This window comes from Pseudomonas fluorescens, from assembly GCF_000730425.1.
Lineage (GTDB): Bacteria > Pseudomonadota > Gammaproteobacteria > Pseudomonadales > Pseudomonadaceae > Aquipseudomonas > Aquipseudomonas fluorescens_X.
In genome coordinates, this window is sequence record NZ_CP008896.1 from 3604691 (window position 1) to 4066063 (window position 461373).

A 461373-nucleotide genomic window follows, 5' to 3' on the forward strand; every position below is an offset into this window, starting at 1 on the left:
TGCTTTTTCAGCAGGGAGAAAATCACGTCCTGCTTGCGCGAACGGGCCATATTTTCTATGCCCATTTCTTCGGCCAGTTGGAGCAGGTCGGTAATCGGCTTTTGCTTGAGTTCAGTCAGATTCATATAGGAATGACGTAATCATTTATAGAGGGGGGGAATTAAGCTTTTGGCTTAATGAGGCCGCGCCGCAGAGAAGGCGACAGGATCGCGTACTAATCGAAAGGAATGCGTCGGCGACGGCTTGCAGGGGGCAGTGGAGAAACCAGTGCGGGGCCGAATGTACCACCTGAATTTCAGAGCGTCTAGCCCTGTTTTACGAAAAAGCCCCGCAATTTGCGGGGCCTTTTTTCGACGCTTAGATGTTGGCGTCGAGGAATGCTGCCAGTTGCGACTTCGACAGTGCGCCGACTTTGGTGGCTTCGACGTTGCCATTCTTGAACAACATCAGAGTCGGGATACCACGCACGCCATGCTTGGCTGGGGTTTCCTGATTATCGTCAATGTTCAGCTTGGCGATGGTCAGTTTGCCTTCATAGGTAGTTGCGATGTCGTCCAGGACCGGAGCGATCATTTTGCAAGGACCACACCACTCAGCCCAGTAGTCAACCAGCACCGGGCCTTGGGCCTGCAGTACTTCGGCCTCAAAGGTCGCGTCGGTGACGTGCTTGATAAGATCGTTGCTCATGGATGTCTCCGGGTTGTAAGCAAAAAAAACGTTGCCCATCATAGCCGCCCTTCCTTCGTTCAGGAAGCCGCCGCTGATTGACTCTTGCTATTGAGCGCCATCATTTTGGATATGCCCCAGCCAGGGCATGCAAGACTCTGCGGTCCTCCTGCGCGGTTTCCAGCACAGAACCCGGTCGGATGAACGGTAGTTTCTGGCTTTTCGGCACTGACGCTGGGGAAACCCGAAGACCAGGCGCGAAAAAAGTGCGCAATGCCCACTGCCTGCTCCAACCAACAAAACAGCTGAACAGGCCGACGTCATCGGCCCGGTGCAACTGCCGTGCTGGCACTGGCCTCACGGGGCACCCATTCGATCTGCACCCGTCCTTCAAGCGTGGTTTCGCCGCGAACCGAGAAAACCGACATCGGTACATTGGGAGCGATGTCCAGTTGCACCGAGAGCAGTCTGCCTGCCACCGGCCCCCCGGCAGCGCGGGCAATCAAGACCTGCCCAGGCAAAAGCCGCTCACGAGGTGCCCCAGGCATCGAGTCTTCGGCGAGCAGGTCCACGGCCCTGCCATCAAGCTGGGCATGCCTGACACTCAAGACAATCGCGCCGTCACCGCCAAATCGAAAGCCCTGAGGGCCCGCAGGCAATCCGCTGAACCGCACCGCCATGGGAACAGGATCAATGCATATCACGTTCAGGAGCACCGTCCGTTTGCCCAGCGACGGCGACCCCCAGTGATCATCGAGCAACTGCGCATGGCGCAATACTCCGTAATCAACCCGGGGCTGGCTTAAGCTTAACTGGCAATCGGCGGCACTGACCTGATTGGCCAGCAACGTCACCGCGAATGCCAACTGCCGCCCCGCCTTAGCCATCGATTTACAACGCACGACAGGTAGCCGAGGCAGTTTCATAGAGTTTGTCATTGGAGGGCTCTGGCTCAAGGTTCAGTTGCAACAGACAGGGTTTCGTAGCGTCTGGTAGCTCGACACTCAGGGTTTGCTGGGGATCGCTGTCGTTCAGGAAGATCAGGCCATCGCCCACCACGCTGGTAAGGAAGACCTTGCCCGGGCCAAACACCGGCGCGCCCTGGGGCAGCGCACGCCCGCCCTGATCACGGGCCGTCAACAGAACGCGGCGGGCGCTGACCACCTTGAACTCCACGGTATTGAACGATCCGCGTGCGGCTGCGAGGGTCTGGGTGCCGTTCCCGAGGTCGACATACCTGGGCAAGGACTGGGTCTGCACTTCCAGGTGGCTGGTGCTGTAGGCCGGCAACCCCGCAATGACCGCATGACCGCGATAATCAGTCCAGACCGGACCCTGGGGCGTGGAGACTTTGGCGCCCGCGATATTGCCTACCGACAACAGGCCAAACGTGTCCTGGACGGCATACGGCGAGAAGGTCAGCCCTTGTTCATGGGCCACGATGCCACCCTGCAGTTGCCCGGTGTAGCTGGTGCCTGATCCATCCCGGCTGATACCCGCGCCAATGCGCGTATAGCGTGGCATGACGTCGACCCGACCGCGCACCGATTGCTCGCGATCCGTCAGGTCTCGTTCGACACCAACTTCGTAATCCATATAGTCGTTGACCCGTTCCGACATTGTCGTACCGATATCGGAACGACCATTGCGTCGGCTGGCGAAAGAGCTGAGGCGACGGCTCTCGCCAAAAGGCATGCTGACCTGCAGGCGCAGTGATGCCCCTTCCAGGGGAGGTGCCTCGTTTGCCGCGTAACGGCGATTGCGTCGACGCGACGGGCCTGTCTGTGAGTCGGCGATCAGTGCAACATCGACGTCCCTGAAGCGCCTGTTCCACGACGCAAAGACATATTCAGTACTATGCCCGTCAAACTGTGCGTTATGAGAATAAGTGAAGGAGAGCGCACCGATAGTGGGCTCCGTCCAGCTCAGCCCAGCGGTGTACTGGCGCTGGAAACGCGTATCCAGATAGCCCTTGGGCGATGCCTCCCCTGCCTCCAGGACATCCCGATAACCTCGACTCTGGATGGTGACACTCAGGCTGGCCTCGACACCGGCACCCAATGGGCTGCCCAGCGACACAGCACTGCGCGTCCCGCCGACGCCGCTGACCTTGTCGCGGGACAGGTTGTGTCGCGCATTCACCGAAATCCTTTGGAAAAACACACGGCTCAAGGTGCCACCTGCCGCGTAGTATTCGTCGGTACCGAGCACGCCAACCCCCAGGGCCGTACCTGCGCCCAAGCCCCAGGTGCCACTGCCCATCGCCACCACCGGCGACTCCCTGTCGCTGGCAACGGTTTCCCGCACCTTGCCCAGGGCGAAGTCAAAACCTGGCACAACCGGCACCTGCGCACCGAAAGACGCCGCGGGCACCACGAAACTGCGCTTGCCCCCCCGGGTGCCGATGACACTTACCTCCAGGTCGCTGGTACCGTTGAGCAACGGTAGGTCTGCGAGGGTGAAAGGCCCCTCCGGTACAAGGGTCGAATAGATCAGAACACCGGACTGGCGCACCTCAACCCGCGCCTGGCTATGGGCCAGGCCTTCAACCACTACGCCGCTGGAGTTGCCCGCACGCGCGACACCATCTGGAAAGAGCTGCAGACCCGAGAGCTGGAGACCGCCGAACACCGGGCTCCTGCTGGAAATCTGGCCTGCCTGGAAAGTCGACTGCAGGGCTGCGAAATCTCTCTGGGCGTAGGCGTATATATGCTCACTACTGTTCCTGCCATTGTCGGACATATAGAACTGCCGACTGCGCACAACCCAATTGCCGAGATTGAACCCAGCCTCGGTATAGGCCGAGATAAAACGGCTGGAGCCATCGCGCGAGTGGTTGTCGAATCCCAGCACGTCATAGTTGAGCAGGGCGGCCGTGCCACCCTGGCTGAAGCTGCCCGCTTCCCACTCCGGCTCGCGCAACGATTGCGTGGGCACCACCAGCGACACTTCGTCATTGCCAGGACGCAACCTCACGATCGTCGCCGGATACTGGCCAACAAAGTCATGACAGGCCTGGTCAGCCGTCACACCGGCCTGCAACACCGACGATGGCACCCGCAAACCGGCCTTGTCCAACAACCCACGGGTAAAACACAACTGGCCCTGAAAATCGAAACGGGCATCGACCAACCCTAATGCATTGCCATTGACCCGCAGTCCGACCACCTGGACCCCCTCGCGAAAACGCGCGGCACTGCGGAAATACTCCGAGATCTTCGGATCAATACCGTGGGTGGTCAGAGCTGCCAGGTCGAACCCCTCACCCAACTCGATAGCCAGTGCATTTCCATCTGCCCCGAACAAGGTTGCCAGCCCCACGAACAGCCCCGAACAGGCACCGCTCGCAGCCTTGCCCACCACCCGGTCAAATACCATGATCGGCCACTTCGGCTTGGTAACTGTCAACGGTAAATCCGTACACCGTGGCTGGCTGCAGGACTACCGACGTGACATCGGCCAAGGAACTGCGGGTCTCAACCGCCAGCACTTCCCCCGGCAGGACATAGCTGCGCGGCAGGGCCGCCAGTTGTTTTCCCGGCAGCAACTGCAACTCAGGGGCCAACCGCACCACATAGGCACTGTCGTTGTGGACAACCAGACCTGCATCCTGGCGCTTCCACTTGAGCAGCTCCCAGGGCGCCTGGTGCCTGGCCAACCCTTTGGGGTGCAGGATCAGCGGCAGGTTCTGCCGCAACGTGATACCGATGGTCGTACCGCCAGGGCCGCGGGACTGGGGAATCCCCTCGAAGGAAACACGCTTCAACCGTTGTGTCTTGAGCGGCACCCCGGCCGTGCTGATAAAGCGAACCAACTGGGTTTCACCTGCCTCGACCCGGGTAATGGGGGGAGTGACGATCAATAGCGGCTCTTGATCCTGCGGAATATTTTCGATCACCGAGTGAAGTAGCGCGGGTCCCGGGTCAGTGTTCTTGACATTGATCGTCGCTTCACCGTCTTCTTCATAGAGCACGACAACCGTTGTTTCGGGCCGCATGCCATCGGCAACTGCCAGGCGACTTGCACAAAGCAACAAACTCGCATACAGAAACAACGCCACACTGGATTTAAAAAAACCATTCACTGTACTTTCTCCGCAACACCCCAAAACAAATTTCTGAAAAGCGCCCACGTAAAAACAGCCGATAAGTTCCGGAAATTTCATTTAACTTCCGGTTCAATATCGGCTGCTTTAATGGATTTAAATGTAACTAAGTACTAAGGTAGCGCGACCATCCAGCGTGACATCCCGGGTAAGGTCCAAATCCTGGCCTCGGTTGATGACCGCCTTGACTGCAAGGACACCCGTCAGTTGGGCAATGGATGCCGGGGTCACCGTCGTACCATTACGCCACGAGTACTGGCTGGGTGATTGCGCGACTTTCCCATCGCTGTTCTGCCAGGCACCGGAACCGGTGGTCCGCATGATCGGGTTCAACACGGTGCCTGACGACCTCAGGTCGCGCAGCGTGACCGAGTAACCGCCGGTACGCCGGTTCGAGACAGCGCCCAATCCGAAGTTCTGCGCTTCGGTATAGCCGGCACCGAGGATCCCGGTAACCTTGCTGCCAGCCTGCAGGTCGGTCAGGGCCAGGCCGAATTTGGCCGGGGTGCTGCCACAGTTGACGGACACCGAGGTGGTTTTCTCTTCACGGGGGTTGAAGGCGGTCTGGGACAACTCGCCAGAGCGGATGGTCCCATAATCGATGATCCCGCCGCCGCCCAGGCTGAGATTGCAGGACGCTGGAGTAATCGTCCCCCGCACCACCAGCTGTGCGACGTTTGTTGCTTGAGCGCCAATACTTGCAGCCAGGCAAACAATGCCCATCGTCAAACCCAATACTTTTTTCATGATCGACCTGTCGTTAAAAAGTGTCAGGCATTACTTATCAAACCCGGACAATTCCGCCGCCATCATTAGTTCCTCCATGAAACAAAAAGCTATAAATAAGTAACACCACGGCGTCATTGCCGAATGACAGTTTCACCTTCACCCCCCTTCAATAAATATAAGACCATACCTTGATCTCTGTGAGACCCATTAAAAACAACTGTCTCCTTTAACATCTCCAAAAGTAGTCCAGAACAAATTATGGATCAGCATAATTAACTTACTTATGTAGGAAACCGCATAAAAACTAAAATCGCGAAAAGCCTCATAACTACCTACACCTCAACAAAGAGATGTCATCAGCCATCTGGGAATTTGCCCTACATTTCCTACAAAACTTGATCGAGAGCAGGAGTAAGAGAAATCACCGAGCACTACGCGTTGGCGCCAGCGTTTGATCGTGGCACGATGGCAAGGTTATCGACCGAGATCCCCTACCCATGCCGCAATCCCAAGCCAAGAATCTGTCCCTGATCGCCGCCATCGACCTGGGCTCCAACAGCTTTCACATGGTCGTGGCCAAGGCCCAGAACGGTGAGATCCGTATCCTTGAGCGGCTCGGCGAAAAGGTACAACTGGCTGCCGGAATCGACGATGAGCGCAAGCTCAACGAAGAATCCATGCAACGTGGGCTCGATTGCCTCAAGCGCTTTGCCCAATTGATCAACGGCATGCCTCAGGGCGCTGTGCGTATCGTCGGCACCAACGCATTGCGCGAAGCGCGTAACCGTGGCGAATTCATTCGCCGCGCCGAGGAGATCCTCGGACACCCGGTGGAAGTCATTTCTGGCCGTGAAGAAGCGCGCCTGATCTACCTCGGCGTTTCCCATACGCTGGCCGATACCCCCGGCAAACGCCTGGTGGCCGACATTGGCGGCGGCAGTACCGAATTCATCATTGGCCAGCGCTTCGAGCCGCTGCTGCGCGAAAGCCTGCAAATGGGTTGCGTCAGCTACACCCAGCGTTATTTCAAGGACGGCAAGATCACCCCGGCCCGCTACGCCCAGGCCTACACGGCGGCGCGGCTGGAGATCATGAGCATCGAGCATGCCCTGCATCGCCTGACCTGGGATGAAGCCATCGGCTCATCCGGCACCATCCGCGCCATCGGCCTGGCCCTGAAGGCCGGCGGCCATGGCACCGGAGAGGTCAACGCAGAAGGCCTGGCCTGGCTCAAGCGCAAGCTGTTCAAGCTCGGCGATGCCGAGAAAATTGACTTCGAGGGCATCAAGCCCGACCGCCGAGCCATCTTCCCCGCAGGCCTGGCGATCCTTGAGGCGATCTTTGACGCCCTTGAACTGCAACGCATGGATCACTGCGATGGCGCTCTGCGTGAAGGCGTGCTCTACGACTTGCTGGGTCGCCATCACCATGAAGACGTCCGTGAGCGCACCCTGGGCTCGCTGATGGAGCGTTACCACGTCGATCTGGAACAGGCCGCGCGGGTGGAGCGCAAGGCGCTGCATGCCTTTGACCAGGTCGCCGAGGATTGGGACCTGCAGGACGGGGTCTGGCGTGAACTGTTGGGCTGGGCGGCCAAGGTCCATGAAGTGGGGCTGGATATCGCTCACTATCATTACCACAAGCATGGCGCGTACCTGATCGAACACTCGGACCTGGCGGGGTTTTCCCGGGAAGACCAGCAGATGCTGGCCCTGCTGGTACGCGGTCATCGCCGCAATATCCCCAAGGACAAGTTCGCCGAGTTCGGCGCCGAGGGCATCAAGCTGATCCGCCTGTGCGCCCTGCTGCGTTTTGCGATTCTGTTCCACCACATCCGTGGCACCCAGCAGATGCCACAAGTCACCCTGCAGGCCAATGGCGACAGCCTGGACGTGGTGTTTCCCAAGAACTGGCTGGATGAGAATCAACTGACCCAAGCGGATTTCGCCCAGGAGGCTGAGTGGCTGACGCGGGTAGGTTTTAGCCTGAACGTGCGTTGATCAGATGCCGCACCCGATGCCACGTTGACAACGGGCGCGGCCCCACAGATCTAATTGCCTACAGCGAGTGCGGCCTAAATGGCACGCCAGGAATGAATGCCGGCGCCCTGATTGCCTGCGTTGCCTGCTCATAGCCATACGCGATCGAGAGCAGGGTGGCTTCGCTGTTGCCCGCACCGGTGACGTGAAGCGCAGTCGGCATACCTTCATCATCCATACCCGAAGGTACCGAGATGCCGGGATAGCCTGCGGCGGCGGCAAAGTAATAACTGTCTGAACGAAAGCTCGACACGATGGCATCGAGTTTGTGCTCGGTCAGTGGTTGATCGAGGGTTTGCCTGAATACCGGGATGACCGCCTCCCACAGTGCTTCCCGCTGTTCATCGGTCGTCTCCAGGCTGTTGATCATTTTGAGAAAGTCCTGGTCAGGCTCCCCGGGTCGCTTGTTGCGCTCATTGAACGCAATCAACTGGGACAACGATTTCACCGGCAACCCTTCTCTGCCGGCCAGATAGCCTTGCAGGCTTTGCTTAACGTCCGCAAATAGCGCGTCGTCGTAGTTTTTGTAGGCTTCAAGTGACACATTCACGCCCAACGTAAGGATCGGCACCATCTCTGCCCCTTTGGACTCCAGCAACCTGATCGCGTCTTCGAAATGCTGCCTGTCCGAGCGCAGGGCAGGATCCCTGGCTTCTTCAGGCGACAACTCAGGCAGGGGGGTATAACCGATGCGTTTGCCTTGCAGGGCATCCGGCCTCAGGCCTGCGGTATAGGCATTAGTTTGGGTCATGGCGTTCAGTGCCTGGGCGGCATCACTGACGTTACGCGTAAAAGTGCCCACCGTGTCCATTCTGGAACTGGTCATGACGCCCTCAGTACTCACCAGCCCAACCGTCGTTTTCAAACCGAACACACCATTGAAAGCCGCCGGGGCAATGACTGAACCATTGGTCTCGACCCCCAATGCCAATGGGACATGCCCTTGGGCTACCGCGACGGCCGACCCCGAACTGGACCCTGCCACCTGCCCGCCTAGCCGATGGGGATTGAGCGTTTGCCCGCCGCGCGAGCTCCATCCATCAACCGGAATCTCAGAACGAAAGTTGGAAAGCTCAGTCATGTTGGTTTTGCCCAGGATCACCACGCCAGCCTTGAGCAAGCTGTCCACGACCCTGGCATTTTTTTTCGGTGGAGCACCCACCAACGCACGAGAACCCGCACTGGTCTGCATTTTGCCACTTGTTTCAAAGACATCTTTCAGGGCAATCGGAACCCCGTGCAAGACACCACGCACATGGCCCGCAGCGCGTTCCTGGTCAAGTCTCTTCGCTGCTTCTCGAGCATCGGGATTGACTTGAATAAACGCATTGCCCCCCTGCAACCCCTGATCGATATTGGCGATGCTCTTCAACGCATCGCTGACCAGGGTTTCTGAAGTCACTGCGCCCCTCTGGGTCATGTCCGACGACATTGCCTGAACACTTCGATAGTCTTTTGGCGCGAAGGCCAGCGCCTCGAAAAACCCGGAGGCTCCTAACCCGATGCCCATACTTGGTCCAATCATGGAGAACTCCTCATCTGACCTGTAAAGGCTATCGTTTGATAGCCCGGCGTCAGTTAAAGAGAAGGCGCAACAAACCCCCAGTTGGAAAGTCTGGAGTCCCTGTCCGAGGGCTCAGTCGTGGGTGTAGGTTACAAGCGCGGGAGCGGGCCAGCCCGCTCCCACCAAGGGGATGTCAGCGAACGGCCAGCACCGGGCTGCCCAGTCGCTCCAGCAACGTAGCCTGCGCACTGCGCGGATTCTGGTTGCCGGTTGGGGTGTTGCGCACGTAGCGCCCGTCCGACTGCAGGCTCCAACTGTGGGTGTTGTCGGTCAGATAACTCTCCAGCTCCTTCTTGACCCGCATGATCAACTTCTTGCCTTCCACCGGGAAGCAGGTCTCCACGCGCTTGTCGAGGTTGCGTTCCATCCAGTCGGCGCTGGAAAGGAACATCTGCTCTTCACCGCCGTTGAGGAAGTAGAACACCCGCGTGTGCTCCAGGAAGCGGCCGATGATCGAACGCACGTGGATATTGTGGGACACCCCGGCAATACCAGGGCGCAGGCAGCACATGCCACGCACCACCAAGTCGATGCGCACGCCAGACTGGCTGGCCTTGTACAGCGCGCGGATGATCTTCGGATCAGTCAACGAGTTGAACTTGGCGATAATGTGCGCCGGCTTGCCGTCGAGGGCGAACTGGGTTTCGCGGGCAATCATGTCGAGCATGCCCTTTTTCAGGGTGAACGGCGCATGCAGCAGCTTTTTCATGCGCAGGGTCTTGCCCATGCCGATCAATTGACTGAACAGTTTGCCGACGTCTTCGCACAGCGCGTCGTCGGAAGTCAGCAGGCTGTAGTCGGTGTAGAGCTTGGCGTTGCCGGCGTGATAGTTACCGGTGCCCAGGTGCGCGTAACGCACAATCTCACCCGCCTCACGGCGCAGGATCAACATCATCTTGGCGTGGGTCTTGAAGCCCACCACGCCATAGATCACCACCGCGCCGGCCGCTTGCAGGCGGCTGGCCAGTTGCAGGTTGGACTCTTCGTCAAACCGCGCCCGCAACTCGATCACCGCGGTGACTTCCTTGCCATTACGCGCGGCGTCTACCAGCGCATCGACGATTTCCGAGTTGGCGCCGCTGCGGTACAGGGTCTGGCGCACCGCCAGGACGTGGGGATCCTTGGCGGCCTGGCGCAGTAGGTCGACCACCGGCGTGAACGACTCGAACGGGTGCAGCAGCAAGATGTCCTGCTTGCTGACTACGCTGAAGATGTTCTCGCTGTTTTGCAGCAGTTTCGGAATCTGCGGGGTAAACGGCGTGTATTGCAGCTCCGGGTGGCTGTCCAGACCGGTGATGCTGAACAGGCGCGTCAGGTTCACCGGGCCATTGACCTGATACAGCTCGGTCTCGGCCAGGTTGAACTGTTTGAGCAGGTAGTCAGACAGGTGCTTGGGGCAGGTGTCCGCCACTTCCAGGCGCACCGCGTCACCGTAGCGCCGCGAGAACAGCTCGCCGCGCAGGGCGCGGGCCAGGTCTTCGACGTCTTCGGTGTCGACCGCAAGGTCCGCGTTACGGGTCAGGCGAAACTGATAGCAGCCCTTGACCTTCATGCCCTGGAACAGGTCATCGGCGTGGGCGTGGATCATCGACGAAAGGAATACATAGTTATCGCCAGCCCCCCCGACCTCTTCCGGTACCTTGATGATCCGTGGCAACAGGCGCGGGGCGGGGATGATCGCCAAACCCGAGTCACGGCCAAAGGCATCGATACCTTCGAGCTCGACGATAAAGTTCAGGCTCTTGTTCACCAACAGCGGAAATGGATGCGTCGGGTCAAGGCCGATCGGAGTGATGATCGGCGCGATCTCGTCACGGAAATAGCGACGTACCCAGGTCTTGAGCTTGACGGTCCAGTTGCGCCGGCGGATGAAACGCACCTGATGTTTTTCCAGCTCTGGCAACAGAATGTCATTGAGGATGGCGTATTGGCGATCCACATGGCCGTGTACCAGTTCGCTGATACGGGCCAGGGCCTGGTGCGGCTGCAAACCGTCGGCGCCAGCCTGCTCACGGGCGAAGGTGATCTGTTTCTTGAGGCCGGCGACACGAATCTCGAAGAACTCGTCCAGGTTGCTGGAGAAGATCAGCAGGAACTTCAGGCGTTCCAGCAGCGGGTAGGACTCATCCAGCGCCTGCTCCAGCACGCGGATGTTGAATTGCAGTTGTGACAGCTCGCGGTGGATGTACAGGCTGCTGTCATCCAGGTTCGGAATCACGATCGGCGGTGCCGCCACCGCCGGTTCCGTGATCACGGCTGGGTGCTCAGGCGCAAGCTCCGGCGGAATTTCGTCGACCTGTTCGACCACCGGGAGCGCATCTTTTACGGCAACTTCTGTGAGTCCTTCGGTATTCATCGAGTGTTCCTGTGAGGGCTATGGTTGCTCTCTAAGCAATTGGGCGGCACGGGCGGCAAAGTAAGTCAGGATGCCATCGGCACCCGCACGTTTAAAGGCTGTGAGGGATTCAAGAATGACTCCTTCACCCAGCCAGCCATTTTGAATCGCAGCCATGTGCATGGCGTATTCACCACTGACCTGATAGACAAAGGTCGGCACCTTGAATTCCTCCTTGACCCGATAAAGGATATCCAGGTACGGCATGCCGGGCTTGACCATCACCATATCGGCGCCTTCGGCCAGGTCCGCCGCCACTTCGTGCAAGGCTTCATGGCTGTTGGCCGGGTCCATCTGGTACGAGGCCTTGTTGGCCTTGCCCAGGTTCAGCGCCGAGCCGACAGCATCGCGGAACGGGCCGTAGTAGGCACTGGCGTACTTGGCCGAATAGGCCATGATCCGGACGTTGACATGCCCGGCCAGTTCCAGGGCTTCGCGGATCGCCTGGATACGGCCGTCCATCATGTCCGACGGCGCCACCACCTGGGCGCCCGCTGCGGCATGGGACAGCGCCTGCTTGACCAGTGCATCGACAGTGATGTCGTTCTGCACGTAGCCCTCTTCATCCAGAATGCCATCCTGCCCGTGGGTGGTGAACGGGTCCAGTGCCACGTCGGTGATCACCCCCAACTGCGGGAAACGCTCGCGCAGGGCACGGGTCGCGCGCTGGGCAATGCCTTCGGGGTTCCAGGCCTCGGCAGCGTCCAGGGACTTGAGCCCGGCCGGCGTGACCGGGAACAGCGCCAACGCAGGGATCCCCAGTTCTACCCAGTGCGCAGCCTCTTGCAGCAGCAGATCGATGCTCAAGCGCTCGACACCTGGCATCGACGCTACGGCTTCCCGACGATTTTCGCCGTCCAGCACGAACACCGGCAGGATCAGATCATCCACCGTCAGTACGTTTTCACGGACCAGGCGGCGAGAAAAATCATCACGACGGTTACGGCGCAGGCGGGTAGCGGGAAACAGGCGTTGGGCGGGGGTGAAGCTCACGGCAGACTCCTGAGCCCGGCTTGACGGGCGAGCGTGACAGTTATAAGCGGCCATTATGACGAAGGAATGACAGTTGTGCTTACTCATACGAACGGCATGCGACCTGTAGCCGCATTCATGGTTTATGTAGGAAATGTTCACTTCGTGACACATCTCGATACTTTCATGAATGTTCGCGAAGGCGTAGGCTGCGCGTTCATTTCGCCAGCACCCAGACAATGCTCCAACAATTTCTGAATGACTTTGGCTACTTTGCCCTCTTCCTGGGGACGTTCTTTGAAGGTGAGACCATCCTGGTTCTCGCAGGCTTCCTGGCGTTCCGCGGATACATGGATATCAACGTGGTGGTCGTGGTGGCATTCTTCGGCAGCTATGCCGGCGACCAGCTCTGGTACTTCATGGGCCGCAAGCATGGGCGCAAATTGTTGGCGCGCAAGCCACGCTGGCAACTGCTGGGTGACCGCGCACTGGAGCACATCCGCCGGCATCCGGATATCTGGGTGCTGAGTTTCCGTTTCGTCTATGGCCTGCGCACGGTCATGCCCGTGGCCATCGGCCTGTCGGGCTATCCGCCGGGACGCTACCTGCTACTCAACGGCATTGGTGCGGCGATCTGGGCGGCAGCACTGGGTGCAGCGGCCTATCACTTCGGCGCGGTGCTCGAAGGCATGCTGGGCAGCGTCAAGAAGTACGAGCTATGGGTACTGGGCGCCCTGCTGGTGCTTGGCCTGGGCCTGTGGCTGCGCCGACGCATCCGTAACGCCCGCCTGGCCCGGGAAAACTGCGCGGCCGCGAAGGCCCAACTGGCGCAGCAGCAACTGGCCGAGCCGAAGAAGCCCGAGCCTACGACGCCAATCGAGTAAGCCGGTCCCTGCAACAGTAAAGGTCGATCGCGCCGAACAGGCTGGCTGGGCAGCCCCACCGCCACTACACGCCAGCCTGATACCCGGGCCACGGTCGGCATGCATCCGCAGAAACTCATCCAAATGAACACCCTGCCGCAGTTGCGATCCATGTAGAGAGCGTTCTGCACAGGACAGTTACGCCCAACTTTCGAAAGCCAGCCTTGTGCAAGGGAAGGATTCCATGGGCCCGCCCAGTCATTTATTGTTACATGAAGATTAGGGGCGATGGCCCGATGTCCCATTGGCAATGCTCGACAAATAAGTAGACATTTAACGCCATAAATCAGGAGAAATGCCCATGAGCAAAAAGATTGCAGTGATCCTTTCCGGCTGTGGCGTGTATGACGGTGCTGAAATCCATGAAAGCGTGATCACTTTATTGCGCCTGGACCAACGCGGCGCCCAGGTTCAGTGCTTTGCCCCGGACATCGCGCAACTGCACGTGATCAACCACCTCACGGGCGAAGAAATGCCCGAATCGCGCAATGTGCTGGTGGAATCGGCGCGTATTGCCCGAGGTGAGGTCAAGGACATTCGCGAAGCCCAGGTGGAGGAATTCGACGCCCTGATCGTGCCTGGCGGCTTTGGCGCGGCGAAGAACCTGTCGAACTTTGCTGTCGAAGGCGCTGGCTGCAGCGTCAACCCGGATCTACTGGCACTGGCCGAAGCCTTTGCCGAAGCAGGCAAGCCCGTGGGGCTGATCTGCATCTCACCGGCGCTGGCGGCGAAAATCTACGGCCCAGGCGTGACCTGCACCATCGGCAATGACACCGACACGGCGGCGGCCCTGGACAAGATGGGCGCCACCCACCAGGAATGCACGGTGGACGAGATCGTCGAAGACAAGGCGCGCAAACTGGTAAGCACGCCGGCCTATATGCTGGCCAGGAACATCAGTGAAGTAGCGTCGGGGATCAACAAGCTGGTGGACCGGGTACTGGAACTGACCCACGAGAACGACTGAGTCACCTTGGGCGGCTTGTAGGAGCTGGCTTGCCGGCGATGCAGGCGCCTGGGTGTATCAGTTACACCCAGCAGCCCCTACCTTGCTTGTTACCGTGGCGTGCTCAGGAAGCCGTCACCCGGCGCTTCTCGGCCAGGCGGCTGCGGCTGTACAACACCACAATCGCAATGATCGCCAGCGCCTGCGCACTCAATGAATACGCATCGGCATGGATGCCCAGCCAATCGAAGTCAAAGAACGCCACCGGTCGGGTGCCGAAGATGCCAGCTTCCTGCAACGCCTTGACGCCATGCCCGGCGAACACCACCGACAACGCGCACAGCAGCGCCGCGTTGATCCCGAAGAACAGCGCCAGCGGCAACTTCGCCGAGCCGCGCAAGATGATCCACGCCAGGCCTATCAGCAGCACCAGCGCCGTGGCGCCACCGGCCAGGACAGCGTTATGCCCGGCAGGGCCGGCCTGCAGCCACAGGGTTTCGTAGAACAGTATCACTTCGAACAATTCGCGGTACACCGAGAAGAACGCCAGTATCGCAAACCCAAAGCGCCCACCGCCGCCGACCAGGCTGCTCTTGATGTAGTCCTGCCAGGCGGCCGCATGGCGTCGGTCGTGCATCCACACGCCAAGCCACAGCACCATCACGCTGGCAAACAGCGCCGTGCAGCCTTCCAGCAACTCGCGCTGGGCGCCGCTGACATCGATCACGTACGCCGCCAGGGCCCAGGTCGCCGCACCGGCCACCAATGCCAGGCCCCAACCGACGTTGACGCTGCGCACTGCCGATTGTTGGCCGGTGTTACGCAGGAAGGCGAGGATCGCCGCCAGCACCAGGATCGCTTCCAAGCCTTCGCGCAGCAGAATCAGCAAGCCCGAGATATAACTCAACGACCAGCTCAGGCCGTCGCCCCCCAACAGGCCGGCCGATTCAGTGAGCTTGCCCTTGGCCACGTCCAGGCGCTGCTGAACCTGCTCGATCGGCAGCCCATCCTGCAACGACTGCCGATAAGCCATCAGGGCTTTCTCGGTGTCCTTGCGCACGTTGGCATCGACGTTATCCAGGGAGCTTTCAACCAGTTCGAAGCCTTCCAGGTACGCCGCTACCGACAGGTCGTAGGCCTGCTCATGCTCGCCGCTGCGAAACGCCGCCAGGCTCTTATCCAACGTGGCAGCGGTGTAATCGAGCAATTGCGCCGGGCCACGCTGCACCTGCGGCGGCTGCGCCCGCTGTGCGCGGAATACACGGACTGCATCCGGGCCTTCGGCGGCCAGCACTTCTTCCGGGGTCTGACGCGCAAGGTCGGCCAAGTTGAAGGATTTTTCGCTTTTCGCCGCCGCAGGGTCAGCGGTGAAGCCGGCGATGTAGGTCGCCAGGTCCCAGCGCTGGCGGTCATCCAACTGGTCGGCGAACGACGGCATGTCAGTGCCTTCGACGCCCAGGCCCAAAGTGTTGTAGATACCGTAGAGGCTCAGGCGGTCCAGGCGCTGCACATCACGCAGGTTGGCCGGCGGCGGGGTCATGCCGACTCCGGCCGGGCCATCGCCAGCCCCGGCATCACCATGGCACACCGAGCAGTGCTGGGCGTACAGCGGCGCACCGCGAGTCGGGTCCGGGGTGATGGCCGGCGCCTGGCTGACCTCATAGGCCGCCGCCAGTTGAGCGCCCAACTGCCGCGCCTGACGCGCCACGGCGTTGCCATCCTGGTGGTGGGTGACGGCGACCAACAGCTCATCGACGCCTTTGACCAGGCCTGCGCGTTCGGGCTTGTCAGGCAACTGCGCCACCAGCCCCTGCAACACGCCTAGAAATTCTACCTGTTCACGGTATTCAGACTCATCGACCACCTTGCCCGCCTCCACCGTCGGCGGATAGTCAGCACCGATGTAGTCGAGTAAATGCAGGGCCTGGGGGGCACCTTCTGCGGTAGCAGCCAGCAGATTGAAGCTGCACGACACCAACGCCGGCAACAACAGCCAGGCGAGAAAACGGGAAGGGGCAGTCATGAATGAATCTCGGATGGAAACAAGAAGTAACATATTGTCGAATGTTAATGGGTTTGACTCAAGGCGTTAGTGCTTGGCGGTTGAAATCAGCTGCCAGGATAGTGGCACAAACCTTAAAGAGCGCCTCCAAAAAGCCATTGTTTTGCCATTATCGCAGCCTATAATGCGCCGCCTTCGTTAGCGCGAATCGGCATTTGCGCTCCTCTTTTTATGAGGAATATGTAGGAGAAGCCTTTCCTGCGATTGGTTACTCGGCCCGACCAGCACCTTCGGCCGATTACGCTCAGGGAAGCAGCACCTCAATGGCATCTCGCGTCTTCACCTCCCTTGCCCTTGTGGCGGCCACGCTGCTGCCGGGCTGTTCGATGTTGCGCAGCTACGACACTGAACTGCAAGCCACCAACCAGCAGTTGGCCAGTGGCAACGTCGACGGCGCGCTGACCCTGCTGGAGAAGAACAACAGCAGCGAAGACAAAGACCTTCTCTACTACTTCGAAAAAGGCGAGCTGTTGCGCGCCAAGGGCGACCTGGCCGGCAGCCAGGCGGCCTGGCACCGCGCGGACCTAGTGGTCTACAAGTGGGAAGAGTCGGTCAAGTTCGACAGCGAACGCTATCTGGCGCAATTTGGCAGCTTCCTGGTCAACGACAAGGTGCGGCGCTACGAAGGGTATGACTATGAAAAAGTCATGCTCACCACCCAGATGGCGTTGAACCTGCTGGCAGTCAATGACTTCGACGGCGCCCGCACTGAAATCAAGAAAACCCACGAACGCGAAGCCGTGATCGCCGAACTGCGGGACAAGCAATACCTCAAGCGCGAAAACGAAGCCGAGCGCCAGGGCATAGCCACCCAGTTCAAGGACCTGCGCGGCTACCCGGTGGAGAGCCTCGACGCGCCGGACGTGGTAGCCCTGAAGAACAGCTACCAGAGTGCATTCAGTCACTACCTGGCCGGTTTCGTCTACGAAGCCCTGGGCGAAAAGGACCTGGCCGCGCCGGGCTATCGCAAGGCCGCTGAATTGCGCCCCAATACACCGTTGCTCGAACAGGCCCTGCTCGATCTGGATGCGTCCAGCGTGGCGGATGACGAAAGCGACGTACTGATCGTGGTGCAAAGCGGCCTGGCGCCGGCCCGCGACTCGATCCGCCTGCCACTGCCGATCCCTATCGACGGGCATTGGGTAATCACCCCACTGTCGTTCCCGGTGATCAAGCCAGACACCTCGACGGCCACCTTTGCGCAGATCGGCGTCGATGGCCGGCAGCAGAATCTCACGGCCCTCAACAGCACGACGTCCATGTCACGCCGCGCCCTGCGCGACGACATGCCGGGGATCATCCTGCGTACTACCGTGCGCGCCATCAGCCGGGGTGTGACGCAAAAGAACCTGAACCAGACCAACCCGATGGCCGGCCTGATGCTGGGCATCGCCTCCGCCGTCACCGAAGGCGCCGACACCCGCACCTGGCGCACCCTGCCGGACATGACCCAAGTCACGCGCCTGCGCCTCAAGCACGGTGAGCACCAAGTGAGCCTGCCCAATGCCTTGGGCGGCACACGGGTGACGGTCAAGGCCGAGCAACGCCACCAGGTGATCACCTTGCGCGTGGTCGGCAACCAGGTATTCGCCAGCGGTCTGGCGGCCCATGGGGTCGCGAGTAATCCAGCCCAGGCCGTCGCCAGCCTCAAACAACCTTAAGGAGCACGCTATGCGTCATTTCATTCTCGGCGCCCTGGCGCTGGTCTTCCTCGCCGGTTGCGCCACCCCGCCGCCGGAGCCCGGCAGCGCCGCGAGCAAAGTCGTGGTGATGGGCACGTTCAAGGGCATCGCCGTCGGCGCCATTCGGGTGGCACGAGAGAATGGTTTCCTGACGGCCAAGGTGCAACTGAGCAACATCACCAGCAGCAACCAGATGATGTATTACCGCTTCGCCTGGCTGGGCGCCGATGGCTTCCCGGTGGGCAATGAAGAGACCTGGAAAGTGCTGAACCTCTACGCCAACCAGACCACCTTCCTGCCGGCCATCGCCAACCTGCCCCAGGCCGCCGACTTCCGCCTTGAAGTGAAAACGCCTTGAGGCAGCCTCCCATTCAGCTTTCGAGAAACCTTCCCATGCTTGCACGCTTTTCGTTCCTCGCCGTCATTGCCGTCCTGGCCAGCGGCTGTGCCAACACCTCGCCAGTCATCGGCGGCAAAAACATCAGCTACGGCGATACCAAGGCCGTGGAATTGGTGACCAACGAGTTCGGCTCCACCGACCTGCAGATGATCGCCGAGAGCATGACCCGCTCCCTGGCGCAGTCCGGCATCCTCCAGGGCCGCCCGGTGGTGCAGGTGTATGACGTGAAGAACAAGACCAGCGAGTACATCGATACCCGCGAGATCACCACCTCGATCAAGACCCAACTGATGAAGACCGGCACCGCCCGCTTCGCCAGCGACAACACCGACATGCAAAGCCAGGTGGACCAGCTCAAGCTGCAAAACCAGAGCGGCCTGTACAAGAAGTCCACGGTCAGCAAGACCGGCAACATGATTGCTGCCAAGTACCGCCTGGAAGGCTCCATCAGCTCCATCGTCAAGCGCAGCGCCGACTACAAGGACGTGTTCTACAAGTTCAGCCTGCAACTGGTCGACGTCGAAAGCGGCCTGGCCGAATGGATGGACGAAAAAGAAATCCGCAAAACCACGGAGCGCTAAGCCATGCGCCCATGGATCGGCATCATCGCCCTGCTGTGCAGCGTTGGCGCGTGGGCGGCGCCGAAAATCGCCGTTACGGACCTGGCCTACGAGGCGCGCGTGGAGGAATACATCCACACCGTCGCAGCCGGCAATAACTTCCAGGCCAGTGCCTATAACGCCAGTGGCGCGTCCAGCTACAGCGAATTCGAAAGCCGCAACAGCTACATCGAACAGGGCGAGCTGCGTACATTCAGCGGCGATATCAAGGGCCAGATCCTCAAGTCGCACCAGTTCCAGTTGGTCCAGGGCACGCCCTACACCAGCGAAGCCAAGGGCGATGTGTACGACGTGATCAAACGGATCAAGGCTGGCCACTTCAAAGGGGCCGACTATGTGCTGTTTGGCACCTTATCGGCTATCGACTTCACCCGGGACATCAACGCCCTGGATCGCACCCATAGCTATTCAGCAGTACTGGGGCTGGCGGTCGTGGCGGATTTCAGTCTGATCAATACGCGCACCTATGAAATCACCTCGGCGTTTACGGCCATGGGTGAAGGCCAGGACACAAAGCTGGTGAGCCGTCGTGATGTGCGCGTGAACCTGAACCGGCCGCGGGTGGTGAGGGAAGTGTCGAAAGCCTTGGGTGAGGACGTGGCACGCCAGCTACAAGAACAACTGGGCAGCGGCTATCAAGAGCCCGGCCAGCCAGCATGGCACAACAACCTGCCAAGGGACGAAGCGCCGAAGATCCTGCGCTGACCAAACGCAATGTAGAAGCCGGCTTGCCGGCGATAACGGTGGGTCAGTGCAATAGATGCCAACTGATACTCCGCTATCGCCGGCAAGCCGGCTCCTACAGTTTTGATGAGGTTTGTTCAGTCAGGCCGTGGCGCGATGCAAGCTGGCAAGGAAACCCGCAGCGCCCACGAACAACCCGGCAAACGTGCGGTTCACGCGCTTTTGCTGCTTGGGCGTGCGCAGCAGGCGCAACACTTTCGACGCCAGCCCGGTGTAGCCGGCCATGACGATCATATCCACGCCGATCATCGTCGCACCGAGGATCAAGTACTGGATCAGCAGCGGCGCCTGCGGGTTCACAAACTGCGGCAGCACTGCCAGCATGAAGACCAGGGCCTTGGGGTTGCTGGCATTGACCAGGAACCCGCGGAACATCATCGCCATGGGCTTGCCGATGGGGCGCACGGCGGCGTCATCGCTCAGGTCCATGGGCAAGGCGCGCCATTGCTTGATCGCCAGGTACACCAGGTAAGCCACGCCAAACCATTTGATCGCGTAGAACGCCGTAGACGATGCCGCGAGCACTGCCCCAAGGCCGCCGGCAACCACGGCAATCTGCATCGCCAGGCCCAGTTGCAGGCCGATGGCATTCCAGTAGCCGCGCACAAAACCGTATTGCAGGCCGCTGGACATCGAGGCGATGGCGCCCGCGCCGGGAGAGAGACTGATGATCCAACTGGCCAGGAAAAAGGCCAGCCATGTGTCGAGCGCCATTACACACCTCGTAGCAAATTCGTTGTGAGCACTAAGCTAACTCCGAGGGCCGAGGACTGGCTAGAGAATTTTAAGGCAAGGGGCTGATATCGCTGCCGCGCCAACGGCGTACCGAACGCTGGAAGAACAGGCTGTTGGGCACTTGCACCACGGCACTGTCGGTGCCCGCTTCGGCCACTTCGATCAGCGTGGTGTAAAGCAGGTTGATCGCGATCACCCGGCCTTTGACGCCAGGCTTGTCGACGGTATCCACCAACTCCACCACGTCGCCCAGGCGAAACGGCCCGACAGTAAAGATCAGGATCGCGCAGAGCAGGTTGGACAACACCGACCACATGGCAAAAAACGCCACGGCCGCCACGGCCACGAAGCCCGACAACGCGGTCCACAGCACGGTGGCCGACACCCCCAGGCGTCCGAGGACGAAGATCAGCGCGCTGCCCATGATCAGCCAGCGCAGGCCACCGCGCAGTGGCATCAGCAGTTGCGGCGGGAACGGGTAGCGCTCGCCCAGGCGCGTCAGGCCCTTGGCGACAAAGCGTTGCGCCAGGTACCCGGCCAGCAGGATCAGCAGGATTTGCACGCCGACCCACACCGGCTCGACCCATTGCGCTGGCAGCGGCAGTTGCAAGGCTTCCATCAGGACAGTGCCTCCAGCTCCGCTTGCAGGCCTTCCAGCAGCTCGAGGGCTTCCATCCAGGCCTCCTCCAGTTGCCCTTCGCGCACCTTGAGTTTGGCCTGTTCGGCCAACAGGTCACGCAGTTCATCCTTGCGGGCCGCTTCGTAGACTGCGCTGTCGCCGAGGCTGGCCTCGATCTTGGCCAGGCGTTCGTGGACCTTGCCCAACTCGGCTTCAAGCTTGTCGGCTTCGCGCTTGTGTGGCGCCAACTGCTGGCGCAGGGCTGCTGCGGCCTGGCGCTGGGCTTTCTTGTCGGTCTTGTCCGGGTTGACCGGGGTGTTGCTGACCGGCGCATTGCGCAGGCGATAGTCGGTCAACCAGCGGGCGTAGTCGTCCAGGTCGCCATCGAACTCTTCGACTTTTCCATCGGCTACCAGCAGGAAGTTATCAGTGGTGCTCTTGAGCAAGTGGCGGTCGTGAGACACCACCAGTACCGCACCGCTGAATTCCTGCAGGGCCATGGTCAGTGCCAGGCGCATTTCCAGGTCCAGGTGGTTGGTCGGTTCGTCGAGCAGCAGCAGGTTTGGCCGGTCCCAGGCGATCAGGGCCAGGGCCAGGCGGGCTTTTTCGCCGCCGGAGAAATTCAGTACCGGCTCATCGATGCGTGCGCCACGGAAGTCAAAACCGCCGAGGAAGTCGCGCAGGGTCTGCTCGCGCTCGGTCGGCGCCAGGCGCTGCAAATGCAGAAGCGGGCTGGCCTTGGCATCGAGGGAGTCCAGTTGATGCTGGGCGAAGTAGCCCACCACCAGGTTCTCGCCACGGGTCAGGCGGCCGGCCAGGGGCGAAAGCTCGCCCGACAGGTTCTTGATCAGCGTCGACTTGCCCGCACCGTTGGGACCGAGAAGGCCGATGCGCGCGCCCGGCGTGAGTTGCAGCTTGACCTTCTCCAGGATGGTCTTGTCGCCATAACCCAGGCGTGCATCCGAGAGGTCCAGCAATGGGCTGGAGATTTTCACCGACTCGCGGAATACAAAGTCAAACGGCGAGTCGACGTGGGCCGCCGACAGCTCTTCCATGCGCTCCAGGGCCTTGATCCGGCTCTGGGCCTGACGGGCCTTGGTGGCCTGGGCCTTGAACCGGGCGATGTAGCTTTCCATGTGTGCACGCTGCGCCTGCTGCTTCTCGAAGGCCTGTTGCTGCTGGGCCAGGCGCTCGGCACGAGCCCGCTCGAACGCGCTGTAGCCACCGCGATAGAGGGTGATTTTCTTCTGTTCGACATGGGCGATGTTATCGACCACGGCGTCGAGGAAATCCCGGTCGTGGGAAATCAGCAGCAAGGTGCCGGGGTAACTCTTGAGGAAATCCTCCAGCCACAGGATCGCATCGAGGTCCAAGTGGTTGGTCGGTTCATCGAGCAGCAACAGGTCCGACGGGCACATCAGGGCCTGGGCCAGGTTCAGGCGCATGCGCCAGCCACCGGAGAAGTCGGCGACCGGGCGGTCCATCTGCTCGTTGGTGAAGCCCAGGCCGGCGAGCATCTTGCGCGCGCGGGCGTCGGCGGTGTAGCCGTCGGCACTGTCGAGTTCCGAGTGCAGGCGGGCCTGGGCGGCACCGTCCTGGGCTTTCTCGGCCTCGGCCAGGTCGTGTTGCACCTGGCGCAGGCGCAGGTCGCCATCGAGCACGTAGTCGATCGCGATGCGGTCCAGGGTGTCGATCTCCTGGCGCATGTGAGCGATACGCCAGTCGGCTGGCAGCAGGCAGTCCCCGGAATCCGGGGTCAGCTCACCGAGCAGCAGGGCGAACAATGTGGATTTGCCGGCGCCGTTGGCACCGATCAGGCCGGCTTTGTGACCGGCGTGCAGGGTCAGCTCGGCGTCTTCAAGAAGACGTTGCGGGCCACGCTGTAATGTTAGGCTTTGAAGTCGGATCATAATGGCGGCGGAGTCTACCAGCTTCGTTGGCCGCTGGCTTGGGTGTGAACATGTGCGCTGACCTGTGGAGCTTTGCCCTCTCGACCTACGCCCGCGCGGATGCTGAAGAGGCCTGCCTGCGCTTGCAGGAACAAGGGGCGGATGTGTGTCTGTTGTTGTGCGGGCTCTGGCTGGAACAGCGCAGGGTCGCACCTGAACCTGGACGCGTACAGGCGCTGCGAACAATCGCCGAGCCTTGGCAGGCAGACGTTGTGGAGCCCTTGCGCAGGATACGCAAGCAATGGCGCGCCATGGCACAGCAGGATGTGGAACTGGGAGCGTTGCGCGAGCGAGTCAAGGCTCTGGAGCTGGAAGCCGAACAGCAGTTGCTATTACGTCTGGAGGCGCTGGCACAGGGTTGGCCAATGGGGGAACGCGCCACGAACCAGGCATGGCTTGAAGGACTGGCGACCGAAGCCGCCAACCTCGACCACGACGCGCTGCATCAGCTGCGCGCCGCGGCCACCGGCACTTAGGAAGCGCTGGTTGGGGTGGTGCCTGCTACCGGGGCAGGCGTGCTGCTGACCGGTGCGGTGGTAGCGGCTGGAGCTGCCGGTGCGGCAGGGGTCGCTGGTTTGGCGGCCGGTTTCGCAGCGGCAGGCTTGGCAGCTGGTTTTGCGACCGGTTTTGCAGCAGCTGGCTTGGCAGCTGGTTTTGCGACCGGTTTTGCAGCAGCAGGCTTGGCGGCTGGTTTTGCGACCGGTTTTGCAGCGGCTGGTTTCGCGGCAGCAGTTTTGGCAGCTGGCTTAGCGGCTGGTTTCGCGGCAGCGGTTTTGGCAGCTGGCTTGGCGGCTGGTTTCGCAGCGGCAGTTTTGGCAACTGGCTTGGTCGCAGGTTTCGCAGCAGCAGTTTTGGCAGCTGGCTTGGCGGCTGGTTTCGCAGCGGCGGTTTTAGCAACTGGCTTGGCGGCTGGTTTCACAGCAGTGGTTTTGGCAGCTGGCTTGGCCGCGGGTTTCGCAGCGGCGGTTTTGGCAGCTGGCTTGGCCGCAGGTTTCGCAGCGGCGGTTTTGGCAGCTGGCTTGGCCGCAGGTTTCGCAGCGGCGGTTTTGGCAGCTGGCTTAGCGGCTGGTTTCGCAGCAGCAGTTTTAGCAACTGGCTTGGCCGCAGGTTTCGCAGCGGCGGTTTTGGCGACCGGCTTGGCGGCTGGTTTCGCAGGCGCTTTTTTAGCAGCCGGCTTGGCCGGCGCCTTGGCAGCAGCTGCCTTGGCTGGTGCACGAGTGCTCAACACTTTGGCCACCGCGTCTTTCACACGCCCGACACCCTGCGCCAATTTCAGGCTCTCTTGGGCATCGCGCTTGAGTTGAAGGATGTAGGTGCGCGTTTCGGACTGACGATCCTTGAGAGCATCGAGCAAGTCCTCAAGTTCTTTCACGGCGCCCTTGGCTTTGGTTTGCGCCTTGGCTTTGCCGGCAGTCGCGGCGTCTTGCAGTTTGGTGCGGGACTTATGCAGTTTTTCTTGAGCCTTGCCGCGTTGCTTTTCCAGCTTGGCGAGCAATTTCTCTGCATCAGCCAAGGCTTGGGAGCAAGCACTTTCCAAATGTTCGAGCAGGCTGCCCGAGAGTTGTTGGAGCAAGTGCAACGGGGTATTAACAGGCTTCTGTTTGGCCGACATGGTTTACCTCCTGGCTGACGTGGGTGCGGCTCATACTAGCCCTCTGCTCTTACCGCCGCTAGGGCATGTTGACAGTATCGAATGCGTTGCGTTGCACCGCACAAAAATTCTTATCGATATAACGCAAAACCACTCCATTCTTTACCCCTGCACACTGGCATAATCCACCGCACTTTCGGCTGGAGAATACCCATGTCGCGTTACCTTTTTTTCATCCTGGGTTTGTCGCTTTCAGTGGCCAACGCGACTGAGCCTGCGGCGTCCAAGGACAGCCACGACCTGGCCTACAGCCTGGGTGCCAGCCTTGGCGAACGCCTGCGCCAGGAAGTCCCCGACCTGCAAATCCAGGCCTTGCTCGATGGCCTCAAGCAAGCTTATCAAGGCAAGCCCCTGGCCCTGGATGACGCACGCATCGCACAGGTTCTCGCCCAGCATGAAGCGCAGGCCAGCAACGGGCCCCAAGTGCCGCAAAGCGAAAAGGCCCTCGCCGCCGAACAACAATTCATGAGCGCAGAAAAAGCCCGGATCGGCGTGCGTGAATTGGCCGACGGTATATTGCTCACGGAGCTGGCCCCCGGCAGCGGGAAAAAGCCAGGCGCCCATGATCGGATTCAAGTGAAGTATGTGGGGCAATTGCCCGACGGAACGATTTTCGACCAGAGTGCCCAGCCCCAATGGTTTCGCCTGGACAGTGTGATCAACGGCTGGCAAAGCGCATTGCAGCAGATGCCAGTGGGCGCGAAGTGGCGCCTGGTGATTCCATCGGCACAAGCCTATGGTGCCGAGGGTGCGGGCGAGTTGATCGCGCCTTACACACCACTGGTTTTCGAGATTGAGCTACTCGCAACCGGTGCCTGAACCCAACAAAAAACGGTGCCTCATGCGCACCGTTTTTTTGTCTTGCCGCTGAGGGTCACGCCTGGGTTGCAGGCTCTTCCTTGTGGGCGTTGTGCAGCACTTCGATCAGGCAGTCTTCCAGTTCGAAACGCTCATGGAGCAAGCCGCCAAGCTCTTTGAACTTCGCAGCAACGCACTCACCCTTGTCGCACAGGTCGTTGAAGGCCAGGAGCTTTTCGGTGATGACATCGATACGCGGGTAAATGGTCTCGGCCAAGTCCAGACCACGCTGGTCATCGAAGGCCTCGGCCTCCTTGGTCAATTGCTCATAGACCCCGAAGTGCCCTGCCGAGACGTAATCCACCAGCACACCACAGAAGTCCTGCAGAGGCACACGGTTCTCAGCCAGCGCTTCGGGCTTCTCACCGAGCGCATCAAAGGCCCGAACCAATTCGTGACGTGCCTTCAACCAGCTGTCGATCAGCTTATGCACACCACCCCAGCGTTCCTGAGCATTCTGACAACTTTCCAACATGATGATCTCTTCCCTTATGGGCGGTGCCGCTTTTGCCCGCGCAATACGTCGAGGATAAAGCGGCAAGCGGACAAAGCCGCATCGAACAAACTGTTTCAACATCGCGTGCGGGCCAGATTATGCCCCCACGACTATGGCTTCAAGGTACGCAGGCCAGAAAGTTCATACAAGTGTTTAATCCCATCCTACGAACCACCCCACCCAATCAGTGCTTCATAAATCGCAAATTCTGATCGGACAACAGGCGGGAAAATTGCGTTACCCCCAGCATGAGCATGGCCACGAAGAACAGCAGGCTCCATTCCGGAATGCTCAAGTCGAACAACGTCCAGTTGATTTCCACGCAGTCGACGGTGCCCTTGAATGCCAATTGCAGGGCTTGCCCCAGCGACAGGTTTTCGATCATGTATTCCAGGCTTGGCCAGCAGTTGGGCATCTGGTCAGGCGGGATGTTCTGCAACAACACCTGGCGCACCGCAGTAACTGCGCCGAGCAACGCACAGCCTGTACTCGCCGCCCAGTACAGGTAGATGCCCACGCGCTTGGGACCATGGATCGCCGCTATCAGGTTGATCAGGGTGAACACCGCCAGCAGGCTGCGCTGGATCAGGCACAGGAAACAAGGCCGCAAAAGAGCCCCGTATTCCAGGTAAAAAGACGCACCCAACGTCAGCGCACCGGCCATGAACGCCAGGAGGAACAGGGAGCGTGAGGGGGCCAGAGACATTGTTTATCCGTAACGCAAGAGATAGGCAGTTACGGTAGAGGAAAGACCTTACCCCTTTCAATATGCGTTGGAGCAGACGCTTCCGCGAGATCACTGGGATATCCCGTCAGAGGACGGGTAACTTTACGTGGCGCTATGTGGGAAACCACCTCAAGCCCCTAAGACCTGCAAGCCAAGGGGTTTTGAAGGGCTGGTTGCCAGATGTTTCCGAGCCAACCCTTCAAAACATCCTACGTTAAACCCGTGCAGGCACCGGTAGCGGCGAAGCCAGCAGACGGCTGTCCAACAGCCCCAGGCCCTCCTGGAACAGTTGATTACTGCGCTCGGTATCACCCAACTGCGCCAGCAACCGCGCCAACTCGGCACAGGCCTCGGGATTGAGTTGTACTTGCAGGCTGCTTTCCAGATAGTCCCGCGCCTTGCCCCACAAACTGTTTTGCAGGCAGAGCCGGCCCAATGTCAGCAATAGGCTGGCATCCCCAGGATGATCCTTGAGCCAACCCTCGGCAAACTTCAGTTGCCGCGCCGCATCACCACCGCGCAGCAGGCCATACAACCGGATCAGGTGGCTGTCGTACCCGCGCTTGAGGGCACCACGCAAAGCCTCTTCGGCCTTGGCATCCGCGCCCAATTGGCGCAACTGCTCGGCATAGGCCAGCACCAACTGCGGCTCCTGGCGCTGGGCCGAGGTCAATTGCTGCCAGGCCCGCTCAAGGGATTGCAGGCCCGCTTCACCATGCTCTTCACGCTGGACGGCCAGGCTCAGGTTTTCACCCCAGGCCCGGCGCTCCAGATCTGCCAGTTCAGCGGCTGGCAGCACTTTATCCTTGCGCAACTCCGGCAAGAGCCGGATCACCGAGGGCCAGTCACCACGCTGCTGGTGCAGGCGCTGGAGCTGGCGCAAGACCTGGGCGTTGTGCGGGTGGCGTTCATGCATGGCTTGCAGCGTCACAAGCGCAGCGTCCGTGTCGCCACGGTCCATCTGCAACTGCGCGTGGCTCAAGGCTATCGCCAACTCGGCCTGGGGCTGGCGTTCCAAGGCCCGCTCCAACAAGCTGTCGGACTCGTCATAACGCCCTTGCTCGTTGGCCGCCCGCGCCGCGCCGAGGTAGTACAACAATGGCTGGCGCTCTGCCTCCGCCGCGCGGTGCAAGTGCCGTTCGGCACTGGCCCAGCGCCCTTCCGCCAGGTCCATCTGCCCCTGTTCGATAGCCACCTGTACTCGCCGGCTGCGATTGCGCCGCGACCAGGGATTGACCACGCCACCGGAGGTCGTCACCAACCCCAGCAGCACCCGCAACAGATAGATCGCCAGGCCGACGACAAACACCGCCACCAGGGTCGACCACAGGCCGGACTCGTAATGCAGCACATGGGGATAGCTGATCAGTACATAGCCGGTGTGTTTCGAGATGCCCACCGCCAGCGCCAGGGCGAGGGCAATCGCCAGCACCAGGACCACATAGAAACGCTTCATCGGCTTTACTCCTGGGTCGCCGGCTTACCGGCGGAAGCCTTGGCTTCATCGCCAGACTGATGGCGGCGTTCAAGGTAAGCCTGCACCGCGGACAAACTTGCGGCGAGGTCCGGGGTCACCACCGAGACAGCCTTGGGCTCAAGCTCGGCAATACGCGCCAGCATGGCCTGGCTTTGTGGGTTGTCCTGGTTGAAGTTGCCCTGCAATACGCTGCGCGCCTCGCCCAACGCCCGGGTGTACACCGCCGGCTCGCCATTGAGTGCGGCCCATTGCGCCTGCTCCAGCGCCAGGCTCAGGGCCAGGCGCACCTGGTTCAAGCCTTGGCCTGCCAGCAGTGGGCGAACGTTATCGTCAGGATTGAAATCGATACGGAAGTAGCGGGATATCTGCTCCCACCATTGACTCCAGCGACTGTCAGTGTCGGTAGTTGGACGGCCCTGCGGGCTTTCTTGCAGTTGATATTCCGGGGATACGGCGGCCAGTTGCACCACCTGGTCACGCAGCGCCGCCAGTTGCAGGTACAGCCCGGTACGGTCTGGCTGCTCGACACTGCGCAAGGCTGCCAGGCTCTTGGCCAACTGCTCACGGGCGGCGTAGGAGCCTGGATCGCTCTGCTCACGCAGGATCTCATCGGCGCCCTGCACCAGCGCCTGGGCGCTGTTGATGTCCTGCAACGCTGACAAACGCAGGCTGGCCAGACGCAGCAGGTGCTCGGCCTCAGCCAGGCGCCAGTCCTTGCGGCTGGCGCCCAGGACAGTTTCCAGGCGCTGGTTCAGGCGTTGCTGGTCGCCCTGCAATTGCGCTACCAACCGACGGCGTTCTTCCTGCTCATCAGCGCCCGGCAATTGTGCCAGGCGCGCGGCCAATTGCTGTTGAGCCTGCGCGATGCTCTGGGATTGCTCATCCAGAGTGCGCACCTGCCCCATCTGTTGCTGGCTGCTCGCTTGCAGGGCCCGGACTTGCCAGATCCCCCAGCCGCCGGCCGCAACACCGGCAGCGCCAAGCAGCAAAGCAAAGACGGCCAGGCCGTTGCCACGGCGAGGCTGAGTGACCGGGGTCTCAGCAGGCGCATCAAGCGCGGGCTGAGCTTCATCTTTAGGCAAGGCTGTTTCGCTCACGTGTCCATCCTTTGCGTTATTAGAGAGTGGGGACGGGCTGGCTCCGTAACGCCACTAGCAAAGCCGCGGCACTGGCACCACGGCAATCCACAACTTTTTCCGCGCCCGCAGCCCGCGCCATTTCGGCAACTCGTGGGCTGGGCACGAACAACGGCAACTGTGCCACGCGTAGCCAATCGGCACCGGCGAGGCCTTGCAGATGCAAAAAACCCTGCCCACTGCTGACCACCAGGCCGTTCAAGCGTTCCACATCAATGCGCTGGGCGAGCACATCCGGGTCATAGGCCGGCAGGAACCGGCGATACAACTCCAGGTAATCGACACTAGCACCTTGGCCGCATAAACGCTCAGCCAGCCACTCCCGCCCACCCTGCCCACGCAGGATCAATACACGCGCACCTTCAACGGCGACAGCCTCGCGCAACCTGGGCAATTCAAGCAAGGCTTCGCTGTCATCCCCAAGCGCGGGGTAACTCACGTCCAGGCCATGGTCGGCCAGGACCCGGGCCGTAGCCGCACCGACGCTGAACCACGGCAAGGTTGGCACCGCAGGCGCATACCGGTCGAGCAGTTGCAGTGCCTGACGCGCAGCCGGCTTGCTCACGACAATCACCGCACAATAGCGATCAAGGCCCTGGAAAACCGCCAGGTGTTGGGCAGTGACGGGCAAGGGTTCGGTTTCCAGCAACGGCAGGCTGCTGCTGAAAATACCGGCTTCGGACAACGAGGCCGCCAAGGCTGCCGCGTCCTCGGCAGGCCGCGTCAGCAGCACACGCCAGCCGGTCACTGCGGACCGGCCTCGCCATAGACTTTTTGCAAAATGGTACCGGCGCCTTTTGCCAGGAGTTCCTCGGCTACCTTTACGCCCAGGCTCGCGGCCTCGGTTTGCGGCCCGCGGATTTGCGCAGTAAGCAGCAAGCCGCCGTCAGGATCACCCACCAGGCCACGCAACCAGAGGTTGTCACCCTCAAGTACCGCGTAACAGGCAATCGGCACCTGGCAGCCACCGTTAAGGTGCTTGTTCAGGGCGCGTTCGGCGGTGACGCGAATTTCGGTTTGCGGGTGGTCGAGGGGCTTGAGCAGCGCCTGGATTTGCAGGTCTGCGGTGCGGCATTCGATACCGACTGCACCTTGGCCACCGGCTGGCAGGCTGTCTTCGACGCTGATGGCCGAGGTGATGCGATCTTCAAAACCCAGGCGGATCAGGCCGGCCGCCGCCAGGATGATCGCGTCGTACTCGCCGGCATCCAGCTTGGCCAGGCGGGTGTTGACGTTGCCCCGCAGGAAGCGGATCTGCAGGTCCGGACGACGGGTCAGCAACTGGGCCTGTCGACGCAGGCTGGATGTGCCGACGATGCTGCCCTGCGGTAGCTCATCCAGGGAAGCGTAGGTATTGGACACGAAGGCATCGCGCGGGTCTTCACGCTCGCAGATGCAGTACAAGCCCAAGCCTTCGGGAAAGTCCATCGGCACGTCTTTCATCGAGTGCACGGCGATGTCGGCTTCGTTCTCCAGCAGAGCGGTTTCCAACTCCTTGACGAACAGGCCCTTGCCACCGATTTTCGACAGCGGCGAGTCAAGCAGCTTGTCGCCACGACTGACCATGGGTACCAGGGACACCGTGAGCCCCGGGTGGGCTTGCTCAAGGCGGGCTTTGACGTATTCGGCCTGCCACAAGGCCAGGGCGCTTTTACGGGTGGCGATGCGGATTTCGCGAGAGGACATGGATCAATCCGTACTGAATAGATACGGCAGATAATAACAGCTCAGGCACAATCGCCTTGATTTGAATCAGCAAGTGCGGGGCCTCCCTGGCCGCTTCGCACCGGGATTGGGGGCATGCAGGTCGCTAGAGCCCTCGAACTAAAGCTGCTGCATCATTTTGCGCACGCCTGCAACATGGCGCCGGCTGACGATCAACGCGTCGCCGTTGAGCCCTTTGAGGAACAACTGGAAATGCCCCAGGGGCGTGCGCTGCAAACGCTCGATGCGTTCGCGGGCCACCAGCGCGTTGCGGTGGATACGCACGAAGCGCTCGCCAAATTCGTCTTCCAGGGCCTTGAGTGGCTCATCGAGCAGCACTTCACCGTGCTCATGACGCAAGGTCACGTACTTGTGATCGGCAATAAAATAAATCACCTGGTCCACGGGAATCAGCTCGATACCCTTGCGGGTCCTGGCGCTGATATGGCTGCGGGGGCCGTTGCCACTTTGCGCTGCGGGCTGGGTCAGAGCGGCTAGCTGCACCCGATTGGGTCGCTCAGCCTTTTTCAAGGCCTTGAGCACCGCATCGGCGGATACCGGCTTGGTCAGGTAGCTGACACCGCTGGCCTCCAGAGCCTGGGAGGAAAACTCCTCATCGGTTGCGCACAACACCAGCGCAGGCGGCGACTCACGCTCGCTCAAGCGGGCGGCGACCTGCAAGCCATCAAGGCCTGGCATGCGGATATCGAGGAGCACCACGTCCGGCTTCAGGCTGTCGATCAAGGCCAACGCCTCGTCGCCACTGGACGCGCTCGGTTCAAGGGTAGTGTATCCCTCGAGCTCACTGACCATACGGCTCAGTCGCTCGCGGGCTTGGGATTCGTCATCAACGATCAGGACATTCATATTGCGCTGGATTCCTGCGTGAGTCTCGCACAAGGATAGCGTAGACAGGTGCGGTGACTTCCGTCACGGCGATCCACGCTAAGACTAGCGTGAGCGGCAAAAAGTGCCCCGACAGCGACACCAATATTTACCCGGACCTGTTCAATACCGCCCAAAACCCGATACCGCAGGGCATCGTCATAGGGTTTGCTGATACACAATATGAACACCCCCTCTACTTTAAGGTTAGCCTGGAGTTCGACCTCATCGCCTGGCATTGGTGCACTGCACCCCTGTCAGTGCAACTGTAGACGCTCACGAAGGCGACATTGCTCAATCGTCAAATATCGTTTCTATAACCACCCTTTGTTTACCTCAGGAGCCGGGCGGTTTAAACCCCCTCTTTCACTCCTGCCCCCAGTCTCATCCCGGACGCGGCCAACGGCAAGGCACTTTGCCACCCATCAAACAAATAAAAATGCCAGCACGGCGTATCAACGCCTCTACGGGCAACCCTGTTATTATCGACGGCACATTTCATGCCCTCTTTTAAGCAGATCACGAGCGAATCCATGAGCACCGACAAGACCAACCAGTCCTGGGGCGGCCGCTTCAGTGAGCCCGTCGACGCCTTCGTCGCGCGCTTCACCGCCTCCGTCAATTTCGACCAGCGCCTCTATCGCCACGACATCATGGGCTCCATCGCCCACGCCACCATGCTGGCCAAGGTCGGCGTGCTGACCGATGCCGAGCGCGACAGCATCATCGATGGCCTGACCACCATCCGTGGCGAAATCGAGGCGGGTACCTTCGACTGGCGCGTGGACCTTGAAGACGTGCACATGAATATCGAGGCGCGACTTACCGACCGCATCGGCGTGACCGGCAAGAAGCTGCACACCGGACGTAGCCGCAACGACCAGGTGGCCACCGATATCCGCCTGTGGCTGCGTGATGAAATCGACCTGATCCTGGGCGAAATTACCCGCCTGCAAAAAGGCCTGCTGGAGCAGGCCGAACGTGAATCGGGCACCATCATGCCGGGTTTCACCCACCTGCAGACCGCGCAGCCCGTGACCTTCGGCCACCATCTGCTGGCTTGGTTCGAAATGCTCAGCCGCGACTACGAACGCCTGGTCGACTGCCGCAAGCGCGCCAACCGCATGCCCCTGGGCAGCGCCGCATTGGCCGGTACGACGTACCCGATCGACCGCGAATACACCGCGCAACTGCTGGGTTTCGACGCCGTGGGTGGCAACTCCCTGGACGGCGTGTCGGATCGTGACTTCGCCATCGAGTTCTGTGCAGCGGCCAGTATTGCGATGATGCACCTGTCGCGTTTCTCCGAAGAACTGGTGTTGTGGACCAGCGCGCAGTTCCAATTCATCGACCTGCCGGATCGCTTCTGCACCGGCAGCTCGATCATGCCGCAAAAGAAAAACCCCGACGTACCGGAGCTGGTGCGCGGTAAAAGTGGCCGTGTATTCGGCGCGCTGATGGGCCTGTTGACGCTGATGAAAGGCCAACCCCTGGCCTACAACAAGGACAATCAGGAAGACAAGGAACCGCTGTTCGACGCCGCCGACACCCTACGCGACTCGCTGCGCGCGTTTGCCGACATGATCCCGGCGATCAAGCCCAAGCACGCGGTCATGCGTGAAGCGGCCCTGCGCGGTTTCTCTACCGCCACCGACCTGGCGGACTACCTGGTGCGCCGGGGCCTGCCGTTCCGTGACTGCCATGAAATCGTCGGACATGCCGTGAAATACGGCGTGGACACCGGCAAGGACCTGGCAGAAATGAGCCTGGAAGAACTGCGCCAGTTCAGCGACCAGATAGAGCAGGACGTGTTTGCAGTACTGACCCTGGAAGGTTCGGTGAATGCCCGCAACCACATCGGCGGCACCGCACCGGCCCAGGTCAAGGCGGCAGCCGCGCGCGGCCAGGCTCTGCTCGCCAGCCGCTAAAGAACCCCTGCAGGAGCCGGCTTGCCGGCGATGGCGCCCGAAAGGTCACCCCTGATTCAAAGGCCTCATCGCCGGCAAGCCGGCTCCTACAGGGTCATTTTTTGCCCGCGATCATCGCCATGAACGCCGGCATTGCAGCGTCCCTGTCCGCTGCTACCTTCTGGGCGTTGGGCATTGCATGCAGTCGCGCCAACAACACCTTGGCCGCCGGCAGCTCCAGCAACAGATCCATGCCAAACAGCTTCTCGCCTACGGCACTGGCGACATTCACGCTGTACATGAAGTAGAGATCGGCAAGCGTAAAACTCTCCCCCGCCACATACGGCGCAAACTTGCCGTGCCGGCCCAGCGCCGCAATTCCCAACAGCAACTCGGCCTTGGCCTTGTCCTTGATCACCTGCGGTACCGACATGCCAAAGAACGCCTCGGGATAACACGTCCGGGCCGGCAGTTCGATGTACAGCTCGATTTCCCGGCACAACGCCAACACCTGGGCGCGCTGGAACGCCTCACCTGGCAGTAGGGACGGGCCTGACTGTGTCTGTTCGAGGTACTCCAGAATTACGCTGGTTTCGTTGATAAACCCTTTTTCAACCTTCAGCACCGGCACCTTGCCCCGCGGACTTACTGCCAGGGCTTCGGGGGTTTGCCCAGCATAAAACGGCACTTCCTCGAAGGGCAGGCCCTTCTCCAGGAGCGCCAGCTTGACCATGTTGTAGTAGTTACTGACCGAAAATCCGTAGAGCTTGAGCATCACAAAGCCTCCAGGCCGTGCAGGGGTTGGCTGGGTAGGTTATAGAACGTGATGCACGGCCTGGCCAGCAGCATCACCTGGGTGAATGGGGGTAGACTGGCGCCCTTTCCTGACAGGAGGCTGCCATGAGCGAGCCAACCGATATCGACAACGACGAAGAAGAGTTCGCCGAATCCACCTTGACCCAAGCGATCGAAAACCAGATCGAAAGCGACAACCCACCAGCAGCCAAGGCCACGTTCAACAAACTGACCCTGGTGGGTTACGAGCGTGAAGACATCCTGAACCTGATGGCCCACGTGCTGGCCGTGGAAATCGACGCGATGCTGGAAGAAGACCGGCCGTTCAATACCCAGTGGTATGAAACCGCCCTGCGCGCACTGCCAGAGCTGCCGCCCGAAAACCAGTGACCCTGCTTGCAGGAGCACGCTTGCTCGCGAAAAACCTGAGCGCGCCACGTTTATCCAACTGTCCCGCGTCAACGTTAACGCTTTTCGCGAGCACGCTCGCGCCTGCACACTGGACAGTTCGCCCAAGTACGTTCACCTTAGGGGCTGCTAGCGTCTAACAATTCCTAGAACGTCTGGAGTCCTTATGTCGTATACCCCTGAGTTGGTTGCCGAACTGGAAATCCTTGTACTTTTCCCCCTGGATAGCACCCATGAAGGTCTGAAAGTCCACCAGACCGCCGCTCCTACTGCCATCGCCGCTGCCAAGCGCCTGTTCGACAAAAAACTGATCGACCAGCCAGATGGCGGCTACCTGACCAGTCTGGGCCGTGACGCAGCAGAGCAAGCGCAAACCTTGCTGACTATTCTGACCACCGCCACCACCAAAGAAGCCGCCTGACACTGCGTATCGCCCACGGAATCCTCTGCTCATGGATTCCGCGGGCATTCCTGCGTGCGCGATAAAATTCTGACGTCAAAAACAAATTCCCCTTAAGCCTCCTACGATTCTGTCTGTAAACTCCTACACAGCTGCCCACGCCGGGCACTGCGGGCCATTGAGTTGCCATGACCAGTACCCATGAAATCCGCCCTGACTTGGATGAAGGCATTGACCGCAAGGTACTGGCCCAACTGCGCGCGCGCTTCCTGAGCCTCAATGCAGGCCGCATGGCCCGCGCGGTCGAAGGCCTGACCCCGCGCCAGCAAAGTGTACTGGCGCTGCTGCCACTGTTCTTCCACGTCAATCACCCGCTGTTGCCTGGCTATGTTTCGGGCAGTACCCCGGCCGGGCTGTCGAATTTTGAACCAGATGCCCAAGTCCTGGCCGAAGCCCAGCGCCTGACCCGCTCGTTTTCCTACAAGCCGCGCCACGGCAACCCGCCAACCCCGATCCACGGCCTGTTCCTCATGGGCAGCCTTGGCACGCTGGCCCAGGCCGATCAGAGCGATATGGACCTGTGGGTATGCCACGCCGCCGACCTGGACGAGGCAGAGCTGGGCGAATTGCGCAAAAAATGCCAACTGCTGGAGGCCTGGGCCCTGGGCATGGGGGCCGAGGCGCATTTTTTCCTGATCGAACCACAGCGCTTTGTACAAGGCGGGCGCGATACCCAACTCAGCTCGGATGACTGTGGCACCAGCCAGCACTATCTGTTGCTCGACGAGTTCTACCGCACCGCCATCTGGCTGGCCGGGCGCACACCGATCTGGTGGCTGGTGCCGGTCTACGAAGAAGCGCGCTACGCCGAATTTACCCACGCATTGATTTCCAAGCGTTTTATCCGCGCCGACGAAACCCTCGATCTCGGGCATCTGGCCCACATCCCGCCGGGAGAATTCATCGGCGCCGGTTTGTGGCAGTTGTTCAAGGGTATCGAGTCACCCTACAAATCCGTGCTCAAACTGCTGCTCACCGAGGTGTACGCCAGCGAACACCCCAGGGTGCAGTGCCTGAGCCTGCGTTTCAAACGTGCAGTGTTCGCCAACCAACTGGATCTGGATGAGCTGGACCCGTACATCGTGGTCTACCGCCGCATCGAGGAATACCTGCGCGGCCGCAACGAACCCGAACGCCTGGAGCTGGTGCGGCGCAGCCTGTACCTGAAGGTCAACCGCAAGCTCACCACCGGCCAGCGCACCATCGGTTGGCAGCGCGCGCTGCTGGAACGCCTGGCCAATGAATGGGGCTGGGACCCGCGGCAATTGGCCCTGCTCGATAGCCGCAGCCAGTGGAAAGTGCGCCAGGTCGCCTCCGAGCGTCGGGCCCTGGTCAATGAGCTCAACTACAGCTATCGCTTCCTGACCCAGTTCGCGCGCACCGAGCAAACCGTGAGCCTGATCAACAAGCGCGACCTCAATGTGCTGGGCCGACGCCTGTACGCCGCCTTTGAACGCAAGGCCGGCAAAGTCGAATTCATCAACCCCGGGATTGCCCCAGACTTGGCTGAAGATACCCTCACCCTGGTCCATTCGCCCAACCGCAAGGAACCGGGTCAGTTTCACTGGGGCTTGTACAACGGCAGCCTGGCCGCCCTGGAATGGGAGCACTTTGCGCCGATCAAACGCAGCCGCGACCTGCTGGAAATGCTCACCTGGTGCCATCGCAACGGCGTGATCGACAGCAGCACCCGCCTGGCCCTGCACCCGGGCAGCAGCGACTTGAGCGAATTCGAGCTGTTTAACCTGCTGGGCAGCCTGCAACAGACTGTCGCCCTGCCCCTGGCCACGGTCGATGAGGAGCGCTTGCTGCGTACGGCTATACCCGATGAAGTGCTGCTGCTGATCAACGTGGGGGTCGACCCGCTCAAGCATCACCGCGACTTGAATATCCTGATGACCACCGAGCGCACCGACTCCCTGAGTTACGCAGGCGTCAGGGAAAACCTGGTGCTGACCCTGGACCAGGTGACACTCAACAGCTGGAACGAGGTGATGGTCAGCCGCTACGACGGCCCTCACGCCCTGCTCGACTGCCTGCGCGACTATCTGAACCAACTGCCCCGCGACCGACTGCCGCGCCTACGGGTGCGCTGTTTCTGTCACAACCGCGCACAGTTCATTGCCCAGCGTGTGGAAGAGATTTTCGACACCGCACAAAACCTGATGCTCAGCCAGCTCAATCACCGCTACCTGATCCAGGTGCAACAGCACTATCACGTCATGGAGCTGGCGCCGGGGCAAGCCAATCACGTGCCGCTGGCCAGCCAGCAGGCGCTGGTGGATTACCTCAGCGAAGAATTGGCCAGCTACAGCCCATTGCACCTGGATGCCATGGCCCTGGAGGACCACGACCTGGCAGCGTTGCTGCCCATGGGCCTGCCGGAGTGCGTGCAGGTGTTCTACCGCATCAACGAGGGTTTCGCCGAGCTCTACGTGCTCGATGAATTCAACGCCCTCTGGCGGCAGCACCTGCCGTTTCATGATGAGCAAAGCCTGTTGGCGCCTTTGCAACGCTTCCTGCAATCGATCATCTATCGTCGGGACGCCCTGTCACCGCTGGACCCACAACAGCCACTGGGGGCCGTGCAGACGCTGTATTACCAACTGCTGCCATCGGCCGGTGGCCGCGCCCGGCGGGTCGAGCCACGACCGGCCCCCCAGACGCCGGCCAACAAGCCGTTCTACGACGTGCAAGCGATTATCGGCAAGGGCTCGCCAGGTCAGGTGGGGATTACCCTGTACTGCAATCAACGGGAGTTTTCCGAACTGGAATTTGGCGACCAGCTGTTTGCAGTGGTCGCCCAGGAGATTGTCGGGCAGCGTCGGGAAACCGAGCGCTATCGTTGCTACATCACCGATCTGGACCTGTCTGGCCTGCTCGGTGACGTCCAAAGCCCGAGCAATCTGTACCTGCGCTACAAGGCCGAGTTGGAACAGGCGCTCAACCAGGCCTTGAACCAGATTTAGAGCGTGAAGGCGCCGCCGTCTTTAGGCTGGCCTTCGACACTCAGCAGCTCAAGCTTGAGGGTCTTGCCGCCCGGGGCCGGCCAATCGATGTGCTGGCCGACTTGCAGGCCCAGCAACGCACTGCCCACCGGAGCCAGGATCGAAATCTTGCCCTCGTCGGCATTCGCGTCCTTGGGGTAGACCAGGGTCAGGTGATAGTCCTTGCCGCTGCTCTGCTCACGGCAATGGACACTGGAGTTCATGGTCACGACACCGGCAGGCACTTCATCGTGGCCAACCAAGTCTTCGGCACGGTCAAGTTCGGCTTGCAACGCCTCGACGCCAGGAAATTCGTCGCCCAGACGGTCGATCAATTGCTCAAGACGTTGCACATCGAGACGGGTGAGGATGATGGAAGGTGCAGTCATGATTGCGGCAGACTCCTTTTTTTTCTGCACAAAAAAGCAAAACCCCGCCAGTAAACGGCGGGGTTCTCACGGACCTCGATGAGTTGAGGCGTACCCGGACACTACCACAGCACACCAAATAAACAAGATGGGCCGGTCTGGAGGTCAGGCGCCAGCCTTGCGTTGCTCGGCCTGGGCGACGATCACGCGGCGCCGCTGATCGTCGGCGGAGCGCCATTCCCGGATGTCTTCCACGTGCCGGAAGCAGCCAAGGCAGACTTTTTGCTCATCCAGCCGACACAAACTGATACAAGGTGACGGCACGGACGGGCTGACATTGCTGAACAACGGCTTGGGCGGACGGGCGGGCGCGGGCTGGGTCACGATCAGATCTCGTCGAAATCCAGCTCGACGCCGGCTTGTTCCAGAGTGATGCGTGCAAGCATTTCGCTGAGCAGCTCGTCACTGGTGTCGTTCGACCAGCGTTTTTCTTCTTCGTCATAGTCGAAGTGAAAACCTCCGGAACGCGCCGCCAACCACAACTGACGCAGCGGCTCCTGGCGGCTGAAGATCAGTTGGCTGCCATTCTCGAACTTGACGGTCAGCACGCCGGCAGAATTTTCCAGATCCACGTCCAGGCCACTCTCGTCGAAAATATCCTCCAGCGCTTGCTGGGTCGCATCGACCAGGTCGTGAAAACGGGCTTCGGTCAAACTCATGGTGGGAACCTCAAAAAGTGTCTACTCACGCTCAAGCGCCGCACGATACGGAGGCGCCATCATGATTGCAAAGGATACCGATTTCATTCCCGCCCACCGCATGAAATATCCCAGAGCGATGTAGTCTACTTCACGAGATACTCGGCAAAGCCCCGCCGGACGGGTGTCCCGGCGCATAGGCAAGCTGGCGGGTGGTCGGTATACTCGGGCGCAATTAATGCATATTCAAGGATTTAGCCATGAAGCGCCTGATCTCTTCCCTTGCTGCGCTCGTCGCGGTCGCTTGCCTCGTCAGTGCCTGTGGTCAAAAAGGCCCGCTGTACCTGCCCGACGACAGCAAAGATCCGAATGAACAGGCGCAAACGTCGCAATCCAAAGCGCACAAGCACGACACCTACTAAGGGAACATCATGGACGCTTTTAACTACCGGGACGGCGAGCTGTTCGCGGAAGGCGTGGCGCTGTCCGCGATTGCCGAACGCTTCGGTACCCCGACCTACGTGTACTCGCGAGCGCATATCCAGGCGCAGTACCGCTCCTTTACCGACGCGCTCGACGGCGTACCGCACCTGGTGTGCTATGCGGTCAAGGCCAACTCCAACCTCGGCGTGCTCAATGTCCTGGCGCGCCTCGGTGCTGGCTTTGACATCGTGTCCCGTGGCGAGCTGGAGCGTGTCCTGGCCGCTGGCGGCCAGGCTGACAAGATCGTGTTCTCGGGTGTCGGCAAGAGCCGCGAAGACATGCGCCGTGCCCTGGAAGTAGGCGTGCATTGCTTCAACATCGAATCCACTGACGAGCTCGAGCGCCTGCAAGGGGTGGCTGCCGAGATGGGCGTGCGTGCGCCGATCTCCCTGCGCGTCAACCCGGACGTCGATGCTGGCACCCACCCGTACATTTCTACCGGTCTCAAAGAGAACAAGTTCGGTATCGCCATTGCCGACGCCGAAGACGTGTACATCCGCGCCGCCCAACTGCCGAACCTGGAAGTGCTGGGTGTCGACTGTCACATCGGCTCGCAGCTGACCACCCTGCCACCGTTCCTGGATGCCCTTGACCGCCTGCTGGCCCTGATCGACCGTCTCGGCGAATGCGGCATCTACCTGCATCACATCGATCTCGGTGGTGGCGTGGGCGTGCGTTATCGCGATGAAGAGCCACCGCTGATTGCCGACTACATCCAGGCCGTGCGCGAGCGCATCGAAGGCCGCGACCTGACGCTGATGTTCGAGCCGGGCCGCTATATTGTCGCCAATGCCGGCGTGCTGCTGACCCAGGTCGAGTACCTCAAGCACACCGAATACAAGGATTTCGCCATCGTCGATGCGGCGATGAACGACCTGATCCGCCCGGCGCTGTACCAGGCGTGGATGAACGTCACCGCCGTGACGCCTCGTGACAGCGAAGCGCGCGCCTATGACATCGTTGGCCCGATCTGCGAAACCGGCGACTTCCTGGCCAAGGACCGTGAACTGGCCCTGGAAGAAGGCGATCTGCTGGCCGTGCATTCGGCCGGTGCCTATGGGTTTGTCATGAGTTCCAACTACAACACCCGCGGACGTACCGCCGAAGTGTTGGTGGACGGTGATCAAGCGTTTGAAGTGCGTCGCCGCGAGACGGTAGCCGAGTTGTTTGCTGGCGAAAGCCTGCTGCCGGAGTAATCCCATGCTGCTGCGTTTTACCAAGATGCACGGCCTGGGCAATGACTTCATGGTCCTTGACCTGGTCAGCCAGCACGCGCATATCCTGCCCAAGCACGCCAAGCTGTGGGGTGACCGGCATACCGGGATTGGCTTCGATCAACTGCTGATCGTCGAGGCGCCGAGCAACCCGGAGGTGGACTTCCGCTACCGGATCTTCAACTCCGACGGTTCCGAAGTGGAACAGTGCGGCAACGGCGCGCGCTGCTTCGCGCGCTTTGTGCTGGACAAGCGCCTGACTGCCAAGCGGCAGATTCGCGTCGAGACCAAAAGCGGCATTATCGAGCTGGATATCCGCAGCGACGGCCAGATCAGCGTCGACATGGGCGCCCCACGCCAGGTACCGGCCGATATTCCGTTCCAGGCTGATGCCCAGGCGTTGAGTTATCCGCTGGAGGTCGACGGCACTGTCGTCGAGATCGCCGCCGTGTCCATGGGCAACCCCCATGCGGTACTGCGGGTCAACGACATCAACAATGCGCCGGTACATGAGCTGGGGCCGAAGATCGAACACCACCCGCGCTTTCCGGCACGGGTCAACGTCGGTTTCCTGCAGGTCATCGACCGCTCCCGTGCGCAATTGCGTGTGTGGGAACGCGGAGCCGGGGAGACCCAGGCCTGTGGCACTGGCGCTTGCGCCGCCGCCGTGGCCGCGATCAGCCAGGGCTGGATGGACTCGCCACTGTTGATCGACCTGCCCGGCGGACGCCTGTCCATCGAATGGGCAGGCCCAGGCCAACCGGTGAAGATGACCGGCCCGGCATCCCGCGTATACGAAGGACAGGTCCGTCTATGAGAGCGACTCGCCAATGACCGATAAGCCCCAGGCACCCGCCAAACAGCCCGAAGGATCTCCTTGCAAAAACCTGGAGGCAGCGGCCGTCGCCGCTTACCTGGAGGCTAACCCGGACTTCTTCGTCGAACACGACGGGCTGCTGCCGGCCCTGCGCATCCCTCACCAGCGCGGCGATACCGTGTCCCTGGTGGAGCGGCAGATGAAGATCCTGCGCGAGCGCAACATCGAAATGCGCCATCGGCTCTCGCAGTTGATGGATGTGGCCCGCGACAACGACCGCCTGTTCGACAAGACCCGCCGGCTGATCCTGGCGTTACTGGATGCCGGCAGCCTGGAAGACCTGACCATTGCCGTCGAAGACAGCCTGCGCCAGGACTTCCAGGTGCCGTTTGTCAGTCTGATCCTGTTCAGTGACAACCCGATGCCGGTCGGGCGCTGGGTCAAGGGCAGCGAGGCGCAGACCGCCATTGGCGGCCTGCTGTCGGAAGGCAAGACCATCAGCGGCAGCCTGCGCGAGCACGAGCTGGATTTCCTGTTTGGCGAAGACCAGCGCGTGCAGATCGGCTCGACTGCCGTGGTCGCCCTCAGTCATCAAGGCTTGCACGGCGTCCTGGCCATCGCCAGCCGTGATCCGCAGCACTACAAGAGCACCGTGGGCACGCTGTTTTTGACCTACATTGCCGAAGTGTTGAGCCGCAGCCTGCCGCGCTTTACCACTGCCCTGCGCGCGGTGCGCTAGCCATGGAACGACAACTGGACGCCTACTGCGCTCACCTGCGCAGCGAGCGCCAGGTGTCTCCCCATACGCTGGAGGCTTATCAGCGGGACTTGAACAAGGTCCTGGGGTTTTGCCAGAAGCAGCAGATCAACAGTTGGAAGGCCCTCGATATCCAGGGCCTGCGCAGCCTGATTGCTCGCCTGCACCAGCAAGGCCAATCCTCCCGCAGCCTGGCCCGCCTGCTGTCGGCGGTGCGCGGCCTCTATCACTACCTCAACCGCGAAGGCCTGTGCGATCACGACCCGGCCAACGGCCTGGCGCCGCCCAAGGGTGAGCGCCGCCTGCCCAAGACCCTGGATGCCGACCGCACCCTGCAATTGCTCGATGGTGCGGTCGAGGATGACTTCCTGGCCCACCGCGACCAGGCGATCCTGGAGCTGTTCTACTCCTCGGGCCTGCGCCTGTCGGAGCTGACCAGCCTCGACCTTGAGCAACTGGACCTGGCCGATGGCCTGGTGCAAGTGCACGGCAAAGGCAGCAAGACCCGCGTACTGCCCATCGGCAAAAAGGCCCGTGACGCCCTGCTGGTGTGGCTCCCCCTGCGGGCCTTGAGCAATCCGCCGGACGATGCGGTATTTGTCAGCCAGCAAGGCCGGCGCCTGGGGCCACGGGCCATTCAGTTGCGGGTCAAGGCTGCCGGCGAACGGGAACTGGGGCAGAACCTGCATCCGCACATGCTCAGGCACTCCTTTGCCAGCCATCTGCTGGAATCGTCACAAGACTTGCGTGCCGTGCAGGAACTGCTCGGCCACTCGGATATCAAGACCACCCAGATCTACACCCACCTGGACTTCCAGCACCTGGCGACGGTGTACGACAGCGCCCATCCACGGGCCAAACGCGTTAAAGGCGGCGACTCATGAGCATCAAGCTAATCACCTTCGACCTGGACGACACCCTGTGGGATAACGTTCCCGTCATCATCAGCGCCGAAGCATCCATGCGCCAATGGCTGGCGACCCATGCGCCCAAAGCCGGCGACCTGCCCCTGGAGCACTTCGCCAGCCTGCGCCAGCAGGTGCTGCAACGTCATCCCGAGCTCAAACACCGGATCAGCATCCTGCGCCACCGGGTGCTGATGCTCGCCTTTGAACAAGCCGGTTACCCACAGCCGCAAGCCACGGAAATGGCCGATGTGTGTTTTGAAGCGTTTATTCACGCACGGCACCAGCTCACGGTGTTCCCGGAAGCCGAGCCGATGCTTCTGGCCCTGCGCCAACACTTCCTGCTGGGGGTGATCACCAATGGCAATGCCGATGTACAGCGCGTGGGCCTGGCGGATTACTTCCACTTTGCCCTGCGGGCCGAGGACATCGGCATCGCCAAGCCGGATGCGCGGTTGTTTGAGGAAGCGTTGCTGCGAGGCGGGGTGGATGCCACGGCGGCGGTGCATATTGGCGATCACCCCGGTGATGACATTGCCGGGGCACAGCAGGCAGGGTTGCGAGCGGTGTGGTTCAACCCGGCCGGCAAGGCTTGGGAAGCAGAAAAACAGCCGGATGCCGAGATTCGCAGCCTGAAGGAGCTACCGGAACTGCTAGCCCGGTGGCAGTAACACCGTCACGTTAATGTGGGAGCTGGCTTGCCAGCTCCCACATTTGTTTTGCGGTGTATTGTCGGGATTTGTTTCAGGCATGAAAAAGCCCGCAGCGACGGCGGGCTTTTTCAGCAAGCAAGTAACCGGCCTCAGATAGGCCGGCTGCCGTACTTGTTATCCGGCTTTTTCGGTGGATCTGCCACCACGTTGGCTTCGACTTCCTGCACTTTACCGCCCTTGGCGAGGAACTCTTCCATCGCACGGGCCAGCGCATCGCGCTCTTTGTTCTTGGCTTCAACGCTCGGCAACTCGTCAACCGACACAGCAGCCTTGGCCTTGCCCTTGGTGGTCGGGGCCGGTGCGTCATCGCCGCCGTCGTCGTCCGCTACGTCTTCGGCAGCCGCCTCAAGACCTTCTTCGGTTTCGTCGTCACCTACTTCGAGGTCGTCGTTTTCCAGATCATCGTCGCTCATGTTCTACCTCATGACTTGCGAAAAGCAGATTAGTTATAGCCCAGCTTCACCATCTGTCGAAGGCTGCCGGAAAAAAATCAACGTCCACCAGATAACCAGTGGCTTATGCCCCGCCACCCTACAAAGTGCCGAGGACTTTACGAGCACCGCCATAATCACGCTGCCCGTCCAGATAAACGCTTTGCCATGTGCCCATTGCCAAGTGGCCGGCCTTGACCGGCAAACTCAGTTGGCGACCCGATAGGCTGCCCTTGAAATGACCCGGGGCTTGGCCCGCAGGGTAATCAGGGTCTGTCGCCGTATACAGTTCTGCGCCCATCGGCGCGCATTCTAGCGCGCTCTGGGAAAAAACAAAGTGCCGAATACGCCTACATGCCTGTAAGACATTCGCATAGCGAAAAGTACCGTGTGGATCCGATCACAAACTCGACACAAAAATTCTCACACGCCGTCACCACAGGCAAATACCAGACAAAAAAATGCCCGGCAAGCCGGGCATGTTTTTTTCATACGCTCTTACAAGTTGTAGCCACGTTCGTTGTGTTCCGCCAGGTCCAGGCCAACCGCCTCTTCCTCCTCGGTCACACGCAGGCCAATGGTCAAGTCCAGCACCTTGAGAATCACAAAGGTCACAATACCGGTGTAGATCACGGTAAAGCCTACGCCCTTGGCCTGGATCCAGACCTGTGCGGCAATATCGGTCACTGTACCGAATCCACCCAGGATCGGTGCCGCGAAGACGCCGGTGAGAATCGCCCCGACAATCCCGCCAACACCGTGTACACCGAAGGCATCCAGGGAGTCATCGTAGCCCAGCTTGCGCTTGAGGCTAGTGGCGCAGAAGAAGCAGATCACACCCGACGCCAGGCCAATCACCAGAGCGCCCATCGGGCCTACGGTACCGGCGGCCGGGGTAACGGCCACCAGGCCGGCAACCACACCCGAGGCGATGCCCAGGGCGCTTGGCTTGCCGTGGGTGATCCACTCGGCAAACATCCAGCCCAGTGCCGCAGCCGCGGTAGCAATCTGGGTCACCAGCATCGCCATGCCGGCAGTGCCGTTGGCCGCTGCCGCGGAGCCGGCGTTGAAGCCGAACCAGCCGATCCACAGCATCGCCGCGCCGATCAAGGTGTAGCCCAGGTTGTGCGGGGCCATCGGCGTAGTCGGGTAGCCTTTGCGCTTGCCGAGCACGATGCACGCCACCAGGCCCGCCACACCCGCGTTGATGTGCACCACGGTGCCGCCCGCGAAGTCCAGCACGCCCCAGTCCCACATCAGGCCGCCGTTGCCGCTCCAGACCATGTGCGCGATCGGCGCATAGACCAGGGTGAACCAAATGGCCATGAACAGCAGCATGGCGGAGAACTTCATGCGCTCGGCGAACGCACCGACGATCAGCGCCGGGGTGATGATCGCGAAAGTCATCTGGAAGGTGATGAACACCGCTTCCGGGAACAATGCCGCAGGGCCAGTGATGCTGGAAGGTGTGACACCTGCCAGGAATGCCTTGCCCATGCCGCCGAAGAACGAGTTGAAGTTGACGACGCCCTGCTCCATGCCGGTGGTGTCGAACGCAATGCTGTAGCCGTAGACGACCCACAGGATGCTGATCAGACCGGTAATGGCGAAGCACTGCATCATCACGGAAAGAATGTTTTTGGAACGGACCATGCCGCCATAGAACAGCGCCAGGCCAGGGATGGTCATGAACAGCACCAGTGCGGTGGCTGTCAGCATCCAGGCGGTATCGCCGGAATTGAGGACCGGAGCCGCCACTTCGTCTGCCGCCATGGCCAGGCTGGGCATTACGATGGACAACAGGGCTCCTAGCCCTGCGAATTTACGCAGAGTCATATTGTTTTCTCCTGGGGCGTTGGGGTTTGGCGGCTTAGATTGCGTCGGTATCGGTTTCGCCGGTACGGATGCGAATAGCCTGTTCCAGATTGACCACGAAGATCTTGCCGTCACCGATCTTGCCGGTGTTGGCCGCCTTGGTTATCGCTTCGATAACCCGATCAAGATCCTTGTCGTCAATGGCGACATCAATCTTCACCTTCGGCAAGAAATCGACTACGTACTCCGCGCCGCGATATAGCTCGGTATGACCCTTCTGCCGACCGAAGCCTTTGACCTCAGTGACGGTAATGCCCTGCACGCCGATCTCGGACAGCGACTCGCGTACATCGTCCAACTTGAACGGCTTGATGATGGCAGTGACTAGCTTCATGAAAACTCTCTCCCGAATTGGTGGACTTGCCCCAGGAAAACAAACCCGTCTCAAGTCTAAGCGCAGTGCCTGGCTTTGTAACGCATCGTCGCCTCGGCAATTGCCTTTGCGACGCCAGCTAACCGTTGGTGACGAAACATGTACCCTGGTCCGTCAGCGCACTGCATTCGTCACAGCGACTGCATCAGTGCATGGGTCATGATCGTCTAAGCAGAAACCTTGCCAGCTCCGTAAACATCACTGAAATCAATCCGTTGCCCGCTTACATCCACCAATAGGCTTGTGCAGCAGCCTGGATACGCACAAAAACGGTGCATTCGTATTCAAGCCAATGCGCGAAAAGCGTGCGCAGCGCACTTGGAAAAGACGATAGGCGCTGCGTGATACACTGCTGGCCAACTGTTTCCCGGAATGTTTCCCATGCTCGCGCCCAAAGATCTCCTCGACGCCCTGAGCGGCCACGCCTCTCGCCTGTTCAGCGGCGACACCCCGCTGCCCCGCAATGAAATCGAAAGCCAGTTCAAGGCGCTGCTGCAAAGTGGGTTCAGCAAACTGGACCTGGTCAGCCGCGAAGAATTCGACAGCCAGATGGTAGTCCTGGCCCGCACCCGTGCGCGGCTGGAGAGCCTGGAGGCGAAGGTCGCGGAACTGGAAGCGCGGTTGAATCCACCTCAGGAATAACCGCCTCTGTAGGAGCCGGCTCGCCGGCGATGGCTGCCTGCCTGACACGGCGCTATCGCCGGCAAGCCGGCGCCTACAAGCTCAGCGCCTGGATACGTTCTGTAAAACCTGCGCACGGCGCCTCTCCCGCCCTCGTCTACCCTTGAAAAACCCGCAGCAAGCGGCCCTCCCTTTCAAGGAACGAGCATGTCCCTCGCCATTGTCCACAGCCGCGCCCAGATTGGCGTCGAAGCGCCAGCCGTCACTGTCGAAGTGCATATGGCCAATGGCTTGCCGTCGCTGACCCTGGTGGGCCTGCCAGAGACTGCGGTCAAGGAAAGCAAGGACCGCGTGCGCAGCGCCATTCTCAACAGTGCCCTGCAATACCCCGCACGCCGCATCACCCTCAACCTCGCGCCCGCCGACCTGCCCAAGGACGGCGGGCGTTTCGACCTGGCGATTGCCCTGGGTATTCTCGCCGCCAGCGTGCAGGTACCCGCGCTGATGCTCGACGATGTGGAGTGTCTCGGGGAGTTGGCGTTGTCGGGCGAAGTGCGAGCGGTGAAGGGTGTGTTACCGGCAGCCCTGGCAGCGCGCCAGGCCGGGCGCACGGTGATCGTGCCTCGGGCCAATGCAGAAGAGGCCTGCCTGGCCTCCGGGTTGAAAGTGATTGCGGTGGATCATCTGCTGCAAGTGGTGGCGCACCTGAATGGGCAGGTGCCAATCGAGCCTTACACGTCCAACGGGCTGCTATGCCTGAACAAGCCCTACCCGGACCTCTGCGAGGTACAGGGCCAACTTGCCGCCAAGCGCGCATTGCTGATTGCGGCGGCAGGTGCGCATAACCTGTTCACATTGTGATAGGTTACAAAACAATTGAAACCAAGCTCCCACGCCATGACCCACAAAGCATACAGCTACATCCGTTTCAGTAGCCCCGAGCAAGCCAAAGGGGACAGCTACCGGCGACAGCGTGATGCAGCAGTGAAGTACTGTATTGATCACGACCTTGAGCTTGCTACGGCCCGAGAGTACACGTTTCTCGATAAAGGCAAGAGCGCCTACAGCGGGCGTCATCTCGACGATGAGGGCCAGTTGAAACGCTTTCTTGATCTGGTCGAGAACGGCACCATCGAGCGTGGCTCATACCTTCTGGTGGAAAGCCTCGACAGGCTGTCGAGGGAAAAGGTGAACACTGCATTACCCCGATTCATGGACTTGCTCACCCAAGGAATCCGAGTAGTCACGCTTGCAGACGGACGCCTCTACACCGATGAATTCAATGAGCTTGATCTCATCATTTCAATCGTCCACATGTCGCGTGCCCACAACGAAAGCTCCATCAAAGGTGAACGTGTATCGGCGGCATGGACCAACAAGAAAGCACTCGCCCGTACAGAGAGGAAGCCGCTTGGGAAAGCATGCCCTTACTGGCTGACGCTCATTGATGACCAGTACCAACCGATCCCAGAACGTGCAGAAACCGTGAGGCTCATCTTCAACTTGGCGATACAGGGCTACGGCCAGGGTGTGATTCCCCGATTGTTAAACGAACGTGGCATCCCCGTCTTTGGCAGTCGCAATCGGAACCACTCTGGTGCATGGGGTACAAGCAGCGTATCCAAGCTTCTGGGAAACCGTGCTCTGCTTGGCGAGTATCAGCCAACGCATATCGTCGGCGGGAAACGAGTCAATGATGGTGAGCCTGTAGTTGGGTTCTTCCCGGTCGTGATTGAAGAGTCTCTTTTCTATCAGGCACAAGCGGTTCGTGCTGAACGTCGCATTCACAAGACGGGCAAGCAATCCGAACGATTCAATGTGTTCCAAGGGATCATGAAGTGTGGGACTTGCGGCGATTCGATGCATCTCGTTAACAAGGGACGCCCACCAAAAGGGGCAACCTACCTGCAATGTCATTCAGCCCGCAAAGGCGTATGCAAGAACGGTTATATTCGAGTGGAACGTGCAGAACGTGTATTGCGTGAAGTGCTGGCGAAGGTGGATAGCCTGAGCCTCGTACAAGCCAGTCAAGGCCAGACGATGAAAGAACTGGCTACCGTAGACGGCAAGATGCAGACCGTAAACGAACGCCTAGCCATGGCTGTGGCATTGATGACCGAAACTCCATCGTCTGCGTTGGCGGTACTGGTACAAAACCTCGAGGGTGAGCAAGCGACGCTGAGTGAAGAGCAACAACGGCTGAAAGAATTGCTGGCGGTCAATCAGGTAGTTTCCAAGAAGGACTTCTTCGCCCAACTGGACATAGTGTCATTCGAAGGCAGGCATGCTGCTAACAGGCTCCTGAAACGCCTCGGCATATTGATATCCACGTCTACCTCCAGTATCCGAAAGATGCCGGTGCAGATGCACAGCGTGTCAGCAGAAGGCATCCCCCAATTCCAGATCATTCATTTAGAAAATTCGATGATGTTCCTCTCCGCCCAGAAGAAAGTCGTCGAACTGAGAATGCTACAGGGAGAGATTTCTGCTGAGGAACGGGACGCTGCCATTCGCCTGATAGATCGCCTCAACAATCCACCGCTCATGGACTCAAGCGAAATTGCAAATCGGCTCAAAGCGATAGATTTCAGCAAGGTCAAAATCAAATTCACAGGCACTTTGCCAAACATAAAAACCTCACCATGAGACAAGCAGTCAACAGGACGAGCCACAGCGCCACACAGGACCAAAAGCACCAAAAGACTGTGTAGGGGCAAGGGTGCACAAGCAAGGCCACCCATAACGCCCCACAGGGGCTATCAGGCAGGCTCATGCCCCTGCATAGACGACAGGTCAACTGTGCCGCCATCCCCTCACTACGCCATATCAGCCCCGCCGTTTTTCGAACTTTGTACAGGGTGGGGTCGATCAAAGCGCCAGCCAAACCAATAAGCTGAACGCCCCATGAAATCACTGCTCGACGCCTGAGGTGTTTAGCAGGCGAAGGCCGGGGTCGCTAGAAAAGGTACAAAGGGAACCATAAATAACCCTTGTCGACCCCAACAGACGCTCTACTACGCCACATGGAAGCGATCAGCAAACAGAATGACCGACGCCCAAGAACAATCGAGCCCGCTCTCTGGCGGGCTGTAGGACGGTGTGAAAGGTCGTTAATCAAACAGATTCTTTCTTCATGGCTCGTTGTACCGTGCTCAGACTCACGCCAAGAGCCTTGGCAGTGTCGCGGTATGACGACCCGTTAGCGATGTGGGTACGGATGGCATCAGCGTTGGTTTTCTTCACACCGCCCTTGTAGACACCTGCGTCTTTCGCCTTCTTGATGCCCTCACGCTGGCGCTCACGAATCATTGAACGCTCAAACTCGGCAACAGCCCCCATCATCTGGAGCATCAGGTTCTGGTACTTGTCGTCGGCCCCAGTGAACAGCAGACCTTCTTTGTGGAAGCGGATAGACACGCCCTTCTCGTTCAAGGACTGAACCAGATTCAGCAGGTCGGACAGGCTACGAGCAAGACGGTCAATCGAGTGAACATGAACTGTATCGCCTTCACGGACTGAATCCAGCATCACTAGAAGCTGTGGACGGTTGGTGTCTTTACCCGAGCATTTGTCGGTGTAGACCTTGCCCAGTTGTACGCCGTCAAGCTGACGGGCAGTGTTCTGGTCTACCGAACTGATCCGTACATAACCGATGTCCATTTTCCATTCCTGTATTCATCTGGGTCTAGATTCTGACATTCTGCGCCGCCGACCAAGCGAAAACAACTCTGGGAGCCACGAAACTGTAGTCACCCGACAAGTGGTCATCAGGGTGTACCCAACTGAACACAGTGCAGAATTTAGGAAGTTGGCTTATCTGCAACAAGAGAACAGCAGACAGAAAGTCTGCCTGCTGCGCTTATACAAGGAAGGGATTTAAAGCAGGCTGCACTTTTTGGACATTGGGGTTTTGGCTACATCCCCACGACCAGTGCAAACCAAAGTGACCTTGCTGCCTTTTCGGAGAGCTGCAAGCTGCTGAGACTCAGATTTTTCGAAGCCGAATTGAGGCTCCATGAACTGATTCACTCCTCCACGCAAGGTCAAGTAGGGATCGCCAGTGAAATCGGTATTGATGTCAGACACAGTACCCGTGACTTTGAAACGCTGGCCTTTGAAGCGAGCGTCAGCGGCAACCGTGTTGGCCTGATAAGCAGATGCCAGAGTTTGAGCTGTGACTGTAGGCATCTCTGCAAACGCCTTTTTCTCAGCCTCAATCGCAGCTTGACGCTTAGCCACGTCGGCTTGCTGGCGCTCTAGCTGATGCTGCTCTCGTGCTGCCTGATCAGCAGCCTTCTCTTCTGGGCTCTTTAGAGCGTTGGTGATCATGCCGAGCACCATCAAACCACCAACGATAATGAATGCCCACTTGAACAAGAATTTCATAGGTTCTCCAACCTTTACATGTCTACCCTGACGGGGCCAAGGCCAATGATAGTTGATCGACAGGGAGCAGATCGAGGTAAAAATGGCCAGAAGCCTTCATTCTTCCTGTACGCAAAAGGCTTCGCCCTCAATTGAGTGCAGCTTGTCTTTATTCAGTACCGACCACCGATTGATCCCAGACTTGTCGAACAGCTTGGATAGGTCGTGTGGCTTGGCTTCCTCGATGACATGTGCCTGCTGGGACAGCCTCTCGGCTGACAGACGCCGACCAACAACATTCATGGCCGCAGGGAACGTTTTGTTTGCGATCCCTTCTAGGTCCTCCACCTTGGCTGTGGTGATGATCGAGAGAAACGCCTGATGGACAGCTCCCTTCTTGAGTGCTTGTACTCGAATCAGGAACGGTTGATCTGGACACCGCCTACGGAGTACCTGCTTGAATTTCACCATGTCACCAAGCAAGGCATGACTTTGTTCAGCATCTTTGTAAAAGATTGAATGCTGATACGACCACTGGTAGTCACGAAGGACAGTCAGATACTTTCTCTTGGTCTTGTCTTCACTGGTTTCACTCACACACTGATCTCCCTCTACAGATGAACATACTCACTCGGAGTCCCCCTCCTATACTTGTGCATTCAATCGATCTTCTACGTCACTGACCAACAAATGCTGGAGCCAGCGTCAACAATGGCGTGCGTTGAAGAGCAGGATGACGAATCGGGGACCGATTTGGGACCCAATTATGCATTAGTAGTGCGGTAAACCTCAAACCAGATCGCAATCAGCCATTTGCTTAGCAAACGCCCCAGAAACGTTGACCTCCGATACCAATAAAGCACCATTTGACAGATTAATCACACATGTTTTATGTGGGTTTTCAGGAGGTTTTTCGAGCAATTTCAGAATGTTTTGTATCAATACACAACCTGTTGCTCAGCGGGCCGCCCGGTACCGGCAAGACGTTGCTGGCCAGCCGCCTGCCGGGATTGCTGCCACCGTTGAGCAAACAGGAAGCCCTGGAAGTCGCGGCGATCCAATCGGTCGTCAGTCTCGCCCCCCTGTGCCACTGGCCCCACCGGCCCTTTCGCCAGCCGCACCATTCCGCGTCCGGGCCAGCGTTGGTGGGTGGCGGTTCGAAACCGCAACCCGGGGAAATCACCCTGGCCCACCATGGGGTGTTGTTTCTCGATGAGCTGCCGGAATTTGATCGCAAGGTGCTGGAGGTGCTGCGCGAACCACTGGAATCGGGGCATATCGTGATTTCTCGGGCGCGCGACCGTGTGAGCTTCCCTGCACGGTTTCAACTGGTGGCAGCGATGAACCCCTGCCCTTGCGGTTACATGGGCGAGCCCAGTGGGCGCTGCCGCTGCACGCCGGAGCAGATCCAGCGCTATCGCAACAAGCTCTCGGGGCCGTTGCTGGACCGGGTTGACCTACACCTCACAGTCGCACGGGAAAGCACAGCGTTGAATCCCGCCCGACAAACCGGCGACGACACCGCCAGCGCTTCGCGCCGTGTCGCCGAGGCGCGTGAGCGCCAGCAAAATCGTCAGGGTTGTGCGAATGCGTTTCTCGACCTGCCAGGCTTGCGCGAGCACTGCCCGTTAGAGAAAGTCGATGAAAGTTGGCTCGAGAGCGCCTGCGAACGCCTGACGCTATCCCTGCGGGCGGCACACCGGTTGCTCAAGGTGGCGCGGACCTTGGCAGACCTTGAGCAAGCGGATGCCATCGCTCGTCACCATCTGCTGGAAGCACTGCAATACCGACCTGCTGCAATCACTTGAGGCCACTGTAGGAGCAAGCATGCCCGCGCCTACAGTTGATTGAGGGTGTTTCAGCGAAACCGATCCACTTCCTGCCGCAACCCCGCCGCCAATACTTCCAGTTCCCGGGCGGTAATCGCCAGGTTCGAGACCACCTCCCGCTGCTCACTGTTGGCCAGCGCAATGCTCTGCAAATTACTGCTGAGCAAGGTTGCCGTGCTGCTTTGCTCCTGGGTGGCAGTGGTGATTGCCGCGAATTGCTGCCCCGCCGAGCGGCTTTGCTCGTCGATCCGCGCCAGGGCCGAGGCCACATCTGCATTGCGCGATAAGCCTTCCTGCATCAGCACATTGCCATGCTCCATGGTACTGATGGCATTGCCGGTTTCCTGCTGGATACTCTGGATCATCCCGGATATTTCGTCGGTGGCCTGACGGGTGCGTGAAGCCAGGCTGCGCACTTCATCGGCGACCACGGCAAACCCACGCCCTTGCTCCCCGGCCCTTGCCGCCTCAATGGCGGCGTTGAGCGCCAGCAGGTTGGTCTGGTCGGCAATCGAGGTGATCACCCCGACGATGCCACCTATTTCCTGGGAGCGCTGGCCCAGGGTATTGATCACCGTGGCCGTGCTGTTGAGTGCCGTAGCAATATGCTCCAGGGACGACGACGCCTCCTGCATCGAATGACGGCCGATGCGAGTCTGCTGGGCATTTTCCTGGGCCAAGCGTTCGGTACTGCCCATATTGTCGGCAATGTTCAACGAGGTGGCGCTGAACTCTTCTACTGCGCCAGCCATGCTGGTGATCTCGCCAGACTGCTGCTCCATGCCTTCATAAGCCCCACCCGACAGGCCCGACAGCGCCTGGGCGCGGCTATTGACCTCCTCGGCCGCCTTGCGGATATGCGACACCATGGTCGACAGAGCCTCGCCCATCTGGTTGAAACTGCGCGCCAGCTGACCGATTTCGTCATGGCTGGACACATTCAACCGCGCACTCAAATCACCGGCGCCCAAGGCTTCGGCCTGGCGTACCAGATCACCCAGAGGCTGCAGTTTGCTGCGCAGCAACCAGACCGCAGCCCCCACGGCCAACAGCATCGCCAGCACACTGCCGATCACCAGACGGATACCCACCGCCCAGGTCACGGCGCGGATCTCGGCCTTGGGCATGCTCGCCACCACCGACCACGGGCCACCCTCAAACGGTACTGCAACGCTGTAGAAGTCTTCGCCCTTATCGCTCCAGAACCGCCCCTGGCCAGGCTTCTGCGCCAGTTCCAGGATCATCGGAACCGCCTGCTCCAACGCCTGCACGCCGGCGGGCGGCACCAGCCAGTTTTTTTGCTCATCCAGCAGTGCCAGCGAGCCGGTCTGGCCAATGCGGAAACGCTTGAGGTTGGCGAACTGGGCATTCTGCGCGTCGGTGTAGTCAAAACCGATAAACAACACCGCAATCACCTTGCCACTGGCATCACGCACCGGGCTGTACTGGGTCATGTAGGAGCGGTCAAACAGCACGGCGCGGCCAATGTAGCTCTGCCCGGCGAGCAGGCGCTGGTAGGCCGGGCCCTGGCGATCCAGCACAGTGCCGATGGCGCGGTTGCCGTCCTGTTTGGTCAGGGAGGTGCTGATGCGGATAAAGTCTTCGCCGCTGCGCACAAACACCGTGGCCACGCCGCCGGACATCTGCCTGAACTCATCGACCTCATCGAAGTTGTTGTTCAACACTTCATCGCCCAGGTAGAGGCTCGGGGTCTGCACCCCGGCCACACTCACCACCTGCTCGGGACGCACGCTCAAGCCCGCGCCGAAGCGCTTTTCAAACAGCCCGCTCAAACGCTGGGTGCTCTCACGCAAGGTACTGTGGAAGGTATTGAGTTGGTCGGCGAGCAAACGCGCTTCGCTGGCCAAGTGTTCTTCGCGGGTCTGCAGGTTGGCCGAATCCAGCGAGCGCAGGGCAAACACGGTACTGCCGCTGATCACGACGGCCAATATGACCGACAAGGCAAGGCCCAGTTGCGAAGCTATGCGGGCGCGGGGTTGAGACATGACAGCTCCTGGCCGAGGCCGGATCATCCTGATCTCATAGCGCTAATCGGCGATTTTTTTGAAAAGGGGGCACGCTGGGCCGCATCGTCTTGGCGGCCCCGACACTCCTTACTTCGGCGGCCCGGATCAATACTTGAGCAAATCACAGGGGTATCACCCAAACGCATTGTTTGCGGGCGCTGCATCGATTCAGTCAAGCTGCTCGACCGCCGGCAAGGCCATGGCTCTGACCTCACTTTGCAGGAAGTCCGACAGCCTGCGCAGACGCTCACCGCCGGGTCGGGTCTTCGGCCAGACCAGGTAATAGCTTTCGCCGCTGGCCACCGCAGTAGGCCATGGCAGACTCAAGCGCCCCTGAGCCACATCTTCGGCCACCATCAGCAGGTCGCCCATGGACACGCCATAGCCCCGCGCCGCAGCAATCATGCCCAGCTCCAGAGTATCGAACACCTGCCCGCCCTTGATTGCGACGCGGGAGGCCAGGCCTGTGCGTTGCAACCAGCGGCGCCAGTCACGCCGGTCCGGCGTGGGATGCAGCAGTTCAGCACTGGCCAGGCGCTCCACGCCCCAGGGACCATCGTTGAGCAGGTTCGGGGCGCCCACCGGGATCAGCAATTCGGGAAACAGGTAACTGGCTTCCCAGTCCGCAGGAAAGTGGCCATCGCTCAGCAAGACCGCGCAGTCGAACGGCTCTTGATTGAAGTCCACCTCATCGATGCTCATCCACGCACTGGTCAACTGCACCTCATTGCCCGGCTGCAAATGGCGGAACCGACTCAGCCGCGCCAGCAACCAACGCATGGTCAGGGTCGACGGGGCCTTCATGCGCAGGATGTCATCTTCGGCATTCAAGGTATGGCAGGCACGCTCCAGGGCCGCAAAACCCTCGCGCACGCCTGGCAGCAACAAGCGCGCCGACTCGGTGAGCTGCAAGGTGCGCCCGCTGCGCTGGAACAGGCGACAAGCGAAGTGTTCTTCCAGGGTACGGATATGCCGGCTCACCGCACTTTGAGTGATGGAAAGCTCTTCGGCGGCGCGGGTGAACGAGTTGTGCCGAGAGGCCGCTTCAAAGGCCCGCAAGGCGTAAAGCGGAGGAAGGCGACGAGACATGAGGAAAACTCCGACGGCACGATCCCGGAACCCTACCAGAATCATCCTGGCATGAGTTTTAATCATGTAAACGATCGCATTTATCCCTTTGTGCAAAGCGCTGAGAGCGCCGAGAATCAACCCTTCTACCCTTTGTGCAAATATTGAGCGTGATGATCATGCAGCATCCGGCGCGTACCGAACTCTGGGCCATTCTGCGGCTGTCAGGGCCGTTGATTGCCTCGCAGTTGGCGCACATGTTGATGGTGCTCACCGACACCCTGATGATGGCCCGCCTGAGCCCCGAAGCCTTGGCCGGCGGCGGCCTGGGCGCGGCGAGCTATTCGTTTGTGTCGATCTTTTGCATCGGCGTGATTGCCGCCGTGGGTACCCTGGTCGCCATCCGCCAGGGCGCCGGCGACATCGAAGGCGCCACCCGACTGACCCAGGCCGGGCTCTGGCTGGCCTGGCTGATGGCGCTGATGGCCGGCTTGCTGCTGTGGAACCTCAAGCCCGTCCTGCTGATGTTCGGCCAGACCGAAACCAACGTGCAGTCGGCCGGCCAGTTCCTGATGATCCTGCCGTTCGCCCTGCCCGGCTACCTGACGTTCATGGCCCTGCGCGGCTTCACCAGTGCCATCGGCAAAGCCACCCCGGTGATGGTGATCAGCCTGTGCGGCACGGTCGTCAACTACCTGCTCAACCATGCGCTGATCGAAGGTATGTTCGGCCTGCCCAGGCTGGGCCTGATGGGTATTGGCCTGGTCACCGCAATTGTCGCCAACTGCATGGCCCTGGCGCTGCTGTGGTACATCAAATACAACCGCGCCTACGCCGCCTACCCGCTGGGCAAGGGCCTGTTGCGACCCAACCTGCACTACTTGCGCGAGCTGTGGCGCCTGGGCCTGCCGATTGGCGGCACCTATGCGGTGGAAGTCGGCTTGTTCGCCTTCGCCGCGCTGTGCATGGGCACCATGGGCAGCACGCAGTTGGCAGCCCATCAGATTGCCCTGCAAATCGTCTCGGTGGCCTTTATGGTGCCAGCGGGCATGTCCTATGCGGTCACCATGCGCATCGGCCTGCACTACGGCGGCGGGCATTTGCTCGGCGCGCGGCTGGCTGGGCGGGTCGGGATCGCCTTCGGCGCGACGGTAATGCTGGGGTTCGCCATGGTGTTCTGGTTGTTTTCAGACCCGCTGATCGGCCTGTTCCTCGACCATGACGACCCGGCTTTCGCTCAAGTGATCAGCCTGGCGGTCAGCCTGTTGGCGGTGGCGGCGTGGTTCGAGTTGTTCGACGGCGTGCAAACTATCGCCATGGGTTGTATTCGCGGGCTCAAGGATGCCAAGACCACCTTCCTCGTCGGCCTGGGATGCTACTGGTTGATTGGCGCGCCAGCGGCCTGGTTGATGGCGTTTACCCTGGATTGGGGCCCGACCGGGGTGTGGTGGGGACTGGCGCTGGGCCTGGCCTGTGCGGCGATTACCCTGACGTGGGCGTTTGAAAGAAAGATGAAGCGGATGATTGCCCAGACAAACTGAAGAAGGTACGCGTTCACTGTAGGAGCTGGCTTGCCAGCGATGGCGGTGGGACAGTCAGCTTCATTGCCAACTGATCCTCCGCTATCGCTGGCAAGCCAGCTCCTACAATGATTGAGGTCCCGGCACCGGCCTTAGATCACTTCGCCCAACAACGCCTGCTGGCTGCTGCCAAATGTCAGGTATTCCACCAGTTCCGCCAGCGGCAACGGCTTGCTGATCAGGTAACCCTGGGCCTGGTCGCAGCCAAACAGGCGCAACAACGCCAGTTGCTCCGGCGTTTCCACACCTTCAGCCACCACTTCCAGGTTGAGGTTGTGGGCCAGGTTGATCATGGCGTGCACCAGCTTGCGGTTTTCCTCGCGCTCTTCCATGCCGCCGACAAAACTCTTGTCGATCTTGAGCAAGGCAATCGGCAGGCTGTTGAGGTGGACGAAGGACGAAAAACCGGTGCCAAAGTCATCCAGGGAAAAGCGCACGCCCAGGCGGCCCAAGGCATCCATGGTCTGCTTGACCAGGTCGCTGCGGCGCATCACGGCGGTTTCGGTCAGTTCGAATTCCAACCATTGCGCCTCCACCCCACGCTCGGCGATCAAGCGGCTCAGGGTCGACAGCAACTGGCTGTCCTGGAACTGGCGAAACGACAGGTTGACCGCCATATGCAGTGGCGGCAGGCCGCGTTCGCGCAGGTCCTGCATATCGCGCAGGGCCCGGGAAATCACCCAGTAGCCCAATGGCACAATCAGGCCGCTCTGCTCGGCCAGCGGCACGAACTCACTCGGCGGCAACAGGCCACGTTCGCCATGGCGCCAGCGCACCAGGGCTTCGAGCCCGACGATATGCCCATCATCCAGGTCCAGCCGGGGCTGGTAATGCAGTTCCAGTTCGTCACGGCGCAGCGCCCGGCGCAGTTCGCTTTCCAGGTCGGCGAGGCTGCGGGCGTTGCGATTGATGCGTTCATTGAAGATATGAAAAGTGCAGCCCTGGGTGCTCTTGGCCTGCTGCATGGCGATATGGGCATGCCACATCAACGGATCGGCACCGGCCTTGGCGCGGGCATGGGCCACACCGAGGCTGCAACCGATCAGCAGGCTTTCGCCATCGACCCAGTAGGGTTCGGCCATGGCTTCAGTGATGCGCTCGGCCATCCACTCGGCACGATGCGGCGCACGGCGGGTGTCGATCAGCAAGGCGAATTCATCACTGCCCAGGCGCGCCAGTTGATCACCGACTTCCAGCTGGCTCTTGAGCCGCGCGACCACTTGCAGGATCAGCCGGTCGCCCGCCTGGTGGCCGAGGGCATCGTTGGCATGGCGAAAGTTGTCCAGGTCCAGGTGGCCGAGGGCCAGACCACGCCCGTCGTTTTCCGCCAGACGCGCGGCCAGCAGGGTCTGGAAACCCTGGCGGTTGGCGATGCCGGTCAGCGGATCCTGTTCGGCCAGGCGTTGCAGGGTGTTTTCCAGCAAACCGCGCTCGCGCACATGGCGCAGGCAGCGGCGCACCGTATCCACATCAAACCCGTCATGGATCAACCAGTCACTGGCGCCCAACGGCGCAACCAGCGGTTCCTGCTCCAGCAGCAAAATCGTGGGCAGGCTACAACGGCCAGGGCCGGGTTGCAGGCTTGGAGTGGTGAGCAAGACGGCCGTGCGGTCGTCGTCGAACAGGCTGCTCACCGACTCCCAGTTTGGTGCACTGATCAGCACAGCCCCATCGCCCATCGGCGCCAGGCACTCGCGCAACAACGCTGCCCACGTAGGCGTATCGGCCAATAGCAGCAAACGCAAGGGTTCGACAGGCGTAGACAAGCTAGCTCCCTAGACTGTGCAGGATTTCGTTGGCGGCGGGCATTATGACGTGCAGCCTGATAATGACCAATGATATTGGTTATCAAATACGTGCTGTGCGGCTCTAGATCGAACAATAGACCTAAAAACCCCGCACATCCTGCGGCAAAGTAACAAAACCGGCAAATTTAGATCGAGTGGTACGTCACACTGTCGTTCAGAGGCGGCAGAATCTTGCCAGCCTGTTAAAATGCCCGCCCTTTTCGCTCAAAGAATCCCAAAACCCCGTATGTCCCGACTCAATCCCCGGCAGCAAGAAGCCGTGAACTACGTCGGCGGCCCTCTATTGGTGCTCGCCGGTGCTGGCTCCGGCAAGACCAGCGTGATCACCCGCAAGATCGCGCACCTGATCCAGAACTGTGGCATCCGTGCCCAGTACATCGTCGCCATGACCTTCACCAACAAGGCGGCGCGGGAAATGAAAGAGCGCGTCGGTACCCTGCTCAAGGGTGGCGAGGGCCGCGGCCTCACGGTGTGTACCTTCCACAACCTGGGGCTCAATATCATCCGCAAGGAGCATGTGCGGCTGGGCTACAAGCCCGGTTTCTCGATCTTCGACGAGACCGACGTCAAGGCCCTGATGACCGACATCATGCAGAAGGAATATGCCGGCGACGACGGTGTCGACGAGATCAAGAACATGATCGGCTCGTGGAAAAACGACCTGATCCTGCCCGCCGAAGCCCTGGAAAACGCGCGCAACCCCAAGGAACAGACCGCCGCCATCGTCTACACCCACTACCAGCGCACGCTCAAGGCGTTCAACGCGGTGGACTTCGACGACCTGATCCTGCTGCCGGTCAAGCTGTTCCAGGAACACGCCGACATCCTCGAAAAGTGGCAGAACAAGGTGCGCTACCTGCTGGTGGACGAGTACCAGGACACCAACGCCAGCCAGTACCTGCTGGTGAAGCTGCTGATCGGTACGCGCAACCAGTTCACCGTGGTCGGCGACGATGACCAGTCGATCTACGCCTGGCGCGGTGCGCGCCCGGAAAACCTGATGTTGCTCAAGGACGACTACCCGTCGCTGAAAGTGGTAATGCTGGAGCAGAACTACCGCTCCACCAGCCGCATCCTGCGTTGCGCCAACGTGCTGATCTCCAACAACCCCCACGAGTTTGAAAAACAATTGTGGAGCGAGATGGGCCACGGCGACGAAATCCGCGTGATCCGCTGCCGCAACGAAGACGCCGAAGCCGAGCGCGTGGCCGTCGAGTTGCTGACCCTGCACTTGCGCACCGACCGCCCCTATAGTGACTTTGCCATCCTGTATCGCGGCAATTACCAGGCCAAGCTGATCGAGTTGAAGTTGCAACACCACCAGATTCCGTATCGCCTATCCGGCGGTAACAGCTTTTTCGGACGCCAGGAAGTAAAGGATCTGATGGCCTACTTCCGGTTGATCGTGAACCCGGACGACGACAACGCCTTCCTGCGCGTCATCAACGTACCGCGCCGGGAAATCGGCTCCACCACCCTGGAAAAACTCGGCAACTACGCCACCGAACGCAAGATCTCGATGTACGCCGCCACCGACGAAATCGGCCTGGGCGAGCATCTGGACACGCGCTTCACCGATCGCCTGTCGCGCTTCAAGCGCTTCATGGACAAGGTGCGCGAGCAATGCACCGGCGAAGACCCGATCAGCGCCCTGCGCAGCATGGTCATGGATATCGACTATGAAAACTGGCTGCGCACCAACAGCTCCAGCGACAAGGCCGCGGATTACCGCATGGGCAATGTCTGGTTCCTGATCGAGGCGCTGAAGAACACCCTGGAAAAGGACGAAGACGGCGAAATGACCGTCGAGGACGCCATCGGCAAGCTGGTGCTGCGCGACATGCTCGAACGCCAGCAGGAAGAGGAAGATGGCGCCGAAGGTGTACAGATGATGACCTTGCATGCGTCCAAGGGCCTGGAATTCCCCTATGTGTTCATCATGGGCATGGAAGAGGAAATCCTCCCGCATCGCTCCAGCATCGAAGCCGACACCATCGAAGAAGAACGGCGCCTGGCCTACGTGGGCATTACCCGTGCACGCCAGACCCTGGCCTTCACCTTTGCGGCCAAGCGCAAACAGTACGGCGAGATCATCGACTGCGCCCCAAGCCGGTTCCTCGATGAGCTGCCACCGGACGACCTGGCCTGGGAAGGCAACGACGACACCCCAACTGAAGTCAAGGCAGTACGCGGCAACACTGCCCTGGCGGATATACGCGCGATGCTAAAGCGCTAGAATCGACTACTTTTTAATCTACTTTCGGCGCCCCTTGCGCCACCAGAGGAAGCTTTTGTGGAAGCACTGCACAAGAAAATTCGCGAAGAAGGCATCGTGCTTTCCGACCAGGTACTCAAGGTCGACGCCTTTCTGAACCATCAGATCGACCCGGCGCTGATGAAGCTGATCGGCGACGAATTCGCCGCGCTGTTCAAGGACTCGGGGATCACCAAGATCGTCACTATCGAAGCCTCGGGCATCGCGCCGGCGATCATGACCGGCCTGAACCTGGGCGTGCCGGTGATCTTCGCCCGCAAGCAGCAGTCCCTGACCCTGACGGAAAACCTGCTGTCGGCGACGGTGTACTCCTTCACCAAGAAAGTCGAAAGCACCGTGGCGATCTCCCCGCGCCACCTGACCAGCAGCGACCGCGTGCTGGTGATCGACGATTTCCTGGCCAACGGCAAGGCGTCCCAGGCGCTGATTTCGATCATCAAACAGGCCGGCGCTACCGTGGCGGGCCTGGGGATTGTGATCGAGAAGTCGTTCCAGGGCGGTCGTGCGGAACTGGATGCCCAGGGTTACCGGGTCGAGTCGCTGGCGCGGGTGAAGTCCCTGGCCGGTGGGGTCGTGACCTTCATCGACTGAAGGTGAGCGAGCACAGTTAAAAATGTGGGAGCGGGCTTGCTCGCGATAGCGGTGGATCAGCCACTCATGGGCCGACTGACAGACCGCATTCGCGAGCAAGCCCGCTCCCACATTGGGTTTGTGGTGGCCGTTAGTGTGCGGTGGCCTTGAGGCCTGCGAGCAGCAAGCGCTGATACAGATCCTCTTTAAACCCCTCAGGCTTATCCAGACGCATGCGCACCAGATGATCGGGAAATGCCTCAGGCTCCGGTGCATCCAGCGCCGCCTTGCCCAGCTCCAGAATCTCCGTCAGCTTGAATTTGCTCTTGAGCCAGTTCAACGCCCGCAACAAATCCCGCTCTTGATCAGTGAAGTCACTGCCCAGCGGATACTCCGGAAACAGCCTTGAATGCCGCGCCTGCACCGCCTGCAAACGCTCGGGGGTGTTGTCGGCAAAGCGTGGATCGAGCTGGAAATCCTTGGGCAACTTGCCGGCTTTTTGCGCCTGCTCGATCAAGTCGGCCTGGAACCGCGAGTCGGTGATATTGAGCAGCGCCTCGATCACCTTGGCGTCGGTCTGGCCACGCAAGTCAGCGATGCCGTACTCAGTGATGACAATATCGCGCAGGTGCCGGGGAATCGTGCAGTGGCCGTACTCCCAGACAATATTGGAGCTGACATCCCCCCCCGATTCACGCCAACTGCGCAGGATCAGGATCGAGCGCGCGCCCTCCAGCGCATGGCCCTGGGCCACAAAGTTATATTGCCCGCCCACCCCACTGAGCACGCTACCGCCTTCCAGTTGGTCGGCAACGCCTGCGCCCAGTAACGTCACCATGATCGCGCTGTTGATAAACCGCGCATCGCGGCGCTGCAAGCGCTTGAGTTCTTCCTGCCCGTACAGCTCGTTGATATAGCTGATGCGGGTCATGTTGAATTCCAGGCGCTTGGCATGGGTCATCTCCTGCAAGCGCTGGTAAAAGCTGCGTGGCCCCAGGAAGAAACCACCGTGGATCGACACACCATCCGGCTGTGCCGCATCGTCCAGCAGGCCCGCGTTGGCCTGTTCCTGCGTCGCCACATCCGGGTACACCTTGCGTCGCACAATCCCGGCGTCGGCCAGCACCAGCAGGCCGTTGACGAACATTTCGCTGCAACCATAAAGGCCCCGGGCGAACGGCTCGACCCCGCCTTCACGACTGATCAACGGCGCCCATTGGTACACATCCAGGTCGGTGAGCAACTGCCGGTAGCCTTCGTTATCGGCCTGGCGCGCCAGCAGTGCGGCGGTCAGGGCATCGCCCATCGAACCGATGCCGATCTGCAAGGTACCGCCATCACGCACCAGGGTACTGGCGTGCAAACCAATGAAGTGGTCCTGCAAACCCACAGGCATGTTCGGCGTGGAAAACAGCGTGGTGCAGTCTTTTTCATCGATCAGGAAGTCGAACTGATCCATGGCCAGCTCGGCATCACCGGGCATATAGGGCAAACCTTCATGCACCTGGCCGACCACCAGGATGGTCTCCCCGGCCGCGCGGCGCCTGGCGATCATCGGCAACAGGTCGAGGGTAATATCGGGGTTGCAGCTCAGGCTCAGGCGATCCGGGTGCTCGCTGCTGCTGGCCACCAACTGGGCAACCAGGTTCAGGCCTGCGGCATTGATATCGCGGGCGGCGTGGCTGTAGTTGCTGCTGACGTAATCCTGCTGGGCCGAAGCGCTATGCAGCAGGCTGCCGGGCTGCATGAAGAACTGCTGCACGTGGATATTGGCCGGCAGGTTGTCCTTGCGCAGGGCGGCGAGGAAATCCAGCTCGGGATAATCGCCGAACACCCGCTCGATAAACGGCTCCAGAAAGCGCTTCTGCAAACCATCGCCCAACGGTGGGCGGCCCAGGCTCAGGGCGGTGTAGATCGTCAGCGTACGCTCGGGCAGCTTGGCGATGCGCCGGTACAAGGCATTGGCAAACAGGTTCGGCTTGCCCAGGCCCAGCGGCATACCCATGTGGATATGCGCAGGCAGGCGCGCCAGTACGTCATCGACCGCTTGCTCGATTGAACACAACTGCACCATCCGACCCTCCTGATATTCCATGAATAGGGGTTGGACCGAGCTTGCCGGGTCTTTGCTGCAATGAACAGCCTTGGCAGCCAAATTGCGCCCACAAAAAAGCCGCTGGTCAGCGGCTTTTTGGCGAAGATCGGTTTATTTCAAACCAGACATCTTCTCGATAGCAGCCTTGAGGTCGTCATCCGAGCAATCGGAGCAGGTACCTTTAGGTGGCATGGCGTTGATCCCGGTGATGGCCTTGGCCAGGATGCCGTCGAGGCCGCCCTGGTGGTCGGCGCGCTCTTTCCAGGCAGCGGTGTCACCGATTTTCGGTGCGCCCAACAAGCCGGTGCCATGGCAAGCGTTACAGTGTTTGGCAATGACCTCGTCCGGCGTTTTCGCGCCGCCACCGCCTGCTGCTACCGCGACTTCCATCCCCTTGCATTCTTCGCCCTGGACACAGACTTTCCCCACAGGCTCCAGACGCTCGGCAATGGCATCACTATTCGTCTTACTGACAGGGGGCTCAGCTTTCTGCCCACAACCCGCTAGGGCCAATACAATTGCTGGTACAGCCAGCATTTTCATAATTAGGTTCACGCGTTCACCCTCATGGTGGCTATTCACGCCTGCGGCCACGGTTTCGCAGGCGGCGAAAGTATAACGGTTAGGCCGCCTCACTGAAACAACCCTATTATCCAAGGGGAGATTCAGCATGGCGAAATACAACTACGGGCACCTCTGCAAGGTAGGCAGGGCGCCTCTTTTGTTAAAAATTCGCGGGTGTGGCTGCGCTGATTAGTCGCGCCGGCACATCGAACGGATTGCGAAAACGGTGCGGCTTAGTGCTTTCAAAGTAGTAGCTATCGCCGGCTTCGAGCACAAAAGTTTCGGCACCTACCACCAGTTCCAATCGTCCTTCCAACAGGATCCCGGTTTCCTCGCCATCATGGGTCAGCATTTCTTCGCCAGTATCGGCGCCCGGCGGATAGATTTCGTTGAGAAACGCAATCGCCCGGCTGGGATGCGCCCGGCCCACCAGTTTCATGGTGACCGCGCCATCGGAGATGTCGATCAGCTCATTGGCTTTATAGACGATCTGCGTCGGTTTTTCCTGGAGGATCTCCTCGGAAAAGAACTCGACCATGGACATGGGGATGCCGCCCAGCACCTTGCGCAAGGAGCTAATGGATGGGCTGACACTGTTTTTCTCGATCATCGAAATGGTGCTGTTGGTGACGCCCGCACGCTTGGCGAGTTCACGCTGGGAAAGACCTTTCAGTTTACGGATGGATTGCAGTCGGTCGCCGACGTCCAATGCAGGAGCCTCCTAGGATTCAGGCTTTGTTGTAATTGAGCGTTATCATGGCGACAGCGTTCAGTATTTACAACACTTTGGTCTGAATCCCGGTGGACGTCTTCTGTAGCCTGCGGCTAAGCGCCGGAATAGAGCCGTGGCACTCGGTGCAGGTTGCAGAAAATCTGATACGGAATGGTTTCGGCGGCGGTCGCCACATCGCTGGCAAGAATGTTTTTGCCCCACAGCTCGACGGTTGAACCCAAGCCAGCCTGTGGGACATCGGTCAGGTCAACGCACAGCATGTCCATCGATACCCGCCCCAGCAACTGGCTGCGTTGGCCGGCGACCAACACCGGGGTACCGGTCGGCGCATGCCTTGGGTAGCCGTCGGCATAACCCATGGCGACCACACCGATACGCATCGGCTTGGGCGTCACGAACCGCGCGCCATAACCCACGGGCTCGCCCGCCGGCAGCTCGCGCACGCAGATGACTTTCGACTCCAGGGTCATCACCGGCTGCAAACGCGCGGCAACCGCCTGGTCTTCGCCAAAAGGCGTCGCGCCGTAGAGCATGATGCCCGGCCGTACCCAATCACTGGAAACGCCCGGCCAGCCCATCACCGACGGCGAATTGCGCAGGCTGACCTCCGCCGCCAGGCCCTGGCGCGCCGCGTCGAATACCGCAACCTGTTCATCGCTGCGGGTGCAGTCCAGTTCATCGGCCCGGGCGAAGTGGCTCATCAACACGATCTTGGCCACTTTGCCGCTGGCCAGCAGGCGCTGGTAGGCGTCGTGATAATCCTTGGGGTGCAAGCCAACCCGGTGCATGCCCGAATCCAGCTTCAACCACACCGTCAGCGGCTTGTTCAGGCGTGCCTGTTCGATCGCCTCCAGTTGCCACAGCGAATGCACCACGCACCAGAAATCATGCTCGATGATCAGCGGCAGTTCGTCAGCCTCGAAGAACCCTTCGAGCAACAACACCGGCCCACGAATCCCGGCGGCGCGCAGCTCCAGCGCTTCCTCGATACAGGCCACGGCAAAACCGTCGGCCTGGTCTTGCAGGGCCTGGGCCACGCGCACGGCACCATGACCGTAGGCATCGGCCTTGATCACGGCAAGGGCCTTGGCCCCGGTCAGTTCGCGGGCCAATTGGTAGTTGTGGCGCAGGGCTTGCAGGTCGATCAGGGCACGGGCAGGACGCATGGCGGCAGGCTTCTAGACGGCGATGGGAAGAAAAAACGGTGCTGGCCAATAGCGCCGGCACCGCAAGAGGGATCGTTTAAGGCAGAGCGGCCACGACCGACAGCTCGACCAGGATTTCGGGCTCACACAGTTTCGACTCGACCGTGGCACGGGCCGGGGCGACGCCTTTTGGCAGCCACTTGTCCCATACCGCGTTCATGCCGGCAAAGTCGGCGTCGATGTCTTTGAGGTAGATCGTCACCGACAGCAACCGGGTTTTGTCGGTACCGGCCAGATCCAGCAAACGCTCGATATTGGCCAGGGTTTCACGGGTCTGCTGTTCAATCCCGGCACTCATGTCGTCGCCGACTTGCCCGGCCAGGTACACGGTACCGCTGTGGACAACGATCTGGCTCATGCGCTCATTGGTGAGCTGGCGCTGGATTGACATGTTTTGTGGACTCCTGAGGGTTGCCGTAACGGGAAATATCAAGGCCTGCGGCACTGATCTGCGGGGTTTTCTTGGCTATCAGGTCCGCCAACAGGCGGCCAGAGCCACAGGCCATGGTCCAGCCGAGGGTGCCGTGGCCGGTATTCAAGAACAGGTTCTTGAAGGGAGTAGCGCCGACGATCGGCGTGCCGTCCGGGGTCGTCGGACGCAGGCCGGTCCAGAACGTGGCTTCGCTCAAATCACCGCCCTGAGGATAAAGGTCGTTGACGATCATCTCCAGGGTTTCGCGCCGACGCGGGTTCAGCGACAGGTCAAAACCGGCTATTTCAGCCATGCCGCCCACCCGGATGCGGTTGTCGAAACGGGTGATCGCTACCTTGTAGGTCTCGTCGAGAATGGTCGAGGTCGGGGCCATCGCCGGGTTGGTGATCGGCACGGTCAGGGAGTAACCCTTGAGCGGATACACCGGTGCCTTGATCCCCAGCGGCTTGAGCAACTGCGGCGAGTAACTGCCCAGGGCCAGCACGTAGCGGTCGGCGGTTTCCAGCTTGCCATCGATCCACACGCCGTTGATGCGATCGCCGGCGTGGTCCAGGCGCTGAATGTCCTGCTCGAAACGGAACTCCACACCCAGTTGCTTGCACATATCGGCCAGGCGGGTGGTGAACATCTGGCAGTCGCCGGTCTGGTCATTGGGCAGGCGCAAGGCACCGGCCAGGATATCCGTGACGCTGGCCAGGGCCGGTTCGACGCGGGCAATGCCGGCGCGGTCGAGCAGCTCGAACGGCACGCCAGACTCTTTCAGTACGGCGATGTCCTTGGCCGCGCCATCCAACTGCGCCTGAGTGCGGAACAATTGCGTAGTACCCAGGCTGCGGCCTTCGTAGGCAATGCCGGTTTCGGCGCGCAGTTCGTCGAGGCAGTCGCGGCTGTACTCGGACAAGCGCACCATGCGCTCCTTGTTCACCGCATAACGGTTGGCCGTGCAGTTGCGCAGCATCTGCGCCATCCACAGGTATTGGTCGATATCGGCCGTGGCCTTGATTGCCAGTGGCGCATGACGTTGCAGCAGCCACTTGATGGCCTTGAGCGGCACACCCGGAGCGGCCCATGGCGATGCATAGCCAGGTGAAACCTGGCCGGCGTTGGCGAAGCTGGTCTCCATTGCAACGGCCGGCTGACGGTCGACCACGACCACCTCAAAACCGGCACGCGCCAAATAGTAGGCACTGGCCACACCAATGACACCGCTACCCAAGACCAAAACGCGCATTTTTATATCCTCATCACGGCTTGACCGCTGACGTTTATTGTTCAACACAAAGATGTGCGCAGTATAAAAAGCAATGACCAGTGCATTTCACTATATAAGTGCCTATATTTGGCGACAATTCTCGGCAAAAACCCTTTTCACGGAGGAGCATCCCCTATGCGGACCAACACCCAGACCAAGCGGGAGCTGGACAAGATCGACCGCAACATCCTGCGCATCCTGCAGGCGGACGGGCGAATTTCGTTTACCGAGCTGGGGGAAAAGGTTGGGCTGTCGACCACGCCTTGCACCGAACGGGTCCGACGCCTTGAGCGCGAGGGGATCATCATGGGCTACAACGCCCGCCTCAATCCGCAGCACTTGAAGGGTAGCCTGCTGGTGTTTGTCGAGATCAGCCTCGACTACAAGTCCGGCGATACCTTTGAAGAGTTCCGACGCGCCGTGCTGAAACTGCCCCATGTGCTGGAGTGCCACCTGGTCTCAGGGGATTTCGACTATCTGGTGAAGGCGCGGATTTCCGAGATGGCTTCGTACCGCAAGTTGCTGGGCGACATCCTGCTCAAGCTGCCCCATGTGCGCGAGTCCAAGAGCTACATCGTGATGGAAGAGGTAAAGGAGAGCCTGAACCTGCCGATCCCGGATTGACCCCCTTTTGTAGGAGCCGGCTTGCCGGCGATAGCGCCCTTGAATCCAATGCATGGTTCAGGACCTCATCGCCGGCAAGCCAGCTCCTACGGGGCTCGGTCAGACCAGCACCTGGCGGGTGGTCGCCATGTACTCGTGAATCTGCTTCTCCACCCTGGGGTGAATCATTTCCACCGGGCCACGCTTGTTGGGGCACGGCAGGCTGGGCGTCGTGCCAAACAACCGGCAGATCAGCGGGCGCTCGTCGTACACCGTGCAACCGTCGGGCCCCAGGTGTACACAGTTCAGCTCATCCATGGCCGCTTCCTGCTCAGCCGCAGTCTTGCGCGGCAGGCGCGACATTTCCTCGGTGGATGTCGTCACCGGGCCACAACAATCATGGCAACCCGGCACACACTCGAACGAGGGAATCTGCCGACGCAGCGCGTTGACTTTCTGGCTGTTGCAACTCATCGAAACCCATACCGAACGGCGAATAGGCGTGGATTTTGCCCTAAATACCCCGAGTGAGACAGCTTCACCCGAGCGCTGTATCCTGCGTCAAATTTTCCAAACACGGATGCTCCCCATGATCGCCAGCGCCCGGCACACCGCTTCCTACTACGCCGCCAGCAGCCTGCCACAACCCGATTACCCGGCGCTGGCCGGCGAAGTCGTCGCTGATGTGTGTGTGGTGGGCGGCGGCTTTTCCGGGCTGAACACAGCGCTGGAGTTGGCGGAACGGGGTTTTAGTGTGGTGCTGCTGGAGGCACGCAAGATCGCCTGGGGCGCCAGCGGGCGTAACGGCGGGCAGTTGATTCGTGGCGTCGGCCATGGTCTTGATCAGTTTGCCAATGTGATCGGCACCGAAGGCGTGCGGCAGATGAAGCTGATGGGCCTGGAGGCCGTGGAAATCGTGCGCCAGCGGGTCGAGCGCTTCCAGATTGATTGCGACCTGACCTGGGGCTACTGCGACCTGGCCAACAAGCCCCGCGACCTGCAGGGCCTGGCCGCCGATGCCCAAGAGCTGCACGAGCTGGGCTATCGTCATGAACTGCGCCTGCTGCAAGCCGGGGAAATGAGCAGCGTGATCGGCTCCGACCGGTACGTCGGCGGCATGATCGACATGGGTTCGGGCCACCTGCACCCGCTGAACCTGGCCCTCGGCGAAGCCGCCGCCGCGCAGCAACTGGGGGTCAGGCTGTTCGAGCAATCCGAAGCCCTGCGTATCGACTATGGCCCTGAAGTCAAAGTCCATACCGCCCATGGCAGCGTGCGCGCCAAGACCCTGGTGTTGGGCTGCAATGCCTATCTCAATGGCCTCAACCCGCACCTGAGCGGCAAGGTACTGCCCGCCGGCAGCTACATCATCGCCACCGAACCCTTGAGCCCGGCCCAGGCCGCCCAATTGCTGCCGCAGAACATGGCCGTCTGTGACCAGCGGGTTACCGTGGACTACTTCCGACTATCGGCCGACCGACGCCTGCTCTTTGGCGGCGCCTGCCATTATTCCGGGCGCGATCCCCAGGACATCGCGGCGTATATGCGGCCCAAGATGCTCAAGGTCTTCCCGCAACTGGCCGAGGCGAAGATCGACTATCAGTGGGGCGGCATGATTGGCATCGGCGCCAACCGCCTACCGCAGATTGGCCGGCTGGCCGACCAGCCCAATGTGTACTTTGCCCAGGCCTATGCCGGCCACGGCCTGAACGCCACCCACCTGGCGGGCAAGCTGCTGGCCGAAGCCATCAGCGGCCAGCACAGCGGGCGCTTCGATCTGTTTGCCCAGGTGCCACATATCACCTTCCCCGGCGGCAAATACTTGCGCTCTCCGCTGCTGGCCCTGGGCATGCTCTGGCACCGCTTGAAAGAACGGCTCTGACTCAACCGCGCCAGAACGGCTTCAAACCCTCCCGGCGCGCCTGCTCGGCACTCAAACCGATATCACGCAATTGTTCGCGGCTCAGTTCCAGCAAGGCCTTGCGCGTGTGGCGACGGCGCCAGAACAGCTCCCAGCGGCTCGGCTTGCCAGACGCCAACCCCGCCACCCCGTGCTCTTGCCCTGCCTCCAGTTCCTGACTGTGTAACGCCAGCCGCACATCGCTCAAGCCACTCATTGTCTTGCCCCTCATTTGCCTGTTGCCATGAGTGACTAGAATGAGCGCCGCAACAAAACCATTACAGATTCAGCCAACCTATATTAAATCCATACAGATACTGCCCATAGCCGGCTGAATCCTGTATTTTCCTGGCATCTGTACTGGTCCTGGGGAGTGACCGCCATGACACTTTACGTCAACCTCGCCGAACTGCTGGGCACGCGCATCGAACAGGGCTTCTATCGCCCCGGCGACCGCCTGCCCTCGGTGCGCGCCCTGAGCGTGGAACATGGGGTCAGCCTGAGCACCGTGCAACAGGCTTACCGGTTACTGGAAGATAACGGCCTGGCGATGCCCAAGCCGAAATCCGGCTATTTCGTGCCCCTCGGGCGCGAACTGCCGGCGCTGCCCGCCGTGGGGCGGCCGGCTCAGCGCCCGGTGGAGATTTCCCAGTGGGACCAGGTGCTGGAGCTGGTCCGTGCAGTGCCGCGCAAAGATGTCATACAGATGGGCCGAGGCATGCCGGATGTACTGTCGCCGACCATCAAGCCCCTGCTGCGCAGCCTTGCCCGCGTCAGCCGCCGCCAGGACCTGCCAGGCCTGTACTACGACAATATCTATGGCTGTATGGAGCTGCGCGAGCAAATCGCCCGTCTGTCATTGGATTCCGGCTGCCAGCTCGACGCCCAGGACATCGTGATCACCACCGGCTGCCATGAGGCACTGTCCTCCAGCATCCGTGCGATTTGCGAGCCCGGCGATATCGTCGCCGTCGACTCGCCGAGCTTCCACGGCGCCATGCAGACCCTCAAGGGCCTGGGCATGAAAGCCCTGGAAATCCCCACCGATCCGCTCACCGGCATCAGCCTCGAAGCCTTGGAACTGGCCCTTGAGCAATGGCCGATCAAGGTCATCCAACTGACCCCCAACTGCAATAATCCCCTGGGCTACATCATGCCCGAGGCACGCAAACGGGCACTGCTGACCCTGGCCCAGCGCTTTGACGTGGCGATTATCGAAGACGATGTGTATGGCGAACTTGCCTACAGCTACCCGCGACCACGCACCATCAAATCCTTCGATGAAGATGGCCGCGTCCTACTCTGCAGTTCATTCTCCAAAACCCTGGCCCCCGGCCTGCGGATCGGCTGGGTAGCGCCTGGCCGCTATCTGGAGCGGGTGCTGCATATGAAGTACATCAGCACCGGTTCCACCGCCACTCAACCCCAGATCGCCATAGCCGAGTTCCTCAAGAACGGGCACTTCGAACCCCATTTGCGACGGATGCGCAGCCAATACCAGCGCAATCGCGACCTGATGCTCGATTGGGTCAGCCGTTATTTCCCCTCCGGCACCCGCGCCAGCCGACCCCAGGGCAGCTTTATGCTGTGGGTGGAACTGCCCGAGGGATTCGACACCCTCAGGCTCAACCGGGCCCTGGTCGAACAAGGGGTACAGATTGCCGTGGGCAGTATCTTTTCTGCCTCGGGCAAATACCGGAACTGCCTGCGGATGAACTACGCTGCCAAGCCCACCCCCCAGATAGAAGAGGCGGTGCGCAAGGTCGGGGCAACGGCGATCAAAATGCTCGCAGAAGCCGGACAACGGGTGGACTGACCTTTTGCCATCAATCACCGTCATATGCCCACGATTGCCCTGATTCGGAACCTGCCTCCTTGATGAGCCAAAGGCTGTTAGCGTTTTTCCTGTTGGGGTTCCTGGGCCTGGGCGGTTGCGCCACCCTGGACGTACCCCGCGTGCCCAGCGAGGCACTGCCAGCGACGCAGTCCGCCTTCGGCCGCTCGATCCAGGCCCAGGCCGCTCCCTATCAAGGTCGCTCCGGGTTCCGCCTGCTGCCCAACAGCAGCGAAGCCTTCATGGCCCGCGCCGAATTGATCCGCAATGCCCAGACCAGCCTCGACCTGCAGTACTACATCGTCCACGACGGCATCAGCACACGCATGCTGGTGGACGAGTTGCTCACGGCCGCCGACCGTGGCGTGCGAGTGCGCATCCTCCTGGACGACACCACCAGCGACGGCCTGGACCAGGTCATCGCCACCCTGGCCGCGCACCCGCAGATCCAGATTCGCCTGTTCAACCCCTTGCACCTGGGGCGCAGCACCGGCGTGACGCGGGCCGTGGGCCGGCTGTTCAACCTGTCGCTGCAACACCGGCGCATGCACAACAAGCTGTGGCTGGCGGACAACAGTGTGGCGATTGTCGGCGGGCGCAACCTGGGGGACGAGTACTTCGATGCCGAGCCCAACCTGAACTTCACCGATATCGACATGCTCAGCGCGGGGCCTGTGGCCGAGCAACTGGGCCACAGCTTTGATCAGTATTGGAACAGTGCGCTGAGCCAGCCTATTGCCGACTTTATCTTCCGGGCTCCATCCTCCCGCGACCTGGCCACGGCGCGCGGGCTTCTGGAAAACTCCCTGGCCGAGTCCCGCCAGCAAAACCATGCCCTGTACAACCGCCTGCGTACCTACAAGACCCAGCCGCGCATGGATATCTGGCGCCGGGAGCTGATCTGGGCCTGGAACCAGGCGCTGTGGGATGCGCCGAGCAAGGTCCTGGCCAAGGCCGATCCCGACCCACGGTTGCTGCTTACCACTCAACTGGCGCCGGAGCTCGAAGGTGTGCGCCACGAGCTGATGATGATCTCGGCCTACTTCGTCCCCGGCGAACCAGGCCTGGTGTACCTGACCCGCCGCGCGGACGCGGGCGTTGCTGTGAGCCTCTTGACCAACTCCCTGGAAGCCACCGACGTACCGGCGGTACATGGCGGCTACGCGCCCTATCGCAAGGCACTGCTGGAGCACGGGGTGAAACTGTACGAACTGCGTCGCCAACCCGGCGACGGCGGCGGCAGTGGGCCCCATCTGCTGGGCAGCCGTGCGCTGTACGGCTCGGACTCCAGCCTGCATAGCAAGGCGATGATCTTCGACCGACAAAAGTCGTTTATCGGCTCGTTCAACTCCGACCCACGGTCGGTGCTGTGGAACACCGAAGTCGGGGTCTTGGTGGACAGCCCGGAGCTGGCCGAGCATGTGCGCAAGCTGGCCCTGCAAGGCATGGCACCGGCCTTGAGCTATGAGGCGAAACTGCAGGATGGTCAGGTAGTCTGGGTGACGGAAGATAACGGCCAACTGCACACACTGACCCGAGAGCCGGGCAGTTGGTGGCGCCGGTTCAATGCCTGGTTCGCCACCACTGTGGGCCTGGAACGCATGCTCTAAACCCTGTAGGAGCCGGCAAGCCGGCTCCTACAGGGTTACCTAGGCCGGTTGCTCGGCGCCAAATGCTCCTTGGCGCAACAACAGAATCACCAATCCCAAGGCACCTGCGGCCATCAGCAACGGCAACGCGTGCCCACTGATCCACTGGCTGCCTGCCCCCGCCACCAGCGGTCCGATCAGGCAGCCAATGCCCCATAGTTGCGCAATATGGGCATTGGCGCGCACCAGCGCATCGTCACGGTAGCGCTCGCCAATCAGGATCAATGACAACGTAAACAAGCCGCCTGCGCTGGCGCCGAACAGCACCCAGATCGGCCAGATCAGCCAGGTATCCAGCAGCGGCGCAATGGCCAGGCTTGACGCCAGCAACAGCACCGCGCAGCCCAGAAACAGGGTGCGCCTTGGCAAGTAGTCGGCCAGCGCGCCAATCGGCAATTGCAGCAAGGCATCGCCTACAACCACGGTGCTGACCATCGCCAGCGCCACCTCGGCAGTGAAGCCCTGTTGCAGGCAATACACCGGCAACAGCGTCAGAATCATCGCCTCGAACGCGGCAAACAACGCCACCGCCCAGGCGATCGCCGGCAAGCCTCGGCAAAAGCCCCATAAATCGCCAAAGGTCACGCTGAAGGCCTGCGCCGTGGGCGCACCGGAGCGCCCCAGCAGCAGGAAAGGTGCAACGATCAGCAGGCCGACACCGACCCAGAAACCATAGTCGTGATCGGTACCCAGCACCCCCAGCAACAATGGTCCCGACAATTGGCTCAAGGCGTAGGTACAGCCATACAGCGCCACCAACCGACCACGCCACTGCTCCACCACCAGTTGGTTGATCCAGCTTTCGCCGAGGATAAACACGATGGTCAGGATCACCCCGATCATCAACCGCAGCACCAGCCACACCGGATAGCTGGGCAATACCGCCAGTAAACCAATGGAAATCGCCCCGGCCCACAGGCACAGGCGCATCAGGTTCGCCGTGCCCAGCCAGGAAGCCAGGCGACTGGACACCTTGGCGCCCAGCAACACACCGAACGCCGGCATGGCCGCCATGATGCCGATGGCAAAGTTGCCATAACCCCAGCTCTCCAGGCGCAAGGACACCAGCGGCATGCTCACGCCCAGGGCAAGCCCGACACTGAGCACCGAGGCCAGGACGGCGAAATAAGTCGCCCAACGCATTGCCACGCTCCTGTGGATTATTTCCTGATCACACAAAACACTGTGGGAGCGGGCTTGCCCGCGATGAGGGTGTGCCAGTCAACTCATGAGTGACTGATGCACCGCTATCGCGGGCAAGCCCGCTCCCACGTTGTATCTACTGCAGCTTGAACCCGGACTTACAGCTTGATCCAGGTCGCCTTCAGCTCGGTGTACTTGTCGAACGCGTGCAGCGATTTGTCGCGACCGTTGCCCGACTGCTTGAACCCGCCGAACGGTGCAGTCATGTCGCCGCCATCGTACTGGTTGACCCACACACTACCGGCCCGCAGGGCCTTGGCGGTCAGGTGCGCCTTGGAGATATCCGAAGTCCATACCGCAGCGGCCAGGCCATAAGGCGTGTCGTTGGCAATGGCCACGGCTTCTTCAGCGCTGTCGAAGGTCAGCACCGACAGCACCGGGCCAAAGATCTCTTCCTGGGCAATCTTCATGGCGTTGGTCACACCGTCGAAAATCGTCGGTTCGACGTAGGTACCACCGGTTTCCTGCAAGGTGCGCTTGCCGCCAGCTACCAGCTTGGCGCCGTCTGCGTGCCCGGCTTCGATGTACGACAGCACCGTGTTCATCTGCTGGGTATCCACCAGCGCCCCGACGTTGGTGGCCGGGTCCAGCGGGTTGCCCGGCTTCCAGCCCTTGAGGGCCTCGATCACCATCGGCAGGAATTTGTCCTTGATCGAACGCTCCACCAGCAGGCGCGAGCCGGCGGTGCAGACTTCGCCCTGGTTGAAGGCGATGGCACCCGCGGCGGATTCGGCAGCAGCCTGCAGGTCCGGGGCATCGGCAAACACGATGTTCGGGCTCTTGCCACCGGCTTCCAGCCAGACGCGCTTCATGTTCGACTCGCCGGAGTAGATCATCAGTTGCTTGGCGATCTTGGTCGAACCGGTGAACACCAGGGTATCGACGTCCATATGCAGCGCCAGGGCCTTGCCCACGGTGTGACCGTAGCCCGGCAGCACGTTGAGCACGCCTTTGGGGATACCCGCTTCAACGGCCAGGGCGGCGATGCGGATGGCGGTCAGCGGCGATTTTTCCGACGGCTTGAGGACCACCGAGTTACCGGTGGACAACGCCGGCCCCAGCTTCCAGCAAGCCATCATCAGCGGGAAGTTCCACGGCACGATGGCCGCCACTACACCAACGGGCTCACGGGTCACCAGGCCCAATTGGTCATGGGGGGTGGCGGCAACTTCGTCGTAAATCTTGTCGATGGCCTCGCCACTCCAGCTCAGCGCCTGCGCCGCGCCGGGAATGTCGATGCCCAGGGAATCGCCGATTGGCTTGCCCATGTCCAGGGTTTCGAGCAGGGCCAGCTCTTCGGCATTGGCCTTGAGCAGCGCCGCGAAACGGATCATGGTGGCTTTGCGCTTGGCCGGGGCCAGGCGTGACCAGGCACCGGAGTTGAAGGTGGCGCGGGCGTTTTCCACGGCGCGCTGGGCGTCGGCGACGTCACAGCTGGCAACGGTGGTCAGCAGGCGGCCATCGACCGGGCTGAGGCATTCGAACGTCTCACCGGAAACGGCGGCGGTGTATTCGCCATTGATGTACGCACGGCCTTCGATCTTCAGGGCCTTGGCGCGTTGTTCCCAGTCGGCACGGGTCAGGGTGGTCATGCGAGTGTCCTCCTCTTATTAAATTAAGGGCCAGGCGTATAACCCGTTCCCTTCCAAATGCTTGCCCGGCCAGCCAGCTATTCGGTCCGAGGCACCCGCCACCCTAAACCAGCCGCAAGGTATGTTTCAATATATTTGACATAACGGCAGCAAACGCCCTTGCGATGTTCATTTTAATAAACATAGACTTTGGCTCTCCAACCCCAGGCCTAGACGGGATACGTGCATGAACATTCAGGATATCGTCGATTTCAGCCAGGCGAACACCGCCGCCGAGCGCTACCGCCCCGCCGCAGAAAAAATCCTCAAGGGCGACCCTGAGCAAACGGTCTACAACCATTACAACAGCCCGTGCGGCCAGATGAACGCCGGGGTCTGGGAAGGTGAAGTCGGGCAATGGACGGTGAACTACAGCGAACACGAATATTGCGAGATCGTGCAGGGGGTTTCGGTGCTGCGTGATACCGAGGGCAATGCCAAGACCTTGCGCGCCGGTGACCGTTTCGTCATCCCGGCCGGCTTTCGTGGCACCTGGGAAGTGCTGGAACCGTGCCGCAAGATTTACGTGATATTCGAAGAAAAGGCCTGATCGGTCGGCCACGACTTTTTCCAGGACAAAAAAAACCCGCATCGTGAGATGCGGGTTCTTTTCACAAGAAAGAAAACCAATTACTTGATTTTGCCTTCTTTGTAGATCACGTGCTTGCGAACGCGCGGGTCGAACATTTTCTTTTCGAGCTTGTCCGGGGTAGTACGCTTGTTCTTGTCGGTAGTGTAGAAGTGACCAGTACCGGCGCTAGAGATCATTCGAATCAATTCACGCATGATTTAGCTCCTTAGATTTTGCCGTCGCGGCGCAGTTCAGCGAGCACGACAGTGATGCCACGCTTGTCGATGATACGCATGCCTTTGGCAGATACGCGCAGACGGACAAAACGTTTCTCTTCTTCAACCCAGAAGCGGTGATGCTGCAGGTTTGGCAGGAAACGACGACGGGTTTTGTTGTTTGCGTGGGAAATGTTATTCCCAGTCACCGGACCCTTACCGGTAACTTGACAGACTCTCGACATGCCTCAGCCCTCTAAAACCACATGCCCAACCCGGCATGGGTTGGCCGCTTAATCTCTCAGTCATTTGGCGCCAGGCGCCGCGTTTCTTTAAGGGTCTTACCGGCTACACCTACAGTGAAGGAACCGGGCCCCTAGAAAAGAGCGCTGCTTTATACCAGAAAGACCCCGGCGCAACAACAGCCGGTGTGTTTTTCCCGCTGTAAATCTCGCCCAAACAGGTCTCAAGCGCCGCCCGGGTGGGCCGCCATGCTGCCGAACCGCTCGTCGCACCGAATGATTTATCGCCGCTGCTTGTAGGCCAAGGCCTCCGGCAAAATGACCTGAGGCGCCATCAAAACAGTATTTGCCGCAAATGCACAGGCAAAAATGGGCTAGTCATTTATGAATCAGCCCACTACGGTAGGCCTTTTCCAGACTGCACTCGCAGATGGGCCTCCGATCTGCAAAGGAAACCGACCATGCGCCTCGCTGCCCTGCCACTCCTGCTCGCCCCACTCTTCCTCGCCCCCCTGGCCCAGGCTGCTTCCACGTTGAGCGTTTGCACCGAGGCCAGCCCCGAAGGGTTCGATGTGGTGCAGTACAACTCGCTGACCACCACCAACGCTTCGGCGGATGTACTGATGAATCGCCTGGTGGACTTCGACGCCGCGAGCGGCCAACTGGTACCGAGCCTGGCCGATAGCTGGGAAGTCTCGCCGGACGGCCTGACCTACACCTTTAAACTGCACCCGGACGTCAAATTCCACCGCACCGCGTATTTCAGCCCAAGCCGCAGCCTCACCGCCGAAGACGTGCGTTTGAGCTTCGAGCGCATGCTCGACCCGGCCAACCCCTGGCACCAGATCGCCCAGAGCGGCTTCCCCCATGCCCAGTCGCTGCAATTGCCAGCGCTGATCAAGAAGATCGACGCCCTCGACCCGCTGACCGTGCGCTTTACCCTGGATCACGCCGACTCCACATTCCTCGCCACGCTGAGCATGGGTTTTGCCTCGATCTACTCCGCCGAGTACGCCGACAAACTGCTCAAGGCGGGCACCCCGGAAAAGCTCAATAGCCAACCCATCGGCACCGGGCCCTTCGTTTTCGGGCGTTTCCAGAAAGATGCGGCCATTCGCTACAAGGCCAACCCGGATTACTTCGCCGGCAAGCCTGCTGTGGATAACTTGATCTTTGCCATCACCCCTGACGCCAATGTGCGCCTGCAGAAACTGCGCCGGGATGAATGCCAGATCGCCTTTTCACCCAAGCCCCTGGATATCGGCGAGGCGCAAAAGGATGCAGCGCTCAAGGTGGAAAAAACCGCCGCCTTCATGACTGCCTTTGTCGCCATCAACAGCCAGCACCCGCCGCTGGACAAGCCGCAAGTGCGCCAGGCAATCAACCTGGCGTTCGACAAGGCCAGCTACCTCAAGGCCGTGTTTGAAGGCACCGCCGAAGCCGCCAACGGCCCTTACCCGCCCAATACCTGGAGCTTTGCCAAGGAGCTGCCGGGTTATCCACAGGACATCGCCAAGGCCAAGGAACTGCTGGCCCGCGCCGGTCTGGGTGACGGCTTCAAGACCACGATCTGGACCCGTCCATCGGGCAGCCTGCTCAACCCCAACCCGAGCCTGGGCGCCCAGCTGCTGCAGGCGGACCTGGCCAAGGTCGGCATCCAGGCAGAGATCCGCGTGATCGAATGGGGTGAGTTGATCCGCCGCTCCAAGGCCGGCGAGCACGACCTGCTGTTCATGGGCTGGGCCGGCGACAACGGCGACCCGGATAACTTCCTGACCCCGCAGTTTTCCTGCGCGGCAGTCAAATCCGGTACCAACTTTGCCCGTTACTGCGACCCGACGCTGGACAAGCTGATCAGTGCCGGCAAGACCACCAGCGAGCAAGGCGTACGCAGCAAGCTGTACCAACAGGCGCAGGCGCAGATCCAGCAGCAGGCGCTGTGGCTGCCTCTGGCCCACCCGACGGCCTTTGCCCTGACGCGCAAGAATGTCGAGGGGTATCAGGTCAGCCCGTTTGGGCGCCAGGACTTCTCCAAAGTCAGCGTCACACCCTGACCCGCCCTGTGCAGGAGCCGGCTTGCCGGCTCCTGCAAGGGATTGCGTTACATCCAACCATATTCGGCCATCGACAACGGATCGCCGTCGCCGACAATGATGTGATCTAAAACCCGCACATCCACCAGATCCAGGGCTTTTTGCAGCACCTTGGTCAACTTTCGATCAGCGATGCTCGGCTCGGCATTCCCGGAGGGATGGTTGTGGCACAGGATCAGCGCCGCCGCGTTGTAGTCCAAGGCGCGCTTGACCACTTGTCGCGGGTAGACCGTGGCGTTGTCGATGGTGCCCTGGAACAGCGCCTCGAAGCCCAGCACCCGGTGCTTTGAGTCGAGAAACAGGCAGCCAAATATCTCATGGGGCTGATGGCGCAACAGTGCCTTGAGGTAATCACGCACGGCGACCGGGCTTTCCAGTACCGACTCATTACGCACATGCTCGGCCAAATGGCGCCGCCCCATTTCCAGCACCGCCTGCAACTGGGCGAACTTGGCCGGCCCCAGGCCCAGATGCTGGATGAACACGGCCTGTCGGGCCTCCAGCAACGCGCGCAGGCTGCCAAATTGCCCCAGTAGATGGCGCGCCAGATCCACCGCGCTTTTACCCGAGACGCCGGTACGCAGGAAAATCGCCAGCAACTCGGCATCCGAGAGACTCGCCGCCCCCAACTCCAAAAGCTTCTCCCGCGGGCGCTCCGCCGCAGGCCAATTGCGAATACTCATGACACCTCCGTGTGCGTGTGCGTCGCTGTTGCATGGCGGACGCTGTGTTATCTTAGCCCCTCTTTTTTGCGCGCGATTTCACCTGGGGAGGGGGATCGCAACGCCATCACTGAACTGGAAAGGCAAACCAATGCAGCGTCTGTATCGGAAACGCATCGTTCTCGGCGTCGGCGGCGGCATTGCCGCCTACAAGAGCGCAGAGCTGGTTCGCAGGCTCCTGGACCAGGGCGCAGAAGTGCGTGTGGTCATGACCCGTGGCGGCAGTGAGTTCATTACCCCACTGACCATGCAGGCATTGTCCGGCCACCCTGTTCACCTGGACCTGCTGGACCCGGCGGCCGAAGCTGCCATGGGCCATATCGAACTGGCCAAATGGGCCGACCTGGTGCTGATCGCACCCGCCACTGCCGACCTCATCGCACGCCTCGCCCAAGGTATTGCCGACGACCTGCTGACCACGCTGGTACTGGCCACCGACGCCACCGTCGCCATCGCCCCGGCGATGAACCAGGCCATGTGGCGCGACCCGGCCACCCAGGCCAACACCCAACTGCTGCAAAGCCGTGGCCTCAAGGTCTTCGGCCCGGCCTCCGGCAGCCAGGCCTGCGGCGACGTCGGCCTGGGCCGCATGCTCGAAGCCACCGACCTGGCACTGTGCGCCGCCGAGTGTTTCCAGCACCTGGCCCTGACCGGCAAGCACGTGCTGATTACCGCCGGCCCGACCCAGGAAAACATCGACCCGGTGCGCTACATCACCAACCATAGTTCAGGAAAAATGGGCTTTGCCCTGGCTGAAGCTGCAGTTGAAGCAGGCGCACGCGTGACCCTGATCACCGGCCCGGTGCATCTGCCGACCCCGGACCGGGTCACCCGCATCGACGTAGTCAGCGCCCGCGACATGCTCGCGGCCTGTGAGGCAGCGATTCCCTGCGATGTGTTTATCGCTTCGGCAGCGGTCGCAGACTACCGCCCGGAAGTGGTTGCGCCGCAAAAGCTCAAGAAAGACCCTACAAGCGGTGACGGCCTGCTCCTGCAGATGGTGCGCAACCCGGATATTTTGGCCACCATCGCCACCCGCGCGGATCGTCCGTTCAGCGTCGGTTTCGCCGCCGAGACCGAAAATCTGCTGGACTACGCCGCACGCAAACTGAAAGACAAAAACCTCGACCTGATCGTTGCCAATGATGTCGCCAACCCGAGCATCGGCTTCAACAGTGAGGAAAACGCCTGCAGCGTGATCGACCGCAAGCTGCACGCCACCCTTTTCGCCCAGACCAGCAAGGGCAAGATTGCCCGCCAGCTGATCTCCTTTATCGCCCAACGGCTGAACCAGGTTTAATTTCCATGCACGCTTTGCAAGCCAAGATCCTCGACCCCCGCATCGGCAGCGAATTCCCACTGCCGGCCTACGCCACACCAGGCTCCGCCGGCCTGGACCTGCGTGCCATGCTCAAGCAGGACACCGTCCTTGAGCCGGGCCAGACCCTGCTGATCCCCACCGGCCTGTCGATCTACGTCGGCGATCCTGGCCTGGCGGCGCTGATCCTGCCGCGCTCCGGCCTGGGCCACAAACACGGGATCGTCCTGGGCAACCTGGTAGGCCTGATCGACTCCGACTACCAGGGCGAACTGATGGTCTCGTGCTGGAACCGTGGCCAGACCGCCTTCAACATCGCCGTCGGCGAGCGTATCGCCCAACTGGTGCTGGTACCGGTGGTACAGGCGCATTTCGAGCTGGTGACCGAGTTCGACGAAACCCAGCGTGGCGCGGGCGGTTTCGGGCATTCCGGCAGCCACTGACTACGCTCAGGCATGCCGGGCGCTGCGTCCGGCATGCCCCGATGGCATTTTCGCACCACGAACTCTAGGGCAAAAACGCCGTCTTACGCTTCAGTTTGAGCCTACCGGTCGCCACATTCAGGCCTGTCCGCCCCGTATCGATGGAGTTTCCCCAGTGATGAGCAACGCAGCCCCAGTCGCACCGACGTTTCCCGACAGCATTTTCCGCGCCTACGACATCCGTGGCGTCGTCCCGAAAACCCTGACCGCCGAAACCGCCTACTGGATCGGCCGCGCCATCGGCTCCCAAAGCCTGGCCCAGGGCGAGCCCAACGTCTCTGTCGGGCGCGACGGCCGCCTGTCCGGCCCCGAGCTGGTGGAGCGCCTGATCCAAGGCCTGGCCGACAGTGGCTGCCATGTCAGTGACGTAGGCCTGGTACCGACGCCGGCGCTGTACTACGCCGCCAACGTACTGGCCGGCAAATCCGGTGTCATGCTCACCGGCAGCCACAACCCATCGGACTACAACGGCTTCAAGATCGTGATCGCTGGCGACACCTTGGCCAACGAACAGATCCAGGCCCTGCACACTCGCCTCAAGACCAATGACCTGACCAGCGGCCAGGGCAGTATCACCAAGGTCGATATCCTCCAGCGCTATTCGGACGAAATCACCCGCGACGTCAAGCTTGAGCGCCGCCTGAAAGTCGTGGTGGACTGCGGCAACGGTGCGGCCGGCGTGATCGCCCCGCAACTGCTCGAAGCCCTGAACTGCGAGGTGATCCCGCTGTTCTGCGACGTCGACGGCAACTTCCCCAACCATCACCCGGACCCGGGCAAGCCTGAAAACCTGGTGGACCTGATCGCCAAGGTCGAAGAAGTCGGCGCCGATGTCGGCCTGGCCTTCGATGGCGACGGCGACCGCGTGGGCGTGGTGACCAACACCGGCAGCATTGTGTTCCCCGACCGCCTGCTGATGCTGTTCGCCCGTGATGTGGTGGCACGCAACCCTGGTGCCGAGATCATCTTCGACGTCAAATGCACCCGTCGCCTGACACCGCTGATCAAGGAGTACGGCGGCCGCCCACTGATGTGGAAGACTGGTCATTCGTTGATCAAAAAGAAAATGAAGGAAACCGGCGCCCTGCTGGCCGGCGAAATGAGTGGCCATGTGTTCTTCAAGGAGCGCTGGTTCGGTTTTGACGACGGCATCTACAGCGCCGCCCGCCTGCTGGAGATACTCAGCAAGGAAAAATCCAGCGCCGAAGTGCTGTTCGAGACCTTCCCGAACGATATTTCGACGCCGGAAATCAATATCCATGTGACCGAAGAGAGCAAATTCAGCATCATTGATGCTCTGCACGATGCGCAATGGGGTGAAGGCGCCAACCTGACCACCATTGATGGTGTGCGAGTCGATTATGCCGAAGGCTGGGGCCTGGTTCGCGCGTCCAACACCACTCCGGTGCTGGTCCTGCGTTTCGAGGCGGATACCGAGGCCGAGTTGCAGCGCATCAAGGACGTGTTCCACGCCCAGTTGAAACGCGTTGCCCCTGATCTCCAACTACCGTTCTGATTATTTGCCCCGGAGCCCTGAATGACCCTCGAACGCGAAGCCGCCGCCAACACCGCCAAGGTCCTTTCCGAAGCGTTGCCTTACATTCGACGCTACGTCGGCAAGACGCTGGTGATCAAGTACGGCGGCAATGCCATGGAAAGCGACGAGCTGAAAACCGGCTTTGCCCGCGACATCGTGCTGATGAAAGCCGTCGGGATCAACCCGGTGGTGGTCCACGGCGGCGGCCCGCAAATCGGTGACCTGCTCAAGCGCTTGTCCATCGAGAGTCATTTCATCGACGGCATGCGCGTCACCGATGCGCAGACCATGGACGTGGTAGAGATGGTCCTTGGCGGTCAGGTGAACAAAGACATCGTCAACCTGATCAACCGCCACGGCGGCAGCGCCATTGGCCTGACCGGCAAGGACGCCGAGCTGATCCGCGCGAAGAAACTCACCGTGACCCGCAAGACCCCGGAGATGACCCAGCCGGAAATCATCGACATCGGCCAGGTAGGCGAAGTCATCGGCATCAACACCGACTTGCTGAACCTGCTGGTCAAGGGCGACTTCATTCCGGTGATCGCGCCGATCGGCGTGGGTGCCAATGGCGAGTCCTACAACATCAACGCCGACCTGGTGGCCGGCAAGGTCGCCGAGGCCCTGAAGGCCGAGAAGCTGATGCTGCTGACCAACATCGCCGGCCTGATGGACAAGGAAGGCAAGGTCCTGACCGGCCTGACCACCCAACAGGTCGACGATCTGATCGCCGATGGCACCATCTACGGCGGCATGCTGCCGAAGATCCGCTGCGCGCTGGAAGCCGTGCAAGGTGGCGTAGGCAGCTCGTTGATCATCGATGGCCGGGTGCCCAATGCGGTGTTGCTGGAGATCTTCACCGATACAGGCATGGGCACGCTGATCAGCAATCGCAAGCGTCCTTAAGCACCAGAAAACAAAAGGCCCCGCTCAATCAAATTGAGCGGGGCCTTTTGTTTGCACTCGATCCAAATGTGGGAGCGGGCTTGCTCGCGAAAGCGGAGTGTCAGTCACTGAATATGTTTCTGACCTACCGTATTCGCGAGCAAGCCCGCTCCCACAGGGTTCGGTATCAGACGCCAAATTGTTCGCGGTATGCGCGAACAGCCGGCAGGTGCTGCTTGAGCTGCGGGTCGTCTTCGAGGAACTGCAATACCTGGTTCAGCGACACGATACTGACCACGGGAATCCCGAAATCACGCTCCACTTCCTGGATCGCCGACAACTCACCGTTGCCGCGTTCCTGGCGGTTCAGCGCAATCAGCACGCCCGCGGCCTTGGCGCCCTCCTGGGACGCAATGATCTGCATCACTTCGCGAATCGCGGTACCGGCGGTGATCACGTCGTCAATGATCAGCACTTCACCAGCCAGCGGCGCGCCGACCAGGCTACCACCCTCGCCGTGGGCCTTGGCTTCCTTGCGGTTGAAGCACCATGGCAGATCCCGGCCGTGATGTTCAGCCAGGGCCACGGCGGTCGCGGCAGCCAATGGAATGCCTTTGTAGGCCGGGCCAAACAGCACGTCGAAGGAAATACCGCTTTCAACGATGGCGGCGGCGTAGAAACGACCCAGCTGCGCCAGGGCAGAACCCGAATTGAACAGGCCGGCATTGAAGAAGTATGGGCTGGTGCGCCCGGACTTGAGGGTGAACTCACCGAAGCGCAAAACCCCGCGATCGATGGCAAAACGAATGAAATCGCGTTGATACGCCTGCATGAAAAAAGCCTCAGATACCACGGATTTAGCTAAATAGGTAGACCGCGTGTATCATACACGCACGCGATTTTTGGGGCCATTTATGCGGATCATCAGTGTGAACGTTAATGGTATTCAGGCTGCAGTCGAGCGTGGTTTGCTCAGTTGGCTGCAAGCCCAGAATGCCGACGTCATCTGCCTGCAGGACACCCGCGCCTCCGCCTTTGAACTGGACGACCCAGCCTTCCAACTGGATGGCTACTTCCTTTATGCCTGTGATGCCGAAGTCCCTGCCCAAGGTGGCGTGGCTCTGTATTCACGGTTGCAACCCAAGGCGGTCATCAGCGGCCTCGGCTTCGAGACAGCCGATCGCTACGGGCGCTACCTGCAAGCCGATTTCGACAAAGTCAGTATTGCCACCTTGCTCCTCCCTTCAGGGATGAACGGTGATGAAGACTTGAACCAGAAGTTCAAGCTAATGGACGATTTCGCCCGTTATCTGGATAAACAGCGACGCAAACGCCGCGAGTACATTTATTGTGGCTCGCTGTATGTGGCGCAACAGAAGCTGGATATCAAGAACTGGCGCGACAGCCAGCAATCCCCGGGCTTCCTGGCGCCGGAACGGGCCTGGATGGACGAGATTGTCGGCAACATGGGTTATGTAGATGCCTTGCGTGAAGTCAGCCGCGAAGGCGACCAGTACAGCTGGTGGCCGGACAACGAACAGGCCGAGATGCTTAACCTGGGCTGGCGTTTTGACTACCAGTTGCTGACCCCCGGCCTGCGCCGGTTTGTCCGCAGCGCACGCCTGCCGCGTCAACCGCGCTTCTCGCAACACGCGCCGTTGATCGTGGACTACGACTGGACCTTGACCATCTGAGGCCAACATCCAGGCACAAAAAAACCGACATCGCTGTCGGTTTTTTTGTGGGCGATCATTATTTGATCAATCGCCATGTACAAGGGTAGCGGTAGGCAATGCCTTTGTTGGCCTTGACCCCACCAATGATGGTCAACACCAGCGCGGCGATCACCAACACCACCATCAACAGGAAGCCAATCACCACGAACCCCAGGACAAAGCAGACCAGCCAGGCGATGACCACGGTCAACTGGAAGTTCAGGGCCTCCTTGCCCTGATCATCGATCAGCGGGTCCATGTCCTTCTTCACCTGCCACAGGATCAACGGCCCCAGCACGCTGCCAAAGGGGAACACCAAGCCCAGGAACGCCGCGAAGTGACAGAGCATGGCCCACTGGCGCACTTCCTTGTTCTGGGCTGACACGGGAAGCTGGTTGTCACTCATGGCGTTGCTCCTTGAGGCCGGTTTCAGTCAGCCAGTGTGGCGTTCTGCAGTTCGAAGATTTCGCTCATGCCTTTCTGGGCCAGGGCCAGCATAGCGTTCAGTTCTGCCGGCTGGAACGGCGCGCCTTCGGCGGTGCCCTGCACTTCGATGAAACCACCGGTGCTGGTCATGACCACGTTCAGGTCAGTCTCGGCCGCCGAATCTTCCAGATAGTCCAGGTCCAGAACAGGCTCGCCCTGATACATGCCCACCGATACGGCAGCAATCATCTGCTTGAGCGGATCACCGCCTTTCAAGCCGCCGCGCTTCTTGATCACTTTCAGCGCATCGACCAGCGCCACCATGGCACCAGTGATGGATGCGGTGCGGGTGCCGCCATCGGCCTGGATCACGTCGCAGTCGACGTACAGGGTCACATCGCCCAATTTAGACATGTCCAGCGCTGCGCGCAGGGAGCGACCGATCAGGCGCTGGATTTCCAGGGTACGACCACCCTGCTTGCCACGGCTGGCTTCACGCTGGTTACGCTCGCCGGTGGCGCGCGGCAGCATGCCGTATTCAGCGGTCAACCAACCCTGGCCCTGGCCCTTGAGGAACCGCGGCACGCCGTTTTCAACGCTGACGGTGCAGATGACCTTGGTATCGCCAAACTCGACCAGTACAGATCCCTCGGCGTGTTTGGTGTAGTTGCGGGTGATGCGGATCGAGCGGAGCTGATCGGCAACGCGACCACTTGGACGTTTCATAGGGGATACCTGTACTAAGGACGAAAAACTGCCGAGCATTATAGAGCCGCAGGCCGCTTCTCGGCACTGCTAATAAATTCGGTTACGAATGGGCAGCCCCTGCCACCCTTTGTCACAGCCACCATTTGGGACCGCTCGCCCCGTTGCGCTACAATCCTGCGCCTTCGCAGCCAGTCGGCTTCAATCTACCCACCAGCCCGCCCGTTTGCGGGACTGTATCGCGAGGTACCTCCATGGTGCATAGCATGACCGCCTTCGCCCGCGTTGAAAAAGCCGGCGCCCAAGGCACCCTGAGCTGGGAATTGCGCTCGGTCAACAGCCGCTACCTGGAGCCGCACCTGCGCCTTCCCGAATCCTTTCGCGACCTTGAAGGTGCCGTGCGCGAAGCGCTGCGCGCCGGCATCTCCCGCGGCAAGCTGGAATGCACCCTGCGCTTTACCGAGGAGGCCACCGGCAAGCCGCTGCAGGTTGACCGCGCGCGCGCCGCGCAACTGGTTGCCGCCGCTGAAACCATCGCCAGCCTGATCAAGCAGCCGGCAGCACTGAACCCGTTGGAAGTCCTGGCCTGGCCTGGCGTCCTGGTGGCCGACGCCACTGACCCGCAGGCACTGAATGCCGAAGCCCTGGCCTTGTTCAACCAAGGCCTCAAGGAACTCAAGGCCGGTCGCGAGCGCGAAGGCGGCGAACTGGCCCGACTGATCAGCGAGCGCCTGACGGCCATCGAAGCCGACGTCGTGACCTTGCGCGAACTGGTACCGCAAATGCTCGCCGCCCAGCGCCAGAAAGTCCTCGATCGTTTCACCGACATGAAAGCCGACCTTGATCCGGTGCGCCTGGAGCAGGAAATGGTCCTGCTCGCGCAAAAAAGCGACGTCGCCGAAGAACTCGACCGCCTCAACACCCACATCCTGGAAGTGCGCCGCGTACTCAAATCGGCCGGTGCCGCTGGTCGGCGCCTGGACTTCCTGATGCAGGAACTCAACCGCGAAGCCAATACACTGGGCTCCAAAGCCTTCGATCCGCGCAGCACCCAGGCTGCGGTCAACCTCAAAGTGTTGATCGAGCAAATGCGCGAACAAGTACAGAATATTGAGTAAGGCAGCTCCCATGACCCATAGCACCGGCACCCTATACATCATTTCCGCACCCTCGGGCGCGGGCAAAAGCAGCCTGGTCAAGGCCCTGACCGACGCCAAGCCGGAGATCCGCGTATCGGTCTCCCACACTACCCGCGCCATGCGTCCCGGCGAGGTGAACGGCGTGAACTATCACTTCGTCGAGCGCAGTGAGTTCGTGAAGATGATCGAACACGGCGACTTCCTGGAGCGCGCCGAAGTGTTCGGCAACCTCTATGGCACGTCCCAGAGTCATTTGCAGCAGACCCTGGACGAAGGCCATGACCTGATCCTGGAAATCGACTGGCAGGGCGCCGAACAGGTGCGCCAATTGATGCCCAAGGCGCGCTCGATCTTCATCCTGCCGCCGTCCCTGGAAGCCTTGCACCAGCGCCTGACCAACCGCGGCCAAGACAGCGACGAAATCATCGACGGGCGCATGCGCGAAGCCGTCAGTGAAATGAGCCACTATGTGGACTACGACTACCTGATCATCAACGACGATTTTGCCCACGCCCTGGACGACCTGAAGGCGATTTTCCGCGCCAATCAGCTCCAGCAAAAGCGCCAACAACAGCGTTTTGGCAAATTGTTGGCCGAACTGCTCGGTTGAATGGCTCTTTCCAAAACCGCTGCAAGGGCCTTACATTGGCACTTGTAGCGTGTTTACCGGGGCCTGCGGAAAATCAGCGCTTCCCTAAACGCTGGTGATTTTTTAAACTGTTGAGTCCGCTCGCCCAACCGGGCAGCGCGCATCTTGCATTCGCTCCGAGGAATACCATGGCCCGCGTAACCGTTGAAGACTGCCTAGAACACGTGGATAACCGCTTTGAGCTGGTCATGCTCTCTACCAAGCGTGCCCGTCAATTGGCCACTGGCGGCAAAGAGCCTCTGGTCCAGTGGGAAAACGACAAGCCTACCGTTGTAGCCTTGCGCGAAATCGCTGAAGGCCTGATGAGCTACGAGTTCATTGCCAACGCTGAGATCGTTGAAGACGAACCGCTGTTTGCAGCGTTCGAGGACGAGTCCAACGAGGCCGTCTAAGCCTATGCCTGGTCGACGTAGCACGGCGCGGGGTCACAGCCTTCGGCAGGAGTTAACACTTTGCCGAGCATAGACGCCCTCGCCGATCGCTTATCGACCTACCTCGGCACCGACCAGGTCAACCTGGTCCGCCGAGCGTATTTCTACGCCGAACAAGCCCACGACGGCCAACGCCGCCGCAGCGGCGAGGCGTATGTCACCCATCCTCTTGCGGTGGCCAATATTCTTGCCGACATGCACATGGACCATCAAAGCCTGATGGCCGCGATGCTGCATGACGTGATCGAAGACACCGGTATTGCCAAGGAAGCGCTCAGCGCGCAATTTGGCGAAACCGTGGCCGACCTGGTCGACGGGGTCAGCAAGCTGACCCAGATGAACTTCGAGACCAAAGCCGAGGCCCAGGCGGAAAACTTCCAGAAAATGGCCATGGCCATGGCCAGGGATATCCGGGTGATCCTGGTCAAGCTTGCCGACCGGCTGCACAACATGCGTACGCTGGAAGTGCTATCCGGCGAAAAACGCCGGCGCATCGCCAAGGAAACCCTGGAAATCTACGCGCCCATCGCCAACCGGCTGGGCATGCACGCCATTCGTATCGAGTTCGAAGACCTTGGCTTCAAGGCGATGCACCCGATGCGCTCGGCGCGCATCTACCAGGCGGTCAAGCGCGCCCGGGGCAATCGCAAGGAAATCGTCAACAAGATCGAAGAGTCCCTGAGCCATTGCCTGGCAATCGACGAGATTGAAGGCGAAGTCAGCGGGCGGCAGAAACATATCTACGGCATCTACAAGAAGATGCGCGGCAAGCGTCGGGCGTTCAACGAGATCATGGACGTGTATGCGTTCCGCATCATCGTCGACAAGGTCGATACCTGCTACCGCGTGCTGGGCGCTGTACATAATTTGTACAAGCCCCTGCCGGGCCGCTTCAAGGACTACATTGCCATCCCCAAGGCCAACGGCTATCAGTCCCTGCATACCACGCTGTTTGGCATGCACGGGGTACCGATCGAGATCCAGATCCGCACCCGGGAAATGGAAGAGATGGCCAACAACGGCATCGCCGCCCATTGGCTGTACAAATCCAGTGGCGACGAACAGCCCAAAGGCACCCATGCCCGCGCCCGCCAGTGGGTCAAAGGCGTGCTGGAAATGCAGCAGCGTGCCGGCAACTCCCTGGAATTCATCGAAAGCGTGAAGATCGACCTGTTCCCGGACGAGGTCTACGTGTTCACGCCCAAAGGCCGCATCATGGAGCTGCCCAAGGGTTCTACGGCGGTCGACTTTGCCTACGCGGTACACACCGACGTCGGCAACAGCTGCATTGCCTGCCGGATCAACCGTCGCCTGGCCCCGCTGTCGGAACCGCTGCAAAGCGGCTCCACCGTGGAGATCGTCAGCGCGCCGGGGGCCCGGCCAAATCCGGCCTGGCTCAACTTCGTGGTCACCGGCAAGGCTCGCACCCATATCCGCCATGCCCTGAAGCTACAACGCCGCTCCGAGTCCATCAGCCTGGGCGAACGCCTGCTGAACAAGGTACTCAACGGTTTCGACAGCTCCCTGGAGAAGATCCCCGCCGAGCGCGTGCAGGCGATCCTCCACGAGTACCGCCAGGAAACCATCGAAGACCTGCTTGAAGATATCGGCCTGGGCAACCGCATGGCCTACGTCGTTGCCCGTCGCCTGCTGGGCGAAGGCGAACAACTGCCGAGCCCCGAAGGCCCGCTGGCCATTCGCGGCACCGAAGGCCTGGTGCTGAGCTACGCCAAGTGCTGCACGCCGATCCCGGGCGACCCGATTGTCGGGCACCTGTCCGCTGGCAAAGGCATGGTCGTGCACCTGGACAACTGTCGCAACATCAGTGAAATCCGCCACAACCCGGAAAAATGCATCCAGCTGTCATGGGCCAAGGATGTGACCGGCGAATTCAACGTCGAACTGCGGGTCGAGCTGGAGCACCAGCGAGGCCTGATCGCCTTGCTGGCCAGCAGCGTCAACGCCGCCGATGGCAATATCGAAAAAATCAGCATGGACGAGCGCGATGGTCGCATCAGCGTGGTTCAGTTGGTGGTCAGCGTGCACGACCGCGTGCACCTGGCCCGCGTGATCAAGAAATTGCGTGCCCTGACCGGGGTTATCCGCATCACTCGCATGCGCGCATGACACCCCCTATATCCCGGACATTACAAGGAGTCATTCATGACCAAGACTGTTATCACCAGCGACAAGGCACCTGCCGCCATCGGTACTTATTCCCAGGCGATCAAGGCGGGCAACACCGTCTACATGTCCGGCCAGATCCCGCTGGACCCAAAGACCATGGAGCTGGTTGAAGGCTTCGAAGCCCAAACCGTGCAGGTCTTCGAAAACCTCAAGTCGGTAGCCGAAGCAGCGGGCGGTTCGTTCAAGGACATCGTCAAGTTGAACATCTTCCTCACCGACCTGAGCCACTTTGCCAAGGTCAACGAGATCATGGGCAAGTACTTCGAGCAGCCCTACCCAGCCCGCGCCGCCATTGGCGTTGCCGCCCTGCCCAAGGGCTCGCAGGTTGAGATGGACGCGATTCTGGTCATCGAGTAATGCATTCGGCGCAACCCAAGGGGTTGCGCCGACTTCGTTTTAAAAGGATTCCGTAATGCGCAAAGCGCTCGTTGCCTCCACGCTGCTTGCCCTTCTCCTTGGCGGCTGCGCCAGCAATCCTGCAGCCCGGGATGTGAGTGGCACCTGGATCAACCAGGTTGCCATCGATGCGGCGTCCAAGGGCGGCCCTTTGCGTGAAGCCCTGCAGGCCTATGGCCCGAACCTCGAATGGGAGGTCAACACTCGGGCCAACCAGGCGCGCTACTTCAATGGCTTTGAACTGCCTGAAGGCAAACTGGAAGGCGAAAAGTCAGGCACCTGGAGCGTTGATTTCTACGGCAGCTCCACCACCGAGCTCAAGCGCAAGGGCAAACAGCTGCTGCAAGTGGCCAACGACAACGAGCCCGAACAGCTCTTTGATCGCCCCAAGGACCCGGCCCCCCAAGGCGCGCCCCTGGGTGCCAACTTCGAACGGGCGCTGTACTCGGCTTATATGGGCGGCAGCTGGAAAATTACCAGCGGCAGCGGCCTGGGCCAGACCGTACAGTTCCAGGCCAACGGCCAAGTCTCCGGCCTGCCTGGTGCAGACCAGTACTCACTGTGCCTGGCTGGCGATTGCGCCTCAATGAGCGGCGGCTACGACAGCATCTGGCTGCAACAAGGCGGCCAGGGCAACCCATGGATCTTCAGCCGCAATGACAAGCAGCTGGAAATTTTCCAGGCAATCAACACGTCCCAGGCCGACGAAGTCCCTTCGTTTACCCCGGGACCGCGCCAGTGGCTGCTGGAAAAACAGTGATTCGTGGTAGGGGCCGGCTTGTGCGGGAGCTGGCTTGCCTTCGATAGCAGTACCTCTGTGTCACTGACTCACCGAGCTGCCTGCATCGCGGGCAAGCCCGCTCCCACATTTTAATCGCGTGTCAGCCTTTCAGGATCGCGGCATAGCCTTCGCGATAGCTTGGATAGGTCGGCGCCCAGCCCAACGCCCTGGCCCGTGCATTGCTGCACTGCTTGCTGCCCGTGCGCCGCACACTGGCGTCTTCGGCCCATTCGGTCACCCCAAGGTATTCCCGCAGCCAGCCCACGACTTCAGCCAGCGGCGCAGGCGCATCGTCCACACCGATATAGACCTTGTCCAACGCACCACCCCGCTCCACATGCAGCAGCAGGAAGGCCAACAACCCTGCCGCATCATCGACATGGATTCGGTTGCCATACAACGGTGGCTCGACTGCCACGCGATAGCCCTGGCGCACCTGGCTCAACAACCACTCACGCCCGGGCCCGTAGATACCGGTCAAACGTATGGTCGTGGCGGGGATACCGCTGTCGAACGCCACTTGCTCGGCTTCCAGCATCACCTGCCCGGAATAGCCGACGGCCTGGGTGGGTGAAGTCTCATCGACCCACTCACCGCTTTGCTGCCCGTAAACGCTGCTGCTGGACACAAATAGCAACTGCTTGGGTTGCTGGCCGTAGTCGTCGAGCCACTCCAGCACGTGCTGCAAGCCTTCGACATAGGCTTTGCGATAACCGGCCTCATCGTGCTCGGTCGCAGCCGCGCAATACACCAGGTAGTCCACACCGCCGATTGGCCAGGTATCAGGGCAGTCCTTTTTGAACAGGTCGCCGGCGATGCCGATCACCCCTTGCGGCAAGCGCGCGACATTGCGTCGCAAGCCATGCACCTCCCAGCCCGCAGCCAGCAATTGACTCGCCAGCCGGCTACCCACATCACCACAACCGGCAATCACCACAGAAGGCGCAGACATCACAAAACTCCGTTCTCAAAGGTCTAGATTAGCCCTCGCAGGTGACCAGCGGCCAGAAAAAGCACAAATAAAGTTACTGTATTACTTCTGTTAACAAGAATTACTTGCAATAATAACCGCCCCTTTGTCCTCGGCCTTCCTCCGGCCTGGCAGGACAATTACTTATTTTCAACTCTCAGGTCCGGCCAGCATGACACGCAATAACCTCCCCGCTTCGCCAACCAAGCCTCACAGCCCGTCCCGCGCCTGGCGTGCGATTGCTGCGGTGCTGTTCAGCGCCTTGCTGGCACCGACCGCCGCTTTCGCCGATGCCACGGCCCCGGCCACCCCGCCTGCCGCCGCTGTGTCGACCCCGGCCGCAGCCCCCGCACCTGAACAAAATGCCGCTGCACCTGCCGCCCCTGCAGCCACGGCTCCAGTCGCGACCGAGGGTGTTACCCCGGAAGGTGAAACCGGCCTGGTCCTGGAGGAAGACAACACCCTGGGCATGGCCCACGACTTGTCGCCATGGGGCATGTACCAAAACGCCGACATTATCGTGAAGATCGTGATGATCGGCCTGGCCATCGCCTCGATCATCACCTGGACCATCTGGATCGCCAAGGGCTTCGAGCTGCTGGGCGCCAAGCGCCGCCTGCGCACTGAAATCGCCAACCTGAAAAAAGCCACCACCCTCAAAGAGGCCAGCGAAAGCGCGGCCATCAAGGGCACCCTGGCGCACCTGCTGGTGCACGACGCGCTGGAAGAAATGCGCCTGTCGGCCAACACCCGCGAAAAGGAAGGCATCAAGGAGCGCGTGAGCTTCCGCCTCGAACGCCTGGTGGCGGCCTGTGGCCGGAACATGAGCAGCGGCACCGGCGTGCTGGCAACCATCGGTTCTACTGCGCCGTTCGTCGGTCTTTTCGGTACCGTCTGGGGCATCATGAACAGCTTCATCGGCATCGCCAAGACCCAGACCACCAACCTCGCCGTCGTTGCCCCCGGCATCGCCGAAGCCCTGCTGGCAACGGCCCTGGGTCTGGTCGCGGCGATTCCTGCGGTGGTGATCTACAACGTATTCGCCCGCTCGATCGCCGGCTACAAGGCCCAGGTATCGGATGCTTCGGCAGAAGTCCTGTTGCTGGTCAGCCGTGACCTCGATCACCTGCCTACCGAGCGCAGCTCGCAACCGCACATGGTGAAAGTGGGGTAATCGGCCATGGGCCTGCATTTGAATCAAGGCGACGACGAGCTCGTCGAGAACCACGAAATCAACGTCACGCCGTTTATCGACGTGATGCTGGTGCTGTTGATCATCTTCATGGTGGCAGCCCCCTTGGCCACGGTGGATATAAAGGTCGACCTCCCCGCCTCCAGCGCGAAACCCGCGCCCCGGCCGGAGAAACCGGTGTTCCTCAGCGTCAAGGCTGACCAGCGCCTGTTCCTGGGCGAAGAAGAAGTCAAATCCGAAACCCTCGGCGCGGTGCTCGATGCCCGGACCCAGGGCAAGAAAGACACGACGATCTTCTTCCAGGCCGACAAGGGCGTGGACTACGGCGACCTGATGAGCGTGATGGATGCCCTGCGGGCAGCCGGCTACCTCAAGGTGGGTCTGGTCGGACTTGAGACGGCAGCCAAGAAATGATCACGACGCGCCACAAACTGACGCGTTATGGCACCAGCCTCGCCGTCGTGCTGGGCGTCCACGCCATCGCGATCATCATCGCGTACCAGTGGTCGGCGCCACATAGGGTGCAGTTGCCACCGGCGGCCATGGTCATCGACCTGGCACCGATGCCTGCCCCACCACCTCCGGCACCGCCGAAGGTGGTGACGCCACCACAGCCGCCGGCACCGGTGGAAGAGTTGCCTTTGCCGAAACTGGCCGAGGCACCGAAACCCACGATTTCCGTACCCAAGCCGGTCAAGCCAAAGCCCAAGCCACAGCCGCCCAAGCCTGAGAAAAAGGTCGAGCCGCCCAAGGAAAAGCCTTCCGAGGATCCGCCAAGCGAAAGCCCGGCGAATAACGCGCCTTCGGAAAAATCGGCCCAACCGCAACCCGGCCCTTCGCCGGCGCAGGTCGCGGCCAAGGCAACGTGGGAAAGCACGCTGCTGGGTCACCTGGCCAAATACAAGAAGTACCCGCCAGGCGCCCAGGCCCGTGGCAAGGAAGGCTTGAACCGCTTGCGGTTCGTGGTGGATGCCGAAGGCAAGGTGCTGTCTTATGAACTGGTAGGCCGCTCCGGCAACGCCGACCTGGACCGTGCGACCCTGGAAATGATCCGTCGCGCCCAGCCGCTGCCCAAGCCACCGGCCGATATGTTGAAAAACGGCAGCATCGAAATCGTTGCTCCGTTTGTCTACAACATCGAGAAGCGCCGCCGCTAAACCCTGGAGGTACGGACTTGCCCGCGATAGCGCTGTAACAGTCGACATCTATGACTGACATACCGCCATCGCGGGCAAGCCCGCTCCCACACAAAGCTGCCAACCCCCTTAAGCAAAATCCCCCGCATAAACCGCTCAATCCCCACTCCAGTTCTGATAACGTGCGCCTATCGATTGCAGCCGGTATGCTTGGCCCGCAACCTCATGGACGCCCGCTATGACTCTTACAGAATTACGCTACATCGTGACCCTCGCCCAAGAGCAACACTTCGGCCATGCCGCCGAACGTTGCCATGTCAGCCAGCCGACGCTGTCGGTGGGCGTGAAGAAGCTTGAAGACGAACTCGGTGTGCTGATTTTCGAGCGCAGCAAAAGCGCCGTGCGCCTCACCCCGGTAGGCGAAGGCATTGTGGCCCAGGCCCAGAAGGTGCTGGAGCAGGCCCAGAGCATTCGTGAACTGGCCCAGGCCGGCAAGAACCAACTGACCGCCCCACTCAAGGTCGGCGCGATCTACACCGTCGGGCCGTACCTGTTCCCGCACCTGATCCCGCAACTGCACCGCGTCGCACCGCAGATGCCGCTGTATATCGAAGAGAACTTCACCCACGTGCTGCGCGACAAGCTGCGCAACGGTGAGTTGGACGCGATCATCATCGCCCTGCCGTTCAATGAAGCCGACGTGCTGACGTTGCCGCTCTACGACGAGCCGTTCTACGTGCTGATGCCTGCATCCCACCCGTGGACCCAAAAAGATACGATCGACGCCGGCCTGCTCAACGACAAGAGCCTGCTGCTGCTGGGTGAAGGCCACTGCTTCCGCGACCAGGTACTGGAAGCCTGCCCGACCCTGACCAAGGGCAATGATGGCGTCAAGCACACCACCGTAGAGTCCAGTTCACTGGAGACCATTCGCCATATGGTGGCGTCCGGCCTGGGCATCTCGATCCTGCCGTTGTCGGCCGTGGACAGCCATCACTACGCTGCCGGCGTGATCGAAGTACGTCCGCTCACCCCGCCCGTGCCATTCCGCACCGTGGCGATTGCCTGGCGTGCCAGTTTCCCGCGCCCGAAAGCGATTGATATCCTCGCCGATTCGATCCGCCTGTGTTCGGTGGCCAAGCCGCCTGCTGCGAGCTAAGTAAGCGTATGACTGAGCTGTCACAGGTGTCGGTGACGGCACTCAAGGGTGTCGGTGAGGCCATGGCCGAGAAACTGGCCAAGGTTGGCCTGGAAAACCTCCAGGACGTGCTCTTTCACCTGCCCCTGCGCTATCAGGACCGCACCCGCGTCGTGCCCATCGGCCATCTGCGCCCTGGGCAGGATGCCGTGGTCGAAGGCACCGTCAGCGGTGCCGATGTGGTGATGGGCAAGCGGCGCAGCCTGGTGGTGCGCCTGCAGGACGGCACTGGTGGCCTGAGCCTGCGCTTCTATCACTTCAGCAACGCGCAAAAGGAAGGCCTCAAGCGCGGCACCCGCGTGCGTTGCTACGGTGAAGCACGGCCGGGAGCCTCGGGCCTGGAAATCTACCACCCTGAGTACCGTGCCATTACCGGCGACGAACCGCCGCCGGTAGACACCACACTCACCCCCATCTACCCGCTCACCGAAGGCCTGACGCAACAGCGCCTGCGCCAGTTGTGCATGCAGACCCTGACCCTGCTCGGCCCCCAGAGTCTGCCCGACTGGCTGCCGCAAGAGCTGGCCCGCGACTACCAGTTAGCACCGCTGGATGATGCGATCCGCTACCTGCACCACCCACCGGCCGATGCCGATGTCGATGAACTGGCCCTGGGTCATCATTGGGCCCAGCATCGCCTGGCCTTTGAGGAGTTGCTGACCCACCAACTGTCCCAGCAGCGCCTGCGCGAAAGCATGCGTTCCCTGCGTGCGCCGGCCATGCCCAAGGCCACGCGCCTGCCCGCACAATACCTGGCCAACCTCGGCTTTGCGCCGACCGGCGCGCAGCAACGGGTGGGCAATGAAATCGCCTACGACCTGAGCCAGAAAGAACCAATGTTGCGCCTGATCCAGGGCGATGTCGGCGCCGGCAAGACGGTGGTCGCCGCCCTGGCCGCGCTACAGGCCCTGGAGGCCGGTTATCAAGTGGCCTTGATGGCACCGACCGAGATCCTCGCCGAACAGCACTTCATCACCTTCAAGCGCTGGCTCGAACCCCTGGGCCTGGACGTGGCGTGGCTGGCGGGCAAGCTCAAGGGCAAGAACCGCAGCGCCGCCCTGGAACAGATCGCCGCCGGCGCACCGATGGTGGTGGGCACCCACGCGCTGTTCCAGGACGAAGTGAAATTCAAGAACCTGGCCCTGGTGATCATCGACGAGCAGCACCGTTTCGGTGTGCAACAACGTCTGGCCCTGCGCGAAAAAGGCGTGGGCGGGCGGATGAACCCGCACCAGTTGATCATGACCGCCACACCGATCCCGCGCACACTGGCCATGAGTGCCTACGCCGACCTCGACACCTCGATTCTCGATGAACTGCCGCCCGGCCGCACCCCGGTCAACACCGTGCTGGTCACCGACACCCGACGGGTCGAAGTGATCGAACGGGTACGCGACGCCTGCGCGCAAGGACGCCAGGCCTATTGGGTGTGCACACTGATCGAAGAGTCGGAAGAACTGACCTGCCAGGCCGCCGAAACCACCTACGAAGACCTCACCAGCGCCTTGGGCGAACTCAAGGTCGGGCTGATTCACGGTCGCATGAAGCCTGCAGAAAAGGCCGCGGTGATGGCCGAGTTCAAGGCTGGCAATCTGCAATTGCTGGTGGCGACTACAGTGATCGAAGTCGGCGTGGATGTGCCCAACGCCAGCTTGATGATCATCGAAAACCCCGAGCGCCTGGGCCTGGCGCAACTGCACCAACTACGCGGCCGTGTTGGCCGGGGCAGTGCCGCCAGCCACTGCGTACTGCTCTACCATCCGCCGTTGTCGCAGATTGGCCGCCAGCGCCTGGGGATCATGCGCGAGACCAACGATGGCTTTGTGATTGCCGAAAAGGATCTGGAGTTACGTGGCCCTGGCGAGATGCTCGGCACCCGCCAGACCGGATTGCTGCAATTCAAGGTGGCCGACCTGATGCGCGATGCCGATCTGTTGCCCGCCGTGCGCGACGCTGCCCAGGCCCTGCTGGAGCGCTGGCCGCACCACGTCAGCCCGCTGCTGGATCGCTGGCTGCGCCACGGCCAGCAATACGGCCAGGTCTGACAGACCGCCTTCGCCGGCGATAGCGCCCGAAACGCCATTACAGGCCTTAGAGCCAACACCATCACAAACCACAGTTAGACCCCCCTCAGCCGGACCAAGCTGGTTATACTCCAAACAAATGTAAGAAATTGGATCCGGCCATGTCAGAAGTTGCCCACGCCACAGCCCCGCCGAGCGCCCCCTCGGTCATTCGGGACCTGCTCGCAAAACTTGCCATCAGCTACACGCAAGTCACCGAACACCCAGGCCTGAACCCGGCCCGAAAGGTTCAAGCAGTGCTGCTCGATGACGCGGTAGGTGCGCTGATGGTGCTGTTTCCCCAGAGCCAGTTGCTGGATCTCAACCGCCTTACCGAACTGACCGGCCGCAACCTGACCGCCGTATCGCCGGAACGCCTGGAACGCATGCTCGGCAAACACAGCCTGAGCCTGCTGCCCGGCCTGCCGCCGCTGACCAGCTCGCCGTGCCTGTACGAAGAAAGCCTGCTGCGCGAACCGACCCTGCTGGTGCATTCGGGCGAAGCCACGGTGTTGCTGGAGATCGCCAGTGAAGACTTCAAACGTATGCTGAGCAAAGCCAGTGCCGCCAATTTCGGCGAGCCCTTGAGCAGTATCCGGCCCAACTTCGACCGCCCCAACGACGACCGCGACGAGATCTCCCAGGCGATGCAGGCGTTTACCGCCCGCCGCATTCAGCAACGCCTGGAAGCCACCATCGAAATCCCGCCGCTGGCCGATACCGCGCAGAAGATCATCAAGCTCCGGGTTGACCCTAACGCGACCATCGATGACATCACCGGCGTGGTCGAGACCGACCCGGCCCTGGCCGCACAAGTGGTGAGCTGGGCGGCTTCACCGTACTACGCCTCGCCGGGCAAGATCCGCTCGGTGGAAGATGCGATTGTGCGCGTGCTGGGCTTCGACCTGGTGATCAACCTGGCCTTGGGCCTGGCGCTGGGCAAGACCCTGAGCCTGCCCAAGGACCATCCGCAACAGGCCACGCCCTACTGGCACCAGTCGATCTACACCGCGGCAGTGATCGAAGGCCTGACCCGCGCCATGCCGCGCACGCAGCGCCCGGAAGCCGGCCTGACCTACTTGGCGGGCCTGCTGCACAACTTTGGCTATCTGTTGCTGGCCCATGTCTTCCCGCCACATTTCTCGCTGATCTGCCGGCACCTGGAGGTCAACCCGCACCTGTGCCACAGCTACATCGAACAACACTTGCTGGGGATCAGTCGCGAGCAGATCGGTGCCTGGTTGATGCGTTACTGGGATATGCCGCAAGAGCTGTCCACGGCCCTGCGCTTCCAGCACGACCCGAGCTACGACGGCCAATACGCCGAATACCCGAACCTGGTGTGCCTGGCGGTGCGTCTGTTGCGCGGGCGCGGGATAGGCTCCGGGCCGCAAGCCGAGATCCCGGACGAGCTGCTGGAGCGTCTGGGCCTGAGCCGGGACAAGGCGGAGGATGTGGTGAGCAAGGTGTTGGATGCCGAGGTGTTGTTGCGCGAATTGGCGTCACAGTTCAGCCAGGGATAAACCCGGCACCTGTTGTGCTGCTATCGCCGGCAAGCCGGCTCCTACAGGATTGCTATTGTAGGAACCGGCTTGCCGGCGATGAGTGCAGCTCGGTCTGACTGAACAGCTTCAGGCCTTCTTTTTCTTCGGCTTCAGATACTTGGTCAAACCCTGGAACCACATCACCAGGGCCGGGTTGCCCTTGATCTGGATCGACTTGTCCTGAATCCCCGTCATGAACGCCAGTTGCTTGTTCTTCGCCTGCATCGTGGCGAAGCCGTAGGCGGCGTCTTTGAAGGCGATGGCAAACGCAGGCTCCGGGTGGACGCCCGAGCGGCTGGTGATGCGCTGGTCTTTGACGATGAAGTGACGGGCAACCTTGCCGTCGAGGGTCTGCAGCTGGAACGCCAGGTCCTTGTCACCCAACTGTTGTTGGAACGCGGGGTTGTTGCGGCTGGCTTTGGCCATCATCAGGCCCAGCACCCACAGAAGAAAACGAAATTTCATGCACACGGCCTCAGTGTAGTTATTGGGTGGCCGCAGCAGTTTAACGATTTGTGCGCGCAACGCTACCGATCTCCCGCGTTAGCAGGAGATCGGCTGGCGTTTGCCGCTTATAGCAACAACTTGCCTTATACGCTGCACACCCACCTGTTGCAGATCTTTCTCGTAAGCCTGGATGAAGTTGTTCAGGTCTTCGCTGGCCTTGCGGTCGGCCACAAGCTTGGTGAACGCGCTCTGATAGCACTGTTGGGACGCCTTGGCGTACACGGTGCTGCGGTCGATGTCGGAGGCGCTTTTGTTGAAGTCGGTGGCGCGTTGTTCGCCAAGGGGTGGAGCGTACCGTATGAAGTCTGCGTCGAAATCCGCCTCCATCCCGAAGGTGGCGAAACGCTGGTGTACACCGACGAGCACCTGATGATACGACCCAAAAAAGTGGGCACCCGACCGCATCGGCGTGCCCATTTTTAATATTTCTCAGCTTTCAAGGTGCTGAGACTTCAATCCGTTGTTTCAGCCTCGTTCTGCTTCAGAACCACCAAGGTATTGATAACTTTATTCATGCTTGCGTAGCGCTTTTCGATAGCATCCAGGCGACTCTCGGTAGTCATCTCTTCCGTTGTCGCCAGGGCGACATAAGGTCTGTAAATTATATCGTAGCGCTTTGCGATATCTTGTATTTGTTTCTCTGCAGCATCCTGCGTCTTTTCAATATACTCCAAACGTGCACTGTCAGTAGTTGACGCATCGGGGCTTTTAGCAACAGCCTGCGCATTTGGCCCTGAGTTGATCGAGATGATTTGGTTGGCGAGTAGTTCCAACTTTATTTCGGCGTCTTCCAGGCGGGCGGCCGTTTTTTGCTGGGCCGTCGCGGCCGGATTGACCGTGCCTGTCGTACCGTCCGCATTACGCTTTGTAGCACCGGGCATTTCGGACTGCGCCTTGATCCTTTCGGAGACCGCAGTAGAAACTGCATATTCAGCTGCGGTGAACGGAATATTGACCAGCCCGCGGACACCCGCTCCGACCAGCGACTCACGGGCAGTCGCCCCGATCGAGGATCGAATCGGAAAAGCGTCACGTTCAGCCAATTGACCTAAGGTGACCAAGTCCTTGGAGGCCTGTTGAGCACTTCCGTTGTTTCTGATGGGAAGGTTCGGCTTTTGGTTTGGTTTTGAGTCCGGCTTTTGGTTTGTTTTTGAGTCCGACTTTTGGTTTGTTTTTGAGTCCGACTTTTGGTTTGTTTTTGAGTCCGACTTTCGACCTGATTTTTGGCCTCTAAAACCGCCCTTCCTCAAAGTCCCACGCTTGTAACGCTCATGGTCACTTCCCGGCGGATACTTAAACGCCTTTGTCGCCTGATCATCCGGATGCATCCCTACTGGTGGATCACTTATTAGTCCCGCGGGCACGGGCAGTTGTTGCGTCTGCACATCGGGTTTTACATAAGGCAAATTCAGTAAAGCATCGGATTGACTGGATAACTTCATACGTTCTCACCTTTAACTAATATAGTTTTAGAGAGAGCTCCCTGCAGTCTCGCCGTTAAGTGGCACTACACAAAAAACAGTTCCAACCCTAATAGCTAAAGTCGTGAAATAAATCATCGAAAACCTGGACCGTAGTTAAGATTCATAAACCCAACATGCGGCCATCCGCACACAACACTAAACCGTTTGATATATAGCAATAATTAGTTCCGTTTAAATTACGACAAAACTTCAAGACACGCCCAATAAAAATGGGCACCCGAACCAGTCGGCGTGCCCATTTTTCATACCTCCCCGCCTCCCTTCGAGACGGTGCCGCGCTTACTTACGGGTTGACGCTGTCTTTAAGGAAGGTCTGAAGTAAGCAGCCGTTTTTAACGGCCTCGCTGTCTGAGGTTCAAAAAACACCGACTTAATCGAAAATCAGACCTTTCCTCCTGTCAGTTCACTGTTTTTTGCGGAATAGCACCTTTTCAGGGCTCATTGTCCACATCACAGGCGCACCTCGCCTGCATTCAACAGTCGTTTTCGCATCATCCACAGGTTCGATAAGGCAAACAGTGTGGTCTGCTGCGCGGTGTTTTTCACCAAGCCTCGGAAGCGGACTTTCGTATAACCAAACTGGCGCTTGATCACCCTGAATGGATGCTCAACCTTGGCCCGGACTTGAGCTTTCGCGTATTCGATTTTGCGGCGCATGCGACCGATCAGGCTCTTTTTTGCATGCTTCTTATAGCTGCTGGGGCGCGCTGCGATCGACCAGATCATCTGGCGATGTTGATGCTCCGCACGCTTCTCCACGCCGGTGTAACCGGCATCGCCAGAGACGTAAGTTTCCTCGCCATGCAGCAACTGATCGACCTGAGTCACGTCCGCCACATTCGCCGCCGTGCCCACCACGCTATGTACCAGACCGGATTCAACATCGACACCGATGTGCGATTTCATCCCGAAATAGTACTGATTTCCTTTCTTTGTCTGGTGCATTTCGGGGTCGCGTTTACCGTCCTTGTTCTTGGTCGAACTGGGCGCATGAATGATCGTCGCATCGACCACAGTTCCCTGACGCAGCAGCAAACCTCGGTCGCCCAAATAGCCGTTGATGACCTGCAAAATCCCACCGGCCAGCTCATGTTTTTCCAACAGCCGGCGGAAGTTGAGGATCGTGGTTTCATCCGGAATCCGATCCAAATGCAGCCCGGCAAACTGGCGCAGAATCGTGGTTTCGTAGAGGGACTCTTCCATCGCCGGATCGCTGTAGCCGAACCAGTTTTGCATCAGATGAACCCGCAGCATGGCCATCAACGGATACGCCGGACGACCGCCTTCACCCTTCGGATAATGCGGCTCGATCAACGCAATCAGGCCTTTCCAGGGCACGACCTGATCCATCTCAATCAGGAAACGCTCACGGCGGGTCTGCTTACGTTTGCCTGCGTACTCGGCATCAGCGAAAGACATTTGCTTCATCGGGGCTCAACCGTTCAGTTCGTGGGACAGCCGTATCTCACCAGATTTGGAAGTCTTTTTCAGAGTTTCCTTAAGCGACTTGCCCGGTTTGAACGCCACGGTGTTGCTCGCCTTGATTTTCACCGGCTCGCCGGTTTGCGGGTTTTTGCCGGTGCGGGCGCCACGGTGGCGTTGCAGGAAGGTGCCGAAACCAACCAGGGTGACGCTGTCCTTGCGGTGCAAGGCGCCAGTGATTTCTTCAAGAACGGCGTTGAGGACGCGATTGGCCTGTTCTTTGGTCAGGTCTGCTTTTTCTGCAATGGCGGCTGCGAGTTCTGGTTTACGCATAGGTGAAGCCTCTTTGACGGTTTTTTGTTGTTATGTCCGTGCTGCTCTCTGCTGGAGCAGCGCCAAGGCGCCGCAGGCTCTACTCTGCGGCAGACGGGAGTGAGGATGGCATGCCATTGGTGCCTGCGCCAGTCTCGCAGCGACCTTTCTAGGGCCAAACCGGTGCTTATTCCGACAGAACGACCGCTGTTTACGCCAGCAGTGGCGGAAGTTCCTTGTTCAGGGCCAGTTTTTCCATGACCGCGGTGCCGGTCAGCGCATAGCCCAGCAGGCGTCCACTGGCATCGCGGCACAAGGCCTTGATGTCGCCACCCTGCCCTTCGACGCTCCACACGCCTTCAGTGCCCCGTGGCGGTGGCGAGACCACCAGCGGGCATGCCGGGGTTTTCACGGTGACCGGCATCGGCCCGTAGTTGACCGCCGTAGCGTTGCCCGCCAGGGTCTGGGCCAGGGCGCGAGCACAGCTCATCAGTGGCATGACGTACAGCAGGTTCAAGCCATCGACCTCAGCGCAGTCGCCCAGGGCGTAGATATTGGCGTGGGAGGTCTTGAGGTGGCGGTCGACCATGATCCCGCGGTTGACTTGCAGGCCGGCTGCGGCCGCCAGGTCCACCCGGGGACGCAGGCCGATGGCAGACACCACCAGGTCGCATTCGATCACCGTGCCATCGGACAGGTGGGCTTCCAGGCCTTCAGCCGTGCGCTGCAGCCGATTGAGCACCGGCCCCAGGTGGAAACGCGCGCCCAGGCCTTCCAGCCCGGCCTGCACCGCTGCAGCCGCCGCCGGGTGCAGCAGGGTCGGCATGACTTGCTCGCACGGCGCCACCAGGTCGATGGTGTAGCCGCCAAGAATCAGGTCGTTGGCAAATTCGCAGCCGATCAGGCCAACCCCCAGCAGCAGCACGCGGCGCTTGCCAGCGGCGGCGTGGCGAAAGCGCGCGTAGTCTTCCAGGTCGTTGATCGGGAAAATCAGTTCAGCGGCATCGCCCTCGATGGGCACCTGCACGGTCTGGGCCCCCCAGGCGAGGATCAGGTCGCGATAGGCCACCGCCTCCTCGCCGATCCACAGGCGCTTGTGGCCAGGGTCGATCCCACTGATTCGGGTATGGGTGCGCACCTCAGCCTTGAGTTGCTCGGCCATGGCGCCAGGAGTCGCCATGCTCAGGCCATCGGCATCCTTGTTTTTGCCAAAGCCGGTGGAGAGCATGGGCTTGGAGTAGGAACGCCCGTCATCGGCGGTGATCAGCAACAGCGGGGTTTCGCTATCGAGCTTGCGAAACTCCCGGGCCAGGTTGTAACCGGCCAAACCTGTACCGATGATCACGACAGGTACGCTCATTCCATTCTCCTTGTAGTACGTTTCTTAAATTCAGCGAATCAACCGATTTCGATCATTTCGAAATCCATTTTGCCGACGCCGCAGTCCGGGCACAGCCAGTCTTCCGGAACGTCCTGCCACAGAGTGCCTGGGGCGATCCCGTCATCCGGCCAACCATCCTTCTCGTCATAGATCAGGCCACAGACTACACATTGCCACTTCTTCATTACTTGCTTCCTCAGGGTCCAGGCGTACTGGCCGACAGTCGATAGATCCAGCATTGCCGTCCGGCTCAGGGCGTTTTGTACTGATCGGGGCGCCCAGATGCAAGCACGTTCGACCCAATGTCCCGGCGCACCCCGGCAACAATCCAGGCTGCCATGGTAAGCTCGGCGCCTCATTAACTGCCAATAATGACTCCCCGTGCCGCATTCGATTGCTGTTCCCGATGCCTGCCAATGGCTGAACCAGAGCCTTCTGCGCCCCCTGCCCGCGCCTCCTGCCCTCGACTGGCTGTTCGATGAGGGCTCCCTGACCCGCCGCCTGACACACCTGTCCCACGATGGTTTCAGTGTCACGCCCGTGTACGAAGGCTGGCAGCCCCTGCGAGATGACGAATGCGCCGCCCTCGACCTCCCAGCGGCCAGTATTGGCTGGGTACGCGAGGTGTATTTGCGCGGTCATGGCCAGGCCTGGGTGTTCGCCCGCAGCGTCGCGGCGCGCAGTGCCTTGCAGGGAGACGGTTTGCAGATGGATGCGTTGGGCAGTCGCTCCCTGGGTGAGTTGCTGTTTTGTGACCAGGCCTTCACCCGTCAGGCCATCGAAGTCTGCCACTACCCACGCGCCTGGCTGCCGACGGCGAATCAGGCCAGTGGTTTGTGGGCACGGCGCTCGCGCTTTGATCGCGGGGCGTTGAGTGTCCTGGTGGCGGAAGTGTTCCTGCCGAGCCTGTGGCAAGCCGTGCATCAATCTGCGGAGAATTGCTGATGTACCAGCGCCTGCTCCAATCCCTGAACCATCTGAACCCAAGGGCCTGGGACTTCGTGCAACTGACACGGATGGACAAGCCCATCGGCATCTACCTGTTGCTGTGGCCCACCCTGTGGGCGCTGTGGATTGCCGGCAAGGGCTCGCCTTCGTTGAGCAATATCGTGATTTTTGTCCTCGGCGTGACCCTGACCCGGGCCGCCGGCTGCGTGATCAATGACTGGGCCGACCGCAAGGTCGACGGCCACGTAAAACGCACTGCGCAACGCCCGCTGGCGAGCGGCAGGATCAGTTCCAAAGAGGCCCTGGTGTTCTTTGCGGTGCTGATGGCCATCAGTTTCCTGCTGGTGCTGCTGACCAACGCCGCCACCATCTGGCTGTCCCTGGGCGGTCTGGCGCTGGCCGTCAGCTATCCGTTCATGAAGCGCTACACCTATTACCCCCAAGTGGTGCTGGGCGCGGCGTTTTCCTGGGGCATGCCCATGGCGTTTACTGCCGAGACCGGCAGCCTGCCGGCCATTGCGTGGTTGCTGTACATCGCCAACCTGCTGTGGACAGTGGCCTACGACACCTATTACGCGATGACCGACCGCGATGACGATCTGAAGATCGGCGTCAAATCCACCGCGATCCTGTTTGGCGATGCCGACCGGATCATCATCCTCACCTTGCAAGGGCTGGCGCTGCTCTGCCTGTTGCTGGCAGGTTCGCGCTTCGAGCTGGGCGCCTGGTTCCACCTGGGATTGGTGGCGGCAGCCGGGTGTTTTGCCTGGGAGTTCTGGTACACCCGGGATCGGGACCGGATGAAGTGCTTCAAGGCGTTTTTGCACAACCATTGGGCCGGGTTGGCGATTTTTGTCGGCATTGTGGCTGACTACGCCTTTCGATAACGCCCTGTACCGTGTAGGAGCCGGCTTGCCGGCGATGGCGGCTATGAAACCACCGCAGGGCCGTTGGCCTCATCGCCGGCAAGCCGGCTCCTACAAGGGAGCTCAGGGCTTGGCGATCTTCCAGGCGCCATCCATTTTGCCGTCACCGGTCGCATCGCCAGCCTTCTTGTCGGCAATGAAGGTGTACAGCGGCTTGCCGTCATAGGCCCATTGGCTGGTGTTGTCGTCACGGGTGATAACAGTCCATTCGCCCATCGACTTATCGGTGGACTCGGCCTTCAACGGCGGCCAGTTGGCGGCGCACTTGTCATTGCACTTGGACTTGCCGCCCGCATCCTTGGCGAAGGTGTAGAGCGTCATGCCCTTGTGATCCACCAACATCCCGTCTTTAGTCATTGCTGGCTCTGCCGCAAACGCCAGTGCGGGCAGCGTCAACGCCGTCGTGACCAGCAGGGCTTTCCAGGAAAAAATACGTTGAGTCATCGGAGCCTTCCTTTTGCGGTTGTCAGGATTCGGACTCAAAGCGTAGTTCAGGACCCGACTGATTGCGCATGCCAGTAAAATACTGTCACACGACTGCAATAATTCCGTTATCTAATGCGGCGCAAGACAGTTAAATGACAAGAGGACTTAGCATGGTTGGCAGGAGCATTCTGATCGTTGACGACGAAGCGCCCATTCGCGAAATGATCGCCGTTGCGTTGGAAATGGCCGGCTATGACTGCCTGGAGGCAGAGAACTCCCAGCAGGCCCACGCCATTATCGTCGACCGCAAGCCGGACCTGATCCTGCTGGACTGGATGCTGCCCGGCACCTCCGGCATCGAGTTGGCCCGGCGCCTCAAGCGCGATGAGCTGACCGGGGATATCCCGATCATCATGCTCACCGCCAAGGGCGAAGAGGACAACAAGATCCAGGGTCTGGAAGTCGGTGCCGATGACTACATCACCAAGCCATTTTCCCCACGGGAACTGGTCGCTCGCCTGAAGGCCGTACTGCGCCGCGCCGGCCCGACCGATGGCGAGGCCCCGATTGAAGTCGGCGGCCTGCTGCTGGACCCGATCAGCCATCGCGTGACCATCGATGGCAAGCCTGCCGAGATGGGCCCTACCGAATACCGCCTGCTGCAGTTCTTCATGACCCACCAGGAACGCGCCTACACCCGTGGGCAACTGCTGGACCAGGTGTGGGGCGGCAACGTGTATGTCGAGGAACGCACCGTGGACGTGCATATCCGCCGCCTGCGCAAAGCCTTGGGCGATGCCTACGAGAATCTGGTACAAACCGTGCGCGGTACCGGCTATCGGTTTTCCACCAAAGGCTGAGCCAGCCCTATCCAGACTTAACAGCCGACAAGGACGCATGGTCAAGTGAATCAAAACTGGCATGGCACCCTGATCCGCCACATGCTCTTGCTGGTCACCGGCTGCCTGTTGGTCGGCCTGATCAGCGGCTACTACGGCTGGAGCCTGGCCATTGGCCTGGGCCTCTACCTGGGCTGGACCCTCAAGCAATTGCTGCGCCTGCACGAGTGGCTGCGCCAGCACAAACCCGATGAAGCGCCACCCGACGGCTACGGCCTGTGGGGCGAGGTGTTCGACAGCATCTACCACCTGCAACGCCGCGACCAGCGGGTGCGTGGCCGCCTGCAAGCGGTGATCGACCGGGTCCAGGAGTCGACCGCCGCGCTCAAGGACGCGGTGATCATGCTCGACAGCGACGGCAACCTGGAATGGTGGAACCGCGCCGCCGAGACCCTGCTGGGCCTCAAGACGCCCCAGGACAGCGGCCAGCCGGTGACCAACCTGGTACGCCATCCGCGCTTCAAGGAGTACTTCGAGCAGGACAACTACGAAGAAGCCCTGGAAATCCCGTCGCCCACCAATGACCGGGTGCGCATCCAGTTGTACCTCACGCGCTACGGCAACAACGAACACTTGATGCTGGTGCGCGACGTGACTCGCATCCATCAACTGGAACAGATGCGCAAGGACTTCGTCGCCAACGTCTCCCACGAGTTGCGCACGCCGCTGACGGTGATCTGTGGCTATCTGGAGACGCTGCTGGACAACGTCGAAGAGATCAACCCGCGCTGGAACCGAGCCTTGCAGCAAATGCAGCAACAGGGCTCGCGCATGCAGACCCTGCTCAACGACCTGTTGCTGCTGGCCAAGCTGGAAGCCACCGACTACCCCTCGGACAACCATCCCGTGGCCGTACAGAGCCTGCTGCAGAGCATCAAGAATGATGCCCAGGCGCTGTCCGGCGAACGCGGCCAGCAGATCACCCTGGAAGCCGACCCGTCGGTGCTGCTCAAGGGCAGCGAAGGCGAATTGCGCAGCGCCTTTTCCAACCTGGTGTTCAACGCCGTGAAGTACACCCAGGACCAAGGCACGATCCGCATCCGCTGGTGGGCCGATCCGCAGGGGGCGCACCTGAGCGTGCAGGATTCGGGGATCGGGATCGACAGCAAGCACTTGCCACGCCTGACCGAGCGCTTCTACCGCGTCGACTCCAGCCGCAACTCCAACACCGGCGGCACCGGGCTGGGCCTGGCGATCGTCAAGCATGTGTTGCTGCGCCATCGGGCCCGCCTGGAAATCAGCAGTGTGCTGGGCCACGGCAGCACCTTTACCTGCCACTTTGCGCCGACCCAGGTCACTCATTCGCAGGCCGTGGCGACAAAGGAATAATCTGAAGCCATCCCCATTCCCCTGTGAGAGCTGGCAGCCGCCACTAGGCAAGCGCCCCATCAGCCGCTACATTGCCTGACTTGTGCCCGCCCTTGAGGCACAGCCATCACCCTCTTTGAACACACGGAACCCGCAAAACCCCATCATGGACCCTTCCCCTGGTATCACCCTCGCGACACTCTTCGCCGACTTCGGCATGATTCTTTTTGCACTGATCCTGGTACTGCTCAACGGTTTCTTCGTTGCGGCGGAATTTGCCATGGTCAAACTGCGCGCTACCCGGGTCGAGGCGATCGCCCACACCAATGGCTGGCGCGGGCAGATCCTGCGCACCGTACACAACCAGCTCGACGCCTACCTGTCGGCCTGCCAGCTGGGTATCACCCTCGCCTCCCTGGGCCTGGGCTGGGTCGGTGAACCGGCCTTCGCGCATATCCTGGAGCCGCTGCTGAGCGCCATGGGCGTCGAATCGGCCGAAGTGATCAAGGGCGTGTCGTTCTTCGCCGCTTTCTTCGTGATTTCCTACCTGCACATCGTGATCGGTGAGCTGGCGCCCAAGTCCTGGGCCATTCGCAAGCCCGAGTTGCTGTCGCTGTGGACTGCGGTGCCGCTGTACCTGTTCTACTGGGCGATGTACCCGGCAATCTACCTGCTCAATGCCAGTGCCAACGCGATTCTGCGCATCGCCGGCCAGGGCGAGCCCGGTCCACACCATGAGCACCATTACAGCCGCGAAGAGCTCAAGCTGATCCTGCACTCCAGCCGTGGTCAGGACCCAAGCGACCAAGGCATGCGCGTGCTGGCCTCAGCCGTGGAAATGGGCGAACTGGAAGTCGTGGACTGGGCCAACTCCCGAGAAGACCTGGTGACCCTGGATTTCAATGCCCCGCTCAAGGAAATCCTCGCGTTGTTCCGTCGCCACAAATTCAGCCGCTACCCGGTGTACGACGCCGTGCGCGGTGAGTTTGTCGGCCTGCTGCACATCAAGGATCTGCTGCTGGAACTCGCGGCCCTGGACCATATCCCCGAGTCGTTCAACCTGGCCGAGCTGACCCGCCCGCTGGAGCGCGTCTCGCGGCACATGCCGCTGTCGCAGTTGCTGGAGCAGTTCCGCAAGGGCGGCGCGCACTTTGCCCTGGTTGAGGAGGCCGACGGCAACATCATCGGCTACCTGACCATGGAAGACGTGCTGGAAGTGCTGGTGGGCGATATCCAGGACGAACACCGCAAGGCCGAGCGCGGCATCCTCGCCTACCAGCCAGGCAAGCTGCTGGTGCGCGGAGATACGCCACTGTTCAAGATCGAGCGCCTGCTGGGCCTCGACCTGGACCACATCGAGGCCGAAACCCTCGCCGGCTTGATCTACGACACCCTGAACCGGGTGCCGGAAGAGGAAGAAGTGCTGGAAGTGGAAGGCCTGCGGATCATCATCAAGAAGATGAAAGGCCCGAAAATCGTACTGGCCAAAGTACTGATGCTCGACTGACCCCTGTAGGAGCCGGCTTGCCGGCGATAGCCTCCCCTCGGTAAAACTTGATGTACCGAGGCGCCTGGATCGCCAGCAAGCCGGCGCCTACAGGCCCGACGCAAAGTTGGGCAAGGCCTGTACCGGCTGCGTGAACTCATACGGAATCGATACCCACCCTGCGCCCGTATCGCGCTGCACCACAAAATGCAGGTGCGGCCCGCTGCTGTTGCCGGTATTACCCGACAACCCCAGAGGACTGCCCACCCCCACCCGTTGCCCGTCCCTGACGCTGACCGAACCCTGCTTGAGGTGCAGATACACACCGTGGGTGCCGTCATCGTGCAACACCCGCACGAAGTTGCCCGACGGGTCACTGCCCCGCCCCGATTGGCTGTTCTCGGTCCTCACCACCACCCCGCCCCGCGCAGCGATGATCGGCGTGCCCTCGGGCATGGCGATGTCCATGGCGTAGCGGCTCTTGACGTCGGCGTGACTGAACGTACCGCCTGGGCCCTGGGTCAGGCGGAAGGGACCGCCGCGCCAGGGCAACGGGTAGCGCTGGAACTGCGCTGGCCGCAGGTTGTGCGGCGGCTGGGGCTCAAGCACCTGGCGCTTCACCGGCACCACCCGACGCTCCTGGAACACAAACGCCTGGGCGCCGGGAGTTTTCTGGTCGCTGAAAAACACCACGCCTCGGGCATCGGTCGAACGATAGAGGGTCATGGCCAGGGTCGATGAAGCGACCGCGCACAGGCCACAAAACAACATAAAACGCACAAGCATGGGATGAACCTGCCGGGTATGACTGAACGGCAGGCTAGCAAGGGTTCATGACACTGTTGTGTGAGCCTGCGCCTCCTGTAGGAGCCGGCTTGCCAGCTCCTACAGGGATCGGGGGGTTGGTTCAGGCACCCGGCACAAAATGCTTCTGCGCCGTACCCCGGGCGATCAGCCGCGAGATGTAGTCGAGCTTCTGCGCGTCCTGGTCGATAAAGCGGAAGGTCAGTTGCAGCCAGTCGCTGTCGGGGCGTGGCTCGTAGGCGACGATGGCGTGCAGGTAGCCGTTGAGGCGGGCGGTTTCGGCGTTCTCGCCTTGCTCCAGGTCGAGCACCGCGCTTTCCAGCACTTGGGGCAGGACGTCGCCACGGCGCACCACCAGCAACGCCTCCTTGATGCTCAGCGCCTTGATCACGCATTGCTGGGTGCCGCTGGACAGGCGCAACTGGCCCTGACCACGACCGCTGGCGGCCGAAGGGGCGGCGACAGGCTGCGCGGGCGAGCTGTTGAGCAAGCCTTTGCTCGGCGCAGCCACCGGCGCCGGCTTGACCGCTTCGGGCTTGCCGCCGGTCAAGGCGCTGAGGGAATCGTTGCCAAAGGCCGAGTTCATCTTGGTCGGTGCGCTGGCCAGCAGGGCATCAAGGCGACCGATCTTGTTCAATGCCTGCTTGACCTTGTTCAGCAACTGCTCGTTGGTGAACGGCTTGCTGACGTAGCCGGAGACTCCGGCCTGAATGGCCTGGACCACGTTTTCCTTGTCGCCGCGGCTGGTGACCATGACAAACGGCATGGCCCTGAGTTGCGGCTGCTCACGGCACCAGGTCAGCAGTTCCAGGCCGGACATTTCCGGCATTTCCCAGTCGCACAACACCATGTCGAAGGTTTCGCGCATCAGGATGGCCTGGGCCTTTTTGCCGTTTACCGCATCTTCAATCTTGATGCCGGGAAAGTAGTTGCGCAGGCACTTCTTCACCAGGTCGCGAATAAACGAGGCGTCATCCACCACCAACACACTGACTTTACTCATCGACCCTTCATCCTCTCAAAACCTCGGCAAGCAAAACGCTTAACTGATGGCATCTTGCCAAAAACTCGTCAGTCACGCCGGGACTTTATGCCTGCCCGCAGCGCAAAACTCATACGCCACAAACAAAAACGCCCGACCAGAGGCCGGGCGTTTATTTCTCGGGCAATCTTACTTATCGTCAGATTCGTCCGGAACATTAGGGATTTGATCGGCCGTGCCTTCAACTTCGGCTTTCATGCGCTTGAGGCCCATGTGCCGCACGTCGGTGCCGCGCACCAGGTAAATGACCAGTTCCGAGATGTTGCGTGCGTGATCGCCGATCCGCTCCAGGGAGCGCAACACCCAGATGATGCTCAACACCCGCGAGATGGAGCGCGGGTCTTCCATCATGTAGGTCGCCAGCTCGCGCAGGGCGGTCTTGTACTCGCGGTCGATGATCTTGTCGTACTGGGCCACCGACAACGCCAGGTCGGCGTCGAAACGGGCAAAAGCATCCAGTGCGTCGCGGACCATGTTGCGCACCTGGTCGCCGATGTGGCGCACTTCCACGTAGCCACGCGGCGCTTCGCCCTCTTCGCACAACTGGATGGCGCGACGGGCGATCTTGGTGGCTTCGTCGCCGATACGCTCAAGATCGATCACCGACTTGGAAATGCTGATGATCAACCGCAGGTCGGACGCCGCCGGCTGGCGGCGGGCGAGGATGCGCAGGCATTCTTCGTCGATATTGCGTTCCATCTGGTTGATCTGGTCGTCGATCTCACGCACTTGCTGGGCAAGGCCCGAGTCAGCCTCGATCAGTGCGGTCACCGCGTCGTTGACTTGCTTCTCCACCAGACCGCCCATGGCCAGGAGGTGGCTGCGCACTTCCTCAAGCTCGGCGTTGAACTGCGCGGAGATGTGGTGGGTAAGGCCTTCTTTGCTAATCATGTTGGCGTCCTTGGAGCGTCCGGTAAGGTGCGGAGAACCGCAGCGTTCAGTGCAATCAGAACCACGGCGTCCTAGCCGTAGCGACCGGTGATGTAGTCTTCGGTCTGTTTCTTCGCCGGATTGGTGAACAGGGTATCGGTATCACCAAACTCCACCAGTTTGCCCATGTACATGAACGCGGTGTAGTCGGAAACCCGTGCCGCCTGTTGCATGTTGTGGGTCACGATGACGATGGTGAACTTGGACTTGAGCTCGTAGATCAGCTCTTCGACTTTCAGCGTCGAGATCGGATCGAGTGCCGAGCAGGGTTCGTCGAGCAGCAGCACTTCCGGCTCCACGGCGATGGTACGGGCAATCACCAGACGCTGCTGCTGGCCACCGGACAGGCCGAGTGCCGATTCGTGCAGGCGGTCCTTGACCTCGTCCCACAACGCCGCGCCTTTGAGGGCCCACTCGACCGCTTCGTCGAGGATGCGCTTCTTGTTGATGCCCTGGATGCGCAGGCCATAGACCACGTTTTCGTAGATGGTCTTGGGGAACGGGTTGGGCTTCTGGAACACCATGCCCACCCGGCGACGCAGCTCAGCCACGTCTTCGCCCTTGCGGTAGATATTGCTGCCGTAGAGATTGATCGCGCCTTCCACACGGCAACCGTCCACCAGGTCATTCATGCGGTTGAAGGTGCGCAGCAGCGTAGATTTGCCGCAACCCGACGGGCCGATGAAGGCAGTCACGCGCTGCTTGGGGATGTTCATGCTGACGTCGAACAGCGCCTGCTTCTCACCGTAGTACAGGCTCAGGCCCGGGACTTCGATGGCCACGGTTTCTTCGGCCAGGCTCAGGCTCTGCTTGTCGCGACCCAGGGCTGACATGTTGATGCCGTGGGAATGGGTTTCATGTTGCATGGGATGCTCCCTGTGCTACCAATTCGTTTCGTTGAACCGAGGCTTCATAGTGGGCCTTGCGGTTTACCTCAAATCTGTTTCCAACCCGGTTCCCTGTGGGAGCGGGCTTGCTCGCGAAAGCGTCAGGTCAGCCGACCTATCCACTACCGATACACCGCATTCGCGATCAAGCCCGCTCCCACATTGGGTCCGCGTTCAATTCAATCAGCTATCCAGCGCCTTGTACTTCTCGCGCAGGTGGTTACGAATCCATACCGCCGACAGGTTCAGCGCGGCGATCACCAGCACCAGCAGGAACGCCGTGGCGTACACCAGCGGGCGGGCCGCTTCGACGTTGGGGCTCTGGAAGCCGACATCGTAGATATGGAAGCCCAGGTGCATGATCTTCTGGTCCAGGTGCAGGTACGGGTAGTTGCCGTCCACCGGCAGCGACGGTGCCAGCTTCACCACACCCACCAGCATCAGCGGCGCCACCTCACCCGCGGCGCGGGCCACGGCGAGGATCATGCCGGTCATCATCGCCGGGCTGGCCATGGGCAGGACGATTTTCCACAGCGTTTCCGCCTTGGTCGCGCCCAGTGCCAGGGAGCCTTCACGCACCGTGCGTGGAATCCGCGCCAGGCCTTCTTCGGTGGCCACGATCACCACCGGCACAGCCAGCAGCGCCAGGGTCAGCGAGGCCCACAACAGGCCCGGTGTACCGAAGGTCGGCGCCGGCAGGGCTTCAGGGAAGAACAGACGGTCCACCGAACCACCCAGCACGTAGACGAAGAAGCCCAGGCCGAACACGCCGTAGACAATCGCCGGTACGCCCGCCAGGTTGTTCACCGCGATACGGATGACACGGGTCAAGGTGTTCTGCTTGGCGTATTCACGCAGGTAGACCGCCGCCAGTACGCCGAACGGGGTCACGATCATCGCCATGATCAGGGTCATCATCACGGTGCCGAAGATCGCCGGGAAGATCCCGCCCTCGGTGTTGGCTTCCCGTGGGTCATCGCTGAGGAATTCCCAGACCTTGCTGACATAGAAACCCATCTTGGTCAGGGTGCCCATGGCGTTCGGCTGGTAGGCGTGCACCACATGGCCAATGTTGATTTCCAGCTCTTTGCCGTTGGCATCGCGGGCAGTGAGGCTGTCGCGGTTGAACTGGGCGTGCAGGTCCGTCAGGCGTGCCTCGACAGCCTGGTAACGCGCATTCAGTTCAGCACGCTCGGCATCCATATCAGCCTGGGCGGTGGCGTCGAGCTTGCCACTGAGCTCCAGCTTGCGACCGTGCAGGCGGATACGTTCAAGGCCCGCGTTGATCGCGCCGATATCGCTCTTCTCAAGGGTCTTGAGATCGGCGGCCAGCTTGTTCACTCGCTCAACCCGCGCCTGCAGCTCTGGCCATGCAGCCTCGCCTTCGGCGACGACCTTGCCATCCTGCTTGACGTTGACCAGGGTGCCGTAGAAGTTGCCCCACTCACGGCGCTCGATGGCCATCAACTCGGCAGGCGTGGTCTGGTTGGTCAGCCACTCGCCGACGATCCAGGTGAAGTCATTGCCGTTCAAGTCACGGTTGCCGACCTTGATCAGCTCACGGGTCATGAACTCCGGACCTTCGTCCGGCACGGGCAAGCCCGCGCTTTTCAGGCGCTCACGTGGCACTTGTTCTTTCTGTACCACTTCGCCGATGACGATGTGGTTGGCCTGGCCCGGCACGTTGTAGTTGGCCTGGATCAGGTCGGCCGGCCAGAAGTGACCCAGGCCGCGCACGGCAATCACAGCCAGCAAACCAATGGTCATGATGACCGCGATGGCCACCGCGCCACCGCTGATCCAGACGCCTGGGGCGCCGCTCTTGAACCATCCATTCAGGGAGTTCTGTTTCACAGACTTCTACCTTTCTTAAAGCGACGAGTATTTCTTGCGCAGACGCTGACGGATCAGCTCGGCGAGGGTGTTCATGATGAAGGTGAACAGCAGCAGCACCAGCGCCGAGAGGAACAGCACACGGTAGTGACTGCCGCCCACTTCCGACTCGGGCATTTCCACCGCGACGTTGGCGGCGAGCGTTCGCAGGCCTTCGAACAGGTTCATCTCCATCACCGGGGTGTTACCCGTGGCCATCAGCACGATCATGGTTTCACCCACCGCGCGGCCCATGCCGATCATCAGCGCCGAGAAAATCCCCGGGCTGGCGGTGAGCAGCACCACGCGAGTCATTGTCTGCCACGGCGTGGCGCCCAGGGCCAGGGAGCCCAGGGTCAGGCCACGGGGCACGCTGAACACGGCGTCTTCGGCAATGGAGTAGATGTTCGGGATCACCGCAAAACCCATGGCCAGGCCGACCACCAGGGCGTTGCGCTGGTCGTAGGTGATGCCAAGGTCATGGGAGATCCACATGCGCATGTCGCCACCAAAGAACCAGGTTTCCAGGTACGGGCTCATGTACAACGAGAGCCAGCCCACCAACAGGATCACCGGGATCAGGATCGCGCTTTCCCAGCCGTCCGGGACCCGCAGGCGGATCGACTCAGGCAGGCGGCTGAAGATGAAACCGGCCAGCAGGATACCGATCGGCAACAGCATCAGCAGGCTGAAAATCCCCGGCAAGTGCCCTTCGACATACGGCGCCAGGAACAGGCCGGCGAAGAAGCCGAGGATCACCGTGGGCATCGCCTCCATCAACTCGATCACCGGCTTGACCTTGCGGCGCAGGCTCGGGGCCATGAAGTAGGCGGTGTAGATCGCCGCAGCGATGGCCAGCGGTGCAGCCAGCAGCATGGCGTAGAACGCGGCCTTGAGCGTACCGAAGGTCAGGGGTGCCAGGCTCATCTTGGGTTCGAAGTCGCTGTTGGCGGCGGTCGATTGCCAGACGTATTTAGGCTCGTCGTAGTTTTCGTACCAGACCTTGCTCCACAACGCGCTCCAGGACACTTCCGGGTGCGGGTTGTCGAGGGCCAATGGCTGCAACTTGCCGCCGGCCTCGACGATCACGCGGTTGGCCCGTGGCGACATGCCGAAGATGCCCTGGCCTTCGACCACCTGGTCAACCAGCAGGGTACGGTGCGCGGTGCTGTGGAACACACCGAACTTACCGGAGGCATCCAGGGCGGTGAAACCTTTGCGGCGCTCTTCGGCGGTGATTTCAACGATAGGCGTGGTGCCCATCTGGAAGGTACGGATCTGCTTGAGGAGTTGCTCGCCATCCGGGTCGCGGGCCATGAACCACTGGGCCAGGCCGCCCTTGGAGTCGCCGACAATCAGCGAAATACCACCCACCAACTGGGTGCTGGCGGTGATTTCGGCGTTGCCATCTTCCAATAATTTGTATCGACCGTTGAGGCTGTTGTCCCGCAGGCTGAACACATCGGCCAGGGCGCGGCCGTTGATCACGTACAGCCATTGCTGGCGCGGATCGACGAAGATCGCTTTCACAGGCTCAGTCATTTGCGGCAGCTCGATGCGTTTCTGCTCGCTGACCACTTCGCCGGTCATCATGTTTTCTTCACGGCTCACCGACAACACGTTCAGGTGCGAACCGGCGGAACCGGCAACGATCAGCGAGCTGTCAGTGGCGTTGAGGGCGACATGTTCCAGCGGGCGACCGGCTTCGTCGAGCACCATCGGCGCTTCGCCGTAGGGGTATTCGATCTCGGGCGAGATAGTCTTTTTGCCGTCCGGGTAGCTCACTTTATAAGAGTGGCGGAACACCAGGGACTGGCCGTTGGACAGGCCGAGGATCACCAGCGGGCTGCCCGGCTGGTCTTCACCGATGGACACCACACTGGCACCGGCCGGCAGGGCCAGGTCGACACGCTTGAGTTCAGCGCCGGTATCAACCGTGAAGAACAATGCCTGGCCCTTGTCGGAAACCCGCATGGCGACCTGGTTCTGCTCTTCCAGTGAGATCAGCAACGGCTTGCCGGCATCCTGCATCCAGGCCGGGCTCAGGGCCTCGTTCTTGGTCAGGCTGGCCCCCTGGAACAGTGGCGCGACCACGTAGGCCAGGAAGAAGAAAATCAGCGTGATGGCGCCGAGAACGGCAAGGCCGCCGACCAGTACGTACCAACGGGTCAGGCGGTCCTTGAGCGCGCGGATGCGGCGCTTGCGTTGCAGCTCAGGCGTATTGAAATCAATACGTTTGGGAGGAGAAGTCGTCGTCATGGTGGAATTGGCCAGATCATTCATGCGCACACCCTAGCGATCCTGTATGACAGAAAGATGACAATGCAGTGACGCAAGAAATCCGCCGCGTAGCAGGGCTGGCAGCGGACCGAAAAATTAGGGGTGTAGGCAGGCTTGTTGTGGGAGTGGGCTTGCCCGCGATGGCATCAACACGATTTCAATTTCAAACCGCGTCGCCAGCATCGCGGGCAAGCCCGCTCCCACACAAGAGCATGCGTCTACACCAGGTAGCGCAGGCTTACTTGCCTTCTTTCAGACCCAGGTCAGCCAGTGCCTTGGCGGCAACTTTGGCTGGCAGGGGGATGTAGCCGTCCTTGACTACAACTTCCTGGCCCTGTTTGGACAGAACCAGTTTCACGAACTCGGCTTCCAGTGGGGCCAGAGGCTTGTTCGGGGCTTTGTTGATGTACACGTAGAGGAAGCGCGACAGCGGGTACTTGCCGTTCAGGGCGTTTTCTTCGGTGTCTTCGACGAACTCGCCGCCTTCTTTCTTGGCCAGGGCCACGGTTTTCACGCTGGCCGTCTTGTAGCCGATGCCCGAGTAACCAATGCCGTTGAGCGAAGAGCTGATGGACTGCACAACCGAAGCCGAGCCTGGCTGTTCGTTGACGTTTGGCTTGAAGTCACCTTTGCACAGGGCTTCTTCCTTGAAGTAGCCGTAGGTGCCGGACACCGAGTTACGACCGAACAGTTGCACTGGCTTGTTGGCCAGGTCGCCGGTCACGCCCAGGTCGCCCCAGGTCTTGGCATCCGCCTTGGCGCCGCACAGGCGAGTCGACGAGAACACTGCGTCGACCTGAGCCATGGTCAGGTGCTTGATCGGGTTGTCCTTGTGTACGAACACAGCCAGGGCGTCCACGGCCACAGGGATCGCAGTCGGCTTGTAGCCGTACTTCTGCTCGAAAGCCTGCAGTTCGTTGTCCTTCATCTTGCGGCTCATCGGGCCCAGGTTAGCGGTGCCTTCGGTGAGAGCAGGCGGCGCGGTGGAGGAACCGGCGGCTTGAATCTGGATGTTGACGTTCGGATATTCTTTTTTGTAGTTCTCGGCCCACAGAGTCATCAGGTTGGCCAGGGTATCGGAACCGACGCTGGACAAGTTGCCCGATACACCAGTGGTTTTGGTATAAGCCGGAATTGCCGGGTCAACACCAGCGGCCACCGCGTGGGCAGTCGCAACGCCAGCAGCGACAAAAGTCATTGCCGCCATCAAACGCTTCAGTTTCATGCCTTACTCCTAGCAGATAGGGATAGTTGGATCGGGGCCAAGTATCGGTAGGCCGTGTGAACACTCTATGTCGGGAATATGACAATTAGATGAAAGGCCAGTATCGGAAGACAAAGCCGGCGCGGGGGGAGAAGCGTAGTCAATACGGGGGTGAAGCAGGGGATCGGGATAATTCAGAAACACTCTGTAATCGTTGTAGGAGCCGGCTTGCCGGCGATGGCGCCAGCAAGATCACCTCAAAGCTTGCGGCCTCATCGCCGGCAAGCCGGCTCCTACAGCTGTTTTAGCGCCCGCGTTTCCACAGGTACGCACCCACCAGTATGCCCATGGTGCAGATGACGGCGACGTAATAGGCCGGGCCCATCGGGCTCTCCTTCATCAGCAGCGACACCACCAGTGGCGTCAAGCCACCGAACACGGCATAGGCGACGTTGTAGGAGAACGACAGACCGCTGAAACGCACCACCGGCGGGAAAGCCTTGACCATCACGTAGGGCACAACGCCCACCACGCCGACGAACAGGCCGGTGAGGGTATAGAGCGGGAACAGCCAGTCCGGGTGGTCCAAAAGGCTGTGATACAGCGTCCACGAGGTGGCGAGCAGCAACGCACAACCTGCGATCAGCACACGCCCGGCACCGAAGCGGTCAGCCAATGCGCCTGACAGGATGCAGCCCAGGCTCAGGGTGACAATCGCCAGGCTGTTGGCCTGCAACGAGACGGTCGGACTGAAGTGGTAGACCGTCTGCAGCACGGTCGGGGTCATCAGGATCACCACGACGATACCGGCCGACAGCAGCCAGGTCAGCAGCATCGACAGCACGATGGCGCCACGGTGGTCACGCAGGACCGCACGCAATGGCAACTCGGCGGCCAGCGTCTTGCGCTGCTGCATTTCGGCGAAGATCGGTGTTTCGTGCAGCCAGCGGCGCAGGTAGACGGAAAACAGGCCGAATACACCGCCCAGCAGGAACGGGATCCGCCAGGCGTAATCCGACACCTGCTCTGGCGTGTACAGCGTATTGATGGCCGTGGCCACCAGCGAACCCAGCAGGATCCCGGCGGTCAGGCCGCTGGTCAGGGTGCCGCAGGCGTAGCCGATATGCCGTGGCGGTACGTGTTCGGAGACAAAGACCCACGCCCCCGGCACTTCTCCGCCAATGGCCGCGCCCTGGATCACGCGCATCAGCAGCAACAGGATCGGCGCCCACAGGCCGATCTGCGCGTAGGTCGGCAACAAGCCCATGATCAGGGTGGGCACGGCCATCATGAAGATGCTCAGGGTGAACATCTTCTTGCGCCCCAGCAGGTCGCCGAAGTGCGCCATGATGATCCCGCCCAGCGGCCGTGCCAGGTAGCCGGCGGCGAAAATCCCGAAGGTCTGCATCAGGCGCAGCCATTCGGGCATATCGGCAGGGAAGAACAGCTTCCCGACCACCGTGGCGAAGAACACGAAGATGATGAAGTCGTAGAACTCCAGCGCGCCACCCAGGGCAGACAGCGACAGGGTCTTGTAATCGTTGCGGTTCAACGGTCGGGCAGGCGGCGCAATGCTTGAAGGCACTGTGGTCATGGCAAGGCTTCTCTTATTAGGTCAGATCAGGAATCCGCAACAGCGTGGGTTTGGCCCGGCAGGTCCGGCAAGATAACAAATTGCCTGCAAAAGCACAGTCTAAACACCTGCTCGGCGGTTAGCGCCGACTCGCAACGTCACCCCTTTGCGAGGCCCGTCCGTTCTCTCTTCGAATGATTGTCGGGGACCGAAAACACCCGCAAATACTGGGGTGCAGGGCTCGACAGAAACAATGGTCAAACCCCTCAAGTTGCATGACTGTTTTGGCCATTTTTTTGACGCCTGTAAAGCCGTGTCAATAGATGTACAAAATCCGGGCCCGATGGTCGTCGTGCAGGCTATCGACCGATATACTGCGCACCTTGCACCTGCTTATCCGTGGAAGTTGCGCGAAAACGTCGTTGGCACCGGTCAGCCGATTTCGCAGAGTTTCCCTCAAGGCGCCTTTCGAAAAACGTGACGAACGTAGTATGTTCGGGGCTGAATCGTTTTTCCAAGACGGCTATTCACCGATTACATAGTCCAAGAGTCACGGGTCAGAGGCACCCCCGGCATGATCGAACTCGAACAAGAAGATCCTATCCCGCAAGGCGATCTCGCCCTGCAAATCACTGCACTGCCCCGTGAAACCAACGGTTTCGGTGATATTTTCGGCGGCTGGCTGGTGGCGCAGATGGACCTGGCCGGCACGGCAATGGCCAGCAAGGTCGCCGGTGGCCGCGTGGCGACCGTGGCGATCGATCGCATGGCCTTCCTGGTTCCCGTGGCGGTGGGCGCGCAGTTGTCCTTCTACACCCAGGCCCTGGAAATCGGCCGCAGTTCGATCCAGATGATGGTCGAAGTGTGGAGCGATGACCCACTGTCCAGCGAATGGCGCAAAGTCACCGAGGCGGTGTTTGTGTTCGTCGCCATCGATGGCAGCGGGCGCACCCGCTCGGTTCCGTCCCGGGCGCGTTAAACCTCGCGGCGGTTTGACGGTCCATTGCCCCATTGCCTGTCATTGAGAGAGCCTTGTATGCCTACGCCCCACGTTGAAACCGTGAAAATGGATGAGCTGGACTGCTGGCGCATCCGCCACAACGGCGCCGAAGTGCTGGTGGCCCAACAGGGCGCGCACGTCTTCAGTTATCAGCCTGCCGATGCAAAACCGGTGATCTGGCCCAACGACAAGGCGGTGTTCAAGCAAGGCAAAGGCATCCGCACCGGCGTGCCAGTGTGCTGGCCATGGTTTGGTGTGTTCGAGCGCAACCCGCAAAGCGTCAAGGCGATGCGCCAGAGCGATCAGCCGGCCGGCGCCCATGGCTTTGCGCGTACCGCCATCTGGACCTTGGTCGGCGTGGAAGACAATCGGCTTGAGTTGGCGCTCATTGCGCCTGCCGGCGGCTTCCCTGGCTGGCCGCATCTGGTCGATCTGAAAATGAGCATCCTGCTGGATGAGCAACTGCATATCCGCCTGACCAGCCACAACCGTGGCACCGACACGGTGACGATCAGCCAGGCGCTGCACAGCTACTTCGCCGTCAGCGATGTGCGCAAGGTGCAGGTCGAAGGCCTGGATGGGCTGGACTATATCGATACCGCCGACGGCTGGGCGACCAAAAAGCAATCCGGCCTCCTGCACTTCACTGCCGAGACCGACCGCATCTACCTCGATACGCCTGCACAGCTGAACATCATCGATAAAGACTGGCAGCGCCGGATCCAGCTCACCAGCGAAGGGTCAAAATCGACGGTGATCTGGAACCCCTGGACCGAACGTGCCAAGGCTTTCGATGACATGGCCGACGATGGCTGGCAGGGCATGCTATGCATCGAGACGGCCAATGTGTTGGACGATGTAGTGGTGCTGGCACCTGGAGCGAGCCACACCATGGCTGTGAGCATCGCCGCCATCCTGTAGGAGCCGGCTTGCCGGCGATCCCATCGCCTCGGTACAACTGACACACCGTGTCGCCTGGATCGCTGGCAAGCCAGCTCCTACAGGGTCATGGGTTATAAATCCGATTCCTGCACCACCCGCACGACCCCGGCATCCAGCGCATAAGCCGCATCCGCCAGGTCGTTGTTGACCGTTTCCACCTTCAAGGTGCCGGTCACCCACAGCGGCGTGTAGATATCATCGAGCTTCAGGCCCTTGGGGTAGCGCACCAGCACCAACTGATTGGGCGGCGGTGGCGGCACGTGGATGCAGGCGCCCGGGTAAGGCACCAGGAAGAACAAGGTACTGCGGCCCTTGGCGTCGGTTTCCAGGGGCACCGGGTAGCCGCCGAGGCGGATGTGCTTGCCGTTCATGGCAGCCACGGTCTTGGTCGAATACATCACGGCCGGAAGGCCCTTGCTCTGCTTCAAGCCACCCTTTTCGGTAAAGGTACCCAGGGCTTCAGGGGAGTTGTGGTCGATATCCGGCATTTGCTCAAGCGCCTTCTGGTCCGACTTGGGCATCAGTTCCAGCCAGTCGGTTTCCGGCAGCTCAGCGGCGTGGGCCAGGCTTGCACCCAGCAAAAAGACAGTCAACAGGAGGCGGCGCATGAAGGAGCTCGGCAAATAGGAACAGTGCCGGCATTCTAGCCCTCTGCGCCTGCGCAGCGCAGAGGGCTTGTCGCTAAATCACTTCTTTTTCAGCAGACCGTAGATCACCAGCAACACAATGGCGCCGATCAGCGCGCCGATGAAGCCTGCGCCCTGGCCTGCCTGGTAGATACCCAGCGCCTGACCGCCATAGGTCGCCGCCAGGGAGCCGGCGATACCCAGCAGGATGGTCATGATCCAGCCCATGCTGTCGTCACCTGGCTTCAGGAAACGCGCCAGCAGGCCGACGATCAAACCGATAAAGATGGTCCCAATGATACCCATGGCATTTCCCTCTGAATGAAAGTTAGCTGAAGCCTAGTCAGACTTTGGCATCCTGCAATCAGAGGATGGCGGCAACCAATGGTTCCCGCCGCCCCGAGGGTTATTGCGCGGCGATCAGCGCCTGGACCTTGGCGATTTGCGCGTCGAGTGTCGCGCGGTCCTTGCAACGCAGGTTGGCGTGGCCGACCTTGCGCCCGACCTTGAAGGCCTTGCCGTAGTGATGCAGGTGGCAGTCATCAATCGCAATGACCTGCTCCACCGGCGGCACCACGCCAATGAAGTTGAGCATTGCGCTCTCGCCAACCTTGGCGGTGGAACCCAGTGGCAAGCCCGCAACCGCCCGCAGGTGGTTCTCGAACTGGCTGCACTCGGCACCTTCGGTGGTCCAATGCCCGGAGTTGTGCACACGCGGGGCGATTTCGTTGGCCTTGAGGCCACCGTCGACTTCAAAGAACTCGAACGCCATCACCCCGACATAATCCAGTTGCTCGAGCACTCGGCTGGAATAGTCTTCGGCCAGGGCCTGCAGCGGGTGGTCGGTGCTGGCCACGGACAGCTTGAGGATGCCGCTGTCGTGGGTGTTGTGTACCAACGGGTAGAACCGCGTTTCGCCATCCCGGGCACGCACGGCCACCAGCGAGACTTCGCCGGTGAACGGCACGAAACCTTCCAACAGGCAGGCGACGCTGCCCAGCTCGGCAAACGTGCCGACCACATCGGCCTCGGTACGCAGGACTTTCTGGCCCTTGCCGTCATAACCCAGGGTGCGGGTTTTCAGCACAGCCGGCAGGCCGATACTGGCGACGGCCGCATCCAGGTCCGCCTGGGACTGGATGTCGGCGAACGCCGGGGTCGGAATACCCAGGTCCTTGAACATGCTTTTTTCGAACCAGCGGTCCCGGGCAATGCGCAGGGCTTCGGCGCTCGGGTATACCGGAACGAATTGCGACAGGAACGCCACGGTTTCGGCCGGCACACTTTCGAACTCGAAGGTCACCAGGTCGACTTCATCGGCCAGTTGGCGCAAGTGGTCCGGGTCGCTGTAGTCCGCCCGCAGGTGTTCGCCCAGGGCTGCCGCACAAGCGTCCGGCGCCGGATCGAGAAACGCGAAGTTCATGCCCAGCGGAGTCCCCGCCAAAGCCAGCATGCGGCCCAGTTGGCCGCCACCGATTACACCGATTTTCATCAATCAACCTCAGGCGATGCGTGGGTCTGGATTGTCCAGGACACTGTCAGTCTGCTCCGCGCGGAACTTCTTCAGTGCCACATGGAACTGCGGGTGCTTGGCGCCCAGGATACTGGCGGCCAGCAATGCCGCGTTGATCGCGCCAGCCTTGCCAATCGCCAGGGTCGCCACCGGAATCCCGGCGGGCATCTGCACGATGGACAACAGCGAGTCCACGCCCGAGAGCATCGACGACTGGACCGGCACGCCGAGTACCGGCAAGTGGGTCTTGGCCGCACACATGCCCGGCAGGTGGGCTGCCCCACCGGCACCGGCGATGATGACCTCGATGCCACGGGATTCTGCTTCATCGGCATACTGGAACAGCAAGTCCGGTGTGCGGTGGGCGGAAACCACCTTCACTTCGAACGCAATGCCGAGCTTTTCCAGCATATCGGCGGTGTGGCTAAGGGTGGACCAATCGGACTTGGAGCCCATGATCACGCCAACCAATGCACTCATCGTCGTGCCTCTTCTCTCTGGGCGCCCGCAGGCGCGTCAAAAAACAACAAGCCACGCGGGAAATCCGGCGTGGCTTGTTGTACGAATTAAGGCCGGTTGGACCGGCCGAAGGCCGCGCAGTATACCGTAATAATCCAGATAAACAGCCCCTGCACCGACCATCTGTCTTACGCTTTAAACCTGCGGTTTTATTGACTTAAGAGTCAGCCAAAGACACCGCAAAACTCATGTGGGAGCGGGCTTGCCCGCTCCCACATTTTGACTTGCTGTGCCCTCAAGCGGTTTGGGCCGCCCCACCTTCCAACTTGCGCCACAACAACCGCACGTTCGCCTTGCGCACCAACGCGCAGCGATACAGGCGAATCTCCAACGGCACATGCCATTGCGGCCCGCCACACACCACCAGTTCACCCCGAGCCAGTTCGGCCCGCACGCTCAACTGTGGCACCCAGGCAATCCCCAACCCTTCCAGGGCCATGCTTTTCAGGCTGTCGGCCATGGCGGTTTCGTACACGGTGGTAAAGCGCAGGGCCCGCTGGCGCAACAGCAGGTTCACCGAACGCCCGAGGAACGCGCCGGCGCTGTAGGCCAGCAATGGCACGCTGCCCTCGCCTTCCAGGTCGAACAGCGGCTTGCCATGGGCATCGGCGGCACATACCGGAAGCATTTCGGTGTTGCCCAGGTGCAGCGACGGAAAAATGTCCGGGTCCATCTGCATCGCCGCATCCGGGTCGTAGAACGCCAGCATCAGGTCGCAGCCGCCTTCGCGCAGGGCATGCACGGCGTCGCCCACGTTGGTGGCCACCAACCGCGTGGCGATGTTCAACCCTTCGTTGCGCAATTGTGCGATCCAGCGTGGGAAAAAGCCCAATGCCAGGGAGTGCGCAGCGGCCACTTGCATGACCTCGCCCTGCCCGCCTTCGAGGTGATGCAAATGGCGCAGCACTTCGCCCAGCTGTTCGACCACCGTACGCGCCGTCACCAGGAACAACTGCCCCGCCGCAGTGAGTTCCACCGGCGTGCGCGAACGATTGACCAGCGTCAGCCCCAGGGCGGCCTCAAGGCTGCGGATACGCCGGCTGAAGGCCGGCTGGGTGACAAAGCGCCGCTCCGCCGCCTGGGAGAAGCTGCGCGTGGCCGCCAGGGCGCTGAAGTCTTCCAGCCATTTGCTTTCGAGGTTCATCTGATTCTCCAGTGCATGCACCATTTTGGCACACACGCCCGCCATGATAACCGGGTCACATCAACATTATGCCGTTTGTGCATAGGCCAGTGTTTAACAGCATTGGCCCAAAAACTTCTGCAAGCCTAGCATTCGCAGCGTTCCGGCCTGTTCCGGGTCCATATCGAGATGATTTCCGTCATGTCCTCCGCTGCATCATTCCGCACAGAAAAAGACCTGCTTGGCGTACTTGAAGTACCTGCACAAGCGTATTACGGCATCCAGACCCTGCGAGCCGTGAATAACTTCCGTCTCTCCGGCGTTCCGATTTCGCATTACCCGAAATTGGTGGTCGGTCTGGCAATGGTCAAGCAAGCCGCCGCTGATGCCAACCGCGAGTTGGGCCAGCTCAGCGAAGCCAAGCACGCTGCCATCAGCGAAGCCTGCGCCCGCCTGATCCGCGGCGACTTCCACGAAGAATTCGTGGTGGACATGATTCAAGGCGGCGCAGGCACTTCAACCAACATGAATGCCAACGAAGTCATCGCCAACATCGCGTTGGAGGCCATGGGCCACAACAAGGGCGAGTACCAGTACCTGCACCCCAACAACGACGTGAACATGGCGCAGTCGACCAACGACGCCTATCCGACCGCGATCCGCCTGGGTCTGCTGCTGGGCCATGACGCGCTGCTGGCCAGCCTCGACAGCCTGATCCAGGCGTTCGCCGCCAAAGGTGTCGAGTTCGGCCACGTCCTGAAAATGGGCCGCACCCAGCTGCAAGACGCCGTGCCGATGACCCTCGGCCAGGAATTCCGCGCCTTCGCCACGACCCTGGGTGAAGACCTGGCACGCCTGAAGACCCTGGCGCCGGAACTGTTGACCGAAGTCAACCTGGGCGGCACCGCCATCGGTACCGGCATCAACGCCGACCCGCGCTACCAGGCCCTGGCCGTCCAACGCCTGGCCACCATCAGCGGCCAGCCGCTGGTACCGGCTGCCGACCTGATCGAAGCCACCTCCGACATGGGCGCGTTCGTGCTGTTCTCCGGCATGCTCAAGCGCACGGCGGTGAAGCTGTCGAAGATCTGCAACGACTTGCGCCTGCTGTCCAGCGGCCCACGTACCGGGATCAATGAGATCAACCTGCCAGCGCGCCAGCCAGGCAGTTCGATCATGCCCGGCAAGGTCAACCCGGTGATCCCGGAAGCCGTGAACCAGGTGGCCTTCCAGGTCATCGGTAACGACCTGGCCCTGACCATGGCGGCCGAAGGCGGCCAACTGCAACTGAACGTGATGGAGCCGCTGATCGCCTTCAAGATCTTCGACTCGATCCGCCTGCTGCAACGTGCCATGGACATGCTGCGTGAGCATTGCATCGTCGGCATCACCGCTAACGAAGCCCGCTGCCGCGAACTGGTGGAGCACTCCATCGGCCTGGTCACCGCGCTGAACCCGTACATCGGCTATGAAAACGCCACCCGCATCGCCCGTATCGCCCTTGAAAGCGGCCGCGGCGTGCTGGAGCTGGTGCGCGAAGAAGGCTTGCTCGACGACGCCATGCTCGACGACATCCTGCGCCCGGAAAACATGATTGCCCCGCGCCTGGTGCCGTTGAAGGCCTAAGCGCATGTAGCACCGCTCACCAGGTTGGGGGACTAGACACCTCTCATCCTTTTGAGGGCTTGAAGGCTTGCTCTTCAGGCCCTTTTTTTTGCCCGCAACTCGCCACCCCTTGTAGGAGCCGGCTTGCCGGCGATAGCGCTGCTGGCCCCGCCGAAACCACCCGCCACAAAAACCGATTCAGCGCCTTTGCCCGCCTACCATTCCTCGCTCAGTTGCGCTGCTTGCAGACGGCTGGCGCGCACCTAGGTATAGTGCCGCCCCTCTTCGCATGCACAGTCGTCGTATGCGAACGCCGAACTAATAACAACCCGCGACTTGGAACCGGGACGAGCACTCGACCCACCTATCGTGCTGCCTGCGCGATTGTGTGTAACACGATGTGTCGGCCCGTCCGGCTTTTGCCTTTACAAAAAACAGCGAGGAATACTCCATGCTTGAAGTCATCAACGACTTCCTCTCAGGAAAAGTACTGATCGTGCTCATTGTCGGGCTCGGTGGTTACTTCACGATCCGCTCGCGTTTCGTTCAATTTCGTCACTTCTTTCATATGTTCGCGGTGTTTCGCGACAGCCTGAAAAGCAGTGCCGGCCAGCTCAGTTCGTTCCAGGCGCTGATGCTCAGCCTGGCTGGACGGGTGGGTGCCGGTAACATCGCCGGTGTCGGCATTGCCGTGACCCTGGGTGGGCCGGGTGCCGTGTTCTGGATGTGGGTCACCGCGCTGGTGGGCATGTCTTCGAGTTTTATCGAGTGTTCCCTCGGCCAGCTGTACAAGCGCACCGACGCCGAAGGCACCTACCGTGGCGGTCCGGCCTATTACATCCAGCACGGTCTGCAAAAACGCTGGCTGGGGATGGTGATGGCATTCCTGCTGCTGGTGACCTTCGGCCTGGCCTTCAACGGCCTGCAAGCCCATGCGGTGACCCACTCGCTGAACAATGCCTTTGGCTTTGACACCACCTACACCGGCCTGGCCCTGGCGGTATTGCTGGGCCTGGTGTTTATCGGTGGGATCAAGCGCATCGCCTCGATCGCCGACTTGCTGGTACCGGTCAAGACCCTGGTCTATATCGCCGTGACGATCTACGTGATCGTGCTGCAATTCGACCAGGTACCGGCCATGCTCGCGACCATCGTCAAGAGCGCCTTCGGCCTGGACCAGGCCTTCGGCGGCCTGGTGGGCAGCGCCATCATCATGGGCGTGAAGCGTGGCGTGTTCGCCAACGAAGCGGGCCTGGGCAGCGCACCGAACGTAGCTGCGGTGGCCTCGGTGGAACACCCGGTCGCCCAAGGCGTGGTGCAAGCGTTCAGTGTGTTCCTCGACACCTTCATCATCTGCACCTGCACTGCGTTGCTGATTCTGCTCTCGGGCTTCTACACCCCAGGCTTCGAAGGGGATGGCATTGCCCTGACCCAGAACTCCCTGGCCGCGGTGGTGGGTGACTGGGGCCGGATGTTTATCTCGGTGGCCCTGGCGTTGTTCGTGTTCACTTCGATCATGTACAACTACTACCTGGGCGAGAGCAACCTGCGCTTTTTGGTGGGTAACAATCGCAAGGTGCTGATCGGTTATCGCGCGTTGGTGCTGATGCTGATCTTCTGGGGTTCGATCGAGAACCTGAGCACCGTGTTCGCCTTCGCTGATATCACCATGACCATGCTGGCGTTCGTCAACCTGTTCGCCCTGGCGTTCCTGTTCAAGATCGCCATGCGTATCCTCAACGACTACGACAGCCAACGCGCGGCGGGTATCAAGACTCCGGTGTTCGACGCCAGCCGGTTCCCCGACCTGGACCTCGATTGCAAGGCATGGCCGGCAACCCCGGCAAAACCGCAGGTTGCACCACCGGCTGAACTGGACGCTCAAACGCAGCGTTAAGCGCAGATGACACGCCGCCAAGCCTTGGGCATGCTCTGGGCTTGGCGGCGTTTTTCGTTCAGGAGATTTTGCAATGCAACCAGCTAACAACGTCATGGTGCTCTACACCGGTGGCACCATCGGCATGCAAGCCAGCGCCAATGGCTTGGCCCCGGCGTCCGGCTTTGAAGCGCGCATGCGCCAACAGCTTGCCGGCCTGCCAGTGCCAGCCTGGCACTTTCAGGAAATGCCGGCGTTGATCGACAGCGCCAACATGACCCCCGCCTACTGGCAGCACTTGCGCAGCGCCGTGGTCGAGGCGGTGGATAACGGCGCCGATGCAGTACTGATCCTGCACGGCACCGATACCCTGGCCTACAGCGCGGCGGCCATGCGTTTTCAGTTGCTGGGCCTGCCGGCGCCGGTGCTGTTCACAGGCTCCATGTTGCCCGCCGGTGTGGCGGACAGTGATGCCTGGGAAAACGTCAGCGGCGCGCTTGCCGCCCTCGGCGAAGGCCTGGCCCCCGGTGTCCAGCTGTACTTTCATGGCGAGCTGCTGGAGCCGACCCGTTGCGCAAAAATCCGCAGCTTCGGGCGCCATCCGTTCGCGACGCTGCAACGTCAAGGTGGCATGCCCAGGGCCGATGCGATTCCGCCTGCATTGGATTATCGCCAGCCCAAGGCCTTGGTGAATGTTGGGGTACTGCCATTGGTGCCGGGGATTTCGGCGGCGCAACTGGACGGCTTGATCAACAGCGGTATCCAGGCGCTGATCCTGGAGTGCTATGGCAGTGGCACCGGGCCCAGCGACAACCCCGAGTTCCTCGCCGGCCTCAAGCGGGCGCAGGCGCTGGACATTGTGGTCGTGGCGATCACCCAATGCCATGAAGGCGGTGTGGAACTGGATGTGTATGAGGCCGGCAGCCGCCTGCGTGACAGCGGCGTGTTGTCAGGCCACGGGATGACCCGCGAGGCGGCGTTCGGCAAACTCAATGCCCTGCTCGGCGCCGGGCTGCACACCGCTGAAGTCCGACGCCTGGTGGAACTCGACCTATGAGCCACGCTATATAAGCACCCCCTTCCCTGATCGGGCGGTCCCTAGCATGCAAACAACCCGCGCCTCGTCTCGGGTTATTTCCATCAACCGCCACGACAGGGATGACCCATGGCCCCTTCCTCCCCCCTCCCACCAGCCTCCAACAACGGCGACCCGACGCTGGGGCTGATCACCCAACTGCACACGGGCCCCTCATTCAGAGAGGCCGCCACCGAGCTGCTGCGCCAGACACTGAGCGAACTGTATCCAGACCTGTGCATCGACCCCAATACCACCCTGATGGGTATTCCCACCTGGGAGCTGGTCGACGACCGGATCGTGGCCGGGCCGGTTCACTACCAGGCCTTGAGCGACATACTTGCCAGGCAAGCGGTGCTGGCGGTGCCCATGCAATGTATCGAAGGCGAGCACTTCCTGACGCGACAGCCAATCAGTGATCCGGCCACGCATTTGCCGGTACGCATTATCGAAATCGCCAAGGCCCTCAATACCCTCGCACCCGCGATGCTCAGCGCCTGCCAGGAGCAACTGGTGGCGTACTGGAACGAGAGCAGCGGCAGCGGCCCGAGATGGCACGAACTGTCCAGCAGCCTGCGTTCGCTCTGGAATGTACAAAAGGCCGGGGCTTGGGACGCCATCGATTGCGCCATGGCCCGTGGCTTGTTCCACGCCCCGGTCCTTTCCGACCGCCAGCCTCAGGACGCGTACTCCAGCAGAGCGTATTTGCTGGATATCCAATTGGCTGACGGCGACCCGCTTCAGCCGGTGAGCGGGGCGGTGATCGCCGTACTGATAGGGCAACACCAGGGAAAAAACCGCCTCCTCAGCTATTCAATGCTCGACGGCTATCAGAAGTACGACTCGCTGGAGCAGTTGGGCCAATCCCTGCCCGCTCATATCGGCGCAGCGGCCCAGGGCAAGACACTGCACTGGCGCTTGTACGAGCCGCCTGGCCATTTTTTCGACGAGCAGGCCTGTGCGCTGCTCGCCATGCAAATCAAGGCCGTGGGCGAGCTGGACTTCTCCGACCTGCGCCAGGCAAGGCCGGCACTCGACGGTCCACCTGACGCAACGCAAAAGGTCTCGAACAGCGGCCAAAGCCAGGAGTGGTACTACCATCATTTGCCCGACTGGCTGCGCCAGGCGTCCAGCGGCGATCGAAACAGCTATGCACGGCACCTCAAAGACTTGGCGGTCCTCAACAGCCTGAACAACGGCCAGTCCTACCTGGATGAAATCCCACCGATCCGTGAGTACGCGCTGACCACCCTCAAGCAGCAAATCCTTCTCGACCACCCCGACGCCATACATCTGCCGTTTGAGCAGGTCGTCATCCAAGTGCAAAGCCTGGTGACCTGGGGAACCTTCATCGTGCCGGGTCGCCTGGAAACCACGACGTTCAGTCTGGCTGACCTGGCCCTGCAAAACTTGATTGCCGTGCCCATGGGCAACAAGAATGTGCATCTGAAAAATGGCCAGCGCTTACCCGCCTGGATGACTGTCGACTACCTGGAAAAGCTCATCACCCAAGTCGATATCGGCAGCGCCTATCCCGAATTGATCAAAAACAGACTGCTGGATCTGCGCCTGGAGTCAATCCGCCGCAAAAACCTGTACGCCAGCCACCTGCGTATCCAACTGCCGTTGATCGCCTTGCAGAACAAGATCCAACAACAGTGCGGCATCGACGAACGCGGTTATCGCTACGTGGCTGGCGTGATGCATAGCGAAGAAAGCGAGCGCCAGGTAGACGGACGCACCATCGTCATACGTCCCCTGGCCTTCATTCCCCAGCGGCGGGAGGGCCATGCCGAGGATGTGGTCACCAATATGTACGTGATTGGTCCCCAGCCCCCCGGCGACGGACCTTGCCTGCTCTACCGCCCGCTGTTTGACCCACCGTTGATCCAATACGCCTCGCCTTCCAACCTGTTGTACGGCATCGCCCAGTCCTCGGATCTGCGCGCTTCGGTACTGGCCTGGCTACCCAACGCGGTCCGTGCGGACTACGCCAACTATGTCTTTCCCGGGGCACTACCATCGCCATGGGTGGTCAGTGACTTTCTGGTCGAGCCCGACAATCTGCTGATCATGAACGGTCCCATCAGCCTGGGTGGCCAACCGCTCAATGGCGACCTGTTCAGTACCCTATTCAACGCCAATGCGCAGGCCCTGATTGAACTGGCGGATCGCCAATCGGTGTCCAACGCCGAAAACCGCTGGGCAACCCTCAAGCAAGCAGGCTGGATGATCCTGAATGCCATATTGCCCTTCCTTGGCCGCACAGCGGGTGCGGCCCTGTGGATCTGGCAGGTGGTCGATGAACTGCAGCAGTTCGTCCAAGCCCATGAACAAGGCGAGGAACAGCTGGAATGGGAAACCCTCACCGACGTGCTGCTGAATCTGGGCGTTGCATTGACGTTGCACCTCACCACCCGACGCCATGGCCTGGAAAGCCGGCCGCAGACCGATAAATCCACAGGCCCCGCAACGGTCCGCCAGCTACCTGCCCCCGGCCCTGATACGCCTGTGTTTTTGCACAAGACACCGCTTTACATCCAGGGCGCCATCCAGCGCCAGCCAGGCCAACTGGCGCAGTTGCTGGACAGCTTCAAGGTCAGCAAGCCCGATGGGCTTGGCGCGGTGATTACCGAGCCAGGCACTTACCGCTATCTGTACCGCCATGCCGAGCGTTACTACGCGCCGGTGGGCGAGCGCTGGTTTGAAGTGCAGGCCCGTGAGGATGAGCCCGTCATTATCGTTGACCCCAAGGACCCGAATCGCACCAGCCTGCCGCTGATACACAATACCAAGGGCCAATGGTTTATCGACACTCGCCTGCGCTTGCTCGGTGGTGGCCCCAAACGGGTCATCAAAAAAGCCGTGTCCGATGCCTCCATCAAAAGCGACGAGCTACGCTCGCAACTGGCCACCTTCGAAAATGCCAAAGCCGCCGCACAACAGCTGCTGCAGCAGGCTCATCAGGAAATGACGGACGCACCCAGCACCTCCGCAGCCGTCAAGCGCGAACACTACCTGCAAGCCCTGCTCGGCAGGCAAACGAGTTACGAAGAGGCACTGCAACGCCTCAAGACGCTAAACGTTTTCAGCCCCTCCAGCGACTATCAGCCCAAGGCCTTGGCCTACATCAAGGCTCAGTTGGCATTGAACGAAACAGGGATCCTGGAAGCCCAGACCACCTTTACACCCAAGCTGCATACCGTTCTGGACCACATCGAACACCAGGCCCGCGACCGTGAAGTGCGGCACATCAGCGACGCCAGGCAAATGACTACGATGAGCCAGGACATGATCGAGCGCCTGGATTACACCCAATCGCGCTTCGACCAGCTAAAGACTTTGGCGCTGGAAGGCACACGCCTGATCCAGGAGAGCAGGGGCCGGCTTCCGTCCTACACCAGCGACGACCTCAAGGCGTTGCAAGTGACGTTGGCCCGTAACCTATGCCTGACGGAGAGTTCGCTGAGCCATCGCCCCGAAGCCTGGAATGCGATAGACGCGTTGGTTGATACCGCCGATATTTCGGTGCAGGCCCTGCGCGACACCCTGCTGGAGCGCAGCGAAGCGCGCCTGGACGAACGGATCGAAGCGTTGTGCAGCCTGATTGAACAATTCAAGGTGATTGATGAGCGCCTGGGGGATTTCCAGCAGGAATTTTCCGATTCGGCTGTTCCTGAGGAGGTCAAGCTCCTGCAGCAGAAGATCCACGGGTTCTCGCAGCAGACACTGGCCCAGTTGGCCCTCTTGAGTGCCGAGCGTGACAACTTAAGAGCACGACCGACGCCCCCACCGACCCCACCAAGACCGAAGAAGAGATTCATTCATTCACGCTACAACGGCATGCTGATTGGCGAACCGAGAATGACCAAACAGGGACTGGAAACCGGCCTGGTAGATATCCGTTCCCCCCTGACCCAGCAAGTCATCGCCACGTTCCATGAGAAAGACAAAGACGTCTGGGTACAACACATCACAGCATCCGAGGCGGAATTGCCGGTGCCGGTGCCGGATATCCGGACTGGCCTGGAAAAAGGCCAGGCATTGTTGGACGGGCTCACGACATTTTTCACCCGTGCCGCTGCACAACAAGAAAACACCGAACGCACGGCGCAAGGGATCGAATACCTGTTTCATCAACATGCACGGCTGATGGAGCAAGCCGACCACGCCCTTGAAAAGGCGCTGGAGCAAGGCCGCCCAACCGATCACCAACGGCGCACAGGAGCCATTATCCGCAGGCAACTCAAAGAGGCCGCCACTACGCTTTACCAGCACGCCACCCAATTCATGATGCAGATCACCAAGCAACGGGCGCCAACCATCAACGGTGTCGAATGGCTTAAAGAACACAATGCCATAACCATCAAGCAGACCTTGAAACGCCGCCGCCTCAAGGGACCCAAACCGGATTATCTGGATGAATATGTCATTACCGACCGTGCTACTGGCACTGTCCTCTGGTATGCACACTTCCATTATTCGGCCAGTTGGGCCTCAACCAAGCGCTTTCTCTTCGCTCGCCTGAAAACCCCGCAGGAATACCGCCAGGGACCTGAGGCCGACGTACTCAAGAATCCGACAAGGCAGCAGCAGATCGATTTCTACCGCAGCGGCATCAATCTGGAGCAGGCGCGCAAATTGTTTTTCACGTCATAACATCGGGGCACATTCTTTGCTCCAACAAGCAGTCCCCCTGACGGAGCCGGCCCATGCTGCACTCTCACCTGACAACCCTCAACGCTGTTTCACTGGTGCTGGACAGCTTCCAGGCGCAGGGCGTGGCCAGTGAGGCGTTGCTGGCAGGTAGCGGTATCTGCGCGGCGGATCTGGGCCGGGCCGACGCGCGCATCACCACCAACCAAGAGATGCGCGTGTGCGCCAATGCCGTGGCGCTGCGCCGGGACCTGGGCCTGGAACTGGGCCAGCGCATGCATGTTTCATCCTACGGCATGCTGGGATATGGATTGCTCACCTGTGCCACCTTTGGTGACGCTTTGCGTCTGGCCCTGCGTTATCCAGCGTTATTGGGAACACTTTTTGCGCTGAGCCTGGAAGAGGAGGGTCAACGGATCTGGTTCACCGCCCGCGATTACCGTGAAGACCCGGCACTGGTCCAGTTCAATGTCGAACTGTGCCTGGTCTCGTTGAACGTGATCTGCGACGACCTGCTGGGGCAGACACTGCCCTTGCTCGGAGCCCGCTTCGACTACGCCGCGCCCGCGTACCAGGCACGCTATGCCGAACGCTTCGATTGCCCCCTGCAATTTGACGCTGGCACTAACGCCTTCGCCTTTGACCGTGACTGGCTCGACTACCCCCTGCCCCTGGCCGACGCCATTACCCACCGCGCCATAGCCGAGCGCTGTCGCAAGCAGAACACGGAATTTACCGGGCGCCAGGCCTGGCTGGGGCGAGTGCGTGAACTGCTGGCCGCACAATTGAGCACCTCCCCAGGGCTTGATGGCCTGGCCAGGCAAATGAACTGCTCGCCACGCACCCTGCGCCGCCACCTCCACGCCTTGGGCTGCAGCTATCAGGAATTGCTGGACGAGCTGCGCTTCGAACAGGCCAAGCAGTTGCTGGGCCACGGCGAACTGGCGATCCACCAGATTGCCGAGCAACTGGGTTTCAGCGAAGCGGCCAGCTTCCGGCATGCCTTTGTACGCTGGAGTGGCGTGGCTCCGAGCCAGTTCCGGCCCTGATGCACAGGCCCGGGGCGTCAGCGCACTATCGAGGGGCGAATAGCGGACATACTCTTTGGCCTGATCAATCCCCTTTTGGCCGCTCCTGCCGTTCTCTTGCGCCCGCCGTGCAGTAACACTGCATGGCATCCCAAGCAGCCTGCGGAGCACAACAACAATGCTGACGATCTACTCGGACGATCACCATCTGCATCACGGCCGTTGCGAATTGATGGACGGGCAACTGATGCCCTGCTTCGAAATGCCCTCCCGCGCCGACCACGTGTTGCAACGGGTCAAGGACCGCGAACTGGGCCCGGTGCAACCGCCCCAGGACTTTGGCCTGGCGCCATTGCAACGGGTCCACAGCCGCGACTATCTGGATTTCTTCAAAGAGGCCTGGCAACGCTGGACGGCCTTTGGCCAGGATGGCGACCTGCTGCCCTACACCTGGCCCGCCCGTACTTTGCGTCGCGTCATGCCCTCCAGCCTGCACGGGCAACTGGGCTATTACAGCTTCGACGGCGGCGCGCCGATTACCGCCGGTACCTGGCAAGCAGCCTATAGCGCAGCCCAGGTTGCACTGACGGCGCAGCAGGCCATCCAGCACGGCGCGCACAGTGCCTTCGCCTTGTGCCGGCCACCGGGACATCACGCCGCCAGCGACTTGATGGGCGGCTACTGCTACCTCAACAATGCCGCCATCGCGGCCCAGGCCTTTATCGATCAGGGCCACACCCGGGTCGCGATACTGGATGTCGACTACCATCACGGCAATGGCACCCAGTCGATTTTCTATGAGCGCAGTGACGTGCTTTTCACCTCGATCCACGGGCATCCGGAGGCAGAGTTTCCGTTTTTCCTCGGTTATGCCGATGAACTCGGTGAGGGGCCTGGCACTGGCTTCAACTTCAACTACCCGCTCCCCGCCGGCTCTGGCTGGGACAGCTGGAGCGTCGCCCTGGAACAGGCCTGCACACAAATCGAGCGGTTGGGCGCCCAGATCATCGTCGTGTCCCTGGGGGTCGACACATTCAAGGACGATCCCATTTCGCAGTTCAAGCTCGACAGCCCGGACTACCTGGCCATGGGCCGGCGCATTGCACGCCTGGGCAAGCCGACCTTGTTCGTGATGGAAGGCGGTTATGCCGTGGAAGAAATCGGCCTCAATGCCGTGAACGTCCTTGAAGGCTTTGAACACGAGAGGTCAGCCCAATGAACAGGCTCAAGTCGCTGTTGCTGTGTGCTGCCGTGCTGGGCAGCACCGTCCAGGCCGAAGAGAAAACCCTGCGGGTCTACAACTGGTTCGACTACATCACCCCCAAGGCCCTGGAGGACTTCAAGGCCGGGAACCCGGCGATCAAACTGGTCTACGACATCTTCGACACCAACGAAGCCCTGGAGGCCAAGCTGCTGACCGGCAACTCCGGGTATGACGTGGTGGTACCGTCCAATGTGTTCCTGGCCAAACAGATCGAAGCCGGCGTGTTCCAGCCCCTGGACCGCAGCCAGTTGCCGAACTGGAATCACCTCGACCCCACGTTGATGAAGCTGATCGAGGTCAACGATCCTGGCAATAAATTCGCGGTGCCCTACATGTACGGCACCATCCTCATTGGCTTCAACCCCGACAAGATCAAGGCGGCGTTGGGCGCCAATGCGCCGGTGGACAGCTGGGACCTGATCTTCAAGGAAGAAAACCTCAGCAAGCTCAAACAGTGCGGCGTCGCCCTGCTGGATTCGCCGTCGGAAATCCTGCCGCTGGCCTTGAAGCAGCTGGGCCTGGACCCCAACAGCAACAACCCCGAGGACTATCGGCAAGCCGAAGCGCTGCTGCTGAAGATCCGCCCTTACGTGACCTATTTTCATTCATCCAAATACATGGCCGATATCGCCAATGGCGACATCTGCGTCGCCGTCGGTTACTCCGGCAGCTTCTCCCAGGCCGCCAACCGTGCCAAGGAGGCCAACAACGGCGTAACCGTCGATATGCGCCTGCCCAAGGAAGGCGCGCCGATTTGGTTCGACATGCTGGCGATCCCCAAGGGCGCGAAGAACCCGCAAGACGCTTACACCTTTATCAACTACCTGCTGCAACCCCAGGTCATTGCCCCCATCAGCGATTTTGTCGGTTATCCCAACCCCAACAAGGACGCCACCGAACAGGTGGACCCGGCTATTCGCAACAACCCCAACCTGTACCCGACCGATGCCGCCATGACCACCCTGTATACCTTGAAACCCTTGGCCCGCGAGGCCGAACGCGCACGGACACGGGCCTGGACCAAAATCAAGTCCGGAACCTGATCCATACACCCGCCAGACGCCTGCCGCGTTTAACGCGGCAGGCTATTTATCTACCCTACCTGGCATTGCCTGCGTCGTTACCGTGGGTTTCTCCGGCTTGTCGCTATCGGCCCCTGGCCCAACGACTGCACAGGTAACACCCATGCCCAATGCCTCTTTCGCCAATAACCACGTCTCCATCAATCACAACAATCACCTCCCCCACACCGCCACCCGCCTGGAACGTACGGCGCAGACTATCGAGAAAGCGCTGACCCGGCTCAATCTCACCGAAAGCGACCGCCCGTCCGCCGCCCTCAATAGAAAACTCCACGACAGCACAGCGCACCTGTACGAGCTGGGTAAAAGTACCCGCGTCAGCCTGCCATTGGCGCGTTCGTTGTTCTTCGAGCAGGCAAACCCCGAGGTCTGACGTGTCATGCGCCTTGCCATGCCTTGCGCAGCCGGGCCAGTGCCTCACCGATAGCGGTTTCAGGCACCGCGGCAAAGCCCAGCACCAGCCCCGCACGCTGATCGGGTGGCGTGCTGGAACCTGGCAGCCAGTAGGTACTCAAGCCGTTGATCTCGACATCAGCGGCCTGCGCCTGGGCCAGCAACTCACGTTCTCGGGCAAGGCTTTGCACCCGCACCGTCAAGTGCAAGCCTGCCGCGACACCGGGCAGGTTGCTGACGCCCGGCAGGTCAGCGGGCCAGCCCGCCAGCAAGACATTGCGCCGGCTCAATGCGGCACGCCGCATCCGCCGTACATGCCGCTGGAAATGCCCGGTGGCCATGAACTCGGCCATCACCGCCTGGGTACTGACTTCAGAGTGGCGCACGTCCACCGCCCGACGCCGGGCAAACGGCTCGACCAAGGCCTGTGGCAAGACCAGATAGCCCAGGCGCAGGGCCGGAAAAGCGACTTTGCCGAAGGTACCGACATAGAGCACCCGCCCACAGCGGTCCAGCGCTGCCAACGGCGCCAGGGGCGCGCCGCTGTAGCGGTATTCGCCGTCGTAGTCGTCCTCGATGATCCAGCCGTCGCAGCGCTCGGCCCAGGCCAGCAACTCCAGACGCCGGGCCAGGCTCATGACCACCCCCAACGGGTATTGATGGGACGGCGTGACATACGCCAGGCGACTGGCCCCCAACGCCGTACAGTCGATGCCCTCACTGTCCACCGCCACACCGAGCAACTGCCCCCCGGCATTCGCGAACGCATGCCCGGCAGCACGGTAGCCGGGATTTTCGATCGCCACGCCATCTCCCGGCCTGACCAACAACTGTGCACAAAGGCTGATGGCCTGCTGCGCACCACTGGTGATCACTATTTGCTCAGCCGTGCATTGCATGCCCCGGGAGCTGCGCAAGTAGGCGGCGATCAGCCCGCGCAGGCGCTCATCACCGGCGGGGTCGCCATAACACAGCTGCTGCAGGTCCGGCTTGCGCCAAAAAGCCGCATTCAGCTTGGCCCAGACGTCGAACGGGAACAGATCGAAAGCCGGTACACCCACTCGAAATGCCCGTGGCGGCCCGGTGGGCGGCAACGGCAGATGGTTGCTTTCCAGACGCGTCAGCGCCGGATTGTGGATAACTTTACCGGGCGCCACACCGGACAAATCATCATCGATTGTGGATAAGGCTGGGGATAAGCCTGTTGAAAACCCTGTGGACAGTTTTGTGGATAATTTTTTTGCGCCGCTCGCGGCGGGCGGCAATTGCGCCACATAGGTTCCATCACCGACCCGCCCTTCGATAAAGCCTTCGGCATACAACTGGTCGTAGGCACGCACCACACTGTTACGGGAGATGCCCAATGCCACCGCCAGATCGCGACTGGCGGGCAATCGGGTTCCGCTGGCCAGTCGCCCATCCAGTACCCGCTGGCGCAAGGCCTGGTAGAGCTGGCGTGCCAGCCCCTGGCGGCGATCCAGATCAATACCGGCTGGGTTGAAGGGCAACGCAGGCGCTGAGGGCGACATGGCACGGCTCCAGAATTGGACCTATGAAATGAACAGAAAATGGCTCTTACAACGAACCATTAGCCTGCCTACGATGCAGGCATTCGCCAAGGAAAATCTCCATGTACACACCCCGCGCCTTTGCCCTCCAGGATCTACCCGAATTGCAGCAACTGATCCAGCACACACGCCTGGCGCAGTTGGTGACCCTTGGCGAGCAGGGCCTGCAAGCCAGTCACCTGCCGTTGCTGCTCAATCCCGAGGAAGGCCCCCATGGCACCCTCTACGGGCACCTGGCCAAAGCCAACCGCCAGTGGCAGGACCTGCACAATGGCAGTGATGCCCTGGTGATCTTTGCCGGTGCCGAGGCTTACGTCAGCCCAGCGTTTTATCCGGCCAAGGCCGAGCACGGCAAAGTGGTGCCGACCTGGAATTACATCGCCGTACACGCCTATGGCCGGGCCGAAGTGTTCTCCGATGCCGAGCGCCTGCTCGGCGTCGTCGGCGCCCTCACCGACCGCCACGAATCCGGCCGCGCCCAGCCGTGGAAAGTCAGCGACGCACCCGCGGACTACATCGACGGCATGCTCAAGGCCATTGTCGGTTTCGCCCTGCCGATCCAACGCCTGGAGGGCAAACGCAAGCTCAGCCAGAACCGCAGCGCGGCCGACATCGCCGGCGTGCGCCAAGGGCTCGCCGCGAGCCCCGATGTACGCGATCAGACCCTCGCCCGATTCATGCCCAAGGAGCCCTCATGAACCCGATCCAAATCCGCCCGGTAGAAGCCGCCGACCACGCCGCCTGGTTGCCCCTGTGGCAGGCGTACTTGCACTTCTACAACACCCGGTTGCCAGACGCGGTCAGCACCAGTACCTGGCAACGCTTGATCGACCCCCGCGAGCCGACCTATTCGGCCCTGGCCTGGCAGGACGCCAAGGCGGTGGGCATGGTCAACTTCATCTATCACCGGTCGAACTGGAGCATTGAAAACTCGTGCTACCTGCAAGACTTACTGGTGGAGCCCGCCCAGCGGGGCACCGGGGTTGGCCGCAAGCTGATCGAATACGTCTACACCCGCGCCAAGGCCGACGGTTGCGGCAAGGTCCACTGGTTGACCCATGAGACCAATGCCACCGCTATTGCGTTATATGAGCGCATCGCCGAACGCCCCGGTTTCATCCAGTTTCGCAAAGGCCTTTAAGGAGAGCAGCATGTCGACTTCACTTACAGACTGGAAAGGCGTCCCACCGCCCACCGCCCACCGGATCGAGGGGCGTTTTATCCGCCTGGAAAAACTCGACCCGGCCCGCCACGGCGAAGGACTGTGGCATGCGCTCCAAGGCCCCGGCGCCGATCCCAAGTTGTGGGACTACTTGCCCTACGGCCCGTTTCCCGAGCGTGCTGTCTTCGACACCTGGCTGAACAACCATGCGGCCAACAGCGACCCCTACTTCTTCAGCGTCATCGACCGGGCCAGCGGCGACGTGCAGGGTATCCTCAGCCTGATGTCCATCGTCCCGGCCCAGGGCCGCATCGAAATCGGCCACGTCACCTTCGGCGCGCCGATGCAGCGCTCGCCCAAAAGCACCGAGGCGGTGTATCTATTGGCCAGGCATGCCTTTGAACTGGGCTACCGGCGCCTGGAATGGAAGTGCAACAACGCCAACGCCCGCTCCAAATACGCGGCCGAGCGGTTGGGGTTCAGTTTTGAAGGGGTGTTCCGCCAGCACATGGTCGTCAAAGGGCAGAACCGCGATACCGCGTGGTATTCGATCCTTGACGGGGAATGGCCGATGGTGGGTGCCGGGTTCGAGGCGTGGCTTAGCGAGGCCAACCAGACAACTGATGGGCAGGTGAAAAGCCTGGCCCAATGCCGAGGCTGACGCCGCCGTTGTCGGCGTTGTCGAGCCCCGGCGACCTTTGCCGTCTCAAGTAAGATGGCTGCCTGGCTGTGCGTCTCTAAAAGCCACAGCCCCTGCGCCTTTATTCGCTCGACACCCAAGACATCTCCCGCCGACTTCGAACGCCCTCCCTGACAGTTATCCTCCCTGCGCCTCGCTAAATTCCCGGCCTCACATATATGAGGTTCGGACCGTATGCCCTACATATCCAAGCGACTCACCCTTGTCATCACCTTCGCGTTGAGCGCTTTCAACATTCAAATGGCCGCGGCACGCGGCGATATGAGACCGCCCAGCGACCCTGAACCTGCCAGCCCTTTTTACTTCATCGACTACGCCACCACCGACAATGGCCGGCAGGTCGCCCAAATGCTGGACCGCGCCGTGGACGAACTGCTGGTGTCGGACACCTTGAGTGACGCGGAGCGCTATCTGATAACAAAAGACGCTGAGTACTTCAGCAGCCTGGCACCCGAGAGGATCGGCGCGGTGCTGGAGCAACTGGCCGCCAGCCAGAACGCCAACCTGGGCAGCGCCACCCGCAACAGCCTCAAGCCGCTGCACACCAGCCTGCTGTCAGCCATGGGCGAAGTGAACGGCGACGCCTCTGGCCGTTTCTGGCTGCACGGCCTGGGCAACGTCGGCGGCCTGGAGGGCCAGCACGGCGCAACCGATCTACAGCAACGGACCCAAGGCCTGATGCTAGGCGCCGATTGGGCCGTGGACCCGGCCTGGCGCGTGGGTGTCATGGGCGCAAAATCCACCAGCGACCTGAGTGCCAAACGCTTCAAGGCTGGGCTGGACAGCTGGCACCTGGGCGCTTACGCAATGCGCCAGGACGGCCCGCTGACACTGCGTTTGGGCGCGATCCATAGCAGCCACGCCGGCCAGAACAAGCGCAGTATCGACTTTGATTTCATCGATCATCGAGAACAGCTCAAGGGCAAGTACACCGCGCAAAGCCAGACGGTTTTCAGCGAGTTGGGCTATCGCGTGGACCACGGCAGCTTCACCGTCGAACCCTTCGCTGGCGTGGGTTATCAGCGTTACCACCGCGAACGCTTCAAGGAAAAAGGCGGCCTCAGCGCGCTCAGTGTCGGCGAGCAGACCCAGCAGAATCCAAGCAGCACTTTCGGCCTGCGCATGACCGGCCTCTATACCCTGGACAACCAGATGACGCTCAAACCCCACGTCAGCGCCAGTTGGACACATCTGTACGGCGATGTCGGCAGCCGCGTGCGCCAGTCCTCGGCCTGGGTGGACAAGTCCGTGTTCAACAGCGACTTCACCATCGAAGGCACATCCCTGGATCGCGATAGCCTGACGCTGCAAGCCGGGCTGGGGCTGGGCGTGTCGACGAGCCAGAGCGTCGGCCTGACCTACACAGGTGACGTTGGCACACGCAGCAAAAACCAGGCCCTGATAGGCCAATGGACCCTGACGTTCTGATTTCGCATTTTTTGCAGGCGAAAAAAAAGGGGGCAACATGCCCCCCGAGGATTAAGCGGTAGTGTCGAAGGCTGTGGATCAGCCTTCGATTTCAATCAGGATTTCACCCGGGTTGACGCGGTCGCCCTTGGCCACATGCACAGCGGTGACCTTACCGGCGATGGCCGCCTGCACTTCGGTCTCCATCTTCATTGCTTCGGTGATCAACACGGCCTGGCCGGCCTTGACCACGTCGCCTTCCTTGATCAGTACATCCACGATATTGCCCGGCATCGCCGTGCTGACATGACCCGGCTCGCTGGCCTGCTTGCGTTTGCTGGTACCGCTGCCGACAAATTCGTTGAGCGGCTCGAACACCACTTCTTCCGGCATGCCGTCGATGGACAGGTAGAAGTGGCGCTTGCCTTCGGCCTTGACCCCGACACCGGTAATATCGACGCGGTAACTTTCGCCGTGTACGTCGATGACAAACTCGGTCGGCACACCTTCACCGCCGGCACGGGCTACGCCACCGGCTTCAGGGATCGGCAGCAGCACTTCAGGGGACAAGGTCCCGGCATCGCGCTCTTCCAGGAACTTGCGCCCGATATCCGGGAACATGGCGTAGGTCAGCACGTCTTCTTCGGATTTGGCCAGCGTGCCGATTTCACCACGCAGTTTGGTCATTTCCGGCTTGAGCAGGTCGGCCGGGCGCACGTCGATCACCTCTTCACTGCCAATGGCCTGGCGCCGCAGCTTCTCGTTCACCGTGCCCGGCGCCTTGCCGTAGCCGCCTTGCAGGTAAAGCTTCACTTCGTTGGTGATGGTTTTGTAGCGCTCGCCGGCCAGCACGTTGAAGAACGCCTGAGTGCCGACAATCTGCGAAGTCGGGGTCACCAGCGGCGGGAAACCCAGGTCTTCACGCACCCGCGGAATTTCCGCCAACACTTCGCTCATGCGGTTGAGGGCGCCCTGCTCTTTCAGCTGGTTGGCCAGGTTGGAAATCATCCCGCCCGGCACCTGGTTGACTTGCACACGGGTGTCGACGGCGGTGAATTCGCTTTCAAACTGGTGGTATTTCTTACGCACGGCGTAGAAGTACAGGCCGATTTCCTGCAGCAGTTCCAGGTCCAGGCCGGTGTCGAACTCGCTGCCTTTCAGGGCGGCGACCATCGACTCGGTGCCCGGGTGGCTGGTGCCCCAGGCAAAGCTGGAGATGGCGGTGTCGATATGGTCGGCACCGTTTTCGATGGCCTTGAGTTGGCACATCGCGGCCAAACCGGCAGTGTCGTGGGAGTGGATAAAGATCGGCAGGCTCTGCTCGGCCTTCAGCGCCTTGACCAACTCGCCAGTGGCGTACGGGGTCAGCAGGCCCGCCATGTCCTTGATCGCCACCGAGTCGCAACCCATGGCTTCCATTTGCTTGGCCTGGGCCACAAACGCCTCGATGGTATGCACCGGGCTGGTGGTGTAGGCGATGGTGCCCTGGGCATGCTTGCCCGCGGCTTTCACGGCTTCGATGGCCACGCGCAGGTTACGCACGTCGTTCATGGCGTCGAAGATGCGGAACACGTCGATGCCATTCACGGCAGCCTTGGCGACGAAGGCTTTGACCACGTCGTCGCTGTAGTGGCGGTAGCCCAGCAGGTTCTGCCCACGCAGGAGCATTTGCAGGCGCGTGTTGGGCAACGCAGCACGCAGTTTGCGCAGGCGCTCCCACGGGTCTTCTTTCAGAAAGCGCACGCAGGCGTCGAAGGTCGCGCCGCCCCACACTTCCAGGGACCAGTAGCCGACTTTGTCGAGCTTGTCGCAGATCGGCAGCATGTCGTCGGTGCGCATGCGGGTCGCCAGCAACGATTGGTGGGCGTCGCGCAGGATGGTGTCGGTTACGAAGATTTTCTTAGACATTGGAATGTTCCTCACAGGCCTGCGTGGGCGGCAATGGCGGCGGCGATGGCCAGGGCCAGCTCTTCGGGTTTGCGCTTGATCGAGTAGTTGGTCAGCTCAGGGTGGCTTTCCACAAAGCTTGTATTGAACTGGCCACTGCGGAATTCCGGGTTGCGCAGGATTTCCTGGTAATAGGCGGCGGTGGTCTTCACGCCTTGCAGGCGCATGTCGTCCAGGGCACGCAGGCCGCGGTCCATGGCTTCTTCCCAGGTCAACGCCCACACCACCAGTTTCAGGCACATGGAGTCGTAGAACGGCGGGATGGTGTAGCCGGTGTAGATCGCCGTATCGGTGCGCACGCCCGGGCCGCCGGGGGCGTAGTAACGGGTGATCTTGCCGAAGCTGGGGAGGAAGTTGTTCTTCGGGTCTTCAGCGTTGATGCGAAACTGCAACGCGAAGCCACGGTGCTGGATATCTTCCTGTTTTACCGACAGCGGCAGCCCGGAAGCGATGCGAATCTGCTCGCGGACGATGTCGATCCCGGTGATTTCTTCGGTGATGGTGTGTTCCACCTGCACCCGGGTGTTCATCTCCATGAAGTACACCTCGCCCTCGGCGAGCAGGAACTCCACGGTGCCGGCGTTCTCGTAGCCCACAGCCTTGGCCGCACGCACCGACAGGTCGCCGATATAGGCGCGCTGTTCCGGCGTCAGTTGCGGGCTTGGAGCGATTTCGATGAGTTTCTGGTTACGGCGCTGGATCGAGCAGTCGCGCTCGAACAGATGCACCACGTTGCCAAAGCTGTCACCGAGAATCTGCGCCTCGATGTGCTTGGGATTGACGATGCACTTTTCCAGGAACACTTCCGCCGAACCGAAAGCCTTGGTGGCCTCGGAGATCACGCGGGGGAAGGCTTGTTCGAGTTCTTCGCGGCTGTTGCAGCGACGGATACCGCGACCGCCACCACCGGAGGTGGCCTTGAGCATCACCGGGTAGCCGATGCGGTCACCTTCGGTCAGCGCCTCGGCGATATCGGCGACGTTGCCTTCGGTGCCGGGGGTGACCGGTACGCCGGCCTTGATCATGCTGCGGCGCGCTTGGGTCTTGTCGCCCATGCGGCGAATCACTTCGGCCGATGGACCGATGAATTTGATTCCACGTTCGGCACAGATATCGGCCAGTTCGGCGTTTTCCGACAGGAAGCCGTAGCCGGGGTGCAACGCGTCACAGCCGGTTTCCACCGCCAGGTTCACCAGCTTGCGCGGGTTGAGGTAACCGGCCAGGGGCTCGGCACCGATGCTGTGGGCCTCGTCGGCGCGCTTGACGTGCAGGGCGTGCCGGTCTGCGTCGGAATAGACCGCCACCGAACGGATACCCATTTCGGCACAGGCCCGCACGATACGGACGGCAATCTCACCACGGTTGGCGATCAGGATCTTTGTTATCACTTGGAAATTCCCTTGAGCCGATTGCTGCATTCATCGACCTGCTAGACCAGGTCGGCGCGTGACCAAATGTTTCAAGCCAGTCGCGAGAGACACACTATGCGCACTTAGGGATTAACAAAAATCAATAATTATTGGGCTGTGTATAAGTAAAGACTTATAGTTGGCGCTACAACCCCAGCGAGCCACCTTGAATTATGCGCAAGTCATTGATGCGTATGACATTACGCCAATTGCAGATTTTTAATGAGGTCTGCGATTTACGTTCCTACAGCCGCGCCGCCGAGGAAATGTCTCTTACACAACCAGCCGTCAGCCTACAAATTCGCCAGCTTGAAGAGCTGATCGGCCAGCCGCTGTTCGACTACGTGGGCAAAAAGCTCTACATGACGGAAGCCGCCGAAGCCCTGCAACGGGCCAGCCGGGACATTTTCGGGCGCCTGGAAAACCTCGATATGCAGCTCTCGGACATGCAAGGCTCGCTGCAGGGGCAATTGAAGCTGGCGGTGGAGTCCAGTGCCAAATACTTCGTGCCGCATTTGTTCGCGGCCTTCAAGCGCCAGCATCCGGAGGTGCAGTTGCACCTGACCGTGGTCAACCGCGCCCAGGTGATCCGCCGGCTGTCAGACAACCGGGATGACCTGGTGATCATGTCCATGGTGCCTCAGGACATGGGGCTGGAGTTCCTGCCATTTCTCAACAACCCGATTGTGGCGGTGGCCCCGCCGGACCACCCGCTGAGCCTGCAAGGGCCGCTGCGCCTGCAGGACCTGGAGCCTTACACCTTGCTGCTGCGCGAGCCGGGTTCCGGGACGCGACTGGCCTGCGAGGAATACTTCAAGGAAAAGCGCGTGCACTTCACCCAGACGGTGGAAGTGGCCTCGGCCGAAGCGCAGCGTGAGTGCGTCGTGGCGGGGTTGGGCGTGGCGCTGCTGACGCGCCACGCCCTGAACCTGGAACTGGCCACCGGCGGGCTCAAGGAGCTGCCGGTAGAAGAACTGCCGCTGTACCGCAGTTGGTGCCTGGTGCAGGCCAAGGCCAAGCGCCTGTCACCGGTGGCCCATGCGTTCCTGGGCTTTATCCGCAGCGAGCGGGTGCAGATCAGCGCGCTGGCTGAACGCTTCGCTGGGCAGCTGCGGGCGCCTGCCAGTGCAGTTCCGGGTAGTCACTGATGTTCTGCAGCAGTTGACGCTGTTCGCAGCGATCTTCAATTGCACGCCGGAACGCCATGCGGCGCTGGTCTTCCTGCTGACGACGGGTCTTGACGGTGCTGGTGCTGTCTTCGTAGTGCCGGGCCATTTCGAGTCTCCCAATGCGAGTACGGGGAGTTCAGGATGGGCGCGGGGGATGACGGTTTGGCGGCGCGGGGGTTACAGGACGATGAATCTTGCGGATACAACACCGGCCAGCTCCTACAGTTGACCGAGTGCGACCTTGGGTCAGTCGTCGAGGGCTTTGACGGACTTGGGCGACAACCGCAGGCTGCGCAAGCTGCGCTTGACGCTCTTGAGGTGGTTGACCAGGCTCGGGCCACGGGCCATCGCCACGCCCATCGCCAGCACGTCGATCACCACCAGGTGGGCGATACGCGAGGTCAGCGGGGTGTAGATTTCGGTGTCTTCATGCACATCGATTGCCAGGTTGACCGTGGACAGCTCGGCCAAGGGCGTCTGGCTCGGGCACAGGGTGATCAACGAGGCACCGCTTTCACGCACCAGGTTGGCGGTGATCAGCAAGTCCTTGGAGCGGCCCGACTGGGAAATACAGATCGCCACATCGGTGGGCTTCAACGTCACCGCCGACATCGCCTGCATGTGCGGGTCGCTGTAGGCCGCCGCGGTCAGCAGCAGGCGGAAAAACTTGTGCTGGGCATCCGCCGCCACTGCGCCGGATGCACCAAAACCGTAGAACTCCACGCGCTGGGCCTGGGACATGGCCGTCACGGCTTTTTGCAGCTCGATCGGGTCGAGCTTCTCCCGCACTTCCATCAGGGTGTGCAGGGTGGTGTCGAAAATTTTCAGGCTATAGTCGGCGACGGAGTCGTCTTCATGAATCGCGAACTGCCCGAAGCTGGCGCCGGCCGCCAGGCTCTGGGCCAGCTTGAGCTTCAAGTCCTGGAACCCCGAGCAACCGATGGCGCGGCAGAAGCGCACGATGGTCGGCTCGCTGATCCCCACACTGTGGGCCAGGTCAGCCATGGAGCTGTGCATCACGGCCGCAGGGTCAAGCAGCACGTGATCGGCAACCTTGAGTTCCGATTTGCGTAACAGGTGGCGCGACTGGGCGATATGTTGCAACAGGTTCAAAGGGCAGGACTCTTGTTATTGGCAGACGCCAGGGATGTAGCAAGCTTGTAGTTATACTACAAGAATTGTTGATTTGCCCGTTCGATGCATCACTAAATCGACCTGCCAACCACTGAAACAGCGGGCAGGCACTATGTAGCCACTTGGGCGGGCCGAGCGACGCTAAGAAATATCTGCATTTTTTCGTAACAAATCCGCCAGGCCCTCCGCCTCGATTGGCCGGCTGATCAGATAGCCCTGCACTTCATCGCACTGCTCGGCCCTGAGGAAATCCAACTGCTGCAGATCCTCCACCCCCTCGGCCACCACCTTGAGCGCAAGCCCATGGGCCATGGCGATGATGGCCCGGGTAATCGCCAGGTCTTCGCGCCCCTGCCCCAGGCCACGGATAAACGTCTGGTCGATCTTCACGTAGTCCACAGGAATGCGCTTGAGGTAACTGAGGGACGAATAACCGGTGCCAAAATCATCGATGGCCAACTTCACCCCCAAGTCACGCAATTGCTGGAAGGTGGCGATGATGTGCTCGACGCTGTCGAGCAATTGGCTTTCGGTCAATTCCAGCTCCAGGTATTGCGGCGCCAACCCGGTTTCTTCCAGGACCTGGCGCACCAGGCTGACCAACTTGCCCTGGCGCAACTGGTGCACCGACAGGTTGACCGACACCCGGATCGGCGCCAGGCCCTGGCGCTGCCATTCACACGCCTGCCAGCAGGCCTGGCGCAGTACGAACTCGCCCAGCGGCACAATCAACCCGGTTTCTTCCGCCAGGCCGATGAAATCACCGGGCGGCACGCTGCCCCATTGTGGATGATCCCAGCGCACCAGCGCCTCGGCGGCGTTCATCTTGCCAGTGGCCAGGCACAGTTTGGGTTGGTAGAACACCTGCAATTGACGCTCATCGATGGCTTTGCGCAGTTGATTTTCCAACTGTAAGCGCTCAAGGGTGCTGGCTTGCAGACTGTCGGTGTAGAACTGGAAGTTATTGCCGCCCAAATGCTTGGCGTGCTGCATGGCCATGTTCGACTGGCTGACCAATGCGGAAATTTCCCGCGCGTTATCCGGTAACAAACTGACACCGATTGAGGCACTGACCACCAACTCATGCCCCTCCACCGTCACCGGTACCCGCAACTTGGCCAGCAATCGCGTAGCGACCCGCGCCAGGCTCGACAGACTGCCATAGGCATCGAACAGCACCGCAAATTCGTCGCCGGACAGCCGTGCGATGGTGTCGGCCTCCGGCAAGGCATTGATCAGGCGCCGGGCCATTTTCTGTAGCAACTGGTCGGCGACTTCATGGCCCAGGCTGTCATTGAGCAGCTTGAAACGGTCCAGGTTGATATGCAGCAACGCCAGGCTGCGGCCACCCTGGCGTACCCGTTGATGGGCTTCACGCAGGCGCTCGCGAAACAGCGAGCGGTTGGCCAGCCCAGTCAGTTCGTCGTAATGGGTGAGGTAGCGCATGCGCTCCTCGGACTCACGCCGCGCCGACAGGTCGGCGAAAAAGCCTACGATGTGACTGACATTTCCCCGGACATCTCGCACGACGCTCAATTGCAGCCACTGGGGATACAGCTCGCCGTTCTTGCGCGCCTCCACCAGTTCGCCCTGCCAACTGCCCTGGCTCAACAAGGCCTGGCGAATCATCGGGAAGTGCCGGCGTGCATCGCGACTGCACGGCAATTCCACGACATTGCGGCCAAGCATGTCGTCGATCTCAAAGCCGGTGACACGACTGAAAGCCTGGTTGACCGCAATCAACACATACTCCGGGTCCAGGATCACGATGCCTTCGCTGGCCGCTTCAAACACCGTGGACGCCAGCCGCAGTTGCTCTTCCGCAGCCTTGCCGGCACTGATATCGCGCCGGGTGCCGAGCATGCGTGTCACGCGCCCGCCGGCGGTACGCTCCACGGCGCGCCCGCGGTCCTCGACCCACACCCAGCGCCCGTCACCATGGCGCACGCGGTACTCCACCTGATAGTCGTCGCTGCGACCTTTCAAGTGCTCGACCAACGCGCGCTTGAGCAGTGGCAAGTCGTCCGGATGCAGGCGTGGCTTGAGGTCGCGCAGCATTGCCATGACGTGTTCCGGCTCCAGGCCAAACAACTCCTTGAGCTGAGTGTGATGGACCTCATCGGTTTGCAGGTTCCAGTCCCACAGCCCCAGCTCACTGGCCTGCAATGCCATGGCCAGGCGCGCTTCGCTTTTATTCAGGGCCAGGCTGGCGGCGTCCAATTGCTGGCCGCGCTGTTCGACACGGTGTTGCAGGCCGACCTGGGCCTCACGCAACTCCTGCTCGACCTGGCGCCGCTGCTCGACCTCGCGCACCAGTTCCTGATTCAGTTGTTCGCTACGCTGGCGGGCCTGTTGCAAGTGCTCGATCAGGGCCTGGTTCTGGAAGCGCCGCAGTAAACCGCGCTGGATCAGGCGGTTGACCTGCCAGGCCACCAGGCTCAGGGACGCCAGCAGAATCAGGCCCAGGTAACTCCAACCCTGCAAGTGCGGTTCGCCGCTCAACAACAGGTAAAGAATGGTGGGCACCAGGCAGGGCAAGGCAAATGACAAAAACGCCGGCACGCTCACGGCGTAGGCCACGCTGGCCGATAAGGTCGCCACGCCAATCAGGCCAAAGACCCAGGCCTGTTGTACGAAGTTGTCCAACGGCACCAGGGCAATGGCGGCACTCGCCAGGGTCAGGCCACTGGCCGCCGAACCCAACATGAACATCCGCCGCCAGAACGGCTGGGCCTGCCGGCTGGGCAAGGCGCTCTCGAAGGCCGCCACCTGGATCACGCGCATCGCCACCAGGGCCAGCAACCACACCAGCCACGCGCTGACCAGCACATAGCGCTGCGGGCTCCAGAGCAACCAGGCGCAGACCAGACCGTTGATCAACATCAATAAAGTGGGCAGCAACGAACCTTGGTACAACAGACGCGTGCGCTCGACCGCCATCTCCATGGCGTAGTGCTTGCGGATAACCTGCGCCGGCGCAACAGAAGGGCCAGGCAGGTCAGTGCTGAGGGTCATAGGCAGTGTTCTTATAATCGTGAGCCCGAAACGTCGACGGAGCATACACAAGCAGGCGTGCAGACCAAACTGCTCTGGATCATAAAAATCTGCGAATAACCCCCGCAAACCTTGGGCCCAGAGGGGCTGAACAAGACAGGCCGCGGGCTGCAGCCGATGACTTACCGGTCATCACCGTGGCCCGACTATTTGCCAATTACAGGTCGCCGCGGTTTTTTGTATCGACCATCCGGCAATGGGATTTGCCCCCCTTCCCCCGGCACCCTAGAATGCGCCGATGCGCGATGATCTCTCTCTTTTGCTGAACTCCCTCAACGATGCCCAACGCCAGGCCGTAGCAGCCCCCGTTGGCCGTCAGTTGGTCCTGGCCGGTGCTGGCTCCGGTAAAACCCGAGTGCTGGTGCACCGTATCGCCTGGTTGATCCAGGTCGAAAACGCGTCCCCGCATTCCATCCTGTCGGTGACCTTCACCAACAAGGCCGCTGCCGAGATGCGCCACCGCATCGAGCAGTTGATGGGCATCAGCCCGGCCGGGATGTGGGTTGGCACCTTCCACGGCCTGGCGCACCGCTTGTTGCGGGCGCACTGGCAGGAGGCGGGCCTGGCCCAGACCTTCCAGATTCTCGACAGCGATGACCAGCAACGCCTGGTCAAGCGAGTGATCCGCGAGCTGGGCCTGGATGAGCAACGCTGGCCGGTGCGCCAGGCCCAGTGGTTTATCAACGGCCAGAAAGACGAAGGCCTGCGCCCGCAACATATCCAGGCCAGTGGCGACCTGTTCCTGGCCACCATGCGCAGCATTTATGAAGCCTATGAAGTGGCCTGCCAGCGTGCGGGGGTCATCGACTTCTCCGAACTGCTGCTGCGGGCCCTCGATCTGTGGCGCGACAACCCCGGCTTGCTGGCCCATTACCAGAAGCGCTTCCGGCACATCCTGGTGGATGAGTTCCAGGACACCAACGCCGTGCAGTACGCCTGGCTGCGCTTGCTGGCCAAGGGCGGCGACAGCCTGATGGTCGTGGGCGACGATGATCAGTCGATCTACGGTTGGCGCGGCGCGAAAATCGAGAACATCTACCAGTATTCCGACGACTTCCCCGACGCCGAGACCATTCGCCTGGAGCAGAACTATCGCTCCACCGCCGGGATCCTCAAGGCCGCCAACGCCTTGATCGCCAATAACACCGGGCGCCTGGGCAAGGAGTTGTGGACCGACGGCGGCGAAGGCGAGGCGATCAACCTCTACGCCGCTTTCAACGAGCACGACGAAGCCCGCTACGTGGTGGAAACCATTGAAAGTGCCCTGAAAACCGGGCTGGCCCGTAGCGATATCGCCATTTTGTATCGCTCCAACGCCCAGTCGCGGGTGCTCGAAGAGGCCTTGCTGCGTGAGCGCATCCCCTACCGCATCTACGGCGGCCAGCGCTTCTTCGAGCGCGCAGAAATCAAGAACGCCATGGCCTACCTGCGCCTGCTGGAAGGGCGTGGCAACGATGCGGCGCTGGAGCGGGTGATCAACGTGCCAGCACGGGGGATTGGCGAGAAAACCGTCGAGGCGATCCGCGAGCACGCACGGCACAGCGATGTGTCGATGTGGGAGGCCATGCGCCTGCTGATCGTCAATAAAGGCCTGACAGGTCGCGCTGCCGGGGCTTTGGGCGGGTTTGTCGAGTTGATCGACACCCTCGCCGCCAAGTGCCTGGAAATGCCGCTGCACCTGATGACCCAGACCGTGATCGAACAGTCCGGCCTGATCGCTTATCACGAAGCGGAAAAAGGCGAGAAAGGCCAGGCCCGGGTAGAAAACCTTGAGGAACTGGTCAGCGCCGCCCGCGCTTTCGAGAACAGCGAGGAGGATGCCGAGCTGTCGCCGCTGGCTGCGTTCCTCGGCCATGCGTCCCTGGAAGCCGGCGATACCCAGGCCGACGAACACGAGGACAGCGTGCAGCTGATGACGCTGCACAGTGCCAAGGGCCTGGAATTCCCCTACGTGTTCCTGGTGGGCATGGAAGAAGGGTTGTTCCCGCACAAGATGAGCCTGGAAGAACCTGGCCGCCTTGAAGAAGAACGCCGCCTGGCCTACGTGGGCATCACCCGGGCGATGCAGAACCTGGTGATGACCTACGCCGAGACACGTCGCCTGTATGGCAGCGAGACTTACAACAAGGTGTCGCGGTTCGTGCGGGAAGTGCCGAAAGGGCTGATTCAGGAAGTGCGCTTGTCCAATAGCGTCAGCCGGCCGTTTGGCGGAGGCCAGCAGCAGAACTCCAGCAACCTGTTTGCCGGCTCGGAAATTCCCGAGACCCCGTTCAGTCTCGGCCAGCAGGTCAGGCATGCGATCTTTGGCGAGGGGGTGATCCTCAACTTCGAAGGCGCCGGGGCCCAGGCCCGGGTGCAGGTGAACTTCGCCGAGGGCAGCAAATGGCTGATGATGGGTTACGCCAAGCTCGAAGCGGTGTAATGGGCTAATCACCCTCCCCTGTAGGAGCCGGCTTGCTGGCCCCTACAAGGTGGATAGATTACGCATGGGTGTAATTAGCCCTACAGACCATTCGGATTATGTCTTACGCAAAAGCCCGAAACATTATGCCGCTAGCCACTGACTCTGCACCTGTGCAACATGGCGCGCGTGCAATCCACAAATGGGAATTCCCTTTATGAAACGTTTTCTTAGCATCGCCATGGCGTTGTGCATCGGCCTGACGATGAGCCTCGACGCCAACGCCAAACGCTTCGGTGGCGGCAAAAGCTCCGGCGCAGCGCCGAGCCACCAGACCAGCCAAATGGCCCCTGCCGCTGGCGGCATGGGCGGAGCGGCTGCCACCGCAGGTGCAGCCGGTGCCGCAGGCGCTGCTGCCAAGGCCGGCGGTGCTTCGCGCTGGTTGGGTCCCCTGGCCGGCATCGCCGCCGGTGGCCTGCTCGCCTCCATGTTCATGGGCGGCGGCTTCCAGGGCATGCAGATCTTCGACATCCTGATCATGGCGGTCATCGCCTTTGTGATCTTCCGCTTTATCGCCGCCCGTCGTCGCAAGCAGCAGGAGCACCTGGCTCCAGCCGGCGCGCCGATGCAGCGTGAAGTGTTCGAGCAGAAGCCTGCCATGGGTTCGATCTTCGGCGGCTCGGCAGCACCGGCTGCCACCCGTCCGGTGATCAATGCGCCAGCCTGGTTCAACGAAGAGCGTTTCGTCGAAGCGGCCCGCAACCACTTCCAGTCCCTGCAGCAACACTGGGACGCCAACGAAATGGACAAGATCGCCGAGTTCGTGACCCCGCAATTGCTGGAGTTCCTCAAGCGCGAGCGCGCCGAGTTGGGCGACGGCTTCCAGTCGACCTATATCGACGACCTGCGTGTGCAGTTGGAAGGTGTGGATGATCGCGCCGACAAGACTATCGCCACCCTGACCTTCAGCGGTACCTCGAAGACTTCGCGCTTTGACCAGGGCGAAGTGTTCAGCGAAAGCTGGAACATGGAGCGCCCGCAAGGCGAAAACCAGCCTTGGCTGGTTGCCGGTATCCGCCAGAACGGCTGATCCGCTAAGGCCTGGAGCCTGCTGTAACAAACACCCCGGCCGTGTGCAGTGCTTTTTGAAGCCTGCACCGCCGGGGTGTTTTTTTGCCTGTGGAAAAGTGGGTGCGCAGTTTTGCTGGATTAATGAGAACGACTCTCATTATACTCGCCCTCCCCGGTTCTGCCCGAGCATAGGAAAGTGCCGCCGTGCTGGAAAAACTGTTCACTCAACATGCACCCGCATTGCATCGTTACCTGTTGCGCAAGAAGTGCTCACCAAGCCTGGCCTCGGACCTGGTGCAGGACACCTTCCTGCGCATCGCCCAGTTGGAGAGCCTGGAACGCGTGCTGTGCGCGCCGTCCTATCTGTTTCGGGTGGCGCACAACCTGATGATCGACCATCACCGCCGTTATGGCGAAAAGCGCTACGACAACGACCCCACCGCCTTCTTCGCCACCCTGGTCGACGAAACCAGTTGCCCCGAAGAGCAGGCCCTCGGTGCGCTGGAGCTGGAGCACCTGGAAAGCCTGTTGGAGCGCATGCCGCCCCGTACCCGCGACGTGTTCATGCTCTGCCGGGTAGAGGGCATGACGCACAAAGAGACCGCGCGCTATTTACGGATATCCACAAGCTCTGTACAAAAACACATGGCAATGGCCCTGGCCAGGATTGGTCGGGCGCTGGAACCGGGCCAAGAGGGCTGAGCCTTGTGTACGATAAAGAGCCAAAAGGTAAATAGACCGAACCGTGAACGCCTCCCCACACACTATCGACCCGGTAGAGCGCAAAGCTGCCGACTGGGTGATGCGCCATCGCCAAGGACAGCTTTCGGCACGTGAACTCGAGGCCTTTCAGCGCTGGCTGGCCGCTGACCCACTGCACGCTGCCGCCGTCGAGCGCGCAAACCGTGCGTGGCAGGCCACCGCGCAGCTCAAACAACGTCCCGGTTATGTAAAACCCCAGCGCCCGCCGCGTTCTGCCTGGCTGCGCATGCCGGTGGTCGGCGGCAGCGCTGTGGCCGCGCTGGCGTTGGGCTGCTGGATGCTGCTGGCCCCGCCCTTCTGGGTCCAGGCCCTGAACAGTGACTATCACACCGGTTTTGGCGAAGTGCGCCAGATCACCCTGGCCGACGGCAGCCAGGTGCAGCTGGGCAGCCACAGCCTCCTGAGCCTGGCCTATGACGACCAGACCCGCCGGGTGCGCCTGAGCCAAGGCGAGGCGATCTTCACTCCGGCACCGATGAATGAAACGGAGCGGCGCCCCTTCACCGTACAAGCACCGGGAGCCGATATCACGGCGCGTGGCACGCGTTACCTGGTGGGTGTCGGCAAGGATCGCGAAGGCTGGGTGGGCGTGTTGCAACACCGGGTCGAGGTCAACCTGACCCAACACGGGCGCGATGAAGCGGCCGGCTCTGCCCTGCTGGAGCAGGGCAACAGCCTGCACTTCAGCCCCAGAACGGGCCTGGTACCCCTGAACACCAGCCCCGAGGAACTGGCCAGTTGGCAGGAAGGCCGGCTGGTTTTCCAGCGTGAATCCCTGGCCGACGCCGCAGCCCGCATCAATCGTTACCGACCGGGGCTGGTGTTGGTCAAGGGCGAGGCGCTGCGCAATGCCCGGGTCAGTGCGGTGATGCGCCTGGACAACCTCGACGACGCGCTTAAACACCTGGTGGCGCAAGTCCACGGGCGCATGATCGACCTGCCAGGACTGACGCTGATTTACTGAGCGACCTCAGTCAGCGCTAACTTCAAAATTATATAAAAAACAAAACAAATAGATCATAACGATCTATCGCGTTTTTGCAGCTGAGCCGTTTCTACTACATGTGAATAAATCTTATTTACTTTAGTGAGGCCGGTTTTGCAGACGCAAGAGAACAACAAAAAGTGCAAGGCGACAAAACGCACCCGACTGAGCCTGGGGATTCAGCTGGCCGCTCTTGCACTGGTCGCCGATGCCGCCACCCTCAGCCCTGTGCTGGCGGCGCCCTCCGCGAGTGCAAAACACGCCCCGGCCACTGATACACACAATTTCGACGTGCCCACCCTGGCGCTGGATCAAGCCCTGGTACTCCTGGCGCGCCAGGCCGGTGTCGAGCTCTACCTGGGCAGCAACGACCTCACCAACAGCTACGGCAACCCGGTCAAGGGGCGCCTGTCCCTCGACGCCGCGCTGCAAACGCTGCTGGCCAATCAAGGGGTCAGCTACAGCCTCACCGGTTCGTCCGAGCGCCCGATTATCCAAGTGCAATCGACGCCGAACTCGGCAGGCATCCAGGCCGGCGACCTGCATCCAACCTACGTAATGGGCATGGAGGGCAAGCAGTCCCGGGACGAGAAGGGCTACAACGACATCTACGACCAAGACATCTCCTCGGTCTACGCCGGCAAGGAGCAGATCGAACGCTACAAAGGCGCGGCCCCTGCCGACATGTTCAAGGGCATGCTCAACGTGTACAGCGGCGACTCGCGCAACAGCGGCGCGCTGGACCCGAACATCCGCGGCATCCAGGGCCCGGGCCGCGTGCCTCTGACCATCGATGGCACCGAGCAGGCAATCACCGCTTATCGCGGCTATATGGGCGCCAACAACCGCAACTACATCGACCCCAACCTGATCGGCAGCATCAAGGTGCTCAAGGGGCCGAACCTGGAGCGCAACGTCTACAGCGGCATTGGCGGCGCAGTAGTGGCCAGCACCCTGAATGTCGATGACATCCTCAAGGAAGATCAGGCATTCGGTGGCGAGCTGAAAATCGAAGGCAGCAACAACTCGGTGTCCCCCAAACTGCCGACACTGATGACCGGGCAGATGCCCAGCCCCGACTACAAGTACTTCCCTATCAGCGGCTATTACGACCCTTCGCTGTACAAACACCCACGCACCAGCAGCAGCAACAAGTTGCTGTCCAGTGATGACGCGGCCTACCGCCTGGCCCTGGGTACGCGCCAGGAAAAATTCGAACTGCTGGCCGCTTACGCCTTCCGGGAAAAGGGCAACCACTACGCGGGCAAGAACAAGAGCGACTTCTATTCCAGCGGGAAACAGATCAACGGCCAGTTTGACTACATCCCTAACCTTGCGACCATCTACAAACCCGGCGATGAAGTGCCCAACACCTCCAGCAAAATGGAATCCTGGCTGGGCAAGGCCAAGCTCAAGATTGATGAAAACCAATCCCTGGAATTCGGCTACCGCGACACCGATGCGCTGTACGGCGAAATCATGCCCTCGCGGATCTCGTTCTTTACGCCTGGCACGATCTACGACGCCGCCACCAATGGCGTACCGCAGTGGCCGCTGAGCCATGTGCAAAGCAAGGCCTACAACCTGGAATACAACCTCAAGCCCGAGGGCAACCCGTGGGTGGATTTCTATTCCAACCTGTGGATGACCAACACCCGCAGCGATACCTACAGCAGCGGCGGCGTGCCCAACCAAACCACCATGGCCGACCCGGTGTTCCGAAACACCGCCCTGGCCAACGCCAAGCACGACCGTATCGGCCTGATCGCCAGCAACAAATTCAAGTTACTCGACAGCCTCGACCTGACCCTGGGCGGTAGTTACCAACATGAAAAGTTAGGCTCGAACGACAACTACTACGATCCGATCATCAGCGACACCTTGCGTATGTACCCCCGGGCCGGACGGCGTGAAGAGCAGGAATACAACTTCAAGTTCGATTGGCGCCCCGTGAGCTTCGCCAAGTTTGAAGCCGGCATGCGGTATTCGTCTTATTGGGCATTTGATGATTATTTGAAAGGTGCGCAGGACAAGAGCGGTATAACGACACAATACGAAGACACCGGAAGGTCCGTGTACTACACCACGCGCAAAACCCTGTCGGATGCCGAACTGCAGGCAACCATCGATAAAAAAGTCGCCGCTGAAAAGGTCTTCTGGGACATGTTTGACACTCCAGAGTCGGAGCGCCAAGAACTAATAGCACTGATCAAACAAGAAACACCTCGTGTACAAGACACCCAACACACGGCAGATTGGGCGAGCGACGGAAAAGGTCGTTACGCTCGCAGTAACAATCCCTGCATCAACGGCTTGAGCGCCGGTGAAAACATCATTTCCTGCAGAGCATCCGGTAACGGGGATGGTTACCAGCAAGACATCAGTGCCAAGCACCAGAAAGACAGCGGCTGGACCCCGAGCCTGTCCGGCACTTTCTATACCTCGGAAAACGGCCGGGTCTATCTGCGCTACAGCGAGGCCATCCGTTATCCAAGCATGTTCGAAAGCACCATCGGCTTCTCCTCCTCCGTCAATCCCTGGGGGCTCAAGCCCGAACATGCCCACAACTATGAAGCCGCCTACATCCATAACCTGGCCGGCTGGGGTGGCAGCGAAACCGCCGATATCAAGCTGAGTTACTACTACAACACCACGAAAAACGTGATCGAGCGCAGCCCGCAACTGCGCTTCACCAACCTGGAAAAGCAGGTCACCTCTGGCGTGGAAATCCAGGGCCGCTATGACAGCGGGCGCTTTTTCACCGACATGAGCATCGGCCATGTCCTGAAGAACAAAGTCTGCGATGAAGATTCCGCCGTGTCCGTCAGCACCGATGGCAGTACCCCCAACTGCGTGGATGACGGCTTCGTTGGCGGTTATCTGGTCAGCATGGCGATGCCGGAATGGACTGCCAACCTGGGCCTGGGGGCCCGTTTTCTTGATCGAAAACTGGAAGTGGGCGGGCGCGCCATTTATTACCGTCAGCATGAAAGCAAGTTCTACAACAACTACCCCAACAGTGCCATGGTCAGTTATTACCTGAATACACCCATGTCATGGGACAAGATCATTACTTATGACGCTTATGTTAACTACAAGTTAACCGATGACGCCTCAATAGAACTGATCGGCACCAACTTGAGCAACTTGTATTACATCGACCCACTGACGCGTTCGGCGATGCCCGCGCCAGGGCGAACCTTAAAACTCGCTTTTACCACTACGTTTTAACTCTGGAGGTAGCGCATGGGAGGCTAAGAAGTAATTGGCAAACGCTTGACGTGTTGACTTAATTTAAATCACTCAATGGATGATGAAATGAAATCTTTCAACTACACAGTATTGGCAGTAGCACTTCTTGGTCTGGCCGGCGTTGCCCAGGCAGACTCTTCTTCGGCACAAAGTTACACCGGCACTATCGTCGTCGGCGGCACGGGCGCTTCATCCCCTAACCACCCAAGCTCGCCAGGCCAGCCAGCCGTGGGTGTCCTCGCCTTCTACGGTGGCGCAAAAGTGCCCTTCAGTGGCCTCAAAGGCATGGTGGCCACCGACGCCAACGGCGTAACCACCATCACCCCGGCAATGATGCCGGCCTCTCACTCTGCCCTTGGCAACTTCGACTTCAAACAGGTCGCCAGCCAGCAGGTGTACTACGGTGAATGGTCGCAGACCGGCGCCACCAACGACCCGAGCCGCGTCGTGTACTACTCCGGCGACACCACCGGCCGAGTACTGCCAACCGCCAACGTGACTTATGCAGTGCAGGGCATCAACAACTACTCCGGAGCCAACGTGCTGTCCGGCGACCTGACCGCCTCATTCGGCACCGCAGCGCCAACCCTCGTCGGCTCGCTGAGCAACAGTGCGCTGAAAGTTCAAGTCACCGCCGCCATCGACACCGCCACTGCAGGCTTCGCCGGCACGGCCCAGGCGCGTAACACCGCAACCAACGCACTGCTTTCCTCCGGCACTTCGCAAGGCAGCTTCTTCGGCGCAGGCTCCACCGCGTCGCTGGCCGGTATCGCCAAGTTCGCCAACCGCGACTACGACACCGCCTTCGGTGGCGTCGCCAAGTAATCGCCGGTTGAGCCTGTTGTAGCACCACCGAGCAAGTGCCTGCCCCCAGGCACTTGCTTTTGGCGTTTTGAAGCGATCCCGAGAGCCCGGTAATGCCCCAGCCCTACTGCAAGCGATCCCTTGCGCTCCACGCTTTGCCCTTTTTCCTGCTGTTGTCCATCGCCCCGGCGGTAATCGCCGCCGACCAGGACACCAGCCTGCGCCTGAACCAAACCATCGAGTACCGCGCCAACCAGCAAGAGCGCGAGTTGCTCAAGGATGAACTGCCCAGCGACGGTGCCGCACCGCTGTTGAATATCGATGGGCAGACCTACAGCGTCGGCAACAACCTCGATGAGCTGGGTCGTGCGGTGTACCTGTCCATCGAGCGCCAGCAATGGCCGCAGGCCAGGGACTATCTAAAGCGCTACACCGCCTTGCCCGGCCATGACCCGATGCTCACCGCCTATGCCAAGGGCGGCCTGGCCCGCGCCGACGGCAACCTTGAACAGGCCGAAGACTATTACCGCCAATTGCTGGCGATACAATCCGACTTCCTGCCCGGCCGCCTGGAACTGGCGCGGGTGCTGTTCGAAAACCGCAAGGATGGCGAGTCCAACGCCGCCTTCCAACAGATCAGCAGCGGCCTCAGCCCAGCCGACGCGCAGGCCATGGGCGTGGGCAAGACGGTCGACAGTTTTCTGCAGGCCCTGGACCACCGTGAAGACTGGCAAGGCTCCTTCGCCATCGGCCCGACCTGGGGTAAAAACCTCAACCAGTCTCCTGAAAGTACGGTGACTTACCGTTTCGTCACCGCTGAAGAAACCATCCTGGTCAGGCGCTCACTGCCCAAGGCCGTCTCTGCCCGTGGTGCAGATTACGAGGCCACGCTCAACAAACGCATCGCCATCAGCGGTCACCACGGGGTGTTCATGCGCTCGCTGTTGTATGGCCAGGCCTATGAAAAAGAGAGCAAGTACAACGAAGGCACCCTCATCAACAATGCGGGCTACAGCTACCACGATGCCAGGAACCAGTACTCTCTCGGGCCGTCGTATGAATTCAACACCATTGCCGACAACGCCATGTACAGCGCCTGGGGACTGCGCGGCGAATGGATTCACACATTATCGGCCACGCGTATGTTCAAGCTGGAAGGCGAATACAAGGACATGGCCTATAAACACGAACTCAATACCAACCTCGACGGCGGGATCACTTCGGTCTACGCCACCCTGTGGCAAGCCCTGCCTCAGCGCTGGACGCTGTTCGGCGGTGTGGACCTGAGCCAACGCAACACCCGGGACCGCACCCAGGCCTACCTGCAAAAAGGCGTGCGGCTAGGGGTCGCCAAGGATTTCGACGTAGGCGTCAGCGCCGTGCTGTTCGCTTCGTACCGCAAGCGTCAATACGATGCCTACAGCGCGATTGTTGATGACCGACGCAGCGACGATGAACAAGGCTACACCTTTATCCTGCGCGCCCCACGCCTGGCGGTGATGGATGTGGTGCCCAGCCTAACGGTCAAGTACAACAAAGTCGTAAGCAATGTCGACTGGCTTTATTCCTACGACAAAAACAGCATCAGCCTAAAGCTGGAAAAGCAGTTTTGACCGACTACACCGGGTTTTCTATTTCGCGGTTGCACTTATAGCGAGCTACTGTATAAAACGCCCCTATAAACCGCGCCATCTAGCATGAGGATCCCGGCCGTGGAAGAAGTTATCGAACAATTGCGTGAAGCCAACGAACCGGTACCGGTTCCTCTGGAACTGCCCGACGAAGACCAGTTGGTGGAAGTCGAAGAACAGCTGTTTATCAACATCCCGTTTGTGTTCAAGGAATTCCTGCTGACCGTCAGCGATGTGGTGTATGGCAGCCTGGAGCCGGTGACTATCACCGATCCCCAGTCCCACACCTATCTGCCGGAAGTCGCCGCCAATGCCTGGGATATCGGCGTACCTCGCGAGCTGATCCCGATTTGCCAGGATGGCGACGACTACTACTGCGTCGAAGAAGACGGCACGGTGGTGCTGTGGTCCGGCGAAGAAGAGCTGGTCACCGAAGAGTCCTGGGAGTCGGTGTGGCACTGGGCACGGGATGTCTGGCTGGAAAGCTGATACCTGCGGATCGCCCGAATGCCCTTGCAGGAGCCGGCTTGCCGGCTTCTGCAGTGAATCGTTTGGCAATTGATAGTGGTCAGCGCTCCGGCGTGTCCTTGTGGTTATCCAGGGTTTCCAGCAAGGCCACCTGCATGCGCGTATGCACGCGGATGAACCAGCGCCAGAGCACCGCTGCCACTGCGGCGGTTACCACCGCGATCAACACCAGCAACTTGTTGGTCGGCAAAATACTGGCCGACAAGGCGGCCAAAAGCAGGAAGATCACCAGTAGCGAGAGAATCGGGATCAGTTCGGCAATCACTCGCCGCAGGCGCTGGGTATGGCGCCCGGCCATTTCCGGCTTCACGCTCATCTCTGCCAGCAACATCGACAGCGCCTTGAGCTTGCGATAAGCCGCGATCAAAAATGGCAGCGACAGCAACAACGCACCGCCCCAGATTAATGCCTTCTGCCAACTCGGATCACTGATCCAGCCTTCCAGATACCCACCTATTCGCGCCGCGAAAAAGCTGCCGGTAAAGAAAATCGCCACCACCAGCGCCAGGTTCACCCCGACCTGCAGGATAATCTTGCGGATCATCGACGCCAGCATCGCGCCTTCGCCCTGGGGCTGGATGCTGCGCAGCCATTCACCATACAGACCAAACACGCGGCTCAAGCGCTGGGGCATCACCGCTGCGATCTTCAATGACAATGGGTCGGCGCCACGAATCAGGTACGGCGTCAGCAACGTAGTAATGGCAGAAACCGCGACAGCCACCGGGTAGAGAAAGTCGCTGGTCACCTGCAAGGTCATCCCCAGCGCCGCGATGATGAAGGAAAACTCGCCAATTTGTGACAGGCCCATCCCTACCCGCAACGAGGTGCGGCCATCGTTACCCGCGATAAACGCGCCAAGGCCACAGGACAGCATCTTGCCCAGCACCACGGCCACGGTAATCACCGCAATCGGCCAGGCGTATTGCAGCAGGATCTGCGGGTCGATCATCAAGCCGATGGCTACAAAGAAGATCGCGCTGAACATGTCGCGAACCGGCTCGATCAGGCGCTCGATTTTCAGCAACTGCCGGGACTCGGCCATGATCGCACCGATCAGGAAGGCCCCCAGCACCATGCTGTATTCGAGCTTGACCACCAACAGGCAAAAACCGAAGCACAACCCCAGCACGGTGATCAGCAGCATCTCGTTGCTTTCAAACTTGGCCACATAGGCCAGCAACCGCGGGACCAGCAAAATGCCGATCACCAAGGCCACGATCATGAACAGCGAGAGCTTGCCGACCGTGGAAAACACCTCGCCGGAGCTGACCGTACCGCTGACGGCGATGCTCGATAACAAGGCGATGATGCCAATGCCCAGGATGTCTTCGACGATCAGCACGCCAAAGATCAGTTGGGCAAAACGCTGGTTTTTCATCTTCAGGTCGTTGAGCGCCTTGACGATGATGGTGGTCGAGGAAATCGCCAGGATCGCGCCGAGGAACAGCGAGTCCATGGTGTTCCAGTCGAACCATTGGCCGATTTCGTAGCCAATCCAGATCATCAGGATGATTTCCAGGAAGGCCGCGATAAACGCCGTGGCGCCCACCTTGAACAGCTTGCGCAGGCTGAACTCCAGGCCCAGGCAGAACATCAGGAAGATCACCCCCAGTTCCGCCAGGGTCTTGATGGTGTCTTCATCGTGGATCAGGCCGAATGGCGGTGTGTGTGGGCCAATGATGAAGCCGGCGACGATGTACCCCAGGACAACCGGTTGCTTGAGGCGGTGGAACAGGATGGTCACCACCCCTGCCACGAGCATGATCACGGCCAAATCCTGGATAAAGCTGATGGCGTGCATGGCGAGGGGCTCCTTGAGGGTACTGGCACTTTTCCGAGTTCCACGCAGCCGCCAAAACGGTTCGTAATGTATGGAAGGAAAAGTCTGCCTTATTCGTAAGAAATGCCCTTGAAATGGGCTTTTCAAGGGTAACACCGCGACTTCCGGCAGAAAGCCGGTGCAATATATGGAAACAGATCGTCTTGGGCGTGACGGCAAGCCCCGCCCTGGCGTCCCGTAAGGGATGGCGCTGTAACGATTTCAGCATCCGCAGAGGTGCCCCCCCAACCAATGCCTATAACCGTGAGTGTGCTATGGAACCCGGAACCGCCCAGCTGTCGATGACGGTATTGATGACCCCTGACATGGCCAACTTCTCAGGCAATGTCCATGGCGGCACCCTGCTCAAGTATCTCGACGAAGTGGCCTACGCCTGCGCCAGCCGTTATGCCGGTCGCTACGTAGTCACACTGTCGGTGGACCAGGTGATTTTTCGCGAGCCGATCCATGTGGGCGAGCTGGTGACGTTCCTGGCGTCGGTCAACTACACCGGTAACACGTCGATGGAAGTGGGGATCAAGGTCGTCACCGAGAACATCCGCGAGCGCTCGGTACGCCATACCAACAGTTGCTTCTTTACGATGGTCGCCGTCGACGACGACCGCAAACCCGCCGCGGTGCCGGCATTGCAGCCACAGAGCAGTGAAGACAAGCGCCGGTTTATCCAGGGCAAGCAGCGTCGGCTGGTCCGCCAGGAGCTGGAGAAGCGCTACCAGGAAATCAAGGCCGATACCCTGTAGGACACAACCCCTGTAAGCGCTGGCATGCCAGTGCCTACAGGGGGTGTTCAGAGGCTGATCGGGCTGGCCTCGAAGCGCACGCGTGGATGGGCAATACGGTCCTGGGCCCGCACCAATTCCAACTCGTAGCTGGCGCATGCCTGGGTTTCCAGCAGTACTTCGTGCACCGCGGCGGCGGTAAACTCGAAGGCGGCCAGCAGGCTGTCACCCAACAGCACCCGCGCCAGGAACAGGCCCGACGTCAGGTCGCCCACCCCCACTGGCTGGCGCGGGAACGCCAGCAATGGCCGACGCAGGTGCCAACTGCCTTCGGCAGTCACCAGCAGCATTTCGAAACCGTCCGCCAGCTTGCCCGGGTAGTCCAGGTGCTTGACCAGCACCGCTTTGGGCCCACGCGCCAGCAGGGTCCGCGCCATGCCCAGGCAATCGAACAGCGACTGCGGCTTACGCCCGCAGAAGCTGTCGAGCTCCAATTGATTTGGGCACAGGATGTCCGCCATGGCGACCGCCTCGTCCAACAGAAAATCACTGACTTCCTGGGGCACGATGCAGCCCTTTTCCGGATGGCCCATCACCGGGTCGCACAGATACAGGGCCTTGGGATTGATCGCCTTGATCCGCGCCACTCCCGTCAAAATCGCTCGGCCCTGGGCGGCACTGCCCAGGTAACCGGATAGCACGGCATCACAGTTGCCCAACTCGCCAATCGCCGCGATCCCTTCTACCAATGCCGGAATTTGCTGCGGCGCCAACACTTCTCCCGCCCACTGGCCATACTGGGTATGGTTGGAGAACTGCACGGTGTTGAGCGGCCAGACATTCACCCCCACCCGCTGCATAGGAAACACGGCGGCGCTGTTGCCGGCATGGCCGAAAACCACATGGGACTGGATCGCAAGCAGATGAGGCGTACGTTTCATGCAGGGGACTTCCGTAAAACCGTTAAATTCTGGCCGCGCAGTATGCGACTAAAAGCAGCCTGTACGACAGACCGGAGACACAGTTAAGCTGGCCTTACTTTGTTGGAGCAAATCGCATGCTGACCCTGGGAAATATCTTTGTGCTGATGCTGCTGGCGGCGGCTGCCGCCTGGGTGTGGCACAACCACGGCCTGCGCGAGCGGGCGCTGGAGAGGGTCAAACAGCATTGCGCCAAGCTCGACATCGAACTGCTCGACGGTGCCGTGGCCTTGAAACGCATCGGTTTCGTCAAGGACGCCAACGGGCGTCGGCGCTTGGCGCGGGTCTACAATTTCGAGTTCACCGTGACCGGCGAAGCCCGCCATCCCGGCACCATCACCCAATTTGGCGCCCACAGTGCACAGATCGAGCTGGCCCCCTACCCGTTTGAAATAAAGACGCCACCGCCTAGCGCCGAAGTGATTGAACTGAGCCAGTGGCGCCAGGAGCACGGCAAGAGCCGTCACTGACGGCAAGCGGCCAGGGCTTGTTGCAAGACCGCCACGGTTTGCTCCTCACTGAAGATCAGTTCGATACGCGAGTCCCGGCGCCATTCACTGGGTTGCCAGGTGAGCGGGGTGTTATCCACAGCGTTGGCCGAAACCCAGCCATCGGCGCTGTGAATGACCAGTTTGGCACGGCGCCAGTCCAGGCCCTGCAACCATTGGCGCAACAGCGTGGGGTCGAACTGCTGGCTCGGGTGCCAGCGCCAACCAATGCTCCACGCGCCTTCCTGAGCCTGATGCAGGCAAATCGGCACGCACGGATCACTCCAGATTGCCGGGATTTGCGCCAACGCCTTGGGCATTTGAACGTTATCCACAGCCGCCTCGGCCTGCGCGTCCAACCCCGGCAGCCGGGCCAGTGGCAACTGCGCCTGCCGGGTCCAGTAGACCTCGCTGGCCGGCAGCGCCCTTTCGATCGCAGTACGTTGTGCGGCGTCCAGCCCCTCATCCTTGTTCAACAGCAGTAACCCGGCGCTGGCCAATGCGTCGTGTTGCGCGTCGGGCAACGGTCTGCCCGCCGCCAGTGCCTGGGCATCGAGTACCAATACACAAGGCTGGACGGCCAGCACGGTTTGCCAGGGTGCCTGGCGCAACTGCGCAAGCAATTGCGCCGGGTGCCCCAACCCCGAGGGTTCGATAAACAGCCGGTCCGGCTGGGCCTTACGCAGCAGACGGCCCAGACCTACCTGGAATGGCGCACCGTTCACACAACACAAACAGCCACCGGCCACTTCGCCGAGGGCAATGCCGTCGTCATCCAGGGTCAGCAGCGCAGCGTCCAGGCCAATCTGCCCGAACTCGTTGATCAACACCGCCCAGCGCTCGTCGGGCGGACGCTGGCTGAGCAGGTGCTTGATCAAGCTGGTCTTGCCAGCCCCCAACGGGCCGGCAATCACATGGGTGGGAATATTCTGCAACATCGTGGACATTATTCAGGCCGTGTAGAGACGCTTGATCCTACCCGGTTATGCCAACCAATCCAGCGTCAGAATCAGCCGCCGTTCATTGGCGGCCAACGCCGGTGAACGATGAATCAAGCCGTAGCCTTCATTGCCGCGCCACTTTTCGCCCTTGAGCAGGGCGACTTCGCCACAGTGGATCTGCTCGATACGCTCACTGGGCTGCACGTCCGCCTGGCCCAACTGGCGACGGTCCATTCCCCCTTCACGCAGCCACTGACTGCCAATGCCAGCGTAGGTGGTGATCAAGCGCACGGGCACATGGTCGACGTGAAAGCGCGGGCACATGGCCTTGTCTAACAGCCTCAGCCGCACGCCAATGCGCTTGGCCCCCAACAGGCAGGCAAAGGCGCTGACCAGCCAAGCCACATCGGCGATAAACCCGTCGTAGCCCTCAAGATCACGGCAGCCTGCAGCCAGGCCCTGCAAGTTGGGCTCAGCCTCTTCGCTGTCCAACTCCACCACCAGCGACTCTGCCAGCGGCTCGTCCAGCGAGACCAACAAGGCGCCAAATTCAGCGATGTGCAGTGGCAGCCGGCGCTGCCACAACGCCAGGTTGACGCCGTTATCCAGGATGTCGGCCAGCGCCAGCGGGGTTTCCCCACGGGTCTGGCGAATGACCGGGCGCAGTTGAATCACAGGTGCCAGCATCAGGCGGCAGCCTCCTCGTACCAAGGGCCAAAAGGATCGACCAGCAGGCGCCAACCTTCGACGCCCAAGGCCATTTCATCATCCGTCAGCAGGCACGCATCCAGTTCGGCGCGCAGCTGCGCAAAATCGATGTTCTGCCCGATAAACACCAGTTCCTGGCGGCAATCGCCGGTGCTCAGTTGCCAGTTGCCCATGATCGCCGCGACGCTTTCCGGGTCCTCGGGCCATTGGCCCTTGGGCACAAAGCGCCACCAGCGACCGGCAAAACCATGGCGCATCAGGCCACCGGCCTGGGACCAACTGCCGGCGTCGCGGTGCTTGCTGGCCAGCCAGAAAAACCCTTTGGAGCGCAGCAGCTTGCCGTTGCTCCACGGGCGGTCGATAAAGTCGAAAAACCGCTGGGGATGAAATGGCCGGCGTGCACGATAGGCTGTGGAGGCGATGCCATACTCCTGCGTCTCCGGCACATGTTCGCCGCGCAGCTCCTGTAACCAGCCCGGTGCCTGGGCCGCGCGCTCGAAATCAAAACGCCCGGTGTTGAGGATCTCGGCCAACGGCACTTCGCCCATCACCATGGGAATAATGCGTGCCTGGGCATTCAGGCGCTCCAGGATGGCCATCAGCTCTTCACGCTCATGGCTGCCGATCAGGTCGATCTTGCTGATCAGAATGACGTCGGCAAACTCAATCTGTTCGATCAGCAGGTCGGTGATCGAGCGCTCATCCTCCTCGCCCAGGGTTTCGCCCCGGGATGCCAGGCTTTCGGCAGCCTGGTAATCAAGCAGGAAGTTCATGCCATCGACCACCGTGACCATGGTGTCAAGCCGTGCAACGTCCGCCAGGCTCTGGCCATTTTCATCGCGAAAGGTGAAGGTTTCGGCCACTGGCAGCGGCTCGGAAATACCGGTGGATTCGATCAGCAGGTAATCGAACCGGCCATCCCTGGCGAGTTTTCCTACCTCGACCAGCAAGTCTTCACGCAAGGTGCAGCAGATGCAGCCGTTGCTCATTTCGACCAGTTTTTCTTCCGCGCGATTGAGGCTGACGTCGCGCTGGACCTCGCCGCCGTCAATGTTGATTTCGCTCATGTCGTTGACGATCACCGCCACTCGCAGGTTTTCGCGGTTGCGCAGGACATAATTGAGCAGCGTGCTTTTACCGGCGCCGAGAAATCCGGACAGTACGGTAACGGGTAGACGGTCGGTCATCAGGGGTTCCTCATCAGGGTGGCCGGTCAAATCGCCCGTTGGTGGCGTTCGCGCAGCTCTTCACGTTCTTTGGCTTCGATACACAGGGTGGCCGTCGGCCGCAGCAACAGGCGCTTGAGGCCGATCGGCTCGCCCGTTTCGCGGCACCAGCCGTATTCACCACGGGCCAGCAGCTCCAGGGCTTCATCGATCTTGTCCAGCAGCTTCTTTTCCCGCTCCAGCAGGCGCAGTTGCCAGTGGCGCTGTTCTTCGGCGCTGCCGACATCGGCAGGATCGCTGCTGGGTTCCTGCTCACGCAGCACTATGAACTCGGCGTCGATGCGTGTTTGCAAGTCAGAGCGCTGGGCCAACAGCAGCTCGCGGAAAAAAGCTTGCTGGGACTCATTCATGTAATCAGCAGGTGGCTGGGCGAGCAGGTCTTGTTCAGTCATCAGGGCGGTTCACGGGTCAGGCTGTGTTTTTATGTTATAGTATAACAATACAAATAAGCCAATCCCCTCTTGCCCAACACGACGAAGGGCGCAATCCTTGAGCCCCTCCCCATCCCGAGAAGCGCGATGAGATACCTGTTGTACGGCGTGTTGCTACTGACGGCGGCCCAAGCCAATGCTCAGGTGCCCAGCATGCTGGCCACCTGCACCCGCAGCGCCACCCTGTTGGCCTGCATCGATGCTCAGGGCAATGCCTACAGTGTGGCGACCGCAGGTAACATCACGTATTTGCGCGGGTTCGAGGTGATCGGCAAACGCTACTGGGCACAGACCAACAGCCGCTATGGCCAGCTGACGTTCTTTACCGGGCTGGCTTCCGACGGCGAGGCGTGGGTCGGCTACACGCGGCGGGTGGGCTGGACCACGATCAACCGGTTTTCCAGCTCCGGCGGCGCCAGCGCCAAATTCACTTGCAGTCGGATCAGTGGTTGCTAGGCCTGGCCTTTCTTCTGCTCCTGGGCCCAGGCCATATAACTGTTGATCGGTGGATTTTTCTGGAAGTAGCGCTGCAACCCTTCAAACAGGCCATCGGCGATTGCCTGTTGATGGCGCACGGTGACCAGCCGCTGGCTGTCCCGGGCGTTGGAGATAAAGCCGGTTTCCACCAGGATCGACGGCACGTCCGGCGACTTGAGAACCGCAAACCCAGCCTGCTCTACGCGCTTTTGATGCAACGTGGTGATGCCCGCCAGGCTGCCCAGTATGGTAGTGCCCAGTTGCAGGCTGGCGGCCAGGGTGGCGCTCATCGACATATCGAGGATGACCCCGGCGAGCATCGGGTCCTTGTCCTTGAGGTTGAGCAGACTGGTGGCACCCAGCAGGTCAGCGCCGTTTTCCCGCTGCGCCATGAAGCGTGCGGTCGCCGACGTGGCACCGCCTTCGGACAAGGCATACACCGAAGCCCCTGATGCGCTCAGCCGTGGTGCCGCATCCGCGTGCACCGAAATAAACATATCGGCCTTGTAGCGGCGGGCAATCTCCACCCGTTTGCGCAGCGGTACAAAGAAGTCATCGTTGCGTACCAGCTTCACGGTAAAGCCCTTCTCGCGTTTGAGCCGCTTGGCCAGCAACCGGGAAATCGCCAGTACGACATCTTTTTCCCGCTCACCTTTGGCACCCACGGCGCCGGGGTCCTTGCCACCATGGCCTGGGTCGACCACGACGATGATGTCGCGCTTGGGGTGAGCACTATCCAGCGGCGCCTGGCTGGGGCGACTGAGCAAATCCAGCACCAGGCGATGCCCCTGCCCATCCTGGGGTGGCAGGACAAAGCTGTTGAGCTGCATCGGCTGTACCAGATCGAGGACGATACGTGTGTCGCCCGTGCCGTGGCGCCCGGAGCGAATCGCGGTAATGCCACTGTTGGCCAGGGCCAATTGGCTGAAATCACCGCTCAGGCCGGCACCGCTCATATCGATGATCAGCCGCTCGGGCGCGCTCAAAGAAAAAGTCTTGTAACTCACCGGGCCGCTGAGATCGAACACCAGGCGTAACTTGTCATTCGAGCGCCACAGGCGCGCATTGCGAATCTGCGTCGCACTCACCGTAAAAGGTAACGAAAACACGGCGCTGGCCAGCAGCAAGTTAAGAAGTTGACGTCTGTGCATGACACTCACCGCAGAAAAATAATCGTCGCCTTAATTGTTATACTATAATATGTCGATTTATTGCCAACGATGGATCTGCTTATGAATGCGCTGACTCTGCCGGATATCGCCGCGCAGGCTTCTCGCCAAGCCTTGCCACTCGACTGGGTGGGCATGTGCGGCATTGCCCTCCCCATCCTGCTCGACGGCAAGCGCTTAAGCGCCACAGCCGATGCAGGGGTGAGCCTGGACGACGGTGAAGCGCGGGGCATTCATATGTCGCGCTTGTACCTGGCGCTGGAAATGCTTGAGCAACACGAGCTGCAACCGGCACTGCTGCGTCAGGTGCTGCAGGGCTTTCTCGATAGCCATGAAGGTTTATCGAACAGTGCGTACCTGCGGATTCATACCGACTTGCTGCTCAAACGCCCGGCGTTGGTCAGCCCGTTGGCCGGTTGGAAGAGCTATCCGGTGAGCATCGAAGCACGCCTGGAAAACCAGATGTTCCACGTGGAACTAAAAATTGACGTTACTTACTCCTCGACTTGCCCCTGCTCGGCTGCCCTCGCCAGGCAGTTGATTCAGCAGCAATTTATCAATGACTTCACTAACACGTCGCTGCAACACGAAGACGTGTTGACCTGGCTTGGCAGCGTCAAAGGGATTGTTGCCACGCCCCACAGTCAACGCAGCCATGCTCAAGTATGGGTTCATCTACAGCCCGACCAACCCACGCTGCCACTGACGGCTTTGATCGACCACGTTGAAGCGGCCCTCGGCACCGCCGTACAAACCGCCGTCAAACGTGCCGATGAACAAGCCTTTGCCTTGGCCAACGGCCAGAACCTGATGTTCTGTGAAGACGCTGCCCGGCGTCTGAACCTGGCGCTGCAACATTCGGATGCCGTACAAGCCTTTCACCTCAAAGTCATCCACGCCGAAAGCCTGCACGCCCACGATGCCGTGGCCGAAAGCCGTTGGACGAGGACCACCGCGTGATCCGCTGTAAAGCGCTGCGCTGGGGCGCTCCGGGCCAACCGCTGACACCGGCCACTGATATCGAACTGGGCAAAGGCAGCTTGACTGGCGTCATCGGCGCTAACGGGTCGGGTAAAAGCAGCTTGTTGAAAGTCATCGCTGGCCTGCAAAAACCCCTGGCCGGCCAGGTCACGCTGGATGTTCCACGGCGCGGTGGCCTGTCGTTCCTGGCACAGCAACAACACTTGGACCGGCAATTCCCCATCAGCCTGCAGGAACTGGTAGCCGCAGGTTTCTGGGGCGCAAAACACTCACCGCAACAACGCAGCCAACGCCTGCAAACGGTACTGGAAGACTGGTGCCTCAATGGCCTGGAGCAACGCCCCCTGATGGCCCTTTCCGGCGGCGAATTGCAACGTGCCCTGCTCGCGCGCCTGAGCCTGACCGAAGCGCCGGTGTTGTTGCTCGATGAACCCCATGCCGCGCTGGATGAACAAGGCCAGGCGCTACTGTGGAAACACATCCACACCTGGCATGCCGAAGGCCGCACCGTGTTGGTGGTCTGCCATAACTTGGCCGCTGTACGCCAACATCTGCCGCAGGCACTGCAGATCAAAAGCAGCGGCTGTGTACTGGCGCCAAGCACGCAGCTGATCCTTCAACAGCCTCAGATGCAGGTCGCCTGATGCACCTTGCCGCCCAACTGTGGATGCCCTTCAACGACTTCGTCTTTATGCGCCGCGCCCTGCTCGGTGGCCTGCTGCTGGCCTGTAGCACCGCGCCCCTGGGGGTGTTCCTGATCCTGCGGCGCATGAGCCTGATCGGTGATGCGGTGGCCCACGGCATCCTGCCCGGCGCCGCACTGGGCTTCTGGTTTGCCGGCCTGAGCCTGCCGGCCCTGACCCTCGGCGGCCTCGGTGCCGGTCTGGGCATGGCCGGCCTCGCCGCGTGGATCACCCGCCGCACCGGCCTGCGCGAAGACGCCAGCCTGGCGGCGATTTACCCGATTTCCCTGGCCGCTGGCGTACTGATCCTCGGCCTTGCCGGCAAGCGCCTGGACCTGCTGCACCTGCTGTTCGGCTCAGCGCTGGCGGTAGACGGCCCGACATTGACCGGCATGCTGTGGGTCTGCAGCTTGAGCCTGATTGCCCTGGCACTGATCTACAGGCTGCTGGTGCTGGACACCCTCGACCCGCTGTTCCTGCAAACCGTCAGCCGCCTCGGGCCATTGGCCCATGGGGTATTCCTGACCCTGGTGGTGTTGAACCTGGTGGTCGGTTTCCAGGCCATCGGCGCCTTGATGGTGGTCGGCCTGATGATGTTGCCCGCGGCGGCGTCACGCTTCTGGAGCCGGCGGCTGCCGACATTGATTGCCGTCTCGGCCGTGCTGGGAAGCCTCTCGGTGTGGCTTGGCCTGTTGCTGTCGTTCCATTACTCGCTGCCCAGCGGCCCCGCGATTGTGCTGGTAGCTGGCGGCTTGTACCTGCTGTCCGTGGTGTTCGGGCCGGTCCATGGCTTGCTGCGCCGCCCGCCCTTGCTCACATCCCAATGAGGTGTTTTCCAATGCGCGCTCTACTCGTGCTGTTCAGCGTCCTGCTGCCGCTGTCGTTCGCCACGGCCCAGGACAAGCTCCAGGTGGTCAGCAGTTTCAGCATTCTCGCCGACATGACCCGCCAGGTCGGCGGCGAGCATATCCAGCTCAGCAATATGGTCGGCCCCGACGCCGATGCCCATACCTACGAGCCATCTCCGGACGATGCCAAGGCGCTGCTCAAGGCCCGAGTCATCATCAAGAACGGCCTGGGCTTCGAACCCTGGCTCGATCGCCTGATTACCAGCACCGAAACCCACGCCAGCGTGGTCAACGCCAGCAAAGGCGTAATCGCCCGCACCCTGGACGAAGGTGGCAACAAGATCCCCGATCCCCACGCCTGGCACAACCTGGCCAACGCCGAAATCTACGTCAACAACATCACCCAGGCATTGATCAGCGCCGATCCGGCCAACAAGGCCGACTATCAACGTAACAGCCAGGCGTACCTGCAAAAAATCTACCGCCTGCTGGCTGAAGCCAAAGCCAAGTTTGCCGTGCTGCCCGCAGGCAATCGACGCATCGTCACCTCCCATGACGCCTTCGGCTATCTGGGCCAGGCCTACGGTATCGACTTCATGGCCCCCCAAGGTTTATCCACCGAGCGCGAACCCTCGGCTGCCGAAGTCGCTGCGTTGATCACCCAGATCCGCCAGGCCCACGTCAAAGCGGTGTTTATGGAAAACATCAAGGATGCGCGGCTGCTCAAACAGATTGCCGAGGAAAGCGGCGCCCATATCGGCGGCACGTTGTACTCCGATGCGCTGGCTGCCAAAGGCCCGGCCAGCACTTTCACCGGGCTGTTCGAGTACAACCTCAACACCTTGTACAACGCCTTGGGCACGCCATGACGCTGTCGATGCTTGAGCTCGAAGGCGCCGCTGGGGGCAGCCGCTTTCCCCTGGCCCAGGTACTGGATGCCTTGCCGTGGAACAGTGACGGCCTGATCGCGGCCATCGCCCAGCAACACCGCAGCGGCGAAGTATTGATGCTGGCCTGGATGAACCGCCAGGCCCTCGACGAGACCCTCGCCAGCGGCCGGGTCTGTTACTGGTCGCGCTCCCGCCAGCGCTTATGGCGCAAGGGTGAAAGCTCAGGTCACCGGCAGCGGTTGATCGAAGCACGCCTGGACTGCGACGGCGATGCCGTGTTGCTGATCGTCGACCAACAAGGCCCGGCCTGCCACACCGGCCGGCCAACCTGCTTTTACAACGCCATTGAAGAAGACCAGGTGCATATCCTCACCGCGCCCCTCAAGGAACCTGCTGCATGATCCGCAAGAACCCCTCCGGCGACCTGCCGGTCATTGCCGAGTCAGCCTACGTCGATAAAACCGCGATCATCTGCGGCAAAGTGGTGATCGGCGAAAATGTATTCGTCGGCCCCTATGCGGTGATCCGCGCCGATGAAGTCAACGCTGATGGTGCCATGGACCCGATCACCATTGGTGCCAACTCCAATATCCAGGATGGTGTGGTGATCCACTCAAAATCCGGCGCAGCGGTGACCATCGGCGAGTTCAGTTCCATCGCCCACCGCTCGATCGTCCACGGCCCCTGCACCGTCGGCGACCGGGTGTTTATCGGTTTCAACAGCGTGCTGTTCAATTGCGTGGTCGGCGATGGTTGTGTGGTACGGCACAACTCGGTGGTCGATGGTCGCGACTTGCCCGCTGCTTTCTACGTACCCTCCACCACCCGCATCGGCCCCAACACCGACCTCTCGCAATTCCCGCCAGTGAGCGTCAGCGCGTCGGAGTTTTCCGAAGACGTGGCGCGCACCAATGTCGACCTGGTGCGCGGCTATAAAGCCCTGCAAAACGAGTTCTGAACATGAGCCGCCTGCTGATCCGCAATGCCCGCCTGGTGAATGAAGGGCAAGAGTTCGACGCCGACGTGCTGGTCGCCAACGGCCGTATCGAAAAAATCGCCAACAGTATCGAAGGGCAAAACGCGCTCGTCGAAATCGACGCGCAAGGCCAATGGCTGCTGCCGGGGATGATCGACGACCAGGTGCATTTTCGCGAACCGGGCGCGCCGGACAAAGGCAGTTTCTACAGCGAATCCCGCGCCGCGGTGGCCGGTGGCATTACCAGTTTCATGGACATGCCTAACACCCAGCCGGCGACCTTGAACCTGGAAGCACTGGCCGACAAAAAACGTCGTGCGGCCCTGCACTCGGTGGCCAACTATGGTTTTCACTTTGGTGTCAGCAACGACAACCTCGACACGGTGGCCGCCCTCGATCCTCGGGAAGTTGCCGGGGTCAAAGTGTTCATGGGGGCTTCCACCGGCAATCTGCTGGTGGATGATCCGAGGGTTCTGGAGCGCCTGTTTGCCGAGGTGCCGACCCTCCTCCTGGCGCATTGCGAGCACACGCCCAGCATCCAGGCCAATGAGCAACGTTTGAGAAACCGTTTCGGCGAGGCGATCCCCGCCGTCGCCCACCCGCTGATTCGCGACGCCGAAGCCTGCTATCGCTCCTCGTCCCTGGCCGTAGAACTGGCGCAGCGTCACGGCACGCGCCTGCATGTATTGCACCTGACCAGCGCCCGGGAACTGCCACTGTTCGAAGATAAACCGCTGGCGGAAAAACGCATCACCGCCGAAGTCTGCCTGCATCACCTGTTGTTCGATGACCGCGACTACGCGCGCCTTGGCCACCAGATCAAATGCAACCCGGCGATCAAGACCCGGGCCGACCGGGATGCCCTGCGCCTGGCACTGTTGAGCAACCGGCTGGATGTGATCGGCACCGACCATGCACCTCACACCTGGGAGCAAAAACAGCGGCCCTACCGTGAGGCTCCGGCAGGATTGCCCCTGGTGCAACATGCACTGCCAGCGCTCATGGAGTTGGTGGCCGACGGCCTGTTGCCGCTGACGATGCTGGTGGCCAAAACCAGTCATCGCGTCGCCGACCTGTTCGCCATTCCCGACCGGGGTTACCTGCGCGAGGGCTACTGGGCCGACCTGGTGCTGATCAAGCCCGAACCCCACGGCAAGCCGGTAAGCAGCCAGCCGATCCTGGCTCGTTGTGGGTGGACGCCGTTTGCCGAGCGCAGCTTTCGCCACAGTGTCAGCACCACGTTGGTATCGGGGCACCTGGCTTGGCATGACGGTCAGATAATCGACAGTTGCCAGGGGCTGCCCCTGCACTTTTTGCGTTGACCCAAATGCGTAGGAGCCGGCAAGTCGGCTCCTACAAGGGATGTTTCAGGCGCGAGGTTTTACCGTGCCGCAGTCGCTGCCCAGCCACTGGGCTTGAGTGTCGAGGCTGCCATTCTGCTGGATACCGGTGGCATTGAAGGTGCCGTTGACTGTGGTGGTGAACGCCTTCTGGCTCTGGAACGTCGCCACACCAGAACCCTGGGCTTTCGGGCAGCTGAAGCGGAACTTCCACTGGTTACCGGTCTTGTCCGTCACCTCTTGCTTGCAACCCGATTGCGGGTCGGTCAGCGGGATGGAATCGGTGGCGACCTGAGCCGGTGTCAGGCACACCTGCACGCCCTTGCCGGCCATGGTGATGCCTTGTTTTTCCAGCATGGCGCGCTGTTCCGGGGTCATCTGTTGCTTCAGTTGACCGAGGATCAACGACAAGTCCGGCAGGCTCTGGTTATCGACTTTCATGTTGCTGGTGGTCAATTCCCACAAGCCCGGCGCCAACATCTGCGCCTGCGCTGCCACAGGCAGCGTCAAACCAACAACCATGGCCAAACCAAGCAGACGAGCATTCATCGGGTAACTCCTGGGTAATTGTTGGCGTTAGACGTCGCAAAGCGGTCGGCGTTGCATGTTCAAGAAAATAGCGACAATCGCCGCCGAACATGGTCTGTTACGCAATGGATTGTCAGGAGTAACGTTGTCCATGGATTTCTTCGGCCCGCACTTGCTTGGCTACGTCATCGCCACCCTGCATTTTCTCGGTTCCCTCGCCGCCCTCCACGCGGTGCTGACCGTGCGCACCGCTCAAGGCTCGATTGCCTGGGCGCTGTCGCTGATGTTCATGCCTTACCTGACGCTGATCCCCTACCTGATCTTCGGTCGCAGCAGCTTCGACGCCTATATCCAGGCGCGGCGCCAGGCCAACCAGGAAATGCACAAGGCCATCACCGAATTGAACTGGCGTCCCTGGGTCGAAGAAGCCCTGGCCGCGCGTAACTCCCGCGCCTATGCCTCTCTGCGCGCCATGCCCAAGCTGGGACGCATGCCGTGCCTGGCAAATAACCAGGTCCGTTTGCTGGTCAATGGCGACGCAACCTTCAGCGCCATCTTCGACGCCATCCGCGCCGCCAAGACTGCCGTGCTGGTGCAGTTCTTCATCATTCATGACGACGAACTCGGGCGCCAACTGCACAGCCTGCTCAAGGCCAAGGCCGCGCAGGGCGTGACCATCTACGTGCTGTATGACCGCATCGGCAGCCACTCCCTGCCCCACCGCTATGTGCAGTCGCTGCGCGACGCCGGGGTGCAGATCAAGGCGTTTGCCACCCGCAGCGGCTGGCTCAATCGTTTCCAGGTGAATTTTCGCAACCACCGCAAGATTGTCGTGGTCGATGGCCTGACCGGGTTCGTCGGCGGGCATAACGTGGGTGACGAATACATGGGCAAGAAACCCCCGCTTGCGCCGTGGCGCGACACCCATGTGCAAGTCAGCGGCCCGGTGGTGGCCTGCCTGCAGGAATCGTTTGCCGAGGACTGGTTCTGGGCCGCGCGCGAACTGCCGCCGCTGATTCTGCCCGACACCTATGCCGATGACGGTGTGCTCTGCCAACTGCTGGCCAGCGGCCCGGCGGACCCGTATGAAACCTGCTCACTGTTTTTCGTCGAGGCCATTCATGCCGCGACTGAGCGGGTGTGGCTCACCAGCCCGTATTTCATCCCCGACGAAGCGGTATTCGCCGCGCTGCGCCTGGCAGTGTTGCGTGGCGTGGATGTGCGCTTGCTGCTGCCGTCACGCCCCGACCATCGCATTGTCTACGCCGCATCCAGCCTGTATGCGATTGAAGCGGTGCGCGCCGGGGTTCGGGTGTTCCGCTACAAGCCGGGTTTTCTGCATCAGAAAGTGGTGCTGGTCGACCGCGAAATCAGTGCCATCGGCAGCGCGAACCTGGACAACCGTTCGTTTCGCCTCAACTTTGAAGTGATGTTGCTGACTGTGGACAAAGCCTTCGCCAGCGAAGTGGAGCACATGCTGCTGGACGACTTTGCCCAGGCCCACGAAACCAGCCAGGCAGAAAGCCAACAGACCCGCCGCCTGCAACAACTGGGCATGCGGGTGGCGCGACTGATTTCCCCGATCCTTTAGCCAACATCAAACCAAATGTGGGAGCTGGCTCAGCTCCCACATTTAGTCTTTCAGTGGGCCAACGATCTCAGCGGTAGAGGTCTTCCCGCGTCCACGGCAGCTCATGGCTGCCATCGGCATGGGGCTTGACCGCCAGGATCTGGTGCAGGTTGATCCAGCCCCGGGCAAACGCATACGCACAGCCCGCCAGGTACAGCCGCCAGATGCGCAGTGCCTGGGCCGGAACCATTTTCGCTGCCGCCTCCAGATTGTCTTCCAGACGCTCGCTCCAGTGATCCAGGGTGCGCGCGTAATGCAGGCGCAGGCTTTCCACATCGACCACTTCCAGCCCGACCTCGCTGATTTCGGCGCTGATCATCACCAGGTGCGGCAGCTCGCCATTGGGGAACACGTAGCGCTCGATAAAATCCCCCGCACCACGCCCCACCGGGCGCCCATCGGTATGTTTGGCGGTGATGCCATGGTTGAGCACCAGGCCTCCTTCGCGCACGGCGCCGAACAGGGTCTGGCAGTACTGCGCCAGGTTGGCGTGACCGACGTGCTCGAACATGCCAACGCTGACCACTTTGTCGAACCGCCCGTCCTGGGGCAGGTCGCGGTAGTCGAGCAACGCCAGCTCCACCTGGTCTTCCAGGCCCTCGGCGAGCACCCGCTCCCTGGCCAATGCCAGTTGTTCCTTGCTCAGGGTGATGCCGAACACCTTGACCCCAAACTCGCGCGCCGCATAACGCGCCAGCCCGCCCCAGCCGCAGCCGACATCCAGCAGATACTCCCCAGGCTGCAGGCGCAGCTTGCGGCACAGGTGGCGGAATTTGTCTTGCTGGGCCTGGTCGAGGGATTCACTGCCGGTCTCGAAGTAACCGCAGGAATACGCCATGTCACGGTCCAGCCAGAGTTGGTAGAACTCGTTCGACAGGTCGTAGTGGTAGGAAATCGCGGCAGCGTCCGTGGCCTTGTCGTGGATCGAACGCACCGGCCCGGCGTGCTCATCTTCCTCGACCAGTGCGTGGCTCAATTCATCACACACACGGATCACATCGCTGATGGAACCTTCCAGCTCCAGTTTGCCTTCGACGAAGGCAGCGCCCAGGGAATCGAGCGTGGGATGGGTCAGTTGCGTCACCATCACCGGGTCCTTGACCACGATGGTAACGCTGGGCTCCGGGCCCAGGTTGAACTCATGGCCATCCCAGAGTCGCAGACGCAGCGGTAGCTGAAGATTCTGTAAGGCCGGTGGAAGTTGCGCGAGCATGAGTAGTCCCCCTTGTTTCAGACGTCTGAAATCAGGGTAGACCATCCACCAAAAAGTAGCAGGCTATCGATTCAATAGCCCTGCCCTATGGTGCCCGGCGTTGCAACAGACCGTCCTGAACCCACTGTTTCAACCATGTGACAGCCTGCAGCGGCGCGCCCTCTTGATAAGCGACTGCCAATTCGGCGCACAGTGCTGAAAAAGTCCAGCCCTGATCGGCCATCCCCGCCAAGGCGTGCGCCTCGGCAGGCTCCAGGCTCCGGTAGCGGCACACCTGCCGGTCCCGCCAGATCAGGCATACCTCGGCCAGCGGCAACGGGATGCTGCCGGGGAACACCGCCTGGTCCTTGACCGCGCGCCAGATCTCCAGGCTGTTGAAGCGACAGGCCACCTGCTGCACCACCGGCACCCACTCGACCTGCAACGACGGCCAGTCTTCAGGTGCCAGTTGTGCCATGTCGTCCAGGGTCAGGGGCTGGCCTGGGGGCGCATCAAACGCCAGGGTAAAGGCCCACTCCAGGCGCGCCAGCTCTGCCAGAGGGGGACTTTGCTCGGCGACCAGGTGCTCGCCGATAAAGCCTTCAAACCGTTGCCCCAGCCAGCGCAAGCTGAAATGCGCCGATGGATAGCGCTGCACGTAGGCCGCCACCAGCCCGGCAAACTCGTCATCCCCCAGCCAATGCCATACGGCGGGGAAATCCCCCTGCATCACTTCCAGCAGACGGGCCCGGTAGGCGTTGTGGTAGATCGCCAGGCCCGTGTCGACATCCAGGGTCGGGCCACCGATCAAGGTGCTGGCAAAGCCGCTGTTGCCGGTGTCTGCCAATAGATGTCGCTCGAACGCCAGCTGCCAGTCAGTCAGGCCCATGCTGACCTCCGTGCCAAGGCGCCTGCACCCAGCTCACGGGCCTTGCCCAGCTCGTCGAGCAGTTCGGCAAATGGCGGGAAATGGTCATCGCGCTCCAGCAACGTCGCCACCGGCCCCAGGTGTTCCAGGGTCTGTTGAAACAACTGCCACACCGGATCGCACACGGGATGGTCATGGGTGTCGACGACATAGTCGCCATAGTCCCTATGCCCGGCCAGGTGCAGTTGGCGGATGCTGTGGGGGGTCAGGCTGCGGATAAAGGTCCAGGCGTCAAAGCCGTGATTGCGCGAGCTGACATACACGTTGTTGACGTCCAACAGCAGCTCGCAGCCGCTGAGGTCGCTCAAGGCGTTGAGGAACTCCCACTCGGTAAACTCATCGGCGTTGGATCGCACATAACTGGAGACGTTTTCCAGCACCAACGGCCGCTGCAGCACCTCCTGCACCTGCCGCACGCGGCTGGCGACGTGGTAGAGGCTTTCTTCTGTGTAGGGCAGCGGCAACAAGTCATGCAACTGATGGGCGTTGCCACGGCTCCAGCACAAGTGATCGGAGACCCAGGCCGGCTTGACCCGGTCGGCCAATTGCTTGAGTTGCGTGAGGTAGTCCCTGTCCAGGGCATGGGGCCCGCCAATGGACAGGGACACACCATGCATCACCAACGGATAACGCTCGGCGATGGCGTCCAGGTAGTACAGGGCTTTACCCCCCTGGACCAGATAATTCTCAGAGACGATTTCGAACCAGTCCACCTGCGGCGACTGCTCGATGATTTGCTGATAGTAAGTGCTGCGCAGCCCAAGGCCGTAGCCCAGGCGAGGAACCGATACCGACATGACGAACTCCTGGAAAGTGCCCACAGCGGCGTGCACACCGCTGTGGGATCACGTATTCGCGGTTATTCGCCGACTTTACCGCCAGCCGCATCGCAGGCTGCCTTGGTCATGGCCTTGAAACCATGGCCCTTGCACACAGCCTGGCCCTTGCAGGCGTTTTCAGCGGTCTTGCAGTCGTTCATGCCTTTGCAGGAGGTCACACCGTAGCAATGCACGTTCGCTTCTTCGGCGGCCTGGACCTGGGTAGCGACACCGGCAAACAGAGTGGCCGCAGCAATGGCCAGGGCAGCACCGGAAACGGCGTTTTTGATGTTCATCGTTGTAATCCTCATAGCTCGATAGGGGGTCGGCTGAACGGTTTGTTCAGTCCCGACACAGCACTAGAGTGAGGTGTCGGATGGGCGTTACAGCGCGATCAACATTTTTATCTATACCCGACGAGGCCTTGCCGACGATGACGTCCGTCAGTGCTCCGCCAGTCTTGAAATAGCCATCGCCGGCAAGCCGGCTTCTACTAGTGCCCGCCACGATTTATCGTCACACTCGCAGCAGCTTTTTCGCGGGACCACGGACAAGGAAGCGTCACGCTCATGATTTCGATCTATCAGCTCAAACCGCGTTTTCAAAACCTGCTGCGGCCCCTGGTCCAGCGCCTGTACGACAACGGCACCACCGCCAACCAGGTCACCGTGCTGGCGGGAATCGTATCGTTGTTGGTGGGCCTGCTAATCGCCGGTTTTGCCCAGCACACCTGGCTGTTCGTGTTGATCCCGCTGTGGATGATCCTGCGCATGGCCCTCAATGCCATCGACGGCATGCTCGCCCGGGAGTTCGGCCAACAGTCGCGCCTGGGCGCCTACCTCAATGAACTGTGCGATGTGATCGCCGACAGCGCGCTGATCCTGCCGTTTGCCTTGATCCCCGGGGTCAGCCTGGCGCCGGTGCTGCTGGTGACGCTGCTGGCAGTGTTCAGCGAATATGCCGGCGTACTCGGGCCCATGGTCGGTGCCTCGCGGCGCTATGACGGGCCCATGGGCAAGAGTGATCGGGCGTTTGTCCTCGGCGTGCTGGCCACCGGGGTGGCTCTGGGCTGGCTCGGCGCAGGCTGGGTCGACGGGGTGATGTGGCTGGTGGCTGCATTGCTCGCCTACACCTTGGTCAACCGGGTGCGCCAGGGCCTCAAAGAACCACACGACCTCTCTGCGACGGTATAAGGATTTTGCGATGCGCGAACAGCAACAGCACACCTTCACGACCCATGACGGCGCAGAGCTTTTCTATCGGCATTGGCCCGCGACCACTACGACCGGGCCTGAGCCACGCCAGGCGATCCTGCTATTTCATCGTGGCCACGAGCATTCCGGGCGCATAGCGCATCTGGTAGACGAGGTGGATCTGCCGCACTTCGATTTCTTTGCCTGGGACGCCCGTGGCCATGGCCAGTCCCCCGGCGAGCGTGGTGACAGCCCGAGCTTTGCCACCAGTGCGCGGGATGTGCAGACCTTTTGCGACCATATCGGTGCCACATATGGCATCGAGCCACACGACCTCGCGATCATCGCCCAAAGCGTCGGCGCAGTGATCGCGGCCACCTGGGTCCACGACTACGCCCCGAACATCCGGGCCCTGGTGCTCGCCTCCCCGGCGTTCAAGGTCAAGCTCTACGTACCCTTCGCTCGCCAGGGCCTGGCGCTGATGCGGCGTTTTCGCGGCAACTTTTTCGTCAACAGCTACGTCAAGGCCAAGTTCCTCAGCCATGACCCCGAGCGCGTGGCGTCCTATGACAGCGACCCGCTGATCACCAAGGCGATCTCGGTGAATGTGCTGCTGGGCCTGTACGAAGCGGCCGACCGTGTGGTCGCCGATGCCCAGGCCATCCAGGTGCCGACCCAGTTGCTGATTTCCGGCTCGGACTTTGTGGTGCATCGCAAGCCCCAGCAACAGTTCTTTGAACGCCTGGGCAGCCTGAAAAAGGAACAACACATCCTTCCCGGCTTTTTCCACGACACCCTCGGCGAACGTGACCGCGCCGTGGCGCTCGCCAGCGCCAGGCGCTTTATCCTGCAAAACTTCGAGCACCCGCTGGACCGCGCCAGCCTGCTGGATGCCGACAAGATCGGCGCGACCTGCGCCGAATCCGAGTCCCTCGCCGCGCCGCTGCCGCACAACTCGCTGCGCGACCTGTACTGGCGCATGACCCGCGCCAGCATGGGCCTGGGCCGCAAGCTCTCCGAGGGCGTGAAACTGGGTTTCGATACCGGTTTTGATTCGGGCAGCACCCTGGACTACGTGTACCGCAATACCCCCACTGGCAAGGGCGCACTGGGGCGGATGATCGACACCAACTACCTGAACTCCATCGGTTGGCGCGGGATTCGCCAGCGCAAACTGCATGTCGAAGAGTTGCTGCGCCTGGCCATGGCCAAGCTGCGCGATGACGGGCGCGAAGTGCGCATCGTCGATATCGCCGCCGGTCACGGCCGGTACATTCTGGAAGCGTTGCAGGGCGTTTCACCACTTCCGGAATCGATTCTGTTGCGCGACTACAGCGATATCAACGTGCGCGACGGTGGCGCACTGATTCGCGAGAAAGGCCTGGGGGACATTGCGCAGTTCGTCAAAGGGGATGCCTTCGACCGGGCCGACCTTGCGGCGCTGGCGCCCAAGCCGACGCTGGCGGTGGTGTCCGGCCTGTACGAACTGTTTGCCGATAACACCCTGGTCGGTGGGTCCCTCGCCGGCCTGGCCGAGGCCGTGGAGCCCGGTGGCTACCTAGTGTACACCGGCCAACCGTGGCACCCGCAACTGGAACTGATCGCCCGCGCCCTGACCAGCCACCGCCAGGGCCAGGCCTGGGTGATGCGCCGGCGCACCCAGGCAGAAATGGATCAACTGGTGGAAGCGGCAGGCTTTCGCAAGATCACCCAACGCGTGGATGAGTGGGGCATTTTCAGCGTGTCGCTGGCGCAGAAGGTCTGACCATGCGCGAACCAGGCCTGTTAAAACCAGCGGTGCTGTGGCTGCTGCTGTTGGCACCGCTGTTTTTCAGCACCTACGGCTTCGCCACCTGGGTCACCAGCCAGCGCAGCGACGTCGGCACCCTGGTGTTCGGCTGGGAAGCCCATATGCCCTTCTGGGCCTGGACCATCGTGCCCTACTGGTCGATCGACCTGCTCTACGGTTTCTCCCTGCTGCTGCCCAATAGCCGTCATGAACTCAAGCAACATGCCCTGCGCCTGTTGAGTGCCCAGGTGATTGCGGTGAGCTGCTTCCTGCTCTGGCCGCTGCGCTTCACCTTTGAGCGGCCAGAAATGGACGGCGTGTTCGGCTGGCTGTTTGCGGTGCTGGCCGGGTTCGACAAGCCGTTCAACCAGGCACCCTCGTTGCATATCGCCTTGCTGGTGATCCTGTGGGTCATGTACCAGCGCCATACCCAGGGCCTTTGGCGCTGGCTGGTGCATGGCTGGTTCGCGCTGATCGGTATTTCGGTACTGACCACCTACCAACATCACTTCATCGACTTACCCACAGGCGCCCTGGCCGGCTGGCTGTGTGTGTGGCTATGGCCGGTGGATCATCCAAGCCCGCTGTTGAGTGTACGCCTGGCCAAAGACCCGAAACGGTGGCGCCTGGGTTTGCGCTACGCCGTGGGCGCCCTGTTGTTGGCGATAGCGGCCTTTGCCTGGGGCGGGGCCTGGCTATGGCTGCTGTGGCCAGCCGTCGCGGCGTTGCTGGTGGCGCTCAACTACTGGCTGCTGGGCGCCGCTGGCTTTCAGAAGCAGGCCGATGGCCGCCTCAGCCCCGCAGCACGCTGGCTGTATGCGCCTTATCTCGCGGCGGCGTGGCTCAACTCGCGGCTATGGACACGCAAGCATCCGCAGCCCGACCGGGTTGTGGATAACGTATGGCTGGGGCGGATTCCCACGACTGCGCAGTTGAGTTCATTCAATGCCGTGGTCGATCTGTGTGCCGAGTTGCCTGTTTATCCACAAGGTCGCGCTTACCATGCCCTGCCCGTCCTCGACCTGACCGCCCCCACACCTGCCCAATGCCTGGAAGCGGCCCAAGCCATCGAACGCTTGCGCGAACACGGGCCATTGCTGGTGTGCTGCGCCCTCGGCTACTCCCGCAGCGCCAGCGCCGTGGCAGCATGGCTGCTACAGAGCGGGCGTGCCAGTACGGTCGATGAAGCGCTGGCTATTATTCGTACAGCGCGACCGGATGTGGTCCTGCATGCCAATCACCGCCAAGCCTTGGGAGAACTGCCTTATGCCCGCTGATATGCAACTCCAGGTAGTCGCCAGCCTGCTGCGCCGTGGCCGTTCGCTGGATCAGTTATCCACAGGCCTGACCCTGCTCGGGGTGTTGTTCGGCCTGGCGCAACTGTTGATGGCCAGCATTGCGCCGATCTGCCTGCTGCTCAGCCTATGGATGATTATCCTCGGACTGCTGCAAAAGTACTGGGCGCTGCGGGTGGCCTTCGACGCAGATCTGTTTGCGCTAATGGCCAGGGACGTAGAACGCACCGGCGAACTGGACCAGACCCTGCAAACCCTGGGCCTGCAACCCGCCAATCGCCCCAGCCGGCCCTGGGCCGAGCGCCAGCGTGGAGCCCTTAAACTGCTGCGCAAACAGGCCTACCTGCTGGGCGCGCAAGTAATACTGACGTTGGCCGTCATCCTGGCCAGCCCGTGGCTGCCCTTCTCCGGATAAGGAATCCCCATGTTCGAACCCGTGGTCGCGACCCTGATTACCTCAATGGCCCGCACCGTGACCGGCGCCCGTAGCCTGTGGCTGGGCTGCGCCCCGGAGCCGGTGCAACGTATCTACTTTGCCAATCACAGCAGCCACGGCGACTTCGTGCTGCTGTGGGCGTCGTTGCCGCCGAACCTGCGCAAAGCCACACGTCCCGTGGCCGGCACCGACTACTGGAACAAGAGCGCAGTGCGCCGCTACATCATCAACCGAGTCTTCAACGGGGTGCTGATCGACCGCGAACGCAAAGACCCTGTGGATAACCCTTTGCAACCGATGCTCGAAGCCCTGGAACATGGCGACTCACTGATCATCTTCCCCGAAGGCACCCGTAACCTGGAGGACGGCCTTTTGCCATTTAAGAGCGGCCTGTATCACCTGGCAAACAGTTACCCACAGGCGCAACTGATCCCGGTGTGGATAGCCAATCTCAACCGCGTAATGCCCAAGGGCCGTGTGCTGCCGCTGCCGCTGTTGTGCACCACCAGCTTCGGCGCCCCCCTGCAACTGCAAGAGGGTGAAGACAAGGCCCTGTTTCTCGCCCGCAGCCGCGACGCCCTGCTGGCCCTCGCCCCGGAGCATTCCTGACATGGATAGCCAAACCCTGATGCTGTTCGGCGGCATCGGCCTGATCCTGGTGCTCGCCTCGCTGATCGGCCTGATCCTCAAGCTGCGTACCCGCGGCACACCTAACGCGGTGATCGACAACCTCAATGCACGCATCAACGCCTGGTGGGTGATGGTGGTCGTGATCGGCATTGCCTTCTGGCTCGGCACCGGCGCGGTGATCCTGCTGTTCTACGCCGTGTCGTTCTACGCCCTGCGCGAATTCCTCACCCTCACCCCCACCCGGCGCAGCGACTACCCGGCACTGGTCGCCGCGTTCTACCTGGCGCTGCCCCTGCAATACCTGCTGATCTATTTTGACTGGTACGGCCTGTTCTCGATCTTTATCCCGGTCTACGTGTTCCTGCTGCTGCCCATCCTTGCCTCGCTGGGCGGCGACAGCACGCACTTCCTGGAGCGGGCGTCGAAAGTGCAGTGGGGGCTGATGATCGCGGTGTTCTGCGTATCCTTCGTGCCCGCCCTGCTGACCCTCGACATCGTCGGCTATGAGGGCCGCAACCTGTTGCTGATCGCCTACCTGGTCATCGTGGTGCAACTCTCGGACGTTTTGCAGTACGTGTGCGGCAAACTGTTCGGCAAACACAAGATCGCCCCCAACCTGTCACCGTCAAAAACCGTGGAAGGCTTTGTCGGCGGCATCCTGTTGTCGTCCCTGATCGGCGCGGCACTGTGGTGGACCACCCCGTTCAACCCCTGGCAGTCCTTCCTGATTGCGCTATTGATCAACCTGCTGGGCTTTGCCGGTGGGATTGTGATGTCGGCGATCAAGCGCGACCGAGGCGTGAAGGACTGGGGGCATATGATCGAAGGGCACGGCGGGATGCTGGATCGCCTGGATTCGGTGTGTTTCGCGGCGCCGATTTTCTTTCACCTGGTGCGCTATTGGTGGACTTGAGCAGCCCCCCGCAGTGCTGAAACGACAAGACCCGATGTCCGCCAGGAACATCGGGTCTTGTGGGTTGAGAGCACCTTACATCAGTGCTGCCGCTGGTAGAGCGCCAGGTTATCGACCTTGAAACTGCTGCAAGCGCCAGCATTGTCCAGATCAATCCGGATGCCCTTCACATGCTGCAACGTCAACCAACGTGGTGACGCATCCAGTGGCACGATCAACGTCCCGTCCTCTGCATTGAAACGAACACTGGAGGCTTCGAACGGCCCCTGCTGCCCGTCACCCCACCAGAACACCTGCATACGCGGGTCGGTGGCACGGCCCGAGCAGCGGAACTCGAATTTGAGCAGGCCAGCGTCGTGGCCAGACAGATTCAGCGCCGCAACATCGAAACTCATCGATGGGTCATCGCCATCCACCCGGTAGCTGCTTTCGTGTGCCACTAACTGGTTGAGGCTCGGCGTTACGTCATTGAGATTGTTGATCAGTGTCATCTTGTTGCTCAGGGAGCTTTGGGAACGGCCCCAGGCAACCGGGATTTTTTTCAGGTCCGGTGATGCAAAAGCGCGCTGCAGCAAGGCTGTCTGGTATTCGGCAAGCGCTTCGGGGCGAGGATCGATCAGGCGTGGGTGACTGACCGGATCAGCGTCCGAAACCTGCAACGCCGGGCCCTCCAACCATACACTTTGACCTGCGGTACGTATCTCGCGAATCCGGCGAATCTCGCTCTGGTTGACCTGGATCTGATCACCCACCGTCAGCGCCGCCAACATGCCCGGATCGGACACATAGAGCGCTGCGACAGTGCGATTGATGCCGTGGCTCCAGTTCGCATCGGTGAAGTCCATCAAGGGAATCTCGATACTGGTAACTGGCGCTGAGGCGCTGCCCTTTTTACGCCCGAGAATGAAGCCGTCCACATAGACCGGGTCGTAGTGATCGACAATAAACCGATACAGGTACGGATTACGCAGCGCCAGGCCGCCGCCATCGTGGATGATATTCATCCCTTCCAGCAAGGCGATGGTCGGCAGGTCTTGTTTCAGGGTCTCGATAGCCCGCAGTTGCTGGGCGGGCGACACCATGTTGTACGCCGCCGTAACCGGCAGCAGCGGTCGATAACCGAGGTAGAAGTACTGGGCGTTCCGGGACGTCAGATCCAGGTAGGTTTCGCCGGCCGGAACGTTGTCCGCCAATACTCGCGACAGACGGGTAAGCCTGTCCCAGTGAGGAGGCTGTACAAAGGACCGGCCGATGTTCGGCAAGCCAGCGGCGGCGCCATCACTGATGCCCAACCCTTGGGTGCTGATAACGGCCGTGGTGGATTTGACCAGGTTATTGATCGACACCGGCGTGAAGCCCAGGGATGCGCTCATGCTCGCAGCCAGGACAACCATGAGCACTTTGTTGCGCGCGCTGAGCATGCCCCAGCAGACGACAGGCAACAGGATCGCCCAGCCAAAACTCGCCGCCAACCCCGGGCGAGACATACCACCTGGATCGACGCGTCCCATCGAGTAAGGGATCAGCAACAGCGCAAAGAGGAAGACCACCAGCAATGGCAGCAAGGTGTCGAGACGACGCTCGGGCGTTTGAAACCAGCGATGGACCAACAACAGGCACGCCAGCGGAATAGCGATCCAGGACATACGCAACACTTCAAACACAAAGCCTTTGCGTGCCCCCTCCCAACTCAGTTCCCATGGCATGCCATAAGCCACCTGGTTGATGGGCCCGTTTTCCAATACATAACGGATAGCCCCCAACAGCATGATCCCCGCAGGCGTAACCACCGCCAACACCAGAAGCGCCACGCCAGCAATCAGAATGCTCTTCAGTTTCCGGGGCTGGGGCGCTTTCCAAAGGTGCCAGGCGTAATAAGCAGCCATCACCCCGGACGCCGCCGCAAGCAGCAGCCCTTGTGGCGGGATTCCGAGGACTACCAGCGGCGCCGTGATCATCCACGCCAGCAGCCAACGCTCGGGACGCTCGCGCAACGATGGGTTCAGCCACAGGCAGAGAAACGGGATCAAAAACAGCCAGATAATGTTGGCGGTCAAGAAGAAGATGGCGGCAAACGCCAGCCCTATACTGCGCGAAAAATAGTAGAGCGACAGGAAGGCAGCAAAAGACAACAGCGCGATGCTGAGGGTACCGACATGAATAATGCTGCCGGCAGAACCGTCATAAAACACAAATGACAAGAACTGGGTCAGGTCATCACCGATGACGCCATGGGCAGGAACATAGTCAATGTAGGGAACGGCACCTTGCAGATAGGACCACCAGCCCAACAGGCTTTCACCGAAGTGATAGTCGTCGGCACTGATGTTGGGGAAAATGGTCGTGCCCATTTTCAAACCCACCAACAAGCCGAAGAACGCGATAGGCGACAACAGCGTGGCAATGTCGCCCGTTGCCGTGTACCGCCGCAAACGGCGCAGCACATCTATCACGCCCCACACCAGCATTGCGATAACCAGTACCTTCAACCAGATCGTGGTCTCGTACTTGGAAATACTGCCATCCGGCTCCTGTATACGAGCGGGGTACAACGCCAGATAAAAGGTCGACAGGCCGAGTTGACCGGCCACCAACAGCCACGCGGCGACTCGGGCAAAACCCTTGGGGTTCCAGAGAATGTACACCATACCCAGGATCCATCCAACGATGGCTATTGCGTAAGTAGGCTTGGCATATCTGGACAGCTCGATACCCTGGGTCAAGGCGGCTGGCGCCCGACCCAGAGCCAGGACCACTTCCAGCTGTACCAGCGCCAGCAACAGGATACCCAGCGCGCCCAGGCCAAATACCCGAGGGTCGACACTGACCTTTTTGACCGCGCAAACCGTGGCCGCCAAAGCGATAAACGAGACGCCAAACACCGAGCAATACAGGACTTTGGGTTCAAGGTCCGTGCCGAGCACCATACACGCAATGGCAGTGATCGCCGGGAGCGACCACCACAGCAGTTGGTTGGAAAAAACCAGTGCGCTGTCGTTCCCGAACTGCTGCTTGTGACGCCCCATCAAGGACGTAAAAAACAGCAACGCACAGAAAAGAACGGCGATGAATACCGGAGCAACCACCTGATCCTGAAACTTGGTATCTGCGGTCCAACTGATGTAGCCCACGATGAAGTCGGCATACTTGGGGGCGGTCGAGATACCCAGACATAGCAACAATGCAAACGCCGTGATAACCACGGTCGCCAGCACTGAAGAAACCCTTTCATTCAATTCCAGATGCTTGAACATTTCACTACCAGATCTTTAGTTGTACTTGCCAAAACAAGCTCGGAACAATACTGCCAGCACCGAAAGGTTGCCTTTTACGCTACTGATCTTGGTAGGCACTTCACCTTGGGGATAGCGGCGCACCGTCGCCAATTCCACGCAGCGATAGCCCAGTTTCGGCGCGCGGTACGACAGATAGGCAAGCAGCTCATAGGTGGTGAACACGTCACGGAAGATCGCCATCTTTGGATCAATCAGCATCTTGCGGCTGTATGCACGAAAGCCCTGGGTGGTATCGGTCCACTTGAAGCCGGAAAACAGGCTCAGCATCGGTGCATGGATAAAACGGATCGCAAAGTCGCGGGACTTGGGGGTGTTCTCGGCGACACCGCCCTCGACAAAGCGCGAAGCCTGGACAAAATCCACGCCCTGCTTCAGCGCTTCGATAAAACGCGGGATGGCCTCTGGATCATCCTTGTCGTTGCCATCGATTGTCACGATACCTTCGTAGCCCTGGTCCAGGGCAAAGGCATAGGCGCAACGCAGCTGTGCGCTCAACTTGCCCGCAGCGGTCTTGACCAGCAGACCGCGTACACCCACCTGTTGCAGTGATTGCAACTCAAGCGAGCCATCAGAGCTGCCACCATCGACAATGATGATGTCGGCCATGTCCGCGATGTTGAACGCCGCCATACGGGTGAGCAGGTTCTTGATCCGGTCACCTTCGTTGATGACCGGAATGACCACGCACCAAGGGTGCTGGCGACCCAGCCAGAGTGGCGTGTCAAAGGAAGGCACCTGCCAGCCGGCACGTACATCGGGAGCAATATCAGAAGAAGTCATTTTAATGTCCATCAAACGACGCGAGCTGTGATCAGCCCTACGCCAGCAATAACCAGGGCGATGCCGACTCCGGTGGTCCAGTGGAAGGACTCACGGAAAAACAGCAGGGAAAACAGGGCGACCGTCGCGATAGCCCCGGCCGTCAGGACCGGGTGTGCCACGTTCAGCGGCAAACGGGCCAATGCCGCGGCATAGAGCAGGAACGCAGCGCCATACAGGCCCAGCCCGAGCCAGAACGGCCAATTGCTGAGTGCCGCCATCGGGTCGCTCAAGGAAGGAAATTTGCGCGGGGGCATCATCGCCATCTTCACCAAAACGCTGGCGGAGGCGTTCGACAAGATACCCAGGATCAAGATGATCCATTTCATGCTCATGCCGTCACCTCGTCGGGGGTGCGGTAATGCTGGCGGGCAACCTGCAGCGCACGCTCGATCGATTGCGCGTGGGGTTCGGTCTTGGTCGCCACCATCTCAATGGTGACCACATGCCCGGGCAGGTATTGGGCCACGGCACGCGCCATGTTGGCGTGTTCAGTACCGCCGTCACCCAACGGGAGCAAGTCCGGTTCACTGGCGTGGATATGCCCGATCAGCGCCGCACAATCCTCAAGCACGGTAAACGGGTCTTCACCGTTGATCGCCAATGCTCCGGTGTCCAGTTGTATACGGATCGCCGGGTGATCGATCGCGCGCACCACCACTGCCGTTTGCGCACTGGTGGTCATGAAGTTCGCCCCGTAGCAGGTGGGGTTGGGCTCCAGGCAGATCGTGACACCACATGCCTGGGCGATATCGCCCAGTTGCCGGAAAAACAGCACAGCGGCCTCCAGCGCCTGTTGATCAGTCAGACCACTGCGATCGCGGTTCTTCGGCGAGCCAAACACGATCCGTGTTGCACCCAGGCCTGCGCCAATGCGGCATACACCCGCCAAGTGCTCCAACAAGTCCGCCTGGCTTTGTGGGGAGCCGAAGACGTTCAGGCCTGTGGTGCCAAACAACAATGCCTGCATGCCGGTCAGCGCAATGCCGCGCTGCGCCCACCAATCCTTGACCCGCGCAATCTCCTCATCCGTGGCCTTGGCAGGCTCCGGGAAGTATTTGCCCGGTGCAATATCAATCGCATCCACGGCAAAGCGCGCAAGCAGTTCAGCGATGACTTCATCCTCGGTGGTCTCCCATGCGATATTGGAAATCGCCAGCCTCATGCCTGTGCTCCCGATGCGGCCTTGAGCGGTTCCGATTGCGCGTAGGCCCGCACGGCCTGCACGGTTTCGCGGGCGCTGTACTGGTAACGCCCAGTGCCACCAAACAGCTGCGCATGCTTGGTCTGCATGTCGTAGGTGGCAGCGGCATTAGCCAGGGTGTTGGTGAAAGGCTTGCCGAAGCCCTTCAGCGAAATGTCGGCGACACTCACTGCCTGCGCGGTCAGGTGGACCCGCTTGAGCCCTGCGTCGAGTGCGGTCTGGATGTCGTACCACAAGTTGATCATCGGGTAGAACTGGAACACGCCGCGGCTATCGATCGCCTGCAGGTTGTTGTCGTTGAGGAAGTCAAAAATCACGTTTTTACGCAACCCAGGCCCGACGAGCCCTGGCAGGCGAACGATCAAATGATTCGGAAAATGACTTTCAACGAAGGTTTCCAACAGCCGACGGTGCAGGCCATAGGCATGCAGGCCGGACTCATCCACCGGGGTGTCTTCATCGACACCGATAGGGCTTTTGAACACGTCCACCGTACTGATCAGGACGAAGGTCTTGCATTGAATGGTTTTCAGGTGGGCGATCAGCGCTTCGATCTTCTGGCGGTCGGCCTCAGGCTCGCGGTTGGCAATCCATTTTTGCGCCGGGGCGCCGGCACAGACCACCAGGTCGAAGGATTTGCCTTCTATCTCACCGATGTTGGTGGAACGGTACAAGTCTTCAAAGCAAGCCTGTTTAAGAAGCGTGCCCCCGACAAACCCGGAGAAACCAATAAGCGAATTCATCTTTTTCCGCTCCAAACCTGAAGTTTTATTGACCTTGATGGGAAAAACTCTCGGTATCCAGTTTTTCAAGCACATCGTAAATGTTGTCTATCTTGCCACCCAGCACGGAAAAGCAACCTGGCAGCTCGGCATGCTTCTCGAAAAGAATCGGGCGTCCATCATCCCCTTCATTCTTCACCAGGATGGTCTTGACCTCGAACAGCGAATCCTTGTGTTGGGCCTTGAGCACTGCGGGGATATACCGCCCGACGTCCCTGACCATACGATCGACCCGTGTATCGCGGTCATAAAGCCGCAGCTTTTCGTAAGGGTCGAGGCCCTTTTCATCGTTCCAGTGCAAGTGCGGCGTATAGCGTACATGGGACAAGGTGTGCAGCCCACGGGCCGGGAACGGCATCATTGAAAAGAACGGCCCATCCATCACCGTGACCCCCAACCCCTCGAGGGATTCGGGCATCTGCATCAAGGCCATTTCGGTGATCTCTTGCTTGAGGCCGGTACTGACCCCCGCGAAATCACCGGCAAACTGATTGAGGCCACTGTACGTGCAGTTGAAGACGTACCGACAAGTCGTCAGCGCCTTATCGCCCTGGGGCGTTTGGGTGACCACCTGCAAAGGCGCCTCGGCGCCCCTGGAAATCGAAGTGACCCGTGTCTGGAAGCGGATCTGCACGCCACTTTCTGTCAACTCGCGCGCCGCCCAGGCCGCCAGGCGGGTGGTGTCGAAGGCATACTCCTCGACCAGGAATACTTCTTCAATCAAGCGTGGTTCGAACAAGTCGCGCAGCGCAGGATCGGCAGGCTTGAGGTCCGCACCGATGTCCCGGCAAAAGCGCTCGAACTGTTTGGCTGTGACCTTGGAATTGCGCCGGGCAATGGCGTACAGCTTGGTGAAGTCCTGCTTGACCACCTGCGGCCAGTCCTGGACAAACCTGGGCAAGTTGACCCGACTGCGATAGGCCGTCGTGAAACTGCGCGGGTAGTGATAGCCGTTATGCACACGTGCCTGGTTGTTGTAGCTGGCGCGCATCATCAATTCAGGCTCGCGCTCCACCAAAAGGATCCGTTTGAAGCCCCGTTGCTTGGCCAGGTAGACCGCAATGGCTGCACCGTAAAAACCGCCACCGATGATGACGGCATCCTGCTCAGGCTGGCTGGCTTGGGCGCTCGACATCAGGAAACTCGTTCGGAGGGCTGAGCCTTGGGTGCGACCGAACCAGATGCTACCTCTTCAATGTTCAGCTTCTCGCGCCGGGTCATGCGGGCGCTGGTGAACTCCTGCCCTACATGATAAAGCGGCCCTTCATTCGATAGGCTGGCCATGTTGAGGATGTATTCACCCAGCACCAGCAATACCAGTGAAATCAGGAAAAACATGCCTGACTGCTGAAGCGAGAAGCTGATCCAGCCAGGCGCTACATCAGCCTTGAAGATACCCACCGAGATGACATAGACGCAGTACACCAGGTTGGCAACGGCGCCAAACAGCGAAAGGTAGGTCACCAGACGCATCGGCGCGCGGGTGGTGGAAACCAGCAAACGCACGCCACGATCAATACTGTCGCCCAGTCGTTTGGGGCTGGAGGCCTGAGGCACTGCACTGTAGTTGAGGTAGGAGCGGGCAAAACCACCGGTGGCCGGAAGATGGCGGTACGTCATCGACGGCTGGGGGTGTTGCAGGATGAAGTTGATCACTCGCTTGCTCAGGATGCGGTACTGAGGCGCCTCCTTGGCGAGATGAACCCCATTGAAGCGGTTATACATGCTGTGGAACACCGCGTTGGCCCAACGATAGGCCAGGCTCTGGGTGCTCTTTTGTTCGTTGTGGGCAAAGACGACATCGGCGCCACTCACCGCTTGATCTAGCATCTGTGGGACGAAGTTGATGTCGTCCACCAGCGGATCGATGACCGCGACATAGTCACCCAAGGCGTTTTCCAGGCCGACCCAGGATGCGGTGTCGGTGTCCACTTCCTTGGTCAGTGCATAGACCTGCAAGTTGGCCAGGCCCTTCTCGCTCGTCAACCCCTTCAAGACCATGACACTGTCATCATCAGAGGCGTTATCAACAACGATCAACTCATAGTCGCTGACGGTTTTCGCAATGACTTCGGCGGCTTCGGACAGTATTTTTTCAATTTTATCGCCCTGATTACGAACGACAAAAACGACAGATAAAAAACAGGGAAAATAAGCCATCACCAACTCTCGCAAAAATTAATTAAAAGACTGGATGAGTCGTTTATCCGAGATCGCCATGTATAGCCACAATGCCTCACGCCACTGACCGAGCGTTTCAGAACCACAGGATCATCACTGACGAGAAAGGGTAGCCATTGCCAAACGTTCAAATCGCTCTTCCTTGAAGCACCAGGACAAAAGCACGCCTGAAACAGCGGTCACGCCTGAAAAACCGGGGGGCATGGTTAATAGAAAAAATCTATCAAGCCTGGCGCAAGCCTAAAGTTGCGCAGGATCATAACACAAAAAATGGAGCCCTAACGACGTCGGAATGGCGTTCTGCCAGCCTTGAGAACAGGCCAATACCATCATTTCAAAAGAGCTAATTAGTTAAAAACCAACCAGCTTCTATTATTTAACTCAGCCAATCTTAGTGAACTTGAACAACCTATAAGTAATTAGCCCAAGATCAAATTTTTCATTGGTGAGCACGACTTCCCAAGATGTCCCGCACAAATAAAACACCCCACGAAGGCATCGCCATCGCGGGGTGTTGAGGCGATCAACTCATCAAGGCTTATGGAAGGCTTGAAGTCGATCCTGTTGGTTGCCAACAACATAGTTTGACACAGCCCTTCTCGTAAATCGGGGCCTGTAGGATGACCCGGGATCCACACAACAGCAACATAGACTGACACAGACGGGTCGCACTTCAAATACGGGGCCCGATTGGTAACAACATAGATTGACACAACAGCGAGCGTTCATTCAGGCACGAAATATTATGTGAGCGCGACCGGTCACTCACCTGTGCGGAAATAGTCTTTTTTCAACACAGGCTCAGTGCGATGTCTAAATCCGTGCGCAACCTTCGACCGGTCCCCATCAGCACATAAACTGTGTTTTTTGTTCGAAATAAGCAGCCATGGGTGAAGGAAACACCCAGCGTTGTTCGGACCCAACCACCAGGCGGGAAGCGGCCTTTACTGTCTTGGATAACGGTCAAAGCGTAAACGAGAGCAGGTATTAGCTGTCTATCCGTAATGGCTTTTCGCTGACGTGTTGTAATGTCGAGATCCAATATTGCCCAATCAGCAACAAGACAATAGGCACGGGAAGGAAAATGCAGACTGGCGAGGGCCACAGCATCTGAGGTGGTGAGTTGGCACCCGTCTATTTTCTCACCCGCAGAAAGCACTGAGACAAAATCTGCCAGGTTCATTTGTACCTCCGGCCGATCAAAAAAAACTGATTCGAACGAGAAGCATCATTCAGCTTAGCTCCCCGCGACACACGAGGTTCCTATGCCGACCACTGGGCCATTTTACAGCTGGTCCGCCTTCTCCCCTCATCCCACTGAACGGGATGATTTCTATCTAGCTGTCACCAGATAAAGTGGTTTACGCCAGTACCCGGCTATGCCATTGCCGTGCTTGAACCTTACCTCGCGGTAGGTTCCGATGTGGGTGAAACCTAGTGCTTCATGGATGCCCGTGCATGCCGTATTCGGCAAGGCGACGCGGGCATAGGCGCATGAAATCCATGTTACTCAAGGAGCGGTAGAAGCCGTTTGGCTGCGACTGAATCAAAATGACATGCCCTCAGACACTTGAATCAGCATTTCTTCGACTAGATGTGTGCCAAAGGTTGTAGTGGCCACCGCCGATGGGCTTTCTCCTAAAAAACGGGCTTTGGGTTTGGAAAGCCATTGTTTGGCCTTCCCTTTGTCACCGAAGATCACCTCGGCCATGGCGCTAATATGTGCAAACCGGAACAGGCGATCGCTCTCATGCAACGTTAAAAGCTGATTGGCTGACAGTTTTGTTTTAAGCGTTTTGGGTTGAATGATTCTGTCGCGTTCTTCGTCGCTGAGGGTTCCATCATCACAAAGCATTTTTATCAGGCTGACCGAGAAGCCAGCTACTATCATGTCGTGAACGTCCAGATCCGAAGCATTGACAGAGATATGAAGAAGCGTCTCCAGACGCATGCGGTAAGCATGATAGACATCCTGACTCAGGACGCCAGCAAACATGGGCCGCACTGATATTGTGTTGTGCACGGGCGTCAGCACTAATGTGCCATTCGCTACCGTTAGCTCCAGGTCGTCCCCAACACCTAACCTCATTTGGTCAAGCAACTCTTGAGGCAGATCAATGATGATGTCGCCAGTTCCGTCCTCAGTTTTCTGGGATTTTACTATCCAACGCTCAGTTTCACTCATGATCGTCCGGCCCTCATCCGCCATCAGAGAATGACACACATCATCATGGTTGGGCCCAGAGCTGACCAAAGGAACGCGCAATCCGCTGGTAGACAGGCACTGCCGCTGCTCGAACGCCGGATAGCGAGTGAAACAGCAAAAAATGGGGCAATGGATATACCTGCCTTTCCACCTTCACATGGCTAAGAGCCTGAGCGTGATCAGTTAACTACACGAAAGGATATGACATGCACCCTGATGAGCTTTATGTTTCCGTCGACGTCGAGACTTCTGGGCCTATACCAGGCGAATACAGTCTGCTTTCCATTGGAGCTTGTCTTGTAGCCCAACCTGAAACGTCCATCTATCTTGAACTACGGCCTGACAGTCCGAAACACGACCCCGAAGCGCTGGCAGTATCGGGGCTGAGTCTGGAGAAGCTGGAGCGCGAGGGTCTCGCTCCGCAACAGGCGATGCTGACATTTGATCAGTGGCTGAGATCGTCCTGCCAAACGGGGCAAAAGGTCATTTTCGTAGGACTCAATGCACCGTTTGACTGGTCATTCGTCAATTACTACTTCCACAAATACCTAGAAACCAACCCCTTTGGTTTTACCGCTATCGACATGAAGGCCTACTTTATGGGCGCTGTAGGTTGCAGCTGGAAGGAAACAAAATCATCCAAAATGACCGCTGTGCTGAAGCCACTCAGCGAACCGAACCATAACGCATTGGATGATGCCCGCTTTCAGGCAGAGCTCTTCGCCCTAATGCTGGCGGGTAACTATAAACGCTGACCTGCCTTCCACCGCACTGACTTGAAGTTCATCTGACCCAGGTTGCCTCAACATATCTGCCGTCCCTGAACGACCACGCCTTGATACCTTCTGGTTTTTCGGACTTGCCGACAATAATGGCTATTGGGTGCGGCAGATCCTGCGTGTAACGTGCAGCAAATTTGGAGAAACTACCGATGTCTGCCGGAGAGATCACCGGAACGGATTGGGGATGCGTATGCCAATAGCCCACCAGGCGTAACCCTTGTTCGTTGGCAGCCTGGATCTCCTGACGGCACCGCGCCGCATCCAACTCTAGCCAAGACCAGCCTGACCGATCGGCGCGATGAGGCAACGTGGCCAAGGCCAGCAGCAAACCTTTCGGATCAACAGGGTTGACGAATAACTGTCCACCTCGCTCCACGCCAAAAAGGCCCTGCCGATGACTATCCAAGATGTCCGCGACCGCCTGGGACACCAATAGCTCGGAGTCCACCTCCGGCCATCGCCAGCGCCATGCGATATCCGTCATACCATTTCGTCCTTATCTTCCGGCCATCCGCGTTCGAGTAGGATTTGCTGCGTCCCCTCTGGCAGTTTGGGCCCATGGTATTGGCCTCCTAGGCTCAGCACATCTTCAGGCCTATAAATGCTGCTGACCCAAGATGCAGTGGCGATCTTGCCGGTCAATGCGCGTAAGGCCGTGTGCGACACCATAGAGGCGATATTGGTCATTCCCAGCGAGCCGCCTGGGATAAAGCTCTCGCCACACGCGGGCAGTGGAACAACACCGCCTCCCGGCCACTCTGTAAATCTATGCAAAAAATCGCCGACGTCCGTGAACAACTGACGGCCATCAAAGGTGCCGCCTGGTGCGAATAGAGCATGGCCGACCTGGGTATACGGTTCGCTCCAGGCTTGTAAAAGCCCCCAAGGAGCGCCGCTGGATTTGGTTCGCCATACAGTGACCTCCGACTGCCAGTCTGCTGTCGTGATCACCACCAGATCTGCGTTATCGAACACTTCTGGTTTGCTACTCATCACTACTTCGGCAAAAGTCGAATAAGCGGTGCATTCTGTCGTCGGAAGATCTAACAGAATCTTGTCCCTCAACGCTGAGGCTTTCAGCCTCCCTAGGCTATCCGCTCCCAGAACGTGCCTCCCCAGATTGGCTGACACCAAAGTGTCAGGATCGATGAGGGTAAGGTGGCCGACACCGGATCGTGCCAATTGTATTGCCACCGTACTGCCTAATGAGCCAACGCCAACACAAACGACTCGAGCATTTTCAAGGTGCTGTGCAGTGCCGCTTATATCGCGGGACAGGATGGACGCTCGATCAAGCACATCCAGGGCAGTTGCTCGGACGAGCGCCGGAGGATGAGCATTTGCGATAGCTGGCCGCCGGCGAGCTGTACGCAAGCCAAACTTTGCCCCCCGCTCCTGCTGTACACCGAGCGAACGCACATTGAGACAATATGTTGGAGCATCTGCGCCTCCTGGAAGCTCCAGAACAATCCATCGACTCGCCAACGTTCCATGCAGCTCAAACCATGCCAGCAATTGCTCGGCATCGTCTGGTTGAAGGTGTGGCTTTAGCCACAGCAATAAATCTTCTGGATCCGGGGTGCGGATATCCGGATAAGTCTGAAGCTTGACGTAAAAACCGGGAGTTTCGGCCGCACGAATGACAGCAGAGCGCCCGACGACCCGTCGGTAATGCCCTTTGAGTGCAGCTACATTCGATGCTAACCAAACCGTTTCCTGACCGGATGGCACAGCTCGGCGCGGATCGCTGAGCGCAAACAACTGCGAGGCAGCCTGAGGTCGATCCAACAGTAAGAGGTTCTGGAATGACTGCCCGTGCTGAAACGACCAGTAGGTAGTGATCTCATTCTGAAATTCGATATCGCGTGTTGCCTGGTTTGATCCCATCTTGGACAACGAAACGATCTGGGCCAAGCGAGCAAGGCTGTCCTCTACCACGACCTCCGGGGAGCCCATGATGGGGCGTTCCTGAAAGCCATGAAGGCAAAGCCCCGACTTAGTGGCATGCGGCCAAACCAGCCATGGAGAGGGTTCGACGTTCAGCCGCAAGAGCCCGCGGGGAAAGTTGGAGGGGAAACCTATACGCAGTCGCCGCTCCTGCCCCGTGTAATCGATGGGCAAGGGGAAGTGAAAGCACGCCGCTTCGTCAGCCCGCATGGGTGCGGGCTGGAGCAATGCATCGGCAGCATCCTGACCTAGGGTGTTACGCAGTGCGGCGATTCCGCGCTGCAATGGTGTCTTAATAGGATCAGCCAAGGCGTCCAACTGGCTTTACGCTCGACTGAGAGGTTCCGCCACCGCTGGCCCCTCCGAAGAGCGAACCCATCGAAGCAGAGTTTCGAGTAGTGCCATCCGGTCGACCGGGCATCGTCCAATTCGCAGGGATTTCATTGTTCACTGCCGTGATGAACGCCGGCGCAATACCGAAGTTCTTTTTCACTGCCTCGGCAAAGGAGTCATTGGATTCAAAACTTTCCAAACCTAATGACACAGATGCACTGGCGTCCGCATGCCACTTGGCGAATGCCTGACGGTAGCCTTGCCCCTCGCCCGGTCGATTCCACTTCTCTGCAAAGTTTTCGCCGTTATCGGCAGGGTTGCAGACATAGCAGTCGCTACCTCTATGCGCGATGTGCTGCGGCATTCTGCGAACGATTTCCAAAATTGCATCGAGCGGTGCCAGAGGCTTCGACTGCGACTCCTTTACGACATCCAGGTATGCGTGCGTGGCTAGAGTGGTGATGACCGCAGATATTGGGCGAGTATCAGCGCTCCTTGTCTTGATGGCCCATTCATCGCGATGCCGCTTGAGCAGCTTAATGGTCGCACGCAGGGGATCTTGATCGATGTAATCCTGATAATGCGGCAAAGGATCTTGGGTCGCGGCATCAAGCATCCGCTGGCTTTTGGCAACCACTAAGCTTTCCAGAGAGATTTCCTGGGCGGAAGCGACCTGCAACCAATTCGAGTAAGGAATAGGGCTGCTCGCTTTCCATCCTGTGACTCGATCCGGAACCTCAAGCTTACCCTCGCCGTTTGCTTCGCCATTTCCGTTGATCGCCCGGGCAGGTGTGACATCGATGTGGAAACCTGGATTTTCGTCTGCATAAACGATTCGAATACCACGACGTAGTTGCTTAACTTCTTCCTGAACGCGGGAGCCTTCCCTAAAACGCTGCTCAATCGCCTCTAGAACTTCCTTCGCACCAGCGCCTTGAGCGTGAGGGAGCCAGATAATCGCGTCCGCATCAATGGTGTCCAGATCCGCAGGCGCGCCGGGAATTGGCTTAATGGTCGTTTTCAGCCGCATTGAGCCCTGAACGAAAATATGAGCCTCAGCGAGCAACGGATTGTCGGAAGCCGAGAGGATTTTTTCCAGTTGGGAGTAGCGGTCATTGATTTTTTCGTACTGCGCTTCCGACAGCGAGATCTCCCGCGCGGCGCGAAGCAGAAAATATTCCCAACTGCTGCGCTTGGTCTGTTCGTTGCTCAAAAGCATTACATAGCCTCCTGGGCCACGGGACCCAATTGCAGTGTTTGCGTAAACCGATCTTGGTTTTCTTTGTCCCGATCGAAGATCAGGTATGTATGTTGATGCTGTGTTGTGAGCAACGCGCCAAACTCGATGGCCAATGCCGCAGGAATGGCGGCGAAGACGTGGATGGGGTCAGGAGTCAGAGCCTCAAGCTGGCTCAGTCGTATTTGAAGTGCGTCGCGAAAAGCATGAATCACCCGACGGTTCTGTACCATCGCGTAGCTTGGTTCTGGGATCGACAGCTCTGCAATACGTGCACCGGGTAGAGCGTCGGTCACGTCGCGTACTGGAACTTGCGCAGAAATGGAGAGCACCAACGCCAGTGGGCCATCGCCGTTGGGTGGAGGCGTAAACAGAAAACTAGGCGGCTCAGCAGACTGATCGGGCCAGCGCAAAAGATGCTCGCGATGAAAAGAGAAGATCAAGCGTTTGGAACGGTCGCCGATACTCTGGCCCAACATCATCAAGGCCGGAATGTCGGCCAAGCCGACTACTGCTAGCGCGGGCGAATCGCCATAAGTGCCGCCGCGACGCTTGAGTTGCTGCTCCAGCTCATACTGGACGCTGTCTTTGACGTTCTGCCAATAGGTAGTGTCCCTGCCACGTGGTCCGGGCGCAGCGAAGGCGATTTTGATGCCTTGATCGAAGGCGGTTAATCCCTCGGCGGACATCGCAGTCAACAGATCGCGAACGGGGATATCGTTGATCGTCTGAAAGTGCTGACTCTGGACGATGAGAGGAATGGCTCTGCCACCATCGGGGGTCGTTGCGGCGAGTCGGATGCGTTCAAGGTACGCTTGGTGCAAACCGCTCAGATCATTTTCAGGGTAGCCATCTGCGTCACGATCAATTTTGTCATGACAGCCTGGGCACAGGAGCATCAGGTTAGCAGTATCGTTAGTGTGCGCCTCAGCATCATGATCCGCGCGTCCCCGAGGCCCCTTGGGACTGGCGGGTAAGATATGCGCCACTTCGCCCCATTTCATTGGCTTGCCGGCACGATAGTCGAACGTTAGATCCGTACCGCACAGTTCACAATGACCAGCGGTCTGTGTCCATACGATCCGCTTCGTCTCATCATTCGTGTTAAAGCGCCCGCTCGCGGGCTTAGCGTCTTCTTTTTCTGCCATTTCGACCGACCCCCGAAAAACATCCATGATTGAAAACGATGATGGCAAGATAAGATCATATTAGGGTCATTCGTCCCGATTTCAAGAGAGATCTGAGGGTGACGAATGCTGAGTCGCCTTTTAGCAGGATGCTTTTTTGGCTCATCGAAAGGCGGTGGTGGCGGCGTTCGTTTTCTGGCAAGTGCTGGTGGGTAATGGCACTGACCACAGCGTATGTAGGACTGATGAAAACGAGCTGCGCAGCTCAAACGAGGCTGCAAGCGCAGCCCCTTTCGTATGCGTTTTTACGCGTCAGTGCTTGCCAGGCTCAACGGACAAGTGTCGACGACGCATGAGGTGATAGGCCGCCGGGATCACAAACAGCGATAGCAAGGGTGCCGTAACCATACCGCCAATCATCGGGGCGGCAATGCGGCTCATAACCTCGCTACCGGAACCGCCTCCCAAAAGTATAGGTAACAAACCAGCGATAACCACTGCCACGGTCATAGCCTTAGGTCGAACGCGCTGGACAGCGCCTTCACAAATCGCGGCCATCAACCCGCGTTCTGTGTTGTCACCGAGGTCTTGACGCTCGGTCCATGCATTTTTCAGGTAGAGCAGCATGATCACGCCAAATTCGGCAGAAACACCGGCCAAGGCGATAAAGCCGACCCCGGTGGCAACCGACAGGTTGAATCCCAACAGATAGAGAAACCATGCCCCGCCCGTGAGAGCGAATGGCAGCGTGGCCATAATCAGCAAAGCCTCATCAAGGCGTGCAAATGTCAGGTAGAGCAACACGAAGATGATCAACAGCGTGGCAGGCACCACCAGTTTGAGTCGTGCGTTGGCCCTTTCGAGAAACTCGAACTGACCTGAGTAGCTCAGGCTCATGCCGGGCTGCAACTTGACCTGCTCACTGACGACCCGGCGTAGATCGGCGACTACGGAGGCAATGTCCCGGCCACGCACATCGATGTACACCCAGCCTGAAGGCCGTGCGTTCTCACTCTTGAGCATTGGCGGCCCGTCGTTGACCTTGATCTTCGCCACGGTGCCAAGGGTGATCTGGCTGCCTAGCGGGGTGTAGATCGGCAACTGCTCCAAAGCGCCGAGCGAATCCCGCCACTCACGAGGGTAACGTACGTTAATTGGGAAACGAGCCAACCCTTCAATCGTCTCCCCGACGTTTTCACCGCCGATTGCGCCGGCCACGATTGATTGCACATCGGCAATATTTAACCCATAGCGTGCCGCAGCTTTGCGATCGATATCCACATCAATATAGCGGCCACCGGTCAGTCGTTCGGCTAACGCTGAACTGACACCTGAGACGTCCTTGGCAACACGCTCGATGGCTTGGGTGACGGCATCGATCTCCGTCAGGTTGGTACCGGCAACCTTCACGCCAATCGGGCTTTTTATGCCGGTGGCCAGCATGTCGATACGGTTACGAATAGGCGGTATCCAGATGTTGGTTAATCCTGGGACACGCACCACTTGTTCTAGCTCCTCAACGAGCTTTTCCTGGGTCATGCCTGGGCGCCACTGTTCGCGTGGTTTGAATTGAATGGTGGTCTCGAACATTTCCAACGGTGCCGGGTCAGTCGCGGTTTCAGCGCGGCCGGCTTTTCCGAAAACATGTTCGACCTCTGGAACTGTCTTTATCAGACGGTCAGTCTGCTGAAGCAGTTGCGCGGCCTTCTGCGCCGATAATCCAGGCAGAGCTGACGGCATATAGAGCAGGTCCCCTTCGTCCAACGGGGGAAGAAACTCACCACCCAGACGAGAGATCGGCCACAACGCGCTGACAAAGACTAGCAATGCAACCAGCAGCGTTACTTTAGGTCGACGTAATACGGCGTCCAGAGCGGGCTCGTAGATCCGGATCAACCAGCGATTTAGCGGATTCTGTTGCTCATTAGGAATTCGTCCGCGAATCCAATACCCCATCAACACCGGAACTAGAGTTACCGACAGTCCAGCCGCTGCGGCCATAGCGTAGGTTTTGGTGAACGCCAATGGACCGAATAGACGTCCTTCCTGAGCCTCCAGCGTGAACACCGGAATGAACGACAGGGTGATGATCAGCAGACAGTAGAACAATGCGGGTCCTACCTCGGCAGCCGCTTCAGTCATCACGTGCCAATGACGTTCACCTTTCAGTTCCTCCCCAGGATTAGCCACGTGCCAAGCCTCGACCTTCTTGTGGGCGTTTTCAATCATCACCACGGCAGCGTCGACCATGGCGCCGATGGCGATGGCAATCCCGCCAAGGGACATGATGTTGGCGTTGATACCCTGATAGCGCATTACGATGAAGGCGATCAGCACCCCAACCGGCAGGGAGATGATTGCCACCAGAGATGAACGCAGGTGCCAGAGAAAGATTCCGCAGACCAACGCGACGACGATGAACTCTTCGATCAGCTTGTGGCTGAGGTTTTCCACGGCACGATCAATCAACTTGCTGCGGTCGTAGGTGGTGACGATTTCTACCCCCGCCGGCAGACTGCTTTTCAGCTCGTCGAGTTTGGTCTTGACCGCCGCAATGGTTTCTCGAGCATTCTTACCGCTGCGCAGAATTACAACGCCGCCGACGGTCTCACCTTCGCCATCGAGTTCGGTGATGCCTCGACGCATCTCAGGCCCCATCTGAATCGTGGCAACATCGCCCAGAGTGACCGGCACACCACCCGTGCCCAGTTTGAGTGGGATAGCACGAAAGTCATTGAGGGTCTTCAAGTACCCGGAAGCCCGCACAATAAACTCGGTCTCCGCCATCTCCAGCACCGCCCCACCAGTTTCCTGATTGGCCTTGCCGATCGCCTCGGTCACTTCAGACTGCGTGATACCCAAGCTGGCCAGCTTCACCGGATCAAGCTGCACCTGGTACTGCTTTACCATGCCACCCACCGTGGCCACTTCCGCAACGTTCGGTAGGGTCTTAAGCTCGAATTTAAGGAACCAGTCCTGCAAGGCACGTAACTGCGCCAAGTCATGCCCGCCGCTTCGGTCTACCAGGGCGTACTGGAAAATCCAGCCAACCCCAGTGGCATCAGGTCCTAAAGCGGGCTTGGCACTGGCCGGAAGCCGGCTTTGTATCTGGCTCAGATATTCCAATACGCGCGAGCGAGCCCAGTACAAGTCAGTTCCGTCTTCGAATAGTACGTAAACGAAACTGTCGCCAAAGAAGGAATAACCGCGCACAGTCTTGGCACCAGGCACAGAGAGCATGGTGGTTGCCAATGGATAGGTGACCTGGTTCTCTACGATCTGTGGGGCTTGGCCTGGATAAGGTGTACGGATAATTACCTGAACATCCGACAGGTCTGGCAGTGCGTCAATGGGCGTACTTTGAACCGCCCAGATCCCCCATGCCGTGACAAACAGCGTCGCCAGCAACACAAGAAAGCGGTTAGCCACCGACCAGCGAATAAGGGCCGCGATCATGGCTGGGTCCCAGAGCGTTCCAGACGCTCAACGCGCAGACCATCTTCCGTCTGGCTGACAGCGATCCGAACCTTGTCGCCCGTTTTAAGATCCTTCATCAGAGCTGGAGCGGCGAGAGGGAAAGTCATCGTCATGCCTGACATACCCAATGTTCTGAAGGGACCGTGGGCGAGCGTGACTTCTTTGTCGTTGATCTCAACGATCTGACCATCGGCCTCATGCAAAGCGCCTGCGGTTACAGTAGATGGCGAAACGTCCAGTGAGCTTGCGACAACGCCCTTGAGACTGGCCTCCGAGTCGAGAAGGAACTGGCCAGAAGTCACCACTTTTTGCCCCTCTTCCAAGCCTTTCAATATCAGCGTTTTGCCATCGTTATCTTGGCCTAACTGCACCTCCACCGGGCGATATCGACCAGCGTCTTCAGAGAGCATGACCAACGTACGTCGACCGGTACGAATGACGGCCTCGCTCGGCACCCACAAAACACTTTGCTCCGTCGAACGATTGAGACTTACCTGCGCGGTCAAACCTGGCCTGAGTCGGCCATCCGGATTGGGTAACTCAACTCGAACGCGAAGTGTGCGACTGTCCGAACTGGTTTCCGGAAGAATCGCACTGACGACGCCCTTGAGCACAACTCCAGGGAGCGCGGACAAACGCGCTTCGGCTGCTTGCCCTACAACGATTGACCCAGCCTCCGACTCTGGTACCGCCACGGCCAGCCAGACACTGCTCAAACCATTAACACGCGCGAGCGTCTCGCCTGCGGCCACCGTCATACCTTCACGCACACTCAGCTCTTGAAGCACACCACCAATAGGGCTGGTCAGAGTCAGGTTCGGTTGAACTTTGCCACTGCGCTCAACTTGAGCAATTAACTTAGTTGGCATTCCGGTGAGCCTCAATCGCTGGCGGGCCGCTGTCAGCAAGTCAGCATCGCCACTACGCTTGAGGGCGAGAAATTCCTCTTGAGCAGCTGCCCAATCCGGCACCAAGATATCTGCCAAGGCGGCATTCACTTTCAGCACATCACCAGGTGCATGGGCGTACACGCGCTCGACAAAACCCGCCGTACGGGCCTGAATGACTGCAACGTCCCGTTCGTTGAAGGCCAGAACACCTACCACGTTCAGTGTCGAGGCAAATACCCCTCGACTGACACTAGCCAGTCGCACACCAAGGTTCTGAGTCAGGCTTGGATCAATTCGAATGCCGCCGCTGTCCCCCTTGGTATCTGCGTATTGGGGGATCATCTGCATGTCCATGAAGGGTGACTTACCCGGTTTATCGAATTTCTGTTGTGGGTACATGGGGTCATACCAATACAGAACCTTTCGATCAGGAGAGGCTTTGGCTTCCTGATCCGGCTCGACACCAGCTACTTCGCTCATTCGCGGTTGGGCTAACCAGTAACCTCCGGCAACACCCAAGGCAATCGAGATGCCGACAACTAAAGTCCCTTTCCATACTTTGAAATTCATTGAGCGGGCTCCCCGTAAGAGAAATACAGGCGAGCGCTGGTGAGAGCACGTTGCTCTTCAACGTCAATCTGCTTGAGACGGGCTTCGATGAGTTCGCGTCGGGCGGCCACAACCGAGTTCAAATCACCTTTGCCGGAACGGTAGCTAGCCATGGTGAGTTCAACCTTTTCTTTAGCCAGCGGCAACAAGCTTTCCTGATTACGGTTGACTGCACGATTGAGTCGCTCGTAGTCGGCCAACTCATCCTCCAGTTGCTGGGTATGCTCGCGCGACAGAGCTTCCCGCTCAGCCTCAAGCTGGTTGAGTTCGGCGTGCTTTGCCGCAATTTTGGGGTTTTGCCGAGAGTCAGGAAACAGCGGGAGATCCCATGAAAACTGGACGCTAACCATGTCACCGAATTGTTTGCCTCGATGCTGATAGTCGAATTCCCAGCTCCAGTCAGATTGCTTTTCCGCCTCAGCTTCACGGATCTTGGCTTGTGCTTCACGGGTCATCGGCACATACGCCGCCAATTCAGGGTGATGTTGCAGCTTATGGGAGTATCCAGAGGTTTCAATGGGCCAATCAGGCAAGCTGCCCGCCGGTTTGTCATTGGCAGCTGGGCCAATCCAGCGCTTGAGGGCCGCCCGGGCCTGTGCACGTTGGCGAACTAAATCATCCTGCTGCTCCGCCAGTTGGGCAGCTTCCTGTTTAGGTGTCACCGCATCGGCGGGTTGGGCGCGGCCACCCGCAATCTGAGATCTGACGGTATCGGTCAGAAGACGGTTTTCTTTGTAGAAGTCCTGGAACATCGCATCTTTACGCTCAACCGAGTAGCTACTGATCCAGGCCAATGCCGTGGACTGTCGGACGTTCAGACGCGCCACTCGACGCTCAGCGGACGCTCGATCAACAGCCGCATCCGCGACCTCGATACGTGCTTTGCGCTTATCGCTGTTGGGCATCTCCTGTCTGACCCCGACCATTTGCATGGTCATGAAGTCCTGGTCGATGCTCCATCTGTCGGCACCACCAATGGGGTAGTTCTGCACGCCCAGCAGTAGCTTGGGATCGGGTAGTTCGCCAGCGGGAATGGCCGCACTGGTGGCTGCTTGAATTTTGGCGTCTTGTGCGGTCAACGACGGTGCATTGTTTTCGGCCAGCCGCAGCGCTTCATCGAGTGTCAATGCACCAGCAAGGCTCGGCAATGCCAGTACGCTTGCCGCCAGGCCGGCCACGAGGGACCAACCTGTGCAAAAGCAGTTGGAGTTCATGTTCACGATTCCTGTGATGATCCACCGCGCGCTTCATAAGACATGCGCGCAGATATGCCATCCCGCTAACGCGGAATGAGGCTCAGTGTGGTACAGGAATCAAGTACGGGGCGGTCGCCATAACCCAGAAGGGGTTTGTACGAGTGGGAAATGGCTGGAGAAGGGCGGAACGATTGGACTGGACAAGGTAATAGGAGGCTTGATGATCGAGACTTGCAGCATGCCGCCCGTTTTGCATTCCTGGCCCGACTTACAAGGTTTGCCATGCTCAGCGGTACTTTTCATGTCGTGACAGCAGTCTTGACCCATACCATCCTTCATCGCTATATCCATGGTTTTCATCGGGCATGGTTCAGTCGATGCCTGAACACCCGCCATCCCGCTAAGGGGAAGCGCCAAGCTAATTAGGAAAATCAGGCAAAACCGCACATAGCGTTTCATGGGCTAAAGTGTAGACGGTGCAAATGGCCCTTACAATTCACCCTTAAGACTCCTGTATTGGCTGTTACCAACGTCTATGCTGCGCTCATTTCCATGACAGGGCTTAAAGTACCTAACCATGCGACAAGACAGATAATGATGACCGCCATTGAAAACTCAAGTTTCATGCTACGGCGCAAGGCATTCACCGCGACAGCGTATTCGCCATTGCGAACTGATCGCTCCAATAAGGGGCTTAGATGAAAACGGTTAAGCGTGGCTAATACGATCATCCCTGCAAATAGCAGGATTTTCAAAAATAGTAACTGGCCATAAGTGCTGAGCATCACCTCATCGAGGCTTGGTCCTACGATAAATAGGTAATTCACCACGCCCGTTATACTGATGATTACTACAATCACCGCGCCGGCCGATTCAAACCCTGTCAGTACCCGAGCAAGAACTCGTACTTCCTGATCACCTTTCAGCGATTTTAAACGCAGCAGCAGTGCAAATGCTGCCAACGCACCCAACCAACCGCCTGCGGCCAAGAGATGGAAGATGTCGCTAGTAAAATGCCAGTAACGACGGCTCCCTTCGTCCATCGCACCATGCCCTGTCCATGCCAGCGTCGCTAGCGCAATGGCGCCACATACACTGACAATCCAAAGACTAAGTGTCGGAAAGCGCTTACTCAGAGCAACGCCGACAACAGCCGTCAGCAACGCCACTATCCGGACCATCCAGGTCAAACCGACGTCCGTCCCCATGAGAACCATTTGAAAAATATGGTGATGTAGCTCCATGAAGCCCGACACACCACTCATAGCTTTCGCAAGCAACAACATGGCTGCTAGAGACAGAGCTACACCTAAAACAGATGTACTGTAAAGAAGCGACTCAAAATTTAAAACTGCTCCCGATACTCTCTCTTTTCCTCTCAGGCTATAAAGACCAAATATTGCCAGTCCAAATAACAGCATCAGATCAAAATATAGAGCAAAGCGAACAGCTATATTTATTGAGTCGCTCATGAATCATTTCACTTTGAAAGAAAAATTGCCGGTAATTGGATGAGTGTCAGACGAGACGGCACGCCACTCAACTTTATAAGTACCTGTGGTCAATGGCGATGCAGGCGTAATAACCATCGTCTTAGGATCTCCACCGCCTGCAACAGCTGCTTTAACGCCCATTGGGGAGTTAGGCATGCCAGGCATATCGGTCATGATCAGCTTAGCACCGGAAAACTGAGTCGTTAGATTCTCAGAAAATTGCAGTTCAATTTTCGCAGGAGCAGCAACATCCGACCCTTCTGCTGGAGTGGAAGAAAGCAGCTTTGGATGTGCCTGAGCAACTGCACTCAAAAGCAAACCCGCTGTCAGTGCTACAGCTACGGTGGTGGTTTTAAGGAATGACATGCAAGACTCCTCACAGCAAAAGCTGTTGATTCTAGGTTTTTGATGAGTATCTAGTTATTACTTTTACGCTTATTAAAAACACTGGCGAGCTACCTAGCAAATTCCTTGTTCTAGGGCGGGCTGGACAGGAATAATCACAAGAATTCCAACGTCACAGCGCAAGTACACGATGCCACACGAACGCAAACTATTCGATTACATTTCAGTCAGCTTGGACCTGCTTTGGGACGCTGAATTTCTTGAAAAAATGGTTAAAACGGGCTTCCGTTTTGCGACGTGCACACCGTGAAAACCGTTCGCAAGACCACATAGCTGCTCGGGTGTATATGGTGTCGTTGACTATGCATTTTCTGCACTCGCACATGGGAGTTGTATATGAAAGGCTGTTTTTCCATCTGACGACGTGCACCATATCTTGCCGCCATGCGACTCGATAATGGATCGAGTGATTGATAAGCCTAGCCCCGCATTACTTGGGTTTCCTTCTCTACGAGCGGGGTCCACTCGATAAAATCGATCAAACAGTTTTTCAAGGTGCTCAGGAGCGATAGGTTCTCCAGGGTTTTCCACGGAGACTGAGATTGACGTCCCTTCCTGCCTTATATCGACGCTAATACATTTCCCTGCGGGGGTGTACCGGAGCGCATTTGAGAGCAGATTAGAGATAGCCCTGTCGAGCATAAGAACGTCACCTCGGACGCTGCCTCTCCCTGTCACTTTGAGGTCGATGCCTTGCTCATCAGCCAGCAAGCGGTAGTACTCGAGTAATTTTTCTACTAGTGCTACCAAGTCTATCGGTTTGTTTTCATGAGAAATCAGACCATTGTCAGATTTCGCTAGAAAAAGCATGTCATCGATCATCCGGCCCATACGCTTCAGGTCATCAAGATTCGAGTACAAGTTGTCTTCGTAGTCCTCAATATTCCTTTTTCTAGATAAAACCACTTCGGTGTGAGTCATCAAATTGCTGACAGGTGTTCGTAGTTCGTGAGCAATGTCCGCAGAGAAGTTTGATAAGCGAACAAATGCATCGTCCAGTCTAGATAACATTGCATTGAAAGAAAGCACCATCTGCTGAAGCTCTTTAGGAACGGCCGCTAAAGGAATTCGTTCTTTGAGCGATTTAGCAGACATTGACGCAGCGACTTGAGTAACCTGGCGAATAGGCCTTAGTCCACTGCTCGCGACCATCCAGCCCAGCGCCGCACTGACCAGCGCGCTTATAAACAACCCTATCAAAAACCAGCGTTCAAGCGTCTCAAAGAACGCCATATGTTGCGTAACGTCAAAGATTAACAGTACGGTCAGCGGTTTTTCTTGTCCCGTCACAATCGCTTGCGCCGTTATTCCCCGGAACGTTTGCTCATCATCACGCCACTCCCAAACATTGTTGTTTGAGGTCGTGCGAAAGTCTTCAGGAATATCGATTGGACCTGGATCAGCAAAAAGGGTCTTGCCGTGACCATCGAAGATCAGGGCTGTCAAATCTCGGTGAGCACCCAGCAGCGCCTCCAACTCAGGCTTAACATCACTGAACTGGTCAATGCTACTCAATCCCGTCAAAATTCTTTGGGTCGAGTGTAGCTTCTCGTTTAGCGCCTGCTGATCTAGCATTTTGAAATGATGCCGGCTAAGGCTGTTAAAACTGAGTCCAGCGACGGTGAGCACCGCCGTTACAGCTAGCATGAACATCAGGCTCATGCGGGTAGTCAGAGACATTCGCTTCATTCCAGCCCCGTCCCAGAATCCGGCGCATCTAGCATGTAGCCCATGCCTCGGGAGGTGTGGATAAGCTTGACCTCAAAATCATCATCAATCTTTGCTCTGAGCCGCCTTACGGCGACCTCGATGACGTTAGTATCGCTGTCGAAGTTCATGTCCCACACCTGGGAAGCGATAAGCGACTTAGGCAGCACCTCACCTCGACGACGGAGCAGCAATTCGAGTAACGCAAACTCTTTGGCCGTGAGATCTATACGTTTGCCTCCACGGACAACCCTGCGCTTGAGCAGGTCAACCTCAAGATCAGCCAATTTCATATGAGTTTGGGAGGGGGCTGTACTCCCTCTTCGCAGCAGCGTTCTGACGCGGGCCAGCAATTCAGAAAAAGCGAAGGGTTTTATGAGGTAATCGTCTGCCCCCAGCTCAAGTCCTTTGACGCGATCCTCGACGCGGTCTCGCGCCGTGAGAAAAAGCACGGGGACATTTTTTCCGGATGCCCGCACCTTCTGAAGTACTTCCCATCCGTCCAGCCCAGGCATCATCACATCGAGAATCAGCAGGTCATAAGCCTCGCTCAACGCGTGTTGAAGCGCCTCCTTACCATTGGTAAAGCGATCAACATTGAACCCTGCCTCAGCAAGACCTTGCTGCAAATAAATGCCTATTTTGGGTTCGTCTTCCGCAACCAGAAGTCTCATGGGGGTGGCTCTCGAATGATTGTGATGATGAGTCTGCAAGGAAATGCTTCTGCCAACCAGCAACTGACAGAAAAGTAATATTGGCTTCAGGTAGATGTCAGCGAGTGCTGTCTAGGGTTCGAGCATGAGTACTCCCTAGTACTCGACCGACGCCGCCGCATGAAACCTTGTGGGAGCCGGAAAACAGATCAAAAAGGAGCTTCCTCATGAATCATCTAAAAATCCTTTTCTTTGTGGGTTCGATACTCATCTCAGCGTCTGCTTTGGCTGAAGGTGGCGCAGATCGGATTGCGGAGCGTATGGAAAGCCTACGCGACAAAGCAGAAGCGACCTTGGTACAAGCTGAAAAAGCCCCAGAGGGAGAGCGCCATGTACACATGGCCGAGCATATGAAACTGCTGGGCGAGATCATGAACCAACTCCATCAGGATCACCCAAAAGCATCAATGTCGCCTCAGGAACATCTTTCCTGGATGGAAAAGCACGACGCTATGGTTGATGACGTTTTGAACCAAATGCAGCGCGAACACAAACTGATGCTTTCTGAGAGCCATCAGTAACCGGGTACCTCCGATGGGCTGTTTGATCCGCTCGGTTGGTACGGCGTCATAAGCGCGCCGCACTACTCTTGGAAACTGACAGAAATGTAGTGTTCACGTCAGTTAGCTGGCAGCTCTATCCGTTTAGCATAGCTAGTGTTTTCCATTTGCTCTTGAGGTCATCATGAAAGCTAAGCTCGTTACCCCAGTTATTGCGGCGATCACCTTATTCCTCGGTGCGACGGCCATGGCAGACGTAGGTCATGGCAAAGAGGACATCGGCCAGCCTGGCGTCGCTTCTGCGGTGACCCGTACGGTAGATGTGGAGATGGGTGATATTTTCTTCATGCCTAAAAACATCGATGTGAAGCCTGGTGAGACTATTCGTTTTGTCCTTCGTAATAAGGGCGCACTGCTGCACGAATTCAATATCGGCCAAGCCGCCGCTCATGCGGCGCACCAAAAAGAAATGGCGAGCATGTTCCAGAATGGAACGCTTACACCCACCGGGTCAGGGAAAATGACGGGCAGCATGGGTCACAGCATGGGAGGGATGAAGATGGTTGGAATGGAACACAACGACCCGAACAGCATGCTGATCGAGCCCGGAGCAACAAAGGAATTGATCTGGACCTTCAACAATACAACTGGACTTCAATTTGCCTGCAACGTACCAGGTCATTACCAGTCTGGGATGGTCGGTCAATTTGACCTGAAGTGAGCCCGAACTGACCGCTAAACCCGCGTCTCCTCAAGAGTTGGCTACGCTCTGAGGCAGACATCAGAGCAACTCGCTCAAACACTGGGGTCTAGATCATGAATAACCATCAGCATCCGGCTGGAAGCATCACCACCCCATTTTGGACGCGCAAAACAGGCGTTGTACTGATTATGTTCATTGTGATCGGCGCCTTCTACGTGGTGCGGGAGCATTTCAGCCACGTCTATACATACTTGCCCTATCTCATTCTGTTGATCTGTCCATTGATGCATTTTTTTGGGCATGGACATGGCGCACATGACCATGGCAATCAGGCGCAAGCCAACAAGGAAGAGAAATAGCTATGCCCAATAAACCGAGCCACCACGATCACGGTCCTACCCACGCAGCTTCGCCCCCTGACGCTGATCTACGTGACCCGGTGTGCGGCATGACGATTACGCCTCCAAGTAAATTTGGCGAGTCTTATCAGGGACAGATTTATCAGTTTTGCAGCCAGAAATGCCAAGAGAAATTTCGGGCAGCTCCAGAGCACTACAGTGGTATTCATCCCAGCACTGAACCCAGCATCGCGGCTACAGAACCCGCGCTCCAAGTAGCCACTGAATTTACCTGCCCGATGCACCCGGAAGTAAAACAGCCAGGGCCCGGCAATTGCCCAAAATGTGGCATGACATTAGAACCTGTCATTCCGGCGCTAGATGACGATGACAAAACCGAGCTCCGTGATTTCGCGCGCCGCTTTTGGTGGTCTCTGCCTTTAACCGTGATAGTGACCGTTCTAGCCATGGCGGGCCATTCATTACAACTCTTCCATGGTTCGGTTCAAAACTGGATCGAGTTTGCTCTTGCGACACCGGTTACCTTATGGGCAGGGTGGCCCTTTTTTGTAAGGGGCATAGCATCTGTTAGAAATCGCAGTCCAAATATGTGGACTCTGATAGGTTTGGGTACTTCCGCAGCTTATCTTTACAGCGTCGCAGCAACCCTCTTTCCCCAAAGTTTTCCCACCACCTTCATGCAAGATGGACGCATCGGCGTTTACTTCGAAGCCGCTGCGGTCATCATCTCGCTCACCTTGCTTGGGCAGATTCTTGAGCTAAAAGCACGGTCACAAACCTCCGCAGCAATTAAGTCCCTTCTAGGCCTATCTCCCAAAACTGCACGCAAGATCAACGCCGATGGTCAGGAGGAAGACATTCCTCTTACCCATGTTCACTTGGGCGACCATTTGCGGGTCAGACCTGGTGAAAAGGTGCCAGTTGATGGCTCTGTGCTCGAGGGAGAAAGTGCGGTGGATGAGTCCATGCTCACTGGTGAGCCTGTGCCGGTAATGAAAAGACCAGGGGATAGTTTGATCGGCGCCACGCTTAATACTCACGGGAGCTTGGTGATGGAGGCGCAAAAGGTCGGCGCCGACACCATGCTATCGCAGATAGTGCAAATGGTTGCTCTAGCCCAACGCTCCAAAGCGCCAATGCAAAGAATGGCAGACTCGATCGCCGGCTACTTTGTGATGGGAGTTATCGCGATTGCGTTGCTGACATTCTTAGGTTGGGGACTATTCGGCCCGGAGCCCAGCTGGGTCTTCGGCCTGATCAACGCTGTCGCCGTACTTATCATCGCTTGCCCCTGTGCACTTGGTCTCGCAACGCCAATGTCGATCATGGTTTCGACGGGTAAAGCGGCCAGTATGGGTGTGCTGTTCAGGGACGCCAGTGCTATTGAAAACCTTTGCAAGATCGACACGCTGATTGTCGATAAAACGGGGACCCTTACAGAGGGACGGCCGGTATTTCACAGTGTGGACGCCACACCAGATTTCAACCCACACGATGTTCTTCAACTGGCCGCTAGCCTTGATCAAGGCAGCGAACATCCTTTGGCGCGCGCCATCGTCGACCATGCCCGAACTGAAAATATCGTGCTCACCAAACCTGAATCGTTTGAGTCCGGGTCTGGGATTGGAGTCAGTGGCCTTGTTGATGGCAAGAAGGTACAGCTGGGCAACACAGCACTGATGGACGCTGCCGGTGTAAGCACTAAGGTCTTACAGTACCGTGCAGAGTTGTTGCGCCTTGAAGGCATCAGCATCATCTATCTAGCAGTTGACGGGGTTCTGGCAGGATTACTGGCGGTCTCAGATCCGATAAAACCGACCTCCAAAGAAGCAGTCACCAAGCTTAAAGCTGATAACGTAAAAATCATCATGGCCACCGGAGACGGGCTCACCACCGCACGTGCTGTCGCCAAGGAGATGGGTATTGAAGAGGTTCATGGAGAAGTTAAACCTCAGGACAAAGAGCGCCTGGTGGCGGACCTCCAGCGATACGGTCGAAAGGTTGCCATGGCCGGCGACGGTATCAACGACGCACCGGCCTTAGCGCGTGCAGATGTGGGCATTGCCATGGGTACAGGGACTGATGTCGCGATGAATAGCGCTCAGCTCACGCTGGTAAAAGGCGACCTGATGGGGATTCTACGGGCACGGGCACTTTCGGTTGCGACAGTAAAAAACATGCGGCAAAACTTGGGTTTCGCCTTCCTTTACAACTCAATGGGTATTCCCTTGGCCGCAGGCCTACTCTATCCGCTGACGGGGCACCTTCTGTCGCCGATGATCGCTGCGTTAGCCATGAGCGTCAGTTCTGCGTCAGTAGTTTTCAATGCTTTGAGACTGAGGAATACCCATATAGCTTGAGCGCAACCGTTGCTCGCTCCCCACAAAACATAACTCTTGACCTTACCGCGGTGTCAACGTTGATGCTGTCATCGCGGTGAAAAGAGACCGCTCAGCACAAGAGGTATAACCATGTTCGTCTTAAACGTATCAGGCATTGGTTGCGGTAGCTGCGTCAGCAAAATCACTAAAGCGATTCAATCGTTGGACAGCGAGGCTAAAGTTTCCGTGGATCGCGCGGCAGGTAAGGTAAGCGTTGAAAGTAGCGAAAACCCAGAGCAAGTTCGTAAAGCTGTCGAATCACTCGGTTTCCCATCGCAAATCAGCGCTTAAGGCGCCGATTTCATTGTTGGGTAAATTTTACTAATCACCTCGCAGAGCTTTAAGCAGCCCCTTAAATGCTCCGTTCAATCTATTAAAAGCGCTTTCAAAATGAATTTCGTTATCAGTAAACTTTGCCACTTCAAGCTGTGCATCCACAGTATTTTGATCAAGTGACGGTTGGTAAGGCGTGCTGTAAAACAAACCATCACCTTGACCATCACTTGCTAATTCGTTTGCGGCAATATGTTTTAGGTTTGTTGTTTTCAAAGAGAACGGAGAATCCAAGCCTCGTTTTGTCTGGCTGGCGAGCACAGCAGAAAACTCCAAATCTCTAGCCTTAAAGTTAGGAGTATCAGCGTTAGCGATATTATTGCTAAGTACCTCAGCTCTTTGGCTGCGATAAACTAACGCTCTTTCTGCGGAGCCAAGCGCTTTTTCAAAATTAATGCTCACAAGCGGCCACCTTCCGTCACGCTACTATTTCCCATTTTCACCTATATCAAACACTTATGTGTTGAATGTGGTGCGTCTGAGTCGGCTTATAACTCCGGTGCAAATTCAAAAAACGTCAAGCCCTGTGAAAGTGACCGAAAGCACAGAACACCGAACGGCTAAATTTTAGGAGCTTGATTTCAGCGAATTCCGACAATGGATAGACCATACGGATTAAGTACATCGCAGCTCAAGAGAAATATCGGAACCTGACACAACTGTAATATTGGCCTAAGCTGCCTGACAGGGAATCAGTCTTATAGTCCTATTGAGCCTTAAGCTCTTCCCTGAGCATCAACAACTTTGTTGTGGATTCAGGGGCTACCATCTATCAGAGGAAACCCAAATGAACCCTATCAAAACCTTGTTCGTCATCGCTGCTCTGACCGTATCTTCTTTTGCTATGGCTGAAGGCGGAGGTGACCGCACTTTCGAACGTATGGAAGCGGCCAGGAGTAACTCGATGGAATCGTACCAAGTAGCCCAAACGAAAAATGCCCAGCCTCCTGTCGCGGAAAGCAAAGCCAGGGCGATGGACCACAAAAATTGCTAAATATTTGAGCTACGCTCACAAGCTGACAGAAATGTAATCACTGTGGTGGTTTAAATGTGGCAATTTCTGAGCTCGCTTACCGTTTGAGTTCGTCTTTTGTAACGGTGAGTGAGTCTCATCCAGACAATTCATTTGTTGTTTCGCGCGGCTTCCCTTTTGACTGATTGGACATAACGGCATGCACTCCAAAACCTCTAGGCGGACATTCGTGAAAGGCTTGGCCGCTGGTGGCATTCTCGGCGGCCTTGGCCTTTGGCGCACTCCTGTATGGGCGGTGACAAGTCCTGGTATGCCGAGCGTACTCTCCGGTAACGAATTTGATCTGTTTATTGGTGAAAGCCCTGTAAACATCACAGGCTCGCCTCGCACAGCTATGACCATCAACGGATCATTGCCCGGACCGTTGCTGCGTTGGCGTGAGGGGGAGACCGTCACTCTGCGTGTAAAAAACCGTCTAGACCAAGACACATCAATCCATTGGCACGGGATCATCTTACCCGCCAACATGGACGGTGTGCCTGGCTTGAGCTTCCATGGCATCGCACCCGATGGCATGTACGAATACAAATTCAAGCTTCATCAGAACGGAACCTACTGGTATCACAGCCACTCGGGTTTGCAGGAGCAGGCAGGCGTTTACGGTCCAATCGTCATCGATTCGAAAGAACCTGAACCGTTTCAATACGATCGCGACTACGTGGTGATGTTGACTGACTGGACCGACGAAGATCCCAGTCGCGTTATGGCGAAGCTCAAGAAACAATCGGGCTATTACAACCATCACAAGCGCACCGTCGGAGACTTCATAGACGATGTCAGCAGCAAAGGTTGGTCTTCGACGGTAGCAGATCGAAAGATGTGGGCTGAGATGAACATGAGTCCTACTGACCTCGGCGATGTCAGCGCGGATACCTATACCTATCTCATGAATGGCCAGGCACCCAACGGTAACTGGACTGGTATTTTCAAACCGGGTGAGAAACTCCGTCTGCGCTTTATCAACGGCTCCGCCATGAGCTATTTCGACGTCCGCATTCCTGGGTTGAAGATGACCGTGGTTGCCGCAGACGGTCAACATGTCAAGCCGGTGAGCGTCGACGAGTTTCGTATTGCGGTAGCTGAAACATATGACGTTATTGTGGAGACTGCTACTGATGAGGCTTACACCATCTTCGCTCAGTCTATGGATCGCACAGGTTACGCCAGCGGAACACTTGCAGTGCGTGACGGCCTAAAGGCACCGATACCTGCGATTGACCCACGTCCTATAGTAACTATGGATGACATGGGGATGGGCGGTATGGCTGGTATGGACCATGGCAGCTCGGGTGGAATGGCCGGCATGGATCACAGCAAGATGGCAGGGATGAACCAAGGTGACATGACCGGGATGACCGGCATGGACAGCGGTGACATGACTAACATGGCTGGCATGGACCACAGCAAGATGGCTGGCATGGACAAAGGCGACATGTCCAACATGGCTGGCATGGACCACAGCAAGATGGCAGGAATGGGCAGTGGCGATATGTCAGGGATGGCTGGCATGGGCGGTATGGGTGGAGAAATGCAGACTCACCCAGCCTCTGAAACCAACAATCCCTTGGTTGACATGCAAGCCATGAGTCCAACGCCAAAGCTGAACGATCCTGGCATAGGCTTGCGGAACAATGGTCGTCGAGTGCTCACTTACTCCGACTTGAAAAGCACTTTCCAAGATCCTGACGGCCGCGAGCCAAATCGCACCATCGAGCTTCACCTGACCGGTCACATGGAGAAGTTTTCGTGGTCGTTCAACGGCATCAAATTCTCTGACGCCGAACCGCTGCGCCTGAAGTATGGCGAGCGTCTGCGCATCACCTTGGTGAACGACACCATGATGACCCACCCCATCCACCTTCACGGCATGTGGAGTGACCTCGAGGATGAGAACGGCAAGTTCATGGTGCGCAAGCACACGATTGATATGCCACCTGGTACCAAACGCAGCTATCGAGTCACCGCTGATGCCTTAGGCCGCTGGGCATATCACTGCCACCTGCTTTTCCATATGGAAATGGGCATGTTCCGTGAAGTACGGGTTGATGAGTAAAGGAGACGATCTGTGAGCACATACCTAAATCGTAATTCCCTCGTGGGTTGCCTCTTTGCCGCTGTCCTGCTGAGTGGACTCTCGTCCACGGTGCTGGCAGAGGAAAATGGCAGCGATCATTCAACCACTGTTCCTGCTACAGCAACGGACAAGCCAGCAGCGGCAAACGATTCGAAGCTAGATCACGGGTCAATGGACCATAGCAAGATGAGCCATGAGTCGATGGATCATGACCAAAAAACCAAAAAGGCAGATTGAGATCATGACCAGTAAGTTTTTACGCCCAACGCTGATGGCACTTGCAGTCTCCACCGGTCCAGCATTCTTTTTTATGGCTCAAGCCGCTGAAGAGATGGATCCGTCGATGGCGATGCCATCAAGTGCGGACGCAAAGCCTTCAACTGCACAAAAATCCAAACCAGCCAAAGCGAAAGATGCCGCGATGGATCACTCCAAGATGGACCACGGCTCAATGGGAGCCATGGACCATAGCAAGATGGGGGCGATGGATCACAGCAAGATGAGCATGGATAACGGGCAAATGGACGGTATGGAAAGCATGGATGGAGGGGCGACTACCACAAGCCGAACCCCGATCCCCGTACTTACCGACGCTGACCGGGCCGCCGCTTTTCCAGACGTACCAGGCCATGGTGTGCACGATAAAAAAATTAACTCGTTCATCCTCCTGGATAAATTTGAGTACCAAGACGCTGACAACGGCAGTGCGCTGGCTTGGGATGCAAAAGGGTGGATCGGCGGTGACGTCGACCGCCTCTGGTTGCGTTCGGAAGGTGAACGTACAAATGGCGTAACCGAAAACGCTGAACTTCAGGCTCTGTGGGGACACGCCATCGGTCCATGGTGGGATGTCGTCACCGGCATTCGACAAGACTTCAAACCTGGGTCACCTCAAACCTGGGGAGCGCTCGGTATTCAGGGCATGGCCCTCTATAACTTTGAAGCTGAAGCGACTGCTTATATTGGTGAGAACGGTCAAACCGCTGCTCGATTTGAAGGCGATTACGACATCCTGTTGACCAATCGCCTGATCTTGCAGCCGACCGCCGAAGTAAACTTGTACGGGAAAAATGATCCTCAGCGCGGCATAGGATCTGGATTGGCCAACACCGAACTAGGCCTGCGGTTGCGCTACGAAATTACTCGTCAATTCGCACCCTACATTGGAGTTAGCTGGAATCGCTCATACGGTAAGACGGCTGACCTTGCCAGCGATGAAGGGGAAAAAACAAACGAGGCCCGATTTGTAGCTGGTATTCGGATGTGGTTCTAAGCGATTTGAGCACTAGCCCTACGAATTCTAATGATCGGGGAGTTAGCTCCCCGACTCTAGAGTAGATCCTTCAATGCAACCTTTGCAGCGGCATGAACGCTTGAGTGGGGTTCTATTGCTTCGTAGAACATCTCGCCGTCTCCAAGGGAAAAGGAAATATTCATGACAGGTAGCTTCCGACTTTCAAGTCGATCTCTGCGTATCGCAACATTCGCCGCGCTGTTCATTGGCTCAACGGCTCAAGCGGCGCAGGCCCTCACCATCGATGTGCATCGTGATGCAAACTGCGGATGTTGCAAAAAATGGATTCAGCATCTTGAGGCTAATGGCTTCACCGTCATCGATCATGAAGAAACCAACATGAGTGCTCTCAAACAAGATCTGGGTGTCGCTCCACGACTCTCGTCTTGTCACACCGCGATGATCAACGGGAAGTTTGTTGAAGGCCACGTGCCAGCTGAGCAAATAATTGCGATGAGTAAACGCGACGACCTTCTCGGGATCGCTGCTCCTGGCATGCCACCTGGTTCTCCAGGAATGGAAGTCGACGGAGTGCATGAGGCCTACCAGATAATCGGCCTGACCAAAGCTGGCACAGATCAGGTCATTGCTGAGTACCCTCAAAACTAATCCCACCACATCCCTCCCGTCACAGCATGGTCAGCGTTCATGACCATGCAGCGGGACATGCTCCTTCGATTTCATTCTCAAGCCATGGCTAAAGACGATCAACAGCCGTCGTAAAGGCATGCTTGTGCCTAATCAGATAACCCCGAACAGCAGTCCTCAATAAGAATTTGAGATGACCCCATCCTCCGCATGCTGACAAGCACTGCGCAGTTGATCGCGATAGTGTTAAGTTCGGAGATGGCGTTGCACCCTCAGCGCACCTTCCCGAATCAGGACATCTGTCTCGGCTGAAACAGTAGAAAACGTAAATGACGGTGGCTTAAGAGTTCTTTTTTTGAAGGCTCTTCAGACGCAGGGCCGCGCGTTGTACAGCGGCCATTTTTTCTGGACGCTTCATTCGTTTCCATTTTCTGATGTCTTCCTTGGTGCGACCGCAGCTAACGCACAGTTCGCTGTTCAGCTGGCAAACAGAAATACAGGGATTTTCGATGTCCTTGGCCATTGTTCAATTCCTCGTCGAACTTATGCGTGCTGCGGGTTCATTGCTAAGCCAGAACGATCTGATCAGGTGAGTCAGCGCCCAACTTGGTGCGGTACTCAACTGTCAGATGAGTGATCTCATGAACCGTCGCAAGGTATGCGTCCGGCCAACACACCTTCCTGACCCCGACGCCAAAGGCGATGGTGTCCACCTAATTTAAGTGGACACCATTTCTAGCCTTTTAAGCGGGTCTTTCCATGCAGCCACAACGCCGTTCCTACTCCAAATCCTTCAAGGCCCAGCTCATTCAAGAGTGTGCCCAGCCCGGCGCTTCGATTGCCAGCGTCGCACTCAGCCACAGCCTTAACGCGAACCTCGTCCACAAATGGATTCGAGTGCAAACGCAGAAAGCCATGGCGCTGCAACCTGCTTTCGTTCCGCTACCCTTGCAGCTAGCCGGAGGAAATTCGCAAGCTGCATCATCGAACATCTGCGTTGAAATCCAGCACCCGCGTGGCACCGTCAAAGTGAACTGGCCGACCGAAAGTGCTGCCGCCTGCGCCACCTTTCTGCGAGACCTGTTGCGATGATCCGCATCGACACCATCTGGCTCGCCACCGAGCCCATGGACATGCGCGCCGGCACCGACACTGCGATGGCTCGGGTGGTAGCAGTGTTCGGTGCGGCGCAGCCGCACTGTGCTTATCTGTTTGCCAACCGCCGTGCCAATCGCATGAAAGTGCTGGTGCACGACGGGCTGGGCATCTGGCTGGCGGCGCGCAGGCTGCATCAGGGCAAGTTCTTCTGGCCGGGTTCCCGGCACGGTTCGCAGATAGAATTGGGCTCCGAGCAACTGCATGCTCTGGTGCTAGGTTTGCCTTGGCAAAGGGTCGGGCCAGGCAACGCGATTTCCATCGTATAACTTCTGCCATGCCCCATCTGGCTGTGCAATTGTCCGATCAGCCTATCGTTGGTTTTGACCTGTTCTGGCAAAATCGGCGGCATGACTTCGCTCCCTGATCTCAATCACCTGACCCCTGAACAACTGCGCGCTCTGGCAGCGCAGTTGATGCAGCGTGTCGAGACGCTGGACCAACAAGTCGAAACAATGGGCAAGACCGTCGAGACCATGGGTAAGAGGATCCATCATGGTCAAACGGTGATCGAAAAGTTGAGCCACGAGATCGCGCAGCTCAAGCGCTTCAAATTTGCCAAGCGTAGCGAGCAGTTGAGTCCGGAGCAGGCCAGCTTGCTCGATGACTTGATCGATACCGATATCGCGGCGATTGAGGCTGAGCTTCAGGCCTTGCAAACAGCTCCAACTCCAACCGAGGCAAAGCAAAAGCCCAAGCGCGCTGCGTTGCCGCCGGAGTTTCCACGCACCCTGATCCATCACGAACCGGACAACACTCACTGCCCATGCGGCTGCGCCCTCAAGCGTATCGGTGAAGACGTCAGCGAGAAACTGGACTACACGCCCGGCGTGTTTACCGTGGAGCGTCACATTCGCGGCAAGTGGGTTTGTGATGACTGCGAAACGCTGATCCAGGCGCCGGTTCCGGCGCAGGTCATCGACAAGGGCATCCCCACCGCCGGGCTGCTAGCCCATGTGATGATCGCCAAGTTCGCCGACCATTTGCCGCTCTATCGCCAGGAGTCGATTTTTGGTCGAGCCGGTTTGGCCATCCCACGCTCAACCTTGGCCCAATGGGTTGGCGTTACTGGCGTGCAGTTACAGCCTCTGGTGGATGCGCTGCGCGATGTAGTGCTCGGGCAGCAGGTCATTCACGCCGATGAAACACCCGTGCAGATGCTAATGCCGGGCTCGAAAAAAACTCATCGTTCCTATGTCTGGGCCTACGCCACCAGCCAACTCTGCGAAACAGCGGCTGTCGTCTACGACTTCAGCCCCAGCCGCGCCGGTGAGCATGCTCGTAACTTTCTGCAAGACTGGAAGGGCAAGCTGGTCTGTGATGATTTCGGTGGCTACAAGGCCAGCTTTGAACTCGGCGTAACCGAAATCGGTTGCATGGCCCATGCAAGACGCAAGTTCTTCGAGCTACACGCCACCAACAAGAGCCAGCTCGCCGAGCAGGCCTTGCGCTACATCCAGTTACTTTACGAAATCGAAAGTGAGATCCGCGACCTTGAACCGGATTTTCGCCACCGAATACGGCAGGAAAAAGCTGTGCCGGTGATGGGTGCACTGCATGCCTGGATGATCGCCCAGCGCCTACTTGTGCACGATGGCTCGGCTATCAGCAAAGCACTGGATTACAGCCTGAAACGCTGGACGGCGCTGTCGCGCTATCTCGATGACGGGGCCGTACCCATCGACAATAACTGGTGCGAGAACCAGATCCGGCCATGGGCGTTGGGTCGCAAGAACTGGCTCTTTGCAGGTTCACTGCGCAGCGGCAAACGGGCTGCGGCGATCATGAGCTTGATCCAGTCGGCGCGGCTCAATGGGCATGATCCGTATGCTTATTTGAAGGACGTCCTCACGCGCCTGCCGACGCAGCGGGCGAGTGAGATTGCGGAGCTGCTGCCGCATAGATGGCAACCGGTTTAGTTGCGCAAGGCGGGATGCCCGGACGCATACGTCGCAAGCCGTTCTCGTATGTTTTCTGCATTGACTGCTGGGCTGCCCAGAACACTCACAATCGCGGCGCGGGCTTGCGGCCCAACCTGCCAGACATGAAGATCAATGATCGAAGCATCTCCCGGTCGCTCAACCAGTTCACGAATCTCTTCAGCGACATGATCATCTGTCTGGTCGAGCAATACACCCGAAGTCACCCGCATCAACGACCAAGCCCAGCGTGCAATCACAACGGCACCCACAATCCCCATTGCAGGGTCGAGCCATACCCAACCAAGGTATCGACCAGCAAGAAGGGCTGCGATGGCCAGAACCGAAGTCAATGCATCTGCAATGACGTGAACGTATGCAGAGCGCAAATTATTGTCGTGACCATGCGCATGGTGAGACTCATCGTGGCCGTGGTCATGCCCATGGTGGTGATCATGACCGCCAGACAGCAAAAGCGCGCTCACCACATTCACTGCTAGTCCGACAATTGCGATTAGAGTCGCTGTCCCGAATTGCACTTGAGTCGGTTGAAAGAGACGAAACAGCGACTCTCCAGCAATTCCCAAGGAAACCAGTCCCAAAATCAGAGCAGAAGCGAAGCCACCCAAGTCTCCCACCTTGCCAGTTCCAAAACTGTAGCGAGCACTTGAGGCATGTCTTTTAGCGTAAGCGTAAGCAGCTGCGGCTATGCCGAGTGCTCCTGCATGCGTTGCCATGTGAAAACCATCGGCAAGCAACGCCATTGAGCCAGTGAGATAACCTGCGGTGATTTCAGCAACCATCATTACGACGGTCAGGGCCACCACCCACAAGGTTCGCTTGGCGTTTTCTTCATGTGATTTCCCAAGGAACATATGGTCGTGGGAATACTCGGCGTACGAATTACTCATCTGGGCAAATCCTATTTGGAATAGCGGCGAATGGCTTCGAGCAGCTCGTCGACACCTTTCGCTCTTTCGTCGTTGCTGAGTGTCGGATTCGCGACGTGTTCACGAGCGTGGTCTTCGATAATTTCATCCATCAGCCCATTGATAGCGCCACGGGCAGAAGCGACCAAAAGCAGAGTTTTCGAGCAGTCATCATCAGAGTCGAGTGCTCGCTCAATAGCCTGGACTTGCCCAGCGATTCGCTTTACGCGCTTAAGAAGATTGTCTTTGCTTGATCTCATATGACCCATACCATACCCCCCCTACCTATATTGAGAGTATGATCACACGTTCCAATTAGCCATACAACCCCAGGGATGCTCGCCGCCGGCGATGGATACCAACAGTTATTTCAATCCATAAAAAAAGGCGCCACTAGGGCGCCTAAGCCGTCTCCAAACCAAAGGAGAAACAAGGAGACGGGGTGTATCGGGGATAGCGGACACTTGATGCCGATGGCTAATGCCCGTTAAAGAAGTTGCAGTGGATATTCAACAATCAGTCGGACCTCGTCCAAATCAGATTCGAAATCGGTAGCTCGTGTTGTTGCTTGGCGAACACGTAAAGACATGTCCTTCAGTGAGCCGGACTGGATGACGTACTTGGCCTCTATGTCTCGCTCCCAACGCTTTTGGTCCTGCAATGGTGCACCGTCCACTCCGCGACGCATGTACACGCTGTTCGCGTTGGAATAGTCCGCATCCCAACCCTTAGCGTAGCGGGTCATGAAGCTGAGACCGGGGATGCCGAAAGCCTGCATATCTAGATCGTAGCGCAGCTGCAAGGATTGCTCTTTCGGTGAGTTGAAATCGCTGTACTGAATAGAGTTATCCAAGAAAATTGAGTCGGATTGGCGTAGGTAGTCAAAGTCGTCGTTACCATTATTGCGCTGGTACCCAACGGTCACGGTATGCGCTCCGAATTTGACCCCGGTCTTGCCGCTCCAAATGTTGTTATCGAAGCTTCCCAAAAGTTTTTTACCCTCATCAACCGCTCGGTAGTAATTAAAGCCACCGATTAGAGATACGCTGTCTGAGAGCGGATAGTTCAATGTGGTGCCTGCGTAATACTGGTTCCACACATCCTTGAATTGGCTGGTGTAAAGACTCACACCTACGTGCTCATTGACCGTGTAATCGCCCCCTAGATAGCGATCCACGGAGCATCTACTGCACCGGCGTAGAAAGTCGAAAAGCCGTCACGCATGCCACTGGAATTGGGTTGGCTCATCGCATGCAGCCGACCCCCTTGAAGGGTCAGGTCTTTGATGCTGGTATTGGTAAACGTTGCGCCACGAAAACTCTCAGGGAGGAGTCGGGAATCCCCATAGGCAACGACAGGCGTCGATGGAAATACGTCGCCTACCTTGACGACTGTATCCAGGAAACGCACTTTTGCGGCCCCGCCTACTTTTGAGTAGGAGTCTTCAGGTTGGCCTTTGCTATTGTGCGGCAAGACATCGACTGAGCTACGGGCTCCCGAGCGACCATCACCTGAATCGAGCTTGAGGCCTTCCATTGCAAACGCATCAATGCCGAAGCCTACGGTTCCTTGAGTAAAGCCTGATTCGAATCGGCCAATGATGCCATGACCCCATTCGGCTGAGTAACCATTGCCCGTGGGGCTTGACTGGCCCTTTCGATAATCACGATTGAGATAGAGATTCCGATTGAGAATACTAAAGGTGCTCCCCTCAATGAACCCTTCAGGCTTTTGCTCCACAGCTACTGCAACTTGCCCCATGCTCATGCCAAGGGCAATGAGAGAAAGACCATAAATGCTTTTATTGTTCATTTAACACTCCAGGCTTTAGCTTGGCAGAGTTTCTTTATGAAATATTTTTTATAATTATAAAAAGCCACCAGCACGTGAGGATTTCTCCTACGTGCCGGCAGACATAATTTCATACAATAGATAACTCCAGCGTGACCTGAAAATTACTTCTATGTCAGCGAACAGTAAGCAGACTCGAAACATACCGAACAAACTGGCGCAGCTAGGGCCAACGCTAACTAGCTTCCGTGAGGGCAGTTAGTACCCATAACCTTGTATTCCAGGGTGTTGAGCTTGCCCGCCGAATCTTCATAGGTCATGCGCGAAGGAGCTACGCCACAGGTTTTATTGGCTTGAGTAGTACTGATTACCTTCTGGACATCGAGGTTCATTCCATATTCATAATGAACAACTTCAGGTGTCGTCTTTCCATTTTCTAAAGCGTACTGCTCCATCGCCTTCTGGTTCTCTTGCATCATTCGACCATAAACACGGTCACCACCGCCTTCAGCCATGGCCAAAGAAGACAAGGTCAAGATGGAAACGGCAAAAAAAGCTTTTAGTGATTTCATGATTTTCTCCTAGTGTTCACTTACTTCTGACTAGAGGATAACCAGTGATGCCTTTCAGAAAGCTGCCGCGAATATTACATATGCGTAAGGTGTCCCTCAGCACTGGTGAGCTCGGCTATTAGAATTTTAACTTATTGGCGGAGTAGGCTGAATATGTCAGATAAGCATTAAAGATCAACTCGAGTTTCTCACGAAATACCCAAGATTTTTTATTAAAAATACATCTCATCTATATTATGGACAGCTGCTTGGACTGCTCCATATGGATGAGTGGTTTGAGCGCAGTAAGATGAGACGAGGAACGTGTTACAAAAGCCTTATAGGCTGAGAATATTAGGGGCTACGTGGAGTACCGAAAATACCATCGCTAGGATAGCCTTTAACAGCCATAAGAAATCGTCCCAGTATTTTATCGCGGCTAGCAGCAAAGCACCGACGATTGGAAGCAGGGACAACCCCTTCAGCAACCGAAAGGTCCTGGTGAGGGTTCGGCCTTGCTTGTCGACTTGATCGATGGTGATCCTGAGCAGCCCCTGAAGTTTCGGGGGATATGTTTTTATCTTGTCCTTGAAATCATCGAAAATGACATTGAAGCTGTGTAGGAGGCGCTCCGTTTGCAGCATTTGGTTGTGAAGGATTGCAAGCAGAACCACAGAAACCACTGCCAACCCAAGGACAAGGATAAAACCTTCGAATCTTGAGGTTGTTTTCTCCAGCACGACCAAACCCGCTAGCGATATCGGCAGGGCGAGCATCTTGCCGGCGATGTCGCCCAGCACCCCGCTAAGCTTCGTGCCATAGTCGATTTCAGCTTGGGCCACCTCCCGCCGGGCCCGCTCAAACGAGAAGCTATAGACGTAGGTTTGCAGATTAGCGCGGTATGTGGCGAGGACCTCCCGCCACTCCCGCACGATCACCAAGAACAGATTGGGCTCGCTCTCAAACTTCTCGATGACGCTAGCCACCGCCATCCGAATCATTAATTTTCGTTCGGAGAGGTGTGCCTTATTTTCGTTTTTTCGATTGAGTATTTCTTCCAACAAGCTCAGGTGATTGAGCTCATAGTCAAGGACCTTGACGTCAACCTGGGTAGGTAACAGAAAAGTTCTCGGAGGCTTAGCCCCATCGGGAGGCAAGGCAAAGAACAGATTAAAACCATCTTGGCTGCTGTCTTTGTCGACACCGATCGCTAGCAGTGCAAGCAGCTCGATCAGCCGGCAGACGCGCCTGAGCGCCTTAATCGCCGGAGGCTCGATGTCATCGCTATCTGCCCAACAGAGCTCAACAATGTATACGTTGCTCGGGAATTGCCCCTTGCCCAATGAGCCATTGCGAGCGACAAACTCGCCGAGGTTCGCGTAGAACCGGCCAGACTCGTTCGATGGCAAGCGAAACTCAATATCGAGAGAGTCTGCTTCTTCAGAGCAATGCTCGAACTTGCCATAGGCTGCGGGCAGGCCATCGCACATTCGCAACGCACCGATAATGTCGGGCGTTGTCATCCCCTCATAGCGGATGACTCCGTCCTCAATGGTGGGCGCTCCAATGGCGCGGTAGAGAGCTACCACATTAGAAAACATTCTTAGCCGACCCTGGCCAGCAGTTCTTTCTCGATCACACCAACCAGTTCGGCAGTCAGATTGGACAGTGTCAACTTTTTCCGTCCCTCATCATAATAAACGTCTGCGGCCGGATCCTTACCTAACGCTCCACGCTCGAATTGCAACGACCAGTTAGCCGCGTCCCCCTTGATACGGGTCTTCTCTTTCAGCGATTTCGCATTGACCGTAAAGTCGTCTGGCACCTTATGTTTCTCGCTATTCAAATAGTCTTTCAGCCCAACAATTTCATCCACTAAGTCAGCGGGTACGTGTGCGACAGCGACGTGGCAGATAGCGTCCAAGCGCGCAGATTTGCCTGCGGCCAACTGCTCCTCCAGATACTTGATCACCGCCTCTTTGGCCTTGTAACCAAAGCCTTTTAACGTTTTGTTGTCGCGAAAAAACCGTGCAACGTTATCAATGGCATTTTTGGTAGCGCGTCCGGAAGCTACTCCTTTCGCGCATCCCAGTGCAGAGATGAAATAATCGGATGCCTGACTATCACGGCCCCGGCTGATGAAGCACAGGTAGGTTGAATCCACTTCATCCTCCGCGTCATCTTCATTCTGCTCAGGCGCAGCAGCGGCCGCAGCAGCCATAGCCTTTATGGCCACGAAGCTCGCTAAATTGATCCTGGCGGCCTGCTGAACCTTGTTGAGATCGACCTCTTGAATTTCCTTGGGCACATAGTTCTCGTCCAGCTGTATACCGCCGCGTTCCTTCATGCTGGCGACCAGGAAAAAGTCGGTTGCACCTGCGGTGTACTGAGCGCAAAGGATGTGTCCACCGGTCGATAAGACTTGATTACCGGCTTGCTCCACCAACTGGTCCATTGCCAAGTGGGTCAAGTCGATAAATCGCGCTTCATCATCTTGTACTTCTACGAACGCGGTGAAGCGCTCTGGAAACGGTCCCTGACGGTCATCATCGGCAAACTGGCCGTAGACCACGCTGTTGCCTTCTTTGCCGATGAGGCCGTGGATACCATTGACCAGAAAATGCAACGCGGGATTTTCAGTATCGAGCGCCACATCCTTCTTGACCACCTCGGAGATAAAACTGGTCTTGGCCAGCTTCTTGAAGCTGTGAATAATGGCAGTTTTCAGCGTAATCATAGGTCGAATTCCGTTCCGATAGTATCAATATGGAATCACTGAAAATAGCACCTTACCCAGCAAACTTCAGGGCTTATCTCGATATCAGATATCACCGAAGGGCTCCAATACCTACCGATCAGTAAGGCTGCACGAACCCAATAACTGTATATGTATACAGTATCATAATCTATGCCATTCATCAGCACGAGGAGCGGAGGGTTGAAGCGCGGATTGGCCGCCGCCAATAACCACGACATCAAATTTCGGATTATGACTCACCACCATCCCCCCCTACGTTTGCTGCGTATCGCTTACGTGGGATCAGACTTTACGGCCCAGATCATCAATTTTCACAACGACCTGTCCGTCCTCTTTGACGAAACTGCCGCGCTGCTCTTGTGGAAGCAGGTCGAGGACAGCCTCAGACGGACGACACAGGCGTGCCCCCAAGGGGGTCACGACGATGGGACGATTGATCAGGATGGGATGAGCCATCATGGCGTCAATGAGCTGGTCATCGGCAAGTGACGGATCGCCCAACCCAAGCTCTTCGTACGGCGTGCCTTTGATACGGAGGAGCGCCCGCACCTCTATACCCATATCCTTGATCAACCTGATTAGCGTTGGCCGATCAGGTGGGGTTTTCAGGTACTCAATTACCGTTGGCTCTTCACCGCTGTTGCGGATCAATGCCAAGGTATTGCGGGAAGTGCCACATTCCGGGTTGTGATAAATCGTGATCTGATTCATATCTGATGTCTCGCTGTTGAGAGGCTCAAATGGATCGCTGGTTGACGCGTTCGGATAGCTCCCCAGCGGACTCTTTACGCTCGGAGTAACGATCAACCAGGTAATCTTGGCGATCACGCAACAACAGCGTGAACTTCATCAGTTCTTCCATCACGTCGACCAGACGGTCGTAGTACGAGGACGGCTTCATCCGGCCCGTCTCATCGAATTCGGTGAAGGCCTTAGCTACTGAGGATTGGTTTGGGATGGTGAACATGCGCATCCAACGCCCCAGTACCCGCAGCTGATTAACTACGTTGAAGGACTGCGAGCCGCCGCAGACTTGCATCACCGCAAGGGTCTTTCCTTGCGTAGGTCGTACAGCACCTATCGCCAGCGGAACCCAGTCAATCTGAGCCTTGAAAACCGCACTCATGGAGCCGTGTCGCTCAGGAGAGCACCACACCTGGCCTTCCGACCATTGCATCAGTTTGCGCAGCTCCGCGACTTTGGGGTGGGTGTCGGGTGCATCATCCGGCAGCGGAAGGCCCGACGGATCGAATATCTTTGTTTCAGCGCCAAACTGCTCCAGAAGTCGAGCGGCCTCCTGGGTCACCAACCGGCTGAAGGATCGCTCTCGTGTCGACCCATACAGAAGAAGGATTCGAGGTTTATGGAGTGAGGACGTGCGAGGCGCCAGTTGCTCCAGGGTTGGAATGTCAAGCAGCTCGGCTTGGACATTCGGCAGCGTATCTTGCATACAAACTCCTAGGGATGCGCCAAGTAGGCACAACTTCCATTGCTCTTCAAAGCGAACCGATACGGTTCAGTTCAGCTTTGAGCTGATCAGGGCTCATGGTTTTCAACGGCAGCGCAAGAAACGCGCTCACGCGTTCGCGAATTTTGGCGAGAGTGGCGTCAAACGCTTTTGTGATCTCGATCTCCGACCCAGTGGCTTCCGACGGATCGGCCAAACCCCAATGGGCCTTCAAGGCTGGCCCGAAAAAGATGGGGCACGCTTCACCCGCTGCCCGGTCACATACGGTTACCACGATGTCTGGTGGAGAGCCTTCAAAAATATCCGAAGCTTTGCTGCTCAAGCCTGCCGTGGAAATGCCCGCAGCCTCCAGCGTTTGCAATGCCCTTTGGTTCACTCGACCGCTGGGAAAGCTTCCTGAGCTGACCGCCTCCACGCCCTCTGACGCCAGGTGGTTGAAAAGTGCCTCGGAGAGGATGCTACGGCAGCTGTTGTGGGTACACATGAACAAGACTTTCATCAGTAGATTCCTTGATTCAGAAGCTGAGGCGCAATGCCAGGGCGCAGAGGGTGGCGATAAGGATGGGCAAGGTCAGCACGATCCCGGTCTTGAAGTAGTAACCCCAGCTGATCGTGATGTCCTTTTTGGCCAGCACGTGCAGCCACAAGAGCGTGGCCAGGCTACCGATGGGAGTGATTTTCGGCCCCAGGTCGCAGCCAATGATGTTGGCGTACACCATTGCTTGAAGAACGACGCCATCGACTTCGGCAGCATGAATGGACAAGGCACCGATCAGGACAGTGGGCATGTTGTTCATGATTGAAGACAGAAAGGCTGTGAGCAGCCCCGTACCCAAGGACGCGCCCCAGACACCGTAGCCGGCAAATACATTCAGGATCTGGGCGATGTGGTTGGTCAAACCGGCGTTCTTGAGGCCGTAGACGACCAGATACATGCCCAGGGAAAAGATCACCACCTGCCATGGCGCGCCCTTGAGCACCTTGCCGGTGTCGATGGCGTGTCCACGGGCCGCGATGACGTAAAGAATGAATGCGCAGGCAGCCGCAATGGCACTGATCGGCACGCCCAGAGGCTCGACGACAAAGAAACCGACCAGCAGCAGAGCTAGAACCCACCAGCCTGCTATGAAAGTCGGACGATCACGTATCGCCTCTTTAGGATGATGCAACTGAGCAAGTTCGTAAGTCTTGGGCAATTCCTTGCGGAAGAACCACATCAGCATCACCAGCGTAGCCGCAACGCTGACCAGATTCACCGGCACCATGACGGATGCGTATTCGCTGAACCCAATCTTGAAGTAATCCGCAGAGACAATGTTGACCAGATTCGAAACTACCAGAGGCAAACTCGCGGTATCAGCGATAAAACCGGCCGCCATGACGAATGCGAGGGTGGCAGCGGGCGAAAAGCGCAATGCAAATAGCATTGCGATCACGATGGGCGTGAGAATCAATGCCGCACCATCATTAGCAAATAATGCTGATACCGCAGCACCCAGTAGGATGATGAAAGCAAATAGCTTACGAGTGCTGCCTCCGCCCCAGCGTGCGACATGCAATGCTGCCCATTCGAAAAAGCCGGCTTCATCGAGCAGAAGACTGATGATAATCACCGCGATGAACGTTGCAGTGGCATTCCAAACGATGTGCCACACCTCGGGGATATCCGCAAGAGTGACCACTCCAGTCAAGAGCGCGAGTACAGCGCCAAAGGTTGCACTCCAGCCAACACCCAGCCCTTTGGGCTGCCAGATCACCAGGACGATGGTGGCAATAAAGATCAGTACGGCAATCAACATTTCAATCACTCGATTTGGAAGCAGATCAGCCACATACGAGCTGGTTGATAGGACGAGCATTCATGTCGCTTAGTCGTTTGGCTTCGGTATCTAGCCAATCCTGATTCGCATCCACGACGTCCTTCAGAATTGCACTCACCCAACTAGGAAGGCCGGGATTCAGGCGGTAGTAAACCCACTGGCCTTGACGACGATCCATCAGCAGTCCCGCTGAACGAAGCAGCGCCAAGTGGCGAGAAATCTTGGGCTGGCTCTGGTCGAGCGCAGCGGTAAGCTCGCATACGCACAGCTCTCCTTCGCTCACGATGAGCAGTGTGATTTTGGTTCGAGTGTCATCTGCCAAGCACTTGAATAGTGCCGTGGGATTCATAGGCTCTGTCATAGATCCTCCAAGTGTTTTGTCTTGACCAAGACGAAGAGCTTAATGCGCTCATGGATGTCATGAAGTGTGTGGCGAAACGCGTCGGGATGATCGCTGGTGACCGGATCTGCGAAATCCCAAGTGATGACTTCGCCAGCGGCGGGCATCCATGCACATTCCCGTGCGGACTTGTCACACAGCGTGATGACGTAATCGAATTTTTCGTCGCGAAGCTCATCAATGGATTTGCTATGCAGTCCGGATGCATCTACGTCGACATTGGCCAGAGCAGCGACAGTACGCGGGTCGACGCTGGTTGGCTCCAAGCCCGCACTGTAAGCGGCAAAACGCGGATCTGTGTGCCGAAGCAATGCTTCTGCTAAATGGGAGCGGGCAGAGTTGGCAACGCAGATGAAAAGCACTTTGATTGGGGCAGACATGGCAATCTCGACACATACGTTGAATCGAATATATGATTTATCGCATATTCGGTAAAGCGTATATTTTTGCGTCGCCGGTCACCAGCGTGTAAGGGCAGCGCTCGTCAGATCGTCGGACGACTTTTCGTCGGAAGACGAGCTGATCACAACGCAAATCAGCTGTAACCAGTACAGCAAGTTCAACAGCAGCATTGGGCCGAATTTTTCCAACACTAAGAGGTGCCAGGATTGGGCCACAAAGCTCACTTGCTGAATTCTTTTTTGGCTGTTGGGCACAACATGCTAGTGCGACAGATTTCCTGTCATCAGCCAGCGGAGGCTTGTTGACGATCTGCATCCCCCAGATTATTGTTGCGGCTAACAACGAATTTGTGACGATTATGCCGAAGCGGAAAAAAGACCAGTTGTCCCAGGATGCCGAGGATCTGTACGAGGCGTTGAATCAGCTCGTCCGTGTCTACCAGTTTCGAGATAGAGATCGGATTTGCTGCTACGACGTTTCAGTCACCCAGTGCTACGCGGTCGAAACGCTGGTCAAGAAAGGAGCCATGCGGCTTCAGGTCTTGGCTGAAAAGATGTTTTTAGACAAAAGCACGGCAAGCCGCGTAATCGATGCGCTCGAACGCAAGGGGTATGTGTCACGCGCTGAGGATAACGAAGACCGCCGTGCCGTGAAGATCCAGGCCACGGACGCGGGCAGGGAACTCTACGAAAAAATCAGGGGCGATCTCATTGCCGAAGAGATAACAATGATCGAGAACCTTTCAGCCGAAGCCAGGCAAGGAGCATTAACCTTGCTCAGGCAGATTACACGAGCTACCGAAAAACGCTGCGGCCTCACAAATGAGCGTGGCTCAGATCCAACGCAAGCCTATTGAATCTCCATTTTTTGATTCAAACGTTGTTACTACCAACATAATGGAACCCGATCATGCGTATCCGTCCTGCTGAGCCAGTTGATGCAACCTCGATAGCCACTATTTATAACCAAGGGATTGCGGAACGAAGTTCCACGTTCGAGACCACTCCGCGTAACCCTGATGACATGCTAGAGCGACTTGAGGCTCATGATCGTTATCCCGTTCTGGTGATGCTTGATGAGCACGATAAGGTCATCGGATGGGCGAGCCTTAGTGACTACCGCAATCGCGCGTGCTATGACGGCATCGCTGACTTTTCGATTTACATGAGCCGTGAGGTGCGAGGCCAAGGGCTGGGTAAGAATCTCCTTCAGGCGCTGCTTAAAGAGGCAGAAGCTCGTGGATTTTGGAAAGTCCTTTCTCGCGTGTTCACATCTAACCGCGCCAGTCTCGCCCTGTGCGAAGCTTGCGGATTCCGCCAAGTCGGGGTTTACGAGAAACATGCATGCCTTGACGGTCGTTGGATCGACTGCGCAATTGTCGAGCGACTCATTCCTACGAATCAAATGCCGTGGCTAACACCAATGGCTGCAACCAAGACTGAATCAAATGGATTAAGCGGCTGTTAGGGTTCTCTATCACACTTAAAATCTTGTCAGTCAGGCTACGTACAGCGAAACAATCAATCACGGCCTAACTGGTCAAGTCGAATGCAAATAGGTGGTCAAGCCTATGTAATTACGCAGCCCACTGGAGTGGATTGCGCTAGCGACGTAATTCCCCTGCTCATGCTTGAATCGACGTTGAGATAGATACCGATGTCTGCGGACATTGAATACGCGAAATCGACGTATGCGGCATAAATCCCGTATATGCGTAAACCGCTGCTATCGGTGCACATCCAATGCCCGATCAATACGCAATAGGCGTCGGTATTAACAATGACATCCAACGCCCAGCAATAAGCCACAGAAATCACCGGATCCAGAGCAACTGCGCCACGCCATAAAAATATCTACTGGGGCTTTGAATTGGACGCGATCATCTCCATGTATGCATTGCCACCCATGGGAATATCATAACCTAGTGGCCCTTCCCATTGCCGCGAGACGCCGGTATTTCTAAGCATAACCTCAACCTTAATGCCGTCCTTAACCATGCTGTCTAAATTCCACTCGAAGTGATTTATGAGAGCCTGGCAGGCCACATGAGGTACTGTTGTCAATAATCTCAAGCTGGAGTTGTTTGGCGGTAACTTAAGCCTCGCGATCTCCGACATCGTCCATATAAATCTCCGCAACCTAAAATGCCAAAGAGACTCAAATTGAAGTTCAAGTTGAGCTGACAACAACGGGAAAGACTTACGAGTCGCACGCTGCCTACTTACTTTTCGCGGCAAAAGTGCAAGCATGTTACTGATATTTACTCGCACCTGTTTTTGGGTGATGCGGTACAAGTTCTCAACGCCCTCTATAAGAATAGTTGCGTATTTTTCGTCCTCATCGTTCACCGCCGGCTCGGCACTACTCTTCTGCATTACGTTCCCTGTAATTTTACTCAACAACCAGTCCTTATCGTTTTCGTTGAGCCAACGGGTTACTTGATAAGCACTTACCCAAAGATAGTCCATACCAATGCCTGGCTTCACTTCAAGTAGCATTGAGATTTTTTCTCGATAAGCCTTTTTCTTATGTTCTGGCAAAGTTTTCTCTTTAAGACGGACCGTCGGGTTTGCCGAGCTAGCAAGTAGAGACTCTTCTGCCAAGCATTTCTCAAACTTTTCTGCACATCCAAAAAGATGGAGAGATATTAAAAGATGCCTTGCCAACGGCATATCAATTTGACCTCTTGTTGTCGATAGCCTAATCCATTGACTTCGAATTCCAGCTGCGTATGCCAAATCAATTTTTGAAATAATTTTATCGCTGAACTTATCACGAATACTGCTAAATAATTTAGCTGTGCCAATTAGGTTCCCATGAACAAACCCTTGCTTCTTTGCTTGACGCCGATAACAAGCAGCCAAAACCGTATAATCTATCGATGGCAGATTGCGTTGCAGAATATCATTTACAAAAACTGCAAACTCGCGCTCTTCATTTGAGGCGAGTGAGCGGTTCGCAGGTTTAACAGCGTTCCACCCGCAAGCACAATCATCGGTCAACCCCGGTAACAATCGGTTTTTACGATAAAAAGGATGAGAGCAATTAGGGCAAGATTGAAGAAGTTCTTCACCATGTCGCCAGCACGCTGTAACGCCCGGTACATGATGAGCTCGGTGCCAATATGCGTAGCCACACTCTATGAGGTCGGCCTGCACACAGGCCAAGCAAATTTTAGCTCTGCTATTCCTCGTACCTTCTCTCCTAGGCACTCGAGCGACATCAGATAAAACCTTGTCAAACTCCTTAGAGGGTTCTTTTGATAATCCTATAAAAGGTTTGTAGGCTGGGAACGTAGTGTTAATCTCAAGCAACTCAGCCAAGTTGCTTTCTTTAACTCCCGGCAATCGAGAAGCAAGGTTTTCTAATTGCTTCGGTATGATAGATAGCTGAAATGGCGCAACGCCAAAAAGATCACGAAAGGTTTCTGCCTCGGTTTTGTTTCCGGACAAAAAATGGTATCTCGTAATACGAGATAATAGTGTCTCGTCTGGCATAGACATTGGGAAAAACAGAATACTGGACATGAGTAGCCGACTTCTAACGTGGGTTCTGGTAGGACGCGAGTCCTGTGGATGGTGTTCTTTTATCACATATCACCGTGTACCCGGGTAAGGATTTTTAAAAATGAACGCCATACAGTAGCGAACAGCCAGCAATTATTTTATTAGAAAACAGCAGTTTTTACGCCAGAGTCAAAATACAATACACCACACATATAAATACTTTCACTGCACGCCTCGTCAAAATTCACACATCGAATCCACGCACAGCTCATATATATAGAGGCTTGTGCCGACGGCGTTACAGAGCAATATTCATACGCGGATCAGGGTGCATTCACTCATATTTGGAGTTTTCTGAGACACGCTGTTCGATACAGCGCTGATTGAGTGATTGGCTTGCCGTCAAGTTTTAGCTTCCGCTCGGCCCAGCTCAGGCGCCGCCGATGGAATGCATCAAGGGTTTCGCATTCGGCTGCCAGTGCAGCCGCACAGTGCGGCAGCTTGTTGAGCTGCTTTTCAAACCTAGATAACACATGAAGCTCTCTGCCTATTTTTGTCCGTGAGATGCGGACAGGTTTACCTGGAAGCGCTCGTAACATTTCAGCGCATTGAACCACTTCGTTGGCAAGGTCGAGGTCTTTGAATCTTTCTGCCTGCTGTCCGCGCGGTCTGTGGGCTTTACCTGGCTCTTGTGTCAGCTCGGACAGCCATTGCCGATCGTTTCGATGAAGCCACACATAATCTCGACACTCATGAGCTAGGCGAGCTCTGTATTCCCCGTCAAATCGGTTCCTCCTATCAACCAGAAGTTTCGAAAGCCTCGCCTCTTTCCATAGGTCAGGTCCATTCGAAATCGCGCGTATCATTCGATAGACGCATGTAACCGAGCTCCTTGTTTCTGACGCTATGGTTTTAGCGTTAGCCCCCGAGAGCGCCAGCGTCCAGATCGTTTCAGATGCCTCACTCATATACTCATTGGTGCTTGAGCGATTGGTTGGAGATCTGTTGGCAGCTCGTCCACAGGGAGTTTCGGTATTGGCAGTTCGACTAAGCGACTCGGTAATAGGACCGTTTGGCCGCAGTATCCTTTCCATGTCGACCTTGAGCGCACAGGCCAGCAGGATGAATTTCAGTGGATGATGGGTGCCCCTCGGCTTACGTAAAAGCTTCACAATCCAGGCCGCCGGTATATCCGCAGACGACTTGCTCAGTATCGAGTACTCCCCTGAGGAGGGGAGCCCCTCAAAGAATGCAGACATGTGTCGCGCCAAAATGCCTAAGTGCAGCCGACCAGTATCGGAAGCCATTTTCAAGGCAATAGCGCTATCCAGAAACACCGAGCGAATCGCATCAGGACATAATGGCGGAACATCGGTCTCAAGCACCTGCATCGAACGCTGCGCTATTTCGTGCAGAGCACTTTGTAGATTTTGAGGGATCTCTAGCGAAATGGAGTGAGACTGAACGTCCTCATCGTCCGGTAAATGCATTCTTCGAGAGTTTCTGCTCAACCAGCGGTAATCAAGGAGCCTCAACGGAGTTCCATGGTGGGGACAGATCAAAACGCCTGGAAGCTGATGCACACGGTGCCAGTACGCTGCTCCCACACAGGCCATGTCCTGTTCGACACAGTCGAAGCAAAATCGCACTCTCGAAGCAAACTGGAGTCGGCTCGCGATTAACCCCAACCTTAGCATCAACCCCTTGCCGTTTCCCGCCATCAAGATATTGGCGTCGCCCACCTGTTGCGGGGTCAAAAAAGGTTCGTAGTAGGGCAGTTGCGTATGGCGCTTTATGACAGCGGCTAGCGATAAGCCTGTATCACACGGCAGCGCCTCGACAAGCTCAGCTAGTCGACATGGAAAAGCAACGTTCTGCGAAAAGCATTTCGCGGACTGCGCTCCATCGAAAACTGCTGCGCAACTACGTACGCCACAGAGCCGGGCGTATCTTGAGAGAACGCTGTGAAGCGTCTCATCGTGGAAAACGGCCGGAAAGAAATGGAATTTGAGCCCCATTTCGTCACCCTTAATTCACCCCTTCCGATACAACGGAGAAAACTCAAAGAGATCACTGCTTATCCAACCGGCGCTCTTCAACGCCTCAATGGAGTCTTCACTTTCACTTAGCGCCTGTGCCTCTGAGGTCTCAACCGCCACCGCCGCAGGTGACTGCGATTTGACTTGGTTAACGGCCGCCACATTAGGTTTGGTAGCACTATTGTCGCTGCGACTGATGACACTGCGCAGCAATGCCAGTCGCTCCGGCCGAGCCACACCATCGAACGCCATCATGTCGCTTAGTTGGTCTTCAATCGGAAGCAAATCATCGAACTGCCGCATCCGTTTCGGATCTCGGCTTCGCAGAGCGGACAAAGCTGGCTTCAATATCTGCATCTTGGTGTTGCTCACCAACGCAATTGTCTCGGCGGTAACGCATTCCGAACCACTCTGGATCGCATACCTTTGACTGAGCACCAAAAGCTTCACCAAAAAGTCGGTGACCCCTTGTGTATGCTCATACAGCGCATCAAACACATCCTCTGTCAGTTCGACCGGCTGCTGGTACCACTGATAGCTCCAGAGGTTTTCAACAAGCATGCGCCACTCGTCATCGTCCTTCTCAAAACGTTTAAATTCGAGTACCCCGACGCCGCAGCAACGCCTTGCGTTGCGCATGACGTCCGAAAATAGGCTGATCATCGAATTTGTCCCGATGAACACCACAGGAATTCCGATGTTGTTCACTAGATGGAGGAAGAAATTCAGCATGTTGTCCTTGCCCCCAGTTTTCGCGAGGTGCAGGTTCTGAAGTTCGTCGATCAGCAAAGCTCCGATGAAAAATGTACTCGCAACCTGTTCCATTTGTTGCAACGAGTCATTGATGTTCCGAGCCCTATACCGCTTGTAGTAATCCTCATCACCTAAAGCTCGCCCGACCGCATAGAAAAATTGCTGACAGAAGCCTGCCAGCGAACCATCTCGGGGGCAGTCAAGCTTGAGCCAGGTGATCTGGGTATGAACGAACTGCTTTCCTTCATAACGCTCGTGGCGAATCGTTTGAGGGTAGAGACTCAAAATGGCTTCGAGTGCGGTGGACTTTCCAATGCCACTAAGGCCAACCAGACTGAACGTTTCGGCAGTGGACTTGAATCCATCGTGGTAGCGCTGTGCGCCCGAAAGTGAGTGAAGATGTCTGACAGTGTCTGGAGAGGTCGGGTTGCGTCCGACGTACCCACGTCGTACCAGCAATGAAAATACGGACTCCAGATCCATGTGGACCAACAAAGGCTGGACCACCGTTCTCAAGCGGTCGATGCAGTGAACCCGAGTCGATCGGTCGAGGGTCAGCTCTTCTGGATCAACAGGACGGGGGAAGTTCGAGATTAGTTGCATTGCCACCTCTTCTGAGAAGATCGGTGGCAGCGCTTCGATGAGTGGATTTCCCGCGTAGTCCGCTATCGCCTGCTTCGTGTAGCTTGCGAAAACTTGGGCGCCTTTCATGAGTTTTGTCCTGGGCGGAGGCGTTTGAGCATATCGATAACCTGAGCGCTGCGAGGGCCGGCAAAGTTTTCTGAGCGATCTTGGGAGATCTCTGTCTTGAGCACAGGCGATTCAATCCTCACACCCTCTGGCACATGGGCGGTCTCACGCTCCTTGAGGCGCTCAACGGCGCGATTCTCACGAATATTTCCAATCATCTCAGCTTTGGTCGCAGGCGCTGGCTCATCATTTCGCTCAGCGATCGCACCGCTGACGACTTTATTAACTTCCTCCAGCAACGAAATCCGACTCTCCAGCTCAGCACGTTTATGAGTCGGTGGAGTCTGGCGGTAAGCTTCGAGCAGATCGAAAATCTCATCGGATCGATAACCAGCATACTTGCTATCAGACTTACGCAAATCGCAACGGATGAACTGTTTGTTGTCTCCCCGAATCCAAATATGTGCTGAGGAATTTGGGTCATACCAACACTCTATCGACCAAACCCCGCGGCTACGGGCCTTCGCAAACCAGTTGTTCTCGATCGCTACATCACAGACATAGTGCATCCCTCGGAATAGCACACCACCCTTTTGCACCGTCGCTTGCTCACGCGGAAGCAAATGGAGATAGACCATCTCGTCGGGATGATTGTTTGGTTCGACATGACCATTTTCTAATGCCCAAGTCCAGATACCTGACGGCGTCGGATCGACACCGTCGTTCATCATCTCTTGAGTGAGCCTGTCGGGCTGCCTGTTGAAGCGGTTATAGTGAAGGACACACTGGATGATAATCTTGGTGAACTCTTTAATGCTCAGCGTTGCATCGAGTCGGTAATCTCGCTCGCCACGTTCCTTCTCCCTAGCAGCTACACCACCAGGAAGCCACCTGATGCCTGTCAGGTTGTTCAGGATACCGAACCGGCTCTCAACCATCGACTTCCAGTCAGGGCGGTAAGGCGGAGCGATTCCCAGCTCGATATTCAGGCCAGTGGCAAGACCCTCAGCTGCTTTCCCCAACATCTCGCCTCGATCAGCGTAGATGTGATGTGGGAGGTGATGACAGGCCCATTCCTCTGAATCGATTGTGACCCCATTGGTAGCGCAAAACTCAACCTTCGAAGTGAAAGCGTTGAAAAGCGCTTGCCTGGCTCCGTTCCAACTCGGGCCCTCTAATCCGATATAGAGACCGACGATCATGCCGGAAAAGCTATCAATGACGACGTACACAACCGGCCGTCCAATGAGCATTCGCCTGGAGTATCCGTTCACGAGATAAATGTCCGCAATGGTGGCATCGATCTCAAACTGATGGCAGGGGCCACGAAGCCAGTCACGGACGGTTCCAGAAAGGGGGCGGCAATCTTTTAGCCACTTACGCATTCCCTTACGGCCACGTTCAGTTTCAACCTCGTCGAAATATTGCTTTCCCCAATAATCGAACTGTCTAAAGGAAGGAATTTCCGATTCGGGTAGCAAACGACCGCCTGATTCTGGATTTTTCGACAGGTCTTTCGCGGTATAGAACCTCCTGAGCATCTCAACATAGGCGTTGGTTATCGTAGAAGTCTTATCCCCGACAAATAACGAGTAGCCGATACGGATACAGCGCTTATCCACTGCATCGATAACCTTGGTCGGTGAAACGGCAATACCTTGATACCTTGGCTTCCTACCCGGGGGCTTTGCGGGATCATACTTGCGCTCAGGAACTCCGACGCCCGCATAGTTTTTCAAGAGCGCATTTCGAACTTGGCCGTTGATCCAGTAACGGTACAGAAGCCGATAGATGCTCTTGCGCTGTATACCGAGCTCAACAGCTCTAGCGCCGACCATTTGACCCATCTCACCAGGAGCGAATATCTGACCTGGATAACCTGAGTCGATCAGGGGTGCGATGATGTTCCACTTTTCATCCCTTTCCCGCTTCTTTTTCTCATCCAAGTCATCCTCTAACACTAAGAGAAACTCAGGCGTAACGACCTTGGCTAGCTTCGTATCACCTGCAATGACGGATCCGCGAAGCTCCTCCAGGCCTAAACCAATCGGTTGGCGGGGCGGATCCGTTAATTGGATCAAAACGACCGCATCGTATCGCTCATTGAGGTACAAGACCCTAACGAAGCCCGGCACGACGGAAAACTCAGTAAGCGGTTCGAAACAATCATTGACTTGGACTTTCATGATAGGCCCTCCGCCGTCAGTGAAATTTTCATTGGTTTCTCAATGATTTCAAATGTTGGTAGTGGTGCAGTCATTTGAATGGGAGTACCAACCAAATCTACCTTGATCGACTTAGCCCATATCAGGTGATGATATAAAGCCCGAGAGTCTTGATAGGAGATAAATAAACGTGCGGCAATCTTTCGCAGAGATTCAGCAGTACTCCACGGGTAGGGACGACAGCTCGCTAAGGAAGCTCCGATCAACTTGCCGCAACCGTGCGGCAAGTTGAAAATCCCGCTGAATTTGGCGCTATTGACCGCGAAATATCCCGTACGCGCCGCCTTGGCGAGCTTGTCAGCCCATTTCTCCGTGTTACGCGCGTAATTAGCCCATACCCATCAGCTTTTTTCGAGCCATCCATAAATTGGACAAGGCAAACAGCGTGGTCAATTGAGCGGTGTTTTTCATCAGGCCGCGAAAGCGCACTTTCACATAACCGAACTGACGTTTGATCACCCGAAATGGGTGTTCGACCTTGGCCCGTGTCTGGGCTTTGAGGTACTCGATTTTGCGCTTGGCTTTGTACAGCACGCTGCGCTTGCTCAGCTTGGAATAGGTGCTGCGTCGCGCGGCGATTTGCCAAACCACTTCACGGTTTTCATGCTCTTCGCGCTTCTCGACACCGGTGTAACCAGCATCGGCGTAGACCGCGTTTTCCTCGCCGTGCAGCAGTTCGGCAACCTGAGTGACATCGGCTACATTCGCCGCGGTGCCGTGAACGTGGTGAACCAGCCCCGACTCAACGTCGGCACCAATATGGGCCTTCATTCCGAAGAAATATTGATTGCCTTTCTTCGTCTGATGCATCTCTGGATCGCGTTTACCGTCCTCGTTTTTAGTCGAACTGGGCGCGTGGATAATCGTCGCATCGACGATGGTGCCCTGGCGCAGCGAGAGGCCTTTCTCCTGCAAATAACCGTTGATGACCGCCAGGATCGCCGGCGCCAACTTATGTTTCTCCAGCAGGTGCCGGAAGTTCATGATCGTGGTGTCTTCAGGGATCGGCGCGCTCAGGGTCAAGTGCGCAAACTGGCGCATGGGCGTGATTTCATACAGCGCTTCTTCCATGGCAGGATCGCTCAGCGAGAACCAGTTTTGCAGCAAGTGAATGCGCAGCATGGTTTCCAGCGGATACGGTTTGCGGCCACCGCCAGCCTTCGGATAATACGGCTCGATCAACGCCAGTAAACCGCTCCAGGGCACGACCTGATCCATCTCGGCGAGGAACCGTTCGCGGCGTGTTTGCTTGCGCTTGCCCGCGTATTCGAAATCGGAAAAGCTCATCTGGCTCATGAAGCACTCGGGTCAGGTGGTGAGGCTGTATTTCAGCATACTTGGAGACTTGTTCGGAGTTTCCCTAAGTGCCCCAGAAAATCTGTGTGTAATGATGGCTCTGCCAAGGCGCGCGGCAGTTGAGCGAACTTCCTGAGTAAGCCTAAATTTTTGATCAAATCGGGGCTGAACATTTCTTCGGTGACAATGGCCCAATCAACGTGTTGGCCAGTCCAGAAACGCTTTTCGATCTCAAATTTTTCCAACGTCCTCCTGGCTTTTTTGCCTTCGAGGTCACTGCGGTATTTGATTGTTCTGGCTACGGATTTAAAGCTGCCATCGGGCTTTTTTATCGTTAATAAAAAATCCGTGGTCATAACGTAAGGAAGCACTGTCTTCGGATACTTCGGGTATCGCACTCCCATAGAGCTCGCGATTGCTTGAGCACTTTCTCGCGGTAGCAGTGGATACTGTTCGCGTATATCCACAACATTTTCCGAAAATTCACATACCAAAAAATAAGCGCGTTCGAGGTCAGAAAAGAGGTGGTGGAGACGATCGATCTTCACACCTTGGATCTTGTGGGAGCGTCCTCTGGAAGGCACGTCTTGGACGCGCAGCCACGGCAGATAACTGGCACCAGCTCCGCTACCGAATCCATTCGAAATATGCCGCTGAATATCTGTCTCAGACGAAAACCTACGACCGCGCAATGCTACCTCCTTCGTCCGCCGGGACCGCCTCTCCTCGCCCTGAAAAATAGTTATAGGAAAAAATCGCCCACCACCTGTTCATGGTACAGCCCTCTTTAGCCTACTCCCGGAGCGTGGCGAAGCGGAGAATCTAGACCGATGGCTCAGCCAAAAAATGGAAACCCCCGTAAATACGGGGGTTTCGGCCTTGTGTCAATCTATGTTACGGCGTGTCAATCTTTATTGTTAAGTGTCAATCTTTATTGTTAGAAGCCACCTGTCACAGGTTTGGTACTGCCTTACTCAACCGTCACCGACTTGGCCAGGTTGCGCGGCTGGTCAACGTCGGTGCCCTTGAGCACCGCCACGTAATACGACAGCAGTTGCAACGGGATGGTGTAGAGGATGGGCGACAGGGTGTCATGGATGTGCGGCATGTTGATGACGTGGGTGCCTTCACCGTTGGTCATGGCGGCCTTTTCGTCGGCGAACACGATCAGTTGGCCGCCCCGGGCGCGGACTTCCTGCAGGTTGGATTTGAGCTTCTCCAGCAGTTCATTGTTCGGCGCAACGGTGACCACCGGCATGTCATCGTCCACCAGGGCCAATGGGCCGTGCTTGAGTTCGCCGGCCGGGTAGGCTTCGGCGTGGATATAGGAGATTTCCTTGAGCTTCAGGGAGCCTTCCATTGCCACGGGGTACTGTGCACCACGCCCTAGGAACAGGGTGTGGTTCTTGTCGGCAAACAGCTCAGCGACTTTCTCTACCGTGCTGTCCATGGCCAGGGCTTCGCCCAGGCGGGTCGGCAGGCGACGCAGTTCTTCTACCAGGGTGGCTTCGACGCCTTCGGCCAATGTGCCGCGAACCTGGCCCAGGGACAGGGTCAGCAGCAGCAAACCCACCAACTGAGTGGTGAAGGCTTTGGTGGACGCTACGCCAATTTCACGACCGGCCTGAGTCAGCAGGGTCAGGTCAGATTCACGCACCAGGGAGCTGATGCTGACGTTGCAGATCGCCAGGCTGGCCAGGTACCCCAGTTCTTTAGCATTACGCAAGGCGGCCAGGGTGTCGGCGGTCTCGCCGGACTGGGAGATGGTGACGAACAGGGTGTCGGGTTGCACCACCACCTTGCGGTAGCGGAACTCACTGGCGACCTCGACTTGGCACGGAATACCGGCCAACTCTTCCAGCCAGTAACGGGCGACCATGCCGGCGTGATAGCTGGTACCGCAGGCGACGATCTGTACATTACGCACTTTGGCAAACAGCTCCGCGGCTTGCGGGCCGAAGGCGTTGACCAACACCTGGTGCTGGCTCAGGCGACCTTCCAGGGTGCGTTGCACCACGGCCGGTTGCTCGTGGATTTCCTTGAGCATGAAGTGACGGAACTCGCCCTTGTCGGCGGCTTCGGCGCCGTCGCGATACTGCACGGCTTCGCGCTCGACGGAGTTGCCGTTGACGTCCCAGATCGCCACGCTTTCACGGCGGATATCGGCGATATCGCCTTCTTCCAGGTACATGAAGCGGTCGGTGACCTGGCGCAGCGCCAATTGGTCGGAGGCGAGGAAGTTCTCTCCCAGGCCCAGGCCGATCACCAACGGGCTGCCACTGCGGGCGGCCACCACACGGTCCGGCTGGCTGGCGCTGATGACCGCCAGGCCATAGGCGCCATGCAATTCCTTGACCGTGGCCTTGAGGGCGGTGGTCAGATCGCTATGGTCCTTGAGCTTGTGGTTGAGCAGGTGAGCAATGACTTCGGTGTCGGTGTCCGAGGTAAAGACGTAGCCCAGGCCCTTGAGTTGTTCACGCAGCACTTCGTGGTTTTCGATGATGCCGTTGTGTACCACCGCAATATCACCGGAGAAGTGCGGGTGGGCATTGCGCTCGCACGGCGCACCGTGGGTCGCCCAGCGGGTGTGGGCGATGCCCAGGCGGCCAACCAGGGGCTCGCCGGCCAGGGCCTGCTCCAGTTCGCTGACCTTGCCCGGGCGACGCATGCGTTCAAGCTTGCCAGCATTGCTGAAAACCGCCACCCCGGCACTGTCGTAGCCACGGTATTCCAGGCGCTTGAGGCCCTCGAGCAAAATGGCGGTAACGTTTCGTTCAGCAACTGCGCCTACAATTCCACACATGGTTTCTCTCCTAGATGACTGCCGCGCAAATCAGCGTAATGCCGCGGGCTTGAATCTGGTCGCGGGCCTCAAGCGGCAGGCGATCATCGGTAATAAGGGTATGGACGCTGCTCCAGGGCAGCTCCAGGTTGGGGATCTTGCGGCCGATCTTGTCGGACTCGACCATTACCACCACTTCACGGGCGACTTCGGCCATCACTCGGCTCAGGCCCAGCAGTTCATTGAAGGTGGTGGTGCCACGCTGCAGGTCGATGCCGTCAGCGCCGATAAACAGTTGGTCGAAGTCATAAGAACGCAGCACCTGTTCGGCGACCTGGCCCTGGAACGAATCCGAGTGCGGGTCCCAGGTGCCGCCGGTCATCAGCAACACCGGTTCATGCTCCAACTCACTCAGGGCACTGGCCACATGCAAAGAGTTGGTCATCACCACCAGGCCGGGTTGATGGCCCAGTTCCGGGATCATCGCAGCAGTGGTGCTGCCGCTGTCGATGATAATCCGCGCATGTTCGCGCAAGCGCTTGACCGCCGCCCGGGCGATGGCGCGCTTGTGCACAGAAACAGGCTGGGCTGGATCGCCGACCAGTTCCTGGGGCATGGTGATTGCGCCACCGTAGCGGCGCAGCAACAAACCGTTGCTTTCCAGCGCGGCGAGGTCCTTGCGGATGGTCACTTCGGAGGTTTCGAAACGCTTGGCCAATTCATCCACGCTCACTTCACCCTGCTCGGTGAGCAAGGTGAGGATGTTGTGGCGTCTTTGTGGTGTATTTCGTTTCGACATGGTGATGATAAGTTTCGTTTCGAAAGATAACGAAGGCAATCAAAACCTATCGGCGAGAAATCGTCAAGCGCGGCGAGTAAAATTTTAAATCCCCAGAAACCAAATGTGGGAGCGGGCTTGCTCGCGAATGCAGTCTGTCAGTTGATAAATGCATTGACTGACATTGCGCATTCGCGAACAAGCCCGCTCCCACATTGGAGATTTGTTACCTGTGACGGTGTGGATAACTTAGGTCTTTTTGATTTTGACCGGGCGCTTCCAGCCGTCGATGTTGCGTTGGCGGGCACGAGCCACTGCCAATTGGGACTTATCCACATCCTGGTTGATCGTTGAGCCTGCCGCCGTGTTTGAACCGTCACCAATAGTCACCGGCGCAATCAGCGAATTGTTGGAGCCGATAAATACGTCTTCACCAATCGTCGTCTGGTACTTGTTGGCACCATCGTAATTGCAGGTAATGGCGCCGGCGCCAATGTTGCTGCGGGCCCCAATCACTGCATCGCCAAGATAGGCCAGGTGCCCTGCCTTCGCATCGTCGCCCATCCGTGCGTTTTTCAGCTCGACAAAGTTACCCACATGGGCCCTGGCGCCCAGGACGCTACCAGGCCGCAACCGTGCAAATGGACCCGCATCGCTACCCTCGCCCATCACCGCACCGTCGATATGGCTGTTGGCCTTGACCACCACGCCTTTGCGCAGGGTGCTGTCCTTGATCACGCAGTTCGGGCCAATCACCACGTCGTCTTCGATGATCACGCGGCCTTCGAGGATCACGTTGATATCGATCAGCACGTCACGGCCTACGGTCACCTCACCACGTACGTCGAAACGCGCCGGGTCACGCAGTGTCACGCCCTGGGCCATCAGGCGGCGGCCTTCGCGCAGTTGATAGTGACGCTCCAGTTCGGCGAGTTGCTTGCGGTCGTTGGCGCCCTGCACTTCCATCGGGTCGTGGGGCTGCTCGGTGGCGACCAACAGGCCATCGCTCACTGCCATTTCGATGACATCGGTGAGGTAGTACTCGCCCTGGGCGTTGTTGTTGGACAGGCGGCTCATCCAATCAGCGAGCTTATTGGCAGGCACCGCAAGAATGCCGGTGTTGCCTTCGGTGATGGCGCGCTGGGCTTCGCTGGCATCTTTATGCTCAACGATAGCTGCCACTTTGCCATCGGCGTTGCGCACGATGCGGCCGTAACCGGTCGGGTCGTCCAACTCGACAGTGAGCAGGCCCATTTGGCCCGGCACCACGTGCTTGAGCAGGCGCTGCAGGGTTTCGACTTCGATCAGCGGCACATCACCATAGAGGATCAGCACAGTGTCGGCCTTGATGAACGGTACGGCTTGCGCGGTGGCGTGACCGGTACCCAGTTGCTGGTCCTGCAACACGAAATTCAAGTCGTCGGCCGCCAGACGCTCACGCACCACGTCGGCCCCGTGGCCAATCACTACGTGGATACGCTGTGGCTCCAGTTGCCGGGCGCTGTGGATAACATGGCCAAGCATGGAGTTGCCAGCAACCGGGTGCAGCACCTTGGGCAGGGCTGAGCGCATGCGGGTGCCCTGGCCTGCGGCGAGAATGACGATTTCAAGAGACATGAATGGCTACCAATCCTGGGCGGTCCGGCTTCAGACCAAAGAAGTGTTTTGCAAAAAAAGAAAAAGGGTAGCCGAGGCTACCCTTTTTAATCAATCGCGCATGAAGCATGACGGCGTGGCCGCTTACTTCTTGCGGATCTGCTGGAGCGTGCGCAGCTGAGCTGCAGCCTCGGCCAGACGTACAGCAGCAGCGCTGTAGTCGAAGTCCGCACCCTTTTCGTTCAGGGCCTTCTCAGCAGCCTTGACGGCTTCCTGAGCGGAGGCTTCATCCAGGTCGCCAGCACGTTGCACGGTGTCGGCAAGTACCTTGACCATGTTCGGCTGAACCTCGAGGAAACCACCAGAGATGTAAAACACCTCTTTTTCCCCGCCTTGCTTGGTCAGAGTGATCGGACCTGGCTTCAAGCTGGTGATCAACGGCGCGTGACCCATGGCAATACCAAGGTCACCGAGTTCGCCGTGTGCAATCACCATCTCTACCAGACCGGAGAAGATTTCCCCTTCCGCGCTGACGATATCGCAATGGACTGTCATAGCCATCTGATTGCCTCAACCTGATGAGCGCCCGTTTCCGGGCGCCTGGATTACAGTTTCTTGGCTTTCTCGATCGCTTCTTCGATGCCGCCGACCATGTAGAACGCTTGTTCTGGCAGGTGGTCGTAGTCACCGTTGAGGATGCCTTTGAAGCCAGCAATGGTGTCTTTCAGGGAAACGTATTTACCCGATGCACCGGTGAAGACTTCAGCCACGAAGAACGGCTGCGACAAGAAACGCTGGATCTTACGAGCACGGTTTACCAACTGCTTGTCGGCTTCCGACAGCTCGTCCATACCCAGGATCGCAATGATGTCCTTCAGTTCTTTGTAACGCTGCAGCACGTACTGAACGCCGCGAGCGGTGTCGTAGTGCTCCTGGCCGATCACGTTCGGGTCCAACTGGCGCGAAGTCGAGTCCAGTGGATCGACCGCTGGGTAGATACCCAGGGAAGCGATGTCACGGGACAGTACGACGGTGGCGTCCAAGTGGGCGAAGGTGGTCGCTGGCGACGGGTCGGTCAAGTCATCCGCAGGTACGTATACCGCTTGGATCGAAGTGATCGAACCTTCCTTGGTCGAAGTGATACGTTCTTGCAGAACGCCCATCTCTTCAGCCAGGGTCGGCTGGTAGCCTACTGCCGAAGGCATACGGCCCAGCAGTGCGGATACTTCAGTACCGGCCAGGGTGTAACGGTAGATGTTGTCGACGAACAGCAGAACGTCGTTACCTTCGTCACGGAACTTCTCGGCCATGGTCAGGCCGGTCAGTGCTACGCGCAGACGGTTTCCCGGCGGCTCGTTCATCTGACCGTAAACCAGTGCCACTTTGTCCAGAACGTTGGAGTCCTTCATCTCGTGGTAGAAGTCGTTACCCTCACGAGTACGCTCACCCACACCGGCGAACACGGAATAACCGCTGTGCTCGATGGCGATGTTACGGATCAGTTCCATCATGTTTACGGTCTTGCCTACACCGGCACCACCGAACAGACCGACTTTACCGCCTTTGGCGAACGGGCAAACCAGGTCGATAACCTTGATGCCGGTTTCCAGCAGGTCGTTGCCGCCAGCTTGCTCCGCGAACGAAGGTGCTGGACGGTGAATGCCCCAACGCTCTTCGGTGTCGATCGGACCAGCTTCGTCAATCGGGTTGCCCAGTACGTCCATGATCCGGCCCAGGGTCGCTTTACCGACCGGTACGGAGATGGCTGCGCCAGAGTCGACAACGTCCAGACCGCGCTTCAAGCCTTCGGTGGAACCCATCGCAATGGTACGAACTACGCCGTCGCCCAGCTGCTGCTGAACTTCCAGAGTAGTGTCCGCGCCTTGTACTTTCAGCGCGTTGTAGATGCTCGGTACGCTGTCGCGTGGAAATTCCACGTCGATAACGGCGCCGATGATTTGAACGATACGTCCGCTACTCATAGCTGGATCCTCTGAATATTTGAACCGTTAAACCGCGGCAGCGCCGCCGACGATTTCCGAGATCTCTTGGGTGATCGCAGCCTGACGCGCCTTGTTGTAGATCAGCTGCAAATCGCTGATCAGATCACCGGCGTTGTCGGTAGCGTTTTTCATCGCGATCATCCGCGCTGCTTGTTCAGCTGCGTTGTTCTCGACCACCGCCTGGTACACCTGCGACTCCACGTAGCGCACCATCAAGCCGTCAAGCAGCTCTTTAGCGTCTGGTTCGTAGAGGTAGTCCCAGTGGTGCTTGAGTTCCTGATCCGGGGTCGCCACCAGTGGAATCAATTGCTCCACGGTTGGCTGCTGGGTCATGGTGTTGATGAACTTGTTGGATACCACGGACAGGCGATCAATCCGGCCTTCCAGATACGCATCCAGCATCACCTTCACACTGCCGATCAAATCATTGATCGACGGCTCTTCACCCAGGTGGCTGATAGCTGCAACGACGTTACCGCCGAAGTTGCGGAAAAAGGCCGCACCCTTGCTACCAACAACACACAGATCAATCTCGACGCCGTTTTCGCGGTTTACCGCCATGTCCTTGACCAGGGCCTTGAACAGGTTGGTATTCAAACCACCGCACAAACCACGGTCACTGCTCACTACCACATAACCCACACGCTTGACGGCGCGCTCGATCATGAACGGGTGGCGGTATTCCGGGTTGGCGTTGGCCAGATGCCCAATTACCTGGCGGATACGCTCCGCATAAGGACGGCTAGCAGCCATGCGCATTTGTGCCTTGCGCATTTTGCTGACCGCCACTTTTTCCATGGCGCTGGTAATTTTTTGCGTGCTTTTGATGCTCGCAATCTTACTGCGAATCTCTTTTGCGCCTGCCATGTAACACCTATCAGGTTAGCAAGCGGGAGCCTTGCGGCTCCCGCTGCGGCTTACCAGGTTTGGGTGGCCTTGAACTTCTCGATACCGGCTTTGAGGCCAGCGTCGATTTCGTCATTGAAGTCACCCTTCACGTTGATCTTGGCCAACAAGTCGGCGTGATCGCGGTTGAAGTAAGCAATCAGCGCTTGTTCAAAGCTGCCGACCTTGGCGATTTCGACGTCAGTCAGGAACCCACGCTCAGCGGCATACAGCGACAACGCCATGTCAGCGATCGACATTGGGGCGTATTGCTTCTGCTTCATCAGCTCGGTAACGCGCTGACCATGCTCAAGTTGCTTACGGGTCGCTTCGTCCAGGTCAGAAGCGAACTGGGCGAATGCCGCCAGTTCACGGTACTGAGCCAGAGCGGTACGGATACCACCGGAGAGCTTCTTGATGATCTTGGTCTGAGCGGCACCACCCACACGGGATACCGAAACACCGGCGTTCACTGCAGGACGGATCCCGGAGTTGAACATGGCCGATTCCAGGAAGATCTGACCGTCGGTGATGGAAATCACGTTGGTCGGAACGAACGCGGAAACGTCGCCAGCCTGGGTTTCGATGATCGGCAGTGCGGTCAGGGAACCGGTTTTGCCGGTCACTGCGCCGTTGGTGAACTTCTCTACGTACTCTTCGGAGACGCGGGATGCGCGCTCCAGCAGACGGGAGTGGAGATAGAACACGTCGCCTGGGTAGGCTTCACGGCCTGGCGGACGGCGCAGCAGCAGGGAAATCTGGCGGTAAGCCACTGCTTGCTTGGACAGATCGTCATAAACGATCAGCGCGTCTTCACCACGGTCGCGGAAGAATTCACCCATGGTGCAACCGGCATACGGTGCCAGGTATTGCAGTGCAGGCGATTCCGAAGCACTGGCAGCCACGATGATCGTGTTTTTCAGTGCGCCGTTCTCTTCCAGCTTGCGAACCACGTTGGCGATGGTCGATTGCTTCTGACCGATGGCTACGTAGACGCAGAAAATGCCGCTGTCTTTCTGGTTGATGATCGCGTCGATGGCCAGAGCGGTTTTACCGATCTGACGGTCACCGATGATCAGCTCACGCTGGCCACGGCCGACAGGGATCATGGCATCGACAGCCTTGTAGCCAGTCTGTACAGGCTGGTCTACCGACTTACGCCAGATCACGCCTGGAGCAACTTTCTCGACCGCGTCGGTCTCGGTGTTGCCCAGTGGACCTTTGCCGTCAACAGGGTTACCCAGTGCGTCGACTACGCGACCCAGCAGTTCCTTACCAACCGGAACCTCCAGGATGCGGCCGGTGCACTTGGCGCTCATGCCTTCAGCCAGAGACTGGTAAGCGCCCAGGATTACGGCACCTACGGAGTCTTGCTCCAGGTTGAGGGCCATACCGAAGACGCCGCCCGGAAACTCGATCATCTCGCCGGACATTACGTCGGCCAGACCGTGAATCCGCACGATACCGTCAGATACGCTGACGACAGTGCCTTCGTTACGGGCTTGGGAGGTCACATCGAGCTTGTCGATGCGGCCCTTGATAATTTCACTTATTTCGGAAGGATTGAGTTGCTGCATTGCTCTGCTGCCCCTTCAAACTCAAGATTTCAATGCTTCGGCAAGATTCGCGAGTTTGCCGCGAATCGAGCCATCGATAACCAGGTCGCCGGCGCGAATGACAATGCCCCCAATGAGGGACTTGTCTTCCGCAACTTGCAGGCGCACTTCCCGGTCGAGTCGTGCACTGAGAACCTTGGCGAGTTTGTCTTGCTGTTCTTGGTTCAATGCAAAAGCACTGGTCACTTCAACGTCTACCGACTTCTCTTGCTCGGCCTTGTACAGGTCGAACAGAGCGGCAATCTCCGGCAGAAGCAGGAGACGGTCGTTTTCGGCAACGACGTGGATGAAGTTCTGCACTTTCACATCAAACTTGTCGCCGCACACTTCAATAAAAGTGGCGGCCTTGTCTGCGCTCGTCAGTCGCGGGGCCTTGAGCACGCGCTGCATGGTGTCGTCTTGCGACACTGCTGCAGCCAGGCCGAGCATGGCTGACCAAGAGGCCAGCTGCTGGTGGGCCTGGGCGTGCTCGAAGGCTGCCTTAGCGTAAGGTCGGGCCAACGTGGTCAATTCTGCCATGATCGCCCTCGCTTAAATTTCAGCAGCCAGTTTGTTTACCAGCTCCGCGTGCGCGTTTTGATCGATTGTGGCACCCAGGATCTTCTCAGCACCGCCGACGGCCAGAGCACCCAGTTGGGCACGCAGCGCATCTTTGACACCGTTCAGTTCCTGCTCGATCTCGGCCTGAGCCTGAACCTTCACACGGTCAGCGTCGATACGGGCTTTTTCAACAGCCTCTTCAACGATCTGGTTACCGCGTTTCTTGGCTTGCTCAATGATTTCGGCTGCTTGAGCTTTCGCTTCGCGCAGTTGCTGACCCGCTTTATCTTGGGCCAACTCCAGGTCGCGAGCTGCTCGTGCTGCAGCGTCCAGCCCATCCGCGATCTTCTTCTGACGTTCGTGCAGAGCTGCGATGACCGGAGGCCATACGAACTTCATGCAGAAAACGACAAAAATCAAGAACGCTAAGGACTGACCAATAATGGTTGCATTAATGTTCACGCCAATACCTCGCTCATTCGTTGCACAACACACCAATCACTCGAAAAAACGAGTGATTAACCGGCGAGTTGACCAACGAAAGGGTTCGCGAAGGTGAAGAACAGAGCGATACCAACACCGATCATGGTCACGGCGTCGAGCAGGCCGGCGACGATGAACATTTTAACTTGCAGCATTGGAACCATTTCTGGCTGACGCGCTGCGCCTTCCAGGAACTTGCCGCCCAGCAGGCCGAAACCAATGGCAGTACCCAGGGCGCCCAGGCCGATCAACAGTGCAACAGCGATAGCGGTTAGACCAACTACAGTTTCCATCTTTCCTCCCGACTTTTACGTCGTATGGTTTAGGTTTTTTAGATTTTAAAGCGGTAAAACAAATCGTTTCATAGCCCGGTAGGGCCCACCTTCCCGTTTTACCGGGAAGGACATCAGACTAGTCGAGACTGGTCTTAATGGTTCTCTTCGTGCGCCATCGACAGGTAGACGATGGTCAGCATCATGAAGATAAACGCCTGCAGGGTAATGATCAGGATGTGGAACACAGCCCACGCCCACTGCAGAACAATGCCCAGGCCGCTAAGCCAGAGCAGGCCGCTGCCGAACATCACAGCGATCAGAATGAACACCAGCTCGCCGGCATACATGTTGCCGAACAGTCGCAGTGCCAGGGAGATTGGCTTGGCGATCAGGGTGACGAATTCCAGCAGGAAGTTCACCGGGATCAGCAGGGCTTGAACAAAAATGTTCTTGCTGCCGAACGGGTGCAGGGTCAGTTCGCCGATGAAGCCGCCGATGCCCTTGATCTTGATGCTGTAGAAAATGATCAACGCAAATACCGACAGGGCCATGCCCAGGGTAGCGTTAGGGTCGGTGGTCGATACGGCACGGAATGGGATGTGCGGGTCGCCGCTGATCGCCATGGCCAACTGAGGAATCCAGTCCACCGGAATCAGGTCGACGGCGTTCATCAGGAACACCCAGACGAAAATGGTCAGTGCCAGCGGCGCAATCACCGGGCTACGGCCATGGAAGCTGTCTTTCACGCTGCCATCGACGAATTCGACCAATACTTCAACGAAGTTCTGCAAAGCACCTGGCTGACCGGAGGTCGCCTTCTTTGCCGCCATGCGGAAAATGAAGACGAAGATCAGACCCAATGCGACCGACCAGCCCAGAGTATCCAGGTGGAAAGCCCAGAAGCCCATTTCTTTGGCCTCTGCTGCGGAGTGGGCAAAGCCCCAGCCGCCGTTGGGAAGCTGACCGAAGGTCAGGTTCTGCAAGTGGTGCTGGATATAGCCCGAAGCGGTTGTTTCTGCCATGGTTGCCTCAAACGCCCTAAGGTTTCGAAAGTCTTGTTTTCATTAGCAGGGGAGCGAACCAGCTGACCAGTTGGGTCAACACGAAGACGCCGAATACAGCCAGCGGCGCCAATGGCTTCACACCTGCAAAGGTCAGTGCAAACAGCACTGCCGTCAAAATCAGTTTCCCTGCCTCGCCGGCATAAAAGGACCGGACGATAGCCTGGGCTGCCCGGGCGCCGGAAAACCGAAAGGCCCTGTGAGCAAAATACATATTGGGCAGCAAGGCTATCAGGCCTCCGCAGAGTCCTGAGTATCCGGCTACGACCCCATGCCAATACCAAAGCGCCAATGCGGCGATCAGCAAAATGACAAATTGGGCCAATAAAACCGGAAAAACGGCCAAGCGATGGAACGGCAACGTGTTTGGCGTGCGGGTTTCCATCACTCTTGCTCCTCAGTGGTCGGCTGCCGGAAATCAATAACTTGGCATAATTTGTGCCGACAAAATGCGCGCAGAGTATAGGGGCGGTTCTGCCCCTATTCAACTGCCGGGTAGTGATTTCCGACTGCACGCTACATAAGCAAATGTTTCAGCGGATGTGGGAAAGAACGCCCTGAAGCTCATCGAGGGAGTTATAGCCGATAACCAATTGCCCTTTGCCCTTCTTGCCGTGGCGAATTTGCACCGCAGAGCCCAGCCGCTCGGCCAGGCGCTGCTCCAGGCGCGCAATGTCCGGATCAGTTTTGGCGGTTTCAACCGGTGCAGGTTTGCCACTGAGCCACTGGCGAACCAGGGCCTCGGTCTGACGAACGGTGAGACCTCGTGCGACAACGTGTCGCGCCCCTTCAACCTGTTGATTTTCCGGCAAACCGAGCAAAGCACGGGCATGACCCATTTCCAGGTCACCGTGGGACAGCATGGTCTTGATCACTTCCGGCAGTGCGATCAGGCGCAGCAGATTGGAAACCGTGACACGGGATTTGCCTACCGCGTCGGCCACTTCCTGCTGGGTCAGCTTGAATTCCTGCTGCAGGCGCTGCAGGGCAATCGCTTCCTCGATGGGGTTGAGGTCTTCGCGCTGGATGTTTTCGATCAGCGCCATGGCAATGGCCGTTTCATCCGGCACATCGCGCACCATCGCCGGAATGGTTTCCTGGCCGGCCTGCTGGCTGGCGCGCCAGCGGCGTTCGCCGGCGATGATTTCAAACCGACCACTACCAATGGGGCGCACGACAATCGGCTGCATCACGCCCTGGGCCTTGATCGAGTTCGCCAACTCCTCCAGCGCCTGCGGGTCCATGTCCCGACGCGGCTGGTACTTGCCACGCTGGATCAGGTCCAGGGGCAAATGTTGCAGCTCACGGGAGTCGGCCTGCACCGCCTGCTCTTCCAGCGAAGTGACAGTCGGACCACTCAGCAGTGCATCCAGTCCACGTCCGAGACCTCGTTTCTTGACGGCCATGGGGGTTCCTTAAGTTGGCTGGGCTGCAGCGGTGCGTGAATTGCGGCGTTGGCGGCGAACCATCTCGCCGGCCAGCGCCAGGTAGGCAATGGCACCACGCGATGACTTGTCGTACGCCAGCGCGGGCATGCCATAGCTTGGGGCTTCGGCCAGGCGGATGTTACGTGGGATCACCGTGTCGTAGAGCTGGTCGCCAAAGTGTTCCTTGAGCTGCGCCGACACATCGTTCATCAGGCTCAGGCGCGGGTCATACATGGTCCGCAGCAGGCCTTCGACTTTCAGGTTCGGATTGAGCAACTCGGCGATACGCTTGATGTTATCCACAAGGTCGCTCAAGCCTTCGAGGGCGAAGTACTCGCACTGCATGGGGATAATCACCCCATCGGCGGCGACCAGCGCGTTGAGTGTCAGCATCGACAGCGACGGCGGGCAGTCGATCAAAATGTAGTCGTAGTTCTCGCGAATCGGCGCCAGGGCGCTGCGCAGACGGCTTTCTTTCATCTGCATTTCCAGCAGCACTACTTCCGCCGCGGTCAGATCGCGGTTGGCCGGCAGCAGTTGATAACCGCCGTGCTCGGAATAGTGCATGGCCTGGGCCAGGTCGCACTCGCCTATCAGCAAGTCGTAGACCGAGTTTTCCAGGCCGTGTTTATCCACACCGCTACCCATGGTGGCGTTGCCCTGTGGATCGAGGTCGATCAACAGCACCCGACGCTTGGTAGCGACCAGGGATGCTGCGAGGTTGATGCAGGTGGTGGTTTTGCCCACGCCACCTTTCTGGTTCGCTATCGCGAATACCTTAGCCATTCTTGCTTGTGTTCCCAATCATGCCGTGCGGCGCAGTATCAGCAGATGGCGTTGGCCTTGGCAACCGGGTACGGCCAAGGCGTGTTCGCTATCGAGGTGGAAGTCTGCCGGCAATGCTAACAGCTCGTCGCTTGGATGAACGCCCTTCATTGCCAGCCAACGGGTGTTCAGGTCGCCCAGGTGGCGGGTCCAGTTGCTGAAGTTCTCCATGCTGCTGAAGGCCCTGGAAACAATTCCGTTGAAGGGCAGTTCAGGCACGAAGGCTTCGACGCGGCTGTGGATAACTTGCAGGTTGTCTAGCTTGAGTTCGAGTTTGACCTGGGTCAGGAAGCGGGTTTTCTTGCCGTTGCTGTCCAGGCAGGTCACTTGCGACCCGGGAAACAGGATGGCCAGCGGGATGCCAGGCATGCCACCGCCACTGCCTACATCGAGCCAGCGACCGTTTTCGATGAATGGCATCACGCTCAAGCTGTCGAGCAGATGCCGCGACACCATTTCATCCGGATCGCGCACCGCCGTGAGGTTGTAGGCCTTGTTCCATTTGATCAACAGGGCCAGGTAGCCCAGCAGCAATTCGTGCTGGGCCTCGGTCAGTTCCACGCCCAATTGACGTGCTCCTGTGGATAACTCTTCGGCGTGTTGCAAGGTGACCAACGAACTCAAGCGCTTTGCTCCAACTGACGGCCCGCGCCGCGTTTTTTCAAATGAATCATCAACAGCGAAATGGCTGCCGGGGTGACGCCCGGGATACGGGAAGCCTGGCCCAGTGTCTCAGGGCGAGTTATCCCCAGCTTGCTTTGAATCTCTTTCGACAACCCGGAAATCCCGGTGTAATCGATATCCACAGGCAGCTTCGTGTCTTCACTGGCGCGCAGCCGAGCGATCTCATCCTGCTGGCGGTCAATGTAACCGGCATATTTGGTCTTGATTTCGACCTGCTCGGCGACCTGTGGATCTTCTGCACCGCCGCCGGTTACTTCAACCAGACCAGCGTAGTCGATTTCCGGACGGGACAGCAGGTTCAACAGGTTGTATTCGTGGGTCAGCGGCGTGCCGAATTTTTCGGCAATGGCGTCGCCCTGTTCGGTGCCCGGGCGCACCCAGGTACTTTTCAGGCGCTGCTCTTCGAGTTCGATGCTTTCGCGTTTTTTGCAGAACGCTTCCCAACGCGCGTCATCGACCAAGCCCAGCTCGCGGCCCTTTTCGGTCAAGCGCAAGTCGGCGTTGTCTTCGCGCAGGATCAGGCGATATTCGGCCCGGGAGGTGAACATACGGTACGGTTCCTGGGTGCCCAGGGTAATCAGGTCGTCAACCAACACCCCGATGTACGCTTCATCGCGACGCGGGCACCAGCTGTCTTTGCCCTGGGCACGCAATGCAGCGTTGGTCCCGGCCAGCAAACCCTGGGCGCCGGCTTCTTCGTAACCGGTGGTGCCGTTGATTTGCCCAGCGAAGAACAGGCCGCCGATCACTTTGGTTTCCAGGCTGTATTTCAGATCGCGCGGGTCGAAATAGTCATATTCGATGGCGTAGCCCGGGCGCACGATATGCGCGTTTTCCATACCGCGAATCGACTGCACGATCTGGATTTGCACATCGAATGGCAGGGATGTGGAAATCCCGTTCGGGTACAGCTCATGGGTGGTCAAGCCTTCCGGCTCGATGAAGACCTGGTGGCTTTCCTTGTCGGCAAAGCGGTGGATCTTGTCTTCGATCGATGGGCAATAACGCGGGCCGATACCTTCGATCACACCGGAGTACATCGGCGAACGATCGAGGTTCGCGGCAATGATTTCGTGGGTGCGGGCGTTGGTGTGGGTGATCCAGCAGCTCACCTGTTTCGGGTGCTGCTCTTTGGAGCCCATGAACGACATGACCGGAATCGGCGTGTCACCGGCCTGTTCGGTCATCACCGAGAAATCCACAGAACGCCCGTCGATACGCGGCGGGGTCCCGGTTTTCAGGCGACCGACACGCAGCGGTAATTCACGCAGGCGTTTTGCCAGGGCAATCGACGGCGGATCACCGGCGCGGCCGCCGGAATAGTTCTGCATCCCTATGTGGATAAGTCCACCGAGGAACGTGCCGGTGGTCAACACCACGGACTCTGCGAAGAAACGCAGGCCCATTTGCGTGACAACACCGCGTACCTGGTCTTGCTCGACGATCAGGTCATCCGCTGCTTGTTGAAATATCCACAGGTTCGGCTGGTTTTCCAGGGTTTCGCGCACGGCCGCCTTGTACAGGATGCGGTCGGCTTGAGCCCGTGTCGCACGCACGGCTGGGCCTTTGCGGCTGTTGAGCACGCGAAATTGAATACCACCCTTATCGGTAGCCATGGCCATCACGCCGCCAAGGGCATCGATTTCCTTGACCAGGTGGCTTTTGCCGATCCCACCAATGGCAGGGTTGCAACTCATTGCACCGAGGGTTTCCACGTTATGCGTCAACAACAGGGTTTTTACGCCCATGCGTGCTGACGCCAGTGCTGCCTCGGTACCGGCATGACCGCCGCCGATGACGATCACTTCAAAACGGGAAGGGAAATCCACCACGCACCTCGTGCCTGCTTATGTAGGTAATCAGGAATTGTTTGTTGAAAGAGTTTTGGAGCTATGGCGGCAAGTATAGGGACTTAGCCCCACCTAAAGAACCCTTTGCACAAAATTTAACCACCTGTGGATGAATCGAAGGTAATAGAAATTAAAAGAGAGAAATTTATTAAATCTTTGTTTTTATGTTTATTTCTATTGAACCTATTTTCTGTGGATAGATTTCTATAGGCCTTTATTTTCAATGTGTACAGAGATTCAAAAGTCTGTGGTTAGGTGCCAATGAGGTCCTTGGATAAGTGCGTTAAGCCTGTGGATTAAACAGGTGGTTATCCACAGATCGGTTTCTACTCAGGTTTCAAGCCCTGTTATCAACTGGGCACAGGGGCGGTTATTCACAGGGTTTAATCCACAGAAAAACACCCAACTGGCTGAATGACAGCCACGCGAAAGCCGCTTCGGTGAGTCAGCAGACGGAATAAAACCGGAAATTCAGACGGGGATTGTGAAAACGAGAGCGATAAGCGAAGCAGAGCCTCGGGAATTTGTCCGTGGGCTTTGGTCGTGATTGCAAACCTGTAGGAGCCGGCTTGCCGGCGATGGCGACCTGAAGAACGCAAATGGTTTTTCGGGCCCTATCGCCGGCAAGTAGGGTTATTTACCGATGCAGAAGCTGGAAAAGATCCTGCCGAGCAGATCATCAGAGCTGAACGCCCCGGTAATTTCCCCCAGCAGTTGCTGTGCCTGCCGTAAATCTTCGGCCAGCAGCTCTCCCGCGCCCGCCAGCGTCAGCTGTGCTCTACCGTGCTCAAGGGCGGCGCTGGCATGGCGTAGGGCTTCAAGGTGCCTGCGGCGAGCACTGAAGCTGCTTTCCGAGGTCTGTTCATAACCCATGCACGCCTTGAGATGATCGCGCAGCAGTTCCAGGCCCGCCCCGGCAGACTTGGCGCTGAGGCTGATGGTGACATGGCCATCGTCGCTGACCTCCAGGGCAATGGCTTCACCCGTCAGGTCCGCCTTGTTGCGAATCAGCGTGACTTTGGCCGGGTCCGGCCGTTGTTCAAGGAATTCGGGCCACAGCGCAAAAGGATCCACAGCCTCAGGTGCTGTGGCATCCACCACCAACAGCACCCGATCTGCTTCACCGATGGCCTTGAGCGCCCGTTCCACACCGATTTTTTCCACCTGGTCATCGGTATCGCGTAAGCCGGCGGTATCAACCACGTGCAGTGGCATGCCATCAATGTGGATGTGTTCGCGCAAGATATCCCGGGTGGTGCCGGCAATCTCGGTGACAATGGCCGCTTCACGGCCCGCAAGAGCGTTGAGCAAACTCGACTTGCCAGCGTTGGGCCGGCCAGCAATCACTACTGTCATCCCATCGCGCAGCAATGCGCCCTGGCCGGCTTCCTTCAGTACTGTGGATAACTCATCGCGGACCTTATCGAGCATGGCCAGGACATGGCCATCGGCGAGAAAGTCGATTTCCTCTTCGGGGAAATCAATTGCTGCCTCGACATAGATGCGCAAACTGATCAGTTGCTCGGTGAGGTTATGCACACGCAGGGAAAACGCCCCCTGCAACGAGCGCAGTGCATTGCGTGCGGCCTGTGCAGAACTGGCCTCGATCAGGTCGGCGATGGCCTCGGCCTGGGCAAGGTCGAGTTTGTCATTGAGAAACGCGCGCTCGCTGAATTCACCCGGCCGTGCAAGGCGGCAACCCAGTTGCAGGCAACGTTGCAGGAGCATGTCCAGGACGATAGGACCGCCATGGCCTTGCAATTCCAGCACATCCTCGCCGGTGAACGAGTTCGGCCCCGGGAAATACAGGGCCAGGCCCTCATCCAGCACCTCAAGATCCTCGCCGAAAAAAGGCCCGTAATGCGCATACCGGGGCTTCAGCTCGCGCCCACTGATCGCCTGGGCGGCAATGCCGGCAAGTGGTCCGGAAATACGGACGATACCGACACCGCCCCGGCCTTGAGCGGTGGCGACGGCGGCGATGGTTTCACGAGGAGCGCTCATCAGCGGTTTCCCAGACAAAAGTGACAGAATGCAAAACGCCCCACGAGGGGGCGTCTTGAGTGGTTATCCACAGAGTAAGTTACGCCTCGGCTTTTTTGGCAGCCGCTTCGATCTTACGAGTGATGTACCACTGTTGAGAGATCGACAATACGTTGTTGACCACCCAGTACAGAACCAGACCAGCCGGGAACCACAGGAAGAAGAAGGTGAAGATGATTGGCATCATTTTCATCACCTTGGCCTGCATCGGATCCGGAGGTGTAGGGTTCAGACGCTGCTGGATGAACATGGTTGCGCCCATGATGATCGGCAGGATAAAGAACGGGTCTTTGATCGACAGGTCAGTTATCCACAGCATGAACGGTGCCTGGCGCATTTCCACGCTTTCCAGGAGTACCCAGTACAGCGACAGGAATACCGGCATCTGTACCAGAATCGGCAAGCATCCACCCAGCGGGTTGATCTTCTCTTTCTTGTACAGCTCCATCATGGCTTGGGACATTTTCTGCCGGTCGTCGCCATGTTGCTCTTTCAGTGCAGCCAGTTTCGGTGCAACGGCGCGCATACGAGCCATCGATTTGTAGCTGGCAGCCGACAACGGGAAGAAAATCCCTTTGATCAGCATGGTCAGGAAGATGATCGACCAGCCCCAGTTACCGACGATGCTGTGGATGTGTTGCAGCAACCAGAAGATTGGCTGGGCAATGAACCACAGAATGCCGTAGTCCACAGTCAGTTCCAGGCCTGGGGATAACTCCTTGAGTACGGCCTGGCTTTTCGGGCCGGCATACAAGGTGGCGCTGGTTTCAGCTTTGGCGCCTGGCGCAACGGTCAACGCCGGGCCAGTGAAACCGATGATGTAGTTGCCCTGGTTGTCCTTGCGGGTCTGGACCAGGTTGGCTTCGCCCTTGTTCGGGATCCACGCTGTTACAAAGTAGTGTTGCAGCCAGGCTACCCAACCACCTTGCACCGTCTCTTTTAGCGTGCCCTTGTCGATATCTTTCATCGACACTTTTTTGTACGGCTCGTTACTTGTCCACAGGGCGGCGCCCAGGTAAGTCGCGGTGCCGGTGGCAGTGCTGGAAGACGGATCGGAGCTGCCATCACGCTTGAGCTGGGCAAACAGGTTGCCAGTCCAGGCTTTTTCGCTGGTGTTGTCGATCAGGTAGGTGACTTTCAGATCGTACAAACCGCGGGTGAAGCTGAAGCGTTTGATGTAATTGACGCCGTCGTGACTGAATTTCAGGTCGACGTTCAACTGGTTTTGGCCATCAGCCAGTTGATAAGTCTTCTGTTCGGTCGAATAAACCGGACGACCGGTCGCACGAGCATCAGGACCATCAGTGCCGGTCAGGCCGCTTTGCGCCAGATAAATACGCTCGCCACCATTATCGAACAACTGGAAAGGAACATCCGGATGGTCTTGGCGACGTGGATACAGTGGCAATTTCAGCTGGGCAATATCACCGCCCTGTGGATCGATCGCCAGGTCCAGTACATCCGTCTTGACGTGGATGAGGTCTTTATTGGTGATGACTGCGTTATCTACAGGGGTGCTGGTATCGGCATTCGCGCTGGGTACATCGGCACTGGCGGAAGCGTTGTTACCCAACGGTGCATCCGGGATAGCCGGGGCAGACTGATTGGTAGCAACATTCTGAGTCGGCAGGGCAGCCTGGCCATAGTCCTGGTTCCATTTCAGAACCATAACGTAGGACACGATTGCCAGGGCGACGATCAGGATCGTGCGTTTAATATCCATGATTACTCGGCCATCGAAGAAGAACGGGAGGTAGGGATAGGCGGAACCGGGTCATAACCACCGGGATTCCACGGATGACAGCGACCTAAACGACGAAAGGTCAGCCAGCCACCGCGCAGAAGGCCATGATTTTCTATGGCTTCATACGCGTAGCAGGAACAACTGGGGTAGAAACGACAGTGGCTGGCCATCAGCGGACTAATGGCATAGCGGTAAAACTGGATCGGAACGAGGGCCAGTTTACGCATCAGTGCTGTCTACCCCTACAGTTTCGGGGCTGACTGCTGGGGTCGGCTTGCTGGTGCGAGCCAAACGTTTCCAGAGCTTGCCGAAATGCTGAATCAATTCGGGGTTTTCTACGTCCCCCAAGCCTTTGCGCGCGACGATAACAATATCCCAACCAACCAGAGTGTCCTGGTGGAGGCGAAACGATTCGCGCATCAGACGCTTGAGGCGATTGCGCTCAACGGAGAGCTTTACGCTCTTCTTGCCGATCACCAACCCGAGACGGGGGTGATCCAGATCGTTGTTACGCGCAAGGAGCAGGAGATTTTTCCCCGGAACCTTGCCGGTGGGGGAGTCAAAGACTGCCTTGAAGTGCCGGGGGGTTAGCAGACGCTTTTCCCGACTGAAGTCCTGACTCACCACCAGTACCGGATTATCAAACTGCCAGACGCGCACGACCTTTGGCGCGGCGACGCGACAGGACAGCACGGCCGTTCTTGGTAGCCATGCGAGCACGGAAACCGTGGGTACGGGCGCGTTTGATGGTGCTTGGTTGGAAAGTACGTTTCATGGCGTGTTACCTGGTTCGTCCACAACGGGCCGGAATGGCCCCCGTTTTAAGAGACCGGGGATTCTAGAGAAAGCAAGCCTCTAGGTCAATTTCCAACCAGCTATTCCTTCAATTAGATATCTGCAGGCCCGGGACCGATTCCTTGAGGCCTGGCTTTCACGAGCAATGCCATAGATATAAAAATAAAGAAGGAAGTTATTTAAAGCTTTTCTGTAAAGCTTATAAAAGCTAGGGCGGAGGTTATCTGTGGATAACTAGGTTAAGGCCATATTCTACGTGCTGTACAGAGAATGACAACACAGGGGAGAAACGGTGCTCTGCCTGTGCTGCGCTATCGGATAAGCTGTGTGTGGAAGGGCTACTTATCCACAAGCCAGTTACACACAGACTTTCGCCCCCACTTGTACAACGAGCTTAGGGTGGCTTATCCACAGAGCCTATACACAGACCACTTGTCGGCTTTTTTACGGTTAAGGCATTGATTCTTGGCGGCCTGTGAGCAACCTACATGTGGATAAGTGGGCCGCTCGCCGCTACAATGGCGGCTGTTTTTGCCTCACCGGCTTTCAACTTAGGGGATATCCGTGTCAGTGGAACTTTGGCAGCAGTGCGTGGAGCTTTTGCGCGATGAGCTGCCTGCCCAGCAATTCAACACCTGGATCCGTCCACTACAGGTCGAAGCCGAAGGCGACGAGTTGCGTGTCTACGCGCCGAATCGTTTTGTTCTCGACTGGGTCAACGAAAAATACCTGAGCCGCGTCCTCGAATTGTTCGATGAGCATGGCAACGGGATGGCTCCAGTGCTCTCCTTATTAATAGGCAGCAAGCGCAGTTCCGCTCCCCGTGCTGCGCCTAATGCGCCACTGGCGGCGGCTGCATCGCACGCCCAGGCTGCCGCAGCCCCGGTTAACCACGCACCGGCTCCCGCTGCACCAGCCGCGAGCAAGTCCGTGGTACAAAAAAATGCCCCGGTCAGTGAAGAGCCATCCCGGGACAGCTTCGACCCGATGGCAGGAGCCAGCTCCCAGCAGGCTCCGGTACGCGCCGAACAGCGTACGGTCCAGGTCGAAGGAGCGCTCAAGCACACCAGCTACCTGAACCGCACCTTTACCTTTGAAAACTTTGTCGAAGGCAAATCCAACCAGTTGGCCCGCGCCGCGGCCTGGCAGGTTGCCGACAATCCCAAGCACGGTTACAACCCCCTCTTCCTTTATGGTGGCGTTGGCTTGGGTAAAACGCACTTGATGCACGCTGTGGGTAACCACTTATTAAAGAAGAACCCGAATGCCAAGGTCGTGTACCTGCACTCGGAGCGTTTCGTGGCCGACATGGTCAAGGCGTTGCAGCTCAATGCGATCAACGAATTCAAGCGCTTCTATCGTTCGGTCGATGCGCTGCTGATCGATGACATTCAATTCTTCGCACGCAAGGAACGTTCCCAGGAAGAGTTTTTCCACACGTTCAACGCCCTGCTTGAAGGTGGCCAACAGGTCATCCTCACCAGTGACCGTTACCCGAAGGAAATCGAAGGCCTTGAAGAGCGCCTCAAGTCGCGCTTTGGCTGGGGTCTCACCGTTGCGGTAGAGCCGCCGGAACTGGAGACCCGGGTCGCGATCCTGATGAAGAAGGCCGACCAGGCGAAAGTCGACCTGCCTCACGACGCAGCGTTCTTCATTGCCCAGCGCATCCGCTCCAACGTGCGTGAGCTCGAAGGCGCGCTCAAGCGCGTCATCGCCCATTCGCACTTCATGGGCCGCGATATCACCATCGAGTTGATTCGCGAATCCCTGAAGGACCTGTTGGCGCTGCAAGACAAGCTGGTGAGTGTGGATAACATTCAGCGCACCGTGGCCGAGTACTACAAGATCAAGATTTCCGACCTGTTGTCCAAGCGACGTTCGCGCTCGGTAGCACGTCCCCGTCAGGTGGCCATGGCACTCTCCAAGGAGCTGACCAACCACAGCCTGCCGGAAATTGGCGATGTATTTGGTGGTCGTGACCACACCACGGTCTTGCACGCGTGCCGCAAGATCAACGAACTTAAGGAATCCGACGCGGATATTCGCGAGGACTACAAGAACCTGCTGCGTACACTGACAACTTGATGAACACCAGCGCAGCTTATTAAGGCAAGGGACTAGACCATGCATTTCACCATTCAACGCGAAGCCCTGTTGAAACCCCTGCAACTGGTCGCAGGCGTCGTCGAGCGCCGACAGACCTTGCCGGTACTTTCCAACGTACTGTTGGTTGTCGAAGGCCAGCAATTGTCTTTGACCGGTACCGACCTGGAAGTCGAACTGGTTGGTCGTGTACAGCTGGAAGAACCCGCCGAGCCGGGTGAGATCACCGTGCCTGCGCGCAAGCTGATGGATATCTGCAAAAGCCTGCCCAACGACGCACTGATCGACATCAAGGTCGATGAGCAGAAGTTGGTGGTCAAGGCCGGTCGCAGCCGTTTCACCTTGTCGACCTTGCCAGCCAACGACTTCCCGACCGTGGAAGAAGGCCCGGGCTCGCTGACCTGCAGCCTGGAACAAAGCCGCCTGCGTCGTTTGATCGAGCGCACCAGCTTCGCCATGGCCCAGCAGGACGTGCGTTACTACCTCAACGGTATGCTGCTGGAAGTCTCCGAAGGCATCATCCGTGCCGTGGCTACCGACGGTCACCGCCTGGCCATGTGCTCGATGAAGGCCGATATCGGCCAACCGGATCGCCATCAGGTGATCGTGCCGCGTAAAGGTATCCTTGAACTGGCGCGTCTGCTCACCGAGCCGGATGGCAATGTCAGCATCGTCCTGGGTCAGCATCACATTCGTGCCACCACTGGCGAGTTCACCTTTACCTCCAAGCTGGTAGACGGCAAGTTCCCGGATTACGAGCGCGTGCTGCCGAAGGGTGGCGACAAGCTGGTGATCGGTGATCGGCAGGCCTTGCGTGAAGCGTTCAGCCGTACCGCGATCCTGTCCAATGAAAAGTACCGTGGTATCCGTCTGCAATTGGCCAACGGCCAACTGAAAATCCAGGCTAACAACCCGGAACAGGAAGAGGCGGAAGAGGAAATCAGCGTTGATTACAACGGTGGTTCGCTGGAGATTGGCTTTAACGTCAGCTACCTGCTGGACGTTCTGGGTGTAATGACCACTGAGCAAGTGCGCCTGATCCTGTCGGATTCCAATAGCAGTGCCCTGGTGCAAGAATCCGATAACGACGACTCGGCCTACGTTGTTATGCCGATGCGCCTGTAATCATGCTCAGCAGACGCTAGATGTCCCTCAGTCGTGTCTCGGTCACCGCGGTGCGCAATCTGCACCCGGTGACCTTCTCCCCTTCCCCCCGCATCAATATTCTCCACGGCGCCAACGGCAGTGGCAAAACCAGCGTGCTGGAAGCCATTCACTTGCTGGGCCTGGCTCGTTCCTTTCGCAGCGCCCGTCTGCTACCGGTGATTCAGTACGAGCAATTGGCGTGCACTGTTTTTGGCCAGGTTGAACTGGCGCAAGGCGGGCATAGCAGCCTGGGGATATCTCGCGATCGCCAGGGGGAGTTCCAGATCCGTATCGATGGGCAGAATGCGCGCAGTGCGGCGCAACTGGCGGAAATTCTGCCCCTGCAATTGATCAACCCCGACAGCTTCCGTTTACTGGAGGGGGCACCGAAAATTCGCCGGCAGTTCCTCGATTGGGGAGTGTTCCACGTGGAACCAAGGTTCATGGCTACTTGGCAGCGCCTGCAGAAGGCCCTGCGGCAGCGGAACTCATGGCTGCGGCATGGTACACTTGACGCCGCTTCGCAAGCGGCCTGGGACCGTGAACTGTGCCTGGCCAGCGACGAAATTGATGAATACCGCCGCACCTATATCAAAGCCTTGAAACCAGTCTTTGAACAGACCTTGAGTGAGTTGCTGGAACTCGAGGGGCTGACACTGAGCTACTACCGTGGTTGGGACAAAGAGCGTGACTTGAGTGCAGTACTCGCCACCTCTTTGCAACGGGATCAGCAAATTGGCCACACCCAGGCTGGACCGCAACGGGCTGATTTGCGTCTTAGATTAGGCGCACATAACGCCGCGGATATCTTGTCCCGTGGACAGCAGAAGTTGCTGGTCTGCGCGTTGCGTATCGCCCAGGGGCATTTGGTTAGCCAAGCCCGGCGTGGTCAGTGTATTTATCTGGTGGATGACTTGCCCTCCGAGTTGGACGAGCAACACCGCCGCGCGCTATGCCGCTTGTTGGAAGACTTACGCTGCCAGGTATTTATTACCTGTGTAGACCACGAATTATTGAGGGAAGGCTGGCAGACGGAAACGCCAGTCGCTTTGTTCCACGTGGAACAAGGCCGTATCACCCAGACCCACGACCATCGGGAGTGAAGGCATGAGCGAAGAAAACACGTACGACTCAACCAGCATTAAAGTGCTGAAAGGTTTGGATGCCGTACGCAAACGTCCCGGTATGTACATTGGCGACACCGATGATGGCAGCGGTCTGCACCACATGGTGTTCGAGGTGGTCGACAACTCCATCGACGAAGCGCTCGCCGGCCATTGCGACGACATCAGTATCATCATCCACCCGGATGAATCCATCACTGTACGCGACAACGGTCGCGGCATTCCGGTAGATGTGCATAAAGAAGAAGGCGTATCGGCGGCAGAGGTCATCATGACCGTGCTCCACGCCGGCGGTAAGTTCGACGACAACTCCTATAAAGTATCCGGCGGTTTGCACGGTGTAGGTGTGTCGGTGGTAAACGCCCTGTCGGAAGAGTTGATTCTGACCGTTCGCCGCAGCGGCAAGATCTGGGAACAGACCTATGTGCATGGTGTGCCTCAGGCTCCCATGGCAATCGTCGGTGACAGTGAAACCACAGGCACCCAGATTCACTTCAAACCTTCGGCTGACACCTTCAAGAATATCCACTTCAGTTGGGACATCCTGGCCAAGCGTATTCGTGAACTGTCGTTCCTCAACTCCGGTGTGGGTATCGTCCTCAAGGACGAACGCAGCGGCAAGGAAGAGCTGTTCAAGTACGAAGGCGGCCTGCGTGCGTTTGTTGAATACCTGAACACCAACAAGACTGCGGTCAACCAGGTGTTCCACTTCAACATTCAGCGTGAAGATGGCATCGGCGTGGAAATCGCCCTGCAGTGGAACGACAGTTTCAACGAGAACCTACTGTGCTTCACCAACAACATTCCTCAGCGTGACGGTGGTACTCACCTGGTAGGGTTCCGTTCCGCACTGACGCGTAACCTGAACACCTACATCGAAGCTGAAGGCCTGGCGAAGAAGCACAAAGTCGCCACCACCGGTGACGATGCCCGTGAAGGCCTGACCGCGATTATTTCGGTCAAGGTTCCGGATCCGAAGTTCAGCTCCCAGACTAAAGACAAGCTGGTTTCTTCTGAAGTGAAGACGGCTGTCGAACAGGAAATGGGCAAGTACTTCTCCGACTTCCTGCTGGAAAACCCTAACGAAGCCAAGCTGGTCGTCGGCAAGATGATTGATGCGGCACGGGCTCGTGAAGCGGCGCGTAAAGCCCGTGAAATGACTCGTCGTAAAGGCGCGCTGGATATCGCTGGCCTGCCGGGCAAACTGGCAGACTGCCAGGAGAAGGACCCTGCCCTTTCCGAACTGTATCTGGTGGAAGGTGACTCTGCTGGCGGTTCCGCCAAGCAGGGTCGTAACCGCCGCACGCAGGCGATCCTGCCGTTGAAGGGTAAGATCCTCAACGTCGAGAAAGCGCGTTTCGACAAGATGATTTCCTCCCAGGAAGTCGGCACCTTGATCACCGCCTTGGGCTGTGGCATTGGTCGTGAAGAGTACAACATCGACAAACTGCGCTATCACAACATCATCATCATGACCGATGCTGACGTCGACGGTTCGCACATCCGTACTCTGTTGCTGACCTTCTTCTTCCGCCAGTTGCCGGAGCTGATTGAGCGTGGCTATATCTACATCGCCCAGCCGCCGCTGTACAAAGTGAAAAAGGGCAAGCAAGAGCAATACATCAAAGACGACGACGCCATGGAAGAGTACATGACGCAGTCGGCCCTGGAAGATGCCAGCCTGCACTTGAACGATGAAGCCCCGGGCATCTCCGGTGAGGCGCTGGAACGCCTGGTAAACGACTTCCGCATGGTGATGAAGACCCTCAAGCGTTTGTCGCGCCTGTACCCTCAGGAGTTGACTGAACACTTCATTTACCTGCCGGCCGTCAGCCTGGAACAGCTGGGCGATCATGCAGCGATGCAGGATTGGCTGGCCCAGTATGAAGTGCGCCTGCGTACTGTCGAAAAGTCGGGCCTGGTGTACAAAGCCAGCCTGCGTGAAGACCGTGAACGTAACGTCTGGCTGCCGGAGGTTGAACTGATCTCCCACGGCCTGTCGAACTATGTCACCTTCAACCGTGACTTCTTCGGCAGCAATGACTACAAGACGGTTGTCACCCTTGGCGCGCAATTGAGCACCTTGCTGGACGACGGTGCTTATATTCAGCGCGGCGAACGCAAGAAGCAGGTCAAGGAGTTCAAGGAAGCCCTGGACTGGTTGATGGCAGAAAGCACCAAGCGCCACACCATCCAGCGATACAAAGGTCTGGGCGAAATGAACCCGGATCAACTGTGGGAAACCACCATGGACCCGGCCCAGCGCCGCATGCTGCGCGTGACCATCGAAGACGCCATTGGCGCGGACCAGATCTTCAACACCCTGATGGGTGATGCGGTCGAGCCACGTCGTGACTTCATCGAGAGCAATGCCTTGGCAGTGTCCAACCTGGATTTCTGATAAAGCTATTGCGCAACAAAAAAGGCCAACGCTTAGCGTTGGCCTTTTTTATTGCCCATTTTTTAATGCTCCACGTGGAACATCTGCTATGCCGTGGCAGAGGTCACGCTCTCCAACCGATAGCCGTAGCCATAGATGGTCAACAACTGCCAACCCCGTTCGGGTGTCAGCCCAAGCTTGTTGCGCAGTCGATAGATGTGGGTATCCAGTGGTCGTGAGGACACCATCTCTTCATGGGTCCAGAACCGTTCATAGAGATACTCCCGTGACAGCGGCCGGGCCAGGTTAGCGAACAGGCAGCGCGCCAGACGGTATTCCCGTTCTGTCAGGTTGATTGGATCACCGGCCCGGCTAACCGTCAGCTCGGCGTCATCGAAGGTCAGGTCGTTGAACACCAGCACTTCGGTGGCCGCAGATTTCTGCAGGCCGTGACGACGCAGGACTGCACTGACCCGCGCCTTCAGTTCGTTGGGGCGAAACGGTTTGCTGACGTAGTCATCCGCACCGCTGTTCAATGCCTGGACGATATCGCTCTCGGCATCGCGGCTGGTAAGCATGATCACAGGAGGTGGTGCCTCCATGTGTTCACGGGTCCAGCGCAGGATCGCGATACCGCTCAGGTCTGGCAACTGCCAGTCGAGTACCAGCAAGTCGAAGGTTTCTCGGCGCAGTTGGCGCAGCAAGTCTTCGCCGCGCTCGAAACAATGCAGCGCCCATGGCTGCTCCGAGGTACTCGGGATTTGTCGCAGTGTCTGTTCCACCCGCCGCAATTCGGCAGGTTCGTCATCCAGTATCGCGACACGCATGGCAGGGTCCTTTCTTCTTGAAGAGTGTTGCTGCGGTTGAAGAGAGCGAATGGGGTCGGCGTTGAATCTGAACAATTATGGTCAGTTTCTCAAGCTCCCTGAATCTCTCGGTACGCTGATATCAGATAGCCCAAGGGCTGTAAGACATCGCGTACCCAGCTGGAAAGATACCGGCTCAAGCCCCTCAGGAAAAGGATCAATGGCAATCAGGTTTTATGCGCTGTCGGGACAAGTGAGTCTCGTGCAGAAGGTCAGAGTGTGGGGAAAGATGTTGGGGCTGGTTGTAGCAACGGGTTTTGGGATGGACATGGTGGACGCCAGCAGCCCGGCGCAGTCTGCTTCACTTGACGAAATGGTGGTGTACACCGAATCCGTAGACGGTCTCGGTTACGCGGGACTCAGAGAGGTTGACGCCCCGCAGGCCTTTCAACACGGTAGTGTGCTGGACCAGGACCAGCGATGGGTCTTCTGAATCTGAACAAATGTTGCGCTACGCCCCTATGCACCACTCTTGTAGGTAAATTCTCTTTCGCTGAGTGGCACACGGAGGGCGTGCGCGGGAAGCGCTCTCGATACACGGACGTATCATCTGTAGTCCGCAATTCGCTACGGGCTGCTGTCGGAGGGATGTGAGGGACAGTATTTCTTCGATATACAACCGGTTCGGTATCGCCGATCCGGCAGACACAGGGATGTGTCACCTTTATCTAGCACCTCATCCCTGACTCTACGGCTATCGAGTTCGATGCGTCATCAGGTATCGTAGGCAAAATTCAAGGCCTACCGCCGCAAGACACTTTCTGAATGTGCAGTCTGACGGACCTTTAGAACTAGAACCTTGATGAGTGCCATGACCCTCTTTCCTCGCCACTATTGCCTTTCCTCTCTGTTCGGCTCAAGCCTGGCGTTGGTGCTTGCTATCAATAGCCCGCATGTTCTGGCCAAGCCTGCACCTGTGCGTGCGCCCTACGTCGATGACAACCTGATGTGCCGGGCACAGCCGCTGCCGGCAGTCGTCCAGCACCTGACCGGTGAAGCCTGGAAGCTGGACATCAAGGGACGCCCCAGCGTGTTGGAGGAAGGCATGCTGATTGATGAACAGGAAAGCGTAAAAACCTCACCCTCGGCGTTTGTCAGCTTGTTGTTGGGCGATGGTTCGCGGATTGTCTTGCCTTCCAGTTCCGAAGTGCGTTTGCATCTGGTGGAAGAACAGGCGATCCCCCAGGTGATCCTGCAACAAGGGCAAGTGGAAGCCTATGTACTCAAGCGGACCAGCGACTATGACCGCTTTCAGATCGTGACGCCGGTGGGCGTACTCGGTGTGCGCGGTACGCACTTTCGTGTGCGTAACGACGATCAGCAATCGGTTGTCGAAGTGCTCAACGGCCAGGTGGCCGCCAGCCGTGCCGAGCCGCCGCCGGTGGGCAAACAGCCCAAGAAAAAGCCGCAGACGGGCCCGGTGGAAGGTGAACTGAAGGTCGGCGCCCTCCAAGGGGTGCTTCTCAAGACCCAGGGCGAGTTGAAGACGATCGACCTCCTGCCCGCTCCGCGCCTGATGGGCCAGGACGGCCAGAAAGGCGATGCGCCCGTCTGGACATTGATCCTGCATCCGCAACCGGGCGCCCAGCGCTACCGTGCGCAAGTGGCCACCGATAAAACCTTCATGAACATCAAGCAGGAAAACTTCTCCAGTGAACCGCGCTTGAGCTTCACTGGACTCAAGGCCTCGTTCTATCACGTTCGCGTGTCGGCCTTTGACGACCAGGGACTGGAAGGAGAAGCGGGCGTTTATGACATCTTCTATTACCCACCTGCCACCCGTGTGCAGTAGCACTGCGGCGCTCGGACGGTGAAGTGGTGGCGCCGGGCTGAACAGCGTCAGCCGACCCAGGCACAACGCCTGTTCAATGGGCTGGTCCGTGAGTGGCTGTGGATCAGCTTGCTTCTGCTGCCGATGACGGCTTTTCTGTCCCTGAGCCCTGGCCTGTCCCTGAATAACCTGTTGTACGACAGCCTGCGGCGCATGGCGCCGTTGCCGGTGGATCCGCGCATTCTGTTGGTGAACATTGACGACATGAGTCTCCGGGAGCTCGGCCAGTGGCCATGGTCGCGCCGCCTGCACGCCGACCTGATCGACCAGTTGAGTGCCGCCAAACCCGCCGGGATCCTACTCGATGTGATCTTCAGCGAACCGGCGCGTGAGCCGGCCAATGATCAACGCCTGGCCCACGCGATCTGCAATGCCGGCAATGTCCTGTTGCCGTTGATTCGTGAAGGAACGCCGCGCCTGGGGCAACCCCTCATGCAGATTCTCCCGGTGCTGCCCCTGCGCGACTGTGCCAGGGGGGTGGGTCATATCAACGTGGAAGCTGACAGCGACGGCATTGTGCGCAGTCTCTACTTGCGTGAAGGGCCGCCGGGGCAACTGGTCCCGCAACTGGCTTGGTTGGCCTTTGAGCTGACCGGCCAGCACACCGATATGCCTGGGCTGTCAGCGCCTTCTGAAGCATCCGATTGGCAACGGGACAAAGCCATCCGCATTCCGTTTATCGCTGCCGACAATGGCTTTCCCAGCGTGCCGTATGTCAGCGTGCTACGCGGTGAAGTCCCCGCCCAATTGCTGCGTGATCGGATCATCCTGGTGGGAGCCACTGCGCCGGGCATGGGCGATCGCTATGTGACACCGCTTTCGGCCACTGTCGGTACCACCCCGGGCGTCGAGATCCAGGCCAATATCCTCAACGGCCTGCTGCAAGGGCGCAGCATTACCGTGTTGCCTGGCTGGCTGGCCACGCTGCTGTCCACCTCAATGGTCGCATTGTTGCTGGGCTTGCTGTTGTTGCGCCCGCGTTATGCGCTGTGGCTGACCCTGGGCTGCATGGGTGGCGCCCTCCTCGCTTCCTGGGGCTTGCTGCGCCTGGGGCTTTGGTGGTCGCCAGCGGCCACGCTGATCGGCATGCTGCTGGGCTACCTGATTTGGAACTGGCGCCGCCTGAGCGTGATTCTGGCCTACTTCGGCTGGGAGTTGGCGCGCCTCGACAGCGAACCCAAGGTGCTGCCGGAGCGCCGTCGTGCCGCCGTCAGCAATGGCGACGTGTTGCAGGGCCGTATCGTGGCCCTGGAGCAAGCGGTCAGCCGTACCCGCGACACCCGACGCTTTATGGCCGATGGCCTGGAGTGCCTGCCGGTGGCCACATTGATTACCGATCCCTCGGGCGAGATATTGCTGGCAAACCGCATTGCTCGGGATGTGTTTGGCAGCGAGCTGATTACCGAGAACCTGTTGGAGCAACTGGCGGCATTGGGTTACCCGCCCTTGCAGGGCCAGGTACACACGCCGCTGTCGGCCCTGGAAATCGTCGAGTTCCGCGATACCCAGCAACGCAGTCTGCGCCTGGAGCTGGCCCCTCTGTTACCGGCCGATGGTGATGTAGCCCTGGGCTGGCTGTTGAGCCTGACTGACCTGAGTATCGAACGTGACGCCCAGCAGCAGCGTGAGACCCTGCTGCGCTTTCTCTCCCATGATCTGCGGGCTCCCCACTCGGCAATTCTGGCGTTGCTGGATGTGCAACGGCACGAGACCTCGGATGTCTCGCAGGTGTTTACCCAGATCGAACAGCAAGTGCGGCGGGCATTGAATCTGACCGAATCGTTCGTTCAATTGGCCAAGGCCGAGTCCGACGGTTATCAGTTTGAGCCCAGCCTGTTTGCCATGCTGGTTCTCGATGCATTTGACCAGGTCGCGCTGCTGGCCCAATTGAAAAAAATCCAGTTGGTCCATGACCTGCACGAGGCGGGTGAGGATATGGTCCTGGCGGATCAATCGCTACTGACCCGTGCCCTGTTCAACCTGATGGAGAATGCGATCAAGTACAGCCCATCCGGGACCACGGTAACGGTGCGCCTTGAACGCAACGGTCAATGGCTGGCCTGTCATATCCAGGATCAGGGCCCCGGCATCGCAGCCCAGGACCTTCCTGAACTGTTCAGTCAATATCGGCGTTTTGCTTCTGCCCAGGGCAGTGAAGGCCTGGGGCTGGGACTGACCATGGTCAAGGCCGTGATGGACCGTCATGGGGGGCGGATTGGCTGTGAGAGTGTGGTGGGACAAGGTACGGTTTTCAGCCTGCAATTGCCGTTGTGGGACGAGTAAAACAGCTGTGCATAAAAAACCGGCCGCAAGGGCCGGTCTTCAATGGTCGAAAAAACTTATGCACGTTTTTCGTCGTTTTATTAGCTTAAGAAATATGTAATAAAATCATAAGGCTACATGCCGAAAATTGCATTTCGCCAACAAACCGTACACAGGTTATCCACAGAACGTCAGATCACCGCGTGGTCTTCTGCAACGGGCAGTGGCGGCAGCGAACCCATGGCCCGTTGCTGCGCTTCATTCCAGGCGGCAGCGCGGTCATTGAGTGCGGCAATTGCACGTGGTCCTTCCCCTTCGGCATACATCGGCTCGCCGATCACCACGGTAATGGTGCCTTTACGCTTGGCCCAACCTTCCTTGGGCCAGAACTTTCCAGCGTTGTGGGCAATCGGCAGTACCGGCAGGTTGGCGTTAACCGCCAATGCCGTACCGCCCCGAGAGAATTTGCCTACAGTGCCAAAGGGAACGCGGGTGCCTTCTGGGAAGATCAGTACCCAAACGCCATCCTTGAGCAACTCGTCACCCTTCTTCGCCACATGCTTGAGCGCAGCCTTGGGGTTGTCCCGGTCGATGGCAATCGGGCGCAGCATGGCCATGGCCCAGCCAAAGAACGGTACGAACAGCAGCTCACGCTTGAGCACCTGGCTCAGGGGCGAGAAATACGCAGAAAGGAAGAAGGTCTCCCAGGTGCTCTGGTGGTTCGACAGAATCACGCACGGTTGGTCCGGGACATTCTCGGCGCCCTTGACCTCGAAACGAATGCCCAGGAACACCTTGGTCAGCCACAAAGCGCAGCGGCACCAATAGACATTGATAAAGCGATAGCGCGCCTTGAATGGCAAAAAGGGCGCAATGAAAAAGCTCAGGGTGCACCAGAGAAACGAACTGGTGCCCAGCAGCAGGTAAAAGAAGAAGGTTCTGATGGCCTGCAAAATCGACATGGCAGCATTTACCGTTGCGGGACAACGCCCGCCTGTTAAAAGTGCACTCCCGAACAATCCCTGGTCAGGAAGTCGAGGGCGACTAGTTGTTGATAAGTTCTGCGGCAACCGCCGCCAGATCGTCAAAAATCAAGGTGCCGACCGGCAGGCTTTTTGCCTGGGTCTTTTCGCCTTTCCCGGTCTTTACCAAAACTGGCTGAGAGTCGACGGCTTTGGCCGCCTCCAGGTCACCGAGACTGTCCCCGACGAACCATATCCCAGCCAGGGGCACCTTGTAATGTTCTGAAATGATTTTCAACATGCCAGGCTTGGGTTTGCGGCAAGCGCAGCCCTCGTCCGGCCCGTGGGGGCAGTACACCACCAGCCCCACCTCACCGCCCTGCTCCGCCACCAATGCGCGCAAGCGCGCGTGCATGGCGTCCAGGGTAGCGATGTCGTAGTAGCCGCGGGCGATGCCGGACTGGTTGGTCGCAATGGCGACTGTCCAGCCGGCCTTGCTCAACTGCGCGATGGCCTCGATCGAGCCGGGCAGCGGGATCCACTCCTCCACCGACTTGATGTATGCGTCGGAGTCGTAGTTGATCACCCCGTCCCGATCGAGAATCAGCAGTTTCAACATGATCAGCTCAGCGTCGAAATGTCAGCGATGTTGACGAACAAACCGCGCAGGCGCGCCAGCATGGCGTAGCGGTTTTTCCGCACGCCGGCATCTTCGGCATTGATCATCACCGCTTCGAAGAACGCATCCACCGGCTCGCGCAAGGTGGCCAGGCGTGCCAGCGCTTCGGCGTAGTTGCGTTCGGCGATCAGCGGTTTCACCGCGTTTTCTGCCTTGGCGATGGCCGAGTTCAGCGAGAACTCCTTGGCATCGGCAAACAGGCCAGGATCGACATCGGCGTTGCCCAGGCCCTCGGCCTTGCTCAACAGGTTTGACACGCGCTTGTTCACGGCGGCCAGGGCATCGGCTTCCGGCAGCTTGCGGAAGGCCTGCACGGCTTGTACGCGCTGGTCGAAGTCCAGCGCCGAACCCGGTTGCAGGGCACGTACCGACAGGTACACCGAAACATCCACGCCTTCGTCTTCGTAGCGGGCACGCAGGCGGTCGAACACGAACTCCAGCACCTGCTCGGCCAGGCCGGCTTGCTTGACCTTGCTGGCGAACTGACCCACCGCAAACACCACGGCCTGGGTCAGGTCGAGGTCCAGTTTCTTGTCGATCAGGATACGCAGCACGCCGAGGGCGGCGCGGCGCAGGGCATACGGGTCTTTGCTGCCGGTAGGCAACATGCCGATGCCGAAGATACCGACCAGGGTGTCCAGCTTGTCAGCGATGGCCACGGCCGCACCGGTCAGGGTGGTCGGCAGCTCGGCGCCAGCGCCACGCGGCATGTACTGCTCGTTCAACGCCAGGGCGACGTCTTCAGGCTCGCCGTCATTGAGTGCGTAGTAGTAACCGGCAACGCCTTGCATTTCCGGGAACTCGCCGACCATCTCGGTGGCCAGGTCGCACTTGCACAGCAGGCCAGCGCGTGCGGCCAGGGCCGCATCGCCGCCAATACGCGGGGCGATGTAGGCCGCGAGCTTGGAAACCCGTACAGCCTTGTCGTAGACGCTGCCCAGCTTCTCCTGGAACACCACGTTCTGCAGGCGCAGGTTGAAGTCTTCGAGTTTCTGCTTCTTGTCTTGCTTGAAGAAAAACTCGGCATCGGTCAGGCGCGGGCGAACGACTTTCTCGTTACCGGCGATGATCTGCTGCGGGTCCTTGCTTTCGATGTTGGCCACGGTGATAAAGCGCGGCAGCAACTTGCCGTCCACATCCAGCAGGCAGAAATACTTCTGGTTGTCCTGCATGGTGGTGATCAGGGCTTCTTGCGGTACATCGAGGAAGCGCTCTTCGAACGAGCACACCAGCGGCACCGGCCACTCGACCAGGGCTGTCACTTCGTCGAGCAGGCTTGGCGGCACGATAGCCGTGCCTTCCTGCAAGCGGGCCAGCTCTTCGGTGCGTTTGCTGATCAGCTCGCGACGCTCGTTGGCATCCGCCAGCACATAGGCTGCACGCAGGTCATTGAGGTAATTGGCGGGCGAGGTGATGCGCACGTCTTGCGGGTGGTGGAAACGGTGGCCACGGGAGTCGCGACCGGCCTTCTGGGCGAGGATGGTGCAGTCGATGACTTGATCACCGAGCAGCATCACCAACCATTGGGTCGGACGTACGAACTCTTCCTTGCGAGCCCCCCAGCGCATGCGCTTGGGGATCGGCAGGTCGTTCAGGGAGTCTTCAACGATGGTCGGCAGCAGGCTGGCGGTCGGCTTGCCCTTGATGACCTGGCTGAAACGCAGTTTCGGGCCGCTCTGGTCGATCTCGCTCAGCTCGACGCCGCACTTCTTGGCAAAACCCAGGGCGGCCTGGGTCGGGTTGCCTTCGGCATCGAAAGCGGCCTGGCGCGGTGGGCCGTCGAGGTTGATGCTGCGGTCCGGCTGTTGGGTTTGCAGCGCGGTCAGCAACACGGCCAGGCGACGTGGCGCGGCATAGACTTTCTTCGCTTCGAATTTCAGGCCAGCGGTCTGCAGGCCTTTTTCGATACCGGCCAGGAAGGCGTCGGCCAGTGTGTTCAGGGCCTTGGGTGGCAGCTCTTCGGTGCCCAGTTCAACCAGGAAATCTTGAGCACTCATTGTGCAGCCTCCAGCTTAGCCAACACTTCATCACGCAAATCCGGGGTTGCCATCGGGAAGCCCAGCTTGGCGCGAGCCAGCAGGTAGGCTTGGGCGACAGAACGCGCCAGGGTGCGCACACGCAGGATGTATTGCTGGCGCGCGGTGACCGAGATGGCACGGCGAGCATCCAGCAGGTTGAAGGTATGGGAAGCCTTCAGGACCATTTCATAGCTTGGCAGCGGCAGCGGCTGATCCAGTTCGATCAGGCGCTTGGCTTCGCTTTCGTAGAAGTCGAACAACTCGAACAGCTTCTCGACGTTGGCGTGTTCGAAGTTGTAGGTGGACTGCTCCACTTCGTTCTGGTGGAACACATCGCCATAAGTCACTTTGCCGAACGGACCGTCAGCCCACACCAGGTCGTAGACCGAGTCCACACCTTGCAGGTACATGGCCAGGCGTTCCAGGCCGTAGGTGATCTCGCCGGTCACCGGGTAGCACTCGATACCGCCCGCTTGCTGGAAGTAAGTGAACTGCGTCACTTCCATGCCATTGAGCCAGACTTCCCAGCCCAGGCCCCAGGCGCCGAGGGTTGGCGATTCCCAGTTGTCTTCGACGAAACGGATATCGTGGACCAGCGGGTCCAGGCCGACATGCTTCAACGAGCCCAGGTACAGCTCCTGGAAGTTGTCCGGGTTTGGCTTGAGGACCACCTGGAACTGGTAGTAGTGCTGCAGACGGTTGGGGTTTTCGCCGTAGCGGCCGTCAGTCGGGCGACGACTGGGCTGCACATAAGCGGCGTTCCAGGTTTCCGGGCCGATGGCCCGCAGGAATGTTGCGGTGTGGAAAGTGCCGGCGCCTACTTCCATATCGTAGGGCTGAAGTACCACACAACCTTGCTCGGCCCAGTATTGCTGGAGGGCGAGGATCAAGTCTTGGAAGGTACGCACGGCTGGCGTAGGCTGGCTCACAAAATTCACCTGTTACTTGGGCTGCGATTTAAAGGGCGGGAGTATACCCGATTCGGCCCCGCCACCACTCCCTGGAGCCTTATGCCACGCTGCTTTTGGTGTTCTGAAGATCCGCTGTACATGGCTTATCACGATCAAGAGTGGGGAACGCCGCTGCGTGATGCGCAGGGATTGTTCGAGTTGCTTTTGCTCGAAGGGTTCCAGGCGGGCCTGTCCTGGATCACCGTTTTACGCAAACGCGAGCATTATCGAAAGGTCTTGTTCGGTTTTGATCCCCAACGCCTGGCGCAGTTGAGCGATGCAGAGATTGAGCAGTTGATGCTTGACCCAGGCATCGTGCGCAACCGTTTGAAACTCAATGCCACCCGGCGCAATGCGGCGGCCTGGCTGGCGCTGGAGGACCCGGTGGGGTTGCTCTGGTCGTTTGTCGACGGCGTGCCCAAGGTCAATCATTTCAAGGATCGCAGCGAAGTCCCGGCGATCACGCCACAGGCCGAGGCCATGAGCAAAGCCCTCAAGAAAGCCGGCTTCACGTTCGTCGGGCCGACCATCTGCTACGCGTTCATGCAGGCCTCGGGCATGGTCATGGACCACACCCAGGACTGCGACCGTTACGCGGACTGGGCCAACGCCGGGTAGAATGGCCGCTTTGCGCACCACACACGATCAGGAGTGACCTGTGGAAAAGTTAAAAGGCGCCTTGCTGGTAGGCGCTCTGCGGTTGTTTGCCCTGCTGCCCTGGCGCGCTGTCCAGGCCGTCGGCACGGCGATTGGCTGGATCATGTGGAAAACCCCCAACCGCTCCCGCGACACGGTGCGGATCAATCTGTCCAAATGCTTCCCGGACATGGACCCAGGCGAACGTGAAGCGCTGGTCGGTCGCAGCCTGATGGACATCGGCAAGTCCCTGACCGAAAGCGCCTGCGCCTGGATCTGGCCGGCCCAGCGTTCCATCGACCTGGTGCGCGAAGTCGAAGGCCTGGAAGTGCTGCAGCAAGCCCTGGCTTCGGGCAAAGGGGTGGTTGGCATCACCAGCCACCTGGGCAACTGGGAAGTGTTGAATCACTTCTATTGCAGCCAGTGCAAACCGATCATTTTCTACCGCCCGCCCAAGCTCAAGGCGGTGGATGAGCTGCTGCGCAAGCAACGTGTGCAGTTGGGCAACCGGGTGGCGGCGTCGACCAAGGAAGGCATCCTCAGTGTCATCAAGGAAGTGCGCAAGGGCGGCCAGGTGGGGATTCCTGCTGACCCGGAGCCGGCGGAATCGGCCGGGATCTTCGTGCCGTTCTTTGCTACCCAGGCGCTGACCAGCAAGTTCGTGCCGAACATGCTCGCGGGCCATAAGGCGGTCGGTGTGTTCCTGCATGCCCTGCGGCTGCCGGACGGCTCGGGTTACAAAGTGATCCTGGAGGCGGCGCCAGAAGACATGTACAGCACCGACACCGCCACGTCCTGCGCGGCGATGAGCAAGGTGGTGGAGCGCTATGTCGGCGCTTACCCGAGCCAGTACATGTGGAGCATGAAGCGCTTCAAGAAACGCCCGCCGGGTGAGGCGCGGTGGTACTGATACACGACTGATTCAAGGTCGATGCGAAACCAATGTGGGAGCGGGCTTGCTCGCGAATGCAGAGTCTCAGTCACTGAATGTGTAGCTGATACACCGCATTCGCGAGCAAGCCCGCTCCCACATTGGTGATCTCCATTCAGGTCTGGCGGTCGAGCTTCTTCAGGAACACGATCATCTCTTTTTCGGCCTGTTTGTCGCCATGGGCCTGGGCCGCTTCGATGCCCTTCTCCCAGGCTTGCCGTGCCGCGTCTTTATCGCCCAGCGCAGCGTGTGCCTTGCCCAACAGCTTCCACGCCGCTGAATACTTAGGATCGAACTCGACGCATTTTTGCAAATGCACCGCCGCCTGGGCGTTGTCCTTCAAGTCCAGATAACCCTTGCCCAGGCCAAAGCGCAGCAGTGAGTTATCCACACCCTTGGCGAGCATCTTTTCCAGCGACTCAAGCATACAAAGATCCTTGTAGGAGCCGGCTTGCCGGCGATGGCGCCATCACCGACGGCACAATCCACATCAAAAAAAGCTCAACCCCACGTGGAATAATTTCTCCACATCGCGGATATGTTTTTTATCCACCAGGAACAGAATCACATGGTCCCCAGCGGCGATCACCGTGTCGTCATGGGCGATGATCACTTCTTCATCCCGAATGATCGCGCCAATGGTGGTACCCGGCGGCAAGCCGATATCGCGGATCGCCCGGCCAATCACCTTGCTCGACTTGGAGTCGCCATGGGCAATCGCTTCGATGGCTTCCGCCGCGCCGCGGCGCAATGAGTGCACGCTGACGATATCGCCGCGCCGCACGTGGGCCAGCAAGGTGCCGATGGTGGCCAACTGCGGGCTGATGGCGATGTCGATATCGCCGCCCTGGATCAGGTCCACATAGGCGGGGTTGTTGATGATGGTCATCACCTTCTTCGCCCCCATTCGCTTGGCCAGCAGCGACGACATGATATTGGCCTCGTCGTCGTTGGTCAGGGCCAGGAAGATATCGGCGTCGGCGATGTTTTCTTCCATCAGCAGGTCACGGTCCGAAGCGCTGCCTTGCAGGACCACGGTGCTATCGAGGGTGTCGGACAAATGCCGGCAACGTGCCGGGTTCATCTCGATGATCTTTACCTGATAGCGGCTTTCGATGGCTTCGGCCAGGCGTTCGCCGATCTGCCCGCCGCCGGCGATGACGATGCGCTTGTAGTTTTCGTCGAGCCGGCGCATTTCGCTCATCACGGCACGAATGTTGGCCTTGGCGGCGATGAAGAATACTTCGTCGTCGGCTTCGATCACTGTGTCGCCCTGGGGCAGGATCGGCCGGTCGCGGCGGAAAATTGCGGCCACGCGGGTTTCCACATTCGGCATGTGTTCGCGCAGCTGGCGCAGCTGCTGGCCCACCAGCGGCCCGCCGTAGTAGGCCTTGACCGCCACCAGTTGCGCCTTGCCTTCGGCAAAGTCGATCACCTGCAACGCACCGGGGATTTCGATCAGGCGCTTGATGTAGTGGGTCACCACCTGCTCGGGGCTGATCAGCACGTCCACGGGGATCGCGTCGTTGTCGAACAGGCCGGCGCGGGTCAGGTAGGCCGCTTCACGCACCCGGGCGATCTTGGTCGGGGTGTGGAACAGGGTGTGGGCGACCTGGCAGGCAACCATGTTGGTCTCGTCACTGTTGGTCACTGCCACCAGCATGTCGGCATCGTCGGCCCCGGCCTGGCGCAGCACGGTGGGGAACGAGGCGCGGCCCTGGACTGTGCGGATATCCAGGCGGTCGCCCAGGCCGCGCAGGCGTTCGGCGTCGGTGTCGACCACGGTAATGTCGTTGGCTTCACTGGCCAAATGCTCGGCCAGCGTACCGCCGACCTGCCCTGCGCCGAGGATGATGATCTTCATCCGGTCACTCCCTTAAAAACCATTCAGCCGCGTGCAGCGGCAATCTTGATCAGTTTGGCGTAGTAAAAACCATCGTGTCCGCCTTCCTGCGCCAACAGCTGGCGGCCATGGGGCTGCTTGAGGCCCGCCGTGGTAGCCATGTCCAACTCCCGCGCGCCGCTGGTGCGCGCGAGGAAGGCTTCGATGACCTCGGTGTTTTCGGTCGGCAGGGTCGAGCAGGTGGCGTAGAGCAGGATGCCACCGACTTCCAGCGTCGGCCACAGTGCGTCCAGCAGCTCGCCTTGCAACGCGGCCAGGGAGGCGATGTCATCGGGTTGGCGGGTCAGCTTGATATCCGGGTGACGGCGGATCACGCCGGTGGCGGAACAGGGCGCGTCCAGCAGGATGCGCTGGAACGGCTTGCCATCCCACCAGGTGGCGGTATCGCGACCATCGGCGGCAATCAGCTCGGCGTCCAGGCCCAGGCGTGCAAGGTTTTCGCGCACCCGTACCAGGCGCTTGGCTTCCAGGTCGACGGCGACGACTCCGGCCAGGCCGGGCTCGACTTCCATGATGTGGCAGGTCTTGCCGCCTGGGGCGCAGCAGGCGTCCAGCACCCGCTGGCCCGGTGCCAGGTCGAGCAGGCCGGCGGCCAGTTGCGCCGCTTCGTCCTGCACGCTGATCCAGCCTTCGGCAAAGCCCGGCAGGCTGCGTACATCGCAGGCGGTCTCCAGCACGATTCCGTCCTGGCTGTACACACAGGCGCTAGCATTGATGCTGGCATCGGCCAGTAACGTGAGATAGGCATTACGGTGGTGATGGCGGCGATTGACCCGCAAAATCATCGGCGGGTGCGCGTTGTTGGCGGCACAGATGGCTTCCCACTGCTTGGGCCAGAACGCCTTGAGGGATTTTTGCAGCCAGCGTGGGTGTGCGGTGCGCACTACCGGGTCGTGTTCGAGCTCGGCCAGCAACCCCTCGCTTTCGCGCTGGGCGCGGCGCAACACGGCGTTGAGCAAGGCTTTGGCCCAGGGCTTTTTCAGCTTGTCGGCGCAGCCCACGGTTTCACCGATGGCGGCGTGGGCGGGCACCCGGCTGTAGAGCAACTGGTAGAGCCCCACCAGCAACAGCGCCTCGACATCGGCATCGGCAGCCTTGAACGGCTTTTGCAGCAGCTTGGCTGCCAGCGCCGACAGGCGCGGCTGCCAGCGGGCGGTGCCAAAGGCCAGGTCCTGGGTGAAGCCGCGATCACGGTCTTCGACTTTATCCAGTTGCACTGGCAACGAACTGTTCAGGGAAGCCTTGCCAGTTAGCACGGCGGCCAGGGCCTTGGCAGCGGCCAAACGCGGGTTCATCAAGCGTCCACTCCAAGAATGATACCGGGGGAAAATTTCTCACGGCGGCTGTTGAACAAATCGCTGAAGTTCAGCGCCTTGCCGCCGGGCAATTGCAAACGGGTCAGACACAGTGCCTGTTCACCGCAGGCCACCAGCAGGCCTTCCCTGCTGGCGCCGATGATTTCACCGGGCGCGCCGCTGCCTTCGGCCAGGGTGGCGGCGAGGACTTTCAAGGCTTCGCCATTGAGGGTGCTGTGGCAGATCGGCCACGGGTTGAAGGCGCGTACCAGGCGCTCCAGCTCCACGGCCGGGCGGCTCCAGTCGATGCGCGCTTCGTCCTTGTTCAGCTTGTGGGCGTAGGTGGCGAGGCTGTCGTCCTGTATTTCGCCTTGCAGGGTACCGGCGGCGAGGCCGGCAATTGCCGCGACCACCGCTGGCGGGCCCATCTCGGCCAGCCGGTCATGCAGGCTGCCGCCGGTGTCTTGCGCGGTGATGGGTGTGGTGACCTTGAGCAGCATTGGCCCGGTGTCCAGGCCGGCCTCCATGCGCATCACGGTCACGCCGCTTTCTGCATCACCGGCTTGCACCGCGCGCTGGATCGGCGCGGCTCCGCGCCAGCGCGGCAGCAGCGAGGCGTGACTGTTGATGCAGCCCAGGCGTGGGATATCCAGTACTGCCTGCGGGAGGATCAGGCCATAGGCCACCACTACAAGCAGGTCCGGTTTCAACGCGGCCAGTTCAGCCTGGGCCTCGGCGTTGCGCAGGGTCGGTGGTTGCAGCACAACGATGCCGTTTTCCAGCGCCAGTTGCTTGACCGGGCTGGGCATCAGTTTTTGCCCACGGCCGGCCGGGCGATCCGGCTGGGTATACACCGCGACGATTTCATAAGGGCTGGCAAGCAGGGCCTTGAGGTGTTCGGCGGCAAATTCGGGGGTGCCGGCAAAAACGATGCGCAGTGGCTCGGTCATGGGAAACGTCTCACAAAAGAAAAAGGCTTGCCGGAGCAAGCCTTTGGAGGAAGGGAATCAAGCTTGCTGGCGATGCTTCTTTTCCAGTTTCTTCTTGATCCGGTCGCGTTTGAGCGTGGACAGGTAATCGACAAACAGCTTGCCGTTGAGGTGGTCGCACTCATGCTGGATGCATACTGCCAGCAGGCCTTCGGCAATCAGCTCGAATGGCTTGCCGTCACGGTCCAGGGCCTTGATCTTGACGCGCAGTGGGCGTTCGACGTTCTCGTAGAACTCGGGCACCGACAGGCAGCCTTCCTGGTATTCGCCCATCTCGTCGGTCAGCGGCTCGAACTGCGGGTTGATGTACACCATCGGTTCGCTGCGGTCTTCGGACAGGTCCATGACCACCACGCGCAGGTGCACGTTGACCTGGGTCGCGGCGAGGCCGATGCCCGGGGCTTCATACATTGTTTCAAACATGTCATCGACCAGCTGACGAACCTTGTCGTCCACTACGGCCACCGGTTTGGCAATAGTGCGCAGGCGCGAGTCCGGGAATTCGAGGATGTTCAAAATAGCCATAAGCGTAATTGCTGCACATGTGAGGTAAAGGCAAATCGGCCTCGGGACAACCCGCACGACCGGTGTGAAACGCTCGCAGGCCGCGAAGGCCAAGGCATTTCACGCGAACCGACATAATAAAGGAGATTGCCCCCATGAGGAAATCGCTACTCGTCTTCAAAACGAGCCGACGGGTTGAGCGGCAGTGACCCGTTGCAATTATTAGCCTGCTACAGAAGTTACCAACAGAGTTATCCACAGCTTGTTCCTGATCAAGGATGATCATATGTCAGCAATCCATCGCCCGGATATTTCCCCCGCCGAACTGGAAGCCCGCCTGCGTTTGCACCGTATGCCGGAGCTGGGGCCCAAGCGTTTCAAAACACTGATCGAGGCCTTTGGTTGCGCCTCGAAAGCCATTGGTGCCCCGGCCAGTGCCTGGCGTTCCCTGGGGTTGCCTACGGCCTGCGCCGAGGCCCGGCGCAGCGTGCCAGTGCGCGATGGCGCCAGCGTTGCATTGGCCTGGCTAGAGCGTGCGGGCCAGCATTTGCTGATGTGGGACCAGCCCGATTACCCCGCCTTGCTGGCCGAGTTGGACGATGCGCCACCCTTGTTGTTCGTGGCCGGCAACCCCGCGATCCTGGAAAAGCCGCAGTTGGCCATGGTCGGCAGCCGCCACGCTTCCCGACCCGGGATCGATACGGCGGCGGCCTTTTCCCGCAGTCTGGCGAGTGCTGGTTTTGTCATCACCAGCGGCCTGGCCCTGGGTATCGATGGGGCTGCGCATCAGGCGGCATTGGATGTCGGGGGGCAGACTGTCGGGGTGTTGGGCACCGGCCTGGAAAATTTTTATCCACAGCGCCACCGCCGGCTTGCCGAGGCGATGATCGCCCAGGGCAGCGCGGTGGTTTCCGAGTTCCCGTTGGACGCCGCTCCCCAGGCCGGCAACTTCCCGCGACGCAACCGTATTATCAGCGGCCTGTCCCTGGGGGTGCTGGTGGTGGAAGCCAGCGTCGCCAGCGGATCGCTGATCACCGCACGGCTGGCGGCCGAGCAGGGGCGCGAGGTGTATGCGATACCGGGGTCGATTCATCATCCGGGTGCCAGGGGCTGTCACCAGTTGATTCGTGAGGGGGCGGTGTTGGTGGAAACCATCGAACACATTCTTGAAGGGCTGCGCGGTTGGCAGGCGTTGTCGCGGCCCGCGCCGGTGGCGGTGCCCCACCCGCTGGTGGCGCTGTTGCACGCGGCACCCCACACCAGCGAAGGCTTGGCCATTGCCAGCGGCCAGAGTCTTTCCCAGGTGCTGGCGAGCCTCACCGAACTGGAGTTGGAGGGCCGGGTGGTTTGCGAAAGTGGTCGCTGGCTTGCGCGCAGTTAGGTTTTGTAACGAAGATCGGTAAACTGCGCAGAGCTTTAGTCCGGAGAGTGAGTAATGGTCAACAGGTGGCGTGTGCAAGAAGCCGCACGAGAAGTTCGCGCAGGCGCGGTGATTGCCTATCCGACCGAGGCCGTGTGGGGCCTGGGCTGCGACCCGTGGAACGAGGAGGCGGTGGATCGCTTGCTGGCGATCAAGGGCCGTTCGGTGGACAAAGGCTTGATCCTGGTCGCCGACAATATCCGGCAATTCGACTTTCTTTTCGAAGACTTCCCCGACACCTGGATCGACCGCATGGCCAGCACCTGGCCGGGGCCCAATACCTGGCTGGTGCCCCACCAGGATCTGCTGCCTGAATGGATTACCGGTAAGCACGACACCGTGGCACTGCGGGTCAGCGATCATCCACTGGTGCGGGATTTGTGTTCATTGGTGGGGCCGTTGATCTCCACCTCGGCCAACCCTCAGGGCCGGCCAGCGGCGCGCACGCGGATCCGGGTGGAGCAGTATTTCCGTGGGCAGGTGGATTGTGTGTTGGGCGGCAGCCTGGGCGGGCGCAAGAACCCTAGCTTGATTCGGGATCTGGCGACTGGCGAGGTTCGTCGCCCGTCCTGAGACCGTGGTGGTGCCATCGCGAGCAAGCCCGCTCCCATATTGGAATGCGATCAACCTGTGGGAGCGGGCTTGCCCGCGATAGCAACCTTCCAGACAACCCAGCGCTTACGGCATCAAAATGGTCGACCCGGTGGTGCGCCGCCCCGACAACTCAATCTGTGCCTTCGCCGCCTCCGCCAGGGAATAACGCTGGTTGATATCAATCCGTACCTTGCCACTGGCGATCATGCCAAACAGGTCATCGGCCATGGCCTGCAGGTTCTGCGGATTGTTGGCGTAGGTCGCCAGTGTTGGGCGGGTGACATACAACGAGCCTTTGGCGGAGAGAATGCCCAGGTTGACGCCCTCCACCGCACCCGACGCATTACCGAAACTCACCAACAGGCCACGGGGCGCCACGCTGTCCAGCGAGGCAAGCCAGGTGTCCTTGCCGACGCCGTCGTACACCACCGGGCATTTCTTGCCATCAGTCAGTTCCAGCACCCGTTGTGGGACATTTTCCTTGCTGTAGTCAATGGTTTCCCAGGCACCGAGGGATTTGGCCAGGGCGGCTTTTTCCGGCGAACTGACCGTACCGATCAGCTTCACGCCCAGGGCCTTGGCCCATTGGCAGGCCAGGGAGCCGACGCCACCGGCGGCGGCATGAAACAGGATGGTTTCACCGCCTTTGAGCTCATAGGTCTGGCGCAGCAGGTACTGCACGGTCAGGCCCTTGAGCATGGCGCCAGCGGCCTGCTCGAAGCTGATCGCGTCTGGCAGATGCACCAGGTTGGCCGCTGGCAGCACATGTAACTCGCTGTAGGCACCCAGCGGGCCGCTGCCGTAGGCCACCCGGTCGCCGACCTTGAACTGCGTGACTTCGCTGCCCACCGCATCCACCACGCCAGCGCCTTCCGCGCCCAGGCCCGAGGGCAAGGCTGGCGGTGCATACAGGCCACTGCGAAAATACGTGTCGATGAAGTTCAGGCCAATGGCCTTGTTGCGCACCCGAACCTGCTGTGGGCCGGGCTCTGCTGGCGTGTAGTCCACATACTCAAGTACTTCGGGGCCGCCATGGGCGCTGAACTGGATACGTTTGGCCATCTGCTCTCTCCTCAAGTCTGTTTCGCCAAAGGCTCCTATCGGACTCCTATGCATGATCTTCGTCAACTGTGGCAGCGGCTGGCGCGGTGGTATCCTGTGCGCCCATTTGCCGCCGAGGCCCAACGGCCTCGCGTAGCTTTGCCCGATTCAAGGTGATGCCATGACTACCCGCACCGAGGCTGTAAAAGCCTACCTGCTCGACCTGCAAGACCGCATTTGCAGCGCCCTGGAAACCTTCGAGGCGGATACGCGCTTTATCGAAGACGCCTGGACCCGCCCGGCCGGTGGCGGTGGCCGCACGCGGGTGATCGAGAACGGCGCGGTGATCGAGAAAGGCGGCGTCAACTTTTCCCACGTATTCGGCAGCGGCCTGCCACCGTCCGCCAGCGCCCACCGCCCAGAGCTCGCCGGTCGCGGTTTTGAAGCCCTCGGTGTGTCGCTGGTGATCCATCCGCATAACCCGCATGTGCCGACGTCCCACGCCAATGTGCGATTTTTCATCGCCGAGAAAGCAGGCGAAGAGCCGGTGTGGTGGTTCGGTGGCGGCTTCGACCTGACGCCCTACTACGGCAACGAAGAAGACTGCATCCACTGGCACCGCGTGGCCGAGCAGGCTTGCGCGCCGTTTGGCGCGGATGTCTATTCGCGTTACAAGGCCTGGTGCGACAGCTACTTCCACATCAAGCATCGCAACGAACCCCGGGGTATTGGCGGTCTGTTCTTCGATGACTTGAACGAGTGGGACTTCGACACCTGCTTCGCCTTTATGCGCGCCATTGGCGATGCCTACATCGACGCCTACCTGCCGATCGTGCAGCGTCGCCAGGCGATGGCCTATACCGAACAGCAGCGGCAATTCCAGGAATTTCGTCGCGGGCGCTACGTGGAATTCAACCTGGTCTACGACCGTGGCACGTTGTTTGGCCTGCAATCGGGCGGGCGTACCGAGTCGATCCTGATGTCGCTGCCACCGCAAGTGCGCTGGAGCTATGACTGGAAAGCCGCCGCCGGCAGCGAAGAAGCGCGCCTGACCGACTACTTCCTGCAAGACCGTGACTGGCTCGGCCTTGCTGCGCCCCAGGCGGCCAACTGATGGACCGCTATGTGGTGTTCGGCAACCCCATCGGCCACAGCAAATCGCCACTGATCCATGGCCTGTTTGCCGAGCAGACCGGCGAGGCGCTGGACTACAGCACCCTGCTGGCGCCGCTTGAGGATTTCACTGGCTGTGCCCGGGCGTTTTTCCTGCAAGGGCGCGGTGCCAACGTCACCGTGCCCTTCAAGGAAGAAGCCTACCGCCTGGCCGACACCCTGACCGAGCGCGCGCAACGCGCAGGCGCGGTGAACACCCTGAGCAAGCTGGCCGATGGCAGCCTGCTGGGCGATAACACCGACGGTGCCGGCCTGGTGCGCGACTTGACCGTCAATGCCGGCTTGAGCCTGGTGGGCAAACGCATCCTGCTGCTCGGTGCCGGTGGCGCGGTGCGCGGGGCGTTGGAGCCGCTGCTGGCGCAACAGCCCGCCTCGTTGGTCATCGCCAACCGCACCGTGGAAAAAGCCGAGCGGCTGGCCGAGTTGTTCGATGACCTGGGGCGGGTCTGCGCCAGTGGTTTCGATTGGCTGAGCGAGCCGGTCGACCTGATCATCAACGCCACTTCCGCCAGCCTGTCAGGCGATGTACCGCCGATTGCCAGCAGCCTGATCGAGCCGGGCAAGACGATTTGCTACGACATGATGTACGCCAAGGAACCGACGGCATTCTGCCGCTGGGCCACTGGACACCGTGCGGCGGTGGCGATGGATGGCCTGGGTATGTTGGTGGAGCAGGCGGCAGAAGCCTTCTACCTGTGGCGCGGCGTGCGGCCTGATTCGGCGCCGGTGCTGGCCGAGCTGCGGCGCCAGTTGGCCCTGTAATCGCGCCCCTGTAGAAGCCCGGCTTGCCGGCGATGGCGGCCTTGAGATCGCCATCGCCGGCAAGCCGGGCTCCTACACAAAAGCACTGTTCAGTCTTCAAAAAGAATCGGGCACTTGTCGGCCCCTTCCAGCTTTTTCAATTCTTCGACCACCTGCGGTCGCGCCCGGCGCAACGTCAGACTGCGCCCCAATCCGCGCAAACGGCGGGCTTCCTGGTGCAGCATCTCCACCCCGGAATAGTCGATAAAGTTGATCTGCTGTGCCTCGATCACCACCCGCTGGCCTTGCAGGCGCTGCAAGCGCACTTGCAGGTAATGGCTGGCGCCAAAGAAGATCGAGCCACCGACCCGCAGCACATCGTCTTCACCATCGCGCCACTGCTGTATCCGTGGCTGCGAGGTGCGCTTGAGGTAGAAGAACAGCGACGCCAGCACCCCGGCATAGATCGCCGTTTGCAGCTCCAGCAGCAAGGTGGCCAGGCATGTCAGGCCCATCACCACAAACTCTGCACGGCTGACCCGCCACAGTGCGCGAATGCCCCGATGATCCACCAGGCCCCAGCAGATCAGCAGGATGCTGGCGGCCATGCTCGGGATCGGGATGTGCGCAATCAACGCCGCGCCGAACAGCGCAAACAGCGCGACCCACAACGCAGAAAACACCCCGGCCAGGGGCGAACAGGCACCGGCTTCGTAACTCAGGCCCGAGCGGGTGAAGGAGCCGGCTGAGAGATAGCCGGAGAAAAATCCGCCGACGATGTTGGATAAGCCCTGGGCACGCACTTCCTGATTGGCGTCGAGCAACTGTTGCGAGCGCGCCGACAGCGAGCGGGCAATCGACAGGCTGGTCACCAGCCCCAGCATGCCCACCGCCACGGCGCTGGGCAGCAGGCGCAGGATCATGTCCAGGTCCAGTGGCAACGGGCTGAACGGCGGCAGTCGGCCAACAAACGTACTGACCCGCGCCACATGCCCGAACATCGCCGGCCACGCCCACATGACCAGGCTGCCCAGGGCCAGGGCAATCAACAAGCTCGGCCAACGCGGTGCGCAGTACTTGAGCAGCACGCCGACCAGCAAGGTGCCGAGCCCAAGGGCCAGTGACGGGCGATCCCACGCGCCGCCATGGTCGATCAGCGCCAGCAGGCTGTTGAACGCCGTGCCCTGGCTGGGCAGGTCGAGCCCCAGCAGGTTGGGCAACTGCCCCAGGGCGATGACCACCGCCGCGCCGAGGGTGAAGCCGAGCACGACGGAATGGGAGACGAAATTGACCAGTGCGCCAAAGCGAAGTATGCCCAGCAGCCATTGGAATACGCCGGCGAGCAACGTCAGCAACAGGATCAGGGTGATGTAGTCCTGCGAGCCGGGCACCGCCAGCGGGCTGATGCTGGCGTAGAGCACGATGGAAATCGCCGCTGTCGGGCCGCAGATCAAATGCCAGGACGAACCCCACAGGCAGGCGATCAGCACCGGGATGATCGCCGCATACAGGCCGTATTCGGGGGGCAGGCCGGCGATCAGGGCGTAGGCGATGGATTGCGGCAAGGCCAGCACGGCGCCGCTGAGGCCGACCAGCGCATCCCGGCCGACGCTGGTGCGGGTCTGGCGTGGCAGCCAGCGTAGGAATGGGAGCAGAGTGTGGGGCCGGGACATGGATCGCTCGAATTACTGTAGGAGCGAGCTTGCTCGCGAAGATGGGTAACGATAACGCGGGTCGTCTGAAAAAACGCGGCGTTTTCGAGTTCTTCGCCGGCAAGCCGGCTTCTACAGGGGGATAGGAAGATCTGTATGAGCTGGCTTGCCGGCGATAGGATCGCCGTGGTGTATCTGCTAAACCGAGGTGCCTGCATCGCAGGCAAGCCAGCTCCCACACAAGCCAGTGCACAACAGTGAAAGATGGCAATAGTTAGAGTTTGGCTCTGACCGCCGTCAATGCGTCCTGGCCATCGAGGGTTTCAACCCCTTCCAGCCACGTGTCCAATACCGCCGGGTTGGCCTTGATCCACGCCTTGGCCGCTTCGCTATTGCTGACCTTGTTATTCACCACCTCGGCCATGATGCTGTTCTCCATGTCCTGGGTAAACTTAAGGTTGGTCAGCAGCCTGGTCACATTCGGGCACGCTTGTGCATAACCTTTGCGCGTCAGGGTGTACACGCTGCCGGTGTCGCCGAAGTAGGCTTCGCCGCCCTTGAGGTAGCGCATCTTCAGTTGCACGTTCATCGGGTGCGGGGTCCAGCCAAGGAAGGTGACGAAACGCTCGCGCTTCGCTGCCCTGGACACTTCGGCCAGCATCGCCTGTTCGCTGGATTCGATCAGCTTCCACTGGCCAAGGTCGAAGTCGTTCTTCTTGATGATGTCCCGTAGCGACAGGTTGGCCGGCGCGCCGGAACCGATGCCATAAATCTTCTTGTCGAACTTGTCGGCAAATGTGTTCAGGTCGGCAAACTCACGTACGCCGGCCTCCCAGACATAGTCCGGCACTGCGAGGGTGAACTGCGTGCCTTCGAGGTTCCTGGCCAGTTGCACCACATCGCCATTGGCCACGAACTTGTCGTAGAAGCCCTGCTGCGCCGGCATCCAGTTGCCCAGAAACACATCCACCTGGCCATCCTTGAGCCCGCCAAAGGTGATCGGCACCGCCAGGGTATCGACCTTGGCCTTGTAACCCATGCCACTCAATAAAAAGCTGGCGATGGCATTGGTGGCGGCAATGTCGCTCCAGCCAGGGTCGGCCATCTTCACCGTTTCGCAACGGGCGTCGGCATACACGTTGGTAGCACTGAGCAGCAACAGGGCACTCACGACTGTGGATAACTTTTGCATGGCTTTCCCCTAACTGGATTTATTGGTTTTGGCAGGGTTGTGGATAACGTGCCTTGCGCTCCAGATCGTCGAGGTCGATATGGTTGCGCATGTACTGCTGGCTGGCGTCTACCAGCGGCTGGTGATCCCAGCTCTTGCGTTTGCCCACCGCCAGCGCCTCGTATACCAGGCGCCGGCGGCGCTGGCTGGCGAGCACTTGCTGGTGGATCGCGGGCATGTCCCATTTGGCCCGTGCCTCGGCCAGGAAGGCCTCGAACAGAGCGCGATGGGCCGGTGACTGGCTGAGTTCTTCCTGCTCTTGGGGGTCGTTGTGGACATCGAACAGCAGGCAGGGATCGTCCTCGCTGTAGATGAATTTGTAGGCGCCGCGGCGAATCATCATCAGTGGGCTGATGGTGCCTTCGGCCATGTATTCGCCAAACACCTCGTCATGCCCGCCCTGCCCTTGCAAGTGCGGGACCAGCGAGCGGCCATCCAGGGGCAGTTGCGGGTCCGGTTCGCCGCCGGCCAGTTCCACCAGGGTCGGCAACAGGTCGGCGGTGGACACCGCCGCGCTGACCCGCCCGGCCTTGAATTGCCCCGGTGCACTGACCAGCAGCGGCACCCGCGCGGCCATTTCAAACCAGTGCATTTTGTACCAGAGCCCGCGCTCGCCGAGCATGTCGCCGTGGTCGCCGGAGAACACGATGATCGTATCGTCGGCCAGGCCAGTGTCTTGCAGGGTTTGCAGGAGTTTGCCGACATTGCTGTCGATGTAGCTGCACGCACCGAAGTAGGCATGGCGTGCATCGCGGATCTTGTTCAGGGGCAGCGGCTTGTCCCACAGGTCGTAGACCTTGAGCAGGCGTTGGGAGTGTGGGTCCAGGTCGGCCTGGGCCGGTGTTGTCGGCATTGGGATGTCATTGTCGTCGTACAGATCCCAGAACGGCTTGGGAATGGTGTACGGGTCGTGGGGGTGGGTCATGGATACCGTGAGGCAGAACGGCTGGTCGCCGTCCTCGCGAATGTGGTCGAACAGGTATTGCTGGGCCTTGAACACCACCTCTTCGTCGAAATCCAGTTGGTTGGTGCGCACACAGGGGCCTGCCTGCAGCACCGACGACATATTGTGGTACCAACTGGGGCGCACGCCGGGCTCGTCCCAGTTCACCGCCCAGCCATAGTCGGCGGGGTAGATATCGCTGGTCAGGCGCTCTTCATAGCCGTGCAACTGGTCCGGCCCGCAAAAATGCATCTTGCCCGACAGCGCCGTGCGATAGCCGAGGCGGCGCAGGTAGTGGGCATAGGTCGGTACATCGGCGGGGAAATCCGCCGCGTTGTCGAAGGCGCCGATCTTGCTCGGCAACTGGCCGCTGACCAGGGTAAAACGCGACGGCGCACACAGCGGGCTGTTGCAGTACGCGGCATCGAATACCACGCCTTGGGCGGCGAGGCGGCTCAGGTTGGGCAGTTTGATCGGCGAAGGACCGTAGAACGGAAGCAACGGCGCGGCCATTTGATCGGCCATGATGAAAAGAATGTTCTTGCGCTTCATGGTTTCCCAGCATTCCATAGTCAATATTTATGCGATTGAGCATGCAGGCCATGGAAAACGTGGTAAAGCCCATGAAAAGCAATGTCTAGGATAAGTGCTGCTTATGTATAAAGCCCTGGGTCACCTGTCGCTGGATCTGCTGCGGGCCTTTGAAGCTGCTGCCCGTCATCGCAGTTTCACGGCGGCGGCGATGGAGCTGGGCACCACCCAGCCGGCCGTCAGCCAGCAGATCAAGCGCCTGGAAGAACAGTTGGCGGTGCGTCTGTTCGACCGCATCTACCGAGGCATCGAATTGACTGACGCGGGCGTGCTGTTGTTCGAGCATGTCCAGTCCGGGTTGCAGAGTATTGAGGCTGGCCTTGGGTTGATCACTCAACAGGACCAGCACGAAGTGTTGCAGGTGGCGACCGACTTCGCCTTCGCCGCGTACTGGCTGATGCCGCGCCTGCATCGCTTTCATGAGGCCAACCCGCAGGTGGATGTGAGCCTGGTCACCAGCGAGCGCAACCACGCCACCTTGCGCAGCGATATCGATGTGGCGGTGTTGTTTGGCGATGGACGTTTTCGCCAGGGCGACAGCCAGTGGTTGTTCAACGAGGAAGTGTTCCCGGTGTGCAGCCCGCAACTGCTCAAGGGCCGCACCACGCCGTTGTCGCTGCAAAGCCTGCAAGCGTTACCGCTGTTGCACCTGCGCCAGGAAAACAACAGCCAGTGGTTCGACTGGAACGGGGTATTTCGCGAACTGGGGATCAGCGCCGCACCGACGCCTGGGCCGCTGCGGTTCGACAATTACACCCTGTTGATCCAGGCGGCGATTGCCGGCCAGGGCGTGGCCATTGGTTGGCGCCACCTGGTGGATAACCTGCTGGAGCAGAAGTGGCTGTGCCGGCCGATTGGTGACACGGTGATCTCGCGCTTTGGGTATTACGTGGTATTGCCCCAGCGCAAACGGCGTGGGCAGTTGATCGGACGGTTTGTCGACTGGCTGGCGGCCGAGCAGGCCAGCAGCGCGCAGTCCCTGGTCGGGCTGGCCCCGCCGTCGATTGCGGTCTAGGATCGGCCGATCAACGAGTCCGGAGCCAGTCATGCAACGTATCAAGGGCTATCACGCCCATATCTACTTCGACGCCAGCACGATCGAGCAGGCGCGCAAGCTCTGTGAGGACGCGTCGGCCATCTTCCCGGTGCGCATGGGGCGCATGCATGAGCGCCCGGTAGGCCCGCACCCCGATTGGAGCTGCCAGTTGGCGTTCGACCCGCAGTACATTGGCGTGGCGCTGCCGTGGCTGGCGCTCAATCGCAACGGTTTGGTGGTGTTCCTGCACCCCGATACCGGCGATGACCTGAAGGACCACACTGAATACGCGATCTGGATGGGCGCCATGCGTCCGTTGGATCTGACGATTTTTTAAGCAGTTGCTGTCAGTTTAATCCTCACGTTCAGGTGCGAAGAATGGCACGTGGACGTGGGGATTTTCTTTATATTTTTCCACTATGTGGGATTGATATTTATATATTGAGATATTTTAAGCCTTAAGATTATAGTCGGCCATCTGCCACATTTCAGGTGAAGTGATGCCGGCGCAATTGATCGCGCTCGATTGGGGAACCAGTTCCCTTCGTGCCTATAAACTCGGCCCCGATGGCCAGGTCCTCGAACAGCGTTCGCTGGCGTCAGGGATCATGCATTTGCCCTGCGAACCGCGGCTGATTGCAGGCGTTTATTGCAGTGATGGGTTTGAGCTGGCCTTTGATGCCGCGTGCGGCGACTGGCTCGACGCCCAGCCCCATCTACCGGTGATCGCCTGCGGCATGGTCGGCAGCGCCCAGGGTTGGGGCGAGGCGCCCTATCGCAATACACCTGCCGACGTCGCCAGCCTGGGTCAGGCGCTGCATAAGGTGCGCAGCCTGCGTGGTGTCGATGTGCATATCGTGCCCGGCGTGATCGAACAGGTCGGTTTGCCCAACGTCATGCGTGGCGAGGAAACCCAGGTGCTCGGGGTGCTGGAGAGTCTGCCGGCCAGCGCGCCGTTATTGATCGGTCTGCCTGGCAGTCATTCCAAATGGGTCGAAGTGGTCGACGGCCGCATCACCCACTTCGATACCTTCATGACCGGTGAACTGTTTGCGGTGTTGAGCCAGCACAGCATTCTCGGGCGCACGCAAAAGATCGCCGGGCAGTTCCAGGCCGACGCCTTTGACCGAGGTGTGTACGTGGCGCTTTCAAAGGATGGCCAGCGCGGTGTGCTGTCGACCCTGTTCAGCGCCCGCACCCTGGGGCTGACGGCTGAGTTGGCTGCCGAGCAGCAGCCGGACTACCTGTCCGGCCTGCTGATCGGCCATGAACTGGCCGGCTTGCCCGACCGTACACGCAGCACACCGATCATCCTGGTGGGCGCCGTCGCCCTTTGCACCCGCTACCAACGTGCCCTCGCCCTGTGTGGTTTCCAGCATGCCAGCCTCGCGCAGCAAGCGACCGAGCGTGGCTTGTGGCAACTGGCGCTGGCCGCCGGGCTTACTCAACCCATGGAGGCCTGACATGCTCAAGCAAGCACTCACACAAAACGGCTTGATCGCGATCCTGCGGGGCCTGCGCCCGAATGAGGCTGGCGCTGTCGGCCAGGCGCTGTACCAGGCCGGGTTGCGGGTGATCGAAGTGCCGCTCAACTCGCCCGATCCCTACACCAGTATCCGCACTCTGCGTGAGACGTTGCCCGCCGATTGCCTGATCGGCGCCGGCACCGTGCTGACGGCCGAGCAGGTGGAACAGGTGAAGGCCGCCGGTGGCCAGGTCATCGTCATGCCCCACAGCGATGCCAAGGTGCTGCGCGCCGCAAAAGCCGCGGGCCTGTACCTGTCGCCTGGGGTCGCGACGCCCACCGAGGCCTTTGCCGCCCTGGCCGAAGGGGCCGATGTGCTGAAGCTGTTCCCGGCCGAGCAAATGGGCCCGGCGGTGGTCAAGGCCTGGCTGGCGGTGCTGCCGGCCGGCACCGTGCTACTGCCGGTGGGCGGGATTACCCCGGACAACATGCAAGTGTTCGTCGACGCCGGGGCCAAGGGTTTTGGCCTGGGCTCCGGGCTGTTCAAGCCCGGCATGACGATCGAGCAGGTGGCGAGCCGTGCCCAGGCTTATGTCGCTGCCTGGAACGCCTTGAACTGAGTGTGTTTGGCGCCCCAGGCGCTGCATCCGACAAGAGAGACAAGAAGATGAAAATCACCAAACTGACCACCTTTATCGTGCCGCCGCGCTGGTGCTTCCTGAAAGTGGAAACCGACCAGGGCGTGACTGGTTGGGGCGAGCCCGTGGTTGAAGGGCGCGCTCACACCGTGGCGGCTGCGGTCGAGGAACTGTCCGACTACTTGATCGGCAAAGACCCGCGCAATATCGAAGACATCTGGACCGTGCTGTATCGCGGTGGCTTCTACCGGGGCGGCGCGATCCATATGAGCGCCCTCGCCGGCATCGACCAGGCGCTGTGGGATATCAAGGGCAAGGCCCTCGGTGTGTCGGTCAGCGACCTGCTGGGCGGCCAGGTGCGAGACAAGATCCGCGTCTATTCGTGGATCGGTGGCGACCGTCCGGCCGACACCGCCCGTGCGGCCAAGGACGCCGTGGCCCGCGGGTTTACCGCCGTCAAGATGAACGGCACCGAGGAGCTGCAATTTCTCGACACCTTTGACAAGGTCGACCAGGCCCTGGCCAACGTCGCCGCCGTGCGCGACGCAGTCGGCCCGAATGTCGGCATCGGCGTGGACTTCCATGGCCGCGTGCACAAGCCCATGGCCAAGGTGCTGATGAAAGAGCTGGACCCGTACAAGCTGATGTTCATCGAAGAGCCGGTGCTGAGCGAAAACTACGAAGCGCTCAAAGAGCTGGCGCCTTTGACCAGCACCCCGATTGCCCTGGGCGAACGGCTGTTTTCGCGCTGGGATTTCAAGCGTGTGCTCAGTGAGGGTTACGTCGACATCATCCAGCCGGATGCGTCCCACGCCGGTGGCATCACCGAAACCCGCAAGATCGCCAACATGGCCGAAGCCTACGACGTAGCCCTGCACTGCCCTCTGGGGCCGATTGCCCTGGCGGCGTGCCTGCAACTGGACGCGGTTTGCTACAACGCGTTTATCCAGGAGCAAAGCCTGGGCATTCACTACAACGAGAGCAACGACCTGCTCGACTACGTGCGTGATCCGGGGGTTTTCGACTACGACCAGGGCTTTGTGAAGATCCCCAACGGGCCGGGGCTGGGGATCGAGATCAACGAGCAATACGTGATCGAGCGCGCGGCCATTGGTCACCGCTGGCGCAACCCGGTCTGGCGCCATGCCGATGGCAGCTTTGCCGAGTGGTGATCCCTGCCTGAAGACACGCAATCCCTGTAGGAGCTGGCTTGCCAGCGATAGCGGCACAACATTCAACATCGCTATCGCTGGCAAGCCAGCTCCTACAGGAGCGGTGTTCGCAGCCCCTGTCCTCAATAAACATAATAAGAGGCTCCTCCATGCACCCTGAAACCCTCACCGGGCAGGCGTCCCTAGTTACGCCCAGCCGCAAGCGTTACTTCATCATGGTCCTGCTGTTTATCACGGTGGTGATCAACTACCTGGACCGCAGCAACCTGTCGATTGCCGCACCGGCCCTGACCAGCGAGCTGGGTATCGATCCGGTGCAGGTGGGGCTGATCTTCTCGGCGTTCGGCTGGACCTACGCCGCCATGCAAATCCCCGGTGGCTGGCTGGTGGACCGGGTGCCGCCGCGCATTCTGTACACCGCAGCCCTGCTGTTGTGGTCGATTGCCACGGTGATGCTGGGCTTTGCCGCGAGCTTTATCGCGCTGTTTGTATTGCGCATGGCAGTGGGCGCCCTGGAAGCGCCGGCCTATCCGATCAACAGCCGGGTCGTCACCAGTTGGTTTCCCGAGCGTGAGCGCGCCACGGCCATTGGCTTCTACACCTCCGGGCAGTTCGTCGGGCTGGCGTTCCTCACCCCGGTGCTGGCCTGGTTGCAGCACCACTATGGCTGGCACATGGTGTTTATCAGCACCGGCGCGGTGGGCATCCTCTGGGCGCTGGTGTGGTACGCGGTGTACCGCGAGCCGCGCGACTTCAAGGGGGTCAACAGTGCAGAAATCGAACTGATCCGCGAAGGCGGCGGGCTGGTGGACCTGGATGCCCAAGCCGCCAAGCGCAAGGCACCCTTCAGTTGGGTCGACCTGGGCATTGTCCTGACCAAGCGCAAGCTGTGGGGCATCTACCTGGGGCAGTTCTGCCTGAACTCGACCCTGTGGTTTTTTCTGACGTGGTTCCCGACCTACCTGGTGAAATATCGCGGCATGGACTTCATCAAGTCCGGCCTGCTCGCTTCGCTGCCGTTCCTGGCGGCGTTTGTCGGGGTGCTGTGCTCCGGGCTGTTTTCCGACTGGCTGATCCGCCGTGGCGCCTCGGTGGGATTTGCGCGAAAGTTGCCGATCATCACAGGGCTGCTGATCTCCACGGCAATCATCGGTGCCAACTTCGTTGACTCGACCCCCTGGGTGATTGCGTGCCTGGCGGTGGCATTTTTTGGCAACGGCCTGGCGTCGATCACCTGGTCACTGGTCTCGACCCTGGCGCCAGCGCGGCTGTTGGGGTTGACCGGTGGGGTGTTCAACTTTATCGGCAACCTGGCGGCGATCACCACGCCCATCGTCATAGGCTTTCTGGCCACGGGCGACTCGTTTGCGCCGGCGATTACCTACATTGCAGTGCTGGCGCTGCTGGGGGCGCTGTCCTACATATTGTTGGTGGGCAAGGTCGAGCGTATCGAACTCTTGTAGGCGTGAGCTTGCTCGCGAAGCATCCGAGAGCGCCGGGTTCATCCAGGATGCACGCGTTAACGCTCACGCTTTTCGCGAGCAAGCTCGCTCCTACAGTTATTTACGGGCGTTGCGTACACCTTCTGACAGCGCCGCACACAGGCTCAACACCCCATCAATCGCTTGCTGGTCGTTGCTGGCGTTGGCGATATGGTCGATCAGCGCCGAGCCCACCACCACACCGTCCGCCAGGCGGGCGATGGCGGCGGCCTGTTCCGGGGTGCGGATGCCGAAGCCGATGCTGATCGGCAGGTCGGTATGCCGGCGCAGACGGCCAACGGCCTCTTCCACGTGTTCCAGGGTGGCGGCACCGGCACCGGTCACACCGGCCACCGACACGTAGTACACAAACCCGGAGCTGCCGTTGAGTACGGTGGGCAGGCGCGCATCATCGGTGGTGGGTGTGGTCAGACGGATAAAGTCGATGCCCGCGGCCTGGGCCGGGTCGCACAGTTCGCTGTTATGTTCCGGCGGCATATCGACCACGATCAGGCCATCGACGCCGGCCTCTTTTGCGTCACTGATAAAGCGTGGCACGCCATACATATGGATCGGGTTGAAGTAGCCCATCAGCACCAGCGGCGTATCGCTGTTGTCCTGGCGAAATTCACGGACCATCTGCAGGGTTTTCGCCAGGTTCTGCCTGGCGCCCAACGCACGGATGTTGGCCAGTTGGATCGCCGGGCCGTCGGCCATCGGGTCGGTGAAGGGCATGCCCAGCTCGATCACATCGGCGCCGGCTGCCGGCAGGCCCTTGAGGATTGCCAGGGAGGTGTCATACCCCGGGTCGCCAGCGGTGACGAAGGTCACCAGGGCGGCGCGGTTTTGTTCCTTGAGTTGCGCAAAGCGGGTTTGCAGGCGGCTCATCAGTGTTTCTCCTGCTTGGCGGTTTCCATATGGTGCATAACGGTCTGCATGTCCTTGTCGCCACGGCCCGACAGGTTGACCACCATCAGGTGATCCTTGGGCAGGGTTGGTGCACGTTTGAAGACTTCGGCCAGGGCGTGGGCGCTTTCCAGTGCAGGAATAATCCCTTCCAGGCGGCAGCATTTGTGAAAGGCGTCGAGGGCTTCGTCGTCGGTGACCGAGGTGTACTGGACGCGACCGATGTCGTGCAGCCACGCATGCTCAGGACCGATGCCGGGGTAATCGAGGCCTGCAGAGATCGAGTGGGCGTCGATGATCTGGCCGTCGTCGTCTTGCAACAGGAAGGTACGGTTGCCGTGGAGCACGCCCGGTACGCCGCCATTGAGGCTGGCGGCGTGCTTGCCGGTTTCGATGCCGTAGCCGGCGGCTTCAACACCGATGATTTGCACACGGGTGTCATCGAGGAACGGGTGGAACAGGCCCATGGCATTGGAGCCACCGCCGATGCACGCGACCAGGCTGTCTGGCAGGCGGCCTTCCTGGGCTTGCAGCTGGGTGCGGGTTTCCTTGCCGATCACGGCCTGGAAGTCGCGCACCATCGCAGGGTACGGGTGCGGGCCGGCCACGGTGCCGATCAGGTAGAAGGTGCTGTCGACGTTGGTCACCCAGTCGCGCAGGGCTTCGTTCATGGCGTCTTTGAGGGTGCCGGTGCCGGCCACCACCGGGATCACCTCGGCCCCCAAAAGCTTCATGCGGAACACGTTGGCCTGCTGGCGCTCGATGTCGGTGGTGCCCATGTAGATCACACATTGCAGGCCAAAGCGCGCGGCGACGGTGGCGGTGGCCACGCCGTGCATGCCGGCGCCGGTCTCGGCGATGATGCGCTTTTTGCCCATGCGCCGTGCCAGCAGGATCTGGCCGATGCAGTTGTTGATCTTGTGCGCGCCGGTGTGGTTCAGCTCTTCGCGCTTGAGGTAGATCTTGGCGCCGCCGCAGAACTCGGTCAGGCGTTCGGCGAAGTACAGCGGGCTTGGGCGTCCGACGTAGTCGCGCTGGAAGTAGGCCAGTTCTTCATTGAAGGCCGGATCGATCTTGGCCGCTTCGTATTCGCGGGCCAGATCAAGGATCAACGGCATCAGGGTTTCCGCCACGTAGCGACCGCCGAACGCGCCAAACAGGCCATTGGCGTCAGGGCCGTTGCGTAAATCGGTCTGGGACTGAGTCATGGGACGCTCCAGGAAGAAGAGTTGGAAAAGGCAATGACGGCCACTCTACCCCTGACGTCGGAGCGTGAAAACCGATAAGATCGCCGCAACCTGTCAGGAAAACTCACAGATGAGCCGAGACCTTCCGCCGCTCAATGCCCTGCGAGCATTTGAAGCCACTGCCCGCCTCAACAGCGTCAGCCAGGCTGCCGAGCAATTGCATGTGACCCACGGTGCCGTCAGCCGACAGCTGAAGGTACTGGAAGAACACCTTGGGGTGAATCTTTTCGTCAAGGATGGACGTGGCATTAAACTCACAGATGCCGGCGTGCGGTTGCGCGACGCCAGTGTTGAAGCGTTCGAGCGCCTGCGGGATGTGTGTAGGGCGTTGACCCAGAGCAGCGCCGACGCGCCATTTGTCCTCGGCTGTTCCGGCAGCCTGCTGGCGCGCTGGTTTATTCCACGGCTGGGGCGCTTGAATGCCGACTTGCCGGATTTGCGCCTGCACCTGTCGGCGGGCGAAGGCGACCTTGATCCAAGGCGACCTGGCCTGGACGCCCTGCTGTTGTTTGCCGAGCCGCCATGGCCTGCGGATATGCAGGTATACGAACTGGCCAGTGAGCGAATCGGTCCGGTGATGAGCCCGCACTTTGCCCATTACCAAGCCCTGCACCAGGCGCCAGCGCAGGCGCTGCTGGGCGAAGCGCTGTTGCACACCACATCGCGCCCGCAAGCCTGGCCCAACTGGGCCCAGCACCATGGCATCGAGCCCGGCGCGTTGAAGTACGGCCAGGGGTTTGAGCATTTGTATTATTTGCTGGAGGCGGCCGTGGCTGGCCTGGGGGTGGCGATCGCCCCGCAACCGCTGGTGGCGGAGGATGTGCGTGCCGGTCGCCTGGTTGCACCGTGGGGCTTTAGCCAAACCCCGGCGCAACTGGCGTTGTGGCTACCCAAGCGCGCCGCGGATGGGCGCGCCCGGCAGCTGGCGCAATGGCTCAAGGCTGAGCTGGCGCGCCAGCCGGTTTAGTCACCGCGTTTGCACAGCAGGTAGGCCGCCAGCAGGCCCAGTGCGCCAACGGCAACGCCGGCGGTGGTCCACGGGTGTTCCTGCGCATAGTCACGGGTGGCAGCCCCGGTTTCGCGGATTTTCACTTTGCTTTCTTCGTAGGCGTCGCTGATCAGGTGACGGGAATGCTTGAGGGCATTTTCGGCATTGCTTTTGAGGGCCTTCAGGGTTTTGCGCGACTCGTCAGACGCATCGTCCTTGAGGCTCTCAAGGGATTTGAGCAGGCTCGAAATCTCGGCTTCCATGCTTTCCAATGACGCTTTGCGTAAAGAGGTGTTGGCCATGTGGGCTCTCCTGGAGTGAATGAGTGGCGTGTGTTGATTCCGACTGCGGGGGGTTCAGAAAGTGCAGTAAATCTGAACTTTCATGTGAGAAGGGTCGCCAGAAGCAGTACGAAGAATCACTGCTAGGCTGTATTCAACGACCCAGGAGAACGCTCATGTCTGATCATCACACCTACAAGAAAGTCGAATTGGTGGGTTCCTCGCCAACCAGCATCGAGGACGCCATCAACAATGCCCTGGCCGAGGCCAGCAAGAGCATCAAGCACCTGGAGTGGTTCGAGGTGACCGAAACCCGTGGTCATATCAAGGACGGCAAGGCCGCGCACTTTCAGGTGACCCTCAAGGTGGGCTTTCGTATTGCCAATAGTTGAGGCGGGTGGTTGAACTTGCACGCTGGCCGATTGCCATAACCTGCGCTACACCTTTTGGGCGCCGATGTTCGATGTGTCGGCGTACATTTTTTGATCAGCGCAAGGAACGTAACGGATGAAAAAGTTTCTGTTAGCGGTAGGTTTGTTGAGCCTGGCAGGTACAGCCCTGGCGGCTGGCAAGCCGTGTGAAGAGCTGAAAAGCGAAATTGCAGCGAAAATCGACGGCAATGGCGTGCCGGCTTATTCGCTGGAGGTGGTAGATAAGGGCGCTGCGCCCGAAGGTTACACCGTTGTTGGTAGTTGCGAAGGGGGCACCAAGGACATCGCGTACAAGCGCGGGTGATCCCGTGGTAGCAATCAAGTGTAGGAGCTGTCGAGCCTCTTCAAGGCTCGACAGCTCCTACAGGGGTTTAGCCCTTCATCACCTGTGCCAGCAACTCGTAGGAATGAATCCGATCAGCATGCTCGTACACATCACAGGTAAAGATCAGTTCATCGGCTCCCGTTTGTTCGATCAACACCTCCAGCTTGGCGCGAATCTTCGCCGGGCTTCCCACCATCGCCAGTCCTAGGAAACTCCCTACTGCGTCCTTCTCGTGGGGCAGCCACAGGCCGTCCATGCTGTCGACCGGCGGACGCTGCACCAGGCTTTGCCCGCGCATCAGCGCGAGGATCCGTTGGTAGACCGAGGTGGCCAGGTAATTGGCCTGCTCATCGGTATCCGCGGCCACCAATGGCACGCCGAGCATCACGTAGGGCTTGTCGAGTACAGCCGAAGGCTTGAAGTGATTGCGATAGACGCGAATCGCCTCATGCATCATGCGCGGTGCGAAATGGGAAGCGAAGGCGTAGGGCAACCCGCGCTCACCGGCCAGTTGGGCGCTGAACAGGCTGGAACCGAGTAGCCATACCGGGACGTTGGTGCCGGTGCCCGGTACCGCAATCACCCGTTGATCGGGCGTGCGTGGACCCAGGTAGGCCATCAATTCGGCCACATCCTCCGGGAAGTCATCGGCACTGCCGGAGCGCTCGCGACGCAGGGCGCGTGCGGTCATCTGGTCGGAGCCGGGCGCGCGGCCCAGGCCCAGGTCGATACGGCCGGGGTACAGGCTTTCCAGGGTGCCGAACTGTTCTGCGATCACCAGCGGTGCATGATTGGGCAGCATCACGCCGCCTGCGCCGACCCGGATGGTCGAGGTGCCGCCGGCCAGGTAGCCCAGCAGTACCGAGGTCGCGGAGCTGGCGATGCCATCCATATTGTGGTGCTCGGCCACCCAGAAACGGGTGTAGCCGAGTTTTTCCACGTGCTGGGCCAGGTCCAGGGAATTGCGCAGCGACTGCGCCGGGCTGCCATTGGCGCGCACCGGTACCAGGTCGAGGGTCGAGAACTTTACATCGGACAGTGGTTTCATTAAGCCTGCTTCTCCATAGGGGCGCAGGCTTGTGACGAACCAAAACCTGCCGCTTCATGTGCATGCTGTATGCAATGTGGGCATATACCCGAGATTCAATAGGCGCTGCGAAAATTCCTACTTGTGCGCTGGGTTTTTCCGATGGTGTGAACTTTGCCAGAGGTTCTATCCTCAGAACTTTACTGATGCACAACCACTACTTGGGAGAACGCTATGAGTATCGTGAAAAAAGCCTCTGCACATTGGGAAGGCGACCTGAAAACCGGCCTGGGCTCCATCTCGACCGAAACCGGCGTATTGCGCGAAGCTCCCTACGGCTTCAAGGCCCGTTTCGAAGGCGGCAAGGGCACCAACCCCGAAGAATTGATCGGCGCGGCCCATGCCGGCTGCTTCTCCATGGCCTTTTCCATGATTCTCGGCGATGCCGGGCTTAAGGCCGACAGCATCGACACCCAGGCTGAAGTGACCCTGGACCAGGTGGACGGCGGTTTTGCGATTACCGCAGTCCACCTGATCCTCAAGGCCAAGATCCCTGGCGCGAGCCAGGCGCAGTTCGATGAGTTGAGCAAAAAGGCCAAGCAAGGATGCCCGGTGTCCAAAGTCTTGAACGCCACCATCACTCTGGATGGCACCCTCATCAACTGATCTGTGCAGGTCCAATGTGGGAGCGGGCGTGCCCGCGAAGGCGATGGGTCAGGCAACAAATGTATTGGCTGACACACCGCCTTCGCGAGCAAGCCCCCTTCCACATTTTGTTGTGCGTTAAATCAGAACTCGCGTTTCGCAAATGTGGTCTCATACCCATGCAGCCTTTGGCGCACACCCGTGCGCAGCGCATTTAGGGAGCTCCACCCATGAAACGTTTTGCCTTGGCGATTATCTGCGGTGCTTTGGCCACATCGGCCCTGGCCGCGCCGAAAGACTGTGAAGAGCTCAGGAAAGAGATTGAGGTCGGCTTACAGGCCAAGGCGATCCCGTCCTACACACTGGAAATCATCACTGCCGAAGAAGCCAAGAATCATGACGAAGCCATGATCGTCGGCTCCTGCGAAAACGGCACCAAGCGCATCATCTACCAGCGCAACGACGACTGATCAAGGAATGCAGTTGACGCTGCGTTCTTCTGCCAGCAACTGACGTGCGGCGTCATACAGCCGGATATTCGGGGTAAAGCCCAGCGAGCGCCCTTCCAGGCGATAGCGCTGGCCGGCCTCGAACCGGTCGTATTGCAGGGTGATAAAACACGTGCGCTCCTGGGGCTGGTTCAGCCCGCCCCCCAGGCCCGCGCCGGCATACACTTCAAAGTCAAAACGCACCATCAACTCGTGACTGCCCGGTGGCACCTGGAAGTAGCGCCCATCGTCGAGGGCTTTGCCGTCCAGGCGCTGCGCCATGATCAGCTTGGCGCTCGGCGTCGGGGTGGCGAAATCCACCCAGGCCTGCTGCGGATCCGCCGGCGGGATCGGGGTGGAGGCGCAGGCGCTGAGAAAAATCGCCGCCAAGGGAAGCAGGAGCTGACGCATAGTGGGCACTCAACCGTAGGAATGGAATGAGCATACCTGCTGCAAGCCAGTTAGTCTGGCAGGCCTATGACTGTGGAGCGGTTTGAAATGGTGCGGCGTTTATTGGCGGGGCTGACCTGTCTCTTGCTCGGCGGCTGCTCCAGTGTCAGCTATTACAGCCAACTGGCCAGCGGTCAATGGCAACTGCTGCAGGCACGAGAGCCGGTGGCCAAGGTGATCGCCGATCCGGCACGGCCACAAGTGTTGCGTGACCATTTGGCGCAATCCCAGAAGGCGCGCGCCTTCGCCAGCCAACAGCTGCAACTGCCCGACAACCAGAGCTACCGCCTGTACGCCGATATCGGTCGGCCGTACGTAGTCTGGAATGTCTTTGCTACATCAGAGTTTTCCCTGTTACCCCAGAACCATTGCTTTCCGATCGCCGGCTGCGTGGCCTATCGCGGTTATTACACTCAGGACGCGGCACGGGGCGAGGCGGCCTTGTTGCAACTGCGTGGCATGGATGTGTCGATTGGCGGGGTCGAGGCCTATTCCACCCTGGGCTGGTTCAATGACCCGATCATGAGTTCGATGATGCGCTGGGGTGAGGAGCGCTTGGCCACGGTGATTTTTCACGAGCTGGCGCACCAGCGTTTTTATGTAAAGGACGATACCGAGTTCAATGAGTCGTTTGCCACCTTTGTCGAACAGGAAGGTACCCGGCAATGGCGCGCGGCCCGTGGCCTTGGGCCTGCGAGCGAATCGACCTTGAAGCAGCGCGACCAGTTCATCCAACTGATCCTCGACACCCGTAATCGCCTGGAGCGCCTGTATGCACAGCCATTGGCCGCAGATGCCATGCGCCGGGCCAAGGCGGCCGAATTCGAGCGTTTGCGCCGTGATTACCGGCAACTGCGCGACAGCCAGTGGGCCGGCGACCAGCGTTATGACGCCTGGATCAATCAGCCGCTGAACAATGCGCGGTTGTTGCCGTTTGGTTTGTATGACCAGTGGGTGCCGGCGTTTGCGGCGCTGTTTCGCCAGGAGGGCGGGGATTGGCTGAGGTTTTACGGTGCCGTGGAGCAGTTGGGGCGGTTGCCGGTGGAGCAGCGCAAATCGACGTTGCGGCAGTTGGAAGGGCATGATCGTCAGGGCCCCATCGCGGGCAAGCCCGCTCCTACATTTTGATTGGTGAACACCGTCCAATGTGGGAGCGGGCTTGCCCGCGATAGCGACCTCAAGCCCGCCGCAAAAACGCCTGATGCATCTCGTCCAATGTCTGAAAATGCCAGCGCGGCTGTTCGGCACTCAACTCTTCAAGGCTGCCAAATCCATACCCCACCGCTGCCGCATCCAACCCGTTGCTGCGTGCACCGATCAGGTCGTGCTTGCGGTCGCCGATCATCAAGGTGCTGGCCGGGTCCAGGCCTTCCTCGCGCATCAAATGAGCGATCAGTTCGACCTTGTTGGTGCGGGTGCCGTCCAGCTCACTGCCGTAGATCACCTTGAAGTGCTTGGCGAAATCGAAATGCCTGGCGATCTCCCGGGCAAATTCCCACGGTTTAGAGGTGGCCACATACAGCTGGCGCCCCTGGCCATTCAATGCCTCCAGCAATGGCATGACGCCGTCGAACACCCGGTTTTCATAGAGCCCGGTGACCTTGAAACGCTCGCGGTAAAAATTCACCGCCTCCCAGGCGCGGGCTTCGTCGAAATCGTAGAACTGCATAAAGGCCTGCAACAGCGGCGGGCCGATAAAGTGTTCCAGTTTGCTCAAGTCCGGCTCATCAATGCCCAGCTTGGCCAAGGCGTACTGGATCGAGCGGGTGATGCCTTCCCGTGGGTCGGTCAGGGTACCGTCCAGGTCAAATAGAACCGTTTGGTAATCCAGGGTCATTGGTCGAATCCTTCTGCCAGGTGCAGGTCCTTGAGCTTCACGTAGTTCGCGGCGCTGTAGGTGAAAAAGGCGCGTTCTTTGTCAGTCAGTGCGCGGACTTGTTTAACCGGGCTGCCCACATACAAAAAACCGCTTTCAAGTGTCTTGCCCGGCGGCACCAGGCTGCCGGCGCCGATGATTACATCGTCTTCAACCACCGCGCCGTCCATCACAATGCTGCCCATGCCGATCAGGATGCGACTGCCCACGGTGCAGCCATGCAGCATGACTTTATGGGCGATGGTCACATCGTCACCGATCAGCAACGCAAAACCGTCGGGATTGAAGGGGCCGGCGTGGGTGATGTGCAGCACGCAGCCGTCCTGCACACTGGTGCGCGCACCGATGCGGATGCGGTGCATGTCGCCGCGAATCACCGTCAGCGGCCAGACAGAACTGTCGGCGCCGATTTCAACATCGCCGATCACCACCGCCGAAGCATCGACGAAAGCCCCGGCGCCGAGGGTTGGCGTGTGATTCTGATAGGTGCGAAGGGTCACGATAGCCTCTCTCTGTTTGGTTGATAGCTGCGGTGGACGTTGATTGTAATTAAGATGGCCCCATCTTTGTCTTACCTGTTTCTTCAGCCAAGGTGCCAACCGTGAGCGCGAACAATCCTCTTTTGCAGTCCTACGACCTGCCGCCGTTCTCGGCGATCCGTGCCGAGCACGTCCAACCGGCCATCGAACAGATCCTGGCCGACAACCGTGTCGCCATCGAAGGCATCCTGCAAAGCCAGGGTAAAAATCCGACCTGGACCGGCCTGGTCCTGGCCATGGATGAACTCAACGACCGCCTGGGCGCCGCGTGGAGCCCGGTCAGCCACCTCAATGCCGTGTGCAACAGCGCCGAACTGCGCGAAGCCTATGAGGCCTGCCTGCCGGCGTTGAGCGCCTATTCCACCGAGATGGGCCAGAACCGCGAGCTGTTCCAGGCTTTCGAGGCCTTGGCCAACAGCCCGCAAGCGGCCGGTTTCGACGTGGCGCAAAAAACCATTCTGGAGCACGCACTGCGTGACTTCCGCCTGTCGGGTATCGACCTGGCGCCTGAGCAGCAGAAGCGCTACGCCCAAGTGCAAAGCAAGCTTTCAGAGCTGGGCAGCAAATTTTCCAACCAGTTGCTGGACGCCACACAGGCTTGGACCAAACACGTTACCGACGAGGCCACCCTGGCCGGCCTGACTGACTCGGCCAAGGCGCAAATGGCGGCCGCTGCCCAGGCCAAAGGCCTCGACGGTTGGCTGATCAGCCTGGAATTCCCCAGCTACTACGCGGTGATGACCTACGCCCACGACCGCGCCCTGCGTGAGGAAATCTACGCGGCCTACTGCACGCGTGCGTCGGACCAGGGCCCGAATGCCGGCCAGAACGATAACGGCCCGGTGATGGAACAGATCCTCGACCTGCGTCAGGAGCTGGCGCAACTGCTCGGTTTCGCGTCCTTTTCCGAACTGAGCCTGGCCACCAAGATGGCCGAATCCAGCGACCAGGTACTGAGTTTCCTACGCGACCTGGCCAAGCGCAGTAAGCCATTCGCCACCCTGGACCTGCAGCAGCTCAAGGCCTACGCCGCCGAACAAGGTTGCCCCGACCTGCAAAGCTGGGACAGCGGTTTCTATGGCGAAAAGCTGCGTGAACAGCGCTACAGCGTGTCCCAGGAAGCCCTGCGGGCCTACTTCCCGATCGACAAAGTGCTGGGCGGCCTGTTTGCCATCGTGCAGCGTTTGTACGGCATTGAAATCACCGAGCAGAAAGGTTTCGACACCTGGCACCCGGATGTTCGCCTGTTCGAAATCAAGGAAAACGGCCAGCACGTCGGGCGCTTCTTCTTCGACCTGTATGCCCGCGCCAACAAGCGTGGCGGCGCCTGGATGGATGGCGCCCGTGATCGTCGGCGTACCGCCGAAGGTACCCTGCAAAGCCCGGTGGCCAACCTAGTGTGTAACTTCACCCCGGCTGACAGCGGCAAGCCGGCCCTGTTGACCCACGATGAAGTCACCACCCTGTTCCACGAATTCGGCCACGGCCTGCACCACCTGCTGACCCGCGTCGAACACGCGGGCGTGTCCGGCATCAACGGCGTGGCTTGGGATGCCGTGGAGCTACCGAGCCAGTTCATGGAGAACTGGTGCTGGGAACCTGAAGGCCTGGCGCTGATTTCCGGCCACTATGAAAGTGGTGAGGCGCTGCCCCAGGACCTGCTGCAAAAAATGCTCGCGGCGAAAAACTTCCAGTCCGGCCTGATGATGGTGCGCCAGTTGGAGTTCTCGTTGTTCGACTTTGAACTGCATGCCACCCACGGCGATGGCCGCAGCGTGGCGCAGGTGCTCGAAGGCATACGTGACGAAGTGTCCGTGATGCGCCCGCCGGCCTACAACCGCTTCCCCAACAGCTTTGCGCATATCTTCGCCGGCGGTTACGCGGCGGGGTACTACAGCTACAAGTGGGCCGAAGTGTTGTCGGCAGATGCCTTCTCCAAGTTTGAAGAAGATGGCGTACTCAATGCCGAAACCGGCCGTGCCTTTCGCGAGGCGATCCTGGCCCGTGGCGGTTCCCAGGCACCGATGGTGCTGTTCGTCGACTTCCGCGGACGCGCACCGTCGATTGACGCACTCTTGCGCCACAGCGGCCTGAGCGAGGACGCGGCAGCATGAGTGACGGGCCTGTGATCACCAAAAAGCAATTTATCGCCGGCGCCGTGTGCCCGGCGTGCAGCGAGCCGGACAAGTTGAAGATGTGGACCGAGGACAGCGTGCCCCATCGCGAATGCGTGGCCTGTGGTTATACCGACACGCTCAATGACCAGGGTTTGTCGGTACCCAAAGAGTTGGGGACGCGGGTCAACACGTCGGCGCTGAAAGCCCCGGCGGATCCGAAGGTACAGGCGGTGCAGTTCTTCCCTAATCCGAAATTGAAAAAAGACTAAAGAAGCTACGCCAATCCCTGTAGGAGCGAGCTTGCTCGCGAAGATCGTTAACGATAACGCGTTCATTCTGAATGAACGTGGCGTCCTTGAGATTTTCGCGAGCAAGCTCGCTCCTACATTTTTTTGCGCGCATTTCTCGAATTTCCTGGCTGAAACGATTACTCCATTCCTTAGCCTGCTATCATTTGTAACTATTCATTGCTATCAAAACGACAAGCCGCTCCATGAAGTGGCTGCTCAAATCCGTGACTACATGATGAGGTGCCACCATGTCTGATCAAGATCGAGACAACCCCCGGCGTGAGTTTTTACGCAAATCCTTGACCTTGATCCCGGTGGTCACGGTTGCCAGCAGCGGCCTTGGCGGTTCGATGCTGATGGCCGCACCCGAACCTGCCCAGGCCAGCCCGGCCAAGGCAGCCGTCAGTGAAAAGGCCTACGAGCCCAGCTACTTCACAGCTGAGGAATGGGCCTTCATCAATGCGGCGGTCGCACGTTTGATCCCCGCCGACGATCAAGGCCCCGGTGCTCTGGAAGCTGGCGCACCGGAGTACATCGACCGCCAGATGAACACGCCCTACGCCAGTGGCGCTTTGTGGTTTATGCAAGGGCCGTTCAATGCCGACGCGCCGCCGGAGATGGGTTGGCAGAGCAAGCTGGTGCCCAGGGAGATCTATCGCCTGGGTATTGCTGCCACGGATTCCTGGTCGAAAGCGTTCAACGGTAAAACATTTGCTGGGCAAGACAGCGCTACCCAGGATGATTTGCTGCGTCGCCTGGAGGCAGGCGGTGCTGAAGCAGGCGAACATTTCGCGGCGGTCCCGCCGAAGATTTTCTTCAATGTGTTGCTGCAAAACACCAAGGAAGGGTTCTTCTGTGACCCGATCCATGGTGGCAACAAAGGCATGGTCGGTTGGACCATGATCGGCTTCCCCGGCGCCCGCGCCGATTTCATGGATTGGGTCGAGCGCAACGAGCAGTACCCCTTCCCGGCTGTTTCCATCCGCGGCGAGAGGGCATAAACGTGGCGACCATCATGAAGAAAGTGGACGCGGTCATTGTCGGCTTCGGCTGGACCGGCGCGATCATGGCCAAGGAACTGACGGAAGCTGGCCTGCACGTGGTAGCGCTGGAGCGCGGCCCGATGCAGGACACCTACCCGGACGGTAACTACCCACAAGTGATCGATGAACTGACCTACAGCGTGCGCAAAAAGCTGTTCCAGGACATTTCCAAGGAAACCGTGACCATTCGCCATAGCGTCAATGACATTGCGTTGCCCAACCGGCAGTTGGGCGCCTTTCTGCCGGGCAACGGCGTGGGCGGCGCAGGCCTGCATTGGTCGGGTGTGCATTTTCGGGTGGACCCCATCGAGTTGCGCATGCGCAGCCACTACGAAGAGCGCTACGGCAAACACTTTGTTCCCAAGGACATGACCATCCAGGACTTCGGTGTCAGCTACGAAGAGCTGGAACCGTTTTTTGACTACGCCGAGAAAGTCTTCGGCACCTCTGGCCAAGCCTGGACCGTGAAAGGCCAGTTGGTGGGTGAAGGCAAGGGCGGCAATCCTTACGCGCCGGATCGCTCCAGCCATTTCCCACTGGAGTCGCAGAAAAATACCTACTCGGCGCAGTTGTTCCAGCAGGCCGCCAATGCCGTGGGCTACAAGCCCTACAACCTGCCTTCGGCCAATACTTCGGGGCCCTACACCAACCCCTACGGCGCGCAGATGGGGCCGTGCAACTTCTGTGGGTTTTGCAGCGGGTATGTCTGCTACATGTACTCCAAGGCAGCGCCCAACGTGAATATTCTGCCGGCCCTGCGCCAGGTGCCGAACTTTGAGCTGCGGCCAAATTCCCACGTGCTCAAGGTCAATCTCGACAGCACCAAGCGCAAGGCCACTGGGGTGACTTACATCGACGCCCAGGGCCGCGAGATCGAGCAGCCGGCGGACCTGGTGATCCTCGGCGCCTTCCAGTTCCACAACGTGCGCCTGATGCTGCTGTCGGGCATCGGCAAGCCCTACGACCCGATCACGGGCGAAGGGGTGGTGGGCAAGAACTTCGCCTACCAGAACATGGCCACCATCAAGGCCTACTTCGACAAAGACGTGCACACCAACAACTTCATCGGTGCCGGCGGCAATGGCGTGGCGGTGGACGACTTCAACGCCGACAACTTCGACCATGGCCCCCACGGCTTCGTTGGCGGCTCGCCGATGTGGGTCAACCAGGCGGGCAGCCGGCCGATTGCCGGCACTTCCAACCCGCCGGGCACGCCGGCCTGGGGCAGCGCCTGGAAACGCGCCACGGCCGATTACTACACCCACCAGGTGTCGATGGATGCCCATGGCGCCCATCAATCCTACCGGGGCAATTACCTGGATCTGGACCCGGTTTACCGTGATGCCTACGGCCTGCCGCTGCTGCGCATGACCTTCGACTGGCAGGAAAACGACATCAAGATGAACCGCTTCATGGTCGAGAAAATGGGCAAGATCGCCGAGGCGATGAATCCCAAGGCGATTGCCGTGCTCGGCAAGAAGGTTGGCGAGCACTTCAACACCGCGTCCTACCAGACCACCCACCTCAATGGTGGCGCGATCATGGGCACTGACCCGAAGACCAGCGCATTGAACCGCTACTTGCAGTGCTGGGACGTGCACAACGTGTTTGTCCCGGGCGCATCTGCTTTCCCACAGGGCTTGGGCTACAACCCTACGGGCCTGGTGGCGGCGCTGACCTATTGGTCGGCCCGGGCGATTCGCGAGCAGTATCTGAAAAATCCCGGCCCGCTGGTTCAGGCATAAGGAGCGACGACCATGAGAGCATTTGTTATCGCGACCCTGGCCCTGTTCAGCAGTTGCTCGGTGAGCGCGGCTGAAACTGATCTGATCAGACAAGGCGAATACCTGGCCCGCGCCGGCGACTGCGTGGCCTGCCACACCGCCAAGGGCGGCAAGCCGTTTGCCGGTGGCCTGCCGATGGAGACTCCGATCGGTGTGATCTACTCCACCAATATCACCCCGGATAAAACCGGCCTGGGGGACTACAGCTTTGAAGACTTCGACAAGGCTGTGCGCCATGGCGTCGCCAAAAACGGTAGTACCCTTTACCCGGCGATGCCCTACCCGTCTTACGCACGTGTCAGCCAAACCGATATGCAGGCGCTGTATGCGTATTTTATGAAAGGCGTGGAGCCGGTCACCCAGGCAAACCAGGACAGTGACATTCCCTGGCCCTTGAGCATGCGCTGGCCCCTGGCGGCATGGCGTTGGATGTTCGCGCCCGAGGTGGCGGACTATCAGACCCCGGCCAATGCCGACCCGGTGACCAGTCGTGGTGCCTACCTGGTGGAAGGCCTCGGTCACTGTGGCGCCTGCCACACCCCCCGGGCCCTGACCATGCAGGAAAAGGCCCTGAGCGCGTCTGACGGTGTGGCGTTCCTGTCTGGCAGTGCGCCGCTGGAAGGCTGGATCGCCAAAAGCCTGCGCGGTGACCACAAGGATGGCTTGGGCAGTTGGAGCGAAGAGCAACTGGTGCAGTTTCTCAAGACCGGTCGCAGTGATCGCAGCGCGGTGTTTGGCGGTATGAGCGACGTTGTAGTCCACAGCATGCAGTACATGTCTGAAGACGACCTGACCGCTATCGCCCGCTACCTCAAGAGCCTGCCAGCGGTGGACCCCAAGGATCAGCCGCACCGCTACGACAAGCAGGTGGCCGAGGCACTGTGGAAAGGTGATGACAGCCAGGCAGGCGCTGCGGTGTATATCGACAACTGCGCGGCCTGCCATCGTACCGATGGCCATGGCTATACCCGGGTATTCCCGGCGCTGGCGGGCAACCCGGTGTTGCAGACGGCAGATGCCACGTCGTTGATCAACATCGTGTTGAAGGGGGGAACACTCCCGGCCACCCACGCCGCGCCCTCTACCTTCACCATGCCGGCTTTTGCCTGGCGCCTGTCGGATCAGGAAGTGGCGGATGTGGTCAGCTTCATTCGTGGCAGCTGGGGTAACCAGGGCGCGCCAGTGAAGGCTGGCGATGTGGCCGACCTGCGTAAAAGCGATAAATACAGCACCTCGGGCGGCGATCTGGGGCAAGTGACGGCGGGTCACTGATTCAGCCTTTGCCGCCCAACGGCACTGGTCAGACACGCTGCGCCTCTATACTGTATATAAAACCAGTATCGAGGCGCTTTCATGTCCACTCCTCTGCCGCCGCGCGGGCGAGGCACCGCTACCAACCTGCACAACCGCTTTGCGCCCACAGTGAGTGTGGCCGAGGACGACGGCTGGTATCAGGAAGTGCCGCCGACCCAAGGCACCGAAGTACGCATCGAGACGGCGAAGACCATCATCACCCGCAACACTTCGCCGGACCTGCCGTTCGACCGCACCATCAACCCTTACCGGGGCTGTGAGCACGGTTGCATCTATTGTTATGCGCGGCCCAGCCATGCTTACTGGGACATGTCCCCGGGCCTGGACTTCGAGACCAAACTGATCGCCAAGACCAACGCCGCCGAGGTGCTGGAGCAACAATTGTCCAAGCCCGGCTATGTGTGCGCGCCGATCAACCTGGGCTCAAACACGGACCCGTACCAGCCCATCGAGCGCGAATACGAGATCACCCGACAAACCCTGCAAGTGCTGCTGCGCTATCGCCATCCGGTGACCATCGTGACCAAGGGCTCGTTGATCCTGCGTGATCTTGACCTGCTCACGGAACTGTCTCGGCAGCGGCTGGTGGCGGTGATGATCAGCCTCACCAGCCTGGACGATGAGCTCAAGCGCATTCTGGAGCCGCGCACCGCTGCGCCCAGGGCGCGACTGCGGGCGATTCGGGTAATGCGTGAGGCAGGCATCCCGGTGGGCGTGCTGTGTTCACCGATGATTCCCATGATCAATGACTGCGAACTGGAAGGCCTGCTGGCCGAAGCCCATGCTGCAGGTGCGCAGAGCGCGGCCTACATGATGCTGCGCCTGCCCCTTGAAGTGGCGCCGCTGTTCGAGGAGTGGCTGGCGGCCCATTACCCGCAACGGGCGGCTCATGTAATGAGCCTGGTGCGCCAGGTGCGCGGTGGCGAAGTGTATGACAGCCGCTTCGGTGTGCGCATGCGTGGCGAAGGACCGTTTGCCGATCTGCTGGCACAACGGTTTGCCAAGGCGATCAAACGATTGGGGCTCAATCACAGGGAAGCGTTTAATCTGGATTGCAGTGCATTCTGTCCTCCGGGCAGGCAGCTGGCTTTGTTGTAGACTGACACAAATACGCAGGCTTTCCGATCAGGGTGGTCGCGTTTTGATATCACTGAAACCCGCGAAATAGAGCGGTTCATTCAGTTTGAGTTAAGTTTCGGCAGGTACCTTGTTCATCGAGTGACTAGTTGGTTGGCGGCACTGGCTGGGTGGTTTTCCAGCGACTGTCTGTCGACCTGAACGGCAAAGCTCTCCTGCTCCAATCACGAGGATGAATCATGAGTGACAAGGATAAACAGCCGTTGGCTGCGTCGGCTTCAGCCTCTCACGAGGCGGAGTCCGCCGATGCAGCGCTGCAGCACATCGTTGATGGCTTTTTGCATTTCCATAACGAGGTCTTTCCCCAGCAGGAAGAACTCTTCAAGAAACTCGCCACGGCCCAGAGCCCACGGGCGATGTTTATTACCTGTGCTGACTCCCGCATTGTTCCCGAACTGATCACCCAAAGCTCCCCTGGCGACCTGTTCGTCACCCGTAACGTGGGTAACGTCGTGCCGCCTTATGGGCAGATGAACGGCGGCGTGTCCACGGCCATCGAGTACGCGGTGCTGGCCCTGGGCGTGCAACACATCATCGTCTGCGGCCACTCCGATTGTGGCGCGATGCGGGCCGTGCTCAACCCCCAGAGCCTGGAAAAAATGCCCACGGTCAAAGCCTGGCTGCGCCACGCCGAGGTTGCCAAGACCATGGTCCAGGACAACTGTGACTGCGCCAATGAAGGCGAAAGCATGCAGGTGCTGACCGAAGAAAACGTCATCGCCCAGTTGCAACACTTGCGCACCCACCCTTCTGTGGCTTCGCGCATGGCCAACGGTCATTTGTTTATCCATGGCTGGATCTACAACATCGAGACCAGCGAGATCAAAGCCTACGATGCAGACCAGGCCACGTTCCTGCCGTTGAACGGTTCCGGCCCGATCCCTTCGGCGACGCCCAAAGCGCGCTTCTAAAACAATCCCCTGCCGGGTAATGCGATGGCTGCCATGGATGCAGCCAGGCCTTGCCACGCCCGGCGAATGCCTCGGGAGAGTCATCATGCGTGCAGCTCAATTAAAAACAGTGCTGCCACGGGAGCTGTTGGCTTCGGTGGTGGTGTTTCTGGTGGCCCTGCCCCTGTGCATGGGCATTGCCATTGCCTCCGGTATGCCACCGGCCAAGGGGCTGATCACCGGGATCATCGGTGGCCTGGTGGTGGGCTGGCTGGCCGGCTCGCCCCTGCAAGTCAGTGGCCCGGCGGCCGGCCTGGCGGTGTTGGTGTTCGAGTTGGTGCGCCAGCACGGCATGCTGATGCTCGGGCCGATCCTGCTGTTGGCGGGCTTTCTGCAACTGGTGGCCGGGCGCATGCGCCTGGGTTGCTGGTTCCGGGTGACGGCGCCAGCGGTGGTCTACGGCATGCTGGCGGGGATCGGGGTGTTGATTGTCCTGTCGCAAGTGCATGTGATGCTCGATGGGGCGCCCAAACCCTCTGGGTTGGATAACCTTGCCGGCTTCCCTGGCGCAGTGGCCCAGGCCATTCCCGGTCTGGGGGGTGGGCTCGGTTGGCAAGCCGGGCTGCTGGGCCTGTCGACGATGCTGGTGATGTGGCTGTGGGACCGGTTTCGTCCGCAAAAGCTGCGTTTTGTGCCGGGCGCATTGCTCGGCGTGGGCTTGGCGACCGTGACCAGCCTGGCGCTGGCCCTGCAGGTCAAGCGCGTGGAGGTGCCGGAAAACCTGGCCGATGCCATTGATTGGCTACGCCCCAGCGACCTGTTGAACCTGGCCGATCCCAACCTGTTGATTGCAGCCTTCGCGGTAGCCTTTATTGCCAGTGCCGAAACGTTGCTCTCGGCGGCGGCTGTGGACCGTATGCACAACGGCCAGCGCTCGGACTTCGACAAGGAGTTGTCCGCTCAAGGCGTAGGCAACATGCTGTGTGGCCTGGTGGGTGCGTTGCCCATGACCGGGGTGATCGTGCGCAGCTCGGCCAACGTCCAGGCGGGTGCGACCACACGTTTGTCGGCGATGTTCCACGGCCTTTGGCTGCTGGCCTTCGTGTTGCTGCTGTCGAGCGTGCTGCAAAGCATTCCGGTGGCGAGCCTGGCGGGTGTGCTGGTGTACACCGGGATCAAGTTGGTAGACCTCAAGGCCTTCCGAGGCTTGGCCCGCTATGGCCGGATGCCGATGTTCACCTACGCCGCCACGGCCCTGGCGATCATCCTCACCGACTTGCTGACGGGCGTGTTGGTGGGCTTTGGCCTGACGCTGGCGAAACTGGCGTGGAAGGCTTCACGTTTGAAAGTCAGCCTGATCGACCTGCCCCAGGACGGTGAGATGGAGTTGCGGCTGATTGGCGCGGCGACCTTTCTCAAGGTGCCCGCACTGACCCAGGTGCTGGCGACCGTGCCGGCGGGGACCACGGTGCACGTGCCGCTCAATAACCTGAGCTACGTGGATCACTCGTGCCTGGAATTGCTGGAGGAATGGGGGCGGGCCAATGCGGCCAAGGGCTCCAAGCTGGTGATTGAGGCGCGGGGGTTGAAACGCCGGCTGGAAGGGCGGGTACGTACCACGACCCGGATGGGTTCCGCCCCTCGGTTGGCTGACGAAACCGGTTAAAAAAATGTGGGAGCGGGCTTGTGTGGGAGTGGGCAAGCCCGCTCCCACACCGGTCCCTTCCCACATTTGTGCTGTGTCAGGCTGGAAAACTCAGGCCGGCTGATCCAGCTCCAACTCCACACCCAACTGGCGCGACAGGCACGGCCAGCGCTTCCACGCGGCTTCCGTTGCAGGGCTCTTGAGCTGCTCGCGGTAGGCCTCGACGGACTCCAGGGCGAAGCTCTCTTCATTGAGCATTTCATCCACCGCCAGGTGTACGGCTTCGTCTAACTGATTGGCGAAATCTTCGCCGATCAGTTGGTGGGCAATCACGTTGGCAACGGTGGTGTCCGCCGGAATCAAGGGTTGGCCGAAATGTTTGATATACAGATCGTTGACTTCTTCCACCAGTCGGTGAGCCAGGTAGGCCTCGTCCAGCAGGCCGTTGAGGCCTTCATGGGCGGCCAGGATGGCGGGTGGCTGGAGAAAGAAATGCTCGGCGATTTTCAGCACCGGCTTGATCTGGCTTTCAATCCCGGCTTCCCGGGCCACGTCGTTGGCAGCGTCCAGCAGGTCCGGGACCTGATCGATGTAGGCCGTGACGAAACGAGTCATCACGGCATTACGATCACCCTCGGCCAGGGAAATGGCCGAATGCAGGTGCGGTAACTGTGCGTCCAGCTGTTTAGCCAATTGGCCGGTGGATGCTTCGTGTTGATGGGCACGGGAAATCTGCTCGCGCAATGCGGCGGTGTTCATGAAAGCTCCAGAGAATACGGGCGTAGGAAAGGGGATTGCATAAGGTAGCTCGTTTATACGAGCCCCTAAGACGCATTTGTCATAATTATTTCATGGTTATGCGCCGCTGTTATATCGAAATGCCATCGTTCGTCGGATAGGCCTTGAATATGCCGGCCGGCCAGCGCCATTCGTCTCTTTTTACTGATTTGTCCCCACACATTGCGGGGTCGCAGTCGCTGTCTATACTCGGGTTTGTACGCAATTAGCTGATGACGCCCAACTGCATTAGGCAGGCAAGGCTTGGCGGATGTAAGCAGTTTGGAAGCCGCCCCCTTGGCCGCAGGTGCAAACCGGCGGGATAACAAGAACGATAAGGGGAACCCGCAATGACGCGACATCCACATGTTTGGATGGGCTTACTCTTGTGGTCAGTATTCAGCCAGGCGCAAGCCGCCTGGACGGTGAATATGGCACCAGGGGCCACTGAAGTCAGTCACGCCGTGTTCGACCTGCACATGACCATCTTCTGGATCTGTGTGGTGATCGGCATCATCGTGTTTGGCGCCATGTTCTGGTCGATGATTGTGCATCGGCGCTCCACAGGCCAGGTGGCGGCCAAGTTCCATGAAAGTACGACGGTCGAGATTCTCTGGACCGTAGTGCCCTTGCTGATCCTCGTCGCCATGGCCATCCCGGCGACCAAGACCCTGATCAACATCTACGACAGCAGTGAGTCGGATATCGATATCCAGGTCACCGGCTATCAGTGGAAGTGGCACTACAAGTACCTGGGCCAGGACGTCGAGTTCTTCAGCAACCTGGCCACTCCCGCCGAACAGATCCACAACCAGGTCACCAAGAGCGAACACTACCTGCTGGAAGTCGATCAGCCGCTGGTGCTGCCGGTGGGCGCCAAGGTGCGCTTTCTGGTGACCGCCGCCGACGTGATTCACTCCTGGTGGGTGCCGGCGTTTGCGGTCAAGCGTGATGCCATCCCCGGCTTCGTCAATGAGGCCTGGACCCGGGTCGAGAAGCCCGGCATCTACCGTGGGCAGTGCGCAGAATTGTGCGGCAAGGACCACGGTTTCATGCCCATTGTGGTCGAGGTCAAGTCCAAGGCCGACTACGAAACCTGGCTGGGCGAGCGCAAGGAGGAGGCGGCCAAGCTCAAAGAGCTGACGTCCAAGGAGTGGACGCTCGAAGAGCTGGTGGCCCGTGGTGACAAGGTCTACCACACCACCTGCGTGGCCTGTCACCAGGCCGAAGGTCAGGGCCTGCCGCCGATGTTCCCGGCGCTCAAGGGCTCGAAAATCGCCACCGGGCCTGCGGCAGACCACCTGAGCATCGTCTACCACGGCAAGCCCGGTACAGCGATGGCGGCCTTCGGCAAGCAACTGTCTGAAGTCGATATTGCGGCGGTCGTAACCTACGAGCGCAACGCCTGGGGCAACAACAAAGGCGACATGGTCACGCCTAAAGACGTGCTGGCCATCAAACAGGCGGAAAGCAAATGAACCTCTTCATTGCGTATGCCCTGAACCGCCCCGCCCATCCGCTTGCAGGAGAACGGCCATGAGCACTGTGATCGATGACCACGGTCATGCCGCTGACCACGCCCACGGTCCCGCCAAGGGGCTGATGCGCTGGGTGCTGACCACCAACCACAAAGATATCGGGACCATGTACCTGTGGTTCAGCTTCGCCATGTTCTTGTTGGGTGGTTCGTTCGCCATGGTGATCCGTGCCGAACTATTCCAGCCAGGCCTGCAGATCGTCGAGCCTGCGTTCTTCAACCAGATGACCACCATGCATGGCCTGATCATGGTGTTTGGCGCGGTGATGCCGGCGTTTGTCGGGCTGGCCAACTGGATGATCCCGCTGATGATCGGCGCGCCGGACATGGCCCTGCCTCGCATGAACAACTTCAGCTTCTGGTTGCTGCCAGCGGCGTTCCTGCTGCTGGTTTCGACCTTGTTCACCCCGGGCGGCGGGCCGAATTTCGGCTGGACCTTCTACGCCCCGCTCTCCACGACCTATGCGCCGGAAAGCGTGACGTTCTTTATCTTCGCCATCCACTTGATGGGTATCAGCTCGATCATGGGGGCGATCAACGTGGTCGCCACCATCCTCAACCTGCGCGCACCGGGCATGACCCTGATGAAGATGCCGCTGTTCGTCTGGACCTGGCTGATCACGGCTTTCCTGTTGATCGCGGTGATGCCGGTGCTGGCCGGTTGCGTGACCATGATGCTGATGGATATTCACTTCGGCACCAGCTTCTTCAGCGCTGCTGGCGGCGGTGATCCGGTGTTGTTCCAGCATGTGTTCTGGTTCTTCGGCCATCCTGAGGTGTACATCATGATCCTGCCGGCGTTTGGTGCCGTCAGCTCGATCATCCCGACCTTTTCGCGCAAGCCGCTGTTTGGCTACACCTCCATGGTCTACGCCACGGCGAGTATCGCGTTCCTGTCGTTTATCGTGTGGGCGCACCACATGTTCGTGGTCGGTATTCCGTTGGTGGGCGAGTTGTTCTTCATGTACGCCACCCTGCTGATCGCCGTGCCCACAGGGGTCAAGGTGTTCAACTGGGTCAGCACCATGTGGCAAGGTTCACTGACGTTCGAGACGCCCATGCTGTTTGCCGTGGCTTTTGTGATCCTGTTCACCATCGGTGGCTTTTCCGGGCTGATGCTGGCCATCGCCCCGGCGGACTTCCAGTACCACGACACTTATTTTGTGGTGGCGCATTTCCATTACGTACTGGTGCCTGGTGCGATTTTCGGGATCTTCGCCTCGGCCTACTACTGGCTGCCGAAGTGGACCGGCCATATGTACGACGAAACCCTGGGCAAGCTGCACTTCTGGCTCTCGTTCGTGGGGATGAACATGGCGTTCTTTCCCATGCACTTCGTGGGGCTGGCCGGTATGCCACGGCGGGTGCCGGACTACAACCTGCAGTTCGCCGACTTCAACATGGTGTCGTCGATTGGCGCCTTTATGTTCGGCGCCACGCAGATTTTCTTCCTGTTTATCGTGATCAAGTGCATCCGTGGCGGTAAGCCGGCGCCGGCCAAGCCGTGGGATGGCGCCGAAGGGCTGGAGTGGAGCATTCCTTCACCTGCGCCCTACCACACCTTCACCACGCCGCCGGAGGTCAAATGAGCCCGGTTCTAAAAGCACCGCTGCCTCCTTGTGGGAGCGGGCTTGCCCGCGATGGCGGCCTCAAAATCTGCCGCGAACCTGAGGGCCTCATCGCTGACAAGCCAGCGCCTACAGGAAATCGCGAGACGGGGGTGGGTGATGGCTGATTCCGTACCCCTCAAGCGCCTGGTCACGCGCCTGTTGATCCTGGTCCTGGCGATGTTTGCCTTCGGCTTTGCCCTGGTGCCGATCTACGACGTGATGTGCAAGGCCTTCGGCATCAACGGCAAGACCGCCGGGCAGTACGAAGGCTCGCAGGTGGTGGATCCGTCGCGCCAGGTAAGGGTGCAGTTTCTGTCGACCAATGCCATCGATATGGTCTGGGAATTCCACTCCAAGGCCGACGAAATTGTGGTCAACCCCGGGGCGGTCAACGAGATGGTGTTCGTCGCCTTCAACCCCAGCGACAAGCCGATGACCGCCCAGGCTATCCCGAGCATTTCCCCGGCCGAAGCGGCGATGTATTTCCACAAGACCGAGTGTTTTTGCTTCACCCAGCAAGTGCTGCAACCGGGGGAACGCATTGAGATGCCAGTGCGCTTCATTGTCGATCGCGACATGCCCAAGGATGTGAAGCATTTGACCCTGGCGTACACGCTGTTCGATATCACTGCGCGCCAACCGCCCGTGGCTGTCCATACCGGCGGCTAGGCGTGCCTGCGGGCTCGATTAGGAGAACGGATACATGTCGATTCATGATACGTACTACGTACCGGCGCAAAGCAAATGGCCAATAATTGCCACGTTTGGGCTGTTGATCACCGTGTATGGCCTGGGTGTGTGGTTCAACGATCTCAAGGCGGCACGCCCGGAATCCCACGGCCCGCTGATCTTTTTCGTCGGCAGCCTGTTGCTGGCCTACATGATGTTTGGCTGGTTTGGCGCGGTGATCAAGGAAAGTCGCGCCGGGTTGTACAGCGCACAGATGGACCGCTCGTTCCGCTGGGGCATGACGTGGTTCATCTTTTCCGAGGTGATGTTTTTTATCGCGTTCTTTGGTGCGCTGTTTTATGTGCGGCATATGTCGGCGCCGTGGCTGGCCGGTGAAGGCTCCAAGGGCATTGCCCATATGCTGTGGCCCAATTTCGAGTTCGCCTGGCCGCTGCTCAACAACCCGGACCCCAAGCTGTTCCCTGCGCCGGAAGGCACCATCAGCCCGTGGGGCTTGCCGTTGGTCAACACCCTCTTGCTGGTGAGTTCCAGTGTGACCATCACCATCGCCCACCACGCCTTGCGCAAGGGCCATCGCGGCGCGCTGAAAATCTGGCTGGCGATCACCGTGTTGCTGGGGCTGGCGTTCCTGGGGTTCCAGGCCGAGGAATACATCCACGCCTACAAAGAGCTGGGCCTGACGCTGGGGTCTGGGGTGTATGGCGCGACCTTCTTCATGCTGACTGGCTTTCACGGCGCCCACGTGACTATCGGCACGATCATTTTGTTCGTGATGCTGATGCGCATCCTCAAGGGGCATTTCAATGCCGAGCATCAGTTCGGTTTCGAAGCGGCCAGTTGGTATTGGCACTTTGTGGATGTGGTGTGGATCGGTTTGTTTTTCTTCGTCTACGTGCTGTAGCGACTTACCAGGGGGCGTGGGATACCAGTTGGCCGCTGAAGAACCCCCAGGTGATCAGCGCCAGGGTGATCACGGCCAGCACCACGCGCACGGTCAAGGCGGTGACGAGGCGGTTGGAGTGGCCCTCGTCCTTGACCAGAAAGAACAAGCCACTGAACAGGCTCACAACGGTAGCGATCAGCATCAGGGCAATGGTGGCTTTGAGCATGGTCAGGCTCCAGGGCTCTTTTTTTTGAGGGGCGGGCAATGAGATTCAGTATAGCCAGCGCAGCATCGACCTTCGCGGTAACGCCATGAAGCGCTTTCGCCCCGGGATTGCACCGACCCTGGTGGTGCTGGTGCTGCTACCGCTGATGGTGCTCCTGGGTTTTTGGCAATTGTCCCGCGGCCAGGAAAAACAGGCGCTGCTCCAGAATTACGCCGAGCGCCGGGCGGCGGCGCCTATCAGCGTTGAGCAACTGGGCGCGATGGCTGACCCAGCCTTTCGCCGGGTGCAGTTGCGCGGGCAGTTCGACGCCACACACAGCGTGCTGCTGGATAACCGCATGCGCGACGGCAAGGCCGGTGTCGAGTTGCTGCAACCCTTTCATGACCAGGCCAGCGGCCAATGGCTGTTGCTCAATCGCGGCTGGCTGGCGTGGCCGGATCGGCGCACGCCGCCGGCCTTCACGACGCCTGATCAGCTTTTGAATATCAACGCCTGGGTGTATGTCGCGCCGGGCGAGACGTTCCAACTGCATGCCGACCCGGCAGCCGCGCAATGGCCGCGTTTATTGACGGCGTTGCACCCGCAGGCGCTGTGGGCCGAACTGGAGCGCCGCGGGTTTGCCTTCGAGCTGCGGGCCGAAGCGGGCCCGGCAACCTATGAGACCCAGTGGCCGGTGGTCGCCATGGGCCCGGAAAAACACTTGGGGTATGCCGTGCAGTGGTTCGCCATGGCGCTGGCGCTGCTGGGCCTTTACCTCTACCTCGGCTGGCACAACGCAAGGGAGAAGCACCATGGGAGCGGCCATGAATCCACTCAACATGTCTGACGCGGCGGCGCCCAACCGGCGCAAGGGGCGCTGGCAACTGATCCTGATCCTGCTGATGGTGATCGGCCCGATGGTGCTGGCGACCCTGATGTACAAGCTGCAGTTCTGGGTGCCGGACGATCGCAGCGACCATGGCGAGATGATCGGCAATGGCCAGACCCGCGCCGATATCGGCGTGCAGGCCGACGAAGATCGCTGGCAACTGTTGGTGACGGCTCCCGCAGCCTGCGCTGCCGATTGCCAGCAATTGGTCTACCTCGCGCGCCAACTGCAGATCGGCCTGGGGCGCGATGCGTCCCGCGCCAGCCATGCCCTGGCCAGCGCGCAGCCGGTCAGCGCCGAGTACGAGGCCAAGCTTAAGGCCGAATATCCGCAATTGCAGCGCTTGCCCCTGGACCTGCCGACCTTCAGGCAAAACGCCGTCGCGCCGGGGGATGCGCAACTGTGGATCGTCGACCCCCACGGCAATCTGGTGCTGCGCTACGACGCGCGGGTCAAGGGTAAGGACCTGCTCAATGACCTGCGCCACCTGCTGAAACTGTCGAATATCGGATAAGGGCATCGTCATGGCCAAGCCTGGATTTCGCCTCGCGCTGTTTGCCACCTTGCTGGCGCTGGTTGTAGTGCTACTGGGCGCCTACACCCGCCTGACCCATGCCGGCCTCGGTTGCCCGGACTGGCCGGGCTGCTACGGCTTTATCAGCGTGCCGAAAAGCGAGGCCCAACTGGCCCATGCCGAGTTGCACTTCCCCGACACGCCGGTGGAGGCCGATAAGGGCTGGAACGAGATGATCCATCGTTATGCCGCGGGCACCCTGGGGCTGCTGATCGCGTTGCTGGCCACCCGCGCCTGGACCCATCGCCGGCATCCAGGGCAACCCTTGAAGCTGCCGCTGTTTCTACTGGTGGTGGTCTTCGCCCAGGCGGCCTTTGGCATGTGGACGGTGACCCTCAAACTGTGGCCGCAGGTGGTCACCGGGCATTTGCTGGGTGGTTTTGCGACCTTGAGCCTGCTGTTTTTGCTGACCTTGCGTTTGTCCGGGGTGTTGCCGGCGCTGATCGTGCCCCGGCGCCTGCAGTATTGGGCCACGGCCGGGCTGGTGCTGGTGATCGGGCAAATCGCCCTGGGCGGCTGGGTCAGTTCCAACTATGCGGCGGTGGCCTGTATCGACTTGCCGACCTGCCACGGCGAGTGGTGGCCGGCGGCGGATTTTGCCAATGGCTTCCACCTGACCCAGCATATCGGCCCCAACTACCTGGGCGGGCAGCTGGACAGTGATGCGCGCACGGCGATTCACCTGACCCATCGCCTGGGGGCGCTGGTGGTGACCGTGGCGCTGCTCGGCCTGGCCTGGCAGCTCAAGGCGGTGGGCATGACCCGCCTGGCGGGCCTGCTGCTGGTGGCCCTGGCTGTGCAGATCGGCCTGGGCCTGAGCAATGTGTATTTTCATTTGCCGCTGCCGGTGGCGGTCGCCCATAACGCCGGCGGTGCAGCGCTGTTGCTGACCCTGGTGCTGGTCAATTACCACGCCCGTACCAGCCTGGTGCGGGTCCGTCATCAGGTGCCGTTCGGCTGGCGCTTCAGCCCGCGCAAACAGGTTTCAGGCCTGATCACCCTTAAAGGAGAGATGCCATGGCGACCTTGATTGGCGAGCGTCACAGCCGGGCCATCTGGCGTGACTACCTGGAACTGACCAAGCCCAAGGTGGTGGTGCTGATGTTGATCACCTCGCTGGTGGGCATGTTTCTCGCCACTCGCGCCGGGGTGCCGTGGGCGGTGCTGGTGTTCGGCAACCTGGGGATTGCCTTGTGTGCCGGTGGCGCGGCGGCGGTCAATCATGTGGTGGATCGACGGATTGATGCGCTGATGGCGCGCACCCATAAACGACCATTGGCGCAGGGTCGGGTTTCGCCGGCCGCAGCGCTGACCTTTGCCCTGGCGCTGGCCGTGGCCGGTCTAGTGTTGCTGCTGGCGTTTACCAACCCTCTGGCGGCCTGGCTCACGCTGGCTTCATTGCTGGGGTATGCGGTGATCTACACCGGTTTTCTCAAGCGAGCGACGCCGCAGAACATCGTGATCGGCGGCCTTGCCGGTGCGGCGCCGCCGCTGCTCGGCTGGGTGGCGGTCACCGGTCATGTGAGTGCCGAACCGTTGCTGCTGGTGCTGATCATCTTTGCCTGGACGCCGCCGCACTTCTGGGCACTGGCCATCCATCGCAAGGAGGAGTACGCCAAGGCCGATATCCCGATGCTGCCGGTCACCCATGGCGAGCACTACACCAAGGTGCATATCCTGCTCTACACCTTCGCGCTGCTGGCGGTGAGCCTGATGCCCTATGTGATCCATATGAGCGGGCTGTTGTACCTGGGCTGTGCGTTGCTTCTGGGCGCGCGCTTTCTGCAATGGGCCTGGGTGTTGTACCGTGGCAGTCGGCCGCACGCGGCGATCAATACCTTCAAGTACTCTATCTGGTACCTGTTCCTGCTATTTATCGCCCTGCTCGTAGACCACTACTTATTGTTGAACCTATGACTCGAACTCAAAAAACTGTCTTTATCCTGGTGGCCCTGGTGGCGTTGATCATGGGCCTGACCGTCAACAAAGTACTGTCCGGCAAGGGTCAGGGTGACCCAACGGCGTTGATCGACGCGGGCATTATCCTGTTGCCGCAAAGCCGCCAGTTGCCGCCTGTGACCATGACCAACCAGGATGGCCAGCCGGTGCTGGTCAATGAATTGAAGGGCAAGTGGAGCGTGTTGTTCTTTGGCTACACCTTCTGCCCGGACATCTGCCCGACCACTCTCGCCCAACTGCGGCAGATCAAGGGCGAGCTGCCCAAGGATGTGGTGGATAAGCTGCAGGTGATCCTGGTCAGCGTTGACCCGCACCGCGATACCCCGACGCAGCTCAAGCAATACCTGGGCTACTTCGATCCGCAGTTTTCAGGGTTGACCGGGGCGAATGTGGGCGACGTGCAGAAGGTGTCGAATGCCGTGAGCATTCCGTTCATCCCGGCCGATACCAGCAAGCCGAACTATACCGTCGACCATAGCGGCAACCTGGCGCTGATTGGCCCGGATGGTACCCAGCGCGGGTTTATCCGTGCGCCGTTGAACAACCAGAAGCTGGTGGCGCAGTTGCCGGGGTTGTTGCAGCGTAACTGACCGACAGCCCAGATCAAGTGTAGGAGCTGGCTTGCCAGCGATAGCAGTCTGTCGGTCAACGGTGCTGTGACTGATACATCGCCATCGCTGGCAAGCCAGCTCCTACAGTTTGAGTTGCGTGGCTTTAGAGGCCGTATTTCAGGTCAGAACGCCGGCAGGATCGCGCCTTTGTACTTCTCTTGGATGAATTTCTTCACTTCTGGCGTGTGCAGGGCTTTGACCAGCTTCTGTACCGCGTCCGAATTCTTATTGTCCTCGCGGGTCACCAGGATGTTGACGTAAGGCGAGTCGCTGCCTTCGATCACCAGAGCATCCTTGGAGGGATCCAGCTTGGCTTCCAGGGCGTAGTTGGTGTTGATCAGCGCCAGGTCGACCTGGGTCAGCACGCGCGGGATGGTGGCGGCTTCCAGTTCGCGGAACTTCAGGTTTTTTGGGTTCTCGGTGATGTCTTTGACGGTCGACAGGATGTTGGTCGAGTCCTTCAGTTTGATCACGCCCGCTTTATCCAGCAGCAGCAGTGCACGACCGCCGTTGGTGGCATCGTTTGGAATCACTACGGTGCTGCCGCTTTTCAGTTCGTCGAGTTTCTTCAGCTTGCTGGAGTACGCGCCCAGTGGCTCCAGGTGCACGCCGGCAACGCTGACCAGGTGGGTGCCCTTGGCCTTGTTGAACTCCTCAAGGTACGGCTGGTGCTGGAAGAAGTTGGCGTCCAGGCGCTTCTCGGCCACTTGTACGTTCGGCTGCACGTAGTCGGTGAACACCTTGACCTTCAGGTCTACGCCTTGCGCGGCCAGGGCCGGTTTCACGAACTCAAGGATTTCCGCGTGGGGCACCGGCGTGGCGGCCACTGTCAGGGTCTCGGCGGCGTGGGCGGAAAACGCGGCAACCGCGGCGAAAGCAACCAGTAGTTTTTTCATCCAACAAGCTCCTTGTTCGGGTATGTGCCGACTTTGCGCCGGCTATAGCCGTTATTTTCGAGAAAAATGCACCACCAGCTTATCGCCGACGGTTTGCAGAATTTGCACCAGAACCAACAGCATCACCACGGTGACAACCATCACATCCGTCTGGAAGCGCTGATAACCGAAACGGATCGCCAGGTCGCCCAGGCCGCCCGCGCCGACTACACCGGCCATGGCCGTGTAGGACACCAGCGTAATCGCCGTCACCGTAATCGCAGCGAAGATGCCAGGGCGTGCCTCGGGCAGCAGGGCGTTGGTGATGATCTGACGGGTCGTGGCGCCCATGGACTGGGTCGCCTCGATGATCCCGCGATCAACCTCGCGCAAGGCGGTTTCCACCAACCGTGCAAAGAACGGCGTGGCGCCTACCACCAGCGGCGGAATGGCACCGGCAACGCCCAGGGATGTACCGGTGATCAGCACCGTGAACGGGATCATCACAATCAGCAAAATGATGAACGGCAGCGAGCGCAGGATATTCACGATCAGCGACAGCAGCGCGTACAGGCCCTTTTGCTCGAACAATTGGCGTGGGCTGCACAAAAACAGCAGTACGCCCAGCGGCAGGCCGAGCAGTACGGTGAACAGCAACGAGCCGAACAGCATGAACATGGTGTCGCCGGTGGCGAGCCAGATTTCATACCAGTCGATATTGGCGAAGAAACTCAACAGGGTCTCCATTAGCGCAGCACCTCCATGTGGACGTCTGCGGCAGTGAAGTGGGCGAACGCTGCTTCCATGTCACCACCGGTGATGGCGAGGGTCAGTTGCCCATAGGGAATGTCTTTGATGCGGTCGATACGACCGGCCAGGATGCTGTAGTCCACGCCTGTTTCGCGGGCGATGGTACCCAGCAGCGGCGCGTAGGTCGCTTCGCCCTGGAAGGTCAGGCGCACAATGCGCCCGGGCACATGGGCAAAGTCGTCGCGTTGTTCGCTTTCGTCGACTTGATCGGCCTCTTGCACAAAGCGCTTGGTGGTCGAATGTTTGGGGTGCAGGAACACCTCGGCGACCGGGCCTTGCTCGACAATCACCCCGGCATCCATCACCGCGACCTGGTCGCAGACACGGCGGATCACGTCCATTTCGTGGGTGATCAACACGATGGTCAGGTTCAGCTCGCGGTTGATCTCGGCCAGCAGTTGCAGGACAGAGGCGGTGGTCTGTGGGTCGAGGGCGCTGGTGGCTTCGTCGCACAGCAGGATCTTTGGCTTGGTGGCCAGGGCGCGGGCGATGCCGACACGCTGCTTCTGGCCGCCAGACAACTGCGCCGGGTATTTCTTGGCATGGTCGGACAGGCCGACTCGGTCCAGCAGTTGCGCCACGCGCGCATCGATCTCGCGGCGCGACAGTTCACCCGCCAGAGTCAGTGGCAGCGCCACGTTGTCGGCAACGGTCTTGGAGGCCAGCAGGTTGAAGTGCTGGAAGATCATCCCAACCTGTTGTCGGAAACGGCGCAGGCCGTTGGCATCGAGGGCGGTGACTTCTTCGCTGTCGACCTTGATCTGGCCGCCCGAGGGCTCTTCCAGGCGGTTGATCAGGCGCAGCAGGGTGCTTTTTCCTGCGCCGGAATGGCCGATCAGGCCAAACACCTGGCCGTTCTCGATGCGCAGGCTGGTGGGGTGCAGTGCGGGAATATCCTTGCCGGCGACCCGGTAGGTTTTATGGACGTTATGAAACTCAATCACGTAGCGAACCTTGTGGGGCGCATTGAAAAGGGATCAGCGGTAAGCCGGGCGCGCATTTTAGCCTGTCCGTATAGCGTTTCTTAGCATTTATTTCGTATTCAACCAGCGATTTGGCAATAACGCGATCAAAGGTCATAAAAAAGGAACGGTAAAAAAACCCCGTCAGTCACTACTTGCGCAACTCGATTTCCCGGGCGACTTCACCCATTGCTGCCGGTGTTGAAGCTGGAGGCGGATGCGGGGTTGATTGTTGGCGGGGCTGCCAAGGCGCTGAAGGCGTTTGCTGCGGCGATTGCCCAGCATCGGGTGTCATCGTCGGCAAGACGGCTCCTACAATGGAATGCATTCCCCTGTAGGAACCGGCCGGCGATTGGCCTCATTCGGCCTTGCGCGGAATCAGCACAACCTGCGCCGGGATGTGTTTCAGGATCTGCCGGTGAATCTTCAGGTCATACCCAGTATCAATCCGCTTCACCCGCTTGCTCAGCAGCGTGTTCAGCCATGGGTAATCCTCGGTGCGTGGCACCTGGATGCTCACATCGCACTGGTAATTCACCACGTCGGTGGCGATGGCGTCCAGTTGATGGCGCAATTGCTGAATATCCGTGAGGTTCAGCGCAACGGTCGTGCTCTCGGCGGTGGGGTCGATGACCTTGGCAGGTGGCTTGGCTTCGGCAGCTTTGAGGGCGGCTTCGGCTTTGTCCAGCTCGGCCTTGCGGGCGTGAGCGATGGCGCTGTTGACTCCGCCGGTCAGCGCGGGAGCCTTGGGCATCAAGGCCCGGGCGCGGCTCAAGGCGGTGGCGGCAGCGTTGACATCACCTTTTTGCAGGACGATCTGGCTGCGCTGCAAATAGGCTTCGGCCAGTTGGCGCTGATAAGGCTCCAGCGCCGGATCGTCGGGCGACTGGGCCTGCAATGCGGCCAGTTGGTCTTCGGCGGTGGCCAGTTCGCTACTGGCCAGGTTTTGCTCCAGCTGTGCAATGGCCGCAGCGCGCGCATCCGGCGCCTCGGGGGCGACGGGCGGGGTGCTTTGGCAGGCGCCCAGCAGCAGCGAAAATGCGGCAAGGAGCAGATAACGGGAGGTGAACGGCTTCATTCCTGCGACTCTCTAATTGCGCAAAAAGCGAGCAAGTCTACACCCCTCGACGGGGCAGGACAAAACTCAGCAGAAACAGTGCGGCGGCCGTGACCACAATCGACGGCCCGGCCGGAGTGTCCTTGAACCAGGACAGTGCCAGGCCACCACACACGGCAAGCATCCCCAGCAAACTGGCGCCGACCGCCATCTGCTCCGGCGAACGTGCGTGACGCTGGGCGGCTGCGGCGGGGATGATCAACAGCGACGTGATCAACAATACGCCGACAATCTTCATTGCGACAGCAATCACCACGGCGATCAGCAACATCAGGGTCATGCGCAAGGCCGGTACGGGCAGGCCTTCGACGGTGGCCAACTGTTCGTGGACGGTGATTGCCAGCAGCGGGCGCCACAAGGCCACCAGTAGGATCAAGACGGCAGCGCTACCGCCGAGAATCCAGGCCAGGTCCGTGGGGCTGATCGCCAGCAGGTCGCCGAACAGATAGGCCATCAGGTCGATGCGCACTTCATGCATAAAGCTCAGCACCACCAGGCCCAGAGACAGGGTGCTCGGCGCGAGGATCCCCAGCAGGGTGTCCGACGCCAGGGGCTGGCGCTGTTGCAGGGTCACCAGCAGCACCGCCAGCAGCAGGCAGCCGACGGTCACCGCGATGGTCGGGCTGACGTCCAGCAAAAAGCCCAGGGCCACACCGAGCAGGGCCGCGTGGGACAAGGTATCGCCAAAGTAGGCCATGCGCCGCCAGACCACGAACGAACCCAGCGGGCCCGCCACCAGCGCCAAAGCCAAGCCTGCAAGCAGGGCGTAGAGCAGAAAATCAGCCATGCTTGCAGCTATCTCCATGGACGTGGGTGTGAGGGGCGCTCGGATCGGCGACCACGGCGCCATGCAGGTCATGGGCGTGGTCGTGATGGTGGTGGTAGATCGCCAGGCTCTGGGCGTTCTTGCCGAACAGCTCGACGAAGGCCGGGTCGCCGCTGACTTGTTCCGGGTGGCCGGAACAGCAGACGTGGCGGTTGAGGCACACCACCTGGTCGGTGGTGCTCATCACCAGGTGCAGGTCGTGGGAGACCATCAGCACGCCGCAGCCATGGCGGTCGCGCAGGCGGGTGATCAGGCTGTAGAGCTCGGCCTGGCCGGCGACGTCGACCCCTTGCACCGGTTCATCGAGTACCAATAGTTCGGGTTCGCGCAGCAGGGCACGGGCCAGCAGCACGCGCTGCATTTCGCCACCGGAGATGCTTTGTACCGGGTTGTCGATGACCTGCTCGGCACCAACTTCCTTGAGCGCAGCCAGGGCGCGGGAGCGGTCCACGCCGGGCACCAGGCGCAGGAAGCGCAGCACCGATAGCGGCAAGGTCGGGTCGACATGAAGTTTTTGTGGCATGTAGCCGATGCGCAGCCTGGGCTTGCGCCAGACGCTGCCGCTGTCGGGTTTGAGCAGGCCCAGCACGGCCCGCACCAGGGTGGTCTTGCCGGCGCCATTGGGGCCGATCAGGGTGACGATCTGCCCCGGTTCGACGCTCAGGTGAATATTGTCCAGCACGTTTTGGCCGGCGAACGTGACGCCGACCTGTTCCAGGCGGATTAGCGCAGTGCTCATCAAGCCCCCTGGCAGCCCGAGCAGACGCCAACCACTTCGACGGTCTGCCCTTCGACCCGGAAGCCGACATCGCCGGCACTCTTGATAATCGCGTCGCTGATGCTTTTTTGTTCAAGCTCGATGGCGGCGTGGCATTCGCGGCAGATCAGGAACTGCCCCTGGTGTGCATGTTCCGGGTGATTACAGCCGACAAAGGCGTTCAACGAGGCAATGCGGTGTACCAGGCCGTTTTCCAGCAGGAAGTCCAGCGCACGGTACACCGTTGGCGGCGCGGCGCGGCGGCCGTCCTGCTCGCTGAGCACGCCGAGAATGTCGTAGGCACCCAGCGGCTTGTGGCTTTGCCACACCAGTTCCAGCACCCGCCGGCGCAAGGCCGTCAGGCGCAGGCCTTGGCGTGCGCACAGGGCGTCGGCCTCTGACAGTGCGTTGTGTACGCAGTGAGAGTGGTCATGGGGACGGCTGGCAAGCGGTGTTTTAGGCATGAGCGGCGACAGATATTTGTGAGAGACGTTATTATGTTACTCGTTCCTGCCGCCTTGAGTGCTCATCGTGTCCCGACTTTTTCCTGTTTTTGTCGTATTTGTCACCAGTTTGTTCGTCGCCGGTGCCGCTCAGGCTGAGGTTCGGGTGCTGACCAGCATCAAACCGTTGCAGTTGATTGCTGCCGCTGTGCAGGACGGCGTGGCGGTTCCAGAGGTTTTACTGCCGCCGGGAGCTTCGCCGCATAACTATGCGCTGCGCCCTTCCGACGTACGGCGTGTGCAATCGGTGGATCTGTTGTATTGGATCGGCCCGGACATGGAGGGCTTCCTGCCCCGGGTTCTCAAGGGCCGCCGTTTGCCGACCGTTGCAGTGCAGGACCTGCCGGGCCTGAAATTGCGGCACTTCGCCGAAGATAATCACTCCCATGGCGAAGAAGCCGACGAGCATGATCACGATCACCGCCCTGGCAGCCTGGACGCCCACTTGTGGCTGTCGCCGCTGAATGCGCAGGTGATCGCCAGCAAAATGGCGGCGGACTTGAGCGCCGCGGACCCAGCCAATGCAGGGCGCTACAAGGAAAACCTGCAAGCCTTCGTCGCGCGCCTGGATGCCTTGGACCTGCGTTTGAAGGCGCGCCTGGCGGGTATCGCCGGCAAGCCTTACTTCGTGTTCCACGAAGCCTTTGATTACTTTGAAGATGCCTATGGCCTCAAGCACACAGGCGTGTTCAGTGTGGCCGCCGAAGTACAACCCGGCGCCCAGCATGTGGCGGCAATGCGCACGCGCCTGCAGGAAGTGGGCAAGACCTGTGTGTTCAGCGAGCCGCCATTGCGCCCGCGCCTGGCCGAGACCCTGGTGGCGGGCCTGCCGGTGAAACTGGCGGAACTGGATGCGTTGGGCGGCTACACCCCGGCGACCGCTCAAGGCTATGAGCAGTTGCTGGAGAAGCTGGGCAATGATTTGGCAGGGTGCCTGGAATCACTGTAGGCACAGCGCCAACCCAATGTGGGAGCGGGCTTGCTCGCGAATGCGGTGTGTCAGCCAAGTAGCGGGTGACTGACACACCGCATTCGCGAGCAAGCCCGCTCCCACATTTAGAGGGCGAGCGGCAACTGGATCGCAACCTGCTGGCGCTGCTCCAGCCGCTGCTGGAGTTCCCGTGGGTCGTGAATCAACACGTCCTGCCCGGCAAACGACTCTGCCGCAATCAGCCGTGACAGCCAGAACCGCACACACGCCACGCGCAACATTGTCGGCCACAGTTCAGCTTCCCTGGTGCTGAACGGTCGCAGTGCGGCATAGGCGCCCAGCAGCGCCCGCGCGCGGTGGCCGTCGATCACGCCGGCATCGTCCGAGCACCAGTCATTCAGGGCAATCGCCACGTCGTACAGCATCGGCCCGGAACACGCGTTGTAGAAGTCGATCAACCCAGTCAGGTGGGTGCCTTCAAACATCGCGTTGTCGCGAAACAGGTCGGCATGGATGTTGGCGCGGGGCAGCGTGAGGATGTGTACCTTGTGTTGCTGGATTTCATTCAGGGCCGCTTGCAGCAGGCTCTGTTGTTCTGCGTCGAGGTGTGAGATCAACTGTGCACCTTCGTCGAGCATCCAGTCCAGCCCGCGATCGGTCTTGCGTTCCAGCACCTTGTCGCCCTGGGTGGCCAGGTGCAGATGAGCGAGTAGCTCACCCACTTGTACGCAATGCTGGGCGTTGGCGTCCTTGATGTGCTTGCCCGCCAGGCGCGGTTGCAGCAGCGCCGGCTTGCCCGCCAATTCGCGCAGGGCCACGCCGTCGGTGGTGCGCAGGGCGTAAGGCACGGGCAGGTCGGCGTCGTGGAGTACGTCCAGCAGTTCGATGAAGAACGGCATTTCGTCCACGGGGCCGCGTTCAACCAGGGTCAGGACAAATTCGCCCTGTTCCAGGCTGATAAAGAAGTTGGTGTTTTCGCTACCAGCGGCAATCCCCTGGAAATCGAGCAGGCGGCCGAGCCCGTAAGGGGCGAGAAAGGTTTCCAGCTCGGGCCGAGCCAGGGGGGTGAACACAGACATGGTTAAAACTGCCAGTACGGGCGCCGCGGGCCGCAGCGCCGATTAAAATTAAGAAATCATTTCCATTCGAAGATCTTCCATGACGGGATCAGCATATCCGGCTGGTCCGAGCGGATGAAGTTCGCGTCGGTTCCGTCTGCACGCACCAGAAAGTAAGGCGGCGCGCCTTTCGGGGTTACCTTGATTGCATACAGGAAGCCATTTTGGCGGTATTCCTGGATGGTTTTGTCGCCTTCCGTGCGAATGGTGACTTCCGGATCCCCCGAGGGAGCGTCGTCTGCCGCCATGGCAGCCATCGGAGCGAGTGCAATCAAGCCGGTCAACAGCAGGCGATTGAATGTACGCATGATAACCTTGTCCCTTTGTTGTCATTGGTCCGGCTATTCTAGCGCCTGACCCGCCGAAAAGGTTGATCCTGCTCATGAGCCAAGCCCCCCTCGTCCTGGTGGACGGTTCTTCATATCTGTACCGCGCCTTCCACGCGCTGCCGCCGCTGACCACCTCCAAAGGCCTGCCGACCGGTGCGGTCAAGGGCGTGTTGAACATGCTCAAAAGCCTGCGCAAGCAATACCCGGACAGCCCGTTCGCGGTGGTGTTCGACGCCAAGGGCGGGACATTTCGCGATGACATGTACGCCGAATACAAGGCCAACCGCCCGAGCATGCCCGACGACATGCGCGTGCAGATCGAGCCTCTGCACCAGAGCGTGATCGCCCTGGGCTTCCCGCTGCTGTGCGTCGAAGGCGTCGAAGCGGACGACGTGATCGGCACCCTGGCCCGCAGCAGTGCGGCCGCCAACCGCCCGGTGGTGATCTCCACCGGCGACAAGGACATGGCGCAGTTGGTCGACGGGCACATTACCTTGGTCAACACCATGACCGGTAGCGCCATGGATGTGGACGGCGTAAAGGAGAAATTTGGTGTCGCTCCCGAGCAGATCATCGACTATCTGGCGCTGATGGGCGACTCCTCCGACAACATCCCAGGCGTTCCAGGTATCGGTCCTAAGACTGCTTCGGGCCTGTTGGTGGGTGTGAACGGCGGCCTGAAAGAGCTTTATGAGCAACTCGATATTGTCCCGAGCTTGCCGATCCGTGGGGCCAAGACCTTGCCGGCCAAGCTCGCAGAACACAAAGAGATGGCGTTCCTGTCCTACCAGTTGGCGACCATCAAGGTCGACGTGCCACTGGATGTTGGCCTGGAAGACTTGCACCTGATCGAGCCGGACCGCGAGAAGTTGCTTGAGCTGTACACCCTGTTGGAATTCAAGAGCTGGATCGATGAGATTCAGCGCGATGCCAAGCGGGTCGAGCTGAAAGCGGTTGCCGACGCGGCACCGGCCCAGGCCGCGGTTGCGCCTGAAGCCGAACAGCCCGTGGCCCCGGCTGAAGCGCAGTACGAAACCATCCTCGACCAGGCCCGTTTTGATGTGTGGTTGAAGAAACTCAATGACGCGAAGCTGTTTGCCTTCGATACCGAAACCACTGGTGTCGATGCCCAGCAGGCGCAACTGGTGGGGGTTTCGTTTGCTGTGCAGGCCAATGAAGCGGCCTACATCCCGCTGACCCATTCCTACATCGGCGTGCCCGAGCAGTTGGACCGCGATACGGTGCTGTTGGCCTTGAAGCCGCTGTTGGAAGACCCGCAAAAGCTCAAGGTTGGCCAGCACGCCAAGTTCGACATGAATATCCTGGCCAATTGTGCGATTGGCGGCGACCCGGCACACGGCATCACAGTGCGCGGCATCGCCTTCGACACCATGCTCGAATCCTACGTGCTGAACTCCACTGCGACCCGCCACGACATGGACAGCCTGGCGAAGAAGTACCTGGAGCATGACACCGTCAGCTTCCAGGACATTGCTGGCAAGGGCGCCAAACAACTGACCTTCGACCAGATTGCCCTGGAACAGGCCGGCCCCTATGCCGCCGAAGACGCCGATGTGACCCTGCGTCTGCACTTGGCTCTGTACGAACAACTCAGCGCCCTGCCGAGCCTGGCCAGTGTGCTGACGGATATCGAGATGCCATTGGTGCCGGTGCTGGCACGGATCGAGCGCCAGGGAGCCCTGGTGGACGCTGCGTTGCTGGGCGTGCAGAGCATCGAACTGGGCAACAAGATGGTGGAACTGGAGCGCCAGGCGTACGAGATCGCCGGCGAGGAGTTCAACCTGGGCTCGCCCAAGCAGTTGGGAGCGATCCTCTACGAGAAACTCGGGCTGCCGGTGTTGAAGAAGACCGGCAAGGGGCAGGCCTCCACCGCCGAAGAAGTGCTGGCCAAACTGGCCGAAGATGACTACCCGCTGCCCAAGGTGCTGATGCAGTACCGCAGCATGAGCAAGCTCAAAAGCACCTACACCGACCGTTTGCCCGAGCAGATCAACCCACGTACCGGGCGCATTCATACCTCTTATCACCAGGCCGTGGCGGCCACCGGGCGTTTGTCGTCCAGTGATCCGAACCTGCAGAACATCCCCGTGCGCACTGCCGAAGGCCGGCGGATCCGCCAGGCATTCGTTGCGCCCAAGGGCTATAAACTGCTGGCAGCGGACTATTCGCAGATCGAGCTGCGGATCATGGCGCACCTGTCCAAAGACGAAGGCTTGCTCAACGCCTTCCGCGACAACCTGGATGTGCATACGGCCACGGCGGCCGAGGTGTTCAAGGTCGAGCTGGGTGAGGTCACGTCTGACCAGCGGCGCAGTGCCAAGGCGATCAACTTCGGTCTGATCTACGGCATGGGCGCGCAGAAGCTGGGCAAGGATATTGGTGTCGATACCAAGACCGCCAAGGCCTATATCGATGTGTACTTCGCCCGCTACCCAGGCGTGCGCGAGTACATGGAACGCACCCGTGCCCAGGCTTCTGACCAGGGCTATGTGGAAACATTGTTCGGGCGCCGCCTGTATCTGCCGGACATCCACTCCAACAAACCCCAGGAGCGTGCGGGCGCAGAACGTACTGCGATCAACGCGCCGATGCAGGGTACTGCCGCCGATATCATCAAGAAAGCGATGGTCAAGGTCGACAATTGGCTGACAGAGTCGGGGCTGGACGCCAAGGTCATCCTGCAGGTGCACGATGAATTGGTGGTCGAGGTCCGCGAAGACCTGGTGGCGCAGGTCAGCGAAAAGATTCGTGAGCACATGAGCGGTGCTGCGAAACTGGATGTGCCGCTGTTGGTTGAGGTTGGGGTGGGCGATAACTGGGACGAAGCGCACTGATCACAGGGCATTGCTGCGGCATGACGTCGTAGCAATGCCTATAGATCGAAAACGGCCGAGGGTTATTTCCAATAGTTTTCCCGGGCGCCGGAACTTAACCCATGAAACGTCACTCAGAGTTACTGAATGGGTGGTGAAGCCCTTCAATGCTCCTATGTTGTGTTAAGTGTTGGCAGATATCTGGACCCCGCCCTAGCGGTCCGGAACTTGGACCCCGAACTTCCCCTCCCCATACGAAGTCCGGGGTTTTTTTTGCCCGCAGAAAAGTTACTCGGCGACTTCGGCGCCTTTGTCCGCCAGCTCCATCCAGCCTGCCAGCACGGTATAGGCGTCTTCCAGGCCCATGCGCTTGGGCGCCGAGAACAGCTGGATGGTGATTGCATCCCCCCAGCCCTTACGGATTTCGGCCTGCACTTTGAGCAACGTGTTCTTGGCGGCGCCGTAGGTCAGTTTGTCAGCCTTGGTCAGCAGGATATGCATCGGCATGCCACTGGCGACGGCCCAATCGAGCATCAACAGATCGAAATCGGTCATTGGATGACGGATATCCATCATCAGGATCAGGCCTTTCAAGCTTTCGCGGCCACCCAGATAGGCTTCCAGGTGACGCTGCCAGTGCAGCTTCAATGGGATAGGCACTTTCGCGTAACCGTAGCCCGGCAGGTCGACCAGACGCCGATCATCGTCTAGCTTGAAGAAGTTGAGGAGCTGTGTGCGGCCCGGGGTTTTCGAGGTGCGAGCCAGGCTGGCATGGGTCAGGGTGTTGAGTGCGCTGGACTTGCCGGCGTTGGAGCGCCCGGCAAAGGCGACTTCAAAGCCTTCGTCGTCGGGGCATTGGTCGACTTTGGCGGCGCTGAGCATGAAGGTGGACTGTTGGCACAGACCGAGGATGGGGTTCTTGAGTTGCATGGGATTTCCGATGTGGGCGGTGCCGGGAATGGGTGCGGCAAGTAGTGTCGTTCCCGTTTCAGTAGCGCCAGTATATAATGCCGCAGATTTTGTGTGTGCTTTGTCCCAGCGAAGGATGAAGTTCACGGGAGCGATAGACCTTTATTGCGCATTAGAACGCAAAACGCTTCCAAACCCTGAAAAGGTCGACGTATGACCAAGTGGCTGCTAGCTGTCGGTGTCCTGGTACCACTTTACAGTGCGCAGGCTACACAGGATCCGGAAGCTGTGTACAACCGCGTTTGCGCGGCTTGCCATGCCGGGCAGTTGCCAACGGCCCCCAAGCGGGGTGACCGGGCAGCCTGGGCGCCGAGGCTGGCGCAAGGCATGGATACGCTGGTGCAGCACGTGACCCAGGGTTTCAAGGCGATGCCGCCGCGTGGTTTGTGCATGGAATGCCGTGCCGAGGATTACCAGGCCATCATTCTTTTGATGAGCGAGTAGACCCGGTCCATAACTCTATAACCTTTAGCCGTAATTGGATTAGCTGATGAACAAATTGATCGTGAGTCTGCTGTTGACCTTGGGCATCACTGGTGTTGCCCATGCTGCAGGTGACGCTACTGCGGGCAAGGACAAGGTCGCCGTATGTGGTGCCTGCCATGGACCGGATGGCAACAGCCCGGCGCCCAACTTCCCAAAATTGGCGGGCCAGGGTGAGAGGTACCTGACCAAGCAGTTGCACGACATCAAGGATGGCAAGCGAACGGTACTGGAAATGACCGGCATGCTGGCCAACCTCAGCGATCAGGACCTGGCGGATATCGCGGCCTACTTCGCCAGCCAGGCAGGTAGCGTGGGTGCGGCGGATCCAAAAATCGTCGAACGTGGCGAAGCGTTGTTCCGTGGTGGCAACCTCGAAAAAGGCCTGCCGGCCTGTACCGGCTGCCACTCCCCGGATGGTTCGGGCAACGCCGCGGCAGGCTTCCCGCACCTGGGTGGCCAGCACGCCCAGTACATCGCCAAGCAACTGACGGATTTCCGCAAGGAAGAAGCCGGTCGCGCCAACGATGGCGACGCCATGACCATGCGCACCATCGCGCGCAAGCTGAGTGATGAAGACATTGCAGCGGTGGCCAGCTACATCCAGGGCCTGCATAAGTAAGGCCTGGATGACCTGACGTTGCCAGGGCCTATACCTTGCGTAACGTTAACGCTCGATTAATCTGTCGATGCAAGCATAAAAAGGGTGGCTCGGGCTGCCCTTTTTTGTGGCCGCTACCGTTACACTAACGAACTCATGCCCGTGCAGACCTGTCATAAAAAAGGTCGCGCGAGGCGACTTTATTTGTCCAGGAGTAAAGCATGCGTAATCTGATCCTCAGCGCCGCTCTCGTCACTGCCAGCCTGTTCGGCATGACCGCCCAAGCCGCCGATGTGCCGCTTGAAGCGGGCAAGACCTATGTTGAATTGGCCAACCCTGTGCCGGTTTCCGTGCCGGGCAAGATCGAAGTCGTAGAGCTGTTCTGGTATGGCTGCCCGCATTGCTATTCCTTTGAACCAACCATCAACCCTTGGGCCGAGAAGCTGCCTTCGGACGTGAACTTCAAGCGCATTCCTGCCATGTTCGGCGGCCCGTGGGATGCCCACGGCCAGATGTTCCTGACTCTGGAAGCCATGGGTGTGGAGCATAAAGTCCACAATGCCGTGTTCGAAGCTATCCAGAAGGATCGCAAGCCGCTGACCAAGCCTGATCAAATGGCCGACTTCCTCGCCACCCAAGGCGTGGACAAGGACAAGTTCCTGGCGACCTTCAACTCCTTCGCCATCCAGGGCCAGATCAAGCAGGCCAAGGAACTGGCGCAGAAGTACGGCGTGCAAGGCGTTCCCACCCTGATTGTCAACGGCAAGTACCGCTTTGACCTGGGCTCCACCGGCGGCCCTGAAGCGACCCTCAATGTTGCCGACCAGTTGATCGCCAAAGAGCGCGCAGCCAAGTAAGGGGCTCGCCATGCGTCGCTGGGGTACCGAACGAGTGGTTGGCCTGCATGATCCGCAGGTCAACGAACACCATCTCGCGTCCACCGGCCTGCCGGGGGACAGCCGGCTGCGCTTGCTGAGCTTCAATATTCAGGTCGGCATCAGTACCGAGAAGTACCGTCACTACCTGACCCGTGGCTGGCAGCATCTGCTGCCCCACAACGGGCGGGCCGGCAACCTGCAGAAGATTGGCGACTTGCTGGGCGACTTCGATTTGGTGGCCCTGCAGGAGGCCGATGGCGGCAGCCTGCGTTCGGGCTACGTCAACCAGGTCGAACACCTGGCGCAATTGGGGGCTTTTCCCTACTGGTACCAACAACTCAATCGCAACCTCGGACGGCTGGGCCAGCACAGCAATGGCGTGCTCAGCCGTTTGAAACCCTCGGTGATCGAAGACCATCCACTGCCGGGTCCGAAAGGACGCGGGGCGATTCTCGTGCGTTTTGGCGAGGGGCCTGAGGCGCTGATAGTGGTCATGATGCACCTGGCGCTGGGGGCGCGTACTCGCACCCTGCAGTTGGCCTACATCCGTGAGCTGATTGGCGATTACAAACACCAGGTGCTGATGGGGGACATGAACACCCACGCCAGTGATCTGTTGGAAAATTCTCCGTTGCGCGACCTTGGGCTGCTGGCGCCACAGGTCGAAGCCACTTTCCCCAGCTGGCGCCCGCAACGCTGTCTTGATCACATCCTGCTAAGCCCGACCCTGACGCTGGAAAGCGTGCAGGTGCTGGCGCAACCCATTTCCGATCACCTGCCGGTCGCGGTAGAGATTCGTCTGCCGGGTTCGCTCACGGTTGATGCATTACCCGCGTTGAGCCCCGGCCCTCGCGGACCCCTTGCATGAGCGACGAAGCCCAGCGCTGGAAAGAAAAATACCTGTTAAGCATCGAGCAACAAGAAAAGCTCGAGCGCCGTTGGGCTGCGCGCCTCGACTTGCTGCGCCGTGGCTTGGTGCGCAGCACCCTGGCGGCCGAGGGCACGGACCGGGCTGTCGACCAATGCATGAAAGAGATGCGAGATGTGGTGCGTAGCGATGACATGGACGCTGCGCTCGCTGCCTTGTTGCCGCGCCTGGAAAAGGCCGTGCTGGACTCCGAGCAGCGCCGTGAGACGCGGGTTGATCAAATCAGCACGGCCCTGACCGCGCTGGTCGCGCAATTGCAGGCGCTGCCGTTACCCCGGGAAGTCAGCCGCCCGCTGAAGAACTTTGCCAAGCAGTTGGACAGCCGTGTTGGCCAGGCGCGGGAGATTCCCCTGCTGCTCAGTGAGTTGAGCGGGCTTCAAGGGCAGGCGCTGAGCAATCTTGAGTCGGATAACGAACCCGCTCGCCCGGGCTTGCTGCAACGTCTGTTTGGCGCGAAGGAGGCGGACACAGAGGGTGAACCCGCTGTTTCCCCGGCCACCCGGCAAACCCCAACGGTAGAATCCAGCCCAACCGCCCAGGTGGTTGAGGAGGCTCCCGAGCTGGCCCAGGCGCTGCGTGCCTTTGCACCACAAGCCCAGGCCCCGCAGCAGCCGGTACCTGAGGCTGCGCCTGTGGCGGTGAGCGTTGCGCCCCGAATCGATGTCGAGGAGCGCTTGGCAACACCGCAGCAGGCACCGATGGCCCGGTTGGTGCCCGTCGAGATACCTGTCGCGGCCATCGAAACGCTAGAACAACGCCAACCAGTCGAAGTCATTGCTGCCCCGCAGCCTGAGCGCGTGCTTGCAGCGATACCCGCAGCACCTCAGGCCCAGCCAGAAGCGCCGCAGCCTACGGTGATCGGCAGCCTGTCGTTGCCGCCGGTGCTGGAGGATGAGTCGGTTGAAGTTGATCCTGACGCGCTGGATGGCGAGGAGCTATACGCCCTGCCCGATTCTCCCGAGCCGTCCTACAGTTCGGTCGCCAAACATATTGAAGGCACCCTGCTCGGCCTGCTGGGTGATCTCGACCTGCCCGAGCATCACCGGCCCCAGGCCGAAGCCATGCGCGAGCGCCTGGCCCACGGACTGAATTGGTACGAGTTGCTGCCGATCCTCGATGACCTGGCGGTATTGATGCTGGCCATCACTGACAGCGGCCAGCATGAGTTCGAAGCCTACCTCAAGCGTCTCAACGAGCGGCTGGAAGCCTTCCAGAGCAATCTGCAGGCGGCCAGCGATGGGCATGCCGACAGTCGCAGCGCCGCGCGCGAGATGGATACGCACATCCGTGAGCAGATGGATGGCTTGCAAAGCAGTGTCCAGGAAGCCGCCGATCTCGATGACCTCAAGCAAGTGCTGGAGAGTCACCTTGAGGGCCTGTTGGGGGCCATGGACGAGCACCAGAAACAGCGTGACCAGCGCGAACATGAAGTCGCCGCACGGCTGCAGGGGTTGGCTGAGCGGGTGGCGAGCATGGAGCAGGAGGCCCAGGGCTATCGTGACCACCTTGAGGTCCAGCGCCAGAAAGCGTTGATCGACCCACTCACCGGCTTGCCCAATCGTGCGGCCTGGAACGAGCGCCTGGAGTATGAGGTCAATGCCTGGCACCAACAGGGCAACAGCCTGTCACTGGCGATGCTGGACCTTGATCATTTCAAGCGTATCAACGACAGCTACGGCCATCTGGCGGGCGACAAGGTGCTGAAAATCATCGCCAATGTGTTGAGCAAGCGCCTGCGGCCGACTGATTTTATCGCACGCTTTGGCGGTGAGGAGTTTGTGCTGCTGATGCCGGATTCGGCGTTGGGCGATGCGCTGGAACTCGGCGAGCGACTGCGGGCGGCCATCGAGGCATGCCCGTTTCACTTCAAGGGCGAGCGCGTGACCATCACCATGTCCATCGGCATGGCGCAGTTCCAGCCCGGCGAGCGCAGTGACCTGGCCCTCAAGCGCGCTGACGAAGCCTTGTATCGGGCCAAGGCGGCGGGACGCAATCAGGTGCAGGCGGCCTGAAAAGTTGTTCCATTTTGTAAGCCTGCCGCTGAACGGCAAACGGTACGTTACACTGTTGCATTATTGTCTTTAACGTACTGTCGGTTGCCATGAAATTTCTAGTTGTTGCTCTTCTGTCCCTCACACTCGTCGGCTGTGCAAGTGGCCCGCGGCTGGATACCAGCCACCCGTCGGTGAACTTCGATAATCGTGTGCAGTTCGTCGTCCTGCACTACACCGCGACCAACCTCCAAGGCTCGCTGGCGCTATTGACCAAGGGCCAGGTCAGCAGCCACTACCTGATTGGCGACGATGCCCGTGCGACCATCTATAAGCTGGTAGATGAAGACAAGCGTTCCTGGCATGCCGGGGCAAGCGAGTGGATGGGGCGTACCTGGCTCAATTCCAGTTCCATTGGTATCGAGATCGTCAATCCGGGCTACCGCGATACACCTACCGGGCGTGTCTGGTATCCGTACTCCGAAGCGCAGATCCAGTCCCTGGTGACCTTGCTCAAGGACATCAGCCAGCGCAACAGGATCAACCCGAAGTTCATTATCGGCCATAGCGATATCGCTCCCGGTCGCAAGCTCGATCCAGGCCCGTTGTTCCCGTGGAAGCGCCTGGCGGATGAAGGTTTGGGGATCTGGCCCGAGGCTCAGGCGGTTGCGCGCTATCAGGTCGAGTACACCAGGCAACTGCCGAGCATTACCTGGTTCCAGGAAGAGCTGGCACGCTTGGGTTATGCCACGCCGCAGACGGGCGAACTGGATGTGGCGACACGGCGCGTGCTGGCTGCGTTCCAGATGCGCTTCCGGCCAGCACTGTTCGACGGCACGCCGGATGCGCAAAGTGCCGCGATCCTGCGGGTATTGAATCACCGCTGAGCGGCTAAGCACGCAATTCTTGTAGGAGCTGGCTTGCCAGCGATAGCGATTTTTCAGTCACTGCAATGAATGACCGACACACCGCTATCGCAGGCAAGCCAGCGTCCACCCTTGATCTTCGCCGTGTGTTTGACTGACCGCTTACAGCGGCAACGCCATATAGAACTGCGTGCCCTGCCCTGGCCGGGAATAGACCCCCATGCGGCCCCCGTGCAACTGTACGATCTCCTTGCACAGTGCCAGCCCCAGCCCAGCCCCGCCTTTCTTGCGACCAACCTGGACGAACGGCTCGAAAATCCGGCCCTGCTGACCGTAGGCGATGCCTTCGCCGTTGTCCTCGACGCTGATGATCAGGCGTTCGCCATGGCGACGTGCTTGCAGGCGTATCTGCCCGCCGTCGCTGGTGTGACGCAGGGCATTGCCCAACAGATTGTCCAGGACCCGTTCCAATTGCGCCCGGTCGGCATGCAGCCTGGGCAGCTGTTCTTGTGCTTCTACCACCAGCTCGATGTTTTGCGCATTTGCCAGTTCGGCAAAGCGTGCGCGGGCATGTTCAAGCAGGTCGTTGATGTCGCAAGGCGCCAGGGTGAGTTTCTGCAGGCCATTCTGGTAACGGGAGAAGTTCAGCAAGTCATTGATCAGTTGCATCAAGCGCTGCATTTCTTCGTTGACTGTATTCAACAGGTCGGCTTCGCGCGACTCAGGAGGGAATTTCGCCCGCTCCTGGAACAGGCCGAACGCCATGTGCATGCCCGTGACTGGCGTACGCAGTTCATGGGAGGCGCGCAGCACGAACTCGCTGCGCACCCGTTCGAAGGCGCGCTGCTCGGTAACGTCATGCAACACCATCACGGCGCCGAGGATATGCCCCTCGTGGTGGCTGACGGGCGTCATGCTGTAGGTCAGCAGGCGCGATTCGCCCTCGACTTCCACTTCCAGGTCGTCGGGTGCGCGTTCCAGGGTGCCGCCGCGCAGCACCAGATGCAGTTGCTCATCCAGTTCAGGGCGTTGCAGCGCTTCTCCCAGCTCCTGTCCCAGACGGCTGTCGTCCCAGCCCAACTGGCGCTGGGCGACTGGGTTGAGGTGTTCCAGGCGCCCTTGGCGGTCGATCATCAGCAAACCGTCGTCGATGCTGTCGAGCACGGCCTGCAAGCGTTGCTGGCCGGCGAGCAATTCGTCGACATTCGTCGCCTGATGCTGGCGCAAGGCTTCGGCCATGATGCCAAAGCGCCGGGTCAGTTGGTTCATTTCTGCCGCTGAAGAAATCGGCAGGGTGACATCAAAATTGCCTTGGCCGATTTTGTCGGCAGCCTTGGCCAAGGCTTCGATCGGCCCGCCAAAGCGCCGGGCAATGCCATGGGCGGTGATGAAGCCAATGATCAGTACCGCCAGGCCTACCAGCCCGAGCAGGCCGGCAATCCACAGGGCACGCTCGCGAGACTGGCTTTCGGTGTCGTTGATGTTGTCCAGCGCTTTTTTGTGCTCGCTGATCAGCCCGTTGCGCAACACGTTGAAACTGGAGGTGAGTTTTTCGTTATTGCGCAGGGAAGGCGGCGCACTTTCATTTTCTTCGAAGGCTTCCAGGAACGTCAGGTAATCAGCCTTGGCCTGGGTGAAGCCTCCAGCCCTGGCGACGCTCATTTCATGGGCGATGCCTTGGTCCAGCAGCTTGAAATACTGTCGTTTGGACGACTCCAGGGCGACCGGATCCGGCGTGTCGTTGAGCATCAATATCAACTGGTCGCCCAGGGTCTGGCGCAGCTTGAGCCCCAGGTCCAGGGTAATGAAGTTGCTGCGGATCAGGGATTCCTGGGTCTTGGCCATTTGCATGACGCTCACCAGGCCCAGCAGCAACCCGAGCAGGGCCACGGTGATCAGCGCAGAAATGCTCAGGAACAGTCGCGTGCGCAGTTTCATCGCCAGCTTCATAAGGTGCAGCTCACAGGTTGTATTGCTTGCGTTTGCGATACAGCGTCGAAGCATCGATGCCCAGGGTCTTGGCCGCCTGGTCCAGGGTGTCGCTGGTGGCCAGAACGGCGCCGATATGGGCCTTTTCCAGCTCATCCAGGCTCAACGCCGCCCCAATGCGTGGTGAGTTATTGGTCGGTTGCTCGGCCATCCCCAGATGGCTGATCTCAACCTTCTCCTGGGCACAGATGATGCTCGCCCGTTCCACGACGTTGCGCAGTTCGCGGATATTGCCCGGCCAACGGTAGTTGAGCAGTGCTTCACGGGCCTCATCGCTGAAGCCGCGGGCCGGTCGTGCATACTCCTTGACGAAGCGTGCGAGGAAGCGGTCGGCGAGGGCCAGGATATCTTCGCTGCGCTCGCGCAGCGGCGGCAGGTGCAGGGTGATGGCGTTCAGGCGATACAGCAAGTCTTCGCGAAAACGCCCGTCGCGCACCATGTCTTCCAGGTTCAGGTTGGTCGCCGCCAGGATGCGCACATCGGCGCGTCGGGTGACCGGGTCGCCGACCCGTTCATATTCCTTGTCCTGGATAAAACGCAGCAGCTTGGGTTGCAGCGTCAGGGGAAAGTCGCCGATCTCGTCAAGGAACAGGGTGCCGCCGTCCGCCTGGTTGACCCGGCCCAGAGTGCTTTCGCTGGCACCGGTAAAGGCCCCGCGGCTGTGGCCGAACAGCTCGCTTTCCATCAGTTCGGCGGTCAGGGACGGGCAGTTGATGGTGACACAGGACTTTTTCGCCCTTTTGCTCCAGCCATGGATGGCCCGGGCCAGTTCGCCTTTACCGGTGCCGGACTCGCCCAGGATCAGGATATTGGCATCGGTACCGGCCACTTGGCGGGCGGTCTCCAGTACCACCATCATCGATGGGCTATGGGAGTCGAGACCATCTTTGGGTTGGCGCACTTCGCCTTCCAGTGCTTCCAGGCGTGCCGACAGCTGACGCACTTCCAATTGCTTGGCGGTGGCCAGGCGCAGTTGGTCCGGGCTGCAAGGCTTGACCAGGTAATCGGCCGCGCCGGCCTGGATTGCATCTACGGCGGTATCGACGGCCGAATGAGCGGTGACGATCACTACGCGCATCCAGGGTGCCTGGATGCGCATCTGCGCCAGCACGTCCAGGCCGTTGTCTTCGCCCAGGCGCAGGTCCAGGAAGCACAGGTCAAACACCTGGCGCTGCAACAGAGCATCGGCCTGGGCCGCGCTGTTGGCGGTGGCGACCGTATAGCCTTCATCTTCCAGGCAGTAACGGAAGGTGCGCAGGATTGCGGACTCGTCGTCCACTAAAAGAATGCGGCCTTGAAGCTCCTTGGCTGATTCCATCTGTCCCGCGCTCCTTAAAATAAGAATGATTGATCTTGGTTAGTCCCGGAATAATCGGGCAAGTTGCATGGTTTATTCTGATCGATTCAAAGCCTTGTCGCGCAGCTATCTGAAACTCTTCCTACTTATATGCTTGGGTAGCGTGTTTTCGACCCTGTTTGGTGTCTCGGCAGTCCTACAGGCCCTTCTGACCCCTTAGCCGACCGCTGACCATCGTGCATTTCGCACGGTGAGGATAGGCGCATCGTGCAGGATGCTGCTGGAAATAAACTCATGGATATTATAACTATTTGATTTTGTTGATTTTTATTTGAAATAAAAACTGGCATGCACTCTGCAATACCCCTCCTACAAGCGTGATAACGAACAAAACAACATGCGGGAGAGATTCAGGATGACTCGCCAAAGCCTCAAGCCATTGCGTGTATCGCCATTGCGCCTTCAGCAGGGGCTATTTGCCAGCCTTGCGTTGATGGTGACCTTGATCGGTGGCCAGCAGCTGCAGCATTGGCAGCAGAGTCAGCACTCCGCCCCGCAGTTCGAGCACGCCCCCAAGACACAGACCCATTTCCGTTCCGTTGGTAGCAACAGTGCTGACGTGACAGCCCCTCGCATGATGGCGGTTGAACAGGGCATTGCCCTGTATGACGAACCCGTCCAGGAACGTTGGGTGTTCTAGGCACGAACCTGCCGCCCCGCAGGGTGCGACAGGATGGCTGCACGGCAGCCATTTCTATAGGCGTAAAAGGAGAATCACCATGTTGAGTTGGGCAATCACATTCCTGATCATTGCCATCGTGGCTGCAGTCCTGGGCTTCGGTGGTATCGCGGGCACCGCCACGGGTATCGCCAAGATTCTCTTTGTCGTATTCCTGGTGATGTTCATCGCTTCCTTCTTCTTTGGCCGTCGCGGTCGAGGCTGAACATGGTCAACTTGTCTCTCAAAACCCTTGCTGCCGCCCTGTTGCTAGGCGGCAGTGGCTTGGCCCTGGCCGCCAATGACGGCCAGGCGCGGGCCAATGAACTGCTCAATGCCGACCCGCAATATCGCGAAACCTGGCAGGGCGTGGTGAAGAAGGAAGAGCGTCTGCCTGAATGGGTGATCAACCTCTCGGGCACCTCTGAGCAAATGAATGCCGTGACGGAAGACGGAGATGGGTATTTGGTCGGGCCACTGTGTGAAACGGCTGACACCTGCCTAAATAAGCGTCTGATCGTTGCGTTCAGTATGGATAAGGACGATGCCTACGCGATGTTGGTCGAAGTCCCTGCAGGGCTTCCGGCGGATAAGTCACCTACACGCCATGCGGACTATCGCTTCATCGGCAAGCCGGATGAAGGCATGCGGAAGTTGCTGATGGAGCAACTGAAGAAAGATCCGAATTGGTACTAGGCCCGTCTGCGGGCCTGCCCAATATGGAAACAGGTCAACTGCTCGTTTGCGTTTGCATCACCGCCTGCCGGCGGTGCATGACCAGGGGGCCGGGTTGCTCTGATCAAGCTGGATCGGCGTGACCTACGGGGACAGGGAGTGCCTGCGCAAGGGCCGGGTCAGGAGAAAGGCTGCGACGCGAGTCCACAGGCCGTTTTGGCCTGATGGACTTGCGACGGGCTTGATAGCCATCACACGGCATTTATGCCGCACATAGCTACAAATTTCCCTTCTGCTTCATCACAACCGTTTCGCGGTGTTGCTGCGCGACCATCTATCGAGAAAGTTTGCCCTCGGCCAGACTAGTTTTTCGATGGTATGCGTAGGAATTTTCACGAGTTTTTTCCGGCCGGCAAATAAACCTAAAACCCCTGAGCGAGCCTGAAATGGCCGGTTCACGGCATGTATGCCTGACAAAATGTCGCATTCGAACTGACCAAACAGACAGTTTTATTTGAAAAAACCCATGCCGATTCGGCATAGGGTAGGCGTTTACGGCATTAGACTATGCCCCCCTGCATCGGAATAGTTGCGCCTTTTTTCGCTTGCCAGTAAGCCATATCGGCCATCTGCGGTGACCTTCTACGCAGGCTCATGCACACACTTTTTCGCTTCCGGGCGTTCCAGCTGGCGCATCTGCCTGAGTCCACTTGAAACAAGGGTAATGACATGAAGAAGGCAAAACTAAGCCTCGCCTGGCAGATCCTCATCGGTCTGGTGCTAGGGATTGCAATCGGTGCTGTACTCAACCACTTCAGTGCCGAAAAAGCCTGGTGGATCAGCAACGTGTTGCAACCGGCGGGCGATATCTTTATCCGCTTGATCAAGATGATCGTGATCCCGATCGTGATTTCGTCGTTGATTGTCGGAATCGCTGGCGTAGGGGATGCGAAAAAGCTCGGTCGGATCGGCGTAAAGACCATCGTTTACTTCGAAGTGGTCACTACCATTGCGATTGTGGTCGGCCTGCTGCTGGCCAACCTGTTCCACCCCGGTGCGGGTATCGACATGAGTACCCTGGGTACCGTGGATATCTCCAAGTACCAGGCGACCGCCGCCGAGGTGCAGCATGAGCATGCGTTCATCGAGACCATCCTCAACCTGATCCCATCGAACATCTTTGCCGCCGTTGCCCGTGGCGAGATGCTGCCGATCATCTTCTTCTCCGTGCTGTTCGGCCTGGGCTTGTCGAGCCTCAAGCCAGACCTGCGCGAGCCTCTGGTGACCATGTTCCAGGGCGTGTCCGAGAGCATGTTCAAAGTCACCCACATGATCATGAAGTACGCCCCTATCGGTGTATTCGCCCTGATCGCCGTGACCGTGGCCAACTTCGGCTTCGCCTCCTTGTTGCCGTTGGCCAAGCTGGTGATCCTGGTCTACGTCGCCATCCTGTTCTTCGCCTTCGTGATTCTTGGCCTGATCGCTCGCCTGTTTGGCTTCTCGGTGATCAAGCTGATGCGCATCTTCAAGGATGAGCTGGTACTGGCCTACTCCACCGCCAGCTCCGAAACCGTGCTGCCGCGTGTGATCGAGAAGATGGAAGCCTACGGCGCGCCGAAAGCCATCTGCAGCTTCGTAGTGCCGACCGGTTACTCGTTCAACCTCGACGGTTCGACCCTGTACCAGAGTATCGCGGCGATCTTTATCGCCCAGCTGTACGGCATCGACCTGTCGGTCGGCCAGCAACTGATGCTGGTATTGACCCTGATGGTCACCTCCAAAGGTATCGCCGGCGTGCCGGGTGTGTCCTTCGTGGTACTGCTGGCAACCCTGGGCAGCGTGGGCATCCCGTTGGAAGGCCTGGCGTTCATCGCCGGTGTCGACCGCATCATGGACATGGCGCGTACGGCCCTGAACGTGATCGGCAACGCCCTGGCCGTGCTGGTCATCGCGCGCTGGGAAGGCATGTACGACGATGCCAAGGGCGAGCGCTACTGGAACTCCCTGCCGCACTGGCGTACCAAGACCGTGCTGCCGGCTGGCGAGACCAGCCAGGGCTGATCCTTGCCTGAATCGAACAAACCCCGGTAAATCCGGGGTTTGTCGTTTCTGTCAGCCCCGCTATCATTCGCCACATCTTTAAAGGGGTGTGACTGATGCTCAATGGCCTGTGGCTTGGCTTCTTTGTCGTGGCAATGGTATCGGCGCTGGCGCAATGGCTGGTGGGCGGTAACGCCGGGATCTTTGCGGCGATGGTCGAGAGTATCTTCGCCATGGCCAAGCTGTCGGTGGAAGTGATGGTGCTGCTGTTCGGCACCTTGACCCTGTGGCTGGGCTTTCTGCGCATCGCCGAGAAGGCCGGGATTGTCGAGTGGCTGGCCAAGGCCCTGGGCCCGCTGTTCCTGCGACTGATGCCGGAAGTGCCGGCCGGTCACCCGGCCATCGGCTTGATCACCCTCAACTTTGCCGCCAACGGCCTGGGCCTGGACAACGCGGCGACGCCCATCGGCCTCAAGGCCATGAAGGCGCTGCAAGAGCTCAACCCCATCCCCAACACCGCGACCAACGCGCAGATCCTGTTCCTGGTGCTCAATGCATCCTCCCTGACCCTGCTGCCGGTGACGATCTTCATGTACCGCGCCCAGCAAGGCGCGCCCGATCCGACCCTAGTGTTTCTGCCGATCCTGCTGGCCACCAGCGCCTCGACCCTGGTGGGCCTGCTGTCGGTAGCGCTGATGCAGCGCCTGCGCCTGTGGGACCCGGTGGTGCTGGCCTATCTGATTCCCGGCGCGCTGGTGCTGGGCGGCTTCATGGCCTTGCTGGCGACGATGTCGGCGACGGCCCTGGCGGGCCTGTCCTCGATCCTCGGCAACCTCACGCTGTTTGGCCTGATCATGCTGTTTCTGCTGATCGGTGCGCTGCGCAAGGTCAAGGTCTACGAAGCGTTTGTCGAGGGCGCCAAAGAGGGCTTCGACGTTGCCAAGAACCTGTTGCCCTACCTGGTGGCGATGCTGTGTGCGGTTGGCGTGTTGCGTGCTTCCGGGGCGCTGGAATTTGGCCTGGAAGGGATTCGCCACCTGGTGGCCTGGACGGGCCTGGACACGCGTTTTGTCGATGCCTTGCCCACGGCGATGGTCAAGCCATTCTCTGGCAGCGCGGCGCGGGCGATGCTGATCGAGACCATGCAGACCCAAGGCGTGGACAGCTTCCCGGCGTTGGTCGCGGCGACGATCCAGGGCAGTACCGAGACCACCTTCTACGTGCTGGCAGTGTACTTTGGCTCGGTGGGTATCCAGCGGGCGCGGCATGCGGTGGGGTGCGCGTTGCTGGCGGAGTTGGCGGGCGTGGTGGCGGCGATTGCCGTCTGCTACTGGTTCTTTGGCTGAGGTTTAGATCACTATCGCCGGCAAGCGGGCTCTCTTGTAGGAGCCGGCTTGCCGGCGATGAGGCCCTCAGCGTTTCGACGCTGTATTGCCTTGCTGCACAACCCAATCCACCACCTGTTTATTCAAAGTATCCCCGGCCAACCCAAACCCGGCCACCACCGCCGGTACCTGGGTATTACTCACCGGCTGGCGCACTTCAAAGCGCTTGGCGGCCACGATCCGCTGGTCATTGCCACGCACCAGGCGCGCATCGAGCCGAACCACCACTTCCACCGCCCCTCCCCGGTACTCGCTCTGGAAGGCCTGCAACTGCCCGCCCAGCTCGAAATCTGCCTGCAGGTTGGTGTCATCGGTGCTCAGGAACGCCACCCGGCCATCGCGCTGGAAGCCGTCCAACAGGCGGTTGCGCAGCAGCACCGGCGCCGGATCACTCCAGCGCGACTGGGCATAGCTACTGATCAAGTCACCCTCGGGCACTACGGCAATGCGCGGGCTGTCGAGGAATTCGCTGGCTTGCGGCTTGGCCAGCCGCAATGACCAGGTACCGGGGCTGCCATGAGCTGCCGTCTGGGCCACAGGCAGGCGATAGACGTTGGATGGATCGGCCTTGGGCAGGATCGAGCAGGCGCTGACCAGGGCCAGGGCCACGGGAACAATCATTTGGTAAGCACGCTTCATGGCGTGAACTCCTTGTTCTTGTCACTGCCCAGCAGATACCCGCTGGGGTTGGCTTCCAGGCGACGGGTAATGGCGCGCAAGGAGCCCAGGGTATCGCGCAGTTCGCGCACGGCGGGTGCCAGTTCGTTGAGGCCCTGCATGCCGCTGTTCAGGGAATCCTTGTTGTCGTGCAACAAACCGTTGATGGTCGCGGTGCTTTGCTCCAGGGAGCGCATGGCGCCTTCAGCGCTGCCGAACATCTGCTTGCCCTGGTCGTTGAGCAGGCCATTGGCGTTGCGCATCAGCGCAGTGGTCTGCTCCAGGGCGGCACCGGCCTGCTTGCTGACCTGGGCCAACTGCTGCATCACCACCTTGATATCGCCCCGCTGCTCGGCGATGGCCCCGGTGGTTTGCTCCAGGTGGGCCAGGGTGCCGCTCAGGCGGTCGACGTTAGCGGGCGAGAACATGCGGTTGGCGTTGTGCAGCAGCAGGTTGATGCTGGTCATCAGGTCGTTGCTGTTGTTCAGCAGGCGGGCGATGGGCGATGGCGAGGCGGTGATCTGCGGCAGCTCGCCGTTCTTGCCCTTGAGCTCGGGGCTTTGTGGGGTTCCGCCGCTGAGCTGGATGATCGACGTACCGGTGATGCCGGTCAGCGCCAGCTTGGCCTGGGTGTCTTCCTTGATCGGCGTCTGCCCGGCCAGGCGGATACGCGCCAGTACGCGGCGTGGGTCCTTTGGGTCCAGGCGCAGGCTGGTGACGTCGCCGACCTTGATCCCGCTGTACTGCACCGCGCTGCCCTGGGACAGGCCGCTGACCGCTTCGTTGAAGATCACTTCGTAATCCTGGAACGCGGTGTCGACGCTGGATTTGGCCAGCCACAGGCCGAACAGCATGGCGCCGACCACGACTATCACGCTGAACAGGCCGATCATCACATGATGGGCTCGGGTTTCCATGTCATACCTCGTTGAGCTGTTGAGCGGCATCCAATGCCGCGCGGCCCCGGGGGCCATGAAAGTATTCGTGAATCCAGGTGTCGTCTGTTTCCGAGACAACATCGATGGCATCCGCCACCAGCACCTTTTTCTGCGCCAGCACCGCCACGCGGTCGGTGATGGTGTAGAGCGTGTCGAGGTCGTGAGTGATCAGCAGCACACTCAGGCCCAAGGCGTCACGCAGGGTCAGGATCAGTTGGTCGAACGCCGCCGCGCCGATGGGATCGAGGCCAGCAGTCGGCTCATCGAGAAACAGAATATCCGGGTCCAGGGCCAGGGCGCGGGCCAGGGCCGCACGCTTGATCATCCCGCCAGACAGCGACGACGGGTATTTGTCGGCCGCCGACAAGGGCAACCCGGCCAGGGCTAGTTTTACCGCCGCCAGGTGTTCGGCATCGGCGCGGCTCAGGCCGGCGTGCTCGATCAGCGGTAGGGCGACGTTTTCTGTGACCGTCAGCGAGGAAAACAGTGCGCCCTTCTGGAACAGCACACCAAAACGCCGTTCCACCAGGGAGCGTTCGTGCTCCGACAGGTTCGGCAGGTTCTGCCCGAAGACCCGCACCTGGCCTTCACTGGGCTGACGCAGGCCGATGATGCTGCGCAGCAGCACCGATTTGCCGCTGCCCGAGCCGCCGACCACGGCGAGAATCTCGCCCTTGTACAGATCCAGGTCGAGGTTTTCGTGCACGCTCTGCGGGCCAAAGCGGTTGCACAGGCCACGGACTTCAATCACCGCCTCGCTGGGCGCACGCTGTAAACGGCTCACCAGCCCATCTCCATAAAGAACAGTGCGGCCACCGCGTCGAGCACGATCACCACGAAAATCGATTGCACCACGGCGGAGGTGGTGTGGGCGCCGACCGATTCGGCGCTACCGCTGACCTTGAAGCCTTCCAGGCAGCCAATGGCGGCAATCAGGAACGCGAAGAACGGCGCCTTGACCAGGCCTACCAGCAAGTGCTGGACGCCAATGTCCGATTGCAGCAACGAGAGGAACATCGCCGGTGAGATGTCCAGGGCCACGGCGCACACCACGCCGCCGCCGACGATCCCCGAAATCATGGCGAGAAAGGTCAGCATCGGCAGCGCCACCAGCAGCGCGAGGACACGCGGCAGCACCAGCAACTCCATGGGGTCTAGGCCCATGGTCCGGATGGCGTCGATTTCTTCGTTGGCCTTCATCGAGCCGATTTGCGCGGTAAAGGCACTGGCGGTACGCCCGGCCATCAGGATTGCCGTGAGTAGGACGCCGAACTCCCGCAGGAAGGAAAACGCCACGAGGTCCACGGTAAAAATACTGGCACCGAAACTCTCCAGCACCGTGGCGCCCAGAAACGCGACCACGGCTCCCACCAGAAAGGTCAGCAAGGCGACGATGGGCGCGGCATCGAGCCCGGTCTGTTCGATATGCGCCACCATCGGCGTCAGGCGCCAACGCTTGGGGCGCAGCAGGTTACGGGCAAAGGTCTCAAGGATCAGGCCAATAAAGCCCAACAGCGTCCTGGCGTCTTGCCAGACTGTATCCACCGCGCGGCCGATGCGCGCCAGGAGCAGGATGCCGGCGCTTTCCCGCGGCTCTTTGACCGGCACACAAAAGTCGTTCAGCGAGCGGTAGACGGTCTTGAGCAGTGCGCGGTCGGCGGTGGACAGGCTGCAGTCGGTATGTTCAGCCGAATGCTCAATGCGTTCTGGCCCCAGCAACTCGACCAGCAGCGAGGCACCGGCCGTGTCCAGTGCGCCCAGGCCATTGAGGTCGACGCGGGTGCTGGCGTCGTACTGGCCGTCGAGGGTCGCCGACAACTTCTTCAGGGCGCTGTAGTGGGCCAGCGTCCAGTCCCCGCTGACCCGTAGTCGGGGCGGTTGGGTGGACGCGTCCAGGTGGGCATTGCCTGCCGTTGTGCTACTGGTCATAAGCTCCGAGCTTGTTTGGCTATTCCACAATTCCTATGTAATAACACGATCCGTCCTACTTTGGCGTGTCCGTTTGTGCTGTGTCAGTGACTTTAAAGCGCAGCACGCCGATTACTTGGCCATCTTCAGTGAGCACCCGCACTTGCCAACGGCCCACGGCATTCGTCGGGAAGTTCTGCTTGTGCGTCCAGGCCCGGTAGCCTTCCTTGCGCCCGCCGTGGATGTCCAGGGCAATGCGGTCGACTTCTTTGCCGTTGAACTGCCACACATGGTAAATGCGCTCATCCAGCCCGCGCGGTGCGTTGATTGCGGTGTAGGCGAACAGGCCGCTGCTGCGCAGTTGGCTGGCGCTGACTTCCTTGAGGTCATCGCCGGGGGTGCGGTCCTGCAATTGGGTGCTGATCGCCACTTCGGTCATCCACAGTGTGGCCGGCGGCACCCAGCTGCGCAGGAACCAGCCCGCGCAACCAATCGCCGCCGTGACACCCAGCAGCATCAGCCAACCCTTGACGCTGCGCAGCGGCAGGCTGACGGCCAGGCTGGGGATCGACAAGGCCATCGCCACCCCCAGCGCCAGTTTGTAACTCTCGGCGGTGGTCAGGTGCAGGATGATCGGCAGCGCGGTGAGCAAGGCCGCAAACAGGGTCAGGGTGTGCAGCGCCAGGAACAGTGAGCGCTTGGGCGCCAGCCATTTGTAGTACAGCGGGTCAGTGATCGAGATGAGCGCAGCCGCGCCCAGCAACCCGGTGAAAATCGACTGGCTGCTGTTCCAGGTGGTGGTGACAAAAAAGAACGGCAGGACAAAGAACAAGCTTTCCTGGTGGATCATCTGTGTGGCGTAGCGCAGCAGCGGTTCGGGGATCTCCCGCTTGAAGACTTTGCTGAACAACTGGGTGAAGCTGTTTTCCAGCATCAGCCACAGCCAGCTCACCAGCATGATGATCGCGATCCAACTGGCCATGCCTTGTTGGCGGTCCACCAGGATGAAGCTGCCCACCCCCGAGATAAAACCACCGAGTGCAATCACCCCTGGGTAGCGCTTCATCAGTTCGAGGATGCGCTGTATGAAATGGGTCAGGTTTGGCATTCGGTGGTTCGCAGTCTTCGTAGGAAAAAATCCCAGACAGAATAACGCCTTAGCTCGTTGCCGGGCGTGTCATTGCACAATTGCTTTGCGATAACGGCGCAGCGCAATCAGCACAATGGCGATCAGCCCCAGAACACCTGCGGTGAGCCAGCCCAAGGCCGTGTAACTGAGCAGCGGCTTTTCGATGCGCCAGTAGCCTGGCTGGCTGAACAGCTGGCGCATGGCCTGGTCGGCCTGCGCCAGGCTGACGGCCTTGATGCGCTTGGCCGGGTCGCTGAATCGGCCATCGGCGTAGTCGGCAAAGGCGCCCCAATAATAGTCGGCCAGTGCGCTATTGCCCTGCACGGCCCAGGCCTGGCGGTCGATGGCGGCGTGTTGCAGGCGGCTGAAGGTGGCCGGGTCGAGGCCGTCCTCAAGCAGCCTGGCCTTGAGAGCTTCAAGGACCTGTTCGGCTTCGGGCAGTTTGTCGCGGTCCAGGTCGGCATTGAGGCTCATGAAGCCCACGCCGCCCAGCACTTGGCGCTCGCTCCATGGACCGTAGGACAGGCCGTGCTGCAGACGCAACTGGCGATACAACGCCCAATCCAGGTAGTCCTTGAGCAGGTCGTAGGTGGCATCGTGCTGGTCGTCCAGTATCGGTTCGGGGAACAGCCAGTACAGTTTGGCGCCATCGCCGACCCAGCCACGGATCAGGTCGCGATGGGGCGCAGCAGCCCGTTGGATTTGCGGCAAGGGGCGATGTTCGCTGGGGTCTACCGGCTCAAGCTGGCCATAGGTGCGTTCCAGATAGGCCGGCAGCAGCTTGTCGAGGTCGCCGACAATGATCAGGGTCATGTTGTTGGGGGCGTACCAGGCCTGGCGCACTGTCTCCAACTGGGCGCGGGTCAGGTGTTCGACCTCGGCGCGCTCGGCGCATTTGAGGCCCAGCTCCACCGCCAGTTGGTTGCTGGCGTTATGGCCCAGGTCCTGGCGGTCCAGCAGGCGTTGCAGGTGCGAATAGTGGCCGCCGTCTTCGCGCTCCACCACTTGCTTGGCCGCGTTGATCGCAGCCTCGCTCAGTTGGGTACGGGTCAGGATCGCCTTCAGCAGGTCCAGCACCTTGCGCTGGTTGCGCGCCGGCGCCTCGATGACGAAGGTGGTGTCGGCATTGCTGGTGTAGGCGTTCCACTCCCCGCCCAGGGCCTGCATCTGTTCTTCCAGTTCACCTTCGCCGCCGCCGTCGATGCCGCTGAATAGCAGGTGTTCGAGCAGGTGTGGCAGTTCCTTGTCCGGGCAACTGAAGTCATCCAGGCCCACGCCGACTACAAGGCGGATCGCCACATGCCCGCGCTCGGTACCCGGCTTGAGCAGCAATTGCAGGCCGTTGGGCAGCATATAGCCTTCGACCTGCAAGCGATCAAAGGCAAAGGCGTGGGCCGAGCCTATGAGCAGGCAGGCGAATAACAGGCGACGCATAACGGGGTTCCTAGCGAGCAATAACGGTTGAAACTGGCTTTTTGTGGGAGCGGGCTTGCTCGCGATGCAGGCACCTCGGTGTATCGGTTACACCGCAGTGATGCTATCGCGAGCAAGCCCGCTCCCACACAAGCCCGCTCCCACATTGGTCAGGCGGTATTTTTAACTGACTCCCGGGGTGTGCGGTTCGTTCAGGGCGAATGGGTGATGTCGGCCATACTGTCCGCCGCCAGTGCGCCGGTCTCGGAGGTTTCCAGCACGACATAAGCGCTGCTGCAAAACAGCGAGTTCAGGCGTTTCATGTCGGCAATCAACTCCAGGTGCAGGGAACTGGTCTCGATGCTTTGCACGATCTTGCGCTGCAGGCGACTGACATGAGCGTGGGCCAGGCGCCGCTCCTGGGCGCGGAAGCGGCGCTTTTCGCGCAGCAATTGGCGGGCGCTTTCCGGGTCGGCGCTGAGAAACACCGACAGGCCCAGGCGCAGGTTGGCGATCAATTGGCTGTGCAGGCCCGCCAGCTCTTCCAGGCCCACTTCGGAAAAGGAGCGGCGCTGGGAGGTTTTCTGTTGCTGGACCTTGCGCAACATGCGTTCGATCAAGTCACCGGCCAGTTTCAGGTTGATCGACAGTTCGATGATCTCGGCCCAGCGCCGGCTGTCGTGCTCGCTGAGGTCTTCCCGGGGCATTTGCGCCAGGTACAGCTTGATCGCGCTGTAGAGCGCCTCGACATCATCGCTGAGGCTGCGTATTTCCTGGGTGATGGCCGTTTGTTTGCCGCGCAGCACTTCCAGCATGGCGGCCAGCATGTTGTCGATCAGGTCCCCAAGGCGCAGGGTCTCCCGCGCGGCGTTGGCCAGGGCCAGGCTCGGGGTGGTCAGCGCCGTCGGGTCGAGATGGCGGGGTTTGGCCAGCCCGTTGGCCTCCGGGCGTTCCGGCAGCAGCCAGGCACACAGGCGTGCCATGGGGCCGATGGTGGGCAGCAGGATCAGGCAGCGGGTGACGTTGTAGAGCAGGTGAAAGGTGATGACCATGCCTTGGGCGCTGTAGTCCAAGGTGTCCATCCACCGCACCAGGGGATCCAGGACGGGAATGATCAGCAGCAGGCCGATCAGTTTGTAGAGCAGGCTGCCGAGGGCCACTTGGCGGCCGGCGGCGTTTTGCATGCTGGTGCTGAGGAAGGCCAGCACCCCGCTGCCGATATTGGCACCGATCACCAGGCCAATGGCCACATGCAGGCCAATGACGCCAGCGCCGGCCAGTGTCGCTGTCAGCAGCACGGCGGCCAGGCTGGAGTAGGAAATCATCGCAAACAACGCGCCCACCAGGGCGTCGAGCAGGATGTCGCCGGTCAGTGAGGCGAACAGGACTTTGACGCCCTGGGCCTGGGTAATCGGCCCGGCGGCTTCGACGATCAGTTGCAGAGCAAGGATGATCAAGCCCAGGCCGATGCCGACCCGGCCCATCTGCCCGGCGCGCGTCTGTTTGCGCGACAGGAAGAAGATCACGCCGAGAAAGATCAGCAGCGGCGACAACCACGACAGATCCAGGGTCAGCACCCGTGCCATCAGCGCCGTACCGACGTCGGCGCCAAGCATGGTCGCCAGGGCGGGTGTCAGGCCCATCAGGCCCTGGCCGACAAACGATGTCACCAGCATTGCCGTGGCGTTGCTGCTTTGCACCATGGCGGTGACGAGGATCCCGGCAATGAACGCCAGCCAGCGCCTGGCCATGTTCTGCCCGATGACCTGGCGCAGGTTGGAGCCGTAGACCCGCAGGATGCCGGTACGGACGATGTGCGTGCCCCAGATCAGCAGGGTCACCGCAGAAAGAAGATTGAGCAGGGTCAGCATGCTCGGCCCCCTGTATTGAGTCGTGCTCGAAGTGGAGCAAAAAGTGCCGCGTGCCGTTTTGTGTTGTGTACTTAAGCTGTAGTTGGCGAACGGCCTGTGTGCCAGCATCGCATAGCTAAACTTGGCTTTGAAACAAAACGGTCATGAAATCAGCTTTTTGCGGGCGAAAAAAAGGGGGCTCACCAGAGCCCCCCTTTCGGTCATCTCGGGTTTATTGACCCGGAATGTCCTTGCGCAGTTTCACTGGATCCTGCTGCTTTTTCTTCTTCGCGATGGCGGTACGCATCTTGATGTTGACCGCTTCTACCGCCAGGGAGAACGCCATGGCGAAGTATACGTAGCCTTTTGGCACATGCACGTCGAAGGATTCGGCGATCAGCACCGTACCCACCACCAGCAGGAACGACAGCGCGAGCATTTTCAGCGACGGGTGCTTGTCGATGAACGCACTGATGGTGCCTGCGGCCAGCATCATCACCAGTACCGCAACGATGATCGCCGCGACCATGACCGGTACGTGGGAAACCATGCCCACGGCGGTAATCACCGAATCCAGGGAGAACACGATGTCGATGATGGCGATCTGGATGATGGTGTAGATGAACTTGCCACCCTTGCCTGTCGGCTCGTCGTGGGTTTCGTCTTCACCTTCCAGGGCGTGGTACATCTCCTGGGAGCTTTTCCACAGCAGGAACAGGCCACCGAAGAACAGGATCAGGTCACGACCGGAAATACCCTGGTCCAATACCACGAACAGGTCGGCGGTCAGTTGCATGACCCAGGTGATCGACAGCAGCAACAGGATCCGGGTGATCATGGCCAGGGCGAGGCCGAAGATCCGAGTGCGCGCCTGCATATGCTTGGGCATGCGGCTGACCAGGATCGAAATCATGATGATGTTATCGATGCCCAGGACGATCTCGAGTGCCGTCAAGGTGAAGAAGGCAATCCAGATCTCCGGATTGGTCAGCCATTCCATATGTGTTCCTTTGCGCGAGTGTTAGACCGCGCCGGGGGGAAGGCCGGCGCGGTGGGTTGTTACGATTATAGAGTGCTGAACAGCGGGAATGTGCCCAACAGCAATGCGGCAACCATTATGCACAGGCACACCAGGACTGCCCACTTCAGGGTGAAGCGCTGGTGATCGCCGAACTCGATACCGGCCAGGGCCACCAGCAGGTAAGTCGAAGGCACCAGCGGGCTGAGCAAGTGTACCGGCTGGCCAACAATCGAAGCACGGCCCATTTCTGCGGCGGTGATGCCGTAATGGCTGGCGGCTTCGGCCAGTACAGGCAGTACGCCGTAGTAGAACGCATCGTTGGACATGAAGAACGTGAACGGCATGCTGACCAGCGCGGTGATCACCGCCAGGTACGGGCCCATGGCTTCAGGGATGACCGCCAGCAGGCTCTTGGACATGGCGTCGACCATGCCGGTGCCCGACAGGATACCGGTGAAGATGCCCGCGGCGAAGATCAGGCCAACCACTGCCAGCACGCTGCCTGCGTGGGCGGCAACGCGGTCTTTCTGCTGTTGCAGGCACGGGTAGTTGACGATCATCGCGATACTGAAGGCCACCATGAACAGCACTGGCAGCGGTAACAGACCGGCGATCAGGGTGCACATCAGGACCAGGGTCAGCGCGCCGTTGAACCAGATCAGTTTCGGGCGACGGGCATCGGGGAACTGCGAGACGCTGATTTCGCTGTGGTCGATTTCATCGCCTTGCAGGTGCAGCACGCCAAGACGGGCGCGCTCGCGCAGGCCGTACATATAGGCAATCACCAGGATGGCCACTACGCCGGCGGCCATGGCCGGGATCATCGGTACGAAGATGTCCGAGGGGTCCACGTGCAGGGCACTGGCGGCGCGGGCGGTCGGGCCGCCCCAGGGGGTCATGTTCATCACGCCACCGGCGAGGATGATCAGGCCGGCCATGATTCGCGGGCTCATGCCGATGCGCTTGTACAGCGGCAACATGGCGGCCACGCAAATCATGTAGGTGGTGGCGCCGTCACCGTCCAGGGACACCACCAGCGCGAGCACGGCAGTACCGACCGAGACTTTCAGCGGGTCGCCCTTGACCAGCTTGAGGATCTTGCGCACGGCCGGGTCGAACAGGCCGGAGTCGATCATCAAGGCAAAGTAGAGGATGGCAAACATCAGCATCACGCCGGTGGGGGCGAGCTTGGTGATGCCTTCGAGCATCATCGGGCCGATCTTTGGCGCGAAGCCACCGAACAGCGCGAACAGGATAGGCACGATGATCAAGGCGATCAGCGCCGACAGGCGCTTGGTCATGATCAGGAACATGAACGTGATGACCATGGCAAAGCCAAGGAAAGTCAGCATAGGAATACTCCAGGCGTAGCGCGGCTAGGGAATGGCGAACCGGGTGGGGTCAGCGCAGAACGAAAAGCGCGGGGCGTACGGGGGGAGTGGGAGAAAACAGGCGGGTACGAGCGGACATCAGAATCACCATTGTTGTTGTTAATTGGGCCCCTGTGCATAAAAGCGCTCAGGTTGGCCAACCGGTCTATTGCCGGTAGTGAGGGCGATCCTAATCGTGAAAGCTTTCAGCCAGCTTTCGCTGAGCAATCAGGTTATGGCGATATGTTTCGTGGGAATGGTCTGTTTTTGATGCTCGAAATATGCGATTGACCTCTGTAGGAGCTGGCTTGCCAGCGATGGCGATCGACCTGTTGCAGGGCTGTTGCCTGACACGCCGCCATCGCCGGCAAGCCGGCTCCTGCAGTTGAAACGCGATCAACGGGTTTTAAGGCAGCTGCAGCCCGCCAGCGGCTTTGTGCAGCGCGCGCAGGTGTTCACCGACTTGCTTGAGATTGGCCTCGCAGGCAGCAATTTCCGCCGCTCGCGCCGGCTCCAGCAGCGCCCTCACCTCTTTATCCAGGTCGCCGGTCAGCGATTGCAGTTGTTTCTGGCGCAAGGCGCTTTCTGATTCCAGGCGCTGCCATTCCTTGGGTTGGGGCAAGCCATAGCCGCTGCTGCCGAGCAGTTCCGCCGGGCGGCTGAGGAAGCCGCTGTTGGCGAGGATCTGCTGCAAAGTGGCATCGGCCTTGGCCATGCCGCCGTTCTTCAACTCGCGGGCGCCGAGGTAGCGTTGTTTGACCTCATCCTGGGCGAGCATCAGTTGTTTGCGAAAACTGGCCTGTTCCAGCAGCAGCAATGCTGCGCTGGTGCGCAGGTCAGCCTTGCCGAACCATGCCCGGCGTTGCCCGGCGCTCAAGCTCAGCCAGTCTTCGACCTCGGTTTGCGGGATCGGCAGATGTTTTTTCAGCACGTCGAACATTGCCTGGTAGCGCTCACGGAAGGAGTCGAAGTGATAGCCCAGGCGCAAGGCTTCGCGGCGGTCGTCCAGCACGCTGGTGTCGGCCAGTCCACGGGCCTTGAGCACTTCGAGCAAACCGTTGGGGGTGATGTTGTCCAGGGCTGTCAGTTGCGGGTTGGCGCTGCCGCTGCGCAGCAGTTTCAGGCCTTCGACCGCGCAGTTGTTGGAGAGGAAGTAGTAATTGCCGTCGTAGCTCCAGTGCATTTCGGCGGCGTGTTCGACGGTTTCGTTGATCTCCTTGCGTGTGAGGATCAAGGGCACCGAAGCCAGGCCGCGCAGTTCAGTTTTGGTGTACTCGTCGATCACTTGGGCCAGGGGCAGTACGAACAGGCGTGATGGGTATTTGCCTACCAGGCCGTCCCAACTGGATAGCTGCACATCGCCTACGAAAGCGCGGTAGGACAACACCAGATGCTGGTCCAGGTCCAGGCGGCAATCCGGGCCACGGGGGCGGCCCGGCGCACAGATCACCAGGCGCAGCATGCTGTGGCCCCAGCGGCTCACCAGGTTCTGGTTGGCTTCGGCCAGCAGGTAGTCGATGGCGTACACGCGCTCTGGGTCGACCTGGCCCAAGGGTGTCTTGGCAAAATCGTTGCCGGCGTTGAGGAAGGCGAAGGTGTTGGCGCAAGCGTCCTTGGCCGGCGGTGCCCAGCCGAAGTGTTGCTGGTAGTAGCGATAGAGAGCAGGGCGACGGCAGGCGTAGCTCGGGTCGAGGAGGAAGTACTCCATATTGACCGCGACGAACTCCTTGGGGTTGGTGATTTCGTACAGGTCCGGGCTGCGGGCCACTTGGCGGTTGTGTTGCTCGCGCTCGCCACGGCGGCCGACGTATTGCGGCCAGCCGGCCAGGTCGAGCAAGCGTGGGTCATCGCTGAGGGTGAAACGCCGGTCGTTCTGGCCGCGGCATTGGTCGGGCAGGCCGATCAGGCCAGTGATGTTGTTCTGGCGGCTGCAGCGTTGGATCAACGAGCGCTGCTCCTGGGGCCACAGGCGCGCGCGATCATAGATGTGGGTCAGTTCATGTAGCACGGTGGCGAGCAGTTCTCGGCGCACGGTGCCGTGGGGGCGCTGGGTCTGTTGGGTGGCAGCGGTGCCGTCGGTCAGACTGGCCAGCAGCTTGCGGTTGAGGTCCAGTTCGGACACCAGCGACGCCTGGCCATAGGCATTGGCGGGCATGTCGTCGGTCCAGCCGACGTCAATGCGCCGGTCCAGTTGCTCGATGAAGCGCGGCGGCAGCGCCTGCATGGCTTCATCAAGCAATGCCTGGCTGGCCTGCTGTTGGGCTGGGCTCAGGCCGTCGGTCTTGAGCCGTAGTTGCAGGCTGGCCTGGGCGGCGCTGCCAGTCAGCAGTACCGTCGCCGCCAATAGCCAGGCGGTGAAGCGCCTCACAATGCGAGGATGGCTTGCGCGAGAACCTGGTCGCTGGCGTTGCGGGCTTCTGGCACGCGGGTTCGCAAGGTGTCGAAGGCGGCTTCCAGTTGCGCGCCGCGGATATCGCCGTTGCTGGCGACAAAGCTGGCAGCGTCGTCGTGGGCTTCGCGCACGACTTTGGAGTCGCGGATGGAGGTGGTGGTGTCCGAGGTGAAATCAATGGTGCGGCCGAAGGCACGAACAATGATGTTACTGGTGGCCACGAGGGTTTGTGCCTGGGCGATATCGGCCAGCAGGAACAGGCCGAGAGCAGCTGCGATCAACGGGCGACGCATGGAATGACTCCAAAAAGGTAAAGATGATTATTGGACGAGAATTGCCTGGGCCAGTTCAAGGTCACTGGACTTAAGTTTTGGCTGGGTACGATGCAGGTAGTCCAGTGCGCTTTCCAGCCGGGCGCCCCGCCATTGGCCGTCAGTGGCAATGAATGCGGCAGCGTCATCCTGGGCTGCCAATATCAATTTACGATCGAACGGTGCCGACGTCACTTTACTGGTGGCATAGGCGCTGGCGACGAGGCCTTGGGTGGACAGATCAAAGGCTTGGGCCGGGCCGGCCCCGCACATGGCAAGCACTGTGGGAACAATCAACGAACGGTATGAAAAAGCCATGGGACTCGACAACTGAAAACGAGCGCCAAGGCTAGCGTAATGCCCGGGCGAGAGCCAGCGCGGGCATCCCTATGTAGGCGCCGGCAAGCCGGCTCCTACATAACAGATTCGTCTCAGATGGCCAGGATGGCCTGGGCCAGTTGCGCGTCAGTAGCGCTATTGAGTTGCGGTGCTTGTTGGCGAATCTGCGCCAGGGCGCTTTCCAGCTTCACGCCACGGATAGCGCCTTGGCTGGCGACGAAGCTGGCAGCGTCGTCACGGGCTGCACGGACAACCTTGTTGTCGCGCAGGGACGAGGTGGCATCTGAAGTGGCGTCGGAAGTGGCTTTGAGCGCGCCGACAATCGAGTCGGTGGTCACGATCAGGCTGGTAGCGCCGGCGTTGGCAGCTACGGCAAGCAGGGCGGCAGCGCTCAGTAGACGAAGACGGGACATGGGTGACTCCTGTGTATGAAACGAAGAAGGTGGCGCAGGGCTGATGACGGGATAGTAGCTGGCGCCCATCTGTTCGGGTAGTGCGCGATGGGAAGTCGTTGCCAGGGAGGGCAATTTAGCCGGTACAAGTCAGGGTGACTTTAATTGTACTGGTCTGATTTTGTATTTTTTAAACTGTAATGGTCTGGATGATAAAGGATGCGATCGTGTGGGGTTTCAGCCTCCCAGAAACAGCAGAGCCCGCCTCCGGTTGCCCGGGGCGGGCTCTGCTACAACAATTCGGGGTGCTGGCGGTGGACCCTACAGGTCAGGGCCAGCAGGCGCTAAATCAACGCCAGAACGGCTTGCTCAGCTCTTCGTAGCGTTGAGCTTCGCTGATCCCGGCATCGGCCAGCAGACGCGAGTCCAGACGAGCCAGCTGATGACGGCTGGAAATGCGGCGCTGCCACAACATCAGGTTGGCGATAACGCGCAGAGGCAGGGAGGCCTGGGTGTTTACAGCTTTCTCTTCGAAGAACAGTTCGGAACTGAGTGTACGTTCCATGATGACATCCTTCCGCTTGTGGCGGGATTAGGTAGTGGTTTAACTGATGCCAATGATCCTCCTCCGGCGCAAGACTCTCTAGATACAGTTCACCTGTATTGTGAGGGGCCAGTTAACTGTTTATAGCGGCTGTACTGTACATAAATGGGGCAACTGTACCTATTGGCACTTTTTTGGTGCGTTTTTGGCATTGCAGAAAGGATTTGTAAGGTTTTACGGTAGGAAATGACCGGTACAGCAGTACAGTTTTTGTGGAAAGTGCCACGCTTGGATCCGGGCGAATGCAACTGTGTTTGCATTCGCCCGGATGTACATCGATCAATCTTTGAGCATGTGCCCGGTTTCTTCCAGGTTGATGTGCCAGCTGAGGGCTTCGCGCAGGATATGTGGAGTGTGCCCGCCGATGGCGCAGGCGGCGGTGTAGTAGTTGTTGAGGGCGTCACGGTAGTCAGGGTGCACGCAGTTATCGATGATCACCCGGGCCCGCTCCCGTGGCGCGAGGCCGCGCAGGTCGGCCAGGCCAATCTCGGTCACGAGAATGTCGACATCATGCTCGGTATGGTCGACATGGCTGACCATCGGTACCACGCTGGAAATCGCCCCGCCCTTGGCAATGGACTTGGTGACAAAGATCGCCAGGTGCGCATTGCGGGCGAAATCCCCTGAGCCGCCAATGCCGTTCATCATTCGCGTACCACAGACGTGGGTGGAGTTGACGTTGCCGTAGATGTCGAACTCCAGCGCGGTGTTGATGCCGATGATACCCAGGCGGCGCACCACTTCCGGGTGGTTGGAAATTTCCTGCGGGCGCAGCACCAGCTTGTCCTTGTAGCGCTCCAGATTGCCGAATACGTCGGCATTGCGCCGCTGCGACAAGGTGATCGAACTGCCGGAAGCAAAGCTCAGCTTCCCGGCGTCGATCAGGTCGAAGGTCGAGTCCTGGAGGACTTCGGAATACATGGTCAGGTCTTCGAACGGTGACTCGATCAAGCCGCACATCACGGCGTTGGCGATATTGCCGATACCGGCTTGCAGCGGGCCGAGCTTGTTGCTCATGCGCCCGGCATCCACTTCCTGCTTGAGAAAGTTGATCAGGTGGTTGGCGATCCACTGGGTATCGTTGTCGGGCGGCGTCACCGTGGACGCGGAGTCTGCCTGGTGGGTGATGACGATGGCGACGATCTTCTCCGGCGGGATCGGGATCGCGCTGCTGCCGATGCGGTCATCGACCTTGACCAGCGGGATCGGCGTGCGGGTCGGGCGGTAGGTTGGGATATAGATGTCGTGCAGGCCTTCCAGGTTCGGATTGTGCGCCAGGTTGATCTCGATGATCACCTGCTTGGCAAAAATCGCGAAGCTGGCGGAGTTGCCCACAGACGTGGTGGGCACGATATGGCCTTGCTCGGTGATGGCCACGGCTTCAATCACCGCGATGTCCGGCAGCTTGAGTTGGTTGTTGCGCAACTGTTCGACGGTTTCCGACAGATGCTGGTCGATAAACATCACTTCGCCGGCATTGATGGCCTTGCGCAGGGTGCTATCGACCTGGAATGGCATGCGGCGCGACAGCACGCCTGCTTCGGTCAGTTGCTTGTCCAGGTCGTTACCCAGGCTGGCGCCGGTCATCAGGGTGATTTTCAGGGGCGAGGACTTGGCGCGTTCGGCCAGGGCGTGGGGCACAGCCTTGGCTTCACCGGCGCGGGTAAAGCCGCTCATGCCGACGGTCATGCCGTCCTCGATCAGGGCGGCAGCATCGGTGGCGCTCATGACCTTGTTCAACAGCGAAGGCAAGCGGATACGATCACGGTACATGGATTGTTATCTCGGGCAACGGAGGCAAGGTGGGCAGTCTAGTGATTTCAAAGGCGTTCGTCCCGCTACCATGGTCGAATGCCAGGTGGCGATTTAGAGCCTTTGGTCGGGTTTTTCCCGTCAATAAAAAACCCCAGCCTACGGGAGGCCGGGGTTTTGGGTATTGCGCTGGAGCAGTGTTTATTCGACGGCCTTGACCATGTCTTCGATGACCTTCTTCGCATCGCCGAAGACCATCATGGTCTTGTCCAGGTAGAACAGTTCGTTATCCAGGCCGGCGTAACCACTGGCCATCGAGCGCTTGTTGACGATGATCGTCTTGGCCTTGAAGGCTTCGAGAATCGGCATGCCGGCGATAGGCGATTTCGGATCGTTCTTGGCAGCCGGGTTGACCACATCGTTGGCGCCGAGCACCAGCACCACGTCGGCCTGGCCGAACTCGGAGTTGATGTCTTCCATTTCGAACACCTGGTCGTAAGGCACCTCGGCCTCGGCCAGCAGCACGTTCATGTGGCCGGGCATGCGGCCCGCCACCGGGTGGATCGCATACTTCACGGTGACGCCGCGATGGGTCAGCTTCTCGGTCAGCTCTTTAAGGGCGTGTTGTGCCCGTGCTACCGCCAGGCCATAGCCTGGGACGATGATCACGGTGTCGGCGTTGGTCAGCAGGAAGGTCGCGTCGTCGGCCGAACCGGATTTCACCGGGCGTGCTTCTTTTGAACCGGCTGGCCCTGCTGCATCCGGCGTATTGCCGAAGCCACCGAGCAGCACATTGAAGAACGAGCGATTCATCGCCTTGCACATGATGTAGGACAGGATCGCACCGCTCGAACCCACCAGGGAGCCGGCAATGATCAGCATCGAGTTGTTCAGCGAGAAACCGATACCTGCCGCAGCCCAGCCGGAGTAGCTGTTGAGCATCGACACCACTACCGGCATGTCCGCGCCGCCAATCGGGATGATGATCAGCACGCCCAGCACGAAGGCCAGGGCCAGCATCAGCGCAAAGGCGCTGAGGTTGCCGGTGAACATAAACACCAGGCCCAGGCCCAGGGTGGCCAGGCCCAGCACCAGGTTCAGCTTGTGCTGGCCGCCGAACTGTACCGGTGCGCCCTGGAACAGGCGGAACTTGTACTTGCCCGACAGCTTGCCGAAGGCGATTACCGATCCGGAGAAGGTAATGGCACCAATGGCGGCGCCGAGGAACAATTCCAGGCGGTTGCCCGCAGGAATCGCGTCGCCCAGTTGCTTGACGATCCCCAGGGACTGCGGCTCGACCACGGCAGCAATGGCAATGAACACGGCGGCCAGGCCGATCATGCTGTGCATGAAGGCGACCAACTCCGGCATCTTGGTCATTTCCACGCGCTTGGCCATGATCGAGCCGGCGGTCCCGCCGATCAACAGGCCGACAATCACGTAGCCGATGCCGGCAGTGGCCAGCTCAGCGCCCAGCTTATAGATGAGGCCCACGGTAGTGAGCACCGCCAACGCCATGCCGAGCATGCCGAACAGGTTGCCGCGCCGGGAGGTGGTGGGGTGCGACAGGCCCTTGAGGGCCTGGATAAAGCAGATCGACGCGATCAGGTAGAGCGTCGTCACAAGGTTCATGCTCATTACTTTTGCACCTCTTCTTTAGCCTTGGGCGCTTTCTTCTTGAACATCTCAAGCATCCTGCGGGTAACCAGGAAACCACCGAATACGTTGACGGCCGCCAGCGCCACGGCCAGGGTGCCCATGGTCTTGCCCAGCGGTGTAACGGTGAGTGCGGCCGCGAGCATGGCGCCAACGATCACAATCGCCGAGATTGCGTTGGTCACTGCCATCAACGGCGTATGCAGTGCGGGGGTAACGTTCCAGACCACGTGGTAACCGACATAAATCGCCAGCACGAAGATGATCAGGTTGTAGATGCCGGGGGAGATAAGCTCTTCCATCGTCTGAATCCCTGCTTAGGCGTTTTTGCGGATGACTTGGCCGTCGCGGCACATCAGGCACGCGGCGACGATGTCGTCTTCGAGGTTGATTTCAAACTGCCCTTCCTTAGTGAAGACCAGCTTCAGGAAGTCCAGCAGGTTGCGCGCATACAGGGCCGAAGCATCGGCAGCCACTGCGCCGGCAAGGTTGGTCGGGCCACAGATGGTCACGCCGTTTTCCACTACCACCTGGTCGGCGACGGTCAGGGGGCAGTTGCCACCTTGGGCGGCGGCCAGGTCGATCACCACGGAGCCGGGCTTCATCTGGGCGACGGTTTCGGCGCTCAGCAAAGTCGGGGCCTTGCGGCCCGGAATCAGGGCGGTGGTGATGACGATATCGGCTTGCTTGGCGCGCTCGTGCACAGCCAGGGCCTGGCGCTGCATCCAGCTGGAGGGCATCGGGCGAGCGTAGCCGCCGACACCGACGGCGCATTCGCGCTCTTCATCGGTCTCGTAGGGCACGTCGACGAACTTGGCGCCGAGGGATTCGATCTGCTCCTTCACGGCCGGACGTACGTCGGACGCTTCGATAACCGCACCCAGGCGTTTCGCCGTAGCGATCGCCTGCAGGCCGGCGACGCCGGCGCCGAGGATCAGCACGCGAGCGGCTTTCACTGTACCTGCGGCGGTCATCAGCATTGGCATGAAGCGCGGATAGTGATGGGCCGCCAGCAGTACCGCCTTGTAGCCGGCAATGTTGGCCTGGGAGGACAGCACATCCAGGCTCTGCGCACGGGAGGTGCGTGGGGCGGCCTCCAGGGCGAAGGCAGTGATGCCATGTTCGGCCAGTTGGGCGATGGTTTCGTTGCTGAACGGATTGAGCATGCCCACCAACACGGTGCCGCTTTTAATCAGCGTCAGCTCGCTGTCGCTGGGGGCGACCACCTTGAGAATCAGCTCGGCGCCAAACGCGTCGCTGGCACTGCCAATGGTGGCGCCTGCCGTTTCATAGGCACTGTCGACGACGCTGGCTTTAATGCCTGCACCGCTTTGTACAGTGACCTTATGGCCCTGGCCGATCAGCTTCTTGATGGTTTCCGGGGTTGCAGCAACCCGCGTTTCACCGGTCTGGGTTTCGAGAGGAACACCAATGTGCACGTCAAATCTCCTGCATGATCTTTTTGCTTTTGATTTTTGTAAAAAGGCCAGTGCACCGCGAGTGGCGCAACTGGGGCGGCCGATCAGCACGACCCCGCTGAAATGACAGCAGGGCGCGGCATTTTGCAGGCGAACTTTACGGCCTTCAAGGGATTATGACGGGTGACGAAAAATTAACTACAAGTCACCCTGTGACTGATTGTCGCAATAAGCCAGAATAACCTCTTGGAATACAGGTGTTTAAAGGCTTTTTGCGGAAAAATACGATTTTTGCAATGGTCGACGTGAATAGCCGGTCATGGGCTGCGAATAATAGCCGTAGGGCATGCAGTTATTGGCTTTCAGGCAATTTTTAAGTCGAGCGGTACAGTCTGTCTAAAGGCGACATATAATTATATCTGTAGTGCTATAAATAATCTGACTACAAGGTCAGCAAATATCGAAGGCTTCTAGAATTGGCGGCTGTAGCGCTGCGCCTGATCAGTCAGCCAGTCTCGAAAGGCGTGCAATGACGCGGATTCGACCTTTCTCTCGGGAATCATCAGGTAATAGGCCTTGCTGCTGCTCAACGCCTGTTGGTTGGCGATCACCAACTGTTTCTCGCCCAGTTCCCGCTGAATAAGGAACGGCGGTATCAGTGCAATCCCCATGTCATGCATGGCCGCCTGGGACAGCATGGAGAATAGCTCGTAGCGCGGGCCTGTCATGTCCCGCGGGATGTTCAATTGCTGGGCGTTGAACCATTGGCGCCAGGCGTAGGGCCGTGTGGTTTGTTGCAGTAGCGGTAACTCGGCAATGTCTTCTGCGCTGAAGTGCGAGCGCTGCCCCAGCAGTCGTGGGCTGCAGACGGGCAGTGGGTTTTCTCCCATCAGTCTGTGGGATTCGGTACCGGACCAGTCGGCATCGCCGAAATACACCGCGGCATCGAACTCCGTGTCGGCAAACAGGAACGGGCGGGTACGGTTGGTCAGGTTTACGGTGACTTCGGGGTGTTGCTGCTGGAAGTCCTTGAGGCGTGGGATCAGCCACTGTGTGCCGAACGTGGGCACCACCGCCAGCTCGATCACATTGGCGCCTTGCTGGCCCATCACCGACAGGGTGTCGCGTTCCACTGCGTCCAGTTGCGTCGCCACTCGTCGACTATAGGAAAGCCCGGCCTCCGTGAGCTTTACGCCACGCCGCGAGCGACGAAACAGTTCGATACTCAAAAACTCTTCCAGGCTGGCGATCTGTCGGCAGATCGCACCCTGGGTAATGGAAAGCTCCTGTGCGGCCTTGGTAAAGCTTTCGTGGCGAGCGGCCGCCTCAAAGCTGATGAGGGCCGTGGTGCTGGGGATTTTCCTGCGCATGTACCGTACCCTCACTAATGAAAGGTGTTTTTATCTTTATCAAACGTTACGGAGTGAGAAATTAGCACAACGCTATGCAAAAACCTCGTTTGCCCTCTTCGCCTGCCCGGCCTAGGCTCCATGCACGACTTTTGATTTACTTCTCGAGGACTCACTCATGGGTGGCAAGGCAAGCTTCAACTGGATCGATCCACTGCTGCTGGATCAACAGCTCACCGAAGAAGAGCGCATGGTGCGCGACAGTGCCGAGCAGTTCGCCCAGGACAAGCTGGCGCCGCGTGTGCTTGAAGCCTTCCGTCATGAAAAGACCGATCCCGCGATTTTTCGGGAAATGGGTGAGACCGGTTTGCTGGGCGCGATGATTCCCGAGCAGTACGGTGGCAGTGGCTTGAACTATGTCAGCTACGGCTTGATTGCCCGTGAAGTGGAGCGTGTCGACTCCGGCTACCGGTCGATGATGAGTGTGCAATCCTCCCTGGTGATGGTGCCGATCAATGAGTTCGGTACTGAAGCGCAAAAACAGAAGTACTTGCCCAAGCTGGCCTCGGGTGAGTGGATTGGTTGCTTCGGCCTGACCGAGCCAAACCACGGATCGGACCCGGGCGCGATGATTACCCGTGCGCGCAAGGTAGATGGTGGCTACAGCCTGACCGGCAGCAAGATGTGGATTACCAACAGTCCGATTGCCGATGTGTTTGTCGTCTGGGGCAAGGACGACGCTGGCGATATCCGGGGCTTTGTCCTGGAAAAAGGCTGGAAGGGGCTGAGTGCGCCAGCGATCCACGGTAAGGTTGGTTTGCGTGCTTCGATTACCGGCGAAATCGTCATGGACAACGTATTCGTTCCCGAGGAAAACATCTTCCCGGATGTGCGGGGCTTGAAAGGTCCGTTCACCTGCCTGAACTCGGCACGTTACGGTATCTCTTGGGGCGCCTTGGGGGCCGCAGAGTTCTGCTGGCACACTGCGCGCCAGTACACCCTTGATCGCCAGCAGTTCGGGCGCCCATTGGCAGCTACCCAACTGATCCAGAAAAAGCTGGCCGATATGCAGACCGAGATCACTCTTGCCTTGCAGGGCTGTCTGCGCCTGGGGCGGATGAAAGATGAAGGAACGGCGGCGGTGGAGATTACTTCGATCATGAAGCGCAATTCCTGCGGCAAGTCCTTGGATATCGCCCGCATGGCCCGCGACATGCTGGGGGGTAATGGCATCTCCGATGAGTTCGGGATCGCCCGGCACCTGGTCAACCTGGAAGTGGTGAATACCTACGAAGGCACGCATGACGTTCATGCGCTTATCCTCGGGCGTGCCCAGACCGGTCTCCAGGCGTTCTATTAATAGGAGTGTGACCATGGGCGCGCTATCGCATCTGCGGGTACTGGATTTGTCACGGGTGCTGGCTGGGCCTTGGGCCGGGCAGATTCTTGCCGACCTTGGCGCTGAGGTGATCAAGGTCGAGCGGCCTGGCAGTGGTGACGATACCCGCGCCTGGGGGCCGCCCTTCCTTAAGGATGCTTATGGTGAGAACACCAGTGAAGCGTCCTACTACTTATCGGCCAACCGTAATAAGGAATCGGTGACTATCGACTTCACCCGGCCAGAGGGTCAGAAGCTGGTCCGGGACCTGGCGGCGAAGTCAGATATCTTGATCGAAAACTTCAAGGTCGGCGGCTTGGCGGCGTATGGCCTGGACTATGAGTCGCTCAAGGAAATCAATCCTGAGCTGATTTATTGCTCTATCACCGGGTTTGGTCAGACGGGGCCGTATGCGGCGCGCGCTGGCTATGACTTCATGATCCAGGGCTTGGGCGGATTGATGAGCCTGACGGGTCGCCCTGAGGGTGATGAGGGGGAAGGTCCGGTCAAGGTAGGTGTGGCACTGACTGACATCTTGACCGGGCTTTACTCGGCGGTGGCGATTCTGGCGGCCATGGCGCATCGCGATCATGATGGTGGTGGCCAGCATATCGATATGGCGTTGTTGGACGTCCAGGTCGCTTGCCTGGCCAATCAGGCGATGAATTACCTGACAACCGGGGTATCCCCCAAGCGGTTGGGTAATGCGCATCCGAATATTGTGCCGTATCAGGATTTTCCCACGGCCGATGGCGACTTTATTCTTACGGTGGGCAATGACAGTCAGTTTCGTAAGTTTGCCCAGGTTGCCGGGCAGCCGCAGTGGGCTGATGATCCGCGGTTCGCCACTAATAAGCTGCGGGTGGCCAATCGGGCGGTGCTCATTCCATTGATTCGCCAGGCAACGGTGTTCAAGACCACGGCCGAGTGGGTGGCCCAACTTGAGCAGGTCGGTGTGCCCTGCGGGCCGATCAATGACTTGGCGCAGGTGTTTGCCGATCCGCAAGTGCAGGCGCGTGGGTTGGCTATAGAGCTGCCTCACCCGCTGGCAGGCAAGGTACCTCAGGTGGGGAGCCCTATACGGTTGTCCAAGACGCCTGTGGAGTATCGGAGTGCGCCTCCCCTGCTGGGTGAGCATACGGCTCGGGTGCTCAGCCAGGTGCTGGGGTTGGGGACGGCTCATGTGGCGGCTTTAAAGGAGGCGGGGGTTATATGAAGTGCTTCTTCTATATAGAGGGGTTTCTATATGGAAAGAATTGGTTGTTTTTTAATCGATCGTAAGTAATTGATAGAAAAGTAAAATCAAGGGTTGACGGCAGATTCTGGAAGCCTATAATTCGCCCCACTTCCGGCGCAGTCGAAACGGAAAACTCCTTGGTAAACAAAGAGTTATGCAGGATTCGACAGCGAGGCGCTTCAGTTCATCGAAGCCCAGAAGGAGTGGGTAGGGCAGGGTTGTTTGGCTCTATCGACGTTTCGATCCTCTGGTTCGAAAGCGGAGAAAAAGAGGTGTTGACAGCAGCGTGTAACGCTGTAGAATTCGCCTCCCGCTGACGAGAGATCGAAAGCGCAAGTGGTTGAAGTTGTTGAGGAAATCCTCGAAAACTTCTGAAAATAACCACTTGACAGCAAGTGAGGCTGCTGTAGAATGCGCGCCTCGGTTGAGACGAAAGATCTTAACCAACCGCTCTTTAACAACTGAATCAAGCAATTCGTGTGGGTGCTTGTGGAGTCAGACTGATAGTCAACAAGATTATCAGCATCACAAGTTACTCCGCGAGAAATCAAAGATGTAACCAACGATTGCTGAGCCAAGTTTAGGGTTTCTTAAAAACCCAAAGATGTTTGAACTGAAGAGTTTGATCATGGCTCAGATTGAACGCTGGCGGCAGGCCTAACACATGCAAGTCGAGCGGTAGAGAGAAGCTTGCTTCTCTTGAGAGCGGCGGACGGGTGAGTAATGCCTAGGAATCTGCCTGGTAGTGGGGGATAACGTTCGGAAACGGACGCTAATACCGCATACGTCCTACGGGAGAAAGCAGGGGACCTTCGGGCCTTGCGCTATCAGATGAGCCTAGGTCGGATTAGCTAGTTGGTGGGGTAATGGCTCACCAAGGCGACGATCCGTAACTGGTCTGAGAGGATGATCAGTCACACTGGAACTGAGACACGGTCCAGACTCCTACGGGAGGCAGCAGTGGGGAATATTGGACAATGGGCGAAAGCCTGATCCAGCCATGCCGCGTGTGTGAAGAAGGTCTTCGGATTGTAAAGCACTTTAAGTTGGGAGGAAGGGTTGTAGATTAATACTCTGCAATTTTGACGTTACCGACAGAATAAGCACCGGCTAACTCTGTGCCAGCAGCCGCGGTAATACAGAGGGTGCAAGCGTTAATCGGAATTACTGGGCGTAAAGCGCGCGTAGGTGGTTAGTTAAGTTGGATGTGAAATCCCCGGGCTCAACCTGGGAACTGCATTCAAAACTGACTGACTAGAGTATGGTAGAGGGTGGTGGAATTTCCTGTGTAGCGGTGAAATGCGTAGATATAGGAAGGAACACCAGTGGCGAAGGCGACCACCTGGACTGATACTGACACTGAGGTGCGAAAGCGTGGGGAGCAAACAGGATTAGATACCCTGGTAGTCCACGCCGTAAACGATGTCAACTAGCCGTTGGGAGCCTTGAGCTCTTAGTGGCGCAGCTAACGCATTAAGTTGACCGCCTGGGGAGTACGGCCGCAAGGTTAAAACTCAAATGAATTGACGGGGGCCCGCACAAGCGGTGGAGCATGTGGTTTAATTCGAAGCAACGCGAAGAACCTTACCAGGCCTTGACATCCAATGAACTTTCTAGAGATAGATTGGTGCCTTCGGGAACATTGAGACAGGTGCTGCATGGCTGTCGTCAGCTCGTGTCGTGAGATGTTGGGTTAAGTCCCGTAACGAGCGCAACCCTTGTCCTTAGTTACCAGCACGTAATGGTGGGCACTCTAAGGAGACTGCCGGTGACAAACCGGAGGAAGGTGGGGATGACGTCAAGTCATCATGGCCCTTACGGCCTGGGCTACACACGTGCTACAATGGTCGGTACAGAGGGTTGCCAAGCCGCGAGGTGGAGCTAATCCCATAAAACCGATCGTAGTCCGGATCGCAGTCTGCAACTCGACTGCGTGAAGTCGGAATCGCTAGTAATCGCGAATCAGAATGTCGCGGTGAATACGTTCCCGGGCCTTGTACACACCGCCCGTCACACCATGGGAGTGGGTTGCACCAGAAGTAGCTAGTCTAACCTTCGGGAGGACGGTTACCACGGTGTGATTCATGACTGGGGTGAAGTCGTAACAAGGTAGCCGTAGGGGAACCTGCGGCTGGATCACCTCCTTAATCGACGACATCAGCTGCTCCATAAGTTCCCACACGAATTGCTTGATTCATTGAAGAAGACGAAAAGAAGCAGCCCGAAATTGGGTCTGTAGCTCAGTTGGTTAGAGCGCACCCCTGATAAGGGTGAGGTCGGCAGTTCGAATCTGCCCAGACCCACCAATTTTGTGTGGGAAACGCCTGTAGAAATACGGGGCCATAGCTCAGCTGGGAGAGCGCCTGCCTTGCACGCAGGAGGTCAACGGTTCGATCCCGTTTGGCTCCACCACTACTGCTTCTGTTTGTAGAAAGCTTAGAAATGAGCATTCCATCATTGTGATGGTGAATGTTGATTTCTAGTCTTTGACTAGTTCGTTCTTTAAAAATTTGGGTATGTGATAGAAAGATAGACTGAACGTTACTTTCACTGGTAACGGATCAGGCTAAGGTAAAATTTGTGAGTTCTCTTAATTGAGAAATTCGAATTTTCGGCGAATGTCGTCTTCACAGTATAACCAGATTGCTTGGGGTTATATGGTCAAGTGAAGAAGCGCATACGGTGGATGCCTTGGCAGTCAGAGGCGATGAAAGACGTGGTAGCCTGCGAAAAGCTTCGGGGAGTCGGCAAACAGACTTTGATCCGGAGATGTCTGAATGGGGGAACCCAGCCATCATAAGATGGTTATCTTGTACTGAATACATAGGTGCAAGAGGCGAACCAGGGGAACTGAAACATCTAAGTACCCTGAGGAAAAGAAATCAACCGAGATTCCCTTAGTAGTGGCGAGCGAACGGGGACTAGCCCTTAAGTGGCTTTGAGATTAGCGGAACGCTCTGGAAAGTGCGGCCATAGTGGGTGATAGCCCTGTACGCGAAAATCTCTTAGTCATGAAATCGAGTAGGACGGAGCACGAGAAACTTTGTCTGAATATGGGGGGACCATCCTCCAAGGCTAAATACTACTGACTGACCGATAGTGAACTAGTACCGTGAGGGAAAGGCGAAAAGAACCCCGGAGAGGGGAGTGAAATAGATCCTGAAACCGTATGCGTACAAGCAGTGGGAGCCCACTTTGTTGGGTGACTGCGTACCTTTTGTATAATGGGTCAGCGACTTATTTTCAGTGGCGAGCTTAACCGAATAGGGGAGGCGTAGCGAAAGCGAGTCTTAATAGGGCGTCTAGTCGCTGGGAATAGACCCGAAACCGGGCGATCTATCCATGGGCAGGTTGAAGGTTGGGTAACACTAACTGGAGGACCGAACCGACTACCGTTGAAAAGTTAGCGGATGACCTGTGGATCGGAGTGAAAGGCTAATCAAGCTCGGAGATAGCTGGTTCTCCTCGAAAGCTATTTAGGTAGCGCCTCATGTATCACTGTAGGGGGTAGAGCACTGTTTCGGCTAGGGGGTCATCCCGACTTACCAAACCGATGCAAACTCCGAATACCTACAAGTGCCGAGCATGGGAGACACACGGCGGGTGCTAACGTCCGTCGTGAAAAGGGAAACAACCCAGACCGTCAGCTAAGGTCCCAAAGTTATGGTTAAGTGGGAAACGATGTGGGAAGGCTTAGACAGCTAGGAGGTTGGCTTAGAAGCAGCCACCCTTTAAAGAAAGCGTAATAGCTCACTAGTCGAGTCGGCCTGCGCGGAAGATGTAACGGGGCTCAAACCATACACCGAAGCTACGGGTATCACCCTCGGGTGATGCGGTAGAGGAGCGTTCTGTAAGCCTGTGAAGGTGAGTTGAGAAGCTTGCTGGAGGTATCAGAAGTGCGAATGCTGACATGAGTAACGACAATGGGTGTGAAAAACACCCACGCCGAAAGACCAAGGTTTCCTGCGCAACGTTAATCGACGCAGGGTTAGTCGGTCCCTAAGGCGAGGCTGAAAAGCGTAGTCGATGGAAAACAGGTTAATATTCCTGTACTTCTGGTTATTGCGATGGAGGGACGGAGAAGGCTAGGCCAGCTTGGCGTTGGTTGTCCAAGTTTAAGGTGGTAGGCTGGAATCTTAGGTAAATCCGGGATTCTAAGGCCGAGAGCTGATGACGAGTTACCCTTTGGGTGACGAAGTGGTTGATGCCATGCTTCCAAGAAAAGCTTCTAAGCTTCAGGTAACCAGGAACCGTACCCCAAACCGACACAGGTGGTTGGGTAGAGAATACCAAGGCGCTTGAGAGAACTCGGGTGAAGGAACTAGGCAAAATGGCACCGTAACTTCGGGAGAAGGTGCGCCGGTGAGGGTGAAGGACTTGCTCCGTAAGCTCATGCCGGTCGAAGATACCAGGCCGCTGCGACTGTTTATTAAAAACACAGCACTCTGCAAACACGAAAGTGGACGTATAGGGTGTGACGCCTGCCCGGTGCCGGAAGGTTAATTGATGGGGTTAGCTAACGCGAAGCTCTTGATCGAAGCCCCGGTAAACGGCGGCCGTAACTATAACGGTCCTAAGGTAGCGAAATTCCTTGTCGGGTAAGTTCCGACCTGCACGAATGGCGTAACGATGGCGGCGCTGTCTCCACCCGAGACTCAGTGAAATTGAAATCGCTGTGAAGATGCAGTGTATCCGCGGCTAGACGGAAAGACCCCGTGAACCTTTACTATAGCTTTGCACTGGACTTTGAATTTGCTTGTGTAGGATAGGTGGGAGGCTTTGAAGCGTGGACGCCAGTTCGCGTGGAGCCATCCTTGAAATACCACCCTGGCAACTTTGAGGTTCTAACTCAGGTCCGTTATCCGGATCGAGGACAGTGTATGGTGGGTAGTTTGACTGGGGCGGTCTCCTCCTAAAGAGTAACGGAGGAGTACGAAGGTGCGCTCAGACCGGTCGGAAATCGGTCGTAGAGTATAAAGGCAAAAGCGCGCTTGACTGCGAGACAGACACGTCGAGCAGGTACGAAAGTAGGTCTTAGTGATCCGGTGGTTCTGTATGGAAGGGCCATCGCTCAACGGATAAAAGGTACTCCGGGGATAACAGGCTGATACCGCCCAAGAGTTCATATCGACGGCGGTGTTTGGCACCTCGATGTCGGCTCATCACATCCTGGGGCTGAAGCCGGTCCCAAGGGTATGGCTGTTCGCCATTTAAAGTGGTACGCGAGCTGGGTTTAGAACGTCGTGAGACAGTTCGGTCCCTATCTGCCGTGGACGTTTGAGATTTGAGAGGGGCTGCTCCTAGTACGAGAGGACCGGAGTGGACGAACCTCTGGTGTTCCGGTTGTCACGCCAGTGGCATTGCCGGGTAGCTATGTTCGGAATAGATAACCGCTGAAAGCATCTAAGCGGGAAACTAGCCTCAAGATGAGATCTCACTGGAACCTTGAGTTCCCTGAAGGGCCGTCGAAGACTACGACGTTGATAGGTTGGGTGTGTAAGCGCTGTGAGGCGTTGAGCTAACCAATACTAATTGCCCGTGAGGCTTGACCATATAACACCCAAGCAATTTGCTTGCCTGAAGCTGAAAAGCCCAAGAGCACCAGATTGCGGTGTGTGAAGACGAAACGAACCGAAAGTTCGAATGCACAAGACACCGACTCTATTACATACCCAATTTGCTGAAGCGAGGCCGTTTGGTCACGACTCAGTACCCGAATTTCTTGACGACCATAGAGCATTGGAACCACCTGATCCCATCCCGAACTCAGCAGTGAAACGATGCATCGCCGATGGTAGTGTGGGGTTTCCCCATGTGAGAGTAGGTCATCGTCAAGATTAAATTCCGAAACCCCAATTGCGAGAGCAGTTGGGGTTTTGTTTATGTAGAAGTCCATGAATTTCATCAGGCCGTTGCTAGCGTAACGCTCTGGTACACAGAATTTCTTGACGACCATAGAGCATTGGAACCACCTGATCCCATCCCGAACTCAGTAGTGAAACGATGCATCGCCGATGGTAGTGTGGGGTTTCCCCATGTGAGAGTAGGTCATCGTCAAGATCAAATTCCGAAACCCCCGTTTGCTAACGCAGACGGGGGTTTTGTCGTTTTGGGGCACGTGCCACATCCTGACCGCTTGTCGATTTCCCACATAAAAAGAAGATGTATCCCACAAATTCCTAAGATTTATCCGGTCTTGGCCGAAAGACTAATGAGCCATGCGTGCACCGAAATAGAGCGGTCGTAGAGTCCGCCTATACCCGTACATGGAATGTTGCATTCGGCACGCTCACCCCCTTTTGGCAAAAAGAAGTCGATGAAATGAATCTCAAGTTCAGTCATAAAATTCTGTTGGCCGCGTCAGGCGTCGTGGTTTTGGCCTTCGCGCTGTTCACGTTGTACAACGACTACCTGCAACGCAATACCATCAGGCAAAACCTGGAGTCATCTATCCAGCAGTCAGGTGACCTGACCGCCAGCAGTGTGCAGAACTGGCTCAGTGGCCGGGTGCTGGTCCTGGAAAACCTTGCGCAAAACGTTGCTCACCAAGGCAGCAATGCCGACCTTCCCGGACTGGTCGATCAGCCGGCACTCACTTCGAACTTCCAGTTCACATACGTCGGTTCAACCAACGGTGTCTTCACCCAGCGTCCAGACGCGAAAATGCCGGAGGGCTACGATCCGCGCCAACGCCCCTGGTACAAGCAAGCGGTTGCTGCCGACAAACCCATGCTGACGCCGCCTTATATGGCCGCGGTCGGTGGCCTGATCGTCACCATCGCAATGCCGGTCAAGAAAAATGGTGAACTGCTGGGTGTAGTGGGGGGCGACTTGAGCCTGCAAACCCTGGTGAAGATCATCAACTCGGTCGATTTTGGCGGTATTGGTCACGCATTCCTGGTGAGCGGCGACGGTCAGGTGATCGTCAGCCCCGACCAGGACCATGTGATGAAAAACCTCAAGGACATCTATCCCGGCAGCACCGTCCGTGTCGAGAAGGTTAACCAGGATGTCGTCCTCAATGGTCAGGACCGCATTCTGTCCTTTACTCCGATCAGCGACTTGCCTGGCGCCGATTGGTACATAGGCCTGTCGATCGACAAAGACAAAGCCTACGCTCCCCTGAGTAAATTCCGTACCTCCGCTTTGATCGCCATGTTCATTGCCGTCACCGCGATTGCCGTATTGCTGAGCCTGTTAATCCAGGTGCTGATGCGCCCACTGACCACCATGGGCCGTGCAATGCAGGACATCGCCCAGGGTGAGGGCGATCTGACCCGCCGCCTGGTTGTCGAAAGCAAGGATGAGTTCGGCGAGCTGGGCGGTGCTTTCAACCAGTTTGTCGAGCGCATTCACGCCTCGATCAGCGAAGTGTCTTCGGCGACGAGGCATGTGCACGATCTTTCCCAGCGCGTGATGGCCTCATCCAACGCTTCGATCATCGGCTCTGACGAGCAGAGCGCCCGTACCAACAGCGTTGCGGCGGCCATTAACGAACTGGGTGCCGCTACCCAGGAAATCGCCCGTAACGCCGCTGACGCCTCGCAACACGCCAGTGGCGCCAGTGAACAGGCTGATGATGGTCGCCAGGTCGTGGAGAAAACCATCCTGGCGATGTCCGAGTTGTCGCAGAAGATCAGCCTGTCCTGCACGCAGATCGAAACCTTGAACGCCAGTACCGACAACATTGGCCATATTCTCGATGTGATCAAAGGCATCTCACAGCAGACCAACCTGCTGGCTCTCAACGCCGCGATCGAGGCTGCCCGCGCCGGTGAAGCCGGCCGTGGTTTTGCCGTCGTGGCCGACGAAGTACGCAACCTGGCGCACCGTACCCAGGAATCGGCAGAGGAGATCCACAAGATGATCACCTCCTTGCAGATTGGCTCACGCGAAGCAGTGACCACGATGAATGCCAGCCAGGTGTCCAGTGAAGAAAGTGTCGAAGTTGCCAACCAGGCCGGTGAGCGTCTGATCAGTGTGACCCAACGAATCGTCGAGATCGATGGCATGAATCAGTCGGTGGCGGCAGCCACTGAGGAGCAGACTGCCGTGGTGGAGACACTCAATGTCGATATCAACCAGATCAACCTGCTGAACCAGCAAGGCGTGGCCAACCTCAACGAGACCTTGAAAGACTGTGATGCGCTGTCACAGCAAGCCAATCGCTTGAAGCAACTGGTCGACAGTTTCAAGATCTGATCATCAGGCGGTAAATGTGGCGTAGTGCAGCAGTGCACTGCGCCATTTTTATCAGCCAAGCAACCGGCGCACGTTATCCAGTGCGCTGTCGGCAAAATCCTGGATGAACTGTTCAAATCCCTTTTTATCGCCGGTCTCAACAGGCTCGGCGATGATGGTCCAGGTCGCCCGTGCCAGGTTTTCCCCGAGCGACTCAACGCTCATTGCCGCCCACAGTCGGGCTACGCCCAGGGTGTTATAGATCGTCGTCCAGCTCATGCGCATCGCCAGGGCATCGTGGCTGTTGAGCTGTTCCACGACGATATTGCCATCATGGAAGCGTTTCTTGCGTAGCGAGCCCACACCGGTGCCCGTCATCGTGATGCATGCCAGGGTAGGAATGAACGCATCAAACCCCTCAAAGCAACCCACGACCCTCCACAGGTTGGCGGCGCTGCAGGCAATCTCCACTGATGACACCAGAGGCTTGCCCTGGGGGTTTTTGATCAACGTATCGGGTTGCAGTTGTCTCATAAGTTTTTCCTGATGAAGGGGGCTCACAGAAAGCCGATGGCGTTGAGGTACTGGCACCCTCTGCGCAGCAGCTCAGGTGCTTTTTCGGGATACTGCGCCCCCATCTGCTCGACGCCATGCCGTGCGTTCTCGTGGCGAATCATCGAGATGTCGCCAATGTCTTCTCCCAATTCATTGAGGTAGAACCCGAGCACCCCAAACAGCGCATTTTCGTGACCCACTTCACGCAGGTGGTGTTGCCAATCCTCTACGCTCACCAACTCGAATGCATGGCCCGCCTGGCGAAATGACTCCACATAGGTTTCCCATCTCAGGGGCTGGGGATTATGCAGGTTGAAAACGCTGCGCCCGGCAACGCAGTTTGCGCTGTGGAAGGCAATGAAGCGCGCGAGGAAATCCACTGGCATCAGATCGAAGTTCAAGTCCAGGCGTGGCACCCGGCCCAACTGCAGCGATCCCTTGAGCATCAGCATCAGGCGGTTTTTGTGCGGCTGGCAGACGCCGTTGCGGCTATTGAAACTGATGTTGCCGGGCCGATAGATATTGACCCAGGCACCTTGGCCGGCGGCACGCCCCAAGAGACGCTCAGCCACCCATTTGGACAGGTTGTAGCCATTCTTGATGTAGAGCGGTGGGGTGCTCGCCGCAGGCGCTTCCAGCACCTGCCCGTCGGCCCCGACGCTGCTTGACGCCGATAACGTGGACACGAAATTAAGCACCTTCTTGCAGTGGGTCTCGCACAGGCGCAGGCATTCAAGCACCGGTTCCACGTTGTCCTTGGCCAGCGATGCATAGTCCATGACGTGATTGACGTGGGCCGCGCTATGCACCAGTACTCCGTACTGACGGGCGATGTGCTCATAGGCCTGTACCTCCAGCCCCAGGCGAGGTTGGCGCAGGTCGGCGGCGTACACACGCACGCGGCTCAGGTCCAGGTGTTCCAGGTGGTATTCACGCAAGGCTTCGGCAAATCTCTCGGTAGCCGATAGCCCTGGACTTTCGCGAACCAGGCAGGCGACCTCTGTCGCTCCGGCCACCAGCAAGGCTTCGACGATATGTATCCCCAAAAAACTGTTGGCGCCGGTCACGATAGCCTTGTGGCGATTGCCAACACGCTCTGCTGGCAGCAGGGTGATATCCAGCGTGCGCAGTGCATCGCTTATCGCCCGGTCGGCGGGAGCAGCTCCCGACACGCTGTCGCCCATCAACGCCGCGAGCGTCTGTACCGTTGGTGCTTCGATGAACCGGTTCAGAGGCAAGCTGCGCCCGTACAACTCGCGAATCCGCAGGAGCATGGTCGAAAGCAGAATCGAGTGGCCGCCGAGATGAAAAAAACTGTCGTCAGTCGATATCTCGTCGACCGGCAAGCCCAGCAGTTCACTCCACAGGCTCAGCAGTTGCACTTCTACCGGCGTTTGAGGGCGGCATTGAGCGTTGCCCGAGACGGCTTGAACCGCCAGCGTCAGCAAGGCCTGGCGGTCAACCTTGCCATTGCTGCCATAGGGCAGGCTCATCAACTCTGTGCACACGGTCGGCTGCATATAGTCCGGTAGCATTTGCCTGGCATGTTGCTTGAGCGCCGCCAGTGCCGAGCCCGGATAACCGGGATCAGCGTGAGCCACGAACGCGAGGACTCTTCGATCACGGTCAACCACCACCGCGACCTGGCGAAACATCTGGCTGGCGCGTAGACACTGCTCGATTTCCTGCGGCTCGACCCGAAAGCCGCGGATTTTCACTTGCTGGTCCTGGCGCCCGGCCAGCTCGATGCCTTCTGCCGTCCATTTCCCCATGTCTCCCGTGCGATAGGCGCGCAAGGTCTGGCCGTCAGGCAGTACAAGGTGCACAAAGTGCTCAGCGGTCTGTCGTGGCTGGTTCACATAGCCAAGGCTCACCCCGGGGCCGACGATGTAAAGTTCGCCCACCACCTGATCCTCGACCGGGCAGCGCTGCTCGTCGAGGATCAGCACCTGGCTGTTGGCGATGGGTATACCGAGGTTCAGATTACTGTCGTCAGCCCGCATCCGACGGCTGCTGACCAGCACGGTGGCTTCCGTCGGGCCATACAGGTTGTGCAGGGCGCACTGCCCGGCCATCTGCGCGATGACATGGGGCTCACAGATGTCACCGCCGGTCAGCAGGTGCTCCAGGCCCAGCGGTTGATCCATCGGCAGCAGGCTCAACAGCGCTGGCGGCAGGAATGCGTGGGAGACGCGTCGTTGCTGGATCAACTCAACCAACTGGCAAGGGTCGCGGCGCTGTTCCTCGCTGGGAACAATCAGGGTTGCGCCTTGGCACAGTGCCGGAAAGAGGTCGACCAGGGAGGAGTCAAAGCTCAAGGACGAAAACTGCAGCACACGGCTGTGCTCGGTGAGTTCAGCATATTGGCGGTACCACGCACAGAAATGGGCCAGGTTATGTTGGCTGAGCAAGACTCCCTTGGGCTGGCCGGTGGTGCCCGAGGTGTAAAGCACCATGCTGGCGTTATCAGCCGATGGCGAAGTGAGCGCCAGGGGCAGGCTGTCGTCCATGTGCTGGCAGTCTATGCGGCTGACATCCAGCGTCACGAAATGCCCGCGCAAGGGGTGCTGGCCATCATCGAGCAACACCACCGCTGCGGCATTCTCCAGCATGGCCTGCTGGCGCGGCAGCGGGTGGCCCGGTTCCAACGGCAGATACACGGCATTGCAGCCGAGGGTTGCCAGAATGCTGGCGTATAACCCCACAGACTTGTCCAGGCAGATGCCTACCACAGGCGCCTGCCCAGGCCCGAGCAGCGGCCGCAAAACCTGGGCAATGGCCAGGCTGTGCCGCAACAATTGTCGATAGCTCAGGGTGAGCCCAGCGATCTCCAGGGCCGGCCTGTCGGCAAAGACCCGCAAACTATGCTCCAACTGCTTGATCAGTGGTATCTCGGCTTTTTGCAGCAGCACCGGATCATCGGTTCGATTCAGGCGATGCAGGTAGGCCAGTCCCTCCAGGCCCTGGAGACTCTGCTCTGGAAACGTGGAAGCGCTAGCACGCCGTGTGAAGTGCCCAGGGTTGCGCGAGAAACCACAGACCTGCAGCGCGGCCCACTCGACCAGACGCGCCACGGCCTGGCGTCGCAGCTGTTGACCGTTGCCGCAGGAGGGGGGAAGCACGTCCAGCACGGCCAGCAGTTGTTGTACACGGTCATAGCAGCGTATTTGCAGGGCCGGCAGCCCCCAATCGCTCATGGGGCCGATGGACAGGCGCAGGCTCATCACGGCTATGTCGGCCAGATCCTGGGCGAGGGGCTGGCTGCCGTCTTCAATAAGCAGATCGATTGCCGGCGCCTGTGCGGCGAGTTCATGGCCATAGGGTGCCAATGCCTGCTTGAGCTCGTGCAGGGCCGGGCTGGTGCCGACCAGCTTAATCCCAAGGCGCCTCATGGCTGGCTCCCGCATACGGGCAGATAGGCGCTCAACGCTTGGATGACACAAGGGGTTTGCAGCAGTCCGCTACGACGCAAGAACCCCATGATGTTACCGATCAGCGGGTGCTGTCGGGTGATAGGGAAGGCCAGGGCGTTGACTTCGACCCGCAGTGCTTCGCGGATGTTGGGATTGATATCCAGATGGTCGATCAATCGCAGGTCAAACTCCCTTTGCAGGTCGTTGGTCAAGTAGTGTTGCAGGAATATCGGCAGGATTCGGGCGATACAGTGGCGGTCTTCTTCACTTGCCGTTTGCCAGTAGAGCCGTACCAGGCAGGTCCAGAAGCTGGCGTGGCGACCCTCGTCTGCCAGATGGTCGGCCATCAACCCCCTGACCGAGTGTTTGACGCTGTCATCCTTGGCGAACGCCGCCACGTCATGGGTGACCGTGTTTTCGGCAATCGCTACGCAGACCAGCTCCACGGCGTCACGCAGATGCGCAGGTGCCAAGGCTTGTGCGACGGGTATGGCGCGGCTCAACTCTATGGCCGCAGGTAGCGCCAGTGGTGCAATACCCGTTCTCTCCTGGGTTTGCTGCATGAAATCCAGGGCAACGAGGGCGTGATAATCTTCATCGACCACCACGGTCATGGCGTCATAGCGGCACGTCGCAGGGAAGGGCACCGAAAAGCGATTCTTGGCGATGCTCCTTGCTGTTTTATCGACGATCTCGGTTTCAAAGATCACCACGTCGTTGATGAACTTGTAGAACGTCTGCACCAGGACAAAATCGCGCAACTGCGGGCAATGTTCGAGAAAATTCGCACTGAGTACCAGCGGTTGGCGGCAGGGGGGGTAGATCAACTTGTCGTCATCTTCCAGCAGGCGTCGCGGGCGAGTCCGGATGGTTGCCTGATGCTCCCAGTCGGCTGCAAACGAGCGGTAGTCGGCAGCGTTCACAGGTCCACCTCCTGGCGTCCTGCGTGCAGGTGCAGGCCATCCCACAAGGCAATGCGGCTCTCCACGGCGCTCAGGGCTGCGTTCCAGGCTTGTTGTTCGCGCAGGGGGTCTGCCTGGGTCAGCCGTCGCAACAGCTGCTCTGCGGCCGGCTCATGGCCCTGGGTGTCCAGTTCGATGTGCCGCTGCAAGTAGTAGCACAAGCTGGGGGCTTGCCGATGGGCGACGTTGCAGCCTTCCAGGAGGCGTTTGAACATCGTCGGGATAATGCTTTCGCGGCCATGCAGGAAGGTAGCGGCGACACAATGGGTCGGGGCGTTCAAGGCAACGTCCAGGGTGTGCCGCACAAAGCGTTCTACTGCAGGGTCAATCGTGATCTGTGCCAAGGCGCTGTCGACGCTTGCACCCTCGCGCTGCAACGCAATGAAGCGTTCGATGCTGAGGGTACAGGCCCCCACCTCGCGCATGGCTTCCAGATACAGTTCGAAGTGACTGCTGTGTCCGTCGCCCAAACGCTGGTCGGACTCCTCATCCAGCACAATTTCGTTGATCAGCCGCGCGGCTTGCGGGTCTGCTGGCGGTAGCCAGGGCAGACGCATGCAGGTCAGGTCCTGTTGCAGGCGTTTGGTCAGCGTCATGAAGTCCCAGACAGCGAACACATGGTTCTGCATAAAAAGTTGTAACCGGGGGAAAGAATTGATTTCCAAAAAAATCGGATGGTCATGCAATTGCAGTTTTTTCTGCCGAAGTAGTTCTTGTAGTTGAAACATAGTTAATGCCTATAAGTCGTTATGTCGACTCGGATGAAAGGTTTTTTAGAACCAAGTGCACGTTACTGGCGAGTGTTGCGTTGCCTCTCGCGGCTGGCTTAGTTGATCAGCAAGCAACAAGTAGTGGCAAAGCAACCTTGTCCTGTTGGAGCATGCATCGTCCACAGCCGTGCCAAAGCCTGTACATACGCTATCGACTGAAGTGCCAAGGCCAATTAAAGAATAATCACTTGGTTAAGTATTCAAATACTTTCTGAGTTGTATAAGGTTTTTTTGCAGGAAGGAGGATGTTGTAATTGAACTTGCTGTTCGGAGTGGGAACTTTCCTTGTTATTTGCGAGTTTTAAGTAATTGGCTTAACGGGCAGGTTTTTTTCCGCTATTGCAGTGCAACGCTGGAAACTTCCTGTTGATCAATGGGGAGCCTATTGGCGCAACCGCCCAGAAGGGTGACGGCAGGCATGGACCAGCTTTGGGCGCGTGCGGCGCCTGGTCATCCAGGTCGCGCACTTGGCGGCCCAAGCCGGGAGCAATCAACGCGTTCCTTTATCGTTCTCCTGTTCAATGCTGTTGAGGTAATGAGTGATCACCTCCATCCCGCGCATCAGGTGATTGCGCAGCGTCAGCACGCTCTGCTCGACCTTTTTCTGCGCTACGAGGTTCAGCAGTTCGCGGTGGTCCTCCTGGGAGGTTTCGCCCAGCCCCATGGCTTCAAGGTTGAACCTCAGGAACCGCTCCTCCTCATTCAGCCCGTGTTCCACCAGGTTCAACAATCGCTGGTTGGGAGCCTTGCCATACAGCGCCATATGAAACAGGCGGTTGAGCCGGCCGATTTCGGTGTAGTCGGTTTCGCGCTCAAGAGTGTCGATCAAGGTGCCTGCCTGCTCGATATCACTCGGCTCAAGCCGTGGGATCGATAGGCGCAGTGCCTCCGACTCCAGGAGAATACGCAAGGCATAGGTCTCAGCCGAGTTATCTTCAATCAGCGGGGCAACCACCGCACCTTTATGGGTTACAACATGGAGCAGCGACTGTGCCTCCAGTTGGCGCAGGGCTTCACGCACCGGCATCCGGCTTACTCCAAACAGGCTGGCCAGCTCCTGCTGACGCATGGCAGTACCGCAGGGCAGGCGGCCATCCAGTATGGCGTTGCGCAATGTTTCTTCAATGACGGAGCGGGCGAGGTGGGCGGGAATGGGCCCACTGATCTTGATGCTGCTCAAAGGGTTCGGCTTGTGCGTCACGACTACGCTATCCTCCTTTCTTGTTGGAATGGGTTTTGATTGATTGGATCCAAAGAACACTAGAGATTGCATGCAGGCTTGTCAAACAGGCTAGGTTTCCCTTTGTAAGCGACTCAACAGCGCGGTTTTTCATCGCACATTATGGCTTGCTGGCGTCTTACAAAGCGCTATGGCTTTAGCTGGGTGATTGCACTGTGCCATTGTTTTTTGCCGACCGACCCTTCACCATCGATTGATTCTCCGTCTCTTCCTACGGACTGAAGCCATTGGCGGTACGTTTTACTTCCTCGCGGGTTCTGTGCTGGCTGTTTTCAGCGCTGCTGCTGGCTGGCTTATTGCCTGGCGGGCTGCATGCCGATTGGGATTTCTCCCAGATCAGCCGGCGCGCCACTGCGCTCTATGGGCCGCTGGGTGCGGGGCAGCAGCGCATTGATGACTGGCAGCAGCTGTTGGCCACGCAAAAACAGGGCAGCGAGCTGGAGCAGCTCAAGGTGGTCAACCTGTTCTTCAACAAGCGTGTGCGCTATGTCGAAGATATCGACTTGTGGAATCAGGTCGATTATTGGGAGACGCCCATCGAAGCCCTGTGGAAAGGCGCCGGCGATTGTGAAGACTACGCCATCGCCAAATATTTCAGCCTGCGGCACCTGGGTGTTTCCAGCGACAAATTGCGCATTACCTACGTCAAGGCATTGCGGCAGAATCGCGCCCATATGGTCTTGACCTATTATTCGACCCCAGAGGCCATGCCGCTGGTACTCGACAGCCTGATCGACGAAATCCAGCCTGCCAGCCAACGGACCGACTTGCTGCCGGTCTATTCCTTCAACGCCGAAGGCTTGTACCTGCCCGGCGCCAAGGGCAACAAGAAGGTCGGCGACACCAAACGCCTGTCACGTTGGCAGGATGTGCTGAAGAAAATGCGTGCGGAAGGCTTCCCTGCCGAGCCGGCCAACTAGGAGTAACTGTTCAGATGTCACTGTTCAAACAGCTGTTGATCGCTATCTGTCTGTTCCTGGTGGTCGCCTTCAGTGGCAGCTTCATGGTCAGCCTGGAAAGCTCGCGTACCCAGTACGTGAACCAACTGCGCTCCCACGCGCAGGACGCGGCGACAGCCCTGGCATTGTCCCTGACGCCAAACATCGACGACCCGGCGATGGTCGAGCTGCTGGTCAGCTCGATCTTCGACAGCGGTTATTACGCGAGCATCCGTGTGGTTGACGTGACTAATGGCCAGCCCATCGTCGAGCGCAGCGGCATCCCAGACAACAACGGCGTGCCCAACTGGTTCGTCAAGCTGATCGGCCTGGAGCCGGCCGGTGGCGATGCCTTGGTCAGCCGTGGCTGGGAGCAGGCGGCACGGGTCGAGGTGGTCAGCCATCCGATGTTCGCCCTGGCCAAGCTGTGGCAGAGCGCCCTGGGCAGCCTGGGGTGGCTGCTGCTGTGCGGTGCGGTGAGTGCGGTGCTGGGCGCGTTGCTGCTGCGCCGGCAACTCAAGCCTTTGGACTATATGGTCAAGCAGTCCCATGCCATTGCCCGCCGCGAGTTCCTGAGCCTGCCGGATCTGCCGCGCACCCCGGAACTGCGTCGCGTGGTGCAGGCGATGAACCAGATGGTCGAAAAACTCAAGGCCCTGTTCCAGGAGCAGGCCGAGCGCAGCGAAAAGCTGCGGGTGGAGTCTTACCAGGACAACCTCACGGGCCTGGCCAACCGTCGCTATTTCGAGATGCAGCTCAACGCCCGGGTCAGCAACCCCGAGGAAACCAGCTCAGGCTACCTGCTGGTGCTGCGGGTCAAGGACTTGGCCGGCCTCAACCAGCGCCTCGGTGGCCAGCGTACCGATCAGCTGTTACAGGCAGTTGGCGAACAACTGCTGCGCCAGTGCGAGCCCTATCCGGAAACCCACAATTTGGTGACGCGCATCCGCGGTGGCGAATTTGCCGTGCTGGCGCCAGGGCTGATGCGTGAAGAGGCATTGCAGCTGGCGCAGAACCTGGAAAGCACCCTGCAAAGCCTGCAAGCCACCGGTGCCAGCGATGTTTCGCCGGTCGCCTGTATTGGCCTGGCGCCGTTCAATCACGGTGATTCGCCCCAAGCCCTGTTGACCCTGGCCGACCAGGCACTGGCCCAGGCCGAAACCCTGGGGGATGTCAGTTGGGTGTGCCTGGACCACAGTGCCGCCGCCAGTGTTGGCGACGATCATCACGCCTGGCACTCCCTGCTCGACCAGGCGTTGATCCAGCAGCGCTTCGAGCTGTACTTCCAACCGGTGGTGGCCAGCCAGGATCCGCAACGGGTCCTGCATTACAAAGTCCTTTCACGCCTGGTCGACGGCCAGGGCCACACCATCCCGGCCGGGCGCTTCCTGCCTTGGCTGGAGCGGTTTGGCTGGTCGGCGCGCCTGGACCGGTTGATGTTGGAACTGGTGCTCAAGCAGATGGCCAGCCACAAACATGCGTTGGCTCTGAACCTGTCTGCGGCCACACTGGCCGACCCGCAGGCCCTGAGCCGTGTGTTCGACCTGCTGCGCCAGCACGCCAGCCTGGGCCCGCGCCTGACCCTGGAAATCGGTGAAGAGCAAGTGCCTGAACAAGCGGTGCTGGAGCAGTTAACCCAGCGCCTGCGGGAGCTGAATTTTTCCCTCAGCCTGCAACGCTTTGGCGGGCGTTTCAGCATGATCGGCAACCTGGCGCGCCTGGGCCTGGCCTACCTGAAGATCGATGGCAGCTACATCCGCGACATCGACCAGGAAAGCGACAAGCGTCTGTTTATCGAAGCCATCCAGCGCGCAGCCCACAGCATCGACTTGCCGCTGATTGCCGAGCGGGTCGAAACCGAAGGTGAATTGAAGGTGATTCGCGAGATGGGGATTTTCGGCGTACAGGGTCAGCTGTTTGGTGAGCCGGCACCCTGGCGCTGAGACCGTGGCCGGCCTCAGATCAGGCCGGTCTCATCATCATTGATCAGGTGGCTCAGGCCACCCAGTGATTCCCGGGCGTTGCTGCGATCTTTCAATTTGGCTTGCGCGGCGACCGGCAGGTCCGTCAGGTTGATTACGCCTTTTTGGATCAGCACCTGAATCAAGTCTTCCAGCACCCGGATCATCTCCGAGTCACTGTGCTTGAGCTGCTGGAGGCTCAGCTCCGCTTCTTCATTGGCAAACCAGGCCTGGATCTCATGATGATCCGCTGGCAGGGTGCCCGTCGATTCGGCGAAGGCAACCGCTTCGGCGCGAATCAGCTCACCCTGTGCATCACGTTGCACGTAGAACATTGAACATCCCTCATGAGGAGAACTGACGACAGCCTGTCAGCAGCATAGGCCAACGGAGCGCGATTGGGCGTGAGTATGCCGTGCAATCGTTGCCCCAGGCCAGCGAACGGTCGCCGCAAATGACCCCGCCGCCTCAGGAGGCGGCCGGGTCAATGGCTCAGCTTAGGTGTGATCGACCTTGATGGTCGGGTCAGCACCCGTGATCAGCGAGTTGATCGACTGGCCGGACCAGTTATTGCCTTCCAGCTTGATCGTCACATCCGCGTTGGCCAGGCCACCGGCGGCGTTGAGCTTGCCTTCGGAACTGATCTGCAGCGTGGTCACGTTATCCACCGTGGTCAACTTCAGGAAGTTGTCGATGGTGCCGTCGGTTTCACCCTTGAGCAGGTCGCGCAGGTCAATACGGTCGCCTTCGGCGGCCTTGAAGTCCTTGATCACATCGTTGCCGGTGTCGCCCGCTTTCCAGACAAAGGTATCGGCACCCGTACCGCCGATCAGGATGTCATTGCCCTGGCCGCCGATCAGCGTGTCGTTACCGGTGCCGCCCAGCAGGATGTCATTACCCTTGCCGCCGTCCAGGTAGTCGTTGCCGCCCTGGCCGAACAGGATGTCATCACCCGAGCCACCCAGCAGGGTGTCATTACCGTCCTTGGCACCCGAGGTGTTGAACTCGTTGTAGTGCTCGGTGATGTACTTATGCACATCCTGGCCGGTGACGGCAGACACCGCGACGCCGTTTTTCCCAGCCACATAGGACTGGATGGCGTTGTAGCCCTCGCCGGTAATGCCCGGGAAGCTCACCAGGTCGCCGAACAGGATGTCGTTGCCGTCACCCCCATCGACACGGTCGGCACCCGGCAGGGTGGCCTCGCTGTGACCGAGGATGGCGTTGGCCAGGTCCTTCGGATCGATGTTGGTTTGTGGTTTGCCATCGCTGTCGTACGGCGCCAACTGAGGCAAGCTGACCCCGTTGTTGAGGCCGATGGCTTCAATGCCCCCTGTGGACAAGCCTTTGAGCAGTGCAAATGCGCTCTGGGAGTTGCTGATGAGCGTAGGGTCGGTGGCGCTTGCCGCTGTACCGTTGGCGCCAAGGACTGAGAGCTCAAAGGTGCCATCCCCTTGGGCATGAATAGTGCCCAGGTTGGACTGCCCCCAGCCCCACCAGTTGTAGGTCCCGAGGGTCACCGTCCCGGCAGCATTGATGTCAAGGTAGTGCTCCGAATCGATAGTGATCCGGGTGGCGGTACCCAGGGTGTAGTTGCTCATGGTGACAACATCGTCCAGCTTGACGTTGCCGTACAAGTTCGGATTGGTCTGCTCATTGCGCTGGTAGTACGTTGGCTCACCGTCGGTGATGAAGTACGTCGTGTTGATTGCGCCCGTATTGCTGGTCGCCTGGGCACTTTTGAAGAAGTTGGCTGCTGCCTTGAACACGTCTTCGTAGTTGGTGCCGCCTCCTGACACCATCGAATCCAGAACTCTTTGCAGGGCAGCCAGGGCGCCCGGGTCTTTCAGGTTGACCGACGCCGTCTGGTTGACTTGCGTATCGAAGTCCGCGAGGAAGATATTCACGGTGCCCGAGGTGCTGGAGCCGATGCTGTCTTTCAGGGAGTTGAACACGGTGGTCAGCGAGTCTTTCGCCGTTTTCACCGCGTTCGCATCCATGCTGCCCGATGTATCGATCATGAACGCGATGTTGTAGTTCTTGCCCTGGACCACGTTCAGGCCCGAAACGTCCGCCACGATGATGTCGTTGTTACTGGTACCGGTGACGTTGTCATCGCCGGAAGTCGCGGTGTTACCGCTGTAGGTTGCCGGGTACACCTTGACCGGCACATTGGCCACGGTTGTAGCCGAGCCGCCGAGGGTTTCGGTGGAGGTCGACGTCACGGTCAGGTTGTATTGGCCGCTGGTGTAAGGCAGTGGCTTGAGGCTCAGGCTGTTGAGGTTCCAACCGGTGACGTCCACTTCGGTCAGGCCCTTGGTCGCCGTAAAGGTATGCCCGGCACCGTCGCTGAGCACCGCACCCACCGGGATGCCGCCAATCTTCACGCTCAGGGTTTCCGAACCATCGGTATCGGTCAGGCCAGTGGTGACCTTGCTCAGCTTGACCGTGCCGTTTTCCAGCCCTTCGTTGAGCTTGTACGCATCGTAATAGCCCTGGCCATTGGTGCCGTGCAGGTCAGACACCTGGGCGCCGGCGTTGATCAGGTCGTTGACCCCGGTGTAGATCGGGATGTTGGTATTGCTCAGGTTAGTGACCGGACCGCCGTTGACCGACAGGTTGACGTCATAGCTACCGGCACCCGCCTGGTTGGCATGGTAGATATCAATGCTGTAGTAGCCATTGCTGGTCGGGGTGAAGGTGCCGTTGAACTGGCCGGAGTTCGAGCCCCAGAGACCGTTGGCCACGTCTTTGCCGCCGACGTTGATCAGGATGCTGTCATCGCCATAGCCGCTGAAGGTATAGGTCTTGCCGGCCTCCAGGTAGATCAGGCCGGAGGTCTTGGACCCAGCGCCGCCCGGTACGTTTGCAGTTGATGCTACGTCGGTTGCAATCGTCGTGGTGGTTGGTGTCCCGGCGTTGTCGATCGCATTTTTCAGTACAGTCGCCGAGGCGCCATTACCGTTGTTGCCCAGGCCCGAAATGCTGTCCCAACTCTGCTTGGTCAGGCCTACCGAGGCGATGCTGTTATCGGCCACGCTCAAGGTCGGCGCATCTGCAACCGGGGTGATGTCGACTTTCACGGTGGCATTCACGCCCAGGTCCTTGCCATCGGTCGGCTGGAACTTGAACTGTGCGTAGTCGGCCTGCTTGTTGCCCACACCTGTGCCGCCGTAGCCGTCGGCTCCGGATTCGTTGGCGTTAGGTGTGAAGCGCAGTTTGCCGTCGTCGATCTGCGCCTTGGTGAAGGTCTGGCCGGCGGTGACATTGGTCCAGGTAGTGCCGTCCGCTGCCAGGAACTGCAGCTTGCCGGCCACTGGCAGCTCGGTGATTTTCACCCCGAGGCTGGCCTGCGGGGAGTCCACATCGGTGACGCCGAAGTTCGACCAGGTCAGCGTCAGCGACGTGTCTTCGGTACCGGTGACGGCACCGCCTGTGGCAACCGGTGCATCGTTGACGGCCACCACATTGACTGTGGTGGTGGCCACGTTCGAGTAGTTGCCGCCGTCGGTCACGGTCACGGTGATGGTCCGTGGCGTGGTGCTCGGGTCTTCGCTGCTGTTGTTGAACGTGATGTTCTTGATCTGCAGCATGTAGTCAGCCAGCGACGCCGTCCCGGTGAGGGTCAGGGTGATCTTGCCGGTGACCGGATCCGTGGCCGAGGTCACGTTGATGCCGGGGACTTTGGTATAGCTCAGCGAGTCGTTTGGCTGAGTATTGGTCAGGACCACGGTAGCGCCAGTCAGCTGGGTGCTGTCCGGGTCGGTGATCTTGATGTCAGTGTCAGCAATCGACACACCCGTGCCGCCTTCGGTGAACGTGGTCTTGAAGTCGTTCCCGGTGGCGCCACTGGAATTGTTGGCATCCAGGTCGATGGTCGGTGGAGCATCGTTATCGATGATCGACGTTTCGATTTTCCCGTTGGTGGGGCTGACCACCAGGTTCTCGAAGTTGCCACCGGAGGTGCCAGAGATGCTGATCTCGAACTTCTCCGTAGGCTCGGTCAGCTTGTCGTCGATGGTCTTGATATCGAACGTCGCACTGCTCTGGCCGGCCGGAATCTTCACGGTGTACACGCCGTTGAAGTCGGTGCCGTCCTGGGCCACGCCTTTATACGAGAGGGTTACGGTGACTTCGGTGTCTGCCGGTTGGGTCAGGTTCAACGTGTAGTGAGCGGTCTGGCCTTCGGTCACCGAGGTATCGCCCGCGATGCTGATCACGGTGTCGCTTGTCACGTCCGTCACCTTGGTGACCACTGGAGTGCCGACAACAATCAGGTTTTCATACTTGTCGCCACCGCTGACCACGTTGGTGATCTTGGCAGAAATATCCTTGGCGCCAACGTAGAAGTCATTCGGCGCGGTGAAGTTGGCAGTACTGCTGGTCTTGCCATTGCCGATGGTAATACTCAAGCCGTTGTCCAGCTTGACCACCAGGTCGGAACCCACGTTAGTCACCGCCGCACCGTTCTTGCCCACGAGGCTGGCGGTGTAGACGATCTGGCCACCCTCTGTGACGTTAGTGGTGGCTGTCAGCACAACCTTCACGTCGTCGATGGTGTCGTTGATCGTGGTGGTAGCACCATCGCCTGCAACTACGAGTTTCTCGAAGTTACCGCCAGTGGCGTCAGTGATCTTGACGGTCTGGGTGCTCTTATCGATGAACACGTCATCGCCCGGAGCATCCACGATCACCGTGCCGACCGTTTGGCCGGCCTTGATGGTGATGGTCTGGTTGTTGTCGAGCTTCAAGGTGACGTCGGTGTCAGCCTTGTTGCTCAAAGTGGCGGTGTAGGTGATCTTGCCACCTTCACTCACTTCAGACGGAGCCGTCAAAGTCACGGTCGTGGTGTTGTCAGTACCAGGGGTATCAGTGACAGTGGTAGTGACCTTGTCAGTGCCCGGGACCAGTTTTTCAAAGTGCTCGCCGCCAGTCACTTCCTTGATGCCGGTCGTGACGGTCTGATCGCCCTTGTACACATCATCCGGAGCCACAGCCGAAACGGTGCCGCTCGATTGATTAACACCGATGGTGATGACCTGGTTGTTATCCAGCGTCACCGTTACTGGGCTGGTGACGTTAGTCACCGGCGCGCCGTTTTTATCCACAAGGGTGGCGGTGTAGACAATCTGGCCGCCTTCGCCCACGGTTTTGGTCGCGGTCAGCACCACATCGACCTTGTCGATGGTGTCGTTGATGGTTGTTGTTGCGCCATCGCCAGCCACCACCAGCTTCTCGAAGTTGCCGCCTTCGGTCCCGGTAATTTTGACGGTCTGGGTGCTCTTGTCGATGAACACGTCATCGCCCGGGGCATCCACCGTCACGGTACCGATGGTTTCACCGGCCTTGATGGTGATGGTTTGTTTGTTGTCGAGGGTCAGGGTGACGTCAGTGTCAGCCTTGTTGCTCAACGTCGCGGTGTAAGTGATCTTGCCGCCTTCGTTGACGGCGTTAGGCGCAGTCAGGGTGACGGTAGTGGTGTTATCGGTACCCGGTGTGTCGGTCACGATGGTGGTGACTTTATCGGTACCTGGAACGAGATTTTCAAAGTGCTCGCCGCCAGTCACTTCCTTGATGCCGGTCGTGACGGTCTGATCGCCTTTGTACACGTCATCTGGAGCCACAGCCGAGACAGTACCGCTCGACTGGTTGACGCCAATGGTAATGACCTGGTTGTTATCCAGCGTCACCGTTACTGGGCTGGTGACGTTAGTCACCGGTGCGCCGTTTTTATCCACAAGGGTGGCGGTGTAGACAATCTGGCCGCCTTCGCCCACGGTTTTGGTGGCCGTCAGCACCACATCGACCTTGTCGATGGTGTCGTTGATGGTTGTTGTTGCGCCATCGCCTGCAACTACCAGCTTCTCGAAGTTGCCGCCTTCAGTGCCGGTAATTTTGACGGTCTGGGTGCTCTTGTCGATGAACACGTCATCGCCCGGGGCATCCACCGTCACGGTACCGATGGTTTCACCGGCCTTGATGGTGATGGTTTGTTTGTTGTCGAGGGTCAGGGTGACGTCAGTGTCAGCCTTGTTGCTCAAGGTGGCGGTGTAAGTGATCTTGCCGCCTTCGTTGACGGCGTTTGGCGCAGTCAGGGTGACGGTAGTGGTGTTATCGGTACCCGGTGTGTCGGTGACGATGGTGGTAACTTTATCGGTACCTGGAACCAGATTTTCAAAGTGCTCGCCGCCAGTCACTTCCTTGATGCCGGTAGTAACCGTCTGGTCGCCTTTGTACACATCGTCCGGAGCCACAGCCGAAACGGTGCCGCTCGACTGGTTCACACCGATGGTGATGACCTGGTTGTTATCCAGCGTCACCGTTACTGGGCTGGTGACGTTAGTCACCGGTGCGCCGTTTTTATCCACAAGGGTGGCGGTGTAGACGATCTGGCCGCCTTCACCCACGGTTTTGGTGGCGGTCAGCACCACATCGACCTTGTCGATGGTGTCGTTGATGGTTGTTGTTGCGCCATCGCCTGCAACTACCAGCTTCTCGAAGTTGCCGCCTTCAGTGCCGGTAATTTTGACGGTCTGGGTGCTCTTATCGATGAACACGTCATCGCCCGGGGCATCCACCGTCACGGTACCGACGGTTTCGCCGGCCTTGATGGTGATGGTTTGTTTGTTGTCGAGGGTCAGGGTGACGTCAGTGTCAGCCTTGTTGCTCAACGTCGCGGTGTAAGTAATTTTCCCGCCTTCGTTGACGGCGTTAGGCGCAGTCAGGGTGACGGTGGTGGTGTTATCGGTGCCTGGTGTGTCGGTCACGATGGTGGTGACTTTATCGGTACCCGGAACCAGGTTCTCGAAATGCTCGCCGCCAGTCACTTCCTTGATGCCGGTAGTAACAGTCTGATCGCCTTTGTACACATCGTCCGGAGCCACAGCCGAAACGGTGCCGCTCGACTGGTTCACACCGATGGTGATGACCTGGTTGTTATCCAGGGTGATGGTCAGCGGACCCGTAGTGTTGGTGACCGTTTTCCCGTCCTTGTCGACCAAGGTAGCGGTGTAGACGATCTGGCCGCCTTCACCCACGGTTTTGGTCGCGGTCAGCACCACATCGACTTTGTCGATGGTGTCGTTGATGGTTGTTGTTGCACCATCGCCAGCTACCACGAGCTTCTCGAAGTTGCCGCCTTCGGTCCCGGTGATCTTGACGGTCTGGGTGCTCTTATCGATGAACACGTCATCGCCCGGGGCATCCACCGTCACGGTACCGATGGTTTCACCGGCCTTGATGGTGATGGTTTGCTTGTTGTCGAGGGTCAGGGTGACGTCGGTATCCGCTTTATTGGAAAGCGTCGCGGTGTAGGTGATCTTGCCACCCTCACTCACTTCAGACGGAGCCGTCAAAGTCACGGTAGTGGTGTTATCGGTGCCCGGTGTGTCAGTCACGATGGTGGTGACTTTGTCGGTCCCAGGAACCAGGTTCTCGAAATGCTCGCCGCCGGTGACTTCCTTGATGCTGGTCGTGACGGTTTGGTCGCCTTTGTACACATCATCCGGAGCCACAGCCGAAACGGTGCCGCTCGACTGGTTCACACCGATGGTGATGACCTGGTTGTTATCCAGGGTGATGGTCAGCGGACCCGTAGTGTTGGTGACGGTCTTCCCATCCTTGTCGACCAAGGTAGCGGTGTAGACGATCTGGCCGCCTTCGCCCACGGTTTTGGTGGCCGTCAGCACCACATCGACCTTGTCGATGGTGTCGTTGATGGTTGTTGTTGCACCATCGCCAGCCACCACGAGCTTCTCGAAATTGCCGCCTTCAGTGCCGGTAATTTTGACGGTCTGGGTGCTCTTGTCGATGAACACGTCATCGCCCGGAGCATCCACCGTCACGGTACCGATGGTTTCACCGGCCTTGATGGTGATGGTTTGCTTGTTGTCGAGGGTCAGGGTGACGTCGGTGTCAGCCTTGTTGCTCAACGTCGCGGTGTAGGTGATCTTGCCACCCTCACTCACTTCAGACGGAGCCGTCAGCGTCACAGTCGTGGTGTTATCGGTGCCCGGTGTGTCGGTGACGATGGTGGTGACTTTATCGGTACCTGGAACCAGATTTTCAAAGTGCTCGCCGCCAGTCACTTCCTTGATGCCGGTAGTAACCGTCTGATCGCCCTTGTACACATCATCTGGAGCAACAGCCGAAACGGTGCCGCTCGACTGGTTCACACCGATGGTGATGACCTGGTTGTTATCCAGGGTGATGGTCAGCGGACCCGTAGTGTTGGTGACGGTCTTCCCATCCTTGTCGACCAAGGTAGCGGTGTAGACGATCTGGCCGCCTTCACCCACGGTTTTGGTGGCGGTCAGCACCACATCGACTTTGTCGATGGTGTCGTTGATGGTTGTTGTTGCGCCATCGCCAGCCACCACCAGCTTCTCGAAGTTGCCGCCTTCGGTCCCGGTGATCTTGACGGTCTGGGTGCTCTTGTCGATGAACACGTCATCGCCCGGAGCATCCACCGTCACGGTACCGACGGTTTCACCGGCCTTGATGGTGATGGTTTGTTTGTTGTCGAGTGTCAGGGTGACGTCGGTGTCCGCTTTATTGGAAAGCGTAGCGGTGTAGGTGATCTTGCCACCCTCACTCACTTCAGACGGAGCCGTCAAAGTCACGGTAGTGGTGTTATCGGTGCCCGGTGTGTCGGTGACGATGGTGGTGACTTTATCGGTACCTGGAACCAGATTTTCAAAGTGCTCGCCGCCAGTCACTTCCTTGATGCCGGTAGTAACCGTCTGATCGCCCTTGTACACATCATCTGGAGCAACAGCCGAAACGGTGCCGCTCGACTGGTTCACACCGATGGTGATGACCTGGTTGTTATCCAGGGTGATGGTCAGCGGACCCGTAGTGTTGGTGACGGTCTTCCCATCCTTGTCGACCAAGGTAGCGGTGTAGACAATCTGGCCGCCTTCGCCCACGGTTTTGGTGGCCGTCAGCACCACATCGACCTTGTCGATGGTGTCGTTGATGGTTGTTGTTGCGCCATCGCCAGCCACCACCAGCTTCTCGAAGTTGCCGCCTTCAGTACCGGTAATTTTGACGGTCTGGGTGCTCTTGTCGATGAACACGTCATCGCCTGGAGCATCCACCGTCACGGTACCGACGGTTTCACCGGCCTTGATGGTGATGGTTTGCTTGTTGTCGAGGGTCAGGGTGACGTCAGTGTCCGCCTTGTTGCTCAACGTCGCGGTGTAAGTGATCTTGCCGCCTTCGTTGACGGCGTTAGGCGCAGTCAGGGTGACGGTAGTGGTGTTATCGGTGCCCGGTGTGTCGGTCACGATGGTGGTGACTTTATCGGTACCTGGAACGAGATTTTCAAAGTGCTCGCCGCCGGTGACTTCCTTGATGCCGGTCGTGACGGTCTGATCGCCTTTGTACACATCGTCCGGAGCCACAGCCGAAACGGTGCCGCTCGACTGGTTCACACCGATGGTGATGACCTGGTTGTTATCCAGGGTGATGGTCAGCGGACCCGTAGTGTTGGTGACCGTTTTCCCGTCCTTGTCGACCAAGGTGGCGGTGTAAACAATCTGGCCGCCTTCGCCCACGGTTTTGGTGGCCGTCAGGACCACATCGACCTTGTCGATGGTGTCGTTGATGGTTGTTGTTGCGCCATCGCCTGCAACTACCAGCTTCTCGAAATTGCCGCCTTCAGTGCCGGTAATTTTGACGGTCTGGGTGCTCTTATCGATGAACACGTCATCGCCTGGAGCATCCACCGTCACGGTACCGATGGTTTCACCGGCCTTGATGGTGATGGTTTGTTTGTTGTCGAGGGTCAGGGTGACGTCGGTGTCCGCTTTATTGGAAAGCGTAGCGGTGTAGGTGACCTTGCCACCCTCACTCACTTCAGACGGAGCCGTCAAAGTCACGGTCGTGGTGTTATCGGTGCCCGGTGTGTCGGTCACGATGGTGGTGACTTTATCGGTACCCGGAACCAGGTTCTCGAAATGCTCGCCGCCGGTGACTTCCTTGATGCCGGTCGTGACGGTCTGATCGCCTTTGTACACATCATCTGGAGCCACAGCCGAAACGGTGCCGCTCGACTGGTTGACGCCAATGGTAATGACCTGGTTGTTATCCAGCGTCACCGTTACTGGGCTGGTGACGTTAGTCACCGGTGCGCCGTTTTTATCCACAAGGGTGGCGGTGTAGACAATCTGGCCGCCTTCGCCCACGGTTTTGGTGGCGGTCAGCACCACATCGACTTTGTCGATGGTGTCGTTGATGGTTGTTGTTGCGCCATCGCCTGCAACTACCAGCTTCTCGAAATTGCCGCCTTCAGTGCCGGTAATTTTGACGGTCTGGGTGCTCTTGTCGATGAACACGTCATCGCCCGGGGCATCCACCGTCACGGTACCGATGGTTTCACCGGCCTTGATGGTGATGGTTTGCTTGTTGTCGAGGGTCAGGGTGACGTCAGTGTCAGCCTTGTTGCTCAAGGTGGCGGTGTAAGTGATCTTTCCGCCTTCGTTGACGGCGTTTGGCGCAGTCAGGGTGACGGTAGTGGTGTTATCGGTGCCTGGTGTGTCAGTCACGATGGTGGTGACTTTGTCGGTACCTGGAACCAGGTTCTCGAAATGCTCGCCGCCGGTGACTTCCTTGATGCCGGTCGTGACGGTCTGATCGCCTTTGTACACATCATCTGGAGCCACAGCCGAAACGGTGCCGCTCGACTGGTTGACGCCAATGGTAATGACCTGGTTGTTATCCAGCGTCACCGTTACTGGGCTGGTGACGTTAGTCACCGGTGCGCCGTTTTTATCCACAAGGGTGGCGGTGTAGACAATCTGGCCGCCTTCGCCCACGGTTTTGGTGGCGGTCAGCACCACATCGACTTTGTCGATGGTGTCGTTGATGGTTGTTGTTGCGCCATCGCCTGCAACTACCAGCTTCTCGAAATTGCCGCCTTCAGTGCCGGTAATTTTGACGGTCTGGGTGCTCTTGTCGATGAACACGTCATCGCCCGGGGCATCCACCGTCACGGTACCGATGGTTTCACCGGCCTTGATGGTGATGGTTTGCTTGTTGTCGAGGGTCAGGGTGACGTCAGTGTCAGCCTTGTTGCTCAAGGTGGCGGTGTAAGTGATCTTTCCGCCTTCGTTGACGGCGTTTGGCGCAGTCAGGGTGACGGTAGTGGTGTTATCGGTGCCTGGTGTGTCAGTCACGATGGTGGTGACTTTGTCGGTACCTGGAACCAGATTTTCAAAGTGCTCGCCGCCAGTCACTTCCTTGATGCCGGTCGTGACGGTCTGATCGCCCTTGTACACATCATCTGGAGCCACAGCCGAGACAGTACCGCTCGATTGATTAACACCGATGGTAATGACCTGGTTGTTATCCAAAGTCACAGTCACTGGGCTGGTGACGTTAGTCACCGGTGCGCCGTTTTTATCCACAAGGGTGGCGGTGTAAACAATCTGGCCGCCTTCGCCCACGGTTTTGGTGGCCGTCAGCACCACATCGACCTTGTCGATGGTGTCGTTGATGGTTGTTGTTGCGCCATCGCCAGCCACCACCAGCTTCTCGAAGTTGCCGCCTTCAGTACCGGTAATTTTGACGGTCTGGGTGCTCTTGTCGATGAACACGTCATCGCCTGGAGCATCCACCGTCACGGTACCGACGGTTTCACCGGCCTTGATGGTGATGGTTTGCTTGTTGTCGAGGGTCAGGGTGACGTCAGTGTCCGCCTTGTTGCTCAACGTCGCGGTGTAAGTGATCTTGCCGCCTTCGTTGACGGCGTTAGGCGCAGTCAGGGTGACGGTAGTGGTGTTATCGGTGCCCGGTGTGTCGGTCACGATGGTGGTGACTTTATCGGTACCTGGAACGAGATTTTCAAAGTGCTCGCCGCCAGTCACTTCCTTGATGCCGGTCGTGACGGTTTGATCGCCTTTGTACACATCGTCCGGAGCCACAGTCGAAACGGTGCCGCTCGACTGGTTCACACCGATGGTGATGACTTGGTTGTTATCCAAAGTCACCGTTACTGGGCTGGTGACGTTAGTCACCGGTGCGCCGTTTTTATCCACAAGGGTGGCGGTGTAGACGATCTGGCCGCCTTCACCCACGGTTTTGGTGGCCGTCAGGACCACATCGACCTTGTCGATGGTGTCGTTGATCTGCGTCGTCGCCCCGCCCGGAGCAATATCAAGCTTCTCGAAGCCACCCCCCACGAAGTCCGGATTGATCGTGACGTTGATCGGGCCTGCATCTTTGAATACGTCGTCGCTCGGTGCCTTTGACGTCACCTGGCCGGTCGTCTCGCCCTTGGCGATAGTGATGACGTCACCATTGCTCAGGGTCAGGGTCAGGTCGCTGCCGGCCTTGTTGCTCAAGGTCGCGGTGTAGGTGATGTTGCCACCTTCGTCGGCTTCGCCTGGCGCGGTCAGGGTGACGGTGGTGGTGTCGGTGGTGCCGGGTGTGTCGGTCACGGTGGTGTTGACCGGCGTGGTGCCAGGCACCAGGTTTTCGAAGTGCGCGTCGCCGGTCACATTGGTGATCGCGGTGGTGACGGTCTGGTTGCCCTCATACACATCGTTCGGCGCGACAGTGCTGACAGTGCCAGCGGATTGGCCGACGCCAATGGTGATGGTCTGGCCATTGTCCAGCGTGACGGTCAGCGCATTGGTGGTGTTGGTGACCGGGTTACCCGTCTTGTCCACCAGCGACGCGGTGTAGACGATCTGGCCACCTTCGCCCACGGTGGTCGTTGCGGTCAGCACCACATCGACCTTGTCGATGGTGTCGTTGACGGTGGTGGTCGCACCATCACCTGCCACTTCCAGTTTTTCGAAGTTACCGCCAGTCGTCTCGACGATCTTCACGGTTTGCGTGCTTTTATCGATGAACACGTCATCGCCCGGAGCATCGACCGTGACGGAACCAACGGTTTCACCCGCCTTGATGATGATGGTCGAACCGTTATCCAGCTTCAGCGTAACGTCAGTGTCCGCTTTGTTGGAGAGCGTGGCGGTGTAGGTGATCTGGCCGCCTTCGCTGACATCACCTGGAGCCGTCAGTGTCACGGTGGTGGTGTCGACCGAGTCGGTGATGGTGGTGACGGCAGGCGTCGTGTTGGGCACCAGGTTTTCGAAGTTGCCACCGGTCGTCCCGGTGATGGTCGTCGTGACTGTGCTGCCGTTGACGTAGACGTCGTTGGCCGGGGTGTCGACGACCACGGTGCCAACGGACTCGCCGGCCTTGATGGTGATCACCGAACCGTTGGACAGCGTCACGGTAACCGGAGTTTGCGCCGGGTTGGTCAGCGTCGCGGTGTAGGTGATCTGGCCACCTTCGGTGACGGTGTTGGTGGCGGTGAGGGTCACGCCGGTGTCGTCGACCGAGTCGGTAATCGTGGTGACGGCAGGGGTCGTGTCCGGTACCAGGTTTTCGAAGTTGCCACCGGTTGCCCCGGTAATGGTGGTGCTGACCGTGCTGCCATTGTTATAGACGTCGTTGGCCGGCGTATCGACCACCACCGTACCGGTGGATTTGCCCGCCTCAATGGTGATGACCGAGCCGTTGCTCAAGGTAATGGAGACAGGCGTCTGCGCCGGGTTGGTCAAGGTCGCGGTGTAGGTGATCTGGCCGCCTTCGGTCACCGTGTCGCCTGCTGTCAGGGTGACGGTGGTGGTATCGATGGTGTCGGTGATCTGGGTCACGGCCGGTGTCGGGTCGACGGTGAGTACCAGATTGTTGCCACCGGTAGTGCCGGTCACGGTCACACTGATCTGGCCGGGATCGATGTACGGGCTGTCATTCGGTGCCAGGGGCACATTGACGGAGCCGGTCACCTGGCCGGCCGGGATGGTGATCACCGCGCCGTTGGACAGGGTCACCGTCAGGTTGCTGGTGGATGGCTGGGACACCGTGGCAGTGTAAGTCAGCACGCCGCCGGCTTCGGTGATGGTCGGCGTGGCGCCCAGGGTCAGGGTCGACGGCAAAGGTGGGGGCACGGTAGGGTCGGTGCGCTGCCCACCTAGCTCGTCGGTCAACGCATTGGTCGCGAAACCCAGGCCAGTCGTCGGAAAACCAATGGTTGGGTCGACCGAGCCTGCGGTCTCATTGAGCAGCACAAAGCTGTGGCCGCCACCGGCAGCGCCCGTGCCAGTCGCTGCCGTGCCGGCGGCGGTGGCTTCCAGGTCGGTGGTCGGGTCAGCGCCGGCGGCAATGGCCTGCTGCAACTGCGCTACCGAAGGTGCAGCCTGAGCAGTGGCTTGGGCCAGGTCAGTGCTGGAGTCGGGCGTATTGGCGCTCCACTGGGTATCACGCCCCAGGTCCAGGGTACGGCCATCGGCCAGCTCCAGGCTCACGGCACCCGACATGCCAGTGTCAATTTGATCGCCCGCGAACAGACGATCACCTTCAACCAGCACCCGGCGAGCGCCTTCCGGAGAAATGACGAAAACTTGGCCAACAATGCTTTTGACGATTGCAACAACACTGCTCATTGAAGATTTCTCCGGCGATCCATTCTGTGGGTGTTCCTGTGGCTGAGACTTGATGGAATTCATCAGCCTGGGAAGTACGTAGTTTATAAAACGGGTGGCGTCAAATAATTGGCTATATTTATTGGCGATTTACTTTATGCCAAACTATTGACCTTATTGGCGCCATCCTAAACAATCGCCTCGCTAATGTCACATTGATATTCACGCGGCGAACCGTCCTACATGTGTGAACCAGTTCCGCTTTTGAACTTTCCGACGTACGGTCAATACGGTAGCCATTTTCTAACGCAGCACGCCAAGTTGCTGTGACTTGAGACAAGAAGTCCTGGGGATTCTTAAATGCGTTTGCACCTGCTTAAGGCAATACCGTTCGCTCTCGCCGCCAGTTTCGTACAAGCCCAAACCCTGCCCCAGGCCATGCAGCAAGCGCTGGATGTGCACCCGGAGATTCAAGCAGGTGTCAACGCTCGTATCGCCGCTGACTATCAGTTGCGCGCAGCCAAGGGCGGCTACCTGCCTCGCGTCGACTTGAACGCCGGTTATGGCCGTGAAGGCACCGACAGTTCCACCACCCGTGCCCTTGGTGGCCATTGGGAAACCCTTAATCGCGGTGAGTCGAGCCTACGCCTGCAACAGATGGTTTTTGACGGTTTTGCCACCTCCAGCGAAGTAGGGCGTCAACAAGCCACCGTTAACTCCCGTGCGTTTTCGTTGCTTGGCACTTCCGAGCGCACTGCATTGACGGTAGCCCAGGTTTATCTGGACGTCCTGACTCGTCGTGAGTTCGTGCGCCTGGCGGAAGAAAATCTGCGCAACCACGAGCGCATCTACGACCAGATCAAGTTGCGCACCCAGCGTGGCGTTGGCAGCGGGGCCGACCTGGACCAGGCCGAAGCCCGCCTGGCCCAGGCCCGCAACAACGTGATCACCGAACAGACCAACCTGGCCGATGCCCAGACCAACTACCTGAGCGCCGTCGGCCAGGAAGCCGATCAGTTGGAGCGTCCGCCCAGCTTCATGGCGCTGCTGCCTGCCGACCTGAATGAAGCACGTCGCCAGATGCTGGATAACAGCCCGATCCTGCGCTCGGCCGAGTCCGACATCGCCGCGGCCGAAAAACAGTACGAAGCCGCCAAGTCTGCCTTCTACCCACGCTTCGACGCCGAGCTGGGCCGCAATGCCGACAACAACATCGACGGCATCTCCAGCCACAACAACGGTTGGGAGGCCATGCTGCGCATGCGTTTCAACCTGTATGCCGGTGGCAGTAACAAGGCTGAACTGGAGTCCAGGTCCTACCAGTCCAACCAGGCCCTGGATATCCGCAACAACGCCCTGCGCCAGTTGAACGAAGAGCTGGGCCTGGCCTGGAACGCGATGAGCAACGCCAATGCCCAGGTGCCGATTGCCCAGCAATACGTCGACCACAGCAGCAAGGTGCGCAGTGCCTACCAGAAGCAATTCAGCCTGGGCGAGCGGACCCTGCTCGATTTGCTCGACAGTGAAAACGAGCTGTTCACCGCTTCGCGTCGCTTGGAAGAGATAAAAAACGTTCAGTTATTTACTCAGTACCGAATCAAGGCGACCATGGGCGAGTTGCTCAAGAGCCAGGGAGTGGTCGCACCGATGGCCTCCGTCGTACAGAACGATGTGAAGCCGAAAGTCCAACTGCCTGGGATGAATTGAGCTATTCCTTATAGTCCCATCAGTTAGTCGAGAGTACCCGCGTGGAATCAGAAGTTAGTCGAGTTAATCTCAGCCATGATCCACGCACACTGCACGACGACCCGTTACTCGACGGGTTGTTGGCGCTCTGTGCACTGCACCAGAAGCCTGCCAGTGCGGCGATGCTGACCACCGGTCTGCCATTGCCGTCACAGCAACTGACGGCTGATCTGCTTGCCCGCGCTGCGGCCCGGGCCGGTTTGCAGGGGCGGCTGCTGCAGCGCAAGCTCGATTCGATCCCCGCGATTGCCATGCCGGCGCTGCTGTTGCTCAAGGACGGCCGCAGTGCCGTGCTGCTCGGCTGGCAGGGTGAAGACGAGGCCCAGGTACTGCTCAGCGAAAGCGACGGTGGTGAAACCATCGTCAAGCGCCAGGCGTTGGCGGATGACTACATCGGCAAAGTGTTCTTTGCCCAACCCCAGCACAAGTTCGATGTCAGCCACGGCACCCTGATCCCCCGGGCCCGCTCCTGGTTCCGCGACACCCTCAAGCGTTCGCGCTGGCTCTACGCCGATGCCATCGCCGCCAGCTTCCTGATCAACCTGATTGCCCTGGCCGCGCCGCTGTTCGTGATGAACGTCTACGACCGCGTGGTGCCGAACCAGGCCATCGCCACCTTGTGGGTGCTGGCCACCGGTATTTTCATCGCCTACGTCTTCGACCTGATCCTCAAGAGCCTGCGCAGCCTGTGCCTGGACCTGGCCGGCAAGAAAACCGACCTGATCATCTCGGCCACGCTGTTCGAGCGGATTGTCGGCATGTCGATGAAGTACCGCCCGGCGCGGGTCGGCAGCTTCGCCCAGAACATCCACGAGTTTCAGAGCCTGCGTGACTTCCTCGCCTCCCTGACCCTCACCAGCCTGATCGACTTGCCGTTCACCCTGCTGATATTCCTGGTGATCGCCATCCTCGGCGGGCATCTGGTGTGGATTCCCATGCTGGCCTTCCCGATTGCCCTGGGCATCGGCTACCTGCTGCAAAAGCCGCTGGTCGCCACCATGGAGCGCACCATGGCCCTGGCCTCCGAGCGCCAGTCGAGCCTGATCGAAACCCTGGCCGGGCTGGATGCGGTCAAGGTCAACAACGCTGAAAGCGAGCGCCAGTACCAGTGGGAACAGACCATTGGCACCCTCAGCCGCCTTGAGTTGCGGGTGAAAATGCTCTCCGGGCTGTCGATGAACATCACCCTGCTGATCCAGCAACTGGCGGGTGTGATCATGATTGTCTTCGGCGTCTACCAGATCATCGCCGGCAACCTCAGCATGGGCGGCCTGATTGCCTGCTACATGCTCAGTGGCCGCGCCCTCAGCCCCCTGGCATCGCTGTCGGGCCTGATGACCCGCTACCAGCAAGCCAAGGTCACCATGGTCTCCACCGACCAGATGATGGAGCTGCCCCAGGAGCGCAACTTCGAGGAGCGCCCCTTGAGCCGCCGCACCCTGCAAGGCGCCATCGAATGCCGGGGCCTGAACTTCACGTACCCCAACCAGCAGAACATGGCGCTCAAGAACATCAACCTGGTGATCAAGCCCGGCGAGAAGATCGGCATCATCGGGCGCAGCGGCTCAGGCAAAAGCTCCCTGGCCAAACTGATCGTGGGCCTCTACCAGCCCGACTCCGGCGCCTTGCTGGTGGACGGCGTGGACATTCGCCAGATCGACGTCAGCGAGCTGCGCCACAACGTCGGCTACGTGCCCCAGGATATCCAGCTGCTAGCCGGCACCCTGCGCGACAACCTGGTCTCCGGCGCCCGCTACGTTGAAGACGAAGTGGTACTGCAAGCCGCAGAACTGGCGGGCGTCCACGAATTTGCCCGCCTGCATCCACAAGGCTACGAGCTGCAAGTAGGGGAGCGGGGCCAGAACCTTTCTGGCGGCCAGCGACAAAACGTCGCTCTGGCGCGTGCCCTGTTGCTCAACCCGCCCATCCTGCTGCTGGACGAACCGACCAGCGCCATGGACAACACCGGTGAGGAACGCCTCAAGCAGCGTCTGCAAGCCGTTGTGGCAAACAAGACCGTGGTGCTGGTGACGCACCGTGCGTCCTTGCTGTCTTTGGTGGACCGCTTGTTGGTTATCGACCGTGGGCAAATCCTCGCGGATGGCCCGAAAGCCGTAGTGATGGAAGCGTTGAAGAAGGGGCAGATCAGTGTTGCGTAAATTCAGGGACACGGTCCGTCGCTATTTCATTGGTTCCGACTCGCTGGACGGCCAGCCACTGCCAGAGGTCAAGAAGGCCCTGATCGAAGACGCCCCGCGCGTGGTGCGGCTGACCATCTGGGGGATCATCGGGTTTTTCCTGTGCATGCTGCTGTGGGCCGGCTTTGCCAAGGTCGACGAAGTGACGCGCGGTGATGGCAAGGCCATTCCATCCTCCAAGCTGCAGAAGATCCAGAACCTTGAGGGCGGCATCGTTGCCGAGCTGTACGTCAAGGAAGGGCAGATCGTCGAAGCCGGCGCGCCGCTGATCCGCCTGGACGACACGCGCTTCGTCTCCAACGCCGGGGAAACCGAGGCCCAGCGCCTGTCCCTGCTGCTGCGCATCGAGCGCTTGAGCGCCCAGGTCGAAGATCGGCCGTTGAACATCCCTGAAGACGTGCGGGCCGCTGCGCCTACCCAGGCCATCAACGAGCAGTCGCTGTACGAAAGCCGGCGCCAGCAGTTCAAGGACGAAATCGGCGGCTTGCAGGAGCAACTGACCCAGCGCCAGCAAGAGATGCGCGAATACACCTCCAAGCAGGGTCAGTACCGTAACCAGCTGTCGCTGCAACGCCAGGAAATCAACATGTCCGAACCCCTGGTCGCCCAGGGGGCGGTGTCGCCGGTGGAAGTGCTGCGCCTCAAGCGCGCAGAAATGGAAACCCGCGGGCAACTGGATGCCACCACCCTGGCCATCCCCCGTGCCGACTCGGCGATCAAGGAAGTGCAGCGCAAGATCGACGAAACCCGGGGTAAATACCGCAGCGAAGCGCTGACTGAGCTCAACGAGGCGCGCACTGACCTGAACAAGGCCCAGGCCACCGGCAAAGCCCTCGAAGACCGCGTGAGCCGGACCCTGGTCACCTCGCCGGTGCGCGGGATCGTCAAGCAACTGCTGGTCAACACCATTGGCGGCGTGATCCAGCCGGGCAGCGACATGGTTGAAATCGTACCGCTGGATGACACCTTGCTGGTGGAAGCCAAGATCCGCCCGCAAGACATCGCCTTCCTGCACCCTGGGCAAGAGGCCGTGGTCAAGTTCACCGCCTACGACTACACCATCTACGGCGGCCTCAAGGCCAAGCTCGAACGCATCGGTGCCGACACCATCACCGACGAAGACAAGAAAACCACCTACTACATGATCACCCTGCGCACCGACCGCAGCCACCTGGGTACCGATGAGAAGCCACTGATCATCATCCCTGGCATGGTTGCATCGGTCGACATCATCACCGGCAAGAAAACCATCCTCAGCTACCTGCTCAAGCCCATCATCAAGGCCCGGGCCGAGTCGTTGCAGGAGCGTTGATTTTCAGTGTCCTGGCGGGCCCTTCGCGAGCAAGCCCGCTCCCACATTCGACCGCATTCCTATGTTGGAAATCGGTCGAATGTGGGAGCGGGCTTGCTCGCGAAGGGGCCCTCAACCCCACGCCAGTCCTGCCGCAAAAAGGCCATATCGTTATTCTCTAACGGTATTTAAATTCCAGTTCTTATATCTATAAAGTCACTCTCCTGACTGCCAGGGAGTGATCTCATGTCCACCGCCACAGCCGCTTCGCCCACCGCGCAAACCTTCGACATCCGCCCGTTCCCCGGCAGCGTAGGCGCCGAGATCATTGGCCTGGACCTGTCGCGCCCGGTCAACGACCAGGACTTCGCGCGCATCCACCGGGCGCACCTGGATCACCATGTGCTGGTGTTTCGCGACCAACGCATCACCCCCGAGCAACAGATCGCCTTCAGCCGCCGTTTTGGTGTGTTGCAGATCCATGTGCTCAAGCAGTTCCTGCTGGCCAACCACCCAGAAATCCTCATCGTCTCCAACATCATCGAGAACGGCCAGTCCATCGGCCTGGGCGATGCGGGCAAGTTCTGGCACTCGGACCTGTCCTACAAGGAACTGCCAAGCCTGGGCTCGATGCTCCATGCCCAGGAACTGCCGTCTGAAGGCGGCGATACTCTGTTTGCCGACATGCACAACGCCTGGGAGCAATTGCCCGAGCACCTGCGCACCGCCGTGGCAGGCCGCCGGGCCGCGCACTCCTACACGGCGCGCTACAGCGAAAGCAAATTCGAAGGCAACTGGCGCCCGACCCTGACCCCCGAACAACTGGCCCAAGTCGCTGAAGTGGTGCATCCCGTGGTGCGTACTCACCCGGAAAACGGACGCAAGGCGCTGTTCGTCAGTGAAGGTTTCACCACCCGCATTGTCGGCCTGCCCGAAGATGAAAGCCGCGACCTGCTGGCCCAGCTCTACGCCCACAGCATCCACCCGCACACCATCTACCGCCACCGCTGGCAGCCCCACGACCTGGTGTTCTGGGACAACCGCTCGCTGATCCACCTGGCCGCCGGTTGCCCCAGCCACCTGCGCCGCAAACTGTTTCGCACCACCATCCAGGGCGACGCGCCTTTCTGATTCGGAGCATGACCATGTCCAGCAAAACCCCCTTTGCACGATTGGCCGCGACCGTGGGCCTTGGCGTCAGCCTGTTGGCCGGCAGTCTGGTTGCTCCCGCCGTCGTCCAGGCCGAAGGCGAGATTCGCATTGCCGAGCAGTTCGGCATCGTTTACCTGCTGCTCAATGTGGTACGTGACCAGAACCTGATCGAGAAATACGGCAAGCAGGAGGGCATCGACATCAAGGTCGACTGGACCCAGTTGTCCGGTGGCGCCGCGGTCAATGACGCGCTGCTCTCCGGCTCCATCGACATTGCCGGCGCCGGTGTCGGCCCGCTGCTGACCATCTGGGACCGCACCCACGGCAAGCAGAACGTCAAGGCCGTGGCCTCCCTGGGCAACTTCCCGTACTACCTGGTCAGCAACAACCCCAAGGTCAAGACCATTGCCGACTTCACCGAAAAAGACCGCATCGCCGTGCCGGCCGTGGGCGTTTCCGTGCAGTCGCGGTTCCTGCAATACGCCGCAGCCAAGCAATGGGGCGACAAGGAATTCAATCGCCTGGATAAATACACCATTGCCGTGCCGCACCCCGACGCCACGGCCGCGTTGATCGCTGGCGGCACCGAGCTGACCGGGCACTTCTCCAACCCGCCGTTCCAGGACCAGGCCCTGGCCAACCCGAACGTGCATGTGGTGCTCAACACCTATGACCTCTTGGGGCCGAACTCGCCGACCGTGCTGTTCGCCACCGAGAAGTTTCGCAACGACAACCCGAAAACCTACAAGGCCTTTATCGATGCGCTGACCGAGGCCGCGCAGTTTGCGCAGAACGACAAGGGCGCCGCTGTCGATACCTACATCCGCGTGACCAAGGCCAAGATCGACCGTGCGGCGCTGTTGAAAATCATCGACAACCCGCAATTCGAATTCAGCGTCACCCCGAAAAACACCTACCCGCTGGCCGAGTTCCTCTACCGCGTGGGCGCGATCAAGAACAAACCTGAATCGTGGAAGGATTACTTCTTCCAGGATGCCAAGCCGCTGCAAGGGAGCTGAGATGAACGCGCCCTTGCAAGGCCACACGGCCAGCCACCTGAATGCCGTCCAAGCGTTGCTGGCGGTGGACCAAGTCAGCCTTGAATACCGCACGCCCGAACGGGTGGTGCGGGCCACCCATCAGGTCAGTTTCGAGATCGACCCGGCCGACCGCTTCGTCCTGCTGGGGCCTTCGGGCTGCGGCAAGTCCACGCTGCTCAAGGCGGTAGCCGGTTTTATCAAACCCTGCGAAGGCGAAATTCGCCTGGTAGGGCAGAAGGTCGAACAACCTGGCCTGGATCGTATCGTGGTGTTCCAGGAGTTCGACCAGCTGCCGCCGTGGAAAACCGTCAAGCAGAACGTGATGTTCCCGTTGCTGGCCTCCAAGACCCTCAAGCGCCGCGACGCTGAAGACCGGGCGTTGTACTACCTCGACAAGGTCGGCCTGAGCGCCTTTGCCGACGCCTATCCGCACACCCTGTCCGGTGGCATGAAAGCCCGCGTGGCCATTGCCCGCGCGTTGGCCATGCAGCCGAAAATCCTGCTGATGGACGAACCCTTCGCCGCCCTCGATGCCTTGACCCGGCGCAAGATGCAGGAGGAGTTGCTGCGGCTGTGGGAGGAGGTGCGCTTTACCCTGCTGTTCGTCACCCACTCCATCGAAGAAGCGCTGGTGGTGGGCAACCGCATTCTGTTGCTGTCGCCCCATCCAGGGCGTGTGCGCGCAGAGATCCACAGCCATCAATACGACCTGCACAGCCTTGGCGGTGTGGAGTTCCAGGCGTCGGCGCGGCGTATCCATCGCCTATTGTTCGATGAGTCGTCCGAGGCAGAAACCGACCTGGATTTCGCTGATATCCGCATCGCTTATTGAAGGATTGTGCCCATGCGCCAGGAATATGAGATCACCCTGCAACCGCTGCCCGGCGTGCCCGTGGAGCGCGCCTTGCCCCTGCGCCAACGCCTGTGGCAACAAGGCTGGCTGCGCAAGGGCCTGATCCTGATCGTGCTGGCGCTCCTCTGGGAAGCGGCGGCGCGCTATCAGAACAATGACCTGCTGCTGCCCAGTTTCTTGCAGACCTTCCACGCCTTCTACGCCGGCATTGCCAGTGGCGAGCTGTTGGGCAAGGTCAGTATCTCGCTGGTGGTGCTGCTCAAGGGCTACCTGATCGGTATTGTCCTGGCCTTCGCCCTGACCACCCTGGCCGTCTCGACCCAGATGGGCCGGGACCTGCTGAGCACCTTGACTTCAATGTTCAACCCGCTGCCGGCGATTGCCCTGCTGCCCCTGGCGTTGCTGTGGTTTGGCCTGGGGCAGAACAGCCTGATTTTTGTGCTGGTGCATTCGGTACTGTGGGCCCTGGCACTCAACACGTACTCGGGGTTTATGGGGGTGTCGGAAACCCTGCGCATGGCCGGGCGCAACTACGGCCTCAAGGGCATGCGCTTTGTGCTGTTTATCCTGATCCCGGCGGCATTGCCGTCGATCCTCGCGGGCCTGAAGATCGGCTGGGCCTTTGCCTGGCGCACGCTGATCGCTGCCGAACTGGTGTTCGGCGCCACCAGCGGCAAGGGCGGCCTGGGCTGGTACATCTTCCAGAACCGCAACGAGCTGTACACCGACAAGGTATTCGCCGGGCTGGCAGTGGTGATCCTGATCGGCCTGCTCGTGGAGAATCTGGTGTTCGACACCCTGGAACGCGTCACCGTGAAGCGCTGGGGCATGCAGCGCTAAATTGCCCGCTCTAACCGCCGCCGTAAAGCCTGCTACGATTGCGTGCGCTGTACTCCACAGTCATCACGAGTGCTTGGCATGCAATTACCGGATATGAACCTGCTGGTGGCCCTCGACGCCTTGCTCGATGAGGGCAGCGTCGTGGGCGCGGCGCGGCGGATGAACCTCAGCCCGGCCGCCATGAGCCGCACCCTGACGCGTATCCGCGAGGCCGTTGGCGACCCGATCCTGGTGCGCGCCGGTCGCGGCCTGGTGCCCACGCCCAAGGCCCTGGAGTTGCAGGGCCAGGTGCGCAACGTGGTGGAGCAGGCGGCGTTGCTGTTCCGCTCGGCGGACGAGGTCGACCTGAGCACCCTGCGCCGGCGGTTCAGCGTGCGCGCCAATGACTTTTTTGTCGGCGTGTATGGCGGTCGCCTGTTCGACGCCATGGAGCGCGTGGCGCCCCATTGCGAGCTGCGCTTTGTCCCGGAAGGCGACAGCGATGACGAAGCCTTGCGTGAAGGGCGCCTGGACCTGCGTGTTGGCAACACCATGCCGATCACCCCGGAAGTAAAGGTGCAGAACCTGTTCTCCACCACCTTCGTCGGCCTGGCCCGCGAAGGCCATCCGCTGTTCGATGAAGAAATCACCGCCGCACGTTTTGCCAGCTATTCCCATATCAGCATCTCCCGGCGGGGCATCGCCCGCGGGCCGATCGACACCGCTCTCAGTGCCCAGGGCCTGGAGCGCCGGGTGGCGATGATTGCGCCGGGGTTTCACGGTGCGATGTTTATGCTGCCCGACTCCGACCTGCTCCTGCCGGTGCCCAAGGAAGCGCTCTACAGCGCCAATCGCCTGAAACTGCCGCTGCGCGCATTCACCCTGCCCATCTCCCTGCCCACCCTGGTGCTGACCCAGGCCTGGCACCCGCGTTTCGACAAAGACCCGGCACACAAATGGCTGCGCGAAACCATGCGCGAAAGCTGCGCGGCGACCTGGCGCGAAGCCCAGCCCACCTGACAACCCCATCTGAATGTGGAATGGGCGTGTGTGGGAGCGAGCAAGCCCGCTCCCACATTTAGTTCGCGTTTGCATCGAGTGTCGTGGTGGGTCTGATAGCTGCGTCTGATGCAGTTATAACCTTCCCATAAGTCAGTTTTCGTCATGTCTAAGCCTTATTAAACTGCTCGGGTATTCTATTGACGAGCTGTGCCTTCATGACTTCCCTCGCTGCCCCCGCGCCCTTGGCCGCCGCCAAACCCGCCGCCGTCAGCCCCCCTGTGTTTGGCCCGCGGATCATCATCGGCCTGGTCGGCGTGCTGCTGGCGGTGTTGGTCTCGGGCCTGAACGAGATGGTGACCAAGGTTGCCCTCGCCGATATCCGCGGCGCGCTGTACATCGGTTTTGACGAAGGCACCTGGCTGGTTGCCGCTTACACCGCCACCTCTGTCTCGGCCATGGCCTTTGCGCCGTGGTGTTCGGTGACGTTTTCGCTGCGCCGTTTCACCCTGTGGGCCATCGGCCTGTTTACCCTGCTGGGGGTGCTCTGCCCCCTGGCCCCGAACTATGAAAGCCTGCTGCTGCTGCGCACCGCGCAAGGCCTGGCCGGTGGCGCTCTACCGCCGATGCTGATGACCGTGGCCCTGCGTTTCTTGCCGGCCAACGTCAAACTCTATGGCCTGGCCGGCTACGCCCTGACCGCCACCTTCGGCCCCAGCCTCGGTACGCCGCTGGCGGCGCTCTGGACCGAATACGTCGGCTGGCAGTGGGCGTTCTGGCAGATCGTTGCGCCGTGCCTGCTGGCCATGGCTGCCGTGGCCTACGGCTTGCCCCAGGACCCCCTGCGCCTGGAGCGCCTCAGGCAATTCAACTGGCGCGGCCTGCTGCTGGGGTTCCCGGCGATCTGCATGCTGGTGATCGGTATCTTGCAGGGCAATCGCCTGGACTGGTTCGAGTCGCCGCTGATCACCACGTTGCTGGTGGGCGGGGGGCTGCTGCTGGTGCTGTTCATGCTCAATGAATGGACGCACCCGATGCCGTTCTTCAAGTTGCAGATGCTTGGCCTGCGCAACCTGTCGTTCGCCCTGATCGTGCTGGCCGGGGTGCTGGTGGTGTTGCAGGCGGTGATCATCCTGCCGTCCAGCTACCTGGCGCAGGTGCAGGGCTACCGGCCGCTGCAAACCGCGCCGGTGATGCTGATCATGGCCCTGCCGCAGTTGCTCGCCCTGCCGTTGGTGGCGGCCCTGTGCAACCTGCGCTGGGTGGACTGCCGCTGGGTGCTGGGGATTGGCCTGGGCATGCTGACCCTGTCCTGCATTGGCGGTGCGCAGCTGACGTCGGTGTGGGTCCGCGATGAGTTCTACGTGCTGCAACTGCTGCAAATCTTCGGGCAGCCGATGGCGGTGTTGCCGCTGTTGATGCTGTCTACCGGCAGCATCGTGCCCACCGACGGGCCGTTTGCCTCGGCCTGGTTCAACACGGTCAAGGGCCTGGCGGCGGTGGTCGCCACCGGGGTGATCGAGGTGCTGACCACCCACCGCCTGCATTTTCACTCGACCATGCTGGTCGATGCCCTCGGCAACTCGCCCCTGGCCGACAGCGATGCCACGGGCCTGGCCCATCGCCTGCACCAGCAGGCGGTGGTGCTGACTGCTTCGGATCTTTATTACGTCATGGCCGGTGTCGCGGTGGCGTTGATCCTGCTGATTTTCTGGATGCCGACGCGGATTTTCCCGCCGCGCGCGCCCGCCTGATTGTTGACTGAGACAAAGGATTCCCATGAAACGTAAAGACCAGATTGCCGTGACCGTTATCGCCGTGTGCGCCGTGGGTGTACTGGTGTACCTGCTGGCGCCGGGTGTATTTGGCAACAAGCGCCAGACCACCAATGACGCCTTTGTGGCCGCCGACTACACTCTGGTGGCGCCACGGGTTGCCGGGTTTATCAAAGAGGTGTTGGTGGAGGACAACCAACAGGTCAAGGCCGGGCAGTTGCTGGCGCTGATCGACGACCGTGACTTGCGCGCCGCTGCCCAGGCCGCCGATGCCGAAACCCTGATGGCCCATGCCCAATTGAAGAACGCGGTGGCCACCCTTGAACGGCAAAGCTCGGTGATCGCCCAGGCCCAGGCCACGGTGGCGGCAGACCGCGCCGAAGTGGCTTTCGCCGAACACGAACTGAATCGCTACAACCACCTCGCCGGCGTCGGTGCCGGCACTGTGCAGAACGCTCAGCAAGCCAAGACCCGTATCGACCAGGCCACGGCGCGCCTGGCCAACGCCACAGCGGTATTGGCCGCCGAACGCAAACAGGTGGAAATCCTCAGCGCACAGCGCGATGCCGCCGAAGGTGGTTTGAAACGTGCCCAGGCCGCGCTGGAAATGGCCAGTTATCAACTGTCATACACGCGCATTGTCGCGCCGGTGGATGGCATGGTCGGCGAGCGTGCGGTGCGGGTCGGTGCCTTTGTCACCCCGGGCAGCAAGATCCTCGCCGTGGTGCCGCTGGCCGACGCTTATGTGGTGGCCAATTTCCAGGAAAACCAACTGTCCCATATGCACGCCGGCCAAGCGGTTGAAGTGCGGGTCGACAGCCTTGACGGTGAAGTCCTCAGCGGCCACCTGGAAAGCCTGGCGCCGGCCACGGGCGTGACCTTTGCCTCGGTCAAGCCAGACAACGCCACCGGTAATTTCACCAAGGTGGTGCAGCGCATTCCGGTGAAAATCCTCCTGGAGCCTGGACAGGCGCATATCCATCGCTTGCGCGTCGGTATGTCGGTGGAGGCCAGCGTCAACACCCATCCCGGCGCGCCGCAACGTGAGGTGGCGCAGCAATGAGAAAATTGACGCTGCTGACCCTCAGCCTGATCAGCCTGGGCGCTTGCACCGTTGGCCCTGACTTCCAGCGGCCCGACGCCCGGCCAGCGGCGCAATGGGCCGAGCCCCAGGGGCGCCAGGCCGCCAGCCGTGCGGTCAGCGACCCGTTGGAAGAACAGTGGTGGGACGTGTTCCACGACCCGCAACTGTCGGCCCTGGTACGCCGGGCGCTGACCGACAACCTCGACCTGAAACTGGCCAGCAGCCGCCTGCAACAGAGCCGCGCAGTGCGCCAGGTGACCACCGCCGAGCGCTATCCGCAGGTCAGCGCCGATGGCAACTATGGCCGTAGACGCAATAGCGCCAATGGCCTGAGCGACCCGTCCGGCAACAATGGCCGTGCGGCCTTCAACCTGTGGGATGCCGGTTTTGCCGCCTCCTGGGAGTTGGACTTCTGGGGCCGGGTAAGACGTGAAACCGAAGCCGCCGACGCCACCCTGCAGGTGGCCGAAAACGACCGGCGCAGTGTCCTGCTGTCGGTGCTGGCCGAGACCGCCCAGGACTACATCCAACTGCGCGGCGTGCAAAGCACCCGTGCGGTCACTGAGCAAAACCTCGACGTGGCGCGCCGAAGCCTGAAGCTCTCGCAACTGCGTTTGGCCGATGGCGTGGCCACCCACCTGGATGTAGCTGAAGCCGCTGCGCAAGTGGCCGCCATCGAAGCGCGCCTGCCGGATTTGCAGCAACGCCAGGACCAGTTGATCAACGCCCTGAGCCTGTTGATGGGCCAGGCTCCACAGGCCTTGCATGCGCAACTGTCGCCGCACGCCGCAGTGCCCCAGACCCAGCGCCAGGTTGCGATTGGCTTGCCGTCGCAACTGGCACAGCGCCGCCCCGACATCCGCCAGGCCGAAGCGCGCCTGCATGCGGCGACTGCCAGCATCGGCGTGGCCAAGGGCGACTTCTACCCACGGATCACCCTGTCGGGCAGCCTCGGTTCACAGGCCCTGCAATTGTCGGATCTGGGCTCCTGGGGTTCACGCACCTTTGCCTTCGGCCCGTCGCTGAGTCTGCCGTTGTTCAACGGTGGTCGTCTGCAGGGCATGCTCGATCTGCGCGAAGCCCAGCAGCAGGAAGCGGCCCTGGCTTACCAACAGACCGTGCTGCGCGCCTGGCATGAAATCGATGATCAGTTGACCCGCTACAACGCCAGCCAACTGCGGCGCGACAGACTCGCCGAAGCCGTGCGCCAGAACCAGATTGCCCTGGACACCGCCCAGCACCAGTACGTCGAAGGGGTGGTGGATTTCGTCAACGTGCTCACGGTGCAGAGCGCCTTGCTGGCGACCCAGGAGCAATGGGTGGAAAGCTCCACCGGCGTGTCCCTGGCCATGGTCGGCCTGTACAAGGCGCTGGGCGGGGGCTGGGAGTCGGTGTATCCAGTGCAGACCGCCGGGCGCTGACGGGTAAAGTTTTTTGCCAGTCGCGATACAAACTGTAATGATAATTGCTCTCAATAGTGTATCCGGGCGATTCATGGACACCGCGACTGACAGCCAGCAACAGCTTCATCTCCTGTACCGCGACCATCATGGCTGGCTGCAAGGCTGGCTGCGCAAGCGTCTGGGCGACCGCGAGCACGCCGCCGACGTGGCGCAGGACACGTTCCTGCGCCTGCTGGTGTCGGGGCGTTTTCCCGGTGCCAGGGAAAGCCGCAGCTACCTGACACAGATCGCCCGCAACCTGGTGATCGACCAGTGGCGCCGCCTGCGCATCGAGCGCGCCTACCTGCAAAGCATTGCCCATTTGCCGGAGCCCGAGTCGCCGTCCCTGGAAACCCGTGCGCTGATTCTCGAAACCCTGATGCAGATCGACGCCATGCTCGACCGCATGCCCGAGAACGTGCGCCGGGCGTTCCTGTTGTCGCAGTTCGAGGGCCTGACCTACGCGCAGATCGCCGAACGCCTGGGGGTGACGATCAGCTCGGTGCAGAAGTACATGACCCGCGCGATCATCGCCTGCTACCAAGTGGCCTACGAAGCATGAGAGCCCGCCATGACGCGCCGATTGCCCAGGCCGTGGTCGAGCAGGCCAGCGAGTGGTTGATGCTGCAATGGGGCGGTGAGTTCGATGGCGCCCAGCGCGAGGCCTTCGCCCATTGGCAGGCCGCCGACCCGGAGCATCGCCGCGCCTGGCAGCGTTTACAGCAGTTGCAGCAGACCTTGGGGGGTGTGCCTGCCGACAGCGCCCGTGCGGTACTGCGCGACGCGCCGGACCCCCAGCGCCGTGCCGCGTTGAAATTGCTCGGGCTGTTGCTGGTGGCCGGCGGCAGTGGCTACCTGGTCCAGGGCAGCCAGCCGTGGCAGGTGGCGTTTGCCGAGCATCGCACCGCCATCGGCGAAATTCGCCACCTGACCCTGAACGACGGCACCCATCTGGACCTCAACAGCGACAGCGCCATCGACCTGCGCTTCAGTGCCACCGAGCGGCGCATCCGCCTGATTCGTGGCGAAATCCTGCTGACCAGCGGCCATGACCCGTTGCGCCCGCTGATCGTCGAAACCGCCGCCGGCGATATCCAGGCCCTGGGCACCCGGTTTGCCGTGCGCGAACTGGACGACGGCAGCCGCGTCGACCTGTATGAAGGGCGCCTGCAGGTGCGCCCGGTGCAAGGTGTAGCGGTGCTGATGAATGCGGGGGACAGCCTGTGGTTCAGCACGACACAGGCCCGGGCCGTGACCGCGCTGGATGCCAACGCCAGCAGTTGGACCCAGCACCGCCTGATTGCCGAACGTCAGCCGTTGGGGCGCTTTGTCGCCGAGCTGAGCCGCTATCGGCCGGGGGTGTTGCGTTGCGATGAGTCGGTGTCGGGCCTGTTGCTGACGGGCGTATTTCCCCTGAATGACACCGACGCGATCCTCGCAGCGCTGGAGCGCTCGCTGCCGGTGCAGGTCCAGGCGGTGACCCGTTACTGGGTCACCCTCAAAGCCAGGGCCTGACTCGCCCCTTGGTAGGAGCCGGCTTGCCGGCGATAACGGCCTATCTGTTGAGGTGGCGATACCTGACATACCGCCATCGCCGGCTCCTGCACAGGTATTTGCAAAAACTTTGATTTTCTTTTGTCGGTTTTCCAATCCCGTCCGGGATACCTCTTGAAAGCCAATCAAGAAGCGTTCTCACGGGGAGTCCTGCAATGCCGCACCACCCAATCCAACCCCTGGCCCGCGCACTGCGCCGTGGCCTGTTTGTCAGTGTGCTGGCGACTGTGCCGGCCGTACCGACCGTGGTCCTGGCCCAGCAGAGCGCCGGCGAAGCCTTGCGCCAATACAACATTCCCGCCGGCAGCCTGGACCAGGCGTTGAACCGCTTCGCCAGCGCCTCGGGGATTTTGCTCTCGGTGGATGCGTCGCTGACTTTTGGCAAGCGCAGCCCTGGCTTGCAGGGCCGTTATGCCACCGGGCCGGGGTTGGAGCGCTTGTTGGCAGGCAGCGGGCTGGTGGCGATGCAGTCTGGCGGCGGCTGGTCGGTGCAGGCTCTGTCGGGGGACGGTTCGGTGCAGTTGGGCGCCACCCAGATCAGCGCCCGCCAGACCCAGGAAAACGCCTGGGGGCCGGTCGATGGCATCGTCGCGACGCGCAGTGCCACCGGCAGCAAGACGGATGCGGCACTGGTGGAAATCCCCCAGACCATCAACGTGATCACCGCCGCTGAAATCAAGGCGCGCGGTGCGCAAAGCGTGACCCAGGCGCTGCTCTACACCCCGGGCATGAGTGCGGGCGGTTTCTCCGACCGGGTCAAAGTGTTCGATGAGCCGACGTCCCGTGGCTTCTCGCCCACGCCCTTGTACCTCGACGGCCTGCACCTGCCTTACGGCGGTGGCAGTACCGGCGGCGCGTTGCAGATCGAACCCTATTCCCTGGAGCGCATCGAGGTGCTCAAGGGCCCGGCATCGGTGCTGTATGGGCACAACCAGCCGGGCGGTATCGTCAATATGGTCAGCAAGCGCCCCAGCGAGGCCCCGGTGCGCCAGGTGGTACTCGAAGCCGGGACCTACGAGCACAAAAGCGCAGCCATCGACCTCAGTGGCCCACTGGATGACCAAGGCCAGTTCTTCTATCGCCTCACCGGGCGCCTCAAGGACGAGCAGGGCGAGATCGACTACTTTGAAAACCGCCGCCAATTCATTGCCCCAAGCCTGACCTGGCGGCCCAACGACGACACCAGCCTGACCTTGTTCGCCCAGTACCAGAAAGACAAGGGGGTGCCTGAAGCCCAAGGCCTGCCAGCCTCCGGGACGGTCTGGCGCAACCCCAACGGCAAGATCGACCGTGATGTGTTCATCGGCGAGCCGGGCGTCAACCAGTACAACCGCGAACAATTGGCCTTCGGCTACGAGCTGTCCCATCGCCTCAACGACACCTGGACCCTCAAGCAAAACGCGCGCTATGCCGAAGTGGACGACCGCTATGTGGCGCCGTTGCACGGCTACCGTTTTGTCGCCAACCCGGCCACCGGGGCCATGGATCAACGCTACCTGCAACGCTTCGGCGTGGACTGGAAGCAGAACAACAAAGTGATTGGCGTGGACAACATCGCCCAGGCCGAATTCACCACCGGCGAGTTCTCCCACACCCTGATCGTGGGCCTGGATTACTACCATTCCAACTCCAGGTTCCTTGGCCTCTATGACCGCAACCCGCCGATCATCGATCTGTTCAGCCCGGTCTACGGCCAGCCGCTGAACTTCGGCCAGCCCTATCGCTGGGACAACACCATCACCCAGACCGGCCTGTATGTGCAGGACCAGATCAAGTGGGACAAGTGGGCGCTGGTGCTGGGCGGGCGTTACGACTGGGCCAATGTGGTCAACAAGGTGCCGCTGAGCGGCGATCGCACCAGCAGCAAGGACCAGGCCTTCACCGGCCGTGCGGGCCTGGTGTACCTGTTCGATAACGGCCTGGCGCCGTTTATCAGTTACTCGGAATCCTTCCTGCCATTGTCCGGCACCGACGCCAATCAAAAACCTTTCGACCCCTCCACCGGCAACCAATACGAAGTCGGCGTGAAGTACCAGCCGCCCGGCCAGGAAAGTTTTGTGCAGGTCTCGGTCTACCAACTGGACCAGGAAAACATCCTGACCGCCATCCCGCTGACCAACTTCAGCAGCCAGAGCGGCGCCATGCGTTCGCGCGGCGTCGAGTTCGAAGCCAAGGCGGTGTTGAACGATGCCTGGGATGTGGTCGTTTCGGCGGCGCGCAACGACATCAAGTACACCCAGGACAACGAAGGCCGCGAAGGCCGCCACCCCGCGGGCATCTCACCGCTGACGGCAGCGTTGTGGGTCAACTACACCGTGATCGGCGACAGCCCCCTGGCCGGCCTCGGCGCAGGCCTGGGTGCGCGCTACGCCCGCAGCAGCTTTGGCGATTACTACGAAGGCGCGTTCAGCGTGCCGTCCTACACCGTCTACGATGCCAGCCTGAGCTACGATCTGGGCGCCTCGCCCCTCAAGCTCAAAGGCGTGAAGCTGGCGATGAACGTGCAGAACCTCGCCAACAAAACCTACGTGTCGCAGTGCACCAGTGACCTGGACTGCTACTACGGCGAAGGACGTACGGTGGTGTCGAGCCTGACCTACGACTGGTAAGACACAACCCCTGTAGGAGCCGGCAAGCCGGCTCCTACAGGTTGATCAGCCGGGATTCTGCAAAAACACCACGTACCCCCGAAACCACTCGCTCTCCTGCAAATACCCCGGTTCCTGCCACTCCCCGCCCTGGATCAGGCCGATCTTGAACGCCATCCCCAGCCGGTTCATCCGTGGCAGGTACGCTGCGTAATCCGGGATGCTATGGCGTCCCTGGTAGGTCTGCACCACCACTTCATCCACCACCCCCTTGAGCTGGGCGATGGCGGCCGGGTCGGCGTTGCTGCTCCAGTCCATCAGGCCGGTGATGCTCAGGCGCAGATCCTTTGGCAGGCGTTGGCGCAGGTCCTTGAGGAACTCGGCGTATTCGTGCAGGTATTGGGTGCGGGCGTCGAAGTCGATCTGGATACCTGCCACCGGGTTGCCGGCGGCCTTCCAGCGCTGCACTTGCCCCAGCAGTTTTGTGTAGACCGGCTCAGGCCAGCGCAGGGTGTGGGCGCGGTAGACGATCCACACCTGGCCCTGGCGGATGCGCGGCACGCTCATACCCTGGGCGATGAACTGCACGCCTCGCTCGGGATGGCGGCGGGTCGAGTTGATCTGGCCCTGGAGGATGTACAGAGTCTTGGCCTGCTTGAGCACCGGCTGCGGCGCGACGCCGCTCCACAGCCAGAAGGCTTCATAGTCACGGGCGTCGACCGCACCGAAGGCCGGGCTCGTCAGGACCAGCAGCGCGAGCCACAAACCTTTCATCGGCTTACCAGTAGTACTGCAGCGACTTGCCCCACTGCGTATCGGCAAACCCGCTTTTGAGCTGGCGGAACCAGCCCTTGCGCACGGCCTTGTCGACATCTTCGCCACCGCAGCTGTTATAGCCTGAAGGCGCATAGCAGTTGATCGCCCGGAACAGCGCATACGCCTTGTCGTCACGGGGCGCCTTGGGGTTGGCGATCACCTGTTGATAACCTTCGAGCCGCGAGAAGGTTTCACCGCTGAAGCCCGATGCCGTGCTGCCCAGGCTGCCGGCCGAGCGTGCTTCTTCCAGGGGCATGCTGTCCAGGCCGTTGCGCAGGATGAACTCACCCAGGCAGTTGAGGCCGTGTGGGTCTTTCGGGTCGTTCTGCAAGGTGCTGGCGGTTTGCGCGATGGTCGCACAGGTGTAGCCGGAGGCCGCCTTGTCGCCGCTCCAGCGGAACAACGTCAGCGCCTGGCCACCGTCGTATACATAGCCCAGGCTGGTGCCGATCTTGTCGGCGGCGGGGGAGGCCGGCAGTTGCTGCAAGTCTTCGGCAAAGGTCGCGAACTGGCTGCGCAGCAGGTCTTTGTAGAGCAACACAAATTGTGCGGTGCTGCGCTCCAGTGGGTCGCTGGCCTGGGTGATCTGCTGGCGCAGCAACTCGGGCCCGGCCACGCTGCGCAGCAGGATATAGCGCACTTGCTTGCTCTGGATCGGCGAGTCGGCAGCGAACACCTTGGCCAGTTGGCCGCTGCGTTCGTAGTTCATGGCCAGGGCCAACTCCAACTGATCGCGCTGCAAGGGCTGCCTGGCAAGCGGCAGCAGTTGCAGCCACAGCGCCTCTGCACCTTTCCAGTCCTGCCTGGCTTCCAGGGCCAGGCCGCGCAGCGTCTGCTGGCTGAACGCCAAGTAGTCCAGGCTCGCTGGCAGCGCTGGCGGCAGATGGTTCAACGCTTGCTCCGGCTGGTGCTCGACATACAGGGCAAACGCCGCCTGCAAGTAGTCGTACAGCGCCGGTTCATTGGCAAACGCGGCCTTCTGCCCGTCGAGGGTGGCGCGGGTCAGCTTGGGCGGGTTGTTGGCGCGCATCCACATCAGGTCGTTGACCGCCAGCAGCAGTGGGTTGCGGATGGTCTCGGCGTAGCGGGTCAGCAGCTTATTGTCGGTTTCTTCCACCAGCTCATCGATGGAAGCATTGCGCTCGGCATCAGTGGCCTCGGTCAGTTGCCAGGCGTAGTCATCGGCCAGCTTGCCCGCATCGCCTGCCAGCCAATGCACCCGGCGCAGCAGGCCGCGGGCGGAGGCGGCGTATTCACCCTGTGGATAAGTGTTCAGGTAGCTGAGGAAACGGTGCTCGGCTTCCTCCAAGGCAGGCTTATCCACAGCCTCGCGCTGGGGCAGTCCGTATTCGTCGAAGGCGTTTTCCTGGGCATGGTTGAGCGACGCGCGGGCGATCATGTACACCGCCGTTTCCTTCAGCCACGGCAGCGTGGTCAGGGTGACGGCGGCAAATCCGCGCTCGGCATGCGCAAAGCGCCCGCTGTAAAAGTCGGAGGCGGCGAGCAGGTAGGTGCTCAGTTCACGGCCCTGGGTGGATGCAATCAGCTGCGGCTCCAGCAGCACGTCGCCCTGCCAGTCGCAGGTGGTGAGCAATTTCAGGCGGGCATTGGCCAGCAGCACACGCTCATTCGCCGGCACATCGGCCTTGCTCACTTGGCGCGCAAAGTCGGTGGCACTCTGCACATTGTTACTACGGCAACGGCTGCCTTCGCCCCACAAAAACTGGTCGCCTGCCACCGCCGTGTCCTCGCGCTGGATGCCCAGCGACGCCAACAGTTGCGCAAGCTCCGCGCCTTGCTCCTCAGGCGCTTGCCCTGCGGGCGGGTGGGGCACCAGGCGGTACACCGGGAACGGCACCGGGCCGAAGCCCTGGGCCAGGTCATCTTCGCCCAGCGCATTGGGGGTCAGGGGCGCATTCTTTTTTGCCGCGAGCAACAGGCGCAGATTGGTCCGGCTGTCATTGCCGGGGCTCAGGAAAGGCATGTTGCTGCAGGCGGTCAGCGAATCCTGGGAGACGCGCCAGTCGGGGTAGCACGAGTCGTCGCCACTGGCCTGGGCCTGTAGGGATACGCCGGCACACAGTGCCAGGGTCAGGGATGACAGGAGACCGATGCGCATGAATTGTCCTTATTCCGGGAGTCCGTGAATGCCGCTGGGCGAAAGGCAAAGATGATAGCGTGAACATTGCAAAATGTTGCACCGATGGCGGCCAATCTGTGGGTTTTATCGGTCTAGACTGAGGGCAATCACCCAGTCTAGGAGTTGCCATGGAATCGCCTGTTCACAGCCTGCCGTCGTTGTTCAAACAGCTCGGGCTGCCTGATGACGCCGTCAGCATTGAGCGTTTTGTCGCCGTGCATTCACCGCTCAAGCCAGAGTTGAAACTCGAAGATGCGTTTTTCTGGACAGATAGCCAGAAGGTGTTTTTGCGCGAAGAAATTCTGGAGGATGCGGATTGGGCGCAAGTGGTGGAGGAGTTGAATGTGCTGCTGCGCCACGGGCGTCTGTAGGCGCGAGCTTGCTCGCGAAGGTCGTCAACGGTGAGGTGGGTACCCTGGGTCAACGCCGTGTCTTGGCGTTTTTCGCGAGCAAGTTCGCTCCTACAGGGGGCTGCCGCCGCCTACCTGTGAAATTGTATCAAAACTTGACGAGACTCCATTCCTCCAGCATATTGATAGTTAGCAAACTAACTGTATGCGAATGATCCCGTGCCCCGAACCCTCGAAACCCTTCATATGAGCCTTAGCAGCAGCATGGTGGCGGGCGCCCGTAACTGGCGCAAAATCTGCCAGACCACCCTGGTGAGCTACGGTATTTCCGAAGCCTGTGCGGTGCCTTTATTGATGATCGGCCGTCTCGGCGACGGCGTGCACCAAGTCAAGGTCGCCCAGGCCTCGGGGATGGAAAGCCCGTCCCTGGTGCGCCTGCTGGACCAACTGTGCAGCGCAGGCTATGTGTGCCGCGCCGAAGACCGGCACGACCGCCGCGCCAAGGCCTTGAGCCTGACCGAACGTGGCCGGGAGTTGGTGCAGGCTGTCGAAGCGCAACTGGTGCGCCTGCGCCGTGAAGTGCTGGCGGACATGGCGCCTGCCGATCTGGAAGCGGCGCTGCGGGTGCTGCGCGCTTTTGAAGACGCCAGCCAGCCACCGTTGGTCGTGGCTCCTTGAACGGATTTTTTACCGGCATGCCGCCGGCCCGGGATTGGTTCTACGGCGTGCGTACATTCGCCGCCTCGATGATCGCCCTGTATATCGCCATGCTGATGCAAATGCCGCGTCCGTATTGGGCGATGGCCACGGTGTATATCGTTTCCAGCCCGTTTGTCGGGCCCACCAGTTCCAAGGCCTTGTACCGAGCCATCGGCACCTTTCTCGGGGCGATGGCGGCGGTGTTCTTCGTGCCGATGTTTGTGCAGACGCCTTTCCTGCTGGTGGTGGTGATTGCGCTGTGGACCGGCATTCTGCTGTTTCTGTCCCTGCATTTGCGTACCGCCAACAGCTACGCCTTGATGCTGGCGGGCTACACCTTGCCCCTGATCGCCTTGCCGGTGGTGGATAACCCCCTGGCGGTGTGGGATGTGGCCGAGGCGCGTACCGAAGAAATCTTCCTTGGCATCGCAGTGGCGGCGGTGGTCGGCGCCATGTTCTGGCCACGGCGCCTGGCGCCGGTGTTCGATGATTCGGTGCGCAAATGGTTTGCCGACGCGACGGTCTACAGCCAGCGCTTCCTCACACGCAACGTGCAGCCCGAAGAAGTCAGCAGCCTGCGCGGCGGCATGGTTGCGACCTTCAACACCCTGGAGTTGATGATCGGCCAACTGCCCCATGAAGGCGCGCGGCCGCAAACGGTGCGCAACACCAAGGAGCTGCGCGGGCGCATGATTCATCTGCTGCCGGTGGTGGATGCCCTGGACGACGCACTGTATGCCCTGGAGCGCCGTACCCCGGAGTTGGTCGGCCAGTTCGCGCCGCTGCTGGCGGCCACCACCGAGTGGCTGCAAAGCACCACCCACGAGGCGCCGGTGCAGCGCTGGCGGGCGCTGCGTGACCAGCTCGAGGCCCTGCAGCCCGACGCCGAGGCCCTGGACGACCGTCATCAACTGCTGTTTTCCAACGCGCTGTATCGCCTGGGCGAGTGGATCGACCTCTGGCAAGACTGCCGCAGCCTGCAAGCCGCCATCCACAGTGAAAGCCAGGCCCCATGGCGTGCGGTCTATCGTCATTGGCGCCTGGGCCGGCTGACGCCGTTCCTTGATCGTGGCCTGATGCTCTACTCGGCGTTTTCCACGGTCAGCGCCATCATTGTCGCCTCGGTATTGTGGATTCTGCTGGGCTGGACCGATGGCGGCAGCGCGGTGATCCTGGCTGCGGTGGCGTGCAGTTTCTTCGCGTCGATGGACGACCCCGCGCCGCAGATCTACCGGTTCTTTTTCTGGACCGCGATGTCGGTGCTCTTCGCCAGCCTCTATCTGTTCCTGATCCTGCCCAATCTGCATGATTTCCCGATGCTGGTACTGGCTTTCGCTGTGCCCTTTATCTGGGTTGGCACCCTGACGGTGCAACCGCGCTTTTACCTGGGCATGCTGCTGACGATCGTCAACACCTCGTCCTTTATCAGCATCCAGGGTGCCTACGACGCGGACTTCTTGAGCTTCGCCAATTCCAACCTCGCCGGCCCCGTGGGCTTGTTGTTCGCCTTTATCTGGACCCTGATCGCACGGCCCTTCGGCGCTGAATTGGCGGCCAAGCGCCTGACCCGTTTCAGCTGGCGCGATATCGTCGGCCTCACGCAGCCGGCCACTCTGGCCGAGCACCGGCGCCTGGGCGTGCAGATGCTCGACCGCCTGATGCAGCACCTGCCGCGCCTGGCCATGACCGGCCAGGACACCGGCGTCGCCCTGCGCGAACTGCGCGTGGCGCTGAACCTGCTCGACCTGCTGGCCTACGCGCCACGCGTGCTGGGGGTGCCACGGGTGTTGCTCGACCAGGTGGTGGCCGAGGTAGGCGAGTACTTCAAGGCATGCCTGAAGGCCGGTGAACGCTTGCCGGCCCCCAGCGGCCTGCTGATGACCCTGGACCGCACCCGCCGTGCCCTCAATGGCCAGGGCCTGCAAGGCGAGGGCGAAACCCGCCTGCACCTGCTGCACGCCCTCAGTGGTTTGCGCCTGGCGCTGTTGCCCGGTGTGGAGTTTGTCGGCACCGGCGAGCTGGATGCGCCGTTACCCGATGGAGCGCCTCTATGATCGGTGACCTGGATATCAGCGGGGTATTCCTGCCTACGTTGCTGGTGCTGATGGGCATTACGTATGGCCTTTACCTGGTGGTGCACGGGCTGTTGACCCGCGTCCACTTCTATCGCCTGGTCTGGCACCGGGCATTATTCAATGTGGCTCTCTACGCGCTGTTGCTTGGCGCTGTGGACTCACTCAGTCGATACCTGATGACATGAAAAAACCTTTTTTGACGATTGGCCGCGTGGTCCTGACGTTACTGGTAGTGACCTTCGCCTGCGTCGTGGTCTGGCGCATGGTGATGTACTACATGTTTGCTCCCTGGACCCGCGATGGGCATATCCGCGCGGACATCGTGCAGATCGCCCCGGACGTGTCCGGGCTGATCCAGCAAGTGGACGTGCGCGACAACCAGTTGGTGACCCGTGGCCAGGTGCTGTTTTCGGTGGACCAGGACCGCTTCAAGCTCGCCCTGCGCCAGGCTCAGGCCGCCGTCGCCGACCGCCAGGAAACCCTGGCCCAGGCCCAGCGTGAAGCCAGGCGCAACCGCGGCCTGGGCAACCTGGTGGCCAGCGAGCAACTGGAAGAAAGCCAGTCCCGCGTGGCCCGCGCCCAGTCGGCCCTGGCCCAAGCCCAGGTGACCGTGGACAGCGCCCAGCTCAACCTTGACCGCTCGGTGGTGCGCAGCCCGGTGGACGGCTACGTCAACGACCGTGCGCCCCGCACCCAGGAGTTCGTGACCGCCGGGCGCCCGGTGCTGTCGGTGGTGGACAGCAATTCCTTCCATATCGACGGTTATTTTGAAGAGACCAAGCTGGACGGCATTCATGTCGGCCAAAGCGTCGATATCCGTGTGATTGGCGATAACGCGCGCTTGCGCGGGCATGTACAGAGCATCGTCGCCGGGATCGAAGACCGCGACCGCACCAGCGGCTCCAACCTGCTGCCCAACGTCAACCCGGCGTTCAGCTGGGTGCGCCTGGCCCAGCGGATTCCGGTGCGCATTGCGTTTGACGATGTGCCGGCGGATTTCCGCATGATTGCCGGGCGCACGGCCACCGTGTCGATCATCGATGACCAGCCAACAGCCGGAGGCCAGCCATGAGGCAACTGCTGGCGACTGCCGGGCTTGGGCTGCTGTTGTCGGCCTGTCAGGTGGTGGGCCCGGATTACCAGTTGCCCGACGCAGCGGCGGTCAACCGTGGCGACCTGCAAGGCCGGCTGGCCGGGCAGGGCAATAATGTGGTCTCGGCCCCGGTACCCGCCGACTGGTGGAAGCTGTACCAGGACCCACGCCTGGATGAACTGGTGCGCCAGGCCATGGCCTCCAACACCGATTTGCGCGTGGCGGCGGCCAACCTGCAGCGGGCGCGCTTCCAGGTGCAGGAAGCGCAATCGGCGGGCGGTTGGAGCGGCGGGGTCAAGCTCGGCGCCCAGCGTTTGCAGGAGTCCGGCGAGGCCTTCCTGCTGGCGGATAAGGTGCCAGTGGCCAATGTCGCGGATATCGGCATCACCACCTCCTATCAGTTCGACCTGTTCGGCACCTTGCAGCGCGGTATCGAAGGTGCCCAGGCCAATGCCGACGCGACCCAGGCTGCCGTCGATACCGCCCGCATCACCCTGGTGGCGGATGTGGTGCGCTCCTATACCCAGGTCTGTGCGGCCAACGAAGAACTGCACATCGCCCGCCAGTCCCTCGACCTGCAAGCCCAGAGCACCCGCCTGACCCAACGCCTGCGCGATGCCGGGCGCGGTGATGAAACCCAGGTCACCCGTTCGCAAACCCAGTTCAAGTCCCTGCGCGCCGAACTGCCGCGTTTTGAGGCGGCGCGCCAGGCCGGCTTGTTCCGTCTGTCGATGCTGCTGGCCAAGCCCCTGGAGCAATTGCCGGCCGGCACTCGCGAGTGCGCCGAGTTGCCGCATATCGCCCAGTTGCTGCCGGTGGGTGACGGCGCAACCCTGCTCAAGCGCCGCCCGGATGTGCGCCAGGCCGAACGCCGGCTGGCGGCGGCGACCGCAGGCATTGGCGTGGCCACGGGCGAGCTGTACCCCGATATCAGCATCGGCGCCTCCATCGGCACCGTGGGCATTATCGACAACCTGGGCAAACCGGCCACCAACCGCTGGGGTTTTGGCCCGTTGCTGAGCTGGACGGTGCCGTCCAACGGCTCGCGCGCACGCATTCACGAAGCCGAGGCCGCGACCCAGGGCGCCTTGGCGCACTTTGACGGAGTGGTGCTCAACGCCATCCGTGAGACCCAGACCGGGCTGGCGCAATACACCGCGCAACTGCAGCGCCGCGATGCCCTGGCCGAGGCCGAGCAGTCGGCGCAACAGGCCGCTGACCAGACGCACCGCTTCTTCCAGGCCGGCCGCGAGTCGTTCCTCGCCGACCTGCAAGCCTCCCGCACCTACACCGATATGCGTGGGCAACTGGCCCAGGCCAACACCCAGGTGGCCATGAGCCAGATCGACCTGTTCCTGGCCCTGGGTGGCGGCTGGGAAAGCGGACGAACGCACGGTGCAGAACCCGGCAAACCCTGAGGCGATTGCTATGCTTTGATCAGACGGGCCCGCGTGATGGCCCGCTGATCACTGCCTGCGTTGCTCATGGGGATTCCAATAATGAAAAACCCTTATGCTCCCGCTTTCTGGTGCGTGCTCTTCGCACTGGTGTTGTTATCGGCGACTTACTTCTATGGCGTCATGCTGGCCCATCAACTCGATAAGGCCATGGTGTTCCTCGACAGCGCGTGCGCGCTGATCGCTGCGTTATCCGTGGGTATGGTCGCCTGGGCGTCTTACCAGGGCCAGCGCACCCAGAAAAAAATCCTCGAACAAGGCAAGACGCGGGTAGCGATCTGGGACACCAAGGTTGCCCTGCGCCGGGTCGAAACCGTGTTCGACCGCTATTTCTGGGGCAGCTACTGGCAACCCGGGCGTACGTTCCAGGAAGTCATGGGCGAACTGACCGGCACCCCGCTCGAAAAAAGCCTCGAAGCCTTGAAGCAGCAATGCGTGGTACTCGACCGACAAGTGGCCGAAGGGCGGCACTGGCTGAACAATGCCCGGGAGCTGTCCGACGTCGCCACCGCCATGGCCCGTGAGCGCTACCAACTGGACTTCTACGATCCCAAGGCCGACACGCCCGGCAATGCGGTGATCCATCGCGAGTTTGAAGTGTTGGTATACACCTGGACCGCGCGGTTGAAGAGCTTCGACCATCAACTCGACGAGATCGAGACCGAGTATTCCTGACCCCACCGTGGGGCTTCATCACCGGCAAGCCGGCGATAGCCGTCAACGATAACGCGGCTTGCCTGAATGACCACGGCGCCCTGGTGTTTTTCGCCGGCAGGGGGCGTGTTATTACCGGGCATTGCGTCCTGCCCCCCCGCCAGTGCTAACCTTGCCCGGTTTTCGGCGGGCTTGAGCCGGCGCCCCACTTCGGGGGTCAGGGAAGACAGCCCACTTCGCACAGGATTGGATCAGGACACTTCATGAATAAATCAGCCGTTGTACTCTTGGGTTTTGTTGCCGCCGTCGGCGTGGTCAGTGCCGGCGGTGCCTGGTACACCGGCAGCCAGTTGGAAGGGGTGCTGAAAACCACGATCGAAGACGCCAACAAGGAGATGGAGCGCTCCCTGGCCGGCGTTGATGGCCGTATGACCCTGGAGATGGTCTCCCTGGATCGCGGCTGGTTCAGCAGCGTCGGCCACTTCCGCCTCAAGGCCGAAGGTGCGGCGTTCGGTGAGCAGTTCAAAGACAGCGAGCTGCTGTTTGTCGACCGTATCGAACACGGCCCGCTGCCCGTCTCGCGCCTGGTCACCCTGAAGTGGTGGCCGGTGCTGGCTACCAGCCATCTGGCACTTGAGAAAAACCCGACCACCGAAAAATGGTTCGCCGCCACAAAGGATGTTTCTCCGGTCAAGGGCGTGGCCAATATCGGCTTCAACCGCTCGGTCAACGGCAACCTGGAGTTGCTGCCCCTGGAGTACAAGGACGCCACCACCAGCGTCAACTTCTCTGGCCTGAAACTGGACTACTTCAATACCGCCAAGGGTGAAGAAATCAAGGTCAATGGCTACATGGACGCCCTCAAGCTGGACCTCGCCGGCCCGGATGGCGCACCGTTCCAGGCGCAACTCAATGGCCTGACCGTAGCCAGCAACCTGTCCAAGAGCAGTTTCGGCTTCTATGTCGGCCAGAACACCATTGAACTGAGCAGCACCCAGTTCACCTTCGGCCCGCAGCAAGCGGTGCTGACGGTCAAAGGCTTCGAGCAGAAAGACAGCAGCCAGACCAAGGACAACAACCTCGGCGGCCGCGTCGATTACACAATCGCCGAGATCGGTTACCAGGGTAAACCTGTAGGTTCGGCGGCCATGGCCGTGAGCATGAAGAACATCGACGTACCGGCGGCGATGGTGCTGACCAAGCTGTATCAGGACAAGATGCAACCGGTGCAGGCCGCCCAGGCTGCCGGCCAACCGATTCCGGAACTGCAACTGAGCGAAGCCGAGCAAGCGCTGGCCCAGGCCAATGTCGACCTGCTGCTGGCCGCCAAGCCGCAAGTGGCCCTGGAAAACCTGTCCCTCAAGACCGCCAATGGCGAAAGCCGCTTCAACCTGGTGGTGGACCTGACCAAGCCGTCCACCATGGAGCTGCCACCGGTTGAACTGGCCAAGCAGATGATCACGCTGCTGGATGCCAACCTGACCCTGTCCAAGCCGATGATCTCTGACGTTGCGGCCTTGCAGGCGCAGATCGATGGCGTGACCGACCCGAAAGCCATCGAGCAGCAATCCCAGATGGCCAGCGAGATGATCAGCGGCATGGCGGTTGGTACGCAACTGGCGACCCTGGAAGGCAACGACATCCTGGCCAAGCTGCACTACGCCAACAATGAAGTGACCTTCAATGGCCAGAAAATGACCGTCGAGCAGTTTATCGGTGGCGTACTGGGCAAACTGGGTGCGGTCAGCGGCGCGCAGTAAGCCCTTGTAGGCCAACACCGAAGCAAAAATGTGGGAGCGGGCTTGCTCGCGAATGCGGTGTATCAGTCAACATAGCCATGACTGACCCACCGCATTCGCGAGCAAGCCCGCTCCTACATCTGATCGCCATTGGTTTGTAGGACGATTCTGAACAATTGTCCTGATTTACCCTATTCCCTAACCCTCTCAGGGATATTGCGCCCCAGGAAAGCTAGTCCGGGTCATCAGACACCGGCGGCCTGATGCGCGTTGTACAGGCGATATCGCTACAGCTTTCCGTGTAAGGAAGCTGACGACATGCTGCACAACCTCTCTCCCACTGGCCCTGGCCGATTGCGTCTACTGATCGGCGCCGCGCTGTTACTGCCGACCCTGGCCGTGGCCGATGCTGCCTATGACTCCCTGATTCGCCAGGCCCGCACCGGCAATTACACCCCGGCGCTGAACCTGCTGCGCCAATTGCCTGCCGAACGCCAGACTTCTGGCCAGGTCAGCGACCACCTGCTGATTGCCAGTTGGGCGCGCCAGGATGAAGAAGTACTCAAGGTCTATGAAACCCAGGGGCGCCAGCGCCAACTGACGACGCAAGCGTTGGCCACCGTGGCCCGCACTTATCGCGATCAACAGCGCTGGGCGAGCGCCGAGGCGGTGTATCGCCAGGCGTTGCAGCGTGAGCCGAACAACCCGGATCTGCAACTGGGCCTGGCCCTGACCCTGGCCGATGGCGGCAAAACCGCCGAAGCCGTACAGCGTGCCCGATCCCTGGTGGCGGCCAAGCCTGAGGATGTCCAGCGCCGCATGGCCCTGGGCTACGCGTTGTCCCGGGCCGGGCAGCCGTTTGATTCGCTGTTCGAGTTCGACCAGGCGTTTATCCGCGCCGGCAACCAGCCCGATGTCGTGCGCGAATACCTGATCGCCCTGCAACGAGCCCGTATGCCGGAACCGGCCCTGCGCCTGAGCGCACGCCACCCTGGCCTGCTGGACCCGGTGACCCAGCGCCACCTGGAAGGCGACCTGGCCGCCGAACGTGTGCGCATGGCCGAACTCGCCACCCGTAGCGAGCGCGAACGCTTTGTGATCGCCGATCGCGCCCTCGACAATTACGACCAACTGCTCGCTACCTGGACCCCGGACGCCAGCGCCCATGACGATGTGGTGCGCTGGCGCATCGACCGCCTGGGCGCGCTCAAGGCCCGGGCGCGCACCGCCGAGGTGGTGCACGACTACGAAGCCCTGCACGCCGAGGGCGTACAGTTCCCCACCTACGCCCTGCGCTGGGTGGCCGCCGCCTACCTCGACCAGCGCCAGCCCGAGAAGGCTGCGCCGCTGTATCGTCAGGCCTTGACGGCAGCAGATGCCGACCCCGACATGCACGTTGAAGACAGCACCGCACTGTTCTACGCGCTGCTGGAAAACGACCAGGCCAACGAGGCCCGTGCCGTTGCCGAGCAACTGGCAAGCACGCAAAAACCACGGGTTGAACTCAAGGGCCTGGCGGTCGGCAACCCCAACGACGCCTGGATGGACGCGCAACAACTGGCGGCCCAGGCTGCCACTTATGGCGCCGACCTGCCGGCCAGCGAAAAGGGCCTGGATACCCTGGTGCGCCAGGCCCCGGGCAACATTAGCCTGCGCGTGGCCCAGGCCGATATGTTCCGCGCCCGCGACTGGCCGCGCCGGGCCGAATATGCCCTCAAGGACACCGAAGTCCAGGCCCCACGGGACATCAGCCTGGAAGTCTCCCAAGGCTACACCGCCCTGGATCTGCAGGAGTGGCGCCAGCTGGACGCCCTCACCGACGACGTAGTCGCCCGCGCCCCGGAAAATCGCCAGGTAGAGCGCCTCAAGCGCCTGCGTGAGGTCCACGACATGGCCGAACTGCGGGTCGAAGCCTACACCGGCAAAAGCTACGGTGGCGGCGGTGCGGTGTCCGGCAGCAAGGACTGGGGCATTGAAACCTTGCTCTACAGCCCGCCCATCGATGAAGACTGGCGGGTGTTTGGTGGTATCGGCTACGCCACCGCCGACTTTGAAGAAGGGACCGGTCAGCACCGCTGGCAGCGCCTGGGCGTGGAGCGGCGTACCCGCGACATGACCCTGGAGGCCGAAGTCTCCAATCATTCCTACGGTTCGGGCACCAAACAAGGCGCGCGCCTGGCGATTGCCCGGGATATCAACGACCACTGGCAATACGGCGGCAGTCTTGATTACCTCGCGGCCAGCACACCACTGCGCGCCCTCAACGCCGACATCACCGCCAATGGCGGCAGCGGCTTTATCCGCTGGCGCGCCAACGAAAGCCGTGAATGGAGGCTGGCCCTCAGCCCGTCCCATTTCAGCGACGGCAACAACCGCGTCGAAGCGCTGCTCACGGGGCGTGAAGGCGTTTACAGCACGCCTGGGGTGCAAGTGGACCTGGGCCTGGAAGTCGGTGCCAGCCGCAACAGCAAGGAAAACACGCCGTACTTCAACCCCCGCTCGGACTTCAGCGTGCTGCCCACGGTGAACGTCAACCATGTGCTCTATCACCGCTACGAGACCCAGTGGAGTCAGCAGTTCCAGGCCGGTGCGGGCACTTACAGCCAGCGCGATTATTCCACCGGTGCCGTCGGTTTGCTCAGCTACGGCCAGCGCTATCGCTGGAACGATGTGCTGGAAACCGGCGCCAACCTGAGCTGGATCAACCGACCTTATGACGGTGAGCGCGAAAGCGATGTGCGCCTGATCGTCGACCTCACCTACCGCTTCTAGAAGAGTCCGATCATGACCATTGTTTCCCGTTGCCTATTGGCCCTGGGCTTTTTGCTGAGCAGCGCCTGCGCCCAGCAAGCCGCGCCTTACACGCCCCCGGCCGAGCGGCTCAAGGCTGCCAGTGAGGCGCCCTGGCCGAAAAACCACTTCCTGGGGATTGCCTATCACGACGTCGAGGATCGCGACCCCGACCAGGCGGTGGTGGCGGTGCGTACTGAACGTTTGATCGAGCAACTGGCGTGGCTGCGGGAAAACGGCTACCAGCCGGTGTCGGTCGATCAGATCCTTGCCGCCCGTGCAGGCGGCCCAGCGTTGCCCCCCAAGGCAATCATGCTGAGCTTCGATGATGGCTATTCAAGCTTCTACACCCGCGTCATGCCGATCCTGCGGGCTTACCGCTGGCCGGCGCTGCTGGCGCCGGTGGGCACTTGGGTCGATACACCGCTCAACCAACCGGTGGACTTTGCCGGCACGCCGCGTGCCCGTGGCGATTTCCTGACCTGGCAACAAGTGCGCGAGGTGGCGCAGTCGGGCCTGGTGGAAATCGCCGCCCACACCGATGCCAATCACAAGGGCGTGCTGGCCAATCCCCAGGGCAACCTGCAACCGGCAGCCACCACCCGTCGCTACGACCCGGCCACCGGGCGCTATGAAACCGAAGCGCAGTTCCAGGCGCGCATGCGTGCTGACGTCACGGCCATCTCCAACAAGATCCGTGCCGTGACCGGCAAGGCTCCGCGTGTGTGGGTATGGCCTTACGGTGCCGCGGATGGCACCTCGTTGGCCGTGGTCGGCGAACAGGGCTACCAGATGGCCCTGACCCTGGAAGACGGCCTCGACAGCCTCGGCAACCTGATGAGCAGCCCACGTTTTCTGGTGGCCTCCGACCCGGATGGCGAGCACTTTGCCAACAGCCTGGTCGCGGTGCAGGAGCAACCGCCGATGCGCGTGCTGCATGTGGACCTGGATTATGTCTACGACGAGGACAAGGCCCAGGAGGCGCGCAACCTCGACAAGCTGGTGCAGCGCGTGGTGGACATGGGCGCCAACACCGTATTCCTGCAAGCCTTCGCCGACCCCAAGGGCGACGGCCTGGTGCATTCGCTGTACTTTCCCAATCGCCACCTGCCCATGCGCGCCGACCTGTTCAACCGTGTCAGTTGGCAGTTGAAAACCCGTGGTCACGCCAAGGTCTTCGCCTGGATGCCGGTGCTCAGTTTCGCCCTGGATCCCAAGCTGGCGCGGGTTACCCGTTGGGACCCTGAAACCGGCAAGGCGGCGATTGATCCGGACCAATACCAGCGCCTGTCACCGTTCGATCCCCAGGTGCGCACGATCATCGGTGAGATCTACCAGGACCTGGCCCGCACCAGCGCCATCGACGGTGTGCTGTTCCACGACGATGCGGTGCTGTCGGACTTTGAAGACGCCAGCCCCCAAGCCCTGAAAACCTACGCCGCCCACGGTTTGCCGGGCAGCCTCCAGGCCCTGCGTGCCGACCCTGAAGTGATGCAGCGCTGGACCCGCTTCAAGAGCCGCTACCTGATCGACTTCACCGATGAGTTGACCGCCAAGGTCCGCGTCCTGCGTGGGCCAGAGGTGCAGACCGCACGCAATATCTTCGCCGAGCCGATGCTCAACCCGGCCAGCGAAGCCTGGTTCGCGCAGAACCTCGACGACTTCCTGCAACGCTACGACTGGACCGCCCCCATGGCCATGCCGCTGATGGAAGGGCAGGCCCCGCAGAACGCCAATGCCTGGCTGGAAAAGCTGGTGGCCACGGTCAAGGCGCGGCCCGGCGCGATGCAGCGCACGGTCTTTGAGCTGCAGGCCAAGGACTGGCGCACCGCTGCCGCGCCGGACCTTTCCGGCGCGCAAATGGCCGAGTGGATGGGCGTGCTCAAGCGCCAGGGCGCCAACAGTTTTGGCTACTACCCCGACAACTTCCTGGAGAATTCGCCGGATCTGAACACCGTGCGTCCGGCCCTTTCCAACCAGTGGAACCCTTGACTCATGTTCGACAGAATCCTTGCTCTTCTCGTATTGGCACTGGTGTTGGGTGTGCCCCTGGGCCTGATCTTCCTGGTCACCGGGCAGTTCCTGATGGACTTTGTGTTTTTCTATCCGCTGTTCATGTCCGGGCTGTGGATCGCCGGTGGCGTGTACTTCTGGCTGCACTGGGAACGGCACTGGCCGTGGGCCGATGACACCCCGGCACCGGTGCTCAAGGGCGAGCCGCTGATCTCGATCCTGATCCCCTGCTACAACGAAGGCGACAACGCCGCCGAGACCATCGGTGCGGCGCTGGCCCAGCGTTATCGCAACCTGGAAGTGATCGCGATCAACGACGGCTCCAGCGACAACACTGCCGAGGTGCTCGATGCCCTGGCGCTACGCGAGCCGCGCCTGCGGGTGCTGCACCTGGCGCAAAACCAGGGCAAGGCCGTGGCCTTGCGCATGGGCGCTGTGGCGGCGCATAGCGAATACCTGGTGTGCATCGACGGCGACGCCTTGCTCGACCGCAATGCGGCGGCCTATCTGGTGGCGCCGATGCTCGACAACCCACGGCTGGGGGCGGTCACCGGCAACCCACGGATCCGCACGCGCTCGACGTTGATCGGCCGGGTGCAGGTGGGTGAGTTCTCTTCGATCATCGGTTTGATCAAGCGTACCCAGCGGGTCTTCGGGCGGATCTTCACCGTGTCCGGCGTGGTCGTTGCGTTTCGGCGGGCGGCCCTGGACCGGGTCGATTACTGGAGCACCGACATGATCACCGAAGACATCGACGTCAGCTGGAAGCTGCAGCTGGACCACTGGAGCATCTTCTACGAGCCCCGCGCACTGTGCTGGATCCTCATGCCGGAAACCCTCGGCGGCCTGTGGAAGCAGCGCCTGCGCTGGGCCCAGGGCGGCGCCGAAGTGTTGTTCAAGAACATCCGCGGGATCTGGCAATGGCGCCACCGTTACCTGTGGCCGCTGCTGTTCGAGTACTGCCTGTCCACCGGCTGGGCCTTCACCTTCCTGCTGTCGGTGATTTTCTGGGGCGTGGGCAAGGTTGTGCCGTTGCCCGAGGCGATTGCCGTCGACTCGCTGATGCCGCCGGCCTTCACCGGCTTGCTGTTGGCGGTGGTGTGCCTGGTGCAGTTCGCCGTCAGCATCATGATTGACCGGCGCTACGAGCGCGGCCTGTGGAAGACCCTGTTCTGGACTGTCTGGTACCCGCTGGTGTTCTGGCTGGTGAGCCTGTTCACCACCCTGGTCAGCTTTCCCAAAGTCCTGTTCCGCCAACATCAGAAACGCGCGCGCTGGGTCAGCCCGGATCGCGGCATCAAGGCACCTGCCAAGGAAGTGAACCCATGAACCTGATCCGCACCCCCCAGCGACCTGTGATGCAGGCCATCGATATCTTCCTGACCCTGCTGGCCTGGGCCGGGCTGGTGATCCTGCTGGTGCGCGGCCTGGTGCCGATGCTCGACAGCAATGGCGGCCCACGTATCGAAGCGCCGATCTTTGCGGCGCTGAACACCTTGCAGATCTACCTGTGGATCGCCTTGTTCAACGCGCTGCTGCTGATCGGCTGGGCGCGTTATCAACAGCGGCGCGGCAAGCAGTTTGCCCAGCGGCGTGCAGCGACCAAGGCGTTGAGTGACCACGGTCTAAGCGAGAGTTTCCGGCTGGCGGCGGGGGAGCTTGAGAAACTGCGCCGGCCAGGGGTGTTGGTGATTCATAACGATCATGAGGGCGGAGTGCAGGCGGTGACGGCGCCTCATGCCCGCGAGGTGCGGCGGCCAGGGTTGAAGCTGGTGGCAGGGCAGGAAAGGTAGGGGAGTAGGAAAGGCTGACACTATTTGAAGGAAATTTCTTAAAACTTTTAAGAAATTTCCCATTCATATCATTCAGCCATCCCATGACAATCACCACGTTTTCTTGCCGTTACAGCTGTCCTGAGATGACGATTAATAAGTAACTTCTTACTAATCAATAAGTTAGTTGAGGTTTTGCCTCAAGGTTTTGCGCTCAAGCAATCTTCTTGGGTTGTCACAGGTTCCGTGCTGGGTTCACGGCCTTTTGTTTTCGATGGATCGAATATGCCTTCATTAGCAACCTGGACTCGGCTGCGGCTGAGTATCTGCCTTTTGATAAGCCTGGGGGCCAGCGGCGTGCTGGCGGCTACCACGCCAGGCGATCAAGACCTGATCCGTGACCGGCAAAATCGCTTGCTGGAAGAACAGCAACGACGCCTCGAAGAACTCAAGAGCCTGCCCGGTAAATCGGCGGGGCCGGCTGCTTCTGTTGCGCCGGTGGATGCCCGTTGCTTCCCCATCAAAGACATCGCACTCAAAGGCGCCGACAGCCTGCCCGCCTCCGATCGCGAGCGTTTGCTCAAGCCTTACATCGGCCAATGCCTGGGCGTCTCACAGCTCAATGCCGTGCTCAAGGCGATCACCGACTACTACATCGACCAAGGCATGGTCACCAGCCGCGCCTATCTGCCACAACAGGACCTGTCCACCGGGCACCTGCAAGTGTGGGTGGTGGAGGGCAAGCTCGAAGGTTTGAAAGGCGCGGCCAACAGCAAGCTGTCAGATCGCGAGCTGGCCATGGCCTTCCCCGGCAAAAACGGCGATTTGCTCAACCTGCGGGAAATCGAGCAGGCCATCGACCAGCTCAACCGCTTGCCATCGAACCAGGCACAAATGGAACTGGCCCCCGGTGATGCGGTGGGCGGCAGTACGGTACTGGTGAAAAACACCCCGCAAAAGCCCTGGCGCGCCAGCCTGTCGCGCAATAACGACGGGCAGAAAAGCTCCGGTGAGCAGCAGTGGGGCGCCGGGCTTGAATGGGACAGCCCGCTGGGGCTGGCGGATCAGCTGATTTTGCGCGGCGGTCACGACGCCGTTAGCGATCATCAGAAAACCTCGAAAAACGCCATGCTGTATTACAACGTGCCGTGGGGCTGGTGGAACTTCAACTACAGCTACAACCAGAGCGATAACCGCTCGCTGATCCAGGGCGACGGTTTTGACTTCAAGCAAACCGGCGACAGCCAGAACCATCAACTGCGCGCCGAGCGGGTGGTACACCGTGATGCCCTGAGCAAAACCTCGCTCAGTGTTGGCCTGGCTCATCTGCGTACCAACAACTACATCGAAGGCAGCCGCCTGGATGTCAGCAGTCATCGCCTCAGCGAACTGCAATGGGGCCTCAACCACGGGCGGCGGGTCGGCAGCGCCTACGTCAACATGGACTTGGGCATGCAAAGCGGTATCGGCTTGCTCGATGCCCAGGCCGAAAATGAACGCGACCGTTTCGGCAATCGGCAGGCCAATGCCCGCTACCGCAAATACACCGCCACCGTCAGCT

Annotated in this window: 407 protein-coding genes, 2 tRNA genes, 4 rRNA genes and 7 pseudogenes (2 of these 420 only partly in view); 203 read left to right on the top strand and 217 right to left on the bottom strand. The window is 59.6% G+C overall.

Annotation, left to right across the window (positions count from 1 at the left end):
• From rho to HZ99_RS16185, 6 genes are all read right to left on the bottom strand, one after another.
• Window positions 1-125: the 5' portion of a transcription termination factor Rho gene (gene rho, locus HZ99_RS16160; protein ID WP_003176825.1), read on the bottom strand. Its footprint begins 1135 nt before the window's first position; only the first 125 of its 1260 coding nucleotides appear in the window; its start codon is at window positions 123-125; its stop codon lies beyond the left edge, outside the window.
• A 232-nt stretch (window positions 126-357) separates the two neighbouring features.
• On the bottom strand, window positions 358-687 hold the full coding sequence (trxA, locus tag HZ99_RS16165) for a thioredoxin TrxA (RefSeq protein WP_038448090.1): 330 nt from the start codon (window positions 685-687) through the stop codon (window positions 358-360).
• A gap of 299 nt (window positions 688-986) precedes the next feature.
• Window positions 987-1592, bottom strand: a complete 606-nt coding sequence (locus HZ99_RS16170; RefSeq protein ID WP_181883238.1) for a hypothetical protein — start codon at window positions 1590-1592, stop codon at window positions 987-989.
• Window positions 1558-4044: a fimbria/pilus outer membrane usher protein gene (locus tag HZ99_RS16175; RefSeq protein ID WP_051903167.1), complete on the bottom strand. Its 2487-nt coding sequence runs from the start codon at window positions 4042-4044 to the stop codon at window positions 1558-1560. Before HZ99_RS16175 ends, HZ99_RS16170 begins: the two co-directional genes overlap by 35 nt.
• Complete coding sequence (locus tag HZ99_RS16180) at window positions 4034-4831, bottom strand: fimbria/pilus chaperone family protein (protein WP_080727719.1); 798 nt, start codon at window positions 4829-4831, stop codon at window positions 4034-4036. The genes HZ99_RS16175 and HZ99_RS16180 overlap by 11 nt, the downstream gene beginning before the upstream one ends.
• A gap of 36 nt (window positions 4832-4867) precedes the next feature.
• Entirely contained in the window at window positions 4868-5518 is a 651-nt protein-coding gene (locus HZ99_RS16185) for a DUF1120 domain-containing protein (protein WP_038444371.1), read from the bottom strand.
• Between the two features lie 479 nt (window positions 5519-5997).
• On the opposite strand from HZ99_RS16185, the gene ppx reads away from it, so the two are divergent.
• A complete protein-coding gene (gene ppx, locus HZ99_RS16190; protein WP_038444373.1) occupies window positions 5998-7500 on the top strand; it encodes an exopolyphosphatase in 1503 nt (500 codons plus the stop codon).
• A 58-nt stretch (window positions 7501-7558) separates the two neighbouring features.
• Here the strand turns inward: ppx and HZ99_RS16195 are convergent, their stop codons facing one another.
• The 3 genes from HZ99_RS16195 to hemB all read right to left on the bottom strand — a co-directional run bounded on the left by HZ99_RS16195 (window position 7559) and on the right by hemB (window position 12491).
• The gene (locus HZ99_RS16195) at window positions 7559-8971 is read right to left on the bottom strand and encodes an amidase family protein (protein ID WP_038444375.1); all 1413 of its coding nucleotides are present in this window, start codon (window positions 8969-8971) and stop codon (window positions 7559-7561) included.
• A 265-nt stretch (window positions 8972-9236) separates the two neighbouring features.
• A complete protein-coding gene (gene ppk1 / locus HZ99_RS16200) occupies window positions 9237-11459 on the bottom strand; it encodes a polyphosphate kinase 1 (RefSeq protein ID WP_038444376.1) in 2223 nt (740 codons plus the stop codon).
• An 18-nt stretch (window positions 11460-11477) separates the two neighbouring features.
• A complete protein-coding gene (gene hemB / locus HZ99_RS16205; protein ID WP_038444377.1) occupies window positions 11478-12491 on the bottom strand; it encodes a porphobilinogen synthase in 1014 nt (337 codons plus the stop codon).
• Window positions 12492-12709: 218 nt separating this feature from the next.
• Between hemB and HZ99_RS16210 the strand changes: the two genes are divergently transcribed.
• Window positions 12710-13354, top strand: a complete 645-nt coding sequence (locus tag HZ99_RS16210; RefSeq protein ID WP_038444380.1) for a DedA family protein — start codon at window positions 12710-12712, stop codon at window positions 13352-13354.
• A gap of 340 nt (window positions 13355-13694) precedes the next feature.
• Window positions 13695-14360: an isoprenoid biosynthesis glyoxalase ElbB gene (gene elbB / locus HZ99_RS16215; RefSeq protein ID WP_038444382.1), complete on the top strand. Its 666-nt coding sequence runs from the start codon at window positions 13695-13697 to the stop codon at window positions 14358-14360.
• A 103-nt stretch (window positions 14361-14463) separates the two neighbouring features.
• Here elbB and HZ99_RS16220 read toward each other — a convergent pair whose 3' ends face one another.
• A complete protein-coding gene (locus HZ99_RS16220) occupies window positions 14464-16362 on the bottom strand; it encodes an FTR1 family protein (RefSeq protein WP_038444383.1) in 1899 nt (632 codons plus the stop codon).
• A gap of 302 nt (window positions 16363-16664) precedes the next feature.
• Between HZ99_RS16220 and HZ99_RS16225 the strand changes: the two genes are divergently transcribed.
• Genes HZ99_RS16225 through HZ99_RS16240 form a run of 4 tightly spaced genes read left to right on the top strand, consistent with a single transcriptional unit; the run spans window position 16665 to window position 19808 of the window.
• On the top strand, window positions 16665-18062 hold the full coding sequence (locus tag HZ99_RS16225) for a COG3014 family protein (RefSeq protein WP_038444385.1): 1398 nt from the start codon (window positions 16665-16667) through the stop codon (window positions 18060-18062).
• A gap of 10 nt (window positions 18063-18072) precedes the next feature.
• Window positions 18073-18441, top strand: a complete 369-nt coding sequence (locus HZ99_RS16230; protein ID WP_038444387.1) for a YcfL family protein — start codon at window positions 18073-18075, stop codon at window positions 18439-18441.
• A 35-nt stretch (window positions 18442-18476) separates the two neighbouring features.
• Window positions 18477-19064, top strand: coding sequence for a penicillin-binding protein activator LpoB (gene lpoB, locus HZ99_RS16235; RefSeq protein WP_038444389.1), 588 nt, complete (start codon window positions 18477-18479; stop codon window positions 19062-19064).
• A 3-nt stretch (window positions 19065-19067) separates the two neighbouring features.
• Window positions 19068-19808: a hypothetical protein gene (locus tag HZ99_RS16240; RefSeq protein ID WP_038444391.1), complete on the top strand. Its 741-nt coding sequence runs from the start codon at window positions 19068-19070 to the stop codon at window positions 19806-19808.
• A gap of 120 nt (window positions 19809-19928) precedes the next feature.
• Here the strand turns inward: HZ99_RS16240 and HZ99_RS16245 are convergent, their stop codons facing one another.
• The 3 genes from HZ99_RS16245 to HZ99_RS16255 all read right to left on the bottom strand — a co-directional run bounded on the left by HZ99_RS16245 (window position 19929) and on the right by HZ99_RS16255 (window position 23111).
• Window positions 19929-20561: a LysE family transporter gene (locus tag HZ99_RS16245; RefSeq protein WP_038444393.1), complete on the bottom strand. Its 633-nt coding sequence runs from the start codon at window positions 20559-20561 to the stop codon at window positions 19929-19931.
• Window positions 20562-20631: 70 nt separating this feature from the next.
• Window positions 20632-21201 (bottom strand): mechanosensitive ion channel family protein, encoded by a 570-nt coding sequence (locus tag HZ99_RS16250; protein ID WP_038444395.1) that lies wholly within the window; start codon window positions 21199-21201, stop codon window positions 20632-20634.
• Window positions 21201-23111: an ATP-binding cassette domain-containing protein gene (locus HZ99_RS16255; protein WP_038444397.1), complete on the bottom strand. Its 1911-nt coding sequence runs from the start codon at window positions 23109-23111 to the stop codon at window positions 21201-21203. Before HZ99_RS16255 ends, HZ99_RS16250 begins: the two co-directional genes overlap by 1 nt.
• A gap of 50 nt (window positions 23112-23161) precedes the next feature.
• On the opposite strand from HZ99_RS16255, the gene HZ99_RS16260 reads away from it, so the two are divergent.
• Entirely contained in the window at window positions 23162-23626 is a 465-nt protein-coding gene (locus HZ99_RS16260; RefSeq protein ID WP_038444399.1) for a TIGR02444 family protein, read from the top strand.
• On the opposite strand, the gene HZ99_RS16265 is transcribed toward HZ99_RS16260, so the two are convergent.
• On the bottom strand, window positions 23623-24762 hold the full coding sequence (locus HZ99_RS16265; protein WP_038444400.1) for an AlgP family protein: 1140 nt from the start codon (window positions 24760-24762) through the stop codon (window positions 23623-23625). The two genes, HZ99_RS16260 and HZ99_RS16265, sit on opposite strands and share 4 nt — an antisense overlap.
• A 192-nt stretch (window positions 24763-24954) precedes the next feature.
• Between HZ99_RS16265 and HZ99_RS16270 the strand changes: the two genes are divergently transcribed.
• Window positions 24955-25620, top strand: a complete 666-nt coding sequence (locus HZ99_RS16270; protein WP_038444402.1) for an FKBP-type peptidyl-prolyl cis-trans isomerase — start codon at window positions 24955-24957, stop codon at window positions 25618-25620.
• A gap of 55 nt (window positions 25621-25675) precedes the next feature.
• Here HZ99_RS16270 and HZ99_RS16275 read toward each other — a convergent pair whose 3' ends face one another.
• The 7 genes from HZ99_RS16275 to HZ99_RS16305 all read right to left on the bottom strand — a co-directional run bounded on the left by HZ99_RS16275 (window position 25676) and on the right by HZ99_RS16305 (window position 32066).
• Entirely contained in the window at window positions 25676-26134 is a 459-nt protein-coding gene (locus HZ99_RS16275) for an Rsd/AlgQ family anti-sigma factor (protein WP_038444403.1), read from the bottom strand.
• Between the two features lie 205 nt (window positions 26135-26339).
• Window positions 26340-26861, bottom strand: a complete 522-nt coding sequence (locus HZ99_RS16280; protein ID WP_038444406.1) for a disulfide bond formation protein B — start codon at window positions 26859-26861, stop codon at window positions 26340-26342.
• Window positions 26862-27096: 235 nt separating this feature from the next.
• Window positions 27097-28338 carry a heme biosynthesis protein HemY gene (locus HZ99_RS16285; protein ID WP_038444408.1) on the bottom strand — a complete coding sequence of 414 codons (1242 nt, stop codon included), beginning with the start codon at window positions 28336-28338 and terminating at the stop codon, window positions 27097-27099.
• Between the two features lie 5 nt (window positions 28339-28343).
• Window positions 28344-29456 carry a uroporphyrinogen-III C-methyltransferase gene (locus tag HZ99_RS16290; RefSeq protein WP_038444410.1) on the bottom strand — a complete coding sequence of 371 codons (1113 nt, stop codon included), beginning with the start codon at window positions 29454-29456 and terminating at the stop codon, window positions 28344-28346.
• Window positions 29457-29475: 19 nt separating this feature from the next.
• Complete coding sequence (locus HZ99_RS16295; protein ID WP_038444411.1) at window positions 29476-30243, bottom strand: uroporphyrinogen-III synthase; 768 nt, start codon at window positions 30241-30243, stop codon at window positions 29476-29478.
• Window positions 30240-31181 (bottom strand): hydroxymethylbilane synthase, encoded by a 942-nt coding sequence (gene hemC / locus HZ99_RS16300; protein WP_038444412.1) that lies wholly within the window; start codon window positions 31179-31181, stop codon window positions 30240-30242. The genes HZ99_RS16295 and hemC overlap by 4 nt, the downstream gene beginning before the upstream one ends.
• Window positions 31182-31319: 138 nt before the next feature.
• On the bottom strand, window positions 31320-32066 hold the full coding sequence (locus HZ99_RS16305) for a LytR/AlgR family response regulator transcription factor (protein ID WP_038444414.1): 747 nt from the start codon (window positions 32064-32066) through the stop codon (window positions 31320-31322).
• Window positions 32067-32617: 551 nt separating this feature from the next.
• On the opposite strand from HZ99_RS16305, the gene argH reads away from it, so the two are divergent.
• The gene (argH, locus tag HZ99_RS16315) at window positions 32618-34012 is read left to right on the top strand and encodes an argininosuccinate lyase (protein WP_038444416.1); all 1395 of its coding nucleotides are present in this window, start codon (window positions 32618-32620) and stop codon (window positions 34010-34012) included.
• 94 nt (window positions 34013-34106) lie between these two features.
• On the opposite strand, the gene HZ99_RS16320 is transcribed toward argH, so the two are convergent.
• On the bottom strand, window positions 34107-34766 hold the full coding sequence (locus HZ99_RS16320) for a glutathione S-transferase family protein (protein ID WP_038444418.1): 660 nt from the start codon (window positions 34764-34766) through the stop codon (window positions 34107-34109).
• Between the two features lie 125 nt (window positions 34767-34891).
• On the opposite strand from HZ99_RS16320, the gene HZ99_RS16325 reads away from it, so the two are divergent.
• The 3 genes from HZ99_RS16325 to HZ99_RS16335 all read left to right on the top strand — a co-directional run bounded on the left by HZ99_RS16325 (window position 34892) and on the right by HZ99_RS16335 (window position 38623).
• Window positions 34892-35176 (top strand): hypothetical protein, encoded by a 285-nt coding sequence (locus HZ99_RS16325; RefSeq protein WP_038444419.1) that lies wholly within the window; start codon window positions 34892-34894, stop codon window positions 35174-35176.
• Window positions 35177-35360: 184 nt separating this feature from the next.
• Window positions 35361-35615 (top strand): TIGR02647 family protein, encoded by a 255-nt coding sequence (locus HZ99_RS16330; protein WP_029289634.1) that lies wholly within the window; start codon window positions 35361-35363, stop codon window positions 35613-35615.
• Window positions 35616-35782: 167 nt separating this feature from the next.
• Complete coding sequence (locus HZ99_RS16335) at window positions 35783-38623, top strand: class I adenylate cyclase (RefSeq protein WP_038444421.1); 2841 nt, start codon at window positions 35783-35785, stop codon at window positions 38621-38623.
• Here HZ99_RS16335 and rnk read toward each other — a convergent pair.
• The 3 genes from rnk to cyaY all read right to left on the bottom strand — a co-directional run bounded on the left by rnk (window position 38620) and on the right by cyaY (window position 39728).
• Window positions 38620-39030, bottom strand: a complete 411-nt coding sequence (gene rnk / locus HZ99_RS16340; protein ID WP_029289638.1) for a nucleoside diphosphate kinase regulator — start codon at window positions 39028-39030, stop codon at window positions 38620-38622. The genes HZ99_RS16335 and rnk overlap by 4 nt on opposite strands.
• A gap of 144 nt (window positions 39031-39174) precedes the next feature.
• A complete protein-coding gene (locus HZ99_RS16345; RefSeq protein WP_038444423.1) occupies window positions 39175-39393 on the bottom strand; it encodes a DUF1289 domain-containing protein in 219 nt (72 codons plus the stop codon).
• Window positions 39394-39395: 2 nt separating this feature from the next.
• The gene (gene cyaY / locus HZ99_RS16350) at window positions 39396-39728 is read right to left on the bottom strand and encodes an iron donor protein CyaY (RefSeq protein ID WP_038444425.1); all 333 of its coding nucleotides are present in this window, start codon (window positions 39726-39728) and stop codon (window positions 39396-39398) included.
• Between the two features lie 239 nt (window positions 39729-39967).
• On the opposite strand from cyaY, the gene lptM reads away from it, so the two are divergent.
• From lptM to HZ99_RS16380, 6 genes are read left to right on the top strand one after another with little or no spacing between them, the layout of a single operon-like run.
• On the top strand, window positions 39968-40129 hold the full coding sequence (gene lptM, locus HZ99_RS27890; RefSeq protein WP_038444426.1) for an LPS translocon maturation chaperone LptM: 162 nt from the start codon (window positions 39968-39970) through the stop codon (window positions 40127-40129).
• 9 nt (window positions 40130-40138) lie between these two features.
• Window positions 40139-41386, top strand: a complete 1248-nt coding sequence (lysA, locus tag HZ99_RS16360) for a diaminopimelate decarboxylase (RefSeq protein WP_038444428.1) — start codon at window positions 40139-40141, stop codon at window positions 41384-41386.
• 4 nt (window positions 41387-41390) lie between these two features.
• The gene (dapF, locus tag HZ99_RS16365; protein WP_038444430.1) at window positions 41391-42221 is read left to right on the top strand and encodes a diaminopimelate epimerase; all 831 of its coding nucleotides are present in this window, start codon (window positions 41391-41393) and stop codon (window positions 42219-42221) included.
• A gap of 13 nt (window positions 42222-42234) precedes the next feature.
• A complete protein-coding gene (locus tag HZ99_RS16370) occupies window positions 42235-42960 on the top strand; it encodes a DUF484 family protein (protein WP_038444431.1) in 726 nt (241 codons plus the stop codon).
• A 2-nt stretch (window positions 42961-42962) separates the two neighbouring features.
• Complete coding sequence (gene xerC / locus HZ99_RS16375; RefSeq protein ID WP_038444433.1) at window positions 42963-43862, top strand: tyrosine recombinase XerC; 900 nt, start codon at window positions 42963-42965, stop codon at window positions 43860-43862.
• Complete coding sequence (locus HZ99_RS16380) at window positions 43859-44554, top strand: HAD family hydrolase (protein WP_038444435.1); 696 nt, start codon at window positions 43859-43861, stop codon at window positions 44552-44554. Before xerC ends, HZ99_RS16380 begins: the two co-directional genes overlap by 4 nt.
• A 131-nt stretch (window positions 44555-44685) precedes the next feature.
• On the opposite strand, the gene sutA is transcribed toward HZ99_RS16380, so the two are convergent.
• The 4 genes from sutA to glnK form a co-directional block, all read right to left on the bottom strand.
• Complete coding sequence (gene sutA, locus HZ99_RS16385; RefSeq protein ID WP_038444437.1) at window positions 44686-45009, bottom strand: transcriptional regulator SutA; 324 nt, start codon at window positions 45007-45009, stop codon at window positions 44686-44688.
• Window positions 45010-45127: 118 nt separating this feature from the next.
• Window positions 45128-45328: a YjbQ family protein gene (locus HZ99_RS16390; protein WP_038444439.1), complete on the bottom strand. Its 201-nt coding sequence runs from the start codon at window positions 45326-45328 to the stop codon at window positions 45128-45130.
• Between the two features lie 197 nt (window positions 45329-45525).
• Window positions 45526-46863 (bottom strand): ammonium transporter, encoded by a 1338-nt coding sequence (locus HZ99_RS16395; RefSeq protein ID WP_029289659.1) that lies wholly within the window; start codon window positions 46861-46863, stop codon window positions 45526-45528.
• A gap of 34 nt (window positions 46864-46897) precedes the next feature.
• Complete coding sequence (gene glnK, locus HZ99_RS16400; RefSeq protein WP_002555808.1) at window positions 46898-47236, bottom strand: P-II family nitrogen regulator; 339 nt, start codon at window positions 47234-47236, stop codon at window positions 46898-46900.
• 420 nt (window positions 47237-47656) lie between these two features.
• On the opposite strand from glnK, the gene HZ99_RS16405 reads away from it, so the two are divergent.
• From HZ99_RS16405 to HZ99_RS16415, 3 genes and pseudogenes are all read left to right on the top strand, one after another.
• Window positions 47657-47917 (top strand): accessory factor UbiK family protein, encoded by a 261-nt coding sequence (locus HZ99_RS16405; protein WP_038444442.1) that lies wholly within the window; start codon window positions 47657-47659, stop codon window positions 47915-47917.
• 186 nt (window positions 47918-48103) lie between these two features.
• Window positions 48104-48745, top strand: a pseudogene (locus HZ99_RS16410) (magnesium chelatase domain-containing protein); the annotation flags it as partial.
• Between the two features lie 48 nt (window positions 48746-48793).
• The gene (locus HZ99_RS16415; RefSeq protein WP_051903168.1) at window positions 48794-50542 is read left to right on the top strand and encodes a recombinase family protein; all 1749 of its coding nucleotides are present in this window, start codon (window positions 48794-48796) and stop codon (window positions 50540-50542) included.
• A gap of 468 nt (window positions 50543-51010) precedes the next feature.
• Here the strand turns inward: HZ99_RS16415 and HZ99_RS16420 are convergent, their stop codons facing one another.
• The 3 genes from HZ99_RS16420 to HZ99_RS16430 all read right to left on the bottom strand — a co-directional run bounded on the left by HZ99_RS16420 (window position 51011) and on the right by HZ99_RS16430 (window position 52858).
• Window positions 51011-51556: a recombinase family protein gene (locus HZ99_RS16420; protein WP_038444444.1), complete on the bottom strand. Its 546-nt coding sequence runs from the start codon at window positions 51554-51556 to the stop codon at window positions 51011-51013.
• Between the two features lie 216 nt (window positions 51557-51772).
• Complete coding sequence (locus HZ99_RS16425) at window positions 51773-52282, bottom strand: OB-fold protein (protein WP_051903171.1); 510 nt, start codon at window positions 52280-52282, stop codon at window positions 51773-51775.
• Between the two features lie 96 nt (window positions 52283-52378).
• Window positions 52379-52858, bottom strand: coding sequence for a hypothetical protein (locus HZ99_RS16430; RefSeq protein ID WP_038444445.1), 480 nt, complete (start codon window positions 52856-52858; stop codon window positions 52379-52381).
• Window positions 52859-53145: 287 nt separating this feature from the next.
• On the opposite strand from HZ99_RS16430, the gene HZ99_RS16435 reads away from it, so the two are divergent.
• Complete coding sequence (locus HZ99_RS16435) at window positions 53146-54069, top strand: YifB family Mg chelatase-like AAA ATPase (protein WP_258869336.1); 924 nt, start codon at window positions 53146-53148, stop codon at window positions 54067-54069.
• 50 nt (window positions 54070-54119) lie between these two features.
• Here the strand turns inward: HZ99_RS16435 and HZ99_RS16440 are convergent, their stop codons facing one another.
• Window positions 54120-56096, bottom strand: a complete 1977-nt coding sequence (locus HZ99_RS16440) for a methyl-accepting chemotaxis protein (RefSeq protein WP_038444447.1) — start codon at window positions 56094-56096, stop codon at window positions 54120-54122.
• Window positions 56097-56285: 189 nt separating this feature from the next.
• The gene (locus tag HZ99_RS16445; RefSeq protein WP_038444449.1) at window positions 56286-57206 is read right to left on the bottom strand and encodes a LysR substrate-binding domain-containing protein; all 921 of its coding nucleotides are present in this window, start codon (window positions 57204-57206) and stop codon (window positions 56286-56288) included.
• A gap of 152 nt (window positions 57207-57358) precedes the next feature.
• Here HZ99_RS16445 and HZ99_RS16450 point away from each other — a divergent pair, with 152 nt between their 5' ends.
• Window positions 57359-58726, top strand: a complete 1368-nt coding sequence (locus HZ99_RS16450; RefSeq protein WP_038444450.1) for a NorM family multidrug efflux MATE transporter — start codon at window positions 57359-57361, stop codon at window positions 58724-58726.
• Between the two features lie 131 nt (window positions 58727-58857).
• Here HZ99_RS16450 and HZ99_RS16455 read toward each other — a convergent pair whose 3' ends face one another.
• Window positions 58858-60531: a putative bifunctional diguanylate cyclase/phosphodiesterase gene (locus tag HZ99_RS16455; RefSeq protein WP_038444452.1), complete on the bottom strand. Its 1674-nt coding sequence runs from the start codon at window positions 60529-60531 to the stop codon at window positions 58858-58860.
• A gap of 268 nt (window positions 60532-60799) precedes the next feature.
• On the opposite strand from HZ99_RS16455, the gene rep reads away from it, so the two are divergent.
• Both rep and HZ99_RS16465 read left to right on the top strand, forming a co-directional pair.
• On the top strand, window positions 60800-62809 hold the full coding sequence (gene rep / locus HZ99_RS16460; protein ID WP_038444453.1) for a DNA helicase Rep: 2010 nt from the start codon (window positions 60800-60802) through the stop codon (window positions 62807-62809).
• 57 nt (window positions 62810-62866) lie between these two features.
• Complete coding sequence (locus HZ99_RS16465) at window positions 62867-63439, top strand: xanthine phosphoribosyltransferase (RefSeq protein WP_029289761.1); 573 nt, start codon at window positions 62867-62869, stop codon at window positions 63437-63439.
• Window positions 63440-63569: 130 nt separating this feature from the next.
• Here HZ99_RS16465 and HZ99_RS16470 read toward each other — a convergent pair whose 3' ends face one another.
• The 6 genes from HZ99_RS16470 to dadA all read right to left on the bottom strand — a co-directional run bounded on the left by HZ99_RS16470 (window position 63570) and on the right by dadA (window position 69679).
• The gene (locus tag HZ99_RS16470) at window positions 63570-65492 is read right to left on the bottom strand and encodes an acetyl-CoA hydrolase/transferase C-terminal domain-containing protein (RefSeq protein WP_038444455.1); all 1923 of its coding nucleotides are present in this window, start codon (window positions 65490-65492) and stop codon (window positions 63570-63572) included.
• 132 nt (window positions 65493-65624) lie between these two features.
• Window positions 65625-66056 (bottom strand): c-type cytochrome, encoded by a 432-nt coding sequence (locus tag HZ99_RS16475; protein ID WP_080727782.1) that lies wholly within the window; start codon window positions 66054-66056, stop codon window positions 65625-65627.
• Window positions 66057-66237: 181 nt separating this feature from the next.
• The gene (locus HZ99_RS16480) at window positions 66238-66786 is read right to left on the bottom strand and encodes a cupin domain-containing protein (protein ID WP_038444457.1); all 549 of its coding nucleotides are present in this window, start codon (window positions 66784-66786) and stop codon (window positions 66238-66240) included.
• 116 nt (window positions 66787-66902) lie between these two features.
• Window positions 66903-67976 carry an alanine racemase gene (gene alr / locus HZ99_RS16485; protein WP_038444459.1) on the bottom strand — a complete coding sequence of 358 codons (1074 nt, stop codon included), beginning with the start codon at window positions 67974-67976 and terminating at the stop codon, window positions 66903-66905.
• Window positions 67977-68052: 76 nt separating this feature from the next.
• The gene (locus HZ99_RS16490) at window positions 68053-68406 is read right to left on the bottom strand and encodes a RidA family protein (protein WP_029289772.1); all 354 of its coding nucleotides are present in this window, start codon (window positions 68404-68406) and stop codon (window positions 68053-68055) included.
• Complete coding sequence (dadA, locus tag HZ99_RS16495) at window positions 68378-69679, bottom strand: D-amino acid dehydrogenase (RefSeq protein ID WP_038444460.1); 1302 nt, start codon at window positions 69677-69679, stop codon at window positions 68378-68380. Before dadA ends, HZ99_RS16490 begins: the two co-directional genes overlap by 29 nt.
• 156 nt (window positions 69680-69835) lie before the next feature.
• Between dadA and HZ99_RS16500 the strand changes: the two genes are divergently transcribed.
• Window positions 69836-70324 carry an Lrp/AsnC ligand binding domain-containing protein gene (locus tag HZ99_RS16500; protein WP_003206849.1) on the top strand — a complete coding sequence of 163 codons (489 nt, stop codon included), beginning with the start codon at window positions 69836-69838 and terminating at the stop codon, window positions 70322-70324.
• 99 nt (window positions 70325-70423) lie between these two features.
• Here the strand turns inward: HZ99_RS16500 and HZ99_RS16505 are convergent, their stop codons facing one another.
• A complete protein-coding gene (locus tag HZ99_RS16505; protein WP_038444463.1) occupies window positions 70424-70777 on the bottom strand; it encodes a YkgJ family cysteine cluster protein in 354 nt (117 codons plus the stop codon).
• Window positions 70778-70892: 115 nt separating this feature from the next.
• On the opposite strand from HZ99_RS16505, the gene HZ99_RS16510 reads away from it, so the two are divergent.
• Window positions 70893-72185 carry an NAD(P)/FAD-dependent oxidoreductase gene (locus HZ99_RS16510; RefSeq protein WP_038444465.1) on the top strand — a complete coding sequence of 431 codons (1293 nt, stop codon included), beginning with the start codon at window positions 70893-70895 and terminating at the stop codon, window positions 72183-72185.
• A gap of 1 nt (window position 72186) precedes the next feature.
• Here the strand turns inward: HZ99_RS16510 and HZ99_RS16515 are convergent, their stop codons facing one another.
• Window positions 72187-72420, bottom strand: coding sequence for a DUF1127 domain-containing protein (locus tag HZ99_RS16515; protein WP_038444467.1), 234 nt, complete (start codon window positions 72418-72420; stop codon window positions 72187-72189).
• Window positions 72421-72585: 165 nt separating this feature from the next.
• On the opposite strand from HZ99_RS16515, the gene HZ99_RS16520 reads away from it, so the two are divergent.
• Both HZ99_RS16520 and HZ99_RS16525 read left to right on the top strand, forming a co-directional pair.
• A complete protein-coding gene (locus tag HZ99_RS16520; RefSeq protein ID WP_038444468.1) occupies window positions 72586-74019 on the top strand; it encodes a PLP-dependent aminotransferase family protein in 1434 nt (477 codons plus the stop codon).
• Window positions 74020-74081: 62 nt separating this feature from the next.
• Window positions 74082-75647 carry a phospholipase D family protein gene (locus tag HZ99_RS16525; RefSeq protein ID WP_038444469.1) on the top strand — a complete coding sequence of 522 codons (1566 nt, stop codon included), beginning with the start codon at window positions 74082-74084 and terminating at the stop codon, window positions 75645-75647.
• Between the two features lie 39 nt (window positions 75648-75686).
• On the opposite strand, the gene HZ99_RS16530 is transcribed toward HZ99_RS16525, so the two are convergent.
• Together HZ99_RS16530 and HZ99_RS16535 are read right to left on the bottom strand one after the other, a co-directional pair.
• Window positions 75687-76829, bottom strand: a complete 1143-nt coding sequence (locus tag HZ99_RS16530) for an MFS transporter (protein ID WP_038444470.1) — start codon at window positions 76827-76829, stop codon at window positions 75687-75689.
• Between the two features lie 158 nt (window positions 76830-76987).
• Window positions 76988-78481, bottom strand: coding sequence for an aldehyde dehydrogenase (locus HZ99_RS16535; RefSeq protein ID WP_038444471.1), 1494 nt, complete (start codon window positions 78479-78481; stop codon window positions 76988-76990).
• A gap of 226 nt (window positions 78482-78707) precedes the next feature.
• Here HZ99_RS16535 and HZ99_RS16540 point away from each other — a divergent pair, with 226 nt between their 5' ends.
• The gene (locus tag HZ99_RS16540) at window positions 78708-79070 is read left to right on the top strand and encodes a cupin domain-containing protein (protein WP_038444473.1); all 363 of its coding nucleotides are present in this window, start codon (window positions 78708-78710) and stop codon (window positions 79068-79070) included.
• Window positions 79071-79150: 80 nt separating this feature from the next.
• Here the strand turns inward: HZ99_RS16540 and rpmG are convergent, their stop codons facing one another.
• Both rpmG and rpmB read right to left on the bottom strand, forming a co-directional pair.
• The gene (gene rpmG / locus HZ99_RS16545) at window positions 79151-79306 is read right to left on the bottom strand and encodes a 50S ribosomal protein L33 (RefSeq protein ID WP_003176906.1); all 156 of its coding nucleotides are present in this window, start codon (window positions 79304-79306) and stop codon (window positions 79151-79153) included.
• Between the two features lie 11 nt (window positions 79307-79317).
• Window positions 79318-79551 carry a 50S ribosomal protein L28 gene (rpmB, locus tag HZ99_RS16550; protein WP_007920377.1) on the bottom strand — a complete coding sequence of 78 codons (234 nt, stop codon included), beginning with the start codon at window positions 79549-79551 and terminating at the stop codon, window positions 79318-79320.
• A 458-nt stretch (window positions 79552-80009) separates the two neighbouring features.
• Here rpmB and HZ99_RS16555 point away from each other — a divergent pair, with 458 nt between their 5' ends.
• Complete coding sequence (locus tag HZ99_RS16555; protein WP_038444476.1) at window positions 80010-81602, top strand: ABC transporter substrate-binding protein; 1593 nt, start codon at window positions 80010-80012, stop codon at window positions 81600-81602.
• A gap of 47 nt (window positions 81603-81649) precedes the next feature.
• Here the strand turns inward: HZ99_RS16555 and radC are convergent, their stop codons facing one another.
• On the bottom strand, window positions 81650-82324 hold the full coding sequence (gene radC, locus HZ99_RS16560; RefSeq protein ID WP_038444478.1) for a RadC family protein: 675 nt from the start codon (window positions 82322-82324) through the stop codon (window positions 81650-81652).
• Between the two features lie 130 nt (window positions 82325-82454).
• Here radC and coaBC point away from each other — a divergent pair, with 130 nt between their 5' ends.
• The 4 genes and pseudogenes from coaBC to argB all read left to right on the top strand — a co-directional run bounded on the left by coaBC (window position 82455) and on the right by argB (window position 86606).
• Complete coding sequence (gene coaBC / locus HZ99_RS16565; RefSeq protein WP_038444479.1) at window positions 82455-83663, top strand: bifunctional phosphopantothenoylcysteine decarboxylase/phosphopantothenate--cysteine ligase CoaBC; 1209 nt, start codon at window positions 82455-82457, stop codon at window positions 83661-83663.
• Between the two features lie 5 nt (window positions 83664-83668).
• Window positions 83669-84124, top strand: a complete 456-nt coding sequence (gene dut, locus HZ99_RS16570; RefSeq protein ID WP_029289808.1) for a dUTP diphosphatase — start codon at window positions 83669-83671, stop codon at window positions 84122-84124.
• 148 nt (window positions 84125-84272) lie between these two features.
• Window positions 84273-85679 (top strand): annotated as a pseudogene (locus tag HZ99_RS16575) (phosphomannomutase/phosphoglucomutase); the annotation flags it as partial.
• Between the two features lie 21 nt (window positions 85680-85700).
• The gene (argB, locus tag HZ99_RS16580) at window positions 85701-86606 is read left to right on the top strand and encodes an acetylglutamate kinase (protein WP_029289812.1); all 906 of its coding nucleotides are present in this window, start codon (window positions 85701-85703) and stop codon (window positions 86604-86606) included.
• A gap of 166 nt (window positions 86607-86772) precedes the next feature.
• Here the strand turns inward: argB and pyrE are convergent, their stop codons facing one another.
• The gene (gene pyrE, locus HZ99_RS16585) at window positions 86773-87417 is read right to left on the bottom strand and encodes an orotate phosphoribosyltransferase (protein WP_038444483.1); all 645 of its coding nucleotides are present in this window, start codon (window positions 87415-87417) and stop codon (window positions 86773-86775) included.
• 82 nt (window positions 87418-87499) lie between these two features.
• On the opposite strand from pyrE, the gene HZ99_RS16590 reads away from it, so the two are divergent.
• Window positions 87500-88279 carry an exodeoxyribonuclease III gene (locus tag HZ99_RS16590; RefSeq protein WP_029289816.1) on the top strand — a complete coding sequence of 260 codons (780 nt, stop codon included), beginning with the start codon at window positions 87500-87502 and terminating at the stop codon, window positions 88277-88279.
• 58 nt (window positions 88280-88337) lie between these two features.
• On the opposite strand, the gene HZ99_RS16595 is transcribed toward HZ99_RS16590, so the two are convergent.
• Together HZ99_RS16595 and rph are read right to left on the bottom strand one after the other, a co-directional pair.
• Complete coding sequence (locus HZ99_RS16595; protein ID WP_038444485.1) at window positions 88338-88706, bottom strand: DUF4870 domain-containing protein; 369 nt, start codon at window positions 88704-88706, stop codon at window positions 88338-88340.
• 23 nt (window positions 88707-88729) lie between these two features.
• A complete protein-coding gene (rph, locus tag HZ99_RS16600; RefSeq protein ID WP_038444486.1) occupies window positions 88730-89452 on the bottom strand; it encodes a ribonuclease PH in 723 nt (240 codons plus the stop codon).
• A gap of 233 nt (window positions 89453-89685) precedes the next feature.
• On the opposite strand from rph, the gene HZ99_RS16605 reads away from it, so the two are divergent.
• The 6 genes from HZ99_RS16605 to HZ99_RS16630 all read left to right on the top strand — a co-directional run bounded on the left by HZ99_RS16605 (window position 89686) and on the right by HZ99_RS16630 (window position 94993).
• Window positions 89686-90549: a YicC/YloC family endoribonuclease gene (locus tag HZ99_RS16605; RefSeq protein ID WP_038444488.1), complete on the top strand. Its 864-nt coding sequence runs from the start codon at window positions 89686-89688 to the stop codon at window positions 90547-90549.
• 10 nt (window positions 90550-90559) lie between these two features.
• Window positions 90560-91180 carry a guanylate kinase gene (gene gmk, locus HZ99_RS16610; protein ID WP_038444490.1) on the top strand — a complete coding sequence of 207 codons (621 nt, stop codon included), beginning with the start codon at window positions 90560-90562 and terminating at the stop codon, window positions 91178-91180.
• A gap of 167 nt (window positions 91181-91347) precedes the next feature.
• Entirely contained in the window at window positions 91348-91611 is a 264-nt protein-coding gene (rpoZ, locus tag HZ99_RS16615; protein WP_003176920.1) for a DNA-directed RNA polymerase subunit omega, read from the top strand.
• Between the two features lie 60 nt (window positions 91612-91671).
• On the top strand, window positions 91672-93777 hold the full coding sequence (gene spoT, locus HZ99_RS16620; protein WP_032856810.1) for a bifunctional GTP diphosphokinase/guanosine-3',5'-bis pyrophosphate 3'-pyrophosphohydrolase: 2106 nt from the start codon (window positions 91672-91674) through the stop codon (window positions 93775-93777).
• Between the two features lie 36 nt (window positions 93778-93813).
• Window positions 93814-94194 carry a RidA family protein gene (locus tag HZ99_RS16625; RefSeq protein WP_025130815.1) on the top strand — a complete coding sequence of 127 codons (381 nt, stop codon included), beginning with the start codon at window positions 93814-93816 and terminating at the stop codon, window positions 94192-94194.
• Between the two features lie 55 nt (window positions 94195-94249).
• Window positions 94250-94993, top strand: coding sequence for a hypothetical protein (locus HZ99_RS16630; protein WP_038444495.1), 744 nt, complete (start codon window positions 94250-94252; stop codon window positions 94991-94993).
• 121 nt (window positions 94994-95114) lie between these two features.
• On the opposite strand, the gene HZ99_RS16635 is transcribed toward HZ99_RS16630, so the two are convergent.
• On the bottom strand, window positions 95115-95966 hold the full coding sequence (locus HZ99_RS16635; protein ID WP_038444497.1) for an NAD-dependent epimerase/dehydratase family protein: 852 nt from the start codon (window positions 95964-95966) through the stop codon (window positions 95115-95117).
• 190 nt (window positions 95967-96156) lie between these two features.
• Between HZ99_RS16635 and exbB the strand changes: the two genes are divergently transcribed.
• The 6 genes from exbB to HZ99_RS16665 all read left to right on the top strand — a co-directional run bounded on the left by exbB (window position 96157) and on the right by HZ99_RS16665 (window position 103096).
• Window positions 96157-97158, top strand: coding sequence for a tonB-system energizer ExbB (gene exbB / locus HZ99_RS16640; RefSeq protein WP_038444499.1), 1002 nt, complete (start codon window positions 96157-96159; stop codon window positions 97156-97158).
• A gap of 6 nt (window positions 97159-97164) precedes the next feature.
• Window positions 97165-97590 carry a TonB system transport protein ExbD gene (gene exbD, locus HZ99_RS16645; RefSeq protein ID WP_029289838.1) on the top strand — a complete coding sequence of 142 codons (426 nt, stop codon included), beginning with the start codon at window positions 97165-97167 and terminating at the stop codon, window positions 97588-97590.
• On the top strand, window positions 97587-98333 hold the full coding sequence (locus tag HZ99_RS16650; protein WP_038444501.1) for a TonB family protein: 747 nt from the start codon (window positions 97587-97589) through the stop codon (window positions 98331-98333). Before exbD ends, HZ99_RS16650 begins: the two co-directional genes overlap by 4 nt.
• A gap of 217 nt (window positions 98334-98550) precedes the next feature.
• Window positions 98551-99471, top strand: a complete 921-nt coding sequence (locus tag HZ99_RS16655) for a hydrogen peroxide-inducible genes activator (protein WP_038444503.1) — start codon at window positions 98551-98553, stop codon at window positions 99469-99471.
• A gap of 8 nt (window positions 99472-99479) precedes the next feature.
• Window positions 99480-101555, top strand: coding sequence for an ATP-dependent DNA helicase RecG (gene recG, locus HZ99_RS16660; RefSeq protein WP_038444504.1), 2076 nt, complete (start codon window positions 99480-99482; stop codon window positions 101553-101555).
• Window positions 101556-101695: 140 nt separating this feature from the next.
• Complete coding sequence (locus HZ99_RS16665) at window positions 101696-103096, top strand: aminoacyl-tRNA deacylase and HDOD domain-containing protein (RefSeq protein WP_038444505.1); 1401 nt, start codon at window positions 101696-101698, stop codon at window positions 103094-103096.
• Window positions 103097-103204: 108 nt separating this feature from the next.
• On the opposite strand, the gene HZ99_RS16670 is transcribed toward HZ99_RS16665, so the two are convergent.
• From HZ99_RS16670 to HZ99_RS16700, 7 genes and pseudogenes are all read right to left on the bottom strand, one after another.
• Window positions 103205-103582, bottom strand: coding sequence for a hypothetical protein (locus tag HZ99_RS16670; RefSeq protein WP_029289848.1), 378 nt, complete (start codon window positions 103580-103582; stop codon window positions 103205-103207).
• A gap of 87 nt (window positions 103583-103669) precedes the next feature.
• Window positions 103670-103891: pseudogene (locus HZ99_RS27895) on the bottom strand (type VI secretion-associated lipoprotein TagQ); the annotation flags it as partial.
• 185 nt (window positions 103892-104076) lie between these two features.
• Complete coding sequence (locus HZ99_RS29255; RefSeq protein WP_235205527.1) at window positions 104077-105066, bottom strand: hypothetical protein; 990 nt, start codon at window positions 105064-105066, stop codon at window positions 104077-104079.
• 492 nt (window positions 105067-105558) lie between these two features.
• Window positions 105559-106536, bottom strand: coding sequence for an IS5 family transposase (locus tag HZ99_RS16685; RefSeq protein WP_033902000.1), 978 nt, complete (start codon window positions 106534-106536; stop codon window positions 105559-105561).
• A gap of 6 nt (window positions 106537-106542) precedes the next feature.
• Window positions 106543-106863, bottom strand: a complete 321-nt coding sequence (locus HZ99_RS16690; protein WP_051903173.1) for an HU family DNA-binding protein — start codon at window positions 106861-106863, stop codon at window positions 106543-106545.
• A gap of 190 nt (window positions 106864-107053) precedes the next feature.
• Window positions 107054-108202 (bottom strand): NAD(P)/FAD-dependent oxidoreductase, encoded by a 1149-nt coding sequence (locus HZ99_RS16695; protein ID WP_038444509.1) that lies wholly within the window; start codon window positions 108200-108202, stop codon window positions 107054-107056.
• 38 nt (window positions 108203-108240) lie between these two features.
• The gene (locus tag HZ99_RS16700) at window positions 108241-108408 is read right to left on the bottom strand and encodes a rubredoxin (protein WP_003213373.1); all 168 of its coding nucleotides are present in this window, start codon (window positions 108406-108408) and stop codon (window positions 108241-108243) included.
• Between the two features lie 196 nt (window positions 108409-108604).
• Here HZ99_RS16700 and HZ99_RS16705 point away from each other — a divergent pair, with 196 nt between their 5' ends.
• Together HZ99_RS16705 and ubiA are read left to right on the top strand one after the other, a co-directional pair.
• On the top strand, window positions 108605-109168 hold the full coding sequence (locus HZ99_RS16705) for a chorismate--pyruvate lyase family protein (RefSeq protein WP_038444511.1): 564 nt from the start codon (window positions 108605-108607) through the stop codon (window positions 109166-109168).
• Window positions 109168-110058, top strand: coding sequence for a 4-hydroxybenzoate octaprenyltransferase (ubiA, locus tag HZ99_RS16710; RefSeq protein WP_038444513.1), 891 nt, complete (start codon window positions 109168-109170; stop codon window positions 110056-110058). The genes HZ99_RS16705 and ubiA overlap by 1 nt, the downstream gene beginning before the upstream one ends.
• A gap of 102 nt (window positions 110059-110160) precedes the next feature.
• Here the strand turns inward: ubiA and HZ99_RS16715 are convergent, their stop codons facing one another.
• Complete coding sequence (locus tag HZ99_RS16715; protein ID WP_038444515.1) at window positions 110161-110541, bottom strand: hypothetical protein; 381 nt, start codon at window positions 110539-110541, stop codon at window positions 110161-110163.
• 152 nt (window positions 110542-110693) lie between these two features.
• Here HZ99_RS16715 and phoB point away from each other — a divergent pair, with 152 nt between their 5' ends.
• From phoB to HZ99_RS16730, 3 genes are all read left to right on the top strand, one after another.
• On the top strand, window positions 110694-111383 hold the full coding sequence (phoB, locus tag HZ99_RS16720; protein WP_003176964.1) for a phosphate regulon transcriptional regulator PhoB: 690 nt from the start codon (window positions 110694-110696) through the stop codon (window positions 111381-111383).
• 81 nt (window positions 111384-111464) lie between these two features.
• A complete protein-coding gene (gene phoR / locus HZ99_RS16725; RefSeq protein ID WP_235205602.1) occupies window positions 111465-112751 on the top strand; it encodes a phosphate regulon sensor histidine kinase PhoR in 1287 nt (428 codons plus the stop codon).
• 145 nt (window positions 112752-112896) lie between these two features.
• Window positions 112897-114237 (top strand): hemolysin family protein, encoded by a 1341-nt coding sequence (locus HZ99_RS16730; RefSeq protein ID WP_038444518.1) that lies wholly within the window; start codon window positions 112897-112899, stop codon window positions 114235-114237.
• Between the two features lie 87 nt (window positions 114238-114324).
• On the opposite strand, the gene HZ99_RS16735 is transcribed toward HZ99_RS16730, so the two are convergent.
• The 8 genes from HZ99_RS16735 to HZ99_RS16770 all read right to left on the bottom strand — a co-directional run bounded on the left by HZ99_RS16735 (window position 114325) and on the right by HZ99_RS16770 (window position 124820).
• Window positions 114325-115002, bottom strand: a complete 678-nt coding sequence (locus HZ99_RS16735; protein WP_038444520.1) for a M23 family metallopeptidase — start codon at window positions 115000-115002, stop codon at window positions 114325-114327.
• A gap of 121 nt (window positions 115003-115123) precedes the next feature.
• Window positions 115124-116023 carry a response regulator gene (locus HZ99_RS16740; protein WP_038444522.1) on the bottom strand — a complete coding sequence of 300 codons (900 nt, stop codon included), beginning with the start codon at window positions 116021-116023 and terminating at the stop codon, window positions 115124-115126.
• A 168-nt stretch (window positions 116024-116191) separates the two neighbouring features.
• On the bottom strand, window positions 116192-116953 hold the full coding sequence (phoU, locus tag HZ99_RS16745; RefSeq protein ID WP_029289933.1) for a phosphate signaling complex protein PhoU: 762 nt from the start codon (window positions 116951-116953) through the stop codon (window positions 116192-116194).
• Between the two features lie 71 nt (window positions 116954-117024).
• The gene (gene pstB / locus HZ99_RS16750; protein ID WP_029289934.1) at window positions 117025-117858 is read right to left on the bottom strand and encodes a phosphate ABC transporter ATP-binding protein PstB; all 834 of its coding nucleotides are present in this window, start codon (window positions 117856-117858) and stop codon (window positions 117025-117027) included.
• Window positions 117859-118062: 204 nt separating this feature from the next.
• A complete protein-coding gene (gene pstA / locus HZ99_RS16755; RefSeq protein ID WP_038444523.1) occupies window positions 118063-119733 on the bottom strand; it encodes a phosphate ABC transporter permease PstA in 1671 nt (556 codons plus the stop codon).
• Window positions 119734-119748: 15 nt separating this feature from the next.
• Window positions 119749-121782 carry an ABC transporter permease subunit gene (locus HZ99_RS16760; protein WP_181883273.1) on the bottom strand — a complete coding sequence of 678 codons (2034 nt, stop codon included), beginning with the start codon at window positions 121780-121782 and terminating at the stop codon, window positions 119749-119751.
• A 487-nt stretch (window positions 121783-122269) separates the two neighbouring features.
• Window positions 122270-123256, bottom strand: coding sequence for a phosphate ABC transporter substrate-binding protein PstS (locus HZ99_RS16765; RefSeq protein ID WP_038444526.1), 987 nt, complete (start codon window positions 123254-123256; stop codon window positions 122270-122272).
• Between the two features lie 283 nt (window positions 123257-123539).
• Window positions 123540-124820, bottom strand: coding sequence for an MFS transporter (locus HZ99_RS16770; protein WP_181883274.1), 1281 nt, complete (start codon window positions 124818-124820; stop codon window positions 123540-123542).
• 562 nt (window positions 124821-125382) lie between these two features.
• Between HZ99_RS16770 and HZ99_RS16775 the strand changes: the two genes are divergently transcribed.
• Together HZ99_RS16775 and HZ99_RS16780 are read left to right on the top strand one after the other, a co-directional pair.
• Window positions 125383-125787, top strand: coding sequence for an acyl-CoA thioesterase (locus HZ99_RS16775; protein ID WP_003176975.1), 405 nt, complete (start codon window positions 125383-125385; stop codon window positions 125785-125787).
• Window positions 125788-125844: 57 nt separating this feature from the next.
• Window positions 125845-126729, top strand: a complete 885-nt coding sequence (locus HZ99_RS16780; protein ID WP_038444530.1) for a D-hexose-6-phosphate mutarotase — start codon at window positions 125845-125847, stop codon at window positions 126727-126729.
• A 92-nt stretch (window positions 126730-126821) separates the two neighbouring features.
• Here HZ99_RS16780 and HZ99_RS16785 read toward each other — a convergent pair whose 3' ends face one another.
• The 5 genes from HZ99_RS16785 to HZ99_RS16805 form a co-directional block, all read right to left on the bottom strand.
• Complete coding sequence (locus HZ99_RS16785) at window positions 126822-127358, bottom strand: DUF3299 domain-containing protein (protein WP_038444531.1); 537 nt, start codon at window positions 127356-127358, stop codon at window positions 126822-126824.
• 78 nt (window positions 127359-127436) lie between these two features.
• Window positions 127437-127682, bottom strand: coding sequence for a GlsB/YeaQ/YmgE family stress response membrane protein (locus HZ99_RS16790; protein WP_028618516.1), 246 nt, complete (start codon window positions 127680-127682; stop codon window positions 127437-127439).
• A 100-nt stretch (window positions 127683-127782) separates the two neighbouring features.
• The gene (locus tag HZ99_RS16795) at window positions 127783-128868 is read right to left on the bottom strand and encodes a 5-(carboxyamino)imidazole ribonucleotide synthase (protein ID WP_038444536.1); all 1086 of its coding nucleotides are present in this window, start codon (window positions 128866-128868) and stop codon (window positions 127783-127785) included.
• 9 nt (window positions 128869-128877) lie between these two features.
• On the bottom strand, window positions 128878-129369 hold the full coding sequence (gene purE / locus HZ99_RS16800) for a 5-(carboxyamino)imidazole ribonucleotide mutase (RefSeq protein ID WP_038444537.1): 492 nt from the start codon (window positions 129367-129369) through the stop codon (window positions 128878-128880).
• Window positions 129370-129643: 274 nt separating this feature from the next.
• Window positions 129644-130552: a LysR substrate-binding domain-containing protein gene (locus tag HZ99_RS16805; RefSeq protein ID WP_038444538.1), complete on the bottom strand. Its 909-nt coding sequence runs from the start codon at window positions 130550-130552 to the stop codon at window positions 129644-129646.
• Window positions 130553-130732: 180 nt separating this feature from the next.
• Between HZ99_RS16805 and aspA the strand changes: the two genes are divergently transcribed.
• The 8 genes from aspA to HZ99_RS16845 all read left to right on the top strand — a co-directional run bounded on the left by aspA (window position 130733) and on the right by HZ99_RS16845 (window position 143490).
• The gene (aspA, locus tag HZ99_RS16810) at window positions 130733-132157 is read left to right on the top strand and encodes an aspartate ammonia-lyase (protein ID WP_038444539.1); all 1425 of its coding nucleotides are present in this window, start codon (window positions 130733-130735) and stop codon (window positions 132155-132157) included.
• Window positions 132158-132587: 430 nt separating this feature from the next.
• A complete protein-coding gene (locus HZ99_RS16815; protein WP_038444541.1) occupies window positions 132588-134033 on the top strand; it encodes an alanine/glycine:cation symporter family protein in 1446 nt (481 codons plus the stop codon).
• 73 nt (window positions 134034-134106) lie between these two features.
• Window positions 134107-135069 carry an asparaginase gene (locus HZ99_RS16820; RefSeq protein WP_038444543.1) on the top strand — a complete coding sequence of 321 codons (963 nt, stop codon included), beginning with the start codon at window positions 134107-134109 and terminating at the stop codon, window positions 135067-135069.
• Between the two features lie 108 nt (window positions 135070-135177).
• On the top strand, window positions 135178-139746 hold the full coding sequence (locus tag HZ99_RS16825) for a hypothetical protein (protein ID WP_038444545.1): 4569 nt from the start codon (window positions 135178-135180) through the stop codon (window positions 139744-139746).
• Window positions 139747-139799: 53 nt separating this feature from the next.
• The gene (locus HZ99_RS16830) at window positions 139800-140792 is read left to right on the top strand and encodes an AraC family transcriptional regulator (RefSeq protein ID WP_038444546.1); all 993 of its coding nucleotides are present in this window, start codon (window positions 139800-139802) and stop codon (window positions 140790-140792) included.
• Between the two features lie 157 nt (window positions 140793-140949).
• Window positions 140950-141990 (top strand): histone deacetylase family protein, encoded by a 1041-nt coding sequence (locus HZ99_RS16835; RefSeq protein WP_038444549.1) that lies wholly within the window; start codon window positions 140950-140952, stop codon window positions 141988-141990.
• Window positions 141987-143078: a polyamine ABC transporter substrate-binding protein gene (locus HZ99_RS16840; protein ID WP_038444550.1), complete on the top strand. Its 1092-nt coding sequence runs from the start codon at window positions 141987-141989 to the stop codon at window positions 143076-143078. The genes HZ99_RS16835 and HZ99_RS16840 overlap by 4 nt, the downstream gene beginning before the upstream one ends.
• A gap of 142 nt (window positions 143079-143220) precedes the next feature.
• Window positions 143221-143490, top strand: a complete 270-nt coding sequence (locus tag HZ99_RS16845; protein ID WP_038444551.1) for a hypothetical protein — start codon at window positions 143221-143223, stop codon at window positions 143488-143490.
• Between the two features lie 4 nt (window positions 143491-143494).
• On the opposite strand, the gene HZ99_RS16850 is transcribed toward HZ99_RS16845, so the two are convergent.
• A complete protein-coding gene (locus HZ99_RS16850) occupies window positions 143495-145039 on the bottom strand; it encodes a PLP-dependent aminotransferase family protein (protein ID WP_038444553.1) in 1545 nt (514 codons plus the stop codon).
• Window positions 145040-145140: 101 nt separating this feature from the next.
• On the opposite strand from HZ99_RS16850, the gene HZ99_RS16855 reads away from it, so the two are divergent.
• The 4 genes from HZ99_RS16855 (at window position 145141) to HZ99_RS16870 (ending at window position 148368) form a co-directional block, all read left to right on the top strand.
• A complete protein-coding gene (locus HZ99_RS16855) occupies window positions 145141-145776 on the top strand; it encodes an FMN-binding negative transcriptional regulator (protein WP_038444555.1) in 636 nt (211 codons plus the stop codon).
• Window positions 145773-146219 carry a GNAT family N-acetyltransferase gene (locus tag HZ99_RS16860; RefSeq protein ID WP_038444556.1) on the top strand — a complete coding sequence of 149 codons (447 nt, stop codon included), beginning with the start codon at window positions 145773-145775 and terminating at the stop codon, window positions 146217-146219. The genes HZ99_RS16855 and HZ99_RS16860 overlap by 4 nt, the downstream gene beginning before the upstream one ends.
• A gap of 10 nt (window positions 146220-146229) precedes the next feature.
• On the top strand, window positions 146230-146901 hold the full coding sequence (locus tag HZ99_RS16865; protein WP_038444558.1) for a GNAT family N-acetyltransferase: 672 nt from the start codon (window positions 146230-146232) through the stop codon (window positions 146899-146901).
• Window positions 146902-147114: 213 nt separating this feature from the next.
• Window positions 147115-148368, top strand: coding sequence for an autotransporter outer membrane beta-barrel domain-containing protein (locus HZ99_RS16870; RefSeq protein ID WP_038444560.1), 1254 nt, complete (start codon window positions 147115-147117; stop codon window positions 148366-148368).
• Window positions 148369-148446: 78 nt separating this feature from the next.
• On the opposite strand, the gene oadA is transcribed toward HZ99_RS16870, so the two are convergent.
• Both oadA and HZ99_RS16880 read right to left on the bottom strand, forming a co-directional pair.
• Window positions 148447-150255: a sodium-extruding oxaloacetate decarboxylase subunit alpha gene (oadA, locus tag HZ99_RS16875; protein ID WP_038444562.1), complete on the bottom strand. Its 1809-nt coding sequence runs from the start codon at window positions 150253-150255 to the stop codon at window positions 148447-148449.
• Window positions 150256-150266: 11 nt separating this feature from the next.
• Entirely contained in the window at window positions 150267-151682 is a 1416-nt protein-coding gene (locus HZ99_RS16880) for an acetyl-CoA carboxylase biotin carboxylase subunit (protein WP_038444564.1), read from the bottom strand.
• A 194-nt stretch (window positions 151683-151876) separates the two neighbouring features.
• Between HZ99_RS16880 and HZ99_RS16885 the strand changes: the two genes are divergently transcribed.
• On the top strand, window positions 151877-152851 hold the full coding sequence (locus HZ99_RS16885; RefSeq protein ID WP_038444565.1) for a LysR family transcriptional regulator: 975 nt from the start codon (window positions 151877-151879) through the stop codon (window positions 152849-152851).
• Here the strand turns inward: HZ99_RS16885 and HZ99_RS27900 are convergent.
• From HZ99_RS27900 to HZ99_RS16895, 3 genes are all read right to left on the bottom strand, one after another.
• Entirely contained in the window at window positions 152781-152978 is a 198-nt protein-coding gene (locus HZ99_RS27900; protein ID WP_080727720.1) for a PA3496 family putative envelope integrity protein, read from the bottom strand. The two genes, HZ99_RS16885 and HZ99_RS27900, sit on opposite strands and share 71 nt — an antisense overlap.
• Window positions 152979-153118: 140 nt before the next feature.
• Entirely contained in the window at window positions 153119-153985 is an 867-nt protein-coding gene (gene hexR / locus HZ99_RS16890) for a transcriptional regulator HexR (RefSeq protein WP_029290040.1), read from the bottom strand.
• Between the two features lie 162 nt (window positions 153986-154147).
• Window positions 154148-157021 (bottom strand): EAL domain-containing protein, encoded by a 2874-nt coding sequence (locus HZ99_RS16895; RefSeq protein ID WP_038444567.1) that lies wholly within the window; start codon window positions 157019-157021, stop codon window positions 154148-154150.
• Window positions 157022-157298: 277 nt separating this feature from the next.
• Here HZ99_RS16895 and uvrD point away from each other — a divergent pair, with 277 nt between their 5' ends.
• The 8 genes from uvrD to HZ99_RS16935 all read left to right on the top strand — a co-directional run bounded on the left by uvrD (window position 157299) and on the right by HZ99_RS16935 (window position 168455).
• Window positions 157299-159482 carry a DNA helicase II gene (uvrD, locus tag HZ99_RS16900; RefSeq protein ID WP_038444569.1) on the top strand — a complete coding sequence of 728 codons (2184 nt, stop codon included), beginning with the start codon at window positions 157299-157301 and terminating at the stop codon, window positions 159480-159482.
• 196 nt (window positions 159483-159678) lie between these two features.
• On the top strand, window positions 159679-160551 hold the full coding sequence (locus HZ99_RS16905; protein ID WP_038444571.1) for a Tim44 domain-containing protein: 873 nt from the start codon (window positions 159679-159681) through the stop codon (window positions 160549-160551).
• 185 nt (window positions 160552-160736) lie between these two features.
• The gene (locus tag HZ99_RS16910) at window positions 160737-161234 is read left to right on the top strand and encodes an RNA polymerase sigma factor (RefSeq protein ID WP_038444572.1); all 498 of its coding nucleotides are present in this window, start codon (window positions 160737-160739) and stop codon (window positions 161232-161234) included.
• 43 nt (window positions 161235-161277) lie between these two features.
• A complete protein-coding gene (locus tag HZ99_RS16915; RefSeq protein ID WP_235205528.1) occupies window positions 161278-162258 on the top strand; it encodes a FecR family protein in 981 nt (326 codons plus the stop codon).
• A 135-nt stretch (window positions 162259-162393) separates the two neighbouring features.
• A complete protein-coding gene (locus tag HZ99_RS16920; protein ID WP_038444574.1) occupies window positions 162394-165510 on the top strand; it encodes a TonB-dependent receptor domain-containing protein in 3117 nt (1038 codons plus the stop codon).
• Between the two features lie 87 nt (window positions 165511-165597).
• Window positions 165598-166356 carry a Slam-dependent surface lipoprotein gene (locus tag HZ99_RS16925; RefSeq protein WP_038444576.1) on the top strand — a complete coding sequence of 253 codons (759 nt, stop codon included), beginning with the start codon at window positions 165598-165600 and terminating at the stop codon, window positions 166354-166356.
• Between the two features lie 92 nt (window positions 166357-166448).
• On the top strand, window positions 166449-167948 hold the full coding sequence (locus tag HZ99_RS16930) for a surface lipoprotein assembly modifier (RefSeq protein ID WP_051903176.1): 1500 nt from the start codon (window positions 166449-166451) through the stop codon (window positions 167946-167948).
• A gap of 99 nt (window positions 167949-168047) precedes the next feature.
• Window positions 168048-168455: an SMI1/KNR4 family protein gene (locus HZ99_RS16935; protein ID WP_029290059.1), complete on the top strand. Its 408-nt coding sequence runs from the start codon at window positions 168048-168050 to the stop codon at window positions 168453-168455.
• Window positions 168456-168534: 79 nt separating this feature from the next.
• Here HZ99_RS16935 and HZ99_RS16940 read toward each other — a convergent pair whose 3' ends face one another.
• Window positions 168535-170298 (bottom strand): cation:proton antiporter, encoded by a 1764-nt coding sequence (locus HZ99_RS16940; RefSeq protein ID WP_038444578.1) that lies wholly within the window; start codon window positions 170296-170298, stop codon window positions 168535-168537.
• A 293-nt stretch (window positions 170299-170591) separates the two neighbouring features.
• Between HZ99_RS16940 and HZ99_RS16945 the strand changes: the two genes are divergently transcribed.
• On the top strand, window positions 170592-171077 hold the full coding sequence (locus HZ99_RS16945) for an acyl-CoA thioesterase (RefSeq protein ID WP_038444579.1): 486 nt from the start codon (window positions 170592-170594) through the stop codon (window positions 171075-171077).
• 47 nt (window positions 171078-171124) lie between these two features.
• Here HZ99_RS16945 and pdxY read toward each other — a convergent pair whose 3' ends face one another.
• Complete coding sequence (gene pdxY, locus HZ99_RS16950; protein WP_038444581.1) at window positions 171125-171997, bottom strand: pyridoxal kinase PdxY; 873 nt, start codon at window positions 171995-171997, stop codon at window positions 171125-171127.
• 116 nt (window positions 171998-172113) lie between these two features.
• On the opposite strand from pdxY, the gene HZ99_RS16955 reads away from it, so the two are divergent.
• A complete protein-coding gene (locus HZ99_RS16955; RefSeq protein WP_038444583.1) occupies window positions 172114-172506 on the top strand; it encodes a DUF3301 domain-containing protein in 393 nt (130 codons plus the stop codon).
• On the opposite strand, the gene HZ99_RS16960 is transcribed toward HZ99_RS16955, so the two are convergent.
• The 4 genes from HZ99_RS16960 to dksA are packed head-to-tail and all read right to left on the bottom strand — an operon-like array spanning window position 172500 to window position 175791.
• Window positions 172500-173462, bottom strand: a complete 963-nt coding sequence (locus HZ99_RS16960) for a CobW family GTP-binding protein (protein ID WP_038444585.1) — start codon at window positions 173460-173462, stop codon at window positions 172500-172502. The genes HZ99_RS16955 and HZ99_RS16960 overlap by 7 nt on opposite strands.
• Window positions 173463-173507: 45 nt before the next feature.
• Window positions 173508-174152: a DUF1826 domain-containing protein gene (locus HZ99_RS16965; protein ID WP_038444587.1), complete on the bottom strand. Its 645-nt coding sequence runs from the start codon at window positions 174150-174152 to the stop codon at window positions 173508-173510.
• Complete coding sequence (gene zigA, locus HZ99_RS16970) at window positions 174152-175360, bottom strand: zinc metallochaperone GTPase ZigA (RefSeq protein ID WP_038444590.1); 1209 nt, start codon at window positions 175358-175360, stop codon at window positions 174152-174154. Before zigA ends, HZ99_RS16965 begins: the two co-directional genes overlap by 1 nt.
• A gap of 26 nt (window positions 175361-175386) precedes the next feature.
• Window positions 175387-175791, bottom strand: coding sequence for an RNA polymerase-binding protein DksA (gene dksA / locus HZ99_RS16975; RefSeq protein WP_038444592.1), 405 nt, complete (start codon window positions 175789-175791; stop codon window positions 175387-175389).
• Between the two features lie 126 nt (window positions 175792-175917).
• On the opposite strand from dksA, the gene HZ99_RS16980 reads away from it, so the two are divergent.
• The gene (locus HZ99_RS16980) at window positions 175918-176286 is read left to right on the top strand and encodes a hypothetical protein (protein WP_038444594.1); all 369 of its coding nucleotides are present in this window, start codon (window positions 175918-175920) and stop codon (window positions 176284-176286) included.
• On the opposite strand, the gene HZ99_RS16985 is transcribed toward HZ99_RS16980, so the two are convergent.
• Window positions 176283-177458: an N-acetylmuramoyl-L-alanine amidase gene (locus HZ99_RS16985; protein ID WP_038444596.1), complete on the bottom strand. Its 1176-nt coding sequence runs from the start codon at window positions 177456-177458 to the stop codon at window positions 176283-176285. The two genes, HZ99_RS16980 and HZ99_RS16985, sit on opposite strands and share 4 nt — an antisense overlap.
• Before the next feature lie 81 nt (window positions 177459-177539).
• Here HZ99_RS16985 and folE2 point away from each other — a divergent pair, with 81 nt between their 5' ends.
• The 7 genes from folE2 to HZ99_RS17020 are packed head-to-tail and all read left to right on the top strand — an operon-like array spanning window position 177540 to window position 183176.
• Window positions 177540-178436, top strand: a complete 897-nt coding sequence (gene folE2, locus HZ99_RS16990; RefSeq protein ID WP_038444598.1) for a GTP cyclohydrolase FolE2 — start codon at window positions 177540-177542, stop codon at window positions 178434-178436.
• Complete coding sequence (locus tag HZ99_RS16995) at window positions 178433-179101, top strand: metal ABC transporter ATP-binding protein (protein ID WP_038444600.1); 669 nt, start codon at window positions 178433-178435, stop codon at window positions 179099-179101. The genes folE2 and HZ99_RS16995 overlap by 4 nt, the downstream gene beginning before the upstream one ends.
• On the top strand, window positions 179101-179967 hold the full coding sequence (locus HZ99_RS17000; RefSeq protein WP_038444601.1) for a metal ABC transporter permease: 867 nt from the start codon (window positions 179101-179103) through the stop codon (window positions 179965-179967). Before HZ99_RS16995 ends, HZ99_RS17000 begins: the two co-directional genes overlap by 1 nt.
• 11 nt (window positions 179968-179978) lie before the next feature.
• On the top strand, window positions 179979-180857 hold the full coding sequence (locus tag HZ99_RS17005) for a metal ABC transporter substrate-binding protein (RefSeq protein ID WP_038444603.1): 879 nt from the start codon (window positions 179979-179981) through the stop codon (window positions 180855-180857).
• A complete protein-coding gene (hisI, locus tag HZ99_RS17010) occupies window positions 180854-181279 on the top strand; it encodes a phosphoribosyl-AMP cyclohydrolase (RefSeq protein ID WP_038444605.1) in 426 nt (141 codons plus the stop codon). The genes HZ99_RS17005 and hisI overlap by 4 nt, the downstream gene beginning before the upstream one ends.
• Window positions 181276-181836 carry a DapH/DapD/GlmU-related protein gene (locus HZ99_RS17015; protein WP_038444607.1) on the top strand — a complete coding sequence of 187 codons (561 nt, stop codon included), beginning with the start codon at window positions 181276-181278 and terminating at the stop codon, window positions 181834-181836. Before hisI ends, HZ99_RS17015 begins: the two co-directional genes overlap by 4 nt.
• A 2-nt stretch (window positions 181837-181838) precedes the next feature.
• The gene (locus HZ99_RS17020) at window positions 181839-183176 is read left to right on the top strand and encodes a dihydroorotase (RefSeq protein ID WP_038444609.1); all 1338 of its coding nucleotides are present in this window, start codon (window positions 181839-181841) and stop codon (window positions 183174-183176) included.
• 45 nt (window positions 183177-183221) lie between these two features.
• Here the strand turns inward: HZ99_RS17020 and HZ99_RS17025 are convergent, their stop codons facing one another.
• Window positions 183222-183743, bottom strand: coding sequence for a DUF3617 domain-containing protein (locus HZ99_RS17025; protein ID WP_038444610.1), 522 nt, complete (start codon window positions 183741-183743; stop codon window positions 183222-183224).
• Window positions 183744-183873: 130 nt separating this feature from the next.
• Between HZ99_RS17025 and cls the strand changes: the two genes are divergently transcribed.
• Entirely contained in the window at window positions 183874-185313 is a 1440-nt protein-coding gene (cls, locus tag HZ99_RS17030; RefSeq protein WP_038444611.1) for a cardiolipin synthase, read from the top strand.
• Between the two features lie 67 nt (window positions 185314-185380).
• Here cls and cfaB read toward each other — a convergent pair whose 3' ends face one another.
• The 4 genes from cfaB to HZ99_RS17050 all read right to left on the bottom strand — a co-directional run bounded on the left by cfaB (window position 185381) and on the right by HZ99_RS17050 (window position 188586).
• A complete protein-coding gene (cfaB, locus tag HZ99_RS17035) occupies window positions 185381-186565 on the bottom strand; it encodes a C17 cyclopropane fatty acid synthase CfaB (RefSeq protein ID WP_038444612.1) in 1185 nt (394 codons plus the stop codon).
• Window positions 186566-186650: 85 nt separating this feature from the next.
• Window positions 186651-187433 carry a DNA-binding domain-containing protein gene (locus HZ99_RS17040; RefSeq protein ID WP_038444614.1) on the bottom strand — a complete coding sequence of 261 codons (783 nt, stop codon included), beginning with the start codon at window positions 187431-187433 and terminating at the stop codon, window positions 186651-186653.
• Window positions 187424-188269: a DUF692 domain-containing protein gene (locus HZ99_RS17045; RefSeq protein WP_038444616.1), complete on the bottom strand. Its 846-nt coding sequence runs from the start codon at window positions 188267-188269 to the stop codon at window positions 187424-187426. The genes HZ99_RS17040 and HZ99_RS17045 overlap by 10 nt, the downstream gene beginning before the upstream one ends.
• A gap of 62 nt (window positions 188270-188331) precedes the next feature.
• Window positions 188332-188586: a membrane protein gene (locus tag HZ99_RS17050; RefSeq protein WP_038444618.1), complete on the bottom strand. Its 255-nt coding sequence runs from the start codon at window positions 188584-188586 to the stop codon at window positions 188332-188334.
• 273 nt (window positions 188587-188859) lie between these two features.
• Between HZ99_RS17050 and HZ99_RS17055 the strand changes: the two genes are divergently transcribed.
• The 6 genes from HZ99_RS17055 to HZ99_RS17080 are packed head-to-tail and all read left to right on the top strand — an operon-like array spanning window position 188860 to window position 194546.
• On the top strand, window positions 188860-189483 hold the full coding sequence (locus HZ99_RS17055; RefSeq protein ID WP_038444620.1) for a CDP-alcohol phosphatidyltransferase family protein: 624 nt from the start codon (window positions 188860-188862) through the stop codon (window positions 189481-189483).
• A 10-nt stretch (window positions 189484-189493) separates the two neighbouring features.
• Complete coding sequence (locus tag HZ99_RS17060) at window positions 189494-191248, top strand: bifunctional alpha/beta hydrolase/class I SAM-dependent methyltransferase (protein WP_038444622.1); 1755 nt, start codon at window positions 189494-189496, stop codon at window positions 191246-191248.
• A gap of 2 nt (window positions 191249-191250) precedes the next feature.
• Window positions 191251-192549, top strand: a complete 1299-nt coding sequence (locus tag HZ99_RS17065) for a phosphatase PAP2/dual specificity phosphatase family protein (protein WP_038444624.1) — start codon at window positions 191251-191253, stop codon at window positions 192547-192549.
• Complete coding sequence (locus HZ99_RS17070; protein WP_038444626.1) at window positions 192539-192982, top strand: hypothetical protein; 444 nt, start codon at window positions 192539-192541, stop codon at window positions 192980-192982. The genes HZ99_RS17065 and HZ99_RS17070 overlap by 11 nt, the downstream gene beginning before the upstream one ends.
• Window positions 192983-192991: 9 nt before the next feature.
• The gene (locus HZ99_RS17075; RefSeq protein ID WP_038444628.1) at window positions 192992-193612 is read left to right on the top strand and encodes a lysophospholipid acyltransferase family protein; all 621 of its coding nucleotides are present in this window, start codon (window positions 192992-192994) and stop codon (window positions 193610-193612) included.
• A 1-nt stretch (window position 193613) separates the two neighbouring features.
• Window positions 193614-194546, top strand: a complete 933-nt coding sequence (locus tag HZ99_RS17080; protein WP_038444630.1) for a phosphatidate cytidylyltransferase — start codon at window positions 193614-193616, stop codon at window positions 194544-194546.
• 80 nt (window positions 194547-194626) lie between these two features.
• Here HZ99_RS17080 and HZ99_RS17085 read toward each other — a convergent pair whose 3' ends face one another.
• From HZ99_RS17085 to HZ99_RS17120, 9 genes are all read right to left on the bottom strand, one after another.
• Window positions 194627-197800, bottom strand: coding sequence for a hypothetical protein (locus HZ99_RS17085; protein WP_038444632.1), 3174 nt, complete (start codon window positions 197798-197800; stop codon window positions 194627-194629).
• Window positions 197801-197815: 15 nt separating this feature from the next.
• Complete coding sequence (locus tag HZ99_RS17090; RefSeq protein ID WP_038444634.1) at window positions 197816-198622, bottom strand: glycosyltransferase family 2 protein; 807 nt, start codon at window positions 198620-198622, stop codon at window positions 197816-197818.
• 11 nt (window positions 198623-198633) lie between these two features.
• The gene (locus tag HZ99_RS17095) at window positions 198634-198990 is read right to left on the bottom strand and encodes an SMR family transporter (RefSeq protein ID WP_038444636.1); all 357 of its coding nucleotides are present in this window, start codon (window positions 198988-198990) and stop codon (window positions 198634-198636) included.
• Between the two features lie 2 nt (window positions 198991-198992).
• Window positions 198993-199826 carry a sugar phosphate isomerase/epimerase family protein gene (locus tag HZ99_RS17100; protein ID WP_038444638.1) on the bottom strand — a complete coding sequence of 278 codons (834 nt, stop codon included), beginning with the start codon at window positions 199824-199826 and terminating at the stop codon, window positions 198993-198995.
• A complete protein-coding gene (locus HZ99_RS17105; RefSeq protein ID WP_038444640.1) occupies window positions 199823-200608 on the bottom strand; it encodes an NAD(P)-dependent oxidoreductase in 786 nt (261 codons plus the stop codon). The genes HZ99_RS17100 and HZ99_RS17105 overlap by 4 nt, the downstream gene beginning before the upstream one ends.
• A gap of 25 nt (window positions 200609-200633) precedes the next feature.
• Window positions 200634-201782, bottom strand: a complete 1149-nt coding sequence (locus HZ99_RS17110; protein ID WP_038444642.1) for an NAD(P)/FAD-dependent oxidoreductase — start codon at window positions 201780-201782, stop codon at window positions 200634-200636.
• A complete protein-coding gene (locus HZ99_RS17115) occupies window positions 201782-202807 on the bottom strand; it encodes a glycosyltransferase (protein WP_038444644.1) in 1026 nt (341 codons plus the stop codon). The genes HZ99_RS17110 and HZ99_RS17115 overlap by 1 nt, the downstream gene beginning before the upstream one ends.
• An 811-nt stretch (window positions 202808-203618) precedes the next feature.
• Window positions 203619-204011, bottom strand: coding sequence for a DUF6957 family protein (locus HZ99_RS28655; RefSeq protein ID WP_074321239.1), 393 nt, complete (start codon window positions 204009-204011; stop codon window positions 203619-203621).
• Window positions 204012-204374: 363 nt separating this feature from the next.
• Window positions 204375-205013, bottom strand: coding sequence for an antitoxin Xre/MbcA/ParS toxin-binding domain-containing protein (locus tag HZ99_RS17120; protein ID WP_306474135.1), 639 nt, complete (start codon window positions 205011-205013; stop codon window positions 204375-204377).
• Window positions 205014-205240: 227 nt separating this feature from the next.
• On the opposite strand from HZ99_RS17120, the gene HZ99_RS17125 reads away from it, so the two are divergent.
• A complete protein-coding gene (locus tag HZ99_RS17125) occupies window positions 205241-205789 on the top strand; it encodes a 3'-5' exonuclease (protein ID WP_038444646.1) in 549 nt (182 codons plus the stop codon).
• Between the two features lie 28 nt (window positions 205790-205817).
• Here the strand turns inward: HZ99_RS17125 and HZ99_RS17130 are convergent, their stop codons facing one another.
• The 12 genes from HZ99_RS17130 to HZ99_RS17175 form a co-directional block, all read right to left on the bottom strand.
• The gene (locus HZ99_RS17130) at window positions 205818-206300 is read right to left on the bottom strand and encodes a Mov34/MPN/PAD-1 family protein (protein WP_019334922.1); all 483 of its coding nucleotides are present in this window, start codon (window positions 206298-206300) and stop codon (window positions 205818-205820) included.
• Window positions 206297-208081, bottom strand: coding sequence for a HesA/MoeB/ThiF family protein (locus tag HZ99_RS17135; RefSeq protein WP_038444650.1), 1785 nt, complete (start codon window positions 208079-208081; stop codon window positions 206297-206299). Before HZ99_RS17135 ends, HZ99_RS17130 begins: the two co-directional genes overlap by 4 nt.
• A complete protein-coding gene (locus tag HZ99_RS17140; protein WP_019334920.1) occupies window positions 208065-209315 on the bottom strand; it encodes a nucleotidyltransferase in 1251 nt (416 codons plus the stop codon). The genes HZ99_RS17135 and HZ99_RS17140 overlap by 17 nt, the downstream gene beginning before the upstream one ends.
• Entirely contained in the window at window positions 209315-210481 is a 1167-nt protein-coding gene (locus tag HZ99_RS17145; protein ID WP_025992777.1) for an SAVED domain-containing protein, read from the bottom strand. The genes HZ99_RS17140 and HZ99_RS17145 overlap by 1 nt, the downstream gene beginning before the upstream one ends.
• 291 nt (window positions 210482-210772) lie before the next feature.
• Window positions 210773-213916, bottom strand: coding sequence for an efflux RND transporter permease subunit (locus HZ99_RS17150; protein ID WP_038444652.1), 3144 nt, complete (start codon window positions 213914-213916; stop codon window positions 210773-210775).
• Window positions 213913-215397, bottom strand: a complete 1485-nt coding sequence (locus HZ99_RS17155) for an efflux RND transporter periplasmic adaptor subunit (protein ID WP_019334917.1) — start codon at window positions 215395-215397, stop codon at window positions 213913-213915. Before HZ99_RS17155 ends, HZ99_RS17150 begins: the two co-directional genes overlap by 4 nt.
• On the bottom strand, window positions 215394-216650 hold the full coding sequence (locus HZ99_RS17160; protein WP_019334916.1) for a TolC family protein: 1257 nt from the start codon (window positions 216648-216650) through the stop codon (window positions 215394-215396). Before HZ99_RS17160 ends, HZ99_RS17155 begins: the two co-directional genes overlap by 4 nt.
• A 99-nt stretch (window positions 216651-216749) precedes the next feature.
• A complete protein-coding gene (locus HZ99_RS29265) occupies window positions 216750-217091 on the bottom strand; it encodes a hypothetical protein (protein ID WP_076963050.1) in 342 nt (113 codons plus the stop codon).
• Between the two features lie 74 nt (window positions 217092-217165).
• Window positions 217166-218104, bottom strand: coding sequence for a copper homeostasis membrane protein CopD (copD, locus tag HZ99_RS17165; protein WP_038444655.1), 939 nt, complete (start codon window positions 218102-218104; stop codon window positions 217166-217168).
• A gap of 3 nt (window positions 218105-218107) precedes the next feature.
• On the bottom strand, window positions 218108-218491 hold the full coding sequence (gene copC / locus HZ99_RS27910) for a copper homeostasis periplasmic binding protein CopC (protein ID WP_017341635.1): 384 nt from the start codon (window positions 218489-218491) through the stop codon (window positions 218108-218110).
• A 339-nt stretch (window positions 218492-218830) separates the two neighbouring features.
• Window positions 218831-220219 carry a copper resistance membrane spanning protein CopS gene (gene copS / locus HZ99_RS17170; RefSeq protein ID WP_038444657.1) on the bottom strand — a complete coding sequence of 463 codons (1389 nt, stop codon included), beginning with the start codon at window positions 220217-220219 and terminating at the stop codon, window positions 218831-218833.
• Entirely contained in the window at window positions 220216-220911 is a 696-nt protein-coding gene (locus HZ99_RS17175) for a heavy metal response regulator transcription factor (RefSeq protein ID WP_017341638.1), read from the bottom strand. Before HZ99_RS17175 ends, copS begins: the two co-directional genes overlap by 4 nt.
• Window positions 220912-221117: 206 nt before the next feature.
• Here HZ99_RS17175 and HZ99_RS17180 point away from each other — a divergent pair, with 206 nt between their 5' ends.
• The 5 genes from HZ99_RS17180 to HZ99_RS27915 all read left to right on the top strand — a co-directional run bounded on the left by HZ99_RS17180 (window position 221118) and on the right by HZ99_RS27915 (window position 225184).
• The gene (locus HZ99_RS17180) at window positions 221118-221471 is read left to right on the top strand and encodes a co-regulatory protein PtrA N-terminal domain-containing protein (protein ID WP_038444660.1); all 354 of its coding nucleotides are present in this window, start codon (window positions 221118-221120) and stop codon (window positions 221469-221471) included.
• A gap of 163 nt (window positions 221472-221634) precedes the next feature.
• Complete coding sequence (locus HZ99_RS17185; RefSeq protein ID WP_038444662.1) at window positions 221635-222171, top strand: cupredoxin domain-containing protein; 537 nt, start codon at window positions 221635-221637, stop codon at window positions 222169-222171.
• A 95-nt stretch (window positions 222172-222266) separates the two neighbouring features.
• The gene (locus HZ99_RS17190) at window positions 222267-222512 is read left to right on the top strand and encodes a DUF2933 domain-containing protein (protein ID WP_051903179.1); all 246 of its coding nucleotides are present in this window, start codon (window positions 222267-222269) and stop codon (window positions 222510-222512) included.
• Window positions 222513-222514: 2 nt separating this feature from the next.
• Window positions 222515-224872 carry a heavy metal translocating P-type ATPase gene (locus HZ99_RS17195; RefSeq protein ID WP_080727722.1) on the top strand — a complete coding sequence of 786 codons (2358 nt, stop codon included), beginning with the start codon at window positions 222515-222517 and terminating at the stop codon, window positions 224870-224872.
• Window positions 224873-224983: 111 nt separating this feature from the next.
• Window positions 224984-225184, top strand: a complete 201-nt coding sequence (locus HZ99_RS27915) for a heavy-metal-associated domain-containing protein (RefSeq protein WP_074321237.1) — start codon at window positions 224984-224986, stop codon at window positions 225182-225184.
• 30 nt (window positions 225185-225214) lie between these two features.
• Here the strand turns inward: HZ99_RS27915 and flgB are convergent, their stop codons facing one another.
• Window positions 225215-225628: a flagellar basal body rod protein FlgB gene (gene flgB, locus HZ99_RS27920; protein WP_076963049.1), complete on the bottom strand. Its 414-nt coding sequence runs from the start codon at window positions 225626-225628 to the stop codon at window positions 225215-225217.
• Between the two features lie 385 nt (window positions 225629-226013).
• On the opposite strand from flgB, the gene HZ99_RS17200 reads away from it, so the two are divergent.
• From HZ99_RS17200 to HZ99_RS17215, 5 genes are all read left to right on the top strand, one after another.
• On the top strand, window positions 226014-226220 hold the full coding sequence (locus HZ99_RS17200; protein WP_032856636.1) for a co-regulatory protein PtrA N-terminal domain-containing protein: 207 nt from the start codon (window positions 226014-226016) through the stop codon (window positions 226218-226220).
• A 178-nt stretch (window positions 226221-226398) separates the two neighbouring features.
• Window positions 226399-228312 (top strand): copper resistance system multicopper oxidase, encoded by a 1914-nt coding sequence (locus tag HZ99_RS17205; RefSeq protein WP_038444665.1) that lies wholly within the window; start codon window positions 226399-226401, stop codon window positions 228310-228312.
• Between the two features lie 12 nt (window positions 228313-228324).
• Entirely contained in the window at window positions 228325-228570 is a 246-nt protein-coding gene (locus HZ99_RS28665) for a hypothetical protein (RefSeq protein WP_099170805.1), read from the top strand.
• The gene (locus HZ99_RS17210) at window positions 228542-229606 is read left to right on the top strand and encodes a copper resistance protein B (protein WP_038444668.1); all 1065 of its coding nucleotides are present in this window, start codon (window positions 228542-228544) and stop codon (window positions 229604-229606) included. The genes HZ99_RS28665 and HZ99_RS17210 overlap by 29 nt, the downstream gene beginning before the upstream one ends.
• 162 nt (window positions 229607-229768) lie before the next feature.
• A complete protein-coding gene (locus HZ99_RS17215) occupies window positions 229769-230236 on the top strand; it encodes a DUF411 domain-containing protein (RefSeq protein ID WP_017341649.1) in 468 nt (155 codons plus the stop codon).
• A gap of 319 nt (window positions 230237-230555) precedes the next feature.
• On the opposite strand, the gene HZ99_RS17220 is transcribed toward HZ99_RS17215, so the two are convergent.
• Window positions 230556-230738 (bottom strand): DUF1289 domain-containing protein, encoded by a 183-nt coding sequence (locus HZ99_RS17220; RefSeq protein ID WP_038444670.1) that lies wholly within the window; start codon window positions 230736-230738, stop codon window positions 230556-230558.
• Between the two features lie 236 nt (window positions 230739-230974).
• On the opposite strand from HZ99_RS17220, the gene tnpA reads away from it, so the two are divergent.
• The 3 genes from tnpA to tnpC all read left to right on the top strand — a co-directional run bounded on the left by tnpA (window position 230975) and on the right by tnpC (window position 233289).
• Window positions 230975-231307, top strand: a complete 333-nt coding sequence (gene tnpA / locus HZ99_RS28670) for an IS66-like element accessory protein TnpA (protein ID WP_038441717.1) — start codon at window positions 230975-230977, stop codon at window positions 231305-231307.
• On the top strand, window positions 231304-231639 hold the full coding sequence (gene tnpB, locus HZ99_RS28675) for an IS66 family insertion sequence element accessory protein TnpB (RefSeq protein WP_038441718.1): 336 nt from the start codon (window positions 231304-231306) through the stop codon (window positions 231637-231639). Before tnpA ends, tnpB begins: the two co-directional genes overlap by 4 nt.
• 81 nt (window positions 231640-231720) lie before the next feature.
• The gene (gene tnpC, locus HZ99_RS17235) at window positions 231721-233289 is read left to right on the top strand and encodes an IS66 family transposase (protein WP_038441719.1); all 1569 of its coding nucleotides are present in this window, start codon (window positions 231721-231723) and stop codon (window positions 233287-233289) included.
• Here tnpC and dmeF read toward each other — a convergent pair.
• From dmeF to HZ99_RS17295, 12 genes and pseudogenes are all read right to left on the bottom strand, one after another.
• Window positions 233286-234200: a CDF family Co(II)/Ni(II) efflux transporter DmeF gene (gene dmeF, locus HZ99_RS17240; RefSeq protein ID WP_038444672.1), complete on the bottom strand. Its 915-nt coding sequence runs from the start codon at window positions 234198-234200 to the stop codon at window positions 233286-233288. The two genes, tnpC and dmeF, sit on opposite strands and share 4 nt — an antisense overlap.
• Window positions 234201-234211: 11 nt before the next feature.
• The gene (locus HZ99_RS17245; RefSeq protein ID WP_038444675.1) at window positions 234212-234487 is read right to left on the bottom strand and encodes a metal/formaldehyde-sensitive transcriptional repressor; all 276 of its coding nucleotides are present in this window, start codon (window positions 234485-234487) and stop codon (window positions 234212-234214) included.
• Window positions 234488-234705: 218 nt separating this feature from the next.
• Window positions 234706-236030, bottom strand: a pseudogene (locus HZ99_RS17250) (OprD family porin).
• Window positions 236031-236248: 218 nt separating this feature from the next.
• Complete coding sequence (locus tag HZ99_RS17255; RefSeq protein WP_019334883.1) at window positions 236249-236581, bottom strand: DUF2790 domain-containing protein; 333 nt, start codon at window positions 236579-236581, stop codon at window positions 236249-236251.
• Window positions 236582-236898: 317 nt separating this feature from the next.
• Complete coding sequence (locus HZ99_RS17260) at window positions 236899-238161, bottom strand: hypothetical protein (protein ID WP_038444678.1); 1263 nt, start codon at window positions 238159-238161, stop codon at window positions 236899-236901.
• 2 nt (window positions 238162-238163) lie between these two features.
• Window positions 238164-239297: a nucleoid-associated protein gene (locus tag HZ99_RS17265; RefSeq protein WP_038444681.1), complete on the bottom strand. Its 1134-nt coding sequence runs from the start codon at window positions 239295-239297 to the stop codon at window positions 238164-238166.
• Window positions 239298-239600: 303 nt separating this feature from the next.
• Window positions 239601-240029, bottom strand: a complete 429-nt coding sequence (gene arsC / locus HZ99_RS17270; protein WP_019334880.1) for an arsenate reductase (glutaredoxin) — start codon at window positions 240027-240029, stop codon at window positions 239601-239603.
• Window positions 240030-240054: 25 nt separating this feature from the next.
• Window positions 240055-240768, bottom strand: coding sequence for an arsenical resistance protein ArsH (gene arsH, locus HZ99_RS17275; RefSeq protein ID WP_038444684.1), 714 nt, complete (start codon window positions 240766-240768; stop codon window positions 240055-240057).
• 46 nt (window positions 240769-240814) lie between these two features.
• Window positions 240815-241285, bottom strand: a complete 471-nt coding sequence (locus HZ99_RS17280) for an arsenate reductase ArsC (protein ID WP_038444687.1) — start codon at window positions 241283-241285, stop codon at window positions 240815-240817.
• Between the two features lie 16 nt (window positions 241286-241301).
• Window positions 241302-242585 (bottom strand): arsenic transporter, encoded by a 1284-nt coding sequence (locus HZ99_RS17285; RefSeq protein ID WP_038444690.1) that lies wholly within the window; start codon window positions 242583-242585, stop codon window positions 241302-241304.
• Window positions 242586-242610: 25 nt separating this feature from the next.
• Window positions 242611-242967: a metalloregulator ArsR/SmtB family transcription factor gene (locus HZ99_RS17290; RefSeq protein WP_032901556.1), complete on the bottom strand. Its 357-nt coding sequence runs from the start codon at window positions 242965-242967 to the stop codon at window positions 242611-242613.
• Window positions 242964-243386 (bottom strand): arsenate reductase ArsC, encoded by a 423-nt coding sequence (locus HZ99_RS17295; RefSeq protein WP_019334875.1) that lies wholly within the window; start codon window positions 243384-243386, stop codon window positions 242964-242966. The genes HZ99_RS17290 and HZ99_RS17295 overlap by 4 nt, the downstream gene beginning before the upstream one ends.
• A gap of 380 nt (window positions 243387-243766) precedes the next feature.
• On the opposite strand from HZ99_RS17295, the gene HZ99_RS17300 reads away from it, so the two are divergent.
• Window positions 243767-244264, top strand: a complete 498-nt coding sequence (locus tag HZ99_RS17300; RefSeq protein ID WP_025992770.1) for a MarR family winged helix-turn-helix transcriptional regulator — start codon at window positions 243767-243769, stop codon at window positions 244262-244264.
• 53 nt (window positions 244265-244317) lie between these two features.
• On the top strand, window positions 244318-244875 hold the full coding sequence (locus tag HZ99_RS27935; protein WP_019334872.1) for an arsinothricin resistance N-acetyltransferase ArsN1 family A: 558 nt from the start codon (window positions 244318-244320) through the stop codon (window positions 244873-244875).
• A gap of 386 nt (window positions 244876-245261) precedes the next feature.
• Here HZ99_RS27935 and HZ99_RS27940 read toward each other — a convergent pair whose 3' ends face one another.
• From HZ99_RS27940 to rpmH, 28 genes and pseudogenes are all read right to left on the bottom strand, one after another.
• Window positions 245262-246935: a TniQ family protein gene (locus tag HZ99_RS27940; protein WP_076964407.1), complete on the bottom strand. Its 1674-nt coding sequence runs from the start codon at window positions 246933-246935 to the stop codon at window positions 245262-245264.
• 317 nt (window positions 246936-247252) lie between these two features.
• The gene (locus HZ99_RS17315) at window positions 247253-248404 is read right to left on the bottom strand and encodes a TnsD family Tn7-like transposition protein (RefSeq protein WP_227496890.1); all 1152 of its coding nucleotides are present in this window, start codon (window positions 248402-248404) and stop codon (window positions 247253-247255) included.
• Between the two features lie 54 nt (window positions 248405-248458).
• Window positions 248459-248932 (bottom strand): annotated as a pseudogene (locus HZ99_RS29270) (TniQ family protein); the annotation flags it as partial.
• Window positions 248933-248947: 15 nt separating this feature from the next.
• A complete protein-coding gene (locus tag HZ99_RS17320) occupies window positions 248948-250417 on the bottom strand; it encodes an ATP-binding protein (RefSeq protein WP_032857199.1) in 1470 nt (489 codons plus the stop codon).
• Window positions 250414-252582: a Mu transposase C-terminal domain-containing protein gene (locus tag HZ99_RS17325; protein ID WP_038444699.1), complete on the bottom strand. Its 2169-nt coding sequence runs from the start codon at window positions 252580-252582 to the stop codon at window positions 250414-250416. The genes HZ99_RS17320 and HZ99_RS17325 overlap by 4 nt, the downstream gene beginning before the upstream one ends.
• Before the next feature lie 366 nt (window positions 252583-252948).
• On the bottom strand, window positions 252949-253917 hold the full coding sequence (locus HZ99_RS17330) for an IS5 family transposase (RefSeq protein WP_038442563.1): 969 nt from the start codon (window positions 253915-253917) through the stop codon (window positions 252949-252951).
• 53 nt (window positions 253918-253970) lie between these two features.
• A pseudogene (locus tag HZ99_RS17335) lies at window positions 253971-254609 on the bottom strand (TnsA endonuclease N-terminal domain-containing protein); the annotation flags it as partial.
• A 278-nt stretch (window positions 254610-254887) separates the two neighbouring features.
• Window positions 254888-256720 (bottom strand): glutamine--fructose-6-phosphate transaminase (isomerizing), encoded by a 1833-nt coding sequence (glmS, locus tag HZ99_RS17340; protein ID WP_038444701.1) that lies wholly within the window; start codon window positions 256718-256720, stop codon window positions 254888-254890.
• Between the two features lie 10 nt (window positions 256721-256730).
• Complete coding sequence (locus tag HZ99_RS17345; protein WP_038444703.1) at window positions 256731-257498, bottom strand: DeoR/GlpR family DNA-binding transcription regulator; 768 nt, start codon at window positions 257496-257498, stop codon at window positions 256731-256733.
• Between the two features lie 228 nt (window positions 257499-257726).
• Window positions 257727-259094 (bottom strand): bifunctional UDP-N-acetylglucosamine diphosphorylase/glucosamine-1-phosphate N-acetyltransferase GlmU, encoded by a 1368-nt coding sequence (glmU, locus tag HZ99_RS17350; protein WP_038444704.1) that lies wholly within the window; start codon window positions 259092-259094, stop codon window positions 257727-257729.
• 123 nt (window positions 259095-259217) lie between these two features.
• The gene (locus HZ99_RS17355; RefSeq protein ID WP_003177061.1) at window positions 259218-259634 is read right to left on the bottom strand and encodes a F0F1 ATP synthase subunit epsilon; all 417 of its coding nucleotides are present in this window, start codon (window positions 259632-259634) and stop codon (window positions 259218-259220) included.
• A 44-nt stretch (window positions 259635-259678) separates the two neighbouring features.
• Window positions 259679-261055 (bottom strand): F0F1 ATP synthase subunit beta, encoded by a 1377-nt coding sequence (gene atpD / locus HZ99_RS17360; protein ID WP_010207684.1) that lies wholly within the window; start codon window positions 261053-261055, stop codon window positions 259679-259681.
• Between the two features lie 27 nt (window positions 261056-261082).
• Window positions 261083-261943, bottom strand: a complete 861-nt coding sequence (atpG, locus tag HZ99_RS17365) for a F0F1 ATP synthase subunit gamma (RefSeq protein ID WP_003195829.1) — start codon at window positions 261941-261943, stop codon at window positions 261083-261085.
• A gap of 50 nt (window positions 261944-261993) precedes the next feature.
• Window positions 261994-263538: a F0F1 ATP synthase subunit alpha gene (gene atpA, locus HZ99_RS17370; RefSeq protein ID WP_010207686.1), complete on the bottom strand. Its 1545-nt coding sequence runs from the start codon at window positions 263536-263538 to the stop codon at window positions 261994-261996.
• 21 nt (window positions 263539-263559) lie between these two features.
• Complete coding sequence (locus HZ99_RS17375) at window positions 263560-264096, bottom strand: F0F1 ATP synthase subunit delta (protein ID WP_010207689.1); 537 nt, start codon at window positions 264094-264096, stop codon at window positions 263560-263562.
• 12 nt (window positions 264097-264108) lie between these two features.
• Window positions 264109-264579 carry a F0F1 ATP synthase subunit B gene (locus HZ99_RS17380; RefSeq protein WP_008439543.1) on the bottom strand — a complete coding sequence of 157 codons (471 nt, stop codon included), beginning with the start codon at window positions 264577-264579 and terminating at the stop codon, window positions 264109-264111.
• A gap of 56 nt (window positions 264580-264635) precedes the next feature.
• Window positions 264636-264893, bottom strand: a complete 258-nt coding sequence (gene atpE / locus HZ99_RS17385) for a F0F1 ATP synthase subunit C (protein WP_002555987.1) — start codon at window positions 264891-264893, stop codon at window positions 264636-264638.
• Between the two features lie 134 nt (window positions 264894-265027).
• Window positions 265028-265897, bottom strand: a complete 870-nt coding sequence (gene atpB, locus HZ99_RS17390) for a F0F1 ATP synthase subunit A (RefSeq protein WP_016978714.1) — start codon at window positions 265895-265897, stop codon at window positions 265028-265030.
• A 16-nt stretch (window positions 265898-265913) separates the two neighbouring features.
• Window positions 265914-266321, bottom strand: coding sequence for a F0F1 ATP synthase subunit I (locus tag HZ99_RS17395; RefSeq protein ID WP_010565865.1), 408 nt, complete (start codon window positions 266319-266321; stop codon window positions 265914-265916).
• Window positions 266322-266469: 148 nt separating this feature from the next.
• Entirely contained in the window at window positions 266470-267342 is an 873-nt protein-coding gene (locus tag HZ99_RS17400; RefSeq protein WP_038444716.1) for a ParB/RepB/Spo0J family partition protein, read from the bottom strand.
• Between the two features lie 9 nt (window positions 267343-267351).
• The gene (locus tag HZ99_RS17405) at window positions 267352-268149 is read right to left on the bottom strand and encodes a ParA family protein (RefSeq protein ID WP_005792605.1); all 798 of its coding nucleotides are present in this window, start codon (window positions 268147-268149) and stop codon (window positions 267352-267354) included.
• 18 nt (window positions 268150-268167) lie between these two features.
• A complete protein-coding gene (gene rsmG, locus HZ99_RS17410; protein ID WP_038444720.1) occupies window positions 268168-268812 on the bottom strand; it encodes a 16S rRNA (guanine(527)-N(7))-methyltransferase RsmG in 645 nt (214 codons plus the stop codon).
• Entirely contained in the window at window positions 268809-270701 is a 1893-nt protein-coding gene (mnmG, locus tag HZ99_RS17415; protein ID WP_038448106.1) for a tRNA uridine-5-carboxymethylaminomethyl(34) synthesis enzyme MnmG, read from the bottom strand. The genes rsmG and mnmG overlap by 4 nt, the downstream gene beginning before the upstream one ends.
• A 654-nt stretch (window positions 270702-271355) precedes the next feature.
• Window positions 271356-272726: a tRNA uridine-5-carboxymethylaminomethyl(34) synthesis GTPase MnmE gene (mnmE, locus tag HZ99_RS17420; protein ID WP_038444722.1), complete on the bottom strand. Its 1371-nt coding sequence runs from the start codon at window positions 272724-272726 to the stop codon at window positions 271356-271358.
• A gap of 79 nt (window positions 272727-272805) precedes the next feature.
• Complete coding sequence (gene yidC / locus HZ99_RS17425; protein ID WP_038444724.1) at window positions 272806-274488, bottom strand: membrane protein insertase YidC; 1683 nt, start codon at window positions 274486-274488, stop codon at window positions 272806-272808.
• A gap of 2 nt (window positions 274489-274490) precedes the next feature.
• Window positions 274491-274736 (bottom strand): membrane protein insertion efficiency factor YidD, encoded by a 246-nt coding sequence (yidD, locus tag HZ99_RS27945; protein ID WP_010465488.1) that lies wholly within the window; start codon window positions 274734-274736, stop codon window positions 274491-274493.
• A complete protein-coding gene (gene rnpA / locus HZ99_RS17430) occupies window positions 274729-275133 on the bottom strand; it encodes a ribonuclease P protein component (RefSeq protein WP_029290189.1) in 405 nt (134 codons plus the stop codon). The genes yidD and rnpA overlap by 8 nt, the downstream gene beginning before the upstream one ends.
• 16 nt (window positions 275134-275149) lie before the next feature.
• Window positions 275150-275284, bottom strand: a complete 135-nt coding sequence (rpmH, locus tag HZ99_RS27950; protein WP_003213577.1) for a 50S ribosomal protein L34 — start codon at window positions 275282-275284, stop codon at window positions 275150-275152.
• Between the two features lie 584 nt (window positions 275285-275868).
• Here rpmH and dnaA point away from each other — a divergent pair.
• From dnaA to gyrB, 4 genes are read left to right on the top strand one after another with little or no spacing between them, the layout of a single operon-like run.
• Window positions 275869-277389: a chromosomal replication initiator protein DnaA gene (dnaA, locus tag HZ99_RS17435; RefSeq protein WP_038444726.1), complete on the top strand. Its 1521-nt coding sequence runs from the start codon at window positions 275869-275871 to the stop codon at window positions 277387-277389.
• 39 nt (window positions 277390-277428) lie between these two features.
• Window positions 277429-278532: a DNA polymerase III subunit beta gene (gene dnaN / locus HZ99_RS17440; protein WP_029290193.1), complete on the top strand. Its 1104-nt coding sequence runs from the start codon at window positions 277429-277431 to the stop codon at window positions 278530-278532.
• A 20-nt stretch (window positions 278533-278552) separates the two neighbouring features.
• Window positions 278553-279656, top strand: a complete 1104-nt coding sequence (gene recF, locus HZ99_RS17445; protein ID WP_038444728.1) for a DNA replication/repair protein RecF — start codon at window positions 278553-278555, stop codon at window positions 279654-279656.
• A gap of 4 nt (window positions 279657-279660) precedes the next feature.
• Window positions 279661-282078, top strand: coding sequence for a DNA topoisomerase (ATP-hydrolyzing) subunit B (gyrB, locus tag HZ99_RS17450; RefSeq protein WP_038444730.1), 2418 nt, complete (start codon window positions 279661-279663; stop codon window positions 282076-282078).
• 86 nt (window positions 282079-282164) lie between these two features.
• Here the strand turns inward: gyrB and HZ99_RS17455 are convergent, their stop codons facing one another.
• Entirely contained in the window at window positions 282165-282884 is a 720-nt protein-coding gene (locus HZ99_RS17455; RefSeq protein WP_038444732.1) for a response regulator transcription factor, read from the bottom strand.
• Between the two features lie 199 nt (window positions 282885-283083).
• Here HZ99_RS17455 and HZ99_RS17460 point away from each other — a divergent pair, with 199 nt between their 5' ends.
• From HZ99_RS17460 to HZ99_RS17470, 3 genes are all read left to right on the top strand, one after another.
• A complete protein-coding gene (locus HZ99_RS17460; RefSeq protein ID WP_038444733.1) occupies window positions 283084-283356 on the top strand; it encodes a hypothetical protein in 273 nt (90 codons plus the stop codon).
• 369 nt (window positions 283357-283725) lie between these two features.
• Window positions 283726-284715, top strand: a complete 990-nt coding sequence (locus HZ99_RS17465; RefSeq protein ID WP_038444735.1) for a FecR family protein — start codon at window positions 283726-283728, stop codon at window positions 284713-284715.
• Window positions 284716-284733: 18 nt separating this feature from the next.
• Window positions 284734-287037 (top strand): CHASE2 domain-containing protein, encoded by a 2304-nt coding sequence (locus HZ99_RS17470; RefSeq protein ID WP_038444737.1) that lies wholly within the window; start codon window positions 284734-284736, stop codon window positions 287035-287037.
• A 170-nt stretch (window positions 287038-287207) separates the two neighbouring features.
• Here the strand turns inward: HZ99_RS17470 and HZ99_RS17475 are convergent, their stop codons facing one another.
• The 4 genes from HZ99_RS17475 to glyQ form a co-directional block, all read right to left on the bottom strand.
• Entirely contained in the window at window positions 287208-287978 is a 771-nt protein-coding gene (locus HZ99_RS17475) for a lysophospholipid acyltransferase family protein (RefSeq protein WP_038444739.1), read from the bottom strand.
• Between the two features lie 82 nt (window positions 287979-288060).
• On the bottom strand, window positions 288061-288600 hold the full coding sequence (gmhB, locus tag HZ99_RS17480; protein WP_181883239.1) for a D-glycero-beta-D-manno-heptose 1,7-bisphosphate 7-phosphatase: 540 nt from the start codon (window positions 288598-288600) through the stop codon (window positions 288061-288063).
• A complete protein-coding gene (gene glyS / locus HZ99_RS17485) occupies window positions 288600-290654 on the bottom strand; it encodes a glycine--tRNA ligase subunit beta (protein ID WP_038444740.1) in 2055 nt (684 codons plus the stop codon). Before glyS ends, gmhB begins: the two co-directional genes overlap by 1 nt.
• Window positions 290651-291604 (bottom strand): glycine--tRNA ligase subunit alpha, encoded by a 954-nt coding sequence (gene glyQ / locus HZ99_RS17490; RefSeq protein ID WP_003213601.1) that lies wholly within the window; start codon window positions 291602-291604, stop codon window positions 290651-290653. The genes glyS and glyQ overlap by 4 nt, the downstream gene beginning before the upstream one ends.
• 81 nt (window positions 291605-291685) lie before the next feature.
• On the opposite strand from glyQ, the gene HZ99_RS17495 reads away from it, so the two are divergent.
• Both HZ99_RS17495 and HZ99_RS17500 read left to right on the top strand, forming a co-directional pair.
• A complete protein-coding gene (locus tag HZ99_RS17495; RefSeq protein ID WP_038444741.1) occupies window positions 291686-292243 on the top strand; it encodes a DNA-3-methyladenine glycosylase I in 558 nt (185 codons plus the stop codon).
• Window positions 292244-292283: 40 nt separating this feature from the next.
• Complete coding sequence (locus HZ99_RS17500) at window positions 292284-293171, top strand: lysophospholipid acyltransferase (RefSeq protein WP_038444743.1); 888 nt, start codon at window positions 292284-292286, stop codon at window positions 293169-293171.
• Window positions 293172-293307: 136 nt separating this feature from the next.
• On the opposite strand, the gene HZ99_RS17505 is transcribed toward HZ99_RS17500, so the two are convergent.
• From HZ99_RS17505 to def, 5 genes are all read right to left on the bottom strand, one after another.
• Window positions 293308-293619: a tetratricopeptide repeat protein gene (locus tag HZ99_RS17505; RefSeq protein ID WP_038444745.1), complete on the bottom strand. Its 312-nt coding sequence runs from the start codon at window positions 293617-293619 to the stop codon at window positions 293308-293310.
• 63 nt (window positions 293620-293682) lie between these two features.
• Complete coding sequence (gene trkA / locus HZ99_RS17510) at window positions 293683-295056, bottom strand: Trk system potassium transporter TrkA (RefSeq protein WP_038444746.1); 1374 nt, start codon at window positions 295054-295056, stop codon at window positions 293683-293685.
• A gap of 23 nt (window positions 295057-295079) precedes the next feature.
• The gene (rsmB, locus tag HZ99_RS17515; protein WP_038444748.1) at window positions 295080-296390 is read right to left on the bottom strand and encodes a 16S rRNA (cytosine(967)-C(5))-methyltransferase RsmB; all 1311 of its coding nucleotides are present in this window, start codon (window positions 296388-296390) and stop codon (window positions 295080-295082) included.
• Window positions 296390-297340, bottom strand: coding sequence for a methionyl-tRNA formyltransferase (gene fmt, locus HZ99_RS17520; RefSeq protein ID WP_038444750.1), 951 nt, complete (start codon window positions 297338-297340; stop codon window positions 296390-296392). Before fmt ends, rsmB begins: the two co-directional genes overlap by 1 nt.
• 57 nt (window positions 297341-297397) lie before the next feature.
• Window positions 297398-297904 carry a peptide deformylase gene (gene def / locus HZ99_RS17525; RefSeq protein WP_038444752.1) on the bottom strand — a complete coding sequence of 169 codons (507 nt, stop codon included), beginning with the start codon at window positions 297902-297904 and terminating at the stop codon, window positions 297398-297400.
• Between the two features lie 265 nt (window positions 297905-298169).
• Between def and dprA the strand changes: the two genes are divergently transcribed.
• Window positions 298170-299264: a DNA-processing protein DprA gene (dprA, locus tag HZ99_RS17530; protein WP_038444754.1), complete on the top strand. Its 1095-nt coding sequence runs from the start codon at window positions 298170-298172 to the stop codon at window positions 299262-299264.
• A 54-nt stretch (window positions 299265-299318) separates the two neighbouring features.
• On the top strand, window positions 299319-299876 hold the full coding sequence (locus HZ99_RS17535) for an L-threonylcarbamoyladenylate synthase (protein ID WP_038444756.1): 558 nt from the start codon (window positions 299319-299321) through the stop codon (window positions 299874-299876).
• Window positions 299877-299981: 105 nt separating this feature from the next.
• Here the strand turns inward: HZ99_RS17535 and HZ99_RS17540 are convergent, their stop codons facing one another.
• Window positions 299982-300959: an NADPH:quinone reductase gene (locus tag HZ99_RS17540; protein WP_038444758.1), complete on the bottom strand. Its 978-nt coding sequence runs from the start codon at window positions 300957-300959 to the stop codon at window positions 299982-299984.
• A 160-nt stretch (window positions 300960-301119) separates the two neighbouring features.
• Here HZ99_RS17540 and hemF point away from each other — a divergent pair, with 160 nt between their 5' ends.
• Together hemF and aroE are read left to right on the top strand one after the other, a co-directional pair.
• On the top strand, window positions 301120-302052 hold the full coding sequence (hemF, locus tag HZ99_RS17545) for an oxygen-dependent coproporphyrinogen oxidase (RefSeq protein ID WP_038444759.1): 933 nt from the start codon (window positions 301120-301122) through the stop codon (window positions 302050-302052).
• Entirely contained in the window at window positions 302052-302873 is an 822-nt protein-coding gene (gene aroE, locus HZ99_RS17550) for a shikimate dehydrogenase (RefSeq protein WP_038444761.1), read from the top strand. Before hemF ends, aroE begins: the two co-directional genes overlap by 1 nt.
• 89 nt (window positions 302874-302962) lie before the next feature.
• Here the strand turns inward: aroE and HZ99_RS17555 are convergent, their stop codons facing one another.
• The 3 genes from HZ99_RS17555 to betC form a co-directional block, all read right to left on the bottom strand.
• Window positions 302963-304525 carry a SulP family inorganic anion transporter gene (locus HZ99_RS17555; RefSeq protein ID WP_038444763.1) on the bottom strand — a complete coding sequence of 521 codons (1563 nt, stop codon included), beginning with the start codon at window positions 304523-304525 and terminating at the stop codon, window positions 302963-302965.
• Between the two features lie 253 nt (window positions 304526-304778).
• Window positions 304779-305696 carry a choline ABC transporter substrate-binding protein gene (gene choX / locus HZ99_RS17560; RefSeq protein ID WP_038444765.1) on the bottom strand — a complete coding sequence of 306 codons (918 nt, stop codon included), beginning with the start codon at window positions 305694-305696 and terminating at the stop codon, window positions 304779-304781.
• 19 nt (window positions 305697-305715) lie between these two features.
• A complete protein-coding gene (betC, locus tag HZ99_RS17565) occupies window positions 305716-307230 on the bottom strand; it encodes a choline-sulfatase (protein WP_038444768.1) in 1515 nt (504 codons plus the stop codon).
• 103 nt (window positions 307231-307333) lie between these two features.
• Between betC and HZ99_RS17570 the strand changes: the two genes are divergently transcribed.
• From HZ99_RS17570 to HZ99_RS17595, 6 genes are all read left to right on the top strand, one after another.
• Window positions 307334-308284: a choline sulfate utilization transcriptional regulator gene (locus HZ99_RS17570; protein ID WP_038444770.1), complete on the top strand. Its 951-nt coding sequence runs from the start codon at window positions 307334-307336 to the stop codon at window positions 308282-308284.
• Between the two features lie 31 nt (window positions 308285-308315).
• A complete protein-coding gene (locus HZ99_RS17575; protein ID WP_038444771.1) occupies window positions 308316-308642 on the top strand; it encodes a DOPA 4,5-dioxygenase family protein in 327 nt (108 codons plus the stop codon).
• 163 nt (window positions 308643-308805) lie between these two features.
• Entirely contained in the window at window positions 308806-309768 is a 963-nt protein-coding gene (locus HZ99_RS17580; RefSeq protein ID WP_038444773.1) for a 2-dehydro-3-deoxygalactonokinase, read from the top strand.
• Window position 309769: 1 nt separating this feature from the next.
• Window positions 309770-310390: a 2-dehydro-3-deoxy-6-phosphogalactonate aldolase gene (locus tag HZ99_RS17585; protein WP_038444775.1), complete on the top strand. Its 621-nt coding sequence runs from the start codon at window positions 309770-309772 to the stop codon at window positions 310388-310390.
• Window positions 310391-310437: 47 nt separating this feature from the next.
• Window positions 310438-311580, top strand: coding sequence for a galactonate dehydratase (dgoD, locus tag HZ99_RS17590; RefSeq protein WP_038444777.1), 1143 nt, complete (start codon window positions 310438-310440; stop codon window positions 311578-311580).
• A gap of 149 nt (window positions 311581-311729) precedes the next feature.
• The gene (locus HZ99_RS17595; RefSeq protein ID WP_038444779.1) at window positions 311730-313043 is read left to right on the top strand and encodes an MFS transporter; all 1314 of its coding nucleotides are present in this window, start codon (window positions 311730-311732) and stop codon (window positions 313041-313043) included.
• Window positions 313044-313139: 96 nt separating this feature from the next.
• Here HZ99_RS17595 and trpA read toward each other — a convergent pair whose 3' ends face one another.
• Together trpA and trpB are read right to left on the bottom strand one after the other, a co-directional pair.
• Window positions 313140-313949 (bottom strand): tryptophan synthase subunit alpha, encoded by an 810-nt coding sequence (trpA, locus tag HZ99_RS17600; protein ID WP_038444781.1) that lies wholly within the window; start codon window positions 313947-313949, stop codon window positions 313140-313142.
• Window positions 313949-315175: a tryptophan synthase subunit beta gene (trpB, locus tag HZ99_RS17605; RefSeq protein ID WP_038444783.1), complete on the bottom strand. Its 1227-nt coding sequence runs from the start codon at window positions 315173-315175 to the stop codon at window positions 313949-313951. The genes trpA and trpB overlap by 1 nt, the downstream gene beginning before the upstream one ends.
• A gap of 109 nt (window positions 315176-315284) precedes the next feature.
• Between trpB and HZ99_RS17610 the strand changes: the two genes are divergently transcribed.
• Window positions 315285-316181 carry a LysR family transcriptional regulator gene (locus HZ99_RS17610; protein WP_038444785.1) on the top strand — a complete coding sequence of 299 codons (897 nt, stop codon included), beginning with the start codon at window positions 315285-315287 and terminating at the stop codon, window positions 316179-316181.
• Here the strand turns inward: HZ99_RS17610 and HZ99_RS17615 are convergent.
• Window positions 316178-316504, bottom strand: a complete 327-nt coding sequence (locus tag HZ99_RS17615; RefSeq protein ID WP_016969656.1) for a DUF883 family protein — start codon at window positions 316502-316504, stop codon at window positions 316178-316180. The two genes, HZ99_RS17610 and HZ99_RS17615, sit on opposite strands and share 4 nt — an antisense overlap.
• Before the next feature lie 155 nt (window positions 316505-316659).
• Between HZ99_RS17615 and HZ99_RS17620 the strand changes: the two genes are divergently transcribed.
• Together HZ99_RS17620 and HZ99_RS17625 are read left to right on the top strand one after the other, a co-directional pair.
• On the top strand, window positions 316660-316875 hold the full coding sequence (locus HZ99_RS17620; RefSeq protein WP_032857113.1) for a dodecin: 216 nt from the start codon (window positions 316660-316662) through the stop codon (window positions 316873-316875).
• 115 nt (window positions 316876-316990) lie between these two features.
• Window positions 316991-317218: a DUF1161 domain-containing protein gene (locus HZ99_RS17625; RefSeq protein ID WP_038444789.1), complete on the top strand. Its 228-nt coding sequence runs from the start codon at window positions 316991-316993 to the stop codon at window positions 317216-317218.
• 67 nt (window positions 317219-317285) lie between these two features.
• Here HZ99_RS17625 and HZ99_RS17630 read toward each other — a convergent pair whose 3' ends face one another.
• Entirely contained in the window at window positions 317286-318287 is a 1002-nt protein-coding gene (locus tag HZ99_RS17630; RefSeq protein WP_038444791.1) for an LLM class flavin-dependent oxidoreductase, read from the bottom strand.
• Between the two features lie 213 nt (window positions 318288-318500).
• Between HZ99_RS17630 and HZ99_RS17635 the strand changes: the two genes are divergently transcribed.
• Together HZ99_RS17635 and HZ99_RS17640 are read left to right on the top strand one after the other, a co-directional pair.
• Complete coding sequence (locus HZ99_RS17635) at window positions 318501-318932, top strand: OsmC family protein (RefSeq protein ID WP_038444793.1); 432 nt, start codon at window positions 318501-318503, stop codon at window positions 318930-318932.
• A 209-nt stretch (window positions 318933-319141) separates the two neighbouring features.
• On the top strand, window positions 319142-319381 hold the full coding sequence (locus tag HZ99_RS17640) for a DUF1161 domain-containing protein (protein ID WP_038444794.1): 240 nt from the start codon (window positions 319142-319144) through the stop codon (window positions 319379-319381).
• On the opposite strand, the gene HZ99_RS17645 is transcribed toward HZ99_RS17640, so the two are convergent.
• Window positions 319382-319810, bottom strand: coding sequence for a lipoprotein (locus tag HZ99_RS17645; protein WP_038444796.1), 429 nt, complete (start codon window positions 319808-319810; stop codon window positions 319382-319384).
• Between the two features lie 87 nt (window positions 319811-319897).
• Here HZ99_RS17645 and HZ99_RS17650 point away from each other — a divergent pair, with 87 nt between their 5' ends.
• Window positions 319898-320977 carry an aminopeptidase gene (locus tag HZ99_RS17650; protein WP_038448108.1) on the top strand — a complete coding sequence of 360 codons (1080 nt, stop codon included), beginning with the start codon at window positions 319898-319900 and terminating at the stop codon, window positions 320975-320977.
• Between the two features lie 49 nt (window positions 320978-321026).
• On the opposite strand, the gene HZ99_RS17655 is transcribed toward HZ99_RS17650, so the two are convergent.
• Window positions 321027-321686 carry an HAD family hydrolase gene (locus HZ99_RS17655; RefSeq protein WP_038444798.1) on the bottom strand — a complete coding sequence of 220 codons (660 nt, stop codon included), beginning with the start codon at window positions 321684-321686 and terminating at the stop codon, window positions 321027-321029.
• Window positions 321683-322225 carry a gamma carbonic anhydrase family protein gene (locus tag HZ99_RS17660; protein WP_038444800.1) on the bottom strand — a complete coding sequence of 181 codons (543 nt, stop codon included), beginning with the start codon at window positions 322223-322225 and terminating at the stop codon, window positions 321683-321685. The genes HZ99_RS17655 and HZ99_RS17660 overlap by 4 nt, the downstream gene beginning before the upstream one ends.
• A gap of 101 nt (window positions 322226-322326) precedes the next feature.
• Between HZ99_RS17660 and prlC the strand changes: the two genes are divergently transcribed.
• The 8 genes from prlC (at window position 322327) to HZ99_RS17705 (ending at window position 332505) form a co-directional block, all read left to right on the top strand.
• On the top strand, window positions 322327-324378 hold the full coding sequence (gene prlC / locus HZ99_RS17665) for an oligopeptidase A (RefSeq protein WP_038444802.1): 2052 nt from the start codon (window positions 322327-322329) through the stop codon (window positions 324376-324378).
• Window positions 324375-324650, top strand: a complete 276-nt coding sequence (locus tag HZ99_RS17670; RefSeq protein WP_029290288.1) for a YheV family putative zinc ribbon protein — start codon at window positions 324375-324377, stop codon at window positions 324648-324650. Before prlC ends, HZ99_RS17670 begins: the two co-directional genes overlap by 4 nt.
• Window positions 324651-324919: 269 nt before the next feature.
• Window positions 324920-325672 carry a gluconate 2-dehydrogenase subunit 3 family protein gene (locus HZ99_RS17680; RefSeq protein ID WP_038444805.1) on the top strand — a complete coding sequence of 251 codons (753 nt, stop codon included), beginning with the start codon at window positions 324920-324922 and terminating at the stop codon, window positions 325670-325672.
• Between the two features lie 2 nt (window positions 325673-325674).
• Window positions 325675-327459, top strand: coding sequence for a GMC family oxidoreductase (locus HZ99_RS17685; RefSeq protein WP_038444806.1), 1785 nt, complete (start codon window positions 325675-325677; stop codon window positions 327457-327459).
• A gap of 12 nt (window positions 327460-327471) precedes the next feature.
• A complete protein-coding gene (locus HZ99_RS17690; RefSeq protein WP_038444808.1) occupies window positions 327472-328770 on the top strand; it encodes a c-type cytochrome in 1299 nt (432 codons plus the stop codon).
• An 81-nt stretch (window positions 328771-328851) separates the two neighbouring features.
• Window positions 328852-329910: a PA0069 family radical SAM protein gene (locus tag HZ99_RS17695; RefSeq protein ID WP_038444809.1), complete on the top strand. Its 1059-nt coding sequence runs from the start codon at window positions 328852-328854 to the stop codon at window positions 329908-329910.
• Window positions 329911-330128: 218 nt separating this feature from the next.
• On the top strand, window positions 330129-330860 hold the full coding sequence (locus HZ99_RS17700; protein WP_038444811.1) for a carbonic anhydrase: 732 nt from the start codon (window positions 330129-330131) through the stop codon (window positions 330858-330860).
• Between the two features lie 85 nt (window positions 330861-330945).
• The gene (locus tag HZ99_RS17705) at window positions 330946-332505 is read left to right on the top strand and encodes a SulP family inorganic anion transporter (RefSeq protein ID WP_038444812.1); all 1560 of its coding nucleotides are present in this window, start codon (window positions 330946-330948) and stop codon (window positions 332503-332505) included.
• 90 nt (window positions 332506-332595) lie between these two features.
• Here the strand turns inward: HZ99_RS17705 and HZ99_RS17710 are convergent, their stop codons facing one another.
• Complete coding sequence (locus tag HZ99_RS17710) at window positions 332596-333243, bottom strand: hypothetical protein (protein ID WP_032862631.1); 648 nt, start codon at window positions 333241-333243, stop codon at window positions 332596-332598.
• 368 nt (window positions 333244-333611) lie between these two features.
• On the opposite strand from HZ99_RS17710, the gene coxB reads away from it, so the two are divergent.
• The 4 genes from coxB to HZ99_RS17730 all read left to right on the top strand — a co-directional run bounded on the left by coxB (window position 333612) and on the right by HZ99_RS17730 (window position 337999).
• Window positions 333612-334739, top strand: coding sequence for a cytochrome c oxidase subunit II (coxB, locus tag HZ99_RS17715; protein WP_038444813.1), 1128 nt, complete (start codon window positions 333612-333614; stop codon window positions 334737-334739).
• A gap of 58 nt (window positions 334740-334797) precedes the next feature.
• The gene (ctaD, locus tag HZ99_RS17720; protein ID WP_038444815.1) at window positions 334798-336387 is read left to right on the top strand and encodes a cytochrome c oxidase subunit I; all 1590 of its coding nucleotides are present in this window, start codon (window positions 334798-334800) and stop codon (window positions 336385-336387) included.
• Window positions 336388-336525: 138 nt separating this feature from the next.
• On the top strand, window positions 336526-337077 hold the full coding sequence (locus HZ99_RS17725) for a cytochrome c oxidase assembly protein (RefSeq protein WP_038444816.1): 552 nt from the start codon (window positions 336526-336528) through the stop codon (window positions 337075-337077).
• 34 nt (window positions 337078-337111) lie between these two features.
• On the top strand, window positions 337112-337999 hold the full coding sequence (locus tag HZ99_RS17730; RefSeq protein WP_038444818.1) for a cytochrome c oxidase subunit 3: 888 nt from the start codon (window positions 337112-337114) through the stop codon (window positions 337997-337999).
• Between the two features lie 4 nt (window positions 338000-338003).
• Here HZ99_RS17730 and HZ99_RS17735 read toward each other — a convergent pair whose 3' ends face one another.
• Window positions 338004-338207 (bottom strand): twin transmembrane helix small protein, encoded by a 204-nt coding sequence (locus HZ99_RS17735; protein WP_038444819.1) that lies wholly within the window; start codon window positions 338205-338207, stop codon window positions 338004-338006.
• 85 nt (window positions 338208-338292) lie between these two features.
• On the opposite strand from HZ99_RS17735, the gene HZ99_RS17740 reads away from it, so the two are divergent.
• Genes HZ99_RS17740 through HZ99_RS17760 form a run of 5 tightly spaced genes read left to right on the top strand, consistent with a single transcriptional unit; the run spans window position 338293 to window position 342198 of the window.
• Window positions 338293-339033: an SURF1 family protein gene (locus HZ99_RS17740; protein WP_038444821.1), complete on the top strand. Its 741-nt coding sequence runs from the start codon at window positions 338293-338295 to the stop codon at window positions 339031-339033.
• Window positions 338999-339589: a hypothetical protein gene (locus HZ99_RS17745; RefSeq protein WP_038448109.1), complete on the top strand. Its 591-nt coding sequence runs from the start codon at window positions 338999-339001 to the stop codon at window positions 339587-339589. Before HZ99_RS17740 ends, HZ99_RS17745 begins: the two co-directional genes overlap by 35 nt.
• Window positions 339590-339599: 10 nt before the next feature.
• A complete protein-coding gene (locus tag HZ99_RS17750) occupies window positions 339600-340679 on the top strand; it encodes a COX15/CtaA family protein (protein WP_038444822.1) in 1080 nt (359 codons plus the stop codon).
• Entirely contained in the window at window positions 340667-341566 is a 900-nt protein-coding gene (gene cyoE, locus HZ99_RS17755; protein ID WP_038444823.1) for a heme o synthase, read from the top strand. The genes HZ99_RS17750 and cyoE overlap by 13 nt, the downstream gene beginning before the upstream one ends.
• The gene (locus HZ99_RS17760) at window positions 341563-342198 is read left to right on the top strand and encodes an SCO family protein (protein ID WP_038444825.1); all 636 of its coding nucleotides are present in this window, start codon (window positions 341563-341565) and stop codon (window positions 342196-342198) included. The genes cyoE and HZ99_RS17760 overlap by 4 nt, the downstream gene beginning before the upstream one ends.
• Window positions 342199-342341: 143 nt before the next feature.
• On the opposite strand, the gene HZ99_RS17765 is transcribed toward HZ99_RS17760, so the two are convergent.
• The 7 genes from HZ99_RS17765 to zur form a co-directional block, all read right to left on the bottom strand.
• Window positions 342342-343115 (bottom strand): MetQ/NlpA family ABC transporter substrate-binding protein, encoded by a 774-nt coding sequence (locus HZ99_RS17765; RefSeq protein ID WP_038444826.1) that lies wholly within the window; start codon window positions 343113-343115, stop codon window positions 342342-342344.
• A 51-nt stretch (window positions 343116-343166) separates the two neighbouring features.
• Window positions 343167-343841, bottom strand: a complete 675-nt coding sequence (locus tag HZ99_RS17770) for a methionine ABC transporter permease (RefSeq protein WP_038444827.1) — start codon at window positions 343839-343841, stop codon at window positions 343167-343169.
• Entirely contained in the window at window positions 343841-344848 is a 1008-nt protein-coding gene (locus HZ99_RS17775) for a methionine ABC transporter ATP-binding protein (protein ID WP_038444828.1), read from the bottom strand. The genes HZ99_RS17770 and HZ99_RS17775 overlap by 1 nt, the downstream gene beginning before the upstream one ends.
• Before the next feature lie 376 nt (window positions 344849-345224).
• A complete protein-coding gene (locus tag HZ99_RS17780) occupies window positions 345225-345944 on the bottom strand; it encodes a PA5502 family lipoprotein (RefSeq protein ID WP_038444830.1) in 720 nt (239 codons plus the stop codon).
• A gap of 37 nt (window positions 345945-345981) precedes the next feature.
• Complete coding sequence (gene znuB, locus HZ99_RS17785; protein ID WP_029290341.1) at window positions 345982-346770, bottom strand: zinc ABC transporter permease subunit ZnuB; 789 nt, start codon at window positions 346768-346770, stop codon at window positions 345982-345984.
• A complete protein-coding gene (gene znuC / locus HZ99_RS17790) occupies window positions 346763-347548 on the bottom strand; it encodes a zinc ABC transporter ATP-binding protein ZnuC (protein ID WP_038444833.1) in 786 nt (261 codons plus the stop codon). Before znuC ends, znuB begins: the two co-directional genes overlap by 8 nt.
• Window positions 347548-348030 carry a zinc uptake transcriptional repressor Zur gene (gene zur / locus HZ99_RS17795; RefSeq protein ID WP_038444835.1) on the bottom strand — a complete coding sequence of 161 codons (483 nt, stop codon included), beginning with the start codon at window positions 348028-348030 and terminating at the stop codon, window positions 347548-347550. Before zur ends, znuC begins: the two co-directional genes overlap by 1 nt.
• 58 nt (window positions 348031-348088) lie before the next feature.
• On the opposite strand from zur, the gene HZ99_RS17800 reads away from it, so the two are divergent.
• Window positions 348089-349018 (top strand): zinc ABC transporter substrate-binding protein, encoded by a 930-nt coding sequence (locus HZ99_RS17800; protein ID WP_038444837.1) that lies wholly within the window; start codon window positions 348089-348091, stop codon window positions 349016-349018.
• Between the two features lie 107 nt (window positions 349019-349125).
• Here the strand turns inward: HZ99_RS17800 and HZ99_RS17805 are convergent, their stop codons facing one another.
• Both HZ99_RS17805 and HZ99_RS17810 read right to left on the bottom strand, forming a co-directional pair.
• Window positions 349126-350079: a homoserine kinase gene (locus tag HZ99_RS17805; RefSeq protein ID WP_038444839.1), complete on the bottom strand. Its 954-nt coding sequence runs from the start codon at window positions 350077-350079 to the stop codon at window positions 349126-349128.
• A gap of 56 nt (window positions 350080-350135) precedes the next feature.
• Window positions 350136-350426 (bottom strand): DUF2782 domain-containing protein, encoded by a 291-nt coding sequence (locus HZ99_RS17810; RefSeq protein WP_017528747.1) that lies wholly within the window; start codon window positions 350424-350426, stop codon window positions 350136-350138.
• A 74-nt stretch (window positions 350427-350500) separates the two neighbouring features.
• Here HZ99_RS17810 and polA point away from each other — a divergent pair, with 74 nt between their 5' ends.
• Window positions 350501-353302 (top strand): DNA polymerase I, encoded by a 2802-nt coding sequence (gene polA, locus HZ99_RS17815; RefSeq protein ID WP_038444843.1) that lies wholly within the window; start codon window positions 350501-350503, stop codon window positions 353300-353302.
• A gap of 267 nt (window positions 353303-353569) precedes the next feature.
• Here polA and yihA read toward each other — a convergent pair whose 3' ends face one another.
• On the bottom strand, window positions 353570-354211 hold the full coding sequence (gene yihA, locus HZ99_RS17820; RefSeq protein WP_038444845.1) for a ribosome biogenesis GTP-binding protein YihA/YsxC: 642 nt from the start codon (window positions 354209-354211) through the stop codon (window positions 353570-353572).
• Window positions 354212-354403: 192 nt separating this feature from the next.
• Between yihA and HZ99_RS17825 the strand changes: the two genes are divergently transcribed.
• The 6 genes from HZ99_RS17825 (at window position 354404) to HZ99_RS17850 (ending at window position 360018) form a co-directional block, all read left to right on the top strand.
• Window positions 354404-354694 carry a c-type cytochrome gene (locus tag HZ99_RS17825; RefSeq protein ID WP_038444846.1) on the top strand — a complete coding sequence of 97 codons (291 nt, stop codon included), beginning with the start codon at window positions 354404-354406 and terminating at the stop codon, window positions 354692-354694.
• 46 nt (window positions 354695-354740) lie between these two features.
• On the top strand, window positions 354741-355355 hold the full coding sequence (locus HZ99_RS17830; protein WP_038444848.1) for a c-type cytochrome: 615 nt from the start codon (window positions 354741-354743) through the stop codon (window positions 355353-355355).
• Window positions 355356-355555: 200 nt separating this feature from the next.
• Window positions 355556-356191 carry a thiol:disulfide interchange protein DsbA gene (gene dsbA / locus HZ99_RS17835; protein WP_038444850.1) on the top strand — a complete coding sequence of 212 codons (636 nt, stop codon included), beginning with the start codon at window positions 355556-355558 and terminating at the stop codon, window positions 356189-356191.
• A 10-nt stretch (window positions 356192-356201) separates the two neighbouring features.
• A complete protein-coding gene (locus tag HZ99_RS17840) occupies window positions 356202-357080 on the top strand; it encodes an endonuclease/exonuclease/phosphatase family protein (RefSeq protein ID WP_038444852.1) in 879 nt (292 codons plus the stop codon).
• The gene (locus HZ99_RS17845) at window positions 357077-359152 is read left to right on the top strand and encodes a sensor domain-containing diguanylate cyclase (RefSeq protein WP_038444854.1); all 2076 of its coding nucleotides are present in this window, start codon (window positions 357077-357079) and stop codon (window positions 359150-359152) included. The genes HZ99_RS17840 and HZ99_RS17845 overlap by 4 nt, the downstream gene beginning before the upstream one ends.
• Before the next feature lie 89 nt (window positions 359153-359241).
• Window positions 359242-360018, top strand: a complete 777-nt coding sequence (locus HZ99_RS17850; protein ID WP_038444856.1) for an N-acetylmuramoyl-L-alanine amidase — start codon at window positions 359242-359244, stop codon at window positions 360016-360018.
• Window positions 360019-360159: 141 nt separating this feature from the next.
• Here the strand turns inward: HZ99_RS17850 and HZ99_RS17855 are convergent, their stop codons facing one another.
• Together HZ99_RS17855 and algB are read right to left on the bottom strand one after the other, a co-directional pair.
• Window positions 360160-361947 (bottom strand): KinB sensor domain-containing domain, encoded by a 1788-nt coding sequence (locus tag HZ99_RS17855; RefSeq protein ID WP_038444858.1) that lies wholly within the window; start codon window positions 361945-361947, stop codon window positions 360160-360162.
• Window positions 361948-361957: 10 nt separating this feature from the next.
• Window positions 361958-363304, bottom strand: a complete 1347-nt coding sequence (gene algB, locus HZ99_RS17860; RefSeq protein ID WP_038444859.1) for a sigma-54-dependent response regulator transcription factor AlgB — start codon at window positions 363302-363304, stop codon at window positions 361958-361960.
• A gap of 394 nt (window positions 363305-363698) precedes the next feature.
• Between algB and HZ99_RS17865 the strand changes: the two genes are divergently transcribed.
• The 5 genes from HZ99_RS17865 (at window position 363699) to HZ99_RS17885 (ending at window position 368062) form a co-directional block, all read left to right on the top strand.
• Window positions 363699-363983: a hypothetical protein gene (locus tag HZ99_RS17865; RefSeq protein ID WP_038444861.1), complete on the top strand. Its 285-nt coding sequence runs from the start codon at window positions 363699-363701 to the stop codon at window positions 363981-363983.
• A 79-nt stretch (window positions 363984-364062) separates the two neighbouring features.
• Entirely contained in the window at window positions 364063-364227 is a 165-nt protein-coding gene (locus HZ99_RS27955; protein ID WP_003170804.1) for a DUF1328 domain-containing protein, read from the top strand.
• Between the two features lie 2 nt (window positions 364228-364229).
• Window positions 364230-364697, top strand: a complete 468-nt coding sequence (locus tag HZ99_RS17875; protein WP_038444865.1) for an inhibitor of vertebrate lysozyme family protein — start codon at window positions 364230-364232, stop codon at window positions 364695-364697.
• A 708-nt stretch (window positions 364698-365405) separates the two neighbouring features.
• Window positions 365406-366737 (top strand): glutamate/aspartate:proton symporter GltP, encoded by a 1332-nt coding sequence (gene gltP / locus HZ99_RS17880; protein WP_038444867.1) that lies wholly within the window; start codon window positions 365406-365408, stop codon window positions 366735-366737.
• A 95-nt stretch (window positions 366738-366832) separates the two neighbouring features.
• Window positions 366833-368062 (top strand): nucleoside recognition domain-containing protein, encoded by a 1230-nt coding sequence (locus HZ99_RS17885; RefSeq protein WP_038444869.1) that lies wholly within the window; start codon window positions 366833-366835, stop codon window positions 368060-368062.
• A gap of 66 nt (window positions 368063-368128) precedes the next feature.
• On the opposite strand, the gene HZ99_RS17890 is transcribed toward HZ99_RS17885, so the two are convergent.
• From HZ99_RS17890 to HZ99_RS17980, 19 genes are all read right to left on the bottom strand, one after another.
• Window positions 368129-368740, bottom strand: a complete 612-nt coding sequence (locus HZ99_RS17890; RefSeq protein WP_038444871.1) for an ABC-type transport auxiliary lipoprotein family protein — start codon at window positions 368738-368740, stop codon at window positions 368129-368131.
• Window positions 368737-369675 (bottom strand): MlaD family protein, encoded by a 939-nt coding sequence (locus HZ99_RS17895; protein ID WP_038444872.1) that lies wholly within the window; start codon window positions 369673-369675, stop codon window positions 368737-368739. Before HZ99_RS17895 ends, HZ99_RS17890 begins: the two co-directional genes overlap by 4 nt.
• A gap of 1 nt (window position 369676) precedes the next feature.
• Window positions 369677-370480 carry an ABC transporter ATP-binding protein gene (locus tag HZ99_RS17900; protein ID WP_038444874.1) on the bottom strand — a complete coding sequence of 268 codons (804 nt, stop codon included), beginning with the start codon at window positions 370478-370480 and terminating at the stop codon, window positions 369677-369679.
• Window positions 370477-371625, bottom strand: a complete 1149-nt coding sequence (locus HZ99_RS17905; RefSeq protein ID WP_038444875.1) for an ABC transporter permease — start codon at window positions 371623-371625, stop codon at window positions 370477-370479. Before HZ99_RS17905 ends, HZ99_RS17900 begins: the two co-directional genes overlap by 4 nt.
• Before the next feature lie 55 nt (window positions 371626-371680).
• Window positions 371681-372712, bottom strand: a complete 1032-nt coding sequence (locus HZ99_RS17910; protein WP_038444877.1) for a DUF5924 family protein — start codon at window positions 372710-372712, stop codon at window positions 371681-371683.
• 69 nt (window positions 372713-372781) lie between these two features.
• On the bottom strand, window positions 372782-374167 hold the full coding sequence (locus HZ99_RS17915) for a M16 family metallopeptidase (RefSeq protein WP_038444879.1): 1386 nt from the start codon (window positions 374165-374167) through the stop codon (window positions 372782-372784).
• A gap of 191 nt (window positions 374168-374358) precedes the next feature.
• Window positions 374359-376017: a Na/Pi cotransporter family protein gene (locus tag HZ99_RS17920; RefSeq protein WP_038444881.1), complete on the bottom strand. Its 1659-nt coding sequence runs from the start codon at window positions 376015-376017 to the stop codon at window positions 374359-374361.
• Between the two features lie 211 nt (window positions 376018-376228).
• The gene (locus HZ99_RS17925; RefSeq protein WP_038444883.1) at window positions 376229-376996 is read right to left on the bottom strand and encodes a TerC family protein; all 768 of its coding nucleotides are present in this window, start codon (window positions 376994-376996) and stop codon (window positions 376229-376231) included.
• 65 nt (window positions 376997-377061) lie between these two features.
• Window positions 377062-378369, bottom strand: a complete 1308-nt coding sequence (locus HZ99_RS17930; RefSeq protein ID WP_038444885.1) for a CitMHS family transporter — start codon at window positions 378367-378369, stop codon at window positions 377062-377064.
• Between the two features lie 424 nt (window positions 378370-378793).
• A complete protein-coding gene (locus HZ99_RS17935; protein ID WP_038444887.1) occupies window positions 378794-380755 on the bottom strand; it encodes a DUF4105 domain-containing protein in 1962 nt (653 codons plus the stop codon).
• On the bottom strand, window positions 380752-381072 hold the full coding sequence (locus HZ99_RS17940) for a DUF2388 domain-containing protein (protein ID WP_038444889.1): 321 nt from the start codon (window positions 381070-381072) through the stop codon (window positions 380752-380754). Before HZ99_RS17940 ends, HZ99_RS17935 begins: the two co-directional genes overlap by 4 nt.
• Window positions 381073-381099: 27 nt before the next feature.
• Window positions 381100-381408, bottom strand: a complete 309-nt coding sequence (locus tag HZ99_RS17945) for a DUF2388 domain-containing protein (protein ID WP_038444891.1) — start codon at window positions 381406-381408, stop codon at window positions 381100-381102.
• Window positions 381409-381521: 113 nt separating this feature from the next.
• Window positions 381522-381842, bottom strand: coding sequence for a DUF2388 domain-containing protein (locus tag HZ99_RS17950; protein WP_038444893.1), 321 nt, complete (start codon window positions 381840-381842; stop codon window positions 381522-381524).
• A gap of 328 nt (window positions 381843-382170) precedes the next feature.
• Window positions 382171-382386, bottom strand: coding sequence for a DUF1127 domain-containing protein (locus HZ99_RS17955; RefSeq protein WP_012721550.1), 216 nt, complete (start codon window positions 382384-382386; stop codon window positions 382171-382173).
• Window positions 382387-382704: 318 nt separating this feature from the next.
• A complete protein-coding gene (locus HZ99_RS17960) occupies window positions 382705-384198 on the bottom strand; it encodes an acetyl-CoA hydrolase/transferase family protein (protein WP_038444897.1) in 1494 nt (497 codons plus the stop codon).
• A gap of 180 nt (window positions 384199-384378) precedes the next feature.
• Entirely contained in the window at window positions 384379-385815 is a 1437-nt protein-coding gene (locus HZ99_RS17965) for an NAD(P)(+) transhydrogenase (Re/Si-specific) subunit beta (protein WP_038444899.1), read from the bottom strand.
• Window positions 385815-386135 (bottom strand): NAD(P) transhydrogenase subunit alpha, encoded by a 321-nt coding sequence (locus HZ99_RS17970; RefSeq protein ID WP_003233786.1) that lies wholly within the window; start codon window positions 386133-386135, stop codon window positions 385815-385817. Before HZ99_RS17970 ends, HZ99_RS17965 begins: the two co-directional genes overlap by 1 nt.
• 15 nt (window positions 386136-386150) lie before the next feature.
• Entirely contained in the window at window positions 386151-387272 is a 1122-nt protein-coding gene (locus tag HZ99_RS17975) for a Re/Si-specific NAD(P)(+) transhydrogenase subunit alpha (protein ID WP_038444902.1), read from the bottom strand.
• Window positions 387273-387721: 449 nt separating this feature from the next.
• Window positions 387722-388621 (bottom strand): LysR family transcriptional regulator, encoded by a 900-nt coding sequence (locus tag HZ99_RS17980; RefSeq protein ID WP_038444903.1) that lies wholly within the window; start codon window positions 388619-388621, stop codon window positions 387722-387724.
• 157 nt (window positions 388622-388778) lie between these two features.
• On the opposite strand from HZ99_RS17980, the gene HZ99_RS17985 reads away from it, so the two are divergent.
• From HZ99_RS17985 to HZ99_RS18025, 9 genes are all read left to right on the top strand, one after another.
• Window positions 388779-389960, top strand: a complete 1182-nt coding sequence (locus tag HZ99_RS17985) for an acyl-CoA dehydrogenase (RefSeq protein ID WP_038444904.1) — start codon at window positions 388779-388781, stop codon at window positions 389958-389960.
• Window positions 389961-389973: 13 nt separating this feature from the next.
• On the top strand, window positions 389974-391194 hold the full coding sequence (locus tag HZ99_RS17990; protein ID WP_038444905.1) for a CaiB/BaiF CoA transferase family protein: 1221 nt from the start codon (window positions 389974-389976) through the stop codon (window positions 391192-391194).
• Window positions 391195-391825: 631 nt separating this feature from the next.
• Window positions 391826-393362, top strand: a 16S ribosomal RNA gene (locus HZ99_RS17995).
• Between the two features lie 82 nt (window positions 393363-393444).
• A tRNA-Ile gene (locus HZ99_RS18000) sits at window positions 393445-393521 on the top strand.
• A gap of 30 nt (window positions 393522-393551) precedes the next feature.
• A tRNA-Ala gene (locus HZ99_RS18005) sits at window positions 393552-393627 on the top strand.
• Between the two features lie 247 nt (window positions 393628-393874).
• A 23S ribosomal RNA gene (locus HZ99_RS18010) occupies window positions 393875-396768 on the top strand.
• Window positions 396769-396936: 168 nt separating this feature from the next.
• A 5S ribosomal RNA gene (gene rrf / locus HZ99_RS18015) occupies window positions 396937-397052 on the top strand.
• A 107-nt stretch (window positions 397053-397159) separates the two neighbouring features.
• Window positions 397160-397275, top strand: a 5S ribosomal RNA gene (rrf, locus tag HZ99_RS18020).
• Together the 16S, 23S and 5S rRNA genes with 2 tRNA genes alongside form the textbook arrangement of a ribosomal RNA operon.
• A gap of 261 nt (window positions 397276-397536) precedes the next feature.
• Complete coding sequence (locus tag HZ99_RS18025; protein WP_038444908.1) at window positions 397537-399417, top strand: methyl-accepting chemotaxis protein; 1881 nt, start codon at window positions 397537-397539, stop codon at window positions 399415-399417.
• A gap of 51 nt (window positions 399418-399468) precedes the next feature.
• Here HZ99_RS18025 and HZ99_RS18030 read toward each other — a convergent pair whose 3' ends face one another.
• The 5 genes from HZ99_RS18030 to HZ99_RS18050 all read right to left on the bottom strand — a co-directional run bounded on the left by HZ99_RS18030 (window position 399469) and on the right by HZ99_RS18050 (window position 406297).
• On the bottom strand, window positions 399469-399930 hold the full coding sequence (locus tag HZ99_RS18030) for an SRPBCC family protein (RefSeq protein WP_038444909.1): 462 nt from the start codon (window positions 399928-399930) through the stop codon (window positions 399469-399471).
• 23 nt (window positions 399931-399953) lie between these two features.
• On the bottom strand, window positions 399954-403343 hold the full coding sequence (locus tag HZ99_RS18035) for an amino acid adenylation domain-containing protein (RefSeq protein ID WP_038444911.1): 3390 nt from the start codon (window positions 403341-403343) through the stop codon (window positions 399954-399956).
• Window positions 403340-404287 (bottom strand): diiron oxygenase, encoded by a 948-nt coding sequence (locus HZ99_RS18040; protein WP_038444912.1) that lies wholly within the window; start codon window positions 404285-404287, stop codon window positions 403340-403342. The genes HZ99_RS18035 and HZ99_RS18040 overlap by 4 nt, the downstream gene beginning before the upstream one ends.
• Window positions 404284-405054 (bottom strand): DUF3050 domain-containing protein, encoded by a 771-nt coding sequence (locus tag HZ99_RS18045; protein WP_038444914.1) that lies wholly within the window; start codon window positions 405052-405054, stop codon window positions 404284-404286. Before HZ99_RS18045 ends, HZ99_RS18040 begins: the two co-directional genes overlap by 4 nt.
• Window positions 405055-405586: 532 nt before the next feature.
• A complete protein-coding gene (locus HZ99_RS18050) occupies window positions 405587-406297 on the bottom strand; it encodes a GntR family transcriptional regulator (RefSeq protein WP_038444916.1) in 711 nt (236 codons plus the stop codon).
• A 266-nt stretch (window positions 406298-406563) separates the two neighbouring features.
• Between HZ99_RS18050 and lapG the strand changes: the two genes are divergently transcribed.
• Window positions 406564-407256 carry a cysteine protease LapG gene (gene lapG / locus HZ99_RS18055; RefSeq protein WP_038444917.1) on the top strand — a complete coding sequence of 231 codons (693 nt, stop codon included), beginning with the start codon at window positions 406564-406566 and terminating at the stop codon, window positions 407254-407256.
• A gap of 14 nt (window positions 407257-407270) precedes the next feature.
• Window positions 407271-409217 carry a cyclic di-GMP receptor LapD gene (gene lapD, locus HZ99_RS18060; RefSeq protein ID WP_038444919.1) on the top strand — a complete coding sequence of 649 codons (1947 nt, stop codon included), beginning with the start codon at window positions 407271-407273 and terminating at the stop codon, window positions 409215-409217.
• A 14-nt stretch (window positions 409218-409231) separates the two neighbouring features.
• Here lapD and HZ99_RS18065 read toward each other — a convergent pair whose 3' ends face one another.
• Both HZ99_RS18065 and HZ99_RS18070 read right to left on the bottom strand, forming a co-directional pair.
• The gene (locus tag HZ99_RS18065) at window positions 409232-409570 is read right to left on the bottom strand and encodes a hypothetical protein (RefSeq protein WP_038444921.1); all 339 of its coding nucleotides are present in this window, start codon (window positions 409568-409570) and stop codon (window positions 409232-409234) included.
• Between the two features lie 162 nt (window positions 409571-409732).
• Window positions 409733-423694, bottom strand: coding sequence for a retention module-containing protein (locus tag HZ99_RS18070; protein WP_038444923.1), 13962 nt, complete (start codon window positions 423692-423694; stop codon window positions 409733-409735).
• Between the two features lie 339 nt (window positions 423695-424033).
• On the opposite strand from HZ99_RS18070, the gene HZ99_RS18075 reads away from it, so the two are divergent.
• The 14 genes from HZ99_RS18075 (at window position 424034) to HZ99_RS18140 (ending at window position 442235) form a co-directional block, all read left to right on the top strand.
• A complete protein-coding gene (locus tag HZ99_RS18075) occupies window positions 424034-425380 on the top strand; it encodes a TolC family outer membrane protein (RefSeq protein ID WP_038444925.1) in 1347 nt (448 codons plus the stop codon).
• A 41-nt stretch (window positions 425381-425421) separates the two neighbouring features.
• On the top strand, window positions 425422-427578 hold the full coding sequence (locus HZ99_RS18080) for a type I secretion system permease/ATPase (protein ID WP_038444927.1): 2157 nt from the start codon (window positions 425422-425424) through the stop codon (window positions 427576-427578).
• Window positions 427568-428929 carry an HlyD family type I secretion periplasmic adaptor subunit gene (locus tag HZ99_RS18085; RefSeq protein ID WP_038444928.1) on the top strand — a complete coding sequence of 454 codons (1362 nt, stop codon included), beginning with the start codon at window positions 427568-427570 and terminating at the stop codon, window positions 428927-428929. Before HZ99_RS18080 ends, HZ99_RS18085 begins: the two co-directional genes overlap by 11 nt.
• A gap of 225 nt (window positions 428930-429154) precedes the next feature.
• The gene (locus HZ99_RS18090; protein ID WP_038444930.1) at window positions 429155-430039 is read left to right on the top strand and encodes a TauD/TfdA dioxygenase family protein; all 885 of its coding nucleotides are present in this window, start codon (window positions 429155-429157) and stop codon (window positions 430037-430039) included.
• 14 nt (window positions 430040-430053) lie between these two features.
• Window positions 430054-431079, top strand: coding sequence for an ABC transporter substrate-binding protein (locus HZ99_RS18095; RefSeq protein ID WP_038444932.1), 1026 nt, complete (start codon window positions 430054-430056; stop codon window positions 431077-431079).
• Window position 431080: 1 nt separating this feature from the next.
• Complete coding sequence (locus tag HZ99_RS18100) at window positions 431081-431932, top strand: ABC transporter ATP-binding protein (protein ID WP_038444934.1); 852 nt, start codon at window positions 431081-431083, stop codon at window positions 431930-431932.
• A gap of 12 nt (window positions 431933-431944) precedes the next feature.
• Window positions 431945-432793 carry an ABC transporter permease gene (locus tag HZ99_RS18105; RefSeq protein WP_038444935.1) on the top strand — a complete coding sequence of 283 codons (849 nt, stop codon included), beginning with the start codon at window positions 431945-431947 and terminating at the stop codon, window positions 432791-432793.
• Window positions 432794-432871: 78 nt separating this feature from the next.
• Window positions 432872-433792, top strand: a complete 921-nt coding sequence (locus HZ99_RS18110; RefSeq protein ID WP_038444937.1) for a LysR family transcriptional regulator — start codon at window positions 432872-432874, stop codon at window positions 433790-433792.
• Between the two features lie 197 nt (window positions 433793-433989).
• Window positions 433990-435525, top strand: coding sequence for an MFS transporter (locus tag HZ99_RS18115; protein ID WP_038444939.1), 1536 nt, complete (start codon window positions 433990-433992; stop codon window positions 435523-435525).
• Between the two features lie 25 nt (window positions 435526-435550).
• Window positions 435551-436609 carry an HlyD family secretion protein gene (locus tag HZ99_RS18120; RefSeq protein WP_038444941.1) on the top strand — a complete coding sequence of 353 codons (1059 nt, stop codon included), beginning with the start codon at window positions 435551-435553 and terminating at the stop codon, window positions 436607-436609.
• Window positions 436606-438051, top strand: a complete 1446-nt coding sequence (locus tag HZ99_RS18125; RefSeq protein WP_038444943.1) for an efflux transporter outer membrane subunit — start codon at window positions 436606-436608, stop codon at window positions 438049-438051. The genes HZ99_RS18120 and HZ99_RS18125 overlap by 4 nt, the downstream gene beginning before the upstream one ends.
• Before the next feature lie 73 nt (window positions 438052-438124).
• On the top strand, window positions 438125-438634 hold the full coding sequence (locus HZ99_RS18130; protein ID WP_038444945.1) for a sigma-70 family RNA polymerase sigma factor: 510 nt from the start codon (window positions 438125-438127) through the stop codon (window positions 438632-438634).
• Entirely contained in the window at window positions 438631-439587 is a 957-nt protein-coding gene (locus HZ99_RS18135) for a FecR domain-containing protein (protein ID WP_038444946.1), read from the top strand. The genes HZ99_RS18130 and HZ99_RS18135 overlap by 4 nt, the downstream gene beginning before the upstream one ends.
• A 194-nt stretch (window positions 439588-439781) precedes the next feature.
• Window positions 439782-442235 carry a TonB-dependent siderophore receptor gene (locus HZ99_RS18140; protein WP_038444949.1) on the top strand — a complete coding sequence of 818 codons (2454 nt, stop codon included), beginning with the start codon at window positions 439782-439784 and terminating at the stop codon, window positions 442233-442235.
• Window positions 442236-442280: 45 nt separating this feature from the next.
• Here HZ99_RS18140 and HZ99_RS18145 read toward each other — a convergent pair.
• A pseudogene (locus HZ99_RS18145) lies at window positions 442281-442988 on the bottom strand (DUF3142 domain-containing protein); the annotation flags it as partial.
• Window positions 442989-442992: 4 nt separating this feature from the next.
• Complete coding sequence (locus HZ99_RS18150) at window positions 442993-445149, bottom strand: hypothetical protein (RefSeq protein ID WP_038444953.1); 2157 nt, start codon at window positions 445147-445149, stop codon at window positions 442993-442995.
• Window positions 445150-445298: 149 nt separating this feature from the next.
• Between HZ99_RS18150 and HZ99_RS18155 the strand changes: the two genes are divergently transcribed.
• The 13 genes from HZ99_RS18155 to HZ99_RS18215 form a co-directional block, all read left to right on the top strand.
• Window positions 445299-445541 carry a DUF2789 domain-containing protein gene (locus HZ99_RS18155; RefSeq protein ID WP_038444954.1) on the top strand — a complete coding sequence of 81 codons (243 nt, stop codon included), beginning with the start codon at window positions 445299-445301 and terminating at the stop codon, window positions 445539-445541.
• A 225-nt stretch (window positions 445542-445766) separates the two neighbouring features.
• Window positions 445767-446198, top strand: coding sequence for a MarR family winged helix-turn-helix transcriptional regulator (locus HZ99_RS18160; RefSeq protein WP_038444955.1), 432 nt, complete (start codon window positions 445767-445769; stop codon window positions 446196-446198).
• A complete protein-coding gene (locus HZ99_RS18165) occupies window positions 446195-448273 on the top strand; it encodes an FUSC family protein (protein ID WP_038444957.1) in 2079 nt (692 codons plus the stop codon). Before HZ99_RS18160 ends, HZ99_RS18165 begins: the two co-directional genes overlap by 4 nt.
• Window positions 448270-448479, top strand: a complete 210-nt coding sequence (locus HZ99_RS18170; RefSeq protein ID WP_038444960.1) for a DUF1656 domain-containing protein — start codon at window positions 448270-448272, stop codon at window positions 448477-448479. Before HZ99_RS18165 ends, HZ99_RS18170 begins: the two co-directional genes overlap by 4 nt.
• On the top strand, window positions 448476-449366 hold the full coding sequence (locus HZ99_RS18175; RefSeq protein WP_038444962.1) for an efflux RND transporter periplasmic adaptor subunit: 891 nt from the start codon (window positions 448476-448478) through the stop codon (window positions 449364-449366). Before HZ99_RS18170 ends, HZ99_RS18175 begins: the two co-directional genes overlap by 4 nt.
• The gene (locus tag HZ99_RS18180) at window positions 449363-450805 is read left to right on the top strand and encodes an efflux transporter outer membrane subunit (protein ID WP_038444965.1); all 1443 of its coding nucleotides are present in this window, start codon (window positions 449363-449365) and stop codon (window positions 450803-450805) included. Before HZ99_RS18175 ends, HZ99_RS18180 begins: the two co-directional genes overlap by 4 nt.
• 81 nt (window positions 450806-450886) lie before the next feature.
• Complete coding sequence (locus HZ99_RS18185) at window positions 450887-451519, top strand: hypothetical protein (RefSeq protein ID WP_038444966.1); 633 nt, start codon at window positions 450887-450889, stop codon at window positions 451517-451519.
• 242 nt (window positions 451520-451761) lie between these two features.
• Window positions 451762-453258: a YdgA family protein gene (locus tag HZ99_RS18190; RefSeq protein WP_038444969.1), complete on the top strand. Its 1497-nt coding sequence runs from the start codon at window positions 451762-451764 to the stop codon at window positions 453256-453258.
• Window positions 453259-453555: 297 nt separating this feature from the next.
• A complete protein-coding gene (gene pgaA / locus HZ99_RS18195) occupies window positions 453556-456009 on the top strand; it encodes a poly-beta-1,6 N-acetyl-D-glucosamine export porin PgaA (RefSeq protein ID WP_038444971.1) in 2454 nt (817 codons plus the stop codon).
• A gap of 12 nt (window positions 456010-456021) precedes the next feature.
• A complete protein-coding gene (pgaB, locus tag HZ99_RS18200; RefSeq protein WP_038444972.1) occupies window positions 456022-458019 on the top strand; it encodes a poly-beta-1,6-N-acetyl-D-glucosamine N-deacetylase PgaB in 1998 nt (665 codons plus the stop codon).
• Window positions 458020-458022: 3 nt separating this feature from the next.
• Window positions 458023-459369: a poly-beta-1,6-N-acetyl-D-glucosamine synthase gene (gene pgaC / locus HZ99_RS18205; RefSeq protein ID WP_038444974.1), complete on the top strand. Its 1347-nt coding sequence runs from the start codon at window positions 458023-458025 to the stop codon at window positions 459367-459369.
• Window positions 459366-459833 carry a poly-beta-1,6-N-acetyl-D-glucosamine biosynthesis protein PgaD gene (gene pgaD, locus HZ99_RS18210; protein WP_038444975.1) on the top strand — a complete coding sequence of 156 codons (468 nt, stop codon included), beginning with the start codon at window positions 459366-459368 and terminating at the stop codon, window positions 459831-459833. Before pgaC ends, pgaD begins: the two co-directional genes overlap by 4 nt.
• A 264-nt stretch (window positions 459834-460097) precedes the next feature.
• A protein-coding gene (locus tag HZ99_RS18215; RefSeq protein ID WP_038444977.1) for a ShlB/FhaC/HecB family hemolysin secretion/activation protein crosses the window boundary here: on the top strand, window positions 460098-461373 show its 5' portion. Its footprint extends 446 nt past the window's final position; 1276 of the gene's 1722 nt are visible here — the first part of the coding sequence; it begins with the start codon at window positions 460098-460100; its stop codon lies off the right edge, out of view.

Excerpts from the sequence above, each read along its gene's own strand:
- HZ99_RS17220 (WP_038444670.1), bottom strand. The coding sequence starts at position 230,738 with ATGGCCAAGGACATCGAAAATCCCTGTATTTCTGTTTGCCAGCTGAAC.
- HZ99_RS16735 (WP_038444520.1), bottom strand. The coding sequence starts at position 115,002 with ATGCTTGTGCGTTTTATGTTGTTTTGTGGCCTGTGCGCGGTCGCTTCA.
- HZ99_RS16715 (WP_038444515.1), bottom strand. The coding sequence starts at position 110,541 with ATGACTCAACGTATTTTTTCCTGGAAAGCCCTGCTGGTCACGACGGCG.
- HZ99_RS16870 (WP_038444560.1), top strand. The coding sequence starts at position 147,115 with ATGCCCTACATATCCAAGCGACTCACCCTTGTCATCACCTTCGCGTTG.
- HZ99_RS16985 (WP_038444596.1), bottom strand. The coding sequence starts at position 177,458 with ATGCACAGACGTCAACTTCTTAACTTGCTGCTGGCCAGCGCCGTGTTT.
- HZ99_RS16280 (WP_038444406.1), bottom strand. The coding sequence starts at position 26,861 with ATGTCTCTGGCCCCCTCACGCTCCCTGTTCCTCCTGGCGTTCATGGCC.
- lpoB (WP_038444389.1), top strand. The coding sequence starts at position 18,477 with ATGCTTGCACGCTTTTCGTTCCTCGCCGTCATTGCCGTCCTGGCCAGC.
- HZ99_RS16815 (WP_038444541.1), top strand. The coding sequence starts at position 132,588 with ATGCTTGAAGTCATCAACGACTTCCTCTCAGGAAAAGTACTGATCGTG.
- HZ99_RS16780 (WP_038444530.1), top strand. The coding sequence starts at position 125,845 with ATGCCTACGCCCCACGTTGAAACCGTGAAAATGGATGAGCTGGACTGC.
- HZ99_RS16940 (WP_038444578.1), bottom strand. The coding sequence starts at position 170,298 with ATGCACGCCATCAGCTTTATCCAGGATTTGGCCGTGATCATGCTCGTG.
- fmt (WP_038444750.1), bottom strand. The coding sequence starts at position 297,340 with ATGACCGAGCCACTGCGCATCGTTTTTGCCGGCACCCCCGAATTTGCC.
- HZ99_RS17280 (WP_038444687.1), bottom strand. The coding sequence starts at position 241,285 with ATGAAAGTCTTGTTCATGTGTACCCACAACAGCTGCCGTAGCATCCTC.
- HZ99_RS16670 (WP_029289848.1), bottom strand. The coding sequence starts at position 103,582 with ATGAAATTTCGTTTTCTTCTGTGGGTGCTGGGCCTGATGATGGCCAAA.
- HZ99_RS17325 (WP_038444699.1), bottom strand. The coding sequence starts at position 252,582 with ATGAAAGTCCAAGTCAATGATTGTTTCGAACCGCTTACTGAGTTTTCC.
- HZ99_RS18110 (WP_038444937.1), top strand. The coding sequence starts at position 432,872 with ATGCAATTACCGGATATGAACCTGCTGGTGGCCCTCGACGCCTTGCTC.
- xerC (WP_038444433.1), top strand. The coding sequence starts at position 42,963 with ATGGAACGACAACTGGACGCCTACTGCGCTCACCTGCGCAGCGAGCGC.
- HZ99_RS18185 (WP_038444966.1), top strand. The coding sequence starts at position 450,887 with ATGAAAAACCCTTATGCTCCCGCTTTCTGGTGCGTGCTCTTCGCACTG.
- HZ99_RS16635 (WP_038444497.1), bottom strand. The coding sequence starts at position 95,966 with ATGTCTGCGCCTTCTGTGGTGATTGCCGGTTGTGGTGATGTGGGTAGC.
- oadA (WP_038444562.1), bottom strand. The coding sequence starts at position 150,255 with ATGTCTAAGAAAATCTTCGTAACCGACACCATCCTGCGCGACGCCCAC.
- HZ99_RS18095 (WP_038444932.1), top strand. The coding sequence starts at position 430,054 with ATGTCCAGCAAAACCCCCTTTGCACGATTGGCCGCGACCGTGGGCCTT.
- sutA (WP_038444437.1), bottom strand. The coding sequence starts at position 45,009 with ATGAGCGACGATGATCTGGAAAACGACGACCTCGAAGTAGGTGACGAC.
- lptM (WP_038444426.1), top strand. The coding sequence starts at position 39,968 with ATGAAGCGCCTGATCTCTTCCCTTGCTGCGCTCGTCGCGGTCGCTTGC.
- HZ99_RS17215 (WP_017341649.1), top strand. The coding sequence starts at position 229,769 with ATGACAGGTAGCTTCCGACTTTCAAGTCGATCTCTGCGTATCGCAACA.
- betC (WP_038444768.1), bottom strand. The coding sequence starts at position 307,230 with ATGAAGCGCAAGAACATTCTTTTCATCATGGCCGATCAAATGGCCGCG.
- HZ99_RS17055 (WP_038444620.1), top strand. The coding sequence starts at position 188,860 with ATGATTTCGATCTATCAGCTCAAACCGCGTTTTCAAAACCTGCTGCGG.
- HZ99_RS16195 (WP_038444375.1), bottom strand. The coding sequence starts at position 8,971 with ATGTCGTCGGACATGACCCAGAGGGGCGCAGTGACTTCAGAAACCCTG.
- rpmH (WP_003213577.1), bottom strand. The coding sequence starts at position 275,284 with ATGAAACGTACTTTCCAACCAAGCACCATCAAACGCGCCCGTACCCAC.
- HZ99_RS17495 (WP_038444741.1), top strand. The coding sequence starts at position 291,686 with ATGCCACGCTGCTTTTGGTGTTCTGAAGATCCGCTGTACATGGCTTAT.
- HZ99_RS16390 (WP_038444439.1), bottom strand. The coding sequence starts at position 45,328 with ATGGGCGCAGAACTGTATACGGCGACAGACCCTGATTACCCTGCGGGC.
- HZ99_RS17195 (WP_080727722.1), top strand. The coding sequence starts at position 222,515 with ATGCCCAATAAACCGAGCCACCACGATCACGGTCCTACCCACGCAGCT.
- rsmB (WP_038444748.1), bottom strand. The coding sequence starts at position 296,390 with ATGAACCCGCGTTTGGCCGCTGCCAAGGCCCTGGCCGCCGTGCTAACT.
- HZ99_RS27940 (WP_076964407.1), bottom strand. The coding sequence starts at position 246,935 with ATGTCCAGTATTCTGTTTTTCCCAATGTCTATGCCAGACGAGACACTA.
- dmeF (WP_038444672.1), bottom strand. The coding sequence starts at position 234,200 with ATGAGTAATTCGTACGCCGAGTATTCCCACGACCATATGTTCCTTGGG.
- HZ99_RS16520 (WP_038444468.1), top strand. The coding sequence starts at position 72,586 with ATGACACTTTACGTCAACCTCGCCGAACTGCTGGGCACGCGCATCGAA.
- HZ99_RS27915 (WP_074321237.1), top strand. The coding sequence starts at position 224,984 with ATGTTCGTCTTAAACGTATCAGGCATTGGTTGCGGTAGCTGCGTCAGC.
- tnpA (WP_038441717.1), top strand. The coding sequence starts at position 230,975 with ATGCAGCCACAACGCCGTTCCTACTCCAAATCCTTCAAGGCCCAGCTC.
- HZ99_RS17680 (WP_038444805.1), top strand. The coding sequence starts at position 324,920 with ATGTCTGATCAAGATCGAGACAACCCCCGGCGTGAGTTTTTACGCAAA.
- HZ99_RS17645 (WP_038444796.1), bottom strand. The coding sequence starts at position 319,810 with ATGCGTCAGCTCCTGCTTCCCTTGGCGGCGATTTTTCTCAGCGCCTGC.
- coxB (WP_038444813.1), top strand. The coding sequence starts at position 333,612 with ATGACGCGACATCCACATGTTTGGATGGGCTTACTCTTGTGGTCAGTA.
- HZ99_RS17475 (WP_038444739.1), bottom strand. The coding sequence starts at position 287,978 with ATGTCGATTTTGCAGGCCATCAGAACCTTCTTCTTTTACCTGCTGCTG.
- HZ99_RS17710 (WP_032862631.1), bottom strand. The coding sequence starts at position 333,243 with ATGAACACCGCCGCATTGCGCGAGCAGATTTCCCGTGCCCATCAACAC.
- HZ99_RS16895 (WP_038444567.1), bottom strand. The coding sequence starts at position 157,021 with ATGACCCTCAGCACTGACCTGCCTGGCCCTTCTGTTGCGCCGGCGCAG.
- argB (WP_029289812.1), top strand. The coding sequence starts at position 85,701 with ATGACCCTCGAACGCGAAGCCGCCGCCAACACCGCCAAGGTCCTTTCC.
- coaBC (WP_038444479.1), top strand. The coding sequence starts at position 82,455 with ATGCAGCGTCTGTATCGGAAACGCATCGTTCTCGGCGTCGGCGGCGGC.
- HZ99_RS17650 (WP_038448108.1), top strand. The coding sequence starts at position 319,898 with ATGGTGCGGCGTTTATTGGCGGGGCTGACCTGTCTCTTGCTCGGCGGC.
- ppk1 (WP_038444376.1), bottom strand. The coding sequence starts at position 11,459 with ATGAATACCGAAGGACTCACAGAAGTTGCCGTAAAAGATGCGCTCCCG.
- lysA (WP_038444428.1), top strand. The coding sequence starts at position 40,139 with ATGGACGCTTTTAACTACCGGGACGGCGAGCTGTTCGCGGAAGGCGTG.
- HZ99_RS18090 (WP_038444930.1), top strand. The coding sequence starts at position 429,155 with ATGTCCACCGCCACAGCCGCTTCGCCCACCGCGCAAACCTTCGACATC.
- HZ99_RS18160 (WP_038444955.1), top strand. The coding sequence starts at position 445,767 with ATGAGCCTTAGCAGCAGCATGGTGGCGGGCGCCCGTAACTGGCGCAAA.
- HZ99_RS16905 (WP_038444571.1), top strand. The coding sequence starts at position 159,679 with ATGAAACGTTTTCTTAGCATCGCCATGGCGTTGTGCATCGGCCTGACG.
- HZ99_RS17730 (WP_038444818.1), top strand. The coding sequence starts at position 337,112 with ATGTCGATTCATGATACGTACTACGTACCGGCGCAAAGCAAATGGCCA.
- HZ99_RS17145 (WP_025992777.1), bottom strand. The coding sequence starts at position 210,481 with ATGGCAGAAAAAGAAGACGCTAAGCCCGCGAGCGGGCGCTTTAACACG.
- rpmG (WP_003176906.1), bottom strand. The coding sequence starts at position 79,306 with ATGCGTGAATTGATTCGAATGATCTCTAGCGCCGGTACTGGTCACTTC.
- HZ99_RS16595 (WP_038444485.1), bottom strand. The coding sequence starts at position 88,706 with ATGAGTGACAACCAGCTTCCCGTGTCAGCCCAGAACAAGGAAGTGCGC.
- pgaB (WP_038444972.1), top strand. The coding sequence starts at position 456,022 with ATGACCATTGTTTCCCGTTGCCTATTGGCCCTGGGCTTTTTGCTGAGC.
- glyS (WP_038444740.1), bottom strand. The coding sequence starts at position 290,654 with ATGAGTGCTCAAGATTTCCTGGTTGAACTGGGCACCGAAGAGCTGCCA.
- yidC (WP_038444724.1), bottom strand. The coding sequence starts at position 274,488 with ATGGATATTAAACGCACGATCCTGATCGTCGCCCTGGCAATCGTGTCC.
- HZ99_RS17160 (WP_019334916.1), bottom strand. The coding sequence starts at position 216,650 with ATGAACTCCAACTGCTTTTGCACAGGTTGGTCCCTCGTGGCCGGCCTG.
- ctaD (WP_038444815.1), top strand. The coding sequence starts at position 334,798 with ATGAGCACTGTGATCGATGACCACGGTCATGCCGCTGACCACGCCCAC.
- HZ99_RS16510 (WP_038444465.1), top strand. The coding sequence starts at position 70,893 with ATGATCGCCAGCGCCCGGCACACCGCTTCCTACTACGCCGCCAGCAGC.
- HZ99_RS17140 (WP_019334920.1), bottom strand. The coding sequence starts at position 209,315 with ATGCTTTTGAGCAACGAACAGACCAAGCGCAGCAGTTGGGAATATTTT.
- algB (WP_038444859.1), bottom strand. The coding sequence starts at position 363,304 with ATGGAATCAGCCAAGGAGCTTCAAGGCCGCATTCTTTTAGTGGACGAC.
- HZ99_RS16655 (WP_038444503.1), top strand. The coding sequence starts at position 98,551 with ATGACTCTTACAGAATTACGCTACATCGTGACCCTCGCCCAAGAGCAA.
- HZ99_RS29265 (WP_076963050.1), bottom strand. The coding sequence starts at position 217,091 with ATGAAACGCTATGTGCGGTTTTGCCTGATTTTCCTAATTAGCTTGGCG.
- HZ99_RS17285 (WP_038444690.1), bottom strand. The coding sequence starts at position 242,585 with ATGTTGATTGCCGTACTGATCTTTATTGCCACCATCGTCCTGGTGATC.
- zur (WP_038444835.1), bottom strand. The coding sequence starts at position 348,030 with ATGCCTAAAACACCGCTTGCCAGCCGTCCCCATGACCACTCTCACTGC.
- HZ99_RS17265 (WP_038444681.1), bottom strand. The coding sequence starts at position 239,297 with ATGATTACGCTGAAAACTGCCATTATTCACAGCTTCAAGAAGCTGGCC.
- HZ99_RS17210 (WP_038444668.1), top strand. The coding sequence starts at position 228,542 with ATGACCAAAAAACCAAAAAGGCAGATTGAGATCATGACCAGTAAGTTT.
- exbD (WP_029289838.1), top strand. The coding sequence starts at position 97,165 with ATGGGCCTGCATTTGAATCAAGGCGACGACGAGCTCGTCGAGAACCAC.
- radC (WP_038444478.1), bottom strand. The coding sequence starts at position 82,324 with ATGAGTATTCGCAATTGGCCTGCGGCGGAGCGCCCGCGGGAGAAGCTT.
- HZ99_RS16775 (WP_003176975.1), top strand. The coding sequence starts at position 125,383 with ATGATCGAACTCGAACAAGAAGATCCTATCCCGCAAGGCGATCTCGCC.
- HZ99_RS16230 (WP_038444387.1), top strand. The coding sequence starts at position 18,073 with ATGCGTCATTTCATTCTCGGCGCCCTGGCGCTGGTCTTCCTCGCCGGT.
- HZ99_RS17555 (WP_038444763.1), bottom strand. The coding sequence starts at position 304,525 with ATGTCCCGGCCCCACACTCTGCTCCCATTCCTACGCTGGCTGCCACGC.
- pgaA (WP_038444971.1), top strand. The coding sequence starts at position 453,556 with ATGCTGCACAACCTCTCTCCCACTGGCCCTGGCCGATTGCGTCTACTG.
- HZ99_RS16700 (WP_003213373.1), bottom strand. The coding sequence starts at position 108,408 with ATGAAGAAGTGGCAATGTGTAGTCTGTGGCCTGATCTATGACGAGAAG.
- HZ99_RS17570 (WP_038444770.1), top strand. The coding sequence starts at position 307,334 with ATGTATAAAGCCCTGGGTCACCTGTCGCTGGATCTGCTGCGGGCCTTT.
- HZ99_RS16945 (WP_038444579.1), top strand. The coding sequence starts at position 170,592 with ATGGAACCCGGAACCGCCCAGCTGTCGATGACGGTATTGATGACCCCT.
- HZ99_RS17630 (WP_038444791.1), bottom strand. The coding sequence starts at position 318,287 with ATGAAACCACTGTCCGATGTAAAGTTCTCGACCCTCGACCTGGTACCG.
- HZ99_RS16650 (WP_038444501.1), top strand. The coding sequence starts at position 97,587 with ATGATCACGACGCGCCACAAACTGACGCGTTATGGCACCAGCCTCGCC.
- HZ99_RS16210 (WP_038444380.1), top strand. The coding sequence starts at position 12,710 with ATGCTCCAACAATTTCTGAATGACTTTGGCTACTTTGCCCTCTTCCTG.
- hemC (WP_038444412.1), bottom strand. The coding sequence starts at position 31,181 with ATGTCCTCTCGCGAAATCCGCATCGCCACCCGTAAAAGCGCCCTGGCC.
- HZ99_RS16825 (WP_038444545.1), top strand. The coding sequence starts at position 135,178 with ATGGCCCCTTCCTCCCCCCTCCCACCAGCCTCCAACAACGGCGACCCG.
- recG (WP_038444504.1), top strand. The coding sequence starts at position 99,480 with ATGACTGAGCTGTCACAGGTGTCGGTGACGGCACTCAAGGGTGTCGGT.
- rnk (WP_029289638.1), bottom strand. The coding sequence starts at position 39,030 with ATGACTGCACCTTCCATCATCCTCACCCGTCTCGATGTGCAACGTCTT.
- cyoE (WP_038444823.1), top strand. The coding sequence starts at position 340,667 with ATGGCGACCTTGATTGGCGAGCGTCACAGCCGGGCCATCTGGCGTGAC.
- HZ99_RS16325 (WP_038444419.1), top strand. The coding sequence starts at position 34,892 with ATGAGCGAGCCAACCGATATCGACAACGACGAAGAAGAGTTCGCCGAA.
- HZ99_RS16965 (WP_038444587.1), bottom strand. The coding sequence starts at position 174,152 with ATGCTGGCACCTGTGATTCAACTGCGCCCGGTCATTCGCCAGACCCGT.
- HZ99_RS16185 (WP_038444371.1), bottom strand. The coding sequence starts at position 5,518 with ATGAAAAAAGTATTGGGTTTGACGATGGGCATTGTTTGCCTGGCTGCA.
- HZ99_RS16270 (WP_038444402.1), top strand. The coding sequence starts at position 24,955 with ATGTCGCGTTACCTTTTTTTCATCCTGGGTTTGTCGCTTTCAGTGGCC.
- copS (WP_038444657.1), bottom strand. The coding sequence starts at position 220,219 with ATGAAGCGAATGTCTCTGACTACCCGCATGAGCCTGATGTTCATGCTA.
- HZ99_RS16730 (WP_038444518.1), top strand. The coding sequence starts at position 112,897 with ATGGACCCTTCCCCTGGTATCACCCTCGCGACACTCTTCGCCGACTTC.
- HZ99_RS17185 (WP_038444662.1), top strand. The coding sequence starts at position 221,635 with ATGAAAGCTAAGCTCGTTACCCCAGTTATTGCGGCGATCACCTTATTC.
- HZ99_RS17575 (WP_038444771.1), top strand. The coding sequence starts at position 308,316 with ATGCAACGTATCAAGGGCTATCACGCCCATATCTACTTCGACGCCAGC.
- ubiA (WP_038444513.1), top strand. The coding sequence starts at position 109,168 with ATGTACCAGCGCCTGCTCCAATCCCTGAACCATCTGAACCCAAGGGCC.
- HZ99_RS17805 (WP_038444839.1), bottom strand. The coding sequence starts at position 350,079 with ATGTCTGTGTTCACCCCCCTGGCTCGGCCCGAGCTGGAAACCTTTCTC.
- HZ99_RS17155 (WP_019334917.1), bottom strand. The coding sequence starts at position 215,397 with ATGAATTTCAAAGTATGGAAAGGGACTTTAGTTGTCGGCATCTCGATT.
- rpmB (WP_007920377.1), bottom strand. The coding sequence starts at position 79,551 with ATGTCGAGAGTCTGTCAAGTTACCGGTAAGGGTCCGGTGACTGGGAAT.
- tnpC (WP_038441719.1), top strand. The coding sequence starts at position 231,721 with ATGACTTCGCTCCCTGATCTCAATCACCTGACCCCTGAACAACTGCGC.
- HZ99_RS18030 (WP_038444909.1), bottom strand. The coding sequence starts at position 399,930 with ATGAGACAACTGCAACCCGATACGTTGATCAAAAACCCCCAGGGCAAG.
- HZ99_RS16695 (WP_038444509.1), bottom strand. The coding sequence starts at position 108,202 with ATGAGCGTACCTGTCGTGATCATCGGTACAGGTTTGGCCGGTTACAAC.
- HZ99_RS17040 (WP_038444614.1), bottom strand. The coding sequence starts at position 187,433 with ATGGGCCTGACTGACTGGCAGCTGGCGTTCGAGCGACATCTATTGGCA.
- HZ99_RS17615 (WP_016969656.1), bottom strand. The coding sequence starts at position 316,504 with ATGGCCAACACCTCTTTACGCAAAGCGTCATTGGAAAGCATGGAAGCC.
- HZ99_RS17405 (WP_005792605.1), bottom strand. The coding sequence starts at position 268,149 with ATGGCTAAGGTATTCGCGATAGCGAACCAGAAAGGTGGCGTGGGCAAA.
- cfaB (WP_038444612.1), bottom strand. The coding sequence starts at position 186,565 with ATGCTCGCGCAACTTCCACCGGCCTTACAGAATCTTCAGCTACCGCTG.
- HZ99_RS18190 (WP_038444969.1), top strand. The coding sequence starts at position 451,762 with ATGAATAAATCAGCCGTTGTACTCTTGGGTTTTGTTGCCGCCGTCGGC.
- HZ99_RS18150 (WP_038444953.1), bottom strand. The coding sequence starts at position 445,149 with ATGCGCATCGGTCTCCTGTCATCCCTGACCCTGGCACTGTGTGCCGGC.
- aspA (WP_038444539.1), top strand. The coding sequence starts at position 130,733 with ATGTCCTCCGCTGCATCATTCCGCACAGAAAAAGACCTGCTTGGCGTA.
- HZ99_RS17245 (WP_038444675.1), bottom strand. The coding sequence starts at position 234,487 with ATGGGTCATATGAGATCAAGCAAAGACAATCTTCTTAAGCGCGTAAAG.
- HZ99_RS17895 (WP_038444872.1), bottom strand. The coding sequence starts at position 369,675 with ATGGAAACCCGAGCCCATCATGTGATGATCGGCCTGTTCAGCGTGATA.
- HZ99_RS17020 (WP_038444609.1), top strand. The coding sequence starts at position 181,839 with ATGAGCCGCCTGCTGATCCGCAATGCCCGCCTGGTGAATGAAGGGCAA.
- HZ99_RS17015 (WP_038444607.1), top strand. The coding sequence starts at position 181,276 with ATGATCCGCAAGAACCCCTCCGGCGACCTGCCGGTCATTGCCGAGTCA.
- znuB (WP_029290341.1), bottom strand. The coding sequence starts at position 346,770 with ATGGCTGATTTTCTGCTCTACGCCCTGCTTGCAGGCTTGGCTTTGGCG.
- HZ99_RS16475 (WP_080727782.1), bottom strand. The coding sequence starts at position 66,056 with ATGAAAATGCTGGCTGTACCAGCAATTGTATTGGCCCTAGCGGGTTGT.
- HZ99_RS18130 (WP_038444945.1), top strand. The coding sequence starts at position 438,125 with ATGGACACCGCGACTGACAGCCAGCAACAGCTTCATCTCCTGTACCGC.
- HZ99_RS16490 (WP_029289772.1), bottom strand. The coding sequence starts at position 68,406 with ATGTCAATCCAGCGCCAGCTCACCAATGAGCGCATGAGCCAGATCGTT.
- HZ99_RS16515 (WP_038444467.1), bottom strand. The coding sequence starts at position 72,420 with ATGAGTGGCTTGAGCGATGTGCGGCTGGCGTTACACAGTCAGGAACTG.
- HZ99_RS17690 (WP_038444808.1), top strand. The coding sequence starts at position 327,472 with ATGAGAGCATTTGTTATCGCGACCCTGGCCCTGTTCAGCAGTTGCTCG.
- HZ99_RS16925 (WP_038444576.1), top strand. The coding sequence starts at position 165,598 with ATGAAATCTTTCAACTACACAGTATTGGCAGTAGCACTTCTTGGTCTG.
- HZ99_RS16525 (WP_038444469.1), top strand. The coding sequence starts at position 74,082 with ATGAGCCAAAGGCTGTTAGCGTTTTTCCTGTTGGGGTTCCTGGGCCTG.
- HZ99_RS16855 (WP_038444555.1), top strand. The coding sequence starts at position 145,141 with ATGTACACACCCCGCGCCTTTGCCCTCCAGGATCTACCCGAATTGCAG.
- HZ99_RS17315 (WP_227496890.1), bottom strand. The coding sequence starts at position 248,404 with ATGCATTTACCGGACGATGAGGACGTTCAGTCTCACTCCATTTCGCTA.
- HZ99_RS27955 (WP_003170804.1), top strand. The coding sequence starts at position 364,063 with ATGTTGAGTTGGGCAATCACATTCCTGATCATTGCCATCGTGGCTGCA.
- HZ99_RS16845 (WP_038444551.1), top strand. The coding sequence starts at position 143,221 with ATGCCCAATGCCTCTTTCGCCAATAACCACGTCTCCATCAATCACAAC.
- HZ99_RS16320 (WP_038444418.1), bottom strand. The coding sequence starts at position 34,766 with ATGCTCAAGCTCTACGGATTTTCGGTCAGTAACTACTACAACATGGTC.
- HZ99_RS17960 (WP_038444897.1), bottom strand. The coding sequence starts at position 384,198 with ATGTACCGTGATCGTATCCGCTTGCCTTCGCTGTTGAACAAGGTCATG.
- HZ99_RS16470 (WP_038444455.1), bottom strand. The coding sequence starts at position 65,492 with ATGGTGCAGTTGTGTTCAATCGAGCAAGCGGTCGATGACGTACTGGCG.
- HZ99_RS17455 (WP_038444732.1), bottom strand. The coding sequence starts at position 282,884 with ATGCGTGTCGCGATACTGGATGACGAACCTGCCGAATTGCGGCGGGTG.
- tnpB (WP_038441718.1), top strand. The coding sequence starts at position 231,304 with ATGATCCGCATCGACACCATCTGGCTCGCCACCGAGCCCATGGACATG.
- HZ99_RS16450 (WP_038444450.1), top strand. The coding sequence starts at position 57,359 with ATGATCATGCAGCATCCGGCGCGTACCGAACTCTGGGCCATTCTGCGG.
- HZ99_RS17400 (WP_038444716.1), bottom strand. The coding sequence starts at position 267,342 with ATGGCCGTCAAGAAACGAGGTCTCGGACGTGGACTGGATGCACTGCTG.
- lapD (WP_038444919.1), top strand. The coding sequence starts at position 407,271 with ATGTCACTGTTCAAACAGCTGTTGATCGCTATCTGTCTGTTCCTGGTG.
- HZ99_RS16630 (WP_038444495.1), top strand. The coding sequence starts at position 94,250 with ATGCGCAAAGCGCTCGTTGCCTCCACGCTGCTTGCCCTTCTCCTTGGC.
- HZ99_RS16980 (WP_038444594.1), top strand. The coding sequence starts at position 175,918 with ATGAGATACCTGTTGTACGGCGTGTTGCTACTGACGGCGGCCCAAGCC.
- HZ99_RS16785 (WP_038444531.1), bottom strand. The coding sequence starts at position 127,358 with ATGCGCCGCCTCCTGTTGACTGTCTTTTTGCTGGGTGCAAGCCTGGCC.
- HZ99_RS16240 (WP_038444391.1), top strand. The coding sequence starts at position 19,068 with ATGCGCCCATGGATCGGCATCATCGCCCTGCTGTGCAGCGTTGGCGCG.
- HZ99_RS17000 (WP_038444601.1), top strand. The coding sequence starts at position 179,101 with ATGCACCTTGCCGCCCAACTGTGGATGCCCTTCAACGACTTCGTCTTT.
- HZ99_RS17770 (WP_038444827.1), bottom strand. The coding sequence starts at position 343,841 with ATGGAGACCCTGTTGAGTTTCTTCGCCAATATCGACTGGTATGAAATC.
- hisI (WP_038444605.1), top strand. The coding sequence starts at position 180,854 with ATGACGCTGTCGATGCTTGAGCTCGAAGGCGCCGCTGGGGGCAGCCGC.
- HZ99_RS18075 (WP_038444925.1), top strand. The coding sequence starts at position 424,034 with ATGCGTTTGCACCTGCTTAAGGCAATACCGTTCGCTCTCGCCGCCAGT.
- HZ99_RS17090 (WP_038444634.1), bottom strand. The coding sequence starts at position 198,622 with ATGACTTCTTCTGATATTGCTCCCGATGTACGTGCCGGCTGGCAGGTG.
- HZ99_RS17260 (WP_038444678.1), bottom strand. The coding sequence starts at position 238,161 with ATGTTTTCTAATGTGGTAGCTCTCTACCGCGCCATTGGAGCGCCCACC.
- gyrB (WP_038444730.1), top strand. The coding sequence starts at position 279,661 with ATGAGCGAAGAAAACACGTACGACTCAACCAGCATTAAAGTGCTGAAA.
- HZ99_RS17840 (WP_038444852.1), top strand. The coding sequence starts at position 356,202 with ATGCGTCGCTGGGGTACCGAACGAGTGGTTGGCCTGCATGATCCGCAG.
- HZ99_RS18155 (WP_038444954.1), top strand. The coding sequence starts at position 445,299 with ATGGAATCGCCTGTTCACAGCCTGCCGTCGTTGTTCAAACAGCTCGGG.
- HZ99_RS16820 (WP_038444543.1), top strand. The coding sequence starts at position 134,107 with ATGCAACCAGCTAACAACGTCATGGTGCTCTACACCGGTGGCACCATC.
- HZ99_RS16765 (WP_038444526.1), bottom strand. The coding sequence starts at position 123,256 with ATGAAACTGAAGCGTTTGATGGCGGCAATGACTTTTGTCGCTGCTGGC.
- HZ99_RS17725 (WP_038444816.1), top strand. The coding sequence starts at position 336,526 with ATGGCTGATTCCGTACCCCTCAAGCGCCTGGTCACGCGCCTGTTGATC.
- HZ99_RS16760 (WP_181883273.1), bottom strand. The coding sequence starts at position 121,782 with ATGCAGGATGCCGGCAAGCCGTTGCTGATCTCACTGGAAGAGCAGAAC.
- gmk (WP_038444490.1), top strand. The coding sequence starts at position 90,560 with ATGACCCATAGCACCGGCACCCTATACATCATTTCCGCACCCTCGGGC.
- glmU (WP_038444704.1), bottom strand. The coding sequence starts at position 259,094 with ATGTCTCTTGAAATCGTCATTCTCGCCGCAGGCCAGGGCACCCGCATG.
- HZ99_RS18175 (WP_038444962.1), top strand. The coding sequence starts at position 448,476 with ATGAAAAAACCTTTTTTGACGATTGGCCGCGTGGTCCTGACGTTACTG.
- HZ99_RS17465 (WP_038444735.1), top strand. The coding sequence starts at position 283,726 with ATGAGTGCCATGACCCTCTTTCCTCGCCACTATTGCCTTTCCTCTCTG.
- atpB (WP_016978714.1), bottom strand. The coding sequence starts at position 265,897 with ATGGCAGAAACAACCGCTTCGGGCTATATCCAGCACCACTTGCAGAAC.
- HZ99_RS17940 (WP_038444889.1), bottom strand. The coding sequence starts at position 381,072 with ATGCGTCGCCCGTTGATCGCAGCTGCTCTCGGCCTGTTCCTGCTGGCC.
- HZ99_RS16840 (WP_038444550.1), top strand. The coding sequence starts at position 141,987 with ATGAACAGGCTCAAGTCGCTGTTGCTGTGTGCTGCCGTGCTGGGCAGC.
- HZ99_RS17695 (WP_038444809.1), top strand. The coding sequence starts at position 328,852 with ATGTCCACTCCTCTGCCGCCGCGCGGGCGAGGCACCGCTACCAACCTG.
- dprA (WP_038444754.1), top strand. The coding sequence starts at position 298,170 with ATGTCAGCAATCCATCGCCCGGATATTTCCCCCGCCGAACTGGAAGCC.
- HZ99_RS18115 (WP_038444939.1), top strand. The coding sequence starts at position 433,990 with ATGACTTCCCTCGCTGCCCCCGCGCCCTTGGCCGCCGCCAAACCCGCC.
- HZ99_RS16250 (WP_038444395.1), bottom strand. The coding sequence starts at position 21,201 with ATGGAAGCCTTGCAACTGCCGCTGCCAGCGCAATGGGTCGAGCCGGTG.
- HZ99_RS17920 (WP_038444881.1), bottom strand. The coding sequence starts at position 376,017 with ATGCTGACCCTGCTCAATCTTCTTTCTGCGGTGACCCTGCTGATCTGG.
- HZ99_RS17080 (WP_038444630.1), top strand. The coding sequence starts at position 193,614 with ATGGATAGCCAAACCCTGATGCTGTTCGGCGGCATCGGCCTGATCCTG.
- HZ99_RS17750 (WP_038444822.1), top strand. The coding sequence starts at position 339,600 with ATGGCCAAGCCTGGATTTCGCCTCGCGCTGTTTGCCACCTTGCTGGCG.
- HZ99_RS17085 (WP_038444632.1), bottom strand. The coding sequence starts at position 197,800 with ATGTTCAAGCATCTGGAATTGAATGAAAGGGTTTCTTCAGTGCTGGCG.
- HZ99_RS17075 (WP_038444628.1), top strand. The coding sequence starts at position 192,992 with ATGTTCGAACCCGTGGTCGCGACCCTGATTACCTCAATGGCCCGCACC.
- HZ99_RS17745 (WP_038448109.1), top strand. The coding sequence starts at position 338,999 with ATGGGAGCGGCCATGAATCCACTCAACATGTCTGACGCGGCGGCGCCC.
- dadA (WP_038444460.1), bottom strand. The coding sequence starts at position 69,679 with ATGCGCGTTTTGGTCTTGGGTAGCGGTGTCATTGGTGTGGCCAGTGCC.
- phoB (WP_003176964.1), top strand. The coding sequence starts at position 110,694 with ATGGTTGGCAGGAGCATTCTGATCGTTGACGACGAAGCGCCCATTCGC.
- HZ99_RS17540 (WP_038444758.1), bottom strand. The coding sequence starts at position 300,959 with ATGGCCAAACGTATCCAGTTCAGCGCCCATGGCGGCCCCGAAGTACTT.
- HZ99_RS17965 (WP_038444899.1), bottom strand. The coding sequence starts at position 385,815 with ATGAGCATGAACCTTGTGACGACGCTCTACCTGATCGCGTCGATCTGC.
- HZ99_RS17610 (WP_038444785.1), top strand. The coding sequence starts at position 315,285 with ATGAGCCGAGACCTTCCGCCGCTCAATGCCCTGCGAGCATTTGAAGCC.
- glnK (WP_002555808.1), bottom strand. The coding sequence starts at position 47,236 with ATGAAGCTAGTCACTGCCATCATCAAGCCGTTCAAGTTGGACGATGTA.
- HZ99_RS17255 (WP_019334883.1), bottom strand. The coding sequence starts at position 236,581 with ATGAAATCACTAAAAGCTTTTTTTGCCGTTTCCATCTTGACCTTGTCT.
- atpE (WP_002555987.1), bottom strand. The coding sequence starts at position 264,893 with ATGGAAACTGTAGTTGGTCTAACCGCTATCGCTGTTGCACTGTTGATC.
- HZ99_RS16555 (WP_038444476.1), top strand. The coding sequence starts at position 80,010 with ATGCGCCTCGCTGCCCTGCCACTCCTGCTCGCCCCACTCTTCCTCGCC.
- HZ99_RS16605 (WP_038444488.1), top strand. The coding sequence starts at position 89,686 with ATGGTGCATAGCATGACCGCCTTCGCCCGCGTTGAAAAAGCCGGCGCC.
- HZ99_RS17120 (WP_306474135.1), bottom strand. The coding sequence starts at position 205,013 with ATGAGTGAAACTGAGCGTTGGATAGTAAAATCCCAGAAAACTGAGGAC.
- HZ99_RS16170 (WP_181883238.1), bottom strand. The coding sequence starts at position 1,592 with ATGAAACTGCCTCGGCTACCTGTCGTGCGTTGTAAATCGATGGCTAAG.
- HZ99_RS17375 (WP_010207689.1), bottom strand. The coding sequence starts at position 264,096 with ATGGCAGAATTGACCACGTTGGCCCGACCTTACGCTAAGGCAGCCTTC.
- HZ99_RS16690 (WP_051903173.1), bottom strand. The coding sequence starts at position 106,863 with ATGCGTAAACCAGAACTCGCAGCCGCCATTGCAGAAAAAGCAGACCTG.
- HZ99_RS17105 (WP_038444640.1), bottom strand. The coding sequence starts at position 200,608 with ATGAATTCGCTTATTGGTTTCTCCGGGTTTGTCGGGGGCACGCTTCTT.
- HZ99_RS17635 (WP_038444793.1), top strand. The coding sequence starts at position 318,501 with ATGAGTATCGTGAAAAAAGCCTCTGCACATTGGGAAGGCGACCTGAAA.
- HZ99_RS16415 (WP_051903168.1), top strand. The coding sequence starts at position 48,794 with ATGACCCACAAAGCATACAGCTACATCCGTTTCAGTAGCCCCGAGCAA.
- HZ99_RS17150 (WP_038444652.1), bottom strand. The coding sequence starts at position 213,916 with ATGATCGCGGCCCTTATTCGCTGGTCGGTGGCTAACCGCTTTCTTGTG.
- HZ99_RS17290 (WP_032901556.1), bottom strand. The coding sequence starts at position 242,967 with ATGACAGAGCCTATGAATCCCACGGCACTATTCAAGTGCTTGGCAGAT.
- choX (WP_038444765.1), bottom strand. The coding sequence starts at position 305,696 with ATGCAAAAGTTATCCACAGTCGTGAGTGCCCTGTTGCTGCTCAGTGCT.
- HZ99_RS17130 (WP_019334922.1), bottom strand. The coding sequence starts at position 206,300 with ATGACGGATATCGCATGGCGCTGGCGATGGCCGGAGGTGGACTCCGAG.
- HZ99_RS27900 (WP_080727720.1), bottom strand. The coding sequence starts at position 152,978 with ATGGCCCGGCACTACGAAGACAGCACCAGCACCGTCAAGACCCGTCGT.
- HZ99_RS16530 (WP_038444470.1), bottom strand. The coding sequence starts at position 76,829 with ATGCGTTGGGCGACTTATTTCGCCGTCCTGGCCTCGGTGCTCAGTGTC.
- HZ99_RS18105 (WP_038444935.1), top strand. The coding sequence starts at position 431,945 with ATGCGCCAGGAATATGAGATCACCCTGCAACCGCTGCCCGGCGTGCCC.
- HZ99_RS18045 (WP_038444914.1), bottom strand. The coding sequence starts at position 405,054 with ATGTTTCAACTACAAGAACTACTTCGGCAGAAAAAACTGCAATTGCAT.
- znuC (WP_038444833.1), bottom strand. The coding sequence starts at position 347,548 with ATGAGCACTGCGCTAATCCGCCTGGAACAGGTCGGCGTCACGTTCGCC.
- HZ99_RS17585 (WP_038444775.1), top strand. The coding sequence starts at position 309,770 with ATGCTCAAGCAAGCACTCACACAAAACGGCTTGATCGCGATCCTGCGG.
- HZ99_RS17535 (WP_038444756.1), top strand. The coding sequence starts at position 299,319 with ATGGTCAACAGGTGGCGTGTGCAAGAAGCCGCACGAGAAGTTCGCGCA.
- HZ99_RS18180 (WP_038444965.1), top strand. The coding sequence starts at position 449,363 with ATGAGGCAACTGCTGGCGACTGCCGGGCTTGGGCTGCTGTTGTCGGCC.
- HZ99_RS17990 (WP_038444905.1), top strand. The coding sequence starts at position 389,974 with ATGGGCGCGCTATCGCATCTGCGGGTACTGGATTTGTCACGGGTGCTG.
- HZ99_RS16445 (WP_038444449.1), bottom strand. The coding sequence starts at position 57,206 with ATGTCTCGTCGCCTTCCTCCGCTTTACGCCTTGCGGGCCTTTGAAGCG.
- HZ99_RS16380 (WP_038444435.1), top strand. The coding sequence starts at position 43,859 with ATGAGCATCAAGCTAATCACCTTCGACCTGGACGACACCCTGTGGGAT.
- HZ99_RS16590 (WP_029289816.1), top strand. The coding sequence starts at position 87,500 with ATGCGGATCATCAGTGTGAACGTTAATGGTATTCAGGCTGCAGTCGAG.
- cls (WP_038444611.1), top strand. The coding sequence starts at position 183,874 with ATGGATTTCTTCGGCCCGCACTTGCTTGGCTACGTCATCGCCACCCTG.
- HZ99_RS17970 (WP_003233786.1), bottom strand. The coding sequence starts at position 386,135 with ATGGAAGAGCTTATCTCCCCCGGCATCTACAACCTGATCATCTTCGTG.
- HZ99_RS16305 (WP_038444414.1), bottom strand. The coding sequence starts at position 32,066 with ATGAATGTCCTGATCGTTGATGACGAATCCCAAGCCCGCGAGCGACTG.
- HZ99_RS16265 (WP_038444400.1), bottom strand. The coding sequence starts at position 24,762 with ATGTCGGCCAAACAGAAGCCTGTTAATACCCCGTTGCACTTGCTCCAA.
- mnmE (WP_038444722.1), bottom strand. The coding sequence starts at position 272,726 with ATGAGCGCTCCTCGTGAAACCATCGCCGCCGTCGCCACCGCTCAAGGC.
- HZ99_RS17810 (WP_017528747.1), bottom strand. The coding sequence starts at position 350,426 with ATGCGTACATTCAATCGCCTGCTGTTGACCGGCTTGATTGCACTCGCT.
- HZ99_RS17825 (WP_038444846.1), top strand. The coding sequence starts at position 354,404 with ATGACCAAGTGGCTGCTAGCTGTCGGTGTCCTGGTACCACTTTACAGT.
- HZ99_RS17595 (WP_038444779.1), top strand. The coding sequence starts at position 311,730 with ATGCACCCTGAAACCCTCACCGGGCAGGCGTCCCTAGTTACGCCCAGC.
- HZ99_RS17985 (WP_038444904.1), top strand. The coding sequence starts at position 388,779 with ATGGGTGGCAAGGCAAGCTTCAACTGGATCGATCCACTGCTGCTGGAT.
- trpA (WP_038444781.1), bottom strand. The coding sequence starts at position 313,949 with ATGAGCCGCCTGCAAACCCGCTTTGCGCAACTCAAGGAACAAAACCGC.
- elbB (WP_038444382.1), top strand. The coding sequence starts at position 13,695 with ATGAGCAAAAAGATTGCAGTGATCCTTTCCGGCTGTGGCGTGTATGAC.
- HZ99_RS16180 (WP_080727719.1), bottom strand. The coding sequence starts at position 4,831 with ATGAAATTTCCGGAACTTATCGGCTGTTTTTACGTGGGCGCTTTTCAG.
- HZ99_RS17625 (WP_038444789.1), top strand. The coding sequence starts at position 316,991 with ATGAAAAAGTTTCTGTTAGCGGTAGGTTTGTTGAGCCTGGCAGGTACA.
- polA (WP_038444843.1), top strand. The coding sequence starts at position 350,501 with ATGAGCCAAGCCCCCCTCGTCCTGGTGGACGGTTCTTCATATCTGTAC.
- HZ99_RS18125 (WP_038444943.1), top strand. The coding sequence starts at position 436,606 with ATGAGAAAATTGACGCTGCTGACCCTCAGCCTGATCAGCCTGGGCGCT.
- HZ99_RS17505 (WP_038444745.1), bottom strand. The coding sequence starts at position 293,619 with ATGCTTGAGTCGCTGGAAAAGATGCTCGCCAAGGGTGTGGATAACTCA.
- HZ99_RS16795 (WP_038444536.1), bottom strand. The coding sequence starts at position 128,868 with ATGAAAATCGGTGTAATCGGTGGCGGCCAACTGGGCCGCATGCTGGCT.
- yidD (WP_010465488.1), bottom strand. The coding sequence starts at position 274,736 with ATGCGTAAACTGGCCCTCGTTCCGATCCAGTTTTACCGCTATGCCATT.
- purE (WP_038444537.1), bottom strand. The coding sequence starts at position 129,369 with ATGAGTGCATTGGTTGGCGTGATCATGGGCTCCAAGTCCGATTGGTCC.
- HZ99_RS16275 (WP_038444403.1), bottom strand. The coding sequence starts at position 26,134 with ATGTTGGAAAGTTGTCAGAATGCTCAGGAACGCTGGGGTGGTGTGCAT.
- HZ99_RS17670 (WP_029290288.1), top strand. The coding sequence starts at position 324,375 with ATGAGTGACGGGCCTGTGATCACCAAAAAGCAATTTATCGCCGGCGCC.
- HZ99_RS17620 (WP_032857113.1), top strand. The coding sequence starts at position 316,660 with ATGTCTGATCATCACACCTACAAGAAAGTCGAATTGGTGGGTTCCTCG.
- HZ99_RS17885 (WP_038444869.1), top strand. The coding sequence starts at position 366,833 with ATGCTCAATGGCCTGTGGCTTGGCTTCTTTGTCGTGGCAATGGTATCG.
- HZ99_RS18170 (WP_038444960.1), top strand. The coding sequence starts at position 448,270 with ATGATCGGTGACCTGGATATCAGCGGGGTATTCCTGCCTACGTTGCTG.
- HZ99_RS17845 (WP_038444854.1), top strand. The coding sequence starts at position 357,077 with ATGAGCGACGAAGCCCAGCGCTGGAAAGAAAAATACCTGTTAAGCATC.
- HZ99_RS16330 (WP_029289634.1), top strand. The coding sequence starts at position 35,361 with ATGTCGTATACCCCTGAGTTGGTTGCCGAACTGGAAATCCTTGTACTT.
- HZ99_RS16440 (WP_038444447.1), bottom strand. The coding sequence starts at position 56,096 with ATGTCTCAACCCCGCGCCCGCATAGCTTCGCAACTGGGCCTTGCCTTG.
- HZ99_RS17045 (WP_038444616.1), bottom strand. The coding sequence starts at position 188,269 with ATGTCGGTATCGGTTCCTCGCCTGGGCTACGGCCTTGGGCTGCGCAGC.
- HZ99_RS16535 (WP_038444471.1), bottom strand. The coding sequence starts at position 78,481 with ATGACCACCCTGACCCGTGCCGACTGGGAACAACGCGCCAAGGCCCTG.
- def (WP_038444752.1), bottom strand. The coding sequence starts at position 297,904 with ATGGCTATTTTGAACATCCTCGAATTCCCGGACTCGCGCCTGCGCACT.
- HZ99_RS17205 (WP_038444665.1), top strand. The coding sequence starts at position 226,399 with ATGCACTCCAAAACCTCTAGGCGGACATTCGTGAAAGGCTTGGCCGCT.
- trpB (WP_038444783.1), bottom strand. The coding sequence starts at position 315,175 with ATGACTCAGTCCCAGACCGATTTACGCAACGGCCCTGACGCCAATGGC.
- HZ99_RS17190 (WP_051903179.1), top strand. The coding sequence starts at position 222,267 with ATGAATAACCATCAGCATCCGGCTGGAAGCATCACCACCCCATTTTGG.
- HZ99_RS17070 (WP_038444626.1), top strand. The coding sequence starts at position 192,539 with ATGCCCGCTGATATGCAACTCCAGGTAGTCGCCAGCCTGCTGCGCCGT.
- HZ99_RS17915 (WP_038444879.1), bottom strand. The coding sequence starts at position 374,167 with ATGCGTCGCCTGTTATTCGCCTGCCTGCTCATAGGCTCGGCCCACGCC.
- HZ99_RS16395 (WP_029289659.1), bottom strand. The coding sequence starts at position 46,863 with ATGACTCTGCGTAAATTCGCAGGGCTAGGAGCCCTGTTGTCCATCGTA.
- HZ99_RS16245 (WP_038444393.1), bottom strand. The coding sequence starts at position 20,561 with ATGGCGCTCGACACATGGCTGGCCTTTTTCCTGGCCAGTTGGATCATC.
- HZ99_RS17295 (WP_019334875.1), bottom strand. The coding sequence starts at position 243,386 with ATGTCTGCCCCAATCAAAGTGCTTTTCATCTGCGTTGCCAACTCTGCC.
- HZ99_RS18135 (WP_038444946.1), top strand. The coding sequence starts at position 438,631 with ATGAGAGCCCGCCATGACGCGCCGATTGCCCAGGCCGTGGTCGAGCAG.
- HZ99_RS17830 (WP_038444848.1), top strand. The coding sequence starts at position 354,741 with ATGAACAAATTGATCGTGAGTCTGCTGTTGACCTTGGGCATCACTGGT.
- hemF (WP_038444759.1), top strand. The coding sequence starts at position 301,120 with ATGACTACCCGCACCGAGGCTGTAAAAGCCTACCTGCTCGACCTGCAA.
- dgoD (WP_038444777.1), top strand. The coding sequence starts at position 310,438 with ATGAAAATCACCAAACTGACCACCTTTATCGTGCCGCCGCGCTGGTGC.
- HZ99_RS16850 (WP_038444553.1), bottom strand. The coding sequence starts at position 145,039 with ATGTCGCCCTCAGCGCCTGCGTTGCCCTTCAACCCAGCCGGTATTGAT.
- HZ99_RS16885 (WP_038444565.1), top strand. The coding sequence starts at position 151,877 with ATGCGCAAGTCATTGATGCGTATGACATTACGCCAATTGCAGATTTTT.
- pgaD (WP_038444975.1), top strand. The coding sequence starts at position 459,366 with ATGAACCTGATCCGCACCCCCCAGCGACCTGTGATGCAGGCCATCGAT.
- HZ99_RS17905 (WP_038444875.1), bottom strand. The coding sequence starts at position 371,625 with ATGACCAGTAGCACAACGGCAGGCAATGCCCACCTGGACGCGTCCACC.
- HZ99_RS16830 (WP_038444546.1), top strand. The coding sequence starts at position 139,800 with ATGCTGCACTCTCACCTGACAACCCTCAACGCTGTTTCACTGGTGCTG.
- HZ99_RS17060 (WP_038444622.1), top strand. The coding sequence starts at position 189,494 with ATGCGCGAACAGCAACAGCACACCTTCACGACCCATGACGGCGCAGAG.
- dut (WP_029289808.1), top strand. The coding sequence starts at position 83,669 with ATGCACGCTTTGCAAGCCAAGATCCTCGACCCCCGCATCGGCAGCGAA.
- HZ99_RS16665 (WP_038444505.1), top strand. The coding sequence starts at position 101,696 with ATGTCAGAAGTTGCCCACGCCACAGCCCCGCCGAGCGCCCCCTCGGTC.
- arsH (WP_038444684.1), bottom strand. The coding sequence starts at position 240,768 with ATGCAAGATACGCTGCCGAATGTCCAAGCCGAGCTGCTTGACATTCCA.
- HZ99_RS17005 (WP_038444603.1), top strand. The coding sequence starts at position 179,979 with ATGCGCGCTCTACTCGTGCTGTTCAGCGTCCTGCTGCCGCTGTCGTTC.
- HZ99_RS16435 (WP_258869336.1), top strand. The coding sequence starts at position 53,146 with ATGTTTTATGTGGGTTTTCAGGAGGTTTTTCGAGCAATTTCAGAATGT.
- HZ99_RS17945 (WP_038444891.1), bottom strand. The coding sequence starts at position 381,408 with ATGGCTTTTTCATACCGTTCGTTGATTGTTCCCACAGTGCTTGCCATG.
- HZ99_RS17950 (WP_038444893.1), bottom strand. The coding sequence starts at position 381,842 with ATGTCCCGTCTTCGTCTACTGAGCGCTGCCGCCCTGCTTGCCGTAGCT.
- HZ99_RS17855 (WP_038444858.1), bottom strand. The coding sequence starts at position 361,947 with ATGAAGCTGGCGATGAAACTGCGCACGCGACTGTTCCTGAGCATTTCT.
- HZ99_RS18140 (WP_038444949.1), top strand. The coding sequence starts at position 439,782 with ATGCCGCACCACCCAATCCAACCCCTGGCCCGCGCACTGCGCCGTGGC.
- HZ99_RS17175 (WP_017341638.1), bottom strand. The coding sequence starts at position 220,911 with ATGAGACTTCTGGTTGCGGAAGACGAACCCAAAATAGGCATTTATTTG.
- HZ99_RS16835 (WP_038444549.1), top strand. The coding sequence starts at position 140,950 with ATGCTGACGATCTACTCGGACGATCACCATCTGCATCACGGCCGTTGC.
- HZ99_RS17760 (WP_038444825.1), top strand. The coding sequence starts at position 341,563 with ATGACTCGAACTCAAAAAACTGTCTTTATCCTGGTGGCCCTGGTGGCG.
- HZ99_RS16255 (WP_038444397.1), bottom strand. The coding sequence starts at position 23,111 with ATGATCCGACTTCAAAGCCTAACATTACAGCGTGGCCCGCAACGTCTT.
- arsC (WP_019334880.1), bottom strand. The coding sequence starts at position 240,029 with ATGAATCAGATCACGATTTATCACAACCCGGAATGTGGCACTTCCCGC.
- glmS (WP_038444701.1), bottom strand. The coding sequence starts at position 256,720 with ATGTGTGGAATTGTAGGCGCAGTTGCTGAACGAAACGTTACCGCCATT.
- HZ99_RS17460 (WP_038444733.1), top strand. The coding sequence starts at position 283,084 with ATGGCAATCAGGTTTTATGCGCTGTCGGGACAAGTGAGTCTCGTGCAG.
- HZ99_RS17640 (WP_038444794.1), top strand. The coding sequence starts at position 319,142 with ATGAAACGTTTTGCCTTGGCGATTATCTGCGGTGCTTTGGCCACATCG.
- HZ99_RS17110 (WP_038444642.1), bottom strand. The coding sequence starts at position 201,782 with ATGTCGAGCGCCCAAGCCAGCCAGCCTGAGCAGGATGCCGTCATCATC.
- HZ99_RS17025 (WP_038444610.1), bottom strand. The coding sequence starts at position 183,743 with ATGAATGCTCGTCTGCTTGGTTTGGCCATGGTTGTTGGTTTGACGCTG.
- HZ99_RS16505 (WP_038444463.1), bottom strand. The coding sequence starts at position 70,777 with ATGAGTTGCAACAGCCAGAAAGTCAACGCGCTGCGTCGGCAGATTCCC.
- dapF (WP_038444430.1), top strand. The coding sequence starts at position 41,391 with ATGCTGCTGCGTTTTACCAAGATGCACGGCCTGGGCAATGACTTCATG.
- copC (WP_017341635.1), bottom strand. The coding sequence starts at position 218,491 with ATGTCATTCCTTAAAACCACCACCGTAGCTGTAGCACTGACAGCGGGT.
- HZ99_RS18120 (WP_038444941.1), top strand. The coding sequence starts at position 435,551 with ATGAAACGTAAAGACCAGATTGCCGTGACCGTTATCGCCGTGTGCGCC.
- HZ99_RS18065 (WP_038444921.1), bottom strand. The coding sequence starts at position 409,570 with ATGTTCTACGTGCAACGTGATGCACAGGGTGAGCTGATTCGCGCCGAA.
- HZ99_RS17955 (WP_012721550.1), bottom strand. The coding sequence starts at position 382,386 with ATGGAACGTACACTCAGTTCCGAACTGTTCTTCGAAGAGAAAGCTGTA.
- HZ99_RS16370 (WP_038444431.1), top strand. The coding sequence starts at position 42,235 with ATGACCGATAAGCCCCAGGCACCCGCCAAACAGCCCGAAGGATCTCCT.
- yihA (WP_038444845.1), bottom strand. The coding sequence starts at position 354,211 with ATGCAACTCAAGAACCCCATCCTCGGTCTGTGCCAACAGTCCACCTTC.
- HZ99_RS17200 (WP_032856636.1), top strand. The coding sequence starts at position 226,014 with ATGAACCCTATCAAAACCTTGTTCGTCATCGCTGCTCTGACCGTATCT.
- HZ99_RS17765 (WP_038444826.1), bottom strand. The coding sequence starts at position 343,115 with ATGAAAAAACTACTGGTTGCTTTCGCCGCGGTTGCCGCGTTTTCCGCC.
- HZ99_RS17115 (WP_038444644.1), bottom strand. The coding sequence starts at position 202,807 with ATGGCTTATTTTCCCTGTTTTTTATCTGTCGTTTTTGTCGTTCGTAAT.
- HZ99_RS28655 (WP_074321239.1), bottom strand. The coding sequence starts at position 204,011 with ATGAACCTGGCAGATTTTGTCTCAGTGCTTTCTGCGGGTGAGAAAATA.
- HZ99_RS17925 (WP_038444883.1), bottom strand. The coding sequence starts at position 376,996 with ATGGAATGGCTGACCAATCCGGAGATCTGGATTGCCTTCTTCACCTTG.
- rpoZ (WP_003176920.1), top strand. The coding sequence starts at position 91,348 with ATGGCCCGCGTAACCGTTGAAGACTGCCTAGAACACGTGGATAACCGC.
- HZ99_RS17300 (WP_025992770.1), top strand. The coding sequence starts at position 243,767 with ATGCCGAAGCGGAAAAAAGACCAGTTGTCCCAGGATGCCGAGGATCTG.
- HZ99_RS18100 (WP_038444934.1), top strand. The coding sequence starts at position 431,081 with ATGAACGCGCCCTTGCAAGGCCACACGGCCAGCCACCTGAATGCCGTC.
- HZ99_RS16405 (WP_038444442.1), top strand. The coding sequence starts at position 47,657 with ATGCTCGCGCCCAAAGATCTCCTCGACGCCCTGAGCGGCCACGCCTCT.
- HZ99_RS16285 (WP_038444408.1), bottom strand. The coding sequence starts at position 28,338 with ATGAAGCGTTTCTATGTGGTCCTGGTGCTGGCGATTGCCCTCGCCCTG.
- HZ99_RS29255 (WP_235205527.1), bottom strand. The coding sequence starts at position 105,066 with ATGAAGTTATCCAGTCAATCCGATGCTTTACTGAATTTGCCTTATGTA.
- HZ99_RS16740 (WP_038444522.1), bottom strand. The coding sequence starts at position 116,023 with ATGAGTAAAGTCAGTGTGTTGGTGGTGGATGACGCCTCGTTTATTCGC.
- HZ99_RS17875 (WP_038444865.1), top strand. The coding sequence starts at position 364,230 with ATGGTCAACTTGTCTCTCAAAACCCTTGCTGCCGCCCTGTTGCTAGGC.
- HZ99_RS18025 (WP_038444908.1), top strand. The coding sequence starts at position 397,537 with ATGAATCTCAAGTTCAGTCATAAAATTCTGTTGGCCGCGTCAGGCGTC.
- HZ99_RS17345 (WP_038444703.1), bottom strand. The coding sequence starts at position 257,498 with ATGTCGAAACGAAATACACCACAAAGACGCCACAACATCCTCACCTTG.
- phoU (WP_029289933.1), bottom strand. The coding sequence starts at position 116,953 with ATGATTAGCAAAGAAGGCCTTACCCACCACATCTCCGCGCAGTTCAAC.
- dksA (WP_038444592.1), bottom strand. The coding sequence starts at position 175,791 with ATGACTGAACAAGACCTGCTCGCCCAGCCACCTGCTGATTACATGAAT.
- HZ99_RS17095 (WP_038444636.1), bottom strand. The coding sequence starts at position 198,990 with ATGAAATGGATCATCTTGATCCTGGGTATCTTGTCGAACGCCTCCGCC.
- HZ99_RS17780 (WP_038444830.1), bottom strand. The coding sequence starts at position 345,944 with ATGAAGCCGTTCACCTCCCGTTATCTGCTCCTTGCCGCATTTTCGCTG.
- HZ99_RS17050 (WP_038444618.1), bottom strand. The coding sequence starts at position 188,586 with ATGAACATCAAAAACGCCGTTTCCGGTGCTGCCCTGGCCATTGCTGCG.
- HZ99_RS17910 (WP_038444877.1), bottom strand. The coding sequence starts at position 372,712 with ATGCCAAACCTGACCCATTTCATACAGCGCATCCTCGAACTGATGAAG.
- zigA (WP_038444590.1), bottom strand. The coding sequence starts at position 175,360 with ATGACCGACCGTCTACCCGTTACCGTACTGTCCGGATTTCTCGGCGCC.
- HZ99_RS17580 (WP_038444773.1), top strand. The coding sequence starts at position 308,806 with ATGCCGGCGCAATTGATCGCGCTCGATTGGGGAACCAGTTCCCTTCGT.
- gltP (WP_038444867.1), top strand. The coding sequence starts at position 365,406 with ATGAAGAAGGCAAAACTAAGCCTCGCCTGGCAGATCCTCATCGGTCTG.
- HZ99_RS17890 (WP_038444871.1), bottom strand. The coding sequence starts at position 368,740 with ATGAAGCGTGCTTACCAAATGATTGTTCCCGTGGCCCTGGCCCTGGTC.
- pdxY (WP_038444581.1), bottom strand. The coding sequence starts at position 171,997 with ATGAAACGTACGCCTCATCTGCTTGCGATCCAGTCCCATGTGGTTTTC.
- HZ99_RS16685 (WP_033902000.1), bottom strand. The coding sequence starts at position 106,536 with ATGAAGCAAATGTCTTTCGCTGATGCCGAGTACGCAGGCAAACGTAAG.
- HZ99_RS18035 (WP_038444911.1), bottom strand. The coding sequence starts at position 403,343 with ATGAGGCGCCTTGGGATTAAGCTGGTCGGCACCAGCCCGGCCCTGCAC.
- HZ99_RS16225 (WP_038444385.1), top strand. The coding sequence starts at position 16,665 with ATGGCATCTCGCGTCTTCACCTCCCTTGCCCTTGTGGCGGCCACGCTG.
- HZ99_RS17180 (WP_038444660.1), top strand. The coding sequence starts at position 221,118 with ATGAATCATCTAAAAATCCTTTTCTTTGTGGGTTCGATACTCATCTCA.
- HZ99_RS17395 (WP_010565865.1), bottom strand. The coding sequence starts at position 266,321 with ATGGAAACCCGCACGCCAAACACGTTGCCGTTCCATCGCTTGGCCGTT.
- HZ99_RS17865 (WP_038444861.1), top strand. The coding sequence starts at position 363,699 with ATGACTCGCCAAAGCCTCAAGCCATTGCGTGTATCGCCATTGCGCCTT.
- uvrD (WP_038444569.1), top strand. The coding sequence starts at position 157,299 with ATGCGCGATGATCTCTCTCTTTTGCTGAACTCCCTCAACGATGCCCAA.
- atpD (WP_010207684.1), bottom strand. The coding sequence starts at position 261,055 with ATGAGTAGCGGACGTATCGTTCAAATCATCGGCGCCGTTATCGACGTG.
- HZ99_RS17705 (WP_038444812.1), top strand. The coding sequence starts at position 330,946 with ATGCGTGCAGCTCAATTAAAAACAGTGCTGCCACGGGAGCTGTTGGCT.
- copD (WP_038444655.1), bottom strand. The coding sequence starts at position 218,104 with ATGAGCGACTCAATAAATATAGCTGTTCGCTTTGCTCTATATTTTGAT.
- HZ99_RS16960 (WP_038444585.1), bottom strand. The coding sequence starts at position 173,462 with ATGTTGCAGAATATTCCCACCCATGTGATTGCCGGCCCGTTGGGGGCT.
- HZ99_RS16540 (WP_038444473.1), top strand. The coding sequence starts at position 78,708 with ATGAACATTCAGGATATCGTCGATTTCAGCCAGGCGAACACCGCCGCC.
- HZ99_RS16260 (WP_038444399.1), top strand. The coding sequence starts at position 23,162 with ATGTGCGCTGACCTGTGGAGCTTTGCCCTCTCGACCTACGCCCGCGCG.
- HZ99_RS27935 (WP_019334872.1), top strand. The coding sequence starts at position 244,318 with ATGCGTATCCGTCCTGCTGAGCCAGTTGATGCAACCTCGATAGCCACT.
- argH (WP_038444416.1), top strand. The coding sequence starts at position 32,618 with ATGAGCACCGACAAGACCAACCAGTCCTGGGGCGGCCGCTTCAGTGAG.
- trxA (WP_038448090.1), bottom strand. The coding sequence starts at position 687 with ATGAGCAACGATCTTATCAAGCACGTCACCGACGCGACCTTTGAGGCC.
- recF (WP_038444728.1), top strand. The coding sequence starts at position 278,553 with ATGTCCCTCAGTCGTGTCTCGGTCACCGCGGTGCGCAATCTGCACCCG.
- HZ99_RS18070 (WP_038444923.1), bottom strand. The coding sequence starts at position 423,694 with ATGAGCAGTGTTGTTGCAATCGTCAAAAGCATTGTTGGCCAAGTTTTC.
- HZ99_RS16220 (WP_038444383.1), bottom strand. The coding sequence starts at position 16,362 with ATGACTGCCCCTTCCCGTTTTCTCGCCTGGCTGTTGTTGCCGGCGTTG.
- rep (WP_038444453.1), top strand. The coding sequence starts at position 60,800 with ATGTCCCGACTCAATCCCCGGCAGCAAGAAGCCGTGAACTACGTCGGC.
- HZ99_RS16805 (WP_038444538.1), bottom strand. The coding sequence starts at position 130,552 with ATGAACCTCGAAAGCAAATGGCTGGAAGACTTCAGCGCCCTGGCGGCC.
- HZ99_RS17700 (WP_038444811.1), top strand. The coding sequence starts at position 330,129 with ATGAGTGACAAGGATAAACAGCCGTTGGCTGCGTCGGCTTCAGCCTCT.
- folE2 (WP_038444598.1), top strand. The coding sequence starts at position 177,540 with ATGAATGCGCTGACTCTGCCGGATATCGCCGCGCAGGCTTCTCGCCAA.
- HZ99_RS16865 (WP_038444558.1), top strand. The coding sequence starts at position 146,230 with ATGTCGACTTCACTTACAGACTGGAAAGGCGTCCCACCGCCCACCGCC.
- HZ99_RS17065 (WP_038444624.1), top strand. The coding sequence starts at position 191,251 with ATGCGCGAACCAGGCCTGTTAAAACCAGCGGTGCTGTGGCTGCTGCTG.
- atpA (WP_010207686.1), bottom strand. The coding sequence starts at position 263,538 with ATGCAGCAACTCAATCCTTCCGAAATAAGTGAAATTATCAAGGGCCGC.
- pgaC (WP_038444974.1), top strand. The coding sequence starts at position 458,023 with ATGTTCGACAGAATCCTTGCTCTTCTCGTATTGGCACTGGTGTTGGGT.
- HZ99_RS16420 (WP_038444444.1), bottom strand. The coding sequence starts at position 51,556 with ATGGACATCGGTTATGTACGGATCAGTTCGGTAGACCAGAACACTGCC.
- ppx (WP_038444373.1), top strand. The coding sequence starts at position 5,998 with ATGCCGCAATCCCAAGCCAAGAATCTGTCCCTGATCGCCGCCATCGAC.
- exbB (WP_038444499.1), top strand. The coding sequence starts at position 96,157 with ATGACACGCAATAACCTCCCCGCTTCGCCAACCAAGCCTCACAGCCCG.
- HZ99_RS16500 (WP_003206849.1), top strand. The coding sequence starts at position 69,836 with ATGCGGACCAACACCCAGACCAAGCGGGAGCTGGACAAGATCGACCGC.
- HZ99_RS17655 (WP_038444798.1), bottom strand. The coding sequence starts at position 321,686 with ATGACCCTGGATTACCAAACGGTTCTATTTGACCTGGACGGTACCCTG.
- HZ99_RS16425 (WP_051903171.1), bottom strand. The coding sequence starts at position 52,282 with ATGAAATTCTTGTTCAAGTGGGCATTCATTATCGTTGGTGGTTTGATG.
- alr (WP_038444459.1), bottom strand. The coding sequence starts at position 67,976 with ATGCGTCCTGCCCGTGCCCTGATCGACCTGCAAGCCCTGCGCCACAAC.
- dnaN (WP_029290193.1), top strand. The coding sequence starts at position 277,429 with ATGCATTTCACCATTCAACGCGAAGCCCTGTTGAAACCCCTGCAACTG.
- HZ99_RS17100 (WP_038444638.1), bottom strand. The coding sequence starts at position 199,826 with ATGAGGCTGGCGATTTCCAATATCGCATGGGAGACCACCGAGGATGAA.
- HZ99_RS17330 (WP_038442563.1), bottom strand. The coding sequence starts at position 253,917 with ATGAGCCAGATGAGCTTTTCCGATTTCGAATACGCGGGCAAGCGCAAG.
- trkA (WP_038444746.1), bottom strand. The coding sequence starts at position 295,056 with ATGAAGATCATCATCCTCGGCGCAGGGCAGGTCGGCGGTACGCTGGCC.
- aroE (WP_038444761.1), top strand. The coding sequence starts at position 302,052 with ATGGACCGCTATGTGGTGTTCGGCAACCCCATCGGCCACAGCAAATCG.
- cyaY (WP_038444425.1), bottom strand. The coding sequence starts at position 39,728 with ATGAGTTTGACCGAAGCCCGTTTTCACGACCTGGTCGATGCGACCCAG.
- rph (WP_038444486.1), bottom strand. The coding sequence starts at position 89,452 with ATGAAACGTCCAAGTGGTCGCGTTGCCGATCAGCTCCGCTCGATCCGC.
- HZ99_RS16625 (WP_025130815.1), top strand. The coding sequence starts at position 93,814 with ATGACCAAGACTGTTATCACCAGCGACAAGGCACCTGCCGCCATCGGT.
- HZ99_RS17740 (WP_038444821.1), top strand. The coding sequence starts at position 338,293 with ATGAAGCGCTTTCGCCCCGGGATTGCACCGACCCTGGTGGTGCTGGTG.
- HZ99_RS16790 (WP_028618516.1), bottom strand. The coding sequence starts at position 127,682 with ATGGGTATCATTGGGACCATCTTTATCGGTTTGATCGTCGGCCTGCTG.
- dsbA (WP_038444850.1), top strand. The coding sequence starts at position 355,556 with ATGCGTAATCTGATCCTCAGCGCCGCTCTCGTCACTGCCAGCCTGTTC.
- pyrE (WP_038444483.1), bottom strand. The coding sequence starts at position 87,417 with ATGCAGGCGTATCAACGCGATTTCATTCGTTTTGCCATCGATCGCGGG.
- HZ99_RS17735 (WP_038444819.1), bottom strand. The coding sequence starts at position 338,207 with ATGCTCAAAGCCACCATTGCCCTGATGCTGATCGCTACCGTTGTGAGC.
- HZ99_RS16335 (WP_038444421.1), top strand. The coding sequence starts at position 35,783 with ATGACCAGTACCCATGAAATCCGCCCTGACTTGGATGAAGGCATTGAC.
- phoR (WP_235205602.1), top strand. The coding sequence starts at position 111,465 with ATGCTCTTGCTGGTCACCGGCTGCCTGTTGGTCGGCCTGATCAGCGGC.
- HZ99_RS17850 (WP_038444856.1), top strand. The coding sequence starts at position 359,242 with ATGAAATTTCTAGTTGTTGCTCTTCTGTCCCTCACACTCGTCGGCTGT.
- HZ99_RS17125 (WP_038444646.1), top strand. The coding sequence starts at position 205,241 with ATGCACCCTGATGAGCTTTATGTTTCCGTCGACGTCGAGACTTCTGGG.
- HZ99_RS17980 (WP_038444903.1), bottom strand. The coding sequence starts at position 388,621 with ATGCGCAGGAAAATCCCCAGCACCACGGCCCTCATCAGCTTTGAGGCG.
- HZ99_RS16955 (WP_038444583.1), top strand. The coding sequence starts at position 172,114 with ATGCTGACCCTGGGAAATATCTTTGTGCTGATGCTGCTGGCGGCGGCT.
- HZ99_RS16930 (WP_051903176.1), top strand. The coding sequence starts at position 166,449 with ATGCCCCAGCCCTACTGCAAGCGATCCCTTGCGCTCCACGCTTTGCCC.
- HZ99_RS17320 (WP_032857199.1), bottom strand. The coding sequence starts at position 250,417 with ATGAAAGGCGCCCAAGTTTTCGCAAGCTACACGAAGCAGGCGATAGCG.
- atpG (WP_003195829.1), bottom strand. The coding sequence starts at position 261,943 with ATGGCAGGCGCAAAAGAGATTCGCAGTAAGATTGCGAGCATCAAAAGC.
- HZ99_RS17930 (WP_038444885.1), bottom strand. The coding sequence starts at position 378,369 with ATGCTGACTTTCCTTGGCTTTGCCATGGTCATCACGTTCATGTTCCTG.
- HZ99_RS17355 (WP_003177061.1), bottom strand. The coding sequence starts at position 259,634 with ATGGCTATGACAGTCCATTGCGATATCGTCAGCGCGGAAGGGGAAATC.
- pstB (WP_029289934.1), bottom strand. The coding sequence starts at position 117,858 with ATGCAACATGAAACCCATTCCCACGGCATCAACATGTCAGCCCTGGGT.
- HZ99_RS16860 (WP_038444556.1), top strand. The coding sequence starts at position 145,773 with ATGAACCCGATCCAAATCCGCCCGGTAGAAGCCGCCGACCACGCCGCC.
- HZ99_RS16175 (WP_051903167.1), bottom strand. The coding sequence starts at position 4,044 with ATGGTATTTGACCGGGTGGTGGGCAAGGCTGCGAGCGGTGCCTGTTCG.